This is a genomic window from Rhizobium sp. 32-5/1, assembly GCF_029537235.1.
In the GTDB taxonomy this organism is placed as follows: Bacteria; Pseudomonadota; Alphaproteobacteria; order Rhizobiales; family Rhizobiaceae; genus Pararhizobium.
In genome coordinates, this window is record NZ_CP120638.1 from 572,424 (window position 1) to 1,033,796 (window position 461,373).

Genomic DNA, 461,373 nt, shown 5'->3' on the forward strand with positions numbered 1-461,373 from the left:
TCGGCGGGCGTTACGCCATCCCAGACATGGATCCAGAATAGGTCGATGTAATCCGTCTTCAGGCGGCGAAGCGATCCTTCCATCGCAGCGTTCAGATGCTTTGCGCCATTACCCCCGGCATGCGGGCCGTTGCCAGCGGAAAAGCCTGCCTTGGTTGCCAGCACGATCTGGTCGCGCAGGCTCCGCTCGGCAATAAACGTACCCAGCATCTCCTCGCTGCGTCCGCTAGAATAAACATCGGCGGTATCGACGAAATTGCCGCCTGCCTCGACATAGGCATTGAAGATCGCGCGCGACGCTTCTTCACCCGAGCCCCAGCGGGCGATGCCGAAGGTCATCGTGCCCAAGGCAAGCGGGCTGACGACGAGGCCGGATCGACCCAGCGTGCGGTAATCGGTGAGAGCCATGGTACGTTTCCTAGTGATTGATACGAAACTGCTAGACGACTTGCGGGAGGTGGTCAATCATTTTATATTGGTCACTATGAAACAGCCTGAAACGCAGCAATCGCGAAAAATCGGTCGCCCACTCTCCTTCGATCGCGATGCAGCACTTCGGCGCGCGATGCTGTTGTTCTGGAAACACGGCTATGAGGCGACCTCGCTCAGCGCGCTGACCAAGGCGATGGGCGTAACACCGCCGAGCATCTACACCGCATTTGGCGACAAGAAGCAGCTGTTTCTGGAAGCGGTCACGCTTTATATCGAGGGTGGCCCCCTCACGCCTCAGCAGATCATTGAAGACGCCCCTACGGCCCGCGCGGCGGCGGAGCGTCTGCTCGAATCGGCTGTTCTGGGCGATACCGGCGAAGACACGCCGCCCGGCTGCCTGCTCGCAAGCGCCGCCGTCAGCTGCTCGGACGATGCCGCCGACGTCAAGGCTGCGTTGGCCGCCATGCGCGGACGGATAGAAGCATGCCTGAAAAATAGGTTCCTCTTCGCGATCGAAACAGGCGAACTGCCCGCCAATACCGACGCCGATGCTTTGGCCGGGCATATCATGGCTGTGATCCAGGGACTGTCGACGCTTGCCCGCGACGGTGCGACCCGCGAAAAGCTCACCCGCGTGGCCGCCAGCGCCATGCGTGCATGGCCAGCCTGACGATGCTCTAAACGAGCTCGACGTCGATCACGCCCGGTGCCGTTCGAAGGGCAGCGGCGATCTCTTGGGTGATCCGGTACTTCTCGTTCAATTCGACCTCGATTTCGCGCTGGCCGTTTTCCTTGATGACGACAAAGGAAACGAGGCCATCGCCACGCGTATTGAGATGGGCGGCAATCGAACGTAGCGGGCCGGAATCGCGGACATAGACGCGCAACGCTTTCTGCAACTGCAGCGACCGCTCCTCGAGCGACTGCAGCGTCTGGATGCGCATGCCGATGCCTTCCGGCCGCTCTTCCGCCTGCACCGTGATAACAAGCGATTTACCAGCCTCCAGCAGGTCCCGATACTGGTTGAGCGCTTCGGAAAACAGCACGGCTTCGAACTGGCCGGTCGAATCGGAAAAGGCGACGATGCCCATCTTGTTGCCGGTGCGGGTCTTGCGCTCCTGTTTGGACGTCACCGTTCCGGCCAGCCGCCCGGCGGTCGCGCCTTTTTTCACAGAGGCCGAGAAATCGGCGAAGGTTTGCACCCGGATCTTGGCCAGCAGTTCGTTATACGTATCGAGCGGATGGGCCGAGAGATAGAAACCCAGCACCTGGAATTCGCGATGCAGCTTTTCCGAGGCAAGCCAGGGCGCATAGGCCGGCAGGCTGATCTTTTCAGGGCCGGTAGCGGCCCCTGCCCCGAACATGTCGCTCTGGCCGCTCACCTTGTTGGCTTGTGCGATCTGCGCGAAACCGAGAATTCGATCCAGCCCGCCGACAAGCTCCGCCCGGTCATAACCGAAGCAATCGAAGGCGCCGGCGCAGATCAGGCTTTCGAAGACCCGCCGGTTCAAAAGCTTCGGATCGATGCGCAGGCAGAAATCCTCAAGGCTTGCAAAGGGCTCATCACCACGCACCTGAACGATGTGATCGACCGCCGCCTCGCCGACGCCCTTGATGGCGGACAGCGAATAATAGATCCGGTTGTCGCCCGTCTCGAACTGGCGGAACGAGGTCTGCACCGACGGCGGGATCACTTCAATCCCGAGCCGCATCGCGTCCTGCCGGAAGTCATTGATCTTGTCGGTATTCGACATATCCAGCGTCATCGACGCTGCCAGGAACTCGACCGGATAATGCGCCTTCAGATAGGCGGTCTGATAGGAGACGATGGCATAGGCGGCTGCGTGGGATTTGTTGAAGCCGTAATTTGCGAACTTTGCCAACAGATCGAAGATCAGGTCGGATTGCGGCTTGGAGACGCCGTTTTCGACCGAGCCGGTGACGAAACGGGCACGCTGCATGTCCATTTCCGCCTTGATCTTCTTGCCCATGGCGCGGCGCAGAAGATCGGCTTCCCCGAGCGAATAGCCCGACAGGACCTGGGCGATCTGCATCACCTGCTCCTGATAGACGATAACGCCCTGCGTTTCCTTCAGGAGATAATCGATCTTCGGATGGATCGATTCGATCTCTTCCTCGCCGTGCTTTCTGGCATTGTAGACCGGGATGTTTTCCATCGGTCCGGGGCGATAAAGCGCCACCAGCGCGATGATGTCCTCAATGCAGTCGGGCCGCATGCCGATCAGCGCCTTGCGCATGCCGGCACTTTCCACCTGGAACACGCCGACGGTGTCGCCCTTCGACAGCATCTCGTAAGTCTTCTGATCATCCAGCGGCAGCGCTTCGAGCGCGACGGCAATGTTGCGCTTCTTCAGGAAGTCGACGGCGACCTTCAATACGGTCAGCGTCTTCAGGCCAAGGAAGTCGAACTTGACGAGCCCGGCCTGCTCGACCCACTTCATGTTGAACTGGGTAACGGGCATATCGGAGCGCGGGTCGCGGTACATCGGCACCAGTTGCGACAGCGGCCGATCGCCAATGACGATGCCGGCGGCATGGGTCGAGGCGTGGCGGTAGAGACCCTCGATCTTCTGGGCGATATCCAGAAGACGGCCAATGACCGGTTCCTTGTCGACTTCCTCCTGGAAGCGCGGTTCCTCCTCAATCGCCTTAGACAGCGGCGTCGGGTTGGCCGGGTTGTTCGGGACGAGCTTGCAGATCTTGTCGACCTGGCCATAGGGCATTTCAAGCACGCGCCCGACGTCGCGAAGTGCCGCGCGTGCCTGCAGCGATCCGAAGGTGATGATCTGCGCCACCTGCTCGCGGCCGTATTTGCGCTGCACGTAGCGGATGACCTCTTCGCGCCGGTCCTGGCAGAAATCGATGTCGAAGTCGGGCATCGAGACGCGATCCGGATTGAGGAAGCGCTCGAACAGAAGCGAGAAGCGCAACGGATCGACGTCGGTGATGGTCAGCGCATAGGCGACCAGCGAGCCCGCACCGGAACCGCGGCCCGGACCAACAGGAATATCCTGATTTTTCGCCCATTTGATGAAGTCGGCAACGATCAGGAAGTAGCCGGGAAACTTCATCTTCTCAATGACGCTCAGCTCGAAATCCAGCCGTTCGCGATAGTCTGTCTCGGTATAGCCTGATGACATGCCGAGCTTTGCAATGCGCTCGTCCAGGCCTTCCACGGCCTGACGGCGCAGTTCCGCCGTCTCAGCGCGCTCGGCCTCGGCGGGGTCGTCGGATGCGCCAGTGAAGCGCGGCAGGATCGGCGCTCGCGTCTTCAAGACAAAGGTGCAGCGGCGGGCGACCTCGATCGTGTTGTCGAGCGCTTCGGGCAGATCGGCAAAAAGCGCCGCCATCTCCTTGCGGCTCTTCAGGTAATGGTCAGGCGTCAGGCGGAAACGGCTGTCATCCGACACCATCGCATTGTGCGCCACCGCCATCAGTGCATCATGCGCCTCGAACTCGGCCGGAGACGGGAAGAAAGGTTCGTTGGTCGCGACCAGCGGCAGGTCGAGCTTGTAAGCAAGATCGATGACGCGGCCTTCGTGGCGACGATCGTATTTGCCATGGCGTTGCAACTCGACATAGAGCCGATCGCCGAACAGATCCGCCAGCGCCCTCGCCCGGGTTTCCGCCAGCGCCATATGGCCAGATTTCAGCGCCATGTCGATCGGACCGCCCGAAGCGCCGGTCAGCGCAATCAGACCCGCGGTTCCGACCTCGCGCAGCCAGGTCATCGATATGCGAACCGACTGGTTGCCCTCACCATCGAGATAGGCCCGGCTGACGAGGTTGACGAGATGGGTGTATCCCTCTTCGCTGGCCGCAATCAGCACGATCGCCGGCAATTTGGCCAGATGCTGGGCATGGCCGCGCTTCTCGCCCTCGCCCTCGTCTTCCATGTCGATCGACAGCTGGCAGCCGATCAAGGGCTGGATGCCGTCATCCATGCACTTGAGCGAAAACTCAAGCGCAGCAAACAAATTGTTGGTATCGGCAATGCCAATCGCCGGCTGCTCGTCCGAGACGGCCTTGCCGATGATCTTCTTGATCGGAAGCGCACCCTCCAGCAGCGAGAAGGCGGAATGCACGCGCAGATGCACGAATTGCGGTGTCGTACTGCCACCACTTACCGATGCAGTCTGCTTGCCGTCCGTGTGATCCGCCATTCCCGCTTTCCCGATTCCGTGAAGAACCAAGGATAGACTGTTTCTGCCTGGCAGAGTCCAGTTTCAGGCCTCCCATACTCGATTATTTCGCGCTGGCTGACCGTTATTCACAGCCGCACGCAGTGTCGATAGGCACGGCCCTCAACCTCGCAGAAAAATCGGCAATTTCACATACCGAGAACGATGATCGAAAGGCTGGCGATAAACATGCCGATTGAGGCAAGGGCGGCGAGGTCGCGAATGAAGTCGGTCATGCAAGGCTCCCTTTTCTATTATGTTTCTATTTTGTTCTATTTTTGTTCACGCGTCAAGAAACAAATTCGAATATGTGCATGCCCGGTCGCCACATGGTTAATCCTGAAAATCCGCGGCTGGACGCAAGGACGACGGCTGTTTATCGTGGCATGCGAAGGCATTTGCAGGGAGCAAGACACATATGAAACGACAGGTCGCAGCCGTTCTGATCGCCGGGTTCCTATCGACAGCGGCAAACGCCGCCGAAATGATTGATCCGGAGCGGATCGCATCCGTCACAACAGGGGATTGGGACGGCGACGGCGATGTCGATCTGGCGATGCTGGTCCGTCCAACCCAGGCAGAGGGCACTGCCAAGAACGCCATCTATATCCTGCTCGGCGATCCGCTGGCGGGAAGCATGGAGGTGAAAACGCTGGCCAAGGACAAGGTCGAGGGAGACTTTATCTATGTGGGCAATGAGGCAACGATCTCGGCGCGACCCAACGGTTCGATCCTGGTGAGTACGAAAAACGGCGCCGAGGGCCAGCGGCATTACGAGCAGAAGCTCACGCTTGCCTACCGCAATTTCCAATTCGTCGTCGCCGGCTACACCTTCACCCGCAGCGACGACAATGGCGTGGAGACTTTCATGTCCTGCGATCTGAACGTGCTGACCGGCAAGGGCGAACGCGACGGCGCCGCCTTTTCCGTGGTGCCGCAGTTTACGACGATCGAGGACTGGAACGACGACATGGGCACGGCCGCCTGCAACTCTTGACCGCGAGCGGTCTCTCTATTCGAGTTCGACGACCTTGCCGTCTTCGATCGTGACGCGACGGTCCATCAGGCCGGCGAGCTGATGATTGTGGGTCGCGATCATCGCAGCGAGACCCGACTGGCGGACCAGCGCCTTCAGCGCCTCGAACACATAGCCCGCGGTTTCCGGATCGAGATTGCCGGTCGGCTCGTCGGCCAGAAGCACCAGCGGCGCATTGGCGACGGCACGGGCAATCGCCACGCGCTGCTGCTCGCCGCCCGAGAGCTCCGACGGGCGGTGATCGCCGCGATGGCCGATGCGCATATAGTCGAGCAAGGCGGCCGCGCGTTCCTTGGCCTCGGCCTTGCCAAGACCGGCGATCAGCTGCGGCATCATGATGTTTTCGAGTGCGGTGAATTCCGGCAGCAGATGGTGGAACTGGTAGACGAAGCCGATATCGCTGCGGCGCACGGCGGTGCGGCCCTCATCGTTCAGCGCGCCACAGGCGCGGCCGTTGATCGTCACCTCCCCGCATCCGGACGCTCCAGCAGCCCGGCAAGATGCAGAAGCGTCGATTTGCCGGTTCCCGAGGGAGCGACCAGCGCCACGGTTTCGCCGGCGCGCAGGATAAAGTCCGCGCCCTTGAGGATCGACAGCGAGGTCTCGCCCTGGCTGTAGTGGCGTTCGACGCCGGAGAGCTGCAATGCCACGCGCGCGTTCATTGTTCTTGTTATCCTTGTTATTCGTACCGCAGGGCCTGGACCGGATCGAGGCGCGAGGCGCGCCAAGCCGGGAAGATCGTGGCGAGGAACGACAATCCGATCGCCATGGCGACGACAGAAACCGTTTCGCCGAGGTTCATGTCAGCCGGCAACTGGCTGAGGAAATAAAGCTCCGGATTGAAGATCGTCGTACCTGATATCCACGAGAAGAAGCCGCGGATCGATTCGATATTCAGGCAGACGATGACACCCAGCGCCACGCCGGCAAAGGTGCCGACAATGCCGATGGCAGCACCCGTCATGAAGAAAATACGCATGATTGAACCGGCAGACGCGCCCATGGTGCGCAGGATGGCGATGTCGCTTCCCTTGTCCTTGACCAGCATGATAAGCCCGGACACGATATTGAGCGCCGCAACCAGCACGATCAGCGTCAGGATCATGAACATGACGTTGCGCTCGACCTGAAGCGCCGAGAAGAAGGTCTTGTTGCGGTCACGCCAATCGGTGATCAGCACCTGGCGTCCGGCCGCATCCTCGATCGGCTGACGCAGATCATCGACCATGTCAGGATTTTCCACGAAAAGCTCGACAGACTGGGCTATGCCTTCGGCATTGAAATAGAGCTGTGCTTCCTCGAGCGGCATGAAGATGATCGTGGCATCATATTCCGACATGCCGATCTCGAAGATCGCCGAAACCGTATAGGACTTCACCCGCGGGTTGACGCCCAGCGGTGTCACGTCGCCCTCGGGCGCGACCAGTGTGATCGTGCCGCCGGCCGTGATGCCAAGCTGGGACGCCATGCGCGAGCCGATTGCGACGCCGGTCCCGGCGGCGAAACCTACGAGATCGCCGGACTGGATATGATCGGAGACGGCCTTCATCTTAGTGAAATCGTCAGCGCGCACGCCGCGCACAAGCGCGCCGGTTCCAGCGCCACCAGGCCCGGAGGCCAGCGTCTGGCCCTCGATCATCGGGATCGCCATGGTGACGCCCTTGACGCCGGCAAAGCGCGTGGCGAGATCCGCATAATTGTCGAGCGGGCCATCGATCGGCTGGACGATCATATGGCCGTTGATGCCGAGGATGCGGGATATCAGCTCGGTGCGAAAGCCGTTCATCACTGCCATGACGATGATCAGCGTCGCAACGCCGAGCATGATGCCGATGAAGGAGAAGCCGGCGATCACCGAGATGAACGCTTCCTTGCGGCGCGAACGCAGATAGCGCCAGGCCACCATCCGTTCGAATGCGGAGAACGGACGGCTTCCGGACGAACGCTCGTCCGCCGATTCTGCCTGGTCTACGGTCGCGGCACTCATCGTCTCTCCCTTATCTCGATGCAATCAGCTTGTTGATAGCCGCATCGATGGTCATCGTCTCGCGCGCGCCGGTCAGGCGATCCTTGATCTCGACTTCGCCATTGGCGACGGCGCGCGGGCCGGCGACTATCTGCACCGGCACGCCGATCAGGTCCGCCGTTGCAAACTTGGTACCGGCACGATCGTCGGTGTCGTCGTAAAGCATGTCAAAACCCGCCTTCGAAAGGCTGGCATAGATCGTATCGCAGGCCGTGTCGCAGGCGGCATCACCGGATTTCATGTTGATCACGACAGCATCGAACGGTGCAACGGACTTCGGCCAGATGATGCCGTTCTCGTCATGCGACGCCTCGATGATCGCCGGCACGAGGCGTGTCGGCCCGATGCCGTAGGATCCCATGTGGACGGTGTGTTCCTTGCCGTCGGGCCCTTGCACCTTGGCACCCATGGTTTCGGAATATTTCGTGCCAAAATAGAAGATATGGCCGACCTCGATGCCGCGGGCCGAAAGACGCGCATCCTCGGAAATACCGTTGAACGCAGCTTCGTCGTGCATTTCCGACGTCGCGGCATAGTCCGATGTCCAGCCATCAAATATCGCCTGGAGGCCGGCCTTGTCGTCGAAATCGGTATCGATGCCCGGAATGTCGCGATCCAGGAAGCTCTTGTGACAGAAGACTTCCGATTCTCCGGTATCGGCCAGGATGATGAATTCATGGCTGTGATTGCCGCCGATCGGGCCGGTATCGGCGCGCATCGGGATCGCGCGAAGGCCGAGCCGATCGAACGTCCGCAGATAGGCCGCGAACATCTTGTTATAGGAATGGATCGCGTCATCCTTCGTCAGATCGAAGGAATAGGCATCCTTCATCAGGAATTCGCGCGAGCGCATCGTGCCGAAACGCGGACGGCGTTCGTCACGGAATTTGAGCTGGATATGATAGAGATTGAGCGGCAAGTTCTTGTAGGACTTGACGTAGGAGCGGAACACATCGGTGATCATTTCCTCGTTCGTCGGGCCGTACAGCATGTCGCGCTTGTTGCGATCCTTGATGCGCAGCATTTCATCGCCATAGGCCTCGTAGCGACCGCTTTCCTGCCAGAGCTCAGCCGACTGCAGGGTGGGCATCAGAAGCTCGATGGCTCCGGCGCGATTCTGCTCCTCGCGGACAATAGCGTTGACCTTGTCCAGAACCCGCTTGCCGAGCGGCAGCCAGGTATAGATGCCTGCCGACTGCTGGCGGATCATGCCGGCACGCAGCATGAGGCGGTGAGAGACGATCTCCGCTTCCTTTGGGTTTTCCTTCAGAATGGGCATGAAAAAGCGGGACAGGCGCATGGATGGGTTCCAGAATGAATGAACTTCGCCCTATCTTCGGATTCGGGCGAAATAACGTTGAGCGAAACGGCCTTGCGCGAAACGGGATCGGCGACCGAACGCCATTCCGTCTCGCAGGGCGCACATCGTTTCCAGGAGGGTGATTCCGCAAAGAAAAGCAGTGTGGCACTGTGCGTTCATAAACGCTTCGAAGCAGGAAGAAAACCCGTCATCAAGAGGTGACGGGAGACACGCAGAAGCCCTGCAAACCCTGAATAAATCAGGCCTGAACGCCGTGCCGGAAAGGCACGGTAGTAACAGGATTATAGATAGGCTTGTCAACGGAAAAATTTACTTCAAGTGTAACAAAAATGCAAAAAAATCAGATGACAGCGCCCATTCTTTGAGCTAGTTTTGGCTCAGAAAAGAGGCAGGGAGATTAAATTCTTGTCGATTTCGCGGTCAAGTCTTGGGAGGATAAGATCTTAGGCGCGGTTATACGCAGCCACCGGTAACGGATAAGGGTCACGCGATACTTAAATAAACAAGGCTTTTAGCCTTGTTTTTTTGGCTTTTTGGCTGGGCCTATCCATCTGTCTTTCCCTACGAATATCCTATTGTGTCTTTATTTTGTTGCTCCGGCGGACACAGACACGACCAGATCGCCGCACAGCAGCCTTCCTGACTCGAGCGAAGTCACATCAATGGCGACATCCGACCGAGGATTCCTTGCGATCAATAAAACTTGGGCGCGAATTGCGGGATGGAATCGATGCCGTAACCGAGACGCACCGAGACGACATACCAGGCAAGATGAATGACCGCCGCAAGAACGGTGGTCAGCAGGAAAATCCGCCCTGCCCTGAACCGCGCCGGCGCGCTTTCGACGCTGCCGGGGACGACCTCTTTTTCTTCAGCCTGGGTCCGCATGCCGATCGGCAGAACTGCAAAAAGCGTCAGCCACCAGATTATGAAATAGATCGCGAAAGTCGAGAATATAGGCATTGGCGGTCCCGCTCGTGTCGGCCCTGTCAAAATCAGCGCTCGGCGCCCCTTATATAGCGATGATCAGGGCTGCACAAACCGATTGCTCGCGCCGTTCTGTCACACCTGTTCCAGTTCGATCAGCGTGCCGAAAAAGCCTTTGGGATGCAGGAAGAGCACGGGCTTGCCATGCGCACCGATCTTCGGATGTCCATCGCCGAGGATGCGGGCGCCAGAGGCGACTAGGCTATCGCGTGCAGCGAGGATGTCGTCGACTTCGTAGCAGATGTGGTGCATGCCGCCGTCCGGATTTTTCGCCAAGAATGCGGCGATGGGCGATTGCTGACCGAGCGGTTCCAGCAGTTCAACCTTGGTGTTCGGTAGCAGGACGAAAACGACGGTGACACCGTGTTCCGGCAGCGCCTGTGGCTCGGTGACGGTTGCCCCAAGTGTGGCGCGGTAGCTTTCAACCGCCGCTGCCAGATCGGGAACGGCCAGCGCTATGTGATTGACCCGTCCGAGCATCGGCTTCTCCTCTAGAACATCCAACCGCCGCCTTCATAGAAAAGCGGCGGCTAGGCGTCCATCAGACTTTGGTCACGAAAACCGTAACCACAGGCTTCTTGCCCCAGACCTCGTTGGCCGTTCCGCGCACAGCACGACGCACGGCTTCCTGTACCAGGGCCAAATCCTTGCGCTTGGCCCGCGGAATGCTTTCGACGGCGCCCAGAACGGCGTCGTAGAGCGTGTCGTTCATATCCTCGCCTTCGTCGTCGAACTCCGGCAGGCCGATCGGCACGACGATCGGATCCTCGAGGAAATCGAGACGGCTGTCGAGCACGACATTGACCGAGACATGGCCGGCAAAGGAGAGTTTGCGGCGGTCGCCGATGCCCATTTCCTCGAAGTCACCGATCAGGCTGCCGTCCTTGAAGATGCGGCCATGTTCGGCAGTGCCGATCACGGTTGCAGGACCTGGAGCAAGCCGCAGGATGTCGCCATTGCGAACCCGCGGCACGGTCTTGATGCCGGACTGCAGGCCGAGTTCGCCCTGGGCGACCAGATGCGCTGCCTCGCCATGAACAGGTACGAGAATCTGCGGGCGCGTCCATTCATACATCTGCTGCAACTCGTTGCGGCGTGGATGACCCGACACATGCACCAGCGCTTCGTTGTCGGTGATGATGTGGATGCCCTGCTCGACGAGGCCGTTCTTGATGTCGTTGATCGCCTTCTCGTTGCCGGGAATGGCGCGGGACGAAAACACCACCGTGTCGCCGGCCGAAAACGCGACATTGCGCATCTCGTCACGCGCGATCTTGGCGAGCGCCGCGCGCGATTCGCCCTGGCTTCCCGTGAGAATGACGACCACCTTGTCGCGTGGGATGTAGCCGAACTCGTCCTCGGCGATGAAGGGGTCGAGACCTTCCATGAGGCCGACATCACGGGCCACGTTGCAGACACGCTTCATCGAGCTGCCCAGCAGCAGGACTTCGCGGCCAGCGGCCGAGGCGGCCTTGGCGATGGAGCGGATACGGCCGACATTCGACGAGAAGGTGGTGATGGCCACGCGGCCTTCGGCGTTCTGGATAATCTTCGTCAAGCTGGACGAAACCTCATCCTCAGAGGGCGACACGCCGTCACGCATCGCATTGGTGCTGTCGCACATCAGCGCCAGAACGCCCTCGTCGCCGACAGCACGGAAGCGCGCCTCGTCGGTGAATGGACCAAGAGATGGCGCATGGTCGATCTTCCAGTCGCCCGTATGGATCAGGTTACCCAGCGGCGTGCGGATCACCAGAGACATCGGCTCGGGGATCGAATGGTTGACCCCGATGGCCTCGATCTCAAAGGGACCGATATTGATGCGGTCGCCTTCCTTGAAGATCGTGATCGGCACCTCGGCCCGGCTACGCTCGTAGGAACGCTTGGCTTCCAGCATGCCGGCCGTGAACGGCGAGGCGTAGACTGGAACGTTGAGGCCGGGCCAGAGATCGGCCAGTGCGCCATAGTGATCTTCATGAGCATGCGTGATGATGATGCCCTTGAGGTTCTTGCGCTCCTGCGCGAGGAACCGGATATCGGGCAGCACCAGATCGACACCCGGAAGATCGGGGCCGGGGAACGTCACGCCGCAATCGACCATGATCCACTGTCGGTGGCCCGGCGCACCATAGCCATAAAGGCCAAGGTTCATGCCGATTTCGCCAACCCCGCCGAGTGGGAGAAAGACAAGTTCTTCTGGTTTGGTCATTCTTGGGTTATGCCTTGTTTCATCCGAAAAATACGTCGCCGGCAGCGATATGCTGCATCGCGCCCGACCCGAGGTCGAGCATCAGCCGGCCATCCTCGTCAATCCCGGCAAAACGCCCCGACAGGGAGCGATCCGGCAGATTGACCGTTATCTTTTCACCAATTCCGCTCGCCACCGCACGCCACTCGGCGATGATGGCCTTAATACCCCTGCCCCTGTCCCAAAGATCCAGCGCTTCCGCCATGGTCCGGAACAGGTGGGCAAATAATTCGTCCGGCGAAATACTCGCCCCTTCGGCCTGTAGGCTGGTGACCGGATACAGCCCGTGATCCGGCGCAATGGCAACATTGATGCCGCAGCCGATTACCAGCGCATGATGGCCGCCCGGCAGCCCCTCGCCTTCGAGCAGGATACCGCAGGTCTTCTTTCCCGCAATCAGAATATCGTTCGGCCATTTGACGGTGACCGGGTTCGCGCCAAACGGCATGACACCTTGTATCGCGCGCTGCACCGCCACGGCAACCGCCAAAGGCAGAGAATGCAGCCGTTCCATAGGCGCCGGATCGATCAGCAGCAGGGACGCATAGAGATTGCCCGGCTCGGAGAGCCAAGCCCGCCCGCGTCGGCCACGTCCCTCCGTCTGGCGCGGCGCCGTTACCCAGTGCAATCCCGGATCGCCGGCACGGGCGCGCAGCAGGCATTCGGTGTTCGTGGACCCGGCTTCGCTAAGCGCAGTATGCCGAAAGTCCTCCAGCGTTAAACGCCCGGTGCGGGCGTCGCCGCTCAAAAGAACGTCCGGGCGGCGACTTCCGCAGCGGTTCCGATCGGACCGCCGATCAGCACATAGCCGAGAACGAAGAGACCGGAGAGGCCGTAGACAAGCCGCAACTCGCCCGCCGGACGGGCAAACTCGCCCTTGGGCTCATCGAACCACATCAGCTTGATGACCCGCAGGTAATAATAGGCACCGACCACGGAAGCGAGCACACCGATGATCGACAGCGCGTAGAGATCCGCTTCGATGGCGGCGACGAAGACGAAATACTTGGCGAAGAAGCCGGCGAGCGGCGGAATGCCTGCCAGCGAGAACATCAGGATGGTCAGCACGGTCGCCATGAAGGGATTGGTCTGCGACAGGCCGGCAAGATCGTTGACCTGTTCGACATGGGCGCCTTCCTTGCGGCGCATCGCCATGATGCAGGCAAAGGTGCCGAGCGTCATGACCATGTAGATGAGCATGTAGAGAACGACGCCCTGGACGCCGGCGACCGAGCCTGCGGCAAGGCCGACAAGCGCATAGCCCATGTGACCAATCGAGGAATAGGCCATCAGTCGCTTGATGTTGTTTTGTCCGATGGCGGCAAACGAGCCAAGGAGCATCGAGGCGATCGAGATGAACACGATGATCTGCTGCCAGTCATGAACGATCGGTTCGAAGGCGATCGTGACGATCCTCACCAGCATGGCCATCGCAGCAACCTTCGGTGCTGCGGCGAAGAATGCGGTGACGGGCGTCGGCGCGCCTTCGTAGACGTCCGGCGTCCACATGTGGAACGGCACGGCCGAAATCTTGAAGGCAATGCCGGCAAGCACGAAGACAAGGCCGAAAACGAGCCCGAGCGAACGACCTTCAGCCGTCAGCGCCGTGGCAATTTCCTGGAATCCGGTATGACCGGTAAAACCGTAGACCAGCGACATGCCGTAAAGCAGCATGCCCGACGACAACGCACCGAGAACGAAGTATTTCAGACCGGCTTCGGTCGAACGCAGGTTGTCGCGATTGATCGCGGCAACGACATACAGCGCCAAGGACTGCAGTTCGAGCGAGATATAGAGCGACATCAGGTCGTTTGCCGAGATCATCAAGAGCATGCCGAGCGTCGACAGCACGATCAGCACTGGGTATTCGAAACGGTCGATACCGGCCGAACGCGCCTGCCCTGCCGACATGATCAGCGCCACCACCGAACCGATCAGCGCCAACACCTTCATGAACTTCGCGAACGGGTCCGAGATGAAGGCGCCGTTATAGGCCTGGCCATCACCGGTCTTCAGCACCAGCCATGCACCCGCCACGATCAGCACGCCGACGGCAAGACCGGTGACCGTGCCGGTCGATTTCTCGCCGGAAAACACGCCGACCATCAAAAGCACCAGTGCGCCGACCGCAAGGATCAGCTCCGGTGTCGAAAGGGTCAGGCTCGCAAGGATTGTTTCAGCGGTCATGTCCATTGGTCCTGTCGTCATTTCACCGAAAGCGCAACGTCCTGCGCGGCCTGCAGAGCTGCAGAGTAATTGTTCACGAGCGCATCGACCGAAGCCGCCGTAGCATCGAACACCGGTGCCGGATAGACGCCGAAGAAGATGGTCAGCGCAACGAGCGGATAGAGAAGTGCCTTTTCACGGCCCGAGAGATCAAGCAGCGATTTCAGGTTTTCTTTGTCGAGCGTGCCGAAGATCACCCGGCGATAGAGCCAGAGCGCATAGCAGGCCGACAGGATGACGCCGGTCGTTGCGAAGAACGCGACCCAGGTATTGGCACGGAAGGCACCGAGCAGCGTGGTGATTTCGCCAACGAAACCCGAAGTACCCGGCAGGCCGACATTGGCCATCGTCAGGATCAGGAACACCACCGCATATTTCGGCATGTTGTTGACCAGACCGCCATAGGCGCTGATTTCGCGGGTGTGGGTTCGGTCATAGACAACGCCGACGCAGAGGAAGAGCGCGCCGGAGACGATCCCGTGCGACAGCATCTGATAGATCGCACCCTGCACACCCTGAACATTGGCCGCAAAGATACCCATGGTCACATAACCCATATGCGCGACGGACGAGTAGGCGATCAGCTTCTTGATGTCGGACTGCATCATCGCCACCAGCGAGGTGTAGATGATCGCGATGACCGACAGCGTGAAGACGAAGGGCGCGAAATAGTCGGATGCCAAGGGGAACATCGGCAGCGAGAAGCGCAGGAAGCCGTAGCCGCCGAGCTTCAGGAGAACGCCTGCCAGAATGACGGAACCGGCCGTTGGGGCCTGGACGTGCGCATCCGGAAGCCAGGTATGGACCGGCCACATCGGCATCTTCACGGCAAACGAGGCGAAGAAGGCCAGCCACAACCATGTCTGCATCTGCGGCGGGAAATTATGGGCGAGCAGTTCTGCAATATCGGTCGTGCCGGCCTGCCAGTACATCGCCATAATGGCGAGCAGCATCAGAACCGAGCCGAGCAACGTATAGAGAAAGAACTTGTAGGACGCGTAGACGCGATCCTTGCCGCCCCAGACGCCGATGATGATGAACATCGGAATGAGGCCAGCCTCGAAGAACACGTAGAACAGGACGATGTCGAGCGACACGAAGACGCCGATCATGAACACTTCCAGCATCAGGAAGGCGATCATGTAGGCCTTCAGGCGCTTTTCGATCGTCAGCCAGCTGGCCACGATGCAGAACGGCATCAGGAAGGCCGAAAGCACGACGAACAGCATGGAGATGCCGTCCACGCCAAGATGATAGGAAATGCCGGTGCCAAGCCAGGCATGTTTTTCCACCATCTGGAAGCCCGGATTGGCAGCGTCGAAATCCCACCAGACGATGAGTGACAGGATAAACACCACCAGCGTCGTCAGAAGCGAGATGTTCAGGATGTTGCGGCGTCCGGAAACGCTGTTCTCGTTGGTCAGCAACAGGAGCGCAATGCCGACCAGCGGCAGGAAGGTGACCGCGGAGAGAATGGGCCAATCGGTCATCAGAAGGAACTCCCGAGCATCATCCAGGTAACGAGCGCAGCGATGCCGATCAGCATCACGAACGCGTAGTGATAGAGGTAGCCGGTCTGCAGGCGAACGACACGGTCGGTGACATCCATGACGCGGGCGGCAATGCCGTTCGGGCCATAGCCGTCGATGACGCGGCCGTCACCCTCTTTCCAGAGGAAGGTGCCGATGCGCTTGGCCGGACGGACGAACAGGAAGTCATAGAGTTCGTCGAAGTACCATTTGTTGAGCAGGAACTGGTAGAGCCCGCGATGCTGCTCGGCCAGATATTTCGGCGTTTCCGGCGAACGGATATACATGTACCAGGCCGTGACGAAGCCGAGGATCATGGCGATGAACGGGCTGAGCTTCACCAGCGCCGGCACGTGATGGAAATGCTCGAGCACTTCGTTTGCCGGCGACGTGAACAGCGCACCCTGCCAGAATTCTGCATAGTGATGTCCGAAGAAGTTTCCTTCGAAGACTACGCCGGCAAAAACCGCGCCGATGCCGAGAATGAACAGCGGCACCAGCATGACCATCGGCGATTCATGGACGTGGTGCATGACGTCGTGGCTCGCGCGCGGCTTGCCGTAAAATGTCATGAAGATCAGGCGCCAGGAATAGAAGCTGGTAAAGCAGGCGGCGATCACCAGCAGCGTGAAGGCAAAGCCGGACACCGAGGAATGCGCAGCATAGGTTGCCTCGATGATGATGTCCTTGGAGATAAAGCCGGCAAAGCCGAGCCCCGAGAAGGGAATGCCGACGCCGGTGATTGCCAGCGTGCCGATCATCATCATGGCGAAGGTCAGCTTGATGTGCGGACGAAGACCGCCCATGTGGCGCATATCCTGCTCGCCATCGACGGCGTGGATGACGGAGCCGGCGCAAAGAAACAGCAGCGCCTTGAAGAAGGCATGCGTGAACAGGTGGAAGATCGCCGCGCCATAGGCTCCAACGCCGAGCGCCACGAACATATAGCCGAGCTGCGAACAGGTCGAATAGGCGATGACGCGCTTGATGTCGTTCTGCACGAGGCCGACCGTTGCCGCAAAAAACGCTGTGATCGCGCCGACAACCGTAACAACGGTAAGTGCGGTAGGCGACAGTTCAAACAGCGGCGACATGCGGGCGACGAGGAAGACGCCCGCGGTAACCATGGTCGCGGCATGAATGAGGGCCGACACGGGGGTCGGGCCTTCCATGGCATCCGGCAGCCAGGTGTGCAGCAGGAACTGCGCCGACTTGCCCATGGCACCCATGAACAAAAGCAGGCAGATGCCGGTGATGGCGCCGGCCTTGTCGAGGTGCATGCCGAAGAGATTGATGACGGCTTCGCCGGCCACATGGGCACCTTCGGCAGCAGCACCGTGGGCTTCCGCCGCCGGCAGATAGGTGGAGGCGGCCGCAAAGATCGTCTCGAAGCTAACGGAACCAAAGAGAACGAAGACGCCGAAGATGCCGAGCGCGAAACCGAAGTCGCCGACGCGGTTGACAATAAAGGCCTTCATCGCGGCAGCGGACGCCGACGGCTTCTTGTACCAGAATCCGATCAGAAGATAGGAGGCAAGACCCACCCCTTCCCAGCCGAAGAACATCTGCAGCAGGTTGTCAGACGTCACCAGCATCAGCATGGCGAAGGTGAAGAGCGACAGATAGGCGAAGAAGCGCGGCCGATGCGGGTCGTGGTGCATGTAGCCGATCGAATAGATGTGCACCAGGCAGGAGACCGTGTTGACGACCACGAACATGACGGCCGTGAGCGTGTCGACGCGAAATGCCCACTCGGTATCGAACCCGCCGGACTGGACCCAGCGCATGACGGAGACCTTGATCATCTCCGTTTCGCCGATCGCGACGTCGAAGAAGACGATCCAGGACAGGACCGCGACAATGATCATGAAGCCGCTGGTGACGTATTCCGAGGCCTTGGCGCCGATCGACGTTCCAAACAGGCCGGCGATCAGGAAGCCGATCAGGGGCAGAAAGACGACAGCCTTGATAATCGTATCCATGGAGCCCTCAGCCCTTCATCATGTTGACGTCTTCCACGGCAATCGAGCCGCGGTTGCGATAGAAGACGACGAGAATTGCAAGTCCGATGGCCGCTTCGGCAGCAGCCACCGTCAGGATGAACAGCGCGAAGACCTGTCCGGTGATGTCGTTCAGGAACGCCGAGAACGCCACCATGTTGATGTTTACCGCGAGCAGGATGAGTTCCACTGACATCAGGATGACGATGACGTTTTTCCGGTTCAGGAAGATGCCGAAGACGCCGAGCGTGAAGAGAATGGCGCTGACGGTCAGATAGTGGGAAATACCGATTTCCATGATGTTTGTTCCTTGACCTCGCGTCCGTCTTATAAGCCCTGGCCCGACTTGACCTTGATCACCTCGACGGCGGTCGCGGGCGTGCGGGCAACCTGTTTGGAAATATCCTGGCGCTTGATGTTGTCGCGGTGACGCAAGGTCAGGACGATGGCGCCGATCATGGCGACGAGAAGCACAAGGCCGGCAAGCTGGAAGTAATAGATGTAATGCGTGTACAGCACGTCACCGAGTGCTGCCGTGTTGGTGCGATCCGCAACCGCCGGGATCGGCATTGAGATCGTCTTGGCAATTTCCGGCGAGAACGTGCTGCCGGCAACGACGATGATCAGTTCGGCGGCAAGAATGAGCCCGACCAGAGCACCCACCGGCGCATATTCGAGAGCCCCGGAGCGCAATTCAGCAAAGTCGATGTCGAGCATCATGACGACGAAGAGGAAGAGAACCGCCACGGCGCCGACATAGACGACCAGCAGGATCATCGCCAGGAATTCAGCACCCGTCAGCAGGAAGAGGCCGGCGGCGTTGAAAAAGGTCAGGATCAGGAACAGCACGGAATAGACCGGGTTCCTGGCCGAGATCACCATGAAGGCCGACGCCACGGCGACGAAGGCGAAAAGATAGAAAAAAGAGCCTGCAGACCCATGATCGGTGCCTTTTTGTCTTCCCCGGATCCGATGGCCGGGCGGCCACCTTCCCCACTGGCGCACCGGACATTGTCCGGCCCTCGCCCCAAATCTGTTCCGCACCGGCCACCCTATAAGAGTGACCCGATGCAACGTTCTTCCGCGACTTACCGGTAGGGCGAGTCGATGCCGATGTTGCGGGCGATTTCGCGCTCCCAACGATCGCCATTCGCCAGCAGCCGGTCCTTGTCGTAATACAGTTCTTCGCGCGTCTCGGTCGCGAATTCGAAGTTCGGGCCTTCGACGATCGCATCGACCGGGCAGGCTTCCTGGCAGAAGCCGCAATAGATGCACTTCACCATGTCGATATCGTAACGAACGGTCCGGCGCGTTCCATCATTGCGGCGCGGGCCGGCTTCGATGGTGATCGCCTGGGCGGGACAGATTGCCTCGCAGAGCTTGCAGGCGATGCAGCGCTCTTCGCCGTTCGGATAACGGCGCAGCGCATGTTCGCCACGGAAACGCGGGCTGACCGGCCCCTTTTCGAAGGGATAATTCAGCGTCGCCTTCGGCGCAAAAAGTAGCGCATCGACAGAAAGAACGCGCCAACGAATTCCTTGAGGAACAGCGAACCGACGGCTTGCGACAGACTTGCCATCATCGACCTCCAACCAAGCCGGCCTGGGAGAAGCCGGCAAAACCCTTGAATTGTTGAACCGCCATCATGCCCATCCCGTCAGCTTCAGCGTGAAGGCGACAATGATGACCATGGCGAGCGAGAGCGGCAGGAAGACCTTCCAGCCGAGGCGCATCAGCTGGTCATAGCGGTAGCGCGGAACGAAGGCCTTGACCATGGCGAACATGAAGAAGACGAAGGATGCCTTGAGCAGGAACCAGATGATCCCCGGAACCCAATTCAGGAACCAGACATCGACCGGCGGCAGCCAGCCACCCATGAACAGGATGGTCGTCAGCGAGCACATCAGGACGATGGCGGCATACTCGCCGAGCATCAGCATCATGTAAGGTGCCGAGGAGTATTCGACCATGTAGCCGGCAACCAGTTCGGATTCCGCCTCAGGCAGATCGAAAGGAGGACGGTTGGTCTCCGCCAGCGCCGAGATGAAGAAGATGATGAACATCGGGAACAGCGAGATCCAGTGCCAGTCGAGGAACGAGGCCGGCAGACCGAGGCGTGTTCCCAGACCATCCTGCTGCGCATTGACGATATCGCTGAGGTTCAGCGAGCCGACGCAGAGAAGCACGGTGACGATGACAAAGCCGATCGAGACTTCGTAGGAAACCATCTGCGCCGCGGAGCGAAGCGCGCCGAGGAACGGATATTTCGAATTCGACGCCCAGCCGGCCATGATGATGCCGTAGACTTCGAGCGACGATATCGCGAAAACGTAGAGGATGCCGACATTGATATTGGCGATCATCCAGCCATCGTTCAGCGGAATGACGGCCCAGGTCGCCAGAGCCAGCGTCACCGAGACGAGCGGTGCCAAAAGGAAGATCGCCTTGTTGGCGCCGGCCGGAATGACCGGCTCCTTGAAGACGAACTTCAAGAGGTCGGCAAAGGACTGGAACAGGCCGAAGGGACCAACGACGTTGGGTCCGCGACGCAGCTGGACGGCTGCCCAGATCTTGCGGTCGGCAAGAAGGAAGAAGGCGATGAAAATCAGGAGCGCGACCAGAAGCAGAAGCGACTGGCCGATCATGATGGCCGCTGGCCAGACATAGGTCGAAATGAAGGCGTCCATTTTGTCTTATTCCCCCGCGCTCATTCCGCCGCAGCTTTGAAATTGTTGCGTGCCAAAGCCGAGCATTCGGCCATGACGGCAGAGGCGCGTGCTATCGGGTTCGTCAAATAGAAGTCTTTGACCGGAGACGCAAACGCCGATTTCGTCATCTCACCGGCTTTTTGTGCAAGTGCGGCAATTTCACCGCTTTCGCCGGCCAGAATACCGTCGATGTCAGCGAAATGCGGATAGGCGGCGTGCAGTTTCCGGCGCAATTCGGCAAGCGAGATCAAACGGCAGCTTCTTGCCGAGCACATCGGATAGCGCCCGCAGGATCGCCCAGTCTTCGCGGGCATCGCCCGGCGCGAAGCCGGCGCGGTTGCCCATCTGGACGCGGCCTTCGGTGTTGACCCAGGTACCGGACTTCTCGGTATAGGTCGCGCCCGGCAGGATGACGTCGGCGCCATGCGCACCTTCGTCGCCATGCGAACCGATATAGACCGTGAAGCCGGCTGTCTTGCCCGAGAAATCCATCTCGTCGGCGCCGAGCAGGAACAGCACATCCGTAGCCGTCAGCATTTCAGCCGCCGTCTTGCCGCCCTCGCCCGGCACGAAGTCGAGATCAAGACCACCGACGCGGCTCGCCGCCGTATGCAGAACGGCAAAACCGTTCCAGCCTTCCGTCACCGCGCCGACAGCGCCCGCAAGCTTGGCAGCCGCTGCAAGAACAGCCACGCCGTTGCCGCCGGAGATCGCGCCCTGGCCGATGATGATCATCGGACGTTTCGCATTCGAAAGGACTTCAAAGAACTTGCCCTTGCCTGCGACCAGTTCGCCAAGCGAGATCGGTACCGGCGCCGAGATAGTCGTAGTCGTAGCGAAGCTCGCCCGGTTCGCCGATGACGCCGATCGGGAAATTGCCCATGCGGAACCGCTTGCGGATGCGGGCATTCAGCACCGAGGCTTCATAGCGCGGGTTGGAGCCGATGATCAGCAGCGCGTCAGCGCTTTCGATTCCTGGATCGTCGGGTTGAAGAGATAGCTGGAGCGGCCGAGCGACGGATCGAGTGCTGTCCCGTCCTGGCGGCAATCGAGGTTCTTGGAGCCGAGCGAGGCGATCAGTTCCTTCAGCGCGTACATCTCCTCGACGGAAGCGAGATCGCCGGCGATCGCGCCGACCCTGTCGGCAGAGGTCTTGGCCACCGCAGCCTTGATCGCGGCGAACGCCTCGTTCCAGGTTGCCGCCTGCAGGCGTCCGTCCTTCTTCACATAGGGGCGGTCAAGACGCTGGGTCTTCAAGCCGTCCCAGATGAAACGGGTCTTGTCGGAAATCCACTCCTCGTTGATGTCCTCGTTGACGCGCGGCATGACGCGCATCACTTCGCGGCCGCGGGTATCGACGCGGATGGCTGAGCCCAGCGCGTCCATGACGTCGATCGATTCGGTCTTGCCGAGTTCCCACGGGCGGGCGTTGAAGGCGTAGGGCTTGGAGGTCAACGCACCGACAGGGCAGAGATCGACGACATTGCCCTGAAGCTCCGATGTCATCGCCTGTTCGAGATAGGTGGTGATTTCGGCATCCTCGCCGCGGCCGATCAGGCCGAGTTCGGCAATGCCGGCGACTTCGGTGGTGAAGCGGACGCAGCGCGTGCAGTGGATGCAGCGGTTCATCACGGTCTTCACCAGCGGGCCGATATACTTGTCTTCGACGGCGCGCTTATTCTCATTGTAGCGGGTCGAATCGACCCCGAACGCCATGGCCTGGTCCTGCAGGTCGCATTCGCCACCCTGGTCGCAGATCGGGCAATCGAGCGGATGGTTGATCAGAAGGAATTCCATGACGCCTTCGCGGGCCTTCTTGACCATCGGCGTGGTCGTGAAGACTTCCGGCGCTTCGCCGTTCGGGCCCGGGCGCAGGTCGCGCACGCCCATGGCGCAGGAGGCTGCCGGTTTCGGCGGCCCGCCCTTCACCTCGATCAGACACATGCGACAATTGCCGGCGACCGACAGCCGCTCATGGAAACAGAAGCGCGGAACCTCGGCGCCGGCTTCTTCGCATGCCTGCAGCAGCGTGAAGTGATCCGGGACCTCGATCTCTTTTCCGTCGACTTTCAGCTTTGCCATCTTCGCACTCAATCCTGTCCTAGGTTCGCCGCTCCGAAGGGGCGAACCGAAATTATAAGGCAAACCAACCTCTACGCACCGCAGCCAGCCTGCCGCGGTCAATCCATTCTCAGCCCTTCAAAAGGGCCTTGGCCTGTTCGACCCAGCCGTCACGCGCGATCCGACCGGCAAAACCAAGCTGGTCGTCGACGCGCTTCACGTCCTTTTCCGTCCAACGGGCGATCTCGGCGAACTGCCGTATGCCCATGCCGTTCAACACCTGTTCAAGCTTCGGTCCGATGCCCGAAATCCGCTTCAGATCGTCCGCCTGCGCCTCGACGATCCGGGCGGCACGCGGCCGCTTCTGTTCCTTTGCCTTGGCGACGGGTCGAGCCACCGGTTCGGCTGCGATCGGAACATCCGCCGGATGCTGAGACGTTGCCGCCGTCTGAGGCTCTTGCCCTGCCTGCGTCGCCGCCTTTTGCGCCGCCTCGACAAAACCCTGCATGGCCCCGAACATGAACCCGGCCATCTGGCTCGTCACGCCCAGACCGATCGCCGTTGCTGCAGCCACGGCTGCCGTCGGATGGGCCATTAGCGGGTACAAACCCGGTGCCCATCCCGGCAAGCCGGCATGGTGCTCACCAGCGGCCGAGGCGAGCGGAGCATCGGCAGATTTTGCCGTCTCCGTTTCATCCCTCTGGCGGACCGGCTTTTTCATTGTTCCTACTCCGCCGCTTCCATAACCGCGCCATGCGAGGAAGAATTGCGCGTATATTCGTCGATGCGCGCCTCCATCTCCGGACGGAAATTGCGGATCAGCGCCTGGATCGGCCATGCAGCCGCGTCGCCGAGCGCGCAGATCGTATGACCTTCAATCTGCTTGGTGACGTCGAACAGCATATCGATTTCGCGCTTCTGCGCGTTGCCCTTCACCATGCGTTCCATGACGCGCATCATCCAGCCGGTGCCTTCGCGGCATGGCGTGCACTGGCCGCAGCTCTCGTGCTTGTAGAAAGCAGAGAGGCGCCAGATCGCCTTGATGATGTCGGTCGACTTGTCCATGACGATCACGGCGGCCGTGCCGAAAGACGACTTCACGTCGCGCATGCCGTCGAAATCCATCGGCGCGTCGAGGATATTCTCGCCTTTGACGACCGGGCAGGACGAGCCGCCGGGAATGACCGCCAGAAGGTTGTCCCAGCCGCCTCTGATGCCGCCACAATGTTTCTCGATCAGCTCACGGAAGGGAATGCCCATGGCTTCCTCGACCGTGCACGGCCGGTTGACGTGGCCGGAGACCATGAACAGCTTGGTGCCGACATTGTTGGGTCGACCGATCGACGAGAACCAGCCGGCGCCGCGGCGCAGGATGGTAGGCGCCACCGCGATCGATTCGACGTTGTTGACGGTCGTCGGGCAACCATAGAGGCCCATATTGGCCGGGAATGGTGGCTTAAGGCGCGGCTGGCCCTTCTTGCCTTCGAGGCTTTCCAGAAGTGCCGTCTCTTCGCCGCAGATATAGGCGCCGGCGCCGTGGTGGACGTAGATGTCCATATCCCAGCCGCATTTGTTGTTCACGCCGAGAAGGCCGGCGTCATAACATTCGTCGATCGCCGCCTGCAGCGCTTCACGCTCGCGCATATATTCGCCGCGCACATAGATGTAGGCAACATGCGCACCCATTGCGAAACTCGCAATCACGCAGCCTTCGATCAGCGTGTGTGGATCGTGGCGCATGATGTCGCGGTCCTTGCACGTGCCCGGCTCGGACTCATCGGCATTGACCACCAGATAATGCGGACGGCCGTCGCTTTCCTTCGGCATGAAGGACCATTTGAGGCCCGTCGGGAAGCCGGCGCCACCGCGACCGCGCAGGCCCGACGCCTTCATCTCGTTTATAATCCAGTCGCGACCCTTTTCGAGGATCTGCTTGGTGCCATCCCAATGGCCACGGCTCATCACACCCTTCAGCGACTTGTCATGAAGGCCGTAGATGTTATTGAAAATGCGATCTTTATCGTCAAGCATGTTCTATTCCGCCGGTTCTTCAATTATGTCGAGGCGCTTCTCGATGCGAGTAAGCCGCCGGTCCATGTAACCAATAGATTGGTAGATGTTCGAGATGTCGATATGCACCGCGTTGATCTGCGCCGACATTGACGTCAGCCTGTTGTCCATTTCACCGAGTTTGTGCTCAATGTTGGACAGTCGGCTCTGCATCGCCTTCAGAACTTCGTAGATTAGCTCGTTGGTTACCTCGGCCATACCCCTGATCCTATCGCGGCTTCTTGCCGAAAACCCGGATGTATTCGGCTTCGCCACCCTTGGCCAGCGCCTCTGCCTGTTTGACCCAGTCGTCGCGGTCGATCCGGCCCTTGAAATTCAGATAGCCGTCGACCCAGTCACGCTCGTCCTTCGTCCACCCTGCGACCTGCGCAAAGGTGAAGATGCCGAGTTCATGCAGGATGCCCTCGATCTTCGGTCCGACGCCGGAAATCAGCTTGAGGTCGTCCACCGTGGCAGGCTTTTCGATACCGGCCGGGCGACGTTCGTCCTCAAGCGACGGTTTGGCCGCTGCGGCAGCATTGGCTGGCGCCTTTTCGACGATACCGGTGTCCTTGTTATCGCCTTCCACCTTGGCGTTGGCTGCAGAGGCTGCCTTTGCCGTGGCCGGCGTCTTCAATGACGGATCGGTTTCGGCGGCATCCGTCTTCACGCGACCGGCATTGGCCGGCGGCACGGAGACCGTGTCGGCTTCTACCGCTACCGGCTCGGCGTCCGTCACCTGGTTGCGCTGGCGCACGTAAGGAGACGACAGCGTCGTTACGCCGCCAACCGGCGCCGAGAAGATGCGATCGATCTGCGGGCCAGGCTTGATATCGGCCCCCTTGCCTGCATCGTAACGGTCGATGATATAGTCCAGCTGCGGAACCGTCAGGTCCTCATAGCTGTCCTTGAAAATCATTACCATCGGCGCGTTGACGCAGGCGCCCTGACACTCAACCTCTTCCCAGGACAGCGTGCCGCTCTCGTTGGGGGTCAGCGGTTCGGGATGAATGCGCTTCTTGCACAGCTTGATCAGCTCTTCCGAACCGCGCAGCATGCAGGGCGTCGTGCCGCAGACCTGGACGTGGGCGCGGGTTCCGACCGGCTTCAGCTGGAACTGGGTGTAGAAGGTCGCCACTTCAAGCACGCGAATATAGGCCATGCCGAGCATGTCGGCGACGCCCTCGATCGCTGCCTTGGTGACCCAGCCGTCCTGCTCCTGCGCCCGCATCAAAAGCGGAATCACGGCGGATTGCTGACGGCCTTCCGGATATTTCTTGATCGTGGCCTCAGCCCACGCCACATTTTCGCCCTTGAAGGCAAAGCTCTGCGGCTGGACATTTTCCTCGGCTAGTCGACGAACGGACATTCTTCCCGCACCTTATCAGTTAATCGAACCGCACCGCGATTTCGTCAGCGTGACGAATTCACAGGCAAAGGCTGACTTGTCTTTCTGCAAAAATACAATGTAGCGCGCGCCATTCGGTACGGCCGCCTTGATTTCATAGCCCTGGGACAGGAGGCTGCCTATGCTGCCGCCTGAACCCGAAGTAGTCGTATCCTGCGATGCCGTCGCATCATCGTTTTCCTGCGCCAGTGCGGGGCAGGAAACAAGACACAGGCCGAGAAGTGCAGGAACCAGATGGCGCATCAGCGATCGACCTCGCCGAAAACGATATCGAGCGAGCCGAGCACGGCGGACACGTCCGCAAGCTGGTGTCCGCGACAGATGTAATCCATGGCCTGGAGATGGGCATAACCCGGCGCCTTGATCTTGCAACGGTAGGGCTTGTTGGACCCGTCAGAGACGAGATAGACGCCGAATTCGCCCTTAGGCGCTTCGACAGCCGCGTAAACTTCACCCTCGGGCACATGGTAGCCTTCGGTGTATAGCTTGAAGTGATGGATCAAAGCTTCCATCGACCGCTTCATCTCACCGCGCTTCGGCGGAACGATCTTGCCGTCCAGCGACGAGATAGGGCCGATCTTGGCATCGCCGAGCAACCGGTCGACGCACTGGCGCATGATCTTGGCCGATTCGCGCATCTCTATCATACGGATCAGGTAACGGTCATAGCAGTCGCCGTTCTTGCCGATCGGGATGTCGAAATCCATGTCCGCGTAACATTCATAGGGCTGCGACTTGCGCAGGTCCCAGGCAGCACCTGATCCGCGAACCATGACGCCGGAAAAGCCCCAGGCCCAGGCGTCGTCCAGTGTCACCACGCCGATGTCGACATTGCGCTGCTTGAAGATGCGGTTTCCGGTCAGAAGCTCGTCGATATCGTCCACTGTCTTCAGGAACGGATCGATCCACTTGCCGATATCCTCGACCAATTCATGCGGCAGATCCTGATGCACGCCGCCCGGACGGATATAGGCCGAGTGCATGCGCGCGCCGCAGGCACGCTCGTAGAAAACCATCAGCTTTTCGCGCTCTTCGAAACCCCAGAGCGGCGGCGTCAGCGCACCGACGTCCATAGCCTGCGTCGTGACGTTCAGCAGATGCGACAGGATACGGCCGATTTCCGAATAAAGCACCCGGATCAGCTGGCCGCGGATCGGCACTTCGGTCTTCGTCAGCTTCTCGACTGCCATCGCGAAGGCATGCTCCTGGTTCATCGGCGCGACATAGTCGAGACGATCGAAGTAAGGGACAGCCTGCAGATAGGTCTTGGTCTCGATCAGCTTTTCCGTACCGCGATGCAGAAGACCGATATGCGGATCGACGCGCTCGACGATTTCGCCGTCAAGCTCCAGCACAAGACGCAAAACGCCATGCGCCGCCGGATGTTGCGGGCCGAAATTGATATTGAAATTCCGGACGTTGTGTTCGTTCATACCGCTTGCTCCAAGCCGGATAAATCCTGCTGCGAAGGCGATCAGGCCTTCATAATAACTGCGTTACTGCGCTTTTGCCTTTTCGTCGCCCGGCAGAACATAGTCCGTTCCTTCCCAGGGCGACGTGAAGTCGAAGTTGCGGAATTCCTGCTTCAGGGCCACCGGCTCGTAAACAACGCGCTTGGCTTCGTCGTCATAGCGAACCTCGACGAAACCCGTCGTCGGAAAATCCTTGCGCAGCGGATAGCCCTCGAAGCCATAATCCGTGAGGATCCGGCGCAGATCCGGGTGGCCTGTGAACAGGATACCATACATGTCGTAGGCTTCGCGCTCGAACCAGTCGGCGCCGGGATAGACCGCGGTTGCCGACGGCACCGGCTGATCTTCGTTCGTCGCCACCTTGATGCGGATACGCTGGTTCTGCTTCGGCGACATCAGGTGGTAAACCACATCGAAACGATCCGCGCGCTGCGGCCAATCAACACCGCAGATGTCGGTGAAGTTGATGAAACCACACCGCTTGTCGTCGCGCAGGAAGGTCAGCAGCGGAATAATGCTCTCGACGGTCGAAGTCAGCGTCAGTTCGCCGAAGGTGATGACGGAATCCGTAACCAGCGCACCGCGCGCCTCGGTGATGTAGGTAGCAAGCTCGTTCAGGGCTTCACTCATTGATCCGGTCCCCTGCCCTTACCGTTCGATCGTGCCGGTGCGGCGGATTTTCTTCTGCAGCAGGAGCACCCCGTAAAGGAGCGCCTCTGCCGTGGGAGGACAGCCCGGCACATAGATATCCACCGGCACCACGCGGTCACAGCCGCGCACCACCGAATAGGAATAGTGATAGTAGCCACCGCCATTGGCACAGGAGCCCATCGAGATGACGTAACGCGGCTCTGGCATCTGGTCGTAGACCTTGCGCAGCGCCGGCGCCATCTTGTTGGTCAGCGTGCCCGCAACGATCATGACGTCCGACTGGCGCGGTGAGGCGCGCGGTGCAAAACCGAAGCGCTCGGCATCATAACGCGGCATCGACATCTGCATCATCTCGACGGCGCAACAGGCCAGACCGAAGGTCATCCACATCAGCGAACCGGTGCGTGCCCAGTTGATGAGCTCGTCCGTCGAGGTGACGAGAAAGCCCTTGTCGGCAAGTTCATTGTTGATCTCGCCGAAGAAGGCGTCATTGCTGCCGATCGGCTTGCCGGTCGAGGGATCGATGATGCCCGTGGACGCCTGAGCGACGAGCGGTGTGGTTGCTACTCCCATTCGAGCGCTCCCTTTTTCCATTCATAAATGAAGCCGATGGTCAGCACGCCGAGGAAGACCATCATCGACCAGAAACCGAGCCAGCCAATATCCTTGAAAGCCACAGCCCACGGAAACAGGAAGGCGACTTCCAGATCGAAGATGATGAACAGGATCGACACGAGGTAGAATCGGATGTCGAATTTCATGCGTGCATCGTCGAAGGCGTTGAAGCCGCACTCATAGGCCGAGAGCTTCTCGGAATCGGGAGCCTTGAACGCAACCGCGAACGGCGCGACCAGCAGAGCGATGCCGATAACAAGGGCAATACCGATGAAAATCGCGATCGGGATATAGGAACCGAGAAGGTCTGTCATTGTGTCCGTCCCTGCCCGCAAGGGGCGCCGAGAAGCGCCGAAACCAAAGCCATGCAAGCCGAAAAATATGTTGCAACGCCAAAGTGGTTAGCGCAGCCAGCGTCAGCGCGCAACCCTTGAAGCGGCTTTTCAACCCGTTCCTTCGCAGGAATGAAAAGCCCGCAAAAGCTAGCACCTCCAAGAGGTCGGTGCAAATAGCCTAAAACGATTGAAAACGCCCATTCCAGCAGGGCAGCAGCGCGTTAAACGGAAGACTCCCGAACAAAGGACATAAGGTCGCAACGCGACCGAAGCGCGCTTTTGACCATGTCTATCGAGAGGTTTTAGAAGAAGAAAAATGGCGCGAGTGACGGGGCTCGAACCCGCGACCTCCGGCGTGACAGGCCGGCACTCTAACCAACTGAGCTACACCCGCGCATTTTTCTAAAAGACCACCCTGCGGTGTCTTCCGTGTCGAACCAGCGTGTTGCGCCGTTCGATGAGCGGCTGATTAAGGGGTTCGATCCGGAGTGTCAAGCGCGTTGAAAACAAAATCATGACATTTCGAAAATTCTTTCCCACAAGCCCCGCAAATGCAGGCATCGGCCGCGAAAAGTTTTTTCGGGCGACAGGGCCTTATCCACAGATGCAGGCTGGGGCATCGAAATTTCAATGACTTGCGACGGGAATCAAAGAGGTCCATTCTCAATAGGGCCATCTTCCCGAGACGCCGGCAGGTCTGCGCAGCAATCGAAGAGAGGGTAGACTTACCGCCCGGCACCCCTTACCCGGCGACGCCAGGGCTTTGCGCTGTACCATTCAAAAAAATCGAAAAATCTTCGCATCTGCCCTTGCGGTTTCATCCAGATACGCATAGATCACGGCCACCAACACGGCGGGCGATTAGCTCAGTTGGTAGAGCGCCTCGTTTACACCGAGGATGTCGGCGGTTCGAGTCCGTCATCGCCCACCATCTTCTCCTTCCGCCTTTGTGTAATATTCGTTTTTTATCGGTTACTATTGCGCCGCATGGTCACCTCATCGCTATTTTCGTTGAGGCGAGAAGCGTCGCGACTTCTTTGTAGTGCTTCATGTGATGCTCCTGGCCTCTAGAGGATCGAAGGAGCTCCTTTTAAGCCCAGCGAACACGTCCTGGGCTTGTTTGGCCGCAATCGCTATCGCCTCTTTTTTGACAACCACAAACGTCTGGCCGTTCTTCTTGACGCGCGGCGCCGATTTATCCGCATAACGCTTCGCAATGGAGCGCATCTTTCCACCGGCCTTGGAAAGGTTTCTTTTCATCGCAGAAAATGTCTCTGTAGCCGGTATTTTGGAGGCCACTTTCTGAAGTCCTTGCCCGATGCAGTCGGAATACGCCGCACCGCCGATACCTCTGCACGACGATTGGAATTCTCGGATATGTCGAAGAATGATATGCTTTAACTTCTTATCGTAGGCTAAAGCTTTTGCGGCTGCGGAAGCCGCCGCATGCTCGGCTTTTCGTGTTTTCGCACTTTCGGACCTGCTACGCGCCGCAGCGGCGGGCGATACTGCTTCATCTGCGGGATCGGCACCAGCTTCCGGATCGACCGAGGGATCCGTTCCCCCGGTGACCGGGCTTGGATCTCCAGCACCGATGCTTCCGCCAGTATCGGTTGTGCCGCCGTTGTCGATGGTTCCACCGCCAAGGTCTGGGTCGCTTGGCGTGCTAGGGCTACCGCCGGTGTCCGTCCCACCGCTGTCGTCGGTCCCTCCCACACCAGAACCGTCGCTATCCCCGCCGTCATCCGATCCCCCATCCGCCCCTCGCCACCCGAGTCGTGCGGTTCACTTGAATCTTGGGCAAAGGTGCTTGGTGCGGTGCTTGAAATGAAAACGAAGGTGGTTAGACCCAACACTATCAACAAAATACAGGTTTGGAAAAACTTAAAGAACATTGATACCCCCAATATATTGTTACTTTTATATACAATCGCCTATATATTCGTAAATTCTTATTTATAATATCAAATCCACTAGGATTCCGTCCTCCGTCATAATTTGACGGAGAAAATTGTTTTTGCAATCAGGTAATCGTAACAACAGCGATGCTGTTCTGTTATTTTTAAACTCAAAACCAAGTAGAGTGTTTCGGGCATTATCGCGTGATTGAAGCAACCGACCTTATCGTCAAGCATTCTCTCAATTGCAGATTTTATTTCCCGCCCCGCGTCGACAGCCGCAATGTCATTACGATCGAATCGTAATGTTGCTGTACCCTGGAAAGTTGAATTAAAATTTGCATTTACGGAATCGAAAATCTGTAAACAGTTAAATCCTATGGAGCGTCACGCCAGAGCAAGCCCGCGTGGCAATATCGCAAAGATGCTCATGATGGGTGAGATAGATCACCTGCCCCACCTGCGCCATATCCGCCATCAGGCCGAAGGCATGCTCGGCGCGACCGTCATCGAAGGTTTCCATGATGTCATCGGCGATGAAGGGCAGGCTTTCGCGGGTGGCGGCAATCTCGTGATAACCGGCCATGCGCAGCGCCAGATAGAGCTGGAAGCGCGTCCCTTTGGAAAGATCGTCCGCGACCTTCGAAGCCCCGCTCGCGGCATTGGCGATCAGAAACTCACGGCCGTTCTCGCTTTGGGTCGACAGATCAGCATATTCGCCGCCACTGATCCTGTTGAAGGCGGCGGACGCGCGTTGCATCATCGCACTGCGGTGGCGCTCGCGGTAAAGCCTGAGCGCCATTTCCGTGGAAAGGATGCCGGCGCGCAGCCTCAGATAACTTATCGCCTTTTCCTCGATATCGATCAGGATCGTGCGCCGCCGCTCCTCCAGATGCGCCGCCCGGTCGTCACCTCCAATCGCGGCAAGAGCCTTTTCGGCCTCGCGACGTTCGGCATGGGCCTCGGCCGCATCGCGGTCGCACTCTTCCAAATGCAGTTCGAGCGCTGCGAGATCGCGATCGAGCTCGCCGGCATCGACGACCGCAAGGATCGCTTCGGCTTCTTCGACGCTCGCGACCTTCAGCCGGGCGCAAAGATCACGACCCGTTTCAGTGATGCGCTCGCGCAGGCGCTCCCGCACCTTGGCCGCCTCCAGCCGCACACTGACCTCGACCAATGATCTCGCAGCAGAAAAAGACCAGCATCTCGTCTTTCAGCGCATCATTCCGGTTTTTCCTCCGCAACGATCCGCCGTTCCGCCTGCTTGTCGTCGCTCTCCCCGGCCAGCCGTTTTAAAAGGGCATGATTCTCCCGCAGGCCGGAAAGCCGCGCCTTGATCTCCATGAAGGCCGGGAGTGGCTCGGGGGCATCGATACCCAGCCGTTCGGCGATGGTGTCGACCGCGGTTCGGAAGGCCGCCTGATCCCTGCGCATGCCGTCGATGCGATGATCGAGATCCGACTTGCGCTGCAACAGTTTTTCAAGGTCCTGAAGAGCGGCGAGCACGGGGGCTATCTCGGAAGGCGTGACAGGCCGATCCTGCTGGCCAAGCCAGGTCGAGGCCGTTGCGTCCGTCCAATCCGATGTCCAGCCCTGCAGCGCCTTTTCGGCGGCGGCCAGCGCCTCGCTGCGCATCTCCAATGCCTTCTCGGTCCGTTCCACCGCTTCCGCCGCCGCGCTCGTCCGGCTGCGCAAGGCCTGCACCTGCGTCACAAGGCCGTCGGCAAAAACCACGGCATCGTCCAGATGATCCGGAACATCCTCTGCCCCGAAGCGGAGCAACTGAGACATCAATCGCTCGCGGAGCGCCGCTTCGTCGTCAACTGCCGATTCCAGCTCCTTTGGGCCGCCCGTAGCGCGGTGCAGGCTTCAAGGACCGCAAGACGCCGCGGCAGCCACGCTTCCAGCTGTGCGAGCGGAATCTCTTCTGGAAGGCTGCAAAGACGAGCGGCCGAGGCGACCGTGGTCATCAATTCATCGAGGGATAGACGGTTTTCTGATTCTTGCTGTTCGAACGTCGCGAGCCGCGCCTCGCGTTCCGCAAGCGACAGAGAAAGCCCCTCGCCTCTGCCAGCCTTTCCGATTGCGCCAGCCTAACGGCCGAAGCCTCGTCGTCCCGCTTCATCGCATTTTCGAAAGTCGTTGCAGTCGTCCGGTCGAGCGCCTCAAGATGCCGGCTCCAGGCCTCGTCACGGCTTGCACGCAGCGCAAGTGCAACATTATCGACCGCAAAATGGCCAAGCCGCGTCAATTCCTCGAGCCGGCCACGTTCAGCAGCCAACCCGGCGCGTTCTTCGGCCATCCGGTCCCGAAGTCGCTCCCCGGTTGCGTCTATAGCCGCCAACCGACGCTTCCAGTCGCTAATCTCACCATTCGTCGGCGCCGACATCGCCGAAAGATCGTCGACCTTTCCTTTGAACGGCAAAAGAGCGGCCAAGTGCTCGTCAAGCGCATCTTCCAGGGTCGCAATCTCGCGCTTGGCAGCCTTTTGCCGGCGCATGCAGTCATCCTGGCGAATCTGCCGCAAGAGATCGGCGAGCGCCGTCGGATCGGGTATGGCGTCGTTCGTGCTATCGCCATTCAGCTTGGCGAATGCGGCCGCGGCGGCCTCGCTCGCCTGCCTTGCCAGTTGGAGCTCCGATTGTGCGGATGCCAGCTTTTCGGCAAGACCGGAATGGCGCTGCGCCAGTTCCTGCAACCGCCCGGTGACGGCGGCGGGCAGGACAAGCGATGCTGGCTCCTCATCCGAGGCTCGACCCAGACGGGCCAGCAGTCGGGCGATTTCGCTCAAGACCCTTTCGCGTTCCTCCAGCCGCGAAGGCATGTCCTCAAGCGCGGTTAAATGACGTGCTTCGAGACCGGAACGCTCCAGTTCGGCGATCATCGGCTCCACCGCCAGCACGGAATCGTCGATTGTTATTCCGTCGATCTCATTCTGGCGGCGTCGAAGATCGGCGTCGATCTGGGCAAGGCGTGTCGACAGCTCGGCATCCCGCTGCATCAGTTGCGGCAAAAGCGCGTGCCATGCGGCTGGTGGCTCCGCCGGATCGTCACCGTCGCCGGCAAGTTCGCCGCGAAGCCCACGCAGACGCTCCAGCAATGCAAGTGCCCCGATCTTGTCACGCGTGAAATCAAGCGACAGCCGCGCATCGGTTCGTGCCGCCGCCGCCTTGCCGTGTTTTTCCACCGCCTTGTCGCACTTGTTGCGCAGCACGGCATAGTCCCGCGCATTGATGTCGATTGCGGCTTTCTGGTCTTTCAGCGCATCAAGCTCGGCCTTGAGCTCACCCAGGTGGTGCTTGCGTCCCTGCGGCTTGAAGAAACCGTCCGCCTCGGCCTTGAGGGCGGAGAGGATGGCGTTGCTGTCAGGCATCCCGGAGCTTGCAGAAAACAGCAGGGTGCCGAGTTCCCCCTCACTTTTCAGGATGCTTTCACCGCCCTTTTCGATGCTGTCGTCATCAAGCGAAAACATCATCCTGTAGGTTGTCCGGTCGATCGATCCGAGCGCGCCGGAAAAAGGTTGTCCGGCAGCGGCTGCTCGTCCGGCCCCAGCAGCGTGTTCTGCTTGCGCTTGACCCGGTAGGCCTCCAGAACCCGACCGCCCGCCTCCATTTCGCCGCCGACCCGCATGGTCGGATAGGGGTGCAGGAAGCCGTAGCCGCTCGAATGTTCGATGCCGAAGAGCAAATCGAGAAAGGCCGAGAAGAGTGTCGATTTGCCGGCCTCGTTCGGGCCATAGACCACGTGCAGGTCGGGACTTCCCGCCTTCTTTGCCCCGAAATCGAGGCTGCGTCCGGTGAATTTGCCATAGCGCACGAGATCAAGCCGGTTGAGCCGCATCAGGCCTGGCCCTCCGCGTCCACGCCCGCGCCATGCAGGCGGGCGAGCACGTCGTCGCTCCTTCCCGCGCACTGCTTGTCAGCAAGCCGTCGATTGCAGCCTCATCCTTCTCCAGTCGTTCGCGGATTTCCCGCGGCAGCTGCCCCAGCAGTTCTTTCAGCGTCTCGCCGATCTGCTGGCGAAAGGCATGGGAAGGCAATACGTCCCCGCGGACAAGACCGGCGATTTCCTCGATCGGGTCCGGGCCGCCCTGGACGTTGTCGGTACCGGGCGCCTTACAGGACACCTCGACCTTTTCGATCCAGCAGCCGGGACAAGCGGCTGCCAGATTGCTCATCTCCGCCATCAGAAATTCCGGATCGCGCCTAAGCTTCCACGACAGCGATGTCGTGCCGATCAAGTGCATGCGCAGGATCAGTTGTTCCGCAACCGTCCGCTGCCGGATCGATGCGATGGCTTGGCCGGCAATCTCGATCATCTGCGGCCATTCCTCAAGGGCGTTCAGATCGACCCTCAACCGCTCGAACACGGCGTGGCCGATGGCGCGCTCGACCGCCGTCAGCCGGCCGTCATCCTCCACTGTCACCAGCGTCACGGTCTTGGCGCCGGCCTCGTTGACGTCCCGCCCCTGCGGCATGCCGGGCATGACGATCAGCGGTTTTTCGCTGTGCACCTGCCGCTGGTGCACGTGCCCTAGTGCCCAGTAATCGAAACCTTGGCGGGCAAGTTCGGCGACGCTGCAGGGCGCGTAGGGATCATGTCCCGGCGCACCGGCCAGACTGGTGTGCAGCATGCCGATATTAACGGCATCAGCAATCGGCGCCTGGAAGGAGGAAAGCAGACTGTCCGGTGCATGCGGATTGTCGAAGCCAACGCCGTGGATGTGAACTTCCCGGCCGTTGTCTAAGGTCTTGGCAAGCACCGGCTTCACGCGCCCCGAAAAGAGATGCACATTTACTGGTAACGTCAGCTCCTTCTTGATGGTCGATTGGGAATCGTGATTGCCGCGGATGAGGAACACCCGGATGCCGGCCTGCTCAAGCCGGCGCAGTTCGCTGGCCAAATAGAGTGCGGTGTTCATCGATGTCTGCGATCCGTCATAGAGATCGCCCGCCACCAGAAGCGCATCCACCTCTTCTGCAAGGCACAGATCGACAATTGTTTCCAGAGCCTTGCGCGACGCGCCGCGCACGAGTTCGGCAAGGTCAGGATTTTTCAAGGCCAGACTGCGCAGCGGGGAATCAAGGTGAAGGTCGGCGGTGTGGACAAATCGAAAGGGCATACCTGACCATGGCCCGTGCGGCGGCTTTACGTCAATGGCGCGCGATCACGGCGCAGATGCCATGCATGCCTTTCCCCCGGCTCAAGCTATTTATAGCCCTGGAATAATGGTTTTGGATCGACTCAGGCAGAAAGATATTGACAGCGGCAAGAATGTCGTAGCAACAACTACATGACTGCCATTTGACATGGCCCCTCACAATCTCCATATCATGGTAATGAAAAGTACATTCGAAGTCTCAGACAAACTCTTCGAGCTTTACCATCGGGTCCACCGGCTGGTGAACGAATCCATGACCGAAGAGGGCGTGTCGCTGGCGCGCAGCAAATTTCTTTTCTTTCTGAGCAAACTTGGTCCCTGTCGCTCGACGGATATTGCTTGCGCGCTGAATTTTGCCCCGCGCACGGTGACGGAGGCGATCGACGGACTGGAGCGCGACAAGCTCGTTGTGCGCAAGCCCGATCCGGAAGATCGCCGCGCCAAAATCGTCTCGATCACGGAAGTGGGCCGCGTCGTGCTTGAGGCAGCCGAGCATCCGCGCAAGCAACTGATCGACGAAATCTTCTCGGCGCTCGACGACAACCAACTCGACCAGATGTACGACATCGTCAGCCGCCTTGTGGCCAAGGCCGACGATATCCGCAAGCGCAAGGAAGAAGGCGAAGCAGGGCTGGATCAGGCCGCCCAGTAGCTGGTCGCCCGGTAGCCAGCCACGCGACAGATGAGCCGGATCGCCGCTTCCCGTTTCAATACACACATCCCCATCAAACGAAGAAGGCCGGGTCATCATGTCCCGGCCTTCTCCATCGTATGATGTCCCCAACTTACATGGCGTTCATCGTACCGATCTGGAAGAACAGCGTTTCGCCAGAGGAATCATCGACACCGTCATTGTCGGTAACGACATAGCCGGTGCCTGCGGCATCGACGGTGAAGCCTTCGACCTTGTCGACGACGTAGCCGCCGAGCGCCTTGAAATCAGGGATAAGGTCGCGAACCTCTTCCTTCTTCACGACAGGCAGTTCGCCGCCGAGCTTGGCAGGCTTGAGATCAGCGAGCGCTACGCGATAGATCTTCTTGAGCTTTGCTGCGTCACCGATCAGGTTGTCACGCTCGATGATGTAGGCGTGGTCGCCATGGACGGTGATTTCGGAAAGACCAACCCAGCCTTCTTCAGCCTTTTCAAGCGGGTAGCGCACGCCGCCCCATTCCTTGGAGGCCGGATTGTAGGACAGGAGCTTCACGAAGCCTTTTTCATCGTCCTTCCACTCGCGCTGCACAGCCATCCAGAGCGTCAGGTCATCGCCTTTGCCGACGCTGGTGATACCTTCGAAGCCGGAGCGGATTTCGCTTGCGCGCAGTTCTTCCGGAAGAGCGATTTCAGCCTTGATCGCACCCTTGGCGTTCACATGGATGATGGCGTTTGCATAGAGCTTGCCGGCATCGCCCTCTGACGCCAGCCAGAAGCCGCCTTCGCCATCGTTCGTGATGCCTTCGATATCGAGCTTCTGCGCCGGGGCGCCATCGCGCGTCACGGTCAGCGCGTCGGTGATCACCGCCGGCGACTTGGTGGCATCGATCGTGAAGATGCGCGGCTGAGACGAATAGACGGAATCGTTGACGGCATGGAGCATGCCCGGCTTGCCTTCAACTGCAGCAAGGCCCGAGAGAGCGCCGAAGCCGAGCGGCACGCCATCCTTTTCGGCCGACGTGATCTGCGGATAGGCGGCCTTGCCCTCGGCGCGCTCATAGATCATCACATGGGAACGGGCCCCGCCATCCTCAACGAGATCGACCTCGTTGGCGGTCGCGAACAGATTGCGGCCGGAAATAGCCACGGCACCCTCGGGCGAAACGCCGGATGGCAGAAGCTGCAGCAATTGCGGCTCGGCGCCCGTGTCCTTGTAGACCCCGACGATCGAGGCGCGTTCGGCCAGCACGAAGAACAGATTGTCTTCACCGAACTTTGCGGCTTCCAGACCTTCCGGCTCGACGCCTTTAGCGGCCGAACGCTTGTCCGGGTAGTGGCCGATCGCGGCGACAGCATGCTCGAAGCTTGAGCCCGACTCGTAAGCGATCTTGCCTGTCTTGTCGAAGATCGTGAAGCTGCGCGAACCGCCTTCATAGTCGCCTTCATTGGCAACGACCAGGCGATTGTCGTCCAGCCATTTCACGGCATCCGGCTCGCGCTTGACGCTGGACAGATCCTGCGAGAACGACAGCGCGCCGTCCCTCTTTGCGTCAACCTGCTGGAGATCGACAGTGCCGGCGGAGAAGTGCGTCTTCACCGCGGCGGACTTGCCGTCGATGATGACGATATGATTGTTTTCCTGCAGCGTCAGCGCGATTTCGCCAAGCCCGTTGAACGAAACGAATTCCGGCTCAGGATCGTCACCGGCAATATCGGCAAGACCCGTCAGGCTGACATGCTTGATCGACGCGCAATCGGCGGTGCCGTCCTTCAGCGAAACGATGACGAGATCACCGGCCGGCATTTGCGGGATCTGGCCGTCGTTCAGATCTTCGTCGCGCTCATTTTCGATGGCGATAGCGGCAAGCGTTCCATCCTTGCTGATCGCGACCGAATCCGGCTGACCGCCGAGATCGCAGGTTTCATCAACCTTTTTCGTGGCGACATCGACAGTGGCGAGAAAGCCGGACGGCTTGACGAAGTTTTCGCGCGTGTTGACCGCGACCAGAGCCTTGGTCCCGACGGCTGCAACGGAGGTCGGTTCGCCTTCAAACGACACCACGCCGCCGGCCTTCGGTGCCTTGGCGTCGGTGATATCAATGAAGCCGATCGCCTTCAGCGGGCTGTCGGAATAGATCAGAGTCATGCCGTCGGGCGTGGCCGTGATGATTTCGGCTGAGGTGACCGACTTCTTGTCGGTCCCAGCAGGCAGGTTGCCGGCAACGGCAAACGAAGAAATGCGGTTGAAAACGGGTTCGGCAAAAGCCGGTGAAACAGTGGATGCGGCAAGCGCTGCTGCGAGTGCTGCGGAAATGGAAATCGTCTTCATGAAATAGCCCCTCCGGAACGTTTGGAACGATGGTGGGGTTGTGGTCTGGCTGTGTAACAAGCGAATGACAGGTTGTGCCCAAACGAAAAGAGGCCCGGGAAAACCCGGGCCTCCAGACAACCTGCGATCCACCTCATGCGAGAAGCATGCCATGCCGCAGATGAAACATGAAACTTAGTTGACGGCGTCCTTCAGACCCTTGCCGGCAGTGAACTTCGGCACGTTTCGTGCCGGAATGTCAACTTCTGCACCGGTGGACGGGTTGCGACCCTTGGATGCTTCGCGGCGGCTTACGGAGAAGTTTCCGAAACCGACGAGACGGACGTCGCCGCCATTCTTCAGTTCTGACTGGACAACTTCAAAGATAGCATCAACTGCGGAAGATGCGTCGGTCTTCGAGAGACCGGCCTTCTCGGCAACTGCCGACACGAGCTCATTTTTGTTCATGTTTCCACCCCTTTCATACTGGTTCGACACGAATTAATTTTCAAGCCGGGGCTAGCATACGCGTTGACCCCGCCTTGGCAAACCCAATCGCCCTGAATGCCCGGCAATGCAAGGCTTTGCGTGAGGTTTTACATAAAAAAGACCGGCAGTGATGCCGGTCTCCAAGGTTTTTGTGCCGAAGTGGTGCGGGCACCACAAATCGGCAGGAAAATTGCCGACTCAGTGTGCGATCAGGGCGCCCGCGTCGTCCGCGGATTCCGGTGTCGCAATCGTTGTCGCCTGCTTGGAAGCATCCCATTCGATCGCTACCGGTGCCCGTACCAGCGCGTGCTTCAGCACCTCGCCGATGTGGGAGACCGGGATGATCTCCATGTTGTTCTTCACATTATCAGGAATCTCCGCCAGATCCTTGGCGTTTTCTTCCGGGATCAGCACCTTCTTGATACCGCCACGAAGAGCCGCAAGCAGTTTTTCCTTCAGGCCGCCGATCGGCAGGACACGACCGCGCAACGTGATCTCGCCCGTCATCGCGACATTCTTGTCGATCGCGATACCGGTCATGATCGACACGATGGCTGTCGCCATGGCAACGCCGGCCGACGGACCATCCTTGGGCGTTGCACCTTCCGGCACATGCACATGGATGTCGCTCTTGTCGAACAGTGGCGGCTCGATGCCAAAGTCGATGGCGCGCGAGCGAACATAGGATGCCGCAGCCGAAATCGATTCCTTCATCACGTCGCGCAGATTGCCGGTGACCGTCATGCGGCCCTTGCCGGGCATCATCACGCCTTCAATCGTCAGGAGCTCGCCGCCGACTTCGGTCCAGGCGAGACCCGTGACGACACCGACCTGATCCTCGCCTTCCGCTTCGCCGTGGCGATAGCGCGGAACGCCGAGATAATCGTTCAGGTTGGCCTTGGTGACTTCGACCGTCTTGGTCTTACCCTTGATGATTTCGGTCACGGCCTTGCGGGCGACCTTCATCAGTTCGCGCTCAAGACTGCGCACACCGGCTTCGCGGGTGTAGGTCTGGATCGTCGCTTCCAGCGCCTCGTCGGTCATCGAGAACTCGGCCGGCTGCAGCGCATGATCGCGGATGGCCTTCGGAAGCAGATGGCGCTTGGCGATCTCCTTCTTTTCCTCTTCCGTGTAACCGGCGATGCGGATGATCTCCATGCGGTCCATCAAGGGCGCCGGGATATTCAGCGTGTTCGCCGTTGTGATGAACATCACGTTCGAGAGGTCATATTCCACCTCAAGATAGTGGTCCATGAACGTGCCGTTCTGTTCCGGATCAAGCACCTCGAGCAGCGCGGATGACGGATCACCACGGAAATCCTGACCCATCTTGTCGATTTCGTCGAGCAGGAAGAGCGGGTTGGACTTCTTCGCCTTCTTCATCGACTGGATCACCTTGCCGGGCATCGAGCCGATATAGGTGCGGCGGTGACCACGGATCTCGGCTTCGTCACGCACGCCGCCAAGCGCCATGCGCACGTATTCGCGGCCGGTCGCCTTGGCGATCGACTTGGCGAGCGAGGTCTTGCCGACGCCCGGAGGGCCGACGAGGCATAGGATCGGACCCTTGATCTTGGTCGAACGAGCCTGCACGGCGAGATATTCGACGATGCGCTCCTTGACCTTGTCGAGGCCGAAGTGATCGACTTCCAGCACCTTTTCGGCGTGGTTGAGATCGGTCTTGATCTTCGACTTCTTGTTCCACGGAATACCCGTCAACCAGTCCAGGTAATTGCGCACGACAGTGGCTTCCGCCGACATCGGGCTCATCTGGCGCAGCTTCTTCATCTCGGCATCCGCCTTTTCGCGGGCCTCCTTGGAGAGCTTTGCCTTGACGATCTTGTCTTCCAGTTCGGCCATCTCGTCACGGCCTTCCTCGCCGTCGCCGAGTTCCTTCTGGATCGCCTTCATCTGTTCGTTAAGGTAATACTCGCGCTGGGTCTTTTCCATCTGGCGCTTGACGCGCGAGCGGATGCGCTTCTCCACCTGCAGGACGGAAATCTCGCCTTCCATGAAGCCAAGGGCCTTTTCGAGGCGCAGCTTGACGCTCGTCGTCTCGAGCATTTCCTGCTTTTCGACGATCTTGATGGAGAGATGGGAGGCGACCGTATCGGCGAGCTTCGAATAATCCTCGATCTGGCTGGCAGCGCCAACCACTTCCGGGGAGATTTTCTTGTTGAGCTTCACATAGCTTTCGAACTCGGAAACCACAGAGCGGCTCAGGGCCTCGACTTCGACAGGGTCGTCGGCCGGCTCCGGTAGCGCATGCGCCATCGCTTCGTAAAACTCTTCGCGGCGCGTATAGCCATCGATCTCGGCCCGGGAGCGGCCTTCAACGAGAACCTTTACCGTGCCGTCGGGCAATTTCAGCAATTGCAGGACATTGGCGATCGTGCCGATCTGGTAGATGGCCGAAGGCTCCGGATCGTCGTCGCTCGCATTGATCTGGGTCGCCAGCATGATCTGCTTGTCGGTCCCCATGACTTCTTCAAGCGCACGGATCGACTTTTCACGTCCGACGAAGAGCGGCACGATCATGTGCGGAAACACTACAATATCGCGCAGCGGCAGGACCGGATAAGTCGCGCTCTCGATTGTCGAAGACGTTTTGTTCGTCATGTCATTTCCTTTCCGTCCCGTTTCCGGGCCCGTTACCGGATGCGTTCAAGGCGCCGCCGGCCATCATTTTTTCCACAACAGAAGTGGAGTGCGCCAACTCTGTTTTCAACCCTTTCGACCGAGACCGGTCATCGCAAGCAGAGGGTCTTTGACATATACGGTATCTGACTGTTGCGGACCTTGCCTTGGGATCAGGCCACGCTCTGGCACCGCTCATACGCATCTACACAGAATCGTCACATCATCGCGCCGTTAGGCGCCCTTGGCAATCACCGAATCTGCTGAACGCCAGCCGGCCTGTTGCGGCGTCAAACACAAATACCCCATGAAAAAGGCCCGCTTGCGGCGGGCCTCCTGCGTATTCGGTGCGATTTGATGTTGATCAGGCCGAGACGTTGGCCTTCTCTTCAGCCCGTTCCGAATAGATGTAGAGCGGGCGGGCCGAACCCTTGACCACCTCATCCGAGATGACCACTTCGCGAACACCTTCGAGCGTTGGCAATTCAAACATCGTGTCGAGCAGGATTTTTTCCATAATCGAACGCAGGCCACGAGCACCGGTCTTGCGGGTGATGGCGCGTTTGGCGATCTCGCGCAACGCGTCTTCGTGGAAGGTCAGTTCGACGTCTTCCATCTCGAACAGGCGCTGGTACTGCTTGATCAGCGCGTTCTTCGGCTCCGACAGGATTTGGATCAGCGCATCCTCGTCAAGGTCTTCCAGCGTCGCCAGGACAGGCAGACGACCGATGAATTCCGGGATGAGGCCGAACTTTACCAGATCTTCCGGTTCCAGTTCGCGCAGCACTTCGCCGACGCGGCGATCTTCCGGCGAACGGACCGAAGCGCCGAAACCGATCGAGGTCTTTTCGCCGCGTGCCGAGATGATCTTGTCGAGGCCGGCAAAAGCGCCACCGCAGATGAACAGGATGTTCGTCGTATCCACCTGCAGGAATTCCTGCTGCGGATGCTTGCGCCCCCTGCGGCGGAACGGATGCGACCGTACCTTCCATGATCTTCAGAAGTGCCTGCTGCACGCCCTCGCCCGAGACGTCGCGGGTGATCGAAGGATTGTCAGACTTGCGCGAGATCTTGTCGACTTCGTCGATATAGACGATGCCGCGCTGGGCGCGTTCGACATTGTAATCGGCAGACTGAAGAAGTTTCAGGATGATGTTCTCGACGTCCTCGCCGACATAGCCGGCTTCGGTCAGCGTCGTTGCATCGGCCATGGTGAAGGGAACGTCGATGATGCGGGCGAGCGTCTGGGCAAGATAGGTCTTGCCGCAACCGGTCGGGCCAACCAGCATGATGTTAGACTTTGCCAGCTCGATGTCGCTACCCTTGGTCGAGTGCGCCAGCCGCTTGTAATGGTTGTGAACGGCGACCGACAGGATACGCTTGGCCTGCTGCTGGCCGATGACGTATTCATCGAGAACCTTGATGATTTCCTGTGGTGTCGGCACGCCATCGCGCGACTTGACCATCGAGGTCTTGTTCTCTTCGCGGATGATGTCCATGCACAATTCGACGCATTCATCGCAGATGAACACCGTCGGCCCGGCAATCAGCTTGCGGACCTCGTGCTGGCTCTTGCCGCAAAACGAACAATAAAGCGTATTCTTGGAGTCACCGCCGTTGCTACCGCTGACCTTGCTCATTTCAATGTCCTTCCAGCACGCCGGGCACCCTTGAAGGGAACCACGGACCACTCAACCCGCCCCGCAGAAACTGCCGCGTCTAACGCCTGCAACTGCTTGGCTTTTGGGAGTACGAGCCGGCCTCAAACAACCTGTCTGACGTCCGGCGGCAACAGAACTCCCACCGAATACCGAATGCTAGAACTTCAAACTCAACATAGCATTAACGGCAGATATTAACGGCTTTGGCGAGCGGATAAAGCCCAATAACAATTACAAATGTGTCACAATTGCATCTATCCGCACACAAAAGCTTGAACTCACGCCGGCTGCGCGCCTTCCATGGCTTCGCGCGACGTGATGACCTTGTCGATGACGCCCCAGCTCAGGGCCTCGTCCGAAGTCATGAAATGGTCGCGATCGAGCGTCTGCTCGACCTCTTCCAGAGTGCGACCGGTATGCTTGACATAAACCTCGTTCAAGCGGCGCTTCATCTTGAGGATGTCGCGGGCGTGGCGCTCGATGTCCGAGGCCTGGCCCTGGAAGCCGCCCGAGGGCTGGTGAACCATGATGCGGGCGTTCGGCGTCGCAAAACGCATGTCCTTGTGGCCTGCGGCGAGAAGCAGCGAGCCCATGGATGCGGCCTGGCCGATGCACAGCGTGGAAACAGCAGGCTTGATAAACTGCATCGTATCGTAGATCGCCATGCCCGCGGTCACGACGCCGCCCGGCGAGTTGATGTAGAGCGCGATTTCCTTCTTCGGGTTTTCCGCTTCGAGAAACAGAAGCTGAGCGCAGATCAGGGTCGCCATGTGGTCTTCGACCGGACCGGTCAGAAAGATGATGCGTTCTTTCAGGAGGCGGGAGAAAATATCGTAGGAACGTTCGCCGCGGTTGGTCTGTTCAACAACCATCGGCACCAGGGCCATCGCGGTATCAACGGGATTTCTCATGTCAAACCTTTGTCAATCTGGATCGCAAACCCTTTTGCGCTCCGGGAATCATCGAAAATATCTCTTCCCATACATAGAGTGTCCAAGTACCCGACTTCAAGTCGCCAACGTTGATAACGTTAATTGCCTCCGGGCAACCTGTATTGCAGCGCGCCGAACCGTGCCTTTGCCATTCACGCTGAAGAATAGCATCAGGGAAACGGGCCTTCACACAGGCTTTGGAGTGTTCACGGTGAATGAAGGGTAAATGCGTTAGGGATCAGAGTTGCGACTCGATCGGCAGGATACCAATGACGCCCGCCGTCAGGCGGCGCAGGAAGCCCGCTTCCGGCTCCCGCTTCAGCGTCCGCGTGTTGCCGTTGTACTCGTCGTGCCATCGCAGCCGCCCCTTATCCAACGAAAGACGGAAGCTGTTGTGCGGCGCGGTTTCTTCATCGAAAATCGCCCGCACCTCGGACAAGAGATCGACATGCTCGAAGAGAACACCCATTTCGGTGTTGAGCGATGCCGAGCGCGGATCGAAATTCATCGAGCCCACAAAGCCGATCGCGCCATCGACTACAAATGCTTTGGTGTGCAGGCTTGCAATGCGCGAGCCGAACAGCGACATGCGTTGCTGGTCGTCGTTGACGGTGTCAGCCTTGAGTTCGTAGAGGGCTACGCCACTTCTCAGCAGTGCCTTGCGGTAGTTCGCATAGGCGCCATGGACGGCGGCAACGTCGGTAGCGGCCAGCGAATTGGTCAGAACGGATACATCGACCTTCGCATCCACCAGCCGTGCCAGTTCGCCGGTACCGTTACTGCCAGGAATGAAATAAGGAGAAATGATGCGGACTTCTTTGCGTGCACCATGCAGCACGGGCATCAATTCCCGCATCAGCCAGTTCTGACGCTTCTGCAGATGTGCCTTTTCCGGCGGATCGGCCACGATGCGGGCATGGCGCGTCCAGTGGAGGGACCTGCTGCCGTGCCAGAGGCTATCAGCGACCTGTGCCTTCTCGATCTCCGCCAGATAATACAAGCCTGCCTGGCTCAGCGCGCGCTTTTCCAGCTTGCGGCGTAGCGATGGCAGATAATGGGCACGCGGTGTACGCAGCGCCCTGATCGGAAGGACTACCTGGCTGTTCCAGTAGCGGTCGAATATCGCACCGGCTTCCTCCGCGATCGGTCCGAGCATCCAGACATCGAGATCATGAAAATTCGAATCGTCGGCCGCGTCGAAATAGGCATCGCCGATGTTGCGCCCGCCGGTGATGACCACCCGGCCGTCGGCGATCCACGCCTTGTTGTGCATGCGACGGGTGGCACTGAAGGCGCGCAGCACCATCTCAACACCACGCCTGAAGCGGTCGGTTCTTGCCCTGCTTGGATTGAACAATCGAACTTCGATGTTCGGATGCGCATCGAGAGCAAGGCACATCCGGTCGTGCAGGCCGGCATTGATATCGTCGAGCAGCAACCGTACCCGGACGCCGCGGTCGGCGGCGGCCAAAACTTCGCGCGTCAGCAACCGCCCGGTCAGATCGTTCTTCCAGTAGTAATATTGGAGATCGAGGCTGCGCCCGGCACTGCGAGAGGAAAGCGCCCGCGCAACAAAGGCCTCAACATTTCCGGAGAGCAGAGACAGACCATTTTCGCCGGCATGCTGCACGACCAGCGGGTTCCCCAGCCTGTCCAGCATGGTCGCATCGTCCGCTGTTGGCAAAACACTGCTTTCCGCACCACGCGGGCGGCGACCATACCTGCCCCAGGCATAGATGCCTGCGATTACCGCGAGGCCAGCGGTGAGCAGGACTGCAAGGATTTGCATGGTGTTCATACGCGCGTCAGCCCTGCTCCGCGGGAAGCGTTTCCATGCCACCGGCAATCGCCGCTTTCATGTCAATAAACGCCTTGATCGGCAGGTGATCGGAGGCAATCCGCGCCAGCGGCGTATTGTGGACCTCGACAGCAGTGACAAGGCTATGCGGACTGCCCATGACACGGTCCAGCGCCAGAATCGGAAAGCGCGAGGGGAAACTCGGCACCGCGGTCGCCACCGGATCGAAGACGGGCGTCAGGAATTTCAGGGCTGAGCGGCGCCCCATGCGCCATTCGTTGAGATCGCCGATCAGAAGCGTCGGACGATGCTCTGCGCCTTCGATCGCCGCCAGAATCGCTTCGGCCTGCTGGGCCCGGGAATAGCGCAGCAGGCCAAGATGCGCGGCAATAATACGCAAGGGGCCCGCCTTCAGATCCAGATCGACGACAAGCGCGCCGCGCGGCTCGACACCCGGCAATTTCAGCTGATTGACCTTGGCGACAGCACCTTCGCGTAAGAGCAGGACGTTGCCGTGCCACCCATGCCCCTTGGGAGAAAAGGCTTCGATCGGGACGGCAACGAGGTGACTGTCGCGATGCAGGCGTTCCAGATCGAGCAGCCCGGCTCGTTCACCAAAGCGCTGGTCCGCCTCCTGAAGCGCGATGATGTCGGCACCAATCTCGCCGATCACATCGGCGATGCGGCCGGGATCGAAGCGCTTGTCCGTGCCAACGCATTTGTGGATATTGTAGGAGGCGATCACCGTGTCGCCGCGTTCGCCTGCCGGATCACGGCCGGCGAGAGGCACGCGTTTTCCGCGGATGGCCGCAAAAATTCCGGCGGTAAGACTGCTGCGCGCTGCCGTCATGGTGTCCGTTTCAATCCCGTGCTGCTGACCCTGATGACATAGCCTTTCGCGACGTGTTGACAAGGCGGGGCGCCCAAATGCCGAAGAGACGATCCAGTTGTGCATCCGCACGAATACGCCTTGTCGTGCCCCTGCCTTCCCCCTTAGATGCCAGCCGAACCCATCTGCAATAGCACCTTGCGAGACTGCCATCCATGCCCGTTTCCGTCGTCATTCCGCCCTGCATCACAATCGATCCTGTGACACGCCGTGTCAGCCTGGATGTGCGAAATCCGGAATTTTACCGCAATCCCCTGCCCGCTTACGCCGCTTTGCACGCGCATTGTCCGGCGTTCTTCTGGGAAGAACAGGCGCAATGGTATTTTGCGGGCTATGAGCAAGTAAACGGGCTTTTGCGGGATCGCCGCTTCGGCCGCCAGATCCTGCACGTCGCGACGCGTGAAGAACTCGGCATGCCGGAACCCCAACCGCACCTGAAGGACTTCGACGCGCTCGAAGCCCATTCGCTGCTGGAACTCGAGCCGCCGGCGCACACCCGCCTCCGCACCCTGGTCAACCGCGCCTTCGTCTCGCGCCAGATCGAGCAGTTGAAGCCCGAGATCGCGGCGCTCGCCCACCGGATCATTGACGGCTTCGAAAAGGATGGCCGCGTCGAGCTTTTGAAGACCTATGCGGAAATCATCCCGGTGACGGTGATTGCCCGCATGCTCGGAATTCCGGTCGAGGATGGGCCGAAACTGCTCGACTGGTCGCACCGGATGGTGCGCATGTATATGTTCAACCCGACGCTCGAGACGGAACTCGACGCCAACCAGGCATCGGCCGAATTCAGCGACTATCTGTCCGGCATCATCGCAGCCAAGCGCCTTTCTCCCGGCGACGATCTGCTAACCCACATGATCACCACCGAAAAAGACGGCGAGCGCCTGTCCGATGCGGAGCTGATCTCCACCGCGGTCCTGCTGCTCAATGCCGGCCATGAGGCAACGGTGCACCAGCTCGGCAATGCCGTGCACGCGATCCTCGACACCGGAAGCAGCCCTAAGGCCCTGTTTGCCGACGACACCGCGACGGAGCGGACCATCGAGGAAACCATGCGTTATGCCGCGCCGCTGCACATTTTCCAGCGATATGCCCTGTCGGACATCGAACTTGATGACGGCATCCGCCTGAAAAAGGGCGACAAGATCGGCCTGCTGCTGGCCGCCGCCAATGTCGATCCGAAGAAGTTCAGCGATCCCTTGAGCTTCCGGCCGGATCGCGACGAAGGTGTCCACGTCTCCTTCGGCGCCGGACTGCACTTCTGCATCGGCGCACCGCTGGCAAGGCTGGAACTCAAGCTGTCCCTACCGATCCTGTTCGAACGCCTGCCCGGCCTCCGGCTCGCCTCCGCGCCTGAGGTGAAGGACAGCTACCACTTCCACGGCTTGGAGAGGCTGGACTTGGTGTGGCCGGTTTAGGCTGAGCGTCAAACCCTGATCACATAGTCCTTGCGAGTCGTTTCAATCACTTCCCAGCTTCCCTTGAAGCCGGGCCTGAGGATCAGGCTGTCGCCGGCCTTCAGGTGGATCGGTGCTCCGTCGTCTTCGGTGACGATCGAGTAGCCTGACAGGATGTGGAAATACTCCCATTCGTCATAGACGATCCGCCACTTGCCCGGCGTCGCCTCCCAGATGCCCGCATAGAGCCCGCCTTCGGCCTCCTCCAAATTCCAGGTGCGGAATTGCGGGTTGCCGGCGATCAGCCGATCGGGTGCCGGAGCGCCTATTTCGGGTGCAACGGCAGCGGGGTCGAACGTTAGAACCTTGGACATAAATGCTCCGAAAAGATAGGCGGCCGGATAGTCCGGCCGCCTTTGAAGAATATCAGGCCTTGGCGAGTGACTGCTCAAGATCCGCAATGATATCGGCGACATCCTCGATGCCGACCGACAGGCGGACCACCTCCGGACCGGCGCCGGCCGCCGTCTGCTGCTCCGGCGTCAACTGGCGATGCGTGGTGGAGGCAGGGTGAATGACGAGCGAGCGTGTATCGCCGATATTAGCCAGATGCGAAAACATCTCCAGCCCTTCGACAAAGCGCTTTCCGACCTCATAGCCATCCTTCAGGCCGAAGGTGAAAACGGCGCCGGCGCCCTTGGCGGAATAGCGCTGCTGCAGCGCATGGTTGGCGTCGTCTTCCAGCCCGGCATAGTTCACCCAAGCCACCTTGTCGTGCTGCTTCAGCCATTTGGCGACGGCAAGCGCGTTGTCGCAATGGCGCTGCATGCGCAGCGGCAGCGTCTCGATGCCCGTCAGCAGAAGGAAGGCATTGAAGGGCGAAATCGCCGGGCCGAAATCGCGCAGGCCCAGCACGCGGCAGGCGATCGCGAAGGCGAAATTGCCGAAGGTCGCGTGCAGCACCATGCCGGCATATTCCGGCCGCGGCTCCGACAGCATCGGGTATTTTCCCGACTTCGACCAGTCGAACGTGCCGCCATCGACCAGTACACCGCCCATCGAATTGCCGTGACCGCCCATGAACTTGGTCAGCGAATGCACGACGATATCGGCGCCGTGCTCGATCGGCCGGATGAGGCAAGGCGTCGCCATGGTGTTATCGACGATCAGCGGCAGGCCGTGTTTCTTGGCGACGGCCGAGATCGCCTCGATATCGACAAAGGTGCCGCCGGGATTGGCAAGGCTCTCGATGAAGATCGCCTTTGTCCTGTCGTCGATCTGGCTCTCGAAGCTGTCCATATCGGCCGGATCGGCCCAGCGAACATGCCAGTCAAAGGACTTGAAGGCATGGCCGAACTGGTTGATCGACCCGCCATAGAGCCGGCGCGCGGCGATGAAATTATCGCCGGGGCTCATGATGGTGTGGAAAATGAGAAGCTGAGCGGCGTGACCGGAGGCAACGGCCAGCGCCGCCGTGCCGCCTTCAAGCGCTGCGACACGCTCTTCCAGAACGGCCTGCGTCGGATTCATGATGCGGGTGTAGATATTGCCGAAGGCCTGCAGCCCGAACAGTGAGGCTGCGTGATCCGCATCGTTGAAGACGAAGCTGGTGGTCTGGTAGATCGGCGTCGCACGCGCGCCCGTCGTCGGATCCGGCTGCGCACCGGCATGAATGGCAAGCGTGTTGAAACCCGGATTGTTCTGCATGGACATGTCCTCCCGTGACCAAGATGCGCGTCACTATTTCAGAGGCCTTGCGTATCGCAAAGGTTGATTTTCTCTTCTGCACGGGAAACGCGAAGCAAATATTTCCTTGATCGCCACGCAACCAAACCGGTATCCGTCTAGCCGATCAGCCGCGGATACTCGATGGCCGGGCAGCGATCCATCACCACCTTGATGCCGCGCTCTTCCGCTTTTGCGGCAGCGGCATCGTCCCGCACCGCCAGTTGGCCCCAGATGGCCTTCGGCAAATGCTTCAGCTTGAGGATTTCCTCGATCAGTGCCGGTAAGGCGTCCGCCGCGCGAAACACATCGATCATATCGACCGGTTCCGGCAGGTCGGCCAGCCTGGCATAAACGGTTTGACCCTGGATTTCCTTGCCGGCCTGCCCCGGATTGACGGGATAGACAGTGTATCCCTTGCGCAGCAGGAAGGCCATGACCCTATAACTCGGGCGCTCCGCATTCGGAGATGCGCCCACCAACGCGATTGTCTTCGTCGAACGCAGAATGTCGTTGATGTAGTAGTCCGGATACGTATCGTGATTCATCAAAAACCCGCCTGCGTCGCGATTGGCAATGCCGGATAATTCAGTCAGCGGCGTGTCGAGTCAACCAGCGGTCATCAATCGTCCCCGTCAAAGAAAACTTAAGCAGCTGAAGCATCAAAGCAATTTTAAGAACGCTAAAGAAAAGGCGATTGCAATTCGCCGCCCGTCGTTCCAGAACCGTGACGCGCGATAGGCGCGTCCATCCCTGCCCCGCCGAGGTCCGTCTTGCCCCTGGAAGTCATCGCGCTCGTTCTGTTCGGCGCATTGCTGCATGCCACATGGAACGCGCTGGTCAAATCCGGGTCGGAAAAATCGCTGGATGCCGCGATGGTTGCGCTCGGTGCCGGCGTGGTTGCGCTGCCCTTCCTGCCGTTCATGCCTCTGCCGCATCCGGATGCCTGGCCGTTTATTCTTGTATCGGCAGCCTTCCAGTTCGCCTATTTCCAGCTCGTTGCAGCCGCCTACAGGGCTGGCGATATCGGTCTGGTCTATCCGCTGATGCGCGGCGTCGCCCCCTTGCTGGTTGCGGCTTCGAGCGGTGCACTGATCGGCGAAACGCTGACCACCGGCGCGCTCTTCGGCGTCCTGACGATTTCGACCGGAGTCCTCACTCTGGCATTCGAAGCCCGTAAGGGCGGCAAGCGCGCCATCCTGCTGGCGCTCGCCAATGCGGTCGTCATCGCCAGCTACACGTTTGTCGATGGCATCGGCGCCCGGCTGGCCCTCAACCCGATCTCCTACACGCTGTGGATGGCGCTGCTGCCGCCCGTGCTGCTGTTTGCCTGGGCATTCTCGAAACGGGGATTTGCGCCGGTGCTTTTCCACGTCCGCCATCAGTGGTGGCGGGGCCTGATCGGCGGGGCAGGCTCGATCGGCGCCTACGGACTGGCGCTCTGGGCCATGACCAAGGCACCTGTGGCAACGGTCGCTGCGCTGCGCGAAACATCGATCCTGTTTGCCATCGTCATCTCGATCGTTTTCTTAAAGGAACGCGTCAGCATCTTCCGCATCGCTGCCGCCTGCCTGATCGCACTCGGCGCGCTGATGTTGAAGCTGGCTTAAGCATCGGAAACCATCAGGCGGCAGATTGAGCGGGCAGCACTTCCAGATTGATGCGTTCACCATTTTGGCGCGAAGCAACAGCAAGATCATAGCTTGCCTGAAGCCCTAGCCAGAACTGAGGGTCATTCCCGAAAAACCGGCCAAGCCGAAGTGCCGTGTCCGCAGACACTGCACGTTTGCCGTTCAAGATTTCGGAGACCCGGCCTGAATTTATCCGCAACGCCAATGCCAGCGCATTTCCGCTCATGCCACGCGCTTCGAGTTCTTCCTTCAGCATCGTTCCGGGGTGAATTTCAAACATCGTGTGCTCCTTCAATGATCGTCCACGATCTCCACATCATACGCATGCCCATCCTCGAATCTGAAACATAACCGCCAAGGGCCGTTGATCGTCATGGCCCATTGCATCTTCCGATCTCCGGACAGCTTATGAATACCAACGGACTTCAATGGCACCAAGTCATCAAGGGACCGAGCATTGTGCAGCATCATCGCCCGCATTTTTGCTTTATCGACATCCATGCCGGAAAATTTTGTTTTTCCGTTTTCCAGAAACTGCCGGGTGGCGCGATTGGCGATCGATCTGATCATCCGCGAAACATACTACGCGAGACAGGCTACGTCCACCGAAGCTTTGTCGGGCTTACTTTTCTCTCCACTCCGGCAGGCGCTTGCCGAGCACGGCTCCGATACCCTCGACGGCATCCTGTGCCAGCATATTCTCGACCATGACGCCCACCGCATAGCCATAGGCTTCCTCGAGCGGCATGCCCGCCTGCCGGTTAAACGCCTGCTTGCCGATCCTCAGCGCCTGCGGCGATTTCGAGGCGATCACGGCGGCGTATTTGTTGACGACCTGCTGCAGATACTGCTTCGGGACAATGCGGTTGACGAGACCGAAATCCTTGGCGGTCGACGCATCAATGGTCTCGCCGGTGAGCAGCATTTCCATCGCCTGCTTGCGGTGCGCAGCCCGCGAGATCGCCACCATCGGCGTCGAGCAGAACAGGCCGATATTGACGCCGGGCGTGCAGAAGGTCGAACTGTCCGTGCAGATAGCAAGATCGCAGGTCGCGACCAGCTGGCATCCGGCGGCTGTTGCCAGTCCATCGATCTCGGCGATCACCGGCTGCGGCAGATGCGTGATCCTGAGCATCAGATCGGCGCAGAGCCGCATGGCTTTCTCGAAAAAGCCCCGCCCCTCGTCGTTATCGGCCCGATGCGCCGTCAGTTCCTTGAGATCGTGCCCAGCCGAAAACAGGCTGCCGGATGCGGCGAGAACAACCACGCGGATATCCACGGACTCGGCAATCGCATCCAGTCCGGCAATCAGCGCCTCGATCAGAGCGACGGACAGCGCGTTGGCCGGAGGATTGTTCAAGGTGAGACGCACCACGCCGGCGGACGTCTCTTCCAGCAGAACCAATCCGCGTGCCTCGTCCTTGCGCAAGGAAACCACCTCTGCCATGTCATTCTCCCAAACTGCCAGCATCCTGACCCGCTTGGTACGCCGCCGGTGCGTTGGTTTCAAGCACTGCGTCACCAAGTCAGACTTTCGTCCGGCTTGCACTGCCTGAAGCAAACATCTGTAAATCCAGCCCGCAAGCAATGGAAATCGTCATGCAGCTGAAACCCGTTCTCGCCGTCGATGACCTCAATCGTTTCCTCGAAACCGATTTTCCGGAAGTCAATACCGACGGCAAAATCTTTACGGTCGAGGCTATCGGTCCAGGCTTTGCCACCATGCGGTTTGATCCGCTGCAACGCCATCTGCGTCCCGGGAACACCATTTCCGGGCCGTCGCTGTTCGCGCTCGCCGATGTCACCGCCTATGTCGCGTTGCTTGCCCATATCGGGCCGATGGCGCTCGCCGTCACCACGAGCCTCAATATCAACTTCCTGCGCAAGCCGCCGCTTGGACCGCTGCTCTGCACCTGCAATATCTTGAAGTTGGGCAAGCGTTTGGCGGTTCTGGACGCAAGCATTTCCGGTGTCGGAAGCGACGAGCTGGTGGCGCACGCCACTGCTACCTATTCGATTCCGCCCAAATAATATGTGGTATTAAATTACCACATAATCAAGCCATTGTTTTTGCTGTATATTTTTTCAACGCCCTCAAAGCGCCGATCTTGACGGTTTTTCATGGCTTGCGTATAAGCCGCGTCAGATCGCGGTCCTTTGGGGCCGCTTTCCTTTTGGCCTGTGTCAAGCATGCCAATTCAAGCAACAAGAAACGCCCGGCGGCAACGCATCGGGTCTCAAACGAAAGAGTTTCAACATGTCAACCTTCGTTCAGAAGCCTGCAGAGGTGGAGAAGAAGTGGATCCTCATCGACGCCGAAGGCCTCGTTGTTGGTCGCGTCGCTTCCATCATCGCCAACATCCTGCGCGGCAAGAATAAAGTCACCTACACGCCCCACGTTGACGATGGTGACAATGTCATCGTGATCAATGCTGAGAAGGCTGTCCTCACCGGCAAGAAGTACAGCGACAAGAAGTACTACTGGCACACCGGCTACCCGGGTGGCATCAAGGAGCGCACCGCGCGCCAGATCATCGAAGGCCGCTTTCCGGAGCGCGTTCTCGAGAAGGCTGTCGAGCGCATGGTTCCCCGTGGTCCGCTTGGCCGTCGCCAGATGAAGAACCTGCGCGTTTACGCCGGCACAAACCATCCGCATGAAGCACAGCAGCCGACCGTCCTCGACGTCGCAGCGCTGAACAGCAAGAACACAAGGAGCGCCTAATCGTGGCTGACCTCTCTTCTCTGAAAGACCTCGGCACGGTAACGGAAGCAACGGCTTCCGCTCCGATTCACGTTCGCAAGGTTGACGCCCAGGGCCGCTCCTACGCGACCGGTAAGCGCAAGAACGCCGTTGCCCGCGTCTGGGTCAAGCCGGGCTCCGGCAAGATCACGATCAACGGCCGCGAATTCGCGACCTACTTCGCCCGTCCGGTTCTGCAGATGATCCTGCGCCAGCCGATCGTTGCTGCTGCCCGCGACGGCCAGTTCGACATCGTTGCCACGGTCGTCGGCGGCGGTCTCTCCGGCCAGGCCGGTGCCGTTCGTCACGGCATCTCCAAGGCCCTCACCTACTTCGAACCGGGCCTGCGTCCGGTCCTGAAGAAGGGTGGCTTCCTGACCCGCGACAGCCGCGTCGTCGAGCGCAAGAAGTACGGCAAGGCGAAGGCCCGTCGTTCGTTCCAGTTCTCGAAGCGTTAATCGTTTCCGAACCTATCGATCAGGGAAAGGCGGGCATTGTCCCGCCTTTTTCTTTGGGAGCTCGAAGCAGCAGCGTGCCAGACTTTCGCCGACTTGGTGTTCACTGCCCTATGCAGCTTTCGGCCACCAACGATCCAGTTTCTCATTGAGGCAGAGTGTCGCCCGCTTCTCGAACCAGGAGAACTGAATTGCCGATGCTACGGCAATGATGAGAAATGCGCTCGCAATTCCCAGGGCCAGCAGCACCGGGTTGTCGAGCGTTCCACCAGCCACGTACTTGACGAAAAACTGGATGACGTAAACGTGGAGCAGGTAGGTTGCGAACGACCACTCGCCGAGGCGCGACAGGAGCGGGAAGCGCATCTTCAACAGCGGTATCGCCCCGAGCACTAAGACGGCTGCAGGAACCCCCAAATCAGGAAACGCGCATTGTCGTCATAGATGCCACTGACAACCAGTGTGCAGATAATGACCGGCAAACAGACACACCACACGGGCACGAACCAGCGATGATCAGTCGCCACTGAACCATAGTTCCAGATCAAGATACCCAGCACGAATTCCATGACGATGGGCTGCGTATAGAACTCAAAAATCGAATTTCCGTCCAGCAACAGACCCATGATGACGCAGCCGCAGAGCATCAGAGCCGCGGTCAGCAGTGTCCTGTCGCCGGTAAACCAGACCGAACCTGCGACGATGGCGTAGAAAAAGAACTCATAGTTCAGCGTCCAGCCGATGATCAGTATGGGCGATGGCGTTCCGGTCATCACGTCGGGGATGAATAAGAGCGACGACACCAGCCGGCTAAGTGTAACATCCGGATTGTTGACAGCAGCAGGAACCAAGAAACACAGCAGGCAGAAGATAATAGTCACCATCCAGTAGAGTGGAGCTATCCGGACGAAACGGCGCAGGAGAAACTCAGTTGCAGAAAACCGGACAGTCCGGGATGCGATCATGGCCATGATGTAGCCGCTGATCACGAAGAAAATATCCACGCCGATCGCCCCGATGGCAAAGCTGTGCTCCCAACCAAGCTGCGATTCAAGCGAAGCAGACAGGTGATAGGCAACAACCAGCCATGCGGCGATTGCCCGCAGATACTGGATCGAGTCGATCGTCGTTCCCTGTTTTCTTTCCATTGGCCGGGTTGACGATCTGCACGAGGCCGAAGCTTGCGAACGCCCGCTTCGGGGTACCGCTCGCCCCGTATCGGTCGCCTGCCGCTTTTCCAGGATCATTATTGATCATCACCTTTTGTACTAATCTGGGAGGCGCAGCATGTTTCCGTTCCGAAATGAAACAGAAAAACCCGGGCAAACCCCGCCATGGACTGGCGCAGCAAGTTCCAGGCCAGAAACTTAGGTTCCTTCACCATAAATTCCTGAGCGCCCGTTTCGCGGGGGCCATACAGGCTTTATCGTCGCGCAACACGCAGCTAAATGGACAGCGGGAAGGATTGCTAAATTGGCCAACAAGACGATCGATCACGCGGTAACGGCAAAAACGCTGACGAGTGCTGCCAGCGATCCCACCTATGCCGGCATCCTCTCCTTCATGCGGCGAAAATACACCAAACAGCTCGCCGGCGTTGAAGCGGTTGTCTGGGGTATCCCGTTCGACGCAGCAACCTCGAACCGTCCAGGTGCGCGCTTTGGGCCACAGGCAATCCGCCGCGCATCGGCGATTTTCGACAATGATCCGCAATATCCGTTCGAGCGCGATCTGTTTGCCGACATGGCGACGATAGACTACGGCGACTGCCTGCTGGACTATGGCAACCACAGCAAGACGCCCCAGACGATCGAGCGCGAAGCGGCTAAAATACTCAAGAGCGGCGCATTCCTCTTGACCCTTGGCGGCGATCACTTCGTCACGTTACCGCTTCTGCGCGCCCATGCCGCAATTCACGGCCCCCTATCGCTCGTCCAGTTCGACGCGCACCAGGACACATGGGCCGATGAAAAAGGGCGCATCGACCACGGCTCCTTCGTCGGCCGCGCCGTGCGCGAGGGGCTCATTGAACCCGCGAGTTCGATCCAGATCGGCATTCGCACGCATGCGCCGGATGATTGCGGTATCCGCGTCATGTATGGTTATGACGTCGAGGAGATGAGTGCCGCCGAAATTGCTGATGTCATCCTTCATCACGTTGGGGATCGACCTGCCTATCTCACCTTCGACATCGACTGCCTTGATCCGGCCTATGCACCAGGCACAGGCACGCCGGTTTCCGGCGGCCCCTCTTCGGCGAAGGTTCTCTCGGTGATCCGCAAACTCGGGGCATTGTTCATCAAGGGTGCCGATGTCGTCGAGGTAGCGCCCGCCTATGACCATGCGGATATCACCGCCATTGCGGCCTCTACCATCGCGATGTATATGCTCGGCCTTCATGCCGAACAGCTGGCGGAACGGCGAGGCTAGCGGTCTCCGGCCGCTTGTTGTCAAACTGATTCAATTTCATGCCAAACTGATTCCGCAATAGCGGCTAATCCTATGGCAGGACAGGATAAAATCATGAAACCAAAGATCTTTATCGATGGCGAGCACGGCACTACCGGCCTGCAAATCCGCGTCCGCATGGCCGATCGCCCGGATGTCGAATTGTTGTCGATCCCGGAAGCGGAACGGCGCAATGCCGCGATGCGCGAGGACCTTCTGAACAGTGCAGACATCGCCATCCTCTGCCTTCCCGACGATGCCTCGAAGGAGGCCGTCGGTATGCTCGAAGGCAATAACAGCGTGCGGATCATCGACACGTCTACGGCGCATAGGATCGCACCCGGCTGGGCCTATGGTTTTGCCGAAATGGACGGCGCGCAGGCTGATAAAATCCGTGACGCACGCCTCGTCGCCAATCCGGGATGTTACCCGACCGGCGCGATCGGCCTTGTCCGGCCGCTACGCCAGGCCGGCATTCTGCCCGAGCGGCATCCGGTGACCGTCAATGCTGTTTCCGGCTATACCGGCGGCGGCAAGCAGATGATTGCGCAAATGGAAGATGCCAGCCATCCCGAGCACATCGCCTCCCCGCATTTCCTCTATGGCCTGCCGCTCAAGCACAAACATGTCGGCGAGATGCAGATGCACGGCCTCTTGGCTCGCGCGCCGATCTTCTCCCCTCCGTCGGTCGTTTCCCGCAGGGCATGATCGTGCAGGTTCCGCTTCATCTCGAAGACCTGAACGATGGCGCGACGCTCGAAAGCATCCATGCGGCACTAACGGCGCATTATGCCGGACAGTCGATTGTCGAGGTCGTGCCGCTTGCCACGAGCGCGGCCATGGGCCGCGTCGATGCGGTGGAGCTTGCCGGCAAGGATACGATGAAGCTCTTCGTCTTCGGCTCGGCTGGCGGCTACCAGGTCAACCTTGTCGCCCTGCTCGACAATCTTGGCAAAGGTGCGTCCGGTGCGGCCGTCCAGAACATGGACCTCATGCTCTCGGCATAGGCCAGCGCGTGGCGACCGCCATCGCCACGCCTTCACACGCTTCCCTTATTCTGGGCGTGGATATTCGCCGACGAAGCCACGCCAGTGGGCAATAGCGAAGGCGAGCACGACCAACGCGCCGCCCTGATGCAGCACGCCCCAGCCGATCGGCACCTGCAGAACCAGAGTGACGATGCCGATCAAGGCCTGAAGACAGACCAGCGCAAACAATAGAACCGAGCGGCGCGCATGGGTCGTCTCCGGTGCGGCGCGCAACGAGGCGATCATGTGCATCAGGACCATCGCCATCAGCACATAGGCACCCAGGCGGTGGATGAACTGAACCATCTTGGGGTTCTCGAAGATATTCAGCCAGAACGGCTGCTGGACGAACAGATCGCCCGGCACCAGCGCGCCATCCATCAGCGGCCATGTGTTGTAGCTCAGGCCGGCATCAAGGCCCGCCACAAGCGCACCGAGGTAAATCTGGACAAGCGCCATGACGGCGATGATCGCGGCCATTTTTTCGAGCTTTTCGTCGGCGCCGCATCACCGGCATGCGGTGACAGCCCACGCATGATCCACATGCAGGAGGCAAAGATCAGGCAGGCGATCACCAGATGGGTGGCGAGCCGGTATTGGCTGACATCGGTGCGGTTGACGAGGCCGGAGGACACCATCCACCAGCCGATGAAGCCTTGAAAGCCACCAAGCGCGAGAATGCCGACCAGTGGCAGTTTCAGCCTTTTCTCGATGCGGCCGCTCAGCCAGAAGAATGCAAGCGGCAAAGCAAAGACAAGGCCGATGGTGCGCGCGAGGAGCCGGTGTGCCCATTCCCACCAGAAGATCGTCTTGAACTGATCGACCGTCATGCCCTGGTTGATCTGCTGGTATTGCGGGATCTTCTGGTAAAGCGCGAATTCCTCATCCCATTCCTGCGCGCTCAGCGGCGGGATGACGCCATGGATCGGCTTCCACTGCGTAATCGACAGGCCGGATTCGGTAAGCCGCGTTGCACCGCCGACAAGGACGAGCGCGAACAGAACCAAAAGCACGATCCCCAGCCAAAGCCGTACATGGGCACGGTGGCGATCTGCCTCGTTTATTCTGGTTGCGAGCGAGGGTTCGTTGATGATGTGCGCGCTGGTCATGCTGGCTCCTGACATATCAAGCGCGATCCGCGTCAACGAGAGGCGAATTGTCTCAGCGATCGTGCTTCAAGCGTGTTGATTTGCACCAGAGCAGCATGCAAAACAAGGCTTACCCTTTGCGGCATGCCGTCGCGGCTGTCGCCGCCGGCAAAACCAGGCCGCCGAAATGGAAAGACCGCAATGCCCGTACGTCTCCGAAAACTGATCGGCACATTCCTGATCGTCATTCTCGTCATCGTCTATGCGCTGGCGGCAACGACCTTCGCCACGCTGCTGCTGGCGACCTCGCCTTGGTGGGTACATCTCGCGTACTTCTTCTTCACCGGCCTGCTCTGGATCCTTCCGGCCATGCTGATCATCAAATGGATGGCCAAGCCGGACAAGCGCGCTGAAAGGCCCTGACATGCGCATAGCCGTCATCGCCGATATCCATGGGAATGATCTCGCACTGGAAGCCGTGCTGGCTGATATTGCGTTGCAAGGCATCAAGGAAGTCGTCAACCTCGGCGACCATCTGAGCGGACCGCTGAATGCCGCCCGCACCGCCGACATCCTGATCGAGCCCGATTTTCCCTCGATCCGCGGCAATCACGACCGCTGGCTGGCGACGCTTGATCCAGCCGATATGAACAGCTGGGACCGGTTCTCCCACGCCGAACTGGAGCCTCGCCATCTCGACTGGCTGCGGGCGCTGCCGCCAACGCTCATCTACCGCGATGAAATCCTGCTCTGCCACGGTACCCCTCCAGCGACACAGCCTATTGGCTCGAAGACCTGACCGCTGATGGTGTGGTGCACATGTCCGCCCGCCAGCGAATCGAGGAACTGGCCGGCGATCAGAGTTTCCCGGTCATCCTCTGTGGCCACACCCATATCCCCCGCGCCGTGCGGATTGCCGATCGACGCCTGATCGTCAACCCCGGTAGCGTCGGCTGCCCCGGTTTTGACGACGACGAACCCGTCTTTCACAAGGTCGAAACGGGCTCGCCCGACGCCTCCTATGCCATTCTGGAAAAGACAGGCTGGGAGACAACCGGTGACGCATGGAATGTCAGCTTCCGCCGCGTCCGCTACGACAACCTCGCCATGGCTAGGCTTGCAGCGGAGCGGGGACATGCCGAATGGGCCAGCGCTCTATCGACCGGCTGGCTGCCCTGACGCAGCGCTCGGAGACCGCCGCGGCCTTATCATTTCGCTAACCGCATTTCCCGGTATTCCGGGTTGATCGGCCCACTCGTCCATTATTGAAAGGAACGCGCAGCCATTGCGCGTTAAAAAGGTGGTGAAAACCGACCCCTGGGCGAGCTTGATCATGACAGATGTCGACTTCAACATGATGCCGGTGGACGAGATGCGCCAACGCGCATCGCGGGCAATACGTGCTATAGCCAGCGAATCCGCCGCCAATAGGCTCGATCTCTCCGTGCATGTAGACCTCGAAGCGCTGGAGGCTGATTGGCGCGAACTTGAAGCTTCCAACACCGTTTCCCTGCATCAGGGTTTCGACTGGTGTAAGGCCTGGTCACAGAGCCACGACAATCCACTTCTGCTGGTACGCGGCAAACTCGGCCAGAAGACCACCTTCATCCTGCCGTTGGAACTGGTGCGCGGACCGCTGTTCCGCACCGCCCGCTTCATCGGCTCGCCACACAGCAACATCAACACGGGACTATTCTCAAGCGATCTTGGCGATCTGACACCGCAGGACTTTGCGGCATCGGTCATCCAGCAACTTGAAGAAAAGCTCTCGCGGGTCGCAGATATCGTCACTCTGGAAAAAATGCCATTCCAATGGCGTGGGGCCTGCCATCCCCTGGCAAGCCTGCCGGCCGTGAGAAACCAGAACGCCTCGTACCAACTGCCGCTTTCCGCAAATTTCGAGGGAACGCTGGCACAGATCAATGCCAAGCGCCGACGCAAGAAATTCCGCCTTTCGGAAAAGCGCCTCGAAGCGCTTGGCGGCTACGACCATATCGTTGCAAAGACAAGCGAAGAGCGCCGCGCGATTCTCGACCTGTTTTTTACCCAGAAGGCGGCCCGCTTCAAGGCGCTCGGCCTGCCGAATGTCTTCCAGGACGAGCAGACGCAGGCATTTTTCCACCGCCTTGCAGCCCTTGGCGAAACACCAGACGGCCAGCCGCTGGAGCTCAACGCCATCCGCCTGCGGGGGAACACCAAGGCCAAATCATCGCGATCGCCGGATTGTCGCGCAAGGGCGATCATGTCATCTGCCAGTTCGGCTCGATCGACGAGACCGTTGCGGCCGATAGCAGCCCCGGTGAACTGCTGTTCTATCTGATGATCCGCCGCTATTGCGCGGAAGGTGCCGCCCTGTTCGATTTCGGCATAGGCGACCAGCCCTACAAGCGCTCCTGGTGCACGGTCGAAACCATCCAGCGCGATATCGTGCTGCCGCTGACTTTGCGCGGCCGGATCGCGGCCTGGTCGCACCGCAGCATCGTTTCGATGAAGAGCGCGATCAAGAGTAACCGCAAGATCTACGCCTTTGTCCAGCGCCTACGGCAGCGCCGGCAGGGAACGTCCGCGGTGACATCAGCCGAGACCGACGATTGATCTCTTGGTCTACATCCTACGCCGCGCGACGGCCCGGATGTCCTGGCTGCGGCAGGCCCGTTGCCGTCATCAGCACGATGTCATTGTAGCCTGCATCACCAAAGCCGGTGATGAGATCGATGATGTCCTCGTCGCTGACCGCCGGAGCAGAGAGGATGATTTCCGTTTCGGTCGAGCGCATCACCTTGCGGACAGCACTGACGTCGGCCGGGCCGCACTCCACCAGAACCGTGTCATAGGCATTGGACAGCGCATCGACAATCATCTGCAGGCGCTCGATACCGCGCATGGCAATGGCCGGATTGGCATCACCCTGCGGAATGATATGGGCATCCGAAAGCCGGTCGGCATGGATCGTTTCAGTAAACGGCACCTCACCCGCAAGCAAATTTGTGATCCCCGGAAGTTGGGCGGATGGCGCCATCAGACGTGTCGGGCAGGCAGAACCTGTGAGGTCGATGAGCACGAGCTTACGCCCCTCCTCCGCAATCAACCGCGCTAGCATGACAGTCGCGGTTGAACCCTGGTCGCCGGAGGGCGAAATGGAGACGGCGACGCGGATATCGTTGCTGCAGATATGATAGGCAACCGCTTCGACTGAAAAATCGTCAGCGCCCGCCTCTGCCTCGACATCTCGCTCCTGTGTCGCAACCGGCTGTTCAAGGAGGCTGCGGGCGATCTTAGGCTCGACCGCTTTCACCTCCGTCGTGGTCGTGAGAACGGCAGGCTCTGCAGCCTCGGATTGATCCTCTTCATAATTCACCGGACGCAAGGCGCGACCGCTGAAAAGTTCGCTCAACATGATGATCACGCAACTGATCAGGAACGCAGCCAGCGCCGCAACGATCGTGATCGGCAGGACCTTTGGGAAATGCACTTCTGTCGGCTCGACCGCTTTCGAGATGATTCGCCCGTCAGCCGGGGTCGAATTCACGCCGGTCCGCGACGTCGCCTCTCGATAGCGCGCGAGATAGGTCTCAAGCAACTGGCGTTGCGACGTTGCTTCGCGCTCCAGCGCTCGCAAGCCCACTTCGTCTTCGCCAGCCTGGGCCGATGTCGCCTTTAGCGTGTTGAGTTGCTGGACGAGTTGTCGCTCGCGCAGTTGAGAGACGCTCGCTTCATTTTCGAGACTGCCAAGAATTTTCTGGGTTTCGGTCCGGATCTGCGCGCGAATTCCTGCAACTGCGATTTCAGCGCCTTCAACCGCGGGTGACCGTCGAGCAAGGTCGTCGAAAGATCGGCGATCTGGCCCTGCACGGTGGATTCGGTTTCCTTCAGCCGCTGGATCATCGTCGAACCAACCACGTCGTTCAATGTATCGACGGCGCGACCATTGGACAGGGCCGAACGCACGCCTTCGGCTCGCGCCTCGGCATTGGCCCGCTCGCCGCGCACGCGGGCAAGCTCTGCGGAAATATCGTTCAGCTGTTTTATCGCAAATGTGCTGTTGTCACCCGTCGGCAGGAGATCCTGGGAGGCGCGATAGGCGGCGGCCTTGGCTTCCGCCTCGCGCACCTTTTCCCGCAGGTTGGCAATTTCCGGCTCGAGCCAACGGGTCGCCTCGGAGTTTGAATCAAGCTTGGCGCCACTTTGCAGCGACAGATAGACCCTTGCCATTTCGTTCGGGATCGCAGCCGCAAGCTTCTGATCCTTGAGGTGAACTGCACCGCGATAACGCGTGACTTTTCCACCTGGTAGACCTGGAGCTTTTCCTGGAATTCCTTCAGCACCCGCTCTTCCGGCGGCAGGTCGAGCGGGTTTTTCTTAATGCCAAGCATCACCAGAAGATCCGAGATCGCGGAAGGATTGGCGGTCGGATCGAATTCCGGGAGCTCATACAACTTCATTTCGCGGGCGACCTGTTTGATCAGATCGACCGAACGCAACACCTGTACCTGGCTGGAAATGGCGGATCTCGTCGAAAGCCACATCGACCGGCGGCTGTTGCGCCTGGTTGACGCCGCTAAACTCCGGTTGACGCGATTCAATCAGGAGGCGCGTCTCGCTCTGGTAGTCCGGCGACATGAGGCTGGCGCCGACAAAACCCATGCCGGCGAAGCAGACCGTGGCGAGGAGAACGCGCCCCTTCTTGTCCCAGATCGCTCGGAAGAGCCCGCCGAGATCGATATCGACATCCTGATGACCACCGTTGACGCCCGACATGCGTTTTTACTCCGAACCAAAACAACTTTCGGTCAACGTAAACAAACATGGTAACACAAGGGTTAATGGGCGCAGGAACGGCGTTTTTACGCCTATCCCGTTCTTGCACCGACGAAACGCCGGTTCTCCCAGGATTTTTGGCGCCCTTTACCGGCTATTAACCCTAACGGATCGATAACATTTGGGTATTGCAGGAATTCCGGAGCGCGAGAGCCTAATGACGTTCGCACGATTGAAAACAGGTTTGGCATTCGCAGCGGTTGCGCTGTGCGTCTCCGTTGCCGGCTGCAGCAGCTATCAACCGGCCCCGCGCGCCTTCAACGAAGCGACGATCCAGCCGTATCGCATCGATAGCGGTGACAGGCTACGCATTAGCGTCTTTGAGCAGGCCGGCCTGACGGGGAGCTATACCGTCGATCAAGCAGGTTATGTCGCCTTCCCGCTGATCGGTGCCGTGCCGTCGCGTGGCCATACGTTGCCCGAAATGGAAAAGATGATTGCCGAGAAACTGCGCCAGGGATATCTGCGCGATCCTGACGTCACGATCGAGGTTGATCGCTACCGCTCCGTCTTCATCATGGGCGAAGTCGGCCAGTCCGGCCAATATTCATACGTGCCCGGCATGACCGTTCAAAACGCCATCGCCGTAGCCGGTGGATATTCGCCGCGTGCCAACCAGGCGAATGTCGATGTTACGCGCAAGATCAACGGAAAAATTCTCACCGGCCGGGTATCGATTTCGGATCCGATCATGGCCGGCGACACCATTTACGTTCGTGAGCGGCTGTTCTGACAGCCATGACGGACCCCCGCCCGTTGCGCATCATTCATTGTTTTCGATCTCCGGTAGGCGGAATTTTTCGCCATGTCCGGGATCTGGTCGTGGCGCATGCCAGGGCCGGACATGAGGTCGGCATTCTCTGCGACAGCACAACGGGTGGAAATTTCGAGGACGCTCTGTTCGACGAGATAAGGCCGTATCTGTCGCTCGGGTTGATGCGTCTGCCCATACAACGTTCGGTCGGACCGGGCGATCTGGCTGCTCTCTGGCGCAGTTTCAAGGAGATAAGAAGTTTGCGGCCGGACATCCTGCACGGACACGGCGCCAAGGGCGGCGGCGTTGCGCGGATTATCGGCTCAGCCTTGCGGGTAAACAGGTATTGCGTCGCCCGCATCTATTCGCCGCATGGCGGCAGTCTGCATTATGACGGGTCACGGATCACCGGCAAAATGGTTTTCCTGGCCGAACGTCTGCAGGAGTTTCTCACAGACGCGATGGTCTTCGTCTGCGACTTCGAGCGCGACACCTATAACGCCAAAGTCGGCCGCCCGCGCGTACGTAGCGAACGCATCTATAATGGCATCGACGAGCGGGATTTCGAGACTGTCTATGCCCGCCCAGATGCGGTGGACTTCCTCTATATCGGGATGTTACGTGATCTGAAGGGGCCAGACCTCTTCATCGACGCTTTTGCTCGCACCGAGCGTCTGATTGGCAGGCCGCTTTCGGCCATGATGGTGGGCGACGGACCGCAAAAAGACGACTATGAAAAGATGATGCTGGAGCGCGGTCTCGGCCGCCGCATCGAAATGCTGCCAGCGATGAAGGCGCGTGACGCATTTGTCTTTGCCCGCAACGTCGTCGTGCCCTCGCGCGCCGAGTCCATGCCCTACATCGTTCTCGAGGCACTTGCCGCACGCAAACCTGTCATCGCCGCCCGAGTCGGCGGCATACCTGAAGTGCTGGGCACTGAAAACGCGGCGCTTGCAACGCCAGATGATGCTGTGTCGCTGGCAGAGATCATGGCTGCCGCGATAAACGATCCGGGCTGGGCACAGCGTGTCATGCCGGAAGCGCATAGCTTCAAGGAGCGCTTCTCGACATCCACGATGGCCGCCACAATGCTGCAATTGTACCGTCAGCTTGTGCCGGAATCGGCCGCCGGAAAAACTTGATCCCGCCGCGCACGTAAGCGTTTTTTAGGGGCTTTCTGCTATCTCCGATCAAGGGCAATGGCGGAAAGCATCATGAACAAGATCGACAGACCGGAAACCTTTGATACGGAAGCGCTTCGCAAGAAGATTTCCGAGATCCGTACAATCGGTGCCGATGAAACTGTTGAGGAGCCCAAAACCAAGGAACTCAACCCGCTGGCCAGGCGCATCGCGCAGCAGTTTAGGGCGGACACCTATTCCCCGACGATGATCATCGGCCTGCTGCGGCTGCTTGAATTCAGCGGGCTCTTCGCCATCGGTTATGCCATCCTGATGCTTTACGTGGCGCCCGGTTTGAATGACTGGTTCGTTTATCTCGGTATCCTGCTCGGCGGGTCAGCGCTGATGGTTGGTTTTCTACAGCTTGCCGATGCCTATCAGGTGATCTGGCTACGATCTGCAATCCGCTGCCTGCCGCGCCTCATCAGCGCCTGGATGCTTTCTTTCGCGGCGCTTGCTCTCGTCCTGTTCCTGACCAAGGTCGGCGGCCCCTACTCCCGTGTGTTTTTCGGCTCCTGGTTTTTGTCAGGCGCAACTTTTCTGTTTCTTGAGCGCGCTTTCGTGTCCTATTCGATCCGCCACTGGGTCCGCAATGGTATCATGGAGCGCCGCGCCGTCATTGTTGGCGGCGGTCAGGCGGCAAAGGATCTCATTCGATCGCTCGAAAGCCAACCAGACAACGACATCCGCATCTGCGGAATCTTCGATGATCGCGACGATCGCCGCTCGCCCAGCGTGATTGCAGGCTATCCGAAGCTTGGTACCGTTACCGAACTCGTCGATTTCGCTCGATTGACCCGCATCGACATGCTGATCATCTCTCTTCCGCTTTCGGCCGAGGCTCGCATCCTGCAACTGCTACGCAAGCTCTGGATCCTGCCTGTGGATATTCGTCTGGCTGCCCATGCGAACAATCTGCGCTTCCGCCCCCGCAGCTATTCGCATGTCGGCAATGTGCCGATGCTCGATATTTTCGACAAGCCTATCACAGACTGGGATTCGGTCGCCAAGCGCATCTTCGACATCTTCTTCAGCCTCGTCGCGCTTGCCCTGCTGTGGCCCGTCTTCATAGGGGCCGCGATCGCGGTCAAGGTCAATTCACCAGGTCCGATCATCTTCAAGCAAAAGCGCCACGGCTTCAACAACGAGATGATCGAAGTTTATAAGTTCCGGTCGATGTATACCAACATGAGCGACCCGACAGCCCGCAATGCCGTCACCAAGGAGACCCGCGCGTCACCTCCGTCGGGCGCTTCCTGCGCAAATCGTCCATCGACGAACTGCCGCAAATCTTCAATGTCCTCAAGGGACAACTTTCACTGGTCGGCCCGCGGCCGCATGCCGTGCTTGCCCAGACGCAGAACCGCAACTATTCCGATGTCGTCGAAGGTTATTTCGCCCGTCATCGCGTCAAGCCGGGCGTTACCGGCTGGGCGCAGATTAATGGCTGGCGCGGCGAAATCGATCATGATGACAAGATCAAATTCCGCACCGCTTTCGATCTCTATTACATCGAGAACTGGTCACTGTTGTTCGACCTCAAAATCCTGTTCCTGACGCCGTTCCGGCTGCTCAACACCGAAAACGCTTATTGATGGCAATCGGCGTCACGCAGCCCCCTGCCTTTCGGCCGCAGCTTGCCGCCGTTTCGATCCTCGGATCGGCGATGGTGACGTTCGGCGTCTTTCTGTCGGGGTTTGTGATCGCGGAGCCGGCACCGTACGAAGTCTTCATGGCCGGTCTTATCGGGCTGTGGGCGCTGTGCGGCCTGAAGATCTCTCGCTACACGGCGCCGCTGCTCGCCTTGTTGATCCTCTTCAACACCGGCGGCATCCTGTCGCTGACCGTGATGAAGGATCTCGGAACGGGGCCGATGTACATCGCCGTTTCGGCCTTCCTGGCCCTGTCATCCGTCTTTTACGCAGCCATCATCGAAGCCCGCCAGGAGCGGCTGAAGCTTATCTTCGACGCCTGGGTGGCAGCCGGCGTCATCACGTCCCTGCTCGGCATTCTCGGTTATTTCGGCGCTATTCCCGGCGGGGAGCAGTTCACGCTCTATGACCGCGCCAAGGGCGCGTTTCAGGATCCCAACGTCTTCGGGCCCTTTCTCGTGGCCCCGTCCCTCTTCCTGATGCACGGCCTACTCACCGACCGGCTGTCGCGCGCTCCGGTGCGGGTCATCTGCCTGCTGATTATGGCGCTCGGCCTGTTTCTGTCGTTTTCGCGCGCGGCATGGGGGCTCTATCTGTTCTGCGCCTGTGCGCTCGTCTTCGTCATGCTGATGAAAGAGAGAACCGGCGCTTTTCGCCTGAAAATCCTGGTGCTGGCGCTCAGTGGTGCAATCCTGATGATCTCAGCGCTTGTCGTCGCCCTGCAATTCGAGCAGGTGTCCAGCCTGTTTTCAAGCCGCACCCAGCTCGTCCAGGACTATGATGGCGGTCATCTCGGTCGGTTCGAGCGCCATCGGATCGGCTTCCTGATGGCAATGGAACAGCCGCTCGGTATAGGACCGATGGTTTTTAGTGCCATCTTTCCGGAGGACGAACACAATATCTGGCTGAAATCGCTTACGTCCTACGGATGGCTCGGCTTCCTCTGCTATGTCACGCTGATCATCTGGACCTTCGCCATAGGCTTTCGCTTCCTCCTGCTCGACAGACCCTGGCAGCCCTATCTGATGATCGCCTGGATCGTCCTGATCGGCCATACCGCCATCGGGACAGTCATTGACACCGACCATTGGCGGCATTTCTATCTGCTGCTCGGCATTGTCTGGGGCTGCGGCGCACTGGAATACCGGTATCGCCAGAAAGCACGGACCGGCACGAGGCGTCACGGCGGCGTGCAGAGGTTCCCTTAAGGCTTTGATTCACCCTTTTCAGGCGACGGTACGGCCGCTTTACAAAGCCGGACGCAGCGGACCAAGACCATGACCAGCGATGCAAACTCGACTTCACGACCCTTGCGAATTCTTCAGGTTCTGGAACCCAGCGGCGGCGGATCGGGGCGGCATTTCCTGGATCTCTGCCATAGCCTTGCCGCGCGCGGCCATCACGTCGAGGCGGTCTATTCACCGCTGCGGGCGGAGGAGACTTTCCTGCGTGAACTGAGGGCGCTCAACCTGCCGGCCGTCCACGCTGTCTCAATGAAGCGCGCACCCGGGCGCACCGACATCGCCGCGCACAAGGCGCTCCGGGCAATCATCAGGGACGGCCGCTTCGATATTGTCCACGGACACAGTTCCAAGGCCGGCGCGCTCACCAGGCTGCGCCTGCCCGGCCCGCATGTGCCACGCGTCTACACGCCGCATGCTTTCCGCACCATGGACCCGACGCTTGGCCTTGCCGGTCGCCTGATCTATGGCTCGATCGAACTTCTGCTGGCTCGCCTTTTCACCGATCACCTGATCTGCGTTTCCGATGACGAGTATCGCCACGCCCGTCGGCTCGGCGTTCCCGCGGAGACGCTATCCGTGATCCGCAATGGGGTCGACCCGCCACCCACCGGCATGGCACAGACCGTACGCGCCAGCTTCGGCATCGGATCGGATACGCTGGTCTTTGGTTTCATCGGCCGCCTGTCGCCGCAGAAAGCGCCCGAGCGTCTGCTTCAGGCTTTCGCCCATGCAGCATCGCGGATCGGCGACGCCCATCTGGTGATGGTCGGCGCCGGTGAACTGGAGGGGAAACAAAAGCAGCGATCAAAGCCAGCGGCCTGCAAAGTCGAATCCACCTGACCAGCGCCTTTTCCGGTCCCCAGGCCGTTGCCTGTTTCGATGTGCTGGTCATGCCGAGCCGCTACGAGGCGATGTCCTACGTCATGCTGGAGGCAGCCGCCGGCGGCAAACCCATCATTTCCACCGATATCGGCGGCGCCGGATCCGTCATCCAGGAGGGAATCAACGGCTTCATCGTTCCCAACAGTGACGACATCGCTGCCCTTTCCGCCGCCATGGTCAAGATTGCGCAACCGGAAACCTACACCGCCCTCCACACCGCAGCGATGGCGCGAAAGGACGATTACGCAGTGTCGGGAATGATCGACAAGACAGAGGCCCTCTACCGGAAGCTGGCAGCTCGGAGATAAGGCGGGATTTCACAGCCGGCGACACTCTCATTTTGTTTGTGATACCAGCTTTTTCCCCTTGCACGGTGCATTCCGAAACTATAGGTCTTGCGGCGGCTCGGAGTGTAGCGCAGCCCGGTAGCGCACTTGACTGGGGGTCAAGGGGTCGTGGGTTCGAATCCCGCCACTCCGACCAAAATTCCCCACCGGAAATTGACAGCCCTCAATTGCATAGCATGTACGACGCGCAGGTCTGCGCGTCGTAGAATTGTTTCTGCATCTGCTTTAGAGATTTCCGCCAAGGGGAGATCCGGGTCCTGCGGACTGCGATGATCGCCAGGCTTGATGATCGGCGGCCGAGTCGCCTCATCCTTCTCCGCCACATTTTCCTGCCGTGAAACGTCCGTGTTTTGATTGTGATCGGTATCCCGGGCATCCGGCTGTCTGTCCATGATCAATCTCCTTGTCTTGCAAGGAACAAACGGCAACCTTCCCTTTTGGCCCCACAGGCGAACAAGGCGTTACCGCACCTGATCGAGAAGACGCTTGCATTCGAGAAGATCGTAGAGAGCTTCCTGCAACAAGGCGCGATCCTCCTTGCCGACCGAGGTTTTTCCGAGCGAGATTTCCGGCACGTCATCATTACCGACGAAGGAGAAGAAGCGACGGCTGGCTGGCGCCTTGGCGCGGCCAACGATCTGATCATCGTCGGGATTTCCGAGCTTGGGTTGCTGCTGCGCGCCCCTGTCTCATCATTATTGGCGGCAGCCAGAGCCTCGACGGTCGCCAGATCGCCACTGGCGATGGCGGCGACGAATTTGTTGCCATTGGCCTTCAGGAGCTTCTGTACGCCCTTGATCGTATAACCGTGGTCATAGAGCAGGTGGCGAATGCCCTTCAGCAGATCGACATCGTCAGGGCGATAATAGCGACGCCCGCCGCCGCGTTTCATCGGCTTGATCTGGAGAAACCGCGTTTCCCAGAAGCGCAGCACGTGCTGCGGCAGATCGAGATCGTCGGCCACCTCGCTGATGGTGCGAAACGCATCCGGGCTTTTTTCCATGTCTTCCCCATTCGAAGGTCGCGGCTGCGTCCTTGTCACCAAGACCAAAAGATCAAGGCAACACCACGATTCGATGATTACACGAATCGTGTCTATTTCAACGGCTTATGGATGGGTTTTCAACCATGTTCAGCGGGTTGGACCGAAGATTCCGTTCGGATGATGCCTGCCAGGCTAAAGGTAGATCAGGAAGCCGAAGCGGCCGGCTTCTGCTTTGCCTTGCGCGCAATATGCGATTTCAGCACGCGCTGCTTGAGCACATTGGAGGCCTTGAAGGTCATGACCCGGCGTGGCGAGATCGGCACTTCCTCGCCAGTCTTTGGATTGCGGCCGATGCGCTCGTTCTTGTCGCGCACCTGGAAGGTTGCGAAAGAGGATAGCTTGACGCTTTCGCCCCGCACGATGGCGTTGCAGATTTCATCAATGACGGTTTCGACCAGTTCCGCCGATTCCGTACGGGAAAGACCGACCTTGCGGAAAACCGATTCAGCCAAGTCCGCCCGTGTTACCGTTTTTCCGCTCATCTTCCCCCACCGACTTTTCTGCTATATCGACTAGCCAGCGAAGACTATTGCCCTTGTCTATTCCGGTCAAGCGCCTGCCTTATATCGGTATTTTTTTACCAGCGCAGAAGGACAGAGCCCCAGGTGAAGCCTCCGCCCATGGCCTCGAGCAGAACGAGGTCGCCCTTCTTGATACGCCCGTCTGAGGCCGCGACATTGAGCGCCAGCGGAATGGAGGCGGCAGATGTATTGCCATGCAGGTCAACGGTGACGACCACCTTTTCAAGCGGGATGCCGAGCTTCTTGGCCGAACCGTCGATGATCCGGCGATTGGCCTGGTGCGGCACCAGCCAGTCGAGATCGTCCGCCGTGGTGCCGGTGGCGGCAAAGGCGGCTTCGATGACATCGGTGATCATGCCGACGGCATGCTTGAAGACCTCGCGGCCTTCCATGCGCAGATGGCCGACCGTACCCGTCGTCGAGGGGCCGCCATCGACATAGAGCTTTTCCCTGTGGGCGCCGTCGGAGCGCAGTTGCGTGGTCAGGACGCCGCGGTCGCTATTGCTGCCGGTTCCCTGCTGCGCTTCGAGGATGATCGCGCCTGCGCCGTCGCCGAAGAGCACGCAGGTCGTCCGGTCGGTCCAGTCGAGGATCCGCGAAAACGTCTCGGCACCGATGACCAGCACCCGCTTGGCAAGCCCCCGCGGATATAGGCATCCGCAGTCGTTACGCCGAAGATGAAGCCCGAACAGACGGCCTGGACGTCGAAGGCGGCACCATGGTGCATTCCGAGCCGGTCCTGGATGTTGACGGCCGTGGCGGGAAAGGTGTTGTCCGGCGTCGAGGTCGCGAGAATGATCAGGTCGAGATCGGCCGGTGTCAGGCCGGCATTGTCGAGGGCGGCGCGGGCCGCGGCCTCTCCAAGCGATGCCGTCGTTTCGCCCTCGCCTGCAATATAGCGCTGGCGGATACCGGTCCGCTGCACGATCCACTCGTCGGACGTGTCAACCTTGTTTTCCAGATCGAGATTGGTCACCACCTGCTTGGGGAGTGCTGCCCCGAAGCCGCGAACCACAGAACGGATCATTTTCAAACCTCATCGCTCGTGCTCGCGGCAGCGCACCGAAAGCGGCCACAGCACGATATTTCTGCAAATCATTGGCGATCTTCGCCTTCAGGCCATTTCGGACCATATCATAACCGACGTCGATCGCGGCCGCGAAACCTTCCGCATCCGTACCGCCATGGCTTTTGATCACCACACCGTTCAAGCCCAGAAAGACGCCACCATTGACCTTGCGCGGGTCCATCTTCTCCCGCAGTCGATCAAAGGCGCCTTTTGCCAGGATGTAGCCTATCTTGGCAAGCAATGTGCGCGACATTGCGGCACGCAGGTATTCGGCGATCTGCCGCGCCGTGCCTTCTGCCGCCTTCAGCGCGATATTGCCGGAAAAACCTTCCGTGACCACGACATCGACGGTTCCCTTGCCGATATCGTCGCCCTCGACAAAGCCGAAATAATCGATGCTGTCGAGGCCGGCTTCGCGCAGCAGGCGCCCGGCTTCTTTGACCTCTTCCTGGCCCTTGATCTCCTCGACGCCGACATTCAAGAGGCCAAGCGTCGGTCGCTCCACCTCGAACAGGGCGCGGGCCATGGCGCCGCCCATGAGCGCGAAATCCATGAGTTGCTGTGCATTGGCACCAATCGTCGCACCGACATCGAGCACGATGCTTTCGCCCTTCAACGTCGGCCAGATCGCAGCGATCGCAGGCCGCTGGATGCCCGACATCGTCCGCAGGCAGAAGACCGACATCGCCATCAGCGCACCGGTGTTACCGGCCGAGACGACGACATCCGCCTCGTCTTTTCCGACCGCATCGATCGCGTTCCACATGCTCGACTTGCCACGGCCGCGGCGCAGGGCCTGGCTTGGCTTCTCGTCCATGGCAATGGCGATTTCACTGTGATGGAAGACGCTGGCAGCCTTCAGCTTCGGATGTTTGTCGAGAAGCGGAAGACATTCCGACTCAACACCGAAAAGCACGAAACGGATGTCGGGATGACGCTCGAGCGCCCTTGCGGCACCCGGAATGACGACCTGCGCACCGAAGTCGCCGCCCATAACATCAAGAGAAATTCTGACCACGCGTGTCTTATCCTTTTTCCTGCCACACCGCATGTTTCGTCTCAGCGCAACCATTTGAGCGATGGAGACACACGTGTTTTCATGACGTTTGGACCACCGATGCCCGTCTTCCGGAACAGTTGGCCCAACGGGGCTGGATTGCGGCCAAAATACCTTTTTTCGGTTCTGTGACAACCGATTTGTGCCGCGTACACGAGTGTCAGTCCTTTTTCCAGTCCTTCAGCGCAGCAAACGGATTGGGACGGACATCATCGTCCTTGGTGCTCTCGATCCGTTCCCCGAAAGCGGCGCCGTCCTTGCGCGGATAGGGGTCTATGGCAAGCGCTGCATGTTCGGCGACCACGATCCCGGCGTCGATCGTATCGCCTGTAAACACCTCGGGCACATCCGGCCCCTCCGGATCGACGAACATTTCACCCGTGTCGTTTGCAGCGATGCGGGCAAGCCGCGACCCTTCCGGAACTAAGATCACGTCGATGGCTTCATCGATCTCCGATTCCACGGGTTCGAGCGTCACGACGCAGGCCTGAACGATATTTGCCGCGACGCGCCCGCGAATCCTTACGCCGTCCTTTTTCCAGCGATTGATCTGCAGTTCGGCAGACAGGGACTGCACCTCAACGACATCCCAAAGTGCTGCAAGATCCAGGCGCTCCCTGTCATCGGCGGAAAGACGCACCGTCACCGCATTGGCGGAGATGTTGCCAACCTTCACCGGATAGGAAAATGCCGGTTTTTCGTCATGTGTCATTGTAGAATCCTTAAGGATGGCAATGGTGAGCCGCTCCGCGACCGTGCTTGTTAGGCGCGCGGCTCCGGCACGTCCAGCATGCCGCTTTCCACCAGCTCCTCGCCAAGGCCGGCGAGTGCGGCTTCCGCCTCGAACAGATAGGCGGCCAGTCCCTGCATCGACACCTCGGCGGGTGAGGCCTCCGGATGGAAGTTGCGCTTCAGCGCCTCCGTCAGCGCCGCGGCATCCTTGCTTTCAAGTGCTGCGGAATAAGTTTCGAGGCGGCCGTAGAACATGCCGGCCAGCTTTTTCATGCGCTTGGGAACGGCGACATCACCCACGCCGAGTTCCCGGATCGAGTGATCCACGTCCTCGAAGAACGCATCGACAATTTCCTGGGCGATCTCCTGGCCGGTTCGCGCGGAGGTCCGAGTGCGGCGGAAATACAGGATGAGAACGGCCGACAGCATCTCGAACCGGCCCATCACCGTATCGGGAACACCCAGATCCTCGTAGAGCACCGGACGACGCGCCGCTGCGGTCAAAAAGCCGTATTGGCGCTCGACGATGGCGACATTGTTATTTTTTTGCCGAACAGTCCGAAAATCATCATAAAGCCCAAGTTTGGCTGCTTCAAAGTGCCTGCACCCACGCATCCTGTTGTTGCATGATTGCTGAAGCTGGTTTACCGAAGCAGGCACGAATTGCAATGGCGCATCTGCCATCTTTACCCCAAGGGAGATGTCGTTGACGAAACGGTATTTCAAGTCTGACATGAAACTGCGTAGCGTTGTTCTAACATTGGCAATCTGTGGCACTGCGCTGACGGGGTGCAAGACAACAGATATGATGGGTGCTGGTGCTGGTGAAGTCCTCAACCAGGGCTATGTCGTCGATCAGGAAACGCTGGCGCTGGCGCCGGTTGGATCGAGCCGCGAGCAGGTTCTCCTGTCGCTCGGAACGCCATCGACCACAGCGACCTTCGACAACGAGGTGTTCTACTACATCTCCCAGAAGCGGACGCGGGCCGTGGCTTTCATGAAGCCCAAGCTTGTCGACCAGAGCATCCTGACGGTCTATTTCGACCAGGAAGGCGTCGTCGAGAAGCTGGCGCACTACACGCTGCAAGATGGCAAGGTCTTCGACATGATCTCGCGCACGACGCCGACCGGCGGCCGCGAAATGACCTTCCTCAGCCAGCTGCTTTCGGGCAACGGCATCGGCAAGAGCATGGCAAGATCAATCTTCGCCGACGGAAGCGATGGCGGCAGCAGGGGCCGTTGACAAGCAGCGTTCCATACCCTCAATGCAAAAAACCGCGGAATTAGTTTCCGCGGTTTTTTCATGCGATCGTTGTAAAAATGGGCGGGGCGCGTTCAGCGCCCCGCCATGTGTTTGATTAAGCCAGAACCGCGAGAAGCAGCAAGGCGACGATGTTGGTGATCTTGATCGCCGGGTTGACGGCCGGTCCAGCCGTATCCTTGTAGGGATCGCCGACCGTGTCGCCGGTCACCGACGCCTTGTGCGCATCAGAGCCCTTCATGTGCTTTACACCGTCCTTGTCTATGAAACCGTCTTCGAAGCTCTTCTTGGCATTGTCCCAGGCGCCGCCACCCGACGTCATCGAGATCGCCACGAAAATGCCGTTGACGATCACGCCGAGCAGCGAGGCGCCAAGAGCCGCGAAGGCAGATGCCTTGGAACCCGAAATCAGAAGCACGCCGAAATAGACGACGATCGGCGCCAGGACCGGAAGCAGCGACGGCACGATCATTTCGCGGATCGCAGCCTTGGTCAGCATATCGACCGCGCGACCATAATCCGGGCGATCGGTGCCCGCCATGATGCCCGGTTTTTCGCGGAACTGGCGGCGCACTTCCTCAACGACGGCGCCAGCCGCACGGCCAACGGCCGTCATCGCGATACCGCCGAAGAGATAGGGGATGAGACCGCCGAAGATCAGGCCGGCGACGACATAAGGGTTGGACAGGTCGAACGAGATCGTGCCCACATCCGCATAATACAGATACTTGTCGCCATTGGCAGCGAAGTATTTGAGGTCGTTGGAATAGGCGGCAAACAGGACCAGCGCGCCAAGGCCAGCCGAACCGATGGCATAACCCTTGGTGACGGCCTTCGTTGTATTGCCGACCGCATCGAGCGCGTCGGTTGCCTTGCGCACATCCGGTGGCAGATGCGCCATTTCGGCGATGCCGCCCGCATTGTCGGTTACCGGACCGAAGGCGTCGAGCGCAACGATCATGCCGGCAATGCCGAGCATGGCGGTCACGGCGATGCCGGTCCCGAACAGGCCAGCCAGCTGGTAGGTGGACAGGATGCCGCCGACAATGACGATGGCCGGGAGTGCGGTCGATTCCAGCGAAACGGCAAGCCCCTGGATAACGTTGGTGCCATGGCCACTGACCGAGGCCTGGGCGATCGAATTGACCGGACGTTTGTTGGTGCCGGTATAGTATTCGGTGATCACCACGATCAAGGCCGTTACGACGAGACCAAGGATGCCGCAGATGAACAGGTTGGTGCCGGTGATATCCTTGCCTTCGACGGCGCCGATCGAGCCCCAGCCGATGGTCAGCGACGTTGCCGCCCCAAGACCGATGATCGACAAAAGACCGGTGACGATCAGGCCCTTGTAGAGCGCGCCCATGATCGAGCCGTTCGAGCCGAGCTTGACGAAGAAAGCGCCAATGATCGAGGTGATGATACAGGCGCCGCAGATGGCCAGCGGATAGGCCATGACGACGTCGAGCGTCGGGCTTGCGGCAAAGAAGATTGCGGCCAGCACCATGGTCGCGACGATCGAAACTGCATAAGTCTCGAACAGGTCGGCCGCCATGCCGGCGCAGTCGCCGACATTGTCGCCAACGTTGTCGGCGATGGTTGCCGGGTTGCGTGGGTCATCCTCAGGAATGCCGGCCTCGACCTTGCCGACGAGATCGCCGCCGACATCGGCTCCCTTGGTGAAGATACCGCCGCCGAGACGGGCGAAGATTGAAATCAGCGAAGCGCCAAAGCCAAGCGACACGAGCGCATCGATGACTTCACGCGAGCCCGGCGCCTGGCCCAGACCTGCGGTGAGAACAAGATAATAGATCGCGACACCGAGAAGAGCGAGACCGGCGACCAGCATGCCGGTGATCGCGCCCGACTTGAAGGCAATATCAAGGCCCGCTGCAAGACTGACCGATGAAGCCTGCGCCGTGCGTACATTGGCGCGAACAGAGATGTGCATGCCGATGAAACCGGCCGCACCCGACAGAACTGCCCCGATCAGGAAGCCGATGGCGGACGTTGCAGAAAGAAGGACCCAGACACCGACAAAGACGACGGCGCCGACAAGGGCAATAGTTTTATATTGACGTGTGAGATAGGCCTGCGCCCCCTCGCGTATGAAGCCTGCAATCTCTTGCATGCGGGCATTGCCCTGATCGGCGGCAAGCACCGACCGGGTCGTCCAGATGGCATACACCACCGAAAGCAACCCGCATGCGATAACGCCCAGTAGAATGGTCATTTCGCTCTTTCCTCCGTTAGCCCGCAGCTTACTCCGTCCCACAGGCTTAAAAATCACATTGAGGCCACGCTCCCTCTTCAAGCGCGGCGGCCCATGCGGGGGCAAGAGTGCTGTGACGAATCGGTATCGTCAAGCCCTGCAGAGCGGTCAAAACTGTCTGTTTTGTGAGACTTAGCGGTTTTTCCGGGAACGAACCGGAGGCTTAAGCGGCGGGTTACGGTCAAACCGTCCGCTTTGTCCCGGAATGGATCAAAAATGCCAGAAGTACGAAGCAGGTCAGGGTCACCGGCCACACCGCGGCGTTCAGCATATCCCAGCCATAGGCGGTCAAAACCTTGCCGGAACCAAAAGACGCAAGCGCCACCGCGGTGAACAGGATGATGTCGTGGAAGCCCTGAACCTTGTCGGCCTCATGCGGCCGGTAGCTTGCCGCGACAATGGCGGTCGAGCCGATGAAGCCCAGATTCCAGCCAAGTCCGAGGAGGATGAGCGCACCCCAGAAATTCCAAAGCGCAATACCCTGATGCGCGACGACCGCGCACAGCATGAGGATCAGCAGCCCGACGGCCACCACTTTCTCCGCTCCAAACCGGGTCACGAGCATGCCGGTGAAAAAACTTGGGGCAAACATGGCAAGCACATGCCACTGGATGCCGAGTGTCGCCATATCGGTGGAGAAGCCGCAGCCGACGACCATGGCGATCGGCGCACCGGTCATCAGAAAGGTCATCAGCGCATAGGTGGAGATGCCGCAAATCATGCCGGTCAGGAAACGCTGTGTCAGCACGATTTCGCGGAGCGGCCGGGCGGCGGCGACGGCCTGCGTCGTCTGCGGCGCCCGAAGGTCCGGCAGACGTAGAAACAAGAGGAGAGTGATGGCCGCGAGACAGACCGGCACCAGCGCAATGAACGCGCCGGCAAAGAGCACGGGCGCGAAAGCATCCTTGGTCAGGATGACCAGCTGCGGACCGAGCACCGCGGAGATCATGCCGCCGGCAAGAATCCAGGAGATGGCACGCGGCTTGTAGTGGGTCGGCGAGGCATCAGCCGCCGCAAAACGGATCTTCTGGGCAAAACCGCCGGACATGCCGGCGATGCAAAGCCCGAGCGCAAAGATCCAGAAATCCTGGCGAAACAGCGCAATGGCTGCGACCGCGCCGCCGCAGGCGCCCAACAGCGCACCGACGATGAAGGCGGCCTGCCGTCCAAGCAGGCGCGAGAAAAGTGCGACCAGCACCGCGCCCAGCGCCACACCAATATTGAAACCGGTGAGTGGCGCCGTTGCCAGCGACTTGTCGTCGCCGAGCAACTGGTAACCGGCGACGCCACCAACAGCAAAGGAGATCGGGCCGAGCGTGCCCAGAACCCCTTGGGCGGCTGTCAACAGGTAGACGTTGCGGCGGGCGGCGCGCAGGTCCGGTGTCGTTCCCTGCCCGTTGCCCTGCTGCGCGTCCATCTCGTGATTGCCTTACTTCTTGACGTCCGTGCGGATCTGACGGGCGATCCGATCGAGGATCGCGTTGACGAGCTTGGGTTCCTCGTCCTCGAAGAACGCCTTGGCGATCTCGACATATTCGGTGACGATGACGGCGACGGGCACGTCCTTGCGTTCGACCAGCTCGAACGTGCCGGCGCGCAGGATGGCGCGCACGGTCGAATCGAGCCGCGACAGGGCCCAATCGTCCTGCAGTGCCGTACCGATCAGCGGATCCAGCGAACGCTGGTCGCGAACCACACCGGCGACGATCGACCGGAACCAGGACGCATCCGCCTTCAGGTAGGTTTCGCCGTCAAGTTCCTGGCCAAGCCGATGGGCCTCATATTCAGCGACGATTTCCAGCACACCGGTGCCGCCGATATCCATCTGGTAGAGCGCCTGCACGGCGGCAAGCCTTGCGGCGCCACGTTGGTTTGCCTGCTTGACCGGTGGAGTTGCCGGAGGTGTCGAAGACGTGTCGCTCACTGTTCGCCGCCCAGTTTCATCTTGAGATCGATCATGGTCAGGCAGGCGCGGGCTGCAAAACCGCCCTTGTCGCCTTCGCTCTTCTTCGCACGCGCCCAGGCCTGTGCATCATTCTCAACCGTCAGGATGCCGTTGCCGATGGCAAGGCTCTCGCTGACAGTGAGGTCCATTATGGCACGGCTGGATTCATTGGCAACGATATCGAAATGATAGGTCTCGCCGCGGATAACCATTCCGAGCGCGACGAAGCCGTCATATTCGGTAGCACCATTGTCAGCACCGTCGAGCGCCATGGCGATCGCGGCCGGGATTTCCAGCGCGCCGGGCACCGTCACGATGTCATAGGTCGCGCCGGCCGCGTCGAGGGCCGACTTCGCACCATCCAGCAGAGCATCGGCCATGTCGTCATAGAAGCGCGCTTCCACAATGAGAATATGTGGTGTCGGGTTGTTGGCCATGTGTCACCTGTTTGAAATTTGGGGCCGGACATCTCCGGCACAGGCGGCGGTCAAACCACGACGGCGGCGTAATGGCAAGCTTTTTCGTGAAAGCGGCAGCCTGCCAAGGGTTTTGGGTGAAAAGCGGTGGCGTCTTTACGGCAAATCGTGGACTTTCCGGGTGTGCTTTTCAACTCGGCAGCACATCTATACCATTTCCCGCAAATCGGAGATGTGCATGACCGAAAAACAACGACCGATCGTCAATCCGGAAGACCTCCCGCTCGACCACTGGAGCGAGGGCGGCTTCTTTGAGTCCAGCGATGTCTCGTTCGGCTCTCTGCTCGGCCTGACCAATCTGGGCATCGGCTATGGCGAGGTGCCGCCCGGAAAATCCGGCTGCCCGTTTCACAACCACCACGTCGAGGAAGAGTTGTTTGTGATCCTCGCTGGTGAAGGACAGTACCGGTTCGGGCCAAATCGCTATGCCGTCAAGGCCGGTGATGTGCTCGGCGCACCGGCAGGTGGCCCGGAGACCGCGCATTGCCTGATCAATACCGGCGCGACGCCGCTCAAATACCTGTCGGTCTCAGCCAACGCCAGGACCGAGATCTGCGAATATCCAGATTCCGGCAAGTTTCTCGCCAAGACGCGCGATGCATCCGGAAAACCCCAGTTTCGTTTCATCGGGCGGCCGGATACTGCCGTCGACTATTGGGATGGCGAGCCCGGCATCTGAAAACCCTTCCCTATCCACCTTCCAAACAGCGGAATGAACAGCCTGCATGCACACTGTCCCCACGATTGAAACTGACCGCCTGATCCTTCGCCCCTACCGCCGGGATGATTTTACACCCTACAGCGCTCTTTTCGCCAATCCGGAGGTCACGCGTTTCATCGGTGGGGTGCCCTTTTCACGCGAACAGGCCTGGACGCGGTTTCTGCGGCAGGTCGGCATGTGGCACTATTTCGGGTTTGGGTTCTTTGCGCTCCAGGAAAAGGAAACCGGCAACTTTATCGGCGAAGCCGGCTTTCACGACCTACACCGCGTGATAAGCCCTTCCCTCGAAGGCACAATGGAGACAGGCTGGGCGCTCTCTCCCCAATCCCACGGCCGCGGCCTTGCAACGGAAGCCGTCGGTGCCGCCCTGACCTGGGGCGAGCAGCATTTTCCATCACTGAAAAAACCTGCATCATCGACATTTCCAATCTTGCCTCGCTACGCGTTGCGGCAAAACTGCATTTCCGGGAGGCCAAGCGGACAGTCTATCATGGGGCGCAGGTGGTTCTGTTCGAAAGATAATGAAAAATCTTACCTTCCCTGCTTCAAAAACTTATAGAGCTTGCCAATATTTCCGGTCATTAAGGAGAAGACAGAACACTACAGTCGAATATTCGGGGAATAATATTAAGAAGCAGGATGATGATTTCAGGTAAAACTTTATTGGCTATTGCAGGGATCTTTCTGGCAACGGATGCACTGGCGGTCGATCCGACCGGGATCTATGACGTTACCGGCGTCGTGCGTGGCGCGAGCGGAAGCTATAGCGGTTCCGTCGAGGTGACCAAAACCGGTGAAACATTCGCTGTAAAATGGACGCTTGGGCAGGACGTCGCGAGGGGAATCGGGATCGCCAGCGGCGATGGACCGGATGCTCCGAACCGGTTTGCCATCGCATTCGGGTCTACGCAAAGTTTTGGTATTCTTGACCTGACGCTGCAACCGGATGGTTCGTGGAATGGTCCCTGGGTTTATGTCGGCGGCCAGACTGTTTCCGTCGAGACGTGGACCAGACGCGGCGGCACGAAAAAATCGCCTGATACCAGCAACGAGCAAGCACCTCGTCCCGCCAACAAACCCCTACAGGCGCCTTGAGCTCCCGCCGTCGGCCGTTCAACGCCGGGCGCGCAGAATCCGCTTCCAGATCGTCCCGCCCAGAAACTTGTTGAAGACAACGAAATAGGCAACGATCAGGGCAAAGAACAACAGTGCTGGGCCGCCTTCCAGATTAAAACCATCCTCGGTCTTGCCACCGAAAACCATAGCAACGATGTAGCCAAGAACGAAAAAAGCGGTCAGGAAATCGAGGATCGCCGCCAGCACGATGCGCCAGGTTGACGGTCCCTTTTCAGCCGGTGCATCGGTCATCGCCTATTCTCCATTCTTTTAACTGCAACACATATACAGGTTCTCATCGCTCCAGCAACGGCCGACAGTCCTTGCCCTACAGTTTTGATGCCGGAAACTCCGCCAGCCGCGCGGCATAGCGCGCCATGGTGTCGACCTCGAAATTGACGAAGTCGCCGGCCTTGCGCTGTCCCCAGGTTGTGACTTCGAGCGAATGACGGATCAAGAGCACGTCGAAATCCGTATCGTTGACGGCATTGACGGTCAACGACGTCCCGTCCAGCGCGACCGAACCTTTCGGCGCCACGAATTTCGCCAGGTGCTCGGGGGCGCGCAGGCGGAAACGGGTGGCCTCACCCTCGGCCTCGACCGAGAGGATTTCCGCCTTGCCGTCGACATGGCCCGATACGAGATGGCCGCCGAGTTCATCGCCGATCTTGAGCGAGCGCTCCAGATTGATCTTCTGGCCCCCTTCCATCCGGAAATCGTCGTCAGCCGGAGCGCCTCCTCCCAGGCTTCCACTTCGAACCAGCGCTGGTTCGAGCCGTCTTCCGGCAGGGTCGTTACCGTCAGGCAGACGCCGGAGCAGGCGATCGAGGCGCCGATGTCGATGCCCTTGGGGTCATAGGCCGTGGCGATCCGCAGCTTGACGCCTTCATCAAGCGGGGTCAGTGCTTCGACAGTGCCGATATCGGTGATAATGCCGGTGAACATCAGATGTCTCTTTCGTAATTCTCGCAAATATCCGCGCCAAATTGGTGCGTTTCCACCGGTCTGAAGCCGGCGGGGATGGACTGCGGATCAAATGGGGATGCGATGCCGCCTTCGCCAAGGGTGCCCGGCCCGCGAAACAGCAAGATCTGATCGACAAGCCCCGCGTTTAGGAAGGAACGTGCCGTTTTTGCGCCACCCTCGACCACCAGCGAGGATATCCCACGCGAGGCGAGCGCCGTCAGAAGATCGTCCAGCCGGGTGGAATCGCAAGTCAGGATTTCGACGCCGGCTGCTTCGAGGGCTTCACCGCGGGCGTCGAGACCGTCTTCGGTCGTTGCCGCTAGATCCGCAATAACGATGACAGGCACTTCACGCGCGGTCATGACCAGCTTCGAATTCAGCGGCAGTTCCAGCCTGCGATCGAGCACGATGCGAATCGGGGATTGGTTTTCCAGATCCTCCAGCCGGCAGGTGAGTTCCGGGTCGTCGGCAATCGCCGTTCCGATGCCGACGAGGATAGCGTCGGTGCGGGCGCGCAGGCGGTGAACCTCTTCGCGTGCTTCGGGCCCAGTGATCCGTACCTGCCCTATACCGTGAAGGCCGATCATTCCATCGGCAGAAACCGCCAGCTTTAGAGTCACATGCGGCCGCTTGCTGCGCTTGCGCATCAGATAGGCTTCCTGTGCCCGCTCCCCTCGCCCGACAAAACACCGAGCGTCACGGCAATCCCCGCTTCGCGCAGGAGCGCCACGCCGCTGCCCGATACCCGCTCGTCCGGATCCATGACGGAAATCACGACACGGCCGATGCCGGAGGCAATCAGCGCATCGGTGCAGGGTGGCGTCTTGCCGTGGTGGGAGCATGGCTCAAGCGTCACATAGGCGGTGGCGCCCTTTGCCTTGTCGCCTGCGTTCTTGAGAGCCTGCGTCTCGGCATGCGGCCGCCCGCTGATCGCCGTCACGGCACTGCCGACAATGACAGGACCGTCGCCATCGTCGCGCACGATCACGCAGCCGACGGAGGGATTGGTGGAGGTCTGGCCGACATGCAGATAGGACAGGCGGATCGCCTCTTCCATGAAGCGCACATCCTCGTCACGCCGGTCATGGTCCCTCTGGTCATGGGCCGTCATGTCAGACGCCCGGGTCGCGCGCGATCTTGGCGCTGATCTCCGCGATCACCTTCTCGAAATCCTCGGCATGGGAGAACTCGCGGTAGACGGAAGCATAGCGCACGAAGGCGACGTCATCGAGCCCCTTCAAGGCTTCCAGCACCTGAAGGCCGATTTCTTCCGATGGGATTTCCGTTTCGCCCGAGCTTTCCAGACGCCGGACGATGCCGGAGACGGCGCGCTCGATACGGTCGCGTTCGACGGGCCGCTTGCGCAGCGCGATCTCGAACGATCGCGACAGCTTGTCGCGATCGAACGGAACCTTGCGGCCAGTCTTCTTCATAATCATCAGTTCGCGCAACTGCACCCGCTCGAAGGTCGTGAAGCGGCCACCGCAATCCGGGCAGATGCGCCGGCGACGGATGGAGGAGCCGTCCTCTGCCGGACGGCTATCCTTCACCTGGCTGTCTTCGGAACTGCAATAGGGGCAGCGCATGCGCGATCCTGACTATGGGCCTGAGACTAGAGGTATGGATACATCGGGAAGCGATCTGTCAGCTTGACGACCTTTTCACGAACGCCAGCCTCGACCACGGCATTGCCTTCGTCGGAGTTGGCAACCTTCAGGCCGTCGAGAACTTCGACGATCAGATTGCCGATCTCGCGGAATTCCGCTTCCTTGAAGCCGCGCGTCGTGCCGGCCGGCGTGCCGAGACGGACGCCCGAGGTGACAAAGGGCTTTTCCGGGTCGAATGGGATGCCGTTCTTGTTGCAGGTGATGTAGGCGCGACCAAGGGCGGCTTCGGCGCGCTTGCCGGTGGCGTTCTTCTTGCGCAGGTCGACCAGCATCAGGTGGTTGTCGGTGCCGCCGGAGACGATATCGAGTCCGCCGGCCACAAGCGTTTCCGACAGGGCCTTGGCGTTCTTGACGATCTGGGCTGCGTAATCCTGGAATTCCGGCTTCAGCGCTTCACCGAAGGCCACAGCCTTAGCGGCGATGACGTGCATCAGCGGGCCGCCCTGGAGGCCGGGGAATACGGCCGAGTTGAACTTCTTCGCCAGATCCTCGTCGTTGGTGAGGATCATGCCGCCGCGCGGGCCGCGCAGCGATTTATGCGTCGTTGTGGTCGCGACGTGGCAATGCGGGAACGGCGACGGATGCTGATTGCCGGCAACGAGGCCTGCAATGTGGGCCATGTCGACCATCAGCCACGCGCCGACTTCATCGGCGATCTCGCGGAAGCGCTTCCAGTCCCAGATGCGGGAATAGGCGGTGCCACCGGCGATGATCAGCTTGGGCTTGTGCTTGCGGGCGCTCTCGGCAACCGCATCCATGTCGAGCAGGTTGTCGCCTTCGCGTACGCCATAGGACACGACGTTGAACCACTTGCCGGACATGTTGACCGGCGAACCGTGGGTCAGGTGACCGCCGGAATTGAGATCGAGGCCCATGAAGGTGTCGCCCGGCTGCAACAGCGCGAGGAACACGGCCTGGTTCATCTGCGAACCGGAATTCGGCTGAACGTTGGCGAAGTTGACGCCGAACAGCTTCTTGGCGCGTTCGATGGCGAGTTCTTCGGCGATGTCGACGAACTGGCAGCCACCATAATAACGCTTGCCCGGATAGCCCTCGGCATATTTGTTGGTCATGATCGAGCCCTGCGCTTCGAGCACGGCGCGCGACACGATGTTTTCAGAAGCGATCAACTCAATCTCGTGGCGTTGGCGGCCAAGCTCCTTCTCGATCGCACCAAAGATATCCGGATCGCTGTCGGCAAGCGAGCGGCTGAAGAAAACGTCATTGGCGGCGGCGGAAAGGCTCATATTTGAAGCTCCTCAAGGACTGTGGCACGGTGTTTATCGTCCTCGCATGGCAAGGGCAATACACGCTGTGCGATTTGCGCCATTTCCCACACCTGCCGCGCCTGTCAAAAATGCCGCAGGCATAGGAAAAGGCCGCCCACCTGGCAGGATGGACGGCCTTTCCACAAAATTCAGATTTGTCTTATTGCGGCAGGAAGTCCTGCTCGACCGAACTGGCCGCCTGCTCGACGCCAGTGGTCGTCTGCAGCGCCAGCTGCTGTTCGCCGTCCATCTGGTAAATGTCGTCGCGGAACTGCACGACGCCATCCTTGGCTGCCCAGGCGGTGATGTATTTGAAATAGACCGGCACTTCAACGGCAAGCTTGATCGGCGAGTTCTGGCCCGCGCGGATCGTCGCCTCGATCTGTTGACGCGACCAGCCGGGCGTATCGCGCAGCAACCACGTCGTCAGGTCACGCACGTTCTGAACACGGACACAGCCCGAACTCTCGAAGCGGGCAAGCTTGTTGAACAGGCCCTGCTGCGGCGTGTCGTGCATATATTCGTTGTGTTCGTTGTGGAAGTTGATCTTGGTCGAGGCCATGGCATTAGTCTTGCCCGGATCCTGACGGAAGGTGAGGTTCGGTGCCTTCTCGGCATTCCAGTCGATCGTCTCAGGCGCAACCTCGTTGCCCTGCCCGTCGATCAGGCGGATCGAATTCTTCTTCAGATATTCCGGATCCTTGCGCATCAAAGGCACGATGTCCTTTTCGACGATCGAACGCGGAGAGGTCCAGTAGGGGTTGAGAATGACCTCGTAGATCTTCGAATTGATGATGTGGGTCGGACGGCTGATGCGGCCAACGACTGCAGTGTGACGGGTCGCGACACGGCCGTTTTCGACCGCTTCGATATAGGCCGCCGGAATATTGACCATGACGTAGCGGCTGCCGAGATCGCCGGACATCGACTGAAGGCGGACGATATTGGTGTTCAACTGCTGCAGGCGCACATCGGCGGGAATGTTCAGCGCCTTCATCGAATATTCACCGAGAACGCCGTCGGACGGCAGGCCGTGGCGGGCCTGGAAGCGCTTGACCGCGCCATCGACATAGCTGTCGAACGCATTCGAGATACCGGCCGAACGCGGCAGATCGCCGACGATCATCAGGCGCTGGCGCAAGGCCTGAACAGCAGGATCGGAAACGCCCATCTCGAGACGGACGGACGGATTGACCTGCGGCCAGCCACCGGCGGAGGCGATCTGCTGATACTGACCAATCGCATTCTGCGTATTGGCCAGCGTGTCCGGGCCAAAGATCGGGTTATTGGAAACGACGGCTGTCGCGGAGCGTGAAGCCTTGGCGTCGAACTGGTCATCCCAGACCCCACGGCGCGGGGCATTGATGATTTCGTCGAGCGCGGTCTGGGCCATGGCGTTGCCGGCAACCGCAGCAGCACCAATCGTTGCGGCGGAGCGCAGGAAAGCCCGGCGCGAGAAAGCATCAATTCCGTTTTTCTTCGACATAGTCCTACCATCCAATATTGCGGCGTATCCCGGCCTAAGCCGTTACCATAAATATGGTTAAGAAACGCAAACCAAAGCTGCCTGCCACATTCACGATCGCTTGAGCGGTCGCTCGGAGGCGCAAAACATCGGCCCCGCATCGACAAAGCGTCTACTTTTTCACCTCTGTCGCTCTCACAGCAATATGGCCGATTCGTGTCGCCAGCAGACGGGACCCACGCGTGACCGCCGTCGCCCGCTTTCTTGCGGTTTTTCAGCCACATGACACGACAAAGCCGGACGTGGGAACACGTCCGGCTTTTGACTGGAGATGAGGACGCTTTAAGCGCTTACAGGCGGTACATAATGCTGTCGTTCCAGAAGCGGTCGAGGCGCTGCAGAAGCTTGTTCATCTGGCCGAATTCGTCGGTGCCGATGCCGCCGACCTTCTGGATGGAGCCGATGTGACGCTCGTAGAGCTTGGCAACGGTTTCGGCGATCTGCTGGCCATCGTCCGTCAGGCTGATGCGGACCGAACGACGGTCGATGCGCGAGCGCTGATGGTTGATGAAGCCGAGATCAACCAGCTTTTTAACATTGTAGGATACGTTGGAGCCGAGATAGTAGCCGCGCGAGCGCAGTTCACCAGCGGTCAGTTCGGAATTGCCGATATTGAAGAGGAGAAGTGCCTGGACGGCGTTGACGTCGGAGCGACCGGACCGGTCGAATTCGTCCTTGATGACATCGAGGAGACGGCGGTGAAGACGCTCGACGAGGTGGAGCGATTCCATGTAGAGCGAACGGATCGCATCTTCGTGGGGATCTTTAGGGGCGACGACCTGTGGCTTCATTTTCGTGTTCATGATGACTGCCTCACTGTTTTGTTTGGCGGTGTATGTAGCTCTTCCCGCCTTGAGGTAGACACTATCGAATATGTATAAAATTCGACTTAAACTACAGCCTTAACAGCGCCTTACTATCCACAGCCCTTGTGTCAGGGTAAATCAATTCTTGCAGCCTTGGCCTGTTTGGCCCGCTGATAGGCAATGGCACTGCGGAAAATCACGAAGGTGACAGCCACTGTGAGATGGAGCAGAAGCAGTCCCGGCCGCACGCCAAAGATCTGTGGATAGACCTCGAACATGGTGATCTCGGCAACCGCGGCAACGACCCACAGCACCGGCCCCCAGGAAACCAAGAGCCACAATCCGAGCGCCGCCACGAGATAGACCACGGCAAGCGTCGTCGCCGCCACGCGCCACGACAGCGGCAGCAGGTCGAAACGCCCCTCGCCCTCCATCGAAAAACCGATGAGCATTGCCCAGTAGCTGAGGCCAAACCAGAAGCAGGAAACGGACACAAGGCGCAGGAACAATCCGAAGATTGTTTCCGCCAGCGATGGTTTTGGTACATGAACAGAATCAGCAGCCATGTCGCAGAAGATACGTATCGCTATGGCGCTTAGCCAGACGCTTGTTCCACACAGGTGTTTTGCGATGCAACCAAACGGCGGAAAATCAGTTTATGACCGGAAGTGTCTCACAACTGCGACACTTCAAGCGGGCAATTGCTGTCGGCATCTTTTCCGATGCCCTGGCGCGATTAAGCCGTGCCCGAAAAGGGAAACAGCCATGGAATATCAGCGACCATTCCGCGCGATTGCGACGGAACACGGTGAAATACTCATCCTCGACGCCAATGCAAGGGTCGTCACCGATTTCCGCGCAGCGGCACGATAGATGAAGACCTGCAACGAGCGAACGCGATTGCGGCGGTTGATGTCGAGGATTTTTCAGATGACTGATGCAAAAGCAAAAATGTGGAGCGGCTTTGACAAGCGCGGCCATCGCGGAACCAGACCCAGCGTGATGCGTTTTCCTTCGATAATAAAGGTCGAATGGAGACAATCATGAACGATAATCGCGAAACCCAGGCCGATCATAAGCGGCAGGATCAGTCGCCGGCGGTGCAATCCCTGAAACAGGAGAAGGCCGCAACCAAGACGCTCTCCCTGATGAGGAACTGGAGAAAGGCTTGAAAGATAGCTTTCCGGCAAGCGACCCGGTTTCTGTGACCAGCCCTTCAGTCCCGACGGGCCGCATCGACCCGGATGACCAGAAGCAATAATTGACATTACCGTTGGCGGCCGTGTTTTTCACAATGAAACACGGCTGGATAGCCATTTTATCCAAATCTCTTTTTTCGCCGAAATCCTTGTTGGATCGATGACGTGCAAACGTGACGCATCGGCGTCTGTTTTCCTGTGGCAACACGCGTGATACACCGCTCACCACAATGGTTTCCACGAAAGACGAGCATAATGACCGACAAGACCAACGTCGTTGACCTCATCACCGGCCATCGCCGCATGCGACGCAACCGCAAGGCGGACTGGACACGGCGCTTGGTGCAGGAAAATCGCCTGACGGTGGACGACCTGATCTGGCCAATCTTCATCGTTCCGGGGTCTGGCATCATCGAACCGATTACGGCCATGCCCGGCGTCAACCGCATGAGTATTGACAAGGCGGTGGAGGCGGCCCGCGAAGCGGCCGATCTCGGCATCCCGGCGCTGGCGACCTTCCCCAACATCGATATGATCTTGCGTGATGAGACGGGATCTCACAGTCTTGCTGCCGACAACCTGATCAATGAAACCACACGCGCCATCAAGAAAGCAGTGCCTGGTATCGGCATTATCACAGATGTGGCTCTTGATCCTTTCACCAGCCACGGCCATGACGGCATTCTTAGAGACGGCGAAATCGTCAACGACGAGACGGTCGCGCAGATCGCCAAGGCAGCCGTCCTGCAGGCCGAGGCGGGTGCCGACATCATCGCGCCTTCCGATATGATGGACGGTCGCATCGGTGCCATCCGTCAGGCACTCGATGCAAGCGGCCACCAGTCCGTCGGCATCATGTCCTATGCGACGAAATTCGCGTCTGCCTTCTACGGCCCCTATCGTGAGGCGATCAATACCGGCGGACTTTTGAAGGGCGACAAGAAGACCTATTACATCGATCCGGCAAACGGCACCGAGGCGCTTCGCGATGCAGCCCTTGATGTCGAGGAGGGCGCCGACATGCTGATGGTCAAGCCCGGCTTGCCCTATCTCGATATCTGCTGGCGCATGAAGCAGGAATTCGGCCTGCCGGTCTTTGCCTATCAGGTCTCGGGCGAATACACCCAGATCAAGGCCGCCGCCATGAATGGCTGGATCGATGGCGAGCGTGTGATGCTGGAAACCCTGCTCGCCTTCAAGCGCGCCGGCTGCGACGGCATATTGAGCTACTTCGCCATCGATGTGGCGCGCCTTCTCTCGAAGCGATAGGGCGGCCGGTGGTATCTTCCTCCGACGACGCGACGCTGAATTTCTACGCGCTAAGGGCGGAAGCTTATGCGGCCAAGACAGCGGATACGCCGGCAGACGGTCTGGATGGTTTTCTCGATGCGCTCCAAGCCGGCGCCCTTATTCTGGAACTCGGTTGCGGCAGCGGTCGCGATAGCGCGCATATGCTGTCGCGTGGCTTTGACGTGGCGCCCACGGATGGTTCACCGGAGATGGCGGCGCTCGCCGAGCAAAGGCTCGGCCGGCCGGTCGCCATCCTGCCCTTCGATCAATTGACCGCCGTCAATCTCTATGACGGGATTTGGGCGAATGCCTGCCTGCTGCATGTGCCGCGACCGGCGCTTTCCGGCATCCTCACTCGTATCCGACCAGCTCTAAAGGCCGGAGGGTTGTTCCGGGCCAGCTTAAAGGCAGGTGACCTAGAAGGCCGCGACCGGTTCGATCGATACTACAATTATCCATCAGAATGCTGGCTGCGCGACTGCTATGAGGCTGCCGGCTGGACGACAATCCGGATCGAGACACGCGACGGTGGCGGGTATGACGGGGAGCCGACCCTCTGGCTCCGGGTCCATGCTGTCGCTTGAGATGGCGCCGTCGAGCGCCCGCCATTGTTTTTTCCGCTGATCAATCCCATATCCGTTTTCAGACAATTGGAGACAAGGCGATGAGCGTGCAAGACGAAAACCTGAGAACCCCTTCCTCCGACTGGCGGGCCTATCAAGGGGTCTTGTCGCGCCGGGTGTTTGCCTTTGTTCTCGACTACCTGATCGTGGCGCTGCTCTGGGTGCCTGCCGCCGTCGTCGTCTTCTTCCTTGGCATCCTGACCTTTGGTCTCGGCTTCCTGCTCTATCCCGTGCTTTTCGCCGCTGTCGCCATGCTGTATTTCGGCGTGACCGTTGGCGGTCGCAATCAGGCTTCACCTGGCATGAACATGATGGGCCTAGCGATCGCCCGCACCGACGGACGGCCGATGGATTTCCTGACGGCGATCGTGCATCTCGTGATCTTCTGGATCGCCAATGCCCTTCTGACCCCGCTGATTCTGCTGATCGGTCTCTTCACGGACCGCGGCCGCCTGCTGCACGACCTGCTGATCGGTACCGTCACCGTCCGACGCGACCGTTATTGAGGTCGCACGGGTAGCAAAGGCCATCATCCCCAGAATTCGTGAGGCCTGAGTTCCGGTTTTCGCGCTTTACCGGCTTTCGCACCTGCGGGAGCCGGTTGACCTTTTCATTCTTTCGCCATGCTAGTTCGATCCGCAGCGGAATGAAGAGCGACCCCCGCGACCTATGAACACGCAAACTGCACCGTCTCCCCAATTCTACCTGACCGCGCCCTCGGCATGCCCGTATCTGCCGGACGAGATGGAGCGGAAAGTCTTCACCCATATGGTGGGTGAGCGGGCACCTGAACTCAACGATCTCCTGACCCAGGGCGGTTTCCGGCGCTCCCAGAACATTGCCTATCGTCCGGCCTGCGAGACCTGCCGTTCCTGCATCTCGGTGCGCATCATCGTGGGGAGTTCAAGCCGACCCGTTCGATGCGACGCATCATGGCGCAGAACGGCGATGTGGTTGCGACGGAATATCCGGCAGAACCATCCAGCGAACAATACAGTCTTTTTCGGCGCTATCTCGACAGCCGCCACCAGCGCGGCGGCATGTCGGACATGTCCGTCCTCGATTACGCGATGATGGTCGAGGACACCCACGTTAACACGCGCATCATCGAATATCGGCTACGCGCCGAGGGCGACGGCCTTGCGGAGAAAGGCAAGGGACCACTGATCGCTGCGGCCTTGACCGACAAGATGGGCGACGGCCTGTCGATGGTCTACTCCTACTTCGACCCTGCCCATGCGGATCGCTCGCTCGGCAGCTACATGATCCTCGATCATATTCGCAAAGCGCAAGCGCGTGGCCTACCACACGTCTATCTCGGCTACTGGGTCAAGGGATCGCGCAAAATGGACTATAAAACAAAGTTTTTGCCGCAGGAGCACCTTATGGCGCGCGGCTGGGAACGTTATGCTGGGCTTGAGGAAACATCCCCAGAATCGGAATAATCTTGTCCCTTCCCGTTGATGCCGCCCACCACCGCCGCGGTCTTACCATAACCGGCATAGGCGGGCTTGCCCTGTCGTTCGATATTCCCTTGATCCGTGCATCCGATGGCGAAGTCTGGTCGCTTCTGGCCGTCCGCAGTTTCTGCACATTTCTGGTCGCGCTGGTTGCCTGGTTCGTACTTAACCGCCTGATGAAACGACAGATCGCGCTAATCCCCGGCAAGGCCGGATTGTTGGCCGGCATCTTCTACGGCCTCGGCAGCTTCACCTTCCTCCTGTCGGTCTTCAACACGGCCACGGCCAACGTCGTCTTCATCGTCGCCTTCACCTCGATGTTCGCAGCCGTGCTATCCTGGGTTTTTCTCAAGGAGCGTCCGTCAAATGCGACGCTGGTGACCATGGCCGTCATGGTCTTCGGCGTCGGGCTGATCGTTCAGGACGGACTAAAAGCGGCAATTTCTTCGGCGACGCCATGGCCGTCGCATCGGCGCTGCTGCTTGCCTGCGCCATCACCGTCAGCCGCGCCAGCGGCAAGGACATGGGGCTGGTGCCGCTGGCAACCGCGATTTTCCCCTGCGTCATCGGCTATCTGCTTTCGCCGGCCGAGGGTATCACCATTGCCGAGCCTCTCTGGATCATCTTCGACGGCACGATCATGATCCCGCTGGCCTTCTTCTGCCTTGCCACCGGCCCGCGCTATCTCTCGGCGCCTGAAGTCGGCATGTTCTACCTGCTCGAAACCATCCTCGCCCCGATCTGGGTCTGGATCGCCTTCAACGAAACCCCGACCATGCAGACGCTGTTGGGTGGCGCGGTGCTGATTTTGGCGCTGGTCGGGCATTCGCTCTGGCAGATGCGGCAGAGGGCAGCACAGGTCATCGTTCCGCCGCTGCATTGAAGCGCCGTTGTCGAAGCGGGAGATCGATGTTATAATCACGTTATAACATCGGAGCATTTCCCATGAACGTTACCATTCGCAAAATCGGCAATTCCGAAGGCATCATCATTCCCAAAGAAGTCCTCGACCGTCTCGGCTTGAAGACCGGGGACCAGATGGAAATCACCACTGAGAATGGTCAGCTGCAAATGAAGCCGCTCGATGAGGCATTTGCGCGACAACTTGAGCACGCCAATCGCTTCATGGACAAGTACAAGGTCGCATTGAAGAAACTCGCCGAATGACAGACTTCATTTTCCTCGAACGACCGCTCATCGAAGCTCTTCAAATGGTACAGATCGAGCGGTTTGGCGGAGCGCATGGCCTGCGAGATGAAGGCGCGTTGGAATCAGCACTCGCCCGCCCGATCAACAAGGCCCAGTATGGATGCGACAATGTCGTCGAACTGGCCGCGGCTTATCTGTTGGGACTCGCCATGAACCATGCGTTCATCGATGGCAACAAACGTATAGCGATTGTGGCCGCAGGCGTTTTCCTGATGGAAAATGGCTACGAAATTGAAACGACCGACAGCCGGTTGTTCAGTTTCGTTCTCTCAGTGGCAGCAGGCGAAATAGATGAAGCTGGCGCCGCACGCTTTCTGGGTGACTTTGTGGTTCCGCTCGGGCCGAGCTGACGCGGCTAAATTCACTCACCATCACCCCGAAAACTTGCCGCTCCTCGGGAAGCCCTTCGGCACGCCGCGGCCGGCGCTGGCGCGGTCGCCGAGCCACTCGATCAGTTCGTCCTTGTTCTTCGTGAAGCTGCGGCCGGCGCTGTCGCTCCAGGTCAGGCCATCGGCGATGGCAAAGCAGCGGATGTCGGAAATGCCGCCGTCCTTGTAGCGCTGCAGGCGCACGCCCTTGCCGCGGGTCATCTCTGGCAGTTGGTCGAGCGGGAAGACGAGAAGCTTGCGGTTTTCGCCGACGATGGCGACGTGATCGCCGCGGACCGGGATGACCAGTTTCGCCTCATCCGGCATCGCCACGTTCATGATCTGCTTGCCCTTGCGGGTATTGGCCACCATTTCGGTCTCGGCGATCCTGAAGCCATTGCCGGCCGCCGATGACAGAATCAGCTTGCGCGAGGGGTCATGGACGAAGGCGGTCAGCACGTCCTGGTCATTTTCCATATCGACCATGATGCGCAGCGGCTCGCCATGGCCGCGTCCACCCGGCAACTTGTCTCCGCCCAGCGTATAGGCCTTGCCGCCGGTCGTGACGACAAGAATGCGATCTGTGGTCGAGGCCGGGAACGCGATCTTCAGAGCGTCGCCTTCCTTGAACTGCAGCGTCGAGGTGTCGGAGATATGGCCCTTCAGCGCACGAATCCAGCCCTTTTCCGAAATCACGACGGTGATCGGTTCCTTCTCGATCATCGCATGCTGGATCGCCTCTACATCCGCGGTCGGCGCCACGGAGAAGAGCGTGCGGCGCTTGCCGATCTCGGTCGCCTTGGCGAATTTCTTCTTCACCTCGCCGATTTCCCAGGCGACGGTCTGCCATTGCTTGTCATCGGAGGCCAGCAATGCTTCGATCTCCGCCTTCTCCTTCGACAGGCCTTCGAATTCCGTGCGGATCTCGAATTCCTCCAGCTTGCGCAGCGAGCGCAGCCGCATGTTGAGGATCGACTCGGCCTGCAGGTCGGTCAGCGTGAAGCGGGTCATCAGCGCAGGCTTCGGCTCGTCCTCCTCGCGGATGATGCGGATCACCTCGTCAAGGTTGAGATAGGCGACGAGATAGCCGCCGAGGATTTCCAGCCGCCGGTCGATGGCCGCCAGCCGGAAACGCGAGCGCCGCTGCAGCACTTCCTTGCGATGCGCCAGCCATTCGGTCAGCACCTCGTTCAGCGCCATGACGCGGGGTACGCGCCCCATGGACAGCACGTTCATGTTGAGCGGAATGCGGCTTTCGAGTTCGCTCAGCCTGAACAGCGATTCCATCAGGATGGTCGGGTCGACCGTGCGGCTCTTCGGCTCCAGCACGAGGCGGATGTCTTCGGCCGATTCGTCGCGGATATCCTCGAGAAGGGGCAGCTTGCGGGCGATCAGCAGTTCGGCGATCTTTTCGATCAGCCGCGACTTCTGCACCTGGAAGGGAATTTCGGTGATGACGATCTGGTAGCCGCCGCGACCGGTCTCCTCACGTTCCCACTTGGCGCGCACGCGAAACCCGCCGCGACCTGTCTTGTAGGATTCGATGATGCTTTCGCGGCTCTCGATGATGATGCCGCCGGTCGGCAGGTCGGGGCCTTCGATGCCGCCCTTCTGTGGATGGGCCGGATCGTAGATCAGATCCTCGACCGTCGCGTCGGGATGCTTGATCAGGTAGAGCGCGGCATCGCAGAGTTCGTGGGCGTTGTGCGGCGGAATGGAGGTCGCCATGCCGACCGCGATGCCCGATGCGCCATTGGCGAGCAGGTTCGGGAAGGCGCCCGGCAGAACCACCGGTTCCTGGTCTTCCTCGTTGTAGGTCGGGCGGAAATCGACGGCATCCTGCTCGATGCCTTCCAGCAAAAGGCTGGCGACATCGGTCATGCGCGCTTCGGTGTACCGGTACGCGGCCGCGTTGTCGCCATCGATATTGCCGAAATTGCCCTGGCCATCGACGATCGGATAACGCTGCGAGAAATCCTGCGCCAGGCGCACGAGCGCATCATAAACCGACTGGTCGCCATGCGGGTGGAATTTACCGATGACGTCGCCAACGATGCGGGCGCATTTCTTGAATGACGAATTGGAGCGTAGCCCCAGTTCGCTCATCGCATGGATGATGCGGCGATGCACGGGTTTAAGGCCATCGCGGACGTCCGGCAGCGCCCGATGCATGATCGTCGACAGCGCATAGGCGAGATAACGCTCTTCCAGCGCCGCCTTGAGGTCTACCGGTAGTATGTGATCGTCTCCGCCAGACGGCGGCAAAAGGCTTTGTCCCATGATTTCTTGCTAACCCAAGAACCGCGCAACAGCAAGGATTGCAAGGGATTGGGCTGTGGAGAACCGTTCCGAAGGCGTGGTCTGGCGGACGCTTTGCGGGCATGGCGAAGCCAAAGGTTCGGCGATCCTGCGGGAAGACGGTGCCTTCGACACAGGAAAGCGCGCTGTTCGAAAAAGCTTTGCGACGAAACATGACGCGGCGCCTTAATTCGAATATATTCGCGCACCAAATCGTAATAGAAACGCCTTCGAAATTAAACCTTTACACAAGGAACCCCCGACATGATGCACATGCGCAACTTCCGTCTGATGCTGGCCAGCGCCGCATTCATCAGCCTGACCGGCCCGGCTTTCGCCCTCGACGGTGCGGCGCTGATGACCAAGCTGAATGCGGCCTATGCCGTAAGCGGTGCAACCATCACCTATGATGGCGTCGAGGTCGATGGCGATACGGTGACCGTCAAGGGCGCGACCCTCAAGGTAACGGCTAAGCCCGACCAGACGGTAAAGATCGGCGACGTGACCATGGAAGGCGTCGTGGAGAATGATGACGGCGGCTATTATGTCGAGACCGTCAGCCTGCCCGACGTCAACATCACGGAAGCCGAAGGCAGTGTTTCCGCCAAGAATATCGCCATTGGCGGCATGTCCATTCCGGGCAACCCTGCCGGCGGCACCATCAATGACATGCTGCTCTACGAATCGGCAGGCACGGGCCCGGTGGTCGTTACCGCCAAGGGCAAGCAGGTCTTCTCGATGGAGGAATCGGAAGGCAACCTTACCCGGCAGGAGAGCGACGCAGGTTTTGATTTCGACGGCACGCTGACAGGTCTCAAGGGCGATCTGTCGATGGTCGAGGACGCAAAGTCGAAGGACGCCATTGAAAAGCTGGGCCTTACCAGCCTGTCCGGCGAAGTCACGGTCAAGGGCAGCTGGGAACTGGCAAGCGGCAACATCAAGCTTGACGAATATGCCTTCGATTTTGCCAATATCGGCCGGCTCAACCTGAGCTTCGACATTTCCGGCTACACGCTCGAATTCTTCAAGGCCATGCAGGAAGCCATGAAGACGGCGGAAGCCAATCCCAACAAGGAAGAAGCCAATCAGGCCATGGGGCTCGCCATGATGGGCCTGATGCAGCAGCTGACGTTCAATGGCGCCGAAATCCGCTTCGACGACGCCAGCATCACCAAGAAGGCGCTCGATTATGCCGGCGCGCAGCAGGGCGTTTCCGGCGACCAGCTCGCCCAGTCGCTCAAGGGCCTGGTGCCGATCATGCTCGCCCAGCTCAACGTGCCGGAACTGCAGAATCAGGTAACGACCGCCGTCAACTCCTACCTTGATGGACCGAAAAGCCTGACGATCAGTGCCGAACCTGCCAATCCGGTGCCCTTCCCGATGATCATGGGTGCCGCCATGGGCGCACCGAACACGATCCCGTCAGTGCTTGGCGTCAAGGTCACTGCGAACGATTGATCGAGGCTTCCACCTCTATCCATCCGCGAACGGCCCGGCCTCTTTGGCCGGGCCGTTTTGCGTCAAGAGGCGAACAGGCTGGAAATTGGTATTGTAAGCAGCGTCTCGCCCTCTCGACTCACCCATAGGGGCATGCAAGTTTCCTGACACGGCGGGATGCAACGGGCAGACGAGATCTCGCCCTGGCTCTCCCCACATCGGATGCTCATTCCGTTTATTTTAGATGACGTTTCTGACCCGGAGACCACCTTGCGCGACATAATGGCCTGGCTGAAGCCCGAAAATGCTTCGATCGAACGTCTCGATCTGGATAGGGAAGCTTTCGAGCCGACCCATCCGGCCTATTATGAGGCACCCGCCGGCAAACCCTTGCGGCTTCTCCTTCAAGCGCGCGCCAACCTCTTGGCGATATGGCGCGAGAAGCACTTTGAACCCGGCATCGGTGAAATGAAGATTTTCCGCCGTCAGGTTCTGGTGGTCAATGCACCCGAGGCCATCAAGTATGTCGTTGCCACCAGGCATGAGAATTTCGAGCGCAAGAGCCCGCAGATGCGCCGCGCGCTGGAGCACCTGCTCGGCGACGGGCTGTTCATCTCCGACGGCGACACCTGGAAACAACGCCGGCCGCTGGTCGCCGACATCGTCCACAAGAGCCGCGTGCCCGCTTTCGGCGGCATCATGGCGGGAACGACCGAAGAACTGGTCGAGCGGTGGAACAACCTCGGCGACGGTGCAAGCGTCAACATGCTGCATGAAATGGCCGGCCTGACGGCGGAAATCATCGCCCGCAGCGTATTTGGAAACGATCTCGGACCCGATGGCGCCAACGAGGTGACTGAAGGGTTTACCGACTATCAGTCGCTGGTTGATTCCGTGAACTTCTGCTACTTCGTCGGCATGGACGAAGGCATGCCGCTCTTTCGCACACCCTCGATGAAGCGCGCCATCAAGCGCATCCACCGGATCATCGACAAGGTCGTCGAGGATCATCTGGCCGGCGATGGCGGCGACAAAAGCTCCATGCTCGACCTGCTCATTCGCCGCCAGAAACGCAATCCCGAACTCAAGCTCGATGTCGTCGCCCTGCGCAACGAGGCGGCCACGATCTTCATGGCGGGACATGAGACGACAGCCGCGACACTGACCTGGATCTGGTATCTGCTGTCGCGTGCGCCATGGGTCGAAAAGGCTGTTCATGACGAGATTGCCCGCGTATGTGGCGATCGGGTGCCGGGCGTTGCGGATGTTCCGGAGCTGGAATGGTGCCGGGCCGTGGTCGAGGAGGCGCTCCGGCTCTATCCACCGGTACCGATTCTCGCCCGGCAGGCAAAGGACGCCGATCGCATCGGAAAACACGACGTCAAGGCCGCGTCGCTGATCCTCATCGTGCCGTGGCTGCTGCACCGGACGGAGGAGCTTTTTCCGGATGCCCACAGCTTCAAACCGGAGCGCTTCATGAATGGAAAACGCCCGACACCCTACAGCTATATCCCCTTCGCCATCGGTCCGCGCATTTGCCCCGGCCTGCAATTCGGGCTGACCGAAGCGATCCTGTGCCTTGCCGTCATCGCACAGAAATATCGGGTTCGGGTGCAGGAGAACCACAAGGTCGAGGCGGTTTTCCAGTTGACATTGCGGCCCAAGGGCGGAATGCCGGTGACATTGCACAGACGCTGAGGGAGCCCTTCGGGAATGACAGGCGAAAATATCGCGAAACGCAAGGCATGGGTGGTCCCGAAACATCCGCCGCGGCCGGGACTGCGGGCTCTGTTCGGCGGTCCGGCCGGTCGCGCGGCTTTTAAACACTACTGGTTCAAGGAAGGCCCCGGCAACGCGCTGGATATCTCCTTTTATTTCGCCCTGAAACTGCTGCCCTTGGATGTCTGTTCCGACTTTGGATCCTGGGTCGGCCGGTTCGCTATTCCTAGATGGTTCAAGACGCAGGAACGTCGTGTCCGAGAAAATCTCAGGCGGCTGCGCCCGGACCTCGACGACGATGCGCGCGATGCACTGTTCATGGCCAATTGCGATGCGCAGGGCCGGCTTTTGACGGAATATTCGATTGTGAGCCGGATCGCTGCAACGCCGGGGCGGATTGTCCGCCATAACACGGACCAGATCCTGAATGCGGTGTCACAAGGCCCGGTCATTCTCGCCTGCCTGCATCTCGGCAATTGGGAGGTCATGGGGCCGGAACTGGTATCCATGGGCGTTGTTCCGCGCGTCAATTACGCGCCACCGCCCCGCCGCGGCCGCGCCTGGATCGTCGACAGGGTACGCCAGCAGGGTGGTGTGCAATTGCTGCCGCCGGGACATTCCAGCATGCGCCCGGCCGTCAAGGAGTTGAAGGCCGGCGGCGTGCTGCTGCAATTTTGCGATGAAGGATTTCGGGGAAAGCTACGCGGGCCCCTCTTTGGCCGCAAGCCGCATCTGGAAGGCAACCTCGCCGTCATCGCCCGGCTCGCGCGCATGACCGGTGCTAGGATCTGCCCAATCTATACGTTGCGCACGCACAAGGCCAACTTCACCTTCCACTGTGAGACGCCCTTTACCTTGCCCCCGGACGACGGCACGGGCGACCGGCTTCTGGAAGACATCAAACTGATCAATTCGGTCATCGAACCCATCGTCCACGCCAATCTCGAGCAATGGTACTTTCTCGACAACGAAATTCCGACGGACGGGAAATAACTTCCCGTTCCTTCAATGCCCCGCCGCCATTCCGGTGTTCCCTTCCGGCTTGTCGTGCAGGGCGAACCGATCGAGCATGTGTGCACTTGCGGCGTTGACGCCGATGACCTCGACCGCGATCCCGTTGCGGCGGTATTTCATCACCACTTTGTCGAGCGCACCGACCGCGCTGATATCCCAGAGATGTGCCTGGCTGACATCGATGACGACCCTGTCGATCTCATCCATAAAATCGAAGGCAGCGACGAAGCTTTCGGACGAGGCAAAGAAGATCTGGCCCTCGACCGAATAGGTTCGCGTGCCGTCCACAAGCCACGAGGTGACGCGGAACATCCTCGCCACTTTGCCGGCAAAGAACACGCCGGACAAAAGCACGCCGACGATCACACCTTTGGCGAGATCATGCGTGCCGACGACCGTGACCACCGTCGCCAGCATCACGACGGAGGATTGCCAGGGATTGCGGCGCAGATCGAGGATCGAGCGCCAGGAAAATGTACCGATCGAAACCATGATCATGACGGCGACCAAGGCGGCCATCGGGATGATCCGGACGATATCGTCCAGCACGAGGATCAGGAACAGCAGAAACGCGCCGGCGACGAACGTGGACAGCCGGCCGCGGCCGCCGGACGTGACGTTGATGACCGATTGGCCGATCATCGCGCAGCCCCCATTCCACCGATCATAGCCGAGGCGATGTTGCTGGCGCCCTGCCCGATACATTCCTGGCTCTTGCCACTCGGCGTGTCGGTCATGTCATCGACGATCTGGGCTGTCAGAAGCGATACAAGCAGGCCGACAGCCGCAAGCGCGATCGAATAGGGAAAGATGATCTGCAAGGTGTCGAACGTCAGCGGCACATCGGGCAGCAGGAGAATCGGCAGACTTGACGGCAACTCGCCCAGATCGCCGACCGTCCTGATGTCGAGGCCGAAACCAAGCGCGACAACCGTCAGAACGGCGATCGCGACCAAGGGCGATGGTATGAGCCTGGTCACGAGGGGAAGAGATAGATGATGCCGAGCCCAGCGGCGATCATCACATAGGTTTCCACCGGGACGCCTATAAGTTCGGGCAATTGCGCCATGAAAATGAGGATTGCCAGCGCATTGACGAAGCCGGTGATGACCGAGCGCGAGACGAAGCGCATGACACGTCCCAGCTTGAGCATGCCCGCAACGATCTGCAGAACGCCCATCAGGATCGTTGCCGCAAACAGATACTGCAGCCCGTGTTCCTTGACGAGTGTGACCATCAGGACGGCCGTTGCTGCCGTCGCGGCCGAGATCATGCCCGGCCGGCCGCCGGTAAAGGCGGAAACGCAGGCGATAGCAAAGGAGCCGAACAGCCCCACCTTGGGATCAACGCCTGCAATCACCGAGAAGCCGATGGCTTCGGGAATGAGCGCAAGGGCGACGACGATACCGGAGAGGATATCGCCACGAATGTTCGAAAACCATTCGCGACGGTAGTTTGACAATGTGATCATGGAAAATTCCGCAAAAATACATCAGCGCCAGCAAGGCGCGGTCAAAAAACGGGGGATGTATTGCGTTATCTGGCGGATCGGCGGCCAGAAGAGCCACCCGGACTTTCACCGGGTCCGTTGTGATTGCCAGACGCTATAGACGCTGAGCCTTTTCATGGCAACAGGCAACAGGGCGGGCATCTGGCGATCGAGCCCAAAGCAAAAAACCGGCGATTTCGCATCGCCGGTTTCCGAGTTTCAACTGCGAAAGACGCTTCAGTCCTTCTTCATCGGCGGGATCACCCGCAACGACAGTTCGGCGAGCTGCTTGGGCATGGCCGGTGCCGGGGCGTTCATCAGGAGGTCCTGCGCCTGCTGGTTCATCGGGAACAGCGTGATCTCGCGCAGGTTCTTGGCGCCGAGCAAAAGCATGACGACGCGGTCGATGCCGAAGGCGCAGCCGCCATGCGGAGGGGCACCATACTGGAAGGCGCGGTACATGCCGCCGAAACGTTCTTCAACGTCGGTCTGGCTGAGACCGACCAGCTCGAACGCCTTGACCATCAATTCCGGCGACTGGTTGCGGATCGAGCCCGAAGCGATTTCGAAGCCGTTGCAAACCGCGTCATACTGATAGGCCTTGATGCCAAGCGGATCCTGCGTCTGCAGGGCCTCAAGCCCGCCCTGCGGCATCGAGAACGGGTTGTGGGCGAAATCGACCTTCTTGTCTTCATCGCTCCATTCGTAGAACGGGAAGTCGATGATCCAGCACAGCTCGAACCGGTCGCGATCGACGAGGTTCAGGTCCTCACCGGCCTTGGTGCGGGCTTCACCAGCAAACTTGTAGAATTTGGACGGATCGCCAGCGACGAAGAAGCAGGCGTCGCCAGCTTCAAGACCAAGCTGCGTGCGAAGCGCTTCCGTGCGTTCCTCGCCGATGTTCTTGGCAAGCGGGCCGGAGCCAGCGGTCGTGCCGTCTTCTTCCTTGCGCCAGAAGATGTAGCCGAGCCCCGGCTGGCCGGTCGACTGCGCCCAGGCGTTCATCCGGTCACAGAACGCGCGGGAACCGCCGGTCTTGGCCGGGATCGCCCAGACCTCGACCTTCGGATCACGCTCGATCATGCCGGCGAAGACCTTGAAGCCGGAGCCGGCGAAATGTTCGGTCACAGCCTGCATCTCGATCGGGTTACGCAGGTCCGGCTTGTCGGAACCGTATTTGCGGATGGCCTGGTCATAGGGAATGCGCGGCCATTCCTTGGTGACTGGCTTGCCCTCGGCGAACTGCTGGAACACGCCGGTCATCATCGGGCCCATCGTGTCCCAGACATCTTCCTGGGTGACGAAGCTCATCTCGACGTCGAGCTGGTAGAATTCGCCCGGCAGGCGGTCGGCACGCGGGTCTTCGTCGCGGAAGCACGGGGCAATCTGGAAGTAGCGATCGAAACCGGCCACCATCAGAAGCTGCTTGTACTGCTGCGGTGCCTGCGGCAGCGCGAAGAACGTGCCCGGATGAATACGGCTCGGCACGAGGAAGTCGCGCGCGCCTTCCGGCGAAGAGGCCGTCAAGATCGGCGTCGAATATTCGGCAAAGCCGGCCGAGTTCATGCGCAGGCGCATGTCGGAAATGATCTGGCTGCGCTTGACGATGTTCTTGTGCAGCGTTTCGCGGCGCAGATCGAGGAAGCGGTACTTGAGGCGGATGTCTTCGGGATAATCAGGCTCGCCGAACACCGGCAGAGGCAGTTCCTTGAGGCGGAGAGAACTTCGATCTCCTGGGCGTAAAGCTCGATCTCGCCGGTCGCCATCTGCTTGTTGACGGTCTCGTCGGAGCGCGCCTTGACGGCGCCGTCGATACGGATGACCCACTCGCCGCGCACGGTTTCCGCCGTCTTGAACGCGGGTGAGTCGGGATCGACGACGATCTGCGTCATGCCGTAGTGGTCGCGAAGATCGATGAACAGCAGGCCGCCATGGTCGCGGACGCGGTGAACCCAGCCGGAAATGCGGACGGTCTGGCCAACATCGGACTTGCGAAGAGCGGCACAGGTGTGGCTGCGGTAACGGTGCATGGTCTTATCCTGGAAGTACGGGCCGGCTCGCAGCGAAACGCGCGCAACGGCAGTGTCAAAATCGGGCGGAAAAGCGCATGGCGGGCCCGATTTGTCAAGGGCGAGCCTTCGGCGGTCGCCGCCTCTCAGGGAATCGTAAAAATTCTGATCTGGTCGGTAATGCCGCGCAATGCGACGGTATGGGAGATCGGCGTTACGCCACGGCGCACCAAGAGATCTGTCGCGCGAGGGTCGTCAAGCACGGATCCCGTGGTGAATATTTCCCGCGACGTTGCAAGGTTCTGCACACGCGAGGCGATGTTCACGGTCTGGCCGAAATAATCCTGCCGCTCGTTGAGGCTGACGGCAATGCACGGCCCTTCATGAATGCCGATCTTCAGAAGCAGATCCTCGCCGCCGCGCTCGTCGTTGAGCGTGCGCATCGCATCGCGCATCCGCATCGCCGCGGCCACTGCCCGGTCCGGCGTCGGGAATGTCGCCATGACGGCGTCGCCGATCGTCTTGACGACGGCGCCGGCTTCCGCGCTGACGATGCCGTTCAGAATGCTGAAATGCGTCTTCACCAGATCGAAGGCCGCGAGATCGCCGACCCGTTCATAAAGCTCGGTCGAGCCGCGCAGGTCGGTGAAGAGGAACGTGAGGCTGGTGATCTTCAGCCGCTGATCCACGTCGATCGTGTCGGTGCGGTAGATATCGCGAAATGTCTGGTTGGTCAGCAGGCGCTTTGCGGTCAGGAACGGGCGGCGCCGGCCAAGCAGATCGTGAAGGGCATCATTGGCTATGCAGACGGACGGCAAGGCGCGGACCTGCGTGTGGTTTTCCACCAGGATACGCAAGGGGCCGGGCCGCATTTCCAGGGTTTCTCGGTGCTGGTGGCTACGATCGAAAACCAGCGAGAGAGACTGTCGCTCCTTTGTCGGCTCGCCCTTCACATCGATGAACTGTGCCGCGTGCGTGACCGGCTCGAAAATGATGACGAACGCTTCCGGCAGCTGCAGTGAAATGACGGCTTTCTCCCCGGCCGGCAGTTCGAGCGACTCGATGACGAATTCATCGACCATCGCCTCAAACCCCTCCTCCGGCAGGTCGATCCCCGATCCCCAATAGATCTGCCGGAAATATTCCACGGGCGGCAACTGATGTGGATTGTGGGCTGCGATGCGGCGCACGCGCGGGCTCACGGTAAACGTCACTTCGACCATCTCATCGAGATTGGGTTCGTAGCCGGCGGCACAGAGCGCGCATGTATATTGTTCGGCCTGCACGGTCTTGAGCGAGGTATTCGCGTCCAGTACGCCGCCGCATCCCGGGCAAAGGATGTTCCACGACATGTCGAACAAGCCGAGGCGGGACGCGTGCAGAAAGGCACTGATCACCTGTTCTTCATCGAAGCCTTCGCTATCGGCAAAAGCAAGCGCGTTCACACGACCGAGCTTGCGATCGGGTGCATCCTGGACGAGCCGCTCAAGGGCGCCAACGATATCCGGCTTTGCCGACTGGCGCAGGGCCGCGAATAAGGAATGGGATTCACTCATAGGCCTATCCTACACCAAATCGGCGGTGGGGGCAGCCGTTTTGGCTGGCCGCTGAACCACCCCACGCGCCGCGAAGCCAAGCCAAGCCTCGGGCTCAAGCCTCAGACCCAAATGAACGCGATTCTTCCGGCATCATCCGCGATTTTCGTTCAGAGCGGGTCGGGAATACACAATTCCATGTACAAGAACGATTTTTCGCCGCGATTGTGACGTCTGTTTGATTCTGGGCGGTTTTTCGGACCGGTTTTTCCGAAAACCGTGTTTACAATGCAGCCCTGTTTCGCTCTGTGTTTGTCAAACATTTGCAACAGGCCGTTATTCCATGTCCCAGATTCGTCCCCTTATTCCGCTGCTGATCACGGCGGGCATTCTGATCGGGGGCAACGGGCTTCAGGGGACCTATATTTCTCTGCGCGCCTTGCAGGAAGGATTTTCGACCTCGCTGATCGGGCTGGTCGGCACCGGCTACAATATCGGCTTTGCCATAGGCTGCATCTACGTGACCCGCATCCTGCGCTCGATTGGGCATATCCGGACCTTTTCCGCCATGGCGGCCATCGCGTCGGCTGCGGCCATCGCCATGGTCCTGTTCATCGATCCGTGGTTCTGGTTCCTGATGCGACTGGTAGCCGGCATCTGCTTTGCAAGCCTGTTTGCGACGGTGGAAAGCTGGCTGAACGCCCGCGTCACCAACGCCAACCGGGCGCGAACGCTATCCATCTACAGGGTCGTGGATCTCGGGTCGGTCACGGCCGCGCAATATCTGATCCCGACGGTCGGGATCGACGGTTTCCAGCTGTTTGCCATCGCTGCGATGGCCTTGTCGCTGTCGCTGGTGCCGATCTCACTTGCCGACCGGTCGAGCCCCGATGCGCCGGAGGCCATCAAGTTCGACATCAAGGCGCTCTGGAACATCTCGCCGCTGGCAACGATCGGCTGCATCGTCGTCGGCTTGACCAATTCCACCTTCCGTTCGCTCGGGCCGATCTATGCCGATGGCATCGGCCTGTCGATCACCGCGATCGCCACCTTCATGAGCGTCGGCATCATCGGCGGCGTGGTGCTGCAATATCCGCTGGGCCTCTATTCCGATCGTTTCGACCGGCGCGTCATCATCCTGCTCGCCACGCTCGGCTCCCTGCTGGCAGGGCTTTATCTGGCGCTCTTTGCCGGCAGCGACGAATGGGCGAATTTCATCGGCATCTTCATCTTCGGCGCCTTCGCCATGCCGCTCTACTCGCTGTGCTCGGCGCATGCCAACGACCATGCGGCGGAGGGCCAGCACGCGCTGGTTTCGGCCGGCATGTTGTTCTTCTGGTCGCTCGGCGCGATCATCGGCCCGCTCTTTGCTTCCTTCATGCTCGACATCTTCGGGCCGCAGGCGCTGTTCATCTATACCGCGGCGGTGCTTGCCGCCTTCATGCTCTATACCGTGCAGCGCATGATGGCGCGCGACGGCGTCCCGGCGGGTGAGCGGCGCATGCGTTTCCGCAATCTGCTGCGGACCTCCTCCTTCTTCAACAAGCTGGCTGCCGCCCCGGAAGACAGGAAGGACGTCTGAAACCGGCGTACGGACGGCTGCGGCAAGATGCGCATGGCCGACAATTGCTGAACTTGAAAATCAAGTTTAAAGCTCGGCGCGACCTTCATCGTGAAAGCCGGAAATCGTCCATGTCGACCCTGACCCGCCGCTCCCTGCTCAAGGGCTCCGCCGCAGCCGCCGCTTCCTTTGCCGTCGGCGCCGGTTTTGCTGCACGGGCGCAGATTGCGTCTGCGGAAATGCCGCTGCTCAAGGCGCAATTTACCGATGTGAAAATCGCCGCCGATGGCATTACGCCGAAGGTCATGAGCTATGCGGCGGGCGATACCGCCGTCACCGGCATGCCACCAGTGCTGCGCATGACGAGGGGCAGCCGTTTTTCACACGCCTGATCAACGCGCTCGACGAGCCGACGACGGTGCATTGGCATGGGCTGCGCATTCCCAACGCGATGGATGGGGTGCCGGAACTGACGCAGCCTTACGTCTATCCGGGCGACGGATTCGACTATGCCTTCACGCCACCGGATGCCGGCACCTTCTGGTACCACCCGCATTGCAACACGCTGACACAGATGGGCCATGGCCTCACCGGCATGATCGTCGTCGAAAACCCTGACGATCCCGTGTTCGACGCCGAGATTGTGCTTAACCTGCGCGACTGGCGGCTGGGTGCCGGCGGCGCCTTCATCGCCCCGTTCAAGCCCCGGGATGCCGCCCGCGGCGGGACCTACGGCACCGTGCGGACCGCAAACTGGCAGCAGGAACCAGAGTATGACGCGCCGGCCGGTGGGCTCGTGCGCCTGCGCATCGCGGCGACCGACGTGACCCGGATCTATTCAATTGCGCTGGAGGGCGCGCCCACAAGCGTGGTCGCGCTTGATGCCAATCCGGTCGAGACGCCCTTCCCGCTCGACCTTCTGGACCTTGCTCCCGGCCAGCGCGCCGATCTGGTCGTCCGCATGCCGGACGGTGAGGGCGAAACAGTGACGCTGCGCAATGTCCGTGGCAATAAGCCCTGGACGATCGCAACCTTCCGTTCGACCGGTGCGTCCCTCAAGCGTGATCTTCGCGATGTCGTGCCGCTTACCGCCAACCCCATTGCCGAGGCAGACCTGTCGATGGCGACGCGCATCCCGCTCGATTTCACCGCAACCGCCGAACATGCGCCCTCGCCCAGCCTCTGCGGCACGCTTGGCTATACTTTCTGGGCGATCAACAAGGTGGCATGGCCGGGCGACACCCCGGACCCAGTGTCCCCGCTCGCCGAACTGAAGCTCGGGAAAAGCTATGTGCTGCAGGTGGCGAACCGTACCCCGCATGCCCACCCCATCCATCTGCACGGCATGAGCTTTCGCATCCTCAGTTCCAACAAGCGCACGTTCCTGCCGCCGCCGACCGACACGATCCTGCTGTTGCCGGACGAACGGGCGGAACTCGGGCTTGTGGCCGACAACATCGGCGACTGGATCCTTCATTGCCACATCATCGAACACCAGAAGACCGGCATGACCGGATATTTCCACGTGGCCTGAGTTTTTCGATTGTGACGGCGGCTTTGAAGCGTTACATCGGAAGCCTCGTTCAACGCCGCATTTTCGCCATAGTGATTGAAGTTTGATGATTGAGACAACCGCCGAACTCGCCGCCGCCTGCAAAACGCTCGCGACGGCGCCCTACTTAACGATCGACACGGAATTCCTGCGTGAAACCACCTTTTGGCCCCAGCTTTGCCTGGTCCAGATGGCCGGCCCGGATATCGCCGTGATTGTCGATCCGCTGGCCAAGGGCCTTGATCTCGGGCCATTCTTCGAACTGATGGCAAATACCGATGTCGTGAAGGTCTTCCACGCCGCACGACAGGATATCGAGATCATCTACAATCTCGGCAACCTGATCCCGCATCCGATCTTCGATACGCAGGTCGCCGCGATGGTCTGCGGCTTCGGCGATAGCGTCTCCTATGACCAACTGGTCAGCCGCATCAAGGGCGAGCATATCGACAAGTCGTCGCGCTTCACCGATTGGAGCCGGCGGCCGTTGACGGAAAAGCAGTTGGACTACGCGCTTGCCGACGTCACCCACCTGCGCGACGTCTACCTCCACCTGAAGACCGAGCTTGAGCGCGAAGGCCGCTCGCTCTGGCTGACCGAGGAAATGGCGATCCTGGAGGCCAAGGAAACCTACGATATTCACCCTGATGATGCCTGGCAGCGGCTGAAGATGCGGCTGAAGAAGCCGGTGGAACTTGCCGTGCTGCAGAAGGTCGCCGCCTGGCGCGAACGCGAGGCCCGCGGCCGCAACGTTCCGCGCGGCCGCATTCTCAAGGACGACGCGCTCTACGAGATCGCCCAGCAGCAGCCGAAGGACGCCGACGCGCTGGCCCGCCTGCGCACGATACCCAAGGGCTGGGAGCGCTCAACCGCCGGCGCCGCGATCACCGAAGCCGTCAACGCAGCCCTGGAAATCCCGAAGAACGAAATGCCGCGCCTGCCGCGCCAGAACCAGTCTCCGGAAGGAGCCGCCGCCGCCATCGAAATGCTTAAGGTGCTTTTGAAGCTGATCGCGGAAAAACAAGGCGTCGCGGCAAAGATCGTCGCTAATACCGACGATCTCGAGCGCATTGCAGCCGAAGGCGAGAAAGCCGATGTCGGCGCGCTGAAGGGCTGGCGGCGCGAATTGTTCGGCGATACCGCACTGAAGCTGATCAACGGCGAGGTTGCCCTGCGTTTCGTGGATAAGAAGATCGAGGCTGTCGAGCTTTAACTGTCCATCCGGCAGCAAGGCCGGTGCCGAAGAAGTGACAGGCCGCCACCTACAAAACTGCTTGACCCGGTTTACTCACATGGAGGATTGTCCGCCAGTCGCAACGGCGAAGCGGAAATCATGCCGGAAATCTCTCCCACACAGAACTGGCTGCTGATCGCCTTTGGATTGGCCGTCAGCGGCATGATCTACAGCCTATTGATGTATCCTGAGGGCTCGATCCTGATCGGCGCAGTCTTTGCGCTTTTCACCGGCATGCCGATCCTTGCCTTCGAGCGCCGCGTGCTGCTGAGACCACTGCATCGGCGGATCGAAAAGCTGCCGACGCTTTCCTTCGTCTTGGCATCGATCATCGTCTACGAAGTTATCATGAGTGCCGGTTATGCGCTGGCCGGGCTTCTGCTTTCGTCGCTCGGCCTTCTCCGTCACGCCACATGGCTGGAAGTTCTGGTTATTCCCTTCGATGTCTTTCTCTATGCGCTCGGCGTCTGCGCCCTGATCATCTTCATCCTGCGGGTGCGCGACCTTCTCGGCCGCGACGTCTTTACCAGCATGCTGATCAGCCGCTACCGCAATCCTGTCGAGGAAGAACGTGTCTTCCTGTTCATCGACCTTGCCGATTCGACAGCCTTTGCCGAGACGCATGGCGACCTGCGGGCACAACAGTTTCTCCACGCGCTATTTGCGGCTTTCGCTGAGCCCGTACGACGCCACCTTGGCTCGATCGATGATTACGTCGGCGACGCCGCGATCGTCACCTGGCCGCTTCGCCGAGGCATTCGCCATGCGCGCTGCGTTCGCTGCATCTTCGACATTTTGGATGAGATCGAAGCCAATGCCGACGTCTGGCGGAAGAATTTCGGGCAGGTGCCGCGTCTGCGCGCTGCCCTGCACGGGGGCGTCATCATCACCGCGGAAATTGGCGTCGATCATCACAAGATCACCTATTTCGGCGACACGGTGAACACGACGGCACGGTTGGAAAGCCTGTGCAAGGCACTCGACCGCACCGTGCTGATCTCGGCGGACCTATCGCACCGTATCGCCCTGCCCGGTTCAATCCAAGCGGAAGATCTCGGCGAACACGCCGTCAAGGGCCGCGGCCAGACCGTTGGCATCCTGTCCTTGAAGAAGCGCATCAACGTCCTACGCAACGCCATGCGTATGCAGCCGGTCGCAGCCGAATAGTTTTATCCCAAAGCATCGGCAGCCGGACTTACTCTTCAAAAACGAAAGCAATCTTCTTGCCGGTGAGCTTCGACAATTGCTGCAAACGGCCATCCAACCGCTCGCCGGCAAAATCGCTGTAGGCGGACGGAACCACGAATTCCAGGTCCAGTTCGGAGTTTTCCGCCGGACGGATGCGCAGGTTGCGGACGACGCCGGGCATGGATGCGGAGAACAGATAGACAACACGCAGCAATCCGCCGATCAGCTTGGCAAGCTCAAGGAGGCGCGGTGTCGTGATTCCCGTCAGCGGCCCCGTGGCCCCATCGTCGTGCAGACCTTCGAACCGGTAGTAATTGGCAAGCGCAATATAGGCGCGCCCAGCATGGGTGATGCCGGAAAACGTGCTGTGGGCGATGATGTTGAGCGCCTGCAGGCCGCGATAATCCGGATGCGCGCGCCAGCTGATGTCTGCCAGCAGGCAGGCAGCCTGCCGGTAGCGGCTTTCTTCGTCGGTCTCGTTGACGCCGAAGAAAGAGACCATGCGCCCGGTCCAGTCGGCAAGCTCACGGGCATGTTCGGGGGATCGGGCACGCAGGATCGCGAGTTCGCCGGCAGCAGTCAGCAACGGATCGCGGTTTCTTTCCTGATCGGACAGGAGTGAAAACAGATAGCCCTCCCGCACGCCGAGCGCCGAGAACGAGACACGGGCCGGCTTCATCAGTGCGATTGCTTCCTGCATCGCGATGGCGCCGAACGGCAAAAGATTGCGGCGGCTCTTGGAGATCGCCGCATAGGCGGGCGCCTTGATATCCTTGGGCTCGATCACTTCCGCCAGGAAAGCCATCGCCTCCTCGAACGAGATTTCGTAGCCCTGCATCATGTGCAGCGGATAGTTGCGCAGTTCCATGTGCAGCTTGGCGATCGAGCGCCAAGTTCCGCCGACGGCGTAAAATGTGCGGCCGGTGGCGTTCTTCAGCACCGCAGCGTCGCGCATATAGCGGCGCACATGCGAGCGAGCCTTGACGATCGAGCCCTGGGCATGCTCCGAAAGGCGGATGCCGCCGAGCGGCAGGGTGATGCCTTTGCCGATCACGCGTCCGGCGACGTCGATCAGTTCGAGTGAGCCGCCGCCGAGATCACCAACGACGCCGTCGGGATCATGGTAGCCGCTGACGATGCCGAGCGCCGAGAAATAGGCCTCTTCCTCGCCCGTCAGGACGCGAACCTTCTGCGACAGGATGATTTCGGCGCGGCGAATGAAATCGGGGCCGTTCGAGGCGTCGCGCGCGGCAGCCGTCGCCAGCACAAAAACGGTCGAGGCGCGGGCCTGCGTCGATAGCGCCTTGAAGCGATAAAGCGCCTTCAGCGCCCGCTCGACACTTTCGGCATCCATGCGACCGGTCGCGTCGATGCCCTTGCCGAGCCCGCACATGACCTTTTCATTGAAAAGCACCGCAGGCGCGCGGCTCAGCCCCTCATAGATCACGAGACGAATGGAGTTCGACCCGATATCGATGACGGAGACCGGGGCGATGCCAGGCAGCCGCCCCTGCGCTTCTGATTCTACCATGCAAGTCCAGTTTATCGTTTGCGGCCGTGGTTCCAGCCGGCAATAAGCTTCGGTGTGCTGGATTTCAAGGCCTCTCCTCGCCCGGAAAGGCTCGGATTGGTCATGAAGTAATGCTGCGCATTGAACGGTTCGGCGCCGGCTGCGACCTCCATGCGCCGCGACGTGCCGTCGGGCAGGATTTCGTAGCTTTGCTGGTTGTCGATAAGATTGCCCAGCATGATCTGCGACAGTACCTGTTCGTGCACAGTCCGGTTGATGAGAGGAACGAGGGTCTCAACGCGCCGGTCCAGATTGCGCGGCATCATATCCGCGGAGCCGATATAAACAAGCGCGTTCTCCGAGGGAAGGCCGTGGCCGTTTCCGAAGCAGAAAATACGCGAATGTTCGAGGAACCGTCCGACGATCGATTTGACGCGGATATTGTCTGATAGCCCCGGAACCTGTGGCCGCAGGCAGCAGATGCCGCGCACCACGAGATCGATCTCGACACCCGCGGCACTCGCCGCATAGAGCGCGTCGATGATTTCGGGATCGACCAGCGAGTTCATCTTCATCCAGATCGCGGCAGGCGCGCCGTTCTTCGCATGCTCGATCTCCTGTCCTATATGCCGGAGAATACGCGGACGCAGCGTGTTGGGTGAGATCGCGATCTTGGCGCCTTCTTCCGGCTCGCCGTAACCGGTGATGAAATTGAAGATGTTCGCCATGTCATGGGCGATGGTCGGATTGCAGGTGAAGAAGGACAGGTCGGTGTAGATCTTGGCGGTCACCGGGTGGTAATTTCCTGTGCCGAGGTGGCAATAGGTCCTGAGCTTGCCTTCTTCGCGCCGCACCACCATCGACATCTTCGCATGGGTCTTCAATTCGATGAAGCCGAACACCACCTGAACGCCGGCACGCTCGAGGTCGCGGGCCCAGCGGATATTGGCTTCCTCGTCGAATCTGGCCTTGAGTTCGACCAGCGCCGTCACCGATTTGCCAGCCTCGGCGGCATCGATCAGGGCGCGCACGATCGGGCTGTCGTTCGATGTGCGGTAAAGCGTCTGCTTTATCGCCACCACTTCCGGATCGCGTGCAGCCTGGAGCAGGAACTGGACCACAACGTCGAAAGATTCGTACGGATGATGGACGACCATGTCCTTTTCGCGGATGGCGGCGAGGCAGTCGCCGGCATGCTCGCGGACCCGTTCGGGAAATCGCGCATTGTAGGGATCGAAACGCAGGTCGTCGCGCGGCGCCTTGACGATCTGCGACATGGTGTCGAGCGCCAGAAGGCCCGGCAGAACAGCCACGCGGTTTTCCGGAACGTTGAGTTCCTGGACGACGAATTTGTGCAGTTCCGCCGGCATTTCCGAATCGATCTCGATGCGGATGACGGAACCACGGCGACGGCGCTTCAGCGCTGTCTCGAAGAAGCGCACCAGGTCTTCGGCTTCTTCCTCGACCTCGATATCGCTGTCGCGAATGATCCGGAACGTGCCTGAACCCTGAACCTCGTAGCCCGGGAACAGCCGGCCGATAAACAGCGACACGACGTCTTCCAGCGTGATGTAGCGGATGACAGATTTCGCATCGGGAAGCCGGATGAAGCGGTCGAGAGCCACCGGAAGGCGCAAAAGCGCCGTCATAGGCTCGCGTCCGCTCTTGCTGATCAGCTGCAGCCCCATGGAGAAGCCGAGATTGGGGATGAACGGAAATGGATGCGCCGGATCGATGGCGAGCGGCGTCAGCACCGGGAAGATCGACTGGTCGAATTCGCTGGCAAGCCAGACCTTGTCCTGTGCAGACAGCGATGCCGGACGGATGATCAGGATGTCTTCCTTGGCCAGATATTGCTGCAGTACGGCCAGCGAGGCCTGCTGCTCCATCTGCAGGTTGTCGATCTCCTTGAGGATTTCTTCCAGCTGCTCCGCCGGCGTCTTGCCGTCCGGGCTGCGCATCAAAAGCCCCTGGCGCACCTGGCCTTCGAGGCCGGCGACGCGCACCATGAAGAATTCGTCGAGGTTGGCAGCGGAAATCGACAGGAAACGCACACGCTCAAGCAGGGGATGAGCCGTATTCAGCGTCTCCTCGAGCACGCGTCGATTGAACTGCAGCCAGGAGAATTCGCGATTGATGAAACGATCCGGGCTGGAGCGCAGTTCATTTGTCGCCGCGGCCAGGGCCTCCGTTGCGGAAATATCAGATGTCGCATTGTCCATGTCTGTTCCGCCCATTTCCATTTCAGCTTGCCGCTAGCGCAGTTTGACGACACGAAAGTGACAGTCAATCGCCTTCGCGCGCATTTCCCAATTCGGTCAGCACTTCCAGCGCCAGCGCACGGCTGATCCGTGTGCGGCGCGACAGCGCCAGCCGGTCGAGCTTTTCCACGATGGTCTGCGCCGCATCCAGCGAGCGCTCCATGCGGGTGACGATGTAGCCGATCAGCTTCTCATCGACCGTCAACTGCCGGTCCGAAAACAGCTTGACCAGAACCAGCGCCAGAAGCTCGTCGTCCGGCTCGCCGATCTCAACGACCGTTGCCGCCTTCAACCGCGAGCGCAGATCCGCCAGTTCCACTGGCCAGGACATCGGCCAGAGCCGCGTGGTGATCAGAAGGCCGGTGCCGTTTTCGCGCACGCTGTTGATGACATGAAACAGCGCCTGATCATCAAAGCCACGCCGATCCGCATCCTCGAACAGCACGGGCTGTCGGGCAGCTATGTCCGCGGCATCACTGCCTGTCTGCGGATGGATGGGCACGGCGCCGCTCTTTTCGCGCCAGATGCTGGCCAGATGCGATTTCCCCGATCCGACGGGCCCGGCAAGGATGACGACAGGCGACGACCATTGCGGCCAGGTATCGACGATCGACACGGCAGCGCTCAGCGGATCGGAGATCAGAAGATCATCGCGGCCGATGGCAGGGTCGTGTTCGAAGGCAAGCGGCAATTGTTCCGATACTGGTTTCATGGCGCTTATGCCGTGCCGTCCGGCTTTTTGATAGCCTCTTCGTTCGAGACGATCAGCGTTTTCGGCACAGCCGGCGTAATCAAGGTGGTGTGGCCATGATAGAGATCGCTCTCAAGATAACGTCCGAGTGCGAAGCGCACCAGGACGCCAAGGGCGGCTGCCGCCGGAACGGCGACCAGAAGACCGACGAAGCCGAACAGCGCGCCAAAGGCAAGCAGGGCGAACATCAGCCAGACCGGATGCAGACCGACGCTTTTGCCGACCAGACGCGGCTGAAGAATATTGCCCTCCAGAAACTGGCCGCTGAAGAAGATCACCAGCACCACGATGATGGTTGTGTAGTCCGGCCAGAACTGTACAAGCGCGATGCCCAGCGCCAGCACGAGGCCGATCATCGATCCGACATAGGGAATGAAGCTGATCACGCCGCTGAACAGACCGATTAAAAGGCCGAAATTCAGCCCAACGAGGGACAGGCCGATCCCGTAGTAAAGGCCGAGAATAATGCAGAGTGATCCCTGCCCGCGCACGAAACCGGCGATCGTCGTATCCATGTCGCGGGCGATCTGGCGAACGGTCGCCAGTTGCGGACGGGGAACCCAGCTATCGACCTTGGCAATCATGCGGTCCCAGTCCAGAAGCAGGTAGAAGGCGACGACCGGGGTGATGATGAACAGCGAGATGATGTCGAGGAGCGCGACGCCCGAGTTCCACAACTGCTGGAACAGCGTGCCGAGGAAACCGGCGCCCTGCTCCAGAAGCTTGGCGGAATTCTCCTTGATCTGCCCCATCTGGCTACTGATCCAGCCCGGCACGAGGGAGGATTGCGCATCGGTCAGCAATTCCTGCAGCTTGGTGATATAGCCCGGCATTTTCTCGATGAAGTCTGCCGCCTGGCTGGCAATCAGCGGGATGACGATCATCAGCGATAGGGCAAAGACGACAATGAAGCCGATCAGGATGAAGACCGTCGCCCACATCCGGCTCAGCCCCCGGCGCTCCAGCCAGTCGGCGACCGGATCGAGGAAATAGGCGAGCGCCATGCCGGCAATGAACGGCAATAGGATCGAGCTGAAAACGAGCAGGAAAATCACGAAGACGGCCAGGGACAGGAGCCAGAACATCACCTGTCGCCAGAGGCTCGCCGGATTGATTTGGATTGGCATCGTCAACTCCTTGCCTTCCCGATGGGCGCCATGCACGCGACCCGGCCTGATGGTCTTGTCTCAACGCAGATAGGATGCACCTGCAAGACTGGTCAAGCCTGCGGCCTGCAGATGCCGCCAAATCATGCGACCTCATGCCTGCGCGCCCCAAGAACAGCAGCAAAGCGGTGAAAAAGCGGCAATCCCGTCGGCAAGATGCTTGCACTTCCCCCTCATCATGCCAATCGCATCCGCAACGTGACGAGCCAGCGGAGAGCGTGCGATGAGCCAGTCGGGAAAGAACGGTCTGACCTACAGTGATGCGGGAGTGGACATCGACGCCGGCAATCTGCTGGTCGAGAAGATCAAGCCGCATGTGCGCTCGACCCGCCGCCCCGGTGCGGATGGCGAGATCGGCGGTTTTGGCGGCCTGTTCGACCTGAAGGCCGCCGGTTTTATCGATCCAGTTCTGGTCGCCGCCAATGACGGCGTCGGCACCAAGCTCAAGATCGCCATCGACGCCAACAAGCACGACACGGTCGGCATCGACCTCGTCGCCATGTGCGTCAACGACCTCGTCGTGCAGGGCGCGGAGCCTTTGTTCTTCCTCGACTATTTCGCCACGGGCAAGCTCGATCCGGATCAGGGTGCGGCCATCGTCGGCGGCATTGCGGCCGGTTGCCGCGAGGCCGGCTGTGCGCTGATCGGTGGCGAGACTGCCGAAATGCCGGGCATGTATGCGGGCGGCGACTACGATCTTGCCGGCTTTGCCGTTGGTGCCGCAGAGCGCGGACAGTTGCTGCCATCAGGCGATATCGCAGAGGGCGATGTCATTCTGGGACTCGCTTCCTCCGGCGTGCATTCCAACGGCTATTCGCTGGTCCGCAAGATCGTTTCGCTCTCGGGCCTTGCCTGGGACGCGACCGCTCCGTTCGGCGAGGGTACCCTGGCTGACGTTTTGATGACCCCGACACGTATCTATGTGAAGCCGCTCTTGAAGGCGATCCGCGAAACGGGCGCAATCAAGGCTTTGGCACACATCACCGGCGGCGGCTTCCCGGAAAACATTCCGCGGGTCCTGCCAAAACATCTCGCCGCCGAAATCGATCTCGACAGCATCAAGGCGCCCGCCGTGTTCTCCTGGCTCGCGAAGACCGGCGGCGTGGCTGCAACCGAGATGCTGCGCACCTTCAACTGCGGCGTCGGCATGATCGCCGTTGTGTCGGCTGCGGATGCCGAAAAGGTCACAGCCGCTCTCGAAGCCGAAGGCGAGACCGTCTTTGCACTCGGCCGCATGGTCGCTCGAGAAGAGGGTGAAGCCGGCACCATCTACAAGGGTACGCTCGCCCTATGACGTCTGCTTCGGCAAAAAGCGCGTCGTCGCCTTTATCTCCGGCGGCGGCTCGAACATGCTGGCGCTGGCACGCGCAACGCAGGCTGCCGACTATCCGGCGGATATCGTTGCGGTATTTTCCGACAAGGCTGATGCCGGCGGGCTTGCCAAGGCGGAAGCTCTGGGCATCCCCACATTCGCCTTTCAGCGCAAGGATTATGCCAGCAAGGACGCGCATGAAGCTGCCATTCTTGCCGAACTCGACCGCCTCTCGCCGGATATTCTCTGCCTCGCCGGCTATATGCGGCTTCTGAGCAGCACCTTCATCAATCGCTACGAAGGCCGCATCCTCAACATACACCCGTCCCTGCTGCCGCTGTTTCCCGGTCTGCACACACATCAACGCGCAATTGATGCCGGCATGACCGAAGCCGGATGCACCGTGCATTTCGTTACCGAAGGCATGGATGAAGGGCCTGTCGTTTTGCAGGGCACTGTGCCTGTGCTGAGCGACGATACGGCGGAAACGCTGGCCGCCCGGGTGCTGCGCGTGGAGCACCTTCTCTATCCGCAGGCCCTTCGGCAGGTTGCGCAGGGTAAGGTCAGGATGCAGGATGTAGCTACGGTTCGCTCTGCTGCCAGGGCACTGAATACAAGAACACCCTAAAGTGGCAGAAAAAACAGGGTAAATACCGAAAATATACTGAAAATTTACCATACCCGACGAAATTGGATGAAACATTTCATCTCCGGCACTGCTGCGTGCCCATCTTCGGGAATTGGTCATGAAGCTTCTCTCCAGCCTTCTCGCGGGCGCTGCGATCCTCTGCACCAACACGGCACAGGCCGGTGACTTCTATAGCCCCGTGACCGAGGGACCGGTATCGATGACCTTCGATGTCGGACTTGCCAATATCTATGCCGAAGAGAGTGTCTTTAACGGCGGCAGCACGATCAGCCGGCTCGATTGGGAATCCAAGGGCGTCACGCTTCTGCGCGGTTCGCTCAGCATCGAGGTGGCTCCCGACTGGACCGTCCGCGCGGAAGGCAAGACCGGCATGGACGGTGATGGATACATGACGGACTACGACTGGATCGCTCCCCATGCGACCGGACAATCGGACAACGACTGGAGCCACCGCTCCCTCCACGACGACACCCGCCTGGACCACTACTATAGCGGCAGCCTGGAACTAAACCGCACATTCGTCAATGACAATGGTCGCTTCGCCAGCCTTGGTCTTGGCGGACGCTACAGCGAAGTGCAATGGTCCGGCTATGGCGGATCCTACATCTACAGCACGAATGACTTGCGCGACACGATCGGCGACTTCAACGATGGCGAAAAAGTCATAACCTACCGCCAGAAAATGCCGGTCGCCTATGCCAATGTCCGGGGGTCGCAGACCTTGGAGACTGGACGCTCTCAGGTGGTCTGGAAGCTGGCGCCCTGATCCGTGCGAAGGCACCGGACGATCACTGGTTGCGCGACCTGCGCTTTACCGACAGTTTTGATCTCGCCGCCGTCTACGGTGCCAATGCCGCTATTGCCTACAACCTGACGCCAAATATCTCGCTCTACGCCAACGGCGCTTTCGAGATGACCGACTTCGGCACCGGCGACACGCACATCCGCAACACCACGACCGGCGCGTCAGCCGAGTTCCAGGATACCGCGGGCGCAAAATTCTCCACCGCCTCGGTCAGCCTTGGCTTGAAGGGGAAGTTTTAGATAGCCTTTTGACCACAACCGACCTCGAGTTGGTCAAGTCTGAGCATAAAGGTCATAGATCGGACCGGGCGACTGCCGAAGAACCGGCGGTCGTAGGGATAGCTCTTGCGGTCGTTATCCATCGTCTTCGATTTCGCTGGCGTATACTAAGCCTCTTGCGACAAACGTGAAGAAGTCCTCGGAATCAATTTCGAATGTCGGACCAGCCATATCGAGACAGAAAACGCCGTCGCCGAGGGAGGGGCAAAGGCAATATCGCCAAGAGGCAGCAGAGTCTGCAACCATATCGCATCGGCGGGAATTCGATCCCGTTTCGGCTCCTTGCCTGAAAACCATTTGGACAACTTTTGGTAAGGCACACCGTTGTAAATCTGGAACGACTGATTCTGTTCGACTGACGCTGCCGGCTCAGGCTCGTAGATGTAAGAGCCAGTCTTTGTCGATCCTGTGCCGACAGCACGAATGAACGCGAGATACTGTTTTGAAATCCCAGGGTATTGCGCAGCAATGCTTTTTAAGACGTCATCAGCGACCGGTGTTAGCGTGGATAGTTCGCCTTCGCGGTCAAGCTCAAGCAACTCTGTGATTGTCATTCCCATAAATTCAATCCCTGCTTGTAACTGATACTCACAGCCGATTCAGCAAATCGCAAGAACATGCCGGTGGAGCATCGCCCATTGCAGAAGCATGATCGTCTTTGCATCGCAGATTTCGCCGCTGCCGATCATGTCCATGGCATCGACCAGCGAGACTTCCATCACCTCGATATCCTCATCCTCGTGGGCGGCGCCACCACCCTCCTCAACGCGCTGCGTCGCATCGATGATCGCGGCGAAGAAGTGGATGGTTTCGGTGACGGCGCCTGGGCTCATGAAAGCCTGGAAGAGCGGCCGGACGTCCGTCACCAAATAGCCCGTCTCCTCCATGACCTCGCGGCGGATGGCTTCGGCCGGATGGTCGCCATCGAGAAGGCCGGCGGGGGTTTCCAGAAGCCAGCCGGAATGACCGTTCAGATGCGTCGGCATGCGGAACTGGCGCACCAGGATGACGCTTTCGCGCTTCGGATCGTAGAGCAGGATGGTCGCGCCATTGCCGCGGTCATAGACTTCGCGCTTCAGCTTCTTCGTCACGCCGTTCGAGTCGGTATAGTTGAAGGTGACGTTGCGCAGGTGGTACCAGTTCTTCGAAAGGGTCTCATCCTTGAGGATCTCGACCTTGGCATCTTGGAATTTCGTCATTCTCAATCCTTGCGCAGCCAGACGCGGTTGTCGTGAAAGGCCGCCCCGCCATAGGGGGCGGCGGCATCGGCGCCGGTGAGCACGTTGATGCCCTCGCCGTCCAGATGGGCATCGTTCGGCCAAAGCCCCTCGGCGATCACCACGCCGCGCCGCGTGCCGCCGCCGATCGTGGCATGCAGTCGGATTTCGCCGCGCAGGTTGCCGATCCGCACGACGTCACCGTCCGTGATCCCCAGCACTGCCGCGTCCTCGGCATTCAGCATCAGTTCCGGTCGGCCTTCCTTGATCACGGAGGACGGGGTTTCAGCGAAGGTCGAGTTCAGGAAGGAGCGCGCCGGCGAAGTTGCCAGCCGGAACGGATGGACCGCATCCGCGACCTCGATCAGATCGACATGATCGGGAAATTCCGGCAGATCGCCGTAAGGCCCTGCGCCCCCATCGATTTCGGCGGCCGGTTGGGCGCCGGCGTGCCGGTCCAGTCGGCCTTGAAGCGGAATTTTCCGTCCGGGTGACCGAAGCCGTGGACGAAATGCGCCGTCTCGAAATCCGGCTGCACGTCCAGCCACTTGTCCTGTTTCAGCTGGTCGTAGCCGATGCCGTAATGAACGAGAATATGGTCGATATGCTCTCGCTCGCGGAGCCCGAAGCCGGGCCTGTCGGAGACACCGAGCCGCTTGGCCAGTTCCTCGATGACGAAGAGATTGCTGCGCACCGTCGATGGCGGCTCGACGACTTTGGGGCCGAGCAGGATGTGCTGGTGGCCGCCGCCACGGTAGAGATCGTCATGTTCGAGGAACATGGTGGCCGGCAGCACGATATCGGCGAGCTTGGCCGTATCGGTCATGAAATGCTCGTGCACGGCGACGAAGAGGTCGTCGCGCAGGAAGCCCTGCTTCACCAGCCGTTGTTCGGGCGTCACATTGACCGGATTGGTGTTCTGGATAATCATCGCCGTTACGGGACCGCGGTGCCGCAGCGCATCCGCATCTCCCGTCAGCACACGGCCGATCTGCGACTGGTCGAGCATTCGGATTTCAGGGTCGAGCATCGCCGTGCCGACAAGTTCGCGCTTGTCGAACTTGAAGATGTCATTATTCGAATGGAAGGCGCCGCCACCCTCGTGTTTCCAACTGCCGAGCACGGTCGGGATCGAGGCCGCCGCATGGATGGCGACAGCGCCGTTGCGCTGGCGGGTAAAGCCATAGCCAAGCCGGAAGTATGTTTTCGGCGTCGTGCCGACGAGCTTTGCAAAGGCTTCGATCTCTTCGACCGGCAGGCCTGTGATATCCGACGCCCAGTCCGGCCTGCGCGTCTTCAGATGCGCTTCAAGTCCCGCCGGATCATCGGCAAACTTCTCCATATAGGTCCGGTCGGCGTAACCGTCGCGAAAGGCGATGTGCATGACGGCGCAGGCAAGTGCCGCATCCGTTCCCGGCTTCAGGATCAGGCCCATGTCGGCCTGCTTGATCGTCGGGTTGTCGTAGATGTCGATGACGACGATCTTCGCCCCGCGCTCCTTGCGTGCCTTGACCGCATGGGTCATGACGTTGACCTGCGTCGAAACCGCGTTCGTGCCCCAGATCACCACGCAATCGGACTTCGCCATCTCGCGCGGATCGGGGCCGCGCAGGGCGCCAGTCGCCATCGACATGCCGGTCCAGGCCATGTTGGTGCAGATCGAACCGAAGAAGCCGGAATAGCGCTTGGCATGCCTGAGCCGCTCGATCGAATCGCGCTGCACCTGCCCCATCGTGCCGGCATAGAAATAGGGCCAGACCGCTTCAGAGCCATGTTGCTGCTCGGCCTTGATGAAAGCATCCGCGATCTCGTCGAGCGCTGCTTCCCAAGAAACCTCCTGCCAGCCGCCCTCGCCCTTGCGACCGACGCGCCGTCGCGGCACCATCAGCCGCCCGGGGTGATAGATCCGCTCGGAATAGCGCGCCACCTTGGCGCAGATGACGCCGGCAGTATAGGTGTTGGCGCTCGCACCGCGCACCCGCCCGATCCGTCCGTCCGGCTGGATATCCACCTCCAGCGCGCAGGCGGAGGGACAGTCATGCGGACAGACCGTATGGCCAATGGATTTTTCTGCTAGGATGGGGCTCGCAACGTTCATGGCTTTTCTATATTGCATCGCGAAAGCCTCTCAAAGAGCCATTCTCCACCCATCTCAACAATTCATCGGGACGATCAGCAGCTGTCATGAATTATCGTCACGCCTATCATGCCGGCAATTTTGCCGATGTCCTGAAACATGCCGTGCTTGCGCGGCTGATCACCTATCTGAAGCAGAAAGACAAGGCGTTCCGGGTGCTCGACACCCATGCCGGGATCGGCCTCTACGATCTCACCAGCGAGGAAGCCCAGAAGACCGGTGAGTGGCGCGACGGGATCGGCAAGCTTTTGGCAGAGCCCCTGCCCGCCAAGGTCGCCGCCGTGCTTGAGCCCTATCTCCAAGCTGTGCGCGATCTCAATTCGGAAGCGGACGGCACTGTCACGCTCTATCCCGGCTCGCCGAAACTGACGCGCATGCTGATGCGACCGCAGGACCGCCTCTCGGCGATGGAACTGCACCCGGACGATTACGAGACGCTGCACCGCCTGTTCGACGGCGATTTCCAGAGCCGCATCACCGAGCTGGATGGATGGCTGGCGCTCGGAGCGCATCTGCCGCCCAAGGAAAAGCGCGGCCTCGTGCTTGTCGATCCGCCCTTCGAGATCGATGGCGAGTACGAGCGGATGGTGGAGGGGCTGGGCAAAGCCTATCGTCGCTTTTCCGGCGGCACCTTCTGTCTCTGGTATCCGCTGAAGCAGGGTGCGCCGATTGCCGCCTTTCATGAGGCGCTAAAGGCGCTGGAAATACCAAAGATGCTCTGCGCCGAGCTTTCGGTGCGCAGCGAGCGCGACACGACCGGACTTTCCGGCTCCGGCCTGATCATCGTCAACCCACCCTTCACGCTGAAGAGCGAACTCGACACCATCCTGCCCTTCCTGAAAGACCGCCTGAAACTTGATCGCCATGCCTCCTCCCGGGCCTTCTGGCTGCGCGGCGAGGAAAGCATCGATCGCTCCGAATGGGAGTGATATCAAGCCTGCCACCAACACTTTGCAGGCTCCGGAGATGACCATGTTTCGATCTTTCCAACGCGTGTTGCTTATTTTCCCCGCACTGCTGCTTTGCGCCTGCGACAATGGCCCGACGGCCAAGCAAGCTTCAGAGCAGGTGCAGCGGCAGCAACCAGCTGAAAAGAAGGCCGTGGAGCCGCAACACAAGGCACAGCGTGCCCGGGTCGCCGTGCCGATCGGCACGGGCTTTGACTACTACGTTCTTTCCCTTTCCTGGTCGCCGACCTGGTGTGCGGGCAACGACGTTTCGGGGCGAACGGAGCAGTGCGCGGCGGATGCCAGCCACGGCTTTATCGTGCATGGCCTCTGGCCGCAGAACGAAACCGGATTTCCCGAATATTGCCGCACCAGCGAATCGGACCGTATCCCCGAACGGCTCGGGCGGACCCTTTTCGACATTATGCCGTCGATGGGCCTGATCGGCCATGAGTGGCGCAAGCATGGCAGTTGTTCAGGGCTCACCCAGAAGGACTATTTCGCGGTGGTACGCGCCGCGTGGGACAGGCTGGAAATTCCACCGGCGCTGAAATCGATCGTCAGGCCGAAGGAGGCGGCAACAGACGACATCGAGACCGCCTTCCTTGCCGCCAATCCGGGACTTGCGAAAAATGCCATTGCCATCACCTGCGAGGCGCGCTTTCTTGAGGAGGTTCGCATCTGCTACAACAAGGATCTCAGCTTCCGTTCGTGCCCTGCTGTCGATGCACGCAGTTGCCGAAGCAAAAGCGTCACCCTGCCACCGATACCCTGAACAGGACCATTCCACGCCAAAACCTTAGAAGCCAGAAAGACTCGCGATGAAAATCCTCTATTCGCCCGCCTCGCCCTATTCCAACAAGGTGCGCATGGCCGCGCACTACGCGGGGCTTTCCGCCGAAAGCGTGCTCACCGACACCAATGCCAATCCGCCGTCGCTGATCGCCAGCAATCCGCTCGGCAAGATCCCGACGCTGGTGACCGATGACGGGAAGTCGATCTATGACAGCCGGGCGATCCTGCATTTCGTCGATCGCGAGACCAAGGGCAAGCTCTACCCGCGCAATCCGGCCAAGCGCACCGAGGTGGAAATTCTGGAAGCGCTCTGCGACGGCATCTGCGACAGCCTTCTCGCCATCGTCTACGAAAAGCGGTTTCATCCGCCGGAAAAGGTGCACCAGCCCTGGATCGACCGGCAATGGGAAAAGGTGGTGCGCGGCCTGGATTATCTCAACGCCAACCTGCCGAAGACCGCGGCCAAGCTGCATGCCGGTCACTTCGCGCTGGCCGCCATGCTGACCTATCTGGAACTGCGCTTCACCGGTGAATGGCAGAAAGGTCGGCTAAAGCTGAAGAACTGGCCGCAGAAATTCCAGAAGGCGTTTCCGGACCATGTGAAATTCCGGACGTAAACTATTTGTAGTGTTCCAAAGGCAGCAAAAAGGCCGGATCGCTCCGGCCTTTTCACATTCATCAATCGGTCGATGATCAGAACTTGACGCCCATACCGACGCGGACGCTGTGTTCGTCGTAACCCGACGAAACCGTGCCGCCGCCGACGTTGAAGTTCTTCGAGTTGTAGTCGCTGTAGCGATATTCGACGCGAGCCGTGACATTGTCCGTGACGAGCGCTTCGGCACCGGCACCGGCCGTCCAGCCGAGAAGGGTGTTCTTGTCGGACGAACCGCCCTGCGTGGCCTTGACGTTCGATGCAGCAACACCGGCCGTACCGTAAACGAGGACAGGGTTCAGGTCGTAGCCGACGCGACCGCGGATCGAGCCGTTAACGCCCTGTTCCATGTTCACCGTGCCGTTGTTTACGTCATTGTCGCCATAGTTCACGTCAGCTTCGGCACCGTAGACGATCGAGCCGCTCTGCATGTTGTAACCACCATAGAGACCACCGCCGGAGCCGGCCGCACTACGGTCGCCCGTCGCATTGAACTTGCCATGGGCCCAGTTCGCCGTGCCACCGACATAGGCGCCGGACCAATCCTTGACAGCCGGCTCGCTGTATTCAGCAGCCGGAGCAGCCGGGACTTCGTCGATGGCGTCAGCAGCCTGAGCTGCCGAGAAAGCGATGAACGATACGGCAGAAGCCATGAGAGTGGTGATAATGGTACGCATACTATTCTCCTTATCAAACCGATGCCCCTGGCCCTCGTGGCCTGATCTGGTGCATCGGACAAATTCTAGTTAACCCCGCCCGGTTGAGGTGAAATTGGCCTTCAATTGAGGATTCACAAGAGCCGAAATGTGAAATTTTAGTGGCACGGGCATGGCTGAAATAGGATGTTGCTTGAGCGCCACAGGCATTTCGTTAACTATAAAATAAGGTTAGTGAAAACTATACTAATTCCAGTGGAAACAATTCAATTCCGACACTTCCCGTTAAATTTTCCGAAAGGAATCGACGAGAGCGGTTTCGCATTGCACATCCGGCCCTGTATCCTTGCCGTAGAAGGTGGCGACTCGGAAAGTATGGAAAAAATCCTTTGAAGACGCAGTTGAAAACAGCGCTGGTCACCGGCGGGGCCATCCGCATCGGCCGGGCAATCGTCGAGGATCTGGCAGCACACGGCTTTGCCGTGGCGATCCACGCCAACACCTCTGTTGATGAGGCCGAGGCGCTGGCCAGCGCCATTCGTGCACAAGGCGGTCGGGCGTCCGTGGTGCAGGCGGACCTGACGGAAACCGGAGCTGTGGGCGGCCTGATGGACGAGGTCAACGCAGCCATCGGCCCGGTCGGGATTCTGGTCAACAATGCGTCGCTGTTCAAGAAGGACAGCCTTGATCAACTGGACGAAGGTGTCTGGGATCGGCATTTCGCGCTGCATGTGAAGGCGCCGTCTATGCTGGCGCGCGATTTCGCCAGGCAATTGCCGGCGGCCCATGCGGGCCTGATCGTCAATGTCATCGACCAACGGGTCTGGGCTCCAAATCCGCGATTTTATTCCTATATGTTGTCCAAGTCCGCGCTTTGGACGGCGACGCAGACGATGGCGCAGGCACTGGCTCCCGATATCCGCGTCAACGGCATCGGCCCTGGGCCGACCGTGCCCAACGAGCGCCAGAACATCGAGGATTTTCGCAAACAGGTGGATGCGCTGATCCTGAGGGCTGGTCCGGAATTTGGGGAATTCGGCCGCACCATCCGGTTTCTGTTCGACACACCGTCGATAACCGGGCAAATGATCGCCCTTGACGGCGGCCAGCATCTGGCGTGGGAAACGCCGGATATTTTGGAGATTGTGGAATGACAGGGCGTGCGCCCCAGGACGGCGGAATTCTCTACGAAGAGACCGATGTCGAGGCCGACGAAGACGAGGACCTGTCGGCCGCGCCTGAGGCGGCAGCACATGGCCCCGTGCTCGACTGGGCCGAAACCAGCGCCATTCCCGACGGCCTGCGCGGTGCCGAACTGATCCAGGAATTCGTCAAGCGCCTGCCCAACAGTCCCGGCGTCTACCGCATGTTCAACGAAGCCGGCGACGTGCTTTACGTCGGCAAGGCGCGCAGCCTGAAGAAGCGCGTCAGCAATTATGCGCAGGGTCGGGTCCATTCCAACCGGCTGACGAAAATGGTGCGGGAAACCGCCCACATGGAATTCGTGACGACGCGCACCGAAATCGAGGCGCTGCTGCTCGAAGCCAACCTGATCAAGCGCTTAAGGCCACGCTTCAACGTGCTTCTTCGCGACGACAAGTCTTTTCCCTATATCCTCGTGACCGGCGACAGCCGCGCGCCGGCACTCTACAAGCATCGCGGCGCGCGCAGCCGCAAGGGCAGCTATTTCGGCCCCTTCGCCTCCGCCGGCGCGGTCGGCCGCACGATCAATTCGCTGCAGCGCGCCTTTCTGCTGCGCACCTGCACCGACAGCGTCTTTGAAAGCCGCACAAGGCCTTGCCTGCTGCACCAGATCAAGCGCTGCGCCGCACCCTGCACCCATGAGGTCAGCGATGCCGACTATGCCGAGCTGGTCAGCGAAGCCAACGACTTCCTCTCAGGCAAAAGCCAGGCGGTCAAAGCCACGATCGCATCGGCGATGAGCGAGGCCTCCGAAAATCTCGATTTCGAGCGGGCCGCCCTCTACCGCGACCGGCTGGCGGCGCTGTCGCATGTGCAGAGCCACCAAGGTATCAACCCGTCCGGCGTCGACGAAGCGGACGTCTTCGCCATTCATCACGAGGGCGGCGTGTCCTGCATCCAGGTGTTCTTTTTCCGGACCGGGCAGAACTGGGGTAATCGCGCCTATTTCCCCAAGGCCGACCCGTCGCTACCGCCGGCGGAAGTGCTCGCCGCGTTCCTGGCGCAATTCTACGACGACAAGCCCTGCCCGCGGCAAATCCTGCTCTGCGAAACGGTCGAGGAGCAGGAGCTTCTCGGCGCCGCCCTGACGGAAAAATCCGGATACAAGGTTTCAATTCTCGTGCCGCAGCGGGGCGAGAAGAAGGATTTGGTCGATCACGCGGTCGCCAATGCCCGCGAGGCGCATGGACGGAAGCTTGCCGAGACAGCCTCGCAATCGAAGCTGCTGGAAGGCTTTGCCGAAACCTTCAAACTCTCCACCGTGCCGCGCCGCATCGAGGTCTACGACAACTCGCATATCATGGGCACCAATGCCGTCGGCGGCATGGTGGTTGCCGGGCCGGAAGGCTTCGTAAAGGGCCAGTATCGCAAGTTCAACATCAAATCGACCGACATCACGCCCGGCGACGACTTCGGCATGATGAAGGAAGTCATGACCCGGCGCTTCTCGCGCCTTTTGAAGGAAGAGGGCAAACCCGACCGCACGGTGGAGGCAATCGAGGATTCACCCTTCCCCGCATGGCCCGATGTCATCCTGATCGACGGCGGACAGGGCCAGATGACGGCCGTGCGCGCCATTCTGAAGAAGCTCGGCATCGAGGACTGTGTGACGGCGATCGGCGTTGCAAAGGGTGTCGATCGCGATGCCGGCCGCGAACGCTTCTTTCCGCCCGGCAGTCCCGGCTTTACGCTGCCACCACGCGATCCGGTGCTGTATTTCATCCAGCGCCTGCGCGACGAGGCGCATCGTTTCGCCATCGGCTCGCATCGGGCCCGGCGCAAAAGGGAAATGGTCAAGAACCCGCTGGACGAGATCGCCGGCATCGGCCCGACGCGCAAGCGCGCACTGCTCCACCACTTCGGCACCGCCAAGGCCGTTTCCCGTGCGGCTTTCAGCGATCTCCTGGCCGTTGGCGGCATTTCCGAGGCCGTTGCGCGTCTCGTCTACGATCATTTCCACGATGACGGTACAAAATGAAATCGTTTGTGACACGGTTCACCGTGGGTTCAGATGAATTCCGCCACAATTTCAGGTGATCCCTCAAAGACCGGTTGACCTTGCCGTCACAAAGTCTTTCATCTGTGCCCAAGAACATCGAGAACCCGAATCCATGGCCACGCCTGCCGCCTACAACATTCCGAATTTGCTGACATATGGTCGCATCCTGGCCATTCCGGTCATTGTCCTGTGCTTCTTCATCGAGGGCCGGTTGCAAAGCTCCGACTTCGCTCGCTGGACGGCGCTCGGGCTTTTTGTGGTCGCATCCATCACCGACTATCTCGACGGCTATCTCGCCCGCATCTGGAACCAGACCTCCAATATCGGCCGCATGCTCGATCCGATCGCCGACAAGCTGCTGATCGCCTCCGTGCTGTTGCTGGTCGCCGCAGACGGTACGATCGCCGGCTGGTCGCTCTGGGCTGCCATCATCATTCTCTGCCGCGAAATCCTCGTTTCGGGCCTGCGCGAATATCTGGCTGCGCTGAAGGTCAGCGTTCCGGTGACACAGATCGCCAAATGGAAGACGGCAGCGCAGATGTTTGCCATCGCCTTCCTGCTCGCAGGACCTGCCGGTGACAAGATTCTGCCCTACACGACGGAAATCGGCATCGGCCTGCTTTGGGTCGCGGCGGTGCTGACCATCTATACCGGCTACGATTATTTTCGCGCCGGCCTGAAGCACATGGTCGACTGATGGCCAGCGTCGATCTCGTCTATTTCGCCTGGGTGCGCGAGCGCATCGGCAAAGCCGAGGAGACGCTGGACCTACCGGCCAGTGTCGTAACGGCCGGCGACCTTTGAAGCATCTGAAGACGTTGGGCGAGGAATACGAGACGGCGCTGGAGCATGAGAACGTCATCCGGGTGGCGTTCAACCAAGAGCATGTCGATCACCGCGAACCGATCGCCGGCGTGCGCGAAATTGCGCTGTTTCCACCGATGACTGGGGGTTAACCCCATGTCCGGGGCTCCGATCCGCGTCCTTGTCCAGCGCGAGGACTTCGACCTTGCAGGGGAAGTCCGTGCGCTTTCTGAAGGGCGCCATGACATCGGCGCCGTCGTCACGTTTTCCGGCCTTTGCCGCGACGAGGGCGGAGCGCTGGGGGCGCTCGAACTCGAGCATTATCCGGGCATGGCAGAGGTCGAGATCACCCGGATTTGCAACGAGGCCGTAGAACGCTTCCATCTGCAGGCTGCAACGGCGATCCATCGCTACGGCAAGATTGCGCCTGGCGAAAACATCGTTCTGGTCATCACCGCCGCCCCGCACCGGCAGGCGGCCTTTGATGGCGCAAATTTCATCATGGATTTCCTGAAAACCGCCGCGCCCTTCTGGAAGAAGGAACACGGCGCAGACGGCAGCGCCGGCGGCTGGGTCAGCGCAAAGGATGCCGACGACAGCGCGAGAGAGCGCTGGACGAAAGCCTGATCACGGCTGGAATTTTTCCCGCCGGAAAAGCACCAGAAGCAGAATCAGCAGCGAGAAGATCGCAAAATCCCGCCAGAGCATGGAGCCGTAGGCGCTCCAGAGCGTTTCAGCGAGGCCCATCACGGCAGCACCGGCCGCCGCCTGCAGCGGGCTGGTCTGGCCACCGATCGCCGCGATGAACAGCACCTTGACGCCGAAGGTAAGGCCCGCGCCGAAATCCATGTTGCCGTAATAGGATGTCGCCAGAATGCCGGCAACCGCGGCGAGCAGCGCCGAAAACGCATAGGCCGATACGAACACCCGACGACCATCGACGCCACACAAGGCGGCAGCGCCGGGATCGTCGGACACCGCCCGCCATGCCCTGCCCCAGGATGAGCGGGCGAGGAACAGCGCGCAGCCGGCAACAAGCCCCAGCATGACTGCCGTGTTGAGCATCTGGATGAGCGTCAGCGTCACAGGGAAGCTTGCATCGCCCCACAGAACAAGGGGAACGTTGAGAAAGGGCGGCAGCCAGAGGCTACGGGTATCGGCGGCGATGCGCGACAGCTCCATCAGTACCAGCGCCACACCGAGTGATGCGACCACCACCGTATTGGCCGATGTATCGACAAGCTTGCGCATCACCGATCGGCCGATCAGCAGTCCGGCGCCGCCGGCATAGACCAACGCGAGAACCGCTGCAAAGGCGAGAGCTGCCGGCAGGACGAGCCAAAGCTTGTTCCAGCCGAAATCGGCAAACAGAAGGAATATCTGGCCCGCAAAGCCGAACAGCGCGCCATAGGTGAGATCGGCCCGCCGCGTCACGGCAAAGGCGATGGCATAGCCGAAGGCGAGCAGCGCATAGAGCGCTGCGACAGGCACGGCATTGGCGAGCTGCTGGAGAAAATAGGCCATGCGGCGTTCCGATGATGACATTTTCATTATAACTGGTAAAATGCGTTTTACCAGTTAGGATTTGCTATGACGTTTTCCTGGACACCGCATCGATTTTCCGGTGGCACGCTGGCGCTCGACGTCGCCAATTCCGTGATCCTGCGGTTTGATCCGGAGCGGCGAACCGACCGCTACGCGGATCACACGGCAATGGATGCCTTTGCCGATGCGGCCAATACCCACTGCGCAGACGCCGGCTTTTTCGGCCGGCTGACACCGGTGAAACCGGACAATCGCAAACGCTTTATCGATCTGCGCGAGAGGACGGACGCCCATTTCCGGGCCGAGGTGCTTGGTCAATCCACACCGGCGCACCTCGCTGACCTGCTCGACGCCGTTTCCGCCGTGATCCGCCGCTCGGGGCCGGGAAAGGACGGCATGCCGCTGGATACGGCGACGGCACGGTCCGCGCTGATGCTGGCGACCCATCCGGAGCCGCAGCGCGTGAAGATCTGCGCCAATTGCCAGTGGCTGTTTCTCGACCGCAGCCGAAATCGCAGCCGCATGTGGTGCGACATGGCCGTCTGCGGCAATCGCGCCAAGGCGAAACGCCATTATGACAGGCAGAGAGGAGGCTTAGCCATGCGTTTACGAACAGTCATTGCCATGATGCTGGCCGTCGCGGCGCTTGCCGGATGCCAGCGCGAGACGAATCCGGACATCCTGAAACTGACCGGCAAGATGTTCGTTTTCAACTACCGGCTGGCCTATGCCACCTACATGATCGTTCTTTCGAAAACAGAACCGGTGCCCGAAGGCAGCACCGTGGTGGCCACCTTTGAAAACCCGGCCGGTGGCCCGCCGCTAACGATGGAGCGGAAGCTCTTTGCAAAGCTCGACAAGGTCGTGCTCGAAAGCGCCGACATCACCTGCGTGAAGAAGGAGCAGCCCTACGGGGTGACGATCGAGGTGAAGGGGCCTGATGGCACGATCCTCCAGACGCTCGAAACCACCGTGACCTCCAAGCTCGACCAGAGTATTCTTCCCGCAAAGGCACTGGTCGTTGGTCCAGGCTATGACAAGAACCCGGAGGTCTTCAAGGACGGCAAGGCGCCGGCGCGCTTCGAGACGGCAAAGTGCGGCTGAATAAAGCCCGTTGCCCGCCCGTCCCGTCAGGCATAGGATTGGCCTGCCGGGCATATTCGCTCCATCGGATGCCCGTGACGTCGGGAGATTGCCATGCCGCGCCTGTCGGTTGCAGTGCTTGCCGCATTGATTGCTCTTGCCTCCCGGACACCCTCCGGTGCCGCTGACGATCCGCGCTGTTCGAAAGACGCATTGCTTTCGCTTGTCGATACGGCGCTGTCCGACCAGCCATCGGTACACAGGCTTGCTGCCCGACACTACGGCGCCCGCCCGGCCTTCCTCAAAATCCGCTACGGCGAACTGACGGAAAAAGAAGGCGCGGCGCTGTTGAACGGACTGCTGGATGCCAAGGTGCGTGGCGCCGACGAACTGGCGCTGGCATGGTCGATCCATTGGATCGGCGACCATCAGGCCCTGCCCCGGCTTGCCAAGGATCGCCTCGATACGTTGACCATCTCGCTACCCATCTCCGCCATCCGCGCGCTCCTTCTGACGAGGAGCGGTGCCGATATCCTGATGGATCGCATTGCCGCAACACCGAAGGAACGCCTGGGTGGAATAGCGCAGGCGATCATGACCGCCATCATCGACCAGCCGGATGCGCTGAAGGAGAAGATCGCGCTTGCCGCTGAAAAGCGGAATATCCCGCTGATCTCCGACCTCATCGCCGCCCAGCTCGTCGCTACGGAAAAAACCCGGAAGCCTGGGCGGGGTTCATCTCGCGACGCCCTCCCGGCAGCAATATCGAAGACCTGACACGCATTGCATACTGGGTACCGGCTTTCGTGGGAAATCCGCGCTTGAAAATGAGCGCGGAAACGCCGGACGCGGCCGAGAGCCGGGCCGGCATCCATGCGACCGTGATCGGGACATCCCTCGAACCCGAATTCTCCTTCCTCAACACCTATCTGAACCAGACGGGCGATTTCAAATCGCCAGCCAAAGCGGCAACCGCTGTCAAGACCGCAGTCGAAGAGGAAAAATCCGGCGCGACGGCACGTTCGATGCCGCCTGGCTGATCGCCTATCGCACCCTTGTCCAGGCCACTGGCGATCGGAGCGTTGTCGATGACATGCTGGCCTCTGTGACGATACAAACCGGACGCTACGCATCCAGCGGCCACATGACCCCGCGCGACGTCATCGACCACCTGCTGGTCGTCGAGGCGTTGACACCGTATGTTCGCGGTGAAAGCCAGACGCAGCCGGAGCCGCCAGCGGAGCTTTCGGAAGCGATGAAAGGCAAATATACCGAATGGCTAGCCATGGCACAGATCGTCCGGAACGGCACGGTCCCGGCGGGGCTTGCCAACGATCCGGCGCTGCTCATCATGCTATCCGAACTTCTGTTCGCCAAGGGTGACCTCAAGGGACTGGCCGCCTTCGTGGATGCGGCACCGGCCGGCGAAGCGAGCGTCTTCACCGCGACCGATTTCGCCGCGCGGATCGACCGGCACTGCGCCTCCTATCTGTCGCACCCGGCCGAAGCCGTGCTTCTCGTATCCCTCCGGTGTGGACCGCCTTGCGGGGATTTGCCGAGATTGTGATTTTGCGCTCTTGAGAGTGGACTTAAGAGCGCAATGAGGAACTATGGCACAGGCCATTTTGCTGACGGGTCAAGAACGGCGTCGTCGTTGGTCACCGGATGAACGGCTGGAAATTCTGGAAGCAGCATTTGCTCCGGGGGCAAATGTCTCGGCAGTAGCGCGTCGTTTTGATGTTTCGACGGGGCTGCTCTACACGTGGCGGCGCCAAGCGCTGTCTGTGAAAGTTGGGCCGGCTTTCGTGCCAGCGACTGTCCTGGACGTTCCTGGCGACGGCGATGGTGGTGCGGCGACCATCGTTGTGGACTTTGCGAACGGTATCAAGGTGAGGATTGCGTCCGGGGCGCCTTGTGATCTTGCCGCAGCAGTGATGCGTGCGCTCAAATGATCCCGATCAGTTCGAGCGTGCGGGTTTGGATTGCGAGCGGCCATTGCGATATGCGCAAGGGAATGCAGGGCCTGGCTCTGATCGTGCAGGAAGGTCTGGGTCGAGACCCGTTCAAGGGTGACGTTTTTGTCTTCCGCGGGAAAAGCGGCCGGCTGATCAAGGCTCTTTGGCATGACGGAATTGGGCTTTCGCTATACGCAAAGCGGCTCGAGCGCGGCCGTTTCATTTGGCCGACGACGGAGGGTGGAGCGATTGCGCTGACGGCTGGCCAGATGTCCTATTTGCTTGAGGGAATTGACTGGCGAAACCCGCAGCAGACATGGCGCCCGACGAGCGCTGGATAGTGTTTTTGGGCGGGATTTGCCGCCATTGGCATCAAGAAAACCTATGCAAATCAGTGGTTTTGTGATTGAGTTCGAGCATGGAAACCGGCTCGGAAAATCACCGTGATCATGCCGCTGCCCTGGAGGCAGAGCTGGCGACAGCGCGGGCGGAACGGGCTACAGCCTTGGCCGAATTGGCTGTTGCCAAGGCCAAGGAGGCCGACGATCAGGCCATCATTCTTCGCCAGAAAGTCTATATCGAAAAGCTGCAACGGGAACTGCGCGGTCAGAAGTCGGAACGTACGGCACGGCTGATTGCGCAGATGGAGCTGATGCTTGAGGACGCCGAAGCGACGGCGACCGAAGATGAGCTTGCCGCCGAAATGGCCGTTGCTGCAGCGGTTGCGGTCACCGGCTTTACGCGCAAGCGGCCGGTCAAGAAGCCATTTCCGGAACATCTGCCGCGTGAGCGTGCCGTGGTGCCAGGCCCGGTTACCTGCAGTTGCTGTGGCGGTGAACGGCTTCGCAAGCTCGGCGAAGACATCACCGAAACGATGGAGAGCGTACCGCGGAGCTGGAAGGTCATTCAGACGGTGCGGGAAAAGTTCACCTGCCGTGACTGCGAGAAGATCAGCCAGGCACCTGCACCCTTCCATGTCATACCGAGAGGGTGGGCTGGTCCGAGCTTTTTGGCGATGATGCTCTGCGACAAGTTCGGCCAGCACATTCCCCTCAATCGCCAGGTCGAACGTTTTGCCCTGGAAGGTGTGCCGATCAGTCTGTCGACTGCAGCAGACGCGATTGGCGCGTGCTGCCAGGTCCTTGACCCGCTGGTGCGGCGGATTGAAAGCCATACGTTCGCGTCTGAACGGATCCACGGTGATGACACGACCGTGCCGGTTCTCGCTCTCGGCAAGACCGTCACCGGTCGGATATGGAGCTATGTCAAGGACGATGCTCCGTTTGGCGGTACGGCGCCTCCGTCGGCGATGTTCTATTATTCCCGGGACCGGGCCGGCGAACATCCACAGGCGCATCTGGCCAACTATAGCGGTATCCTTCAGGCGGATGCCTATACGGGCTATGGCCAGCTTTATCTTCCTGATCGAAGTCCGGGCCCGATTCATGAGGCGGCGTGTTGGGCGCATGCCAGACGACCATTCTTTGCGCAAGCCGATCTGGAGGCCAACGCGCGCCGAAAAGCGCAGGGTAAAGGTGCCGCCGTCATCTCGCCGGTCGCCTTGAACATGGTGCAGCGGATCGACGCATTGTTCGAAATCGAACGCCATATCAATGGCCGCACTGCAGATGAACGAAAGGCAATCCGCCAGCAGTTGTCAAAACCGCTGATCGGCGACATGGAGATATGGATACGCGAACACCGCGCCCGGTTGCCGCGCGACAATGACTTGGCAAAGGCGTTTGACTACATGCTGAACCGTTGGGAATCCTTCACCCGCTTCCTCGACGACGGGCGTATCTGCCTGTCGAACAATTGCGCGGAGCGCTCTCTGCGCGGTGTGGCGCTCGGACGAAAAGCCTGGCTATTTGCCGGTTCCGATCGCGGAGGACAAAGGGCAGCGGCCATGTACAGCCTGATCGTCACCGCGAAAATGAACCGCATTGACCCACAGGCTTGGCTTGCCGATGTTCTCGCCCGCATCGCCGATCATCCAGCCAGCCGCCTTGATGAGCTTCTCCCTGGAATTGGCGGAAAACCAAGACCTCGCCACTGAGGCAGGCAGCCTGATGGCAGGTCCTCTCGTTCGCTTGAAGATCACGCTCGATGACGTTGATCCCTTGGTGATGCGGCGCGTTGTCGTCCCATTCCGCATTCGGCTTGACCGGCTTCATGAAGTTCTTCAGGAGGCTTTCGGTTGGACCAACAGTCATCTGTATGAGTTCAGGATCCGTGACATCGGGTTTGGCGTGCCTGATGGTGACTTTGATGGTCCCATCGATGCACGCAAGGAAACGCTTCTTGCTGCCATCGAAGATATCGGCGCGAAATCATTCAAGTACCTCTATGACTTCGGCGACGGCTGGACGCACACCGTGAAAATCGAAAAGATCTTTCCAGCGACGGCCGGCTTTGACGATCCATTCCTTCTCGAGGTTGTCGGACGGTGTCCTCCGGAGGATGTTGGCGGCCCTTGGGGCTATGAAGAGTTCCGCGAGGCTCTTGCCGACGTCAACCATGAGCGACATCAAGAACTGCTCGAATGGTGGGGAAGCTCAGACTACGACCCCGGAGAGGTCGATTCCAGAAGTCTCGGCAAAAACGTCGAAGCTCTGGCTGCGAAATGGAAACGCCGAACGCGAAAGAAGGCCTGAAACTGCGGCCTTCGGCGAATGCTTACTGCTTCTCTCGGGCCAACCGATCTTCAAGTTCGACACGAAAAACTAAAAAGGCCGAAGCGTTTCCGCTCCGGCCCTTTCATGATTCATTTCAGTCACTTCGGGCCGAAACCCTAAAGTCTTGATTCAGCCGACGATTTCGGTGCCGGAGAACCAGTAGGCGATTTCGATGGCGGCTGTTTCCGGAGCATCCGAACCGTGAACCGAATTTTCGCCGATCGACAGGGCATGCGTCTTGCGGATCGTGCCTTCGTCGGCGTTTGCCGGGTTGGTTGCGCCCATGATTTCGCGGTTCTTCAGGATGGCGCCTTCGCCTTCCAGAACCTGAACGATGGTCGGGCCCGATGTCATAGATTCAACCAGTTCGCCGAAGAAAGGGCGTTCCTTGTGAACGGCGTAGAAGCCTTCGGCTTCGCGCGTGCTCATCCAGACGCGCTTCGATGCGACGACGCGCAGACCGGCATCTTCGAGCATCTTGGTGATGGCGCCCGTCAGGTTCCGCTTGGTTGCGTCCGGCTTGATCATCGAAAAGGTGCGTTCAATCGCCATTGTCTCAATTCCTTTGGTTTTTCCGTGAATTTGGCGGTTCAATAGCCGCCAATTCCAAGCAAAACAAGAGGTAGACAGGGCATTTCGGCCAGACAGGGCGAAGTTTCACGCCGATGTCACGGAACGCCCGACGCCACCATGGAGATCAAGGCAGCGCTCGAACCAGTCCTTGACCGGGTCTCCATCGCCAAGCACGACCTTCGGCGAAACGATGCGGGCCCACTGCAGCGGCCCGAAGACGATGTAATCGGCAAAACACGGCGTCTCGCCCCCGAAAAAGCCTGCTTGCCGAGTAGCGCGCGCAAAGGCTCGAGCTTGGGCGCAAACGTCTCGATCTCGCCGGCCCCCGCCTCGACCACCGCTTCCAGGCTCTTGCCGAAGCGCGCCTCGCGGGACGTGCGGAAATAGGCCTGGTCTTCCGGACCGAGGCAATCATGGATATCGAGCACCACGAAACGCACCAGCGCCGTGTGCAGCACCGCCTGCGACCAGCTTTCGACAAACCGGCACAGCGCCTTGCCGCCCTCGCCGCCAAACAACGACGGCCGGTCCGGATAGGTCTCCTCGAGATAGAGCGCGATGGCAAAGCTGTCGACGATCAGCCGGTCGCCGTCGCGCAAAAGCGGCACGGTCTTGGTCGCCCCGCCCTCGATCGCCGGAATTTCCGTAAAGCCGACGGGCGCCGTCTCATATTCCAGTCCCTTATGCGCCAGCGAAAGCGCCACCTTCCAGACATGCGGGCTGAAGTGACGGGCGCGATCGGCGCCTGCAAGAGCATAGAGTGTACGGGTCATGGTGCCTCCGGCAATGGGAACGGTTGCCCCATGGGAGGCTAGCTGCCGCCAAAAATCAAATCAGGAAATTTCATGGATGACATCACCCCTTGCGATGCAAAGCCGCGCTAGGATGTTGCAAAGGGAGACTATCACGATGCTCGACCATTTCCGCATGTTTGCCGATTACAACGCCTGGGCCAACCGCCTCGTCTATGGCGCAGCCGCCCAACTGAGCGACGCCGAATTTCACGAAAACAAGGGCGCTTTCTTCGGCTCGCTGCACGCGACGCTCAACCACATCCTCTGCGCCGACCGCATCTGGCTGAAGCGTTTCACCGGCGAAGGCGACCCACCAACCGCCCTCGACACGATCCTCTACGACGATCTCGCCGCTCTTGCCGCGGCCCGAACGCGCGAGGACGCCCGCCTCATCACCTTCACCGCCGCCCTGACGCCGGACGCGATCTCCGGGACCTTCACCTATACGCCGATCACCAACCCCATCGAAATCACCCAGAAACTCGGCCCCTGCCTCACCCACGTCTTCAACCACCAGACCCACCACAGGGGGCAATGCCACATGACGCTCACGGCGCTGGGCAGACCGAGCCTTGGGCTGGACATGGCGTATTTTTTGCGGACGGCGGAGGGGCGGGGTTATGCGGGGTGATGGGCTTCGTCTAAAACTTGCAGGGTTTGGCAAACCGCGAAATCAACCTTTAATTCGGAGAAGTAAGGCAGCATCGCAAAACGCCGCTATCTAGTTGCGGTCCATGCTGATAGCACAGCGGCAACCGTACCGGAGAGCCGCCATGACCCCAGCCGAAAAACACCAGATCATCGTCAATGCTTTCCACAACAACCGCTACGGCGTTTCGCCGACGGCCACGCGCGGGGCGGTGGAGAGTTTTCGCGCAAGCAGGGGCTTGAGGGCAAGGAATATACCGAAGCGCTCGAATCCGCGATGGCGGCAGGCCTTGTCGCTCAGATGGCGGATTCAGGGCTTACGATCCGCAATGCCGGCCGCAGCATGCTGCCCAAGCGATAGTCTTCAGGCGGTTCGCCGCTCAAGGCATTTTCACACGATACCAAGGACCGGCTTTTCAGCCGGCTTTGTCATGCCAAGCCGGGCCGTCTGGCGCTTATCCCCGCTCAGCAAGAAACTTCGTGCAGACATGGGCGACCATGGCCAGCGATATGGCGCCGGGGTCGGGATGGCCGAGGCTCTTTTCGGCGAGCGGGCGGGCGCGGCCGAGTTTTGGCATGAGCGATGCAGTTGCCTCCGCCGCTGCCTTTGCCGCGTCGGCGGCCGTGGCCCAGGCTTCCGTCAGAGGCTTTCCGGCCGCAAATTCGCGTTCCAGCGTTTCGACGAAGGGCACCAGCGCATCGACCAGCGTCTTGTCTCCAAGGCGTGCCCGGCCAAGCCGGATGACGCCATCGAGCGCCAGGCGCGCACCCTTGACGATGGCCGCATCGTCGATGCCAACATCGTCGCTCAGCACCGCGCTCCAGCAGCGCAGCAGCAGGCCCCAGATCGCCCCTGACGTGCCGCCGGCCCTGTCGGCCCAGGCGTCGCCGGCTGCAGCCAGCACGCTTGCTGCGCCCGCCCCCATGGACACCGCGACATCCGCAGCCTGCTTGGCCGCCAGCGCGCCGCGGCGCATGCCCTGCCCGTGATCACCATCGCCAGCATGGGTGTCGAGACGGCCAAGTTCCTCCTCCTTCTCGGTCAGAAGTTCCGCAATCGCACTGACAAGGCCGGCAATACAGGCACCGGCGGCTTTCGAGTCTTCCGAAGCCGGGGCAAAGGACGGCGTGCCATCCTCGTTGACGATCATGTCGGTCGCGGGTTCGGTGGCGATCGCGGCGCCGCGGCGCAGCACCGGCGTGTCGCAGGCGGCCGTCCAGTGGGTTTCGAGTTCTTCGTCGAGCCAGACCAGCGTCAGCGAGCAGCCCTGCATGTCGAGGCTGGTGACGTATTCGCCGCATTCCGGATCGACGATCGTCAACCCGGCCGCCTCCAGCCGTTTGGACACCTGCGTCCAGAGCACGAAGAGCTCCTCATATTTGGTGGCGCCGAGGCCGTTCAGCAGCGCGCCGACACGGGTTGTTCCCACCGGGCGCTCGGCCAGCAGCCGGTCGGTCAACAGCGTGGCGAGATCGCCGGCGGAGACCATTTTTCCTCGCGAATGCCGGGCTCGCCATGGATGCCAAGGCCAAGCGCCATCTGGCCCTTCGGCACGGTGAAGAGCGGCCCGACGGCGCCCGGCAGCGTGCAACCGCCAAAGGCGACGCCGAAGGAGACCGTGCGGGCATTGGCGTAGCGGGCGATGCGCTCCACCTCGTCGAGCGGCAGGCCGGCCTCGGCGGCAGCACCGGCGATCTTGAAGACGATGACGTCGCCGGCAATGCCCCGGCGCTGGGCAGCATTCTCCACCGGCGCGCTCGCCACATCGTCGGTAACAGGCACGATGCGCACGTCGATGCCTTCGGCGCGCAGGCGCTCGGCGGCGACGCCGAAATTCAGGACGTCGCCGGCATAATTGCCGAAGCCGAGCAGGATGCCGCCGCCCTTTGCGCCTGCCGGCAAACGCGGGCGCCGGACGCCGTGGACGGCGAGGCAAAGACGTCGCCGGCAACTGCTGCATCGGCAAGGCCGGGGCCGACATAGCCGGCAAAGGCCGGATAGTGGCCGGAGCCGCCGCCGATGACCACGGCGACCTTGCCCGTCGGCACCTTTGTTGCCCGCACGACGCCGCCGCGCACCAGACGCACATGGCGGTGGTAGATCGCGCTGAAGCCCGCAAGGGCCGTCGTTGCAAAGTCTTCCGGTGCGTCGAATATGGTCGTCATTCTCTGGGTCCTCGCATGGGGCACGCTGTTCTGCCGATCATGACGATTTGCGGTCCTTTCGGGAAGCCCGTTAGGCGCTTCCGCAGGCCTGTTTGAGACTATCTTAATTCCCATGCGCTATGAGGAGGATCATCTGCGGGTGGTGTAAACGAGGCCATCTGCCGCGATACGCATGTGCGAGGGCTTCGGGATGGCAGGACAGGCAGAGCAGGACGGCATGCGGGGTTCGACGCAGAACGCTGCCCTTTTGCTCAAGATCGCGCAGACCATGGCGAAGCTCGGCATTCCGCCCCTGCCCCGCAATTACGAACTTTTCTACGAGGCCCTGTCCGGCCAGTCGCCCGCGCTATCGCGGGATCTCGGGGCACTTGGCGCCGGCGCCTCGCAGTCTCAACTCGATGCGATCGGCGCAAGGCACAATCTCGTCGGCCACGCCGCCCTCGCCGCGGAAAAGGCCCGCGCCGGCACGGCAGACGCCATCGCCGAGCTTCAGAAGAAGCTGCAAAAGTCCATCACGACGAAAGCGCGCTTTTCCGAAACCCTGCTGGCCTTCATCTCAAGGCTCGAATCCGACCCCGTCACCGCCATGTCGGATTTCGCCGATGACGCCGCGCGTTTCGGCTATGCCGCGACAGCGCTGCTCAAGGAGGAGCAGGCCTTTGCCGGAATGCTCGACGACATCTCCGGGCAATTGCGCGATACCGGCGCGGACCTTGCCGCCAACCGCAAGGCCCTGACCCGTGATCCGGTGACCGGCCTGCCGAACAGGACGGCCTTTTCCATGCGCCTCGCCGCGCTTTTTGGCGAAGACACCGAGATTGGCGCCTCGGCGCTCGTCCTCGTCACCATCGACGGCCTGCAGGCGCTCGGCGAGAGCCACGGCAAGGCTCCGGTCGAAAAACTCCTGAAGAAGCTCGCCGCTCTGTTCAAGAAGTCGATCAAGAAGAATGACTTCGTCGCCCGCATCGGCGGCGACGAATTCGCCTTCATCTTCGAAGACCTCAGCGCCGATAACGCCGCTACGATCGCAGCACGCATTCGCGCATCCGTCGAGGCGATCGAGATTGCCCTTCCGGACCGTGCCTTCACGAAATCTGCCGTGTCGCTTTCGGCCGGTATCGCCATGAGCCAGAGCGCCACGGGAGCGACCGATCTCTTCCAGCAGGCCGATCTCGCCCTGAAGGCCGTGCGCGCTGATGGCGGCTCCGGCGTCCTGGTGTTTTCCTCGGCGATCGGCAGCCAGGCCGGCAAAAACCGCTGGAGCTTTGTGGCATAACGACACGCCGCGACACGCGATGAAGCCCCGGGGCTTTCCGGGTCTTGCCTTATCAGGCGAGTTCGGCCAAAACCCCGGCATGATCACGCTCAATAACCTTTCGGCCCGAATTGTCGGACGCCTTCTCATCGACCAGGCCAGCGTCGCGCTCCCGGCCGGCATCAAGGCCGGCCTTGTCGGCAAGAACGGCGCCGGCAAATCGACCCTGTTCAAAATCATCACCGGCGATATGGAAGCCGAGACCGGCTCGGTCTCCATTCCGAAGAATGCCCGCATCGGCCAGGTGGCGCAGGAAGCGCCCGGCACCGAAGAGCCGCTGATCGAGATCGTGCTGAAAGCCGACAAGGAGCGCGAGGCGCTTCTGGCGGAGGCCGAAACCGCAACCGATCCGCACCGGATCGCCGAAATCCACATGCGGCTTTCCGATATCCATGCCCATTCGGCGGAATCGCGCGCCGCCAGCATTCTGGCCGGCCTCGGCTTCGATGCCGATGCGCAGCTGCGCCCGGCCTCCAGCTTCTCGGGCGGCTGGCGCATGCGCGTCGCGCTCGCAGCCGTCTTGTTTTCCGAGCCGGATCTATTGCTGCTCGACGAGCCGACCAACTATCTCGACCTTGAAGGCACCTTGTGGCTGGAAGACTACATCAGCAAATATCCGCATACGGTCATCATCATCAGCCATGACCGCGACCTGTTGAACACCGCCGTCAATGCCATCGTGCATCTCGACCAGCAGAAGCTGACCTTCTATCGCGGCTCCTACGACCAGTTCGAGCGCCAGCGGGCCGAGGCCAACGAGCTGCAGACCAAGGCCAAGGCCAAGAACGACGCCGCGCGAAAACACCTGCAGGCGTTCATCGACCGTTTCAAGGCCAAGGCCTCCAAGGCTAGGCAGGCGCAGAGCCGCGTGAAAGCGCTGGAGCGCATGGGCACGGTCTCCTCCGTCATCGAGGACCACGTCCAGGGCTTCAAGTTCCCCGATCCGGAAAAGAAGCCGCCTCGCCGATTATCGCGCTGGAAGGCGCATCAGTCGGCTATACGCCCGGCAAGCCGATCCTGCAGCATATGTCGCTGCGCATCGATACCGACGACCGCATCGCCCTGCTCGGCTCGAACGGCAACGGCAAGTCCACCTTCGCCAAGCTGATCTCCGGCCGCCTGCCGGCCACCGGCGGTTCCGTGCAGACGGCGCCCGGGCTGAAGATCGGCTTCTTCGCACAGCACCAGCTGGATGATCTGATCCCGGAACATGATGCCGTCGAACATGTGCGCCAGCGCATGCCCGGTGCCACCGAAGGCAAGGTGCGCGCCCGCGTCGCCCAGATGGGACTGGCCACCGCCAAGATGAGCACGCCGGCCAAGGATCTCTCCGGTGGCGAAAAGGCTCGCCTGCTGATGGGGCTTGCCGCCTTCGACGCGCCGAACCTCCTGATCCTCGACGAACCGACCAACCATCTGGACATCGACAGCCGCAACGCGCTGATCCAGGCGCTGAACGAATATACCGGCGCCGTCATCCTGATCTCGCATGATCGCCACCTGATCGAGGCGACGGCCGACCGGCTGTGGCTCGTCAAGGACGGCACCGTCTCCAACTATGACGGCGACCTCGAGGACTACCGCTCGACCATCGTCCAGAGCTCAAAGAGCAAGGGCGGCAAGGGCAAGGGCAATGGCGGCGAGGAGCAGCTGAGCAAGGCCGAGCAGCGCAAGGCCAATGCCGACAAGCGCGCAACCTTTGCGCCGCTCAAGAAAAGATCAACGATGTCGAATCCTTGACGGCGAAACTGCAGAAACAGATTCAAGCCCTCGACAAGGAACTTGAAGACCAGGATCTCTACGACAAGTTTCCGGAAAAGGCCGCCGCCAAGGTCAAGGAACGCGCCGAGGTTGTCGCCAAGCTGACCAAGGCCGAAGAGCACTGGATGACCTTGTCCGACGAATACGAACAGGCGATGGCGAGCTAGTTTCAGACATTGATAAATTTTTAAGGTTTGATTTAAGCCGGCGTTCAAAGCCGGCTTTTATCGTTCATAACCATGAAGCAAGAGCGTTCTCCAGAATCGAACCTCTACCGGTTCCGACAGGTGAAGTGGGGCAATCCGCGCCACAGGTTCAACGCGCTTCGCGACAAGGTGCCGGTGTCCGTCGCTGACGATCCTCCCGCCGGGCGGCTGTTCTGGGTTCTTGTCGTGCTCTTGACCATTGCCGCTTTCGCCGCCGTCATCCTCTACGGCCTGCAAAATCCGATGGCTTGACTGCCGCCTATCCCAGCTCGAACGTCGTGATCCCGTAAACCTGCCCGATCGGCAGTTCCGGCGCTGTTCCACGGTACATACGCGCCGTCTCGAAGACCGGCTTCAAATTATAGCGATCACAAAGCGCGCGGGCCGCGGCGTTGGGCTCGGGGACATCGAGATAGATCTGGCCGCCACCGACGCTTGCCACCAGCTTGCGGAAGATCAGGTCAGCCACCGTTTCCTGCTCGGCAAAAAGCGGGCCGATCTTGAAGCCCTCGCGGCAGGCCCTGATCGTGCCATAGCCCGCAACCGTGGCATTGCGGAGCATCACCACGCTTTCGCGGCTTGCAAGCGGCTTCAGCCACTCCTTGAGAAAGGCTTCCCGGAGTGCAGGAACGAACTTGTTGTCGTAATCGACGATCATCGGCACATGCACCGGCGAAACGGAGACCAGCTCGGTGCCGGGCGGATCGGCACATTCGACGACGCCGCCATAACGAAAATTGGCATGGGCATAGGCAAAGCCCGATTTCCGGTAGTTATCCTGCTGGGCGACGACGCCGTCGAGGCCGATGATGCGGCCGGCCCCCGCCCTTTCGATCGCTTCGTTCCACAGCGCATGGCCGATGCCCTGCCCGCGATAATCCGGATGCGCCATGTAGAAGCCGAGAAAGGCGTAGTCCGCCCCATAGCGGACGAGCGACAGCGCAGCCGCGATAGCACCGTCCTCCTCGGCGATCCAGAATCCTTCCGGATCCGCCGCCCAGAAAGCCGGCCCGTCATCGAGGCCGGGGTTCCAGCCTTCAGCGGCAGCCCAGTCCAAAATCATGTCAACATCGGCGCGTGTGGCATTTCGGATGATGGGGGACATGGCGAGCCTTCCGCAAACTTTACAATCGTCCGACCTTATCTATAGTGGATATTCAATTGTTCAAACGGGATATTCCAATGCCCCTCTATGTGCGCGACGATAGCGTGAACGATTTGGCAGCTGAGGCGCAACGGGTGCTGAAAACGCGCACGAAGACCGAAGCAATCCGGATTGCACTGGAGCGGGTTATCGCGGCGGAAGAAAATCGCCCTCCTCTGATGGAGCGCCTCAAGAAGCTACAAGACAGGTTCGCCGCGTTCGGACCGAGAGATCCAAATTTCGATCAAAAAGCCTATCTGGACGAAATGTGGGGAAATGACTGATGTTCGTCGACAGTTCGGCAGTTGTTGAATATCTCCTTCGTTTGCCGCAGTCTGAAGCGGTGGCTGACCGCTTGAACAACGCCGACACCCGCTTTTTCACGACACCCACGGTCATCTTCGAGGCGGTCAGCGTTCTATCCGCACGCATGAACTGCACAGTTCCGGAAGCGCTTGCCCTTGTGCAGAATTTCTTTAGCGAGTTGGATGCTGATATCATTCCCATCACGCCCGAAATCGGACTTGCCGCCATTGATGCCTTTGCGCGTTATGGAAAGGGGCGGCATCCGGCAAAGCTGAATTTCGGCGACTGTTTCTCCTACGCTGCCTGCAAGGCGGCAGGTGTACCGCTGCTGTTTGTAGGCGATGACTTCGCTAAAACGGACCTGGCGTAAAGCGCGGTGATTTCCGGCTTGTATCGGTCAAATCGTCTGCTACAAAAGCCGCCATAAAATCATACAAATCGAGCGAAACACCATGAGCATCAAGATCGCAATCGTCGGCGTCGGCAAGATCGTCCGCGACCAGCACCTGCCCTCCATCGCCAAGAATGCGGACTACCAGCTGATCGCCGCGGCAAGCCGCAACGGCACAGTCGAAGGAATCGACAATTTCAAGTCGATCGAGGCGATGCTGGAAGCGGTGCCTGACATCGAAGCCGTCTCGCTCTGCATGCCGCCGCAGTTCCGCTACGAGGCAGCCCGCACGGCGCTGGAAGCCGGAAAACACGTCTTTCTCGAAAAGCCGCCGGGCGCGACGCTCAGCGAAGTGGCTGACCTCGAAGCGCTGGCCGCATCCAAGGGCCTGTCGCTGTTTGCCAGCTGGCATTCGCGTTATGCGCCGGGTGTCGAAGCCGCCAAGGCCTTTCTCGACGGAACGAAGATCAACAATGTCCAGGTGATCTGGAAAGAGGATGTCCGCCACTGGCATCCGAACCAGGACTGGATCTGGGCGGCCGGCGGTCTCGGCGTCTTCGATCCAGGCATCAACGCGCTGTCGATCGTCACCCATATCCTGCCCAATCCGCTGTTTATCACCGCGGCAACGCTGGAATTCCCCGAAAATCGCGACGCACCGATTTCAGCCGCAATCACTTTCACCGATGCGAACAAGCTGCCGGTGACCGCGGACTTTGACTGGCGCCAAACCGGCCACCAGAGCTGGGACATCATTGCCGAAACCGATGCCGGCATGATGGTTCTTGCCGAAGGCGGCGCCAAGCTGTCGATCGACGGCAAACTCGTACACGACGAGCCGGAACAGGAGTACCCGGCCCTCTATGCCCGCTTCGCCGAGATCATCAACGCCGGACAGTCCGATGTCGATTTGGCGCCGCTGCGCCACGTCGCCGATGCGTTCATGCTTGGCCGGCGCAAGTTCGTGGATGCGTTCATTGATTGAGCCGATGCGGTTAAAAAAGGAAAGGCCGTGCAGCTCACCGCTGTGCGGCCTTTTGCTTGATCAAGCCTTCTTCACCCAGCGCCCGTCTTGGTTTTGCTGCCAGTATGTCAGCGCATGCCCGTCGCCTTTCAGCGCCTTCCACTGCGCCCGCGCATCCTCGAGTTGGGCTTGGTCGTAGCCATCGAACATGAACACGACGCGTTCATAGCCTCCGACCGGCGGCGGCTGTGCGCCATCGACGAGGAAGCGGACGGTTGCGCCGTTGTCGTTCCCGTCTCCTGCCGTCAGCAAAATCGGCTGGTCGTCGGCGAAATCCGCGGCATCCGTGCCGTGTGCCAGAAAGCTGTCGTCGCGATAGGTCCACAGGTGGCTGTCGATCAGATCCCGCCGTTCCTCCGTCGCCGTCTGAACGACCACGCGCCAACCGCGCTCGATGCAGCGGTCGAGCAGCCCGGGAAGTGCTTCCTCGAGTTTCGATTCGGTCAGGTGGTAGAACAGGATTTCGGTCACGCGCCGGTCAAGCCTCGTAGTTGGCGCGGACCAGTTCATCGAGCAGGCGCACGCCAAAACCCGAGGCCCAGGACTGGTTGATCTCGTCGGTCGGTGAGCCCATGGCCGTGCCGGCAATATCCAGATGCGCCCAAGGGGTGTCCTTCACGAAGCGCTTGAGGAATTGCGCCGCGGTGATCGAGCCTGCGTAGCGGCCGCCGGTGTTCTTCATGTCGGCAAACTTGCTGTCGATCATCTTGTCGTATTCCTTGCCGAGCGGCATACGCCACAGCCGCTCCTGCGTCGTGAGGCCAGCCGCGGTCAATTGGCCGGCCAATCGGTCGTCATTGCAGAACAGGCCGGCATGATGGCTGCCGAGCGCCACCATGATGGCGCCGGTGAGCGTCGCAAGATTGATCAGGAACTGCGGCTTGAAGCGGTCGTTGCAATACCAGAGCGCATCGCAGAGAACGAGACGGCCCTCGGCGTCGGTGTTGATGACCTCGATCGTCTGCCCGGACATCGAAGTGACGATATCGCCGGGACGCTGGGCGTTGCCGTCCGGCATGTTCTCGACCAGGCCGATCATGCCGATGACGTTCGCCTTCGCCTTGCGGCTGGCCAGCACGTGCATCAGCCCGGTCACGGCAGCAGCGCCGCCCATGTCGCCCTTCATCTCTTCCATGCCGGCGGCGGGCTTGATCGAGATACCGCCCGAATCGAACACGACGCCCTTGCCGATAAAGGCGACCGGCCGATCCTTCGGCTTGCCGCCTTTCCATTGCATGATGGCGAGCCGCGGCGGCCTGACCGAGCCCTGCGCCACGCCGAGCAACGCGCCCATGCCCAGCTTTTTCATCTCGCGCTCGGTGAGAATTTCCACCTCGACACCAAGCTTTTCCAGTTCCTTGGCCCTGGCTGCAAACTCAAGCGGGCCCAGAATATTGGCAGGTTCATTAACGAGGTCGCGAGCAAGCACGACGCCTTCCGCAATGGCCTGCGAGGCGATGGCCGCTTTCTTTGCCGCAATCACCGCCGCCGTGACGATCGTCACCTTGATGGGTTTTGCCGTTGCCTTGTGGTCGTCGTCAGCCTTCGTCGTCTTGTAGGTATCGAAGCTGTAGGCGTTCAGTTCCATGCCGAGTGCGAAATCGGCGGCCGCCTTGCCCGAGACAATTACGTCCGGCGTGTCGATGAAGATCGTCACCTTGTCGGCCGATTTGAGTTTCGCTGCGGCCGCGCCGCCGGCCTTCAGCCAGTCATGGTCAGAGAGCGCAGCCCCGTCGCCAAGACCAAGAACGACAATGCGATCCGCCAGCGAGCCATGGGGGCGATCACATCGAGGCTGCGCAAGGATTTTCCGGTGAATTTGGCGACACGCGCCGCCTTCGCAACAACGCCTTCCGGATCGGCAATATCCGCGCCCGCCGCATGCTTGGCATCAAGCGTTTTCAGAAGGACGGCAACACCGCCGGCAATGCGGGCTGATTTCGCGAAGGTGATCTCGAATTTGACAGTCATTTTTTCTCCGGAAAAACAAGCGAATTGCGATTGTCGGCAAGGTCTGGGGCGATTGTCGGCACAGCCTGCGGCGCCGGCCAGCCATGGCCCGTCATACCGCAACTGTTAAACGCCCTGCCCTGAAAAGCAAAGCAAAACCGGCTTTCAACAGACCAAGGCAACCAACCACAGCCCGGTTCGCTTGATCTCTGCGTGTTGTCGCCCTGTCACCAAAAAGCCGCGAAGCCGGAAATAGAAAGATGACAGGTGACTTCCACATTGCGGTGGCGAATGGGGTCGGCTAGAGCAGGAAATGCAAGACCCTTCCATGGCTTCGCGAGAACCAGGGAGCGCAGTACATCCGTCGAACTACGGACGCAGGCCGTCTTCAGGTTCAACCGTGCAGCGCAGGCGGATCTTCCCGAGACAAGGCCGCGATGATCATCTTCGAAACCTATATCCTGCGACGTGTGTTCCAGATGTTCCTGACGGCGCTTTTGCCCGTACTCGGCATCATCTGGACGACACAGGCGCTGCAGCGGATCAATCTCGTGACCGATACCGGCCAGTCGATCGGCGCGTTCCTTCAACTGGCGACGCTGATCCTGCCGACAATCATTCCGCTCGTCCTGCCCTTCGCCCTCGTCATCGGCATTACCCAAACGCTGACGACAATGAACAATGATTCGGAACTGACAGTCATCGAGGCAGCCGGCGGCTCGCGCTCGATCATCGTCCGACCGATCATGATGCTATCTGTGGCGCTCGCCCTGTTTTCCTTTGCCGTCGACAATTTCGTCGAGCCGGTCGTCCGTCAGGCTGCACGCCAGATGATCGCAACGGCCCATGCCGACCTTTTGTCTTCCGTGGTCCAGGAAAACACCTTCCGCAAGGTCGCCGACGGGCTCTACGTGCAGGTAGCCTCACGGCGCAACAATGGTGTGCTGGGCGGCATCTTCGTCGCTGATTCGCGCAACCCCGGCTACGAACTCATCTATTATGCCCGCGAAGGGGCCGTGGACGAAAAGAGTTCGGCGCTGGTCATGCGGGACGGAGAAGTCCACCGCAAGCTTCCAGATGGCGGCGTCTCGATCATCAAGTTCGATTCCTACGCGTTCGATCTCACCGACCTGACCAAGATGGCCGGCGCCGCAACGATCCGCGCGCAGGATCGAAGCCTGGGCTATCTCCTCGCGCCGGACACGGAAGAAGAAAACTACAAGAAAAATCCAGGCGCCTACGATGCGGAACTGCATCGCCGCTTTACTGAATGGACATTTCCGATCCTGTTCGGGCTGATTGCGCTGGTGGTCAGCAGCGACGCCCGTTCCCATCGCGAAGCCAGACTTCATCCGATGGTGCGTGCGCTGTTGATCACGCTGGTGCTGCGCTGGGCGACCTTCTACGTCGCCAACAATGCCGAGGATTCGCGCCTCTTCATCCCGCTGATGTATGCCATCCCGCTCGCCACGGCCGCGGTCACAATCCGCCAGCTGGCCGGCAATCGACGGCTGAGCATGGCCGTCAGTTGGAGCGATCAACTGACCGAGCGGTTCGACAGCCTGCGTCGTCTATGGCAGCCAAAGTCCTCCAGCGGAGGCAGCGCGCAGTGATTTTCAGTACACTTGGCCGCTATTTCTTCAGGCGATACGCCGTCACGACTTTCTGGTTCCTTGCCGGGATTTTTCCCTGGTGTTCATCATCGACTTCTCTGAAGTGTCGAACAGGATGTCGGCGCTGCCCGGCTATTCCCTGGCCGCAGCTTTCCTGATGACCACGTTCCGTATTCCGACGATCCTGCAGGAAACCGTGCCCTTCGTGGCGCTGTTTTCGGCCATGGCGGCGCTGATTTCACTCAATCGGCGCTATGAATTGGTTGTGACGAGAGCCGCCGGTATCTCGGTCTGGCAATTCCTGCAGCCTTTCGTTATCGGCGCGTTCCTGTTCGGGGTTCTGACCGTCATCATCCTCAATCCGATCGCCGCTTGGGGAACCAAGGCCGCGGAAGCGCTCGAGGCCGAGCTTGGCGGCTCGTCCTCTTCACGGACGGCCATTTCCATCCCGTGGCTGCGCCAGATCTACGGCGACGACGATGCGATCATCGGCGCGCGCTCGGTGCAGGACAACGGCGCAACGCTCCTCAACGTGGCAGTGATTCACTTCAATCCGCAAGGCCTGATTGTATCGCGACAGGATGCCAAATCGGCAAAACTGGAAGATGGTTACTGGTTGCTTAAGGATGTGACGGAAACGCGCAATGGTCAGTTGCCCCGTCGCGTCGATACGGCACAGTTGCGTACCAATCTGAAACCGGAATTCATCCAGGAAGCGCTGACGAAAGCTGATTCCATTCAGTTTTTTGACATTCTGCGGAAGATAGAAATCGCGAAATCCTTCGGTTTCTCCACCAGCGGCATGGAAACCCAGTTCCATTCGATGCTGTCGCTTCCGCTTCTGCTTGTTGCCATGACATTGATTGCCGCCAGCGTGTCGCTGAAATTTAGCCGGTTCAACCAATCGCGCTCGGTAATTCTCGGTGGAATCCTGTCGGGGTTCGTGCTTTATGTCGTGACCGTGCTTGTAAAAGCATTCGGGAGCAGCGGTGTAGTGCCTCCGTTCGTTGCAGCCTGGTTGCCAGTTGTTGTAGCGATGGCGCTGGGCTCGACGATTCTATTGCATGAGGAGGATGGCTAGTGGCGGCAGGCAACCGCAAACATATTAGGCTGGTGATTGCCGCCCTGCTTGCAAGCGTAACGTTCCAGACTTTTGTTCCTGGTATGATGGCGTCCGCATGGGCGCAGGAACCCGATCTTGATTCTGCTCCAACCGAACCTCCCCGACGATGCCAAGATGCTTCTGTCGGCCAATGAGCTCGTGTACAATCAGGAAGCCGAACGCGTCATCGTTCGTGGCGCTGTGCAGATCAATTATGGCGGCTACCAGATGGTCGCCCAGCAGGTGGAATATAGCCAGAAGACCGGGCAGATCATCGCGACCGGCGAAATCGAACTCATCGAGCCCGGCGGCAACAAGATCTATGCCGACCAGATGGACGTGACCGACAATTTCGCTGATGGCTTCATCGAGACCATGCGCATCGAAACAACTGATCTCACCAAGCTGGCTGCGGTCAACGGCGAACGGCGCAATGGCGAGGAAATCATTCTCAACCAGGCGGTCTATACCGCCTGCACGCCCTGCGCGACGAATCCCAATCACAAGTCTCTCTGGCAGATCAAGGCGCAGCGCATCGTCCAGAACGGCAGGACCCGTACCGTTCGGCTGGAAAAGGCCCGTTTCGAACTGTTCGGCAAGCCGATCGTTTACCTGCCCGTCCTTGAAGTTCCGGACCACACGGTAAAGCGCAAGAGCGGCTTCCTGTTTCCGCGCTTGAAATATACCCAGAAGCTCGGCGCTGGTGTCAGCGTACCCTATTATTGGGCTATCTCGCCCTATATGGACGCGACGGTGACGGCGACCGGCTTGACCCGGCAGGGCTTCCTGATGGAGGGCGAGTTCCGCCAGCGCTTCCACAATGGCGAGCACACGCTGAGCTTTGCCGGCATCAGCCAGATGGATCGCTCGGCTTTTACCGACGGCACGGTCGATTCGCTCGAAACGAACCGCGGTATGGTCGCGTCGCGGGCGAAATTCGAAATCAATCCACGCTGGACTTTTGGCTGGAACGTCCTCGTCCAGAGCGACAACAACTTCGCAAGAACCTATGAACTTTCGACCTTCGACGGCACGACCTATACCAATCAGGCCTATCTGACCGGTCTTGGCAAGCGCAACTATTTTGACATGCGCGCCTTCTATTTCGACATCCAGGATGCCGATCCCGATAGTCTCGCTGAAAACAAGCAGGCTGTGGCGCAGGTCCTCGACTATGACTACACGGCACCTGATCCGGTGCTGGGTGGCCAGTTGAGCGCCAAGGTCAACCTGACGAACATCAACCGCAACCGGGAAGACGAGCTTCAGGTCAGCGTGCCTGGCCCCGATGTGTTCCGCTATCGCGGACTGGAAGGTACGGCGCATCGCCTGTCGGCGGAAGTCGAATGGAAGCGAACCTTCATCGCTCCCGGTGGTCTTGCATTGACGCCCCTGTTTGCGGCGCGTGGCGATGCGCTCGGCCTCAACATGAACAATCCGGGCGCCACCTATACCGGCACCTATTCCAACGACGACGCGGCGACACGCAGCATGCTGACGGCCGGCCTCGAAGCCCGCTATCCGATCCTGCTGACCGGTGAAAACAGCAGCCACATTCTCGAGCCGATAGCGCAGATCTTTACCCGTCCGGACGAGGAGCTTGCCGGCGGTCTTCCGAACGAAGATGCACAAAGCTTCGTCTTCGACGCTACATCGCTCTTCGATCGCGACAAGTTCTCCGGCTATGATCGCATTGAGGGCGGAACGCGTGCCAATATCGGCTTCCGATATACCGGCAGCTTCGACAATGGCTACGCATTGCGTGCGATTGCCGGCCAATCCTTCCATCTCGGCGGCCTGAACTCGTTCGCCACCGACGACCTCGTCAAGGCCGGGTCCGATTCCGGCCTTGAAACCGACCGCTCCAACTATGTCGGCATGGTCGGCATTGATGCACCGTCCGGCCTGACGGCCAGCTTGAGCGGACGTCTCGATGAAAGCAACTTCGACCTGCGCCGGGCCGATGCCAGCATCGGTTACCAGGGCATCAAGTGGCAGACGGCCCTGACCTACACCCGCATCCAGGCGCAGCCGCTCTACGGCTCGGTCACTGACCAGGATGAGGTGCAGACTGCCGCCGCGTTCAAGTTCCGGGATTACTGGTCGGTGTTCGGATCGGTCACCTATGACATCAACAGCGACGTGGTCTCCCGCAACGGCGTCGGCTTTACCTATGACGACCGCGACACGATCTTCTCTCTGGTCTACCAACGCGAACGCGATCCGGATCAATCGGTCGCCAACGACTGGTCGATCGGCGCGCGCATCAGCTTCCGCACGCTCGGCGACATCAATGTCGGCGATACGGATTTCGACGGCCTGAATTGAACCAGATACCGGCAAAATGCCGGTATCTAACCGCCTTTTCACTTTTCCTGTCTGCGAATGGCCGCCGAACCGCGTTTGCGGCGGCTTGCGGCCTTGTCATCGTTTGGCCGCATGTATTATGCAGTCTTCCATAAGGATCAGCGCGTGACGTTGGCACGGGCAAAGAAGCGCGACCTTCATCGGAAAAGATCGAAGGAAACGAAAAGGACAGGCAATGGGTGGGATACATTCGGTTGTGCGTGGGTTTGCGGCTGCGATCGTAGCCGGCGGCTTGATGATGGCGGCGCTTCCTTCGGCCCAGGCGGCGAGCCAGGTTGCCGTGGTGGTCAACGACGTGCCGATCACCACCGGTGATATCGCCAAGCGCGCCGCCTTCCTGCGCCTGCAGCGCCAGAAGGCCTCCAAGGACACCGCTCGCCAGCAGATGATCGACGAAGTCCTCAAGCGTGCGGAAATCGCTCGTATCAAGGCATCCGTCAGTGCGTCGGAGGTCGATGCAGCCGTCAATCGCTTTGCCAGCGGCAACAAGATGAATGCCAAGCAACTCGGCCAGGTTCTCGACCAGGCCGGTGTCGGCATGGCGCATTTCAAGCAATACGTCGCCGTGCAGATGAGCTGGCCTCGGGCAGTCGGTGCCCGCTACGGCGGCAGCAACGGCCGCATGTCACCTGCCGATCTGGTCAAGCGCATGATGGAAAACGGCGGCAACAAGCCGGTCACCACCGAATATTTCCTGCAGCAGGTGATCTTCGTCATCCCGGAATCGAAGCGCAAGTCGATCCTCGGCAAACGCCAGGCGGAAGCCAATGCGTCACGCGCCAATTTCCCCGGCTGTGATGGCGCCAAAGCCTATGCCGCAACCATGCGTGATGTCTCCATCCGCACACTCGGTCGTCTCATGGCACAGGAACTGCCGGCTGACTGGAAGCCGCTGATCGAAAAGGCGGGCGATGGCCTGACGACCGGAACCCGCGTTACAGAGAAGGGTGTGGAATATCTGGCGATCTGCAAGAAGCGTCAGGTTTCCGATGATCTGGCCGCCGAAATCGTCTTCCGCGCCGAAGACCTCGGCAAGAAGGATTCCGGCGCTGAAGATCCGAACAGCCAGAAATATATCGAGGACCTGCGCAAGAAGGCGCAGATCCTGAACAAGTAAGCCGTCCGGATGACATCAGACTTGAGCCCGCCCCTCGCCCTCTCGATGGGCGACCCGGCAGGCATTGGCCCGGACATCAGTATTGCCGCCTGGCTGAACCGCAAGGCATGGCAAACGCCCGCCTTCCTGTTTATCGGTGACCCGCAGGTTGTCCACGACCGCGCGGCCCTGCTTGGCCAAGAAATCATTATCCGCGAAACGGATGCGGCTTCCGCTGCCGGGATTTTTGAAAACACTTTCCCCGTGCTGCCCGTCCCGTGCCTGCAAACCGTCGTGCCTGGCGTTCCGGATTCGCGCAATGCGGCAGCGATCACCGGCGCAATCGAGATGGCCGTTGCCTTGACCCAATCCGGCAGCACGTCCGCCGTGGTCACCAATCCCATCGCCAAATCGGTTCTCTATGACGCCGGCTTCCGGTTTCCCGGCCACACCGAATTTCTGGCCGACATTGCCGGACGTGACGGCGGCAAGCCGCTGCTGCCGGTCATGATGCTTGCCGGGCCGAAACTGCGCGCCGTGCCGGTGACTATCCATATCCCGCTCAAGGACGTGCCCATGCAGATGAGCGCCGAACTGATCTATGAGACCTGCATGATCACCGCGCGGGACCTGCGCCTCCGGTTTGGCATCGAAAAGCCGCGCCTTGCCGTCGCCGGCCTCAATCCGCATGCGGGTGAAGGCGGTGCGCTTGGGCTGGAGGATGACGCGGTGATCCGCCCCGTCATCGAGCGGCTGTGCGCAGAGGGAATTGACGCAGTCGGCCCTCTGCCGGCAGACACGATGTTCCACGACCAGGCCCGTGCCACTTACGACGTCGCGATCTGCATGTATCACGACCAGGCCTTGATCCCGGCCAAGGCGCTGGGCTTCGACGACAGCGTCAATGTCACGCTTGGCCTGCCCTTCATCCGTACCTCGCCAGATCACGGCACGGCCTTCAGCCTGGCCGGCAAGGGCGTTGCCCGCGCCGACAGCCTGCTCGCCGCGTTGCACATGGCAAGCGCGCTTGTCGCAAACACCGCCGTGCAGGGAGCCCGCTGATGGCCGCCATAGACGGTCTGCCGCCGCTGCGCGACGTTATCCAGCGCCACGGGCTCGATGCCCGCAAGGCGCTCGGCCAGAACTTCCTGCTCGATCTCAACCTGACGCAGAAAATTGCCCGCACGGCCGGCAGTCTGGAAGGCATTACGGTCATCGAAGTCGGTCCCGGCCCCGGCGGGCTGACACGGGCGATCCTTGCGCTCGGTGCCAAGAAAGTCATTGCAATAGAGCGTGACGCGCGCTGTCTCCCGGCCCTTGCCGAAATCGCCGCCCACTATCCGGGTCGCCTGGAGGTGATCGAGGGCGATGCGTTGAAAACCCCGTTCGAGACGCTGGTCACCGATGGCTCGCCGGTGCGCATCATCGCCAACCTGCCCTATAATGTCGGCACGCAGCTTCTGGTGAACTGGCTGCTCCCGGAAACATGGCCCCCTTCTACCAGTCGCTGACGCTGATGTTCCAGCGCGAGGTCGGTCTCCGGATCGTTGCGCGTGCCGACGACAACCACTACGGACGGCTTGGCGTGCTCTGTGGCTGGCGCACGCAGGCGCAGATGGCCTTCGACGTCTCGCCGCAGGCATTCACTCCGCCGCCCAAGGTCACCTCGTCCGTGGTGCATCTGGTGCCCATCGAAAACCCGATCCCCTGCTCTGCGGCAAACTTGGAAAAGGTGACGATGGCCGCCTTCGGCCAGCGCCGCAAGATGCTGCGCCAGAGCGTCAAGTCGATCGGTGGCGAGGCTCTGCTCTCCCGCGCGGACATCGATCCGCAACGCCGGGCCGAGACCTTGTCCGTCGAGGAATTCTGCCGGCTGGCAAACTGCCTATAGGCAGGAAAATTGGAAAATTCCGATCCTCAAAGCACCGGCTTTTCCGTGAGCAAGCCCGTGACGAAATCGAACAGGCCGTAGCGCCGGTCGCGGCGGACGCGTTCGGCCTTGACGATGCACTGGACGGAATCGAAGGCGGCGTCGAGATCGTCGTTGATGAAGACGTAGTCATATTCGCGCCAGTGTTCGATTTCCGAGCGTGAATTGGCAAGCCGCGTTTCGATCACCGCCTCGCTATCCTCGGCGCGGCGATGCAGGCGCGATTGCAGTTCGCCCATGGTCGGCGGCAAAACGAAGATCGATACGACATCGGCCGACATCTTTTCCTGAAGCTGTCGCGCGCCCTGCCAGTCGATATCGAACAGCATGTCACGCCCCTCGGACATGGCGATTTCGACCGGTTCGCGTGGAGTGCCGTAAAAATTGCCGTGAACTTCGGCCCATTCCAGAAGCGCGTCGGAATCGCGCATGCGCTCGAACTCGCGGACGCTGATGAAATGGTAGTGCCGGTCGGCGATCTCGCTCGGCCGTCTTGCGCGCGTCGTCACGCTGACCGACAGGCTGAGGTTCGAATCAGCCTCCAGCAGATGCCGGGCAATCGTCGACTTGCCGGCCCCAGAGGGCGAGGAAATGACGAGCATCAGGCCGCGGCGAGCAATCGAAATCGGCTTCTTCGGAAGGGCGGAACTCATGGTTTACTCCAGATTCTGAACCTGTTCGCGGAACTGGTCGATCACGACTTTCAGCTCGATGCCGGCGGCGGTGACGGCAGCGGCGTTGGACTTCGCACAGATGGTATTTGATTCGCGGTTAAATTCCTGGGCAAGGAAATCGAGTTTTCGGCCGATCGGCCCACCTTTTTCAGGAGGTCGCGTGCAGCCGTCACATGCGCCTGCAGCCGGTCGATCTCTTCGCGCAGATCGGCTTTGGTGGCAATCAGCGCTACTTCGGCATGCAGCCGGTCGCGGTCGAGCGTCATGCCCGTGTCCATCAGCATCGCCACCTGCTGGGCGAGCTTGGCGGTGATCGCCTGTGGGCTGCGGCTCGGATCGGTCTCGATGAGGCGGGCCAGCGTTTCGATCCGGTCGATCTGGGCGAGAAGGATATGCTTGAGTGCATCGCCTTCCGTTTCACGCATCGCGACCATATCCGTCAGCGCCAGTCGGAAGCCTTGAAGAATATCGGCATCCCGCGCCGTGCGCGCTGCGTCATCGTCTTCGGCTTCGCGGAAATCCACGACACCGCGCATCTGCAGCAACGTGTCGAGCCTGAGCGGCGCGGGATCGATGAGATCCCCCAGCTGGGTCCGAAGCGCCAGCACGGCAGCAAGCGCGCCCTGGTTCACGACAGCTTCCACGCCCGTCTCCGCAGCCGACAATGTTAGCCCGACCTGCAGATTGCCGCGCGACAGGCATTCACCGGAGAGTTTGCGGAGTTCCATTTCAAGATGTTCACAGCCCTGCGGCAAGCGCAGCCGGACATCCAGCCCCTTGCCGTTGACGGAGCGCATTTCCCAGGCCCAGCGATAGCGCCCTGCGGTTCCTTCCCGGCGGGCAAATCCGGTCATGGATTGCAGCGGCATCGTCAGCTCCCTTTAAGCAAGCAAGGGCTCATGTTTACGGCCCCGCAACGGTTCCCTGCAAGATGTAACCGCGACAGGGCCGTGTCATCCACAAGCTACCCTGTCGATCAGGGTTGGGCGGGCGTCTCTTGCCCGGCCTCTGCCGCTTTGGCTGCTGCAGCCTTCTCGGCTTCGATCTTGCGCCAGCGACGGACATTGGCGTTGTGCTCGTCAAGCGTCGCCGCAAAGACGTGACCGCCGGTACCATCCGCGACGAAGTAAAGATCCTCGGTGCGCGATGGATTGGCCACGGCCTCAAGCGCCGCGCGTCCTGGATTGGCGATCGGCGTCGGCGGCAGTCCCTTGATGATGTAGGTGTTGTAAGGGGTTTCCTTTTCCAGATCCGACTTCAGGATGGGGCGATCCGCCGGCTTTCCGTCACCGCCGAAAATCCCGTAGATGATCGTCGGATCGGACTGCAGACGCATGTTCTTTTCCAGCCGGTTGATGAACACCGATGCAACGCGCGAACGCTCGTCGGCGATACCGGTTTCCTTCTCGACGATGGAGGCCAGCGTCACGAATTCATCGCGGCTGGTGATCGGCAGGTCCGGATTGCGCCTTTCCCAGATCTGGTCGACCAGCGCCTTCTGCGCCGCCGCCATCTGCGCGACGATCTCGCTGCGCTTGGTTCCGCGCGAGAACTTATAAGTGTCGGGTCGCAGCGTTCCCTCCGCCGGCACCTCTGCGGGCAGGTCACCTTCCAGCACAGGATCGGCCGAAAGCCGGCTGAACATCTGCTTGACGGTCAGGCCTTCAGGAAGCGAGACGGAATAGAGGATCGACTTGCCGGACTTCAGCAGCAGCATGATCTCCTGCATGGTGGCGCCAGCCTTGATCTCGTATTCGCCGGCCTTCAGCGTGTCGTCGTCGAGATAGGCTTCCGACATGAAACGGAAGACGCGGCCATCGGAGACGATGTTGTTGCGCTCGAGACTGCCGGCGATCTCGACGATGCTGGCGCCGTTGCGCACAATGAAATTGGTGTTGGCCGGAAGTGGCCCTTTGGCCTCATAGGCGGTCATCGCATAGTAGACCGTTCCGGCAGCGGCGATCGTCACCAGAACGATCAGTGTCATGATGAAGTTGAGAAAGATGACCATCTGGCTGCGCGCCTTGCGGGAGCGCTTCGGCGGCAATGGCACCTTTTCAGGGCGCAATGCTTCGCTGGCCGACTTCGGGATGATCGGACCCTTGCTCCCGGCCTCGTTGCGGCCGAACTGCATCGGGCTGTTTTCGTTTCCGTCGCTCACGGGTGTCCTGCTTCCGGAGTTCGCATCATGCACATCTCGAACCCTGACGCGGACTCCGGAAGAGAATCAGGGAAGAAAACAATTCAGAATGAAGCGCAGGACCTATCAGGTCGCGCTTGCGCCAACATGGTTCGGCCGCTGCCAAAGTCAATCCGCCCGAAGGCCGTTCTTCACCAGAGCAATGCGGCGAAAAACGGGATGCCAGTCGATCTATATAGTCGATCTATATCATCCCCGCCGCGATTGAGGAAAGGCTGGAGACTGCGCGATCGGATGGTTGCGGTACAATCAGTCCACGTAGCGGCGCAGAACGAGGGATGCGTTCGTGCCGCCGAAACCGAAGGAATTCGACAGGGCCACATCGATCTTGCGCTTGCGCGCCGTATGCGGCACCAGATCGATCTTGGTTTCGACCGAGGGATTATCGAGATTGAGCGTCGGCGGCGCGACATTGTCGCGGATCGCCAGCAGGCAAAAGATCGCCTCGACGGCACCGGCTGCACCGAGCAGATGGCCGATCGCCGACTTGGTCGATGACATCGAGACGTTTTCGGCATGATCGCCCAGCACACGCTCGACAGCGCCCAGTTCGATCGTATCCGCCATAGTGGATGTGCCGTGGGCGTTGATGTAGTCGATGGCGGACGGCTCGAGACCGGCACGCTTCAGCGCCATCTTCATGCAGCGATAGGCGCCGTCGCCATCTTCGGACGGAGCAGTGATGTGATAGGCGTCGCCCGACATGCCGTAGCCGACGACTTCAGCGTAAATCTTGGCGCCGCGCGCCAGCGCATGATCCAGTTCTTCCAGAACGACGATGCCGGCGCCCTCGCCCATGACGAAGCCGTCCCGGTCCTTGTCATAGGGGCGCGAAGCCTTGTGCGGATCGTCATTGTGCTGGGTCGACAAAGCCTTGCAGGCAGCAAAGCCGGCAAGCGCGATGCGCGAGATTGGCGATTCCGTGCCGCCGGCAACCATGACATCGGCATCGCCGAGGCCAATAAGCCGGGCCGCGTCGCCGATCGCGTGTGCGCCGGTCGAACAGGCCGTGACGACGGAATGGTTCGGACCGCGCAGCTTGTGGCGGATCGACACCTGCCCCGAGGCAAGATTGATCAGGCGACCGGGAATGAAAAACGGCGACAAACGGCGGGGGCCGCGATCACGCAGGGTAATGCCGCCCTCGACGATGCCCTCTAAGCCGCCGATGCCGGAGCCGATCATCACGCCGGTCGCGATCTGGTCGTCGTCGGTCTTCGGATGCCAGTCAGCATCCTTCAGCGCCATTTCGGAAGCGGCCATCGCATAGATGATGAAATCATCGACCTTGCGCTGCTCTTTCGGCTCCATCCAGTCGTCGGGATTAAACGTGCCGTCTGTGCCGTCGCCGAAAGGCAGACGGCAGGCAATTTTGCGGCAAGATCGTCAACCTGGAATTCGGTGACCTGGCGGGCGGCATTGTGCCCGGCAAGAAGGCGGGACCAGCTGATCTCGGTTCCACACCCCAACGGCGATACCATGCCGGTACCGGTGATAACGACACGTCTCATAAACCGTGATCCACCCTGCCTGTTTTACCCCAGAGCCGGACCATGCACATAAGACCGGATCCGTGTATCCATCTCTGAATATTCGATTGCATGACCGGTTCCGGAAGCGCTTGTTTCGCCTTCCCGGCGCATGCACGGGCTTCGAACGGAAGCCCTGCCCATAACGGGCGAATGGCGGGCCGCAAAGCGCCCCGCCTAAAGCCTTAAATCAGGCCTGTGCCTTTTCGATGAACTTGACAGCGTCACCGACGGTCAGGATCGAGATCTGCAGCGTCATCGGGGATTTCAACGCCGAATTCTTCTTCGAACGCCATGACCAGTTCGACGGTGTCGAGCGAGATCCGCGCCGAGGTCGTCGATGAAGCTCGCGCCTTCGGTTACCTTTTCGGCGTCGACGCCAAGATGATCAATAACAATTTTCTTTACGCGTTCTGCTACGTCGCTCATGTCGGATTCCTCGACCTTTGTTTTTTCGACGATGCCGTTCTGACACCGGTCACTCAACTAACGCCTGATAGACCAAGTGGGTCCACCGGGCAATCCATTCAACCGGAAGTGCGGCCAAACACGGGCGGCGAAAGCCGTCGTATACCTCACATCTTCCGATCGACTGCGCACAGTCATGGCCCGATTAACACGGTTTATGTCTGCCGCAAAGTCCGAAAATCGCTGACATTGGCTTGGTCAACATGCAATTCCCGGTATTTGACCGTAGCGCTTCGGATCTTCCCGTCAAGGGAAGATTCCGGGCGTTTCGGCCGCTCAGATCATCGCCATGCCGCCATTGACGTGGATCGTCTGGCCAGTCACGTACGCCGCCTCGCTGGACGAGAGATAGGCGACGGCCGATGCCACTTCCGCACCGGTCCCCATCCGCTTCATCGGGATGGCACCCATGATGCCTTCCTTCTGCTTATCGTTCAGCTTGCCGGTCATCGCGCTTTCGATGAAGCCCGGAGCGACGCAGTTGACGGTGACGTTGCGGGTCGCGATTTCCTGGGCGAGCGACTTGGAAAAGCCGATCATGCCGGCCTTCGAGGCGCAGTAATTTGCCTGCCCCGGATTGCCGGTCACGCCAACGATCGAGGTGATATTGATGATGCGGCCGTAACGGCGACGCATCATGGGATGGGTGAGTTCGCGTGTGAGCCGGAAGACGGAGGTCAGGTTGACCTCGATCACCTTGTCCCAGTCCTCGTCGCTCATGCGCACGAACAGACCGTCCTTGGTGATGCCGGCATTGTTGACGAGGATATCGACGCCACCCAGATCGGCCTCGGCCTTTTCGCCGAGCCCCTTGACGGCAGCGCGGTCGGATAGATCGGCCGGGAACAGGTGCACACGCTCACCAAGCGAATTGGCCAGTTCCTCCAGCTTTTCGACACGGGTGCCGTGCAGGCCGACGATGGCGCCCTGCGCGTGCAAGATGCGGGCGATTTCTTCACCGATGCCGCCGGATGCGCCGGTGACGAGGGCCTTGCGGCCGGACAGATCGAACATGGTTGTGTCCTCTTTTTGAAGCGAATAGCGAATAGGGAGTAGCGAATAGGAAGTTTTATAGCGATCCGCGGCAGGCCTTACGGCGCCAACCTGTTCTATTCGCTATTGCCTACTCCTTATTCGCCCGTTTTCGTCAGCCGATAAGCGCGGCAAGCGCACTGTCGATATCGGCAGGTGTATTGACGGCGATACCGGTGACGGTCTTGTCGATCCGCCGGGCAAGGCCGGTCAGCACCTTTCCGGCGCCGATCTCATACAGTGTCGTAACATTGTTGGCGGCAAACCATTCGACCGTCTCGCGCCAGCGCACCTGGCCGGTAACCTGCTCGACCAGCAGGCCGGCGATCTCGCCGGCATCGCTGACCGGAGCGGCGCGTACATTGGCGATGACAGGCACCACCGGAGCATTCATCGAAACGGCGGCAAGCGCCGCGCGCATCGCGTCCGCCGCCGGCGCCATCAGCGTCGAATGGAAGGGCGCGGAGACTGGCAGGAGAATGGCGCGCTTGGCGCCCTTTTCCGTTGCCAGTGCCGCAGCTTTCTCCACAGCATCCTTCTCGCCGGAAATGACAATCTGGCCGCCGCCATTGTCATTGGCGATCTGGCAGGCGCCGAGCGTTTTTGCCTCAGCGCAAACGGCCTCGACATCGGCATGCTCCAGCCCGATAATTGCAGCCATGGCGCCAAGGCCTGCCGGAACCGCCGCCTGCATGGCATTGCCGCGAATGCGCAGCAGCCGTGCCGTATCGGCCAGCGAAAACGTTCCGGCGGCACAGAGCGCCGAATATTCGCCGAGCGAATGGCCAGCAACGAAGGAGACCTGTTTCTTCAGGTCCAGTCCGCGCGCTTCCAGCACGCGCATGACGGCGATCGACACCGCCATCAAGGCCGGCTGGGCGTTTGCGGTCAGCGTCAGCGTCTCTTCGGGCCCGTTCCAGATGATGTCGGAGAGTTTTTCGCCCAGCGCCTCGTCGACCTCTGCAAACACGGCAGCCGCTTCCGGGAAGCTGTCCGCAAGCGCCTTGCCCATGCCGACGGCCTGGCTGCCCTGACCTGGAAAAGTGAAAGCGATGGCCATGAAGTGTCTCCCGTCACGCGCGATGGTCGCCGCGCCGTTTTGCCTTGCACGGCGGCCCGAAGGATCGGAACAGACGCCGCTGCATTCTCCTCTCCATTCACATTCCTGGCCGCAGAGTCAAGCTTTGGTCGCGGCGCAGACGCCGTCGTCGGATTTGTGCAGGGCGGTGGATTATCTCTTGCGCCGCAGCAAACAGGCTCTACATTTCCGCCAAAATCCTATCGAGGCACAACATCCCATGCAATACAAGACACTCGGCCGCACCGGCATCAAGGTTTCGGAAATCTGCCTTGGCACAATGACCTGGGGCACGCAGAACAGCGAAGCCGAAGCCCATGAGCAAATGGACTACGCGCTCGATCAGGGCGTCAACTTCATAGACACTGCCGAACTCTATCCCGTCACGCCGGCGGGGCCGGAAACCTTTGGCCTGACGGAAGCCTACATCGGCACCTGGCTGCAGGCGCGGAGCAACCGCGACAAGGTCGTGCTTGCCACCAAAGTCGCCGGTCCCGGCCGCCCTTATATCCGTAGCGGCAGCCCGGCGAGCCCGAAAACCATGCGCGAGGCACTGGAAGCCAGCCTTAAGCGACTGCAGACCGATTACATAGATCTCTACCAGATGCACTGGCCAAGCCGCGGTCATTACGGCTTTCGCAACGCCTGGACCTACGATCCATCAGGGCAGGACAGACAGTCCGTGCCGGAGGAACTCCTGGCGATCCTCGAAACGCTGAGCGAATTCGTCAGAGAAGGCAAGGTTCGCGCCGTCGGCCTGTCCAACGATACCGCCTGGGGCGTCATGACCATGCTGTCACTGGCCGAAAAACACGGCCTCCCGCGCCTTGCCTCGATCCAGAATGAATACAATTTCCTCTACCGCCCGTTCGATCTCGACCTGTCCGAAATTGCCCACCACGAGCATGTCGGGCTTCTGGCCTATTCACCGCTCGCTGCCGGTCTCTTGTCGGGAAAATATCTTGGCGGTGCTCGCCCTGAAGGTTCGCGCCTCACCATCAATGGCGACCTTGGCGGTCGCTACACCGAATATCAGGAAGCTGCGGTCGCGGGCTACGCAGCTCTAGCCCGCGAGCACGAACTCGACCTCGCCCAGATGCAACTCGCCTTCAGCCTGACCCGCCCTTTCATGACCTCGGTGATCATCGGTGCGACCAGCATGGATCAGCTGAAGACGAATATCGGGGCCAAGGATGTCAGTCTCTCGGCAGAGGTGATGGACGGCATAGGCAAGTTGCACAAAAAATATCCGGCGCCGATCTGAGAGCCATAGCGGCGCATGGGAAACCAGTGCGGGCCGTGGACTATGCCTCCGCGCCCGCAATCAATGACACACCTACTCGGAAACGTCGCTGCTGGCCTCGCTTGGCACAACCCGCGGCTTTCTCGTGCGTTTGGGTTTCACGACAACCGCGACAGGAGGGGCGACCATTTCCTCCTCAACCCCTTCAACGGCATCGACCGCCGTTTCATCATGAACACCGGGTTCCAGCCGGTGCTTGATGGCCAAAGCATAGATCGTCTGCAGAACATTGACGTCCTTGGCTTCGGAATCGCCGAGCGCTAGCAGGGATGCTCGCACGATGTTGCGGCTGGTGACCTTAGGCACGCGGCGTTTGACGAAATCGAACAAGGCCTTGTCGCTCAGTCCCTCGTAAGCGCCGTCGAAAAGGGCCGCATAGACCCGCTTTTTCTTGTCACCCATGTCTCACGCCCCATGCTTATCGAACCCAATTGTGTGATAAATCCGTCATCCGATTGTCACAATCAATGGAAGCCGCGCATCGCGGCGATGAAATTTCCCATGATTGCGGACGTTTTTCTTGGGGCAGAAGCTTGAGCATGGACGTCAGTTTGGTGCGGGGCAGGCCTTGTCCCTGCCCCGGGGCCCCTTTTACTGGGTCCGGCAGCGGCCGGTCTTGGTGGTTTCCTTGTCGCCGTCGTCGTAGGCGATACCGATCTTCTCGCCGGCGAGCGATGCGATGGTGCCCGGATACCAGTCACCGGAGCCCTTGTAGTTGCATTCCACCTTCATGCCGATCATCCAGTCATAGGGACGGACCTCGTTGAGGCCAACGGTTTCGCGGTCGCCATCGTCGTAGCGGATCGTGACCTTACCGCCTTTTACCTTTTCAGCGATGCCGGGAAACCAGTAGCCAGCGCCCTGGTAATTTCCGAGAACCCAATCACCCTGCGTTTGCGCGCTGGCGGCACCGGCACTGACAGCGATGACACCGGCGACGATCGACATAAGTCCAAATTTAAACACAGCATTCACTCCCATCGTTACAGACCCTAGCGGACTGCCTATCCATCGGTATTCCCGGAACGGTGAATGCGAAATGAACCAAACCGGTAGTGTTGTTCAGCAGCCTCGCCATTTTTGGTGATGTGCAGGGCGCGGCATAGAATGGACGTCCATTCCTCCGGAACTCACCCTTCCTCCGGAAACTCATCCGATCCAACTCAGAAGAGCAGTCCCTGCGACAATCCCCACTAAATCCGCTCCGCCCCTTGCTTCCGGGCCAAAAATCCGTATAAGCGCGCTGTTCGCAACACCCGGTCTTCTGGCTGGTGGCTGAACGGAGGGCCGGTTTCCGTGATGAAGCCTGTCAGGATCCAAAGGGATCCAGCCTCCCGTGTCTCCGCTCTCGACCGTCTCGAAACAACACTTTCTTGCCGGCTGTCCGCAGCCAATGGAACAGTCGTTGAGGCTTAGCCGCCGAATATCGGGTGACGATTAACGCAAGAAAGGCAAAGCCACCATGGCTCTTTATGAACATGTATTCCTTGCCCGCCAGGACGTTTCCGCACAGCAGGTCGATGCCCTCGTCGAACAGTACAAGGGTGTCCTCGAAGCAAACGGCGGCAAGGTCGGGCGTGTAGAAAACTGGGGCCTCAAGTCCCTGACCTACCGCATCAACAAGAACCGCAAGGCTCATTACGTTTTGGTCGACATCGATGCTCCGGCAGCCGCTGTCCACGAAATGGAACGCCAGATGCGCATCAACGAAGACGTTCTTCGTTACATGACCATCGCAGTCGAGAAGCATGAAGACGGCCCGTCCGCCATGATGCAGAAGCGCGACCGCGACGACCGTCCGCGCCGTGATGGCGACCGCCCGGAGCGCAGCTTCGGCGATCGTGATCGTGGTCCGCGCCCGGATCGTGGCGACCGTGAAGACCGTCCGCGCCGTCCGCGCGAAGACCGTGCGTAAGGTTTAGGAGAAAAGACAATGGCTGACATTTCATCCGCTCCGGCTCGCCGCCCGTTCCATCGCCGGCGCAAGACCTGCCCCTTCTCCGGCGCCAACGCTCCGAAGATCGACTACAAGGACATCCGTCTGCTGCAGCGCTACATTTCCGAGCGCGGCAAGATCGTTCCGTCCCGCATCACGGCAGTATCCCAGAAGAAGCAGCGCGAACTGGCCCAGGCCATCAAGCGCGCCCGCTTCCTCGGCCTCCTGCCTTACGTCATGTCCTAAGACATGACTCCGCGGAGGTCTTAAGATCCCGCGGAAACTGACTCTGGGTGAGGCGGCGCTGTGCAACAGCGTCGCCTTGCTCTTCCCTTCCGCGTTGGGCGCGGATCGGACGCACCGGCGTAAGCGATTGCGTCAAACCCCATGTTGGGGCGCAGCTGAATCAGTTTGTCAGCAAACGCCTCTAACTGCTTGATAAGCAGGACAGCGACCGTGAAGAATTTAGACAGAACATCGCTGCTGACCGGCATTCTCGCCGGCGTGACCGCTGCCTTGCTTTCGCTCGGCGCGAACACGCAGTCGTCTTTTGCGATCCTGCTCTATGCCGCATCCGCCCTGCCCGTCCTGATTGCCGGCCTCGGCTGGGGCAATGCCGCCGCAATCACAGCCGTCGTCACAGCGGGACTTACCGGCGGCGTGCTCGTCTCTCCCTATTTCGCACTGATGATCGTGGTCATTACGCTGATCCCGGCCGCATGGCTCAGCCATCTGGCCAATCTGGCGCGCCCGGCATCAGAACTCGGCGGTCCGGCCGATGCGCTCGCATGGTATCCGCTGTCCGATATCATGACCAACCTTGCCATGCTCGTAACCTTCAGCATGATCATCGTCGGCTTCATGATCGGTTATGACAGCGGCCTGTCCGACCGCATGATCGACATGGTGCTGGAATCGCTGAAGGCTCAGGAGCCGCTTTACAATCCGGAGCCGGACACGATCGCCCAGATCAAGTCGATCTTCGGGCTGGCTTTGCCGCTGATCCAGGGTGCGCTCTGGGTGCTGATGCTGTTTGCCGCCTATTACATCGCCACCCGCATCGTGCAGGCTTCCGGAAAGAGCTTGCGCCCGCGCGAGGATATGCCGTCGACCCTGCGCATGCACCGCTATGCGATCTTCGCCTTCCTCGGCGGTCTCGTCCTGACCTTTGTCGGCGGCACGCCTGCCGTCGTTGGCGCGCTTGTCTGCGGCACCTTCGGCGCCGGCTTCCTGCTGTCGGGTTTTGCCGTTCTGCATTTCCGCACGCGCGGCAAGTCCTGGCGGTTGCCGGTGCTGTGGCTCGTTTACCTGGCCGTTTTGATGTTCACACTGCCGGCCTTCTTCATTCTCCTGTCGGGCCTGATGGACACGAGGCGCACCATCGCGCTCTCCCCGACCGGGAAATCTGAAAATACCGAAATCTAAGACAAAGAACCAACTGAAAGGAACATACCATGCAAGTCATTCTTCTCGAACGCGTTGCCAAGCTCGGCCAGATGGGCGAAACCGTCAAGGTTCGCGACGGCTTTGCCCGCAACTACCTGCTCCCGCTCGGCAAGGCCCTGCGCGCCAACGAAGCCAACAAGAAGCGCTTCGAATCCGAGCGTTCGACGCTTGAAGCCCGCAACCTGGAGCGCAAGTCCGAAGCCCAAGCCGTTGCCGAACAGCTGGACGGCAAGTCCTTCATCGTCGTCCGCTCGGCCGGCGAAACCGGTCAGCTTTACGGTTCGGTTGCTGCCCGCGACATCGTTGACGTTCTGACAGCCGAAGGCTTCAACGTCGGTCGCAACCAGGTCGACCTCAACAACCCGATCAAGACCATCGGCCTGCACGACGTCGTCCTGCACCTCCATGCCGAAGTCGAAATCAAGGTTCAGATGAACGTTGCCCGTTCGGCCGAAGAAGCAGAACGTCAGCTCAAGGGCGAAAGCCTGACTTCGGCCGACGCCATCTACGGCGTTGACGAAAACGCTCTGAAGGCGGAAGATTTCTTCAATCCGGAAGCCGAATTCGACGGCGACGACGAATAAGACCGACGCTTTCAAAGCGTAAACAGAATGGCTCCGGAACACGCGTTCCGGAGCCATTTTGCATTGTCGGATGTCGTGAGCGCGACTCACATGGGGCAGGTCAAGCAGAAACATCGTTCAGCGCGCGAATCACGGTTGTCGCACCACAGTGCCTGTGGATCAGTCGAACAACGGGCACAGAATCGGCCGCCTGGAAATGCGACGGGCGCCGGGACACCCTTTCTCTTGACCCATGCTGCTATCGGCGCCAAACCGATGCCGATCGGTCGATGATTCCGGATAGAGAAATACCATGAACGAAGCAGCGCGGAGAATTGTACCCATGGACAAGCCGCAAGGGGACCTCGCCTATCGCGAGGCGCCGAATAACCTCGAGGCCGAACAGGCGCTACTGGGCGCGATCCTGGTCAACAATGATGCCTTCTACCGCGTTTCCGACTTCCTGAAGCCCGTCCACCTCAACGAGCCCCTGCACCGCAAGATCTTCGAGGTCGCCGGCGATATCATCCGCATGGGCAAGACCGCAAATCCGGTGACGATCAAGACCTTCCTGAAGGCCGACGAGAAGGTCGGCGACATGACGGTGGCGCAATATCTCGCCCGCCTTGCGTCTGAAGCCGTCTCGATCATCAACGCGGAAGACTATGGCCGGGCGATCTACGATCTGGCGCTGCGCCGCTCGCTGATCACCATCGGCGAGGACATGGTCAACATCGCCTATGACGCGCCGCTCGACATGCCGCCGCAGAGCCAAATCGAGGATGCCGAGCGCCGCCTGTTCGAACTGGCCGAAACCGGCCGCTACGATGGCGGCTTTCAGGCGTTCAATGATGCCGTGGCGCTGGCGATCGACATGGCCGGCCAGGCCTTCGAGCGCGACGGCTCGCTGTCCGGCATCTCGACCGGCATCCACTCGCTGGACGGCCGCATGGGTGGCCTGCAGCGCTCCGACTTGATCGTGCTGGCCGGACGCCCCGGCATGGGCAAGACGTCGCTTGCCACCAATATCGCCTATAACATCGCGGCCGCCTATGAGCCTGAAATCCAGGCGGATGGATCGATGAAGGCCAAGAACGGCGGCGTCGTCGGCTTCTATTCGCTCGAAATGTCGTCGGAACAGCTGGCAACGCGTATTATTTCCGAGCAGACGGAAGTCTCCTCCTCGAAGATCCGCCGCGGCGATATCTCCGAGGCCGATTTCGAAAAGTTGGTCGCCTGCAGCCAGATGATGCAGAAGGTGCCGCTGTTCATCGACCAGACCGGTGGTATCTCGATCGCCCAGCTTTCGGCGCGTGCCCGTCGATTGAAGCGCCAGCGCGGTCTCGATTGCCTCGTGGTGGACTATATCCAGCTGATGACCGGCTCTGGCAAATCCAGCGATAACCGCGTGCAGGAAATCACCCAGATCACCACAGGCCTCAAGGCGCTTGGCAAGGAACTGAACGTGCCGATCATTGCACTGTCGCAGCTGTCGCGTCAGGTGGAAAGCCGTGAGGACAAGCGTCCGCAGCTGTCCGACCTTCGTGAATCCGGCTCGATCGAGCAGGACGCCGACGTCGTGCTTTTCGTGTTCCGCGAGGAATATTACGTGAAGAACCTCGAACCCCGGGACGAATTCGACCCGAAATACGAGGAATGGAAGCAGACCTTCGAAAAGGTCAAGGGCACGGCCGACGTGATCATCGCCAAGCAGCGCCACGGGCCGACCGGCACCGTGAAGCTCGCCTTCCAGGCGGAATTCACCCGCTTCACCGATCTGGCCGACCCATCCTTCACGCAATACGAGGAACATTGATCGAAAAACCGGCGGCAGCGAACTGTTGGATTAGCGATCCGTTGCAAATGTCCGAGCTTCCGGCTAAGCGGAAAGAAAGTGTCATGCTGCCGCAGCGTCAGGGCTTCGGTGATTTGCCTGACATGCTGGGGGATTAGATTCATGGAAGCTTTTATTGCGCTGCTGCAGGTTCTTGCCATCGACCTGGTGCTGGCCGGCGACAACGCCATCGTCATCGGCCTTGCAGCCGCAGGCCTGCCCAAGGAACAACGCGGCAAGGCGATCCTGATCGGGATCGCGGCAGCAACGGTGCTGCGCATCATCTTCGCACTGCTCGCCACCGAACTGCTGCAGATTCTCGGCCTTCTGCTCGTCGGCGGCATCCTGCTGCTCTGGGTCTGCTGGAAGATGTGGCATGAACTGCGGACAAGCGCGAAGGAAGAGGCCGAAGGTCTGGAGACCTTGACCGGTGAAGACACCAACAAGGACGGCACCATCGGTGGCGCACCCCGCAAGACTCTCGGCCAGGCCGCCCTGCAGATTGTCGTCGCCGACGTCTCTATGTCGCTCGACAACGTTCTGGCCGTGGCGGGCGCTGCCAAGGATCATCCGAACATCCTTATTCTCGGCCTTGCTGTCTCCATTGCTTTGATGGGTCTCGCAGCCTCGTTCATCGCGAAGCTTCTGCACCGCTACCCGTGGATCTCCTATCTCGGCCTCGCCATCATCCTCTTCGTTGCGCTGAAGATGATCTATGAAGGCTTTATGGAAGTCGAACCCTTGCTGGTTTCCTCCTTCCTCTGATTGATCCGAGGCGGACGGGCAAATGCCCTCCGCCTCTTTCGACCTGCCCTTGTCTCGACCGGACACGTCAGCCGACCGTTCTCCCAATTGCACCTGACGACGCTTGGTTGTATCTCTTCGAGCATGGTTTCATCAGAAAGATCCCCCTCACCCATCCTGCCTTTGCCGCCGCATCGAACAGGCTGACCATCGACCTTGGCGCATTGGCCGACAACTGGCGCAAGATGGGCCGGCTATCCGGCAAGGCGCCTGCCGCAGCCGTGCTCAAGGCCGACGCCTACGGGATCGGCATCGAGCCTGCGGCGGAGACACTTTATGCCGCCGGTGCGCGTGATTTCTTCGTCGCCAATGCGGAGGAAGGGGCCGACCTGCGGCCCTTCGTTCCTGACGGGCGCATCTATATCCTGGCCGGCATGTGGCCCGGCAATGAACAGCTGTTTTTCGACAACGACCTCGTGCCGATCATCAACTCCGAGGAACAGCTCTCGCTGTTCATGTCGGCGATCTCGCAGCATGGCGACCACCCCTGCGCCCTTCATGTCGATACCGGCATGAACCGACTCGGCCTGACGGTCGCGGAGGCGCTTGCGCTCGCCAATGATCCGGTGCGCCCGGCGAGCTTTTCGCCGGTGCTGATCATGAGCCATCTCGCCTGCGCCGACGACCAGTCCCACCCACTCAATCGTCGGCAGCTTGAGGCGTTTCGCACGGTGACACAGGCGTATGACGGCGTGAACGCAAGCCTTGCCAATTCCGCCGGCGTTCATCTCGGGCCGGAGTTTCATTTCGATCTCACCCGCCCCGGCATTGCCGTTTATGGCGGCGAAGCGGTCAATGGCATGGCCAATCCGATGAAGCCGGTGGTCACCGCCGAGGCACGGATCATCCAGGTGCGCAGCGTCCGTTCCGGCGAAACCGCCAGCTATGGCGCCTCTGCACAGTTTTCCCGCGACAGCCGCGTCGCCATCGTCGCCGTCGGCTATGCGGATGGCTATCATCGCTCCGTTTCCGGCGGCGGCGTGGCGCTCAGGCAGGCAACACCCTCCGGCGCCTTCGGCTTCCTGCATGGCCGCAAGGTTCCGCATCTCGGTCGCGTCACCATGGATATCAGCCTTTTCGACGTCACGGACCTGCCGGAAAATGCAGTGCGCGCCGGCGATTATATCGAACTGTTTGGCAACAATGTCGCCGTCGACGACGTGGCCCGCGCCGGCGGCACGATCGGCTACGAAATGCTGACAAGCCTTGGGCATCGCTACGAGCGCGACTATATCGAGGCTGAATAGCTTTTAAGGACGGTGACGCTGGAATCCCGGAAGCAATAATGTATACTGGAACAAAAGGAGATCATTGTGACGAATATCCAATTGAGTGACGAAGATCGCGCGTTCATCGAAGAGCGCGTTCGAACCGGTCCCTATAAGGATGTCAATGATGTCGTTCATGCCGGGCTTCAGGCGCTTCAGCGCGATGAAGCGACGTTAAAGCAACTCATTCAGGAAGGTGACGACGACATTGCCGCCGGCCGCTTCTATGAGTTCGGCGAGGACGACAATCTCACCGATTTCATCATTGCCCGTTCCAAGGCGCGGAAGGCCTTATGAAGCGACGTCGATTTCGCCTGTCCGAAAGGGCTGCGGATGATTTGACGTCGATTTACGAGTACATAGCCGCGGAAAACCCTGCAGGCGCCCGGCGGGTTGTCGATGGAATCCAGGCGAAAATCAGATCGATCGCAGTCTTAGGCCTTACGGGCACTTCGGCGGATGTGCCTGCATTTGGACTGCGCATGATCATCTTTCGCAGCTATTTGGTCTATTTCCGCGTCACACCATCACATCTCCTCGTCCTGCGCATCCTCCACGGACGCCAGGACATTTCCCCGACGATTTCCCCGAAAGCGACATGACCTGATGGCGAAAGCCCGTACGAATTTCATCTGCCAGAACTGCGGTACCGTGCACGCCCGATGGGTGGGAAAATGCGAAGGCTGCAACCAGTGGAACACGATCGTCGAGGAAGACCCTATGGGCGGCATCGGCGGCGGTCCCGGCAGGACACCAAAGAAGGGGCGCCCCGTGGCGCTGACCACGCTGTCGGGCGAGATCGAGGAAGCGCCACGGATCAACACCGGCATTTCCGAACTGGACCGGGCGACCGGCGGCGGATTCGTCCGTGGCTCGGCGGTTTTGATCGGCGGTGATCCCGGCATCGGAAAATCGACCGTGCTGATGCAGGCCGCAGCCGCCCTTTCCCGAAAGGGTCACCGCGTCATCTACGTCTCCGGCGAAGAGGCGGTGGCACAGGTCAGGCTCCGGGCGCAGCGGCTGGGCGCCGCCGATACCGACGTTCTGCTCGCCGCCGAGACCAATGTCGAGGATATCCTGGCAACGCTCGGCGAAGGCAAGCGGCCCGATCTCGCCATTATCGATTCGATCCAGACGCTATGGAGCGACACGGCTGATTCTGCGCCCGGCACGGTGACACAGGTGCGCACCGGCGTGCAGGCGATGATCCGCTTTGCCAAGACGACCGGGGCCGCCATCGTTCTCGTCGGCCATGTCACTAAGGACGGTCAGATCGCCGGTCCCCGCGTCGTCGAGCACATGGTCGATGCTGTCCTTTATTTCGAGGGTGATCGCGGCCATCACTACCGCATCCTGCGCACCGTCAAAAACCGCTTCGGCCCGACCGACGAGATCGGCGTCTTCGAAATGTCGGACAAGGGCCTGCGCGAAGTGACCAATCCGTCAGAACTGTTCCTTGGCGAGCGCAATGCGAAATCGCCGGGTGCTGCGGTTTTCGCCGGCATGGAAGGAACGCGCCCGGTGCTGGTCGAGGTCCAGGCGCTGGTCGCGCCGACTTCGCTTGGAACGCCGCGCCGTGCCGTCGTCGGCTGGGACAGTGCACGCCTCTCGATGATCCTTGCCGTGCTGGAAGCCCATTGCGGCGTCAGGCTCGGGAGCCACGATGTTTACCTGAATATTGCCGGCGGATACAGGATTACCGAGCCCGCAGCCGACCTTGCCGTTGCATCCGCGCTTGTTTCATCGCTTGCCGGTCTTGCCCTTCCGACCGATTGCGTCTATTTCGGCGAAGTCAGTCTGTCCGGCGCCGTCCGGCCGGTTGCGCACACAGCCCAGCGCCTGAAGGAAGCCGAAAAACTCGGCTTTTCGCAGGCCGTCCTGCCCGCCGCCTCCGCCGATTTGCCGAAAGGCTCGGGCATGCGATGGAGCGAGATGGAAAGCCTGCCGGATCTGGTGGCGCGCATTGCCGGCTCGAAGGGCGCGCTAAAACAGGCAGACAACGACGACTGACGGAACTGCGGTGTTGCAACTTCGCAAATTCCGGTGAAAACAGTGTTCAATCATGTGCCATCGAAAGACGCCCCCGGCGCGATGATATATGGTGCAGCAAATTAGCTTGGGGTCGCGTAAAACGCGGGTTCGGAGTAGGACAACATGCCCATTACAATTCTCGACGGTATCGTTCTCGGCGTCGCGCTTTTCTCGGCCATTCTGGCCATGGTCCGCGGCTTCTCGCGTGAGGTCCTGTCGGTTGCAAGCTGGGTCGGCGCCGCCGCGGCGGCCTTCTTCCTCTACCCCTTCCTTCTGCCCTATGCGAAGAGCTACACGACTAGCGACACGGTTGCGATGATCGGCTCTGCCGGCGTCGTCTTCCTCGTCGCCCTGATCATCATCTCTTTCATTACCATGCGGATCGCCGATTTCATCATCGACAGCCGCATCGGCGCCCTCGACCGCACGCTCGGCTTCCTGTTCGGAGCGGCCCGCGGCGTCCTGCTCGTCGTCGTCGCCATGCTGTTCTTCAACTGGCTGGTGGCTCCGCAGCAACAGCCGGTCTGGGTCACGACCGCAAAATCCAAGCCGCTGCTCGACAATCTCGGCGGCAAGCTGATTGCGCTGCTGCCTGAAAATGCAGATGCGACGATCCTTGATCGCCTGCGCGGCAAGGATACGACCGGCGAAGGCGAGAGCGAAGGCACAGGCGGCACGACCACCCAGCCGCCGGCCGAAGAAACGCCCGCCACGAATGGCGCCGCGACCAACGGCTGAGGCCGAATGCGATAGAATGAGGGCCCGCTTTGCGGGCTCTGTCCATTTTGCAACGAAGATATGTGAAACCCTCAGGCCTTACCGGCTTGAAGGACGGAACACCCGATACGACATGCCGAACGCGTTTCAGCCGTCAACACAAAGGCCAACAGCGATGACCCATTTGCGAGCCGCAGAGATCGAAGACGAGATGGACGGCGATACGCTGCACGAAGAATGCGGCGTGTTCGGCATTCTCGGGCACCCGGATGCGGCGACGCTGACGGCGCTCGGCCTGCACGCGCTGCAGCATCGCGGACAGGAAGCGGCCGGCATTGTTACCTTCGACGGCAAGCAGTTCCACACCGAAAAACGCATGGGTCTTGTCGGCGATCACTATACTGATCCTGCGACGCTGGCCAAGCTGCCGGGCACGATCTCGATCGGGCACACGCGCTATTCCACGACAGGCGAAGTGGCGCTGCGCAACGTCCAGCCGCTGTTTGCCGAACTCGAAGTCGGCGGTATCGCCATCGCCCACAACGGCAATTTCACCAACGGTTTGACGCTGCGCCGTCAGATCATCGCCACCGGTGCCATCTGTCAATCGACGTCGGACACCGAAGTCGTGCTGCACCTCATTGCCCGCTCGCGCCATTCCTCGACGGCAGACCGCTTCATCGATGCCATCCGCCAGATGGAAGGCGGCTATTCGATGGTCGCCATGACCCGCACCAAGCTGATCGCCGCCCGCGACCCGACCGGTATCCGGCCGCTGGTGATGGGTGAGCTCGACGGCAAGCCGATCTTCTGCTCGGAAACCTGCGCACTCGACATCATCGGCGCGAAATACATTCGCGACGTCGAAAACGGCGAAGTCATCATCTGCGAGATCGAGGCAGACGGATCGATATCCATCGATGCCCGCAAGCCCAACAAGCCGCAGCCGGAACGGCTTTGTCTGTTCGAATATGTCTATTTCGCCCGGCCCGATTCGGTCGTTGGCGGCCGCAACGTCTATGTGGCGCGCAAGAACATGGGCATCAACCTGGCCAACGAAGCGCCGGTCGAGGCCGATGTCGTCGTTCCCGTGCCGGACGGTGGTACGCCGGCTGCGATCGGCTTTGCCCAGGCCAGCGGCATTCCCTTCGAACTCGGCATCATCCGCAACCATTATGTCGGCCGCACCTTCATCGAACCGACCCAGCAGATCCGCGCTTTCGGCGTTAAGCTCAAGCATTCCGCCAACCGCGCCATGATCGAGGGCAAACGCGTCGTTTTAGTCGATGATTCGATCGTGCGCGGCACCACCTCGCTGAAGATCGTGCAGATGATCCGGGAGGCCGGTGCGATCGAGGTGCATATCCGCGTCGCCAGCCCGATGATCTTCTACCCGGACTTTTATGGCATCGACACGCCGGACCGCGACAAGCTGCTTGCCAACCAGCACGTGGACCTTGCCTCGATGTGCAAGTTTATCGGCGCCGATCTCGCTGGAGTTCCTCAGCATTGACGGCCTCTATCGCGCCGTTGGGGGCGAAAGCCGCAACGATGCACGGCCCCAGTTTACGGATCACTATTTCACTGGCGACTATCCGACGCGCCTGCTCGACAAGAATGGCGACAATCCAAGCCCCAAGCTGTCGATGCTTGCCAGCAAGAGCTGATAAATTTTCCCGGGCCGGAAGACGGCACGGAAGTGCCGCCTCGCCGATTTAAAGCTTGCTGCCTGCCTTGCGCATTTGCCCGAACCTGTGGCAGCAAGCCCTGCCACAACAATTCCGGAGCCATCCTCACATGATCGATCTCAAGGGCCGCATAGCACTGGTCACCGGCGCATCGCGCGGCATAGGCTATTTCACGGCGCTCGAGCTTGCCAAGGCCGGCGCGCAGGTGATTGCCTGCGCCCGCACCGTGGGTGGACTGGAAGATCTGGATGATGCCATCAAGGCGGCCGGTGGCCTTCCTGCGACGCTCGTCCCCTTCGACCTTTCCGACATGGCGGCGATCGACAAGCTTGGCGGCGCCATTCACGAGCGCTGGGGCAAGCTCGATATCCTGATCGCCAATGCCGGCGTGCTCGGCGTCATATCGCCGATCGGCCATGTCGAGGCCAAGGTTTTCGAAAAGGTCATGACGATCAACGTCACCGCCACCTGGCGCCTCATCCGCTCGGTCGATCCTTTGCTGCAACTGTCCGACGCCGGCCGGGCACTGATCCTGTCATCGAGCGCCGCGCACAAATGCAAGCCCTTCTGGGCCCCCTACTCGGCCTCCAAGGCCGCCGTCGAGGCCCTTGCCCGCACATGGGCCAGCGAGACACAGCGTCTGCCGCTGCGCGTCCTCAGCGTCGATCCTGGCGCCACGCGCACCGCGATGCGTGCACAGGCCATCCCCGGCGAAGATCCGTCAACGGTGCCACACCCCTCGGAAATCGCCGCCAAGCTGCTGCCATTGCTCGGCCCCGACCAAACGGAGACCGGCAAGCTGTTCATCGTCCGGGAAAACAGGATCGTGGATTACAGGCTGCCGGAATAGGAGGCAGGCGCTCAAAAATCGCTGAGTTCCAGATTGACCGCGTTTCCGCCACGGGATTTGTAAAGCCGTTCCGCCACCTTGAGGATTTTTGCCCTCATGGCGTCAAAGGCTTTCAAATAATCGGCTTCGGATAGGTCCCTGAATGGGCGGCCGAGCGCCAGCGCCTCGATATTCATGAAAAATTTAACTTCAAACATGCCATCGTGACCGAGGAATCGGATGCGTTGCTTGGCCTCGTCATAGCTTCTGGCCGGATTTGGAAATGAGACCGTCATGTGCGCTCCACAGGTTCCAGCACAGGTTAGACGAACGTGACGGCGGCGATGAAAAGCATTGCCAGAACCACGGACGAACAGATGAGGAAAAGTGTAATTCGATTGGCGACGAAAATGGAAGACATGACGTCCTCCTTCAATTGAGGCTAGGGGAAACGACCCCTTAAGCGGCAGTGCCCGCACAAAATGCTGCCGAAGAATAAACTATGTAACCTTCAATGGAAAATAGCAAGCCGATACTCCGAAGCGCCCTGGTTGTGTATGTTGAAAATTGCCTTGCGTATGAGGGAGGTCGAGCGCATTGTCCGGTCTTCGGCAGCCTTGAACACGGGCGCTGCTGATTGAGGGCCTCCATACCTTCGCCCCAACGGAAAGGAGGACATCATGTCTTCCACATCTCCAGATCTCTATCTGACAAGCACCGACCTGAACCTGCTTCAGAGCGTACTTATAAAGACAGGCTACTGGTGTGATCTCAGCCCGAAGCCACGAGAATGCGACGTTGCGACGAAGCTGATCATCAGGCTGTTTCAACGCGGTATCGTTGAACCGGGAGCGCTGTCCGAAGCCCTGGTTCGATACATGGGCGCCCGAATTCCGGATTTGAAGCCTTATGTGCTTCCCAGTCATCGTTTCGCGATTCAGGGCGTAACGCCCGAACTTCCAACACTTCACTGATATCGACGCAAATAGACGCGGGAAGGTCCGAACGGACAATCCAGGCCGCTCCCTACAGCCTGTCACCCGGCAATCCATCCTCGCCGGTGGTCGAGCTATCCGGGTGCAGCGGCCAGTTGCCATATTTTTTCTGCCACTTTCGGGCGCCGAACGGCAGGATGATGAGATATCCGACCGCCGTCAGCACCATGGTTTCCCAAGTGAAGCTCATCAGCGTCGCGACATAAAGCACGACGAACAGGATGATCGGCAGGACGAGGTCGCGGCGCACCCGGTTTTCGGACTTTCCCGACCAGACTGGCAGGCGGCTCACCAGAAGGAAGGCGATCAACACAGTATAGGCAGCCGACAGCAGGCCCATCGTACGGTCCGGCACAAGACCGAGCAGGCCGAGATACATCGGCAGCAGCACCAGCATGGCGCCGGCGGGTGCAGGAACACCGACAAAATATTCCGACTGCCAGGCAGCCTTCACGTCCCGCTCGGACATGACATTGAAACGGGCAAGCCGCAGGCCGGCTGCGATGACGTAGATCAGGGCTGCAATCCATCCAAGCGACCGGGCCTGGTCCAGCACGAAGGCATAGAGGACCAGGGCCGGGGCGACACCGAAATTGACGATGTCGGCGAGGCTGTCCATCTGCGCGCCGAACTTCGATGTCGCCTTCATGAGGCGCGCGACCCGCCCGTCGATCCCGTCCAGAAAGGCTGCGACCAGAACCATGGCAACTGCCAGTTCGAAACGGCCTTCGAATGCAAGCCGAACGCCGGAAAGACCGGCACAGATCGCCAGAACGGTGATCAGGTTCGGAACGATGAGCCGAAGCGGAATTTCCCGAAGACGCGGACCACGGGCCTCGTCGTTCGGACCGTTCGGTTCATAGGAGGGAAAGGGGTTTCCATGGGTCGCTCCTGTTCCTTGCTCACGGCCAATCATCAACCGCGACGGCTGATGACCGGGCCCTTGGACGAGCCGAATTCCGCCAGCACGGTTTCGCCGGCAATCGCGGTCTGGCCAAGGCTGACGCGCGGCTGGGCGCCATCCGGCAGGAAGACGTCCAGTCGCGAGCCAAAGCGAATGAGGCCGAAGCGCTCGCCCGCCTGCAGCGTATCGTTCTCGGACGACCAGCAGACGATGCGCCGCGCAACGAGACCGGCGATCTGGACGACGCCGATCGCGCCGCGCTCGGTCTCGATCACCAAGCCGTTGCGCTCGTTCTCGTGGCTCGCCTTATCCAGCTCGGCATTGACGAACTTGCCTTTGCGATAGGCGATGCGGTGGATGGTGCCGCGCATCGGGGCGCGGTTTACATGGCAGTTGAAGACGTTCATGAACACCGTGATGCGCAACATCGGCGCGCTCCCAAGGCCAAGCTCCTCCGGCGGAGAAACCAGCGCAATCGAAGACACGCGGCCGTCGGCCGGGCTGATCACGAGATCGTCGTCCAGCGGGGTCAGACGGACCGGATCACGAAAGAAATAGGCGCACCATGCCGTCAGCACGAAGCCGAGCCACATCAGCGGCTCCCAGAGCAGGCCTAGCACAAGCGACACGACGAAGAACCCGGCGATAAAGGGATAGCCTTCCTTGTGGATCGGAACCAGCGTGTTACGGACCGTTGTGATCAGGCTCATGAATGGGAGTCTCCAGAATTTTATGTTGCAGAAGGCCTACAGTGAAGCGAGGAATTAGCCAATAGGCAGTAGCGCATGGTCACTTGGGCAGAAGGCGAATAGCGAATTGAAGAATTCAACAAGCGTTGCCATTCGCTACTCCCTATTCGCTATTCGCTCATTTTTCACACCGCGGCAGCGCCCCGCACGACAACGCCAAGATCATCGCTCTCGCGAACCTTCTTCAGTTGTTCCTCGGCCTGCGTCGCTTCGCGCTGGCGGTTCCACATGGAAGCGTAAAGGCCGTTGCTCTCGATAAGTTCCCCGTGCGTGCCGCGCTCGGCTATGCCGCCGTCCTTGAGAACGATGATCTCATCGGCATGGATAACCGTCGACAGCCGGTGGGCAATGACCAGTGTCGTGCGGTTTTGCGAGACGATATCGAGGGCCGCCTGGATTTCCTGCTCGGTACGCGTGTCGAGCGCGGACGTCGCTTCATCGAGGATCAGGATTGGCGGGCTTTTCAGCACCGTGCGGGCGATCGCCACGCGCTGTTTCTCGCCGCCTGAAAGCTTCAGGCCGCGCTCGCCGACCATGGCGCCATAGCCCTCCGGCAGGCTGTTGATGAAGGTGCCGATCTGCGCAATGTCGGCGGCGGCAATCACTTCCGCTTCGTTGGCCGAAGGACGCCCGTAACGGATGTTGTAGGCGATCGTGTCGTTGAACAGCACCGTGTCCTGCGGCACCATGCCGATCACCGCACGCAGGCTTTTCTGCTTGATGTCGCGCACGTCCTGGCCATCGATGGTGATCGATCCGCCCTGCACGTCGTAGAAGCGATAGAGCAACCGCGACAGCGTCGATTTGCCTGCACCCGACGGCCCGACGACGGCAACGGTCTTGCCGGCGGGCACCTCGAAGGAAATGCCTTTCAGGATCGGCCGGGCCGGGTCGTAGGCGAAGTGCACGTTCTTGAAGGCAATGGCGCCCTTGTCGATCACAAGGTCGCTGGCATCGGGGCTGTCGTTGACCTCTGCCTCGACCTCGAGCAGGTCGAACATCTGCTCGATATCCGTCAGGCCCTGACGGATTTCGCGATAGACGAAGCCGATGAAGTTGAGCGGAATGGCCAGCTGGATCAGCATGGCGTTGACGAAGACGAAATCGCCCAGCGTCTGCTCGCCGCGCTGCACGGCAAGTGCCGACATGACCATCATGACCGCCGTGCCGATGCCGAAGATCACCGCTTGCCCAAAGTTGAGCCAGCCCAGCGAGGTCCAGACCTGTGTGGCGGAGCGCTCGTAGCGCGCCATCGACTGGTCGAAACGCTTGGCCTCCATCTCCTCGTTGCCGAAATATTTGACGGTCTCGAAGTTGAGCAGCGAGTCGATGGCCTTGGTGTTGGCGTCCGTGTCGCTGTCGTTCATCGAGCGACGGATGCCGATGCGCCAATCACTGGCCTTCACCGTGAACCAGATATAGATGACCACGGTCACCGCGGTAATCATGAGGTAGCTGAAACCATAGCCCCACCAGAAGATGATCGCCGTCAACAGAAACTCGATCAGCGTCGGCACGGTGTTGAGGATGGTGAAGCGGACGATCGTTTCGATGCCCTTGGTACCGCGCTCGATAATCCGCGACAGGCCGCCGGTGCGGCGCTCAAGGTGAAAGCGCAAGGACAGCTGGTGCATGTGGACGAAGGTGCGGTAGGCCAGCTGGCGCACCGCATGCTGGCCGACGCTGGCAAACAGCGCATCGCGCAACTGGTTCAGCCCCGCCTGCAGCAATCGAGCCAGATTATAGGCGAGCACCAGCATGACCGCACCGGTAAAGACCACCGGCAGCACGCCGACAAGATCCGTCCTGCCGTTCAGCGCATCCGTTGCCCATTTGAAGAAATAGGGCACGAGCAGCAGTACGATCTTGGCGACAAGAAGAATGATTGTCGCCCAGACGACGCGCATTTTCAGATCGGCGCGATCGCTCGGCCACATATAGGGCCAGAGGTTGACGATGGTGCGCATCGGATTGCCGGCATCGGCGGAAACTGTTTTTTTGTTTGGGGACACTGTGCTTTGCCTTTGCAGGTCTCAATGAAAAGCGGCGTCTGGGGAAGACGCCGCTTTCTGTATCAAATAGGCTCGCGGATAGCACGCTGCAATGGAGCGCGTTGGAAAAACCGCTTACGGCTTTTGCGTCAGACGCTTGCGGTGAATGGCTTCCGACTCCTGCTCCGACATGGCCTCGTCCGGAACGCCAAAGACCTGACCCGGCAGGATGCGGTTCGGATCGGTGATCTGGTCTTCGTTGGCCAGATAGATCGTCGTGTAGCGCACACCCGCACCATAGACGCGACGTGAAATCTGCCAGAGCGTATCGCCGCGACGGATGATGACTGAGGTCTTGCTCTGCTTCAGCGGCGCCTGCTCGACCGTTTCCGGTCCTGTGGTGGATTGTTCGCTGCTTGCCGTAGCCGACGAGGCACTGCCATCCGTAGACTGGCCGTCGGCTGCCGTTTCGGGCTGTGTAGCAGGCGTTTCCGCCTGCTCGGTGGATGTCGTTGCCGGCTGGGTTGTGGCATCTGCCGGCGTCTCAGCCGGATTTGCCGTGGCCGTATCCTGCGCCGGTGTAACAGCAACCTCAGGAGTGGTATCGGTCGCGGAGGCGCCGGTTCCATCCGTGCGTGGCATCAGCGCGGATCCGACAGCGGCCTCGATCTTGTCCAGCGCCGCCGAAACGCTGGCGGCATCCTGCGGCACGGCCTTCAGCAGAGCGAGCGCTTCGGATGCGGCTGTCGATGTCCTGGCCGCCACTTCGCCAATGCTGGCATCCAGCGTGCCGGTAACCTTGAAATTGGCCAGCGAGTTCAACGCGATCTCGGTTGCCGAACGGGCAGCGGCGAGCTGTTCGGCATTCGGCACCTTGCCGCCGTCGAACAATCCTTTCAGGATGGCGAGAGCTTTGCCTGCCTCGGCTCGCAGACCATCGAAGCTACCTCCGTCGAAGGATGCCATCCTGCCGGACGCATCCGGCTGGGCAACAGCTGCAACCTGCTCGCCTTCCGGACGATCGAACGGAACGGAAGCGCGGAACTCAACCTTGCTGCCATCAGCAGACAGCATGTCGGCGCGGATTGTATGATTGCCAACCGCGAGATCAAGCGTGCCATCGACGACGAAGCGGCCCTGCTCGTCCGCCTTGATCTCGCCGACGAGTACGTCATTCGCATAAATGCGAACGATCGAGCCCGGCTTGGCGCTGCCGGCCACGAAGACTTTCCGACCTTCGATCTCGACGGCGGAGACTGCAACCTCAGACTTGCCCGACGTCGCGCCTGACGCGGGCGTCGTTGCTGCCGCGGTGTTGGACGTATCCGTAGCCGGAGTGTCAGCCTGGGCAGTGTCAGCCGGAGTTTCGCCAGCGGTTGCCTTGGCGGTATCGCCACTTGCCGTGCCCGTGCCGGTCGGTGCGGCCTTGGTGGCGGCATCGGCCGTGTCCGTCGCGGGCGTCGTCAGCGTTTTTGCGCCGGCGGGGTCCGCCGCAGGCTGATCGGTTGCGGCGGCGGTTTCCGTGGATGCGGCTTCCGCCGGCTTTGTATCGGTCGATGCCTGGGCATCCTCCGCCGGCTTGGCATCCGGCGTCGTGAGGATCCGGCTTGCTTCGCCGGGCCTGGACACCATGGCGAGGAGCTCGCCCGTGCCATCCTTGGGGATCGAAACGGTCGCCACTTCCTGCGATGTCTTGGACGCACCAGCGTCACCGACGCTGCGCAGCGTCAACTGATAGTCGCCTGCCGCAAGCGGCTTGTCGAATACGGCGGCGAAATCGCCGCTTGAGCCGACGTCGGCGGTCGCGATGACCGTATCGCCGTTCATGATCTCAAGCTTGGTGCCCGGCTGAGCCTTGCCGGCAATGACGGTCGAACCATCAGGCTCAACGCGCAATACGTCGAAGCCCGGAATGGTCCAGCCTGCCGTCGGATCGACTGCCGCGGTTTCAGCCGGCTTCGCATCCGTTTTAGGCTGCGTCGTTGCATCCGCGGGCTTTTCGGCCGTCTCCGTCGTCGCCGTGGGTCGCGCACCCTTGGCATCGGCAGCTGTCGTATCGCCAGGCTTTGCATCGCCCGTAGCCGGCGTCTCGGCCGTCGGCTGATCCTTGATGCCTTTCAGATTGGGCATGACAAAGAAGATCATCAACACCGTTGCGATCGCCAGGACGATAAGGGCCACCCAGCCGGCCTTGTTCTTCAGCATGCACATCTCCAAACGGACCCTAAACCTTCACGACCTCTTGAGACCGCAGACAAGGGCATCCCCAGCATGGGCGTCGCGCTTTAGCCGGGTTCTTGACCCCGCGGCAAGCAATCCACGCCACTTCTTCAGTTCGTCCCTGAAATTGCTAACGATTTCCAATGCTTTCCACAAGCATTCTCGCATGTGGCTGGGCTTCTGCCGGGCTCTTTTTGCCGCATTTTTCTTGACGCCTGCGGCACACCAATGTCTTTTCGGGCCATGAGCGAAAAATCTGTCCCGATTCGATCCGTCTGCGTCTATTGCGGCTCCCAGCCCGGACGCGATCCGTCCTACATGGATGCCGGCCGCAGGCTGGGCAAATCCATCGCCGAAAACCACCTGCGCCTCGTCTATGGCGGCGGCACCAAGGGCATCATGGGCGCTGTCGCAAGCGGGGTTCTTTCCCATGGCGGCCGCGTGACCGGCATCATACCAGAATTTCTGATGGATATGGAGGCCACCCGACATTCTCTTGGCCAGCTCAGCGAACTGATCGTCACGCCCGACATGCACGATCGCAAGCACAAGATGTTCGAGCGTGCCGATGCCTTCGTCACACTGCCCGGCGGCATCGGCACGCTGGAAGAAATCGTCGAGATCATGACCTGGGCGCAGCTCGGTCGTCACCGCAAGCCGATGATCTTTGCCAATATTGACGGCTTCTGGGATCCGCTGATGGAACTGATCCGCCATATGGCAGATGCGGGCTTCATCCACACGGCCCACCTCGTCCAACCGATCGTCATCGACGATCCAGACGAGATCGTGCCTGCCATCATGGCCCATTGGGCTGGCGAAGTCGATCGCGACGGCGAGGCCGGCATCATCAAGCGGCTGTAATCACTCCGCCGGTTGGGCCGGGTGAAGCAAGGCCGCGCGCCGCGCGCGGCTTTCCATGATCATCGAGGTCGAATAGACCGCAAGCGCTGCCCAGATCAGGACGAAGGCGATGAGCTTCGATGTGCCAAAGGGCTCATGGAAGACGAAAACGGCGATGATGAATATCATCGTCGGCGCGATATACTGCATGATGCCGATGGTCGAGAGACGAAGCAGCTTGGCGCCATTGGCATAGATCATCAGCGGGATGGCCGTCACCACGCCGCAGGCCAGGAGCCAGAGCACATCGGCCATGCCGGTGTCGCCGAAATGCCCCTCGCCGCTCGCTTCCAGATAGATGATATAACCGATCGCGGGCACACTCAGCAGCAGGACCTCGAGAAAGAAGCCCTGGTTGGGGCCGACCGGCAGCGTCTTGCGGAAGAAAGCATAGAACCCCCAGGACACGGCCAGCGCCAGCGACACCCAGGGCAAGCCTCCGGCATCGAAGGCGAGAACGACGACGGCGATGGCCGCCAGCCCGATCGCGACCATCTGGGCCGGATTGAGCTTTTCCTTGAGAAGCACGGCACCGAGGAAGATCGAAAACAGCGGATTGATATAATATCCGAGTGCGGTTTCCAGCGCACGACCAGCGCCGATCGCCCAGACATAGATGCCCCAGTTGATGGTGATCAGGACCGCCGTCAGCATGGCCATCATCAAAGTACGCCGCGAGCGCAACGCAAGCTTGATGTCGCCGGTGCGGCCAAGAATGAGCAGCACGAGACCCGCCAGCGGCACAGACCAGACAATGCGGTGCGCCACCACTTCAGACGCCGGAATATGCGAAACGGCCTTCATGAAAAAGGGCAGGAAACCCCAGAGAAGATAGGCCGTCAGCGCAAACGCAAAACCGCGCGGCGAATCGCCCGTTGGGACCTGGGTGGTCTTGCTCGCTTCAGCCATGGCGTTTCATCCCGAATTTCTTGTCTGTTTCGGACCGTGGTACGCCAAGGTGCATGAATGCACCAATTCATTTCGGTGAAGGGATGATCAGGCCGACGAAACCATCCGCCTACTCCGCCGCCGCCAACCCCGCGTGATCGCGATTCTTCAAAAGCTTGAACACGATCGAATCCATCAGCGCCTGGAAAGAGGCATCGATGATGTTGTCGGAGACACCAACGGTCCACCAGCGGGCGCCGGTGCCGTCGACGGATTCGATCAGCACGCGGGTGATCGCCTCGGTGCCGCCGTTGAGGATGCGGACCTTGTAGTCCACCAGTTCCAGATCCTCGATCTCCGACTGGTACTTGCCGAGATCCTTGCGTAGCGCGAGATCCAGCGCGTTGACCGGGCCGTGGCCTTCGGCGACCGACATGGTCGTTTCGCCATCGACCACGACACGCACCACGGCTTCCGACACGGTCTTCAGATTGCCGTTGGCATCGAACCGGCGCTCGACCATGACGCGGAAACTGTCGACATGGAAGAAGGCCGGTACCGATCCCAGAATGCGCTGGGCAAGGATGGCAAAGCTGGCATCCGCGCCTTCATAGGCATAGCCGGTCGCCTCGCGTTCCTTGACGATCGAGATCAGCTGGTCGAGTTTCGGATCGTCTTTCGCAACCAGAATGCCGCGCCGCTTCAGCGCGTTGATGAAGTTGGCCTTGCCGCCCTGGTCCGAAACCATGACCTTGCGCAGGTTGCCGACCGATTCCGGGGTAACATGCTCATAGGTGCGCGGGTCTTTCAGCAGAGCGGAAGCGTGGATGCCGGCCTTGGTCGCAAAGGCCGAGGCGCCGACATAGGGCATCTGGTGATCGGGCGAGCGGTTGAGAAGTTCGTCGAAGGAATGCGACAGCTTTGTCAGTTCCAGCAGCCGGTCGGGATCGATCGATGTCTCGAACCGGCTGGAATAGGTCTCCTTCAAGGCCAGCGTCGGGATCAGCGTCACCAGATTGGCATTGCCACAGCGCTCGCCGATGCCGTTCAGCGTGCCCTGGATCTGGCGCACGCCGGCCTCGACGGCGGCGAGCGAATTGGCCACCGCCTGTCCGGTATCATTGTGGGCGTGAATACCGAGACTGGCGCCGGGCACGCCATGGGCGATGACGGCTGAAACAATATCGCGGATTTCCGGCGGCTGCGTGCCACCATTGGTGTCGCAGAGCACGACCCAGCGCGCGCCGGCGTCATAGGCCGCCTTGGCGCAGGCCAGCGCATAAGAGGGATTGGCCTTGTAGCCATCGAAGAAATGCTCGCAGTCGATCATCGCTTCCTTGCCGCTTTCAACGACGGCCGAGACCGAGGCACTGATGCTTTCGAGGTTTTCCGCGTTGGTGCAACCAAGAGCGACGCGGACATGATAGTCCCAGCTCTTGGCGACAAGACAGATCGCGTCGCTTTTCGCCTGCAGGATTGCCGCCAGCCCCGGATCGTTGGAGGCGGAGACGCCGGCGCGCTTGGTCATGCCGAAAGCAACGAAGCATGCCTTTTGTGTCCGCTTCGCCTGGAAGAAGTCCGTATCGGTCGGGTTTGCACCGGGATAGCCGCCCTCGACATAGTCCATACCGAATTCGTCCAGCATCTTGGCAATGGCAATCTTGTCCTCGACGGAGAAGTCGATGCCAGGCGTCTGCTGGCCGTCGCGCAGGGTGGTGTCGAAGAGGTAGATGCGTTCGCGGGTCATGGGTGTGATTCCAGATCGAGGGCCGGTTTATGCGGACGCATACCCCCTCTGTCGGCGACGCCGACATCTCCCCCACAAGGGGAGATCGGCCGCTGGCTCTGTGCCCGCCAATTTTGGGACGTCGAAAAGCTCGCGAATGATCTCCCCTTGTGGGGGAGATGTCACGGAGTGACAGAGGGGGTGCAAACGGGATACGCAGTCATATCAATTCTTCCCCGCAAACTTGTCCGTCGCCCGGATCAGCCGGTCGAGGATGCCGGGTTCCGAATAGGCGTGCCCTGCCCCCTCAATCAGGTGAAACTCCGCTTCCGGCCAGCCCTTGTGCAGCGCCCAGGCATATTTGGCCGGGCACGGCATGTCGTAGCGCCCATGGACAATGACGCCGGGGATGCCGTGGAGCTTGGGGGCGTCACGCAGCAACTGCCCCTCCTCCAGCCAGCCGGCGTTCACGAAGAAATGGTTTTCGATACGGGCGAAGGCATGCGCGTAGTCCTCGTCCTCGAAGGGCGTCGAGGTTGCGGGCTCGGGCAGCAGCGTGATGGTCTCACCTTCCCAGATGCTCCAGGCCTTGGCGGCGGCCAGACGCGTTGCCCGGTCGTCGCTGGTCAGGCGCCGGTGATAGGCATGCATCATTTCGTGGCGCTCATTCTCCGGGATCGGCGCGATGAAGCGCTCCCATTTGTCGGGAAACATTTCCGAGACGCCGAACTGATAATACCAGTCGAGCTCGGCTTTCGTCAGCGTATAGATACCGCGCACGACCAGTTCGGACACCCGCTCGGCATGCTTCTGGGCATAGGCGAGCGCCAGTGTCGAGCCCCAGGAGCCGCCGAAGACCAGCCATTTTCCGGCACCGGCCATTTCACGCAGGCGCTCGATATCCTCAACCAGATGCCAGGTCGTGTTGGCCACCAGTTCGGCATGCGGCGTGGACTTGCCGCAGCCGCGCTGGTCGAACAGCGTCACATCATAGAGCTTGGGGTCGAACAGGCGGCGATGTTTTGGCGAGATCGTGCCGCCGGGGCCGCCATGCAGGAAAACCGCCGGCTTGGCGCCGGGGGTGCCGGAGCGCTCCCAATAGATCACATGACCGTCGCCGACATCGAGGTGGCCGGAGGCATAGGGTTCGATTTCCGGATAGAGTGTGCGGAGGATTTCGGTCATGCTGTCTGCTTTCAAATCAATCGGTCGAATGGTTACGCTTCAGGCGTCGGGAAACTGCGGCCAGACTTCAGTGTCGTGATCCGGATGCTGGAAAGAGATGGTCGCTTCCTGGCGCATGTAGAAATCGGGATCGTCATGCACCGGCTGGTCGAAAATCTCGGTCACCCAGGCATTGCGGGCGGCGAAATTCACCTGGATCTGCGGCATCAGATCGGAGCGATCGTCGAAGGCGCCGATGGCGATTTCGAGGCCGCCGGGGTGTTTGTAGGTCAAAGGCGTGCCGCAGGCGGCGCAGAAACCGCGGGCGATATTGATCGAGGACTGGAAATAACTCGGCTCGCCGCGTGTCCATTCCGTCTCGCCCTTGACCGTGACCAGTGGGCCGAAAAAGCCACCGAATGCCTTTTGGCACATGCGGCAATGGCAGATCGACGGGCGGCCCAACGCCCCATGAATGCGAAAACGCACGGCGCCACACTGGCAGCCTCCGGTTCGAACGGTCTCTGTCATTTGAATTTCTCCGGTGGCCAGGTTTCGGTGTCGTGATCGGGGTGCTGGTAGGAAACAAGGGTGGCAAGAAAGGAGACCGCATCCTGATCGGCCATCGTATCCTCGCCCGGCAGGTCCGGGATGTGATCGACGTAGGAGAGCTTGCCCTCGATGCCCCACTGGATCTTCGGCACGATGGTTTCTGGATCATCGAAGACGGCGATTGCCAGACCGATGCCATCCGGTGCTTCGTAGCATAGCGGCGTGCCGCAATCGCCACAGAAGCCACGCTTGACGGCATTCGACGAATGGAAATATTTGGGTTCGCCGCGTGTAAAGGCGAGTTTTGCATTGTGCAAGGAGACGAGCGGCGCATAGAAATTGCCGAACGCCTTCTGGCACATGCGGCAATGGCAGACCGAGGCATCGCCGAGTTGGCCGTTCACCCGGAAACGCACCGCGCCGCACTGGCAGCCGCCGGTTTGGATGGGTTTGGTCATGATCGGTCCTTTCCGAGCACTTTCAGGATGTGAAGGCAGACACCATCGATGTCTTTCAGAACATCCTCATTCCAGAAGCGCAGAACAGTCCATCCATCGGTTTCAAGGCGTTTTGTCCGCTGGGCGTCATAGGCCGTATTCTGATCGACAGCGTGCTGCGATCCATCGAGCTCAACGACCAAGCGTTGCTCCGCGCAGACAAAATCGACGATATAGCCTGCGATCGGTAGTTGACGCCGGAAGCCGAGCCCTATGAGGCGATGGGCGCGCACGGCGTTCCAGAATTTCAGCTCAGCATCAGTCAGGTTTTTTCGCATATGACGCGCATTTGCGCGTGCTTTCAGGGGACTGGCGTATGCGGCAAGATACCCCCTCTGTCACTTCGTGACATCTCCCCCACAAGGGGGAGATCGATCGCGGCCAGCATCCCGCCCCGAATGTTCGTCCGTAGATTGCGCAAACAACCCAGCGGAATCAAGCATCTCAGGCTCAGTCAACCGCAGGTCGAAGCGCTCAGCGGGAAAGTTGCCGCGGGCTCCCGATCTCTCCCCTTGTGGGGGAGATGTCACGAAGTGACAGAGGGGGTAGCCGCAGCAAAGAACATTACCGCTTGACCTCCCACGTCGTCACGCGCTCGCCAGTCGCTGCATCCTTGCTGTCCTTGAGCTGGATGCCCTTGGCGAGCAGCTCGTCGCGGATCTTGTCAGCTTCAGCGAAGTTTTTGGCTGCTAGGAAAGCGAGACGTCCCTCAATCAGCCGATTGAGGATTTGAATAGGAAAAATTTTGGCTGCAGCGGCAATATCCTCTGGTGTCTGAAACTGAGCCGCATACTTGGAATACTCAGCCCGCTCAAGCGCTCCACTTAGCTGATCTTGATAGTGCTTCGCATCTTTTACGAGCCCTAAAAATGTCAATGACTGTCCCAGCCTCAACCGAGCCTCTTCGTCTGAGCGTGCAGCGATGGATAGGGCGTCCATCCTTGTGAAGGCTCTGTGAGCGTTCAAGTCATCGAACAACGCAGATAGCATTTCCTTATCAGGCGACGGCATCAATTGGTAAGCCATTAGGGAGCCAATGGCTCTTTTCCATTTTTGAAGCCGGTTCTCCGCCTCCTCCAGCCGCTTGATCGAGAAATCGATCGGCTCGCGATAATGCGTCATCAGCATGGCCAGTCGCAGCACTTCGCCCGGCCATTTGCGACCCCCGAATTTCTCCGTGTGCAGCAACTCCTGGATGGTGACGAAATTGCCTTCGGATTTCGACATCTTGCGGCCTTCGACCTGCAGGAAGCCGTTGTGCATCCAGACATTGGCCATGACAGCCGTGCCATGGGCGCAACGCGACTGGGCGATTTCGTTTTCGTGGTGCGGGAAGATCAGGTCTAGGCCGCCGCCGTGGATGTCGAAGGTCTGGCCCAGATAACGCTCGCTCATCGCCGAGCATTCGATATGCCAGCCGGGCCGGCCGCGACCCCAGGGGCTTTCCCAGCCGGGTTCGTTGTCGGAAGACAGCTTCCAGAGAACGAAATCCTGCGGGTTCTTCTTGTGCGCCTCGACCGCGATGCGGGCGCCGGCCTGCTGCTCGTCCAGCGGACGCTTGGAGAGCTGGCCGTAATCCGCCATGGATTTCGTGTCGAACAGCACCTCGCCGGCGGCCACATAGGCATGGCCCTTGGCGATCAGCTTTTCGATGATCTCGACCATTTGCGCGATGTTGTCGGTCGCGCGCGGCTGGTGCGTCGGATCGAGGCAGCCGAGCGCCTTTGCATCATCGAGAAACTGCGTCTCGGTCTTTTCGGTGACGGCGCGAATGGCGTCGTTGAGCGGAAGGTCCGGAAAATCGCGTAGCGCCCGTGCATTGATCTTGTCATCGACGTCGGTGATGTTTCGCGCATAGGTGACGTGCGCCTCGCCATAGACATGGCGCAGCAGCCGGTAGAGCACATCGAAGACAATGACCGGGCGGGCATTGCCGATATGGGCGAAATCATAGACCGTCGGGCCGCAGACATACATGCGGACATTGGTGGGATCGATCGGCTGGAAATCGACCTTCTCGCGCGTCAGCGTGTTGTAGAGTTTCAATGCCGGCAGGTCTTCCATCCCAGTCTCCATTCCCAAATGCGTCGTCGATCAAACGTCAGCCGTCCGGCTGGCCCGTCGCGTTTGTCATCTTGGTTTTTGGGAGACGAAAACGGCCAGGCCAGCGAAGCGCTAGCGAATAATGATCCGGCAGATGCAGATGATCGTTTTCATGGGCAGCGTTATCGCGCCTGCAAGACTTGTGGTCAAGGGGTCAGCGAGGCGCAAGTTCGATATGTTGCGATACTGGCAAAACGGTCATTGTTTTGTCATGATTGCGCTTATCTGGAGCAACCGGAATCCGGAGAAAACAACGCCGCATAATCTGGCCTGTTTCCTCAGGAACAATAAGGGAAGCCGTTTTCGGAGAAATGATCCGGGAACGAAGCGACCCGATCTAGGGAAACACCATAGGAGAGTTTGAAATGTCCGCCACCAAGACCGACAAGAACAGCCCGCGACCGGCGGAAAATCTTGTCGAACAATATCGCCCGCTTGGCCTGAAGGCCGTTCTCGCTGCCGCCCTGCAGGTGAAGAAAAAGCCGGTGAAGGCGACGTCGAAGACCAAGCTGCCGGCCTGACGGCACCCCCGCTGTTCATTGCCTGATGACGTTAAAACAGGGAGAGCTGTGTCGATTTCGGCGCAGCTTGAGGCTCTGTATTGCGACGCGGGCGCGGCGTCACCGGCGTCTGCAGGTCCGCGCCGACATTGGCGACCTTGTTGACCTTGTCGGAGACGGCGATCGCCTCGAAATAATCGTCTTCCGCCTGAACCATCAGGTTGGCGACGTCACGCGGCTCCTGCGTGCGGCAATCGAGCCAGCGGGAAAATCTTCCGGCTTGATCACAACAGGCATGCGGTCGTGGATCTCGCCGATCGTGGTATTGGCGGCTACGGTGAGAATCGCGGCCGTATCCACCTCCGAGCCATCCGCCGACGCCCAGGTTTCCATCAGACCGGCAAAGGCGACGACACCGCCATTGCGCGGCCTGATCCAGTAGGCTTGCGAGGGCTCGCCGCTTTCTTTGGGCGGCCGGTGCCATTCGTAGAAGCCGGAGACCGGAACGAGAATGCGGCGATGGCGCATGGCCGCCTTGAAGGATGCCTTTTCAGCAGCAGTCTCGGCGCGGGCATTGATCAAAAGCGGAAAATCGCGCGGGTCCTTGACCCAGGACGGTGTCAGCCCCCAGCGAACAAGAATGGCCTTGCGCTCCGGAAGATTGCTGCCGGGACTGGCGCGCTCGCCTGCCATGACGATGAGAATCGGCTGCGTCGGCGCGATATTATAGCGCGCCGGAAATCCCTCGACTTCCAGAAGACCGAATATATCCTGCAAGTCCCTCGGGCTTGCTGTCAGCGCAAATCGTCCGCACATGACATTCAAATGGCATTTCGCCTAAGGTGGGTCAACGATTTGAAAGTACCGGATCAGAAAATGCCCCCTTCGCCCCAACTCGCCTCCTCCGCCGTTCTTGAGCGTGGCGGTCGCTATCTTCTCGTGCGGCGCGCCAACCCGCCATCGGCGGATATGTTCGCTTTCCCCGGCGGCCGGGCCGAGCCCGGAGAAACGCCGGCGGAGACGGCCTTGCGCGAATTCCATGAAGAAACCGGGATCGCTGCGCGCAACCCCATTCTGTTCGAAACCTACGACCTGCCGCCGCAGACTGCCGATGGCGTCACGGCCCGGCATTTTTCCTCTCGGTCTTCACCGTCGATGCCGATCCGGACAGCGAGGCCATAGCCGGCGACGATGCAGCCGCAATCGGCTGGTACACGCCGGACGAAATCCTCACACTGCCGGTGCCGGACAGTGTGCGTCATTGCGTGGCGAAACTGCAGGGCGAGTGCGCATGACCACCGATCGAAGGACGTTCCATACCCAAGCCCGCGCAGTTTTGGCCTGCGCGCTCCTGCTTTTGCCCTCCAGTGCCAACGCGCAGGACGCAAAGCCCGCAGCAGAAACGCCCGTGGAAACACCTGTTATCGCCGAGGAAAAGCCAGCGCCCTATGATCCGCAACTGGTCAGGCTCTCGGAAATTCTCGGTTCGGTGCAGTATCTACGCACGCTGTGCAAAGGCGAAGGTGACGATGGCTGGCGGCAGGCGATGCAGCAACTGATCGACCAGGAGGCGGCCAACGAGGTGCGCCGGCGCGAACGTTTTACCGCCGCCTTCAACCGCGGCTACCGCACGTTTGCCTCGGTTTATACGACCTGTACTGAACCTGCGGTTGTCGCAGAGCAGCGATACCGTGCCGAAGGGGCAACACTTGCTTCGGAAATAGTCGCGCGATTCGGAAATTAAGGGGAAATTAACCTCTTTCTTCAGGACCCCGTGTCGTTTTGGGAAAAGGCTGCTAATGATATTAAGAGAGTGGTAAGAAGTGGCGCCGGGTGATTTACCGGGGCGAGTAAAGAGCGTGAAATCTGCATGGAACGTATGATGGAACCCAGCCTGAATGACATCGACGACATGATCGTTCATGAAAAAATGCAGGCTGCGCTTGAACATCAGAACGAAGCGTGGGCGGATGGAATGGCTGATGGCATCGAGCCGGAAATCATTGCAGACGCTGCCATTGCGCTGGCCATGCGCGAGACGATACGCCTGCATGGTGAAGGCGGTGCCGAGGCGATGCTGGAATCGCTTCGCGAGCGCATGCTTGCCGGGGAATTCTCGCCGGAACGGACGCTGCAATAAACTTCGAGGCTGTCATGACACGCCAGACCCACGCCAACCGGATCATCGCGGTTCGCCTCGGTATGCTCCTGTTCGCAGCCGTTTCGTTCTCCTCTATCGGATTTGCCCAGCCTGCGCTTGCCCTCAGCGAGTTGAAGACGATCCCCGGCCAGGCCGCCGAGGACGGCGCCGCTGAAAAGCCCGCCGACAGCGACGAACCCTCCGATGATGTGCCGCTTGAAATTCCGCTGCCCGATCCGCTGGTCAACAAGGCGCTGAACGACGGGGATAAAGAGCCGGTGGAGCCTGCGGTCCCGGTCGAAGTACTTTCCGACGTTTCGAAAATTCCCCAGGCCGTCGCCCGCATGCGCGAACTGATCGTCGAAGCGGCAGCCTCCGGCGATATGGAGCGCCTTCGCCCCTGCTTGGCAAAGGCGACACGCAGACGCAGGTGAGCGTTGGCGAGGGCGATGAAGACCCCATTGCAACGCTCAAGGGCCTGTCCGGTGATGGCGAGGGCGTCGAAATCCTGGCGATCCTGCTGGACGTGCTGTCGACCGGTTTTGTCGAGATGGAGAAGGGCACGCCCGAAGCCATGTATGTCTGGCCATACTTTGCGGCAAAACCGCTTACCTCCCTGACGCCACCGGAAAAGGTCGATCTGTTTCGGCTGGTGACGGCCGGCGACTTTGCAGGGATGCAGGAATTCGGAACCTATAACTTCTACCGCGTCGGCATCACAGCCGATGGCGAATGGAAATTTTTCGTCGCTGGTGACTGATGCTGCCGTAAAGCAGCTTGCCCGGGCGCTTGCGAAATCCTACCTGTTTGGTCAGCCGAACGGCACAGATCAGGATGAACGCCATGCCCTCCATTGCCGCCCCCGTCGCTGCCCTTTCCGACCGTGCCCTTATCCACGTATCGGGACAGGACGCCGAATCCTTCCTCCAAAACCTGATCACGACCGACCTGGGCAAGCTCGAAACGGGCGAAATTCTGCCCGGCGCACTGTTGACGCCGCAAGGCAAGATTCTTTTGATTTCCTCGTTTCGCGCGATAGTGATGCCGGAATACGTCTGGAAACCGGCACCGAGCAGGCGGATGGCTTGTTGAAGCGGCTGACCATGTACAGGCTGCGCGCGCCCATCACGCTGACCATCGACGCGCCCGCCGCCGTTTCGCTGACACTTAGGGAGGAAGATACCGGCACCGGTTTCCGCGACATGCGATTTGCCAAAACGGGGGAAACGGTGTTCCGCCACTATGCGGAAGTGCCGGATGCGGAAGCCAGCGTGGAAGACTTCGAGCGGCTTCGCATCGAAAACGGCATTGCCGTCTCCGGCGCGGATTATGCCCTGCAAGATGCCTTTCCGCATGACGTGCTGATGGATTTCAACGGCGGGCTTTCCTTCAAGAAGGGTTGTTATGTCGGGCAGGAAGTGGTCTCGCGCATGCACCACCGGGGCACGGCACGCCGGCGTGTTGTGATCGTGCGGGCAGAGGCCGGTTTGCCGGAGACCGGCACCCCCATCACGATCAACGGTCGCCCGATCGGCACGCTCGGCAGCGTGCTCGGCAACAGCGGTCTGGCGATCGTGCGCATAGACAAGGCCGGCGAAGCCATGGCCAAGGGTGAACCGATTCTTGCCGGCGATATAGCGGTCACGCTCAGCCTGCCCGCATGGTCCGGCCTGTCCTTCCCGACCGTTTCCGAAGAAGCGAGCGGCTGATGCCTGCGCCTATTTCTACCCGGGCGTGGCAGCGCATGCTTTCCGGGCGGCGCCTCGATCTGCTCGATCCGTCACCGCTCGACGTCGAACTGGCCGATATCGCCCATGGTCTCGCCCGTGTCGCCCGCTGGAACGGCCAAACGGAAGGCGACCATGCCTTTTCCGTTGCCCAGCACAGCCTAGTCGTCGAGGAAATTTTCCGGCGTATGAACCGCTGCACCGCAGACGAGTGCCTGGCAGCGCTGCTGCATGACGCCCCGGAATATGTCATCGGCGACATGATCTCGCCGTTCAAGGCGGTGGTCGGCGGTGGCTACAAGGCCGTCGAAAAGCGGCTGGAGGGCGCCATTCACCTGCGCTTCGGCCTGCCGGCACTGACGCCGGCGGATGTGAAGGACAAAATCAAGAAGGCCGACCAGGTCGCGGCCTATTTCGAGGCGACGGTGCTGGCCGGATTTTCGCTGGAGGAAGCCCGCAAATTCTTCGGCCAGCCGCGCGGCATCACCCGCGAGATGATCCCGATAGATCCGCTGCCGGCGATCGAGGCGCAACGCCTGTTCGCGGCCCGTTTCGCAGCCATCGAGGCCGAGCGCGCCCATGCGTCGACGGTGTCCTGAGATGCCGCACATCATCGTTGCCCCCTCTCGCGCATCGCGGAAATGGCCGTCCGCCACGGTTGTCGCGAGATGGTCAGCCTTCTCGCCAAGGGGCAGACCTTCCATCGCCCTGCGGTGATATCCGCCAGCCGTCATCTGGTGCTTGGCCTCAACGACATCACCTTCGGCGGCACCGGCAAGAAGGCCGGCGACCTGATTGCCCCCAGGAAGAACACGTGGTGGAGGTCATCAATTTCGCCCGCGCCTGGGATCGCTCAACGCCGCTTCTGGTGCATTGCTGGATGGGCGTCTCGCGGTCACCGGCGGCGGCCGTAATTGCCGCCCTTGCCATCGCGCCCGATCAGGACGATCAGGCGCTGGCGCTGCGGCTTCGGGCCTCCTCCCCTATGCCACGCCCAACAGCCGCCTGATCGAGATCGGCGACCACCTGCTGGATCGCAAGGGCCGTCTGGTTGCGGCGATCAAATCGATCGGCCGCGGCGCGGATGCCGACGGCAACGCGCCTTTCGTTTTCGCCATCCAGCCGGAGGTTTTGACCGATGCCGGCTGAAGCGCCGTCGATGACGGTGGAGATCGGCCTGAATGCCGCGGTCGTTTCCGTTGCCCATCGCAGCCCGCGCATCCTTGCCGTCAGCGATGATGGAGACGGACGCGACGGCCTGCCCTTTGGTCCCTTCGATCCCGCCCAGCACCGCACCTTCGAGACGAGTCTCAGGGCAAGCGTCGAACAGCAGACAGCGCTCGACCTTGGTTACATCGAGCAGCTCTATACGTTCGGCGATCGCGGCCGCCACCGTTCACCCCGCGAAACCGCCTTGCACGTCGTTTCCGTCGGTTATCTCGCCTTGACCCGAACCGACGACGAGCGCAACGCGCGGCTCGCGGACGCCGGCGCGCAATGGCGCGACTGGTACCGGTATCTGCCCTGGGAGGACTGGCGGCAGGGCAGACCTGTCATGATCGACCAGCATATCCTGCCCGCCTTGATCGAATGGGAAAAACAGACAGGCCCGGAGGAAAGCTCCGGCCTGCCGCTCCGCCGCACCCGTATTCGCCTGGCTTTCGGGCTGGACGACTTTCCCTGGGACGAGGAACGCGTGCTGGAGCGCTACGAGCTGCTTTATGAAGCCGGTCTTGTCGAGGAGGCGGTCATCGACGGGCGCACACCGCTCCGTGCGCTGTTTGCAACCGGCCAGACGATGCGCCACGATCACCGCCGCATCGTTGCAACCGCCATCGCGCGGCTGCGTGGCAAGATCAAATACCGGCCTGTGATCTTCGAGCTCATGCCACCGGAATTCACACTCACCGACCTGCAGGCCACCGTCGAGGCAATCTCCGGCCGACACCTGCACAAGCAGAATTTCCGTCGCCTTGTCGAAGGCGCCGAACTGGTCGAGCCAACCGGCATGCTGACATCAGCCACCGGCGGGCGCCCGGCCGCACTGTTCCGCTTCCGCCGCCAGATCCTCGATGAGCGGCCGGCCCCCGGCCTAAAGGTCGGCGGTCGCTGAAGACGCCGCGGCGAAGCGACGCCTGCTTTATTCGATCACCGCGCAGGCCAGTCGGTCACCAGCATCGCCAGCCGGCTGGCTGCGATTGTCGTCTGCCTTGGCGTGGATCATCAACGCCCGTCCGCGGATGCCATTGTTCGCCTCGTCGAGGCTGACAAAGCCGTTGAAGACCTGGGCGCGCATCGCGCCGTCCTGGCCGACATACTGGTTCGGCATATCGCCGGCATGCGGCCCCTTCGCGGCAAGGAAACCATGCTCGGCCTCGGCCGGATTAAAATGCGAACCGGCCGATTTGTGACCATCGGCGTGATCGCACCGCCCGGTTTCATGAACGTGAAAGGCGACCCAAGTGCCGGGCGGAAGGTCAGAGACTTCAAGCTCGATCAGGACGCCCTTGTCGGCATCCGTCAGGGCGGCACGGCCGTTTTCCTTGCCATCCTTGCCGACGAAATTGGCGATGGCGGTCTGTGAACTCTGCTGGGCAGCCAGCGGCGTCGCGAACAGCACTAGAGCGGCGGCTGTTGAAAGCAGCGTTTTCATGAAGATCTCCTTTTTCCGTTAAAGGAGGACAACGCCTGACACCTTCGCCTGTTCCGGCCAGCAGAGATGACGATCGGTTAGTTGCGGCTCGATCAATAGTCGATCAGCACATCGAGCCCGATATCCAGCGTTGGCGCAGCCATAGTGATCTTGGACGTCGAGATGTAATCGACGCCGGTTTCGGCGATGGCACGGATCGTCTGGAAATTGACGTTGCCGGAGGCTTCGAGCTTGGTCCGGCGTGTGTCCGAGGGATAATCTTCAACTGACAGGTGGAAATGCGCGGCATTGATGGCAACAGCCTGCCGCAGCAGGTCCGGCCCCATATTGTCGAGCAGGATGACATCGGGATTGGCGGTCAGCGCCGCGCGCATCTGATCAAGGCCGTCCACCTCGATTTCTATCCTGACCAGATGGCCGACATAGGCGCGGGCGGCATGCACGGCCTCGGCCACGCCGCCTGAAACGGCGATATGATTGTCCTTGATCAGGATGGCATCATCCAGGCCGAAGCGATGGTTGGAGCCGCCGCCCAGCCGCACCGCATATTTCTCCAGCGCCCGCAGGCCGGGGATGGTCTTGCGGGTGCAGCAGACCTTTGCCCGCGTATGGGCGATCTCTGCTGCAAACTTCGCGGTGTAGGTCGCGATGCCGCTGAGGTGCATGAGGAAATTCAGCGCCACGCGCTCGGCCGACAGCAAGCCGCGGGCCGGGCCGGAAATCCGCGCCAGCGCCGTGCCGGGAGATGCCGCGTCACCATCCCGCACCAGCGCCTCGAAACGCAGCGTCGGATCGATCAGACGAAAGGCGCTGCGCGCAAGCTCCATGCCGGCGACCACGCCCTGCTCACGCGCATTCATCGCCGCCGTCGCCGTCCTTTCCGGCGCGATCGTTGCATAGGTGGTGATATCGCCGGCGCGGCCAAGATCCTCTATCAGCGCAGCGCGCACCTGATCCTCGATCATCAGGGCCGGCAGTTCGGGGCGAAGGGCGGTCAAGGTCATTGGCGGATTCTTTCCGTATCAAACAGGAGGGTGCCTCTTCTCCCCAACGGGGAGAAGTGCCGAGCACATGCGAGGCGATGAGGGGGCTCTCCGCAATCCCGGAATATGCCGCCCCCTCATCCAGCCTTTCAGGCCACCTTCTCCCCGCTGGGGAGAAGCGAACTCTTAAACAACTGCCATTTCCGCAACCTCGGCCACCACGCGGTCAGCCTCGGGAAGCGTGATGAACGTCCGATGTTTCCAGCCGTCAACCGTGTCCGGGCAATCCGAGCGATAGTGCCCGCCCCGGCTTTCCGTACGCAGAAAGGCTGCCGTCGTGATCAGCTTCGCCGTCGTCAGGATATTGGTCAGGCGCAGCCGCGTATTGCCCCGCTCTAGAGCGGCGATCTCGCGGATGGTACGGACCAGGCTGTCACGGGAGCGGATGACGCCGACATTGTCGCTCATGGTTTGGCGCAGTCGCGTCAGAGATGGGCTGTCCTCAAGCGTGACGGGATCGTCGTTTTCGCCAGCATTCTTGCCCCAGTCGCTGATCTTCGCTTCCGGCAGCATGCCCTTGATGTTATCGGCGATGCGGGCGGCGAATACCACGGCTTCGAGCAGCGAGTTGGACGCCAGCCGGTTGGCGCCGTGCACGCCGGTGGAGGTGACCTCGCCCGCTGCCCACAGGCCGTCGATCGAGGTGCGTCCTTCGCCATCGGTCAGCACGCCGCCCATGTGGTAATGCACGGCCGGCACGACCGGGATCGGCTGCGTGGCCGGGTCGATGCCGGCGGCCATGCAAGACGCGTAGACGGTCGGGAACGCTTCGGCGAATTGCGCGCCGACAGCCTTGGTGCAATCGAGAAATGCGCCTCGCCCGCCCTGCACTTCGGCAAAGACGCCGCGGGAGACGATGTCGCGCGGCGCAAGCTCGCCATCCGGATGAATGTCGAGCATGAAACGATGGCCGGCTGAATTGATCAGATGTGCGCCATCCCCACGCAAAGCCTCGGTGGCGAGCGGCGCCGGATCACGGCCGATATTGATGGCTGTCGGATGAAACTGCACGAATTCCGGATCGGCTATGATCGCGCCGGCGCGTGCGGCCATGCCGACGCCCTGCCCGCTCGCCTCGGTCGGATTTGTGGTGACGGCAAACAGATGGCCGACGCCGCCGGAGCAAAGCACGACGGCGCGTGCCGGAAACGACACGCGCTTCTTCGATTGGCCGGCATCGGGCCTGGCAATGACGCCGGATATAAAGCGCCCCTCGCGCACCAGTTCCTCGACGACATAGCCTTCGAGTACCCGGATCGACGGCGTCTTGCGTACGGCTGCGATCAGCGCCTCCATGATCGCCTTGCCGGCCATGTCGCCCTTGACGCGGACGATGCGACGCTCCGAATGGGCGGCCTCGCGCGACAGCAACAGCTTGCCCTCGAGATCGCGGTCGAAGGGAACGCCATAGTCCAGCAAATCATGAATGCGGGCCGGTCCCTCCTGCACCATCATGCGCGTCATCTTCTCGTCGACGATCCCGGCACCGGCAGTGAGCGTATCGGCGACATGCTTATCGACGGTATCGCCCAGCCCCATGGCAGCCGCGATGCCACCCTGCGCCCAGGCGGACGAGGCGCCATGGCCGATGGGAGCGGCAGCAAGAACGGTCACCGGGCGCGGGGCGAGTTTCAGCGCGCAGAACAGTCCGGCAAGCCCGCCGCCGACGATGACGATGTCATCAATGCCGTTGAAGGTTTGTGGGCGGAAATGGTCGGTCAGCATTTCAGTTCTCCATCCCTCTTCTCCCTGCGGGGAGAAGTGCCGAGCATTGCGAGGCGATGAGGGGGTACCGCAAACTCTGTTTGCGTGGCCCCCTCATCCGGCCCTGCGGGCCACCTTCTCCCCGCTGGGAGAAGACAGCCCTCGCCAAGCCCTACTGCTTCAAATTCACCATCCGCTCGACGGCAAGCCTTGCACGGCCGGCAATCGCCGGATCGACAAGCACTTCCTCCGTCATGAACAGCAGGCTGTCGAGGATCTTCGGCAGCGTGATGCGCTTCATGTGCGGACAGAGATTGCAGGGCTTGATGAAATCGACACCCGTGATTTCTGCCTGGATATTGGACGCCATCGAACATTCGGTGACCAGCAGCACGCGGGCAGGACGCTTGTCTTTGACGTAATTGATCATGCCCGAGGTCGAGCCGGCGAAATCGCAGACGGCAATGACATCAGGATGGCATTCGGGATGGCCGATGATCTCGATGCTCGGATCGGCTTCCTTGTAGGCCAGCAGCTCGGCGGCCGTGAAGCGCTCGTGTACCTCGCAGTGGCCCTTCCAGGTAAGGATCTTCTTCTTCGTCTGCTTGGCGACGTTCATCGCCAGATATTCGTCGGGAATGCAGAGCACCGTGTCGCTCTCGAGGCTTTCGATGACTGCGAGAACATTGGACGACGTGCAGCAGATGTCCGTCTCCGCCTTCACATCGGCCGAGGTGTTGACATAGGTGACAACAGGCACGCCCGGATAACGCTCCTTCAACAACCGCACATCGGCGCCGGTGATCGATTCCGACAGCGAGCAGCCGGCCTTGCCATCCGGAATGAGCACGGTCTTTTCCGGATTCAACAGCTTGGAGGTCTCGGCCATGAAGTGCACGCCGCACTGGATGATGATTTCGGAATCGACCTTGGTGGCGTCGCGGGCAAGCTGCAGCGAATCACCGACGATATCGGCGACGCAGTGGAAGATGTCCGGCGTCTGGTAGTTGTGCGCCAGGATGACAGCGCCGCGTTCCTTCTTGATCCGGTTGATGGCGTGCACATAAGGGGCATAGACCGGCCACTCGAAGGCGGGGATGAACTGTTTCACCCGCTCGTACAGATGCTCCGTCTCGCGGGCGATTGCCGGCGTGAAGGCGAGGTCCGGGCGCTCGATAATGCCGAAACGCTCGGCCGCCGAGATCGGGCCAAGTGCCGGAGTGATTGTGCTTTCGAGCCGCTGCGAAGTGGTCATCGGCCTCTCCCTTCCGCCACTCTCCCGGTGGCAAAGCCTATTTTGCTCATTCTGAGCATAATAGGATCAAAAGAAAACCGGCAGTGCCGGTGGATGAGATTTAGAAAGTTTTGTGACGCTTTTCAAGAATGCTTCCCGCACTTTCTGCGGGAAGCAGGATTTTCGATGCTTATGCCATGGCTGGACGCTCGACCGGCTTTTCCGCAATCGGCCAATGCACGACCGCCGCAAACAATCCAAGCGCGACGCCGAGCCACCAGACAGGATCGTAGGATCCGAAGCGGTCATAGAGATAGCCGCCCATCCAGACGCCGAGGAACGAGCCGATCTGGTGTGAAAGAAACACGACGCCGCCGAGCAGGCCGAGATGGCGCGTGCCGAACATGATGGCGACCAGCGCATTGGTCGGCGGCACCGTCGATAGCCAGAGCAGCCCCATGACGGCGGCGAAGATGATGACCGAGGTCGGTGATTGCGGCAGCAGCAGGAAAGCCGAAACGACGATCGAGCGGCCGATATAGATATAAGCGAGGAAATAGGGCTTCGAATATCGCTGGCCAATCCAGCCGGCCGCCAGAGAACCGATGATGTTGAAGAAGCCGATCAGCGCCAGCGCAATCACCGCATAGCGCGCATCAATGCCGATGTCGCCGATATAGGCCGGGAAATGCGCGGTGATGAAGGCGACCTGATAGCCGCAGACGAAGAAGCCGGTGACCAGCAGCAGGTAGCTCTTGTGGCTCAAGGCCTCCTTCAGCGCTTCACCGATCGACTGCTTGTAGAGGATTTCCTTCTGGCTGCCGGACGAGAAATTGCCACGAAGAGGGATCGCAAACAGCGGCACCAGCAGCATCAGAATGCCCATATAGACAAGGCTGTCGGACCAGCCATAGGTCGAGATCAGCCCCTGGCTCAACGGCGCGAACAGGAACATGCCGGCCGAGCCCGCCGCCGTGCAGATGCCAAACGCCATGGAACGCTGCTGCGGCGTAACATTGCGGGCAAAAGCCGACAGAAGGATGCCGAAGGAACCGGCACCGACGCCCAGCCCCACCATCACGCCGCCGCCGATATGCAGCCAGATCGGCGCATCGGCATGGGCCATAAGGATCAAGCCACCGGCATAGACGAGCCCGGAAAAGGCGAGCACCCGCCAGGAGCCATATTTGTCGGCTATCGCCCCGAAGAATGGTTGGCTGACGCCCCAGGCCAGATTCTGGAAGGCCATGGCAAGCCCGAAGGTGGTGCGGTCCCAACCGGTATCGGCCAGCATCGGCAGTTGGAAGAAGCCCATGGCCGAACGCGGGCCGAAGGTGAGCACGGCAATCAGCGAGCCGGCTATGATGATCAACCAGGGCAAACCAGGGCTGACGGCCGATGCACGTGCGGTGGACGGGGAAACGGCGGACATGGCTCTGCTCCGGAGATTGAAGCGCGATGATACCCGCAGGCTAAAGACGACGGAAGCCAATTAAATTGACGGCTGCATCACCGGAATTGATCAAGCGAGTTTTGTCGAGCGGCGGTGCCTACACGGAACGAACAGGCCGATCAGCCCCGGATCTTCATCGGCCAGCGCTCCTGCCGCGCCTTCACCACCCGCATCTCGTCACCGAGATTGATCGTGCCCTCGCTGCGCGGAACCGCGTTCCAGCCGAACAGCACGCCGGGGACGCGGCGGTCGGCGGACATGCGCTTTTCGGCCAGACCCTGGATCGGGTTGCCGCCGATGCGCTCGCCTGTCACCTGGTCCTGCGTCGTCATGATGCAGCGGGCACAGGGTTTGACGAGGTCGAAGACGATGCCGCCGATTTCGATGCTTTCCCAGAAATCCTCTTCCCAGGGATCATCGTTTTCGATCAGGATATTGGTGCGGAAGCGGTCCATGCCGACCGGTTCCTGCCCCTTGGCAAGCAGCGTCACGTTTAAATCGGCAAGCGAGGCCGTGGTGGTGACCAGCACCGGAAAACCATCCGCAAAACCGACGGGCGCCGCCTCGCCGGCCCATTCGGCACCCACCTTGCGATCGGCCCGGTCATCCATGAAGGCGAGCTTGACCGGACGGCCGAGCCAGCCAGACAGCGTGCCATTCGCCGTATCATCCGCGATTGCCGCATCGACTGTCTCGTCCCAGACCGTAACGTGCATGCGGTTTGCCGCATCGAAAACGGCCGTCAGGCTGTTGCCCTGCATGACAAGATGCACGCCGCCTTCGACCGGCATCGCCTCGACCTGCGCCAAAACCTGCAACTCGCGCTGGGTGATGAATTTCCCGTTGGGATCGACGATCATGAAACGGCGGTCGTCGACCAGTCCGTCGCGCCGCACAGAGACGCTGTCTCGCCGGATGGCGCGACCGCTTTTCAACGGATGGATGTTGAGGCCGCTCACCTTCATATCGTGCTTCCCTTGTCTTGGCGCGTTCGTTCGCGAATTGATTCAAGCCGATCGCAAAAGGATTCCGGCAATCGTCCGAACATGCTGATTTTCCTAGATTTCGTCCAGCATCATGGCCAGCACGCGGCGCAGCTTCTCCTGCCGTTCCAGCGCCAGCGTATGGCCGGCGGCGGTCTTGAAACCCTCCGTCAGCCTGAATAGCTTCACCTCGAAATGATCGAGGGCATAGGCCTTGTCGTCGAGCTCACGGTTTTCGGCCAGCGGGTCGAGCGGATCGTAGAGCCCGCTGCCCATGCGCCCGGCGATATAGAAACAACGGGCAGCACCGATCATGCCGATCGCATCCAGCCGGTCGGCGTCCTGCAGGATTCTTGCCTCGAGGCTCTGCGGCGGCAGATCGGCGGAAAAGCTGTGGGTGAGAATGGCATGCGCCACGGCCGCCATGTCGGGCGTGCGCCAGCCGAGTTCGTCAAGCAATTCGAAGGCCTTTTCAGCGGCCAGGCGCGAGGCTTGCGCCCGCAGGGGCGAGTTCTTTTCGACAGCAACACAGTCATGCAGCAGAACGGCAGCCGCGAGGATGCGCAGATCGCCACCTTCCTGCGCCTGGATCTTCAGGGTATTTTTCCAAACACGGATCAGATGCGCGGCATCATGTGAACCGTCATCGTCGGCGAAGGCATGAGGCAGCAATTGCGCAGCCAGCGTTTCGAACGGCGCAAAGGCGGCACTCAGCGAGGCAAGTCGGGTCATCGGTCATCCATGGCATGAGTCTACAGGCGAAACCGCGCTCAGGCTGTTTCGCCCGGTTTGGCATTCGAGTCCAGAGCCGACAAATCCGCGGTCGGATCGACGGGCGGCGATGTTTCGGATGCAACGCCCCTGCCTGACAGAATCTTCTGGTAGAACAGCCCGATGCCGATCAGCACGCCGCCGAGACCGATGAAGGACAGCGCCCGCAGGAAGCCTTCCAGATTGGCCATGTCGATCAGGAAAACCTTCAAAACGGCGATGAACACCAGAACGGCGGAGGCGATTCGAATGCTCTTGGCGTTGAAGCGCGAGCCCAGTACCAGCAGCAGCACGCCCAGCAGCAGCCAGACCACGGAATAGGTATAGGTCTCGCCTTCGAGGAAGCCCTTCCAGTCGGCAATGTTCTGGCCCTGCCAGAACCGGCGCACGGACAGCGTCGCCCAGGCAAAGGCCAGCACCGCGCCGGCAACGGCGAGCGCCGTCACATAGGGCATGGGGCGCTTTCCGCGCGCATACCAGGCAAGCCCCGCATAGCCCAATCCCGGTACGAGGTAGCCGATCAGAAGCAGGTCGAAGACCGGCACGGACCCGAGCAATTCGCCGCTGAAATAGGGGTTAAGGCCGATCAGGTGGGCGAACAGGATGGACAGCATCGACAACAGGCCGATGCCCATGCCGCCATAGCGGAAGACCGGGCTTGGCGACTTAGTGTCCAGCGTCATCAGGATGCCCGAGGCGCCGATGGCAAGCAGCGTGTAGATCGACTGTTCGCCGAGCGTCGGCACGCTGCTGTCGAGCACGCCGCCGTTCATCGCATGGCGCACGAGGATGGCGATCGTCAAAAGCACGAACAGGCTGGCCAGTGCCTGCAGCAGGTTGCGCACGCGCACGCCCGGCCAGTTGCGCAGTTCGAAGGCGCAAGCGACCAGAAGCATCGCGGGAATGCCGTAGCCGGCGAGAAGCGCATTGAAAACCGGCGTGGTCGAAAGGTTTTCCGCGCCGACGATGGTCGGTTCCCAGCCGATGCGGGCAAGGACGGCGATGGCGGCACCCACCATCATCCACGGCAGCGCAGGCCAGGCCCGAAGTCGTGTGGCCGCAACATAGGCTGCGCCAACAAAAATAATGCCTAGCGTCGTGGCAAGCCCATCCGTCAGGGCATGCAGCGCCAAGACGAACAGGGCCAACGATCCCGCGATCAGAATGCTCTGCGGGAGGTGGCCGGTTTCTTCCATCGATTCTCCGGAGGTTTTGCCCACACGCCAAATCCATTCGGCAAGGACAAGCAAGGCAACACCCGTTCCGAGCGCAAACAGGCCATGGGGGGCGTCGAAGGAGAGGTTTCCGGTCATCAGAAAAGACATGGATGTGAGCGCCAGCGGAACCACTGAGGCAATCACCGTCCAGACGGTCGAAAACTGCGGCTGCGACTTCAAATGCCGGTAGAGCGCCAGCGCGGCCAGCAGGATGAAGAAGCCGGACAGGGCCATGCCCGTCAGCATCGCCGTACGGCCGGAGACCGCGACGATCGGCACCGCACCGGGGATGCTCGGATCCAGGAATGTCAGAAGGCCGCTCAGCGCCGTCATGCTCCAAAGACCGGTGATACCAGCGGTCGCGGAAAGCACGGCCGGATAGACGGCGATACTGCGCCACGCGCCGAATATGGCAAGCGCCGCGACGATCACGGCGAACTGCGTGACGGGATAGCCCGATGGCAGGAATGCGGGGCTGATCATCGACAATGCCGTGACGACCGCGGAGGCGGCTGCGGTAACAGTGATCGCGGCACAGGGTGGCACGAACAGCCTCTCCCAGGGGCCGGGCTGTAGTGTCTGGGTGGCATCGACGACATCCGTTTTGTCGTCCGCAACGGCCAGTTCCTGAATGCCGCCGGGCCAGACAAGGCCGATACCGGCGATCATGACGAGCATCGTCAGCGTCACCGGCAGTGTTTCGAAGGGAGACGCAGAGGCGATGTAGAGGACGGCCCAGAGACCGAGGCCGATATTGGCGATCGACGGCACCACCGTCCAGCGGCGGATGCGCGCTGCCAGCAGCGTTGCCAGCCAGGCGATGATCAGGAAGCCGAAAAGCGCCCAGGGGCTGGGGCTTTCCGACGAAACCAGCGCGGGCGTCGCCAGCGAGCCGAGCAAGCCAAGACCGGCCAGCGCCTGCCCGTGCAGAAGCGAAAGCGCAACCGTCGCCAGCGCCACCACTCCAAGCAGCACAAAAGCGGCGGCAGGCCCGATGAAACCGTAAATGCCGTGGGCCGCGTAGCAGACGCCAAACAAGGTCAGCGCGCCGGCAGCAGTCAGGATGCCCGGTATCATCGCGTTCTGGAACTGATCGGCAATCAGCGGCACCGCACGGCGGCGCACGAATTCGCCGCCCGCCATCAGCACCAGGCCGAACAGAGCCGCCATGACCAGGCGGACGGCGGGGCTGAGCAGGCCAGCGTCGATGGAATACTTGACCATGAAGATGCCGCCAAGCGCCAGCGCAATACCGCCTACCCAGACGGCCCATCGGGCGCCAAGCCGGCTTTCGAGACTTTCCTTGGGATGAACGGCAACCGAATCGATCGATCCCGTGGCGGCCGCACGCGCCGGAACCGGCTCACCGCGCGACGCCTTTTCGACCGCCTCCTGGCTGAGCGGCGGCGTGTCGCCACCAAAATTGCCGCGCCGCGCCGCGCAGCGGAATCGCGTGCACGCACAGGCATCTGCCCGGCCGAGATCCGAGGTCTCCTCGGACGCCGGGGCCGCGGATCCGCCTGCGGATGCCTCTGTCGATGGAATGACTGGCGCACCATCCAAAGCAGCCTTCGGGGTGTCCCCGCGCGCTTCGAGGCGCTTCAACTCTTCCTTCAGCGTCTCGATTTCCAGATCGATACGCTCGGCCGTCTTGCGGCCATTGAGGAACGCGACCAGCGCCAGCGCAAAGGCAACGAAAGCAATCACTTCAATCATGTTTTCCCCAAGCTATGCCATTTGCAAACCCCGGCCGACCATACAGCTTTTCTGCCGGACACCAAACGCAGGGACGCCTCAAAGAAGCAATCTATTCATCGGACCGTCGCAAACCTGTCATGGTCGTTCCTGTATTTAGGCGACATCGTGCCGGTGGGTGCGCGCTTTCGGATCAAAGGAGACCGACCATGGATACACATTTCGAGCACGCCGATGAGGCTGAATTCAAGACGCTGACCGAGCGCCGCGAGGAACTGGAAGATATCGGCCAGAACTGTTCCACCAACCCGACCATGGGCGACATCATCAACCGCCGCTTTTCGCGCCGCGCCTTTCTCGGCGGATCGCTGGCTGTGGCCGCGATCGCAACGACGGTCAGCCCGCTGGCCCTGCTGACGGCCGACGAGGCACGCGCCGAGACCATGTCCGCTTTCGATTTCAAGGAAATCGAGGTCGGCATCGACGAAACGCACCATGTCGCCGAAGGTTATGACGCAGATATCCTGCTGCGCTGGGGCGACAAGGTTTTCGCCGACAGCCCCGATTTCGATCCGATGAACCAGACGCCTGCGAGCCAGGCAAAGCAGTTCGGCTACAATAACGACTATGTCGGCTTCATTCCGCTGGAGGAAATCCAGATCACGGCCTGCTCGTCGTCAACCACGAATATACCAATGCCGAAATCATGTTCCCGAACTTCGCCAGCGTCGTGAAGGAAACCAAGGACGGCAAGGAAGAAGAAAAGGTCAAGCTTGGTGACTACACCAAGGACCTCGTGGACATCGAGATGGCGGCCCATGGCGGCACGGTCATCGAAATCCGCAAGGTTGATGGAAAATGGCAGCCGGTGCTTGACGGCAAGTACAACCGTCGCATCAACACCAACACCGAAATGCAGATTTCCGGCCCGGCCGCCGGCCATGAGCGCATGAAAACCCCGTCCGATCCGACCGGCACCAAGGTTTTCGGCACCATCAACAATTGCGCCGGCGGCGTGACCGCCTGGGGCACGTACCTTTGGCCGAAGAAAACATCAACGGCTATTTCGGCGGCGAAATGGCGGAAGATCATCCGGAATTCGCGCAGATGAAGCGTCTCGGCATTCCCGGCGGCCAGTATGAATGGTCGAAATTCCACGATCGCTTCGACGTTTCCAAGGAGCCGAATGAAGCCAATCGGTTCGGTTGGGTCGTCGAGGTCGACGTCATGGACCCGAACTCGATCCCGAAGAAGCGCACGGCGCTGGGCCGCTTCAAGCACGAAGGTGCCGAATCGGTGGTCAACAAGGATGGCCATGTGGTCTTCTATTGCGGCGACGATGAACGCTTCGACTATGTCTACAAGTTCGTCACCGCCGGGAAATTCAACCCCGATGATCGCGCTGCCAATATGGACCTGCTCGATGAAGGCACGCTCTACGTGGCGAAATTCGATGCTGACGGTACAATCGAATGGTTGCCGCTCGTCCACGGACAGGGCCCGCTCACGGTTGAAAACGGCTTTGCCAGCCAGGCAGATCTTCTGATCAACACCCGGCTTGCCGCCGATGCACTGGGCGCGACCAAGATGGACCGCCCGGAAGACGTGCAGCCGAACGTCAAGACCGGCAGGGTCTATGTCATGCTCACCAATAACACCAAGCGCAAGGCCGACCAGATCGACAGCGCCAATCCGCGCGCTGAAAACGCCTTTGGCCATATCGTCGAGATCAGCGAGACGGACGGCGATTTCACCTCGACGAAGTCGACATGGGACATCCTCCTGAAGTGCGGCGATCCGTCTCTTGCGGATGTCGGCGCCTCCTTCTCCACCGCCACGACGAAGAATGGCTGGTTCGGCATGCCGGACAACTGCGCCATTGATGCGGAAGGACGCCTGTGGGTCTCGACCGACGGCAACAATGAAAAGGATACCGGCCGCACCGATGGCATCTGGGCCGTCGATACGGAAGGCGATGCGCGCGGCACGTCGAAGCTGTTCTTCCGGGTCCCGGTCGGCGCCGAAATGTGCGGGCCGAGCTTCAACCCGACGGGCGACACCTTCTTCCTCGCTGTCCAGCACCCGGGTGACGCAGGTCTTGCCACGTTTGACAACCCGGCTACCCGCTGGCCGGACTTCAAGGCCGACATGCCGGTTCGCCCGGCCGTCGTCGTCGTCACCAAACAGGGCGGCGGCCGCATCGGCTGATCGCTTTTCTCCTTCAAAGTGAGGCGTTGCAGCATGCTGCAACGCCTCTTTTATTTAGCATCTTTCAAAGAGCCAAAATTAGCGCTATATTTTTCTTGTTCTGAACACGGCAAGGAAGAACGATATGGCCAGTACGATCCTTGCGGAGACCAGCGCCAGCATCTCCGAACTGAAACGAAATCCGATGGGCACGGTCGCGGCCGGCGATGGTTTTCCAGTGGCTATTCTCAACCACAACGAGCCGGCCTTTTACTGCGTTCCCGCTCCCGCCTTCGAGGCATTGATGAACCGTCTCGAAGATCTGGAACTCAACAGGATTGCCGATTCCCGAATCGGTGAACCGGTCATTCCGGTTGAGATCGATGCGCTATAAACTTGCCTTCCTCGCAGCGGCGCTGAAGGAATGGGAGAAACTGGATAGCAATACGCGAGCGCTGTTCAAGAAGAGGCTCACGGAGCGATTGGAAACACCGCGGGCTCCTTCGGCGCAGTTGCATGGTTCCAAGGACCGCTACAAGATCAAGCTACGCAGCGCCGGTTATCGCCTCGTCTATGAAGTCCGCGATCAGGACATCGTCGTTGTCGTCATCGCCGTTGGCCGACGGGATCACAGCGATATCTATGGCAAGGCGGCAAAAAGGTAGACCTACCGCATCAAATTTTCGATTGGAAAGATCGCGCAGGTTTCGGTGCCGTGGGCCAGCAGCTTGCCGTTTTTGTCGCGCAGCCAGGCTTCGGACGTAGCGATGGTGCGGCCGCGATGGATGATCTTACCCTCGCAGGACACTTCGCCCATGTCGGCAAGCAAAGGGCGCACGAGATTGACCTTGAATTCGATGGTCGTATAGCCTTCGCCAGGCTTCAGCATCGTCATCACGGCGCAGGCGAGCGCCGAATCCATGATCGTTGCCGTCCAGCCGCCATGGATGGTTCCGAGCGGGTTGAGATGCGCGACGGACGGCAGGCCCTTGAACACCACCCTGCCCTCTTCGACCTCGGACAGACTGAACTTCAGCGTCTCAGACATGGGCGGCGCCGGATGCACGCCGCTCAAAAGGTCCTGCATGGTCTTCAGCCCGCCGTCGCGCGCCACGACGTCGAGCGGCACGGTGCCGATGCCGGAGACGACCATGCCCGGATACAGTTCTATGCTCATGGATGATCCTTCATCAGGCGGACGGCGCTGCAGTGGAAGCAGATGATTTGAGGGCTTTGAGCGCCGCCTGCACGAAGCCATCGCGGGCGGATGAAACACCGAGGCCTCGCGGTTCGTAGACGTGCCGGTGCAGAAAGAAGGCTGTCATGCGGAAGGCCGCAACCAGGCTGTCATGATCGGCCGCGTGACTGCCGCCGGCAGCCAGAAAGGCCGGCAGCGCCAACATCTTGTCGGCATAGGGCGCACCGGCATCGCGGCTGACCGCCCGTCCGGATTTCGGCGAGACATAGATCAGGTCGTCCCGCGTGCCGGTCGCCGCGCATTCGGCCAGATCGAGACCAAACCCCAGATCGTTGAGCACGGCAATCTCGAAGCGCACGAACAGTTCGCCGGCATCGCGGGGATCGTGCAGGTTTTCAAGAATGACGTCGAGGGCTTCATAGAGATGCGGATGCGGGTCGCGCTCCGGCAGAAGCCGCAGCAGCGCACCCATGGCCTGGACGCCATAGACGGAGGTCGCCGCCTCCATCAGCCGTGCGGCGCGCAGGCGCACCGGCTCCATCTTGAATTCCCCGAGATGTTCGTCGAGCCGCGCGCGCCAGGTGACCTCGACCTCGTTGCCCGGCTGCAGCACCGGCTGCATCGAACGCGAGCGTCCAGACCGCACAAGGCCCAAGTGGCGGCCGCGCGTGCGCGTCATCACCTCGGCGACGACAGATGTCTCGCCATGGCGCCGGACGCCGAGAATGATGGCCTGATCGCTCCACTGCATGTTCAGGTTCTACTCCGGGTCGCCAAGGGGAGCAATGTTCCTGTCCAGGGGCAAAGCATTGCTTTGGAAAGGCGCGCCCGCTTACTTGCGTTTCATCGCTTCAGCCAGCGCTGCGCCGAAAGCGCCCTGCGAAGGGGCTTCGGGCTTGGGTTGCGGTGCTCGCCCCTGCCCCGGACGCGGCTGGTTGCTTCCGCGGGGTTCGTTCCTTGACTCCCGGGAAGGCTGCTCACCGCCACCGTCCTTGCGCATGGTAAGCGCGATACGTTTTCGCGGCACGTCCACCTCGGTCACCCGGACCTTGACGACATCGCCGGCCTTGACTACCTCATGCGGGTCCTTGACGAAACGATCGGCCAGTTGCGAGACGTGGACGAGGCCATCCTGATGCACGCCGATATCGACGAAGGCGCCGAAGGCCGCGACATTGGTGACCGTGCCTTCCAGCAGCATCCCGGGCTTCAGGTCCTTGATGTCGTCGACACCGTCGGCGAAGGTCGCTGTCTTGAAGCTCGGGCGCGGATCGCGGCCGGGCTTTTCGAGTTCGGCGAGGATGTCCTTGACGGTCGGCAGGCCGAAGCGCTCATCGACAAAGGAGCGCGGATCGAGCTGCTTCAAAGCCGCGCTGTCGCCCATGATAGCGCGCAGGTCGCGACCGCATGCAGCAACGATCTTCTTGGCAACACCGTAAGCTTCCGGATGCACGGAGGACGCATCGAGCGGCTCCTTGCCGCCGGTAATGCGGAGGAAGCCCGCGCATTGTTCGAAGGTCCGGGCGCCAAGCCGCGGCACCTTCATCAGGTCCTTGCGGCTCTCGAAACGGCCCGTCGCATCACGATGCGCGACGATCGCTTCCGCCGATGACTTACCAAGACCGGACACGCGGGCAAGCAGCGGCGCGGATGCCGTGTTGAGATCGACGCCGACGGCGTTCACCGCATCCTCGACGACGGCTTCAAGCGATCGGCCGAGCCGGGCCTGATCGACATCGTGCTGGTACTGGCCGACGCCGATCGATTTCGGTTCGATCTTCACCAGTTCGGCCAGCGGATCCTGCAGGCGGCGGGCGATGGAGACGGCGCCGCGCAGCGAAACATCGAGACCGGGGAATTCGTCGGCCGCGGCCTGCGAAGCGGAATAGACCGAGGCGCCGGCTTCCGACACAATGACCTTGGTCGGCTTCGGGCCGGCCGGCAGTTGTGTGAGCATGTCGGCGACGAGGCGCTCGGTCTCGCGGCTGCCGGTGCCGTTACCGATCGCGATCAGCTCGATCTTGTGCTTGCGCACCAGGCTTGCAAGCTCGGCCTGCGTGCCGCGTATGTCGTTCTTCGGCGGGAAAGGATAGACCGTGGTGGTTTCGAGCAGCTTGCCGGTGCCGTCGACGATTGCGACCTTGACGCCCGTGCGGATGCCCGGATCGAGACCCATCGTCGCCCGCGAGCCGGCGGGGGCTGCAAGCAACAGGTCCTTGAGGTTGCGCGCGAAGACGTGGATCGCTTCCTCCTCGGCCCGTTCGCGCAGTTCGCGCATCAGGTCGAGCGATAGTGAAAGCGAGAGCTTGACCCGCCATGTCCAGCCGATCATTTCCATCAGCCACTTGTCGCCCTGCAGCGTCCCGCCGACCTGATAGGCGGCGGCGATGCTGCGCTCGACGGGCTTGATCGGCGAGGTATCGTCCAGGTCGACGGTGATATCGACGGACAGAAACTCTTCGTTCCAGCCGCGCAGCATGGCAAGCGCCCTGTGCCCCGGCACCGTCGACCAGCGTTCGGTATGATCGAAATAGTCGGAAAACTTGGCGCCGGCTTCCTGCTTGCCATCGACCACGCGCGAGCGCAGCATGGCGACGCTGCGCATGTGGCTGCGCAACCGGCCAAGCAGATCGGCATTTTCCGTGATGCCTTCGGCGATGATGTCGCGGGCGCCTTCGAGCGCCATCTTCACGTCCGTGACCTCACCCACGACATAGACTGCGGCGCGGTCGGCGGGCGCGACCGAACGGTCGGCAAGAATGGCCTCGGCCAAGGGTCCGAGCCCGCGCTCGCGAGCTATTTCAGCCTTGGTGCGGCGCTTCGGCTTGTAGGGCAGATAGATGTCCTCAAGCTCCGCCTTGGTGGTGACGGCGGCGATCTTGGTTTCGAGGTCTGCCGTCAGCTTGTCCTGGCTTCGGATCGAATCGAGGATCGCAAGACGCCGGGCTTCCAGTTCGCGCAGATATACGAGGCGCTCGGCCAGCGTGCGCAACTGCGTATCATCAAGCCCGCCGGTCACTTCCTTGCGGTAGCGCGCGATGAAGGGCACGGTCGCGCCCTCGTCCAGAAGCTCGATCGCCGACGTCGCCTGGGCCGGTGTGGCGTTGATTTCCCGCGCGATGAGAAGCGCGATGGATTTCGACGGGAGGTGCTTGGACGGCTGGGACATTGTATTTCCGTATGCTGATTCTGGTCTGGCGCAGACCATAGGTGCACACGGCATGAAGGCCAAGTAAAGGCGCGATCAGACCGGCGCGGCATCCACAGGAGATGCCGCCATGCGGCCTTACGCGATCATGACGCCTTTGCCGGGAAGGCGTGCGCGGCCATGCGGCTGGTCGAAATCCAGCAATGGACCTGATGGCACGATGCCGGTCGGGTTGATATGGGCGATCGAGTAGTAGCCGCGCTTGATATGGTCGATCCGCACCGTGTCGCGAATGCCGGGCCACTGGTAGATCTCGCGCATATAGCTTGAAAGCGCCGGATAATCCTCGATCCGGCGAAGATTGCACTTGAAGGCCCCGTGATAGGCGGCATCGAAGCGGATCAGCGTCACGAACAGGCGAACATCGGCCTCGGTGAAATGGCTCCCGGCAATATAACGAATGTCCTGAAGATGGGCTTCCAGCGTATCGAGTGTCGAAAACAGGTCCGCGACAGCTTCATCATAGGCGCCCTGCGTTTTGGCAAAACCGGCCCGGTAGACACCGTTGTTGACCTTGTCGTAGATCGGCGCGTTCCAGCGGTCGATTTCGGCGCGAAGGCTTTCCGGGTAGAAATCCAGACGGTTGCCAGTCAGGTGGTTGAAGGCGGTGTTGAAGATGCGGATGATGTCCGAGGACTCGTTGTTGACGATCCTGCCCTCTTTCCGGTCCCAGAGCACCGGCACGGAAACCTTGCCGGTATAGTGTGGGTCGGACGCTGTATAGAGCTGGTGCTGATATTTTATCGGGGAAACCTTCGAACCGGCATCCTGCGCCTCGGCATAGATCCAGCCATCCTCGCCCAGTTCCGGCGTGGACACGGAAAGCGGGATCATGTTGTGCAGGCCCTTGAGGCTGCGCATCATCAGCGTGCGCGAAGCCCAGGGACAGATATAGGCGACGAAAAGCTGATAGCGGCCGGCCTCTGCGGGAAAAGCCGCCTGCCCTTCCGGCCCCGGTCGGCCATCGACGGTGACCCAGTTGCGGAAACTCGTCGGCTCGCGATGAAAGGCGCCCTGCTTCATCTCGCTGGCGGCAACATCGCCTTTTTCCCATTTCCCATCGACCAGCTGCGGCATGACCATTCCCCTTGCGCGTCTTAACATAACGAGCAGAGACGTCTCATGATGCGCAGGCGAGGACAAGGCGAAGCCTTGCCGACAGACTGTTCGATGAATGAACACGCTGTCGGCAAAGACGCGCGCTTATTTCGGGTATTCAAGCCCCATTTCGCGGAAACGCTCGGGGTCATCGCCCCAGTTCTCGCGCACCTTGATGAACAGGAAGAGGTGCACCGGCTGTTCAAGGATTTCGGACAGTTCCTTGCGCGAGGCCATGGAAATCGCCTTGATGGCGTCGCCATTCTTGCCGAGTGCGATCTTCTTCTGGCTGTCGCGTTCGACATAGATGACCTGCTCGATGCGCACCGAGCCGTCCTTGCGCTCTTCCCATTTTTCCGTTTCGACATGCGACGAATAGGGAAGCTCCTGATGCAGGCGCAGGAAGAGCTTTTCGCGGGTAATTTCGGCTGCAAGCTGGCGCATCGGCAGATCGGAAATCTGGTCGGCCGGATAGAACCACGGCCCCTCGGGAAGCTCGGTCGAGAGATAGTCGAGCACGTCGTCGCAACCGGAGCCGTTCAAAGCCGAGATCATGAAGGTGCGTTCGAAATCTACATATTCATTGGCGGCGGCGGCGAGCTTCAAAGGTCTTCGCGCGAGACCTGGTCGATCTTGTTGAGCACCAGGATCTTCGGCTGATGCACTTCCTTGAGGCCCTGGAGGATGGTTTCGGCATCCCCTTCAGGCCGCGCTCGCTGTCGATCAGGAGCATGATGATATCGGCATCCTTGGCACCGCCCCAGGCGGTCGTCACCATGGCGCGGTCGAGCCTGCGGCGCGGCTTGAAGATGCCGGGCGTATCCATGAAGACGATCTGGGCATTGCCGTGGATCGCGATGCCGCGCACGATGGCGCGGGTCGTCTGCACCTTGTGGCTGACGATCGATACCTTGGCACCGACCAGCTTGTTCACCAGCGTCGATTTGCCGGCATTGGTCGCACCGATCATCGCCACGAAGCCGGAGTGGGTCGCAGCACCTTCTGGTGCTGCCGCATCTATTTCGTTTTCGGTCATATGTTCCGTCAATTTCCGGCAGAGACTTTCTGCCACACACCTTCGCGCTCCAGTATCTTGGTCGCGGCCACCTGCTCGGCGGCGCGCTTGGAGCGGTCTATTCCAGTTTCGGGCGCAACGCCCTTGATTTCGACCGTCACAGTGAAGCGCGGATCGTGATCCGGCCCCGAACGATCGTCGATACGATAGTTCGGCGTGACGCCGTATTTCGAATGCGCCCATTCCTGCAGTTCGGTCTTGGCGTCGCGTCTTGCGCCATCAATCCGCGTCGCACGCGCCGACCAGTGGCGCAGAATGAAGCCCCGCGCTGCCTCAAGACCACCATCAAGATAGACGGCAGCGATAAGCGACTCTACCACATCGGCCCGCACATTCATCATGTGTTTTCCGGTGAGTTTCTTCACGTCGGCGCCGGTGCGGATGAACAGGTGCAACGCCATGTCGTCAGCGACCAAGGCGCAGCTTTCCGCACTGACCAGCTGGTTCAGCCGTACCGAGAGTTCCCCTTCGTCGGCATCCTTGAAGGTCCGGAACAAAAGTTCGGCAATGCAGAGCCCCAGAACCCGATCGCCCAGGAATTCCAGCCGCTCATAATTCGAGCCCTTGGCATTGCGGGCGCTGGAATGGGTCAGCGCCCGGTCGAGCCGGTCCTTCTGGACAAAGGTATAGCCGATCGAAGCTTCGAGCCGCGCGCGGTCCTCGTCACTCAGCGACCGTCCCTTGCTCATTCGACGACCTTGAACAGGCGGTCGTAGCGCAGGTTTGCCGGCCACTTCCAGATTTCACGGAAGGAGGTGTCGTTACCGAGCGAGAAGAAGATCATCGAGGCGCGACCGACCAGATTTTCCGCCGGCACGAAACCGACGTCGAAACGGCTGTCGGCCGAGTTGTCGCGGTTGTCGCCCATCATGAAATAATGGCCGGCCGGAACGATGAATTCGCGGGTGTTGTCGCCGCGTGAATCCGGGAACTGATCCAGTGTGTCGAAAGCGACGCCGTTGTCCAGCGTCTCGCGATAGACCGGAACGTCGGCGCCCGTGTCATACTGGTCGTCGGCGCGGAAAACACCATCGGCCACGCGCTGAACTTCCTTGTCGTTGACGTAAAGAATGCTGTTGCGCACCTGGATCTTATCTCCCGGCAGACCGACGAGACGCTTGATGTAATCGATGTCCGGGTTCGGCGGGAAACGGAACACAACGATATCGCCGCGCGTCGGCTCGCTGGCAAAGATACGGCCGTCGAATATGTCAGGCGAGAATGGCAGCGAATACTTCGAATAGCCGTAGGAAAACTTGTTGACGAAGATGTAATCGCCGACGAGCAGCGTCGGCATCATAGAACCGGAAGGGATGGTGAAAGGCTGGAAAAAGACGGTGCGGATGACGACCGCAAGCAAAAGCGCCTGAATGATGACTTTTACATTTTCCCAAAGGCCGCTCTGGGTCGTTTCGCTCTTTTCAGCCACGCTGCATACTTCCTTTTGTCGACACCGTCGGCGCCATCAAAGGCGCATACCGGAACTTTTTCATTCGTTTCTGTTCCGGCCGGCAATGTTTCCTGCAATAGAGCCGGAAACGGCAAAGAACAACTCGTTAGGCCCTGCATTCAAAAGAAACAGGGCCGTTTCATGGAAACATGCTCTAAACGCTTCCACCATCCGGGGCAACGGGCAGAGCTTCGATAATGACGAAGGCCTGGGCCAGCGGAAAATCATCTGTTATCGTCAGGTGAATGACGGCGCGATGACCGGCCGGCGTTATGGCTTCGAGGCGATCGAGGGCGCCGCCGGTCAGCTGCATGGTCGGCTTGCCACCGGGCAGATTGACGACGCCCATGTCCTTCCAGAAGACGCCCTGCGCAAGGCCGGTGCCGAGCGCCTTGGAGCAGGCTTCCTTGGCGGCGAAGCGCTTCGCGTAGGATTCCGCGCGATTCTTCCGGCCTTCGGACTTGCGGATCTCGATCTCGGTAAAGCAGCGATGGGTGAAGCGTTCGCCAAAACGCTCTAGCGAACTGCCAATCCGCCTAATGTCGATAAGATCGCTACCAATGCCGATTATCATGGGGCCTCGCGTCTCACATCGTTCGTCGAACCGTTTGCATCCCACTCGATGCGGCAAAAAACAAGAGCAGAGGGCGGTCGCCTTGCCAAGTTACAAATCCGTCAGGAAGTCATAATCAGGAAGGCTTGCCGTCCGCCGCGACCGGCGAAGGCACCGTTCTGGCGCTCAGTCTGGTCTTGCGCCGGCTCTGGAAAAGCCGCGCGGCATAGAATGACGCGATATAAAACACCAATGCCGCGATAGCGGCTGCCGGCACGGATCCGATCAGCACCGGCTTGAGCACAGGCCCCCAGAGATGCGAAAATTCCAGATTTTTCAGCATGTGGAGGATATCGTGGCCGCCCATGCCGCCCGTCGGCTGTCCGGTGATCGCGATGCCGATCTCGTATGTCATGGCAAGAATGAAGGGAATGGTCAGCGGATTGGCGAGTGCCGTCGCAATACCGGCCGCGATCAGATTCCTGACAGCAGATAGGCCACGGCCAGCGCGAGGAGAATGTGGAAGCCGATGAACGGGGTCGCTGAGGAAGCCGCACCCGCTGCAACGCCGATCGCGATCGAATGCGGCGAGGACGACAGGCGCAGCACGCGCATCGTCAGATACCGCAGTCCGCGGGAAAATCCTTTCCGCGGCCACAGGAATTCGCGGGCCCTTTGTGCAAGCGTCGCTGGTTTTTGGCGTCGGAACAACATGGTGTCCTGATAGACGATCCAAGCGGGGCCATTCAATGGCAAAACTGCACAAAATCCGGCTTTTCAGCCTCAACGCAGACGCTGCGCACTGCAGACCGAAGCCGATGACCCGCACATCATGTGCAGGCGCGACATCATATATATTTTCTGCATAGGTCCCGGCTGCCTGCTTCAACAGGCGGCCGGACGGATTTTCGACTTAGAAACCCTTGCGGAACAGGCCGCGATCAACCTGGCGCTGACGGTATTCGAGATCGATGCGATCCGACGAACCATTCAGATAGCTCATTTCGCGCTCTTCAACCGAAGGAATGCGGAGAGCACGGGTGATTTTCTTCAACTGCGTAAACATGGTAAACCTCTTTCGTTTACCTCCCGAGACAGAAGATAGTTTAGAGGCGGCTGTTTCACCAGAGCTACAAAGGGCGAGCAGCCATGCACAGACTGCATGGCCTGCACATTTCCGCCATCATGGCTGCCCGTTTTCGATGCAGATGCCGTGGCGACACGCAATGACCGGTCCCATTGTGGCCGAAACCGGCCGGCGCCGTTTTGGCGCCGCAGAGGTAAACACCGGATAGGCCTCGTCACGCGTAGACGCGCTTGACCGTGGAAACGCTCGGCAATTCGCGGATCTGCGTGATCAGGTGGTTGAGCTGGCGCAGGTCCCACACTTCGAGATCCAGCTGGAACTCGCTGAAATCGGCGGCGACCAGCCCCATGGTCAGCGACCGGATATTGATATCGCTGGTGGCGATCGCCTGGGCGATTTCAGCCAGCGTTCCGGGCTCGTTCAGGGCGTTGATCAGCACGCGGGCCATGAACCGCGTGTTGTTGGCCTCGTCCAGATCCCAGCGGATATCGATCCAGCGTTCCGGCTCATCGTCAAACTTCTGCAAGGTCGGCGATTGTATCGGATAGATGGTGATGCCCTTGTCTTTTTCCATGATGCCGACGATGCGATCGCCGGGCACGGCGCCCGACGGGCTGAAATGGACCTCTGCATTGCCGGACAGACCACGGATCGGAAGCGCTTCCGGCCCCTCGCCTTCCAGGAGGTCCTTGATGGGACCGGGCTTGCCGGGCAGCTTGAAGACTACGCCGGCAGCGCTCGTCATGTTGAACCAGCCCTCGTCATAGCTTGGCTTGACCGTGACGCGCTCGTCCTGATGATCGGGATAGACGGCGCGCAACACGTCCAGCGACGACAATTCGCCACGCCCTACGGCGGCGATCGCGTCCTCGATATCCTTCTGCCCCAGCCGATGCAGGACCGGCTTCATCGCATCACGCGAAAACTGCTTGCCGGCGCGCTCGAAGGTGCGCTCGAGAATACGGTAGCCGAGCCCGGAATACTGTTTGCGGATCGCCGCCCGCGTGGCGCGACGGATGGCAGAGCGGGCCTTTCCGGTAACGACGATTTCTTCCCAGGCCGGCGGCGGCACCTGAATGCCGGAACGGACGATCTCGACCTCGTCGCCATTGTTGAGGCGGGTGACGAGCGGCATGATACGACCGTTGATCTTGGCGCCGACGCAGGTATCGCCGATATTGGTGTGGACCGCATAGGCGAAATCGATCGGCGTCGCGCCGCGTGGCAGGGCAATAAGCTGCCCCTTGGGCGTAAAGCAGAAAACCTGGTCCTGGAAAAGCTCAAGCTTCGTATGCTCGAGGAATTCCTCCGGATTGTCACCTTCGGCAAGCGATTCGATCGTGCGACGCAACCAGGAATAGGCGTTCGACTTCGGCGACAGCTTGACCTCGCCCGAAACCTCTTCGCCGTCCTTGTAGAGCGTGTGGGCCGCAATGCCGTATTCGGCGATGTCGTGCATCCGGCGCGTGCGGATCTGCAGTTCGATGCGTTGACGAGAAGGGCCGACGATCGTCGTATGGATCGACTGGTAATCGTTCTGTTTCGGTGTCGAGATATAGTCCTTGAAGCGGCCGGGAACCACCCGCCAGCGTGTATGGACGATGCCGAGCGCCCTGTAGCAGGACGGAATATCATCGACGAGGATGCGGAATCCCCAGACATCCGACAATTGCTCGAAGGACAGCGACTTGGACTGCATCTTCTTGAAGACGGAATAGGGTTTCTTCTGCCGCCCCTTGACCACCGGATCGGCGAGACCGTTGGCCTTCAGCAGTTCGACCAGTTCGTCCTCGATCTTCTTGATCAGGCCTTCGTTACGGGTCGAAAGCTCGTCAAGGCGACGCGTAACCGTCTCGAATGCTTCCGGATTCGTGTGGCGGAAGGAGAGGTTTTCCAGTTCCTCACGCATGTCCTGCATGCCCATGCGTCCGGCGAGCGGCGCATAGATATCCATGGTCTCTTCGGAAATGCGGGCGCGCTTTTCCGCGGACATGTGATCCAGCGTGCGCATGTTGTGCAGGCGGTCGGCAAGCTTCACCAGAAGCACCCGCACATCGTCGGAAATCGCCAGGAGAAGCTTGCGCAGGTTCTCAGCCTGCTTGGCCTTCTTGGAAACAAGATCGAGCTTCTTGATCTTGGTCAGCCCTTCGACCAGCGCGCCAATATCCTCGCCGAACAGATCGTCGATCTCGGCGCGCGTCGCCGTCGTGTCTTCGATCGTGTCGTGCAGCAGCGCGACGGCAATCGTGGATTCGTCGAGATGCATTTCGGTAAGAATCGCAGCCACCTCGAGGGGTGGGATATGTAGGGATCGCCGCTTGCCCGCTTCTGCTGGCCATGTTTCTGCATGGCGTAAACATAGGCCTTGTTCAGGAGGGCCTCGTTCACATCGGGTTTGTATTTTTGAACCCGCTCAACGAGTTCGTATTGGCGCATCATCCGTGAGCGGCTCCTGGGCAGATCATCCGGGGAAATGAAAAGGTGCGCCAATCATAGGAGTGGCGCACCTCATTGCAAACATTATCGGATACTGACCGGGCCGGATAGGCAGACAGGCTTAATAATCGTCGCTTTTTTCCGGCGGAACCAGGCCTTCGATACCGGCCAGCAGTTCTTCTTCCGACATGCGGTCGAAGGTGACGGGTTCCGGCTGATCGTCATCGTCATTGCCGGTATCGGCAAATACCGAAGCGGTGCCGCCGGCGGCCAGCGATGCCGGATCATGTTCGGGCTCGTCGACTTCGACATGCTTCTGCAGCGAATGAATGAGGTCTTCCTTGAGATCGCCCGGCGACAGAGTTTCGTCGGCAATCTCGCGGAGGGCGACGACAGGGTTCTTGTCGTTATCGCGGTCGATGGTGATCGCGGCACCCTGGGAAATCAGGCGAGCGCGGTGGCTCGCAAGCAGTACGAGCTCGAAACGGTTATCGACCTTGTCGATGCAATCTTCAACGGTGACGCGGGCCATTGCCTGTCCTTTACGGCTCAAGAGCGCAGCAGCATGGGTTTGTCGTAAAACGCCCCATCGCTGCGCTGATTAAAAATCGAAGTCGGCTCCAGCCGTCTGCAGACGGCATGCGCGGCTCCCATTTCCGGAATTAACCTGCCCGATACAATCAAAAGGGAGGAAATTCAAGTTTTTCCTGCGTTGCATCGAAAGATATCCGCAATCCGCTGTTTTACCCGCAACGGCGGCGAGCGGGAAGCTCAGGCTCGACGACACGGTTTCATTGCAATGCAACATACGGCGATGGATCGGGATCCGGTATAGGGTGCCAAAATAAAACACGCGAAAACGCTGAACAACGAGACGCAACGCGTTTCCGAAGCTTTTTGACCAAAGACTGCTAGAAATAGCTCTATCAACAGATATTCTCTTGCACTAGAGCAGACAGTGGCTTGCGCAAAAGGTTATATGACGGATTATTAATGTAATTGAATTGCTCCTGTGCCTTAACCTCAAAAGGCACGGCCCGATTGAATTAGAGAACATTGAGATAAAAAAAGGATACGGCAATGTTTGACCCTCGCGAAAAAATCGCGCTCTTCATTGACGGGGCCAATCTCTATGCCGCGTCCAAGAGCCTTGGTTTCGACATCGATTATCGCAAACTGCTGAAGGCGTTCCAGAAACGCGGCTACCTGCTGCGCGCCTACTATTATACGGCACTGATCGAGGACCAGGAATACTCTTCCATCCGCCCGCTGATCGACTGGCTGGACTACAATGGCTACAAAGTCGTGACGAAGCCGGCCAAGGAATTTACCGATTCGCTGGGGCGTCGGAAGATCAAGGGCAATATGGATATCGAACTGGCTATCGACGCAATGGAGCAGTCGGAGACCGTCGATCACCTAGTGATATTCTCCGGGGACGGCGATTTTACGACGCTGGTCGAGGCGTTGCAACGCAAGGGCCGCAAAGTGTCGGTCGTGTCGACTATGGCGACGCAGCCACCGATGATCGCCGACGACCTGCGCCGCCAGGCGGATCACTTTATCGATCTGGTCAGCTTGAAGGCCGAAGTCGGGCGCGATCCGTCCGAGCGTGCGCCGCGTGTAACAGAACCGGTCACCGGTGACGGCGACGTTTGACGACGGCTGAGAGCCTCTCAACACGCAACCCGACAAAAAAGGCGCAGGCTACGTTGCCGGACGCCTTTTGCTTTTACCGTCGTTCATGAAACCTCAATGATGATCCTTCATGATCCGGCTTTTCTGGCGATTCCAGTCGCGTTCCTTCTCGGATTCGCGCTTGTCATGCAGCTTCTTGCCCTTGCCGAGTGCCAGCTCCATCTTCGCCCTGCCCTGATCGTTGAAATAGATCTTCAGCGGAATGAGCGACATGCCTTCGCGGTTGACGGCACCCTGCAGACGGTTCACCTCCCGCTTTGAAAGCAGAAGCTTGCGGCGGCGGCGCGGTTCGTGGTTGAAGCGGTTGGCCTGGAGATATTCCGGCAGATAGGAATTGATCAGCCAGATTTCGCCACCTTCGTCGGTCGCATAGGATTCCGCGATATTGGCCTTGCCTTCGCGCAACGATTTCACCTCGGTGCCAGTCAGGACAAGACCGGCCTCGTAGGTGTCGAGGATCTCGTAGTTGAAGCGGGCCTTCCGGTTTTCCGCAACAATCTTCTTGACCACGCGCTGGCTGCCTTTGGGTGCCATCAGTTCATCAGCCCCGCATGGCGCAAAGCCGCATCGATCGCAGCCTCGGTTGCCGGCTCAAGGGTCGGCAGCAGCGGCGAGCGCACGGTGCGGCTCATCTGCCGCAGCCTGTTCAGCGCATATTTCGCACCGCAAAGCCCCGGCTCCATAAAGATAGCCTTGTGCAGCGGCATCAGCTTATCCTGATAATCCAAGGCCTTGGCATAGTCGCCGGCAAGCGTCGCTTCCTGGAATTCAGCGCAGAGGCGCGGGGCGACATTGGCCGTCACCGAGATACAGCCGACGCCGCCATGGGCGTTGAACCCCAGCGCCGTCGCATCTTCACCGGACAGCTGGACGAACTGCGGACCGCAGGCGATGCGCTGCTCGGAGACGCGCTCGATCTTGCCGGTTGCATCCTTGACGCCGAGGATCGACGGAAACGCCTTATGCAGCGCGGCCATGGTTTCGACGCTCATATCGACCACGGACCGGCCGGGAATATTATAGATCACGATCGGCAGCTTCACGCTTTCGGCGATCGCCGCATAATGCGCGAACAGGCCCTTCTGCGTCGGCTTATTGTAGTATGGGGTGACCACGAGGATCGCGTCGGCGCCAGCCGTTTCAGCATGCTGCGCCAGTTCGATTGCCTCGCGCGTATTGTTGGAGCCGGCACCTGCTATGACAGGAACGCGCCCGGCAGCCGTCTCGATGCAGAGTTCCACGACCCGTTTGTGTTCGACATGCGACAGCGTCGGCGATTCACCCGTGGTGCCGACCGGCACGAGGCCGTGGCTTCCTTCGGCGATCTGCCACTCGACATGCGAAACGAAAGCAGCCTCGTCCACGGCGCCAGTCGCGGTGAACGGGGTAACGAGGGCGGGAATGGACCCCTTGAACATGCACGACTCCTGATAGCCCGCGGGAAGCTTGAACCAACCCACGCTTTGGCCGCATTGTATGGTTAGAAAACTGGCGCACCATAATCGCGTGATGTGCTGGCGGCAAGCACTCTATCGTGGCATGTGATGACGCCCTCCTCACAAAAGCGCGTTTCCTGCCTATATGGAGAGCAATCATGGCGGAAGCCGGAGCATCGGGCGCAAGCACAAGGCGTTTGATATAAGTTTATCAAATCCGGTAACCTTTCGTTAGGAAATCCGGCAGCAAATGAAAATGGATCAGGGGCTCACATAGGGTTTTCATGCGGCGAAAAACGTCTCTCCGTGTCGGTGCGATGCTTGGGCTGGCAGCCCTGACCCTGTCGGGGCTCACGGCCTGGGCATGGGAACCGGCCATTCCCCTGCCGAAATCCAATCCGCATGTGGCAAGCCCGCAAAATATTGCAAAATCGAGCCGCATTGCATCTGCCGAAGTGACTGGCTCTATCCCGTCGGCGGCGGCGTCTCTTGCCGAGCAGACAACGGCCAATCTGAAATCCGGACTGGATGCCCTGTCCAACAAGCAGGCGCCGCTTGCCTTGAAAATCCGCGACGGCATGGCAGCGGGCACGCTTGACCGGCATATCCTCACCTGGGCGATTGCCGCTTCCGGGCAAAAGGGCATTCCGTCGCAGGAAATCGCCAAAGCGCAGAGAGAACTCAAAGGCTGGCCGGGCCTTGACGCCCTGCGCGGCCATTCCGAAAGGGCACTGGCGCGAGAAAATCCGCCGGCCTCGGCGGTTTTATCCGCTTTTGGAACGACAAGCCCGGAAACAGCGGAAGGCACAATCGTGCTCGCCCGCGCGCTGCTGGCCACGGGAAAAAAGATCGATGCGGAAAAACTTCTCGGCGGTCTGTGGATAAAAGAGCGGCTGGACAAAGAGGCGGAAGACAAGATCCTGTCGCAATTTTCAACGCTCTTGTCGGTAGCCGATCACAAGCGGCGCATGGAGATGCTTCTCTATCGTGGACGCACCGAGCAGGCGGCGCGTTTCAGTGACCTCGGTAAAGCGCAATCGCTTTATCGTGCTTGGATCGCCGTCGCCAAGGGGGCTAAAAACGCAGGCGCATTGATTACTGCCGTGGATCCTTCCTGGCGCAATGACTCCGCCTATCTGTTCATCAGCATTGAGAACCTGCGCAAGAACAACAAATATGAAGAGGCTGCCAAACTTCTGGCTCACCTGCCCGAGGACAAAAACCGGCTCGTCGACACGGGGGAATGGTGGGTCGAGCAACGTATCATCAGCCGCAGCCTTGTGGATCGGGGCGACTACCGAACGGCCTATAACATCGTTTCAAACCACGCCGCGACAGACCCGGCGGATATTGTCGATGCGGAATTTCACGCGGGCTGGTATGCGCTTCGCGGGCTGGAGGAACCGGCAACTGCCGCCAGCCATTTCCAGCGCATTCTCAAGGCGTCGAACAGGCCGATCTCCGTATCCAGGGCCTGGTATTGGCTTGGGCGTTCCGCCGAGGCCGGCGGGCCTGGAAAGTCTTCCGACTATTTCGCAAAGGCGGCAGCATTTTCCGGCACATTCTATGGACAGCTGGCAGCTGCGCGGTTGGGGCGGACGACACTTGATGTCACCTATCCCTCGCCGAACGCCGCGGATCGCGCAAATTTCGACAATCGGGAAGCCGTTCGCGCAATCGCCCGGCTGGAAGCGGCAGGCCATGGCTGGCGGGCCGACAATCTCTATCGCGCTCTGGCCGATGAGCTGACTAGCCCCGGAGAACTTGCCATCCTGGCGGCACGCGCTGAAAAGACGCGCGGACACCAACTCTCGCTTCAGATCGGCAAACTTGCCTTCGGCCGCGGTATCGACGTGGCAGCGCTTGCCTTTCCCGTCGGCGTCATTCCCGCCAGTGCCAATATTGCAGGCGCCGGAAAGGCCCTCGCCTACGCCATTGCGCGGCAGGAGAGCGCCTTCAATCCGGCGGCAATCTCGCCGGCCAACGCGCGCGGGCTGCTTCAAATCCTGCCGGGAACGGCAAAGGGCGTCGCCGGGCGGCATGGCCTTGCCTATTCGCAGGACCGACTGACAACCGATACCGCCTATAACGCGACGCTCGGCGCCCATTATCTGGGTGAGCAGATCGACACGTTCGGCGGCTCCTACATCCTGACCTTCATCGCCTACAACGCTGGTCCTCGTCGTGTTCCCGATTGGATCGGCCGCTATGGCGATCCGCGCGGCAAATCGATCGACGAGGTTGTCGACTGGATCGAGCGGATTCCCTTCGTCGAGACCCGCAACTATGTCCAGCGGGTTATGGAAAACTACCAGGTCTACAAATCCCGCCTCGGCCAGAAGACCGATATCGTCCACGATTTGCGTCTCGGACGATAGCAACAAGGTTTACCCAATCGCTACCGGCTCTCAAAATGATCGCGCTTCGGTGTGCATTCGCTATGATCGGCAGATGAAACAAGGAGCGCGGCATGCGAGAAGAAGAAACCGGATTTGCGGAGCGTTTTATCGAGAACGCCGATGGCCTGAAACTCTATTTGCGCGACTACGGCCAAGACCGTCCGGACATAGCCGACCGCCTGCCGGTTATCTGCCTGCCAGGACTGAGCCGCAACAGCCGCGACTTCCACCAGTTGGCGCTGAGGCTCTCCTTGGGGCAGGCGCACCAGCATCGCCCACGCCGGGTGATTTGCCTCGATTATCGCGGCCGCGGCCGGTCCGACTGGGACAATGACAAGAGCCGTTATCAACTGCCGGTCGAGGCAGCCGACGTGCTTGCCGTCTGCGCCGCACTTGATGTCCCGCGCGCCATCTTCATCGGCACGTCGCGCGGCGGGCTCATTCTACATCTTCTGGCGGCGATGAAACCGGAGCTTTTGGCCGCCGTCATTCTCAACGACATCGGACCTGTCATCGAAATATCGGGGCTGATGCATATCCGGGACTATCTGTCCCCCGCCCCGCCGCAGGCCTCCTGGCAGGCAGCGGCCGGACAACTAAAGGCAGTGCACGGCATGGTATTTCCTGCACTTGCAGATCAAGACTGGATGGACATGGCCAGGGCCATCTATCGGGAAAAAACGGTCAGATCCTGCCCGATTTCGATCCCGCGCTGGTCGAGCCGTTGCAGGCGCTCGATGCAAACAAGACGCTGGCGGACCTCTGGACCCTGTTCGACGGATTGAAAGATATGCCGCTGATGGCGATCCGCGGCGAGCATTCCAATATCCTGTCCAGCAGGACATTTCACGAAATGCAACATCGTCACCCCGGGCTTCACGCTGTCACGGCGTCCGGACAGGGCCACGCGCCGATCCTGCATAGCGAGCCGCTTCGCGGCGAGATTTCCGACTTTATCGAGACGATCTCCTGACGCGCCAATCGGGCTTCAGTCAAGCACCGCACAGCACGCACCCGGCTCCCCTCGCCCATCAGATGAAGGCCTTTTGCAATAGGGCCGTGAAACAGAAAAAGCCCGGCTCATAGAGCCGGGCTTTCCATCACTGACAGATGTCAGATCAGATTAGAAGTCGCGCTGCAGGCGGAGGAAGCCAGTCCATTCGCCATCCGCAACGTTATCAACGTCGAGGTAGTTAACGGTAGCGAGCGTACGCAGGCCTTCAGTGATCTGGTAGCCGGCAGTTACGCCAACCTTCCAAGCATCGTTGCCGTCAACGAATGCGAAGTCGCCGAAGTACTGAGCAGCTGGGGTGATGAAGAACTTGTCTGTTGCCTGAATCTTGTATTCAGCAGCAACCGACCATTCCGAAACGCTCCAGAAGAAGTTCGGATCATCAGCGTATACGGCGAGTACACCAAGTGCGCCCGGACCGATTGCAGCAACGAGACGACCCTTAACAGCGAAGGCTTCTGCGTCGAAGTCGTAGGAAGCAACGAGGTCAGCAGTTACGCCACCGATGCTGCCAGCAACGTAGCCGGAGACGCCGACGTCGTCATTGGTGTTGTTACCCGTTACTTCTTCAGCAGCGATACCTGCCTTGAAAGAGCCGCCGTCATAGGTGTAACGGATTGCGTTGGACAGGTTACCGGCCGAAACGTCTGTTTCGCCAGAGAGACCCATGTCGTCCCACCAGTTGTAGAAGTAACCGACATCGAAGCCAGCGATGTTGATCCAAGCGCCGTCGAGGAACGTGTCAGCATTGTCATCAGCCTGAAGGTTGATGTAGCCGGACAGCGTGCCGTACTCGGTGTCGTTCTTGGCAGCAAACGTCAGGTAACCACGTGTACGTGCATCCCAGTCAGCAGCCGGACCTGGAACTTCGTCGTAGTTGATCTGGGTACGGACATAACCACCGATCTTGAGGCAGGTTTCCGTGCCCGGGATGTAGAAGTAGCCAGTGCCGAAAGCGTCGCAAACGCGAACGTATTCCATTGGTTCCGGCTCAGCAGCTACGATTGCGTCAGCTGCGTGTGCGCCGGATACTGCTGCGAGAGCTGCAGCGGAGCCGAGAAGAAGGCTCTTAATGTTCATTTCTGACCTCCAGTCAAAAGTTTCAAACGGGTCTGGGTATTTTGCTGAAGGACAGCATTCCCTGCCCCATCCCCAACACTTAAGAAGTCGGACGATCAACCGCCCTTGCTTCTGGATTTGAAAATACAAGACCAGCCCCGTGGCGCAATCACCAACTTGCGAGTTGGTCCGGTTTCGGCAGCCCTTCCCTTACCCCTGTTGCTGAAACGACACAAAATCGCCTTGCAGACCTTCCAGTTCTTAACAATACCTTAAGAAAACCCTTTATTCCCGGCATCTTAGCGTGAAACCACAGTGCCACACCCCCGCCATAACAAGGCAGAAACGCGGCAATCCGGGCTTTGCGACTGAGATTCGCGGCTCCCAAAATGCACCGCAGCATTTGGGGAGCCGAGCAATTCCGTCGAGGGCGGCAGAATCGCTGCGATGATTCTTCGCCTGCTTCAGAATCAGCAACGAAGAATCATGTCGCCTGCTGTCACATCTGAAACGCATCGCTCCGGTCACTTGCGGAGCCTCATTCACGCGCGCGCTTCGCCGGCGCGAGCGTGGTTGTCGTTCGACAGGCCGGTTGCCTCATGCTCAGAAGCAAAAATACCGACATCGTCACCGTATTTTCTGTCTTCAGGGTCCCAAGCACAACCCGTCGCCCCAACCTCGACCCTGTCCTTGTGCAATTCGGCAGAGTCATGAGTGTCGATCTGCTGGTAGACTGGAAGGGTTGCCGTGTTTCCGTCGTTCGGAAGGGACGACGCCATCAACCGATGCTCCGATGCGGGCCGATGTGTTGACCTCGGGCTTTTCCTAACGATCATCTGCCCGATGGCCGTTCGACGCTGACAATCGGTCGGAAACCAGAGCCGGACCGGTTGCATCGACTTTCTCCGCCCCATGGAATGTCGCCTTGGGCATCCAGGGACGTTCCCCTCCAGTAGAAGCGATAGTGCCCGGCATTGCGGATCGCGACTCTTCGACTATTGGCGAGCATCGGGATTCTCGCGAATTCAGAGGGTGCAAGCTGAAACGAACGCGCTTGCGTGTTGTGCCTCCGTGCTGTCCCAGTCGCTCTTATGGCGTCGTGGTTTGCGACGCGCCGCCCGTGCCCGTTTCCGGGGTGGGATCGCGATCCGCAGGCGCCGTCTGCTGGGTTTCACCGGCGGTCGGGCTGTTGTCGATCACGGACTGGTCTTCGGGCGCGGCCGATCTGCTGTTATCCGTGCTCGGCTGCGTCACTTCGGTGGCAGGATCGTTATCGACCGATTCCCCGAAGATTTCGGCCGCACCCCAGGCGATCATTGCCAGGAACAGGCCACCGATGAGGACATAAAGAACGGGGCGCCCGAGCAGGCCCTGCCGCGCCTCGACGGCGCTCGCCTCGACCTTGCGATTGGTGTCTTGCGAACGCACGGTGTCGCCGCGCTCGTCGATATGGGTCGCCATAATGTTCTCCTTCGATTGCCTATGCACATCAACGGCCCGACACCGTGTAAGTTCCGTTGCCATGCACTGGGTGAACGACCGCCGATCAAATTGAAGAAAAGACCACGGGCAGCCAAGCGCTAGAGGCTCCCGCCATCCTTGAAATATCCGGGGTACTGGACCTGTTGCGGATCGGGCTGGGTGGGCTTTGGATTTTCGCACCCGTCGGTATCGCGTGCCGTTATCCCGGCACCACCCCCAGCACCTCCAGCGGAGCCTTCACGGCGCGGCTGAACAAACGCCTCCGGCTGCTTTTCTCCCGCAACCGGATTCGCCTGCCTGTTTCCGAAAATCTCCGCCGAAAGCGATGTCATGAGATCTCTGATCCTGGCCATGTCCTTCTCCTTCTGCATGAAACGGACGGGGATCGACAAGGTTCCGGCAATCGCCTGCCGCCGGATCGCGCCTATTGCCGGGTCGGGGCCGGCGGGACGTATTCCCAATGCTCGCGCGCATAATCGGTGGCGGCGCGCTCGGCACTGTCCTTGTCCTCATAACGCTGGTCGAGGACATGACTGTTGCCATTGAACTCCAGCAAAACAGTCTTGCTCAGAAAATCATATTGAATGCGCAGATGCTCCGCAGCGTGCATGGTAATCCTCCCGGTTTCGTGGCGAGCGGATAACGCGGCGGAAGGGGAAAGGTTCCGGAAGGTCTATAAGGATTCTATCTGTCGGCGCACGGAAGCAATGCGCTGCCACAGCGTGCAACAATGGCTACCGTGAACGGTTCAGAAAAAGCTTGGGCTATAAGGAGACTGGGAAAATGGCGGAGAAGATGGGATTCGAACCCACGATACCCTTCCGGGTATACTCCCTTAGCAGGGGAGCGCCTTCGACCACTCGGCCACCTCTCCGTTAGCGCCTGACTAAGGTCCAATAACCCGCATTGCAAGGCTTTTTGGGCGGGCGGTGAAAAAAGCGGGGTTTTGCCGTGTGTGCCGCCGTCAAGGCGCGGGCGCTGCCGGTCTTTGGCGGAGCGAGGCGCGATTTATCATCCGAAGTCAGATCAGCGTGTGGTGAATGCCGGGCCGTTTGCCCGGCATTCGTCGTCTCGATCGTCAGGTCTTCTTCGCCAGACGGTCGATGGCGTTGAGCGTCGATGCGCCGAAATCGCCGTCGATCGGACCGGAGTAATAGCCACGATCCTTGAGCAGCGCCTGCAGCTGCTTGCGGAACTCCGGGGTGAAGTTGTTCGGGGACGACTTCATCTCCTGGAACTTCGCGGGATCACCGCCCTCGACGCTGGCCGCCGCCCAGCGGGCCGCCTCGCGCGCGTCCGATTTGGTGCCGAGGCCGTAGTCATAGAGACGGCTCAGATTGCCCATGGCATAGGCGCTGCCGGCGTTCGCCGCCATCTCATACCAAGCACGCGCTTGTGCATAGTCCTGCGGCACGCCGTTGCCGACATCGTAGAACCAGCCGAGAAGCGCCATGGAATAGGAATCGCCGACATTGGCGGCCTTTTCATACCACTTCTTCGCCTCGGCATAATCCTGCGCGGTGCCGAGGCCGTTCTGGTAGGCCCAGCCCAGCGACGACATGGCGTTGGCGTCGCCCGCCTCCGCCGCCTTCTGGTACCAGGAGAGCGACAGGAACAGGTCCTTCGGCAGGCCGAGGCCTTCGCGATAGAACCAGCCGATCGTCGCCTGGGCATTGGCATAGCCCTGATCGGCCGACATCTGGTACCAGCGCACGGCCTCGTTATAGTCCTTCGGCACGCCGCCATAACCTTCGCGGTAAAGCCAGCCGAGCGAGGCCTGCGCATAGGAATTGCCGGCATTGGCGGCCTGCAGGAACATCTGCCGGCCCTTCTCGACATCCAGCGCCCCATCGGTGCCGTAGATCGAGAACCATGCGAGGTTGGTCAGCGCATACATATTGCCGCCATCGGCAGCCTTTTGGTAGTTGCTGCGCGCTTCCGGATAGTTGCGACCCGCATCCTGAGCCCGGCCGAGCATGTTGACCAGCATCATGTCATCAGGGTTTTCATTGACCGCCTGGGCGCAGGCCGTCAGCGCCCGGTTGGAATCGAGTTTCAGGAAATTGACGCCGAGAAAGCCCGGCATCGACTGCGGTTCGCCAGCCAGCAGATAACAATCGCGCGAGGCCTGCGTATCCTTGCCCGTCTCCGAGATGTTCAACCCGCGCTGCGGGGCGAGTGCTGCAATCTGCGTCTCCGCTTCGGCCTTGTGCTTGCTATCAGGATAACGTTCGAGGAAGCGGGTGAGCGCCGCGGCATCGGTGGATTGCTTCAGCGCATCCCAGGCGATTTCGTCCGGCTCGACATTGGAGGTCTCCGCCGCTTCGGTCAAAAGCTTCAGCTTCTTTTCAGCCAGCATCTTGTAGACGGGATCCTGGCCGTGCTTGGCGAGGAAGACGTCGATCAGGTCCTTGTCGGCGAGATCGCGGATGTTCTGCCAGTCGGCAGCGGCTTCCGACTGGCCGTTGGGGGACACTTCCTGCTTGGTGTCACCCGTCGTCGTGACGTTGATGTTGACTTCCTTGATGTTGAGGAAGATCTGCGCGCCGCCGAGCGAGCCGTAGACGAAGGGCTCCTGTCCGCGATTGGTCTCGTTGACCACCTCGTCGCGCACCTTGCCGAGCGCAATGCGCACGTCGACGCCCGGTTCTGTCAGATATTTCGAAAGCGCCGTGGCAAACGGGCTGTTCTTGCCCTCGCCATCCAGCGCCACCGTGCCGGCCTTGGAGGCGAAAGCCACCAAAAGGTCAGCCGATTCGGGCTCGACACGGGCAAGGCCGCGAGTGACGGCGCGCGTCGAAATCGAACGTGTCATTGATTGTTCGAACGGATTGTTGCGGCAGGCATCGAGGATGACGAGCTTCAGCTTCGTCGCGCCTTCGAGCGAGCGCTGGATGCGGTCGAGCGGAATGGCCTCGTCCTCGACATCCTTGTCGGTCTTCAGGTTGACATCGACGGGCAGCAGGTAGTTCTGCCCGTTCATTTCCATGCCATGGCCGGAATAATAGATGATCGCCACATCGGCGCCTGTGGCATTGTCTTCAAAGTCGCGCAAAGCCCTCACCATGGTGGCACGATCAACATCATGGATCGTGGTGACGGAATCAAAACCCGCATCTTCGAACGACGCCTTCATCAGATCGACGTCGTTGGCGGGGTTGTTGAGCTGCGATGTCGCCTGATAGGCGGAATTGCCGATCAGCAGCGCGACCCGCTTTGCAGCCTCGGCATGGCCCGCCTGAACCAGGGCCATCGAAACAACCAATAGAAACAACGGTAGCCACCGCTGTGAACGACCATTTATCATGTTTCTCCCTCCGCAATCCGAACCGACATCCCGCGACCCCATGCGCAGGCGCCCGGTCGGCACATGTTTTTTGAGCGAATGGAAGGGCCGCGCCGACGACAGGCGCGCTCTACCACTCTTAGCCTGAAACTATTACGTATGGTGCCTATGCTTTCAATGTCCGCCTTTCCTCTTTTTTAATCAAGCGTCCGCTTGAGAAATGAAGACACAAGGCCAGTGCAAGGCTGGCGGGGCAATGATTTCGCACGCTGCGTCGAATACGGTCGGGGAAATCCCTGCCCGAACAGGCGATTGCGCTGCAGAACCGCGTTCCAAGAGCCATCCTTTTCCGGAGCTTCCCATGTCAATGCTGATGCACGTTGCTGACGCAAAGCCGGGTCAACTGACCACGACCTACAAGCATTATTATATCGAGCGGCCCTGCCGTATCCTGATCATCGGTCAGCACCTGAAGGCGAAGACAAAGTACAATTGCCTGCTACGCCATATATCCATCGGCGGCGCGATGCTGGATTTCAATCCGGTGATCGAGCTGCCGAAGAATTTCTTCCTGGAGGTCGTCGGCTTTCCGGAGGAAACGGGGTGCACGCAGGTCCACCGCCGGGGCACGGAGCTCGGCGTGCGCTTCAACGTCCCGCTTGCTCCGGAATTCGTCAGCCGGCTGATCCGCCAAGCCTTCTCGAGCGCGGCGCTTTAGCCGTCACGGCGGTCCATGGCCATTTTTTGGATCCCGCACGATCCATGTCCTCCTGCGCCTCGTAGCAAGACCAAACAGGGAGCGACGGATGAAAACCTTTTTGATCGCCTATGCCGGAACGTTCACATCTCTTCTGATCGCCGACGCCATCTGGCTCGGCGTCGTCGCCAAGACATTCTACCGCGACCAGCTCGGCGACATGATGCTTCCCTCGCCCAATTTGGCGATTGCCGCGCTGTTCTACGTCTTCTTCGCCGGCGCCGTTGTCCTGCTCGCGGTCCTTCCGGGCCTCAAGGCCGGATCTCTGGGCATTGCGCTTGTCTACGGCGCGGTTCTCGGGCTTGCCGCCTATGGCACTTACGACATCACCAATCTCGCAACGCTCAAGGGCTGGCCGCTGACCATGAGCCTCGTCGATATGGCTTGGGGCACCTTCGTCACCGCATTTTCGGCAAGCTGCGGCTTTCTCGTCGCCAAAAGCCTGGCGGGCTCCGCATCCTGAACGCCGACGCTGCACCCTCAGCGCAGGCCGAGATGGCAAAACTTAAAATTTTAACAAATGCTTTCAATGGATTGCAAGGTTCCTGCGCAAACATGCGAGGAAGACGGAACCCAGGTTGGAGGATGACCTGTACCGTCCCGGAGGAGACCGCGGTCAGGAGCCAAGGTCCCCGGCGGAGAGCAGATAGCCACTGAAGGGTCTACCATGTCGCAGTCGATTTTATCCGTCGTCAAATCCGAAATGTACACGCGCCGTTATGAACATTTCAACATCGGACAGGTCGGCACCTTGATGGCCGTGCGCCCGGCACTGGGCGGAGTAACGACACGGACCTGCAAGATGATCGATATTTCACTGGGTGGCGCAACATTCTCCGTCAACACGACGATCGGCCTGCCGCAGCATTATTATCTCAACATCATCGGCACGAACAAGCGCATCGGCTGCGCCGAAGTCTACCGCAAGGACAACCGGATCGGCGTTCACTTCATCAAGCCGATCAACGAGGAATTCCTGCATGAAATCGTGCGCTACGAATTCTTCACCGGCCAGACGCCGAACAAGCGCGAGGAACGGCGTGCCTGACGAAATGGAATAAACATTGCTCTCCGGCCCGGACAGGGCGAATGGATTTGCTTCCATTCCCGGCAAACCACGCTAGATTGAGCGCTGTTTCCTCCTGTCCAGGTTCACAACACTTCAATGTCGGCATTTTCCCGCTTCACGCCCCTCGTCCAGGCCCTGCCCTCCACCATTCCCTTCGTCGGCCCAGAGGCTATCGAGCGGCAGCGCGGGCGAACGATCGCGGCGCGGATCGGCGCCAATGAAAGCGGCTTCGGCCCGGCGCCGTCCGTGCTTGAGGCGATTGCCCAGGCCGCCGGCCAGACCTGGAAATACAACGATCCGGAAAATCACGATCTGAAACAGACGCTTGCGACGCATCTTGGAGTCTCGCTCGCCAATATCGCCGTCGGCGAAGGCATTGACGGGTTGCTTGGCCAGATTGTGCGCCTCGTCATCGAGCCGGGAATGCCGGTGGTGACGTCGCTGGGCGGCTACCCCACGTTCAATTTTCATGTGGTGGGTCATGGTGGACGGCTGATCACGGTGCCATATGCGGGGGATCAGGAAGATCTCGACGGATTGCTCGATGCGGTGCGCCGCGAGGACGCGCCGCTGGTCTATTTCGCCAATCCGGACAATCCGATGGGAAGCTGGTGGGATGCCGCGCAGGTGATCGATTTTGCCCGCGCATTGCCGCCGACGACGATGCTCATTCTCGACGAGGCCTATTGCGAGACGGGGCCGAAAAACTCCCTGCCCCCGATCGCCGCACTAATCGATACGCCGAATGTCGTGCGCACGCGCACCTTCTCCAAGGCCTATGGTCTCGCCGGCGCGCGCGTCGGCTATGTCGTGGGAACGCCGGGAACGGTGCAGGCCTTCGACAAGATCCGCAATCATTTCGGCATGAACAGGATCGGCACGGCTGCAGCCCTGGCAGCACTGGGCGACCAGGAATATCTGGGCGAGGTCTTGCTCAGGATTTCCGCCAGCCGCGAGCGGATTTCAGCCATTGCCCGCAGTGCAGGTCTTTTCCCCTTCCATCCGCCACGAATTTCGTGGCGATCGACTGTGGTCGGGATGCTGCATACTCAAGAGCGATCGTCGACCGCCTCATTGACGCGCACGGGATTTTCATCCGCATGCCGGGTGTTGCCCCGCTCAACCGCTGCATCCGCATCAGCACCGGCCCGGAGGCGGACATGCTGCTTCTGGAGGAAGCCTTGCCGCAAGTCGTTGCGGCAGTGGGGTAGCTGGTCGGTAGTAGGAAAAATTATCTCATTCCTATTGGCTTACTCAGTGCATGGTCATCCATTCGCGGGCGGCGCGCAGCGCTGCTGCAAGTTCCATCTTGCTCATGACGGCAGCGAGATCGGCGCGGAGCGCTGCGGCCCGGTCGGAGCCCTTGATCGCGGCGATGTTGAGCCATTTATGGGCTGCGATGAGATCGACATCGCAACCACGTCCGGTTGCATACATCAAACCCATTTCACAAAATACGTCTGCGCGGTTTTCGCCACCCATCGTGGCATCCGAAGCATTCTGAATGTCAAAGCGTGCCATTATCCGTGTCCCTGTTTTACCTGGTTGATCTGCGTGTAGTCCCTGTTTTTGCTTGCCTTCTTTGAGGCTCCTTGGGGACCGGCCGTCTTCTGCGGCTTCGGTCCCTCAAGGGGTTCGGCGGGTGTTTTTCCCTGCTCGTCTTATGGATTTGAGTATGCGCCGGGGGTTTCAATACACGCTTAAAACGCATGCTTAATTTGAAACGAACAAAGTTCAAATGATTGGTAAACTTGGGTTTTTGTTAAACATGGCAGCGCTTGGAAATGCTAGCTTTTGGCTCAATCTTTACGAAAAATTCAACTGCCGATTTCAACCAATCACTAACCACGAAAAACGGTCGGCTTTTTCAGACCGGAGAAAATGCCCGGCTCAGAGGGCCGTAGAAGCCGCGGATTTCCGGCAAAAGCAGCGTTAAGGCATATTTACCTTTACGTCCGCGTAAGTTATTTTCCTTTATATCGGGTGGTGAGGAGACTGCCCGCCATCATAATGCGCATCATCAGATGTGAACCCTGGAGGAGGACATATGATCCGGACACTGATTCTAACCGCTGCCATCGCCCTTGCATCGGCAAGTGCCAGCCTGGCAGCAGAACCCATCGTCGGCAACTGGAAGACCGCAAGCGGCGAGACCGCGGCGATCACGCAATGCGGCGGCGGCTACTGCATCACCCTGAAGACCGGAAAACACGCGGGCCGCAAGATCGGCTCCATGAACGGCGGCGGCAACGCCTATAGCGGCGAGATCACCGATCCGGCCAATGACAAGACCTATAGCGGTTCGGCTTCGATCAGCGGTAGTTCGCTGAAAATGAAAGGCTGTGTCCTCAAGGTGCTGTGCAAATCCCAGACCTGGTCGCGCCTGTAAAAGAAAAGCCGCATCGACCCGGCGAAATCCGGGTCGATGCCCGCCTCATTGGGCGTACCCTATGCGCCGAACAGGCTAGGCGGCCAACGCGGCCCGCAATCATCCCCAAATGTTGAAATATTGCCGTGCTTCTGTCCCTCGCCTTTCGCGACGGTCTTGGCCCGTAGGTTTCAAACGCCGCTGTACAAGCCGCATCAGTTCACAAAGATGAACGGGAGATGAACCTCTGTCTCAGCAACAGTTCAGTTTGCATATGGCAAAACGGCACCATCGAATTGAACCCCGACACCGACGGACAGAACCATGGACATTCTCGCACGCCGCCTCACCATCATCAGCCTCCTGATGGTTGTCTTTGCAATGCTTTTGGCAGCGGCCGTCAGCGCCGACACGCAGCGGCGCCACCGCGACAATTTTGCCGGCTCGATGACCGACTGCACCGCCCATACGGCGCAGTTCTGTCAGGCCCGGCTCTGAACGGAAAGCTCGTCTCAAACCGGAAGAAAGAGCCATGTTTGCAACCCTGATCCACTCTGCCACCGTCTCGCTGCGCATCATGGCAATCACCGCCATCCTGATGTCGCCGGTGGCGGCACTCGCCTACAGCAAGGCATCGGATCTGGGCATCAGCAAGCAAGGCGCCGGACTCGTTCTGTTTGTGACCCTTCAGCGCCAGTCGATGATCTGACGTCATCCTGAGAAATACATCTTGCGGCCCTGTCCCGCTTGCGTTCCTATCGCCTGCGAAGGGATACAGATGACAGGCGCCGCAATCCTCATTTATATCGCCGCCGCCGTCTTCGAGATCGGCGGCTGCTTTGCGTTCTGGGCCTGACTCAAGCTCGGCAAGTCCGCTTTGTGGCTGATTCCGGGCATGGGCTGCCTTGCCCTCTTCGCCTGGCTCCTGACGCTGGTAGACACCGCTGCGGCCGGACGTGCGTATGCGGCCTATGGCGGCGTCTACATTGCCGCGTCGCTGGTATGGCTCTGGCTGGTGGAAGGCCTTCGTCCCGACCGCTGGGATATGACGGGTGTTGTCCTTGCGCTGGTCGGTAGCGCCGTCATCCTCGTGGGACCGCGCTGAAGAAGGTTCTAGAGGCCGTTTTGCGGTGGAGCAATTCCGGCCCTCAATCTTGTCGTTTGCTTGTCAATAACAGCATCCTATAATGCCATATGAGCAAACGAGATCTCTTCCTTCTCCGCCCTTTCCATCACCACGCCGGAGGCTTTCGAGCCCCAGTCCTTCGACGATGCGGTCAAGGCCGTCGATGCGCTGGCAGCGCTTTATGAGCGCAACACGACCTTCCTCGTCGATGCCTTCGTCGAACTGGGCAAGACCGGCATGCCGACTTCGCGTTACCGCGCCTGCTATCCGCAGGTCAGCATCGAGACCAGCAGCTACGGCCATATCGATTCGCGCCTGTCCTATGGCTATGTCAGCGCGCCGGGCGTCTATACGACGACAATCACCCGGCCAAAACTTTTCCGGCATTATCTGAAGGAGCAGCTCGGCCATCTGATCCGCAATCACGGCGTCTCGGTGACCGTATCGGAATCGGCGACACCGATCCCGCTGCATTTCGCCTTCGGCGAAGGCGCCTATGTCGAGGCGTCGCTTGCCGAAAACATCGACATGCCCTTGCGCGACCTGTTCGACACGCCAGACCTGACGACCACCGATGACGAGATCGCCAACGGCGCCTATGAGCCCGGCCCCGGCGAGCCCTCGCCGCTTGCGCCGTTCACCGCGCAGCGCATCGACTATTCGCTGGCCCGGCTCAGCCACTACACGGCGACCAGCGCAACACACTTCCAGAACTTCGTTCTGTTCACCAACTACCAGTTCTACATCGACGAATTCTGCATCTGGGCGCGCGAACAGATGGCCGCCGGCGGCAATGGCTATACCGCTTTCGTCGAGCCCGGCAACATCACGACACAGGCTGGATCCGACACGCCGGAAAGCGACCTGACACTGGCCCGCATGCCGCAGATGCCGGCCTACCACCTGAAGAAGAAAGGCCATGGCGGCATCACCGTCGTCAATATCGGCGTCGGGCCGTCCAACGCCAAGACGATCACCGACCATATCGCCGTGCTGCGCCCGCATGCCTGGCTGATGCTGGGGCACTGTGCCGGCCTGCGCAACAGCCAGACGCTCGGCGACTACGTGCTGGCCCACGCCTATGTGCGCGAGGATCACGTGCTCGACGACGACCTGCCCGTCTGGGTGCCGATCCCGGCGCTGGCGGAGGTGCAGGTGGCAATGGAAAACGCCGTTGCCGAAATCACCGGCTATGAGGGTTACGACCTGAAACGGATCATGCGCACGGGAACGGTCGCGACCATCGACAACCGCAACTGGGAACTGCGCGACCAGCGCGGGCCGGTGAAACGGCTGTCGCAATCGCGCGCCATCGCGCTGGACATGGAATCGGCCACGATCGCTGCCAACGGGTTCCGCTTCCGCGTGCCCTATGGCACCCTGCTCTGCGTTTCCGACAAGCCGCTGCATGGGGAACTCAAACTGCCGGGCATGGCAACGGCGTTCTACAAGACGCAGGTCAGCCAGCACCTGCAGATCGGCATCCGGGCCTTGCAGAAGCTCGCCGCCATGCCGCCGGAAAAGCTGCATTCGCGCAAGCTCAGGAGCTTTTTCGAGACGGCATTCCAGTAGAATCGGCAATCAAGGTGCCGGCGCTGTGTCCTTGCCGACCAGAAGCTTCAACTCGCCCGGATGAATGCGGAGGCTGACGTCGCCTTTCAGCGGCACGAGTTCGCCATCGACAACACAATTGATGCCTTTCCGCTTTTTCGGAAAATGCAGCTCGATCTCGGAGGCGCTGGTTTCGGTGATCAGCGCACTTTCGCGGAATTTGCCGCGAATGATGTCAGTGGCGAGCTTGGCCACGCCCGAGGGCTTCAGCGGCGGTGCCGTGTAGAAGCCGAGATGGCCGCCGGTGACATCGTCGGCATACATCAGCGCATTGGCACCGAAATGATTGTTGGACACCGAAAGTGCCGAAATCTCGCGATGCTCGTGCACGCCGTCCACCTGGAAATCGACATCGAACTGTGGCGGGTTGAGGATGACGTTGACGGCTGCACGGGTGCTTGCCCGGATTTTGCCCCAGCGGGAGGCGAAATCATAGCTGTTGCGATAGCGCACCATGCGGGCATGCAGTCCCATCGAAAACTGGTGCACGAAAGCACGGCCATCGACGCTGCCGATATCCGCATTGATAACCTTGCCATCGGCCAGAACCGGCAGCACCTGATAGATGTCGAGCGGTAGTTTCAGCGAGCGCGCAAACAGGTTCATGGTGCCGGCCGGCACGATGCCGAGGGGCATGCCATTCTTCCAGGCAACACCTGCTGCAGCCGAGATCGTGCCGTCGCCGCCGCCTGCGATCATCGCGTCGATATCGTCCCGGCGCGCGGTTTTCTCAAGCGCACCGGCCATTTCGTCGCCGGAGACATTCTCGATCTCTATCTGATGTCCCGCCGCGTGAAAAACCTCTTCCACCTTTGCGGCATAGGCATCCATATCGGTCGTGCGGAAGGTTCCACCGTCGCGATTGAAAATGGCTTTGATCTTCATGAGCTATCCTGATTGACCGCCTTCGGCCGCCGTTCGGCGAAGGCACTGTCTGGCGATTTAGATAGGTCTTATTTTTCGGCGGAACAGGGGCTTGACGAAGGCTTGGCGCACATCATCTTCGTTATCGGAATGCTGGAAGGGATGGCGAGGCATGCGGCGGTTTCAATCGATGGTCTGCGGGCTGTTCTTGCTGTGGGCCGGACCGACAGTTGCGCATGCTGCTGACGGATGGTTGGCTCTGCGCGCACCCGGCACCCATGCGTTGATGCGCCATGCACAAGCGCCCGGAACCGGAGACCCCGACGATTTCCGCCTCGGGGATTGCACGACGCAGCGCAATCTAGACGAGATCGGCCGAACACAGGCGCGTGCGGCGGGGGCAACAATCCGGGCCAACAATGTGCATTTGACCCTTGTCCTCGCCAGCCAATGGTGCCGGGCCATGGAGACAGCCCGGCTTCTGGGCTTCGGTCCCGTTGAGGAGGCGCCGCAGCTCAATTCCTTTTTCGCCGACAGGTCGACACGCGCCAGCCAGACCGAAGCCATTGTCGCGCGGCTCCAATCAGCGCCGCCAACGGAAAAGCTGATGCTCGTTACCCATCAGGTCAACATCACGGCGCTAACAGGCATCGTGCCGCGCTCCGGGGAAATAACGGTGATCTCCGTCAGCGCGGAAGGCATCGTTACGGTCGAGGGCCGGATCGCGGCGCCGGCGCTGCGGTGAACATCGCGGCACGGCACCGCGCAGCCTGTTCCCGAGGGAACTCCCCTTGCCCCTGTCTCTCCGTACAAAGGCATCAAGCGCTGCCCGTCGAACGCCTTCCATGCCGACGGCGCTGCGTTGCCCCTGTGAGCCGGTCGGCCCTGATCCGGTACCGGCCTGGCTCCGGGGCTGTTTTATCCCTTTGAACCGGAGATTTTAATGCCTTCCCTGATTGAAACGCTCGTCGCATCCCGCTCGTTCGGCTTCGTGGCGCGCACCGTGCTGACCTCCATGTTCTGGTTGAGCGGCCTTGCCAAGCTCATCGACTTCAACGGCGGCGTTGCCGAGATGGCCCATTTCGGTCTGCAGCCCGCCGCCCTTTTCAACGTGGCTGTCATCGTCACCCAGATCGGCGGCTCGGCGCTCATCATCGCCAATCGCTGGACGTGGCTGGGTGCCGGCGCGCTTGCCATCTTCACCGCACTCACCATCCCGATCGCCCATACTTTCTGGACGATGCAGGAACCGATGAAGACGCTGGAATTCTACGTCGTGATGGAACACATCACCGTCATCGGCGCGCTGATGGTCGTTGCCTGGAAAAACCGCTCCCGAGCATAGCAGCATTGAACGAAAACAGCGTCCGGCAGGTCCGCCGGGCGCTATCTGCGTTTTTGCTGTTCTCAGGCCTGAAGCACCACCACCCGGCCGCCGGACTCGACGCGGCTGTAGAGATCGATGACGTCGTGGTTCATCATGCGCACACAGCCGCTCGACATGGCAAGGCCGATCGATTGCGGCTGGTTGGTGCCGTGAATGCGGAAATGCGTGTCGTTGCCGCCGCGATAGAGATAGATGGCGCGGGCGCCGAGCGGATTGTTCGGGCCACCCGGCAGGCCGCCGGCATATTTCATGTTCTTGCCGGGATCGCGGCGGATCATGTTCTGCGTCGGGGTCCAGGTCGGCCATTCCGCCTTGCGGCCGATGTAGGCAACACCTGCCAGCGCATAACCGTTGCGGCCGACGCCGACGCCGTAGCGCATGGCGCGACCATTGCCGAGAACGTAATAAAGCCGCCGCGCCGGCGTATCCACGACGATGGTGCCTGCCTTTTCGGTCGTGGTATAGGCCACTTCCTGACGGCGCAGTTCCGGCTTGATCTTCTCGAGCGGCACCGCCTTCAGCGGATAAGGCTCATTGGGAAGGGCTGCATAGTTCGCGCGATGATCGACGCCGGAGGCCGAGCAGCCGGCAAGCAAGGCAGAAAATCCGAGAAGCAGGCCGCGGCGTGAAATCGACATAAATGCGTCCTTGGTGTGATGAAATTGTGAATCACACGCTAGGAATTTATGGTTAATACCGGGTTAATTGCCCGTAGGTATCAGGAGCCACCACGGCGGATTGCTTCACAGCCGCAATAACGGCTTCCAGCTTTCCGGACAGGATTGCGCTGTTAACTATTTATTAAACTTACCGTTCATGCCAGTGGCTATATATATACATCTACAATAAGATAAGCCAATGAAAAGAAATTTCAAATTTTAATAAAGAAACCACAAATGTCAGCCACTGCCATTATTACCGCTTCATATGTGGACGATTACGAGCGATGCAAGTTACTATGCGAAAGTATAGATCGGCATATGAAAGGTGACTGGACACATTTTCTGTTGGTCGCAGATTCCGACGTCCCGCTTTTCCGCTCTCTTGCAACATCTTCCCGGCAAGTCATATCGGAGCGCGACCTTTTACCGAGTTGGCTCTTCGTCTGCCCTGATCCATTTTCCTTCATGCGTCGAAAGCTTTGGCTTAGTCCCTTCTCGATACCATTGCGTGGGTGGCACGTGCAGCAACTCCGGCGCATGGCGCTAGCACGCCATATCAGCGAACCGACAATGCTGACCCTTGATTCGGATGTGGTGCTGATCCGGGATTTCGACCCTGCCGATCTTTGGCAGGACGGCAGGCTGGCGCTCTACAGGCAGGAAAACGCCATCGACGCATCGGCGCGGTCCGACCATCTCAAATGGTTGTCGCACAGCGAGCGCGTGCTCGGCTGCGCTCCAGCGCAACTGCCGGCCACGGACTATATCAGTTCGCTGCTCCCGTGGCGCACCGATACGTGTCTTCAGATGCTGGATCACATCGAGGCGCGCCATGGCCAGCATTGGGTGCGAACCATGATCCGTACCCGCGCTTTCTCGGAATGTATTATCTACGGTCGCTTTGTCGATGACGTGCTTCACGGCGCGGGACATTATGCAATGCCTCATCCGCTTTGCCATTCTCTCTGGTTGGGAGACAGCTATGCCCGCGATCTCGCGGGGCTCGAAAGCTTTGTCGCGGATCTTGCGCCCAACCACGTCTGCCTGCAAATCCAGTCATTCCTGGGCCACAGCATCGCCAACATCCGCGCGGTCACCACAATGGCCTGAGCCGAATGGCTCCTCACCAGGCGATGCACACCTACATATTCGGGTAAACCGGTCCCTCTCCGGCATTCCTGATGGCGGCGGTCTGTGCGGGCCGTCAACCCGAATTACATATTCGGATAGACCGGCCCTTCGCCGCCCTGCGGAGGAACCCAGTTGATGTTCTGGTTGGGGTCCTTGATGTCACAGGTCTTGCAGTGGACGCAGTTCTGGGCGTTGATGACGAACACGTCCTTGCCGTCCTTCTCCACCCATTCATAGACGCCGGCCGGACAGTAGCGCGTAGACGGGCCGGCATAGACGTCAAGCTCCGAGCGCTTCTGCAGGTCCATATCCCTGACCTTGAGATGCACCGGCTGGTCTTCCTCGTGATTGGTGTTCGACAGGAACACCGAGGAGAGACGGTCGAAGGTCAGCACGCCGTCGGGCTTCGGATAATCAATCTTCTTGTGCTTGGCCGCCGGCTCCAGCGATTGCGCATCCGTCTTGCCGTGCTTCAGCGTACCGAAGAACGAGAATCCGAAGAGCTGGTTGGTCCACATGTCGAGACCGCCGAGGCCTACGCCGATCGCCGTGCCGAACTTCGACCAGAGCGGCTTGACGTTGCGCACACGCTTCAGATCCGTGCCGATATCGGTGGCGCGCCATTCGTTTTCGATCGCGATCGGCTCGTCATTGGCGCGGCCGGCTGCGATGGCCTCGGCAATCTTGTCGGCGGCCAGCATGCCCGACAGCACCGCATTGTGGCTGCCCTTGATGCGCGGCACGTTGACGAGGCCGGCGGAACAGCCGATCAGCGCACCACCGGGGAAGGACAGTTTCGGGACCGACTGGTAGCCGCCCTCGGTGATGGCGCGGGCGCCATAGGACAGGCGCTTGCCGCCCTCGAAAGTGCCGCGGATCGACGGATGCGTCTTGAAGCGCTGGAATTCCTCGAAGGGGTAGAGATAAGGGTTCTTGTAATTCAGGTGCACGACGAAGCCGACGGCGACCATGTTGTCTTCGAGATGATAGAGAAACGAGCCGCCACCGGTCTTCATGCCGAGCGGCCAGCCGAAGGAATGCTGGACGAGACCCAGTTTGTGGTTCTCGGGCTTGACCTGCCAGAGTTCCTTGATGCCGATGCCGAATTTCTGCGGCTCGCGATCCTTTGAGAGATCATACTTGGCGATCAGTTGCTTGGCGATCGAGCCGCGGACGCCCTCCCCGATCAGCGTGTACTTGCCGAGCAGCTCCATGCCGCGGGCAAAGCTCGGACCGGGCTCGCCGTTCTTCTCGATGCCCATATCGCCGGTGGCAACGCCGATGACGGCGCCCTGGTCATTGTAAAGCACATCGACGGCCGCAAAGCCCGGATAGATCTCGACGCCGAGCGCCTCGGCCTTTTCGGCCAGCCAGCGACAGACATTGCCGAGCGAGACGATGTAGTTGCCGTGATTGTTCATCAAAGGCGGCATGGCGAAGTTCGGCAGGCGGATCGAGCCGGCGGGGCCGAGCAGCATGAAATGGTCGTCAGTCACCTTCGTCTTGAAGGGATGCCCCTCCTCCTGGCGCCAGCCCGGCAGCAAGCGGTCGATACCAACAGGATCGACGACGGCGCCCGAGAGGATATGCGCCCCGACTTCAGCACCCTTTTCCAGGACGACGACCGAAAACTCCGGATTGACCTGCTTCAGTCGGATCGCGGCCGAGAGACCGGCAGGCCCGGCACCGACGATGACAACGTCGAATTCCATGCTTTCGCGCTCGGGCAGTTCCAGTGGCTCGGTCATCTCGTCGTCTCCCGTCACATCCGGATATTTTTGCCCGGTTTCGTTCCCAATCCTGCCTTCCGTCATGGCAAATACAGCCGAACTTGTCGAGCCAGTCTGCGACGGTAGCCAAGCGCATTTGCGCATGAGTTGATGCGGCAAGGATACGAAAATATGACGTGTACGTAAACGTCAAAAATTGATGCGAATTTTTGTTTTTCTCATTGCATCTTTGTTAAGCTGCCCCACCCTTGTGAGGCGGTCAGCCAGATTGCTATGCTGACGTGTGCTACTATCCAAGGTGATACATTCCAAACTAGCCAATCGGCGGTTCATCAATGCACACTTTATCTCGCGCAGTCACCACGCTCGAAATGCAACGCGTTGGTTCGGATGGTGAGTTGGTAATGAGTGCCCTCGGGACAGGCTTCTTTTGGAGGCATAATAGCCCAGTGGCTTATCGTCACCAACTGGCACAACGTTACCGGATTGAATGCGGACACAGGTAAGATCGAAGATCGCAAATTCCACCCGACAAATGTGAAATTCTCTGTACTGCAATCCTTGTCAGATGAGGGGAAGCAAGCAAAACGTGTCAATATAACTTCGCCTCTGTACAAAGATGATGAGCCTTTGTGGATCGAACATCCCTCTCGAAGACAAATTGACGTAGTGGTGATTCCAATTGAAATTCAATCAATTGATCGACTAGTGACCCTTGCCATCAACGAAATCCAACTCGACGAAATTTCCCCCGTTGTCGGAATGGACTGCTTCATTATTGGCTATCCTAAAGGACTTCGCGGCCTTCATGACACACCAATATGGAAGCGAGCATCAATTGCCACCGAACCTTCTCTAAATCACAAACGCAAAAAAATGCTGCTTGTTGATACAGCAACCAGGGAGGGAATGTCTGGGTCGCCAGTGGTGTTACGGCATGAAGGCCTTCACATCCCAAGCGGAATCATCACTCACGAGAGTGCTTTTGGAACATTCGAAAGTCTTTTAGGCGTCTATTCAGGGCGGATTGGCGTCGATGAAATGGGGGCACAACTTGGCAGAGTTTGGAAAGCCGAAGTGATATTGGAAATCTTATCAGAAGGCTTACCGGGTGTTGACCCAGTGTTCGCGTCGTAGCATCCAAAACCTACCTATAAAATATTTCCGCAAACAGCTATTCGTCGGGAACCCTCGGTCATAGGGAGCACGGTGTTCATGCGCGAACAACTGCGATGATGGCCACACCCATCCCGCCTTGCTTTGGCCGCCCGCCCATGCCAGAAGGCGCCCTCCGAATATACAAAGCCCTCCGTCACACAGCGCAGTCCCATGCCCGATAGGGCATTTCGCGGTTGCGCGCGCACGGCTTTGACGACAGGAGACTTCACATCATGGCAACCGCTCTCGGCTTTGATTTCGGCACCACCAATTCGGTTCTGGCGACCGCGCAGGGCGATACGACGCAATCGCTGAGCTTTACCAGCACGGCCGGCAGCAGCGATTCGATGCGCACCGCGCTGTCCTTCATGAAGCATGCCAAGCTCGGGGCGGCCGCCGTCAAGATCGAGGCCGGACAGGCGGCGATCCAGCAGTTCATCGACAATCCCGGCGATTGCCGCTTCCTGCAGTCGATCAAGACCTTTGCCGCAAGCCCGGTTTTCCAAGGCACGCTGGTCTTTGCAAAGCGACATGGTTTCGAGGATCTGATGCGGCTGTTTTTGAGCCGGCTGGCCGATTATGCCGGCGATGGCTGGCGGGAAGATTATCGCCGCATCGTCGTCGGACGGCCGGTGCGTTTTGCCGGCGCGAGTCCGGACGAGGCGCTGGCGCTGTCGCGCTACAACGAGGCCTTGTCCTCCTTCGGCTTTCCGGAGGTGCATTATGTCTACGAGCCAGTGGCGGCCGCCTTCTATTTCGCCCAGCACCTGCAGCAGGATGCGACCGTGCTGGTTGCGGATTTCGGCGGCGGCACCACGGACTATTCGATCATCCGTTTTGAGAGCCATGCCGGACACCTGACCGCGACCCCGGTCGGTCATTCCGGCGTCGGCGTTGCCGGCGATCATTTCGATTTCCGCATCATCGACACGGTCGTCTCGCCGCTGATCGGCAAGGGCAGCCAGTTCAAAAGTTTTGACAAGCTGCTCGACGTGCCCTCCAGCTATTACGCCAATTTCGGCCGCTGGAACCAGTTGTCGATCTTCAAGACGCTGAAGGATTTCACCGACCTGAAGCAACTCGTCCGCTCGGCGGTGGAGCCGGAGAAGCTCGAAGCCTTCATCGATCTCGTCGATCACGACGAGGGCTATCCGCTCTACCAGGCGATTTCAGCCACCAAGATGCGGCTTTCAAGCGCGGAGGAAACCGAGTTCTATTTCGCGCCGCTTGGCGAAAGCAGCCGCAGGACGGTGCGCCGCGCCGATTTCGAAAGCTGGATCGCGCCGGATCTTGCCCGCATCGAGGAGGCGCTAGATGAGGTTCTGGTCTCGACCAATACGGCGCCCGCCAGCATCGACAAGGTGTTCCTCACCGGCGGCACCTCCTTCGTGCCGGCCGTGCGCCGCCTGTTCGAAAACCGTTTTCCGCTCGACCGCATCGAAAGCGGCGGCGAGTTGCTGTCGATCGCCCATGGCCTTGCCCTGATCGGCGAGCGCGACGACATCGAAAGCTGGACGGCGATGGCGGCGTGACGGCAAGTCCCTTCCTGCCTGCCGCAGCTTCTGTACAAGGGCATGATGATCGCAACCGACAGCCTCAGCGCCGCCGAACTCGCCGCCCTTCTGCATTTCCATGCGGATGCGGGCGTCGAATGGCTGCTGGAGGAAATGCCGGTCGATCGCTTTGCCGAATTCGAGGCAGCCAAGGCGGCGCGGCGCGCAGGCGGCGGCGCAGCCCTGCAAAAACGCAGGGCTCACCCGTCAAGCCAACCGCTGGACGGTCATCCCTTGGCCAATCCGGGCAACCGGTTCGGCAGGCGCCATCGGAAAGCGTCGACCGCCGCATGGCATCGCTGCCGGCAAGCCTGGCTGCAGCGGTTGCGATCCCCGACGAGCAGGCCATCAGCGAGGCGCGGTTTGCGGCGGAATCCGCCCGGTCGCTCACTGAGCTCAAGGCCGCGATGGACGCCTTTTCAGGCTGCAATCTCAAGAACAGCGCCCGCAACACCGTGTTTGCCGATGGACAGGCCGGCGCGCGCGTAATGGTGATCGGGCCTGCGCCCAGCGGGGACGACGACCGCGACGGTATGCCGTTTTCCGGTAAGCCAGGCCAGATGCTGGAGCGCATGCTCGGCGCCATCGACCTGAGACGCGACACCCTGATGCTGACCAATGTCATCCCCTGGCGTCCGCCCGGCAACCGCGTGCCCTCGCCTCGCGAAACCGATATCTGCCGGCCGTTCATCGAGCGCCAGATCGTGCTGGCCGAGCCGCAATATTTGTTGATTCTCGGAAATTTTGCCGCGCGCTTCTTCTTCGGCGGCAATGAGACAATCCACAACAGCCGCGGCGACTGGCGTGAGGTGTTGATCGCCGGACGCACGATCCCCGCATTGGCGACCCTGCATCCGCAGGATCTGATCTCGGCACCGGCCAGCAAGCGGCTCGCCTGGCAGGATCTGCTCGCCTTCCAGGCCCGGATTCGCGGTTAACAGACCGTCAACCGGGCACTTGCCTCATTTATGAACATTGCATGAAGAAAGCCATGCGAAATGCGCATAGCAGAATCGCGCCATGGGCCATTGCAGAATCTATGTTGCATTGCAATATAAGGTCACGGGAGGACTGGAATAAGGAATTGAACCATGACTGCCCGTTTTCGCCCCATGCACAGCACGTTCGAGACGTTGCGCCACACAGGCTCTGCCCTGCGCTCGCCGTTCAATCGCTTCGGCTCGGCAGCCAATGAGCAGATGACCGCTGCAGGCTATGCCCGCACAACGCGCCCCGCACAGATCTTCGCGGAATTTATCCAGCGCTAAGACTGGGCAGCGCTAAAAATCGGGGTGCAGCGCATTGACGCGCGCCCTCCAATGTAATGATGATTTCAAGGAATCCGATCATGTCAGCATCCATCCGCTCGCTCCGGGTCCTCTTCGACGATATTGGCACCGCCGTGCGCGCCTCGCGCGAATATACAAGGCTGAGCCAGGAGGCCCCGTCCGCAAAGACCGATCGCCAGGCGATCAGCAACCTCCTGCCGCATTAAGTCGATACCTTCCGAGATATCCAATGCGCCATCGCCTGTCGCAATCGACAGGCCGTGTGAATAGCGATAGAGCCACACTCGTTTTCTGATTCCGGAAGCGATGTGACGCGTGGCTTGCTAAAATCCCGCGACATACCGTTCCTGTTTTTTCAGCGTCGCCGGACGATATTGCCGGGACGCCGCGTCACTGCGCACAGGAGCCGTCATGTTTTCCAGCCTCGCCTCCGTGCTCAGCCTGATGCTATCGACCCTTTTGATGATGGTCGGATTTGGCCTTGCCAGCTATGTGCTGCCGGTGCGTTCCGTTGCCGAGGGCTGGTCCACCCTGACGATCTCGGTGATCGCCACCGGCTATACGCTCGGTTTTACCCTGTCCTGCATCGTCACGCCCAAATTCGTGCTGCGGGTCGGCCATGTCCGGGTCTTCACCGCGCTCATCACACTTCTCAGCGTCGCCATCCTGCTGTGCGGGCTGGTCGTTGACTGGCGAGCCTGGGTGCTGTTCCGGGCGATTTCCGGCTTTGCGATTTCGGGCAGCTATCTCGTCATCGAAAGCTGGCTCAACGAAAAGGTAACAAATGAGAACCGCGGCGCGCTGTTCTCGCTCTACCTGATCACCACCATGCTCGGCACCATCGGCGGGCAATATCTGGTGCCGCTCGGCGACCCGACCAATTCCTCGCTGTTCATTCTCTGCGGCGTGATCTTCTCACTGGCGCTCCTGCCCACCGCCCTCTCCTCCTCGCCGCTGCCGGCCCCGCCGGCCCAGGCGAAGTTCGATCTGCCCGGCCTCTATCGGCGCTCGCCGGTTGCCGTGGTCGGCGCGTTCCTTGCCGGTGCCATGTCCGGCGCATGGCTCAATCTGGGTGGCGTTTTCACGCAGAAGGTGGGGCTTTCGACGGCGGAGGGCGCGACGCTGCTTGCCTCGCTGCTGTTCGGCAGCGCCATCTCGCAGATCCCGATTGGCCGCGCCTCCGACAAGATCGACCGGCGCATCGTCATGGTCGGCTGCGGCATCGTCGGCGTCGCCTCCTGCCTTGCCATGGTGGCGCTCATCGGCTCGAGCGCCGTGGTTCTCTACATCACCGCGGCCTTCGTCGGCTCGGTGCTGTTTCCGATTTATGCGCTGAATGTGGCGCATGCCAATGATCTCGCCCGACCCAACGAATATGTCGAGGTTTCCTCCGGCATGATGATCACCTATGGCATCGGCACGATCTCCGGACCCTTGATGGTCGGGCCGGTGATGGACCATTTCGGCCCGGGCGCGCTGTTTCTCGTCCTCGCCGTCTATTTCGCGCTTTATGCCGCCTATGCCGCCTGGCGCATCGCGCAGCGCAAGCAGCATGATGGGCTTGTCGGGAAAACGGATTTCCAGGCCAACACCGTGCCGCAGCCCGGCACCGAGGCCGTGAACGCCATGAACCAGGCGCCGCGCGCCGCAGGTCGCATCGAAGACGACACTGCCCCTCTGGCCTGAATCTCTTTGGCCTGAATCTCGCGAGCCTGATGGCTACCCTTGCGGCGTCACATGCTTGCGCGCGCCCTTGCGTTCGAGCCCCAACCTGTGTTCCCGGAAAATGATGAAGATGCCGGCGCCGACGACGATCGTGGTCCCAATCAGCATGACGCCGGTCGGCACCTCGTCGAACAGGACATAGCCGATCCCCATGCCGAGAAGGATCGAGGTATATTCAAACGGCGCGATGGTCGACATATCAGCATAGCGGTAGCTCTGCGTCAGGAGGATCTGTGCAACCCCGCCGCAAAAGCCGGCCGCCATCAGCAGCAACAAGCTGCTCCAGGGCAGCGGCTGCCAGCCGAAAGGCAAGGTCAGCAGCGAAAAGCATGAGGCCGAGAGCGAGAAATAGAGCACGATCGTGTGGGTGCGTTCTTTCTGCACGAGCTTTCGCACCAGCACCATGGCAATGGCGCCAAGCGCCGCAGACAGCAGAACGGACAAGGCGCCAAGCGCCGCAGCCGAACTGGCTGCACCGCCTTCCCCCAGAAGGGTCAGCCGCGGCCAGGTGATGATCATCACGCCGACCAGCCCGACCAGAACGGCCGACCAGCGATAGAGGCGAACGGTCTCTTTCAGGAAGATGGCAGCAAAGACGACGGCCAGCAGCGGCATGGCGTAGCCGATGGCGATCGCCTCGGGCAGCGGCAGGTGCACCAGACCATAAAAGCCGAAGCTCATTGCAAGAATGCCGATGAAGCCGCGTGTCATATGACCCACAATATCATTTGTCTGAAACGCAGTACGCAGATGCCCCTTGAAGGCGAGATAGGCGAGGATCGGCACCATGGCGAAGGCGGAGCGATAGAAGGTAATCTGCCCGGTGGCGATGTCCGTTCCGGCCGCCTTGATGAAAGTCGCCATGCAGACGAACACCAGAACGGAGAGGACCTTGAGGGCAATGCCCTTCATCGGGTTGATCTGTTCGGAATCCATGCGGCGGGCTCGTCGGACTTGCGGCAGCGGGCCGGACATCGGAAGCGACAGGCTGCGATCGGGAAATGACGGCCGGGAATCCGCCGCATGAGGTAGCGCCGTCATAGTAGCGCGATGATCCGCAAAATTGGATCAATTTTCGTGATGTGTGCCTGAAATATTTGATGGCCCGCGCGATTTTCTGGCATCCCGCTTCACAGTCTTCCCTGCGCGCTGTCTAAAAAATATTTCAGCAAGGCTAAAAATATCAGGCAAATTTAAATATTGTTAGGGCGATTTTCGTACATCTGCGGTCCACTACCGCGGAATGGTTCAATTCGGGACAGTCAGTCGTGCTGTGCTGGCGGGCCGATCTGACAGACAATCCAGGAGATCGCCGTATTATTTCACCGCGGCGACCTTTTCACCATCACCGGCATCACCTAAAACGTCTGACGTGACGGGTGATGCAAGCAGGACATCCAATGCGCACAGACACCGGCGAAATCATTCATCTGGAACACTACCGGCCGACAGATTTCGTTTTGGAAAGAGTGGATCTCACCTTCGAGCTTGATCCGCTGGAAACCAAGGTGGAAGCGCGACTGATCTTCCACCGCCGCGAAGGCGTGGATGCCAGCGCCCCGCTCGTTCTTGATGGCGACGAATTGAAGATGACGAGCCTCCTTCTCGACCAGGAGGAAATCCCTGCCGCCAATTACGACGCAGCCGAAAAAACGCTGACCATCCGCGGCCTGCCGGAAACGGCGCCCTTCGAGATCACCATCACCACCGAACTTTCGCCGCAGAGCAACACCAAGCTGATGGGACTTTACCGCACCAGCGACGTCTATTGCACCCAGTGCGAAGCCGAGGGTTTCCGTCGCATCACCTATTTCCCGGACCGCCCGGACGTGCTCGCACCCTACACGGTCAACATCATCGCCGACAAAGCGACCGCCCCGCTTCTGCTCTCCAATGGCAACTATCTCGGTGGCGCCGGCATGGGCGATGGCCGCCACTTTGCCGCCTGGTTCGATCCGCATCCGAAGCCAAGCTACCTGTTTGCGCTCGTCGCCGGCGATCTCGGCATCGTCGAGGACACCTTCACGACCATGTCCGGCCGCGAAGTTGCGCTGAAAATCTACGTCGAACACGGCAAGGAGCCGCGCGCGGCCTATGCCATGGATGCGCTGAAGCGCTCGATGAAATGGGACGAGGAGGTTTTTGGCCGCGAATACGATCTCGACATCTTCATGATCGTCGCCGTCTCCGACTTCAACATGGGCGCCATGGAGAACAAGGGGCTCAACGTCTTCAACGACAAATATGTTCTCGCCGATCCGGAAACTGCGACCGATGCCGACTACGCCAATATTGAGGCGATCATCGCGCATGAATATTTCCACAACTGGACCGGCAATCGCATCACCTGCCGCGACTGGTTCCAGCTTTGCCTGAAGGAAGGCCTGACGGTCTATCGCGATCACGAGTTCTCAGCCGACCAGCGTTCGCGCACCGTCAAGCGCATTGCCGAAGTCCGGCACCTGAGAGCCGAACAGTTTCCGGAGGATGCAGGCCCGCTTGCCCATCCCGTGCGTCCGGTCAAATACCGCGAGATCAACAATTTCTACACGACGACGGTCTATGAAAAAGGCTCGGAAGTCACCCGCATGATCGCCACCGTGCTTGGTGCCGATCTGTTCAGCCAAGGCATGGACCTCTATTTTGAACGCCATGACGGTCAGGCCGTGACGATCGAGGATTTCGTCGCCTGCTTTGCCGAGGTTAGCAAACGCGACCTGACGCAGTTCTCGCTCTGGTATCATCAGGCCGGCACACCGCTGGTCAGCGCCTCCAGCGCCTATGATGCCACGAAGCAGACCCTGACATTGTCGCTCGAGCAGATGGTGCCACCAACGCCCGGCCAGAGCAGCAAGGAACCGATGCACATTCCGCTGCGCATCGGCCTCCTCTTGGAAGACGGCTCCGAGGTGAAGGTCACCGGCGCTACCGGTGCAGAAGTTTCCGGCGACGTCCTGCATCTTGTCGAACGCACGCAAACCGTCGTGTTCTCCAACATCCCGTCCCGGCCGGTCTTGTCTCTCAATCGCGGATTTTCCGCACCGATCAATCTGCATTTCGAGCAGACCCCGGCAGATCGCGCCCATATCGCCCGCTTCGAGAGCGATCTCTTTGCCCGCTGGCAGGCCCTGAACGATCTCGCTCTGCCCAATCTCGTTGCAGCCGCGGCCAGCGCCAAGGCCGGTCAGCCGGTCGAATGCGACGCTGCCCTGATCGACGCCCTCCTCGCGGCAGCCGCGGACGAAACCCTGGAGCCGGCCTTCCGGGCACAGGCTCTCGCTTTGCCGAGCGAAGCGGACATTGCGCGCGAAATCGGCAGCAACAATGATCCGGATGCCATCCATTCCGGCCGCCAGCAGATCATGACGACCATTGCCGAAGCCGGGCGCCAGATCTTCACGACACTCGTCGAGCGCGAGGCCGACACGACGGCATTCAGCCCGGATTCCGCAAGCGCCGGCAAGCGGGCGCTGCGCAATGCCGCGCTCTCCTATCTCGTCTATGCCGAAAACCTGCCCGGTCGCGCCGTGCAGGCCTTCGATGCCGCCAACAACATGACGGACCTCAGCCAGGCGCTGACCATCCTTGCCCATCGTTTCCCCGGTGCCCCCGAGACGGCAAAGGCACTGGCCGCCTTCAAGCAGCGGTTTGCCGAAAACGCACTGGTCATCGACAAGTGGTTCACGATCCAGGCCACAATTCCCGGCCGGGAAGCACTACAACGGGTCAAGACCCTGATGGACGATCCGCTGTTCAACGGCAACAATCCGAACCGCGTGCGCGCGCTCGTCGGCACCTTCGCCTTTTCCAACCCCACCGGCTTCAATCGCGCCGATGGCGAAGGCTATCGATTCCTTGCGCAGCAGATTCTCAATATAGACCCGCGAAACCCGCAACTCGCGGCCCGTATCCTGACATCGATGCGGTCCTGGCGCTCGCTGGAGGAAACTCGGGCCGAACACGCCCGCAACGCCCTACGCGAAATCGCGGGCGCCGCGAAGCTCTCCCTGATGTCGGAGACATTGTCGAGCGCATGCTCAAGGGATAGAGCGGAAAAGGCTTTTCCTGTTGAAAAACCCGAGCCGGCAGCTTTGTCGGCCGAAAAGGCGACCCGTCAGCAGGGCCGTCTATCATTTTCCAATGATTAGAAATGGTTAACAAAGTTTTACGTTTTCCTCTGGACAAGGCGAATCACAATTGATTCATTAGGTTAGATTCGAGCGAGCGGCGCGACGAATCACCAGAGGGTGACAGATTGACAAAGATGGCGGACGCGCGGCGGGGACGCGCAGCCGGCGGGCCACTGCGACTCAATTTTCCGGGCTTTGCGGTCTTGGAAAAGGAAGTCATCCAGCACGCAAGGCTTTTTACCGAACCGGCAGCGCTTCGTCTCTCCAAGGCGGAGCCGATCTTGAAGCGATCGATCCCGATCTTGATCATCGCGTTCCTGATGGTGGTCGCGATTTCGCGGATCAGCGGCATCATGGTCGAATATGCGCGCATGGAATCCAGTCATAATCAGGCGGCCATGCTGGCAGCAGCCACAGCCAGTGCGGCCCTGCAGCCTGACAGCGCTGTTCTTTTTCAAACGGCAAGCGTTGGGATGTCGAGCAGCGGCTTTCCACCTATCTGACCCCGGACCTGCTCGACCAGGGATCCTTCGTCCTCGCAGTACAGAAGAGCGGGCAGATCTTTGCCAGTTCGGCAAAGGGAGCCGGCTATATCGGCCGTTCGCTTGCGACCATCGCTCCGGAGGTCGCCGCCTTCCAGTATTTCGGTGAACGATCCACCCTGATGCGGACCTTCATCGACGGGACGGAACATGTCATCGTCCTGACCCAGATGCCGAATGCCGTTGGAACGATCCTCGTCGCCACGCCGTTGACGCTGATGGAAAAGCTCTGGCGCGACGAGGTCTCCCTCAATGTCACGCTGTTTGCAGGCATCTCCGCTATCCTGCTCGTCATCCTCTACGCCTATTATATTCAGGCGAAGCGCGCGCGCGATGCCGATGCAATCTTCGCGGAATCCAATCTGCGCGTCGAGACCGCTCTGTCTCGCGGACGCTGCGGCCTCTGGGATTTCGACATGAAGAACCGCCGGCTGTTCTGGTCACGCTCCATGTATGAAATGCTCGGGATGGGACCGCAGACGACCGTGCTGTCGTTCGGCGATGCCGCACGCCTCATGCACCCGGACGACACCGGCATCTACAAGGTCGCCCGTACCATCGCCAAGGGCGACGCCAAGCAGATCGACCAGGTCTTCCGCATGCGCCACGCCGATGGTCATTACGTTTGGATGCGCGCGCGCGCCAGCTGATCCGCACCTCATCCGGCCGCATGCACCTGATCGGCATCGCCATGGATGTCACCGAACAGCATCGGCTCGCCCAGCGTTATGCGGAGGCAGACCAGCGTCTCGCCGACGCCATCGAGTGTACCTCGGAAGCCTTCGTGCTCTGGGACAAGAACGACCGGCTGGTGATGTGCAACACGCATTATCAGGAGGCCTACGCCCTGCCCGACGACGCGCTGGTGCCCGGCACGGAGCGTTCGGTCGTCACTGCGGCTGCAGCACGGCCGATCATCGAACGGCGCATCGCTGATCCTGACCGTTCCAACCAGTCGCAGACCACGGAAGTGCAGCTTGCCGACCAGCGTTGGCTGCAGATCAACGAACGCCGCACCCGGGACGGCGGTCTCGTTTCGGTCGGCACCGACATCACCCTGCTCAAGCGCCATCAGGTTCGCCTGCGTGAATCCGAGCGCCGCCTGATGGCGACGATCGGCGATCTTTCGACGTCACGTATGACGCTGGAACGCCAAAAGTCGGAGCTTTCGGTCGCCAATTCGAACTATCAGGCTGAGAAGGAACGGGCGGAAGGCGCCAACCGGGCGAAGTCTGAATTCCTCGCCAACATGTCGCATGAACTGCGCACGCCGCTCAACGCCATTCTCGGCTTTTCCGAAATCCTGCAGAACCAGATGTTCGGGCCGCTCGGCTCGGAGAAATACGACGAATATTCCCGCGATATCCATGAAAGCGGCAAGCACCTGCTCAACGTCATCAACGACATTCTCGACATGTCGAAGATCGAGGCGGGCCACATGAAGATCAATCGCGAGACGATCGATCTGGCGCCGCTGATCGAGGAGACGCTGCGCTTCACCACGATTCCGGCCGTTCAGAAGAACATCTGCGTCGATCAGCAGATTTCCTCCGGCCTGACGATGAATGCCGATCGCCGCGCCATGAAACAGGTTTTGCTCAATCTGTTGTCGAACGCGGTGAAGTTCACTAATGAAGGCGGCAAGATATCCCTGCGCGCCAGAAAAGTGGCAGGCGCGGTGACGCTGACGATTGCCGATACCGGCATCGGCATCCCCGCGCGGCGCTGGAAAAGATCGGCCAGCCCTTCGAGCAGGTCCAGAGCCAATACGCCAAGAGCAAGGGGGATCGGGCCTTGGCCTCGCCATTTCGCGGTCGCTGACGAACCTGCATGGCGGCACCATGAAGATCTATTCCGCCGAAAATATCGGCACCATCATCTCCGTGCGTATCCCCGACAGCGCCTGAGATCTTCAGGCCTTGACCGTCGCCTGGAAAATCCGCCGCACGGATTTCGACAGGCGGCGGATATCGGCCTCCAGCAGCTTGACATCAGGATAGTCCCCGGCCCGGCAGACGAGATCGATCAACCCAGAGGGCGCACCCTTCAGCTCGAAATCACCTTCGATGCACAACCGAACCACCTGCGAAAGCTCAGTGAACAGGTGCAGACCTTCCTGCACCGTATCAACCTCGCTCGCCTGCAATACATGCGGGCCAAGCGTCTTCAGCACGTCCACCGTGGACGCCCCGTTCGGCGGCATTTGCAGATCCAACGCCGGTGCGATGAGCTCCAGATATTGGGCAATGAACTCGATATCGACCAAGCCGCCCGGAATAAGCTTGAAATCCCAGAGATCGCTCGGCGGCTTCTCCTTGTCGATCATGGCCCGCATTTCCGCGACATCGGCTGCAACCTTCGCCCGATCGCGCTGCTGACCGAGAACCTCGTCGAAAATGGCGCTTGCCTCGGCAACCAGGCTGGCATCGCCGCAGATCGTCCGCGCCCGCGTCAGCGCCATGTGCTCCCAGGTCCAGGCTTCTTCCCGCTGATAGCGGGCAAAGGCATTGATCCGGGTGGCGACAGGCCCCTTGTTGCCGGAAGGGCGCAACCGCATATCGACCTCGTAGAGCACGCCTTCGGCGGTCGGCGCCGAGAGCGCCGCGATCAGCCTCTGCGTGATGCGGGTAAAATACCGCACGGAATCGAGCGGCTTTGCGCCATCGGATTCGTCGGCAGCCTCATCATGGTCATAGAGCAGGATGAGATCGACGTCGGAGCCCGCCGTCAGTTCGTGACTGCCGAGCTTGCCCATGCCGACGACCGCAACCCGCCCGCCCGGAAACCGTCCATGCGTCGCCTCAACCTCCGCCAGCACGGCATCGAGCGCCGCGGCAATGATGAGGTCGGCGAGATCGGTGAAGGCGCGACCCGCATGGGCGCCGCTGATGACGCCGGTGAGGAGCCGGATGCCGATCAGGAAGCGTTGCTCGGCGGCGATGATGCGCAACCGGTCAAGCGTGTCTTCATAGTGACGTGAGCCAGAGACGAAGCCGGCGATCCGGCTTGCCAGATATTCGCGGGTCGGCAGTTCCGCCAGCAGGCGCGGATCCAGCATACCGTCGAAGACATGCGGCCGGCTGGCGATGATGTCGGCCAGCCTTGGGGCCGACGACATGATGCTGACGATCAGCGAGAGCAGGCCGGGATTGTTGCCGAGCAACGAGAACAGCTGGATGCCGGCCGGCAGGCCGGAGAGAAACTGTCGAAGCGCAGCAGCGCCTCGTCCGCCCGCTTGCCCTGCCCGAAAACGCGCAGAAGTCCGGGCGTCAGTTCCGTCAGCCGCTCGCGTGCCTCTACCGATTGCGTCGCTCGATAACGTCCATAGTGCCAGGTGCGGATCGTGCGCGAGATATCCTGCGGCCGCTGGAAGCCAAGCTTTTTCAGCGTCTCCAGCGTATCGGGATCGTCGTTCTGGCCGGTGAAGACCAGATTGCCGCTCTCCGTCGACAGCCCCGCCTCCTGCTCGAATAGTCGGGCGTAACGTTTCTCAACCGTCTTCAGCACTCGCGACAGCTCGCTCGAAAACGCGGCCGTGTCTGCAAAACCCATCATGTAGGCGATGCGTTTCAGTTCCGCCTCGGTCGTCGGCAGTACATGGGCCTGCTCGTCCCGAACCATCTGGATGCGGTGCTCGACATCACGCAGGAACCAGTAGGCGGCGATCAGTTCCTCGCAGGTCTTTTCGTCGATCCATTTTGCTGCGACCAGCGCCCGAAGCATCGGCTCGGTCGCCTTCAACCTTAGCTCCGGTGTCCGCCCCCGGCGATCAATTGCTGCGTCTGGACGAAAAACTCGATCTCGCGGATGCCGCCGCGGCCAAGCTTGATGTTGTGCCCCTTCACGGCGATTTCGCCGTGGCCCTTGTGCGCGTGAATCTGCCGCTTGATCGAATGGATGTCGGCAATCGCCGCATAGTCGAGATATTTGCGGAAAACGAAGGGCGTTAATTCGCGCAGGAACGCGTCCCCGGCGGCGAGATCACCCGCCACGGGCCGCGCCTTGATGAAGGCAGCGCGTTCCCAGTTCTGCCCGCGACTCTCATAATAAAGCATCGCCGCCTCGATCGGAATGGCCAGCGGCGTGGCACCCGGATCAGGCCGCAGCCGTAGGTCCGTGCGGAACACGTAACCGTCGCCGCTGCGCTCCTGCAGGATGCGGATCAGCCGGCGCAACAGTCGCGCAAAGGTTTCGGGCGCCTCGTCCGGATCGGGGATGAGCGCCGCCTGCGGGTCGTAGAAGATGACGAGATCGATATCGGAGGAATAATTGAGCTCGAAAGCGCCGAGCTTTCCCATGCCGAGAACGACGACGCCGGACGCTTCGCTCGGATGGTCGAGGTCCGCGACGATCAGCTTGCCGACGTCATGGGCGCTTGAAAGCAGATGATCGATGGTGGCGGAAACGGCAGCACCGGCAAAATCGCTTAGCCAACGGGTCGTTTCGCGGGCCGTAAACAGCCGCTGCAGGTCGGCAAGCGCCGTCACGAAGGCCACTTCGCGCTTGGCGATACGCAATCGGCTCATGATCTGCGCATCGGTGACCGGCTTGCCCGGCTCATCACCTTTCCAGGCGCCACGCGCAGTTTCGATGCAGGTAGCAATCAGGGGAATGACAGGCTCGCTCAGCGCCCGCACCAGAAGCTCCGGCCTGCTGACAGCACAATCGCGCAAAAACGGCGACAGGGAAAAGGCGGCGATGATGAAATCCCGCCACGCACCTTCAGTGGCGAGCAGTTCGACGATCGCCCCATGACTTTTCGCCATGTCCTTGAGATCGGACAGAACCGATTTCATCTCGGCCTGGCTGGATGGCCGAAGCGGGTTCGTCCCGATGTCCGACAGGCGCCGCTTATCCGTCTCCACGCAAACCCTCCTCGCCGTCCTCTCCGGCAAGACAGGTCTATCAGCCGATGACGACGGGGAAAACCATGCTGGCGGTCAAACCACGATTGTTTTCGGCGACTGCATCCGTGTCGGTGAGTTCCAGCGTGCCGTGGTGCATCTCCATCACGGCCTCGACCAGCGAAAGGCCAAGTCCGGTTCCGGGTTTGCTGCGGCTTTCGTCGAGCCGCACGAAACGCTGAACTACATCCTCCCGCCGCGCCGAGGGTACGCCCGGCCCGTGATCCGCTACCGAGACAACCACGGACTGGTCGCGTCGCTCGACCCTGACACGGATCAGCGGATTGTCCGCTCCCTGCGCATATTTGATGGCATTGTCGATGAGGTTGCCAAGTGCCTGACCGATCAGTTCACGGTTGCCGCTGATATGGATGCCCGCCGGCACCTCGGCCTCGATCCTCAAGGCCTCGTCCTCCGCAACCGGCTCATAAAGCTCGACGCAATCCTCAACGCTGCGCGAAAGATCGACATCGCTCATCTCGGCCGCGGCAGCGCCCGCCTCGACGCGGGAAATCATCAGGAGCGCATTGAAGGTGCGGATCAGTTGGTCCGATTCGCCAATGATTTCCTCTAGCGAGGAGCGATAGCCGGCATTTGTCGCCTTGTGGGCAAGGGCCGCCTCCGCCTTGTTGCGCAGACGTGTCAGCGGCGTCTTCAGGTCATGGGCGATGTTGTCGGAGACCTGCCGCAACCCCTCGTTCAGCTTCTCGATCCGGCCCAGCATGGCGTTCAGCGATTCCGACAGGCGGTCAAACTCGTCGCCGGAGCCGCTCATCGGCAGGCGCTGCGAAAGATCGCCAGCCATGATCTTCGTGCTTGCCTCCGACATCCGATCCATGCGCTTGAGCGCGTTGCGGCCGATCGCGAACCATATGACCAACGCACCCAACCCCATGATGCCGAGCGCTACAACCAGCGCCTGACGCACCAGCACCCGGAATTTTTCGGGCTCCTGCAGGTCGCGGCCGACGAGCACGCGCAAACCGTTGGACAGAATGAAGACATGGGCGAGCGCGACATGCCCCTCCCTGCGGCTTTCGTCCGTGTATCGCTGATAGCGGAAGGCCTGCTCGGTCCACCCCTCCTTGTCGAGAAGCCCCGGCTGCAGCGAGGCGACATTGCCGGCGAGGATTTCTCCGGTCGGCCCGGCGATCACATAGAGATTGGCGCCGGGCTGGCGCGCGCGGCGCTCGAGCGTGCGCAGCAGGCCGTTGACGCCGGCGCGGTTGTAGATCGCCTCGATCTGCGTCACCTCGGCGACGACAGCCTCCTTGGTCTGCTGCTCCAGCAGCCGCTGCGACATGCCCGTGACATAGAAGACGAGGAAGGCTGCGCAGATGGAAAACAGGATGAGGTAAAGCGCCGAAAGACGCACCGCGGTCGTTCGGAAAAGCACGCGCAACCTGCTCATGGATCGGGACGCCCGTCCCCCTTGGCCGCCTCGTCCTTGATCATGTAGCCGGCACCGCGCACCGTCCGCAGAAGCGGCTGGTCGTAGTCCTTTTCGATCTTCGAGCGCAGCCGCGAGACATGCACGTCGATGACGTTGGTCTGCGGGTCGAAGTGGTAGTCCCAGACATTTTCAAGCAGCATGGTCCGGGTCACGACCTGGCCGGCATTCTTCATGAGATATTCCAGCAGCCGGAACTCACGCGGCTGCAGCGGGATTTCCTTGCCCTGGCGGCGAACCGAATGGGAGAGCCGGTCAAGCTCGAGATCGCCGACCCGGTAGGCCATGTCCTGCTCCGGCGCGCCCTTGCGGCGCCCGAGAACCTCGACACGCGCAAGAAGCTCGTTGAAGGCATAGGGCTTCGGCAGGTAGTCGTCGCCACCGGCCCGAAGGCCGGTCACGCGGTCGTCCACCTGTCCCAGCGCGGAGAGAATGAGCACCGGCGTGTGGATGGCCTTGCGCCGCAGTTCGGTGATGACAGAAAGCCCGTCGCGACGCGGCAGCATGCGATCGATCACCAGCACGTCGTAGCTATTCTCGCTGGCCATGAACAGGCCGCTTTCGCCGTCACTGGCGTGGTCGGACACGATACCGGCCTCGCGAAACGCTTTTGCCAGATAGGCGGCGGCCTCCAGATCGTCTTCGATAATCAGAATCTTCATGCGCGTGACCATAATCCGGTACCCCTGCCTTCCACAACCGGTTTGCCTTGGGAACACTCGGCGAAACACCCCTTATCGGTCGGGTGCATCGAGCTGCCGAATGCGGAACGCCGCGAAACCAGAGGATTTCGCGGCGTTCCTGTCAGTCATCAGTCAGGACCGCGATCAGCCCTGGTTGATCGGCAGCGCCACGAAGCGGCTGCCCTGTTCGGCTTCGATCTGGAACAGCGCCTTGGTCCGGCCGTCCTTGCGGGCGCTGTCGAGCACCTTCAGGATGTCGTCCGCGGACTTTACCTCCTGATTGTTGACCGAAACGATCTTCTCGCCTTCCTTGACGCCGCGGTCGCTGGCGTCAGAGTCCGGATCAACCGAGGAAATCGTCACGCCGGTGCCGTCTTCGGCAGGCGAAACGGTGACGCCGAGGTCAGCCAGTGCCTTTTCGCTGGATGGCTGCGTTTCCTCGGGCTGCGACTGGTCCGTACCGGCCGAAGCTTCCTTGGTATCTTCCGGCAGGGTGCCTATCTCGAGCTTGACCGTTTCGGCCTTGCCGTCGCGCCACAGTGTGACCTCGGCCGTGCTGCCAGGGCGCATATCGGCGATCATGCGGGCCAGTTCGCGCGGTCCCTTGATGAGGTCACCATTGACCGCCGTCACCACGTCACCCTTCTTGATGCCCGCCTTTTCGCCCGGTGAACCGGCCTGCGGCTGGACGACCAGCGCACCACCTGCTTCGGCAAGGCCAAGCGATTCGGCCACATCCTTGTCGACCGGCTGGATCTGCACGCCGAGCCAGCCGCGCGAAACCTCACCGTCCTTCATCAGGTCTTCGACGACGCCCTTGGCGACTGAAGCCGGAATGGCAAAGGCGATGCCGACATTGCCGCCGGAGGGCGAGAAGATCGCGGTGTTGATGCCGACCACTTCGCCGTTGAGGTTGAAGGTCGGGCCGCCGGAATTGCCGCGGTTCACCGCCGCGTCAACCTGCAGGTAGTCGTCATACGGACCTGAGCCAATGTCGCGGCCACGGGCCGAGACGATGCCAGAGGTCACCGTGCCACCGAGGCCGAACGGGTTGCCGACCGCAACCACCCAGTCGCCGACGCGAACCTTGCTGTCATCGGCAAAGCTGACATAGGTGAACTTGCGCTTGTCCTCGACCTTCAGCACGGCCAGATCGGTGCGGCTGTCCTTGCCGATCAGCTTGGCGTCCAGTTCGGTACCGTCGTTTAGGATCACCGTGAATGCCGAGCCGTCGGAGACAACGTGATTGTTTGTGACGAGGTAACCGTCTTCCGAGATAAAGAAGCCGGAACCCTGCGATGTCGGGTGCAGGCGGCCTTCGCCGCGCTTGCCTCCGTGCGGCCCGTGGCCCCGCTCGGCACGCTTGTCGCCATCAGGACCATTCGGCCCGCCAAATTCCTTGAAGAAGCGCTTCAGCGGGTGATCATCCGGCAGTTCGTCGAAGCCACGGCCACCGAAATCGAAGCTGAAGCCATTGCTGGCATCGTCGGAAACCGGATTGGCGCGCGACTGGACACGCACGGAAACAACCGCGGGGGAAACGGCATCAACGACATTGGCGAAACTGGGAACCTGCGGCGCCTCGATCTTCACGGCGGCGGCAAAGGAATTCGTCACGGCAGCCGGAATGCCGGTGGACAGCATGACAGCCGCGAGGCCCGCGACGGTCGTGGTTTTCAGAACGGTCTTCAGGGAAGGACGCAGTGATTGATTCTTGAACATCCGATTTGCCTTTTCTCTCATGTCTGGCTGCGCTGGAGGAACAGCCGATGGGAAAGCAATAGTCGAACGCACCTTACGGACTTGTGTCCGCGACATGAACAATTGGTAATGTTGGGAAGCGGGTAGTGGCAAGCCCTACCCGCTACTCACTATCGCGCAACACCTGCGCCAGCCGCGCACGCTCGTCTGCAGACAGCGCCGTTCCCGTCACCCTCCCGTTCCGGCGCCTTGCTGCAACGGCCATTGCCGTAACGCCGGCCAAAAGCAATACGAACGGCGCGCCCCACAACAACAGGGTCTTCATTTCGAAACGGGGATTCAGCAGCACGAACTCGCCATAGCGCGAGACGACGTAGTCGATCACGGCCTCGTCGCTGTCGCCGTCCTTGATCCGTTCACGCACCAGCACGCGCAGATCCTTGGCAAGCTCGGCATTGGAATCGTCGATCGACTGGTTCTGGCAGACCATGCAGCGCAATTGTGCCGAAAGCGCCCGTGCCCGCGCCTCAAGCGCGGGGTCGGCCATGACCTCGTCCGGATTGACGGCAAACGCCGGCGCCGCCGAAAACAAGAGCAGCAGCACCAGGAGCACGGGGCGGATCATTCTGCCGGCTCCAGCGCGAACTTCTTCTGCTTTTTGCCCGCGACGGGGCGCCTACCCGCAGACGCCGGTCGCTGAGGGACACCATGCCTCCCAGGATCATGAACAGCGTGCCGCCCCAGATGCAGAGAATGTAGGGCTTCCACCAGATGCGCACGACCACACCGCCATCCGCCATCGCGTCGCCCAGCGAAACATAGAGCTGGCTTGCCCCGAAGCTGCGGATACCGGCCTCCGTCGTCGGCATGCGCCGGGCGGTATACATGCGTTTGGAAGACCACATCTCCGTCACATTGACGCCGCCGCTGGTGACTGTAAAGTGTCCGGATTCCTCGGTATAGTTGGGCCCATTGCCCTGGCGCATACCGTCGAAGCGGAGCGTATAGCCGCCGGCCTCTGTGGTCATGCCCGGCTTCATCTCCACCACATGCTCGGTTTCAAAGGCAGTGACGGCGACGATACCGATCATCGTCACGCCGAGCCCCATATGGGCGAGCGCTGTCCCGAAAGCCGAGCGCGGCAGTCCTTTGAAACGCCGCAGCGCAACGGAGGCCGCAACCTTTCCGACACCCGCGCGCAGGGCAAGGTCCGTCAGCGAGCCGGCGAACACGTAGACGCCGAGCGCGAGACCGAACAGCGCCAGGATCGGTCCGCCATGCTCGATGTAGTAGACGATGCCGCCGGTCGCGAGACCCACGCCCACCGCCGCGAACAGGCGCTGCCCAGCCCCCAGCAGATCACCGCGCTTCCAGGCAAGCAACGGCCCGAACGGCACCGCCAGCAGCAAAGGCAGCATCAGCAGTCCGAAGGTCATATTGAAAAAGGGCGCACCGACGGAAATCTTCGATCCCGTCAAGGCCTCGAGCACCAGCGGATAGAGCGTGCCCGTCAGGACCGTGGCCGCAGCCGTCGTCAGAATCAGGTTGTTGAAGACCAATGCACCTTCGCGCGAAATCGGCGCAAACAAGCCGCCAGCCTTCAGGCGGGTCGCCCTCAAGGCAAAGAGCGACAGCGCACCGCCGATGAAGAAGATCAGGATGACAAGGATGAAGACCCCGCGTGTCGGATCGGTCGCAAAGGCATGCACCGAAGTCAGGACGCCGGAGCGGACGAGGAAGGTGCCCAGCAACGACAGCGAGAAGGTCATGATCGCCAGAAGCACGGTCCAGATCTTCAGCGCCTCGCGTTTCTCCATGACAAGGGCCGAATGAAGAAGCGCCGTACCGGCGAGCCAGGGCATGAAGGATGCGTTTTCGACCGGATCCCAGAACCACCAGCCGCCCCAGCCAAGCTCATAATAGGCCCAGTAGGATCCCATGGAAATGCCGGCCGTCAGGCAGGTCCACGCCGCCAGCGCCCAGGGCCGGACCCAGCGCGCCCAGGCGGCATCGATGCGCCCTTCGATCAGGGCTGCAACGGCAAAGGAAAAACAGACGGAAAAGCCGACATAGCCGAGATAGAGCAGCGGCGGATGGATTGCGAGCCCGATATCCTGCAGGACCGGGTTGAGGTCCTTGCCCTCACCCGGCGCCGGCACGAGCCGTGCGAAGGGATTGGAAGTCAGAAGAACAAACAGCGTGAAAGCCGTCGCGATCCAGGCCTGAACCGCCAGCACGTTCGCCTTCAGCGTTTCCGGCAGGTTGCTGCCGAAGCTTGCCACCAGTGCCGAGAAGAACGCCAGGATCAAAAGCCAGAGCAGCATCGACCCTTCGTGATTGCCCCAGACGCCGGAATATTTGTAGATCAGCGGGATCAGCGAATGCGAGTTTTCCCAGACATTCTGCACCGAGAAGTCGGAGGTGACATGGGCGTAAGTCAAGACGGAGAAAGACACAGCAACCAGGCCGAACGTCGCCAGCGCCGCCGTCGTGCCGACCTGCATCAACGAGCGGTCGCCGCGAAAGGCACCGAAAACGGGCAGGAGCGATTGCAGGATCGACGTCGCCAAGGCAAGCACCAGGGCATAATGTCCAAGCTCGATGATCATTTGGCCGCTTCCTCGCCCTGCCAGACGCCCTGTTCCTTCAGCCGGTCGGCAACATCCTTCGGCATGTAGTTCTCATCATGCTTCGCCAGCACCGTGTCGGCAACAAAATCCGGGTTCCCGGCCACGAACTTGCCTTCGGTCACGACCCCCTGCCCCTCGCGAAACAGGTCGGGCAGGATGCCCGTATAGGTCACGTTGACCGTCCCGATCTTATCCGTCACCGTGAAATTGACCGTGGACCCCTGGCCGCGCTTGACCGATCCCTCGCCGACAAGCCCGCCAAGGCGGATGCGCGTTTCCGGTGGTATCTGGGTTTTCTGCAGATCGGCAGGCATGTAGAAATAGGCCACCGCCTGGCTGAACGCGAACATCACCAGAAGCACGGCGGCAAGCAGAAAGCTCACCCCCGCCGATGATCGCCAAACGCTTTTGCTTGCGGGTCATCGGCTTTCCTCCAAAGGCTTCAGGCCCAGTTCGCCGGCCAGGGCCAGCAATTGCTTGCCCTCAGGCCCACTAGCCGGAAAGGCTGCAAGTCCCTGTTTCAGTGCGTCGGCGGCCTTGTCCTTCTGGTCCAGCACCGCGTAGGAGCGCACCAACCGCATCCAGCCTTCGAAATTGGCCGGATTTTCCTTGAGTTTGCCGGACAGGCTATCGACCATGCCCTGGATCATCGCCCGCCGATCGCCGGTGGACATGGTCTCGGCAGCGGCAATATCGTCGGATGTCGGATTTCCGGGCGCAGCCTCATTGGCCTTCGTGCCGGCATCTGCCGTCGTCGGATCATTTTTCAAACTGGCGATATGGTCATTAACGAGCGGCAGCCAGGGCGCATCCTTCGGAGATTGCGCAACAAGCTTATTGAAAGCGGCCAGTGCCTCAGCCTTCTTGCCTTCCTGCTTCAGCGCCAGCGCCAGGTAGAATTCGGCACGCGGATCGTTCGGCTCAAGCACCAGCGACTTCTGCAAGGCCGTCTGCGCTTCGGTTGTGATCAACCCGCCGGAGAGAGCAATCAGGCTTTCGGCATATCCGCCGAGCCGGGCGGGGCTCGGGCCCAGCAGCCGGATGGCCCGGTCGAACGCAACCGCTGCATCCTCGATCCGGCCGGTGCGATAATAGATCGGTGCCAGAAGTTCCCATCCGGCTCCATCCTCCGGATTTTTCGCAAGTTTCTGCTCGGCCTGTGCAATCAGGATATTGGCATCGTCGCCGGGGTTGGCAAGACGAGCCGATAGCGGCGCATCCGGCACATCCGGGCTGCCGGTCGTCAAGTAAAGACAGAGCCCAAGCGCCGGCAGCACGATGATGACGCAGAGCTGTGCCAACCGGTTGGCACGCACCGATCCCGACTGGCTCTTAGACGTTTTCACCGCATCGCTCGCCGCCAGCAGGCGACGGGCAACCTCGGCGCGCGCGAACTCGGCGTCGTCGCCGGAAATCAACCCGGCTTTCTCGTCACGCGTCAGCTCGTCCAGCTGGTCGCGATAGACTTCGACGTCATGGCTTCGGGGAGCCTCGGCGCGTGCATTGGCACGCAGCAGCGGCAACAGCAGAACGACGGCGACGGCCGCCGTCAGGATAGCAACAAGGATCCAGAACAGCATGTTTGCTCAATTACTATGCGGCACGCCGCATTCCAACTCGAAAACCGGTAATGCCGAAGATTTGAGGCGTTTCGCCGCAACAGCCTTGGAACGGATCAGCGCGTGTCGTTATTCAGTTGAGCGGCGTCCAGCTGCCATCCGCATTGCGGCAGGCGGCGCCGCGCGCCACCGTCTGCTGTCCCTTGATCGTCACCGTATGGCTGTATTGCCGGCAATTCTGTGATCCGACCTGGTAAGGCGCGGCCGCAACGACGGACCCGCTGACGTCGGACCCTTCCCAGGCAACCGGCTGGCCGCCAGGCGCTGCTTCCAGAGCCCGGTATTCCGCCTCCAGCGCCCGCTGCCGATCGGCCTTGCTGATCGCAAGCCCGGCATCCCGTCCGATCACGCCGCCACCCAGCGCAGCAATCAGGGGCGCAGAGCCATTTGGCTTCTGTGCGGAGCCGATCATGCTGCCGCCCAGCGTCCTCTGACCCGATGCCGAACCACATCCGGACAGCAGAGCTGCGCCGGAAACGATCAAAACCGCGATCCGGATGGGGGAGCCAATCTTGGCAGGCGTCGTCTTCATCATCGTCAAGCGATCCAGCTTTCGCAGCTTCGTTTCGGCCGTACATCCGGTAGCGGACCTGCCGCGTCGATTCCATGGCCGACTATCTTTTTGCATTCCACGCCGTCACAGGCAACAGAAGCCGTTACAAACCGGGCGGCAACTGTGATTTTGCGGCGCACCCTGTCAAAAAAGACACGCCCGCCGCATCAAGAAACCGCAGGCAGCACGAGCATGGCCTTCAAACCACCTCTTTCGCCGCGCGACAGACCCAGCGTGCCCTGGTATTCCCCTGCAATTTCGCTGACAATCGAAAGCCCGAGGCCTGTTCCGGGCTTGCTTTCGTCCAGCCGCTTGCCGCGTTTGATCGCGACCGCGATCTGCTCCGGCTCCAGCCCCGGCCCGTCATCCTCCACCTCCAGCGTGATCCACTGCCGGCGGCCGGGATCGCGCCCCTGCGTTCCCTCCGCCGCGGCATGCGCGGTCAAAAACACATGGGAGGCTGCATAACGCGCCGCATTGTCCAGGAGATTGCCGATGGTCTCTTCCACGTCCTGCTGCTCCATCGCCAGCACCAGTCCGGGTGGCGAGACGGAAAGCACGAAGGTCTTGTCGCTATGCAGGCGGCGCATCACCCGCACCAGTCGCTCCAGCACCGGCTCGACCTCTGTGCGTGCCAGCACCGATTCGCGCTGCGCCGCGATCCGGGCACGGTTCAGATAGGACTGCACCTGCATCTGCATCGCATCGGCCTGCGCCTTCACGAGATCGCCATGCGGCGCCTCCAGCACGCGGGATTCGTTCAAAAGTACGGCGATCGGCGTTTTCAGAGAATGCGCCAGATTTCCGACCTGCATGCGCGCCCGCTCGATGATGCGCCGGTTGCTGTCGATCAAGGCGTTGACTTCGCTTGCTAAGGGCTGGATCTCGCGCGGAAACTCGCCATCCAGCCGCTCGCTTTCGCCGCCGCGGACCTTTTCCAGAGACCGGCGTGCCTGGTCAAGCGGCCGCAGACCAAACAGAATTGCCAGCGCGTTCATGCCGAGGCCACCAAGGCCGAAAATGGCAAGAGCGATATAGAGATTGCGGTTGAAGTCATTGATATCAGCCTCGAGCACATCCCGGTTGCCGGCCACGCGAAATCGCGCCGTATGGCCCTGAATGTCGAGAACCACTTCCGTCTCGGCGACTTCGACCAGATTGCCGAAAGAATCGGCCGTCGTATAGAACCGCTCGTAGCGGATGTCGAAAGGGACCTCGTCGACGCTGGCGATCGGCAATTTTCCGGACCCGAGCGACGTCGACATCAGCGGCGGCGTATTGAACTCGCCGATCGGTTCTACGATCCAGTACCAGCCGGTCTGCGGCTGCGAAAACCGGAGATCCCCCAGCTGCGGGCTACCCGCAAGCACCGTTGTGTCGTTCACCGAAATCGAATTGATGACATTGTAGAGCTGCGCACGCAGTAGGTCCTGGAAACCGCGCTCTGATCCCTGTCGGTAAAGCGTCGAGATCACCACGCCGATAACGACTAGCGCCAGAACCGCCCATATGGTCGAGACGAGAAGAACGCGTGCGGTCAGGGATTGCGGTCGCACGCTCATCGGCGGCAACCGCCGATGGCAGGCTTCGGACAGGCGATCAGGCGGTAGAAGCTACCATCTGCGATCCAGCCCGTAAAAGTCGTACCCGCCGATCCCTGCATGCGGGCTAGGATTTCGCTGTCGCGCCGGCAGCACCCGGCGCCTGCATCCGATAACCGAGACCGCGGACAGTCTCGATCAGGTCATTGCCGATCTTCTTGCGCAGCCGGCCGACGAAGACCTCGATCGTATTGGAATCCCGGTCGAAATCCTGATCGTACATATGCTCGACCAGCTCGGTCCGCGACACCACCTGCCCCATGTGGTGCATCAGGTAGGAAAGCAGCCGGAACTCGTGCGAGGTCAACTTCAGCGCGACCCCGTCGACAAGCGCCTTCGATCCCTTGGTATCGAGGCGCACCGGCCCGCAGACGATTTCCGAGCTGGCATGACCGGCCGCGCGGCGGATCAGTGCCCGGATGCGGGCCAGCACTTCCTCGACGTGGAACGGCTTCGTCACATAGTCGTCGGCACCGGCATCGATGCCGGACACCTTGTCGCTCCAGCGATCGCGCGCCGTCAGGATCAGCACCGGCATGACCTTGCCGACCCCGCGCCATTTTTCCAGAACTGTAATGCCATCCATTTCCGGCAGGCCGATATCGAGAATCACCGCGTCATAGGGTTCGCTTTCGCCGAGATAATGCCCTTCCTCGCCGTCGAACGCCTGATCCACGACGTAGCCGGCTTCCTTCAGTGTATCGGTCAGCTGCCGGTTGAGATTGACGTCGTCTTCGACCACCAGAATGCGCATGAAAGTCCGATCTCCCTTGGTCTCGTTGCCGGCCTTGCCGTTGCCCTACATCGGAACCCGCACGGTTACCTTTTTCGGCCGTCCGCCATTGCCCGGTATCAGCACGGTGACGACGCATTTGCCATCGCTCGTCGGCTGAGCCGACAGGAGTTCCCCGCCGGTCTCGGCCACCACCTGCGCCGCCGCCTGGCCACAATCGCCATCCACAGCGACAACCATCGATGACACATCAGCGACAACCATCGATGACACATCAAACGCTGGCGGCGCGAATCCGGTGAGGCCCGCTGCAAGCGTTGCTATGATCAAGGGTGAGGACATGAAAGAACTTTCAACCTGGGAAGTATCTGGATGAAATCAATAGCCGATCCAGTCTGAATGGCAAATGAATGTCAGCCAGGGCGGCATGTCGCGGCAGATTACCGCAATCGTTTGCTGGCCGAAACACGGCCCCATATCGCAAGAATACCGCCTGCAGCAGCCGCAATGACCGTGAATTTTTCCGTCAGATCATGCTGGTCGCCAGCACTGATCTCCCATCCGAAGAGATTGGCACAGGATGCAACAATTGCAATCGCAGCGCCCCAAACCGTCTTCGAAAAATACCAGTTTTTTATTTCGCTCATGTCGGTCTCCTGGTGTGAATCTTATTCGTTCTTTCGACGGCTCATCCGACGGCAAGTAAGGCGGATGCTGCAACGCCCTGCGCAACCTTCGCACCGACCTGTTGCACGCGGATCGAGACCGCCATCTGGACGGCTCCGAAATCGGCCAGTTCGTCACTGACGGAATAGAGATAGTCCGGCTGAGAAACCTCGATGCTGCGCATGATCGCTGCCCCGTCGAGGATGTCGATGCGGTAGCGCTCCTGCGGTTCGTCCAGCGCGATATCACCGTCCAGCCAGTGATCGGCGTCCCGCCGGGCGCGCCTCGTCCAGGAAAAGCGGACATCGCCCGTTTCCTGCCGCCATGCTTTGAGGTGCACCGGCGCGATTGGTGTCTCGGCCCTCAGCCCGCCGACAAACGAAAACGGCCCCACAGGCCCTGCCACCTGTCCGGTCGTCTCAGTGATCCAGTTCATTTCCTGGCCCACCTCGCTGGTGGCAAGCCCCAGCGCCTTGACCGTGGAATTGAGCACCACCGTTGCAGCGCCCGGCACCGCTCCTGCCATCATCGCGTCTTCGGTGCCATGCAGTCCGCGCAGCAGCCCGGAAAGCTGCCAGCGCCCGGCCGAAACTTCTTCCGCCATGCAAAAGCCGATCACTTCCCAGATCCCGTTCTGCGCGCGAACGGCGATACGGTTCTGCCCGGTGAGCACGGCGATCGTCGATGCCGAGGAAAGCCCGCCGAAATGCAGGTCGAGCACGACAACGCCCGCCGGATCGAACCGCCCGCTGACTCCCGGCAACAGCGCCTGCGCGAGCACGCCGGTCTGCGCCGGCTGGTCCAGCCGCGCCCGCGCCCGATAGCCATCCAGCCCCGCCGAGGACGAAAGCATGACCGTATGCCACGGTCGCGAGAACACCGCGGCCCGCGCAAAGCCAGCCGTATCGCCCGCCTCGTATTGCGGCAGGTCCATGAGGTGAACGACAGGATCGAAGCCATCCGAAACATGCCGGCGCGGACGGCTGATAGCCATTGAGACCGGCGCCCCATTCCCGCCCGACGCGACGTATCCCCGCGCCTCGACGCTGCGGACCGCACCATCCTCGATCCGGGTGATCAGGAAAGTACCGTCCGGCCCCTCGTCCAGCGTCACCACATCTCCCGGCTCCAGCGCAACCGCCGCCGGCGACAGCGAAAACCGCGCGCTGCGCCGCGTCGCCTGATGATCCCGCAGCCCGTCCTCGACAGCGGCCATGGCAGCCCCTCGTGCAGCACGCCGGAGAGCGACAGGCGCAGCACCCGATCATTGCCCGGCGATGTGCTGCGGGATCGCGCCGTGGTCTTTTCATAATCCTTGCGGGTATCGAAATGGTCGAGTATGGCCTCGCCGGCATAGTCGCTGTCATGCCCGCGCACCTCCTCGACCAATGCCTGATCGGCAAGATCAGCGAGCACCGAAATATTTGTCGCAGGTGCCGCCAGCCGCATCCGCGAGCGGAAACGCAAGATCGTGCCATCTTCCACCGCATCGATCTGCAGCGCCGCCATCAGCGGCTCCAGCACCTCGCGGGCAGAGCCCTGCTCCGCCTGCACATAGCCGCCAAGATCGCCGCCGACGCAGCTCGTGTCGGCGGCCTCGAACCCATGGTCCGTCAAAATGGCGCGGATCACTTCGGCGGCGGTGCCTGCCCCCAGCCGCCCGTTCAGCCAGTGTCCCGTCTGCCAATTGCCCCCGTCAGACCAGACTTCGGTATTCTCGGGAAAGGCCGGCAGCGGCCGCGCATCCCAGGTCCAGACGAAGATATGATCCGGATCGACGCAGTCGGGTGCCTCGAGCGACGACCAGAAGCCGAGTTGCGCGTCGAGAAACGCCCGCTGCATTGCGTCACAGCGCCCACCACTTGAAAAATACGGCACCGCCGTCTCCGAGGATTTCGGATCGGTGAAGACGTTCGGCTGGTTCGCCCCCTTGTCGATCGCCGGGCAGCCGGCCTCGGTAAACCAGATCGGCTTTGCCCCCGGCACCCATACCGTCGGGCTTGTCAGTTCCACGCCACCGATGCGATCGTGGTGCGGCTCGCTCCACCAGCTCTCCAGATCCTTGTACCGATAGATCCAGGGCTTTCCGCCAAGCCCGTCCGTGATCGGCGTTCGCACCCGGTTTCTACGGTCGGCGTCGGAGGCGTAAAACCAGTCGTAGCCTTCGCCCGAAAGCACCATAGCGGCCATCGCGTCGCGGTCCTCGGCAAGCCGAAACCCGTCCGGATTGCCGCTCTCCATATCTCCGTCACGCCAGTCCGACAGCGGCATGTAGTTGTCGATGCCGACGGCATCGATCGCCGCGCTCGCCCAGAGCGGATCGAGATTGTAGTGCACCTCACTCGTGCCATCGGCCGGGTGATAGCCGAAATACTCGCTCCAGTCGGCGCCGTAGGTGAGCTTCGTTCCCCCACCGACAACATCCCTGACATCACTCGCCAGTGCCACCAGCGCCTCGACAAAGGGGAAGGTTCCGGCATCGTCGCGAAGCCTTGTCAGCCCGCGCAGTTCCGAGCCGATGATAAAGCCATCGACACCGCCGGCTGCCTGCGCCAGCAGGGCATAGTGCAGAATAAGCCGCCGATACCCCTCGTCCGCAGCAGTCGAAACCACGCTCTTGCCGGAGACCGAAAAATCAGCCGCTTCCGCGGTCCCGCAAAAAGCCTCGACCTCAGCGCGTGCTGCCGCCGTTTTATCCGTGCTATCAGGCTCGCCGCTGGCCGGATAACAGGTGATGCGCCCGCGCCAGGGATAGGCCGGCTGCCCCGTTCCGCCATAGGGGTTTGGCAGCGTGTTCTCAGAGGCAATGTCCATCATCACGAAGGGGTAGAGGTATACCTTCAGCCCCCGCGCCTTGAGATCGGCAATCGCCGCCACCACGCTGGCATCGCTCGGCGTGCCCCCGTAGGCCGGCCCGCCGCCATTGCTGCTGATCGCGTGGGCATCACCGCGCGAAATGCCTGATACAGACCAGGCCGTGCTTTCATGGTCCCGCACCGGCGTCTCCACACCCGGAACGATCCGGCAATGTCCCGCCCGCAGATCCGTGCCGAACCAGGAAACGACCAACGCCACCCGCTCCAGATGGGGACACAGCGCCTGCAATTCGTCGATCGACGCCTCAAAGTCCGATGCGGCGTGATAAACGTTGCGGTTGATCCGGCGGCTCTCGCCGGCACCCGTGCGTTCGGTGACAACCTCTGGATCGTAACCATGCTCGCTGGACCCCGGAATGAGCGTCACCGCCCGGATCGACGTCTCCAGCGTTCCAACGGGACGCAGCACCTCGAACTGAATAACCGGGATGCGGTTGCCATAGGCATCGAGCGGAAAGCGCTCGAACACCGCATAAGCAAGCCCGCGATAGGCCGGCGCCTTGCCCGTCCCCTGCTTGGCCTCGATCAGCGGGTCCGGCATTTGCGCCGACGTGCCTTTGTGGATACGCATCTCGATGCCGGTCAGGTCGAGTTCGCGTCCATCCGCCCAGACCCTGCGCACATGGGCAATCTCGCCCTCGCAGATCCCGAGTGCAAAATTGGCGTAGTAGCGGAAGGTCTCGACCCGTGGTCCGCTCGCCTTGCCGCCCTGCCGCTCGGAGCGAACTTCTTCCTCGAAGCGGGTCGCCCAGATCAGCGTGCCGCCGATCCGCACGGTTCCGTAAGCGCGCGTGATTGCCGTGCCTTCGTCGGCGCCCGGAATGCGCGCGTCACCCAGCCTCGTGCCGCGCACCGTCGTCATGCCGTTGATGATCGAGCGGTCGAGCGCCGATCCCGCCAGCGCACCAACCGCCCGGCCGAGCACGGCGCCGACAGGGCCAAAAACGCTGCCGAGCGCCGCACCCGCCGCCTGCAGGAGAATGGTTGCCATGGTCTACTCCAGGGAGAATTTAGATCGTGTCCGGAAACCGGAAAACACCGGCGATCCGCCGCCGCCACGAAGGCACCAGAGCGGATTCGATCACCGCCGCCTGCTCATAGGCGTGAATGAAGCGATCGGCAGCGCTCAGAATCCCGGCATGTTTGGCCGGCATGCCGGGACGCCAGCGAAACAGCAGGAGGTCGCCGCTTTCCATGGCCTCGCGCGGCAAGGCCGGACCGAAATGCCGGATCGCCGCCGCCATCAGCGCATCGTCTGTGCCGCGCTCCGCCCAGTCGGGCTGATAGGCCGGCGGCAATTCCGGCTCCGCGCCATAGAGTTCGCGCCAGACACCGCGCACCAACCCCAGACAATCGCAACCGACACCCTGCAAGCTCGCCTGATGCCGATAGGGCGTGCCGATCCAGCTCCGCGCCGATGCAACGACCCGGTCCGCAAACGCGATGTTGCAAGGAATGGTCTCCGAGAGAAAGACGGGCTCAACGCCAATCACCGCATCGCTCCCTCCCCCTTGTGGGGAGGGTTGGGGAGGGGTCCTTCCTCCCAAACTCACGAACTCGCTCAACCGCCGTCCCTCACCCATACAGCGGCCGCCCGTCATGCACGCTGTCGCCATCGGCATAACCAAGGGCAAAGTCCGCGCCCGGCATATGCGGAAACCCTTGAAAGTTCAGCGGATTGGAAAATTTGTCCTCGCAGGTGGCAAAGCTCTTGTCGCAGCCGGCCCGGATCTCGAACGTATCGCCAACGGCAACCGGCACCGAAGGTGGCAGCCACAACGACAGCATCACGTCGTCCCCATCCTTGCCGTGATTTTCGATATCAACGCTTTGCCCGGCGGCGGCCCCGCCCAGAAACCTCATCGTGCCATAGCGATAAAACCCTGCCTCGGCCGCGCCAATGCCGTCCACAATCAACCGCGTCGCACCGAGCCAGCCCGTCACCACGCCTTCGGCCCTCCAGGGAGAAACATCGATGTTGACCTTGCAGCGCGCGTCGCCGAGCACGGCGTCGCAGCGCCGGCTGTAGATCCGGCCCTGCACCTGATCTAGCCTGTGCGTCAGCCGCCGCAATTCGGCCCGAAACGCCCCGCCCGCTCGCGTCACCTCGCCGATCTCCTGCACACGCAACAACATATGATCATCAGGCACCTGCCAGTTGACCAGAAACACCTCGACCCGCGCGCCGTCGTAGCGCCCGGCCAGCACGTCCGCTTCGCTGATCGCTACGCTCGAAAAGCCGCCGGCAATCTCGCTCGCCTCGACCGAGAGCCCGGCAGTCGCCTCCGCGTCGCTGGCCTGAAATCCGCTCGCCGCCAGAAACGCCGTGCCGGCAAACACAAGATCGCGGTCATGCTCGGTAAAGCCGAGCACCACCCCGTCGCGACGCGTAACGCGCCAGGCATGGCAAACTGTCGTCGCATCACCAGAAAGATGCTCGGCAAGGGCTGAAGGAACCTGTCTCATGGCCGGATCTCCACCAAGGGGATCGACGGGATGCGTCCCGCCTGAAACTGCGCCAGATCGATATCGATCCGGTCCGTATCGAACCGCACCGGCACATCGAACGCGTAGCCCGCCCGCACCACTGCGCCGGCCGCCGGAATTTTCCCCGGCCCGAAGGTCACCAGCCCCGTCGCCTCGTCCACCGCAAAGTCGCCGGGCAACGCCACGACGCCACCCACCGAAACGACGACGCTGTCAGCCACCGGCTTTTCGATCGCCCGCACCGAGGCCCCGCCCGCATCGGCATAGGTCTTGGTCAGCGGAAAGCCGGCAATGACGCCATCCCCCGTCCCGATGATCTGGTCTCCGGCGGTGATGGTCTCCAGCGGCCCGCAGGATTTCCAGTCGACGGGATCGCGGAAACGGAACCCGTAAAGCTGCCCCGCCCGCGCCTCGAAGAACGACAGGACGGCATAGAGGTCCTCGACCGACTTGATCCCCGACCCCGCATCATACTGCCGCCTTGCATCCCGCCACCGCCGATTGCGGTTTTCCCGCCCGTTCGAAAGACTGACAATATCCGTCCGCCGCACCGGCCCCCACTCGTCCCCAAGGCAAGACGAAGCGGAAACCGGACTTCATGAAATCCTGTTGGCATGGTGTTTTTTCCGTGTGTGGGGGAGTGTTGATGCGCAAGCGAGAGCGCTTAAAATTCAACTGTCGGAGAGTGTCGACGCCGTAATACGCAGGTGGCGTCCTCTGTCGCCCATATCTAAGAACCACGCCCTCTGTGGGGGTGGTGGGTTTGTGGTTCGTTTCATGCCGACATCCTTTTGCGCGCTGTTGGCCGAAAGCTGGATTGTAGAACTCTGTCCGATACGGTAGCTCTTTTTCATGCGAAAACCTGATTTCGATATAGACGGTTGGTGCTTAGAAGATGGGGAGGAATATCATCGCGCAGCGCCCGAGACCTTTTGGATTCCTGATCGCGAGACTCGCGAAGGGCTGCAGCCAGGCGACTTCGCAAAGCTGATTTTCCGTATAAGCATAGATGATCCGCACACTCCGGTTGCAGTGGAGCGGATGTGGGTGCTTGTGCGCGAACGTGTGGACGGCGGCTATCTCGGCATTTTGGACAACGACCCAGACGCAATAGACGAAAACGAGGAGTTCTGGCGCGGTATCGAACTGCCATTCGCGGCCTGTCACGTGATCAACATTGATGTGCGGGACAAAAACTCAATCGCAGTCGCAGCTCAAGCGCCAAAGCGGAAATGGCCAAAGTTTTGAAGGCGAGTGTCGGCGCCTCATCTAAAATCCACCTTTCACGGTAATCACGTCGGATACCCACACCCACAATTAACGTGATTCAGCTCCCATCAAACTATCTGAGGGTGATGGGTACATACCCCTCACATCCCCCGCCGCCCGCGCGAAACCGTCCGCGTCAGCATGGCCGCAATCTGTCCTTCGGACTTCCGAAAGCTCTGCGCATCCGTTGCGGTCACATTGAAGACAACGTTCATCGCGCCTCCGCCGCCGGCAACGCCTAGCGAGCCGTCCGATCCGCGTTTCAGCGGCAGGATCGCCTCTGATCCCGCCTCGCCCATCAGGCCAAAATCACCGCCCATCGGAAAATAGGTTGGCGCAGAAACGATCCCGCCCTCCGCAAACGGCGTCACCCGCCCGGGCACGCCGCCTCCGGCAAAGGCCGTCGCGTGGCCCAAACCACTGGCAAGATTGCCGGCGAGGCCGGTGAGCGCCGATCCAAGCAGCCCTTCAAACGGTTTCAGCCCGGCCGACAACGCAATTTCGCTCAGCCGCAGGCCGGCACTTTTCAGCACATCCTCCAGCCCCTTGCCGCCGCGGGTCGCCGACACCAGCGCCCCGGTCAGCGCCGACCCGAACGAGCGCGACCGCCCCTCAAGATCGGACAACACAGCCTTCAAAGCCTCCGCCTCGTCCGTCGCCGCCGCAAAATCCGTCGTCTCGACCATGTCACTCTCCTTGATCCGGATGTCAGGCCCCGCACCAAAGCCCCAACCACTGGTTACTCACTATTCGCTATTCACTTCCCCATCCGGAAACGCCCCCATCAACGCCTCCAGCGCGGAGCGGTCCGGAACCGGCAAACGCAGCTTCAGCCCGCCGCTGGCCACAAAAACTCTCTCGGCGTCATCGCCCAGAAATTGGTCGGAGACAGCCGCAGCAGGCACAATCCGAGATGCAGGACATCGGCCCAGGGGAAGGCCCGGCTGCCCGTCATCCGCGCGCCCGCTGCGGCATCTAAGGGTTTGCTGCGGCCTCCTGCGTCTCGCCGAATGTCGCCGCCAGTAGTTCGCCGGTAAGGCGGGCCATGCCGGCCAGACCGCCCTCGATAGTCATCATCGCCACATCCTCGTCGGAGACGATATTGCCGCCGCCACGCAGGCCGGCGCTCAGGATGCGGATGATATCGTTCGCCTTGAGGCTGCCGGCGGAAAACCGCGTCGCAAGATCCATCAGGTTGTCCGCCGCAAAGGCCGTTTCCAGCTCGGCGAGGCCGGCGAGCGTCAGGCAGAGAATGCGCCGCTCCCCGTCGATGACAGCCTCGATCTCGCCGCGATGCCGGTTGGCCCGCCCGGTCGCCCCGTTTCGCCCCATCACAGCACCGCAAATGTCAGGGCGCCGGCCGATTCCAGCGCCATTTCGAACTGCACCTCGCCATTATACTGCCCGGAATATTCAAGCGCCGTCACCTGGAAGAGACCCGTCAGCGTGCCGAAATCCGGAATGACGACCTGCCAGTTGAGGATCGAGCCGTTGAAGAACGACGCGCGCACCAAGGCATCCGAACTCTGGTCCTTGAAGATGCCGGCGCCGGAAAGCGAGGCCCGCTGCACGCCGGCGCCGCCCAGAAGCTCGCGCCAGCGCCCTGCCGATTCCGCATCGGTCACATCGACAGTCTCGGCATTGAAGGCGAGCCGCTTCGACCGCAACCCCGCCACCGTCGCGTAACTTCCGCCATTGTCGATCTTCAAGAGAAGATCCTTGCCCTTCTGCGCCACCATGGAATGTCCTTTCCTGAAACGAAAAAAGCGCCCCTGGGGACGCCTGAACCTTAAATCTACACCGAAGACCGGATCACTCCGTCAACGCCCGGAACACCATCTCCGCCACATGCCCCTTGCCCTTGGCATCGCGCCCGGTGCGGGTTTTCTGGTGGCGCAGGTTGACGAGGACCGCACCGGTCAAGGCGAGCGCCGCATCGTCGAGCAGCACGCGGATGCGCGCTGCAATCTCCTGCACGACACGGTTTCCACCCTCGCCGCTGCGGGCCTCCAGCGTCAGCAGATGCTCCTCGCCGGGCTCGCTCGCCGTCGACCAGTCGCGGGTTTCGATGTTTGCGATGCGCACATAGGGCCGCGCTGGCGCGATCAGCAGCCGATCATGCACGCCGACCGCGCCGATCAATGTCGTCAGCGCTGCGTCTCCGGTCAGCCGCGCATAGATCGCCGCCTGCAGGGCCTGTGTCGCACTCATAGCCCCGCCTCCTCACACCGGCAGACGAGGTAGCGGCGTGTCTCGTCCGCGTCGAAATGCGCCCGGATCAAGAACAGCCGTGAACCTTTACGAAACCGCATGCCGGCCGTGATGTCGGTACGGTAGCGGACCCAGATTCGGTGCGTGACGGAAAACACCGCCTCGTCCGCCCGCTCGCTGTCCGGCATCGACACGGGTTCGATCATCGCCCAGAGCGAGCCGACAATGGCATAGCCCGGCACCGATCCGCCCTGGCCGTCGCTGACTGGCATCGGCATTTCCAGCTCCAGCCGGGCCGACAGCCTGCCGGGATCAATGATCGCCGCATCCATGTCACAGCCCCCGCCGGCAGAAGGGCGCGATCAACCTGTCATATCCGGCCGGCACCGCCGCCGGCTGGCTGTCCACTGAAACCGCACCGCGGCATTCATAAAGCAGCGCCACGTGCAGCAGCATGGCGCGCTTCAACGTGTCGGGAATATCAGTCCCCGTCTCGCCGAACCCGGCGGTGAAATCGATCTCGATGCCGTTGATCTCACGTTCGACAACGGGCCGCTGCGCCAGCACCAGCCGCGCTGGTCGCGACCGCCCGTCGAGAATGGCATCGGTCAAGGTCAGCTCCTGCGGCAGGCCGGCAGCATCGTAAACCGTAACCGCATCAACGCTTTGCACCGGGCTTTTCGCGATCTGAATCACCGGCCCGTCCGGCCAGTCGTCGCGGTAGAGCCGAAACGTCCGGCTGATCAGGACCAGCCCGGTCGCCTGCTCCAGAGACTGCCGCGCGGCCCGGATCAGATCCTCGATCAGGCTGTCCTCGGTCGCGCCATCAATGCGCAAATGCGCCTTCGTCTCGGCAAGCGTCAGCGGCTCGCCGGAGGGCGGCGTCAGTTCGGTTATGGTCATGGATGTCTCCGTCAGCTGAACGATAAGGGGACGGACGCGGCGGGAGGAAGCCGCGTCCGCCTTCGTGCGCCGGCGGCAGGGAAGGCCGCCGGGCACAAACTGCCGACACTTCTTGAAAAAGGGCTCTCACCCGGTTTTTCAAGAGGGACTATTTCAGGAGGCCGCAAACTTCACCAGCTTGATCGCCTCGAAATTCTGCACGCCGCCGCCGACGCGCTTGGTCGTGTAGAACAGCACATAGGGCTTGGCCGAATAGGGATCGCGCAGCACGCGCACGCCCGTGCGGTCAACAATCAGGTAGCCGGCGGCGAAGTTGCCGAAGGCGATCGCGTGGGCGCTGGCGGCAATATCGGGCATGTCCTCGGCCTCGGCGATCGGGAAGCCCATCAGCGAAGCCGCCTGGCCGGCCGCGGCCGGCGGCTGCCAGAGATAGTTGCCATCGGCATCCTTGAACTTGCGGATTTCCGCCTGCACCTTGCGGTTCATGACGAAGCTGGCGTTCTGGCGGTGGCCAGCCTTCAGCGCATAGATCGTGTCGATCAGCGTGTCGGAGGGACCGCTCGCCTTGAAGGCGCCGGCAGCTCCCGTGGCGATATAGCCGATATTACCCCAGCTCCAGCTGCCATCAGCGACATTGGTATAGCTCAGGAACCCCTTCGGCTTGTTGGTGCCGTCGCCCGAAACAAAGGCCGTTCCCTCCTGTTCGCCGAAGGCAATGTCCACCTCCGAGGCAATCCAGCTTTCGATGTCGACCGCCGCATCGTCAAGTAGCGCCGCCGTTGCCGCCGGCATGGCGTAAAGCTCCATGGTCGGAAACGAAAGCTCGGCCAATTGCGGCGTCGTCGTCTGCGGCCGTGCCGCCGTTTCCGAAACCCAGCCCGTCGCCATGCCGGCCAGCGCAAACGGCTTCTTCAGCACGGAGCCCGAGACCTGGCGCACGGTCGCCAGTGCCCGGATCGGCGAAACGACCGAAAGCCTGCGGCCGATCTCTGTGTCGGTCTCATTCGGCACGAGATAACCGCCATCGGTGGCAGAGCCGATCGAGAAAGCCTTGCCTTCGAGATCGCGCAGCCCCTGCTCGTCGCCGCGGCGGATATAGCTTTCGAACGCCGCCTTGTGCTCGACCGCCTCCATGCTCGAAACGTCGCTGCGGCCCAGCGCCGGCCGCGCCTTCTTCAGCACAAGCTGGTCGAGCACCCGCTTCTGCTCGTCCATCGCCCGGTTCACCCGGTCCATCTTGTCGCGGGTCACGACATCGGCGGTCAGCTTGGTTTCAAGCTCGGAAAGCCGCCGGTCGTTGGTTTCCTTGAAGGCCTCGAAGGCGCCCATGAAATCGTCGAAGGCCGCCGTCATCGTCTCCGGCATGGTCTTGATTTCGGGGGCCACGGCCGGTGTCTTCGGTGCTGTTTCCGTCATTTCATCCTGTCCTTGTCTGCTTGGAGTTTCATCATCCGGGTCGCCCGCCGCATTCTGCGCACGAGCTCCGTTTCGGGGTCGCGGAACCACCGCGCATTCTTGACGTTCGAGACGCGCGCCGAAGGCAGCATCGGGAAGGTCACGATCGAGATTTCCCAGAGGTCGGCCTCAAGGATCCGGCGCACGCCGCTCTTGCCGTCGGTCTTCGCCTTGACGGTCTGGAAACCGATGGAGAGCCCGTCAAGCGCCCCCGCCTTCATCAGCTGGTGTACCTCCCGGGCGCGTGCTACGCCGGGCGAAAGCAGCCCCTCGACATAGAGCCCGCGCATCCTCGCGGATCGTCTTCCAGGCACCGAGCGGTTCGCCGGGATCGTGCTGGAAAAGCATGCGCACCCCGGCCGCGCCGCGCCGCGACAGCGAGCGCGAAAACGCCCCCGGCTCGATCGCATCCTTGCCGAGATCGACCTCGCCGAAAATGCTCGCATAACCGGAAAAGCGCCCCTCCCCGGTCACCCCGGAAAGCGTCAGATTGGCAAACTTCTTCGTTCGCCAGACAGGCAGGCTGTCGGTCGTCATGGGATGTCTCCGATGTTGGAAAAAGCGAATAGTGAATAGTGGGTAGTGGGATTTCCCAAGAGCAATAGAGGGGCAACTATTCGCTACCCACTACCCACTACCCACTCATTTCCCCCATACCGTTCCGCCACGCGCGCCACCGCGCCCAGCACCCACCAGGCGCAAAGGCTCGTCGCCGCAGACCCCGCGAGCATCACCTCGGTGCCCGACAGAGCACCGGCAATGCCGAGCTTCGAGACGAGCCAAAGCCCGGCCGGTCCGCCGAAAATCAGCCCGCAGATCAGCCCTGTGAAAAACCGCGATGCCGCCTCCTGCCTGCCCTTCGGCAGCATATAGACCAGCGACACCGCGGCACCGGCAGCAGAGCCAATACCCCTGGCCGCCCAGAGCCCCGGGTCATTGCCAAAATCAGCCATTTGTTAAGTCCTTGATGGTATTGTCTAAACACGACCAAAACAGTCGTTCGATCCGCCTGACGCAAGGTCAGCCGCGGCATGACGCGGCGTCAGCCGTTCCATTTCTCTGAATCTTTTGAATCGCTTGGATGGTTGTCTTCAAAGCTTGAATCAACACCTTCACGGATTGATTCAACGCGCATCGGAATCAGAATCCAATTTCTTGGATAACCTGATGAAAAAACAAGGCATTGTCATTTTCTACAAGCCGATCGACAAGCAAGCGAACCTCTTCTCCTCAATACCCCACAGCCTGTCGCTTTTCTTCATCGGTGAGAAAATCCGCATCCTTCAGCCGGGCCCAGACCTCCGCTCGCTCGGCCGCAAGTCCCGCCACTTCGTCGAGGTCAGGCACCAGCCGCAGCGTCTCGCCCAGGTTTTCCGAGAACCAGCCGGACAGCGCCGAAAGCGTGCGAAACAGCATCGGCAGCACGGTCAGGCGATAGAAGGCCCGGTTGGCCTCCTGGTAGTTGGCATAGGTGTCGTCACCGGGAATACCGAGCAGCATCGGCGGCACGCCGAAGGCGAGCGCGATGTCACGGGCAGCGCCGTTCTTTGCCTCGACAAAATCCATGTCCTTCGGCGAAAGCCCCATCGCCTTCCAGTCGAGACCGCCTTCGAGCAACAGCGGCCGCCCGGCGCGCATCGGCCCGGAATAGCCCTCGTCGAGTTCTTGTCTCAATCGCTCATACTGGTCGGCCGAAAGATTGCCGCCCTCCTTCGGCTGGTAGACCAGCGCGCCGGATGGCCGCGCCGAATTGTCGAGCAGCGCCTTGTTCCAGGTGGCGGCCGCATTGGAGAGATCGAGCGCCATCTGCGCTGCCTCCAGCGGTGGAAATCCCAGATGGTCGTCGAGCGGATGAAACAGCCGCAGGTGCAGCAATCCGCCCTCTCCGGCGGCATGCCGGCGGACAAGTGTGCCGACCCGGTATTCATAGGCCTCCGGCCAGCCGTCACGTCCCTCGAGAATGCGAACCCGGTCCGGCCGCAGCAGATGCAGTTCCCGAACCTCCTCGCCGACCTTGAGCGCCTCGACATAGGCGTTACCGGACAGGAGCAGATGGCCGTAGAGCGTCTCCAGGAAATCAACGCCGCCCATCCGGCCGTTCGGTCGGGCAAGCAGTGCCAGCACCGGATGTTCGCTTGCCTCCCGCGTGCCTTCGTAGAGCAAAAGCGGCACCGATGCCGCCGCTTCCGAAATCAGCCGCACGGCCCGATGCGCGGCCGGGTTCTTCATGAACCCCTCGCGGGAAAGTCCGGCATAGGTGCGGCCCGTCCAGTGCGCCCGCGCGTCTTTCGAAAGCGCGATGAAGCCCGTTGCAGCCTTGGCCTCGGGTGTTCGATCGGCCGGGCGCCGCCACGGCAGTCGAAATGGGTTTTTCATGATGTCGGGTTCCTTGACGTTCAAAGAGCGGCTGGCCGGTTGCTCGGCGACCAGACGCCATCAGCCGCCCCCTGCAGCCCGGTTGATGGCGCCGAGGTAGAGTCGTCCATAATCGGCAACCAGCGCAGCCCGGTCGCGGCCGTTGATGATCCGGCGCGCGCCCGTCCAGTCGCTTTTGGCCGCCGTGAAATAATCCGCCAGCCTCTTGCCGGTGAAGGCACCGGTCTCCATGCCGCAAAACAGGATCTCCACCGCAACCTCCATCTCTATTGCGCGCTGCGGCTCGGACAGGAGATCGATCCCGGTCATCTGCGCCATCCGCGCATAATTCGCCCGATGCGTCAGTTGCACGAGCCCCCGCCCGAGCCAGCTCTTGCCCTCGCCGTCGCGTCGCCAGTAGGGCACGGAAACGGAGGGCAGCTTGCCGGCGCTGAGCGCCCTGTCCAGCCGCCGGATCGCCTCTTCATCATCAGCCGCAAAGGTCTCGCGCACCGGCTGCATCGTGCGGCCTGTCTCGTGATGCGCGGTCGCCAGCATATAGGCGAGGTACCGATGGTCCGCCCTGGGATTTCCGCGCTCCCAGCGATCGAGAATGGCGGTGAGGCCAGCCACCTGTTTGGCCTGCAGCCGGCCGCCAAAAAGCGAGCCACGGACCGCCTTGAAGAACACGGGGCGATCAAATGTCATGAGCGGCATCTCCATTTGCAAAAATCGTCAAAAATCTGTCGCACTTAAATCGATTAAACGAATTTAAATCGTTTAAACTGTTTAAGGCGCTGATTTACTTTGTCTTTAAGGTGTGAAAACTGATCCGCGCAGCATGACGTTGCTTTGAAGGAGGATCGAAAATGAACGCCAACACCAAGACCCCGTCCGAAGCCGAACGCTCCACGATCCCGCAGCACCTGCTTGATCGGATCGAGAACGAGTGGAACCAGATGCGCGCCAACGCACCGGCAGCGCCACGTCCCGCATATGCTTTTTCGACGACCAGCGAAAAATCCTGATTCGGCCAGCGGAACGCGCATCCTTTATGCGATCTGAGCCGGAACAATTTGCGGCCATTTGCATTTCTCGCCATCTCCATTCCGCGAAAGGACGTGTCATGACGACCACACAAACATCCCAGCCCGTGCCGCAATCCCTGTTCGACCGTTTCGAAAACGAGTGGCGCCAGATCCGCGAAGGCAGCACCGCCCCGGTCAAGGTCGCAGGCAGCCCCCGCTAACACTTCCCGTTTGGCCGGCACCGTGCCGGCCTTATTCCTAGATGCCCCGCACCCGCGGCTCGCCGTGCCCTTCCAGCATCAGGGCCGTCAGCGCCCAGACCAGCGCATCCAACCGGTCGGGCGATCGCCCTAAAGACAGGCCGTCCGGTCCGAAATCACACATCTGATCCTCCAATGCCGGAAACGACCCGGCATGCACGACGCGTGATTGCTCGTAGAGCGCCGCCACCGGCTCTGCCCGCAGCCATTTTCCGCGGGACGCCCGGACCGACGTTACCGGCAGCTGCGCATCGATGCCCTTCAGCACCGCCGCCACCATATCGCCGCCCTGGTTGACTTCGGCGACGATCTGGTCGGCATCGAAGCGCCTGTAGGCACGCACCACCGCTTGCGCCCACCCCGCCGGGCTTGCGCCCTCAATGGAACAGTCGGCAAGCACCACGCCCCTGCCCTGCCGGTCGAGGCCTGCCACGACGATGCCGCAACAGGACTGCGCACCGGCAGCCGCCGGCGGATCGACCGCAACGACGATCCGCGACAGCGGCCCGGCATCGCGCAGCTTCAGCGCCTCGATCAGCGACCGCGACCACAGCGCATCCTCGCGATCGACGATCATCTCGCCGTCCAGTTCCTGCCGGCCCAGCCGCGTGCCGCCATAGCGTTTCGCCATGGCATCGAGAAATCCCGGCGCGAGGTTCTGGGCATTGTCGGTGGTGCGGATCTGCCTTGTCCGGGTTGCCGGGTCGGCAATCAGCGCCTTCAACAGCGGCAGCGGTCGCGGCGTCGTCGTCACCATCACCTGCGGATGGTCCCCGAGCCGCAGCGCAAACTGCAGCATGTCGAAGGTTTCCTGCGCATGTTTCCATTTTCCCAGTTCGTCGCACCAGGCAAAGTCGAATTGCGGACCGCGCAGCGATTCCGGGTCTTCCGAGGAAAAGATCTGCGCAATCGTGCCGTTCGGCCAGACCAGCCTGCGGCGCGACGCCTCGAAGTCCGGCCGGTTGCGCCGGGCAATGCGGCAAATGCCGGAAATCCCGTCGATCATCACCTCTCGCGCATCGCCAAGTGTTTCCGCCACCAGCGCAATCCGCCGCGGCGGACCGCTGATCCGCTGCGTCGCGAGACCATGCACCCATTCCGCACCCGCCCGCGTCTTGCCCGATCCACGCCCTCCCATCAGCACCCAGCTCCGCCAGTCGCCATCAGGTGGCAACTGCTCGGGGCGGAGTTCACGAGACCCGTCGCGCAGGAAACGCTTGTACAGCTTCACGCTCTTCGATGAGGTCAGCCCGCCCGCCGCAGCACCGGCGACCGACGGGGTCTGCGGCTGCCCGTCGGTTCCATCATTGTTCGAAACGTCCGGTCTGCCCGGCTCGCTCCCCTCGGCACCGTCACCCGTAAACTTAGACATGACCGCCGAAGGCTCCGTCCCTGTCAGGGCATCGGAACCGTCCGCCATCCGTGCTGCCGGCATCCTCGGCATATGGCCATCGTCACCGACCACGCCAAGACGCACATCATTGTCGCCTTTTGCGCCGGAGGCCCCGTCATCGGCAACGCGACCCGCCCGCGCTGCCCGATCGTCGCGTGGCGCCAGGAGCGGCTCGGTCACTCTTCGTCCCGTAGCAAGCGCCTTTTCTTTGCTCGCCTGCAGTCTCTCCATGGCCCTGTCATAATTCACGAAGATCCTGCCCGCCCCCATGATCGCGCCTTTGGCTACCTGGTGTTCAAGCTGGTGGTCCGGTTGAGTCTGCGGTGTTCGTTGCGGCACCGGCGGCATCTGCATGCTCTTGCGCTGCGGCGGCCTCCTTTGCCACGTGGCCGAAAGCTCTTGCGCGCGGGTTTCGATCCGCTCTTCGAACTGCCTGCACAACGCTTCATAATCGTCCTCGTCGATCTCGCTTTCGGCCTGTACCTGCCGGTCATGCGCAATCGTCCTTTGCAGGCTGTCGATCTTTTCCAGCGTGCGCACGATCAGCGACATCGCCTCGATGCTTGCCTTGGCATCGGCCTGCGTCTGCTTGCGGTCGATCTCATCAGTATCGACAAGCGCCCGCTCGGCCGCCTGTTCGCGCAGCACCTGGAACTGCTGCAACTGCATGCGCAGTTCCTTGGTCATGCCGTTCAGCATGTCCTGCAGGTCATCCAGCGGCGAAATCTTATCCGACTTGGTGTCCAGCACCGCAGCCCAAGCCTGCGCCCCCAGCGCCTCGTCATGACCGCTCAGCGCTAATCCGTCATAGACCAGCGCCTTCGGCCAGACACCGAACAGCGCCGGATCCACATCCAGTTGAACGTCCATCGACAATGTCCTTGAAACTCACCCTCCCCTTGAGGGGAGGGTCGGAGCGCAGCTCCGGGGTGGGGTGACCCCGCCGCATAAACCGGCCTTGGCCTTGAAACTACGGGGGAAGCATCCCGCCTCACCCGCACTTCTCTGACTGTACCTAAACCCTACCAAACCACCGTCACGCCGTCAAGGATTATTTTCCTATTAGGATTATTTTCTTTACCTTGCGAAAACATCCACCCGTGTTACTCTTTTCCGATGTTGACCGAAGAGATCGAAAAACTGGCGCTCAGCCTGCCCGGCACGCTCGAAAGCTCGCATTTCGGCAAGCGCGATTTCCGGGTGGGAAAACGCATCTTCATGTCGCTGCCGGAAGCCGGCCGCGCGGTCTTCAAGTTCACGCCCGACCAGCAGCGCATGCTGCTCGAAACCGAACCCGGCGTCTGCGCCGCGGTATCAGGCGGCTGGGGCGACAAGGGCTGGACCTCGGTCTGGTTTACCGAGGCTGGCGAAGACCTGATCCACACATCAATGGAAACCGCCTGGCGCAACGTCGCGCCGAAAAGCATCGCCAAGCACAAGGATTCGGCGCAGTCTTAGCTCACCGCGCCGTCGTCAGCGCGAACCAGACCGCCACGCCCGCCAGCAATACCGAAAGCACCCGCCTCACCCGCATCTCGCGACGGGGATCGTTGAGCACCGGCTCCAGGCTCCCCGCCAGAAGCACGATCAGCCCGTGGATGACGGTGGCGATCAGCACGTAGATGGCCGTGAGCGTCAGCGTCTGCACAAGTACGTTCGGCCCTGGCGCAACGAAGGCCGGCAGCACCGCCACGTAGAATAAAAGCGCCTTCGGGTTGAGCAGGTTGGTCAGAAGTCCGCGCAGGAAAAAGCCTTGCATCGTGCCGGCACCACCCTCCTCACGCTTGCTGGCCGCCATCCATCCCTCGATCGCGAGGTAAAGCAGAAACAGCACGCCCGCCCAGCGCAGGATTTCGTAGAGCATGGGCGAACCGTCGATCAGGGCCGCGGCCCCCAGCGCGCCGGCGATACCGATCACCGACAGCCCCAGCGCAACCCCGGCCACGGCGGCAAGACCGCTGCGCCGCCCTTCGACGGCGGAGATCACCGCAAGCCAGGTCATGTTCGGCCCCGGTGTGATCTCGATCAGCGCCGATGTCAGGGCAAAAGGCAGGAGACTGGTCGACAGGAAGGCAGGAAGATCGCTCATCGGCCGACTATAGCGGCAGTTTATAAAGCGCGCATAGGCCCCGTCTCACGCCCAGCCAATGCAGTCAGCGCGCGCGTCCTTCTTCCTCGCCCACCGTCAGCGGCCAGGTCACCAGATAATCCTCATAATCGTCGATATCGATGCCGTCCTCCGGCACGGTGCGGCCGCGCACCGAAATCCCCGCCTGGTGCACGGTCTGCGGGTCGCCCGATACCAGCGGATGCCACCAGTAGAGATCGATCCCGTCGCGCACCAAGCGGTAGCCGCAGGTTGGCGGCAGCCAGCTCAGCGTCTCGACCTCGTTCACCGTCAGTTGGATGCAGTCCGGCACGGTTGCCTGCCGGTTGGAATAATCCTTGCACCGACAGCTCTGCCCGTCGAGCAACGTGCAGCCGATTGAGGTCCAGGCAATCTCGCCGGTATCCCAGTCCTCCAGCTTGTTCAGACAGCAGAGCCCGCAGCCGTCGCACAGGCTTTCCCACTCGGCATTGCTCATTTGCGCCAGCGTCTTGGTCTTCCAGAAAGGCGCATCGTCCGCCCGGACACTGTCGCCGGTCCCCTGCATGTCGCCCATGTCGGTCACTTTCGTCAGTCCTGCACGCGCCTCAAAAGAAACGCCACGCGCATGTTTACGTTAAGTTCAAATTTTACCGCAGCATCGGTTTTTGCCGGAAGATTGCCGGTTTTTTAAGGCCATGCTGACGATATGCAAGTAGAATAGAAACGAGGGCCATGCAAATATCCCAGCGCTCTCGAACGATGCGGAACACCAGCCGTGCAGGACATGACGCCAGAAGAGACAAAATCAGTCGAACCGACCGCGACCGAAACAGCGCGCCTCGGCGACCGGCCGCGCAAGCGCCATATCTTCCTGCGCATCGATTCTGGATCGATCTGACCGTCTGGAATGCCGGCTTCCGCGCTGCTGAATGGTGGGAAGACGTCACTATTTTCTTCCGCCGCTTCCAGACCCGCGGCTGGAAAAAGGTGCTGTTCGACATTCTCGGCGAAGGCATGAACTGGGGCACTGTCGGCGCCGTTCTGATGCTGGCGCTCGCCCTTCCTGCCTTCGAGGAAACCAAGGGTAACTGGCGCGCCCAGAGCGATTTCGCCGTCACCTTCCTTGATCGTTACGGCAACGAGATCGGCCATCGCGGCATTATCCACGAGGATTCCGTGCCGATCGACGAATTGCCCGACACACTGATCAAGGCGGTGCTTGCCACAGAAGACCGCCGCTTCTTCGATCATTACGGCATCGATTTCCTCGGCCTTTCCCGCGCCATAACCGAAAATGCCCGGGCCGGCGGCGTCGTTCAGGGCGGCTCGACGCTGACCCAGCAATTGGCGAAAAACCTGTTCCTGACCAATGAACGCACCATCGAGCGCAAGATCAAGGAAGCCTTCCTCGCCGTCTGGCTGGAATGCAATCTTTCGAAAAAGGAAATCCTGCGCCTCTATCTCGACCGCGCCTATATGGGCGGCGGCACCTTCGGGGCGGCGGCGGCTTCGCAGTTCTATTTCGGCAAGGCGATCACCGACGTCAATCTCGCGGAATCCGCCATGCTTGCCGGCCTGTTCAAGGCACCGGCCCGCTATGCCCCGCATGTCAACCTGCCGGCCGCCCGCGCCCGCGCCAACGAGGTGCTGACCAACTTGGTCCAGGGCGGACTGATGACCCAGGGACAGGTGATTGCCGCCCGTCTCAACCCTGCCACCATCATCGACCGCGCCCAGACGAAGGCGCCCGACTTCTTCCTTGACTGGGCCTTCGACGAGGTCCAGCGCATCGCAAAACCCTTTGCCCAGCATTCGCTGGTCGTGCGCACAACGATCGACATGGGCCTGCAGCACGCGGCAGAGGAAGCGATCGAATCCAACCTGCGGCAATACGGCGAAAGCTACCGCGTCAAGCAGGGCGCGCTTGTCATGATCGAAAACGGCGGCGGCGTGCGCGCCATGGTCGGCGGCCGCGATTATGGCGAAAGCCAGTTCAACCGCGCCACCAAGGCGCTCCGCCAGCCGGGCTCCTCCTTCAAGGTCTATACCTATGCTGCGGCGATGGAGAAGGGCTTTACGCCGGAATCGGTCATCAGCGATGCGCCGATCACCTGGCGCGGCTGGTCGCCGCAGAATTACGGCCGCTCCTATGCCGGCCGCGTCACCATGCTGACGGCGATCGCAAAATCGATCAACACCATCCCTGTAAGGCTCGCCAAGGATGAACTCGGCACCGAGCGCATCGCCCGGATGGCCAAGGACATGGGCGTCGAGACGCCGATCCGCACCGACAAGACCATGCCGCTCGGCACCTCGGAAGTGACCGTGCTCGACCAGGCGACCGCCTATGCGGTCTTCCCTGCCGGCGGGTTGCAGTCGCGTCGCCACGGTATCAGCCAGATCCTCAATTATGACGGCGATGTGCTCTACGACTTCAACCGCGACGAACCGCCAGCCAGGCGGGTCATCAGCGAAACGGCCAATGCCTCGATGAATTTCATGCTGACCCAGATCCCGGTCATCGGCACGGCCCGCAAGGCAGCGCTCGACAACGGCGTTCTGGCTGGCGGCAAGACCGGTACCACCCAGGCCTATCGCGACGCCTGGTTCGCGGGCTTCTCGGGCGACTACACGACCGCCGTCTGGTTCGGCAATGACGACTATACCTCAACCAACAACATGACCGGCGGCTCGTTGCCGGCCATGACCTTCAAGCGGCTGATGGATTATGCCGAACAGGGCATCGAACACCGCCCCATCCCCGGTATCGACAATCCGCTGCCCGGTCCGGAAACGGACGAGGTCGCAACTGTCGCCAAGCCCGGCGACGAAACCGCGCTGCCGCCGCTGGTGCGTCCCCGCTCGCTGTCGACCGACGCCACCCGCCTGATCCGCGAACTCGGCGAAAAATTCAATACGGCAGCACCACTGAAAGCCCCGGAAAAAACGCCGGGCAAGGTCGCCGTGATCGACCCGCAATCGACCGGCGCGGTCGTCAAGGGAGGTCGGAATGCGGGCAAGTGATCGTTTGGCTGCGACAACGGCGGAACTCGAGCCTAGACACCCCCTCTGGCACGGAGTGACAGAGGGGGTGTGCGGGCCAAGCATCCCCTTATCTCGGCAGCAAATCTCCAACACACACCCACACCTCCCCCACGCCCTCCCCGCAAATTCCCGGTAGCATCGCTTGTTCCGCATCCCCCTCCTCGTCGCCCTTGCTCTGTCCGTCGCGTTTGGTGTCGGCATCGCCTCGGCTGTGTCCGCCCTGAAAGCAACGGTCGGCTTCGGCGCGATCGCGCTTGGGCCATGGGTCGCCTTTCCGGATGCGCAAACCGCCAATGCCGACCCTTATGCCCGCGCACACCGGGCCCGGGCCGGCAAGCTGCTCTATGGCGGCGCCGAAGGATTGCAGTTTACCGCCGCCGTCGATGATGCAGGCGCGAAACTCTCCGCAGCCTGCAGCTACGACATAACCGGCCTGACCCCGCCCGCGCGGTTCTGGACACTCTATGCTGCCAATGAAAATGATGTGGCGCTGCGTCCCGGGCCAGAACTCCCCTCGGCCTTCAACGCCCTGATGGTGCTGCGTCAGGCTGACAGTTCCTTTGTCATCCACGTGTCGGCCGAGGCGCAACCGGACAACTGGCTAGCCATCCGCCAAGCCGGCGCCTTCAAGCTCGTCCTGACCTTGCTCGATACGCCGACCGCCGGCTCGTCGGGCGTCGTCGATCTCACCATGCCGAAGATCGTCAAGACCGGGTGCGGCGATGCGTAGCGTGTTGTTTGCGATCCTTATCGGTCTTGTCGGCGCAGCGCTGCTGCATATCGTCATCATCCTTGCCCTGCCGCAGTTCACCGGCAAGGATGCCAATACCCGGGTGCTGGGTCTGTACGAAATGGATAGCTTCTTTGCGCTTGCCAACGAACCAGGACCCACCGGCCTTGCCAATGATGATCCATTCCTGCGGGTCGCCGTCTGTGGATTTTCGATTGATGTTGCGCCCGTCCGCTTTCAGGCGAGCGGTAACGTCCCATTCTGGTCGCTATCGGTTTTCGACGCGAATTCCAACGAGGTATTCAGTATGAACGACCAGACCTCGGTCAATGGCAATCTGGACCTCGTCGTCGCCACGCCGATCCAGCTCGTCGAACTGCGCAAGACGCCGACGGAAAAACTGGCACAGTCCATCATGGTCGAGATGCCCGAACAGCAGGAGGGATATGCCGTTCTGCGCGTTCTTTCGCCTGCGAGCAGCTATGAGGAAGCCGCCCGTAGCTTCCTTGCCGAATCCGGGTGCGAGCCGCTTCGCCGTTAAGACGAATGGAAGATTTCAATTTGTAAAAATCAGAAGCCAATGTTCGCCACGCTCCGGAGCCAATACACTCCAGCGGAGCAGATTCTGACAGAATCCTGTCGAATCTTTTGCGGCTTGAAAGCCGTCCTTGATCGCTGCAGAGGCGGATGCGCGATCATCCAGTGTTCAATGTTTCTTGCGGCCGCCCTGAAGAGGTGACTTCGCTGGGCCATTCGACGGACCGTCAAGCCGTTCATACCGGATGCCGGTGAACAAAAGGATCACAGCCTTGTTCGGTTGGGCCTGATCAACCGCTAATTTTCGGGGCGTGCGCGGCGTGCGGTCCCCCAATCTTATTACCTCTGCCATTCTCGTCTCCATTAAAACAATGAATGAGACGGATGAACTATCGTGGATTTCACCCTGCCCGTCTCCGGGCTGACGCATTCCCGGGATCTGAACCCCGGCATTCGCGCCTTTCTCGTTTGCTCCTTCTTCCGGATATCCGGATCTTCATGCCAGTCTTCGAAGCGGTCTACGGCGTTACAGTATCGACTATGACCGCCGCAGCTTGATTGAGCCATACGATAGTTAACGGCTCGTTAAGGAAGGATAACAGACCTGGGGAGAAACAGCTGCCCTATTGGCAAAACCGTCTCCCCCGCAAATCATTGGCCGCTGCACTATAACAGTGGCTAAACCGTCCCGCTTGCAAAAACCACATTAGGCAAACGCAGAAAAACACGCGGTTCCAAAAGAAACAGAGCAATTAACGGCGTGCGAGCAAGCCGATAAAGAAGGAAATTCCGGCGACAGTCAAAAGCGTCGAGACTGGTTCATCCCGCACGCGCTCGCGCAGGCGTTCCGTCAGGACTTCTGCTTCCGAGGTGACGACGGCCTTTGCACCGCTGCCGATCGCCGAAACCGAATCCGTGAGACGCGAAATTTCTGCCCGCAGTTCGGCAATCTGGTTTTCAAGTTCGGCGCGCGCGCCCGTTGCTTCGATTTCCGCTTCGTTCGGGACGGTTGCAAACTTATTCTCGGCCATGGTTCAGCTCCTTGTTTGAGTCTCCCCATAAACGCGCGGCCGCCTCTTTGGTTCCTGCCGCAATCTCGCATTTCCCCGACCTGCAATCGCCACACTGTCTTTCCCTTGGCGATGCGCATCGGCGCTCTAGGTACATAGTTCAGAACTATTCCGGCCAATCATGAGCGAAAACCACTGTTCATCCAAATAAAAACACAAAAACAGACTTCTAATGACATAGGTCGAGCAAAAACAAATCCGTCTTGCGATGATGCAAGCCGCAGAACGACAAGAACGCGTTTACGGGAGAAAAATCAGTGAGAACAATTCTTACAGGCATGGCGGTTGCCGCCATGCTGCTTATGCCAGGTCTGGCTGTTGCAGCCGAGGGCTTTTCAACAGCGAACGTCAACATGCGCTCCGGGCCAAGCACGCGCTATCCGGCCGTTACCGTCATTCCGCTTGATACCGAACTCGAAATTCACGGCTGCCTGGCGGATGTGCCCTGGTGCGACGTGTCCTTCTACCAGGGTCGCGGGTGGGTAGCGGCGCAATATATTGCAACCGATTACAGGCGAAACCGTGTTGATTTGCAGCCGCGATATTATCGACCGCTGGGTATCCCAACGATCACCTTCGATCTCGGCAACTACTGGGAGCGCAACTATCGCAATCGCGATTTCTACCGCGACCGCGCACGATGGGGCCGGTCCGACAATGACGGCAACCGCCGCGAGCGCCGTCGCAACAGCGACCAGTATGACAACGACTACGGTCAGAGCGACGACAACCGACCACCTCGCGACTACGGAGACAACGACGATAGTGGCTACGGACAAGATCGTGACCGGCGAGAACGTCGCGACCGCCACCGTGAACGCCGCCGCGTGATCGAGGAAAATAACAGCGTCGATCAGTTTGAAGGCGACAACGACAACCGCCGCCGTCGCAACGACAGCCGCCAAGAGGAAGTACGTCCTCAGGAGAATTTCCGCGAGGAGCAGCCCCGAAATAACGATCGTCGCAGGGATGCACGACCGGGAACCTGTGCGGTGGGCGATGTCGCCTGCGCCATCGAAAAAGCAAAGTGACCTGAAAACCATTCGGGCAGGGCATCATGCCCTGCCCGGACGCATTTTTGATTTGCACGCATACTTCGGCAGTGAGCCATAACTTTCGGGCATTGAGATATAACTTTTGCGCGTATGGAACAATAACATCTCTTAAGGGTTGTTTTTGTGTTCAGCAAAAGGAATTTCCCATGACCAACCAGCAAGCATCCCGGACACAAATCCTATCAAGACACGCAATTTGCGAAAGCGAGATGCGCGCTGGCGTGGGTCGCTTGGTCGAGACGGCATGCCGAATGGGATTTACACGCGAAGAAGCCCTGATCGCAATCAGCGATGCGGCGGATGCGGAACTCGCGGATCTCACGGAAAGCGCTTCCGGCGTGAGCGGCCCTAACACGAATGGTATCCCCTTCGGGGGCTTCCTGCATTAAGACTTTGACGACACCAAACGCCCTTCGATTGCCGCAGATATAAAGGAAACCCAAAGACCCATAGTTAACGAGCCGTCAACGCTTTTGCGCTAGGTTTGACGCTGGGTCCCGTATCGGGACAGACGGGATCGAACCGGCTGTCGTGGCGGATGTTTCTGATGTTTTGCGTGCGAGTGGGTGTATCCGTGTCGGACCGGTTTCGTGAGTTGGAAAGACCGCAATCAGGGCGCTCCAAGGACGTCGTTCTGATGGCAACCGTCACCGGTTTCGAAGGCCTCCGGCATCCCCGCAAATCGGATATGAAGCAGTTTTCCGAACTGTTCGAACCCCTGTTCCTTTCCTCGAGCGACGAAGCCCGGCGTCAGGCGGCAGCCGCCCTTTCGCAATGCCCCCATCTACCGCAAACGGTCGCGCTGCAGATCGGCAGCGCCCCGATTTCGATCGCGGCAATTTTCCTGACCCGCTCGACATCGATCGACGACAGGACACTCATCGCGATCATCCGCAGCCAAAGCCCGGCCCACTCGACAGCCATTGCCCGTCGCGAAAATCTTTCTCCTCAGGTCGTCGATACACTGGTCGAACGCCGACATACGCTGGGCAGCCTGGCGCAGCAGGCCCGAATACTACGATCCTCGCAATCCGAGCAGTTGTCCCTTCAGGCAGAAACAGTCCCCTCCACGCCGTCACCAGACGACATGCAGCAACGGCAGTTGCGTGAGGAAAATCTGCGGCGTGAACTGAAGTCACTGGCGCTCACCAATCGTCAGGTGCAAACGCCGCCGCTTCTCCAGCCTGTTGCTGCCCTGCAGGAAGCCCTGCTGGTGCGTTTCGCCCGCAGCGGCGAAACCAATCTGTTTGCTGCCACCCTTTCCGCCGCGCTCGATGCCAGTCCGCTTCTGGGAGAACGCATCGTGCTCGACATTTCCGGCCAGCAGCTTGCGGCAACTCTGAACGCGTTGTCTTTGAATCGTATCGACCAGATGTTCATCCTACAGGCGCTCTATCCGCATCTTGGCGAGCGTATCGGCGGCACGACCCGCGCCGAAGTGCTGATCGAAACAAGCAATCCTGTCACCAGCCGTGAGCGCGTCGAAGCCTGGTTGCGGGCCGATCGCTACACCGGCGACAGCGTCACCCATGAGCCGCATCTGGCGGCCGACCGTGCCGCCGATCCGCGCCAGGCGAACGCCCGCCCGACTAATGCCCGCCCCTCTGGCGTCGAGCACACGGCCATCCCCCACAAGCGCCGCAGCTTCGGCCGCTAACCGGTCTATTCGATAACCTCGAAAAGATCGCCGCGGTCTTCCACCTCGATCTCGACGACCCAGCAATCCGGATCGAAGCGCATTTCGCGGGCAAGCATGGCCTCGACGGTTTCCGTATCGGCCTTGTCCAGACGAACCTCGAAAAGCCGTCCGGGCGTGTAGTCCTCATCAAAGACACTCTGCGGTGCCGGCCCGTAGAGAATCTCCGTGCCCTGTCGTGATCGCTGCCGGATGAAGATCGCGCCGGCTTCCGCCGCCCCCTTGCGCAGCACGGCAGCATAGTCGCCGGCATTGAAGACGCGGCGGATTAGAGCCGACACAAAGATTTCGGATTTCAGGCGCATGGTGGGTGATTACACCGGCTCAAGAGGCAGTGCAAATCTGCGCGGGATCGTGCGAAGAAGTCAGCCTTAGACGCGGATGGCGAGCCGCAGGCCGCCCCAATGCCGACCGTTGACGAAGATTGGCGCGGAGATATCCTTCATCAGTACGAAATTGCCGGCGCCCATGTCGCGGCGATAGGTCTGGACGAGGAAGGGTTGCGTACCCTTTCCGGCGGCAAGGCCGACGCGGTCGTTGAAGATGCGGCGGTTGCGGCAATTGGCGGTGTTCCAGTCCGGATCGTTCGGCCGCTGCGGATGCGAGAATTTGCGATTGTGCGTCGGCAGATAACCGTTCTCGTCAACGGCCGCACAAAAGGCGATGCGCTCGTCCGCCTCGACCACCGGCTCGAGAATGGCCGGCAGTACACGATCGGTGAATTCGGTAAACCGCGTCATCATCTGAACCGGATTGCTGCCGGGGATCTGGCGATATTGCCGGTCGAACAGGGCATCCATGCCGATGGCACCGGAAGCGACCGCCTTTTCGAACAGTGCCGAAACGCTTGTCGCTGCATCGCGGACAGAGCGGATATAGGGGCTGTCAGGCGTCTCAAGGCCGGCGCTCGCCGTCACCTGGATGATCTTTTCGGAAACCGCGACGACCGAATCGACCCTCGAAGAGGCTTTCTGAAGCATCTCGCTGGACACACGGATTTCACCGGACATCCCGCTCAACTGCTCGGCAAAGGCGGCATACTGCCGATCGATGGTGCCGGTCGTGCCGGCAACGGAAGAGGCATTGTCGAGAATGGTCGACATCACCTGTTCCATGCTGGCAAACGAACCCTGGATATCGGCCGCCTTGCCCTTGACGCTTTCCGCCGAGACCGCGGCTTCCTGGCCGGCGCTGCCGAGACGTTCGATGCGCTGGCGCAGGTCGCTCAGCGTCTTCTGGATCGATGCCGTCGTTTGCGAGGTCTGCAGTGACAGCGCCCGGACTTCGGCAGCAACAACGGCAAACCCCTTGCCGGCATCCCCGGCCCGCGCAGCCTCGATCGCTGCATTCAGCGCCAGAAGGTTTGTCTGCCGGGCAATGGCCCCGATCTCGGAGGCAAACCGGTCGACATCGGCGAGTGCGCCGGAAAAGGACGAAATTTCTGTGCCGATCTCGCGGGTTGCGGAAACCATGTGTTCGATTTCCGCCAGCGATCCCTGCAGCCGGTTTCCCTGTTCACCGAGCACGGCGCGGGCCGTGGTGGCGGAGGTATCGGTTTCGCGCAGCGAGCGGGCGACCTCGCCATTGGCGGCGGCAATGCTGCGGGCCGTGTCGGTCACGGTGGAAAAGACGGCAGCGTGGCGGATGGAAAGGGCGGCGGCGTCCTGGATTGCGCCGGCAATATCGACGAGGTCGACACCAAGCCCGGCCGCCTCGCGCGCCAATGCGCCGACCACAGTCTTCAGATTCAGGCCGCCGGTGTTTTCCGCGGCATTATCGTATCCGGAAACATCTTCCGGCATGCGCAAAACCGTGCTCATCGTCCACTCCGCCTCCTGATCCGGAAAAGTCTAGGGCGAACATGGTTAATGAAGCGCAAATCCTCGCAAAACGAGATGCATCTTACGACTTAAGTCTCATACGGCGTGTCGAGGGCCGGACTTTCCTGAATCGATCCCTGTTGTCACAGGGCACCTATTTCCTTGAGCTTTTTCAGGACCTTGTCGTTCGGCTCGCCGGTCTGCGGCAGGCGGTAGTGTTTTTCGAAATGACGGATAGCAGCCCGGGTCTGCTCGCCCGCCACGCCGTCGATCGAGACATCCGCATAAGCCAGATTGCTCAGGCCCTTCTGGATGTGCATGACCATTTCGTTGGAGGCCGGAATATCGGCCTTCGGAATGAATTGCGGATCGATCTCGGCGTTGCGGATTGCTGCAGCCACCGGGTCGATATCGCCCTTCGTCGCCTTGACGTTTTCGAAAGGCCGATCCGCCGGCTTTACGGCCGCTACGCGCTGTGGCGCCTTGCGCAGGGCGATAAGCAGTGCGGGGTCCGGGTTGCCGGTTTCAGGCCGTCCGGACAGTTTTTCGAACCTGAAAATGGCGGCCGCCGTCTTCGGCCCGATCTTGCCGTCGGCCGGCCCGTCATAGAGCCCCTGGCGGGCGAGTTCGGTCTGGATGCTGGTCACGAGTGCCGCATCAGACAGCACGGCCGGCTCCTCGTCAGCCGGTCTGCGTATCTGCGTTGTGTCCTGTGCGGGTGTATGCTCGATGCTCGCTGTCTGCGTTTCCGGCTCCTGCGTGTCGCCTTCGCGCTCGATCACGAAGGTCGTCACCTTGCGGGGCGCAAGGCCGCCTGCCCCATCCTCATCCAGCGTCGCCGGATTGCCGGCGATCTCGGGTTGGGTAAAGGGAATGCGGGTGCGCAGGAACGGCGACGGATGTGCGCCGGGCTGGTACCACAGCGCATTGGCGGCGACGAAGCTGAACACGACGACAAACGCCGCCGTGCCGCCAAAGGCAGCCGGATGCCGCGATGCCAGGCGACCACTGAACGCAATGGCCCGCACGGCAAGGCCCGGTCCGCGCCGGGCTGCCTGTTTTTCTCAGGCTGTTTTCGCTTGCGAGTCGTCATGACCTGCGCCCCCGTCCATGTCTCCTGCACTGCCATTGCCTCGTCCCCGAAGCGCCGGTCCGACAGCATTTCCGTTTGTCGTATGACTGTCGGTCCGTTCCTTCAAGCGCGGCGGAAACTCGACCATGGTGTTTTCCACGGCGCTGTCGTGTTGAGCCGTGCGGATACCGGAACCATCGAGCGAAATTGTGATCGTGATCACGGTTCCTTCACCCGGCCGGCTGCGAATGTCGAAGCGGCCCCCATGCAGTCCCACCAGTCCCTTGACCAGCGACAGGCCGAGACCCGTTCCCTCGTATTTCCGCGTATAGTCGTTTTCGATCTGCACGAAGGGCTGGCCAAGCAGGCCGAGTTTGTCCTCGGCAATGCCGATGCCGGTATCACTGACGATCAGCTTCATATCCCCGCCTGAGGTTTCCGCATCGATGGTCACCAGGCCGCCGCGATCAGTAAACTTGATGGCATTGCCGACCAGATTGATAAGGATCTGCTGGATCGAACGCTGGTCGGCATTGACCTCACTGACAGTGCGGGCAATCCGGCTTGTCAGTTGCACGCCCTTGGCACGCGCCTGCAGCCCCAGCATGGCTTCGCAGGCCTTGACGACGTCGGAGACCATGAAGGGTTCCGGGATCAGTTCGTAACGGCCCGCCTCGATCTTGCTCATGTCCAGCATGGTGTTGACCACCGACAGGAGATGCAGGCCCGACTGGTTGATCAGGCTGACATATTCGCGCTGACGATCGTTTTCTAGCTTGCCGAAATATTCGCCCGAGAGGATATCGGAAAATCCGAGAATGGCGTTGAGCGGGGTGCGCAGCTCATGGCTGACGGCCGCCAGGAAACGCGTTTTGGCGTCGTTGGCCTGCTCGGCGATCTTCGCTTTCTGCGCGGCCTCGGCACGCAGGTGCGCTTCTTCGGACACATCCCGAGACTGCACCAGGATCGAGTCGAGGGCTGCATCGCGGCCGGCAATCGCCGTCATCTCGCAGCGCATGTACACGAACTGTTCGCCCTCGACAAAAACGCTCGGCCGTTCCATCCGGATATCGATGGTTGCCCGCTCGGTACCCTGTCGCAGGAGATCGATCGTCTGCAGGAAGACGATGCGGTCGGACACATGGATCTGCTCTAGGAAACCACGGCCCGAGGGATCACGCATCCATGAGAGATAGTCGGCGGCGTCGCGGCCATAGAGACCGGTGACGGAGCCGCGGATATCATGCACGGTCACGAGGCCGGCGAACCGGTCATAGATCGGCGCCATATCGATGACGACAGGTGGGGTTACAACCGCGACCGGTGCCTCACGCTCCTCGCGGTAACGGCTGTAAGCAATGCCGCAGACCGCAAGCATCAGCGCACAGGCGACGACGAGAGCTGCACCGACGGGCAGCGCCAGTGAAATCGGCAGAGCGAGCGACAGCAAAGCCGGCACGATCGGAAGGGCAATCAGCGTCGATGCGGCAACTGTGCGCAGAACGGCGACTTCACGGCGTCGGCTGGGCACGCCGGCCACCTGCCGCGGTAACCACAGGCCGGCCACGTCATCCACACAGGACGCCATTCTTCCAGCAATGTTACGCAATACGCTCACGCTTTACCCTGCATCTTGTTCTTGTCCACAGTCGCCACCCTTTCTCAAGGGCGGTTCCCGCGGCTGGCTCCGAAGGGCTTTCACCGCTCCTCGGTACCGCATTCTAGCGGTTGCTCCGCCTGTCTAGAATTTCGCACCGGCGGCTTAATGAAAGAATAAATGAAGGCTACCGAAACCTGCCGGAATCCCCGGAAAGTCCCATTCCGGGACAGAATCCCGAGGCTTTGTCTTTTGTGGTTAATGGGGCGTAAGCGATGGATTTTAGGCGGTTTTTGCCCGCGCATTAACACCTGTGGCAAGGTGTCAGGCATGACAATCCAGCGTTTGCGGGCTTGGCCGCGCCCCGTCCGCCACGATGATTAATGGCAGCCGCTAAAAGGCGATGCAAATGCCATTCAAATGCCGAAGAATCCAATTTTATGAAAACTCGGCACAAATGCGAACGGTTTTGGCAAAGGCATTTTCCGATTTCCTTCCTATTGTGATCGGACAAGGCGGCGAAAAGCGATGGATCCGGCAAAGACCGGCAGGCTGCGCCGCCGTAGAGATGGATGGGCAAACAATGTGGTTTCTGATCAAGGGAACATTCTGGTTTTCGCTGGTGCTGGTGCTTCTGCCGTTTCTCGATCCGGCAAGCACGGACACGCTGGAACGCGGCCCTAAGGTCGATGTCGGCGATACGTTCTCCGCCGCGACCGAAGCCTTCGGCTATATCAGCGCGATCTGCATGGAGAAGCCGGATGTCTGTGAAAAGGGCGGCGAAACCTTCGTGGCGCTCGGTCACCGGGCCCGGGAAGGCGCACGCATCGCCTATCAGTTTCTCGACCAGCAATTCGCCTCGCCGGATGATGCGGTCATGACAGGGACGGTCACTGTGCAAGCCGCCGGCGACCCCAACGATACCCTTGCCGTGGACGCCGAGGGCGACACCGTACCACTGTTCAAGCACACACCTGTCCCGGAACCGCGCATCGAACCGAAAACGGCACGGACCAACTAATCATCGTCGTCCGGCTGGTGTGCCACCTCTTTTCGACTTTGCCTGACTGACCTCGCCGCTTGCCGGCAGCCGTGCGGAACGCCCATCCCGCACGGCTTTTCTTTGTCGCCAGGAAAGAGCCTCAGAATGCCGCATGCTTTTGCGGTTCTCATCCGTCCGACGATCCCCTATATCATCGGGCATGGACCAGATGCCGGATACAAGCATGACCCCGATTGACAAGATCATCGACGACTTCGCCTTCCTTGAGGAATGGGAGGATCGCTATCGCTACGTGATCGAGATCGGTAAGGCGCTGCCTGTCATGCCGGAGGACCAGCGCACAGCCGAACACAAGGTGCAGGGCTGCGCCAGTCAGGTCTGGCTCGTCACCAGCAAGGCCGAGGAAAGCGCCGACCCGATACTGACCTTTGCCGGCGAATCCGACGCGCATATCGTGCGCGGTCTCGTCGCCATCGTGCTCGCCATCTATTCCGGCAAACATGCGTCGGAAATCGTCAGGCTCGATGCGCTCGACGTCTTCGGCAGGATCGGCCTTGTCGAGCATCTGTCGGCGCAGCGCGCCAATGGGCTGCGCTCCATGGTCAAGCGCATCCGCGAGGAAGCGGCGCGCGAACTGGTCGCCTGAGGGCGACTACATCCCTCCGCGAGGCCTGTTTTGCCGAGGATCGACGATCGCATCGGCGATGTCGGGTCTATAGCCTTCGGCGCCGCAGGCGCTCATCCGGCTGCGGCTCGGCGGCGGCGCATAATGCCTTGCCAGCGCCATCAGCGCCGCGCGCAGCATCAGCTTGGCCGAGCGCACCGGCCATTGCCGCTCGCGTTCTACCGTCTCCAGCCCTTTTTCGAAGCAGCAGACATCAAGCGCCACGCCCGACAGTTCCGGGCCGATCGCCTCGACGGCGGCGCGCACCCTGCCCCGCGCCGAGATTGCGCTGTCGCAGAGATCACCGGTGCCGCCGGCCATGCCTTTGGTTTTGGTTGAAAGACGCGGCTCGTAGCGCATTGTGAGTTGCGGCTGCAGTTGCGCGCGGGTGAAATCGGCATGCAGCCGCAAGCCGGCGTCGAGCGCGGCCGCCGTCAGAAACGCCTCTCCGGACTTTTCCTTGAGCCGCGCCACGCCACCGAGCGGCGATTCGGCCAGATTGACGCGGACGCGCTGGCGCCGGTCATCGACAAGCATGCTCTGCTCCTCAATCTCGCGGTGCTGGTCCTGGAAGCGTTCCTCCGGCACAAGCGCCGCCCGGCGCAGAAAAGTTGCCGCCTGCGGTGTCGCCTGGAGCGTATCGCCGCGCCGAACGAGCAGACCGAGCGCGCAGGCTTCAGCCAGCGCCCTTTGAGAAAAGATCGTCCCGCCTCGCCCGCCCGGCTGACAACCACCCCGGCATCGCCGCCATTGTCGCAGATCAGGGCCTCCCGCCCCGCCACATGGCGCACGAGCTTGACAAGTTCCCCCTGCTTGAAAGGCCCGCCCTCACGCATCGTCGCAACCTCCTGCCGTGCCGAACACCGAGAGGATGACCCGCTCCACCGCCGCGACAAAATCGTCGAAGGCCGCATCGTCGCGGCGATCCTCGACGACAGCGCAGGCGTGGCCGACGGTCGTGCGGTCTCGACCGAAGACCTGGCCGATATCGGTCAGTGAAATCTGCAGCACGACATGGCTGACATACATGGCGATCTGGCGGGCATGGCAGCTGGAGCGCCTGCGGTCGCGGCGCAGTTGCACCCGGTCTCCCACCAGCATCAACATCTCGGCCGTCACCTGTCGGACGATGCCGCAGAGAATACGGGCCGACAAGTCGCGATAGGGTCCTCGCGACGGGCCACGAAGACTGTTGGCAGGGCCGCCGCCGGCCGGAACAATCGCGGACGGTGTCGTTTCTCCCGAAAAGGGAAAACGACGGGACGGCATTCTGGAACGACTGATCTTGGTCACGGGCATGAACGCACTCCTTTAATAGGAATTAATTCATACACCTTAGTGTGATTACGGGGATGGAAGGAACCGACTCTTCACAACCAAGCGTTGATTTTCCAATGTTTTCAGCAATACGGAAAAGAAAAATAGGTATTTTTTCCTCACTCGAAGAATCAAAAGACCGGAGCGGTTGATCCACTCCGGTCCAAATCTACGGCATCGGACGCCGTGCAGCGTGCCCGCCTTATTTGGCGCGGCGCTTGCGGCGCTGGCCGAGACCCATTTCCTTGGCAAGGCGCGACCGCGCCTCTGCATAGGCCGGGGCAACCATCGGGTAATCAGACGGCAGGTCCCATTTTTCGCGGTAGTCTTCCGGAGACAGACTGTGGTGCGTCATCAGGTGGCGCTTCAACGACTTGAAGGTGCCGCCACATTCCAGGCAGGTGATCTGGTCGTCCTGGACCGACTTGCGGACAGATACGGCAGGCTTCGGCTTTTCCACCGCCACGACGACCGGCGCTGGGCTGTTGGTGCCGTTCAGGGCGGAATGCACGTCGGCAATCAGGGTCGAAAGCTCGGCAACCGGGACAACATGATTGCTGACATAAGCAGCGACGATCTCGGCGGTAAGTTCGACCAGTAGATCATGGCCCGCGCCAAGCGTTGAGTCCGTCATTCTTTTTTCTCCTATCGGATTTTTACAAACGCGCCTGAAACGAAAGAATTCAAGCACAACTGGAACCTGTTCGAAAGAGTCGCGAAACCAGCGTTTTGCAGGCCACGGACGACAAAATCCTGATGGCGCCATCACAACCTATGAAACGCACCAGCAAGCCATCCTAAAACTTCGATCCCCAAGGCGAAAGCCCTTGCCAAAACACAAGTGGGCCCGGAACGCCAAAGCAACAGCCAATATTCGCAACCCATGCTGGAATTTTCGGCGGAAGTAATATTGCAAGCGACACTTTGCCGTTACTCGATTAACACTGATGCCACAAAAGTCCAATAACATTTTGTGCGCTATTGGCGGATGTCATCTTGAAATGTGCGATGAAATCGTCAGCTGTTGGAAACACTACGTTCCATCAGGAATGCGTTGCCAAGAAGAATGGCAGATGAAGCTTTGGCAGGCCATTCGAGGCCTGCACCTGCAATGTCTGCCGCCGGCTTTTCACACCGTGCCGTTCGGGCCAGCCTTGTCGCGCGGCATCTGATCGACCACGGAGAGCGGATGCAGCCGCTGGCCGGCCTGATGCGCGGCCTTGGCGAGAAGATGGGCCGAGATCGGTGCCGTCAGCAGGAAGAACAGGAAGCCGGCCAACGCGCGGAGCAGGATCGCCGCGTCTAACGCATGGAGGCCAGCCGCGATCAGTAAAAGTCCCGAACCGACTGTGCCGGCCTTGGAAGCAGCGTGCATGCGCGTGTAGAGGTCGGGAAAGCGCAACAGGCCAAGCGCTGCCAAGAGGCTGAACAGCGCGCCGGCAAGCATGAGTACGACAACCACCAGGGTCATTGCCATACCCAGCGGCTCCTGTCCGATGATCGGGGTATCCATCAGCGCTCTCCCCTGCGTTTGCGGCGCGCCGCCTGCCGTGCCTTGCCGCCCTTCGGCAGGCGCAAGTGAGGCGTCACCTCCGACTTTTCCGACGAGAGTCCACGGGCCAGAATGAAGCGGGCAAAAGCGACGGTCGCGAGGAAGCCGACAAGCCCAAGCGCAATGGCGATATCGATATAGAGATTGAACCCTGTTCTGACCGCTATCGTCGCAATGAAACCAATGGCGATGGCCACCAGCATGTCGAGCCCCAGAACCCTGTCGGCGAGCGAGGGGCCGCGAATGATGCGCACCACGGTCATCGCCAGCGCCAGCGACAGGACGACGAGCGTGAAGGTGGTTGCCGCTTGCAGAATATCGGCCGGGTTCATAGCGGGAAAGCCTCCCTGATGCGCCGCTCGAACCCTTGGGCGATGTCGCGTTTTGCAGCGCTCGGATCGGAGCAGTCGAGCGCGTGCACATAAAGCATGCTGCGGTCGGCGGAGACGTCGACCGACAGGGTGCCCGGTGTCAGCGTGATCAGGTTGGCGAGAAGCGTGATTTCGAAATCCCTGTTTACGCTCAGCGGAAAGGCGAAGATGCCGGGTTTCAGCTTCATCTTCGGCTGCACGACGAGGATGGCGACCTTGATCGCCGACAGCGCCAGTTCCCTAAAAACAGCCCGCAGAGCAGGAGGAGCTTCAGGGGCCGAACGGTCGACCAGACGGGATCGACCTGCTCGCGGACCAGCCAGAGCGAGACCGCGCTGATGCAAAGGCCAAGCAGGAGATTGAGCAGGGAGACGCTCCCCGTCACCGCAAGCCAGAGACACGCCATCAGCAGGAGGGTGACTGTTCGCTTCATGGTGCGATACCTCCGGCCGGAAAAACGGAACGGATATAGTCTGCCGGATCGGCAAGCGTCACTGCGGCGCCGCGCACGAGCGCGAGCAACGGCTCGGGATAGAGACCGACACAAAGGGACAATGCCGTCAGTCCGGCCAGCGGCCAGAGTATGAGGGCGGGAAGGACGGTCGAAACGGGTGTCGCGCCTGCGGGCATCTCGGGCGCCGGACGCCAATAGGCGAGCAGAAAGATCTCGCGCGGTGGCGATCGTCGTCACGAAGCCTGCCAGCAGCAGGCTTGCCGCCAGCCAGCCGGCGCCGCCATCAAGTGCTGCCTTGACCAGCATGACCTTCGGCCAGAAGCCGGAAAACGGCGGCAGGCCGGACACCGAGAAGAACAGCATCAGCGACAGCGCCGCCAAAAGCGGATGGCTGCGATAGATCCCGCCCAGAGCCGCTAGCGAAGAACTGCCGCCCGCCCGGGCGGCAAGCCCCGCCGCGAAATACAGCGCCGTCATGACGATGATCGAATGCAGCGCGTAGAAGACCGCGCCGCCAATGCCTTCCGGCCCGCCCAGCGCGACACCGGCCAGCATGGCGCCGATGCCCGATATCACGAGAAAGCCGAGCAGCCGGCGGATGTCGGTCTGCGCCAGCGCGCCGAAAACCCCGGTCAGCATGGTCAGCACGGCAATGAGCGACAGAACGAGGGTCAAACGGTCGAGCGACACCGGAAACAGCATCACGCCGACGCGGATCAGCGCATAGATGCCGACCTTGGTCAAAAGCCCGGCAAACAGCGCCGAAACAACCAGGCGTGGCGTGTGATAGGAGGCGGGTAGCCAGAAGTTCACGGGAAAGGCGGCAGCCTTCATGCCGAAGGCGAGAACGAACAGCCCCGTCAGCGTCATCAGCGGTACCCGGTCGGGCGTTGCCTGCGCCTTGAGCGCGATATCCGCCATGTTCAGCGTTCCGAAGACGCCGTAGAGCAGGCCGGTGGCAACTAGGAACAGGGTCGTCGCCATCAGGTTGAGGAAACCGTACTTGACCGCGCCGTCGATCTGTCCGCGCTCGGAACCCAGCACCAGCAGGCCGAAGGACGAGATCAGCAGCACCTCGAACCAGACATAGAGATTGAAGATATCGCCGGTCAGGAACGCGCCGTTGACGCCCGCCATGAGCAGCATCAGGAACGGATAGAAGCCGTAGCGCCGTCCGCTGTCATTGACGTCGTCGAGCGCCGCAATCGCGCCGGCAAGCGCGACGATGCCGGCCGCCAGCGCAAACAGCGCGCCGGTCAGATCGACAGTGAAGGCAATGCCGAACGGCGGAAGCCAGCGACCCATCACCATCGTCACGGGCCCATTGGCGGCGACATGGAAAAGCAGCGCGGCATTCAGCGCGACAAGCAGCCCAAGCGCCGGGATGGCGAGGATGGCGTGGGCGCCGACCCGGCGGCGGACCATCATCAGCACGGCGCCGATGAGGATGCACCAGGCGACCGGCAGGATCACCAGCCAGTCGGCAAGCGCCGTTGGCGTCATCACCAGGGCTGCGGAAAAATCTGTAGAAGAAGAGGATACGGCCATGCGTCAGTACCTGAGCGGCGGCGGGGCTTCGCCGTCGGGCTCGGCCACGCGCATCTCGTCGGTGTTGTCCGTTTCGAGCACGCGATAGGCGCGCCAGGACAGGACCAGCAGGAACGAGAAGAAGGAGAAAGAAATGACGATGGCCGTGAGGATCAGTGCCTGCGGCAGCGGATTGGCGGTTTGGACGGTCGAGATGTCGAGGCCGGCGCCGATGACGGGCGGCACATCGCGCAGGATGCGGCCGCTGGCAAAGATCACCAGGTTCACGGCATTGCCCAGGATCGCCACGCCGAGCAGCACCCGGATGATGTATTTGGAGAGCAGCAGATAGACCGCGACGGCAAAGAATATCCCGACGAGGATGGCAAAGATCGGTTCCATCAGTCCTCGCCCCTTTCCTCAAGCGCCAGCACGACACCGGTCAAGGCCCCGACGACGACGAGATAGACGCCTATATCGAACAGCATGACGCTCGACAGCGGCACCGGTTCGCCAAGGATGCTGGGCTCCACCCAGATGCCGGTCATGAAGGGAACACGCAGGACGATCGAGATCAGCCCCGCCACGGTCGACAGCAGAAGGCCGGCACCCGCGATCGCCAGCGGATGAAAGACGATCGCGCGCCGCACGGTCTCGACGCCATTGGTGATGCCGTGGATGGCAAGTGCTGCAACCGCGATCAGGCCGCCGATAAAACCGCCGCCCGGCTCGTTATGGCCGCGCAGGAGCACGAAGATCGAAAACATCAGCATCAGCGCGATCAAAGGGGGCGGCCGTGCGCAGGATCAGCGATTTCATCGGCCCGCCTCCCTTACATCCTGGGCGGCATCCGGGTCCACATCCGGATCATTGTCGGCCATCCGCACCAGCGATCCCGCGCGCAGGCGCACGAGCGACAGGATGGCCAGCGCCGCAATCATCACCACGGCGATTTCGCCGAGCGTATCCGTGCCGCGGAAGTCGACGATGATCACGTTCACGACATTGGCGCCATGGGCGATCACCTTGGAATGGAGGTTGAAGAAGTCGCTGAGCGTCGTATCGAAGGGCGCCTGCGTCACCGCCATCAGAAGCAGGCAGAGCCCGAGGCCGCAGACGAGCGCAATAGCCGCATCCGGCAGCGTCTGGCGGAACGGCCGGCGGTCGGAGGGCGAGAGCCTGAGCCGCGTCATGACAAGCGCGAGAATGACCACGACCAGAGTCTCGACCATGAACTGCGTGAAGGCAAGGTCCGGCGCACCATAGAGCAGGAAGATAACAGCAACGGCAAATCCCTGGATGCCGAGCGAGACGATCGCCGTCAGCCGGTCCTTTGCCAGCACGACGGTGATCAGGCCGATGACGGCGATCCCCATGATGGCAAGTTCGTGCCATGGCACGTCATTTGGAAACACCGGCGGACGCGGCAATTCGCCGAACCACAGGGGCGTGGCGAGGAGTACCACAGCCACCGCGACGAAAGTCACGGTCATGTAGGTATCGAGCCGGCCGGTCTGCAGCCGCCGCGTCAGCCCGTGGGAAAAACCGATCAGCCCGCGCATCGCCTGATCGAAACCGCGATCCGGACCCCAGCCGATATCGGCAAGGATACCCGCGATCAGATCGCGCAGGCGATCGAGAAAACGATAGGCGAGAACACCGAGCGCCACCGTCAGCGCGGACAAGGCGAGCGGCACGCCGAGATGCGGCACAAGCGCGATATCGACCCGGCGCATTTCCCCTGCGATCGCCGAGGCCATCGGCGTCGAGATCAACTGATGCGTCAGCCCGGCCAGAACAGCGATGGCGAGCCCCTTCAAGGCGAGGACCGACGGGCCGATCCAAAGCAAAGCCGGCCCCTCATGCGCCGACTTTGGCGTCTTGACGACAGGACCGAGGAAGGGCTTGAACGCAACGGCAAAGGCGACGGCAAACATCAACGCATTGCCGATGATGGCAATCGTTGCAAAGGCGATCGACCAGCCATCGAAGCGTCCGACCGCATAATAGATTTCCTCCTTGGCCAGAAAGCCGAAGAAGGGCGGCAGGCCGGCCATCGACAGGGCGGCGATGAGGGCAGCGGCAAAGGTGATCGGCATGGCGCGCCGCAGGCCGCCGAGCTTGCGGATATCGCGCGTACCCGCTTCGTGGTCGATAATCCCGGCGACCATGAACAGGGCGCCCTTGAACAGCGCATGGGCGACGAGATAGAGCACCGCCGCCTCGAGCGCATGCGGCGAGCCAAAGCCGGTAAGCAGCACCAGAAGCCCGAGCGACGACATGGTCGTATAGGCAAGCATCATCTTGAGGTCGGTCTGGCGCACCGCAAGCAGCGCCCCGATGATCAGCGTCGCACCGCCAAAGAGCGGCAGGAGCGTCTGCCATTCCGGCGTGCCGCCGAGCGTCGGGTTGAGGCGCATCAGGAGATAGACCCCGGCCTTCACCATGGTCGCCGAGTGCAGATAGGCCGAAACCGGCGTCGGCGCTTCCATGGCATTCGGCAGCCACATATGGAACGGGAACTGCGCCGATTTCGTCAGCGCGCCGCCGAGCACCAGCAGCAAGGCAGCCAGATAGAGCGGATTGGACTTGATCTGCGCCGCAAAGGCGGAGAGTTCGGAGAATTGAGAGACCCCCGTGATGCCCCAGATCAGAAGGAGGCCGGCAAGCAGGAACAGGCCGCCACCGCCCGTAACGACCAGCGCCTGAAGCGCCGCGCGCCGCGCCGCCTGGCGTGTGTGATCGAAGCCGATCAGCAGGAAGGAGGTGATCGAGGTCAGTTCCCAGTAGACGAAGAGCATCAGGAAACTGTCGGAGACGACAAGGCCGAGCATCGCCCCCATGAACAGCATCAGGAAGGCAAGGAAGCGGCCCTGATCCGGATGCCCTTTCAGATAACCACCGGCATAGAGCACGACCAGCGTGCCGATGCCGGAAATGAGCAGCGCGAAGGTCAACGACAGCCCGTCGATCAGCCAGGAAAAACGGACGTCGAGAGACGGCACCCATTGATATCCGCCAGTGACAATGTCGCCGGAGGATATCTCGGCCGAAAATCCGGTGAAATGCAGGAAGATGGCAGCCGGAAACAACGCCAGCAGCCAGGCGGCATTGTGCCCCAGCATGCGGGTCAGGCCAGGGGCTGCGAGCGCGCCCAGAAACGGCAGAAGGAGCGCCAGAAATGTCAGGGCCATGACATCCAACTTGCGTCTCTCCTCCCTTCAAGAATTGCACACCGCTGCGATCGACCGAACGGGCGACCGCACGACAGCGATGCCCCTGCAATAGGACACGCAGACCGGGAACTCAAGGTTTTCCGGCCTGTTATCCCGGTTTTTGGCGATTGGGGGCCCTTTCATCGTCGATTTCGACGATGTGCTTCACTGCGCTGAAGACGGGGCGATTGCCGGATCGCATGCCGTTTCCTATATGTGGGGCTATCGACAAGGAGAGTGTGACGATGTCCGATACCAAAACCCTGAAAGTCGAAAAAACCGAAGCCGAGTGGCGTTCCCAGTTGACGCCGGAACAATACCGCATCACCCGCCAGCACGGCACCGAGCGGGCCTTTTCCAGTCCGGATTTCGAACTCGGCAAGAAAGGCACCTATCATTGCGTCTGCTGCGGCAAAGCGCTTTACAGCTCCGATACCAAGTTCAATTCCGGCACCGGCTGGCCAAGCTTCACCCAGCCGATTTCGCCTGAGGCCGTCGATGAACACCGCGACACGTCCTACGGCATGACGCGTGTCGAGATCCGCTGCGCCGATTGCGACGCGCATCTTGGCCATGTCTTCCCGGATGGCCCTGCCCCGACCGGCCTGCGGTACTGCATGAACGGTGTGGCGCTGACCTTCGAGCCTGCGGAGGCATAGAGCCGGCAAGCTTTGCCACGTTGAGTGCTATGCCGTTTCAGGACCCCGAAGACGCATTGCTGATGCAGGACAGAACGGCGGAATAATGCACCGCGGCGGCCGTGACGACAAAGCCGTGCCAGATGGCGTTCTGGAAGCGCAGGCGGTCCCAGACATGAAAGATGACGCCGGCGGAATAGATGATGCCGCCGGCAACGATCAGCGTCATCGTGGTCACTGTCAATTGCGACAGAAGCGGCCCGGCGGCAAATACGCCGCTCCAGCCCATGGCAAGATAGAGAAGGATCGCCAATCGGTCGAACCGGCCGGGAAAGACGCATTTGATGAACACGCCGACGGCTGCAATGCTCCAGATTCCGATCAGCATGCCGAAGAGATAAGGATCCTCCCAGCCGCGTTGCAGGAACGGCGTGTAGGTGGCAGCGATCAGGATGAAGATCGAGGAATGGTCGAACCTGCGCAGGAACCACTTGGTCCGCGATACCGGCCAGAGATTATAGATGAAGGAAATCGAGATGGTGGCAACGAGACCTGCGCTGTAGATCAAGGCGGCCACAAGCTGACCGGACGAACTCCACAGCGTCGCGTAGAAAATCAGGGCGGTGACACCGATCAGGGCAAAGACCAGCCCGACGCCATGCACCACGCCATCGGCGATGAGTTCACTGCGGTCATAATTCCACTTGATACCCTTGAATTCCACGGCTTCCTCTTTGTCCGGCACCGGCCTGCCGTTCGATTCTACAACACAATTGTGACGTTTGTCGCGCCGCAACAAAACATCGTCGCGCTAATCTGGCACAGGACGGTTAATCGATCCAGAACCCAGCCTCGCGGCCAAGATCAATTTCCGCAACACGTGACAACAAACCTAGAGCGGCGGCGCTAGCGGTCAATCAGCACCGTGCACTGGCAGTGGCTCGCCACCCGGCTGGCGGTCGAGCCGATGAAATAGTCGATCAGGCCGGGCCGGTGCGAGGCGATGATCACCAGATCGGCGTTTTCGTCTTCCGCGACATTGTTTATGACGCCGGCAGCACCGCCGACGCGGGTCTCGACGCGACCGTTGATGGCATGTTTTTCCTTCAGGGCCAAAAGCGTCGTCGCCGCATGTTTGCGCGAGGCTTCGATGATCTCGAGCGGGAAGTCGACGATCATGTAACCCTGCGCATAGGCGCTCAGGTCCTCTATGGCGTTGAGCAGCACGATCTCGCCGCCGGAATCAAGCAGCGTCTTGGCAATCTGCAAGGTTTTCTCGCCATGTTCCAGCTGGTCCATGGCGATCGGCACGATGATTTTCCTGTACATCACAGGGCTCCTTCGCCTTGCTGCCCGCAGGCAACCGCGTTGCGTGCGGCAGTCCCCTCTATATGGGTATACGCGGCCCAAACGTCATCAGGCCCGGCAGTGTCCAAACCTCGCGATTGTCAACGTTCTGAGAACAGTACATCGCCGACAACGTGGCTTTCTTGAACGGAAACCTTGGCCCATATTGTTTCCAAACAGGCTTTGAGGACCTTCCATGACCGGCATCGACAGACGCGATTTTCTCAAGGCTTCGGCGACAGTCGCGCTTGCCACCGGCGTTGCCATGAAAGCGCATGCAGAAAGCACGACGATGACCGATTTCCCTGCCACCCATGCCGTCGCCATGCCGGCCTATGTCGATCATTCGCATCTGGTCGTGCGTGATCTGCCCATGGTCTCCGCCTGGTATCAGGCGATGCTGGGCCTGAAGCCAATCGAAAAGACCGCTAGCGGCGAAGTGCTCGGCGTCGGCGGCCGGCCGCTCCTGACGCTGACGACATCAGGCAATGCGGCCCAGGCGCCGCATAATGCGCCCGGCCTGTTCCACACCGCCTTCCTGATGCCGGATCGCGCCGAGCTTGGCCGCTGGCTGGCGCATATCGCCCACAACAACGTGCCGCTGCAGGGCGCCTCGGATCATCTCGTCTCCGAGGCGATCTATCTCGGCGACCCCGAAGGCAACGGCATCGAGGTCTATCGCGACCGGCCGCGCGAGGAATGGACTTATCTGCAGGACGGCATGGTCAAGATGGCAACCTTGCCGCTCGACCTGCAGAAGCTCTACGACGAGGCGGACAAATCTGCCTGGAGCGGCATGCCCGACGGCTCGGCCATTGGCCACATCCACTTGCAGGTGTCCGACATTCCGCAGGCGAACGCCTTCTTCCGCGACGTGCTCGGGCTTGACCTGATGGCGACCTATCCCGGCGCGAGCTTCTTTGCGTCAGGCAAATACCACCACCATGTCGCCGCCAATATCTGGAACTCGCGCGGCGCACCCAGGCGCGAAGGCAACATGACCGGCCTTGCCGACTACACCGTGCATTTCAACGATGCCGCCAAGCTGGAGAAGGCCGTCGCCAAGCTCGACGAACTCGAAATCCCAACGACGAGAAACGGCGACGTCGTGTCGCTGATCGACCCCTGGGGTATTGGGTTGAAGCTGGCGGTGTGAGGGTTTTGCGAATAGAGCGGAAACGTCTAGGGCACACCGACGGTTGAAGGAGACAGATCTTTTCGGCACTATTTCCAGACATCCGGAACAACCTTTATGGCCGATAGCCTTGAAAACATGCGCAGCAACCCACGCGCCGACTGGCGCATAACCGACGTCGAGGCGGTATGCCGCGAGTACGGTATTCGTTGCGAAGCTTCGCGATCCGGTAGTTCTCACTACAAGATTACTCATGAGCGCATGCGCGAGATCCTGACCATGCCTTTCAAACGGCCGATTAAACCTGTATATATTCGCAAGCTCGTCGCCTTCATCGACGCCGTAGAGGACGGGAAATGACACAGCTTGAATACGAAGTGGTCATATCTCCGCTATCCCCCGAGGATGGCGGCGGCTTTGCTGCTGTTGTACCCGACCTGCCCGGCTGCATGAGCGATGGCGAGACACCCGAAGAAGCCGTGTCCAATGTGTTGGACGCGATCGGTGCATGGATCGAAGCCGCGCAAGATTTGGGTCGCGCCGTTCCTCCACCATCGCGCCGCTTGGTATCCGCATAATTCACCTTTCGACGTCGTGTCGCTGATCGATCCCTAGGGCATTGGGCTGAAGCTGGCGGTTTAGAGCATCGCCCCTCCGGTTTGATGCCCCACACCTTCTTTTCAAGAGTTAGTGTGTTGCCCCGGAGCCGCCGACCGCGACGATCGAGAAGGGCTGGCCTTCGACCGGAATGGTTGATGTCTCCTTCAGGGACTGGGGGTCAACCATCCGCACCAGCCCGTGGCGGGGATCGGTGATGGCGATGCGGTCGCCGGCCACGGCAAGGCGCGGGCGGGGATCGCGCCAATGTCCGTCCTTGCTGTAGGGCTCGGTCACGATCGCGGATCGTGTGATCTCGCCGCTGACGACATCCAGCACATGAAGCTTGCCATCCTCGGTGATCACATAGGCGTTGCGCGGATTGATGGGATCAAGCGCAAAATCCACCCGGCGGGTTTCAAGCTCGACCAGGCGATACGGTGACGGACCGTCGGGGTCGATCAGCACCAGCTTGTCCTCGCCGTAATTGCCAAGAAAGAACTGCATCGCCTTTCCACCGAGGAGCGTCGAGACCTTGCCCGACGGCAGATCCTTTCCGTAGGGGAGCATTTCGAATTTCGGGCCATCGATGCCGCCGGGGCGCACGATCAGAACACCCTCTTCACAACCGAAGGCGACAAGCCGGGCAGATGCCGCTTCGCCGTGAAGCCCGGTGCAGGGGGCGATACCGCCAAGCTGCTTGCCCTGCCGATCGACGGCCCGCAGACCAAGGCGCGGCGGAAGTTCGTCCGGCTTTGCCGTCGCCTCCATGTTGGGAACGGAAACGAGCAGATTTTTCCCCATCGGCACGGCCACACCATGATGCGGGGCGGTCGTATCGATGCTACCCGCATCGCGACGGCCATCGATCAGCACCGATTCCGAGAAAAGGTCGGCCTTGCCGCCGCGATCGTAGAAAACGACGATGTCGTCATCATGCGTGACGACATGTCCGGGCTTCTGACCGGTGATCGCCCCCGGCAGGAGCTTCGGCTCCGAGACGTCAATATCCCGGTGCTCACCATGGTCGGCCAGTGCAATGCCCGTCGAAAGGACGTGCACGGTGTCCTTGTCCCCCTGTACGGCAAAGACGGTCCGTCCGGTGTCGCTCGCGGTCAGCGCGGCGTAGCCCGTCACGTCAAACCTGCCGAGTTCGCTTCCGGTTTTCGCATCCAGCGCCCGCACGACAGGTTTGGTGTGATCCGCAACGAAGAGCCGCCATGTCTCCTTGCCCTCCTCTGCATAGGTGGTGAGCGGCGAGAGGACTGTTGCCGCGGCTATGGCGGCGACCCTTATCGGCTTGCCAAGATGGATGGACATAACTTCTCCTTACAACAATAAACGTAATAACATTACGTATTGATTGTTATAAAGTTACATCTGGCTTGTCCAGCCGAAATTCAGAACGGCACGTAACGATGCCACCAGGGTGTTGCGTTCACCAACCCATCGGCTTGATGTAGCGGCCGAAGACCCAGCCCGTCTGCCAGTCGCCGTTCTGGCCCGGATCATGCCAGATCTGGCACCAGGTGGAGCGCACGGCCTTGCGCTGGGCGCCGGTCGACCAGCCGGAAATTTCGTTGAGATCAATGCCGTTCATGCAGCGGCCGGTCATCTGCAGGGTGGTGCCATCAGGATAACCGGCACGGACGGCCGATTGCGCCGACGGCCAGGCCCGCGCATTCAGCACGTCGTCCCAGGCGACGTCCGACACCTGCCAGGCGACGAAGGTATTGGCCATCGCGGCCGGTGTGGTGATGGCAAGGGCTGCAACAGCCAGCGCAATGTTCAACAGGGTCTTCATGGTCATGTCCTCTTTGAGCCGGGCTTTGCCGACGGTCGTTTCGGTCCCTGATCCTGTTGTAGCTCAACGGCAACGCATCGCCGGTTCCGGAGGGAACAAGAGCCAGCTCTCATGGGGCAGCGCACTCGACCAGATTGTTCGGCGTCACCACGCACCTGGCCTCGTTCCTGGCGGCACATGCTGCCAGCATCGCCATCGCTGCAACGATCAGAAGCATCCGGCTCATCAATATCGGCTCCACGTGGGGACTGTTTCGACAGCCGCTCAGCAAAAAGCCCCGCAAACCATTTAGGCTTGCGGGGCTTGATCTTGTCAAACGCAAGTTTTCGCAATCAGGCGGCGCGGCGGCCGTAGGTTTGCTGCGAGGATCCTGTTTGCTCCAGCTTGAAGCGGGCAAGCAGCGTTTGCAGCTGGCGGCTTTCTTCAGCGAGCGTTTCGCTGGAGGCGGTGGTTTCCTCGACCATGGCCGCGTTCTTCTGCGTCATCTGGTCCATGTGGTTGACAGAGGTGTTGATCTCGGCCAGCGCTGTCGCCTGTTCGCGGGCGGCGGTGGCGATGCTCTCGACATGGTCATTGACCTGGAGCACCAGCTGTTCGATTTCCACCAGCGCATCGCCGGTTGCCCGAACCAGCGCGACGCCGCCGCCGACTTCGGATGCCGAGGCGCTGATCAGCGTCTTGATCTCCTTGGCGGCATTGGCCGAACGCTGGGCCAGCTCGCGTACTTCCTGGGCAACGACCGCAAAACCGCGGCCGGCATCCCCTGCACGGGCCGCCTCGACGCCGGCGTTCAGCGCAAGCAGGTTGGTCTGGAAGGCGATCTCGTCGATAACGCCGATGATCTGGCCGATCTTGGCTGAAGAATCCTCGATACGGCCCATGGCGCTGACCGCATTGCGGACGATCTCGCCGGACTTGCCGGCGCTGTTCTTGGTCTCGCGCACCATGTCGCGGGCTTCGTTGGCACGCGATGCCGAGGTGCGGACGGTCGCAGTGATCTCGTCAAGCGCTGCCGCCGTTTCTTCCAGTGCCGCCGCCTGCTGCTCCGTGCGCTTGGAAAGATCGTTGGCGGCCGAGCTCAGCTCCGAAGAGCTGTCCTTGATCGTGCCGGCAGCGCCGCGGACGTTCTGCATGGTCGAGCGCAGGGTCACCATCGTTGCATTGACGTTGGTCTGCAGTTCGGCGAATGCACCCTGGAACCGGCCGTTCATGCTCTGCGAAAGGTCTGCATCCGCAAGTGCCGCGATGACGCGGCGCACTTCGGCGACAGCGAGGTCGATGCTGCCGACCAGTTCGTTGACGCTGCCGGCGAAGCGGTTGAGGTCCTCGTTCTGGTAGTCCTTGCCGATACGACCCGTGAAATCGCCGGCAACGGCAGCGGCAACGACCGCGCTGATGCTCGACTGGAGATCGCTGCTCAGCGCCTGCAGGGCTGCTTCCTGCGCCTTCATATCGCGGATCGCCAGCGCATTGCGGCGGAAGATCTCGACCGCACGGGCCATTTCACCGATTTCGTCCTTGCGGTCGACATCGGTGCCGGTGCTCTCGAGATTGCCATCGGCAAGACTGCTCATCGCAGCCGTCAGGCTGCGCACCGGGGCTGCGATGCCGCGACGCGCGACAAGCAGGCTGACGACGGTGCCGAGCACGATGCAGAGCACGGCGGCGCCGGCCGCGATCATCATGGCAAGGGTGGAGCCTTCAAGCGCATCGGCGCGGGCTTGCGCCAGCGAGGCGCCGGAATACGTGCTGTATTCCTTGATGGTGGTGGTGACGATCTTCTGTTCGGCGAGCGCCTTGTCGAGGGCACCAGCGATGGCGACCGCGTCAGCAGGCGCCTTTTCGGCGACATCGACCATGCCGCGGATGGCGGTAAAATAGGTTTCGAGCGTGGCGCGGATCGCATCCAACTGCTTCAACTCTGTCTCGTCGGCGGCCGACTGGATCTTCGGCAGGCGACCGAGCATCTCGCCGGCGCGCTTTTCGGTTTCAGTGCGAAAATCCGCTGCTTTTTCCGGCTTGGCGGCCAGCTGGTAGGTCATGCGGCTGATGGCGATGACGTCGACGCGCAGGTCCATTGCCTCGCGAGCAACCTCTTCCTTGGCGCCAACGGAAACCAGGGCGCTTTCAAGCGAGGCGATCCCGCGTGCCCCGACAAGCGCGATGACCAGCGACGACAGGCCCATGACAAAGACCACGAGGCCGATCTTCTGGAGGATGGAAAGATTGCGAAAGGACATGGACGAACTCCGGCGGCCGGGCCGCGCGCTGCAACGGGAAACTTGGGAAAAGGCTTGATGCCCTCAATCATGCGCGGGGAGAACATTGCGCCGTCAGGACAATTTGCCGGAATTCGGCTAACATGGCGTTAAAAAATGCGGGCCAGTTCGCAGGTGCACACGCCCCTTGCCGGGCATAATCGGTCATTTGTTCGACCCTTCGCCCGGCGTGTCCGCTTTTTCCTTGAACCTTGTGTTCCACGACTCTATCTCCGGTAGACTTGTCCTCGCTTGCCGGAGATCCCCTTGCCCATCTTCCAGAACCTGCCCGCCGCCCCCGTCGCTCCGAAGAAGCCCGTGACCGACACCCGCCACGGCATCACCCGGACGGACGATTACGCCTGGCTGCGCGCCGACAACTGGCAGGCGATGTTCAAGGACCCTTCCCTGCTCGATCCTGATATCCGCGCCCATCTGGAGGCCGAGAATGCCTATATGAAGGCGGCAATGGCCGACACCGAAGCCCTGCAGAAGACCCTGTTTGCCGAGATGCGCGGCCGCATCAAGGAGGACGACTCGTCGATCCCGATGAAGGACGGCCCGTTTGCCTATGGTTCGTTCTTCGTCACCGGCGGCGAGCAGCCGCGCTATTTCCGTGAGCCGCGCGAGGGTGGCGAGCGCGCAGTCCTGCTTGACGGCGACAAGGAAGCCGAGGGCAAGGCTTATTTCCGGCTTGCCGGCATCGATCATTCGACTGACCATGCCCGCGGCATCTGGGGCTATGACGACAAGGGATCGGAATATTACACGTTGCGTGTGCGCGATCTGGCCACCGGAGATGATCTTGCGGACGTCATCGAAAACACCGGTGGCGGCGGCGCCTGGGCGCCGGATGGCAAGAGCTTCTTCTACACAGTGCTCGACGAAAACCACCGCCCGTCGAAGATCTTCCACCACATCATCGGCGAGCCGCAGGCCAATGACCGGCTGGTCTATGAGGAAGAGGATCCGGGTTTCTTCATGGGTGTCGGCGGCTCGGCGCTCGACGATTTCATCTATATCGACATCCACGATCACGAGACCAGCGAATACCGCCTGCTGTCCACCAGCGACCTGATGGCCGAGCCGAAGCTGGTTAGCGAGCGCGAGATCGGCCTTGAATATTCCATGACCGAGGGCGGCGATGTCTTCTACATCCTGACCAATGCCGACGGCGCCAAGGATTTCAAGATCTGCCAGGCGCCCGTTTCGGCGCCCGGTCGCGAAAACTGGACGGACGTCGTGCCGCACACACCGGGCCGGCTGATCATCAGCCACATGGCCTATGCCCGCCATCTTGTCTGGCTCGAGCGCGAAAACGGCCTGCCGCAGATCAAGATCCGCGACCGCCAGAGCGGCGAGGAGCACGCCATCGCCTTCGACGAGGAGGCGTTTTCGCTCGGCCTCCAGGGCGCTGCCGAATACGACACCGACGTCATCCGCTTTTCCTATTCCTCAATGACGACGCCGAGCCAACTCTACGACTACAATATGGTCACCCGCGAGCGCACACTCTTGAAGACGCAGGAAGTGCCGTCGGGTCATAACCCGGACGATTACGTCACCCGCCGCGTCTTTGCCACCGCGACGGACGGCGCGCAGGTTCCGGTCACCCTGCTCTACCGGAAGGACACCGCGCTCGACGGCTCGGCACCCTGCCTGCTCTACGGCTATGGCGCCTACGGCATCTCGATCCCGGCCTCGTTCAACACCAATTGCCTGTCGCTGGCCGATCGCGGCTTCGTCTATGCCGTCGCCCATGTGCGCGGCGGCAAGGACAAGGGCTTCCAGTGGTACGAAGATGGCAAGATGGAGAAAAAGACCAACACCTTCACGGACTTCATTGCCGCCGCTGATTATCTGAATCAGGAGCAGTTCACGTCCTACGCGAACATCGTCGCCGAGGGCGGTTCGGCCGGCGGCATGCTGATGGGGGCAATCGCCAATCTCGCGCCGGAAAAATTCAAGGGCATCATCGCTGCCGTTCCCTTTGTCGATGTGCTCAACACCATGCTCGACGACACGCTGCCACTGACCCCTCCCGAATGGCCGGAATGGGGCAACCCGATCGACGACAAGACAGCCTACGAGCGCATGGCCGCCTACAGCCCCTATGAAAATATCGGCGAAAAGCCCTATCCGGCGATCCTGGCCTTGTCGGGTCTCACCGATCCCCGCGTGACCTATTGGGAGCCGACCAAATGGGTGGCCCGCCTGCGCGAGAAGACCACGGGCTCCGCGCCGATTCTGCTCAAAACCAACATGGACGCCGGCCACGGCGGCGCCTCTGGACGGTTCCAGCGGCTGGAAGAAATCGCGTTCGAATATGCGTTTGCGATCAAGGTGACGGGGAAGATGTGAGAGATCGCGCCAACCGGCAGAGATGACTTGCTTCGAACTGGGCTAATTTCTCGTTTTTGAAAGAGCAGCGTAGTCCTTGGCGCCGGAAACGACCGTGGTAATCCGGATCGTTTCCGCGTCAACGTGATAAAGAATGACAACACTTCGTTCAAAGATGGCCATGCGTATGCCTGCCGCAATGTCCTCTCGTGCGACGCCGCCAAAGGGAGCGTCGGCGATCTTTTGCAACGGTCCCTAAGACGTTTAATGTAGGCTTGAGCCGTCTGCAGGCTTCCGCTCGCTTCCGCCACATAGTCGAAGATCGACCGAATATCACTTTGGGCGGAACGCCTATATCGAACGGGAACGGCTTCAAGCGTCACCGATTCCCCACAGCCAAGCTGTCAATCCACGCATCCATCTCGTCGCTAGAAAGGCTCGGCCGCGGATCGTCCAGCGACGCCTTCACCCGGGCGCGGATCGAGGCCATTGCCTCCTCATGCGCCTGCTCATCGGCCAGGAAAAGCTGCATGGCAGCTTCCAGCACGTCGCTGGTCGACGCGTAGGCTCCAGTCTCGACCCGGCTGTTGATGATCTCGACCAATTCGGCAGGCAGGGTAATGCTGAGTTTCTGGTTCATGGCGCGATCTCCATCTTGGCTTGAAGGTAAGGGAGAATGGCGCAGGTCGCAATGCTTCTGTCGATCCCCACTAGGTAGGCAATTCAGGCTTGGCTGAGACCGGTTTTCGGCGATAGTCTGCAGGCGTAAATGATTTGCCGACGCAATCCCGGAGAGCCCAATGCCCGTTCACATCGCCCTGCTGCGCGCCGTCAATGTCGGTGGCACCGGCGCGCTGAAGATGGCGGAGCTGAAGGCGCTGTGCGAGGATCTCGGCTTCACCGGCGTGACGACCTATATCCAGAGCGGAAACGTACTGTTTCGCAGCGACCTTTCGAAGGCGCAGGCGGCGCAGACACTGGACACCGCCCTTGCCCGCATCCTTGGCAAGCAGCCGGGTGTCACCATCCGAGACCCCGGCGAGATGCAGGCCATCGTCGACGCAAACCCGTTTCCCGAGGCCAAGCCGAATTATCTGATGATCAGCTTTCTCAACGCACCGCCCCCGCCGATGCAATTGGCCGGCTGGTTGCTCCCGATGGAGAACGCGCCCATGTGTCGGGCTGCGAAATCTACGTGCATTATCCGAACGGCTCCGGCCGTTCGCGCCTCGTGCTTCCAGCCATCCGCCATGCCACCGCGCGCAACATGAACACGGTCGTCAAGCTTGCCGAACTCGGCCGCACGCTCGAACAAGGGTGACCACCCTTTCGCCACGGGACGCGCCGCCCTATATCAAAACAGGATCGAGCGACGGCAGGCAAAAGGCGAGTATCATGGATCACAGGACAGAAGCAGCCGGCGGCAAGCCTCCGCAAGATCGGCCCATCCCCTTCGACAACAGCTATGCCCGCCTGCCGCAAGCTTTCTTTGCCGCCGTGCATCCGACGCCGGTGGCGGAACCCTGGTTGATCAAGTTCAACCGGCCACTGGCAGAAGAACTCGGTCTCGATGCTGATGCCTTGGAGCGCGACGGGGCGGCAATCTTTTCCGGAAACCGGATTCCGGACGGCGCCGAACCGATTGCCATGGCCTATTCCGGCCACCAATTCGGCAGCTTCAATCCGCAACTCGGAGACGGGCGGGCGATCCTGCTCGGCGAGGTCATCGACCTCAATGGAAACCGCCGCGACATCCAGCTCAAGGGCTCCGGCCCCACCCCTATTCGCGACGAGGCGATGGTCGTGCAGCGCTTGGGCCGGTACTGCGCGAATACATCGTCAGCGAGGCGATGTACGCGCTCGGCATCCCGACGACCCGGGCGCTGGCGGCGGTCGTCACCGGCGAGGCGGTACAGCGCGAACAGATGCTTCCCGGCGGCGTCGTCACCCGCGTGGCCGCTAGCCATATCCGCGTCGGCACCTTCCAGTTCTTTGCCTCGCGCGGCGACAATGACGGCCTGCGGGCACTCGCCGATCACGTCATCGAACGGCACTACCCCCAGGTTTCAGGCGCGGAACGTCCCTATCTCGCTTTGCTTGAGGCCATCGTCTCGGCGCAAGCGGCGCTGATTGCCCGCTGGCTGCAGGTCGGCTTCATCCACGGCGTGATGAACACGGACAATTGCGCCGTCTCCGGCGAGACGATCGATTTCGGTCCCTGCGCCTTCCTCGACGAATACAATCCTTCGAAAGTCTTCTCCTCCATCGATCGCGGCGGCCGTTATGCCTATGCCAACCAGCCCTCGATCGGCCAGTGGAACCTGACGCGGCTTGCCGAAACCCTTCTGCCGCTGATCGACGCTGATGACGAGAAGGCCGTCGCGCTCGCAACGACCGCAATCCACGCCTATGGGGCGCAGTTCCAGAACCACTGCCTGGCCGGCATGGCCGCCAAGATTGGACTATCGCGCGTTGAAGATGATGACCTGGCGCTGGTCCAGTCGCTGCTGACGGCGATGCACGCGGGCGAAGCGGATTTTACCCTGAGCTTCCGCCGCCTCTCAGATGCCGCGGAGAGCGCCAATGCGGACGAAGGATTCGCCAGCCTGTTTGCCGACCCTGCCACCGCCCAGGCATGGCTTGCCGACTGGCGCGCCCGGCTTTCGCGCGATCCGCAGGCACCGGCAGAACGGGCCGATGCGATGCGTCGGCTCAACCCTGCCTTCATCCCCCGCAACCACCGCATCGAACAGGCGATCCTTGCTGCGACCCATGACGGCGATTTCTCGCTGTTCGAGGCGCTGGTCGAATGTCTGGCAAAACCGTACGAAGACCAGCCTAAATTTGCAGCGCTTGCCACACCGCCGGCGCGGGAAGAGCGGGTCCCGAAGACGTTTTGCGGGACGTGAGCCCCAGCCCGCCCCTCAGGTCGCTTTTGCGACCCATTTGTGCCAGTCGCGCTCGCTGCCGCGGAAGACGTTGAGGTCGATCTTTCCGTTGACGCCCTGGGAAAGGCCCGATCCTGAATATTGCCAGAACAGCCATTTGCGATCGGGATAACGCTTGGACGGATGGGCGGCGACAGAGCGCAGCCAGAAGGGGTAGTTCAGGAACTCGCCCTGCAGTTTGTCGGCATAGAAATCCGGAGCGGTATAGATGATCGGCCGCTGGCCATAATGGCGTTCCAGCTTGTCCATGAAGACCTGCATCTTCTCGAGCGTCTTTGCCCGCGAAAGCTTGAACTTGCAGCTGGATTCGCCGTTGTATTCGACATCGATGACAGGCGGCAGCGCGCCGGGTTCCTTCGGCACGTTGCGAATGAACCAGTCGGCCTGTTCGCCGGCGGTGCGGCACCAGTAGAAGAAGTGATACGCGCCGCGGCGGATGCCTGCTTCTTTTGCGCGCCGCCAGTTCGTCTTGAACATCGGATCGAGATGATCGCCGCCATCGGTGGCCTTGATGAAGGCGAAGTTGGCGCCCTGCGAGCGCAGCTTCGCCCAATCCATCTCGCCCTGCCATCGCGACACGTCGATACCATGCACCGCATGATTGCGCGGCGAGGCCTTGCCGAAATTGATCGGTTTGGCGTCGCTGAAGCGCTGACGGTAGATCGCGCCGCGTGCTGCCTGCTGGGCATCGATCGCAGGTACGGCCGGGACGAGCATCGCCACCGGCTTTTCAGCAGGCCGCGTCAAGTCTCCGGCCTGCGGCACAGTAACAAAAGCCTGCGACTGTGCGTCCGGAGCTGCCCAGGCGAGCTCATGCTGTTGCAATTGCGCGGTGTTGTTTTCCGCGGAGGCAATGATCTGCCCGATCTCGCCCGATGGCACAGGTGCAGCAATACGCCGCACGGAACTGGTTGTCTCCCGGCTTGCCCCTTGGGGCACCAGCGCCTCCGGCGTTGCTCCCGACGTGCAGCCGGACAGGACGAAGCTGGCAATCAGAACTGCCGGAACGATGCTCGAAAGAGCTGAAAAACGCATTGGAACCCGCACGCAAAACACCTTTTGTCACTGAATTTCCGGCTGCCGACAGCGCGGCGGTAGAGATCCCTAACGAAGTTTTACCGAAAAAGACTGAATCCAATCTTTACGGAACACGCCCATATTCCCTTGACATCGAAATATTTTAGGTAGATCGGTCTACATATGAAGCGGGAGATTGCGATGACCGGGAAAAAGCCTGTGCGGGACAGACTACTGAACGCTGCAGCCGAGCTGTTCTACAGCCAAGGCGTGGCGGCAACCGGTATCGACAAGATCACCGCCCGTGCGGGGGTCGCCAAAATGAGCCTGTACAATAATTTTTCATCCAAGGCGGATCTCGTTGAGACTTATCTCGAAAGCCGCGTTGTGGAATGGCAATCCCGTCTGGCTGAAAAGCTGAGGCAGGCAACGACGCCGCAAGACCGGATCCTGGCTGTTTTCGATTCCTATCTGGATTATGCGCGACCGGACAATGCCGTGACATTTCGCGGATGCGGACTTCTCAATGCCGCAGCCGAACTTCCCGTAAGCGATCCGGGCCGTGCGCTGGTTGCCTCGCAGAAAGATGAGGTGGTCCATTTCTTCGCCGAGAACCTCGCAGACATGATGGGGCAAGATCTTGCGACCGTGCGCGAGACGGCGCAGCATCTCTCCTTCGTGCTGGAAGGCGGCATGGCGCGCGCCGGCCTGGACGGGTCCGACGAGCGTTTGAAACTGGCGCGCACGATTGCTGTTTCCATTCTTGCGCATCTGCCCCGCAGGACCACACGGATGGAAGCGCCAAAGGCATGACCGATACTGTCACGTCCTGTAAACGCGTCCGAAATCGAACCAGTCTGATCATCCCCGTGGTCCTGCTGGAAGTAGCCCTGCTGGTATCATGGAGTTCGGGATTCGTCGGCGTGCGTTTTGCTGTCGATCACGCGCCGATCTTCCTGATCCTTCTGTGGCGCAGCCTCGTTTCCGGCATGCTGCTGCTGCCCTTTGCACTGTTCATCGGTCCGCGCATACAACTCAGGGATGCTCTCTGCGAAATGCTTTTCGGTATCTTCGCCATGGCAGGTTATCTGTCCGGTTTCGCGCTCGCCATTGCACAGGGCGTGCCCACCGGCCTTGTCGCCCTGATCGCCGACATGCTGCCGCTCGCAGTCGCGCTTTTGTCCTGGCCGGTTCTCGGCCAGGCGCTGACGCCCCGGCAATGGCTTGGTACCTTCATCGGACTGACGGGGGTGCTCATTGCCTCGGGCTGGACCGGCGATAGCGGAAACGTTCCGCTTTGGGCCTACGGCCTCCCCGTGCTCGGTACCGTTTCGCTGGCAATGGCAACGCTGCTGCAAAAGCGCCGTCGGAGCACGTCGATGCCGATCCATCAGCGACTGTGCATCCAATGCCTGACCTCGTCCGCCATCTTCGTCGTCTTCGCGTGGAAGGAGGGCGGGGTCGCCCCGGTCATGGACACCGGCTTCATCGCAGGTATTCTCTGGTTGGTTTTACTGGCAACATTCGGCGGCTGGAGTCTGTACTATACCGCGCTTGCGAAATCATCTCCGGCGCGCGTCACCGCTATTCTCTATCTCAGCCCACCCGTGACGATGCTCTGGGCCTGGATCATGTTTGATGAACCACTGTCCTGGGGCATGGCCGCCGGTCTGGCCGTCTCCCTGGCGGGCGTCTTTATCGTTGCCAGGGCACAAAAGCCGCCGCCGGCCATCCCGTAGATACCAAAGCTGCCAAGGGATTTTTCAGAACTTATCGAATTGTGGTCATTGAAAGGCAGTGTGCGCGCGTTATCTTCGGTTGCGTGTCGCGCTGCCGCAGAGGTTTGTCCTTTCCGGCGTGACCGCTTTTTCACGGCCCGGCCGGCGCATCATTTCGAAGACCGGACCTATCCGAATGCTTTCCGCGGGCCTGCACCTCGGCGCCCCGACCCGACGGAAAGAGGCCGCGACTGCGGCTCTCCACAACGGGAGATAAATTGAATGTTGATATTCACAGCCATTGTTTTCGGACTTGTGGGGCTTGCACTGAGCCTTGCCGGTGCCTGGCTCGCTGTGCTGGGTGGCAGCTTGTATTACGTCCTTGCCGGTCTGGGTTTTATCCTCACGGCGGGCCTGCTCTTTCAAAAGCGCGGTTCAGCGCTGATCGTCTACGCGGTCCTGATCGTTGCGACGCTCGCCTGGGCGATCTGGGAGGTCGGTTTCGATTGGTGGCAGCTTGGGCCGCGTGGCGGCATCATCATCCTGCTCGGTCTCTGGCTGCTTCTTCCTGCGGTGCGCAACCCGCTCGGTTTCACCAGCCCGACCGGCCAGCTCTACCGACCAAGCGCCCTGCCGCTCGGTCTCGCAGTGATCGCCTCCATCATCGTTGCCGGCTATGCGATGACGCAGGACCCGCTGGACACGATCGGCTCACTGCCGACGGAAAAGGTCGCAGCCGCGCCCGATCTCGGTGGCACCGTGCCTGATGGCGACTGGCACCAGTATGGCCGCACGCCCTATGGCCAGCGTTATTCGCCGCTTGCGGAAATCACCCCTGAAAACGTCTCGAAGCTCACGGTCGCGTGGCAATACCAGACCGGCGACGTCAAACGGCCAGATGATGTCGGCGAGACGACCTATCAGGTCACCCCGCTGAAAATCCGCGACACGCTCTATGTCTGCACGCCACACAATCTGGCGATCGCGCTCGATGCCGAGACCGGAAAGGAAAAATGGAAGTTCGATGCCAATTCCGGCATGAACCCCGACCGCCAGCACCAGACCTGCCGCGGCGTCAGCTATTATGCCGATCCGGCAGTTCCCGCCGGTCAGCCCTGTGCCGAACGCGTCTATCTTCCGACCGCCGATGCACGGCTGATCGCTCTTGATGCGGCGAACGGCCAGGTCTGCACGGGCTTTGCCGACAAGGGCACGCTGCACCTCGAAACCGGCATGAAATACACCCCGGCCGGCTATTATTATTCGACGTCCCCGCCCGTCATCGTCGCCGGCAAGATCATTATCGGCGGCGCCGTCAATGACAATTATTCGACGCAGGAACAGTCCGGCGTCATCCGCGCCTTCGACGTCAATTCCGGCGCGCTGGTCTGGAACTGGGACAGTGGCAATCCGGACGTGACCACGCCGCTGTCGGCGGGCCAGACCTATACGACCAACTCACCGAACAGCTGGTCGGTGTTCAGCTATGACGACAAGCTCAACCTTGTCTATATCCCGCTCGGCAACCAGGTGCCCGACCAGCTCGGCATGAACAGAAGCGAGCATGTCGAGAAATATTCCTCGTCGATCGTGGCGCTCGACATCACCAGCGGCGCCGTGCGCTGGGTTCGCCAGACCGTTCATCACGATCTCTGGGACATGGACGTCCCGGCGCAGCCTGTGCTGCTCGACATCAACGGCACTCCAGCGCTTGTCGGCCCGACCAAGCAGGGGGATATTTACGTGCTTGATCGGCGTACCGGCGAGCCGATCATTCCGATCAAGGAAATTCCGGCCCCGACCGGCGCGATCCCGGAAGACTTCACCGCGCCGACCCAGCCGATTTCCGATCTCACCTTCTCGCCGCCGCCACTGACGGGCAAGGATATGTGGGGCATCACGATGTTTGACCAGCTTGCCTGCCGGATCAACTTTGCGCGGCTGAAATATGAGGGCCGCTATACGCCGCCTTCGATCGAAGGCAGCCTGATCTATCCTGGCAATTTCGGCACGTTCAACTGGGGTTCGGTCGCGGTCGATCCGGAACGCCAGGTGATGTTCGGCATGCCGACCTATCTTGCCTTCACCTCGCAGCTTGTGCCGCGCGACCAGGTGCCGCCAAAGGCGCAGGACGAGAAGGGCTCGGAACAGGGCCTGAACCGCAATGACGGCGCTCCCTATGCCGTCAAGATGGGTCCGTTCCTGTCGCCGCTCGGCGTGCCCTGCCAGGCGCCGCCATGGGGCTATGTCGCAGGCGCTGACCTGCGCACCGGCGAGATCGCCTACAAGCACCGCAACGGCACGGTCTACGACATGACGCCGCTGCCCCTGCCCTTCAAGGTCGGCGTGCCCGGCATTGGTGGTCCGATGATCACCAAAAGCGGCCTCGCCTTCCTCGGTGCTGCCGTCGATAACTATCTGCGGGCCTATGACCTCACCACTGGCGAGCAGCTCTGGCAAGCCCGCCTGCCGGCCGGCGGCCAGTCAACGCCGATGACCTATACCAATGCCGCGGGCAAGCAGTTCGTCCTGATCGTCGCCGGCGGCCACGGCTCCGTCGGCACCAAGCCGGGCGATTATATCATCGCCTATACGCTGCCGAAGTAGGCAATGGGGCCGGCGGAGCAATCCGCCGGCCTTCGCCCTTGATTCATGCACTTTCCCGCTCGGCCGAGCAGCACTCAATTTGCTCCGTCATTCCTGTGGTTGTCACAGGAATCCAGCCATCGCGCATCCACGCTGTGAGAAGACTCTGCTTCCTTGGAACATTGTTCTTTCACGCAACAGGCGTCGCGGGGCTGGATTCTGCACGAAGTCCGGGATGACGGGGTTAGACGCGGCAACCGAGCCTAAACTTAGAGCCGCAGATCCCACGTGTTCGTGCGTAGCTCAGTACCTCCGTCGTCGCGTCTCGCGGGCGAAAGAATGCAGTTCTCAACATCGTCCTCGCCGATCCTTTTGAGATAGCCGAACAATTCAAGAAAATCCTTGTCCGGAAGATCCGTCAAAAGTTTCGGGTGATGGGCCACTATCCATTTTTGAAGCTCCGCGCCGAAGGCATCTCTAGTTGCTCCTTTCATCCTTAGATCGAGAGCTTTCACGTAGAAGGGCACGATGACTGTACCCGTGAGTTTCATGCCGACAGGACTGTCTGCACTTTCCGGCACGCACTGAAAGACCGCTGTCTCAAGCCGCTTCAGGGTTGCCTGCGGATCGGCACGATAACTCGCCAATATCCGCTCCACGCCTCTCGTATTCGGAACTTTGAGCGTGGTGAACAGACCACCAGCGATGACCGCCATTGCGGCAAGGATCAATAGAGCGCGCATCCTTCCCCCGTGTTTGCATGGGGATATACGGCAAAAGCAGTCAAACAATTATGCACCTGTCGCGAGCAATTTTATCCAATCGCGGATTATCTGCTCTCCGGATTCCACCAGTTATTTCGCGCCCATTCCTAGACACTTCCTTTAGGGACCGAAGTTATGATCGCATCAGGCAAAGACCGTCTTGCGTTCCCGAAGGGCTGCACATGAGTTCCGACTTACATATTGGAAAGGCTGAGTTACTGAGCGCGCTCAGCTATGCGCTCGACCTGACCGAAGGCCAGCCGGAAGGGCATGGGGTGCGGTGCTGCTGGATCGGCATGAACATCGGCCGTGCCATCGGTCTGTCCGGCGCGGATCTCGATGACCTCTACTATACGCTGTTGCTCAAGGATATCGGCTGCTCCAGCAATGCGGCGCGCATCTGCCAGCTTTATCTGATCGACGACCACGAGTTCAAGCGCGACGCCAAGCTACTGGATGAGAGCCTGCCGCAGGTGCTGCGCTTCGTGCTTTCGCATACTGGCTTGAAAGCCGGGCTGTCCGAGCGGTTCCGCTCGCTCGTCACCATCTTCACCACCGGCGGCACGATTGCCCGCGAACTGATCGAAACGCGCTGCCAGCGCGGCGCCGAGATCGTCCGCATGATGCGTTTTCCCGAAACGGTCGCCACCGGCATTCTCGATCTCGACGAATACTGGAACGGCAAGGGCAAGCCGAACGGCCTCTCCGGCACCGACATCTCGATCCATGCGCGCATCGCGCTGATCGCCCAGGTCGCCGACGTCTTCCATACGAGCGCCGGGTCGCTTGCCGCCCGCCGCGAGATCGAGCGGCGGGCCGGCAGTTGGTTCGATCCAGAGCTGGCAGTGGCTTTCGCCCAGATTGCCGCCGACCCAGCCTTCTGGGCAACGCTGGCCGCGCCGGACCTCAAGCAGACCGTCATTGACATGGCGGGCGAGGATTCCGGCGATGGCGTCGATGAGGACTATCTCGACGATGTCGCCGTCGCCTTTGCCGAAGTCGTCGATTCGAAAAGCCCTTTCACCAGCGGCCACAGCAAACGCGTGGCGCTGTTTACCGACATGATCGCCGAGGAAATGGGGCTGGACGAGGCGCGGCGGCGCTATCTCAAGCGAGTCGCCCTTCTGCACGATATCGGCAAGCTCGGGGTGTCGAACCAGATCCTCGACAAACCCGGCAAACCCGACGAAGACGAATGGCAGACGATCCGCAGCCATCCGGCCTTGAGCGAAATCATCCTGTCGAAGATCACGGCCTTTGCCGATCTCGCCCGCGTCGCCGGTGCCCATCATGAAAGGCTTGACGGACGCGGCTATCCGAACGGCATCAAGGGCGACGCGATCTGCGCCGGCACCCGCATCGTCACCACCGCCGACATCTTCGACGCGCTAACTGCCGACCGCCCCTATCGCGGCGCAATGCCGGTGTCGCAGGCGCTCGGCATCATGGAAAAAGACCTTGGTACTGCGCTCGACCCGGACTGTTTCCATGCCCTGGCCCGCGCCATGCAGAAGCTGGAGAAGGCGGCCGCCTGATCCGCCGCCCGCCGATCCACAAGGGTGGCTACACCATTTCGCCGACCATCCGGCCGATTTCGGCGAAGACCGGGTTCAGTTCCTTCACAGACACTTTTGCCTCGGCAATATAGACGCTGATGAAGATCGGCGAGCGGCGCTCCGGTTTAAAGAGGCCGACATCGCAGGCGCCGCCCTTGTCGGTCGTGCCGGTCTTTTCGCCGATCACGCCGTTTTTCGGCAAGCCCGCCCTAAGCCGCGCATCGCCGGTCTTGTTGCCCACCAGCCAGCCGAGCAGATGCTCGCGCGATTGCTCGGAAAGTGCGTCCCCCGCGATCAGCGTCGTGATCGTCTCGCGCATGGAAGCCGGTGTCGTCGTGTCGCGCGGGTCATCTTTCAATGATTCATTGAGATCGGGCTCGATGCGGTCGAGCCGCGTCTGCGTGTCGCCGATGGACCGCAGCCAGGCCGTCAGCCCCTTGGGACCGCCGACCTGGGCAAGCAGCAGGTTTCCGGCAGTATTGTCGCTGAGCGTAACCGCTGCCTCGCAGATGGCCGAGAGCGGCATGCCTTCGCCACCAGCGAATTTTTCCGTGGCCGGAGAATAGGTGACGAGGTCCGCCTTGGAGAAATGGATGCGCCGGGCCAGCGCGTCCTCGTTCTGGTCAACCCGCGCCAGCACGCAGGCCGCAACCAGCGTCTTGAAGGTGGAGAGCATGGGAAATTTTTCGGTCTCGCGATAGTCGAAACCGATATTGGTTCCGGTATCCAGCACGGAGACGCCCAGCCGCCCGCCGGTCTTCTTCTCAAGGGCTGCCAGCCGCACGTCGATATCGTCGGCTGCGGCAAAGGCGATGCGCGGGACCTGCAACACCGGCAGGAGAAGGGCCGCACCGCCGATAAGGCCGCGGCGGGTAAGGGACAGGGACATCGAATTTCCTCGCAACAGAGCCGATCAGAATGGCGAAGCGTCATCCGTTTGATTCGGGTGAGCGCTCGCCGATTTCGATCAGTAGGAGGCGAATGTGGCACTCCTATGCCTCGCCGCCCCCTCTTTTTGCAGTGATCGCGTCAGTGGGAATGCCCATGGGCACCGTGATCGTGGCTGCAGGAGCCAGTCTTCGTAGCGGTCTTCGCGGCGGTCTCGGCGTGCCCGCGATGCTCTTCGGCCACGGCCAGCGCCGGTGCATTCCACTCCTTGAGGGATTGCAGGAGAATCTGCACCGCAGAGGAGAGAAACAGGCCCGCCATGATGCCGGCGACGATCAGGTCCGGCCACTGCGTTGCCGTGCCCCATACGCCAAGCGCTGCGAACATCACCGCGACATTGCCGATGGCATCATTGCGCGAGCAGAGCCAGACGGAGCGCACATTGGCATCGCCATCCTTGTAGGCCATCAGCAGCCAGACGCTGGCCAGATTGGCGACAAGCGCCATGAAGCCGACGATGCCCATGACCGGCGCTTCCGGCACGCCGACGACGAAGACGCGGTAAAGCGTCGAACCCGCCACCCAGAGGCCCATCAGGAACAGGCTGACACCCTTGGCCATGGCAGCCGACGTGCGCACCCGGATGGATGCTCCGATCACCGCCAGAGACAGGCCGTAGGTGACGGCATCGGCGAAGAAATCCAGTGCATCAGCCTGCAGCGCCTGCGAGCGCGAAAGCTGGCCGGCGGTCATCTCTACGATGAACATCGCCGCATTGATGGCAATGACGATCCAGAGCCGGCGTTTGTAGTCGTCGGACACGCCTTCGAACGTGCCGTGATGATGTCCGCAGGATGCACTCATAAGTCACCTCTTTCGCTAGGCTTGAAATCATGTGACATGATATCTAATCTCTCTAGCAGCTATAGGTTCAAGAGGTTTTTTCAGAAATGTACTCGATCGGCGATCTTTCTAAAAAGACGGGCGTCAAAATCCCGACCATCCGCTATTACGAACAAATGGGGCTGATCGCAGCCCCCGACCGGACCGAGGGCAACCAGCGCCGCTATGAGCGCCGGGAGCTTGAACGGCTGAGCTTCATCCGCCACGCCCGCGATCTCGGCCTGTCGATCGAGGCGATCCGCGATCTGGTGGAACTCAGCCAGCATCCGGAAAAGCCCTGCACCGGCGCCGATGCAATCGCCACCACCCATCTTGCCTCGGTGCGGGCGAAGATCGCACAATTGAAAAAGCTGGAGCACGAACTGGAACGCATCGTCTCCCACTGCGCCGGCCACACCGTCGGCGACTGCTATGTCATCCGCGCCTTGTCCGACCACGGGTTGTGTGAGGGGAGCATGGATGAGGTTTGACGCGATCGCGACATCGTAAAATTCGCACCGTTGATGTAATTGGGCAGACCGTTCAAAAACTCCTAAATGCCTTTGTCCATGCCGTATCATCCGGCTCGCGGAAGTGGCGTCAAGAAAACGCGCTCGTAGCTGATGAAGGGTGGGTTTTCGCCGAAACGTATGTTCGCAGCCACTCCATCTGGATCTTTCGCAACCTGCTCACGGTACTGCAGGTACGTTTTCTCATCTGGAAAGGTGAATAGTGCGATCGCTACGTCAGTTGCTCCTTGCTTGCCCACGCCTGGAAAACTTACCTCAGCCTCTTTGGGCTTGTCGCGGGGTACAAAATAGCCATGGTGCTTACCACCATGGCGTTCAATGAGCTCGATCCAAATTTGAGCGTATGCCTCGAACTCGGAAATTCGATATTGATCCACGCGGTATCGAACTTCGCATGTGACGGGGCGCTTGAGCATGGAGTTCATCTTCTTTTGATCGCGGACAGACCCCTTGGATTTTTGCCTTCAAGGGTTCTGGTATCTTATGGCATGGCAAATCTTTCCGGAACAGATCGCTCGCAAGTGCTGCTTCTGCCGGCGGCGGTTGACAACTACATCGGGGCGGACAACCCGGTTCGTTTCATTCTGGAAAATCCTGTCCCCGAAACGCTGGGACTTGCTGCGAGCCATGACCGGCGGGGAGCCAATGGCGCTTCGGGAAATTGCGCGACGCATCGGCCGGGGGCCGTGCATAGCGATGTGCATGCGCTCCTTGATGCCGACATTCTTGACAGGACTGAGGATGGAAGAATCGTTTTTCCTTAGGATGCCATCCATGTGGACTTCACGCCGCGCGCCGCGTAAGCCCGTTGACACCGCTCCCGAAACGCGCAATGACTGCCACCATGATCAGAACCGCAACCATCGCCCGCTGGTATTTTACGCTGCTCCCATAGGTGCGGCTGTCTGATTTCGTTCAACAAGCCGCCATCAGGCGGCTTTTGTTTTGGATGGCACCTGATGGCGGAAACCCATTCTGGAGCCGACCATGCTGAATACTGCCCCTACCCTTTCGAAGACGCCCACCCTTTCCCAGACCGAGGCGCGACCGCCGATGGTGACGCTACGCGTTGCAAAACCGCGCGACCTGCCCGAACTGCGCGCGATGATCGCAGCCCTTGCTGCCCATCACGGCGATGCCGCCGCAATTACGCCCGAGGACCTGGAGCGCGACCTGTTCGGCGTCATGCCCTGGATCACCGCACTCGTGGCCGAAGCCGGCGGCCGGCTGATCGGATACGCCATTCTTGTGCCGCTTTACCGGGCAAGCGAAGGCCGGCGCGGCATGGAATTGCATCATCTCTATGTGGAACCGGAAAGCCGCGGCACTGGCATCGGCCGCCACCTCGTCGCCAAGGCCCGCGAGCAGGCGAAGATGGCCGGCTGCGCCTACCTCTCCGTCAGCGCCGCAACCGGCAATTTCCAGGCGCATCGCTTCTACCAGTCCGAACAGTTCATCCCCGGCCCGGTAACCGGCATGCGGTATTTGCAGGCGCTGGCGTGAGCGCTTGCACGGCGCGAGTCAACGAATGAGCGAGATCGTACAGGGAAGATCATCTAGGCTCGCCCATATCTGGTCTGCAGTCACTGCCGTGGCTGCATCCAGGCTGGCCAGCGCCAGACAGGCGCGATCGGCAAAGGAAAGCCCGAGCCTGCGGCTTTGTGGCCGGAGTTTTGCCGCTGCTTCGGCGGCAGCGGCGTCAAAAGCCACCACCTCCAGCCGCAGGGCACCGAGCAGGCCAAAGGCTTCCCCGGCGTCCATGCCCTTGTCGATCAGCTTGGCCCCGGCTTCCGAATAATTGACGGCGGAGACGCGGCCTCCGGGCAGATAGGCCGCAGCCCTGTCGGCACCCGGTTCGGAAAATGCCATGGCCAAAAGGGCGGACGCGTCAAAGACAGCACCGCTCATTCTCGGTTTGCCTCTGCACGGCGCTCGGCAATCAATTCCTCCGAGACGACGGTGCCCGGTGCCACAAGCTCCCTTGCCCGCCGCTTCAACTGGTGCAGGGCGACAAGCGGCGTGATGACCCGCAACTCGCCATCGATCACCGAGACGGTCGCTCGACCGTCACCATCCAGCATCATGGCGTGCCGGATTTCGGCAGGCAGGATAAGATTTCCTTCCGCAGAAATATCGATCGGCTGAAAACCGACCGTTCCAGGCACTGTTGCCCGCGGCACAGGTGCGCTTGCAGGTTGGCCCGCCATGCGAGACTGAAGTTCCTTTTTCCAATGGGAATACTGCGTAAATCCCGTGCCCTCATTGCCATCTTCCGCAATATAGCGATCGACAACTTCCCGGCCGCTTGGAACAATGCCAGTCCTTGCGAAAAGCTCATCGCAGATTTGCCAGATACGCGCCTTTTCCGAGCCGGGACGAACCTGCAGATGCAGCATGTGCATAGGCTTTCTCTCCATCGTAAAAAGAGAACATAAAACTCCACCCCGAAAAACTCAACGTTAAACGTTATATATAACGTTAAATTAAAATATGGATCGAGTTTTTACAATGCCGGGATCGCCTTCAAATACGCAGCGATCGCTTCACGGTCTGCCGCTGGCAGCTTGGCCATGTTTTTCTGGACCTCGACCATCGAGCCACCGACCGAATCGAATTCGGGGGTGAAGCCGGTTTCGAGATAGCTGGCGATCTCGCCGGCGCTCCAGGCACCGATGCTCTTCGAACCCGGTGTGATATTCGGGATGCGGCCCTCGCCTTCGGGATTGGGCGCGCCGGCCAGCCACATGCCGCTCTCGAAGCCACCCAGCGCATTGCGCGGCGTGTGGCATTCGCCGCAATGGCCGGGGCCTTCGACCAGATATTGGCCGCGGGCGATCTTCGGATCGCTGGTATCGACCGTCACGCGCGGCTTGTCGGTGAAGAACAACAGCTTCCAGCCGCCCAGCGACAGGCGGATGTTGAAGGGAAACGGCAGATCGTGCGACGGCGCGACATTGGCGCTTTTCGGCAGGGTCTTGATATAGCCGAACAGATCGTTGACATCCTTTGCCGTCAGCCGGGCATAGGAACCATAGGGAAAGGACGGATACAGATGCTCTCCCTGCTTTCCGACGCCGCGGGTCATCGCATCGCCGAATTCGGCAAGCGTCCAGCCGCCGATGCCGGCCGTTTCATCCGGTGAGATATTGGGGACGTGGAAGGTGCCGAACGGGCTTTTCAGCGGCAGGCCGCCGGCCAGCACCAGCTTGGCATCGCCCTCGGCACCGGGGACAGCATGACAACTGACACAGCCGCCGGCGGAAAAGACCAGCGCACCATTGGCAATATCAGCCTCGCCTAGCCCTTCCCAGTGGCTGGCAGGCCAGGGTTCGGGTTTGGTCAGGAACCACCCAGCGGCCGCGGCAACGACGCCGAAAACCACCAGTGAAGACACCAGCTTGCGCAATCTCTGCCCCATCCGTCTCTCTCCCGACTAGCACATACAAAGCGTGACGCGTTGCGGCGTAGTCTCGCGCAACACGCACTTATCTCAACACAGAAACAGCGTACCGGCCATAGGCCGATACGCCGGAGGGATCGCGCAAAGGGGAAATCGGTCTACGGCCTCACTTCTTGAGACGGTAGACCTCATGACAGCCGCCGCAATTCGGACCGATGGTGCCGAGGGCAGCGCCGACGGCTGCTTGATCGGCGGGCATTGCAGCCAGGACCGCATCCGCATCTGCACCAAGCTTCAGCGCCTTTGCCTTGAAGTCCTCCATGTTTTCCCAGATCTTCGGGCTTGCTTCCGTGTCCATGCCGGTTTCGGAGCCTGCCGGGAACTGGTCGGGGAAGGCCTTTGCCGTCTCGGACATCGTGGTCAGCGATGCGGTGACGACGGCGGCATCATAGGGCTTCTCACCCTTGGCGATGCCCGCCAGCGCGCCCATGGCGCCGCCGACCTTCTTCATCATCTCCTGGCGCACCATCTGCGGCTCATCGGCAGCGGTGACGGCGCCCATGGCAAGCCCGGTAAAGGCGATGGCGAACAATGCAGTTTTCAATTTCATAAAACACTCCCGGTCCGTTGGCAGGCCCGCAGCAGTCTCGTGCAGCGGCCCTTCTTTGAATTGCACCGGCATGATTGCATTTTAGAGGGCTGAAGGAAGTAACTTTTTTGAGAAAGCGACGCACCGGAAAACGTATTTCACGATGAAAACACTCAGGTTTCATCTCCCCATCCAGCCATGCCATGCCGTCAGGGCGGCCACGAGGACGAGCAGCAAGCCGACGGCGCGGCCGACATTGGCGGTCAGCGACGGGCTCGATACCATGACATCACGTCCCTGCCCCGCAGCCAGCGCCAATCCGCCATAGACGCCAAGCTGCGTCAGCGCCGTCATGATGCCCATGATCACCGCCTGTGCCCAGATCGGGCCGAATTCCGGTTTGAGGAATTGCGGATAGATCGCGAAGGTGAAGAGGTAGGCTTTCGGGTTCATCAGGCAGGTCAGCGCGCCGCGCCGGAAACTCGTCCAGCGCGTCAGCCGGACCGAAGGCTCGACGGCGCCGATCGCGATATTGCTGCGCAGAAGCGAGAAGCCGATCCAGGCGATATAAAGGGCGCCGGCGACCAGCAAAACATTGAAGAGCTGTGGCACCAGATGCAGGATGACGCCGACACCGAGCGCGCCATAGATCGAATGAACCACGCCGCCCGCCATGATGCCCGCTGTCGCCGAGAGGCCGGAGGCGCGTCCCCGGTCAGCGAATTGGCTAGCACGAAGACCATGTCCATGCCCGGCACAATGATGATCCCGAACAGAAGGGTGAAATAAAGCCAGAGGTTTTCGGCATAGGTCATGTCAGTTGTCCGCCATTTCAAAATTGATCGTCTTAAGGATCAGCTTGTTTTTCAAGCCGTTGCGCGGTTCTATACAGTGGCGCTCCTGACAGCGTTCTGTCAGGAGCGTTTCGGTGCAGACTTGGAATGAGAAGGAAATTCATGCGCAAGGCATCGCGCCTGTTCGAGATCATCCAGATCCTGCGGCTGGCAACACGGCCTGTGACGGCAGCCCGGATCGCGGAGGCGCTGGAGGTCACGGTGCGCTCGATCTACCGCGATATCGCAGCCCTTCAGGCGATGCGCGTGCCGATCGAGGGCGGGCGCGGCATTGGCTATATCCTGCGCCCCGGCTTCGACCTGCCGCCGCTGATGTTTTCGATCGAGGAGACAGAGGCGATCGTTTTGGCCTTGGCGTTGCTGGAGCGCATCGGCGACGCGGAACTGATAGCCGCCGCCCGGCGCGTCAACGGCAAGATCGCCGGCGCCATGCCCGCACCACTTCGCCAGGCGTTGCAGGGCAACGCGCTGCATGCCTGGGGCACGGTCGCACCGCCGCCGACGGGCGTCGATCTTGCGCTGGTGCGCCAGGCGATCCGCGACGAACAGAAGCTCTTGATCGATTATCGCGACGAATATGGCCGGGCGACCGAACGAAACGTCAAACCGCTGGCGCTCATCTATTATTCAGCGACCGCCGTGATCGTCGGCTGGTGCGAACTGCGCGCTGCCATCCGCAACTTCCGGGCCGACCGCGTGGAAAGCTGCGCACCGCTGGACGCGCATTTCCGTGGCGAAGGCGATGGTCTGCGGGATTTGTGGATCAGGGGTGGAATGTCACAGCGCCACCTGCCTGACGGCAGGGCGCCTATTACAGTTCGCCCTCAGATCGATGAGCGCTGATAAACGCGACCAAGAAATCGAATATCTGCTAAGGGCGACGCCGCTCCCGTGGAGCCTGGGGCCTTGCGCTTGGTTCACGCAACTGATCGCTGCCCGCTGGTTTCTTGAGATCTGCGCGTCACGGTTCTAGAAAATATAGATCGAAACCGCGACGATCGTTACCGCGACAGCCAGAAACAGCGTGCGGTTTTGCGCCTGCCGTTCGGCTTTTTTGCCTGTCCAGTCATAGTTCATGGGCGTGATCCCGTCAGTGGAGATCACACTATATGCGCGACAGCTTGCATGAGCCTCTCCAATCGTCGCGCTCTGCTTTGCCTTTAAAGAGCTGAAACGTCTGCTTCCTGAAACAAAAATCCCCGACATCGCTGCCGGGGATCGTAGTTTGCAAAGAAGGAATTACGCGGCGGCTTCGTAAAGCTCCAGCACGTAATCCCAGTTGACCAGGCTGTCGACGAAGGCTTCGAGATACTTCGGACGGGCATTGCGGTAGTCGATGTAATAGGAGTGTTCCCAGACGTCGACGCCGAGGATCGGGGTTGCGCCGTGGACCAGCGGGTTCTCGCCGTTCGGGGTCTTGGAGATTTCGAGCTTGCCGCCCTTGACCGAGAGCCAGGCCCAGCCCGAACCGAACTGGCCGACGCCGGCCGCGATGAAATCGGCGCGGAACTTGTCGTAGCCGCCGAGATCGGACTTGATCGCCGCATCGAGCTTGGCCGGGAGAGCCGTGCCACCGCCGCCCTTCTTCATCCACTTCCAGAAGTGAAGGTGGTTGTAATGCTGGCCGGCATTGTTGAACAGCGGCTGGTTGGTGCCGTAGGACTTCTTGACGACCTCTTCGAGCGAGAGACCGGCGAGACCGGCTTCTTCCGCCAGCTTGTTGCCGTTGGTCACGTAAGCAAGGTGATGCTTGTCGTGGTGATATTCGAGCGTTTCGCGCGACATGAAGGGCGCAAGCGCATCGTAATCGTAAGGCAGGTTCGGCAATTCGAAAGCCATGGTGGTCTCTCCTTTGTGGTGAATTCGTGACTTCGGTAGGTCGTCACGACGGAATTCCATGAGGCGGAACATAGGCACCGGCTTGCCAACAGGCAACCGCCACCATCCCAAAATTCGGCCTGTCGCAGGAAAATACTTTCACGCACCCTCGCCGGCTAAGATCGACCCCCGGCACAGAAATGTCATGATCCTCGCCCAGTGTCCACGGCACTGAAAAGACAGGAATTACAAGGAGACACCATGTTGCGTTTGACCCGCATCGCCGCCACGCTCGCTGTTGCAAGCCTCGTTCCAGCAGTCGCCTTCGCCTCTTCCGATGGCGCCTGGGAGGAGATGCGGGCCGATGTGTCAACGAAATGCCTGGCGGCCGTCGCCGACAGCATCGAAAACCCGAAGGCGGTCGTCGATCCCTTCGGCTCCGAGCGTTTCGGATTGGCGCTCATCTCCGGCAAGCCGAAGGGCGCGGACGGCACTGTCACCTATATCTGCGTCTACGACAAGCAGACCAAGGCCGTCGAAATCGGTAGCGAACTCACCGAGGATGTGATGAAAGCTGCGCAGTAGGCTATGGTTGACGGCTGACACCCCTCTGCCAGCCTTCATTTCGTCCACATTGTAATGGTTTGTTAACCGGCAACCCTCCGGAGAACAGACCATGGCGCTTGGCGCATCCCACCGATTGCAGGACGGCATCGTCGCCGTCGAGACGATGACGCGGTTTGCGCTGGCTGTTCTGGCGCTGGCGTCGGGCGTCTACACCTATCTCGGGGTGCGCTCGATCCTCGACGGATCGGCGACCTCGGTCTTCTTTGCCGCGATCATCTATGCCAGCGCCGTCTCCGTCGCGATCTATGCCTTCTGGAGCTACATGGCGCGGTTTTATCCGCATGTGACGGGGGCTGCCGGTCGCGGTGCGATGATCGGCGTCATGGCGCTGGGCTGCATGATGATCATCGCCATGTCGAGCTGGCTGAATGCGGCGGCGCTTGCAGGCTCCGCGGCGCTCGAACAGCATCTTGCCGAAACGCTGGAGGACTATACCGCCGATCTCGACCAGGCGCATCAGAACGCGCTCGCCGCCCAGAGCCTGTTGCCCGACATCCAGCGCACGCAGGAGCGGTTCCAGCGGCTGTCCGATCAGGAGCGTGAAACCGGCGCGTTGACCGGGACGACCGGGGCCGGAAGCGTCGTCCAGCTCCTGTCGCAGATGGCAGCCCAGCTGAATGAGCTGCAGACCAACATCACCACATCGCGCGAGCGCGTCACCACGCTGTTCGACGAGGGCCGCAAGCATCTGGAGACGATGCGCACGCTGGTCTCGGCACCGGGCGCCATCGATCCGCGCGCCGACCAGTTTTCGGCGGAGGTTGTGGCGCTGTCCGGCGTGATCACCTCGCTGGAGCAGACCTCGATTGCGCCCTCCGTCAAGCGCGCCGCCGACGATCTATCGCTCGGCTTTATCGCGCCGGTGGCCGACGGCCAGGCGGCGGATCTGGCAACACGGCAGGACCAGGTGATGGAGACGATCCGCTCCTCCGTCGCGGCGCAGAGCAAGGTGTTGTCGCAGGCGGCCGACGAGATTCTTGCCCGCCCGCCGGTGGCCGACCGGCGCTTCGTGCCTCTATCCTCGGCAGAAGCCGTTTTGCGTTATGCCGGTGATTTCATCCCGAGCTGGGCCGGCGCGATTTCGATCGACCTTCTGCCGGCCGTGCTCGTCTTCATGCTGTCGATCGTGCATGCCTCGCTGCGCCGGCAGGAACAGAGCCTGCCCTTTGCCGAGCGCATTACGGCGGCCGAGCTTCTCGAGGCGCTGCAGGTGCAAAAGGCGCTTATGGCCAATGGCGTCGATATCGAAACGGCGCTTGCCGAGGCCGAACAGCGCGAACAGTCCAACATCGCCAGTTTCGATCTTTCGGGCAAAACCCCGCGCAAGGGGCCGCCCGCATGAGGCTGCAGACCGCCGGACACCGGATCAAGACCTATTTCCTGACGGCCGATGATGGCGCGCTGATGCGCCACGCCTTCCACATCCTGCTGGCAGCGTCCGTCGTCTTTGTCGTCATCGACTGGCGGGAACTGGGACTGGAGGCGAGCACAACGCCTGCCTACGATCCGACACAACCGGCGACCGATCCGATCCTGCCGCCGGCGCTGACCGAGGGCGAGCCGGATGCCAGTCCCGCCGAGATCACCTCGTCACCGGAGACCCTGAAGCAGGCGATCCGCTTCGAACTTCGCCCCGGCGGCGTGCTTTCTGCCGATGGCGCCATCGATGCCGGAGCAGCGGCGCGCTTTGCCACTGAGATTGAGGCGCGCGGCGAATATGTGAAGACCGTCCAGCTCAACTCGCCCGGCGGATCGGTCACGGATGCGCTCGCCATGTCGAAACTGATCCGCGAAAAGCAGATCGGCACGCTGGTCGCAAAGGGCGGGCTCTGCGCCTCCTCCTGCCCGATCGTGCTTTCCGGCGGTGCGACACGCACGGTAGAGGCCGATGCCGTCGTCGGCGTACATCAGGTCTTCAACGGCTCGCGGGACAAGCTTTCCCCTGAGGTAGCGATGTCGCAGGCGCAGAGCACCACCGCCGATGTCAGCCGGCATCTCGAACAGATGGGCATCAAATCCGGCCTCTGGCTGCACGCGCTGGAGACCCCGCCCGACCGGCTCTACTACCTGACGCAAAAGGAAATGGCGGAGTTTGCGCTGACCACAGAGGCCGCGCCCGTGGCGTCCGCGGAGACGAAATGATCGGCCGCCGGACGAACTTTTGAGGTCCGTCCGACAAGCGCTCAGAATCACCCCAAGTTTGCCGCGAGATTGTCGATGATTGCGGTCCAGCCCTTTTCGTGGCCGTTGCGCGAACCCTCGCTGCTGAATTTCACATGGTGCAGGGTGATCGCGGTCGTACCGGGCTCAGGCTCGGCAAAGTCGATGGTCACCACGCTGTCGCTCAGCGAATGCGGCGATTCCCAGGTGAAGGACAGGCGCGAATAGGGGTCGATTTCCAGATAGGTGCCCGCATGCGGCACTTCCTTTTCGGGCGTGATCATCACGATCGAAAAACGGCCGCCCTTGACCGGGTCGTTGCTGACCCTGGATGGTGCTGCCCCGCCCGAGGGCGGTGCCATGAATTTTGCCAGCATATCCGGAGAAAGCCAGGCCTTGAACACCTTTTCGCGGGCGGCGGCGATGGTGCGGTTTACAGTCAGTTCAAGCTCGGTCATCTCTTCATCCTCAAAAATGAGTGCAGTTTCGAGCGCCGCAAGGCGCAGTTCCCAGATGGACTTCAACTGCGCGAACCAGCCCTCAGTCAGCTTCAAGGGTTCGAGCTCGGCCGCGATGAAATGCTCGCGGCCCAAAGTCCGGCGGGTGACCAGTCCCGCCTCCTCCAGCACCTTGATGTGCTTGGAAACGGAATTCAGCGACATGTCGAAATGGGCGGCGAGCGCCGTCACTCTCAACGCGCCCTCCTGAACGAGCAGCGTCAAGATCCGTCGCCGGGTCGTATCCCCGGCGGCCTTCAATATGCGTGACAGAAATTCATCGTCCATTTATTCACCCTATCAGTTGAATATATCGGGCCCGCTGAATAGTCAACCACTCGGGTGAATAATTGTCGCCAAACAAACGGCAGAGCCCCCGGATGCGTTAAAAATTGGCTTTATCCCAAACCGTGCCTGTACCGAAAACCGAAATTCCGTGTCATCATCCGTCCGCCACTCCCTTATTCTTGCGCCGCGCGATAACGGCAGACTGCCCGCATTTTTGAATCCACTGTTTTTACAAGGAAGCTTTTCATGGCCAACCCGATGTCCACCCTTGGCATAATTCACACCATCATCAGCGTCGCGCCTGTTGTCGCGGGCTTTTACAGTTTCGTGAAATACGGCGCCATCCGGCCGTCGAGCGATGCCGGGCGCATCTATATGATCACGCTCGTCCTGTCGGTGCTGACGTCCTTCGGCCTGTCGTCCACCGGCGGCTTCAATGCAGGACACGCCATCGGCATCATCGCGCTTCTGGCGCTGGCCTTCAGCCTGATCGTCGGAAAAGTCGGCCTGTTCGGCCGGCTGACGCCCTATCTACAGGCCTTCAGCATGTCCTTCACCTTCTTCCTTTTGATGGTGCCGGGCATCAACGAAACACTTTCGCGGCTGCCGCCGACGAGCCCGATTGCCAGCGGCCCGGATTCGCCTGTTGTCCAAACCACGCTGCTCATCTGGGTCGTCGTCTTCGTAGCCGGGATCTGTCTGCAGGGCTGGATGCTGCGCAAGCGGCCGGGGCTTTTGGCAGGCGCCTGAGCGCCCACCGCTGTCCCCCGCCCCTGTCCCTTGTGACGGATCAGAAATCCGACGGCATCGAACGGGCCCAGTCCATGTAGAGGTCTTTTGCCTTGGCTGCGATCGGGCCGGGCTGGAGATCACGGTTTTCAAGGCGCGTCACCGGAACCACCTTGGAATAATTGCCCGAGGTGAAGATCTCGTCGGCGCTTTCAAAATCGGCAAGCGTCAGGCTGGTTTCGACAATTTCGAAGCCGGCGCTCGCCAGCAGCGTGATGACGCGCGAGCGGGTGATGCCGGCGAGGAAGGTGCGGTTGGCGGCCGGCGTGAAGACAACGCCGTCCTTGACCATGAAGACGTTGGACGAGCCCGTTTCGGCGATATTGCCCAGCATGTCGCGGACCAGCGCATTGGAAAAGCCGCGGGCGCGCGCCTCGATCAAGATGCGGCCATTGTTTGGGTAGAGGCAACCGGCCTTGGCGTCGGTGGGCATGCACTCGATGGTCGGGCGACGGAACGGCGAAACCGTCAGGCTTTGCCCGCTTGGTCCTTCTCCCATCGGCGCCTCGAACAGGCAGAGCGCGAACCGGGTTGAATCCGGATCGGCGGCGACGACGCTGCCGGGCATGCCATGTTCGGCCCAGTACATCGGCTTGATATAGATCGCCGTCTGGCCATCGAATTTCTTTACCCCTTCCCAGGCAAGCGCCTCGATGTCTTCGCCCGAGACAACAGGCTTCAGGCCGAGCGCCAAAGCGGAGCGGTTGACGCGCTGGCAATGCAGGTCAAGATCCGGCGCGATACCGTCAAACCAGCGCGCGCCATCGAACACCGTCGAGCCCAGCCACATAGCATGCGAGGTCGGGCCGATCAGCCGGGGATTGCCCAACAGCCACTCGCCATCGACATAGGTCCAGGTATTGGTGCGGGGGATGTATCAACGGCCATGACGGTCTCCTTTGTCTTCGATCCGCTCTCATAACCCGAAAAACCAGAACAGGGGTCAATAGGTCCATCAAAAAATGTCATGGGGCTGCAATCTGGATTGCCCTTTCGGCGTCAGATAGTCTGCAGACCATGCAGCAGTATGGAAAGACAGTGGACAGCGTCGCGAGAGGCAACAGTGAAAATGCGCAGCAAGTGAACACGCGTCTGCTGACAGAAAACGATCTTGAGCATTTGCGGCACATTCGCCTTGAGGCACTGCGCGTGAATCCGGATGCGTTTGCAAGTTCCGAAGCAGACTGGCTGAGGATGACGGATGCCGAGTGGCTCAGGCATATCCTGGAAAATCGCATCTTCGTGGCATTTCGCGACACGTCGCCCGTGGGAATTATGGGTTTTTCCCGTCAGCGCGCCAGCAAGATGCAGCATCGAGCGACCGTCATCATGGTCTATGTCCGACCGGACGAGCGCGGCTTGGGAACGGCACACACATTGTTGGATTTTTTGACTGAACACGCTCGTGCCGTCGGTATACGGCAACTGGAACTGGCTGTTCGGGCGGACAATCAACCTGCATGCCGTTTTTATCACCGCGAAGGCTTTTCCCAGATCGGCCGCGTGCCGGCAGGTTTATGCCAGGACGGATGCTACATCGACGAAATCCTGATGGCCCGGCGGATCGATGATCCCTGCCCCCATCCCTTTCAAGCGACAAGGACCACACACCATGAAAGCAATGTATTACGACGCCTTCGAAAAGCCGCCGGAAATCCGTACTCTGCCCGATCCGACGCCGACGGATGCAGGCGTGGTGATCAAGGTCGAGGCGACAGGGCTTTGCCGCAGCGACTGGCATGGCTGGATGGGGCATGACACCGATATCAAGCTGCCGCATGTGCCGGGCCACGAACTGGCCGGAACCATCGCCGCCACCGGAAAGGGCGTGATGCGCTACAAGGTCGGCGACCGGGTCACCGTGCCCTTCGTTTCCGGCTGCGGCCGCTGCGGCGAATGCCATTCCGGCAATGCCCAGGTCTGCATCGATCAGTTCCAGCCGGGCTTCACCCATTGGGGCTCTTTTGCCGAATATGTGGCGATCGACTATGCCGACCAGAACCTCGTCGCTTTGCCGGAAAGCCTCGACTATGCGACGGCTGCCAGCCTCGGCTGCCGCTTTGCAACGTCCTTTCGCGCCGTGGTCGACCAGGGCCGGGTTCGCGGCGGCGAATGGGTCGCGGTGCATGGCTGCGGCGGCGTCGGCCTGTCGGCGATCATGATCGCCACGGCGCTTGGCGCCAACGTCATTGCCATCGACATCTCCGCCGAAAAGCTTGCCTTTGCCCGCGAGATCGGCGCCGTCGCCGTGATCAATGGCCGTGATGTGCCTGACGTCGCGGGTGCCGTCGAGGAGATCACCAAGGGCGGCGCGCATGTGTCGATCGACGCGCTGGGTTCGCCCGTCACCTGCTTCAACTCGATCAAGAACCTGCGTCGCCGCGGCCGCCATGTGCAGGTCGGTTTGATGCTCGGCGAGCAGGCGACGCCGCAGATCCCGATGGCGCAGGTGATCAGCCGCGAACTGGAAATCTATGGCAGCCATGGCATGCAGGCCTGGCGCTACGAGGCCATGCTCGCCATGCTGGAAACCGGCAAGCTAGCGCCGCAAAAGCTGATCGGACGCCATATCAGCCTTGAGGAGGCGGTACCGGCGCTGATGGCGATGGACGGAGCCACCGATCTCGGCATCAGCGTGATCACGCGGTTCTAGCGCGACCACAGGATTGAAATTCCCTCAAAACGTGTAATTATGAAATAATACACAATCGTTTTGAGGGGAGCGATCCGTGGCAAAGACCCGATTCATTCTGTCGATCGATGGCGGCGGCATTCGCGGGCTCATTCCTGCCGTCGTGCTGGCCGCCCTTGAAAAGCGGCTCGACGGCCGCCCGCTGCACACCTGTTTCGACATGATCGCCGGCACCTCGACCGGCGGCATCATTGCCGCCGGGCTGACCTGCCCGCACAAGGACGACAAGATGCAGGCGGCCTGTACGCCCGCCGATCTGGTGTCTCTCTACAAAAACGAAGGTTCGGAGATCTTTTCGCGAACGATCTGGTCAAGCGTCATCAATATCGGCGGCTGGAACGACCAGCGCTACGATGCCGACCCTCTGGAAGAAAAACTCGTGCGGATTCTCGGCAAGAAGGCGCGCCTCTCCGATTGCCTTGAGGGGACGACCGTGCTGATGACGGCCTATGAGATCGAGGCGCGCTGCGCGGTCTTCCTCACCAATGCAGACCCGGAAAACTCGAACTATCTCTACTGGGAAGCGGCGCGGGCGACCTCGGCGGCGCCCACCTATTTCGAGCCGGCGCGGCTCACCAATCCCAATCATGCCAAAAACAAGCTGCCGAAAATACTCTCTTTGATCGACGGCGGCGTCTTTGCCAACGATCCTGTGCTCGCCGCCTATGTCGAGGCGCGCAAGAAAGGCTGGGAGAAGAACGGCGACACAGTTGTCATCCTGTCGCTTGGGACAGGATCGCAGAACCGGCCCTATTCCTACCAGGAGGTCAAGGATTGGGGTGCCGTCGGCTGGATCAATCCGGCCCGCGGATCGCCGATCATCTCGATCCTGATGCAGGGACAGGCCAGCACCGCCGCCTACCAGGCCAACAAGCTCCTCAACGAAAAGCCTCCGTCGATGAAAACCCTGTCGACGGCCGTCACCACGGACAATGCCGCCGGCCTCAACTATTTCCGCATCGACGGGCCGCTCGATGACGGCAATGACAATCTCGACGATGCCAGCGCGAAAAACCTCGGCAAGCTGGAGGACATCGCCAACGGCTTCATCAAGGCCAACCGGTTGGCGCTCGATACCGTGGCCGCCCGCATCAAGGCGGCGAAGTTCGCTTAGGAACGGAGGTACCACGCGCTCGCCCAGACATTTTCCGCTTCCAAGCATCCTGCGCTGCCGCTAATTTACGGCACGAGGAATCAACGGGACGGACCCATGGCATCGGCGGCGGCACTGGCTCAGGCGACAGAACTCTATGCAGCCGTGCTGGATGGCAATCCCATCCACCCCAATGGCTGGCCGATCCGGATCATCGTCACTTCGCAGACGGAGGCCCGGCACAACCGGCAGGCATGGGCGCCGAGCCATCTGATCTCCATCCGCGCGCCGGGCACCAAGCTCCTGTCGATGATCGACATTGCCGCGGAAAACCACCTGGAACTGTTGTTCGGCGATGTCACCGACCCTGACGAGCGGGAGGCGGCGCGGCCGGAGGCGATCGAGAAGACCTTCGCCTTCATCGACAGCCTGCCGGCGGACGCCAATCTGCTGATCCACTGCCTGCGCGGCATCGGCCGCTCGACGGCGCTGACGCTCGGCATTCTCGCCCGCTACATGGACCCGGAAGAGGCCGCAGCGACGTTGCATGCCCTGCGCCCGGAAGCCAAGCCCAACCGCCACGTGGTCGGCCTTTGCGACACCGCACTTGGGCTGAAGGGCCGGCTGGCGAAACAGGCGCTGCGCTTTCCCGCCAAGGTCTGGAAGCCCGGAAAGGGCTGAAACCTTCTCGCAAGAACGAAGGAGTTTAAAACTGCGTCTCAACCAAGTGACCGTGACAATGCCGGACCTGGAGGCAGGATGGAAGTTTTACCGCACCCTTGGTCTCAAACCGGTGGTCGATGCAAGGCCGCGATATGCGCGTTTTGTCTGCCCGGATGGCAATAGCAGCTTTTCTTTGCATCAAGGTCAGGGCGGCGCTGGCGGAACCACTATGTATTTCGAATGTGACGATCTGGATGCGACAGTAGGCGTGCTGGTCAATGCGGGAATTGTCTTCGCCTGCGGCCCCGAAGACAAGAGCTGGCTCTGGCGCGAGGCCGAGCTTTTCGACCCGGGCGGCAATCGCGTCATCCTGTATCATGCCGGATCCAATCGCATCGACCCTCCCTGGAAGGTTCTTCCAATTGAATGATCCACACATTTCTTGATTTTTGCACTACCCTTGAAGTCCCGTTCGCCGCCCTGGAGAAGGCTAGGGATGTGACTGCAAGCCAGGGAGAGACACACGATTGTGCAGCGCACAAAAATTTGACATGATGTGCCTCAACAACCGCGGGCAAGCGGTGGAACGGTGGGAGGCTTTTTATGTCGCATGCAGCCTATGTTTTCGATGCCTATGGCACGTTGTTCGACGTGCACGCGGCTGTGCGGAAGCACAGCGTGGCGCTCGGACCGCAGGCGCAGGCCTTTTCCGATCTGTGGCGGGCCAAGCAGCTGGAATATTCCTGGGTGCGCTCGCTGATGGGCGCCTATGCGGATTTCTGGGTGCTGACCGAGCAGGCGCTGGATTATTGCTTGGCGACATATCCAGAGATCGACCGGGCCTTGAAGCCGGCGCTTCTCGACGCCTACTGGACCCTCGACTGTTATCCCGAAGTTCCCGCGGTGCTGAAGGGCCTGAAGGATGCCGGCGCGCGCATCGCCATTCTCTCCAATGGTTCGCCGGCCATGCTTGCCTCGGCGGTCAAGAATGCCGCCCTCGACATCATTATCGACGACGTCTTTTCGGTCGATACGGTCAAGGCGTTCAAAACGGCGCCTGAAGTCTACGATCTGGTAACGACGCAGTACCGGCTTTATCCGCAGGCCGTGTCCTTCCAGTCATCAAACCGCTGGGACATTGCCGGCGCCACCAAATTCGGCTTCCGCACCGTCTGGATCAACCGCGCCAACAAGCCTGACGAATACATGGATTTCGGGCCGTCGCTAATCCTGCCGACGTTGGATAGCCTTTGAGGCGCGAGCCTAAAAGAGCCCTCAATGATAGGTATTACCAGTCTCGCGGAGCATTTTACGGTCGACTTACTATGACGCGCCTAGACGACGGTATAAAAATGGATATATTCGCATAAAATGACAATACTATCAAAAATTGTCCGTGTTATATACTTAGTAATTTGGCTTTTTTATTTTATCTCGCCCACGCAACGGACTATAAATATGGAGTTTTATTCGTAGTCATGACTTTGATCATAAGCGTCATCATTGCGCGAAACAAGTAAGGGGAGCATCGCCTTGGCCTGGTCCGCAGCGCAATATCTGAAATTCGAGGATGAACGCACCCGCCCTGCCCGCGATCTGCTGGCGCAGGTGGCGGAACCGGCAGACGGCATGCTCTGCGATCTCGGCTGCGGGCCGGGCAATTCGACGCAACTGATCGCGGAGCGTTTTCCCGACCGCACCGTCGCCGGCATCGACAGCGATGACGACATGTTGCGGACGGCGAAAAGCGCCTGCCGGGATTAAGCTTTCACAAGGCCAATCTCGAACAGTGGGAACCCGAGGCGCCTGCCGGGCTGCTCTTTGCCAATGCCGTCTTCCAGTGGGTGCCGGACCATCTCCACGTCCTCGATAGGCTTATGGATTGGCTCTCTCCCGGCGGCACACTCGCGGTGCAGATGCCTGATAATCTCGATGCCGACAGCCATGTGCTGATGGAAACGGTTGCCCGCTCACCACGCTGGCAGCGGGCCTTTGGAGGTTTCGCCGTTCCCCGCGCGCCCCTTCCCGCCCCGTCCGCCTATATCGAAACGCTGGGCCGGACGGCTGCCCGGGTCGATGTCTGGCATACGACCTACTATCACCAGTTGGAAAACGCCGCGGCCATCGTCGACTGGGTGGAGGGTACCGGCCTTCGCCCTTATCTCGCGCACCTGCCGGATAGTAACCGCGACGCCTACCGCGCCGATTATCTCGAAGCGATCCGCCAAGCCTTTCCGACTATCGCGGATGGTCGGGTTCTCCTTCCATTCAAGCGGCTCTTCGTCGTTGCGATAAAAGCCGGCTGACAAGCTCCACGCATCACGAACAAAACGCGCATTTGCGCGTTCTGGCTCCGAACATTCACGAAGGAGCCTCAGATGAGCGACATGACCCTTTCAGACCTGTCCGAGAAAATGCGCGATATCGATATCGCCATGCTTTCGACCCACACCGATGGCGGCGCCATTGCCGCCCGGCCGATGAGCAACAACCGCGAGGTCGACTACGACGGCTCCTCCCATTATTTCACCTGGGAAAAATCGCGCATGGTCGATGACATCCGCGAGGATCCCAAGGTATCGCTGACATTCCAGGGCAAAAAAGCCTTTTCGATCGCCGTCGAAGGCAAGGCAAAACTCTCGACCGACAAGAAGGACTTCAAGCAGCACTGGACGCCCGACCTCGACCAATGGTTCGAAGACGGCATCGACACCAAGGGCGTCGTGATGATCACCGTCAAGGCGACGCGCGTGCACTACTGGGACGGCGAGGACGATGGCGAGATCAAGCTGAAGACGTCGTGATCGAGGCGTTGGTGAGACGCTTTCTCTTCTCCCCACCGGGGAGAAGGTGGCGCGAAGCGCCGGATGAGGGGACGGCTGGCCCTGAAATCGACGCCCCTCATCGCCTCGCCTGCGCTCGGCACTTCTCCCCGATGGGGAGAAGAGAGACTGACAACCCTCAGCCCCACCTCACCCGCAAGCCCTCTCAGCCTCCTGCAGCGCCCTGATCTCGCCGGCCACCAGTTCCTGAAGCCTCCAGAGGTTGCGGTCGCGGATCCCGAGGTCTTCGAGGTGCGAGACGGTGTTGTAGAGATATTCAGCGCAGGAGCCCATATGGCCACAGGCGCGTGCCAAGACCTTGGCAACCTCGTCGAGCGGGCGGCCATTGGTGGTTCGCGGCGTGCTGCCGACCCAGAAGCCGAGGGCGGTGCGGCTTTCGAAATCGCCTTTGACCGGGAGCCAGCGGACGGAGCGCAGGCTTTCGCGATCGCTGATTTCCCGGCGCAGCATCCGCTCGATCTGGCCGATGCGATCGGCATCCGGCAGCCGGTAAATGACGCCGTCGCAGCGGCCGCCGCGGGCAAGCGCCATCATCAGGCCTGGCTGCGAGCGGGAGCCGCGCCAGCGGTTGATTTCCAGCGTGAACGAGCGGTGCCAGCCGAAGGCCGTGGCGCGGGCGGACTCGACATGCTCGAATTCCGGTTTCCAGATCAGCGAACCATAGGCAAAGACCCAGAGCGGATCGTCGCCGCTCTCAGCCGCCAGCCGCTCGGCGACAGTGCGATAATCCGCATCCGTCATCGCCGTCCAGCACCCGTCCGGCCCCGGATCCGCCTCGTCCCGGTGGCACAGCGCCACCAGATCGGGTGCCAGAGCCATCTGCCTGCTTCTCGACATGAACCTTCTCAGACTTCGTCTATGCAACTATCCGGATTGCGCGGGAAGCGCATTCCATCCAGAGAGAGTGCCAGAGCGAGCAACGCTGTCAAGGTGAATTGTGCAACGCAGCAGACGCTGCTGCCTCAAGACCGATCGATGCGGGCCACCAGAAAGTCGATGAAAGCGCGGATGCGGGTGGCGAGATGATCGTGGCCGGCAAAGACGGCGTGGATCGTTTCGCGGTCCGCCGGGCGATGGGCCTGCAGGATCGGAACGAGGCGGCCGGCATCGACATCGGGCTGGACGTGGAAGGCGCCGATGCGGCCGATGCCGAGGCCATCGAGACAAAAGCGCCGCATGACGAAACCGGAATTGACGAGCAGCGCCGGTTCGAACGGGCGCTGGATGGTGGCGCCGCTCTCCGGGTCGAGAAACGGCCATTCGGTGCGCATGCCCGGAATGTTGAAGCCCATGCAGTGATGCCGGGTCAGATCGTCAGGCGTTTCCGGCGTGCCATGTTTTGCGAGATAGGCTGGCGAGGCCACCAGCAGGCGGTGGCTGTCGAGCAATTTGCGCGCCTTCAGCGACGAATCGCGCAGCGCGCCTGATGAGCGGATGGCGATGTCGGTGCGGTCCTCGACCAGATCGCTGACGCCATCGGTCAGGGAGATGTCGAGCAGCACATGCGGATAAAGCGCACGAAACTCGCCGACCAGCGGCAGTATGTAGCGCTCGGAAAACGCCATCAGCGCGCTGACGCGCAGAAGACCCCGCGGCACCGTGCGCGCCCCGCCTGACACCAGCCGCTCCGTCTCGGCGATGTCCGACAGGATGATGCGTGCCCGCTCCAGATAGACCTCACCCTCCTGCGTCAGTTGCAGCGCCCGCGTGGTTCGCACCAGAAGCCGCGTGCCCAAGCGATCCTCAAGCCGCGTCACCAGCTTGCTGACAGCAGAAGGTGATAGTTTCAACTTGCGGCCGGCCGCCGAAAAACTCTGCAGCTCCGCCGCCGTCACGAAGACGTCCATCTCGCCCGCCCGGTTATCCATTGCCGCCTCTTATGAATTCAGTTCACAGCTATTTATCCATTACATCGGATAGCGAGGCAAGTCTTCCTTCGCCATATTCCCGGCATCGAAACCACGACGGCTAATGCCGCCGCCCAACCGCCCGTCCTCCCCGGGCCAAAAGGTGTTTTCATGCCCCTTGCTCTCCTTGCGCTGACGATCGCGGCCTATGCGATCGGAACGACCGAATTCGTCATCGTCGGCCTTCTGCCGACCGTCGCCACCGATCTCGGCATCACCTTGCCGCTCGCCGGCCTCATTGTCTCCATCTACGCGCTCGGCGTCACCTTTGGTGCGCCTGTCATCACCGCGCTCACCGGCCGCATTGAGCGCAAGCCGCTGCTGATCGGCCTGATGGCGCTGTTCATCGGCGGCAATGTCCTGGCGGCACTCAGCCCGACCCATGAAATACTGCTCATTGCCCGCGTGCTCTCGGCCTTTGCCCATGGCGTTTTCTTCTCGGTTGGCGCAACGATTGCCGCCAGCCTGGTTCCGGAAAATCGTCGCGCCTCGGCGATCGCCCTGATGTTCATGGGGCTTACCGTCGCCATCGTTACCGGCGTGCCGCTCGGCACCTTCATCGGCCAGACCTTCGGCTGGCGCGCCACCTTCTGGGCCGTTTCCGGCCTCGGCGTCGTCGCCCTTGCCGGTATCGCTGCCCTGCTCCCGAACACCATTGAAAAAGCGCCGCCGGCAAGCCTGATGGATCAGGTGCGCGTGCTGGGTTCCGGCCGCCTGCTGCTGGTCTTCGGCATGACCGCACTCGGTTATGGCGGCACCTTCGTCACCTTCACATTCCTTGCCCCGATGCTGCAGGATATTACCGGCTTTGCGGCTTCCAGCGTCAGCTTCGTGCTGGTGCTCTATGGCCTGGCAATCGCGGTCGGCAACATCGCCGGCGGACGCATTGCCGACGGCAATCCGGCAAAGGCGCTCACCGGCCTGTTTGCCCTGCAGGCGCTGGTTCTGTTGATGTTCAGCTTCACCGCCTCTTCCCCGATCCCGGCACTGATCACGTTGGTGGCACTCGGTTTCCTCTCCTTCGCCACCGTGCCTGGGCTGCAACTCTATGTCGTGCAGCTTGCCAAGCAGCATCGCCCCGGCGCCGTCGATGTCGCCTCGGCGCTCAACATCGCCGCCTTCAATCTCGGTATTGCGGCCGGCGCCTGGATCGGCGGACTGGTCGTCGCCTCGCCACTGGGGCTTACCGCAACCCCTTGGGTCGGCGCAATTCTCGTCGCCGGCGCACTGGTGCTGACGCTGGTCAGCGTTTCCCTCGATCGCAGCCCGGCACGTTCGCAAGCCACCGCCTGACCCCGGTATCACCCACCAAAAGGACGATGATCATGGACTATCGCAATCTTGGAAAATCCGGGCTGAAGGTCCCTGTCCTGAGCTTCGGAGCCGGCACGTTCGGCGGCTCCGGGCCGCTGTTCGGGGCCTGGGGCAATACCGATATCGAGGAGGCCAAGCGCCTGGTGGATATCTGCCTCGACGCCGGCGTCACCCTGTTCGACACGGCGGACGTCTATTCGAACGGCGCATCCGAGGAGGTGCTGGGTGCGGCGATCAAAGGCCGTCGCGACACGGTCTTGATCTCCACCAAGGTCAGCCTTCCGACCGGCGACGGGCCGAACGACTGGGGCTCCTCGCGCCATCGGCTGATCCGCTCGGTCGAGGCTGCGCTGAAGCGTCTCGACACGGACCATATCGACATTTTTCAACTGCACGCCTTCGATGCGAGCACGCCGGTCGAGGAGGTGCTCTCCACACTCGACGATCTCGTGCGCGCCGGAAAGCTGCGCTACATCGGCGTTTCGAATTTCTCCGGCTGGCAGATCATGAAATCGCTGGCCGTCTCGGAAAAACACGGCTGGTCGCGCTACGTCGCCAACCAGGTCTATTATTCACTGATCGGTCGCGACTACGAATGGGACCTGATGCCGCTCGGCAAGGATCAGGGTCTCGGCGCGCTGGTCTGGAGTCCGCTCGGCTGGGGCCGTTTAACCGGCAAGATCAGCCGGGGCAAACCGCTGCCTGAGGGCAGCCGCCTGCATGAAACGGCCGATTTCGGGCCGCCGGTCGAGCAGGAACACCTCTACCGCGTCGTCGACGCCCTGCAGCACATTGCGCAGGAGACGGAAAAGACCGTGCCGCAGGTCGCGCTCAACTGGCTGACCCAGCGCCCGACGGTGTCATCGGTCATCATCGGCGCCCGCAACGAGCAGCAATTGCGCCAGAATCTAGGGGCAATCGGCTGGTCGCTGACGGCGGAGCAGATCGCCACACTCGATGCGGCAAGCACGGTCACCACGCCCTATCCGCACTTTCCCTATCGCCGGCAGGAAGGTTTCGCCCGGCTTGATCCACCGCTTGCAGGCTAACGGGCAGCCTCTGCAGGCTTGAACCCATGGCAAACCGCCACATCTATGAACGACATCATTCCGGCCCGGCGCGTCTCGCCGGGTCTTTCTGCCAAAAGGAACCTTCCCATGCACACTGTCACCGCCAACGGCGCCAACATCCCTGCCATCGGCTTTGGAACCTTCCGCATGCCCGGCCCGGATGTGCTGCGCATCGTGCCGAAAGCCATAGAACTCGGCTTCCGCCATATCGACACCGCCCAGATTTATCGCAACGAAGCCGCGGTCGGCGAGGCAATCACGGCGTCCGGCATTGATCGCGGCGAGATTTTCCTGACCACCAAGGTCTGGGTCGATCACTACAAACACGCCGACTTTCTCGCCTCCGTCGATGAGAGCCTCAAGAAGCTGAAGACCGATTATGTCGACCTTCTTCTCCTGCATTGGCCATCAAGCGGCGTCCCGCTGGCCGAGCAGATCGGTGCTTTGAATGCGGTGAAGAAAGCCGGCAAGGTCCGTAATATCGGCGTGTCCAACTTCAACACCAAGCTGATGGCCGAAAGCGTTGCGCTGAGCGAGGGCCCGATCGCGACGAACCAGATCGAGTATCATCCCTATCTCGACCAGAGCATCGTGCTGGAGGCTGCGCGCGCCAGCGGCATGTCGATCACCGCCTATTACGCCATGGCCGACGGCAAGGTACCAAACGAGCCCCTCCTGAAAGACATCGGCGCGAAACACGGCAAGACGGCAGCCCAGGTCGTGCTGCGCTGGCTGGTCAGCCAGGACGGCGTGATTGCGTTGTCGAAGACTGCGACCGAAAGCCGGCTTTCGGAAAACTTCGACATTTTCGACTTCGATCTTTCGGACGAAGAGATGTCCGCGATCCACAAACTCGCCCGACCAAACGGCCGCATCGTCAGCCCCGGCGGATTGGCACCGGACTGGGACCGGGCGGCGTAAGACTTCATTTCGCCGAATCGCCCCTCATTCACCCGGCCTTTGTCTTGGTGGAGAGGGATGGAAAACCACAAAACGGCGGCGTTCGTGGAGGTATACACCCCTCCGTCGGCGACGCCGACATCTCCCCGCAAGGGGGAGATCACGATCGGCTTCAGAGTGCATACGGGAAAAGAAACAATCTCCCCACCTGTGGGGGAGATGTCAGCGAAGCTGACAGAGGGGGCTGGCGGGGCACGATCGACATGATCCGCGCCGCTTCAGTCAGCTCCAAGCCCTCGATTCATCAAACGAACTGGCTCAACCCTGGAACGGAAGCGACGACTTCGTCCACCGTTTCTTCGCCGGCTTTTTCCTTGGCATAGCCAATGGTTTCCTTGGCAAGTGCCGTGATTTCGCCCATGCCGAGGCCCTGGCTCATCAGCTGCTGGCCGAGCGCCATGACGCCGCCGCCAGCACCGACTGCGCTGAGCAGTCCACCGAGCAGGCCGCCACCGCCTGTGCCTTCGCCATTGAACTTCGCGACCATTTCGGAAGCGCCGGGAATGGCTTCGATCATCTTGGCAACCGGGCCACCAGCCGCTTCGCGCTGCAGGAAGCCGAGCATCATGCCGATCGCCTTTTCGGCGGTTGCCGGATCGATGCCGACATTTTCGGCAACGCGGGTCACGAGTTCGTTCATGGGAATCTCCTCAATTTTTGACGTTGACGTCAAGGTAAATGATCTTTTCGGCAAACTCAAGCGAGAGCGACCGGCTTTCCGCGGCGCAGCGTGGCATGCTTCAACATCGTTTCATGCCTGCGAAGCGAATACAATGCGGCGGAAAGACCCGCGTGGTTGCATCGGGCTAATCGCGCCATTGCCGCCCCAGATGTCTCACCCTATAACGGAAAAAGCATCGCGATGATGCCGCCAGAACCTTAAACAGGTACAGCGGCCTCATCGGCACAATGGAGACAGGGCGCATGCTGCAGGACGGGAAGCTCTATATCGGGACGAGCCGCAAGCCGGACGACACCATCAACAAAGGCGAATATCTGGACCTGAAATACGGCAATCGCCATGGGCTTGTGACCGGCGCCACCGGCACCGGCAAGACGGTGACGCTGCAGATCCTCGCCGAGGGCTTTTCCAATGCCGGCGTGCCGGTGTTCTGTGCCGACGTCAAGGGCGATCTATCGGGCATCGGCGCCGTCGGCGAGCCGAAGGATTTCCTGCAGAAGCGCGCCACGGAAATCGGCCTCGACCCTTACGACTTCCAGGAATTCCCCGTGATTTTCTGGGATCTCTACGGTGAAAAGGGCCACCGGGTGCGGACCACCATGACGGAGATGGGACCGCTTCTGCTCTCGCGCCTGATGAACGCCACCGACGCCCAGGAAGGTGTGCTGAACATCGCCTTCAAGATTGCCGACGAGGGCGGCCTGGCCCTGCTCGACCTGAAGGACCTGCAGGCGCTGCTCAACTATATGGGCGAAAACGCAACCGCACTCTCCAACAAATACGGCTTCATCTCGAAGTCCTCGGTCGGCTCGATCCAGCGCGAACTGCTGATCCTCGAGCAACAGGGCGCCGAGCATTTCTTCGGCGAACCGGCGCTGAAAATCACCGACATCATGCGCACGACGCGCGACGGCCGCGGCGCGATTTCGGTGCTGGCCGCCGACAAGCTGATGATGAACCCGCGGCTCTACGGCACCTTCCTGCTCTGGTTGATGTCGGAACTGTTCGAGCAGCTGCCGGAAATCGGCGATCCGGAAAAGCCCAAGCTCGTCTTCTTCTTCGACGAGGCGCATCTTCTCTTCAACGACGCGCCGAAGGTGCTGGTCGAGCGCGTGGAGCAGGTCGTTCGGCTGATCCGCTCCAAGGGCGTCGGCGTCTATTTCGTGACGCAGAACCCGCTCGACGTTCCGGAAACGGTGCTCGCCCAGCTCGGCAACCGCGTCCAGCATGCGCTGCGCGCCTATACGCCACGCGAGCAGAAGGCGGTGAAGACCGCCGCCGACACCTTCCGCCCGAACCCCGATTTCGACTGCGCCACGGTCATCACCAATCTCGGAACCGGTGAGGCGCTGGTCTCGACGCTGGAAGCCAAGGGCGCGCCGTCCATGGTCGAGCGCACGCTGATCCGCCCGCCGTCCTCGCGGCTCGGTCCGATCACCGAGGCCGAGCGCGCCGAGCTGATGAAGATCAGCCCGGTCGCCGGCCTCTACGACGAGGATTTCGACCGCGAATCGGCCTACGAAATCCTTGCCGCCCGCGCCGCAAAATCGACCGAGCAGGCCGAGGCCGCCCGCAAAGCGGAAGAGGAGCCTGCCGAGCAGGAGGCCTCGACCGGCGGCAGCCGCTGGACGCTGCCCGGTTTCGGCAATGACGAACCCGCAGCCCCCACCGGCGCCAAGCCAAAACCCCGCTCCGGCTACCAGCGCGAAACCATCGCCGAAGCCGCCATGAAAACCGTCGCCCGCACGGTCGCCTCCTCGCTCGGAAGGGCGCTGGTCCGGGGGATACTGGGGAGTTTGAGGCGGTAGGCTGGCGGGACTGATGATGCAAGCATAGCCCCTCCCAAACACGACCCGCCGCTTCGCGTTCCCGCATGGTCAAAGAATGGTCCCTGGCCTATTGCTGGGAACGGGAAAAACGGGAATCGGGCGATGACGCAAGGGGAGCAAGCGCAGTATCGGCTGGGGCTGGCGCTGGTGGCGTTTTGCGCTCTGGCCTGGTCGTCGTCGGGTTTTTTCATCCGGCTGATCGGCGCCGACCTGATGACCATGTTGTTCTGGCGCGGGCTCTTCACCGGCACGGCGGTGATGGCGCTGTTTTTCGTCCTCGAACGCGGCCGCGCCTGGTCTATCCTGAAAACCATGCGGCTACCGTCGCTTCTCGTCATGATCTTTTCCGCATCGGGCATGATCACCGGCCTCGGGGCGATGCGCTACACCACGGTTGCCGATGCGATGGTGATCTATGCGACGGTGCCGTTCGTGACCGCCGGTATCGCCTTTCTGGTGATCGGCGAGAAACCCAGCCGCTCGACCCTGATTGCAAGCGGCGCAGCCCTTCTCGGCGTCATCGTCATGCTGGCCGATACGCGTGGCGGCAGCGGCACGCTGACCGGCAAGCTGCTCGCAATCGGCATGACGCTGAGCATGGCGTGCCTTGCTACGACAATGCGCCGCCATCGCGGCGTGCCGCTTCTGCCGGCCATGGGCGCGTCCGCCTGGCTCTGTTCGGCGGTGACCTTCTGGTTCGCCCGGCCGCTCAGCATCACGCCCGTGGATTTGGGGCTCACCGCGCTGTTCGGCATCTTCCAGAATGCGCTCGGCCTCATCCTCTACACCTTCGGCTCGCGCCGTATCCCAGCCGCCGAGGCGACCCTGCTGGCGGCGCTTGAGGTGCCGCTTGCGCCCTTCTGGGTCTGGGTGGTTTTCGGCGAGACGCCGGGCCGCGCCACGCTGATCGGTGGCCTCATCGTGCTGACCGCCCTCTTCGGCCATATCGCGTCGGAAGTGCGCCGTACGCGGGTGATCATCCCGACCGTTGTCTGAAAAGGGCCTGGAAGGACAAAACCCGGCGGATCGCTCCACCGGGTTTTTCTGTGACATCGAACGACTGTCTCAGGCGAGCGTGACTTCGACTTCGGTCGAGGTGCGCATGGCGTGGCTGTAGGGGCAGACGATGTGGGCGGCGGCTACCAGCTTTTCGGCGACGTCGCGCTCGATACCGGGCAGCGAGGCAACCAGCGACACTTCGATACCGAAGCCGGTGCCGTCGTCGCGCGGGCCGATGCCGACGGTCGCCGTAATCGTCGTGTCACCGGAGAGCTTTACCTTCTCCTTGCCGGCAACATAGTGCAGCGCGCCGAGGAAGCAGGCGGAATAGCCGGTAGCAAAAAGCTGCTCGGGGTTGGTGCCCGTGGCACCGTCGCCGCCGAGTTCCTTCGGAACCGTCAGCGTGACGTCGAGAACGCCATCGGCCGTGCTTGCGCGGCCCGAACGACCGCCACCGGTCGCGGTGGACTTCGTGGTGTAGAGAATAGGCATGTGCGTCTCCTTCTGGTGTTGAATTGTTGATGAACCTTAGATAGCGCAAAATTAAATTGTGCGCAAGTTAATTTTGCAAATTGCAATTTTGGTGCTGATTTGCGATGATGCCGTCATGAAAGACGCAACGAAAATACAGCCTGGCCCAGAGCAGCAGCCCCTGCCCGATGATGCGTTGGCGCTTGGCCAGCAGCTTTGTTTTGCGGTCTATTCCGTCGCCCATGCGTTCAACCGGACCTACAAGCCGCTGCTCGACCGCTTCGGCCTCACCTATCCGCAATATATCGTGCTGCTTGCCCTCTGGCAGAATGACGGCATCACCGTCAAAACGCTGGGCACGGAACTCGGCCTTGATTCAGGCACGCTGTCGCCGCTGCTGAAGCGGCTGGAAGCGGCAGGGTTTGTCGACAGGACGCGCGACAAAAGCGACGAACGTAAGGTGGTGGTGAGCCTGACGGACAAGGGGCGAGCGCTGAAAAGCGAGGCCTTTAACATCCTGATGGAGATCGGCAAGGCAACGGGGTGCAGCCAGCAGGAGGCCGGCGCCCTGCGCGACGCCCTGCATGATCTGACGCAGCATCTCGACACGCCGTTTCGCGACAATCAGTCTGCCTGAATGCGCATCTGGCGGGGTAGCCGATATATAGCTATCAATACACAACCAAGACGTTACTATGGCTGACTGCTTCGCGAGGACGGGAGGCCGGTTCGTTGCATTATGAGCGATTCGGGAAAGTTGCGGCACAGGCGATCAGCTGGATCTGCGTAGCAATCGCCTCTGCAGTCCTGGCTGCATGGCTGACGCGCTCGATAGCGCTCGTTCAGATCGTTCCCACCCTGTTTGCCATGCAATTCAACACCTCCCTCTGTTTCATAGCAACGGGTCTCGCCTTCCACCTTGCTGTTGCCAATACCCGCCGACCGACCCTGGCGATCGTCCTGTCGGCAGCAGCGGCATGTATTCCTCTGGCCAGCCTTATCCAGCAGATCTTCGTCGTGGATCTCGGCATTGATCGCCTGTTGTACGACCCCTTCGTCACTGTTGGCGTCGACCACGCAGGGCGCATGGTGCCGAATGCCGCGATCTGCTTTATTTTGGTCAGTGCCGCGATCATCATGACGGCAGTGCGCGGCCGAAATTCCCTTGCGCGCGTCCTCTGCGGCCTTATCGTCTTCGTCATCGCCAGCAGCGCTCTGCTCGGCTACGTCATCGGCGTCGAATCCTCCCACAACTGGCGACCGCTGGCGCAGATGTCGCCGCAAACGGCCTTCTGCTTTTCCCTGCTGGCCGGCGGCCTGGTCTTCATCGGCGCCAGGGAAAGGGAATATCCCCGCTCGACCATCGCTGCCATGCTCGCTGTCGTCACCTATCTGCTGCTCCTGTTGTTTGCCTATATGGAGATGCCTCATCAAAATGCACTTGCGGAAAACCTGCAGGACGACGGAAGCAATCCTCGCTCGACACTGCTTGGCATCGTGCTTCTCTCCGGCGCGCTCTATGCCGGGATGTTCGCCTTCAGTTTTCGCAGCTCGCAGCTGTACAGAGATGTCGCGGGGCGGTTGCAGGAAAGCGAAAAGCGGCTGGCGGCCATTATCGAAACCGCGGTGGACGGCTTTATCACCATAGATGCCCGTGGCAAAGTTCTTGCGGTCAATCCGGCCTGCGAGAAGATCTTTGGCTATCGTGCCGACGAAATCCTGCAGCAGAACGTCAGCATGCTGATGCCGACGCCCTACCATGAGGCTCACAATCAGTATCTGGAGAACTACAGGATCACGGGCCGCGCCAAAATCATCGGCATCGGCCGCGAGGTCGAGGGACGGCGCAAGGACGGCTCGACCTTTCCGCTCGATCTCTCCGTCGCCAAGGTCGAGCTCGACCATCAGGTGATCTACAGCGGCATCGTGCGCGATATTTCCGAACGCAAGAAATATGAGAAGGACATTCTTGAAGCCAATGCCGAACTTGAGGAGTTCTCCTACCGGACATCACATGACCTGCGCTCGCCCATTGCCTCGTCGCTGGGGCTGGTCGGCATCGCCCGAGACATGATCGACACCGGCGATACACAGGATCTGAAACAGGTGCTCGGCCGGATCGAAACCAGCTTCCGCAAGCTCGACCACCTGATCCAGAACATCATTTCGCTGACCCGAACGAAGGCCATGGAAGAGGCCGAAAGCCGGATACCGATCGCCCAGACCGTGCGCGAGACCCTTGAACGTCTGCACTATATGGAAAACGCCGAACGCCTGCGCGTCGATATTGCCATCGACGACGAACTGACGACCATGCGCAGGGCCAGCCGTTTCCAGATCATCATCGATAATCTCCTGTCAAACGCGATCAAGTATCAGGACCCGGTGCAGACGCGCCCGGAAATCCGCATCGGGGCGACGGTGAACAGCGGCAATCTCGTTCTGACCGTCGCCGACAATGGCCTCGGGATCGAACCCGGTACGGAGCACCACCTGTTTCAGATGTTCAAGCGTCTGCATCCGCAACATTCGTTCGGCAGTGGTCTTGGCCTCTACATCCTCAAGAAGAGCGTGGAACAACTCGGGGGCACCGTCGCTTATAACCGTTTGCAGGCAGGCAGCCTCTTCACTGTCACGCTACCGGAGAAGAACCATCATGCGCATTAGATCCATTCTCACGGTCGATGACGATGAAAACGACCTGTTCATCTGCGCCTATACGATCCGCAAGTTCGATCCGGAGGTGAAGACACTGAAGGCCATGAACGGCCGTGAAGCACTGGTCGTTCTGAGAACGACGACCCCGGATGCGATCATCCTCGACATTAACATGCCTGTCATGAATGGGTTCGAATTTCTGGAGCAGTACGCCCGGGAATTTTCAGTGCATGCGCCGGTTGTCGCCATGTTGACGAGTTCGCACCTCGGTTCCGATCGCGGAAAAGCTTTAAGCTATCATTTTGTCAAGAGTTACTTCGAAAAGCCTCTGACGCTTGCCAATCTTCGGCTTATGTCGGAACTGCTTGACCTTTCTTCGGATCCGGTCAAACGACCAGGATAGGCGCCTTGGCGCGGACGCGACCATAGAGATCAATCACATCCTGGTTGATCAGGCGCACGCAGCCGGAGGACGTTGCCTTGCCGATCGATTGCCATTCGGGAGTTCCGTGAAGGCGGTAGAGCGTGTCCTGCCCGTCCTTGAATATATAGAGCGCGCGGGCACCGAGCGGGTTCTTCAGTCCCGGCGCCATGCCTCCGTTTTCGATGGAATATTCGGCCAACTGCGGCTGGCGCGCCACCATCTCGTTCGGCGGTTTCCAGCGTGGCCATTCCTGCTTCCACTGGATGACGCCGCGGCCCGACCAGGCAAAGCCTTCACGGCCGATGCCGACACCATAGCGCATGGCCGAACCGTTGCCCTGGATGAGATAAAGGAAGCGATCGGCCGTATCGACGATGATCGTGCCCGGACGCTCGCCGAAGGGATCGGCGACTTCCTGGCGATAATATTTCGGATCGATCTGCTGATAGGGAATGGCTGGCACGGAAAAGCCACCATCCTCAACCGGACCATAGATATCGGCGTAATACGCCGATTGCATCGGCAGGCCGCTCTCCATGGGGTCACCACTAACGGGGCCCTCCAGCGTCGACATCAGGCGCGGATCGCGATACTGGCCGTCCATATCGGGATTGCGGAAATAGGGAGCCGTTTCCTGGCGGAAACGGTCCGTGTTCATCGACGAAGTGCACCCTGCAAGGGCAGCGGAAGCGACGGCAAGACCGGACATGCCGAGAAATTGACGGCGGGACGGAGACGAAGAAAAAGCCATGGATTACATCAGTTCCGGTTTGCGCCATGCGCGACGACGCCGCAGAAACACGCGACATAAAGAATTGTTCCGGCGATGGCCGGGATTATTGTCGCATTTATGGCAAAGGCGGCTGGACCGGAGCTTGCGCAAGGCGATGGGTGGCGGAAGAACGTGGTCGATCAGCCGTCAGAATGAACGACGACATATTGGGCGCCAGTTGCTCGCGTTCATTGGGCATTTATCGACAAGATGGCCAAGAAAAGCTCTTTTGAGATTGTCATTGCTTATCTCCTTATAAAATCGCCGTGGGAAACTCGGCGGGAAAATGGTATATTTGTGGTACGACCGCTTGCCGGGCTTAGCTTGGGCTCGGGATCATCACTCAACCACCCCAGAACCGCCTCCACCTTTCCCTCCGTCACCGGCTCGTCAGTGACGCTCACGGTTATGGAGTTAAGCCGATACCCGGGACCGAAAGAGGCTCCCAGATCGGCAGGATCAACTTTCTTCACGCTAGCCGGATCCTTAATATCGCCGAAGGTCACGAGCAGCGGGTAGTGTTTGCGGGGCAGTTCCAGTTGACGGGAATTGCTTGCATCGGCTCGTTCCAAAAGCTCGCCAGCCTCTTTCGCAGGCATTTTTGGATAGAACAGCCAACCGGCGGAGGGTGTATCCTTCAAAAGAGCAAAGAGATAACGACCGTTGGGAAGCGCCACCACGACGGCCTCACCCCGCAATGAAAAGCTCACGCCGATTGCTTCGGCAGGAACAAAAGCCCCCGCGTCTCCGTCATCCCTCCGCGCATGACGCTGGAGCCGGAGACAACACCATCCGGCGTTTGCACAGTCACCGTCAGCTTTTGATGCCAGCTCCAGCTATCGCTACACCCCTCAAGGCCAAATGCGGCGATCAAAAGCAGGAATAAAGCAGGCGCTTCCGCAGGCCGATCATGCCGGGCATGCCCTTGCCGAAGTCGGACAATCGCTGCGAGCGGCAATCAAGCCAGCCATTATCGGCTCCCATTCCCAAAGAAGGATGATTGTGTGATTTTGTACTCAAGTGGCTTGTCCCACGAAGGTCGCACAGCCCCAGGCGGGTCCCGCTCGAAAAGCGCAGTTCTGCTCGGTAGCTTTAGCCAGGGCAGACGTTCGCGTAGAAGTTCCGTAACGGGGGCTTTGGCAAATTCGATATCCAGACCGGCGAACGTCACCCCGGCAAAATTCTGCGACATATTCGAGGTGGTGACTTCGAAGATCGTCTTGGGGACCTGCTCATCGCGGAAGGAAACCATGGCCGGTCGACGGCCATGCCAGTTGAATGGCATTCGACCGGACGCCTCCGCCAGACGTTGCAGATCGGCGTCCTTTAGTCCTCCAACGCTGTTTTTGATGCCCAGTGTGGTCAAGAGGCCCGGTTCATAAATCTGCCAGAAGCGACCGTTGTTATTCAGCGAAGTGGGCAACACGTAAAAGGTGCCGCCGCCGGGCAGATCAAAGATCAGCGCCTCGCCGTAAAGCGTCGTAGACCCGCCCATGCCGACTAAGCTATTTTTCAGGCGCGCGTAGCGGCATTCCATCACGGTCGAAGCCTCATGCTTCGACCCTTTGTAAAGCACTTTGGCGATCACCCGGAAACGGACAGTTGCACCTCCATCCTGGCAGCCGACCAAAGGCAGGCTGCAAAGCGAGGCGACAAACGTGCGTCTGGTGATCATGCTACCGAAGTTTCGCGTCATTGTTTCCGGCTTGGCGAACTTGTTGGCATTGCCCCATGCAGCGATCTCCATCCTTGCGATGCGGCCGATCTTCCGTCAGGCTGCTTCGGAACCGGCAGTCGCGACCGACCCCGGCTCGGCCGCGAACATGCCTTCAAACGCTTCCGCCCGGAGCGGCTTGCTGAAGAAATAACCCTGTATCTCGTCGCAGCCGGAGATGCGCAGGAAATCCAGCTGGGCCTGTGTTTCGACACCCTCGGCAATGACCCGCATATGCAGCTTTTGCGCCAGCGAGATGATGGCGCCGGTGATCGCCATATCGTCTTCGTCTGCAGGAATATCCTGCACGAAGGACCGGTCGATCTTCAGGCGGCTGACGGGAAAGCTCTTCAGTGCGCTGAGGCTGGAATAACCTGTGCCGAAATCGTCGATCGCCAGTTGCACGCCGAGCGCTTCCAGCTCGTGCATCGTCGCAATTGCTGCCGGCACATCCTGCATGATCAGGCTCTCCGTCAGCTCCAGTTCAAGGTAGCGGGCTTCGAGACCGCTCTCGCGCAGGGCGGCCGAGACCCGGCAGACCCAATCCTGTTCGCGAAACTGGCGGGCCGAAACGTTGACGCTGATGACGATCGGCGGCAGGCCGGCATCCTGCCAGGCCTTGTTCTGTCGGCAGGCCTCGTTCAAAACCCAATCGCCGATCGCGACGATCAAGCCCGTCTCTTCGGCCAGCGGGATGAATTCGCCGGGAGATACCATTCCGCGTTCTGGATGCTGCCAGCGCACCAGCGATTCGGCGGCGAACATCCGGCCGGTCTCGAGATTCAGCTGCGGTTGGTAGTGCAGCACGAATTCCTGGCGGGCAACCGCATCACGCAGCTCCTCATGACGCAAAAGCTTCTCGTGGGCCTTTGCGGCCATTTCGGCGCTGAACAGTTGGAGATTGTTGCGACCGATCTCCTTGGCCCTATACATGGCCGAATCCGCGTTGGCCAGCAGTTCGACCGCAGTCGCGCCATGCTCGGGATAGCAGACGACGCCCATGCTGCAGGTGATTTGCAGGCTATGCCCGGACAGCATCATGGGAGCGGCAATGGCGCTTCGAATTTTCTCAAAACGAGTCAACACGACCTCGCGCTCTGCCGGCAGGCCGGTGAGCATGATGATGAATTCATCTCCGCCGACCCGGACGATCATGTCCGACCTTCGGACGCAGGTCCGCATGCGGTCAGCTACAATGCGCAGCAACTGGTCGCCGGAGTGATGGCCGAGGCTGTCGTTGATCAGCTTGAAATTATCGAGGTCGAGGAAAGCCAGCGCCACCCACTGGTCATTTTGCCGGGCCTCCTGGAGGGCCGATGCAACCCTTGCATCGAACAGCAGGCGATTGGGCAGGCCGGTCAGCGCATCGTGATGCGCCATGAACTGGATGCGCTCTTCCGACTGCCGTCGCTCGATGGCGATACCGGCCAGATGTGCGGCCATCGAGATCAGTTCGTTGTGTTCCTCGCTCGGCAGTCCTTTCTGATAGGAGTAGAGCGCGAAGGTTCCAAGCACTTGCCCCTGATAGGAGCAGATCGGCGTTGACCAGCAGGATCGGTAGCCATATTGCGCGATAAGGGGGCATAGTCGACCCAGAGCGGATCGGTCAGCACGTCGGCAACGAAGACGGGCTTTCCGGTAAAGGCGGCAGTGCCGCAGGAGCCAACCTTCGGGCCGATGGCAACGCCATGGATGGCCGCGCAATAGACCGGGTCGAGATTGGGTGCAGCGCCTGTCAAAAGGTGGAGTTTGTCGGGAGACAGAAGCAGGATCGACCCCTTGATCCCCGGGAGTTGCGCCTCGATCAACAGGATCAGTTCGATAAAGAACTGTTCGATCGGCGCGCCGGCCGCAATCATCTCCAACAAGCTGGCCTGCCCGACCAGGAGCTGCTCCGCACGCTTGCGATCGCTGATATCGCGTGAAACGCCGACAATACCAATGGTCGTGCCCTGCTTGTTGCGCAGCGGCAGTTTCGACGTCATCAGCCAGCGTTCGATCCCTTTCGTGACGACCGCCCGTTCCTCTATGCCGAAAATGGGTTCGCCCGTCTCGATGACCCGGCGCTCGGCTGCTGCGAATTTTGCGGCAGCCTCGACCGGGTGAAGATCAAAGTCGGTCTTGCCGAGAATTTCCTGCATGGTCTCGAAGCCGTTGTCCGTGACGGTCGCCTGATTGGCGACGAGAAACCGCCCCTCGAGATCCTTGGCATAGATGTAATCGGGGATGTGGTTCATCATCGTCTCTAGCCAGTAGTGGCGATCGGCGATGTTGGGTTCGGGCGCAAGCATGCGCGACACTTCGGCGGCGAGACGGTTGCTGGCATCGATCAGCCGGCGCGTATCCTCGTTGCTGGCTGCCTTGGCTCCGATATCACCGCGGCTACGCGTCACGTTCTTTGTCAAGCACAGCCTCCACAGACGAAATCAGCGCCGATTTTCGTTTCCCGCTCCCTATCCATAACAGCCATAGGTTATTCCTTCCCTAAGGCGAGCCCTATGAATTAAGGGGGCAGCGGCGCTTCCTTTCCGCCCATCGGCCGTGTCCGGCAAACTCTACAACCGCAAATGTACCGTTTCGAAACGTTTTCCGTGGCATGTGTTGTGCATGCGCCTCGCCAAAGGAACACGCCATGCTGACCCGCCGACTGTTTGCCGCGTCGTTGACCACCGCTCTTTTCGGAACGGTGGCACTGCCGCGGATGCCATTGGCGGCGGACCAGCCTGAAGGTTTGCGCGGATCAATCGACCTGGCGCCCTATGACCTCATACCCGGAGTGGCCGTCAACCAGGGTGACGCCCTCAATCGGGTGCTGCGCGATGCTGCTTCAGCCGGAATGCCGGTGGTCCTACCGGCCGGCGATTATGTCGTTTCCGATATCGATTTGCCTGATGGGATCGATCTGCAGGGCTCCGCCGGTGCAACACGGCTGCTTCATGGCGGCGGGAACATGCTGATGTCGGCACGCGGGCTGAAAAGGCTACGGCTGTCGGGCCTTGTTATCGATGGTGCCGCGCAGCCGCTCGGCAGTGACATCGGCGGGCTGCTGCATCTCCAGGATATTACCGATCTGACGATCGACGACTGCGCGTTTGTCGGTTCGCCGGTACATGGAATTCAGGTCGAGGGCTGCGGCGGACGTATTGCCAGGAACCGAATCACGGCGGCAGCAAAAGCCGGGCTCTACGCTATCGACAGCCGCGCATTGTCGATCACCGGAAATACTGTTTCCGATTGCGGCAATGGTGGCATTCTCGTTCATCGCTGGGAGGCGGGAGCAGACGGAACGATGATTTCCGGCAATCGCATCAGCCGGATTGGGGCGACGGCAGGCGGCACCGGAGAAAACGGCAATGGCATCAATGTTTTTCGCGCGGCAAACGTGATGGTGTCAGGCAACCACGTCTCTGACTGCGCCTTTTCCGCCATCCGCGCCAATGCCGCCACCAATGTCCAGATCACGGATAATCAGTGCCTGCGGTCGGGCGAGACCGCGATCTATTCGGAATTCGGCTTCGAGGGCGCGATCGTCTCCGACAATCTAATCGATGGCGCGGCAAACGGCATCCTGATCGTCAACTTCAACGATGGCGGACGGCTGGCCGTGGTCAGCGGTAATCTGGTGCGCAACCTCAAAATCGACGGTCCCTATATCCACGACGGCGCTGGATTCGGCTTCGGGATCGCGGTGGAAGCGGACACGGTGGTCTCCGGAAACGTTGTTGAGAACGCGCCGAAATACGGCCTGATGCTCGGCTGGGGGCCCTATCTGCGCAACATCGTCGCCACCGGCAATCTGGTGCGCGGGGCCGCCATCGGTTGCGCCGTCACCGTCGCGGAGGGAGCGGGAACGGCGCTGATTTCCGATAACCTGTTTCAGGACGTGCCCGGCGGCGGCATTGTCGGGTTCCGCTGGAACGAAAAAGCCACTGGCGACCTGATGACGGCAGGTGCCGAAACCTTCCCGCACCTGACGCTGAACGGCAATCGCAGCGCCTGAGACTTCTGTCAGGCGGAGAACGCCATCAAAACAATTCATGTAATTCATCACCAGCGAACGCTTCCTCCGGCCAACATCGTTTCCTAAGGTAAGCCAGCCAAACCGGAGGAAACCACATGCTGACGATCTACGGTGTTTACCGCTCGCGCGCCTCGCGCAATTACTGGATGGCGCGGGAGCTCGATATTCCCTTCACCTCTGTCCCGGTCATCCAGGCACGGCGTCTCGCCGATCCGCTTTCGCCCGACGCTGCGCTCAACACGAAATCACCGGCTTTTCTCGCCATCAACCCGATGGGGCTCATCCCGTCGATCGAGGATGATGGCCTGATCCTGCACGAATCGCTGGCCATGAATCTCTATCTCGCCCGCAAGCATGGCGGTCCGCTGTCCGCGCAGACGATCGAGGAGGAAGGGCTCATCACCTGCTGGACGATGTGGGCGGCGACCGAGGTCGAGCCCCATGCCGTCAAGATCGTGCTCGCCTACGACCACGGCATCGAAAACACGGCTGAGGGCAAAACGATCATCGCACAATCCTCCGCGGCCTTGGAAAAGGCCTTCGCGGTGCTCGAAGCGCAGCTCTCGCAGTTCGGCTACGTCGCCGCCGACCGCTTCACGGTTGCCGATCTCAATCTCGCGGAGGTGTTCCGCTACGCGATGACGCAAGCTGCACTTTTCGACAAGGCGCCGCGCGTCAAGGCCTGGCTTGCTCTGTGCCAGTCGCGCCCGGCCTTCAAGGCGATGATGGATGCGCGCCTTTCGGAGCCTGCATAGCCGTCACTGGAGCTGCCGCATGGTCTGGGCGATCTCGTCCCGTACCCAGGCCTTGAAGGCCGCGACGACCTTGGTCTCGCGCCGCGCCGGCGACGTCACGAAATAATGGCCGAAGCCGGTTTTCGCCCAGTGGCGAAACGGCGCCTTCAGCCGACCATCGATCAGCGAATCCCCGGCCAGCGTCTGCCAGGCCAGCATGACCCCTTGGCCCGCAATCGCCGCGTCGATGCAGAGCGACGCCTCGTTGAAGACGTGGCGCACCTTCATCTGCGCGCCGGACAGGCCGACCTCGCGCAACCAGGTCTCCCAGGAAAACATCGATCGACCATCGATGACCGCCGGGCACTGCAGAATATCTGCAGGCTCGCGCAGGGTTTCGGCGATCGCCGGGGCGCAGACGGGAAAACCTCCTGCGCCAGCAATGGCTCGGCGCGCACGCCCGGCCACTGGCCGAGGCCGACGCGGATGCCGAGATCGACATCGGAGGTTTCGAGATTGGCAAGTCTTGTCGTCGCGTCGATGCGCAAGCTGATATCGGGATGGGCGAGCGCGAAACGATCCAGCCGCGACACCAGCCAACGGGCCGCAAACACCGGCGCCACCGAGATCGTCAGGACCGATTCGTCTCGACGCCGTGCAGAGGCCACCGCCTGATCGAGCATTTCGAAGCCACCGTTCAGCCGTGGCATCAGGCTTTCGCCGGCGGGCGTCAAAACGAGGCCGCGCGGACTGCGATCGAACAGAACCCGCCCGAGCTGCTGTTCCGTCTTGATGATCTGCTGGCTGACGGCGCCGATCGTCACGCCCAGCTCGTTGGCCGCCGCCTTCAGCGAGCCGAGACGACCGGTCGCCTCGACCGCGCGCAGACCATTGAGATGGACGACATTCAGATCTTTCATATAGCTTTCCTATAGCACCATGCCAGCAATCTCAATTGCGAAATCGACAGGCAACCGCGATGATGGGCTTCACGGAAGGATGATTGTCATGGCGACTGTAGTCTCGATGCTCCGGAATCTTGTAACCAAAATGACGCAAACCAGCGACGATGCCGGCTGGATCAGCGATCCTCTGCGCCATCCGGACCTTGCGCGGATGGACCAGCGCGCACTCGGCGACCTGCCGATGCCGGGCTTTGCCCGACCGCGGCCGGTTGCAACGACCAGCAGTGCGACGGTTTTGCCAATGCAGCCGCAGGCAAAGACGCCGCCGACCGGCGAACGGCTGCTCACCGCCTGCTGAGGTGGGACGCGGCGGTCAGGCCTTCAGCACGGCCAGCACGGCTTTGACAGCCGGGCGCTCCGCCATGCGATTGCGGTGATCCAGCACCTTCGGAAACCGGGAGGGATCGACACCATCGGCCTCAAGCCATGTGGCGATCGTGTAGAGATAGGCGTCGCAGATCGTATAGGCGTCGCCCATGACCCAAGGGCCGGCAAACATCGACGTTTCGATGAGTTCGAAGCAGGCGGCCATGGTCTGCGGTACCTTCGCCCTCATCGTCTCGATGGCGGCAGCATCATCCGACCAGCGGCTGCCGCGACGTCCATGGGCATGGGCCACATGCACGGTGGAGCAGAGATAGCTGTTGAAGGCCTGCAGGCGGGCGAATTCGAACGGGTCGTCAAGCGGCGCGAGGCCAGCTGCCGGGAAACTTTGGGCCAGGAAGGCAAGGATCGCCGGTGTTTCGCTGATAACGCCGCGATCCGTCGCAAGCGCCGGCACCCTGCCCTTCGGGTTCAACGCCAGGAACTCCGGGGAAGTCTGCTGCTGCACGGAAAAATCGACCCGCCGCGCCTCATAGGTGGCTCCGACCTCTTCGAGCACGATGTGGGACGCCAGCGAACATGTTCCAGGCGCATAGAAAAAGGTCAGCATGGCAAATCTCCCAACATAGCGTCTCTCAACATCGCGACGACCGGCGGCAACTTTGGACAAAAGGTATCACCGCCCCCTGTCGAAGGCCAGTCGATGATCGTGCCGTCACGCAAGCTTGACCGGCGCGCAACCGGGCACGTCTTCCAGCCGATAATAGACCGGAATGCCCCGTTCCGTGGCAATCTTCACGTCGTTGTCCGCCCCTTTCGAGGCTCCCGGCAGCCGCAGGACCGCATCGCAAAGCGCCAGCAAGCGGCCGGCGACCGGATGGAAGATCTCCTCGTAGAGCGCATCTCCGACATGGCGGCCGCCGGCCGCCTGCCAGATCGGCAAGGCAACCCATTCGCCGATCATCGGGACATGGCCCGCCTGAAACAGCGCATGTGATGGCGCCTCCAAGACCTTGAGATTGGCCGCCATTCTGGCGGGATCATCATTGGTGCCGGAGCGATAGGGGCCGGCGATCAGGATCAACATCGGATTTCCTTTTCGAGTTTTGCATGAAAATTCCAGATATTTCTGGATATATAATCAGAAACATGCAAAATATCGCAGAGTCAAGAGGGCGAGGCAGATGCTGACATCACAGCGAAGGGCACTGATTACGGCGCGGCTGGCGCGGGACGGACAACTGGTGGCCAAGGCGCTAGCGGACGAACTCGGCGTGTCCGAGGACACGATCCGCCGCGACCTGCGCGACATGGCGGCGGACGGACTGCTGCAACGGGTCCATGGCGGTGCACTGCCGCTTCAGCCGTCGCTGCCGGATTTTGCAGCGCGTCAGGAGATCGGCGATGATGCGAAACGCGATCTCGGGAAAAAGGCTGCCGGTCTGATCAAGGCGGGGCAGTTGATCTTTCTCGACGGTGGCACGACAAATGCGCAGATCGCCCGGGCACTTCCCCGCAATCTTGCCGTGACCATCGCCACCCACAGCCCAACGATCGCCGCGGACCTCGTACACCACGCGGCCGAAGTGATTCTGATCGGCGGCAGGCTCTACAAACATTCCATGGTGGCGACGGGATCGGCAGCGCTGGCCGCGATCGGGGCCATGCGGCCCGACATCTTCTTTCTCGGCGTCACAGCGCTGCATCCCGTATACGGGCTCTCCACCGGCGATTTCGAGGAAGCTGCGATCAAGCGGGCGATTGCCGCGCAATCGGCGGAAACTTATGTTGCCGCCACCAACGAAAAATTCGGCACCACCTCCCCCACCGGATCCTGCCTGTGGAACGATTGGCCGGACTGATCGTGCAGGCGGACGCAAACGAGGAGACGCTGGCACGGTATCGGGAGATGGGAATGTCGATCCTCGAGGCATGATGCGACGCGCCCCAATGTAACATCTGCCCGAATATCAGGAAGGGGCGATGCGCTTGCTCATATTGATCCCGGTGATGCGGAAACCCGATGTCTCGTAAACATGCTTGGCACGGGCATTATCCGAGGCGACGCGGAGGCGGATTTCCGTGATCCCTTCCGAGGCGAGACGGGCTTCCAGGAGATCGAGCGCCCGCTTGCCGTACCCCTGCCCCTGATGGGCGGCAAGGATGTGGAAATCGCTGATGAAGGCGGATCGCGCAGCTATATCTGGCCGATACCAGATATAGCCGACCGGCATGTCCTGCCCGTTGACGAGGCAGAGCAGGACCTCGCCAACGGTCCTTGGCCCATCCGGAAGATCTTCGGCGACCTCGCGGCTGGCGCGGGCAAATGCTTCTCCGTCCGGGATGCCGTAATTTCCAGCTATTTCCGCGGCATAGTCAGGCACGAAATAAGCGAGGTAGGTGGCAAATTCCGCCTCACCCATCGGCCGCAGGACAAGCGTGGCTGCGGTGTCGTCCATCAGTTCGCAAACGCGTCCGTCACGCGCACGTCGCCGACGGCGATACCGTTCCAGTTCTTCATGGTGTGGTTGGCCTGCGCCATCAGGCTTGCATGGATATCCGGCTCGTCCTTGAAAAAGCGGGCGAGCGTGGCGGCGACCATGGCTTCGGCGGCACGCGTCGTGCCGTCCTCGCATTTCAGTGCAATGGCGATGCCCTTGTCGGGAATGGCGGCGCAGAAAACGCCTTCCGCACCGGTCTTGGCAAAGATGCGGCCGGGCGCCGTGTTCATCAGCCGGGTGCAGGCGCGGCCGGTGCCGGCAACGTAGAAGGGTTCGGCCATGCAGGCATCGAACAGCCGCTTCGATGCGGCCGCGCGGATCGGCTCTAGGCCGGTTCCGGTCGCCATCTTGGCAAAGCCATGGGCCAGCCGGTTCAGCGGCACGGCATAGGTCGGGATCGAGCAGCCGTCGACGCCGCAATTGTCCTGCGCCAACGCCGCCCCGGTCAGCGCCTCCATGACGCCGCGGATCTCCTGCTGGACGGGATGATCATAGGCGACGTAGCCCTTCGTGTCGGTTCCGGTGTGGCAGGCGGCGCAGATGAAGCCTGCATGTTTTCCCGAGCAATTGTTGTGCAGCGCCGTTGGCTGCGTGAGCGAGCGAGCCTGCTCGATCAGCGGCTTCTCGACGAAGGACCAGTGCGCGCCGCATTCCAGCACCGAGGCATCGCGACCGGCAGCGGCCAGCATACTGGCGGCCATTGCGACATGCTCCGGCTCGCCGCTGTGGGAGGCGCAAGCCAGAGCTAAGGCCTTGTTGGACAGCGAGTAGGCATCGGCCGCGCCGCTCTCGATCAGCGGCAGCGCCTGCATGGCCTTGCAGGCCGAGCGCGGGAAGACGCCAGCCTCGATATCGCCGAGCGAGAACACGGTCTTGCCATCGCCATCGACGGCGATCACCATGCCGCGATGGCGGCTTTCGACGAGATTGCCGCGCGTGACTTCCACCAGTACCGGGTTCGACATGATCCTGCCCTCAAATTTCCAAGTTCGAATGCGCTCTTAGCGGAAGTCTTGACGAAACTCACGCAAAACCGGTCCTCTTCATGAGATTTATCCGCAGAATGCTGCTTGCCCTGCTCATCGTCTATCTCCTGCCGGCGCTTGCCTCCGCCGGCCTTTGGTACGTCAAGGAGCGGCCGCAAAGCTGGCGCGAGGCGGATTGGACCTCGGCCAAGCTCCTGCCCGCCGCCGGTGATAGTCCGCAGGCTGCGCTCTACGTGTTTTCCGCCCAAACCGGTGGAATGAAGGGCGCCTTTGCCAGCCATTCCTGGATCGTCACCAAACGGGCCGGCGACGATACGTACAATCGTTATGACAAAGTCGGCTGGGGATCGCCGATCCGGCGCAATGGCTATCCGGCGGATGCACGGTGGTATTCCAACCCGCCGCATCTGGTGACAACGGTAACTGGGGCGGAAGCCGAGCGGTTGATACCCAAGGTCGAGCAGGCAATCCAGGACTATCCCTACGCCAAGCCCGGCGGCTATCGTATCTGGCCGGGGCCGAACTCCAACACCTTTGTTGCCTATGTGCTGCGCTCCGTGCCGGAACTTGGCGCCGTGCTTCCGCCGGATGCCGTCGGCCGCGATTACCTGCCCGAGGGGAAGCTGTTCCAGATCGATACAGACGGGCGTGATATGCACGCGACGCTCTACGGCCTCATCGGCTTTTCCGCCGGCCTGCGAAGCGGGCTCGAAGTGCATGTGATGGGCCTTGTCGCCGGCTTCGACATCCAGCGACCCGGCCTGAAGATCCCTGCACTCGGTCGTTTCGGCCTCTGATAGCGATCCTGATTGATCCAGGCCTTCGGGATATTTCGCTATCAGCCTTTTTTAACGCCGAAGCGTTACGCTCTTGCCAATCGACGCTTTAACGGCCATGGCCGAGCAGTCCGGATCACGCGAAAGACGGCGCCATCTTGAACACAAGGCAGAAACGACATCCGGGTGGATTTCGCCGGGACATTGCTGGACGGGCGATCCGAACGGACGTTGCCGGTTCGGACAGCAAGCTCGTCGAGTTGATCGCCACCGGCTTTGAGGCGAGCGCCACAGCCGTTGTCCTGTTCGCGCCCGACGATACAATCGCCTTCGCATCCAATGCCTTTGCCGAACTCTACGACGTGCAACCGGATGCGCGGACCTTTGCCGATGTCATGCGTCACTGTTTCCACGCAGGGAAAGGCCCGAAATTTTCCACTGATATCGAAACCTGGCTTTTGCGGGCCTCCACGAAACGACGCACGGCACCGCATCGTGCCTTTGAAATCGACATGGCGGACGGGCGGTGGTTCTGGGCGAGCGAGACGAGTTATGCCGGTGGGTGGATGCTGCTGGTTGTCACCGAAATCACCGTGCTCAAATCCAACGAACGCATGCTGCAAATGGCCCGCGATGCCGCCGAAATCGCGGCCGGCACCGATAGCCTGACAGGCCTGCCCAACCGACGCCACGCTATGGCGGTTTTTGCGGATGCCATTCAACGCGCCGAGGCGACGGCCTCGCCACTCTCGCTGGTGCTGATCGACCTTGATCATTTCAAGACCATCAACGACCGTTTCGGCCACAAGGCCGGCGACGATGTTCTCTGCCACTTCGCCGAAACCGGGCGAAAAATGCTGCGCAGGAGCGATCTTCTGGCGCGGATCGGGGGCGAGGAATTCATGCTGCTGATGCCGCATGCGGCGCGGCAGGAGGCCCTGCGGGCAACGGAACGCCTGCGACAGCAACTGGCGATTTCACCGCAGATCGCGGGGCTCGACCTTGCCTATACAATGTCGGCCGGGATCGCCGACTATCAGGGAGAGACGCCGGAAACCCTTTTCCAGAAGGCGGATCGGGCGCTTTACAGCGCAAAGAACCGCGGCCGCGACTGCATCGACGTTGCCGACTGAGACTGCTTTTTCAACACATTGAAAATAACAAAAAAGGGCCGCGCGAGGCGGCCCTTCCATGAGTTTTGGCCAGATGAGAGGCCCGGACCGCATGCCCAACTATGGCAAGCGACCCGCAGGAAGGCGGGGATCAGATCGAGGGCTGCCTCGAGAGTTCCACCACAATTCCCATGCCAGTCACGAGGCTCGAAATCTCATTAGACATTGGATCACCTTCCTTTCGTTGCGTTAATCGTATCCTGAAGGTAGTCCGATTTGCGACGATTGCAAGAGCCTTGGTTCCGGCTTGACGTCAGAAGGTCATGACGATCTTGCCGATATGATCGCCCTTTTCCATCAGCCGGTGCGCTTCGACCACCTGCGCAAACGGCACGACGGCGTGCATGACAGGCGCAATCTCTCCGTTTTCGAGCAGCGGCCAGACATTGTCTTCGAGATCGTCGCGGATCGCTTCCTTCTCCGAGGCTGTGCGCGGCCGCATGGCGGAGCCCATGACATGCAGGCGTTTGCCGAGTATCGGTGCGATGTTTGCGGCCTCGACCTTTGCGCCGCCGAGGAAGGCGATGATCGACAGGCGTCCGTCCTTGGCGAGCGAGGCGATGTTGCGCTCGAAATAGGGCGCGCCGACCATATCGAGAATGACGTCGGCACCGCGACCGCTGGTTTCTTCCAGAATGACCGCCTTGAAATCCTCGGTCTTGTAGTTGATCGCCCGCTTGGCCCCGAGTGCTGCGCAGGCATCGGCCTTGTCCTTACTGCCGACGGTGACGAAGACTTCCGCCCCGAAAGCCTTGGCAAGCTGGATCGCCGTGGTTCCGATGCCGCTTGAGCCGCCGTGAATCAGGATCGTCTCGCCTTCGACCAGATCGGCCATCTGGAAGACATTGGCCCAGACCGTGAAGAAGGTTTCCGGCAGGGCCGCGGCACGGGCCGCATCATAGCCCTTCGGCCAGGGCATGGCCTGCGTTGCCGGCAGGCTGCAAAATTCGGCATAGGCGCCGCCATTGGCAAGCGCGCAGACCTTGTCGCCGACGATGAAGCCCTCTGCCCCCTCGCCGAGCGCCACCACTTCGCCCGCGACTTCGAGCCCGAGAACGGGGCTGGCGCCCGGCGGCGGCGGATAGTTGCCGAGCCGCTGCAGCACGTCCGGCCGGTTGATGCCGGCCGCCTCGACACGGATCAGGATATCGCCGGGATTGACCACCGGCAGCGGCCCCTGGCGAAGACCATGTTTTCCGCAGGTCCGGGTTTGGGCAGATCGACATAGGTCATTTCGGTGGGCAGGGTCACAGGCGCGTCCTCGTCATGATTGTTGCTGCCTATCTAGCGTGGCAGCGCCAAAGGACCAAGGCCGCTCTCCGATTTCACGCAACGATGATCGTTGCTTCAAGGAAATCTTCGACAAGAAGCGCAACCTGTACCGGGTCTTCCCAATGGGGATTGTGTCCGAACCCCTTCAGGAGAACCGTCCTTGCATCGGGCAAAGCGCTTGTTAGTGCGACGCGATGGGCCGCATCGAAAAGCATGTCCTCGCTGCCGGCAATGCAGAAGACCGGTTGCGAAATCCGGCCTGCAATTTCCGTCAGGTCAAGCCGGGAAAATCCCCCGAGTATGCCTTTCCAGATGCTGGATGGAATTGCCGCAGCCTCGCGGCTCAGGGGATCGAGAAACGATCGATCGACGGGATGCGGACCGGCATGCCAGACGTCGAAGAAGGGATCGGCGGGATCGATCGGATCGCTCAGCCCCAGGATGGCTTGCGTGATCGGATCGCCCTCCGGGAAGGCTGGCCGCAGGGTCGCCGAGATCAGAACCAGGGCCTCGACCACGCCCGGCAGCCGCTCGGCAAGCACCATGCCGACCATTGCCCCCATGGAATGCCCGATGACGACGCAATGGTCGATGCCGAGGGTGACCAGCAAGGCGGCAATGTCATCGGCGCAATCGCCGACCGTCAGACCATCACCAGCGACGGATGCGCCATGGCCCGGCAGGTCGGGAATAATAAGGCGGTGCCCCCAAGGCACGGTTCCAGCAGTGAGAAGCTGCGGCTGGAGTCCGAATAGCCGTGCAGCAGCAGAAGCACCGGCCCCTGCCCGCCGCTATCGATAAAAGCCATCGGCCGGCCGTCTGGCAAACGCAGAGAACGTTTGCGCCCCGCCCAGCCTTGCTGGTTGGTCGGCGTCACAGGAAAAGCTTCGCCTTCACCATGTCACGGCCGCTCTTGCCGTCGAAACTGGTGACGCCATCAAGCCATGCGTCGAGCCGCTGCGGCTCGTCCACCAGTGCCTTCATCGCCGCCTCCTCCGGTGAAAGACCGTCCGTCATCAGGTAGGCCATGCCCTTGTTTTCGAAGTCGATGTCGAAGGTGAGATTGGTCAGGAGTTTGGCGACGTTCGGGCATTCCTGGAGGTAACCCTTGCGCACTTGGGTGGAGACCGTGGCGGCGCCGAAATCAGGGCCGTAGAACTTGTCGCCACCAGTCAGATAGCGGATGTCGAGCGCCGTGTTCATCGGATGCGGCGCCCAGCCCTGGAAAACGATAAATTCCTTGTCGTTGGCGTGGCGTTGGACTTCGGCCAGCATGCCCTGTTCGCTCGATTCCACCACTTCCCAGCCATCAAGGCCGAAGGCCGGATCTTTGGTCGCGTCGATCATCAACTGGTTCGAGCCGGGCTCGATGCCGTAGAGTTTCTTTTCAAACTGGTCGGGGAATTTCTGCAGATCGGCGAAATCCTTGACGCCCGCCTCCCAGACGTAAGTCGGTACGGCAAAGGTGTATTTCGCGCCCTTGAGATTGGTCACGACATCCTCGACCGATCCGTCTTCCTTATAGGGCTTGTAGTAGGTCACCATCGCCGGATCCCAATAGCCGAGGAAGACGTCGAGATCCTTGTTCTTGAGGCTGAGATAGATCACGTCGATGCCAAGAAGAGAACTTTGCGGCTCGTAGCCCAGCGCCTTCAGGAGTGTGAGCGCAATGCCGGTGGTGAAGGCCAGGTCGTTCCAGCCCGGCTCTGCCATCCGCACGACCTTGCAGGCTTCGGGGTCGGCGGCAAGCGCCGGCAGGGCGACCGTGCCGAGAAGTATGGAAAGCATGCCCGTCTTTAGATGCTGCATCATCGCACTTCTCCTGCTTTTTGACCATAAAGTCATTTAATTGACCATTGGGTCAACAATTGATCTTTGCGGAAGAATTGTCAATGGTGGGGCAAAAGAAACGGACATGGGCATGAAACTCACGAAAATCAGCGCAATCCGCCGCAAGGAACTGCGGCAGGCGGCCTTCGAGGTTCTGCAGCGGGAGGGCATGGCGGGCGCGACGCTGGAGAAGGTCGCCAGTCACGCAGGCGCCTCGAAAGGCATCGTACTCCACTACTTCCGCAACAAGCAGGAGCTTTTCGAGCATGCCATGCGCGAGGCCAATGTCGCGCTCAGCCAAGCCGTCGTCGCCCGGCTGAAACGGGCAACGACAGCCTATGAACGGCTGGAGGCGATCATCGAAGGCAATTTCGAGGAGCGCTTCTTCCAGCCATCGATCTGCCATGCCTGGCTTTCGCTCTGCGCCGAGGTCCCCCGCGAGCCGAAACTGGCGCGCATCCAGACGGTGATCCATGCCCGCATGCGCTCCAACCTGATGTCAGCGCTTGTGCATCTCCTGCCACGCAGCGAATGCGAGGCGGTGGCCCTGACCATTACATCGCTGATCGACGGGCTTTGGCTGCGCGCCGGACTGCAATCGGAAGGCCTTACCCGCGAAACGGCCCTGGCGCAGATGCAGGATTACCTTGATCATCGTATTCCCAGGCAATGATGCCCGTTAAGGGCTGCGGCGAAAAGAGAGCGAATCCGGCTGACGCTGCGCTGCAAGATGGCGGAATTTCGCCAGGTCGAAGTGTTGGAAAATTAAGTTTCTTTAATTTGAAACGGGTCGGGACTGCGCCTAGCTTCCTCCTCGAAACCGGGAAACGCCGGCGGCCGGAGCGGCCGCGACGCGACGAGTTCCGGACGGTTTCATCGTTCAGCCCCTGTTCGGGCCAAACCAGGACGACGCCCATGCGTGCTCTTCTGACATCACTGACTGTCATTGCCGCGATCTCCTTTCCTCGGCAGCATTCGCCGCCCAAAGCACCGTAGGCACGATCAAGTCCTACAACGCCAAGGCGATGATGCTGACCCTGCGCAACGGCACCGCCTACCAGCTTCCGCCCAACTTCAAGGATCCGGGGCTGAAGGCCGGTGAAAAGGTCAAGATCGCCTATGACACCGTGAACAAGAAACATGAAGCAACAGCGGTCACGCTGGTGCAATAGCCGCATTTCGTCGGGCATGAGCGTACCCGACCGCGGTTAGACGCTTCGGGATCATGCGGAAACGGGCCGGCATCCATGATGGATTCCGGCCCGTTGTCTTTTCGGAGGATGGTCGGGGCAGGCAGGCACCTCGCCGTCGATACCCGATCAGGTCCCTCTTGATCCCATGCGTCCCCGATGGTATTTCCACGCTTGCAATCACTCGTGAAAGGAGGGCTGCGCATGACTGTTTACTTCCGGCACCATCGCCAGCGTGGCCCCGTCAATGCCCTGCAAATGCGTTTGCAGGGCTGACCAGAGGCTGTTTCTCAACATCCTTCTTCCTGGTCTGCCCTTCGTGGCACTGCCGGCTGCTGTTTTGGCTGGCGCTATCTAAAAACTGCCGTGACCTGATCCGATCGTCCGCCGATGGCTGCATGCCCCGGGCCATCTGATCGCCGGCAAGACCAGAGAACGATCATGAGCCTTGTCACCCTTCGCAATCTCGGCGTCACGCTGAGCACCCGTCTTTTTCCGGCCTGACCCTCACCGTCAATGTCGGCGACCGCATCGGCCTTGTTGCCGCCAATGGCCGCGGCAAATCCACCCTTCTGCGCTGCATCTCCGGTGAGAGCGAGCCGACCGACGGCGAGATCACCAAGGCCCGCGGCCTGACGATCGGAACCGTCGAGCAGAACGTACCGCCCGCATTGTTTGACAGCACGTTCTATGCGGCCGTGCTCGCCGCCCTGCCCGCCGAGCAGCAATTGAGCGAAAGCTGGCGGGTGGATATCGTCCTGGAATCACTGGAGGTGCCGGAGGCCATGCGTCAGTGCGCACTCAAGCACTTAAGCGGCGGCTGGCAGCGGCTGGCCATGCTTGCCCGCGTCTCCGTCACCGAGCCCGACATGCTCCTGCTGGACGAGCCGACCAACCATCTCGATCTTTCCCGGATCGGCCAGCTTGAAAACTGGCTGAATGCGCTGCCGCGCGACCTGCCTGTCATCATCTCCAGCCACGACCGGGCCTTTCTCGATGCGACGACCAACCGCACGCTGTTTCTGCGGCCGGAACGATCGTCCTGTTTTCCCCTGCCCTATAGCCGCGCCCGGATCGCGCTCAACGAGGCGGACGCTTCCGAGGAACGGCTCTATCAGCGCGACATCAAGGCGGCGCAGCAACTGCGTCAGCAGGCGGCCAAGCTCAACAATATCGGCATCAATTCCGGCAGTGACCTTCTTGTCGTCAAGACCAAGCAGCTGAAGCAACGCGCCGACAGGCTGGAAAATGCCGCCAAACCCGCGCATCTGGAGCGTTCCGCCGGCGCGATCCGGCTCGCCAATCGCGGCACCCATGCCAAGGTTCTGGTGACACTGGAGGATGCGGCCGTCACGACGCCGGACGGCACGTCTTTGTTTCGCACCGGCAAGCAGTTCATCTGCCAGGGCGACCGCATCGTGCTTCTCGGCGCAAACGGCGCCGGCAAGACCCGGCTCGTCGCTATGCTGCGCAAGGCGATCGCCAATCCGGAGGCGAGCCATAGCGGCATCAAGGCCACGCCATCGCTGGTGCTTGGCTATGGCGACCAGGCGCTGGCTGATCTTGCCGACAGGAAACGCCAATGCACAGCCTCGTGCACCGCTTCGATGTCGGCGACCAGCGGGCACGGTCGCTGCTGGCGGGCGCCGGGCTATCGATGGAGATGCAGGCGCGGCCGATCGGACAATTGTCCGGCGGCCAGAAGGCACGCCTCGGCATGCTGTTCCTGCGGCTCAAGGAGCCGAATTTCTACCTGCTGGACGAGCCGACCAACCATCTCGACATCGATGGTCAGGAAGCACTGGAAGGCGAGCTTCTGGACAAGCAGGCCAGTTGCCTGATCGTTTCGCACGACCGCTCCTTTGTCCGCAATGTCGGCAACCGCTTCTGGCTGATCGACAGGAAAAAGCTGGTTGAGCTGGAAGGGCCGGAAGCGTTTTTTGCCTCGATCAAGGGGGCGGTTGACGGTTGATGATGCAACGGGCCGGCCCTGCGAACAGGATCGGCCCGTCGTATCAGTCGTTTAATCCCGCCTGCCGAAGGTTTCGAAGACCAGGCCGCTATCGCTGTCCTTGGCGCGACTCTTGATTTCGGCGATGCGGGCGCTGACGGCCTGTGTGTCGGAAAACATCAGGCCCTCCGGCAGGCCGACGACGCCGACCGAACAGCGCATCAGCGGAAACACCGTTTGGCCGCCGCTGCGGCCATGGCCCATCATGTAGCCGGCGGCCTGATGGTCTGCCGAATAGAGCTGGCGCACCTCGGCTTTGAAATCGGCCAGCAACGTCGTCAGCACGGCATGCAATTCTTCCTGCGTGCTGCCCGAGACGCCGATGAAAAAATCGTCGCCGCCGACATGGCCGAGAAACTTGTCCTCGCCGACGAAATGCCGGCGCATCAGGGCCGCAAACAGCGAGATCGCCAGATCGCCCTTCTGGAAGCCGTAGTGATCGTTGAAAGGCTTGAAGCTGTCGAAATCGCAATAGCAGAAATAGCGCGCCCGATCGCCATCGAGCACGGCATCCTGCACGTGATCGCGGATCGCGCGGTTGCCGGGAAGCCCGGTCAGCGGGTTCTGCTCCTGCGCGGTCTTCAGCTGTTTTTCGTTGATGATCTTCAAAAGCGAGGAGGCAGAGAGCACGCCGGCATAACGCATGTTTTCGGTAAGAATGACGCAATCGCTGCCGTCCATGCCGGCAAAGATCTTCAGCATCTCTTCGGCCGGCGTCTCCAGATCGGCAATCGGCGCCGGGCTGACAAAATGCGAGATGTGGCGCTGGAAAAGATGGTTCTTCAAAAGATCGCGTCCGAAGGGATGATAGATCATCTCCTTCACATGATATTCGTGGAGCACGCCGCGCGGCTCGCCATTGGCGTTGAGAACCGGGAAGAAACTGCGCTGCGGCGACTTGCGAAACAGCTCGAACACGGAATCAAGGCCGTCATTCTCGCGCAGCGCCGGCAGTTGCTCGATCTGCTTGCGAATGAGGATGCTGTCGAGCGAGGCCGGCTGGCGACGGGCATGGCTGCTCTGTTCCAGATGCGGATAGGCCGGCTGCAGATCGGCCAGGTGCACTGTCGGACGGGCGACGAAATAGCCCTGCACCAGATCGCAGCCGAGATCGCGGCAGGTGAGGAATTCCGCCTCGGTCTCGACGCCCTCCGCGATTACCCTGGTGCCGAGCACATGGGCTGTGTTGACCGTGTGCTTGACGAGATGACGCTTGCGCGGGTTGGTGTCGATGCCGGAGATGAAATGCCGGTCGATCTTGACGTAATCGACCGGCTGGTCGCACAGGAGTTTCAGCCCGTTGAAGCCGACGCCGAAATCGTCGATCGCCAGCTTGAAGCCGGCGAGCCGCAGGCGCTTTACCAGACCGGCAAAATCCGGCATGCGGCCGCTGTCAAAACGCTCGGACAGCTCGAAGCAGATCGAGGACGGCGGAATATTGGCGCGCTTCAAATGGCTGCCCATGCGCTCGACCATGTCGCCCTCGGTGCCGATCAGCCGGCTGTCGAAATTGACGAAGAGCGTGCGCGTCGCGAATTCCGGCAGGCTGGCAAAACCGGCAAAGGCGCGGCTGTTGATCATATGCTCCAGCGCCAGCAACTGGCCGGTCTCCTCCGCTTTGTCGAGCAATTCTAGCGGCGAGGCAAAGCCCAACCGCTCAAAGCCGCGCATCAGCGTCTCATAGCCGAAGACAGCCCCGGTCGCGACTTCCGCAATCGGCTGGAAGGCATTTTCGATGGCGAGCTTGGCGAGGGTGACGATCTGATCGCTGCCGAAACGGCGAAGCGAGAGCATTTCGGCGGAAGCGACAACAGGGGCGGCGGACATGCAGGAACTCCGGAAGGCGAGCATAAGATTGCGCGCAGAATCGTCCCCAAGACCTGAATATTCCGTTGCCGCAGCATGACAGTTTGATGAAACTTCAATGACTGCAGGGTGTTAGGATATGTTTTGCTACAAAGGCTGCCGACAGCAGCGCCCAGGCAGCCACGAGAGAAGGAGTGAATTCAAAAAGGCGTCTCAATGTATCGACCAGTCTATTAGATACCATACCATGCGGCGGGCTTTTAATGGGGAAGCGACAGGTAGCACCATTTCTCATGCAGGACTTTCCTCTCAGCCTCAACGGCGCAATCTTTTGATTGGATCAATGACTTTTGATCAAAGCCAGAGCGAAATCTGGATCCCCACCTCGGCTTGAACAAGAAAAATTAATCGACTTATATAGATCGCGACACCGTGGAATGTACCATGATGGATATGCGGAGCTGAGTCATCAATGAACACACCCGAAGCGAAAATCGTAATCATCGGAACCACGACCCTCACCCAAGGCGACAACGTGAGCTTCACGATGCGCCCGATGGTAATAACTCTCGTCCTTTTGTTTTTACTGTTGGTCGGACTGAAGCTTTATTATTATTCCGCGAGTGGAATTGCGTCGATTTGGACCGATCCGATGCAAGCGATTTTTCTGATAGTCGTTGACGATTGGCAGCAGAGTCTGCAAATTTTTTCCGGATTCCTGGCGTTTATGTTACTAATGAGCGCTGTGCAATGGATCAGGCTTCCATCGCAAAACAAAATCGTTTCCTACTTGGCGGATGAGACCGGTCTTACGACGACTGACGCGGCAGGTGCGTCGCTTCAAATACCGTGGTCAATGGTAAAGCGGGCCAGCAAAACCCAAAAGCATTTGATCATGAAGATGAAGGCTGGCAACCGGCGCTTCGCTCCGTGGAGAGCTTTTTCACCGGTAGATGCGGACAAATTGTGGAGCCTCGTCCAATTAAAAACACGGACAGATTAATGTCCACAAGGCATCCTTAACTGGAAGATCTGCAACTCCAGATGTTTTCCAAGCTCCGATAGTTGCCCGACAAACCGGCCGTCAGCCGTCGAAAACGCCTCGCCGAAAATTCCCCAACTATACCAAAATTTTTATTGATTGATGGATCAATCAAAAATAAACTGACCTGAATAAGGGAATTTTCAATGCCGAAAATCGGGATGGAACCGGTGCGTCGCAAGGCGCTGGTGGATGCGACGTTGCGGGCCGTAGGCGACCACGGTTCGCTGACCGTGACCATGTCGGAAATCGCCCGCCATGCCGGTGTTTCGGCAGCGCTTGCCCATCACTATTTCGGCTCCAAGGAACAGCTGGTCATCGAGACGATCCGAAGCCTTTTGCGGCAGTTGCGGATTGATACCGTTGCAGCGCTGAGCCAGGCGACGACGCCACGGGAAAGACTATCGGCCGTCATCCGGGTGAATTTCCAGGCGCACCAGTTTGCGCCGGAGACGGTTGCGGCCTGGCTTGCCTTCTATTCCGAAGCCCAGCGCTCCGAGGAAACCCGCCGGCTGCTGGTCGTCTATGCTCGCCGGCTGCGGTCGAATTTTCTTTCCAGCCTCAAGGTTCTTTGCCCGCATGAGGACGCCGCCCGGATTGCCGAGGGCGCATCGGCAATGATCGACGGGCTCTATCTGCGGCAGGGTCTGAAATCTGCGCCTGTCACCATCGATGCCTCGATCGCGCTGGTCGAGGATTATGTGACCGCGCATCTGCGCCATGTTTCGAAAACCGAAGGACCGAGCCTGTGACTGCGCAGAAGCCCAATATCCTCATCATCATGGTCGATCAGCTCAACGGAAAATTCTTTCCCGACGGCCCGGCGGATTTTCTGCATGCGCCGCATATGATGGCGCTGGCCGCCCGCTCGGCCCGGTTCCGCAACAACTACACATCCTCGCCGCTCTGCGCCCCTGCCCGCGCCTCGTTCATGGCCGGGCAATTGCCGAGCCGGACGCAGGTCTACGACAACGCCGCCGAATACATTTCCTCGATCCCGACTTTCGCGCATCACCTGCGCCGCGCCGGCTATTACACGGCACTGTCGGGCAAGATGCACTTCGTCGGGCCAGACCAGTTGCACGGCTTCGAGGAACGGCTGACGACCGATATCTATCCCGCCGATTTCGGCTGGACGCCTGACTATCGCAAGCCCGGCGAGCGCATCGACTGGTGGTACCACAATCTCGGCTCCGTCACCTGTGCCGGCGTCGCCGAAATCACCAACCAGATGGAATATGACGACGAGGTGGCGTTTCTCGCCAACCAGAAGCTCTATCAGCTGTCGCGCGACAACGACGATCAGGGGCGTCGTCCGTGGTGCGTGACGGCGTCCTTCACCCATCCGCACGACCCTTATGTGGCGCGCCGCAAGTTCTGGGATCTCTATGAGGGCTGCGACCAACTCGAGCCGGAGGTCGGCACGCTGCCGATCGAAGAGCAGTGCCCGCATTCGCTGCGCATCATCCATTCCTGCGATTACGTCGCTTTCGACGTGACGCGGGAAAACGTGCGGCGCTCGCGCCAGGCCTATTTCGCCAATATCTCCTATCTCGACGAAAAGGTCGGCGAACTCATCGACACGCTGACCCGGACCAGAATGCTCGACAACACGATCATCCTGTTCTGCTCCGACCATGGCGACATGCTCGGCGAGCGTGGGTTGTGGTTCAAGATGAACTTCTTCGAGGGCTCAGCGCGCGTGCCGCTGATGGTGGCCGGCCCGGGCGTCACGCCCGGCCTGCACCTGGCGCCCGTCTCCAATCTCGACGTGACGCCGACGCTCTGCGATCTCGCCGGCATTTCCATGGACGAGATCATGCCCTGGACGGATGGCGAAAGCCTCGTGCCTGTCATCAACGGTGAGGAGCGTATTTCGCCGGTGCTGATGGAATATGCCGCGGAAGGCTCCTATGCGCCGATGGTCTGCATTCGCGAGGGCAAGTGGAAATACATCCACTGCGCGCTCGATCCGGACCAGCTGTTCAACCTCGAAGCCGATCCGCTGGAGCTGACCAATCTGGCCAAGGGCCCGACGGATCCCGTCCTCATCGCCACGTTGAAGGCTTTTACCGATATGCGGGAAGTGCGCTGGGATATGGCGCAATTCGACGCGGCGGTGCGCGAAAGCCAGGCGCGGCGCTGGGTGGTCTACGAGGCGCTGCGCAACGGCGCCTATTATCCCTGGGATCACCAGCCGCTGCAAAAGGCATCCGAACGCTACATGCGCAACCACATGAACCTCGATAATCTCGAGGATTCCAAACGTTACCCGAGGGGTGAATGACCATGAAAGCCCAACCCAAAGCCTCGCACTTCATCGACGGCGAATATGTCGAGGATACCGCAGGCGCACCCTTCGATAGCCTTTATCCGGCCACCGGCGAAGTGATCGCCCGGCTGCATGCGGCGACGCCCGCCATCGTTGAAAAGGCGATTGCCGCCGCCAAGCGCGCCCAGCCCGAATGGGCAGCATTAAGCCCGACGGCGCGCGGCCGTATCCTGAAGCGCGCCGCCGATATCATGCGGGAGCGTAACCGCGAGCTATCCGAACTCGAGACGCTCGACACCGGCAAGCCGATCCAGGAAACTATCGTTGCCGATCCGACATCAGGCGCTGACGCCTTCGAATTCTTCGGCGGCATCGCCGCATCGGCGCTGAACGGCGACTATATCCCGCTGGGCGGCGATTTTGCCTTCACCAAGCGCGTGCCGCTCGGCGTCTGCGTCGGCATCGGCGCGTGGAACTATCCGCAGCAGATCGCCTGCTGGAAGGGCGCACCGGCACTGATCTGCGGCAATGCCATGGTCTTCAAGCCATCGGAAAACACCCCGCTCGGCGCGCTTGTCATCGCCGAGATCCTGATCGAGGCCGGCCTGCCGAAGGGGCTCTACAACGTTATCCAGGGGGATCGGACGACAGGCCCGCTGCTCGTCAACCACAAGGATGTGGCCAAGGTTTCGCTGACCGGCTCTGTCGAGACCGGCAAGAAGGTGGCCGGTGCGGCGGCCTCGAACCTCAAGCATGTGACGATGGAGCTCGGCGGCAAGTCGCCGCTGATCGTGTTCGATGACGCCGATCTCGAAAGCGCCATTGGCGGTGCCATGCTCGGCAATTTCTACTCGACCGGACAGGTCTGCTCCAACGGCACACGCGTCTTCGTCCAGAAGGGCATCAAGGACAAGTTCCTCAAGCGCCTCAAGGAGCGCACCGAAAAAATCGTCATCGGCGACCCGATGGACGAGGCGACGCAGTTCGGCCCGATGGTCTCGAAGGCGCAGCTCGACAAGGTGTTTTCCTACATCGAGAAGGGCAAGGCCGAGGGCGCGACGCTGCTGACCGGCGGCGGCATTCCCAATTCCGTCTCGTCGGCCGGCAACTACATCCAGCCGACCGTCTTTGCCGACGTCACGGACGCCACGACGATCGCGCGCGAAGAGATCTTCGGGCCTGTCATGTGCGTGCTCGATTTCGACAGCGAAGATGAAGTGGTCGCCCGCGCCAACGCCACCGAATTCGGTCTTTCGGCCGGCGTGTTCACGCAGGACATCACCCGCGCACATCGCGTGGTGGATGCGCTGGAGGCCGGCACGCTGTGGATCAACGCCTACAATCTGGCGCCGGTCGAGGTGCCGTTTGGCGGTTCCAAGCAATCCGGCTTCGGTCGTGAGAACTCCATCGCAGCGCTGAACCACTACAGTGAGCTGAAGAGCGTCTATGTGGCGATGGGCAAGGTCGATCTCGCCGTATTGAGATTTTACTGCCTCTTCTCCCCGACGGGGAGAAGTGCCGAGCGCATGCGAGGCGATGAGGGGGCGATACGGCAAAACTTCAACTTTGGGGCTCCCCTCATCCGGCCCTGCGGGCCACCTTCTCCCCGGTGGGGAGAAGAGGCAGCCAGACCCTATAACTCGACACCAGAAGCCACCAACGGCGGATGCTGGGATAAGAAAGATCACCGCCATGCACCAGGCAGACTACATCATCATCGGTTCCGGCTCCGCGGGCTCGGCGCTTGCCTATCGTCTTTCCGAGGATGGAAAGAATACCGTGCTGGTGCTGGAATATGGCGGCAGCGATTTCGGGCCGTTCATCCAGATGCCGGCAGCGCTCGCCTGGCCGATGAGCATGAGCCGCTATAACTGGGGTTATCTCTCCGAGCCCGAGCCGAACCTCAACAACCGGCGCATCACCGCGCCGCGCGGCAAGGTCATTGGCGGGTCGTCATCGATCAACGGCATGGTCTATGTGCGCGGCTCGATGGAGGACTATAACGAGTGGGAAGAGCTCGGCGCGCGCGGCTGGGGTTACGCCGATGTGCTGCCTTACTTCAAGCGCATGGAAAACTCGCTGGGCGGCGAAGAGGGTGGCGCGGCACGGACGGCCCCCTGCATGTGCGGCGCGGCTCCTTCAAGAACCCGCTGTTCAAGGCCTTCGTCGATGCCGGCCAGCAGGCCGGTTTCGAGTTGACCGACGACTACAACGGCTCCAAGCAGGAAGGCTTCGGCCTGATGGAGCAGACGGTGCACAATGGCCGGCGCTGGTCGACCGCATCCGCCTATCTGCGCCCGGCGCTCAAGCGGCCGAACGTCAAACTGCTGCGTTGTTATGCCCGCAAGATCGTCATCGAGAACGGCCGCGCCGTCGGCGTCGAAATCGAGCGTGGTGGAAAAATCGAGGTGGTGAAGGCCAACCGCGAAGTCGTCGTCTCTGCCTCTTCCTTCAATTCGCCGAAGCTCCTGATGCTGTCGGGCATCGGGCCGGGCGCGCATCTGCAGGAGATGGGCATCGAGGTCAAGGCCGACCGGCCGGGCGTCGGCGCCAACCTGCAGGACCATATGGAATTCTACTTCCAGCAGGTTTCGACCAAGCCTGTCTCGCTCTATTCCTGGCTGCCCTGGTTCTGGCAGGGGTTGCCGGCGCACAGTGGCTGTTCCTCAAGCAGGGCCTCGGTATCTCCAACCAGTTCGAGGCCTGCGCCTTCCTGCGCTCGGCTCCCGGCATAAAGCAGCCGGATATCCAGTATCACTTCCTGCCGGTGGCGATTTCCTATGACGGCAAGGCGGCGGCGCGGAGCCACGGCTTCCAGGTGCATGTCGGCTACAACCACTCGAAATCGCGTGGCAACGTGACGCTGCGCTCGCCCGACGTGAAGGCCGATCCTGTCATCAAGTTCAACTATATGAGCCATCCGGAGGACTGGGAGAAGTTCCGCCACTGCGTCCGCCTCACCCGCGAAATCTTCGGCCAGAAGGCCTTCGATCCATATCGCGGTCCGGAAATCCAGCCGGGCGAAGCTGTGACCACCGACGACCAGATCGATGACTTCCTGCGCGAGCATCTGGAAAGCGCCTATCACCCCTGCGGCACCTGCAGGATGGGCGACGCGAACGACCCGATGGCGGTGGTCGATCCGGAAACCCGCGTCATCGGCGTCGATGGCCTGCGGGTCGCGGATAGCTCAATCTTCCCGCATGTGACCTACGGCAACCTCAACGGCCCGTCGATCATGACCGGCGAAAAGGCCGCCGACCATATCCTCGGCAAGCAGATGCTGCCACGCTCCAACCAGGAACCGTGGATCAATCCGCGCTGGGAGACCAGCGACCGGTAGCATCGATCGGCGATCATCGGCCGTCTGATGGTTTCAGAGAAAGCCGATCCAGCGTCCGGCGAGAACGGCGCCCGGCCAGAGGATAAGCGAAAGAGCAGCGGCAATCCGGACGCTGGCGGGCGGGCGCTCACCCTGTGCAAGTGCCTGTTGCCAGCCCCGACCGAGGTGGAGCATCAGCGCGTTGAGGATGGCTGACAGCACAAGCCCGAGCTTGATCAGAAACGCCGGATTCGCCGCATATTCGGTGGCGTGCACGGTAAACAGCAGCGCGCCAGTGACGACGGCGCAAACCACGCCGACCTGCGCAACGCGCGACAGAAGCGGAGCGATGGCATCGAGCGGCGTTTGCCGGAAGAAGCCGAGCAGACGCAGATCGAGCGGCAGTATGGCGCCGACGATCAGGCCGATCGCCAGGATATGGGCGGCGCTGATGACGATATACAGCATAGGCCAGGATGTCATTGCCGCAGCGATGCCCGAATGCTCCAGCCAGAGGAGGCCGTTCATGACGGGGCCATCCATGACGGCGGTCAGTTCGTCTTGATCCGATCCGGATACATATCGAAGGCCTTGCCGTTGACGGTAATGCGCACGGCCTTCATCAGCTTTTCATTTTCGTCCAGTGATCGGTTGCCAAGAACGGTAATGGCATCGCCGACATTGGCAGAGCCCGGTGCAAAACCGGAGCGCTCGGTCTGGCGGGGATTGCTCAGATCGATCTGCCAATCGGTTCCATCCGCTGCCGTTACTTCAAGAGACGGATGCGGCGGGGCAAAGGAGATAGCCTTGATCGTTCCGGTCAATTCGGTCTGCTCGCCCTCAGCCCACGACCAGCCATGATGCGCCGAGGCGGTTGTAACCGCCAATATCGAAAAAGCAAAAGCGGCAAAGAGACTTGAACGCGTGATGGTCATGTCGGGCTCCCTTTGTTTGCGGTATGATAGGACATGGGCCCCTGCCTTGCGACTGACAGGGTGGTCACGGATTCTTGAACGCATGCGGACGAAGGAGACGCGGCATGAGATTTTCAGGCGGTTGTCTCTGCGGCGATGTCCGACTTGTGGCATCCGGCACCCCTTACCGGGTCGGCATTTGCCACTGCCTCGACTGCCGCAAGCATCACGGCGCGCTTTTCCATGCCTCCGCGATCTTCCCTCTAGAGGCGGTCACTGTCACCGGCGAACCGCAAGACTATGCCGGGCGGTTCTTCTGTTCGCGATGCGGTTCCTCCGTTTTTCGCGCAGCGCGGACGAAATCGAGGTCAACCTCGGATCGCTGGATGCGCCTGACCAACTGACGCCGACCTACGAACTCTGGACGACCCGTCGCGAGGCCTGGCTGCCGCCGTTTCCGCTGGCGAAACGATATGACCGCGATAGGGATGCCGAGGGACGCTTTGAGGACTAGGTCGAACGAGGGCCCCGATCGCTGGTTTACGAATAAGTTTCGCGCCCACATCGTTTCCCGAGTGACGTGGAATTACCGTTGATGCAGCGGCAGGCCCACTCTACCCTGTCGTCCGTATCGGGAGGATGTCGACATGCGCCTGATTGCAGTCCTGACAAGTGCCTTAATGATGCTCCTCACCGTCACTGTCCAAGCTGGCGAGGCGGTCCCCGTGCCGGGTACCAGCTGGAGCATCGAGCCGCCGCCGGGGTTCACCCTGACCCGCGACCCTCTGACCATGTTCATCCACCCCTCCAAGGCTGTGGTGATGGTGATGCAGACGCCGCAGGCCGCCTTGAAACTTTCGGATCTCGGCGAAGTCGGCAGCGTCCAGGGCGAAGGAAACAACATTACCCGGATGGACGAAATGCGCGAGGTCACCATCGGCGGTCGGCATGCCCTGTTTTTCAAGGGCCACATGCTGGCGCGCAACTCCGATATGATGGCAGCGATCATCGAAGGGCAAGGCAGCAATGCCATGGTGATAGCGGCCATTCCGGCCAATGCCGCGGCAGCGGTCGACAAAGCGGCGATGGAAGCCTCGCTGCTGACGGCAATCGAGGTCACGCAGACCATGGATCAGAGGGCAGCGGCCCTGCCTTACCGCTTCGACGATCTTGCCGGCATGCGCATCGCCGATGTCATCGTCGGCAGCGTTGCGATCGTCACGGATGGCCCCTCCAACGACATGGCGAGTACACCGGACCAGCCCTTCGCCATGGTCTTCGTCGCCGATGCGCAGGGGCAAAGCGTCCTCTCCGCCGAAGGCGACGGCCCCACGGTTCGTGCCCGCATCACCCAGGAATATCCGGACGCCGCATTCCTCGGCACGATCATGCGCGACATGAAACAGGGCCGGGTTCTCGAAGTCACCTACACGCGCAAGGACAAGGAGACTCAAAAGGCATTGGCCGGCATCGCCTGGTTCCGGATCGACGGCAGCAAGGCCGTGATGATGATCGCCCAGCACCCCATGAGTGGTTTCCACTATGATCGCCTGTTGAAAGTCTGGGATGGCTTGATCGTGAAGTAATGCAGTCCTGTAAGCGGGTAAAACCCGCCGCCTTTTCCCGCTTTGTGACTGTATCGTGCCGCTTCGGCCATCAAAACAAGCGCTGGCTCAATGATAGTCATCCTCCCGCTGGTATGAAGAAACGCCCACTTGTCACACAGAGTAATCTACTAAATTACTAGTTTTTCCGATATTTTTGATGAAGTTAGAGACATTTGCTCCCATCCAGCAGCATTTGAAATCCGTTTTTCTGTCTTTTGTCACACAAGACTGCGATATTCCGTGACAACAAGACAGGATACCGCAATGACGTCCATTTCCCTTGAGAGCGCCGCCAAGGCTCTTGATCAGCAGCTTGCAGGCCTTGACCTTGCCGGCCGGCTAGCGCTTGTCGCCGGTCTTGACGGCAAGGCAGTGTTCACCACCAGCCTCGGTATCGAGGACCAGGTGATCACGGCAGCGATCGGTACCGGACAGTTCGGCATCGATGTCTCGACGCTCGAGACCGGTCGTCTGTTCAACGAAACCGTGGCGTTGATCGACAAGACCGAGGAAACCTACAACATCCTCATCAAGCGTTTCTATCCCGAACAGAGCGACATCGACGCCTATGCGGAAAAATACGGCTTGAACGGCTTTTACGACAGTGTCGAGGCGCGGCATGCCTGTTGCGGCTTTCGCAAGCTGAAGCCGCTTGCGAAAGCACTCGAAGGCGCCACCTATTGGATCACCGGCCTGCGCCGCGGCCAGTCGGGCGCTCGTGCAGAGACGCCGTTTGCCGAGTTCGATGCCGAGCGTAACCTCGTGAAGATCAATCCGCTGGCGGACTGGAGCATCGAGAAGATTCACGCGCATGTCGCGGCGGAAGCGATCCCGGTCAATCCGCTGCACCTGCGCGGCTATCCCTCGATCGGCTGCGAGCCTTGCACCCGCGCCATCAAGCCCGGCGAGCCGGAACGCGCCGGCCGCTGGTGGTGGGAGAACGACGAAAAGCGCGAATGCGGCCTGCATGTCCCAGAGGCTGCATCCTCCACCCTCCCGCAATCACCTGCCCTTTCATCGGCAGCCCCCTCATCGAGTGTCCTGGCAAGCAGCATCGCGCGATAAACGCGCATCTGCCGGCCACCGCACCAGACTTCTTCCCGGAGATTTGAAATGTCCCCCATCCATCCGGAAACGGAATTGCACAACCCGCAGAGCGCGAAGATCCCGCTCGACCCGCATCTGAAGGCGCTGGAAAACGAAGCGATCCACATTTTCCGCGAAGTGGCCGCCGAATTCGACAATCCGGTCATGCTCTATTCGATCGGCAAGGATTCGTCCGTCCTCCTGCACCTCGCGCGCAAAGCCTTCTATCCCGGCCGCGTGCCCTTCCCGCTTCTGCACGTCAACACGGGCTGGAAGTTCCCGGAGATGATCGGCTTTCGCGATGCGCTGATGAAGGAATACGATCTCGACCTGATCGAGCACATCAACCTGCGCGGCGCGGCCGAAACCATCACGCCGTTTTCGCATGGTTCGGCGCTCTACACCGACATCATGAAGACGGAAGCCCTGCGTCAGGCGCTCGATGCCGGTGGCTACGACGCGGCCTTTGGCGGCGCTCGCCGCGACGAGGAAGCAAGCCGTGCCAAGGAACGCATCTATTCCTTCCGCACGCCTGACCACAAATGGGACCCGCGCAACCAGCGCCCGGAACTCTGGAACGTCTATAACGGCATGATCCGCAAGGGCGAAAGCGTACGCGCCTTCCCGCTGTCGAACTGGACCGAAGTCGATATCTGGCGCTACATCCAGGCGGAAGACATCCCGCTCGTGCCGCTCTATTACGCCAAGCCGCGCAAGTTCGTGGATCGCGACGGCATGCTCGTCTGGGCCGAAGACCCGCGCTTCGAGCCCCTGCCCGGCGAACAGGTCCAGGAAGGCATGTTGCGGTTCCGCACCCTCGGTTGCTGGCCGCTGACCGGTGGCATCCGCTCCCATGCCACGACGCTCGACGAGGTGATCGCCGAGCTTGAAATCGCCACCGTCTCCGAACGTCAGGGCCGCGCCATCGACCGCGACCAGTCCGGATCGATGGAAAAGAAAAACGCGAAGGATATTTCTGATGACCGTTTCCGCAGTCGCCGCCGCGCCCGCCACCATTTCCGCCCTGCCGCATCACGAGCCTGCTCATGCCGTGCGCGACACGCGTCCGCTCCGCCTGATCACCTGCGGTAGCGTCGATGACGGCAAGTCGACCCTGATCGGCCGACTTCTCTGGGACACCAAGGCCGTCAAGGAAGACCAGGCCGCTACGCTCCACCGTGACAGTGGCAAGCAGAACGATCTCGGCCTGCCCGATTTCGCGCTATTGCTCGACGGTCTGCAGGCCGAGCGCGAACAGGGCATTACCATCGACGTGGCCTATCGCTACTTCGCCACCGACAAGCGCTCCTTCATCGTCGCCGATACCCCCGGCCACGAGCAATATACGCGCAACATGGCCACCGGCGCCTCCACTGCCGATCTCGCCATCCTGCTCGTCGATGCCCGCGTCGGCATGCTGGAACAGACCCGCCGCCACGCCACCATCGCCTCGCTGATGGGCATCAAGCAGTTTGTGCTCGCCGTCAACAAGATCGACCTGACCGGCTATGACCGCGCCCGCTTCGACCAGATCAGCCATGAATTCCGCGAACTGGCCCTGTCGCTCGGCGTGCGCCAGATCACCGCCATCCCGGTGTCGGCGCTGAAGGGCGAAAACGTCGTTTATGACGGCCGCGCCTCCATGCCCTGGTATGAGGGTCCGACGCTGGTCGAAGTGCTGGAACTGGCAACCGTCCGCTCCGCCCAGACCGTCGGCTTCCGCCTGCCGGTGCAGCGCGTCTCGCGTCCCGGCGAAAGCTTTCGCGGTTATCAGGGCACGGTTGCCGGCGGCTCGGTGAAGCCAGGCGATTCGGTCATCATCCTGCCATCCGGCATGGTGGCCAATGTCACCAAGATCGTCACTTTCGACCTCGTGCGCAACGCTGCCGTTGCCGGCGACGCGATCACGCTGGTGCTTGACCGCCAGGTCGACGTCTCGCGCGGCGACATGATCGTCTCGATCGACAGCCAGCCGCAGACGGGTCTTGCCTTCGATGCGCAGCTCGTTGCGCTCCAGTCCGATGGTATCCAGCCGGGCAAGCGCTATTGGCTGAAGAGCGGCTCGCGCCGCCAGCGCGTCACCATCGAGCCGGCAAGCCAGCTGGACCTGAAGAGCGGTAAGTGGAACCCGGCGCAGTCTCTGCCGATGAATGCCATCGGCAAGGTGCATCTATCCTTCGACGAACAGGCGATCTTCGATAGTTATGAACAGAACCGCACGACCGGCGCCTTCATCCTGATCGACCCCGACACCAACAACACGGTGGCCGGGGGCATGATCACCGGACGGCGCTCGTCGCTGTCGGGCATCCATACCGAAGACAGCCGCGTCATCCTCTCGCTGCCCGCCGATCTCGCCGACCAGATTCTGGCCAGCGAACTCTTCGCCAGCCGCCGCGAGGAAATCGAACTGCGCCGCGTCAACGCCGGCCGCGCCGCCGAAATCTTCGACGGCATTGACGGCTGATTGACCTGACAAAGCATGACGGGAGGGTCGCTGCGCGCGACACTTTACCAGCTCACAAGATCCGCCCGCGGGATTCCAGATCTCGCGGGCGTTTTTTTGTGACATTATTTCACTCGCGGTCCGGCCGTTTTCAGGGGCCTCGCCTCGAACCGGTTATTGAAGAACAACGACTGCTTCCACCTCGAAGAGCATGGGGTCGATGGCGAGCTTGGGAACGGGAACCAGAGTCTGTGCCGGCAGCGTGGCGCCGAACATGTCCTTGACTGCCTGGGTCAGCACCCCAAGCTTGGACATATCGTGATCGACCACGAAAACCGTGAGCTTGGCAACCTGATCCGGCTTGGCACCGAGCGCATCAAGAGCAATCCGCAGATTCGCGTAGGCGTGCTTCACCTGGACAGCGAAGTCGGGCGCGAGGGCTCCCGTGCTGTCCTGACCGCCCTGTCCGGAAATATAGGCAAGTTTGGCTCCGGCGGGCACGATGACCGCCGTGCTATAGCCATTCGGCGTCGGATCGCCGAGGTTCGGTGGGTTGAGGATGGTCAAATCCTTCGCGGTCGCCTCGGTAGACAGTCCCATGATGATCAATCCTCCAATGAGCAGCTGCTTGATTGCCTGTGCCATAAATTTTTTCCTAAAGTCTGAGATGGGTCGGATAGAGCCTTGACGTGGTGTCTGCTCCTGGCCGACGGAGACATTTTAAGCGCCCATACCTGTCAATTCATGTCAGGTTGGATTAGGCTTTTTAGATGCGTGCAAGCCGGCTTCTCTCCATCCTGACGACCCTGCAAGCGAAGGGGCATGTCACCGCCCAGGCGCTTGCGTCCGAGTGCGAGGTTTCGCTTCGGACAATCTATCGGGATGTGGATGCGCTGAGCGCCGCGGGCATCCCGATCTACAGCCTCCAGGGCAGCAGCGGCGGCTATCGACTGCTAGACGGCTACCGGGTCCGCCTGAACGGCCTGTCCTCGAGCGAGGCCGAGGCGCTGTTCCTGGCCGGGCTCACGCGCCAGGCGGCTGATCTGGGAATGGGCGCAAGTGCGGCGAGCGCCCGCACGAAGCTCCTGGCCGCCTTGCCGGAAGCCATGCGATCCGGCGCGGCGCGGGCGCGTTTCCACTTTGACGCGCCAGCCTGGTTCGCTGCGCCAGAAACCCTGGACAACCTGCCTGCTATTGCCGATGCAGTGTGGAACCAGCACCCTATCCGCATGCGCTATCAAAGCCGGAAAGCCGACAAGGAGCGGCGCGTCGAGCCTCTTGGGATCGTCCTGAAAGGTGGCGCCTGGTATCTGGTCGCCCAAATTGACAACGAAGCCCGCACCTTCCGCATCTCCAGAATTGGCGAAATGGCGGTTCTGGATGAACAGTTCGACTATCCAAAAGCTTTCGACCTCGAAGCCTATTGGACCGAGAGCATCAGGCTCTACGAGATCGACCTTCATCCGAACCGAGCTGAAATTCGTCTCTCGCCTTGGGGCATGGAGATGATGGAAGAGCTTCTACCTGCCTATGTCCGCACCGGGGCGGTGATTTCCGAGCAAGCGGACGCACGGGGCTGGCGGCAGGTCACCGTATCGGTCGGTTCCATCGCTCCCGCCGCGACGGAGCTTCTGCGCTTCGGTGCAGAGGTCGAGGTGATCGGGCCGCCCGAACTTCGGGCCAAAATGGCCGAAATCGTCGACACTTTGGCAAAGCTTTATGCTGGCGATGGCCCGAGATAGAGGCACATTAGGCAAAGATCTGCTTCCGGTCTGGACTATCGAAACTGGCCTGCTTCACCCCTTTTCATGGACGACGTTTTGCGGCCTGTGCTTCGCCCGCCTCGGCGATGGCCTTCAACGACGCAAGGTCGCGCGCCTTGAGTTCCTCGGCGTCAAGGTCGTGCTTGCCGCGAAACCAGTCCATGGCAGCGGACAGAGCCTCGGCAAAGGGCGGTGGATAACCGCCGAGCCCCAGCACCCATTCGCGCACCGTCTCACGCTCCATCCGGCCGGCGGAATAGCGGCCGTGGATGCTTTGCACCGAGGAAATCAGGTCATCGATTTTTTCATGTGGTTTCCCCGTGGCGCAAGGGCCTATTCCTGAACATGGATTTCGGCCTCGGCGACTGCGGCAAGGAAAGCCTTGCGGGCGTCTTCGGGCTGCTTTTTCCCTTCAGCCACCGCCGCGCAGATATCCAGCGCCCGGGTCAGGAGTGGCGCATCGTCCAGCGGCCAATCCTCGATCATGGCCCAGGAGGCTTCCACGGTGTTGGTGATCGTCGTGTACTTGCCCGGCCCCTCCAGGGCGAGCGTGACGCTCTTGCTCCAGGGTTTATCCATGGTCGGCCTCAATCCCGTTTGACATCACACCACCGCAGGACGCGAGCGGACACTGCCGCAGTCTTAACCGGAAACGACCCGACAAGGCCAGCGGCAAGCGAGGCTTGCCTGCCGTTTTCGGCGTACATGCAAGGATTTAAAAGCACTTCGCCACAGCGTCATCAACAGCACGGACTGGCGAAAGTCATGGAATTTTCAAGGGTAAACCGCCTCGGGAAAGCGCCTAGAGCTGGTCGGAGTGAGAGGATTCGAACCTCCGACCCCGTCGTCCCGAACGACGTGCGCTACCAGGCTGCGCTACACTCCGTGACCAGCGGCGCTTCTATAGATCAGCATTTTCGTTTTCACAAGGCGCAAACCACAAAAACAAGACAGTCATTGCAAAAACTTGACGGCAAAAACATCACCGCAGACGAAATAACTGATTTCACTGGCGAACTCCCGGAACCGTGGAAGTAAACCTGCCTTTTCAATGTCGATTGTGCAGGTGTCGCCAAGGGCCGAACGGTCGCATTTCAAGGTGGAAAAGGGCAATCGCTGCCGTGCCGCGTGCAGTGCTCATTGGGACCTGCATGGGCCTTTCGGCAACGCTTATTAAATTATCGTAATTTTCGTGGTGCAGCCGATTTTCTTTCGCAGCATTTAGCGCTAGAGGCAGGACTGAAGCCTTGGGAACGCGGGTGTTGCGCGTTTCTACACAAGCGTAATTTTAGAACGAAAACCCATGGGGACGATAACATGAATTTCCGCCTGATGACCGTGGCCGGCCTTGCGCTGGCGCTTGCCGGATGCACCACCGTGGGGCCGGCGAAGAATGCCGTCGAAGCCCGCTGGAACGGCCAGCCGGCCGGCATCTTCTTTGCCAAGTTCGGCCCGCCGACTTCGGATGTCGAAAGCGGCAGTTCGACGGTCTATTCCTGGAAGGGCGGTTACAAGACCCGCCGCACGCCGGCCGAATATGCCAAGACCACGGACGGCAAGCGCGGCAAAAAGATCGCCAACGCGAAAACGGAATATCTGAGCTGCTCGGTGCAACTCACGGTGACCTCCGACTACGTCATCCGCTCCATCCGCGTTGCTGGCGGCAGCACAGACTGGTGCACCGAATTCCTGACTGCCGACAAGGCGAAGTAAGAGCCGATACGCAGTATGTGAAACCAGGGCCTGCCGGCATTCGGCGGGCCCTTTTTGTTGCCGGGTTCCCTGAAATCGGGGAGCACTGACCCAGCACACCAAAACCAGATTCGTTTGACCGGCAAACCTGCGGGCGCGATGTGGGTCATCGTTTCAGCGAAAATCACTTCAGTTCGACGGAAAGCTGTATTATAGCTTTTGCAAAGCTGGAGGGATTTTTGCGTGATACAACTTGGCAAACCGCCTGTCTTGGGCGATTTCGTGACCGGTGCGATTGCATCGATCACGCGGTTGATCCGTGAAAAGGAATTGAAGCCCGGCGACTATCTGCCGGCCGAAGCGGTTCTTTCGGAGCAATTTCAGGTTTCGCGGACGGTTATCCGCGAGGCGTTGCGTTCGCTGGCCGCGCTTCATCTTGTCGATCTCGGCACCGGCAAGAGACCGACCATTGCGCATCTCGACGATGCCTCCATGGCGATGACGATCGAGCATGGCGTTGTTACCGACCAGATCGACATCCTGCAGATCTATGATGTCCGCCGCACGATTGAGGGGCGCACGGCCACGCTTGCCGCTCTCAGGCGCTCGGAGGCAGAAGCGCAGCGGATCCTCGGCCATGCCCGGGCGATGAGGGACGCTTCCAGCGATCCGGAGGCGATCATGGAACATGACATTGCCTTCCATATCGCGATTGCCCGCGCCTCCCGAAACCCGGTTTTCGCCCTGATCATCGGTGCGTTTCAGGGCGTGACGCGCCAGACATGGCCGATCGGCTGGAAAAGCCGCGCCGATGATGGCGAACGCCACGCGATGAATGCGCTGCATGAGGAACTCGCGCTGGCAATCGTCGACGGCAATCCCCAGGCCGCATCGACGCTGATGAACCGGCATTTCGATCAAAGCATCAAGGCGCTGCTGACCGCAGGCCTCATCTGATACGCCAGGAGAGCCTCCCATGAAAATCACCGGCCTTGAAACCGTGCGCGTCGCGGAGCGCGCCAATCTTCTCTGGCTGCTCGTCCATACCGACGAAGGCATTACCGGGCTCGGGGAAACCTTTTTGGAGCCCAGACGGTCGAAGCCTATGTGCACGAATACATCGCGCCACGGGTGATCGGTCGCGATCCGCTGCAGATCGATCTTCTGGCCGCGGACCTCGTCGGCTATCTCGGGTTTCGCTCGTCGGGCGCCGAAGTGCGGGGCAATTCGGCCTTCGACATCGCGCTCTGGGATATCTTCGGGAAAGCGACCGGCATGCCGATCGCGCAATTGCTCGGCGGCTTCACCCGCCGCGAAATCCGCACCTACAACACCTGCGCCGGCACGGAATACATCAAGAAGGCGACCGGTCAGACGACGGCCAATTACGGACTGTCGGAAGGTAAGGACTATGACGACCTCAACGGTTTCCTGAACAATGCCGACGAGCTTGCCCATTCGCTGCTCGAGGAAGGCATCACGGCGATGAAGATCTGGCCGTTCGATGCTGCGGCGGAGAAAACCCGCGGTCAGTATATCTCGATGCCCGATCTCGACCAGGCCTTGCAGCCGTTCGAGAAGATCCGCGCGGCTGTGGGCAACAGGATGGATATCATGGTCGAGTTCCATTCCATGTGGCAGCTTTTGCCGGCCATGCAGATCGCCAAGGCGCTGACGCCCTACAAGACGTTCTGGCATGAAGACCCGATCAAGATGGACAGCCTGTCGAGTCTCGCCCGTTACGCAGCCGTTTCGCCGGCACCGATTTCGGCATCGGAAACGCTGGGATCACGCTGGGCATTCCGCGATCTCCTGGAAACCGGTGCGGCAGGCGTCATGATGCTCGACATATCCTGGTGCGGCGGCCTTTCGGAAGCGCGCAAGATCGCTTCCATGGCCGAGGCCTGGCATCTGCCGGTGGCGCCGCACGATTGCACCGGGCCGGTGGTGCTCTGCGCTTCCACCCACCTGTCGCTCAATGCGCCGAATGCGCTCGTCCAGGAAAGCGTGCGGGCCTTTTATCGCACCTGGTACCGGGATCTGGTGACAGCCCTGCCGGAGGTGAAAAACGGGATGATCACCGTTCCGCCGGGTCCGGGCCTTGGCATGGAGCTCAACCCGGACCTGGACCGGGCCTTTACAGTCAGCCGCCGCCTTTCGGATGCGGCCAGCCTGTAGCACAAACAGAAAGACATATTGGGAGGCTTACCGTGACGAATATTGATACCCGCAGCGCCGGTTGGGGAGCATCAGTGATGGCGGGCCCCATGATCATGCTGCTCGGCATGCTGATGTTTGCGCTGAACGACGCCATGGGCAAATGGCTGGTGGCGAGCTACGGCCTTGGACAGGTGATCCTGATCCGCAGCCTGGCAGCCCTCGTCATTCTGGCGCCGCTCCTCTGGCAGGCGGGCCTGAAGTCGATCACCTCGGCCGAGCAGCCCTGGATGCAGTTTGCCCGCGTCGTGTTTTCCACCCTGGAGGTCTTCTGCTTCTACTATGCGGTCATGTATCTGCCGCTGGCCGATGTCATGACCTACTGGTTGGCGGCACCGATCTATGTTGCGGCCGCCTCTCCTTTTCTGCTCGGGGAAAAAGTCGGCTGGCGGCGCTGGTGCGCCATCGCTGCCGGTTTCGTGGGCGTCATCATCACGCTGGAGCCGTCGACGGCAATGTTCACCATGCCGGCCCTTATCTCGATCGTCGGCAGCGGCGCCTTTGCCTTCATGCTCCTCTCGGGCCGAGGCCTGCGCAACACGCCGGACAAGACGCTGGTGTTCTTCCAGGTCGCAGGCGCAGGCCTTGCGGGTCTTGCCTTTGCGCCCTTCGACTGGTCGCCGATTTCATCCGGTCTGGATTTGGCATTGCTCGGGCTGCTCGGCATTGTCGCCATGGCTGCCCATATGCTGGTCAATCGCGCGTTGAAGATTTCAGACGCGGCGACGGTCGCACCCCTGCAATACACGCTTCTGCTTTGGGCTGTGGTGTTCGGGTGGATGTTCTTCGGCGATGTGCCACGGCTTGGCATGATGGCCGGAGCGGCCCTGATCGTTGCCTCCGGTTTGTTCATCTTCTTTCGTGAGCGGCAACTGAAGAAGCGCGAAACGGTCCTGCCTGCGGTTCCGGAGTAATATTCACTCCGGAAGGCGATAGGCCAGGCGTGAAAAAAGGGGCCGGATATTTCTACCCGGCCCCCTGTTATGTCTAGGCAAGCCGAAGTTTACTTACGGATCGCTGCAAGCTCGGCAATGATGGCATCAACCACCTCGGCGCCGATTTCGGCCTTGTGCTTTTCATAGACGACCATCGACTTTTCGCGAATGCGGGCCTGCTCTTCGGCGGACAGAACATTCACTTCCAGGCCGGCTGCCTTGATCTTTTCAAGCGACGTCTTGTTGAGTTCCTGGATGACCTTGCGTTCCTCGTCACGGCCAACAACCGCGCATTCGCGCAGAGCTGCCTGTTCTTCCGGCGTATAGGTATCGAAGATCGCCTTCGAGAAGAGCAAAAGGAACGGCGTATAGGCGTGGTTCGTCTCGGTGATGTACTTCTGCACCTCGAAGAACTTCGACGTGTCGATCGTCACATAGGGATTTTCCTGCGCGTCGATCGCATTGGTTTCCAGAGCCGAGAAGACTTCACCGAAGGCCATTGGCGTTGCATTTGCGCCAAGGTTCTGGAAGGTGTCGAGGAAGATGTTGTTCTGCATGACGCGAACCTTCATGCCCTCGAAGTCTTCCCACTTGGTGACCGGCCGAACCGAGTTCGACAGGTTGCGGAAACCGTTCTCCCAATAGGCGAGATTGACGAGGCCGGCCGCTTCCAGCTTCTCGTTCATCATGTCGCCGAACTTGCCGTCCAGCACCTGATAGGCTTCCTGTGGCGTGGCGAACAGGAACGGCAGGTCGAAGACGCCGAGTGCCGGGATGATGCCGACCAGCGGCGATGACGAGGTTACGACGCCTTCCTGGACGCCCGAGCGCAGGGCCTGGGTTGCCTGAAGGTCGCCGCCGAGTGCGCCGCCCCAGAAGGCGGTGATCTTCAGCTTGCCGCCGGACTTTTCATCGAGGCAGGTCTGCATGGCCTTGATGCCATTGCCGACCGGATGGTCGGCATTGATGCCGTTTGAAATACGGATGTTGCGATCATTGAATTCGGCAAAAGCCGGGATCGCCGACGAGAGGGCGAAGGCAATCGCGGTGGTGGCTAGAAGCAGTTTTCTCATAATATCCTCCCTGGATGGTTGAGTGAGACTGTTTGGCTCGCCGGCAGTTAACGCAGCCATTGAGCAGGCACGATGACGATGTCCGGAAACAACACCAGCATGAAAAGGACAAAAACCTGTGCGGCGAGGAACGGCAACACGCCGATCGTGACCTTGCCAAGCGGGACGCGGCCCACGCCGCTGACGACGTTGAGAACAACGCCGACGGGTGGTGTCAGAAGGCCGATGCAGCAGTTCATAATGAACATCACACCGAAATAGACAGGGTCAATGCCGGCCTGCTTGATAATCGGCATCAGGACCGGCGTCAGGATCAGGATGGTCGGCGTCAGGTCAAGCGCGGTGCCCACGATGAGGACGAGGATCATGATGGCGAACATCAGCAGGATCGGACGGTCGATCAGCGGCTCGATATAGCCGGTGATTTCAGCCGGAATATTCGCGGCGGTAATCAACCAAGCGGACACGAGTGCGGCGCAGACCAGGAACATCACCACGGAGGTGGTCTTTGCCGCCTGAAGGATGACGCGCGGCAGATCCCGCAGGTTCAATTCCCGGTAGATGAACACGCCGACGAACAGCGCATAGGCGGCGGCGACCACGGCGGCTTCCGTCGGCGTGACGACGCCGGCCTTGATGCCGCCCAGAATGATGACAGGCATGCCGAGCGCCCAAAGGGCCCGAGCCGTAACCCGCATGCGTTCCTTCATCGGCGTCTTCGGCAGCGCCTGAACATTGTCCTTTCGAACGACGATCAGCCACGTCACGATCAAGGCCACGCCCATCAGAAGGCCGGGCACGATGCCAGCCATGAAAAGCTGCGTGATCGACACATTGGCGGCCACGCCGAAGACGATGAACGCCATCGACGGCGGAATGACGGGCGCGATAATGCCGCCGGCTGCAATCAGACCGGCCGATCGCGGCACGTTGTAGCCGGCCGTGGCCATCATCGGGATCAAGATGGCGGCGAGTGCGGCCGTATCGGCAGCGGCCGATCCGGAAATGCTCGCCATGATGATGGCGGCCATGATGGCAACAATGCCAAGACCGCCGCGAATATGGCCGACGCAGGCAATGGCGAATTCGATGATGCGGCGCGACAGGCCACCGGCATTCATCAGTTCGCCAGCGAGAATGAAGAAGGAATCGCCAGAAGCGTGAAGGTATCGGCGCCCCCGATCATGTTCTGCGCGATGATCTGCGTGTTGAACATGCCCATGAACCACATGAGCACGACGCCGCAGAACATCAGCGAGAAGGCGACCGGAACGCCAATGGCCATGGCGCCGACAAGGGAGCCGATGAAAACAAGCAAGGTCATTGGCTGCGCTCCGCCATCTGCTCGGCAGTCAGGTTTTCGCCGGCAAAGGCTGCGATTTCATCTTCGGTCACCCTGCCCGTCAGCAATCGGAACAAGCGTTCAAGGGCAATAACGACAATGCCCGCACCGGTGAAGAAGCCGACGCCATAGACCCAGATCATCGAGATCTTGGTGACCGGCGCGTCCATGCTGGCGTTGATCGGGTACTGCTTCCAGGTTCCCCAGAAGAAGATTGCGGAAACGCCGATGATGATGATGTTCGACAGGATCATGCAGAGGATTCGCCCTTTGCGCCCGAAGAGGGCAACAAGCGTTTCCACCCCGACATGCGCATGCTCGCGAAATGCAACGACAGCGCCGATGAACGTCACCCAGACAAAAAAGTAGCGCGACAGCTCGTCCGAAATATTGAGGCCGGAATTGAAGGCGTAACGCATGACGACATTGACGAACACCATGATTGCCATGCCGGACAACAGCACAATGAGCAGGAATTCAAGAAAACGGAAAAAGAGATCTGTCACCTTCTGCATGACTTACGCCTTCTCCAAAAGGCCGCGGCCGGCCAGATTGCGGATAAGAGCGCCTGTGCCGAAGGTCCATTCCGGGCAAACATCGCTGCGCTCTACCCAGTTAACTAGGCGGCCGAGCCTGCTTGTCGAGATTTCAACGCGGTCGCCGATTTCGTGCGTAAAGCCCTGACCCGCCCCACGCCGATCCTTGACCGGAGCAAACATCGTGCCGAGGAAAAGAACGGCGCCATCGGGATATTGATGATTGCGGTTGCGAAGCTGCGAGGCCAGGTTTTCCGGTGAACGGCTGATGGCCTCCATCGGGCTTTCGCCCGACATTTCAAAACCGTCTTCGCCATGAACCGTCAGCGCAACACGGACGCGGCTCAAATCTTCCATAGTGAATGTGGCGTCGAAAAGCCGGATGAACGGGCCGATCGAGCAGGAGGCGTTGTTGTCCTTGGCCTTGCCGAGCAGCAGCGCCGAGCGTCCCTCGACGTCACGCAGATTGACGTCATTGCCAAGACTGGCGCCGACGATCGTCCCATCGGAGCGCAGCACAAGCACAACTTCCGGCTCCGGGTTGTTCCACTGGGAAATCGGATGGATGCCGACCAGCGCACCGCAGCCGACCGAGGACATGGGCTGGGACTTGGTGAAAATTTCAGCGTCGGGGCCGATACCGACTTCCAGATATTGCGACCAGAGGCCCATATCCTGCAGCAGCGCCTTGACCTTGGCGGCCTGTTCCGAACCGGCGACGAGGCCGCGAAGACTGTCACCAAGGACCGGAGCGAGTTTGCCACGAATGGCCTGGGCCCGGAGCGGATCGCCCTTGGCCTGTTCTTCGATGACACGTTCCAGCATGCTGTCGGCAAAGGTCACGCCGGCCGCCTTGACTGCCTGCAGATCGATCGGGGCAAGGACCGTACCGTTTTCACCGGAGAGGAAGCTGTCGAGGGAGCCAATATCCGGCAGGCCGGAGGCGTTGCGCAGCACAGCGACAAGATTTTCCGTTTCGAGGAGGCCTGACATGGTGGCGCGAATGCCTGTCAGGTCCAGAACGCGACCGCCTGTGATCATCACGGGGCACGGGCCGGCATTTGCCTTTGACCAGACTCGTCCGACCAGAAGAGCATCGGCGGCATCATCCGGCAAGATGGATTCGGCATGCAGCATACGTTCAGGAATCAAATCTCGTCCTCCCAGTCCGACAAACCTGCCCTCCAGCACAGCTTGCCCTATTGTCAGGATGTCTGACAACGCTCCGCGTGTCTTTCTAGTATGACTTTTCCCACCTGTCCAGAGCAGAAGATCCGCAGCCCGCTAAAACCTGCAGGCGAATTCCTCTGCGCCAGCCCCTCAGGATATTTCGAGCGTCAGGTCCAGTCGCGCGGCCGCTCCAATGAGGTGGCTGCGCATGGCGGCGCGGGCCTTCATCGGGTCCCGCGTTACCACGGCGTCGCGGATGGCGACGTGTTCTGCGATCGTGGTTTCGACGATTTCCTCAAGCACGGCAGCAGCGCGTGCCGCGTTAATGGCAAGACTGATGCGCTCGGCGATAAAGCCGACGAACAGCGGAAAATACTCGTTGCGGGTGGCTATCGCCAAAGCCCGGTGAAAAGCGAGATCGGCAACGATTCCCTGGTCCGTCCATTTCTCGGCGCCGGTCATCCGCGCAAGCGCGTCGTCCAGTTTTTTCAGATCGTCATCGTTGTGATGAACGGCAGCAAGGCCAGCGGCTTCGATTTCCAGCGGCATGCGCAACTGGAAGAGGCTGCGGAAGGTCTCGCGATCACTCAGTGCGGTCTGCTCGATACGAATAGCGCCTCGGCCCTGAGCCTCCAGAACGAAGGCGCCGACACCCTGGCGTGTCTCCACCAGTCCCTCGTTGCGCAACTGGGCGATGGCTTCGCGCACCACGGACCTGCTGACGCCGAAGGTCTTGGCAAGAAGATGCTCGGTCGGCAGCCTTTCGCCAGGCGCGATGCGGCCTTCCGTGATTTCCTTGCCGATATGGCCGGCAATGCGCGCCGGGAGATGCTCGTTCCGTCTGATCTGGCTGAAGTCCGCCGTCATGCCATTGTCCGTTCCTGATGATGCCAGACTATTCTACGATATGGCGGGGAAATTCAATTGGCAGCCGGGGTTCATGACCATGGATGGATCGATGGCCTGCTTCAGGGCCGTGAGCAAGGTGCGCCGGGTAGGATCAAGCCGCTGTTCGAAATCGGCGCGCTTGAGGCGACCGATGCCGTGCTCGGCGCTGATGCTGCCATCGTACCTGTCCAGAACCTGGTTCACGACCGTCTTTGCCTTGTAGATCCGGCTGGCTGCGTCCTCCGGTGAACAGCCTGCCGGTGGCAGGACATTGAGATGCACATTGCCGTCGCCCACATGGCCGTAGGACACGCTGATGCAGTCGGGAAGCGCATCCGTGACAGCCTGTTCGGCGTCGCGCACGAAATCGGCAAGACGGGAGAGCGGCACGGAAATGTCCGTTCGCATATGGGGGCCGCGCTTGGCCTGTCCCTCGTTCATGCCTTCGCGGAAAAGCCAGAGATTGCGGGCCTGCGCCTGCGAGGCGGCGATGACACCATCAACGACAAGACCGTCCTCCATGACGCCCGTGAGGAAACGCTCCATCAGATCGGCGATATCGACAAGACCGGAGCCGGAAATCTCCATAAGCACATAGGCCGGATAGTCTCCGGCAATCGGCATGGGCAAGTCGGGGATTGCTTCCCGCGCAAGGACGAAGGTGAGCGGCGGCATGAATTCGAAGGCCGACATCAGGTCGCAGCAATCGCGCCGGGCGCGGCGGTAGAGCTTGATCGCATCATCGAGCGAGGCAAGCCCCAGCAAGGCGGTCGCCACCTGATCGGGGAACGGCGTCAGCTTGATTGACACGGCGGTGATGATGCCGAGCGTGCCCTCGGCACCGATGAAAAGCTGCTTCAGGTCGATGCCGCGATTGTCCTTGCGCAGGGTCGATAGGCCATTGAAAATCGAACCATCGGGCAGCACCACCTCCAGGCCGAGGACCAGTTCGCGCGTCATGCCGTAGCGCAATACGTTGATGCCGCCCGCATTGGTGGAGACATTGCCGCCGATGCGGCAGGAGCCCTGGGCACCAAGCGCCAGGGGAAATACATATCCTTTTCGGCAACGGCATCCTTCACATCTGACAGGATGCAACCGGCTTCGACCACGGCCGAAAAGTCATCCGCATCGATATTGCGAATGGTGGTCATGCGCTCGAGGCTCAAAACCACCTGGTTGGCCGGCTGATCGGGAATACCGCCCAGCACCAGTCCGGTATTTCCACCCTGAGGCACGATCGAAAGTCCAAGGTCGAGGCAAGTGCGAACCGCGGCGGCAACGCCTTCGGTCGAGCGCGGCCGCAGCACCGCTATGGCGCTGCTGGTCACGTCCCCGTGCCAATCCCGGCAAAAGCGCTGCATGTCCTTCGGGTCTGTCAACACCATGTCGCTGGACAACGCGGTCCACAGGGCTTCCTGCAAACCCGCAACCGCGCCTGTGACATCCACCCTCATGCTCCGACCTTTCCACCCAACCGCCGCATTGAAAATTGCTGCCTACCGCCGCTGAACGGCGAAGAATTTTCGCAGGCTTCTGAAATCCCATATTTTCAAACCGGCAATATAAGGTTATCAGACAACCTTACAATAGCAATTTCTCGTCGTCCGTCACGGTTCAACCCCAGGCGGTTTGAGGGCGGGTTGAGGAGGAGAACCTTATGCACATCCTGATCATCGGTGCCGCCGGCATGGTGGGCCGCAAGCTTGCCGCGAGACTGTCTGCCGACGGCCAGCTCGGCGGCCAACCGATCTCTGAAATGACGCTGGTGGATGTCGTGACGCCGCAGGCGCCTTCCGGCTTTGCCGGCAAGGTCAACGCCAGGGAGGCTGATCTGTCGGCACCCGGCGAAGCCGAAGCGCTTGTCGCAGCGCGTCCCGATGTGATCTTCCATCTGGCGGCGATCGTCTCGGGCGAGGCCGAGCTTGATTTCGAAAAAGGCTACCGGATCAATCTCGATGGCACGCGCACTCTGTTCGATGCCATTCGGCTGGCCAATGGCGCGGACGGCTACAGGCCGCGCGTCGTCTTCACCTCATCGATCGCCGTGGTGGGCGCCCCCTGCCCTATCCGATCCCGGACGACTATCATACGACGCCGCTGACCAGCTACGGCACGCAGAAGGCGATCTGCGAACTGCTTCTGTCCGACTACAGCCGGCGTGGTTTCCTCGACGGCATCGCCATCCGCCTGCCGACGATCTGCATCCGCCCCGGCACGCCGAACAAGGCGGCGTCCGGCTTCTTCTCCAACATCCTGCGCGAACCACTGGTCGGCAAGGAGGCGGTCCTCCCGGTCTCCGACGATGTCCGCCACTGGCACACCTCGCCGCGCTCCGCTGTCGGCTTTCTCATCCATGGCGCAACCATCGATCTGGAGACGGTGGGACCGCGCCGGGCGCTCTCCATGCCGGGCCTCAGTGCGACCGTGGGCGAACAGATCGAAGCGCTGCGCCGCGTCGGCGGCGAAAAGGCGGTTGCGCTAATCCGCCGCGAGCCGGACGAGATGATCATCAAGATGGTCGCCGGCTGGGCTGCGGGTTTTGAAGCGACACGCGCAAAAGCGCTTGGCTTTACCGCCGAAACCTCCTTTGATGAGATCATCCGCGTGCATATCGAGGATGAGCTGGGAGGGAACTTTGAGCGAAAAACAAAACCGGCCGCATCGGATCGCTTTTCTTGGAACCGGACTGATGGGCGCCCCAATGGTGCGACGGCTGCTTGCCGCCGGTCATCGCGTCGCGGTCTGGAACCGCGATCTTGCCAAGGCGCAGGCTCTGGCTTCGGATGGTGCTGAGGTAGCCGAAACGGCAGCAGCGGCAGTTGCGGCCTGCGATATCGTCTTCACCATGCTGACCGACGGAAAAGCCGTTGAGGCTGTGCTGTTCGATGGCGGGGTCGCCGAAGTTTTGACCAAGGGCGCTGTCGTGATCGACGCCAGCTCCATCTCGCCGCTGATCGCCAGGGACCATTCGGCCCGCCTGGAGGCGCTCGGCCTCAGGCATGTCGATGCGCCGGTATCGGGCGGCGTGGTCGGTGCCGAGGCGGGAACACTGGCCATCATGGCCGGTGGAGACGCGGATGTTATTGATGAACTCTCCGATGTGTTTGCAGCCCTTGGCCGGGTGACCCATGTCGGGCCGTCGGGTGCCGGGCAGATCTGCAAGCTCGCCAACCAGCAGATCGTCGCCATCACCATCGGCGCCGTTGCGGAAGCGATGATGCTAGTGGAAGCCGGCGGAGCGTCGCGCGAGAAATTCAGGGACGCGATCCGCGGCGGTTTTGCCGAGAGCCGTATTCTGGAGCTGCATGGCGCGCGCATGGTAATGCGCGATTTCACGCCCGGTGGTCCATCGAAGCTGCAGCTCAAGGACCTCAACGCCGTCAACGAGATGACCGGTCTGTTTTCGCTGGATTTGCCTTTGACCGAGCAAGTGCGCCAGGCCTTTTCCGACTTCGTAGCGGGCGGTGGCGGCGACATGGACCACAGCGCCCTGCTGCTGCATCTGGAAGCGATGAACACAGCCCCGAGCGGGGAGGAGAAATAATGACCGAGGATAACAAGGGCGCGCGTCGTCTGCGCTCGCAGGACTGGTTTGACAATCCCGATCATCTCGACATGACGGCGCTCTATCTCGAGCGCTTCATGAACTACGGCACGACGCCGGAAGAGCTGCGCTCCGGCAAGCCGATCATCGGCATTGCCCAGTCGGGCAGCGATATCAACCCCTGCAACCGGCACCATATCGAGCTTGCCAAGCGCGTTCGTGACGGCATCCGCGATGCCGGCGGCATACCCATCGAGTTTCCGACCCATCCGCTGTTTGAGAACTGCAAGCGGCCGACGGCGGCGCTCGACCGCAATCTCGCCTATCTCGGCCTGGTCGAGATTCTCTATGGCTATCCGCTCGACGGCGTGGTGCTGACCACGGGCTGCGACAAGACCACGCCTTCCGCGCTGATGGCGGCCTCGACCGTCGATATCCCGGCCATCGTCTTTTCCGGCGGCCCGATGCTCGACGGCTGGCATGATGGCGATCTGGTGGGGTCTGGCACAGTAATCTGGCGCGCGCGGCGCAAGTATGCGGCAGGCGAAATCACCCGCGAGGAGTTCCTGCAGTCAGCACTCGATTCGGCCCCGTCGATCGGCCATTGCAACACCATGGGCACGGCCTCGACCATGAATGCCATGGCCGAAGCGCTCGGCATGTCGCTCACCGGTTGCGCCGCCATTCCGGCCGCCTATCGCGAGCGCGGCCAGATGGCCTATCGCACCGGGCGCCGCGCAGTGGAACTTGTACAGCAGGATATCAAGCCGTCGGATATTTTGACGCGCGAGGCGTTCTTGAACGCGATCCGCGTCAATTCCGCGATCGGCGGATCGACCAATGCCCAGCCGCATCTGGCGGCCATGGCCAAACATGCCGGCGTCGACCTCTATCCCGACGACTGGCAGACTCATGGTTTCGACATTCCGCTCTTGGCCAATGTGCAGCCAGCCGGCGCCTATCTTGGCGAGCGCTTCCACCGGGCCGGCGGCGTTCCCGCCATCATGTGGGAATTGCTGCAAGCCGGTAAACTGGACGCCGGCTGTCCGACCGTGACCGGCAAGACCTTGGCGGAAAATCTGGAAGGCCGGGAATCAACCGACCGCGAGGTTATCCTGCCGTATGATGCACCGCTCAAGGAACGCGCCGGCTTCCTCGTGCTGAAAGGCAATCTCTTCGATTTCGCCATCATGAAGATGAGCGTCATTTCGGCCGGCTTCCGCGAACGCTATCTGAGCGAACCGGGCAAGGAAGGTGTATTTGAAGGCAAGGCCGTGGTTTTCGACGGCTCCGAGGATTACCACAAGCGCATCAACGATCCGGATCTTGATATCGACGAGCGTACGATCCTCGTCATCCGCGGCGCCGGCCCGCTCGGTTGGCCGGGCTCGGCCGAAGTGGTCAATATGCAGCCGCCGGACTACCTGATCAAAAAGGCATCCTCAGCCTTCCGACCATCGGTGACGGTCGCCAGTCCGGCACGGCCGACAGCCCGTCGATCCTCAACGCCTCCCCGGAAAGTGCGGCCGGCGGCGGCCGCGCCTATGTGCGCAGCGGCGACGTCATCCGCATCGATTTCAACCAAGGCCGTTGCGATATGCTGGTTACGCCTGAGGAAATCGAGCGGCGCAAGGCGGACGGCATTCCGGCCGTTCCAGCCGACGCCACGCCCTGGCAGATGCTTTACCGTCGCACCGTGACGCAATTGTCGGACGGCGCCGTCATCGAAGGTGCCCCGGAGTTTCGCAAGCTGGCTGAAAAGCTACCACGGCACAATCACTGAGACTATGCGCTGGGAGCAAGCGGGACCGGTACTGCAGGAGAGATATCTGCAGTCGCCGGCCCGGCGCGGTGCGTTTCAGAAACCGCTTACGTCTGATGGGCGTCGCTTTTGCCCTTCCGTCGGAGATCGACCTTGCAGCGGTCCGAACAGGTTTTGACGCTGTCCCAATCCCGCCTCCACTTCTTGCGCCAGGCAAACGGCCTGCCGCAGGCTTCACAGATTTTCTCGGGCAGATTGGATTTGCTGTAGCGCGGTTCAGTCATGGCTTGCCCCTCCCTTTCGGCGTCTTACGCAACTCTTGGACGCCGGTGACATTGGAAAACGTCGACAAGCTGCTTGAAGCGCGCAAGTAATAGCGATTACGGCGAGGCGGCAACACCGCTTCGCCTGTCCAGGAATAGAAGGATTGCCCCATGACCGAAACAGCTCCACAGATCGATCTCAACTTCCCGCTCACCGGCAAGGTGGCACTGGTCACAGGGGGCGCCTCCGGTATCGGCGCCGCCATCACGGCTGCGCTGTCTGCCAAGGAGCCCGCATCGCAGTCCTCGATATCAATGCCGATGCGGCTAAGGCGCAGGCCGACAGGCTGGGTGATAATGCCAAATGCTTCGTCTGCAACGTGGCCGACGCTGCATCCGTCGAAGCGGCTGTCGCTGAGGTGGTAACGGCCTTCGGGGGCATCGACATCGCCGTCAACAGCGCGGGCATCGCGCTTCTCGCCCCGGCGGAAGAGCTTACGCTCGATCATTGGCAGAAGACCATCGGCATCAACCTGACCGGAACCTTCCTCGTTACCCAGGCTGTGGGCCGGGCGATGATTGCGGCAGGCCGTGGCGGCAAAATCATCAACCTCGCCTCGCAGGCCGGCACTGTCGCGATCGAGGAGCATGTCGCCTATTGCGCCTCCAAATTCGGCGTCATCGGCATGTCGAAGACGTTTGCCGCCGAATGGGGAAAACACGGCATATGCGTCAACACCTTGTCGCCAACCATCGTGCTCACCGATCTTGGCCGCAAGGCATGGGCCGGAGAAAAGGGCGAGGCTGCCAAAAGGCGCATCCCAAATGGCCGTTTTGCCTACCCGGAAGAAATCGCCGCTGCCGCCGTCTTCTTCGCTTCCGCAGGCGCCGACATGATCAACGGCGCCGATCTGCTCATCGACGGCGGCTACACCATTCTCTGACACGTGACAGGCGTCCGACAAAGACAGACCTTTCACAGGGAGCTTATATCTGAAGATCAATCAACAATCCGGACGAAGTCGTCGAAGACACCGTGAAGGGGTTCGTCAAGGCACATTCGGATCTGGTCCCACTCGGAGGCAATCCCCGCGTGATCGTCTCGAAAGCGCCACCGGCTACCGGCAAGGTCGCCGTCACTAAGGCTGAGGCCACCGCTGCAAGGCTTCGCGGCCGGCATTGGTCAAGCCGTAGACGCCTCTGTCGAGGCGTTCGAACCAGCCATAGACATTCGACAGCAAGAGCTTGCCTGCGTCCGGTACTGCTGTCCTTACATCGCGAACACGCGCGGGCCCAGTGGCGAGAGCGGCGGCACAGCCAAGCGCCTGCTGCCGATAGGCCGTCATCAGCGGCACACGCGTGCTGCCGCCGATGGCCGGATCACCACGTCTCTTCTGGTGTTCGCGCATCAGTCGTGACCGTCGTTTCGGATTGGTCCGCGGCATGGGGGATACGGACCCGACGATGACGCTGACATCGCCGCCATCGGATATGCCGAGCATGCCGATGCCCAGCCGCCGGCAAAGGTCGCGATAGCGCTTGTCGGCCTCCCGCCCCTTGCCCCTGGCGGAAACCTTCGCGGCGATCCAGACCTCATCAGAGATGGCGGCCCGGTCGACAGCCTGCAGGATAAGCTCCAGATTGAAGCTCAACTTGAGTTCGCAGATCACGACGATGGACGGATCGTCTTCACTGAGGCCGACAAGATCACACCCGCCGACCTCGCCTTTGACGACATAGCCTGCCTTTTCGAGGAAGGATTTGACCGGAAGATAAAGGGACGTTTCCATGAGCGTGCGTATCAAACCAGAGAATCATTCTGCAAGCATACAAAGTTGGCCCGCGGTGATCACCGCATGACATGACCGGGATCGAATTGCTACTGGCGAGAACCCACCACGAGCGCCTGTTCCGTCACTGCACCAGCGCTCAAGCGCCAAATCCGGTCAATCGGGCAGCGCTTGTGATCAAGACGGACGTGGCGTGGGTGTCGGGACATCGACGGCGTTTTCATTTTGCCACGTCCGGACCGCATGGACCTGCCCCGGTATCTGGTCCCGCAGATAGGTTTCCTGGCCCGGCAGGCCCATCGGGTAAAGCGCATCGCGGCTGGCTTCATAGGCGACGCTCTGGTCCGTGCAGAGGCGGGTGCGCATATCCTGTGGCGCGACGTCAGGGCGGTTTTTGACATCGTCCACGCGACCTGAGGCGGACAGACGTCCAGCGAAGGCCTGCGTCAGATATTGCGCAGACCGCTCATTGCGCTCCCGCTCGGTGGTCGCGCCCAGGAGCACCACCATGACGCGCTTTCCTTGCCGGGTGGCGAGGCCGACGTAGTTGCGGCCGGAGGCACAAAGGAAGCCGGTCTTCATGCCGATCGTGCCCGCGAAACGGGTCAGAAGCGCATTGTTGGACTTGATCTCCTTGCCGTCGATCGTCACGGCCGAGGCCTGAAAGAAGCGGCTGTATTCCGGGAAGAGCCGATCGACTTCCATCCCAAGGATCGCAAGATCGCGCGCGGTCGTCACTGTGCTGCGATCGAACAGGCCGTTCGGGCTGGCAAAATGGGTGCCTGTCAGGCCGAGGCGGGATGCTGCCGCATTCATACGCTGCACGAACGCGGATTCCTTGAAGCCACCGCTTCCGCCAGGGCGACCGCGACGTCATTGGCCGATGCGGTGATCGTGGCAAACAGCGCATCCTCAAGCGTCATCGTCCGCCCGAAGGTGAGGCCCGACTCCAGAAAAGCCTGTTTCGTCGCGTTGCGCGTCATCATGACCGGCGTGCTCAGGGTGACTTCACCGGCGCGAAGCGCTTCGAAAACCACGAGCGCCGTCATGAGCTTGGTCGTCGAGGCCGGATACCAGGGCACGCCGGCATCCTCCTGGTAGAGAACCTGACGGCTTGCAGTATCGACAACAAGCACAGGGGTGGCATGGGCGGGGATCGCCATGAAGAGCGCGACAAACAACGCTGCTACTCGCCGTGGCCGTCCGGCCGATAATGTGTTGGTCATGCGACAGTCTCCTGAAGGTGTTCTCATGCCATGAGGCACCATGCAGGTACAAGTGTTTGCGACGATGTGACGCCTCAGGTCGGGAACCGCACCACTTCAACCCGCGTTCCCGGACCATCCGCAGATATAGCGCGGAGATGGCGCATGCCAACCGCATGGTGGGGAATGAGACGCGCGACGGCCTGACGCCTGATCAGCACGGGGAGGAACAGTGCCGCACCTCCCCCGTGCCATGTTGTCAGCCCTTGACCGTCAGCAGCGGCCGAATCCTCGCCACCCTCTCCACAAGCCCCGCACCGACCATCGGATCGACAACCTGGTCGATTGGCCTGTAGGCCGATGGAGCCTCCTCGTTGAGGCGGGCTTCCACCTCGCCCAGAATGTCTGCCCGGGAGCGAATGCGTGGATCCTTCGTGTCGACAGGCCCGACGACACGGAGGTCGCTACCGATCCGGCCGACGGAACGCGCTTCTTGACGGGAGAGCTTGCGCCCGGCACCGTGCGCCGATGACGACAAGCCTTCAGCATTGCCACAGCCTCTCAGGAGCCAGCTTCCGTCGCCCATCGAACCCGGAAGGATGACCGGTTCGCCGAGCCACTCGTAGGGACTTCCTTGACGTCGCCAACCCCTCGCGCCGTGCAGGCCCCTTGCGGTGCCTGACGACGCCATCCTTTTCCCACACAGTGTTGTGGGGTGCATCGTAGACCAGCCGTCCGGATAGTTCCCGCCCTGCCGCACGGGACAAGGCCTCCACGGCTGCGAGGCCGATGAGGAACCTGTTCACGAAAGCGGCATTGGCGGCATTGGCATGGCCGTCCAGATAGGCCGCATGGAGATCATCTCCGCGCGGGAGGATGCGATAATCCCTTTTTCCCACACGGCTCGCCATCAACTTCTCGCGAACGGACGAACCAACATGCTGGCCGAAGTCCAAAGATCCGGAGTGGACGACAGCAACCACCGTTCCGCGGCGAAGTCCCGCCGCCGATGCGAAGCGGCCGTCGGCGATATCGTCCACGACACCGACTTCAACGAAGTGGTTTCCGCCGCCGATCGTTCCCATGAGCGCGTCGCGGCGATGGATATCATCGATGGCGGCATAGTCGGCAAACCCACCGACGACGCCCGAGCATGAAAACTGCCCATCGTCGCAGGTGCGATCGACATCCTTCCACGCCTGATCGAGATCCATCTTGGCGAGAAGCCCTTCGCGTCCACGAGACAAGCTCTCCAGCAGGCCGGGAATTCCTCGCGCAGAAGGGCATGCCTGTCATGGCCCGTGAGCGCGATGTCCCTGCCGCCCTGGAAGAAGATATGTCGGAGGTGATGCTCGAGTTCCGGCCGAAGGTCGTCCTGCGTCATGCCATCGAGAGCAAGCATCCGCATGCCGCATCCGATGTCGTTGCCGATCAGATGCGGAAGAACAGCGCCTTCGACATCGACGACGACGCCCACAGGCACAGGTTTACCGGGATGAAAGTCGGGTGTTGTGACAACCGCGCGCAATGTTGCGCCCGCGTCGCTGAAGGCTTCGGGCGTCGGCAGCGCCGCGGACAAATCCTGCAGGGCGCGCAGGTGATGTTGCTCAGGCTCATCGCGTGCAACGACGGACCTGACGGAATGACCGGACGCGAAGCTGCTCCGGACGGGGTCTTGAGTGTGGGACATGTTGTTTCTCCGTTGCCATGGTTTCAGCAGCCGCGGCAAAACAGATTGAGACCTTGCTACCGGTCGAACTGTAAAAAGTCAATTTTTCCGCTCGAGGCGGAAACAGCCGCCACCCGGCGGTTGCAAGAGAATTAAACCTCACACTGTTTGCCGAGGATCAAGAGACGGCGGACATGTGCTTCTCTCACCGATAAAGTTCGGGCTGTTGGCCACCCCGTCGAAAGACCTGCATTGCTCCTGTCCAGCAGAAGCGATATCAGAAGCAAGGCGCGGATAGATAACGCCTCGTGGACGGGGATCAGGCACCCCGGGAAAGATTGACCGAGGACCCATGGCCCGCAAGATGAGAGAAGAAGTCTCCTCAGGGGATACCGAGCCGGAGCCGGTGATTTGCCCGCTATGCGAGCGCGTGATCCCGGAGGACCAGAAAGACCTCCATCATCTCGTGCCGAAGAGCAAGGGTGGCAAGAAAACCGTCTGCCTGCACCGGATCTGTCATGATCAGATCCATGTGACGTTCACGAATGCTCAACTGGCCAAGACCTTCTCCACGATCGAGGCCATCCTTGAGGACCCTGCGATGCAGACATTCGTCACATGGGTAAAAGGCAAACATCCAGGCTTTGCCGACTCGGCAAAGGTGTCGCGGCAAGGTTCTGCCCGAGGGCGCAGATAGCAATCGCGCGATGCCTTCTGACTAGGCCGTAGCGCTCAGCGCCGTCGGGTTGCTCTTTGCCAAAACGGACGCGACAGTTCATAGGCGTCCGAAGGCTAGAGCCTGGTGCCTGGCGGCAGAGGGGTGTTCAGTTCGGACAGGCGTCACGACGCTGAATATGTCACCGTCACGCCGCGCTGCCGGAAATAGGCCTGCATGAGTTTCCGGCCCGACCGGTTGTTCTGCACAAGCCGTGCCGGGTCGAAGACGGCCTCTTTCAAACCCGCCCGCGTCAACGCTGCCTTGAGCGCGGCGATATGCACGTCGATATCGGCATTGTTTGCCTGGAGTGATTCATAGATACGGGCTGTTGCATCGGCTACGGTCGGTTCACTCACGATTACACTCCTGACGTTGTTTGGCGGGCGCATACCACATTTTTTGGCATGACCCTATCGTGGCGAAAGATTTCCACGTCAACGGTAAGAATTTCCATTCCCAGACAAACGAAAGTGCTGGAAAACATGGATTCTCGACTTGAAAAGAAGTGTGTGGCTGGGGCGCCTGGATTCGAACCAGGGGTGCCGGTACCAAAAACCAGTGCCTTACCGCTTGGCTACGCCCCAACGCTTGGCAGCGGGGAAGTGCCCGGCCAAATCAAGAGCGGTTTAGCAAAGGAGATGCGCAGCGACAACGGCTAAGTTGGGCCTTGCGCGAATTTCTTCGGATGTTTTTGCAGACTGGGCAAGCAGGGATGCGGCAGCGGCATCGAGGCATTGCCCTGGCGGCGGGTTTGCACAGGTGATTGTTTTTGCGGAGCACTGAGAACCGGCTGCGCAACGATTGACTTCAGTTTTTTCGATTGCGGATATTGATAAAGTCGCGCTCGGGCACATGTTCGAAGGATCGTTACCAAGGAGATTCTGCCATGAAGATGTTCATAGTCGCTGCCGCCTGCTTGTCGCTCTTTGCCCTGTCCGGCTGCGGCAATACGGCGAGAGGGTTGAAGCAGGATGGCGTCCAGAGCAGCAATGCCCTCGACAATGCCTCGCGCAGGATCGCCAACGCAAACACAAACTGATGTGAGCGATGCCCTGCGGTCAACACGGCACGCGGCCAGGTTAAGGCGTTGAAAAGACGCGGCGCCGATCGGGAAATCCCATTCCCGTCGCCTGGTTTCTGCGTTACGGTCTCTGTGTAAACCGGAGACATTCATGAGCCAGTATCGCGCCCGCCCGCCTGCCAAGCCGACCGTTCTTCTGGATGATGCGGTCGTGCGTATCACGCGCTGGGATTTCGAGCCGGGGGCAGATACCGGTCATCACGTGCATGGCATGGGTTATGTCGTCGTGCCGATGACGGACTGCCAGTTTTTGCTGGAGGAACCGACCGGCGAACGGCGGGTGGATATCGCGGCGGGCGCCGCCTATCGCCGCGAGGCCGGCGTCGAGCACAATGTCGTCAATGCCGGCACGGCGCCGATGTCCTTCATCGAGATCGAGTATAAGTGAAGCGACGCATGGACGGCCCGGACTTCGACCTCGATTTCAAGCCGGCGCATGGGCAGGCGGTGACCGTCGCGCCGAGCGTGCAGCGAATCACCGTAAACAATCCCGGCCCCTTCACCTTCCACGGCACCAACAGCTATATCGTCGGCGACCGGTCTGTCGCGGTGATCGATCCAGGGCCGGAGGATGAGGCGCATTTCAAAGCCCTGATGGCAGCACTTGCTGGCCGCGAAGTGACGCATATCGCCGTCAGCCACACCCATCGCGACCACTCGCCGCTCACACGGCGATTGAAGGAGGCGACCGGTGCGCTGGTGGTTGCCGAGGGGCCGCACCGGGCGGCTCGCCCGCTGCATGAAGGCGAGGTCAATCCGTTTGCTGAAAGTTCTGACATGGATTTCATGCCGGACCGGGCGCTGGCCGATGGCGAGACGATCGAGGGAGAAGGCTGGGCGCTGACCGCACTGATGACGCCGGGGCATACCGCCAATCATGCGGCCTTTGCGCTCGAAGGCACCGGGATTGTGTTTTCCGCAGACCATGTCATGGCCTGGGCGACGAGCATCGTTGCGCCGCCGGATGGCGCGATGGCCGACTACATGGCCTCGCTGGAAGCATTGCTCCAGCGCGACGACCGGCTTTATCTGCCGGGCCATGGCGGGCCGGTAACGGAGCCGGCCGCCTTCCTGCGCGGCCTGCGCACCCACCGGCGCATGCGCGAACGCGCCGTGCTGGAACGGGTGCGTGCCGGCGACACGTCCATTCAGGATATGGTCAAGGTGATCTATGCCTCGACCGACGTGCGTCTGCATGGCGCAGCCGCGCTGTCTGTGCTTGCCCATCTCGAAGACCTGGTGGAACGCGGCCAGGTGGAGACCGTCGGGCCGCCGGCGCTGACGGGGCAATACCGGCTGGCGGTCGGCGGAGCGGCCTGATGACCGAGCAAGCAGCCTACGGCTACCGTAAGGACAGCGCCGTCCCCGCCTTCGACGACAGTCACCCGATCATCGTCTTCGACGGCGCCTGCATCTTCTGTTCGGGCTGGGTGAAGTTCGTGCTGCGCCACGACCGCACAAGGCGCTTCCGGTTCCTCACCGCGCAATCGCCGCTCGGCACGGCACTCTATCGGCATTACGAGCTGGATACGCGCGATTATGAGACGAACATGCTGATCGAGAATGGCCGCGCCTTCTTCAAGTCGGAGGGCTCGATCCGCATGGCCGCCGGGCTGGGCTATCCCTGGAAGCTGGCGACCATCCTGCGCATCCTGCCGCGCCCGCTTCGCGATGCGCTGTACGAATGGGTTGCGCGCAACCGCTACCGGATCGCCGGCCGCCGCGACCACTGCTTCGTGCCGACTGCCGAGCATAAACGCCGGTTTCTGGGATGAGCGAGAGCCGGCTGCGCATCCTGATTGTCGGCGGCTACGGCACCTTCGGCGGTCGGCTGGCGCAGTTGCTGGGCGACGAGCCGCGACTGACGCTGATGATCGCCGGACGGACCCTGGCAAAGGCGCAAGCCTTCTGCGCCGGACCGACGAGGGGCGCGACGCTGGAACCGGTGAAACTCGATCGCAACGGTGATATCGATACCGCCCTTGCCGCGCTGAAGCCCGATATTCTGGTCGATGCCTCCGGTCCATTCCAGATCATGGGAGAACGGCCCTACCGCGTCGCGCAGGCCTGCATCCGGCAGGGCATCGACTATCTCGATCTTGCCGACAGTGCCGCCTTCGTCACCGGCATCAGCGTACTGGATGCCGAGGCAAAAGCGGCGGATGTCGCGGTCCTGTCGGGTTGCAGCAGCTTTCCAGCACTTTCCTTCGCCGCCCTTGACGCTCTGCGGCCGGGCTTTGCAGCGATCGCCTCGGTCGAGGCCGGCATTGCGCCCTCGCCGCGTGTCAGGATGGGCCTGAACGTCATCCGGGCCGTCTCCAGCTATGCCGGAAAGCCGATCAGCGTCTTGCGCCAAGGCCAGCAGGTGTCGGGGCACGGCCTGATCGACGGCATCGACATGACGATCGCGCCACCGGGCAAGGTGCCGATGAAGCGCCGGCGCTTCCTGCTCGCCGACGCGCCGGATCTGGCGCTCCTGCCGCTGGCCCTGCCCGGCCTGCAATCGGTCTTCACCGGTGCCGGCACAGAGCCGCAGGTATTGCAGCGCTTGCTCAGCCTCCTGGCAAGGCTCGTGCGGATGAACCTGCTGGCGTCGCTGCTGCCGCTTGCGCCGCTGTTTCACCGGGCAGGAAGCCTATTCGGCGTTGGCGCGCATCGCGGCGGTATGTTCGTTCAGGCCACCGGCAAGGCGCCGGATGGAACGGATATGCAGCGCAGCTGGCACCTGATCGCCGAAGGCGAGGACGGACCTTTCATTCCGGCGATGGCGAGCGAGGCGCTGATCCGAAGGCGGCTTTCCGGTATCCGGCTGCCTCCGGGCGCCAACAGTGCCGCAGGCGTATTGACGCTTTCGGATTTCGAGCCGCTGTTCGCACGTTTCGCCATTGCAAGCGGCATCCGCGAGACGCGCGGCGATGGGACCGACACGCCGCTTTACCGGCGCATGCTGGGTAACGCCTGGAGTGACCTGCCGAAGGCCGTTGCCGATCTGCACGACAGCACCGTATCGCAACTGTTCAGCGGCCGGGCCAAGGTGGAGCGCGGTCGCAACTGGCTTGCGCGGATGACCGGAGCCATCATCAGTTTTCCGGCGCAAGGCGATGACGTGCCGGTCAGCGTGCGCTTCGACCGCGGACGGGGCCGGGAACTGTGGACGCGGACCTTTGCCGGAAAATCGTTCAAAAGTCAGCAATCGGCCGGCGCGGGAGCCGATGAAAACCTGCTGGTCGAGACATTCGGTCCGTTTCGCATCCGGATCGCCCTGGTCCCGCGGCAGGGACGATTGCTTCTCGTCATCCGCGGATGGCGATTTCTCGGCATCCCGCTGCCGCTGTTTCTCGCGCCGGGCGGAGACACCTACGAGGAAGCGCGCGACGGCCTGTTTCGATTTCATGTGGAGATCGCCAGCCCACTCACCGGACTGATCGTCCGATACACCGGCTGGCTGCGTCCGGCGCAGGATTGAACACGCCGAAGCTCCGTCCTCTGATCAACCGCCGGCAATACCCAGAAGCTCGGCGTCGAGTGCCTTGAGAAAACTCTCGGCGAAGGCGGCGCCGATGCCGAGGTCGTGGGGACCATAGCGGGCGGCAACACGCAGATCGACAAGCGTGGTTTCCGCCTCTTCCCGCAGGCGAATCAGCACATCGAAGCGCAAGCCGATCACCAGCGTGCGCCATTCGCCCTGCAGCAGCACGTCGCTCGAGCGCCGGCCGGACGACATCTCGCCGGGCACGATCTGATCGGGGCGTGACAGCGGGATCGGCACGGAGTCCAGCTCGCTGTCACGCGGTTCGGTTTCCGGCTTGACGACCAGATCCTCAAGGTCCGCTTTGGTGTTTTCGACACCCTCCTCCGCGGTGATCGCGACGCCGGTCTTTTCGGTCACGTTGCCCACGCCCTGATAGACCCGGTCGAGCGCGCCGTCATAACGACGCCCCGTCAGGCCGGGATAGGCGACCTGCTGGGCAGCGCGGTCTTCCGCCGTCACTTGCGCCGCGCGACGCAGCCAGCCTTGGGCGGCATCCGGCGGAACGATCCAGGAAGGCGGTGCCTGCGTGTCGGTGGTCACGTCGTAGATCGCAGGGCGGGAGAAATAGGCGGCAAGCTCGACACCGGCAAAGCCGAGCGGCCCGGCGGCATAGACAAGGGCGGTAAAGGCCGCGATGCCGCCCACCGCCGCCACCTGCCACAGCCGCGTAAAACCGATCGCCGCGAGCGTAACCGCAACCAGCGCCAGGACGACGGAGGCGCCGGAAAACGCCAGGAAATGCGGCGTTGTCAGCGGGCCGAAGCGGTGGGCCAGCAACGCAACAGCGAAAAAGCCGAGAGAAAAACGGGCAAGGCGTCGCGCCCAGAAGGCCGCATGCGAGATGGGACGCTCATACTTGATCATCATGAAACGGAATCAGTCCCCTCTCACCGCTGGCACCTGTTTTGTTTAAAGCGGAACGCCGAGCGAGGGAACAGGCAAACGCAAGCGTTGCCACCGCTGCCACGCCGCAAATTCGCCATTCTCGTTAAGCAATTGTGACGGACGGGGGTTATCACGCGTGCTGCCGGCATAAACGGCGCATGTATTGTCAGGATATCGGAGCGAATGCCGGCGACGGCGCGCACCGTCAAAGGAGTGCGATCATGCTGTCATTCGAACCCGCCACGACACCGGGCGCAACCAAGCCTACCATTGTTGAGGCGACCATCGCTCAGCCGAGCCTCACAACGGCCGAACCCGGGCTGCCGATGGAACTCATCGAACTCGAACTCTCGCTGGATGGTTTTTCCGCAGGTGCCGCCGGCTTTTCCAAGCACGTGCGCAGCGCCGCCGAAGGCGTCAAGGGCGCCTTCCTGTTCGAACTTCCGGCATCCGGCCTGATTGCCGATTGTGAACGCATTGCCGTGCTGCGCATCCCCGAAGGCACAGGCAGCACCATGGCAACGATCTTCGCCTGCCTGGAAAGCGATGGCACGACGATCCGCATCGAACGACCGGACGAGACCACCGCGGGCCTGAAAAACTTCGCCGACGCTTTCGTGGATGTGCTGGAGCGGATCTGACGATCCAAATTGGCTAAATCTCGCGGCCTACTAAAATGCCTTTGGCAGGCCCGCCTGCTTGAGGGTTTCATTGGCGGTATGGCGTGACTTCATTCCATGATCGACAGTGACATGTCGCTTCGAAAGCGGGCTGAACCATATTTCATGGTCGCCTTTTCCTGACCTCGCTATTAGCATCCCGCTTTCGTCAACAACTCTTTGAGATCTCTCAAATAGCTCGACATGGGCGCTCAGAAGTGCGGATTAGGGACGCGGGAAAGGTGTTCCGACAGGACGTGGACAGGGATTTCCCTCAAATCGGAAGAAATCTCGTTCAATTCCAGCAGATCGGAAATGGCTGCCAGTATCTTCGGCTCCAGGGTCTCCATCGTGTCGGCTTCCACGGCAAGACCGTCGATATCTGAACTGGATGCAACCCAGACACGGGCTTCTTCATCCCAGGCAGCTCTCACAATGATGGACGCGTGTTTCATAGAAGCTCCCATGCGTGTTCACGACAGGTAGGATAGTGGGTCGTCCAAGTCAATTTGTCCGTCTTTTGGTCCGTCACCCCTTGCCGTTGATCGCCGCCTGTGCTGCCGCGAGGCGTGCGATCGGCACGCGGAAGGGTGAGCAGGAGACATAGTCGAGGCCGGTCTGTTCGCAGAAGCGGATCGAGGCTGGATCGCCGCCATGTTCGCCGCAGATGCCGAGCTTCAGCCCGTTCTTGGTGCGGCGGCCGCGCTCGGCGGCGATCTGGATCAGTTCGCCGACACCGTCGAAATCGAGCGAGACAAAGGGATCCTGCTCGACGATACCCTTCTGGATATAGGTATTGAGGAACTGGGCGGCATCGTCGCGCGAGATCCCGAAAGTCGTCTGCGTCAGGTCGTTGGTGCCGAAGGAGAAGAAATCGGCGCTTTCGGCGATGACATGGGCACGGAGTGCTGCGCGCGGCAGCTCGATCATCGTGCCGACGAGATATTCGATCTCGATGCCCGCCTCGCCGATCACTTCTTTCGCCACCGCGTCGATGCAGGCCTTGACGTAATCGAGCTCGGCTTTCAGCCCGACCAGCGGCACCATGATCTCAGGTACAACAGGCGCGCCAGTTTCGCGGGCGGCCTCGACGGCCGCCTCGAAGATGGCGCGGGCCTGCATTTCGCAGATTTCCGGATAGGAAATAGCGAGCCGGCAACCGCGATGGCCGAGCATCGGGTTGAACTCGTGCAGCGCATCGACCCGCTGGCGCAGGTCGGCCGGGTTCATGCCCAGAACGGCGGCGACATCGGCAATCTCCTCGTCGGTCTTCGGCAGGAACTCGTGCAGCGGCGGATCGAGCAGGCGAATGGTGACGGGAAGGCCGTGCATGATCGAGAACAGCTCGGCAAAGTCGGAGCGCTGCATCGGCAAAAGCTTGGCCAGCGCCACGCGGCGGCCGGCCTCATCGCTCGCCAGGATCATTTCGCGCATGACGTTGATGCGTTCGCCTTCGAAGAACATGTGCTCGGTGCGGCAGAGCCCGATGCCCTCGGCGCCGAAGGAGCGGGCCGCGCGGGCATCGGCCGGTGTTTCGGCATTGGTGCGCACCGTCATGCGCCGGCTCTTGTCGGCCCATTCCATGATCTTGCCGAAATCGCCCGACAGTTCCGGCTGCAGCATCGGGATTTCACCGCGCAGCACCTGGCCCGAGGAGCCGTCGATGGTGATGATATCGCCCTTCTTCAGCGTCGTTCCGGCGGCAATCAAAAGTTCGTTGCGCAGGTCGACGCGGATATTGCCGGCGCCGGAGACGCAAGGGATGCCCATGCCGCGGGCAACGACGGCCGCATGGCTGGTCATGCCGCCGCGCGAGGTCAGGATACCTTCGGCCGCGTGCATGCCATGAATATCCTCCGGACTCGTCTCGACGCGCACGAGGATGACCTTGCGGCCTTCCTTTTCGGCGAGCACTGCCTCTTCGGACGTGAAGACGATCTCGCCGGTGGCAGCCCCGGAGAGGCCGGCAGTCCGGAGCCGATGATATCGCGCCTGGCGCGCGGGTCGATCGTCGGATGCAGCAACTGGTCGAGCGAGGCCGGGTCGATGCGGGTAACGGCCTGGTGCCGCGTGATCAGCTTGGCATCAGCCATGTCGACGGCGATCTTCAGCGCCGCCTTGGCGGTGCGCTTGCCGGAGCGGGTCTGCAGCATCCAGAGCGTGCCGCGCTCGATGGTGAACTCCAGGTCCTGCATGTCCTTGTAATGGGCCTCGAGCGTATCGCAGATGGTGCGAAACTCCTCGAAGGCTTCCGGCATCAGCTTTTCCAGCGATGGCTTGTCGGAGCCGGAGGCGAGTCGGGAGGCTTCGGTGATGTTCTGCGGCGTGCGGATGCCGGCCACGACGTCCTCGCCCTGGGCATTGACCAGGAACTCGCCGTAAAGCTCGTTTTCACCGGTCGACGGATTGCGAGTGAAGGCGACGCCGGTGGCCGACGAATTGCCGAGATTGCCGAAGACCATGGCCTGGACGTTGACGGCCGTTCCCCATTCGGCGGGAATGTTATGAAGATGACGGTAGGTGACGGCGCGGGCATTCATCCAGCTGGCGAAGACAGCACCGATCGCACCCCAGAGCTGGACTTCCGGATCCTGCGGGAAACTCTCGCCAATTTCCTCCTCGATAGCCCGCTTGTAGAGCGAAATCACATGCTGCCATTCGACGGCGGAGAGTTCAGTATCCTGGCCGTGGCCCAGCCTGCCCTTCTCGTCTTCCAGGATTTCCTCGAAAACCTCGTGGTCCAGGCCCATGACGACATCGCCATACATCTGGATGAAGCGGCGATAGCTGTCCCAGGCAAAACGCGCATCGCCGGAATCATGGCCGAGCGCCTGCACGGAACGATCGTTGAGGCCAAGATTGAGAACGGTATCCATCATTCCCGGCATCGAAGCGCGGGCGCCGGAGCGCACGGACAGAAGCAGCGGGTGCTGGTTGTCGCCGAAGACACGACCCGTAATCTTCTCGATCCCGTTTATGCCAGTGCGAACCTGCGCTTTCAGATCATCCGGGATCGTGCGGCCGTTCTTGTAATAACCGGCGCAGGCCTCCGTGATGATCGTGAGGCCCGGTGGCACCGGCAGGCCGAGATTGCACATCTCCGCCAAATTTGCGCCCTTGCCTCCCAGAAGATCGCGATCGGCCGAAGCCCCCTCGGCCTTCCCACCGCCGAAGGTATAAACCCACTTGGTCATTCCTGTTCTCCACCCAAAACAGTTCGTCCAGACGCTACAGTATATGCAACGCGTTGGAAATCCATCGGGCGAAGATTATTGCTGCATTGCACCAAAATTTCGACCACATTGCCGCAATGCACATAATGTGCGGAAAACGCCGGTACGCGAAGCATGTGTCTAATTTAGGCTGCGCTCAGGCCGCGGACCGGCGCCAAGTGTTCTTGCCGGCAGCCTTCGCCTCATAGAGCGCGGTATCGGCAGCGCTCATCAGTCCGTCGGGGTCAATGCCATTGCCCGGCGCAACAGCAATGCCGATGCTGGCGCTGATGTCGATCTGGCGGTCACCGATACTGAATGGCTGGCACAGCGCCTGTATACAGCGCTGCGCCACATGCTCGGCAGCCTGGACCGAGGCATGCTGGAGAATGGCGAATTCATCACCGCCGAGCCGCGCCACCAGATCCCCCGTACGCAGGACGGCGCTCAATCGCTGCGCCACCTGCTTGAGCAAGTCATCGCCGGTCGCATGGCCGAACGTGTCGTTGACCGGCTTGAATCCATCCAGGTCGAGGTAAAGCACCGCGGTCTCCTGCCCGCTCAGCGTCGCCTGGCCCAGCGCCGTTTCCAGCGCCTGGCGGAACCGCATGCGGTTCGGCAGGCCGGTCAGCGGATCGTGATTGGCAAGATGCGTCGCATGCGCCTCGGCGTGGATCCGGTCGCTGACATCGGCAATCGTCAGAAGCAGGCGGCGATTCGAACCTTCGTTGAGGAAGCGGACATAGATGAGGACATGCCGCTCCTCGCCACCCGCCGTACGATGCCGCCAGACGGTGCGCGCTTCGCACTCAACATCAAGGCCCAGAAGCGTCTTGCCGAAACGCGCGCCCTCTTCACCGACATGCAAATCGGTCACCACCTTCGACAAAAGATCGGTGCGGCTGAAGCCATAAAGCGCGATTGCTGCTTCGTTGACGGCGAGGATGGCAAGCGTGCCGACCTCACAGAGCATCATCGGCATGGGATTGGCATCAAACAATTGCCGCATGGATTCTTCGCGGCGTTTCAGGTCGGTGATATCGATGCGCATGCCGATGGCGCCGCCATCGGGCGTGCGACGATCGTCATGGCGCACCCAGCGGCCGTCGCGCAGCATTTGTTCGTCCTGCGAAGAAAGCTGCGCATGTTTCTTCATCCGCTCTTCGATCCAGCTTTCCGGATCTTCGATCTGTTCCGGCATGTCGCCGCTGTCCAGGCTGATGCGCAGAATGTCGCGAAACGAAACCCCCGCCTGCAGATGCGGGGCAATTTCTGGATAGAGCGCGGCGTATTTCTCGTTCCAGAGCACATATCTATCTTCTGCATCGAAGACACAGGCGGCTTGGGGCAGCATGTCGATAATGAAGCCGAGCCGACGATGCGCGGCTTCCGCCTCGGCCAGGATCTGCTCATTCTGCCGCTCAAGCTCCACACGCATCGAATCCAGGGCCCGCTCATCGATCAGGTCACGGATCACGACCCCGGTGAGCACAGCACCCTCGCGTTCCCAACGCACCAACGAAAGCTCGACAGGAATGGCGCTGCCATCATGGCGCAGCAGGATCGTCTCGCGCCGGAACGATTTGGCCTGCGTTGCCGACAGCGCGTGCCATTGCGGAAGGAGACGCGACACCGGCGTGCGGGCCAGCGCCGGCCCGGCGCCGGCAATGGCGCAGACGGCCTCGTTGGCGAACAGGATGATGCCGCCGCCGTTGACACACAGGCAGGCGGACGGCACGGCTCCGAGAAACACCAGTGCATCTGCGCTTGTGAAGTCCGTCAATTCGCACCTTCCCCGCCCCGCAAACCCGCAGAACGATTGCGCATCGTGCCCCAAGAACGAAAAGATTGTGTTACCGGGGCGAAGGAGCAAACAGAAGCACCACAAGGAACTGGAGTGGCGGCAAAGGGGCTTTGCGGCGGCGGATCGGACAGGTAACATGAAGCATAGCTTATGAAGACGCGGGCCAGAATTTTTTGCGGCTACCGAGCGTTTCACAGGAGCGATCACAATGGCCAGAGGTGAGGAAATGCCGAAATTTTTCCGTCTGCTGCTCTGGTTGATCTTCGCCACGGCTATCGCTCCACATGCAGACGCGGCCGGTGAGACAAAACGGCTCGCGCTGGTGATCGGCAATTCGACATATGAAGTTGCGGGTGGATTGCCGAACGCCGCGCGCGATGCGACCGCATTTGGCCGTTTCCTGTCGTCGCAGGGGTTCGAGGTCGATGTCGTAACCAACGCCAGCCGGCGCGAGATGGCGAGTGCCGTCTCGCGATTCTCCAAGACGATCGGGCCGCAGGATGTGGCGCTGCTCTATTTCGCCGGACATGGCATGCAGCTTCATGGGGAAAACTATCTCGTTGGTATCGATGCGCATCTTGACAGCGAACTGGATGTTTCGGCCGAGGCACTCGCGCTGAGCGATGTTATCGGTTCCGTGGAAAAGAAGGCGAAGATTGCACTGTTCTTTCTCGACGCCTGCCGCAACAACCCGCTTGCCAACCGCCTGAACGAACAGGTCGAGGGTGTCACCCGCAGCCTGGCAACGAGGGGTTTAGCGCCGGTGAACACCGAAGCTGCAGGCACGATGGTGGCATTTGCCGCCGCGCCCGGCCAGGTCGCGGCGGATGGCAGCGGCGATAACTCACCCTTTACGACAGCACTCATCGACAATCTCGCCGGTCCCGGGCTGGAAATTGGCACCGCGTTCAAACGCGTCATCCGCGATGTGCGCAGCACGACTGCCGGCAAACAATCGCCGCAGATCCTGTCGTCGCTGGCTCTGGAATTCTATTTCAACGCCAGCCTGCCCGCAGAGGCAAAATCCATTCCGAGCGAGACGATCGAGACGCCGGTGCAACCCACCACCAGCACTGATGCGGCCGCAGTAGAAGTGGACTTCCGCAAGGCGCTTCGCATCAATACGGCGCGCATCTGGACCTTTTTCCTGGCCAAACACAAGACCGGCGAACAGGCGTCGATGGCACGCCAGTTTCTGTCTCAGATGCAGCAGACAACGACGACGACAAAATCGCTGACACCGGAGCAGCGGGAAAATCTTCTCACGCAGAACAATGGCAAGCGCCGCGAAATTCAGCTTGCCCTGGCGAGCAAAGGTTTCGACCCCGGCACCGCCGATGGCGCGTTCGGGCAGAAGACGCGCAACGCGCTGTCCAGCTATCAGCTATCCATCGGTATCGCGCCGACGGGATATGTCACCGACATTACCGCGGAAAAGCTCGGCCTGAAGCTTCCGCAAGCACAAGGAGAAGACGGGCTCTATTCCTCTTCCATTGCCCGGATATACAAGCCGGAGGATTTCGAGGGACTCGAAACGGATCCCCACATTCTCAAAGCAGCCGCCTGTGCGCCATTCTTCGCCAAAATCTACGGCCGTTTCCAGAACCACGTCTATGTTCTGCTCAAGGGCAGCATTATCACGCGGAACTCTGCATCCCTGATGGCCAAGAAATGCGGCGGCTATCTCGCGGCTATTGGCTCGGCTGCCGAGAACAAGTTCATCGCATCGCTGATGAACGGCGATCAGAACCTGTTTTCGCTCTACTACGACAAAAAATACGGCGTTACGGCAAAGATGGGGGCTTGGATCGGACTGGTGCAGCTTCCTGCATCGAAGGAACCGAAAGGTGGATGGGCATGGGAGAACGGGGAACCGCTAACCTATACGAACTGGGATTCGGGCAAGCCGAACGAAGGCAAAACCGGCGATAATTTCGGGATGTTCTTCGCCGAATTCAGCGGCAAGCGGGATGCCAGAACCCTCGACGTGCAGGGCTGGGACGACATGGGTCCCAGTGACAGGACAGCCTCGTTCGTCGTGGAGATCGAATAAGGTGGCAAGAGCGAGACCTTGCAGCGAAAATACGTCAGTAGAATTTGGTGGCACAAGCGCCGCTTGGCCGTTCTCGCGGTTGTGAGGCTGATTGCGCCCCTGCTACGCCCCGCTTCGTCTTGTCTCTACACCGTCTCCAGAAACGGGTTCCTGATGGTCACCCGACCGAAGGCGCGGCCGTGCTGCATGTCTTCGCTGAACAGCGTGTCGCAGCCAGCTTCGATGGCGGCTGCGACGATGAGGGCATCGTAGATGGTGAGGCCATGATCGCGGGCGAGCGGCAGGGCGGCGGCGTGAAATTGGGCGGTGAGTGGGACGATATCGTCAAGCGCAATATGAAAGTGCTTGAGTGCCAACTCGATCGTGTTCCAATCATGCCGCAGTTTCCGGCGCACGACGTGCACGAACTCGTTTAATACCTGAACGCTGACAATGCCGCCCTGTCGCAGACAGGCGGCGGCAGGTATCTTTTTCGGATCATCCGATACGAGGTAGACGAGAACATTCGTGTCAAAGAACGCCTTCACCGTTCATTGGCCTCTTCCCTGTCGAATTTATAGTCGGGAGGAAGCGGCAGATTGAGAGACGCAAGCGCGGCCAAGGCTGCCTCGCGACGATCATCCTTTTTAATGATCAGCGTCTTCCCGGCACCGTTCACAAGATCGATCTCGTCGCCCTCGACCAGACCCATCTGCTCGACAAGCTTCTTGGGCAGTCGTACGGCCAGGCTGTTGCCCCATTTCGAGACTTGCATACAAACCTCCGTGATCTACTTTCGACGATTGTATATCATATATGCTTGATACCGACAATCGATCCTCAGACTGCCTCACGCAGTTGCTCAGCCGTCTGCAGATCCACAGAGACCAATTGGCTGACCCCCTGCTCTGCCATGGTCACGCCGAAGAGGCGGTTCATGCGGGCCATGGTGATGGGGTTGTGGGTGATGATGACGAAGCGGGTTTCGGTCGAGGCCGCCATTTCGTCCATCAGGTTGCAGTAGCGCTCGACATTGTGGTCGTCAAGTGGCGCATCGACCTCGTCGAGCACGCAGATCGGCGCCGGATTGGTGAGGAAGACGGCAAAGATCAGCGCCATGGCCGTCAACGCCTGCTCGCCGCCGGACAAGAGCGTCATTGTCTGGGGCTTCTTGCCGGGCGGGCGGGCGAGGATTTCAAGGCCGGCATCGAGCGGATCGTCGCTTTCGATCAGCTGCAATTCGGCCGTGCCGCCGCCGAAGAGATGGGTAAACAGCCGCTGGAACTGGACGTTGACGATGTCGAAGGCGGCCAGCAGCCGCTCGCGACCCTCGCGGTTGAGGCTCTGGATGGCCGCACGCAGCTTGCGGATTGCGTCGATGACATCCTCGCGCTCCTTGATCAGGGCAGCGAGCTTGTCAGACAGTTCCTTCTGCTCTTCTTCCGCGCGCAAATTGACGGCACCGAGCCGCTCCCGCTCGATCTTCAGCCGTTCCAGTTCGCGTTCGATGGCGCGCATCTCCGGCAGGTCCTGATCGACGGCAAGGCCGGTCAGGCGCAGGACCTCGGGCGGTGCGCAGTTCAGCGTCTGGCGGATCGCGCCCTCGGTCTCGACGCGTTTTTCGCGGGCGGACACCAGCCGCTCCTCGGCGCGGCCACGTTTTCCCGGACCTCGGCCAGCTGCGACAGGGCCGTTGCGGCATTGCGGTCGGCGTCGCGCTGACGGCTTTCCGCCTCCGCCAACCGGTCGGCGGCAGCGCGGCGTGCGGTCTCCATATTGGTCAGTTCACTCATCAAGGCGCGGCGCTTTTCGTCAAATTCATCCGGCGCGTCCATCAGCGCCTCCACCTCGTCGCGGGCTTCCGCCTCGCGGTCGCGCAGCGTGGCGATGTGTTCTCCGGCGCTCGCCGCGCGGGCGTTCCAGGTCTGGCGCTCAGCGGCAATCGCGGTCAGCCGGCGCTGCCGCGCCTCGTTTTCGCGGGCAAGACCATCATGGGCGGCACGCGCCTCGGCGACAGTGGCGCGATCCTGCGCCACCTCGAGAGCCGCATGTCTGAGGCGCATTTCGAGATCGGCCAGATCCGGCGCATCCTCCAGCGCCTCGCGCGCGCCTTCCATTTGCTCGCCCAGTTCCTCAAGCTGCAGCTCCATCTGGCTGCGGGTCTCCGCCAGAACGGCGCGACGACGCACCAGATCGCCGGAGGCGCGCTCGGCAGCCGCCAGCGCATCGCGGGCTTCCGCCACCTTGCGGGCCATCAGCCGCTGCGCATCGCGGGCGTGGCGCAGGCGCTCATCCTGGCTACGAATGGCGGCCGTTGCCTTGGCAAGCTCAGCCTCGCGCCGGTCGAGTTCCGCCTGCGCATCCTCGACCTGGACATCAAGTTCCGCGAGGCGGTTCCTCTGGGCCAGCCGCAGGGCTGCGGCGCTCGGTGCATCGGCACCGGTGACATGGCCGTCCCAGCGCCAGACCGCGCCATCGCGCGTCACCAGCCTCTGGCCGGTCCGCAACTGCGGCATCAGGGTTTCGGCTGCAGCATCATCGGCAACGATGCCGATCTGGCGCAGCGCGCGGGAAAGCTCCGGCGGCGCACGGACATAATCGGCAAGCGGGGTCGCTCCTGCCGGCAGGACGGCATCGTCCGCCTCTCCCGGCATGCGCCAATGGGCGGGCGCCGAAGGATCAAGCGGTGAATCGAGATCGTCGCCAAGGGCGGCGCCCAAGGCCGTCTCGAAACCACGATCGACCTTGATGTCATCGACCACCGGCGGCGAGGCGCCCTGCACCGTTGAGGCATCGAGCATGCGGCGGATGGTTCGGGCCTCGGTCTCGATACCGTTCAGCTGCGCGCGGGCGGCATCGACCGGCGGGCGGGCGGCGGATTCCGTCCGGCGAGCAGCGGCAAGCGCTTCCTCGACGGACATGATCGCGGCGTCGGCGTCCTCGAGCGCGGCCTCGGCAGACTCGACCTCTTCGCGTTTTGCCTCCGGATCCGGCAGCACGGCAATCTGCCGGTCGAGCTCTTCCAGGTCGCGGCTCTGGTCGCCCAATTGCCTGACAAGCCGGCCCTGCCGCTCGGTGAGATCGCGGATGGTTTTTCCAGCTGGTTGCGCGTCGCCTGCACCTCTGCGCGCTCCGCCGTCAAAAGGTTCGACTGGCGCTCGCTTTCGGCCAGTTTCTCGCTGACATCGCCCAGCCGCTCCTGCGCTTCCACGGCCCGGTCGTCGGCTTCGGCCAGCGTCTCCAAAAGCGCGGCCTCTTCCTCATCGAGACGGGCGAGAATGCCGGCATTGTCGGCAATCATGCGCTCCTCGCGCAGGATGTCCTCAGCCAATTGCGAAAGCCGGCGCTGCAACTCGTCGCGACGGCGCAGCGTCCGGCCGGCATCTTCCTCAAGCTGCGCCTTGGCGATCTGCAGGCGCTGCAGGCCAGCCGCAACGCGGGCCTCGTCCTCGCGCAGTTCCGGCAGCTTGAGGCTGGCAATGGCCTGCGCCTTGGCCGCCTCCATCTGCTCCTGGGCTTTCTCGGCAACCAGCGAAGTGATCTGATTTAGCTGGCTGTCGGCCTCGCCTTCCGCCTGCTTGGCCTGGACCCAGCGGATATGCAGCAGCATCGCCTCGTGCCGGCGGATATCGGCCGATAGCATCTTGAAGCGATTGGCCTGGCGCGCCTGGCGCTTCAGGCTCTCGATCTGGCTTTCAAGCTGCGAGGTAACATCATCCAGCCGCTCGAGATTGGTCTCGGCGCCCTTCAGCCGCAATTCGGCTTCATGACGACGCGAATGCAGGCCGGAAATGCCGGCCGCTTCTTCGAGCAACTGCCGGCGGGCCTGCGGTTTTGCCGCAATCAGCTCGCCGATCCGGCCCTGGCCGACCATGGACGGCGAGCGCGCCCCGGTCGAGGCATCGGCAAACAGAAGCTGCACATCCTTGGCCCGGGCTTCCTTGCCGTTGATGCGATAGACCGAGCCGTTTTCCCGCTCGATCCGCCGCGTCACCTGGATTTCATCGCTGTCGTTGAAGGCGGCAGGCGCGGTGCGATCGGAATTGTCGAGATAAAGGCCAACTTCGGCGGTGTTTCGCGCCGGGCGATTGCCGGATCCGGAAAAGATCACGTCGTCCATGCCGGACGCCCGCATGTTCTTGTAGGAATTCTCCCCCATCACCCAGCGCAGCGCCTCGACAAGGTTCGACTTGCCGCACCCATTCGGCCCGACAACGCCGGTCAGGCCGCGCTCGATCACAAATTCGGTGGGCTCGACGAAGGATTTGAAGCCGAGAAGACGGAGACGGTTGAATTTCATGCGGCCACCCTCCCCTCAAGGGGAGGTAATAAAAAACGGGCGCACTAAGGCGCCCGTCGATTGTCCGGAGGGGACGCGAAGGATCAGAGCATCGTGTCGATAAGGGCCGACATGGTGTCAACCGACATGTCTCCAGAATATTTCTTGCCATTGACGAAGAAGGTCGGGGTCGAGGCGACACCGTAATCCTTGGCGCCCTTCTGCATCGTGGCATTCACATCATCCAGAAGCTTCTGGTTCGTCAAGCAGCTCTCGAAGCTCTCCTGTGTAAAACCGGCGAGTTTCGACATCTGCAGCAAAGCTTCGCGACCATTGGGGGCGGCAGCCCACTGTTCCTGCTGTTTCATCAGCATCGAAACCATCGGGAAATACTGGCCTTCCGGAGCGCAGCGCGCCAGCATGAAGGCGGCAGCAGCCCGTGGATCGAACGGGAATTCGCGCACGACGAAACGCACCTTGCCGCTATCGACATATTTCGTCTTGATGGCATCGAAGGTGTTGTTGTGGAAGGCCGCGCAATGCGGGCAGGTCATCGACATATATTCGACGATCGTAACTGGCGCATTGGCCTCGCCGATTGCCATTTCCGGCAGCGGGCCGGGTGCCATCAGCGCCGCGACATCAACCTCGCCTTCGGATACGGGAAGCTCAACCTTGCCGGCCGGTGCGGCGGCCTGGGCCATCTGGGTCTGGCCGGCTTCTGCCGTTGCCGGTGTCGTCGTGCTTGCAGTCGAGGCTGTGGTTACCGCATCGACCGGCTTGGTGTCGGCCTGCGTGGCCGCCATCATCGAGCCGCCGGTGTTGACGACGGTCTTCGTCGCAGTGTCGGTGGTTTCCATCGCCGGCGTGGTGGATGTGGAAGCGGCTTCCTTATTTTCATCGCTGCAGGCAGACAGCGTCACGGCGAGCGCTGCCAGTGCAACACCGCCCAGAAGGCGCTTGCCCAGAGAAGTCTTAAAAGGGCTCATTTCGGAAAGGGACATGGAATCACCTGGGTCAAGGGCTGAAATGGAGGTATTGCAAATCCGATAACTTGCCTTATCGGCGGTCACAAGCGTTACTCGCTGGGAAGAGGTCAAACAATTGTGACCACTTGATGATCGCGGTCATTTTTTACCCTGCGACATCACCGCCGTGCCGAGCCGGGTGAGCGCCGCCTTCAGCGCGTCGCTTTCGATGCCGCCGATCATGGCGTCGAGCTTGCGAGCGGGTTCGCCGGTCAGCGGCCTTGGCTTGAAGTTGGGCTTGCGGGGTGCTGACACCGGCTTCTGTACGATGCGGATCTGGTTGATCGCCGGGAAACCGAAGAAGCCGTTGATCCGCTGGATAAGCTCGCCCTGCGCATGGGTCAGGAACAGCGCGCGCGCGCCTTCGCAGGCAATCGTCAGCACGCCCGGCAGATAGCCGCCGTCCTGCCCGCTTTCGGACGCCCTGCGCTGCCAGGCGATCTTTTCCGGCCGGGTGCAATCGGCAAAGTCCTCGCCGGCGATCTCATCCCAGGAACCAAGCAAAAGCGTGTTGATGCCGGCGCGCTTGGCGAGCAGCGGATCGATCAGGCCGTTGGCGACTTCGCTGATCTGGACGACGCCCCTGCACGTATAGGGTTGCTTCAAGAGAAGGACTTCCGGTTTTGTTTTAAAGCCTTGAAGGAAGGCGAACACTTCGCCAAGTATAGGATACAAACCAACCTTCCGGCAAATGATGACAACGATTTCGAAAGCGGCAGGCGCCGCCGCCCTGCTTCTTTCCTGGTATGACAGGCATCACCGCGATCTGCCGTGGCGGATTTCACCCGTGATGGCAGCGCGTGGCATGCACCCTGATCCCTATCACATCTGGCTTTCCGAAGTGATGTTGCAGCAGACGACGGTGCAGGCGGTCAAAGCCTATTTCGAGAAATTCCGCAGGCTCTGGCCGACCGTCGCCGATCTGGCGGTTGCCGACACCGAAGAGGTCATGAAAGCCTGGGCGGGGCTCGGTTATTATGCCCGGGCGCGTAACCTGAAGAAATGCGCGGAGGCCGTCGCGCGCGATCATGGCGGCCGGTTTCCGGAAACGGAGGAAGGCTTGAAAGCGCTTCCGGGGATCGGCGACTACACCGCCGCAGCCGTCGCCGCCATCGCCTTCAACCGGCAGAGCGCCGTGCTCGACGGCAATGTTGAGCGGGTGATCTCGCGGCTTCATGCGATCGAAACACCCCTGCCCGCCGCCAAGCCGCAGATGCGGATGCTGGTAGCCGAGATGACGCCGCAGGACCGGCCGGGGGACTTTGCGCAGGGCATGATGGATCTCGGCGCAACGATCTGCACGCCGAAGCGCCCGGCCTGTGCGCTCTGTCCGCTGAACGATCACTGCCTGGCCCTGAAGACTGCGGATCCGGAAACTTTTCCGCGCAAGGCCGCAAAGAAGGACAAGCCGCTGCGTGTCGGTGCCGCCTTCGTCGCGGTGGATCAATCCGGCGCCGTCTATCTGCGCAAGCGCGCCGAGACAGGCCTGCTTGGCGGCATGACGGAGGTGCCCGGCACCGCCTGGACATCGCGGGTCGACGGCGACAATTCGATCGAGGCAAAACCCTTTCCGGCGCAATGGCATGCCTGCGGCGCCATCAGTCATGTGTTCACGCATTTCGAATTGCGCCTGTCCGTCCATAGCGCCACGGTCGCACGCTCGGCGCAGATGATTGGTAGCGGCGAAAACGGCTGGTGGGAGCCCGCCGAAACGCTCGGTGCCCAGGCACTGCCGACGGTCATGAAAAAGGCAATTGCCCAGGCTATACCGCATGCTTTCAAAGACGGTGCGGAGCCGAAAAGACAGGTGAGGAAAACCGCGACATGAGCAGCATCGATATCCAGCACATCGTCTTCGACATCGGCAAGGTGCTGATTCACTACGACCCGCATCTGCCGTTTTCGCGGATCATTCCTGACGATGCCGAGCGCAACTGGTTCTTTGCCAATGTCTGCACCCATGACTGGAACCTCGAACAGGATCGCGGCCGCAGCTGGCAGGAGGCCGAGGCGCTGCTGATCGCTGATCACCCCGAGCGCGAGGAACAGATCCGCGGCTTCCGCAAATGCTGGCATGAGATGGTGCCGCATGCCTATGTCGAGAGCGTCTCGATCATGGAAAGCCTGATCGCCAAGGGCCACGACGTCACCATGCTGACGAATTTTGCCGCCGACACGTTTCGGCATGCGCAGACGCTGTTTCCTTTCCTCACCCTACCACGCGGCGTCACCGTTTCGGGCGAGGTTGGCCTGATCAAGCCCGATCCGCAGATCTACCAACTACATGCGCAGACCTTCGATCTCGATCCAGCCGCGACGATCTTCATCGACGACAGCCTGCCGAATGTCGAAGGCGCGCGCGCCGCCGGCTGGCATGCGGTGCATTTCACCGACGCGCAGACGTTGCAGAAGGACCTTGGCCGCCACGGCATCCCGATCTGAACGGTGCAAAAGGAAGAGATCATGACCTATGACCCAGCCGAGCTTCTGATCCGCTACCACGACGCGATCAACGCGCTGGATTTTGCGGCGATCGAGGCTTTCTTTGTCGACAACGCGACATACTCCTCCGGTAAGATCGGCGCGGTCGAGGGCAAGGCGGTAATCCTTTCCGGCTTCCGCCGCTATTTCGACGAATATCCCGATCAGGTGGCGCGCGACAGCCTCGTGGAGACGGTTTCGCGCAATGCGGCCCGCGCCGTCTGGCATCTGGAAGCGACGAGTACCATCACGGGCGAGCGCCTGGTGCGCGACGGCGAGGAAACCATTACCTTCGACGCCGACGGACGCATCCTTAAGGTCGAGGTCACGGACTACGCGACGGTCTGAAACCGTTCATCAAACACTGCTGTCGGGCCAGCGATCTCACTTGGTCAATCACCGCGAAGTAGACGCCCGGGGCTCTCGCGAACCCCGGGCGCTTATGTTCTTGCCCGGGACTGAAGGTACAAAAACCGCACAAGAATTTATGACTTGCCGACAGAGGACCGAAGCAGCACTTGCGTGGTTGATCACGACTGCCCGACCCATAGCGATAGTAGGGGAAAGATGGTTAAGAGGGTCTAAAAGACCTTCACGTCGCCGACAATTTCGATGGCCAGAGTTTTTGCTGCGCGCAGCAAAGCGGCGCGAACCCAAATCGGAACATTGCGGCTGACTCGCCCCTGGTTCCGGACCGCAGTATAGCAATCCGTGTGCCCTTCCGGCAGGCCCGGAAAGGCGAAGTGGGAGGACCGGCACAACCCTTCGCCGAAGCGAGTTCGCCATGGAGCCCCTTCACCAACCTTCGTTCAGGAGATGCGGCGATTGTTCGACATTGCTGCCGATGCTTCGATGAGGGATGCGGCAATGGCTCTCGCCAGCAGCAAGCCGTTTTCGCGGATGGCATTGTGATCGAAACTGCGGGCGGATTTGGCGAGGTCCATGCCTTCGCGCTGCAGGATCTGCTGCGCCCGATAGATGGCCCAGTTATTGACGTCATCGCGCTCGTTCATGGCGCTTCCCCCAGGCTAAATCATTTAGCGGTTTTGCTTCGGCTCCGAACGAAATCCGGCCTACTCGGGAACATCAAGCGAATCGCAAGAGCGTGATTCAACATGGCGCATTGGTCGCTTTTTTGAAGACTAATTTATCAACTACGAATAGTTGTTGTTTTTGGCCAAGAACCATAAACAACGACCCGCGCGAGGCAATCGCGCAGGTCGCAAACTCATACTAGCAATGAAGTAACTTCAGTTCAGCTTTGCCATATCGCTGCGGATCACCGCACGCAGGTCGTCGATCGGACGCAGGACGCCCCGTTCCTCATAGTGCCAGAAGGTCCAGCCATTGCAAGCGTCGAGCCCCTGGACCTTGGCGCCCAGGCGGTGGATAGAGCCGGCCTCGCCGCCGCTGGCAACGGTGCCGTCGGCCCTGACGATGGCGCTGTATCGGCGTTTCGCATCGGTCAGAACCGCGCCGGGCTTGATCATGCCGCTTTCGACCAGCGTGTTGAAGGCCACCCGAGGCTCGGCCTTCTTGCCGCTGAGCACAGAGAGCGTTGCCTTGCCGAGCGGCTCAACAGCAGCGATGCGCGCGTTGGCGGCATCGATATACACCTGCTCCCGCTCCACGCCGACGAAATTGCGGCCGAGACGCTTGGCAACGGCACCGGTCGTGCCCGAGCCGAAGAACGGATCGAGGATCACGTCGCCGGGCTTGCTGGATGCCATCATGATGCGGGCGAGCAGCGCTTCCGGCTTCTGCGTCGGATGCACCTTCTTGCCGTCTTCGCCCTTCAGGCGCTCGCCGCCCGAGCAGATCGGAAACAGCCAGTCGGAGCGCATCTGCACGTCGTCATTGGATGCCTTCAGCGCATCGTAGTTGAACGTGTAGCCCTTGCCCTTGGCGTTCGGCGAAGCCCAGATCAGCGTTTCATGGGCATTCTGGAACCTGCGGCCCTTGAAGTTCGGCATCGGGTTGGTCTTGCGCCAGATGATGTCGTTGAGAATCCAGAAATTCAGATCCTGCAGCGTTGCGCCGACGCGGAAGATGTTGTGGTAGGAGCCGATGACCCACAGCGTTCCGGTCGGCTTGAGGACGCGGCGAACCGCCAGCAGCCAGGCGCGGGTGAAGGCGTCATAGGCGTCGAAGGATACGAACTGGTCCCACTCATCATCGACCGCATCGACCAGCGACTGGTCGGGACGGGTCAGCGCGCCGCCGAGCTGCAGGTTGTAGGGCGGATCGGCGAAGACGACATCGACGGAGTTATCGGGAAGGGCTTCGAGGGCTGCAACGCAATCGCCCTTGAGGATGGTGTTGAGCCAGCCGGACGGACGGACGGCGCGGGAGATTTCGGCCTTTGAAACAACTGATGACATGGGCAACTCGCAATCACGCTTACTCGGAACTGATTTCAGCGCTTATGGTTACCGAACTTGGTTACCAAAGACTGAAAGCATTGCCGAATAATCGAAATATTCTCGCCGCGGCACGGATTGATGCGAATAGAACGGGCACCCGCGCCGTTAACCGAACTGTGTTTGCGAGGGCAATTGCCGTGTCTTGCGGGCCATGCGACATTGGCGGGCGCAGAGCCTTGACGGGGAGAGTGACGTGCGGTTTTCAAGCATCTTTGCCTTCGGCCTATTCATCCTGTCTTCCACGTTTGCCCAGGCAGCCGAGCGCACCATCGTGGTGCTGGATGCCTCGGGCTCGATGTGGGGACAGATCGACGGCCGTTCCAAGATCGAGATCGCCCGCGAGACGCTGGGCACGGTGCTGCAATCCGTTCCCAAGGACACGGAGCTCGGGCTGATGGTCTACGGGCATCGGGACAAGGGTTCCTGCTCGGACATCCAGCTTGTCGTGCCACCCGCAGCCGGCACCGGACAGGAGATCGCCGATTTCGTCAATACGATCACGCCGAAGGGCAAGACGCCGCTGACGCAGTCTGTGCGCGAGGCGGCGGACGCGCTGAAATACACAGAGGAAAAGGCAACCGTCGTGCTTCTGACAGACGGGCTCGAGACCTGCGAGGCCGACCCTTGCGCGCTCGCCGCCGAACTCGAGAGCAAGGGCGTGGATTTCACCGCCCATGTCGTCGGCTTCGGGCTGACGCAGGAGGAAGGCAAGCAGGTCGCCTGCCTTGCCGAAGGCACGGGCGGCCAGTATTTCCAGGCCTCGGATGCCGAACAGCTGGTCGCGGCACTTGCCGCAACCGTTGCGGCCCCGCCGGTCGTCAAGCAGAGGACCGAACCGGTTGAGCCGGTCGAGGCTGTCGAGCCGGTCAAGCTTGAGTATAACGCCATGCTCGACAGCACGCTTTCGGAAGGCGGCCCCTCGCTCGGCGATATCAACGATGTGCAGTGGAAGATCTTCAAGGCCGGCGCGGACGGCCAGCCGGAAGGCGACTACATCGCGCTCGAATACAAGGGGGCCTATACCGCGACCTATCCTGCCGGAAAATACATCGCGGAAGTGATCCTCAACAACACGATCGAACGCAAGGTGCCGTTTGAGATCAAGGATGGCGAGGTGGTAAAACCGCTCGTCAATTTTGATGCAGGTTCCGTGATCATTACGCCGAAACGCACGCCGCAGGATACGGAAGCCGACGCGAGTGCAGCCGTGGAGATCGGCTTCGACGACTATTCGACGACCTATTACGGCACCGCGAAATTCTATGCCGCAGCCGGCAGCGTGCGCCTGAAGGGCACGATCGGTCCGGCGATCGTCGAGGACACGGTCACCGTCAAGGCCGGCGAGACGGTCGAGCATGACCTCGTCATCGGCTCGGGTGTCATCGACAACAAGGCTGTTTATTCCGACGGCGGCCTGCCGGTGGAATCCTCCGCAATCTTCTTCGAGATCGTTTCGGCAACCAAGGACATCAACGGCGAACGCAAGCGCTACGGCAGCACCTATGGCACGGGAACGAAACTGGATACGCCGATCGGCGATTTCATCCTCGTCGCCCGGCTCGGCGAGGTGCAGGCGGAGACACCGTTCTCGATCAAGGCAGGCGAACGCAAGGACGTGACCGTCAATCTCAACGCCGGGGTCCTCGCGATCACTGCGCCGGGTGCGGACAAGATCGAGATTATCGCAGCGAAGAAGGACATCCAGGGAAAGCAGGATGTTCTCGTCACCACCTATGGCGTGGAATACACCGAGACCCTGCCGCCCGGCGACTATATCGTGCGCGCCAGCTATACCGGCGACGTAGCACCCAAGGAAGCGCCCGCGACGGTGAAGGCTGCCGAGCGGACGGAAGTGACGGTGCAGTAGCACGGCTGCCGGGCCGTTCGCCCGGCGCATCAAAATCAACTCAAGTCCCCTTCCCGTCCCTGGTGAAACGCGCGGCTGTCCGCAGGCGCCTCTTCCCGCTCCGTCATGCCATAGTCGCGGATGACGCCGGCGATGCGCAGGCGGTAGTCGGCGAAGGTACCGTCGCGGCCGGCCGCCTGGGCGGCGCGGTGTTCCGGCCCGTTGCGCCATGTTGCGATCGCCGCTTCGTCGCGCCAGAAGGACAGGGAGAGGATCTTGCCGGGAAATTTCAGGCTTTCGAACCGCTCGATCGACAGGAAGCCGTCGATCCTGTCGAGCCGCATGTGCAATTGCGCGGCCAGATCGAGATAGGTGTTGCGTCGGCCATAGACGGGCGTGACTTCGAAGATGACGGCAATCACAGCGACACCGTTTGCGCATGCGGGGCAGAAACGTTTTTCAGGAAAATACGGTCTTCTTTCAAGATGAAGCGCTTTTCGCGGGCGAACCGGTAGTTTTCAGCACCAAGCGGATCGGCTTTCAGGCTGGCGCGATAGGTCTCGTAAGCTGCGAGGCTTTCAATGTTGTAGACGCCGTAAGCCGTGGTCGACGAGCCCTCGTGCGGGGCGAAATAACCGATGAGATCGGCCCCGTTGCGCGGGATCGCCTGTCCCCAGTTGCGGGCATAGGTGGTGAAATCGTCCTGTGCGAACGGATCGATCTCATAGCGGATGAAGCAGGTAATCATCGAGGTCTCCTTTGTTTCGATGATGCCTTGTGCCATCTTGAATGCGCTTCATGCTTCGGTTAGCATCGAAGTATGAAAGAAGGACCGGACATAGCCCAGATCGGCGCGCTTATCGGCGACCCCGCCCGCGCCAACATGCTGACCGCCCTGATGAGCGGCAAGGCGCTGACGGCGACAGAGCTTGCCGGAACGGCGGGTATCACGCTGCAAACCGCAAGCTCGCATCTGTCGAAACTGGAAGCCGGTGGATTGATCGGCCAGCGTAAGCAGGGCCGGCACCGCTATTTCACGCTGTCGGACGACGAGGTTGGCCTTTTGCTCGAAAGCCTGATGGGCTTTGCTGCCAGCCGCGGCTTTACCCGCCACCGCACCGGCCCGAAGGACCCGGCGCTGCGCAAGGCGCGGGTCTGCTACAATCATCTGGCCGGCGACTACGGGGTGCGCATGCTCGACAGTCTTGTCGCCGAGGAAGTGATTGCCGGTGTCGGCGACGACCTGGCGTTGACGGAAGCCGGTGGTGAAAAGATGGTCGCGCTTGGCATCGATCTCTCAGCCCTGACGAAACAGCGGCGACCCGTTTGCCGCACCTGCCTCGACTGGAGCGAGCGGCGGTCGCATCTGGCCGGCTCGCTCGGCGAGGCGCTGCTTTCGATGTTTCTCGAAAAGGGATGGGCAAGACGCGAAGCCGACAGTCGCGCGATACACTTCACGGCTGCCGGCGAAAAGGCCTTTTCAGCCCTGTTCAGCGAGTCTGGCTGAAGCGACCAGAACATCTGGAAAGCCTTTGTCCGCGACGTCGGTACACAGCGGCGACCATTCGCAGCCAGTGCAGCCGGAGCGGATATCGCCGGCACGAAAGGCGTGGCGTAGCCGCGCGAGGAGATCGGCATCGGGCGTGATTAGGCTGCCCTCGACAACCGGCCTTGCCAGCAGCTGCGATACGGCAATCGCGGCCTTTTCATCGCGGTCGATGACGCTTTCCTGAAGACAGTGCTCTTCGGGAAGGCCTGCAAGCGGCGCGCAGATATCGTCCGGCCCGCAGACAATCTCGATCGTCTCTCCGCCCGAGAGCCGGGCGGCGATCCGCCGGTAATTTTCGGTGAATGCCGGCGTATAGCCCTTGCCGATGAAGGTCAGCATGCAGAGCAGATGATGGGCGCGCAGGCGGACTGTCACGTTGGAACGACCTCGTTTTTGCGGCCCCTTGAACATACGGCAGGCGGCAATCTCCGCCTTTATTGCCGCGCTGCCGGGCAGATGTCGAGGGTGCGGCAACGCATTGCATGGCAGCCACCCGTTGTTGGCGGTTGAGGTTTGAGCCGCCATCGTGTAAGTCGCGGCCATCCTCCCCAAGCGATCGCCTCAAAGGAATTTACCGGCATGACCAGCATCGACCTCATTCTTTTCGACTGCGACGGTGTTCTTGTCGATTCCGAAATCATCGCCTCGCAAGTCGATGCCGGGCTTTTGACCGAGGCCGGTTTTCCAATCAGTGCCGAGGAAATAGCCGAGCGCTTTGCCGGCATGACATGGCACAACATCCTTCTCGCCATCGAGAAGGAAGCCGACATTCCGCTTTCGGCCAACCTCATATCCAAGAACGAGGCCATCCTCGACAAGCGGCTGGCAAGCGACCTGACCATTATCGACGGCGTCAAGCCGATGCTGACGCAGATCAAGCTGCCGCACGGCATCTGCTCCAATTCGACATCGGCACGGCTGGCGATGATGCTCGGAAAAGCCGGAATCAAGGATCATTTCGGCGTGCATATCTATTCGGCCCGCGATCTCGGCGAAGACCGGGTCAAGCCGAAGCCGGACATCTACCTGCACGGCGCCAAGATGTTTGGTACCGATCCTTCGCGGGTTCTGGTGATCGAGGATTCCGTGCATGGCGTTCACGCCGCCCGTGCTGCAGGCATGCGCGTCGTCGGCTTCACCGGGGGCAGCCACACCTATCCGTCGCATGCCGACAAACTGACGGAGGCTGGCGCCGAGACGGTAATTTCGCGTATGGGCGCGCTTCCCGGCGTCATCGCCGCACTGTCGGAATGGTCGGAAGAACTGATCGCCTGAAGCCTGTTGCGCATTGAAAGCGCGAAAGACCGCTCAGAAGAGCGTCGCCTAGATTGGCCCGAAACGTCGAAGCACGCGCCTGACAATCTGCCAGGCGCCGACGGCTGTTCTCGCCACAGGGGAGAGGAAGCGCGGCTGGGCAAGGCAGGGCAATACGAAAGCCTCGATGTCGGCAAGGGCTTCGGCAATCGCAGCTTCAACCTGCCCCGGATCGTCGGGAAGATAGCGGTACCAGTGATCCTGCCGTTCTGGTCGAAGCATGCCGATGCGCATGCGCCAACGGCAGTCATGCTCGGCAACCCAGGCGTCGGGCGCCAAAAGATCGGGTGTCACGCCGACATTGACCGTGAATCGGGCGTCAAGAACGGTATTGTTGCTTGATCGCTGGAAAGAGATCACCTGGACTTCACCGTCCCGGCGCCGATTCCAGCTCTGGCCACGCCGGACGAACCCTTCGGCCTTCAGCCTCGGCGCGATCTTCCGACCAACGGCCTGTTCAAAAGCACCCATTGATGCCGTTCCGCTTCGCGCCGGACCTTCGGGTCTGGTCCGCCTTCAATCACTTCTTCTTCGAGGGCGGACCTTCGTCGAAGCCGACATAGACCTTGGCGAAATCGCCGGAACCGCCGGGCAGGACAGCGCTCTTGGTAAAGACGAACTGCGCCGTGCCCTCGGCCGGGATTTCGACCGGAAACTGGGTCAGTTCGGAATAGAGCGTATTTTGGCCATCGGTGGCGGAAACGGTGATTGGCAGGTTGACGGTGCCCGAACCGCCGACAGGCCCGGAAATGACCCGTCCCTGAACGACGATATTGACCGTCAGGCTGCTTTCGCTCTGCACGCATTGGCGGGTCGTGTCGGCAAGCGAGGCCTGGTAGATGATCTGCGTCGGATCGTCCTTGGCGCCCTTGGCATAGGTACGGTAGGTCGACGTTCCGTCACGCAGGTATATTTGCGGACATGTCCCCTGGATCACCGCCGGCGTCGGAGCGGTGGCATTGCCGCCGGCATCGATGGCGCCGCCCGTATCCGTTTTGTTACAACCCGCGACGAGCGCAAGAAGTGAAATACCGAGAAGACGGCTGGAAACTTTACCAAACACGTGACGTGACCCCTGCTTTCGCCTTGAACGCATCGTTTGAACAATCAGCCGCAAACTGCGACTTTTTCTGCCCGATGCGCCGGGCCTTTTGTCTTTCAAGACCCTTGGCGATGGTCTATAGCAGCGGCGCATGGAAAAATCGATTGGAGTCTGTGCGGCGGCAATCAAAATTTCAGCAGCCTCTGATGCGCGAAAATCCGGCTCTTCCGAAGCAAATTTAGGGAGCGCAGCGCGGGGATTCTCCTCAGCTTTGCCAGTGATTGACGCAAAGAGAACCACGTTTGCAGCACGGCTCGGCTAGGATACGGCCGAGCTGAAAAAGGCGCCAAGGCGCCGACGAACGTATGACGAAGGATGGACAAAGGTGAAGTATGTCTCGACGCGGGGCCAGGCCCTTCTCTCGGCTTCTGCGATGCCCTCATGGCCGGTCTTGGCCGCGATGGCGGGCTCTATGTCCCGGAGACATGGCCGTCCTTCTCCAAGAAGGAAATCCGCGCTTTGCGCGGCAAATCCTACCAGGACATCGCCTTCACGGTTCTGACACCCTTCGTCGGCGATGAGATCCCGGCCGACGTTTTTCGCGCGATGATCGACGAGGCGTACGCCACTTTCCGGCATCCGGCCATTGTCCCGCTCGTGCAGACCGGGCCGAATGCCTTCATCATGGAACTGTTCCACGGCTCGACGCTTGCCTTCAAGGATGTCGCCATGCAGCTTCTGGCACGGCTGATGGATCACGTGCTGACGGAGCGCGGCGAACGCGCAACCATCGTCGGCGCGACATCCGGCGATACAGGGGGCGCTGCGATAGACGCCTTTGCCGGGCGCGAGCGCACCGACATCTTCATCCTGTTCCCGCATGGCAAGGTTTCGCCGGTGCAGCAGCACCAGATGACCACATCGAAGGCGTCCAACGTGCATGCGGTGGCGCTCAACGGCAATTTCGACGACTGCCAGAACCTCGTCAAGGCGATGTTCAATGACACGTCGTTTCGCGACGGCGTCGCACTTTCCGGGGTCAATTCGATCAACTGGGCGCGCATCATGGCGCAGATCGTCTATTACTTCACCACGGCAATTGCGCTCGGCGCCCCGGATCGCAAG

390 protein-coding genes, 6 tRNA genes, 89 pseudogenes and 1 other annotated feature (2 of these 486 running past the window's edge) are annotated in these 461,373 nt (G+C 60.7%); of the genes and pseudogenes, 217 read left to right on the plus strand and 268 right to left on the minus strand.

The window, feature by feature from the left end; all coding sequences use genetic code 11:
• Positions 1–407, minus strand: the 5' portion of a protein-coding gene (locus tag P6U16_RS03000; RefSeq protein WP_277702552.1) for an aldo/keto reductase. It extends 709 nt beyond the left edge of the window; the window shows 407 of its 1,116 coding nt (coding positions 1–407); the start codon lies at positions 405–407; the stop codon falls past the left edge of the window.
• Between P6U16_RS03000 and P6U16_RS03005 the strand changes: the two genes are divergently transcribed.
• Positions 406–1,101: a TetR/AcrR family transcriptional regulator gene (locus P6U16_RS03005; protein WP_277702553.1), complete on the plus strand. Its 696-nt coding sequence runs from the start codon at positions 406–408 to the stop codon at positions 1,099–1,101. The two genes, P6U16_RS03000 and P6U16_RS03005, sit on opposite strands and share 2 nt — an antisense overlap.
• Before the next feature lie 7 nt (positions 1,102–1,108).
• Here P6U16_RS03005 and dnaE read toward each other — a convergent pair whose 3' ends face one another.
• Positions 1,109–4,615, minus strand: a complete 3,507-nt coding sequence (dnaE, locus tag P6U16_RS03010) for a DNA polymerase III subunit alpha (RefSeq protein ID WP_277702554.1) — start codon at positions 4,613–4,615, stop codon at positions 1,109–1,111.
• 436 nt (positions 4,616–5,051) lie between these two features.
• Here dnaE and P6U16_RS03015 point away from each other — a divergent pair, with 436 nt between their 5' ends.
• Positions 5,052–5,630, plus strand: a complete 579-nt coding sequence (locus tag P6U16_RS03015) for a hypothetical protein (protein WP_277702555.1) — start codon at positions 5,052–5,054, stop codon at positions 5,628–5,630.
• A gap of 15 nt (positions 5,631–5,645) precedes the next feature.
• Here the strand turns inward: P6U16_RS03015 and P6U16_RS03020 are convergent.
• The 25 genes and pseudogenes from P6U16_RS03020 to P6U16_RS03140 all read right to left on the minus strand — a co-directional run bounded on the left by P6U16_RS03020 (position 5,646) and on the right by P6U16_RS03140 (position 29,699).
• A pseudogene (locus P6U16_RS03020) lies at positions 5,646–6,331 on the minus strand (ABC transporter ATP-binding protein).
• A 17-nt stretch (positions 6,332–6,348) separates the two neighbouring features.
• The gene (locus P6U16_RS03025; RefSeq protein WP_277702556.1) at positions 6,349–7,656 is read right to left on the minus strand and encodes a lipoprotein-releasing ABC transporter permease subunit; all 1,308 of its coding nucleotides are present in this window, start codon (positions 7,654–7,656) and stop codon (positions 6,349–6,351) included.
• A gap of 10 nt (positions 7,657–7,666) precedes the next feature.
• The gene (gene proS, locus P6U16_RS03030; protein WP_277702557.1) at positions 7,667–8,995 is read right to left on the minus strand and encodes a proline--tRNA ligase; all 1,329 of its coding nucleotides are present in this window, start codon (positions 8,993–8,995) and stop codon (positions 7,667–7,669) included.
• 714 nt (positions 8,996–9,709) lie between these two features.
• Positions 9,710–9,979, minus strand: a complete 270-nt coding sequence (locus P6U16_RS03035; protein ID WP_277702558.1) for a DUF1467 family protein — start codon at positions 9,977–9,979, stop codon at positions 9,710–9,712.
• Positions 9,980–10,078: 99 nt separating this feature from the next.
• Positions 10,079–10,483, minus strand: coding sequence for a methylmalonyl-CoA epimerase (gene mce / locus P6U16_RS03040; protein ID WP_277702559.1), 405 nt, complete (start codon positions 10,481–10,483; stop codon positions 10,079–10,081).
• Between the two features lie 61 nt (positions 10,484–10,544).
• Entirely contained in the window at positions 10,545–12,212 is a 1,668-nt protein-coding gene (locus P6U16_RS03045) for a ribonuclease J (RefSeq protein WP_277702560.1), read from the minus strand.
• A 19-nt stretch (positions 12,213–12,231) separates the two neighbouring features.
• Positions 12,232–12,999, minus strand: a complete 768-nt coding sequence (locus tag P6U16_RS03050) for a biotin--[acetyl-CoA-carboxylase] ligase (protein ID WP_277702561.1) — start codon at positions 12,997–12,999, stop codon at positions 12,232–12,234.
• Positions 12,996–14,438 (minus strand): NADH-quinone oxidoreductase subunit NuoN, encoded by a 1,443-nt coding sequence (nuoN, locus tag P6U16_RS03055; protein WP_277702562.1) that lies wholly within the window; start codon positions 14,436–14,438, stop codon positions 12,996–12,998. Before nuoN ends, P6U16_RS03050 begins: the two co-directional genes overlap by 4 nt.
• Before the next feature lie 17 nt (positions 14,439–14,455).
• Positions 14,456–15,967 (minus strand): NADH-quinone oxidoreductase subunit M, encoded by a 1,512-nt coding sequence (locus tag P6U16_RS03060; protein ID WP_277702563.1) that lies wholly within the window; start codon positions 15,965–15,967, stop codon positions 14,456–14,458.
• Positions 15,967–17,988: an NADH-quinone oxidoreductase subunit L gene (nuoL, locus tag P6U16_RS03065; protein WP_277702564.1), complete on the minus strand. Its 2,022-nt coding sequence runs from the start codon at positions 17,986–17,988 to the stop codon at positions 15,967–15,969. Before nuoL ends, P6U16_RS03060 begins: the two co-directional genes overlap by 1 nt.
• A 7-nt stretch (positions 17,989–17,995) precedes the next feature.
• A complete protein-coding gene (nuoK, locus tag P6U16_RS03070) occupies positions 17,996–18,304 on the minus strand; it encodes an NADH-quinone oxidoreductase subunit NuoK (protein ID WP_034803568.1) in 309 nt (102 codons plus the stop codon).
• 29 nt (positions 18,305–18,333) lie between these two features.
• On the minus strand, positions 18,334–18,888 hold the full coding sequence (locus P6U16_RS03075) for an NADH-quinone oxidoreductase subunit J (protein WP_277702565.1): 555 nt from the start codon (positions 18,886–18,888) through the stop codon (positions 18,334–18,336).
• A 206-nt stretch (positions 18,889–19,094) separates the two neighbouring features.
• A pseudogene (nuoI, locus tag P6U16_RS03080) lies at positions 19,095–19,585 on the minus strand (NADH-quinone oxidoreductase subunit NuoI).
• A 64-nt stretch (positions 19,586–19,649) separates the two neighbouring features.
• The gene (nuoH, locus tag P6U16_RS03085) at positions 19,650–20,693 is read right to left on the minus strand and encodes an NADH-quinone oxidoreductase subunit NuoH (protein ID WP_277702566.1); all 1,044 of its coding nucleotides are present in this window, start codon (positions 20,691–20,693) and stop codon (positions 19,650–19,652) included.
• Between the two features lie 20 nt (positions 20,694–20,713).
• Positions 20,714–22,796 (minus strand): annotated as a pseudogene (gene nuoG, locus P6U16_RS03090) (NADH-quinone oxidoreductase subunit NuoG).
• A 109-nt stretch (positions 22,797–22,905) separates the two neighbouring features.
• Positions 22,906–23,496 carry a hypothetical protein gene (locus P6U16_RS03095; protein ID WP_277702567.1) on the minus strand — a complete coding sequence of 197 codons (591 nt, stop codon included), beginning with the start codon at positions 23,494–23,496 and terminating at the stop codon, positions 22,906–22,908.
• Between the two features lie 5 nt (positions 23,497–23,501).
• Entirely contained in the window at positions 23,502–24,806 is a 1,305-nt protein-coding gene (gene nuoF, locus P6U16_RS03100; protein WP_277702568.1) for an NADH-quinone oxidoreductase subunit NuoF, read from the minus strand.
• Between the two features lie 3 nt (positions 24,807–24,809).
• Positions 24,810–25,043 carry a hypothetical protein gene (locus P6U16_RS03105; protein ID WP_277702569.1) on the minus strand — a complete coding sequence of 78 codons (234 nt, stop codon included), beginning with the start codon at positions 25,041–25,043 and terminating at the stop codon, positions 24,810–24,812.
• 10 nt (positions 25,044–25,053) lie between these two features.
• Positions 25,054–26,193: an NADH-quinone oxidoreductase subunit E gene (locus P6U16_RS03110; RefSeq protein ID WP_277702570.1), complete on the minus strand. Its 1,140-nt coding sequence runs from the start codon at positions 26,191–26,193 to the stop codon at positions 25,054–25,056.
• 15 nt (positions 26,194–26,208) lie between these two features.
• Complete coding sequence (locus tag P6U16_RS03115; RefSeq protein ID WP_277702571.1) at positions 26,209–26,475, minus strand: hypothetical protein; 267 nt, start codon at positions 26,473–26,475, stop codon at positions 26,209–26,211.
• Positions 26,475–27,665 (minus strand): NADH-quinone oxidoreductase subunit D, encoded by a 1,191-nt coding sequence (locus P6U16_RS03120; protein WP_277702572.1) that lies wholly within the window; start codon positions 27,663–27,665, stop codon positions 26,475–26,477. The genes P6U16_RS03115 and P6U16_RS03120 overlap by 1 nt, the downstream gene beginning before the upstream one ends.
• A 63-nt stretch (positions 27,666–27,728) precedes the next feature.
• On the minus strand, positions 27,729–28,334 hold the full coding sequence (locus P6U16_RS03125) for an NADH-quinone oxidoreductase subunit C (RefSeq protein ID WP_277702573.1): 606 nt from the start codon (positions 28,332–28,334) through the stop codon (positions 27,729–27,731).
• Positions 28,335–28,352: 18 nt separating this feature from the next.
• The gene (locus P6U16_RS03130) at positions 28,353–28,928 is read right to left on the minus strand and encodes an NADH-quinone oxidoreductase subunit B (RefSeq protein ID WP_158473489.1); all 576 of its coding nucleotides are present in this window, start codon (positions 28,926–28,928) and stop codon (positions 28,353–28,355) included.
• Complete coding sequence (locus P6U16_RS03135; protein ID WP_158473490.1) at positions 28,919–29,284, minus strand: NADH-quinone oxidoreductase subunit A; 366 nt, start codon at positions 29,282–29,284, stop codon at positions 28,919–28,921. Before P6U16_RS03135 ends, P6U16_RS03130 begins: the two co-directional genes overlap by 10 nt.
• Positions 29,285–29,622: 338 nt before the next feature.
• A tRNA-Asp gene (locus P6U16_RS03140) sits at positions 29,623–29,699 on the minus strand.
• Positions 29,700–30,160: 461 nt separating this feature from the next.
• Here P6U16_RS03140 and P6U16_RS03145 point away from each other — a divergent pair.
• Positions 30,161–30,236: transfer RNA gene (locus tag P6U16_RS03145), tRNA-Val, on the plus strand.
• Positions 30,237–30,352: 116 nt separating this feature from the next.
• Here the strand turns inward: P6U16_RS03145 and P6U16_RS03150 are convergent.
• From P6U16_RS03150 to P6U16_RS03175, 6 genes and pseudogenes are all read right to left on the minus strand, one after another.
• On the minus strand, positions 30,353–31,021 hold the full coding sequence (locus P6U16_RS03150; protein ID WP_277702574.1) for a hypothetical protein: 669 nt from the start codon (positions 31,019–31,021) through the stop codon (positions 30,353–30,355).
• Positions 31,022–31,573: 552 nt separating this feature from the next.
• Positions 31,574–32,380, minus strand: a complete 807-nt coding sequence (locus P6U16_RS03155; protein WP_277702575.1) for a hypothetical protein — start codon at positions 32,378–32,380, stop codon at positions 31,574–31,576.
• A 44-nt stretch (positions 32,381–32,424) separates the two neighbouring features.
• Positions 32,425–32,994 (minus strand): hypothetical protein, encoded by a 570-nt coding sequence (locus P6U16_RS03160; protein ID WP_277702576.1) that lies wholly within the window; start codon positions 32,992–32,994, stop codon positions 32,425–32,427.
• 178 nt (positions 32,995–33,172) lie between these two features.
• Entirely contained in the window at positions 33,173–34,678 is a 1,506-nt protein-coding gene (locus P6U16_RS03165) for an AAA family ATPase (RefSeq protein ID WP_277702577.1), read from the minus strand.
• Positions 34,675–35,043, minus strand: a complete 369-nt coding sequence (locus tag P6U16_RS03170) for an AAA family ATPase (RefSeq protein ID WP_277702578.1) — start codon at positions 35,041–35,043, stop codon at positions 34,675–34,677. The genes P6U16_RS03165 and P6U16_RS03170 overlap by 4 nt, the downstream gene beginning before the upstream one ends.
• Positions 35,043–36,325 (minus strand): annotated as a pseudogene (locus P6U16_RS03175) (exonuclease SbcCD subunit D). The gene P6U16_RS03170 and the pseudogene P6U16_RS03175 overlap by 1 nt, the downstream one beginning before the upstream one ends.
• 217 nt (positions 36,326–36,542) lie before the next feature.
• Here P6U16_RS03175 and P6U16_RS03180 point away from each other — a divergent pair.
• A complete protein-coding gene (locus P6U16_RS03180) occupies positions 36,543–37,016 on the plus strand; it encodes a MarR family transcriptional regulator (protein ID WP_277702579.1) in 474 nt (157 codons plus the stop codon).
• Positions 37,017–37,149: 133 nt separating this feature from the next.
• Here the strand turns inward: P6U16_RS03180 and P6U16_RS03185 are convergent, their stop codons facing one another.
• The 7 genes and pseudogenes from P6U16_RS03185 to P6U16_RS03215 form a co-directional block, all read right to left on the minus strand.
• Positions 37,150–39,345 (minus strand): esterase-like activity of phytase family protein, encoded by a 2,196-nt coding sequence (locus P6U16_RS03185; RefSeq protein ID WP_277702580.1) that lies wholly within the window; start codon positions 39,343–39,345, stop codon positions 37,150–37,152.
• Between the two features lie 174 nt (positions 39,346–39,519).
• Complete coding sequence (gene hupB, locus P6U16_RS03190; protein ID WP_277702581.1) at positions 39,520–39,792, minus strand: DNA-binding protein HupB; 273 nt, start codon at positions 39,790–39,792, stop codon at positions 39,520–39,522.
• Between the two features lie 219 nt (positions 39,793–40,011).
• Positions 40,012–42,432 (minus strand): endopeptidase La, encoded by a 2,421-nt coding sequence (lon, locus tag P6U16_RS03195; RefSeq protein WP_277702582.1) that lies wholly within the window; start codon positions 42,430–42,432, stop codon positions 40,012–40,014.
• A 382-nt stretch (positions 42,433–42,814) separates the two neighbouring features.
• A pseudogene (gene clpX / locus P6U16_RS03200) lies at positions 42,815–44,090 on the minus strand (ATP-dependent Clp protease ATP-binding subunit ClpX).
• Between the two features lie 299 nt (positions 44,091–44,389).
• On the minus strand, positions 44,390–45,022 hold the full coding sequence (gene clpP, locus P6U16_RS03205; protein ID WP_277702583.1) for an ATP-dependent Clp endopeptidase proteolytic subunit ClpP: 633 nt from the start codon (positions 45,020–45,022) through the stop codon (positions 44,390–44,392).
• 259 nt (positions 45,023–45,281) lie between these two features.
• Entirely contained in the window at positions 45,282–46,832 is a 1,551-nt protein-coding gene (locus tag P6U16_RS03210; protein ID WP_277703987.1) for a phospholipase D family protein, read from the minus strand.
• 16 nt (positions 46,833–46,848) lie between these two features.
• Complete coding sequence (locus tag P6U16_RS03215; RefSeq protein ID WP_277702584.1) at positions 46,849–47,691, minus strand: endonuclease/exonuclease/phosphatase family protein; 843 nt, start codon at positions 47,689–47,691, stop codon at positions 46,849–46,851.
• Between the two features lie 194 nt (positions 47,692–47,885).
• Between P6U16_RS03215 and P6U16_RS03220 the strand changes: the two genes are divergently transcribed.
• Entirely contained in the window at positions 47,886–49,151 is a 1,266-nt protein-coding gene (locus tag P6U16_RS03220; protein ID WP_277702585.1) for a cytochrome P450, read from the plus strand.
• Between the two features lie 8 nt (positions 49,152–49,159).
• Here the strand turns inward: P6U16_RS03220 and P6U16_RS03225 are convergent, their stop codons facing one another.
• From P6U16_RS03225 to P6U16_RS03235, 3 genes are all read right to left on the minus strand, one after another.
• A complete protein-coding gene (locus P6U16_RS03225) occupies positions 49,160–49,504 on the minus strand; it encodes a cupin domain-containing protein (RefSeq protein WP_277702586.1) in 345 nt (114 codons plus the stop codon).
• Positions 49,505–49,556: 52 nt separating this feature from the next.
• The gene (locus P6U16_RS03230) at positions 49,557–50,837 is read right to left on the minus strand and encodes an O-acetylhomoserine aminocarboxypropyltransferase (RefSeq protein WP_277702587.1); all 1,281 of its coding nucleotides are present in this window, start codon (positions 50,835–50,837) and stop codon (positions 49,557–49,559) included.
• A gap of 137 nt (positions 50,838–50,974) precedes the next feature.
• A complete protein-coding gene (locus P6U16_RS03235; protein ID WP_277702588.1) occupies positions 50,975–51,403 on the minus strand; it encodes a CoA-binding protein in 429 nt (142 codons plus the stop codon).
• 225 nt (positions 51,404–51,628) lie between these two features.
• Between P6U16_RS03235 and P6U16_RS03240 the strand changes: the two genes are divergently transcribed.
• The gene (locus tag P6U16_RS03240) at positions 51,629–52,465 is read left to right on the plus strand and encodes an EamA family transporter (RefSeq protein ID WP_277702589.1); all 837 of its coding nucleotides are present in this window, start codon (positions 51,629–51,631) and stop codon (positions 52,463–52,465) included.
• A gap of 13 nt (positions 52,466–52,478) precedes the next feature.
• Here P6U16_RS03240 and P6U16_RS03245 read toward each other — a convergent pair whose 3' ends face one another.
• Genes P6U16_RS03245 through P6U16_RS03255 form a run of 3 tightly spaced genes read right to left on the minus strand, consistent with a single transcriptional unit; the run spans position 52,479 to position 53,933 of the window.
• Positions 52,479–52,781 (minus strand): HigA family addiction module antitoxin, encoded by a 303-nt coding sequence (locus P6U16_RS03245; RefSeq protein ID WP_277702590.1) that lies wholly within the window; start codon positions 52,779–52,781, stop codon positions 52,479–52,481.
• Positions 52,778–53,056 (minus strand): type II toxin-antitoxin system RelE/ParE family toxin, encoded by a 279-nt coding sequence (locus tag P6U16_RS03250; protein WP_277702591.1) that lies wholly within the window; start codon positions 53,054–53,056, stop codon positions 52,778–52,780. The genes P6U16_RS03245 and P6U16_RS03250 overlap by 4 nt, the downstream gene beginning before the upstream one ends.
• A 52-nt stretch (positions 53,057–53,108) precedes the next feature.
• Positions 53,109–53,933, minus strand: a complete 825-nt coding sequence (locus tag P6U16_RS03255; protein ID WP_277702592.1) for an enoyl-CoA hydratase — start codon at positions 53,931–53,933, stop codon at positions 53,109–53,111.
• Between the two features lie 152 nt (positions 53,934–54,085).
• On the opposite strand from P6U16_RS03255, the gene P6U16_RS03260 reads away from it, so the two are divergent.
• The 3 genes from P6U16_RS03260 to rpsI all read left to right on the plus strand — a co-directional run bounded on the left by P6U16_RS03260 (position 54,086) and on the right by rpsI (position 55,684).
• Positions 54,086–54,517: a PaaI family thioesterase gene (locus P6U16_RS03260; protein WP_277702593.1), complete on the plus strand. Its 432-nt coding sequence runs from the start codon at positions 54,086–54,088 to the stop codon at positions 54,515–54,517.
• 226 nt (positions 54,518–54,743) lie between these two features.
• Positions 54,744–55,208: a 50S ribosomal protein L13 gene (gene rplM, locus P6U16_RS03265; RefSeq protein ID WP_071831290.1), complete on the plus strand. Its 465-nt coding sequence runs from the start codon at positions 54,744–54,746 to the stop codon at positions 55,206–55,208.
• A 2-nt stretch (positions 55,209–55,210) separates the two neighbouring features.
• Complete coding sequence (gene rpsI, locus P6U16_RS03270; RefSeq protein WP_277702594.1) at positions 55,211–55,684, plus strand: 30S ribosomal protein S9; 474 nt, start codon at positions 55,211–55,213, stop codon at positions 55,682–55,684.
• 108 nt (positions 55,685–55,792) lie between these two features.
• Here rpsI and P6U16_RS03275 read toward each other — a convergent pair whose 3' ends face one another.
• Positions 55,793–56,053 carry a hypothetical protein gene (locus tag P6U16_RS03275; RefSeq protein WP_277702595.1) on the minus strand — a complete coding sequence of 87 codons (261 nt, stop codon included), beginning with the start codon at positions 56,051–56,053 and terminating at the stop codon, positions 55,793–55,795.
• Positions 56,054–56,073: 20 nt separating this feature from the next.
• On the minus strand, positions 56,074–56,928 hold the full coding sequence (locus P6U16_RS03280; protein ID WP_277702596.1) for an acyltransferase: 855 nt from the start codon (positions 56,926–56,928) through the stop codon (positions 56,074–56,076).
• A 226-nt stretch (positions 56,929–57,154) separates the two neighbouring features.
• On the opposite strand from P6U16_RS03280, the gene speB reads away from it, so the two are divergent.
• On the plus strand, positions 57,155–58,111 hold the full coding sequence (gene speB / locus P6U16_RS03285) for an agmatinase (protein ID WP_277702597.1): 957 nt from the start codon (positions 57,155–57,157) through the stop codon (positions 58,109–58,111).
• A gap of 93 nt (positions 58,112–58,204) precedes the next feature.
• Positions 58,205–59,136, plus strand: a pseudogene (argC, locus tag P6U16_RS03290) (N-acetyl-gamma-glutamyl-phosphate reductase).
• Between the two features lie 45 nt (positions 59,137–59,181).
• Here argC and P6U16_RS03295 read toward each other — a convergent pair.
• A pseudogene (locus tag P6U16_RS03295) lies at positions 59,182–60,266 on the minus strand (COX15/CtaA family protein).
• A 180-nt stretch (positions 60,267–60,446) separates the two neighbouring features.
• Here P6U16_RS03295 and P6U16_RS03300 point away from each other — a divergent pair.
• The 4 genes and pseudogenes from P6U16_RS03300 (at position 60,447) to P6U16_RS03315 (ending at position 62,840) form a co-directional block, all read left to right on the plus strand.
• Entirely contained in the window at positions 60,447–60,668 is a 222-nt protein-coding gene (locus tag P6U16_RS03300; RefSeq protein WP_277702598.1) for a DUF2842 domain-containing protein, read from the plus strand.
• 1 nt (position 60,669) lies between these two features.
• Positions 60,670–61,424: pseudogene (locus tag P6U16_RS03305) on the plus strand (metallophosphoesterase family protein).
• 154 nt (positions 61,425–61,578) lie between these two features.
• A complete protein-coding gene (locus P6U16_RS03310) occupies positions 61,579–62,565 on the plus strand; it encodes a GNAT family N-acetyltransferase (protein WP_277702599.1) in 987 nt (328 codons plus the stop codon).
• A complete protein-coding gene (locus tag P6U16_RS03315; RefSeq protein ID WP_349017670.1) occupies positions 62,469–62,840 on the plus strand; it encodes a GNAT family N-acetyltransferase in 372 nt (123 codons plus the stop codon). The genes P6U16_RS03310 and P6U16_RS03315 overlap by 97 nt, the downstream gene beginning before the upstream one ends.
• 16 nt (positions 62,841–62,856) lie before the next feature.
• On the opposite strand, the pseudogene P6U16_RS03320 reads toward P6U16_RS03315, so the two are convergent.
• Positions 62,857–65,003 (minus strand): annotated as a pseudogene (locus tag P6U16_RS03320) (exopolysaccharide transport family protein).
• Between the two features lie 217 nt (positions 65,004–65,220).
• Here P6U16_RS03320 and P6U16_RS03325 point away from each other — a divergent pair.
• From P6U16_RS03325 to P6U16_RS03355, 7 genes and pseudogenes are all read left to right on the plus strand, one after another.
• Positions 65,221–65,796, plus strand: coding sequence for a polysaccharide biosynthesis/export family protein (locus P6U16_RS03325; protein ID WP_277702600.1), 576 nt, complete (start codon positions 65,221–65,223; stop codon positions 65,794–65,796).
• A 5-nt stretch (positions 65,797–65,801) separates the two neighbouring features.
• Entirely contained in the window at positions 65,802–66,959 is a 1,158-nt protein-coding gene (locus P6U16_RS03330) for a glycosyltransferase family 4 protein (protein WP_277702601.1), read from the plus strand.
• 72 nt (positions 66,960–67,031) lie between these two features.
• A pseudogene (locus P6U16_RS03335) lies at positions 67,032–68,593 on the plus strand (undecaprenyl-phosphate glucose phosphotransferase).
• Positions 68,590–69,858: an O-antigen ligase family protein gene (locus P6U16_RS03340; protein ID WP_277702602.1), complete on the plus strand. Its 1,269-nt coding sequence runs from the start codon at positions 68,590–68,592 to the stop codon at positions 69,856–69,858. The pseudogene P6U16_RS03335 and the gene P6U16_RS03340 overlap by 4 nt, the downstream one beginning before the upstream one ends.
• A gap of 69 nt (positions 69,859–69,927) precedes the next feature.
• A pseudogene (locus P6U16_RS28280) lies at positions 69,928–70,434 on the plus strand (glycosyltransferase); the annotation flags it as partial.
• A 72-nt stretch (positions 70,435–70,506) separates the two neighbouring features.
• A pseudogene (locus P6U16_RS28285) lies at positions 70,507–71,084 on the plus strand (glycosyltransferase family 4 protein).
• Positions 71,085–71,182: 98 nt separating this feature from the next.
• Positions 71,183–71,259: transfer RNA gene (locus tag P6U16_RS03355), tRNA-Pro, on the plus strand.
• On the opposite strand, the gene P6U16_RS03360 is transcribed toward P6U16_RS03355, so the two are convergent.
• The 7 genes and pseudogenes from P6U16_RS03360 to P6U16_RS03390 all read right to left on the minus strand — a co-directional run bounded on the left by P6U16_RS03360 (position 71,222) and on the right by P6U16_RS03390 (position 76,116).
• Positions 71,222–71,515, minus strand: coding sequence for a hypothetical protein (locus P6U16_RS03360; RefSeq protein WP_277702604.1), 294 nt, complete (start codon positions 71,513–71,515; stop codon positions 71,222–71,224). The genes P6U16_RS03355 and P6U16_RS03360 overlap by 38 nt on opposite strands.
• 69 nt (positions 71,516–71,584) lie before the next feature.
• A pseudogene (locus tag P6U16_RS03365) lies at positions 71,585–72,126 on the minus strand (MerR family transcriptional regulator).
• 185 nt (positions 72,127–72,311) lie between these two features.
• The gene (locus P6U16_RS03370; RefSeq protein WP_277702605.1) at positions 72,312–72,650 is read right to left on the minus strand and encodes an integration host factor subunit alpha; all 339 of its coding nucleotides are present in this window, start codon (positions 72,648–72,650) and stop codon (positions 72,312–72,314) included.
• Between the two features lie 95 nt (positions 72,651–72,745).
• Positions 72,746–73,716, minus strand: a pseudogene (locus tag P6U16_RS03375) (beta-ketoacyl-ACP synthase III).
• A gap of 76 nt (positions 73,717–73,792) precedes the next feature.
• A pseudogene (gene plsX / locus P6U16_RS03380) lies at positions 73,793–74,776 on the minus strand (phosphate acyltransferase PlsX); the annotation flags it as partial.
• 199 nt (positions 74,777–74,975) lie between these two features.
• Entirely contained in the window at positions 74,976–75,527 is a 552-nt protein-coding gene (locus P6U16_RS03385; protein WP_277702606.1) for a DUF177 domain-containing protein, read from the minus strand.
• 50 nt (positions 75,528–75,577) lie between these two features.
• Positions 75,578–76,116, minus strand: a pseudogene (locus tag P6U16_RS03390) (ubiquinol-cytochrome C chaperone family protein).
• 131 nt (positions 76,117–76,247) lie between these two features.
• Between P6U16_RS03390 and P6U16_RS03395 the strand changes: the two are divergent.
• On the plus strand, positions 76,248–76,790 hold the full coding sequence (locus P6U16_RS03395) for an outer membrane protein assembly factor BamE (RefSeq protein WP_277702607.1): 543 nt from the start codon (positions 76,248–76,250) through the stop codon (positions 76,788–76,790).
• Positions 76,791–76,905: 115 nt separating this feature from the next.
• Here P6U16_RS03395 and P6U16_RS03400 read toward each other — a convergent pair whose 3' ends face one another.
• The 4 genes from P6U16_RS03400 to ribH all read right to left on the minus strand — a co-directional run bounded on the left by P6U16_RS03400 (position 76,906) and on the right by ribH (position 81,462).
• A complete protein-coding gene (locus P6U16_RS03400; protein WP_277702608.1) occupies positions 76,906–79,041 on the minus strand; it encodes a sodium-translocating pyrophosphatase in 2,136 nt (711 codons plus the stop codon).
• 220 nt (positions 79,042–79,261) lie between these two features.
• Positions 79,262–80,497: an MFS transporter gene (locus P6U16_RS03405; RefSeq protein ID WP_277702609.1), complete on the minus strand. Its 1,236-nt coding sequence runs from the start codon at positions 80,495–80,497 to the stop codon at positions 79,262–79,264.
• A 12-nt stretch (positions 80,498–80,509) separates the two neighbouring features.
• Positions 80,510–81,004: a transcription antitermination factor NusB gene (nusB, locus tag P6U16_RS03410; RefSeq protein ID WP_277702610.1), complete on the minus strand. Its 495-nt coding sequence runs from the start codon at positions 81,002–81,004 to the stop codon at positions 80,510–80,512.
• Positions 81,001–81,462 (minus strand): 6,7-dimethyl-8-ribityllumazine synthase, encoded by a 462-nt coding sequence (gene ribH / locus P6U16_RS03415; protein WP_277702611.1) that lies wholly within the window; start codon positions 81,460–81,462, stop codon positions 81,001–81,003. Before ribH ends, nusB begins: the two co-directional genes overlap by 4 nt.
• 217 nt (positions 81,463–81,679) lie before the next feature.
• Here ribH and P6U16_RS03420 point away from each other — a divergent pair, with 217 nt between their 5' ends.
• The 3 genes and pseudogenes from P6U16_RS03420 (at position 81,680) to P6U16_RS03430 (ending at position 83,317) form a co-directional block, all read left to right on the plus strand.
• On the plus strand, positions 81,680–82,180 hold the full coding sequence (locus P6U16_RS03420) for a cupin domain-containing protein (protein ID WP_277702612.1): 501 nt from the start codon (positions 81,680–81,682) through the stop codon (positions 82,178–82,180).
• A 46-nt stretch (positions 82,181–82,226) separates the two neighbouring features.
• Positions 82,227–82,744, plus strand: a pseudogene (locus tag P6U16_RS03425) (GNAT family N-acetyltransferase).
• Positions 82,745–82,861: 117 nt separating this feature from the next.
• A complete protein-coding gene (locus tag P6U16_RS03430; RefSeq protein WP_277702614.1) occupies positions 82,862–83,317 on the plus strand; it encodes a hypothetical protein in 456 nt (151 codons plus the stop codon).
• A gap of 18 nt (positions 83,318–83,335) precedes the next feature.
• Here P6U16_RS03430 and P6U16_RS03435 read toward each other — a convergent pair whose 3' ends face one another.
• The 8 genes and pseudogenes from P6U16_RS03435 to P6U16_RS03470 all read right to left on the minus strand — a co-directional run bounded on the left by P6U16_RS03435 (position 83,336) and on the right by P6U16_RS03470 (position 90,136).
• Positions 83,336–83,590 carry a hypothetical protein gene (locus tag P6U16_RS03435; protein ID WP_277702615.1) on the minus strand — a complete coding sequence of 85 codons (255 nt, stop codon included), beginning with the start codon at positions 83,588–83,590 and terminating at the stop codon, positions 83,336–83,338.
• A gap of 76 nt (positions 83,591–83,666) precedes the next feature.
• Positions 83,667–84,283 (minus strand): annotated as a pseudogene (locus tag P6U16_RS03440) (riboflavin synthase).
• Positions 84,283–85,415: pseudogene (ribD, locus tag P6U16_RS03445) on the minus strand (bifunctional diaminohydroxyphosphoribosylaminopyrimidine deaminase/5-amino-6-(5-phosphoribosylamino)uracil reductase RibD). The pseudogenes P6U16_RS03440 and ribD overlap by 1 nt, the downstream one beginning before the upstream one ends.
• Position 85,416: 1 nt before the next feature.
• Positions 85,417–85,890: a transcriptional regulator NrdR gene (gene nrdR, locus P6U16_RS03450; RefSeq protein ID WP_071831262.1), complete on the minus strand. Its 474-nt coding sequence runs from the start codon at positions 85,888–85,890 to the stop codon at positions 85,417–85,419.
• Between the two features lie 26 nt (positions 85,891–85,916).
• Positions 85,917–87,218, minus strand: coding sequence for a serine hydroxymethyltransferase (gene glyA / locus P6U16_RS03455; RefSeq protein WP_277702616.1), 1,302 nt, complete (start codon positions 87,216–87,218; stop codon positions 85,917–85,919).
• A gap of 181 nt (positions 87,219–87,399) precedes the next feature.
• Positions 87,400–88,725, minus strand: coding sequence for a L,D-transpeptidase family protein (locus P6U16_RS03460; RefSeq protein WP_277702617.1), 1,326 nt, complete (start codon positions 88,723–88,725; stop codon positions 87,400–87,402).
• Positions 88,726–89,054: 329 nt separating this feature from the next.
• Positions 89,055–89,567, minus strand: coding sequence for a MarR family winged helix-turn-helix transcriptional regulator (locus tag P6U16_RS03465; protein ID WP_277702618.1), 513 nt, complete (start codon positions 89,565–89,567; stop codon positions 89,055–89,057).
• Positions 89,568–89,698: 131 nt separating this feature from the next.
• Positions 89,699–90,136 carry a DUF6163 family protein gene (locus P6U16_RS03470; RefSeq protein ID WP_277702619.1) on the minus strand — a complete coding sequence of 146 codons (438 nt, stop codon included), beginning with the start codon at positions 90,134–90,136 and terminating at the stop codon, positions 89,699–89,701.
• Between the two features lie 477 nt (positions 90,137–90,613).
• On the opposite strand from P6U16_RS03470, the gene P6U16_RS03475 reads away from it, so the two are divergent.
• The 8 genes and pseudogenes from P6U16_RS03475 to P6U16_RS03510 all read left to right on the plus strand — a co-directional run bounded on the left by P6U16_RS03475 (position 90,614) and on the right by P6U16_RS03510 (position 95,701).
• A complete protein-coding gene (locus P6U16_RS03475) occupies positions 90,614–90,742 on the plus strand; it encodes a hypothetical protein (protein WP_277702620.1) in 129 nt (42 codons plus the stop codon).
• Positions 90,743–91,024: 282 nt separating this feature from the next.
• A complete protein-coding gene (gene hemB / locus P6U16_RS03480; RefSeq protein WP_277702621.1) occupies positions 91,025–92,038 on the plus strand; it encodes a porphobilinogen synthase in 1,014 nt (337 codons plus the stop codon).
• Between the two features lie 8 nt (positions 92,039–92,046).
• Positions 92,047–92,643 (plus strand): class I SAM-dependent methyltransferase, encoded by a 597-nt coding sequence (locus P6U16_RS03485; protein WP_277702622.1) that lies wholly within the window; start codon positions 92,047–92,049, stop codon positions 92,641–92,643.
• Positions 92,644–92,723: 80 nt separating this feature from the next.
• The gene (locus P6U16_RS03490; protein ID WP_277702623.1) at positions 92,724–93,188 is read left to right on the plus strand and encodes an RDD family protein; all 465 of its coding nucleotides are present in this window, start codon (positions 92,724–92,726) and stop codon (positions 93,186–93,188) included.
• A gap of 163 nt (positions 93,189–93,351) precedes the next feature.
• Positions 93,352–94,127 (plus strand): annotated as a pseudogene (locus P6U16_RS03495) (arginyltransferase).
• A gap of 2 nt (positions 94,128–94,129) precedes the next feature.
• Positions 94,130–95,025: pseudogene (locus P6U16_RS03500) on the plus strand (DMT family transporter).
• A 62-nt stretch (positions 95,026–95,087) separates the two neighbouring features.
• Positions 95,088–95,309 (plus strand): AbrB/MazE/SpoVT family DNA-binding domain-containing protein, encoded by a 222-nt coding sequence (locus tag P6U16_RS03505; protein ID WP_277702624.1) that lies wholly within the window; start codon positions 95,088–95,090, stop codon positions 95,307–95,309.
• Positions 95,306–95,701 (plus strand): type II toxin-antitoxin system death-on-curing family toxin, encoded by a 396-nt coding sequence (locus P6U16_RS03510; protein WP_277702625.1) that lies wholly within the window; start codon positions 95,306–95,308, stop codon positions 95,699–95,701. Before P6U16_RS03505 ends, P6U16_RS03510 begins: the two co-directional genes overlap by 4 nt.
• Before the next feature lie 21 nt (positions 95,702–95,722).
• Here the strand turns inward: P6U16_RS03510 and parC are convergent, their stop codons facing one another.
• On the minus strand, positions 95,723–97,999 hold the full coding sequence (parC, locus tag P6U16_RS03515) for a DNA topoisomerase IV subunit A (protein WP_277702626.1): 2,277 nt from the start codon (positions 97,997–97,999) through the stop codon (positions 95,723–95,725).
• Positions 98,000–98,281: 282 nt separating this feature from the next.
• Between parC and P6U16_RS03520 the strand changes: the two genes are divergently transcribed.
• The 3 genes from P6U16_RS03520 (at position 98,282) to P6U16_RS03530 (ending at position 102,166) form a co-directional block, all read left to right on the plus strand.
• Positions 98,282–99,475 carry a hypothetical protein gene (locus tag P6U16_RS03520; RefSeq protein WP_277702627.1) on the plus strand — a complete coding sequence of 398 codons (1,194 nt, stop codon included), beginning with the start codon at positions 98,282–98,284 and terminating at the stop codon, positions 99,473–99,475.
• A gap of 249 nt (positions 99,476–99,724) precedes the next feature.
• Positions 99,725–101,152, plus strand: coding sequence for a cytochrome P450 (locus P6U16_RS03525; RefSeq protein ID WP_277702628.1), 1,428 nt, complete (start codon positions 99,725–99,727; stop codon positions 101,150–101,152).
• A 15-nt stretch (positions 101,153–101,167) separates the two neighbouring features.
• Entirely contained in the window at positions 101,168–102,166 is a 999-nt protein-coding gene (locus P6U16_RS03530; protein ID WP_277702629.1) for a lysophospholipid acyltransferase family protein, read from the plus strand.
• Positions 102,167–102,178: 12 nt separating this feature from the next.
• Here the strand turns inward: P6U16_RS03530 and P6U16_RS03535 are convergent.
• The 3 genes and pseudogenes from P6U16_RS03535 to P6U16_RS03545 all read right to left on the minus strand — a co-directional run bounded on the left by P6U16_RS03535 (position 102,179) and on the right by P6U16_RS03545 (position 107,241).
• Positions 102,179–103,658 (minus strand): annotated as a pseudogene (locus P6U16_RS03535) (SulP family inorganic anion transporter).
• A gap of 63 nt (positions 103,659–103,721) precedes the next feature.
• Positions 103,722–103,777, minus strand: a sequence feature (sul1 is cis-regulatory element that is thought to sense ions involved in sulfur or methionine metabolism; They are found in Alphaproteobacteria).
• Positions 103,778–103,913: 136 nt separating this feature from the next.
• A pseudogene (aspS, locus tag P6U16_RS03540) lies at positions 103,914–105,706 on the minus strand (aspartate--tRNA ligase).
• 125 nt (positions 105,707–105,831) lie between these two features.
• Positions 105,832–107,241: an adenylate/guanylate cyclase domain-containing protein gene (locus P6U16_RS03545; RefSeq protein ID WP_277702630.1), complete on the minus strand. Its 1,410-nt coding sequence runs from the start codon at positions 107,239–107,241 to the stop codon at positions 105,832–105,834.
• A 322-nt stretch (positions 107,242–107,563) separates the two neighbouring features.
• Here P6U16_RS03545 and P6U16_RS03550 point away from each other — a divergent pair, with 322 nt between their 5' ends.
• From P6U16_RS03550 to P6U16_RS03565, 4 genes and pseudogenes are all read left to right on the plus strand, one after another.
• Positions 107,564–108,802: an MFS transporter gene (locus P6U16_RS03550; protein ID WP_277702631.1), complete on the plus strand. Its 1,239-nt coding sequence runs from the start codon at positions 107,564–107,566 to the stop codon at positions 108,800–108,802.
• A 110-nt stretch (positions 108,803–108,912) separates the two neighbouring features.
• A pseudogene (locus tag P6U16_RS03555) lies at positions 108,913–110,315 on the plus strand (multicopper oxidase family protein).
• Between the two features lie 85 nt (positions 110,316–110,400).
• The gene (gene rnd, locus P6U16_RS03560; protein ID WP_277702632.1) at positions 110,401–111,546 is read left to right on the plus strand and encodes a ribonuclease D; all 1,146 of its coding nucleotides are present in this window, start codon (positions 110,401–110,403) and stop codon (positions 111,544–111,546) included.
• A 120-nt stretch (positions 111,547–111,666) separates the two neighbouring features.
• Entirely contained in the window at positions 111,667–112,734 is a 1,068-nt protein-coding gene (locus tag P6U16_RS03565) for an adenylate/guanylate cyclase domain-containing protein (protein ID WP_277703990.1), read from the plus strand.
• A 28-nt stretch (positions 112,735–112,762) separates the two neighbouring features.
• Here the strand turns inward: P6U16_RS03565 and ppx are convergent, their stop codons facing one another.
• From ppx to P6U16_RS03585, 4 genes are all read right to left on the minus strand, one after another.
• Positions 112,763–114,286: an exopolyphosphatase gene (ppx, locus tag P6U16_RS03570; RefSeq protein ID WP_277702633.1), complete on the minus strand. Its 1,524-nt coding sequence runs from the start codon at positions 114,284–114,286 to the stop codon at positions 112,763–112,765.
• A gap of 11 nt (positions 114,287–114,297) precedes the next feature.
• Positions 114,298–116,487 carry an RNA degradosome polyphosphate kinase gene (locus P6U16_RS03575; RefSeq protein WP_277702634.1) on the minus strand — a complete coding sequence of 730 codons (2,190 nt, stop codon included), beginning with the start codon at positions 116,485–116,487 and terminating at the stop codon, positions 114,298–114,300.
• 64 nt (positions 116,488–116,551) lie between these two features.
• Positions 116,552–117,238: a DnaA regulatory inactivator HdaA gene (hdaA, locus tag P6U16_RS03580; RefSeq protein ID WP_277702635.1), complete on the minus strand. Its 687-nt coding sequence runs from the start codon at positions 117,236–117,238 to the stop codon at positions 116,552–116,554.
• Between the two features lie 5 nt (positions 117,239–117,243).
• The gene (locus P6U16_RS03585; protein WP_277702636.1) at positions 117,244–118,404 is read right to left on the minus strand and encodes an AI-2E family transporter; all 1,161 of its coding nucleotides are present in this window, start codon (positions 118,402–118,404) and stop codon (positions 117,244–117,246) included.
• A gap of 262 nt (positions 118,405–118,666) precedes the next feature.
• Between P6U16_RS03585 and purM the strand changes: the two genes are divergently transcribed.
• The 4 genes from purM (at position 118,667) to P6U16_RS28295 (ending at position 121,448) form a co-directional block, all read left to right on the plus strand.
• Positions 118,667–119,737, plus strand: a complete 1,071-nt coding sequence (gene purM, locus P6U16_RS03590; RefSeq protein ID WP_277702637.1) for a phosphoribosylformylglycinamidine cyclo-ligase — start codon at positions 118,667–118,669, stop codon at positions 119,735–119,737.
• A gap of 55 nt (positions 119,738–119,792) precedes the next feature.
• Positions 119,793–120,383 (plus strand): phosphoribosylglycinamide formyltransferase, encoded by a 591-nt coding sequence (gene purN, locus P6U16_RS03595; RefSeq protein ID WP_277703991.1) that lies wholly within the window; start codon positions 119,793–119,795, stop codon positions 120,381–120,383.
• A 118-nt stretch (positions 120,384–120,501) separates the two neighbouring features.
• Entirely contained in the window at positions 120,502–121,170 is a 669-nt protein-coding gene (locus P6U16_RS28290; protein WP_349017671.1) for an omptin family outer membrane protease, read from the plus strand.
• Between the two features lie 29 nt (positions 121,171–121,199).
• The gene (locus tag P6U16_RS28295) at positions 121,200–121,448 is read left to right on the plus strand and encodes an omptin family outer membrane protease (RefSeq protein WP_349017672.1); all 249 of its coding nucleotides are present in this window, start codon (positions 121,200–121,202) and stop codon (positions 121,446–121,448) included.
• 146 nt (positions 121,449–121,594) lie between these two features.
• Here the strand turns inward: P6U16_RS28295 and P6U16_RS03605 are convergent, their stop codons facing one another.
• From P6U16_RS03605 to P6U16_RS03615, 3 genes and pseudogenes are all read right to left on the minus strand, one after another.
• Positions 121,595–122,047, minus strand: a complete 453-nt coding sequence (locus P6U16_RS03605; protein ID WP_277702638.1) for a hypothetical protein — start codon at positions 122,045–122,047, stop codon at positions 121,595–121,597.
• A gap of 39 nt (positions 122,048–122,086) precedes the next feature.
• On the minus strand, positions 122,087–122,686 hold the full coding sequence (locus P6U16_RS03610; RefSeq protein ID WP_277702639.1) for an NUDIX domain-containing protein: 600 nt from the start codon (positions 122,684–122,686) through the stop codon (positions 122,087–122,089).
• Between the two features lie 2 nt (positions 122,687–122,688).
• A pseudogene (locus P6U16_RS03615) lies at positions 122,689–124,820 on the minus strand (molybdopterin oxidoreductase family protein).
• A gap of 68 nt (positions 124,821–124,888) precedes the next feature.
• Between P6U16_RS03615 and P6U16_RS03620 the strand changes: the two are divergent.
• The 3 genes from P6U16_RS03620 to P6U16_RS03630 are packed head-to-tail and all read left to right on the plus strand — an operon-like array spanning position 124,889 to position 127,200.
• Positions 124,889–125,770 carry a 23S rRNA (adenine(2030)-N(6))-methyltransferase RlmJ gene (locus tag P6U16_RS03620; protein WP_277702640.1) on the plus strand — a complete coding sequence of 294 codons (882 nt, stop codon included), beginning with the start codon at positions 124,889–124,891 and terminating at the stop codon, positions 125,768–125,770.
• A 43-nt stretch (positions 125,771–125,813) separates the two neighbouring features.
• Positions 125,814–126,563: a ribonuclease gene (locus P6U16_RS03625; protein ID WP_277702641.1), complete on the plus strand. Its 750-nt coding sequence runs from the start codon at positions 125,814–125,816 to the stop codon at positions 126,561–126,563.
• Between the two features lie 46 nt (positions 126,564–126,609).
• Positions 126,610–127,200, plus strand: coding sequence for a glutathione S-transferase (locus P6U16_RS03630; protein WP_277702642.1), 591 nt, complete (start codon positions 126,610–126,612; stop codon positions 127,198–127,200).
• Between the two features lie 76 nt (positions 127,201–127,276).
• Here the strand turns inward: P6U16_RS03630 and P6U16_RS03635 are convergent, their stop codons facing one another.
• The gene (locus P6U16_RS03635) at positions 127,277–127,915 is read right to left on the minus strand and encodes an outer membrane protein (protein WP_277702643.1); all 639 of its coding nucleotides are present in this window, start codon (positions 127,913–127,915) and stop codon (positions 127,277–127,279) included.
• Between the two features lie 368 nt (positions 127,916–128,283).
• On the opposite strand from P6U16_RS03635, the gene P6U16_RS03640 reads away from it, so the two are divergent.
• The 5 genes and pseudogenes from P6U16_RS03640 to P6U16_RS03660 all read left to right on the plus strand — a co-directional run bounded on the left by P6U16_RS03640 (position 128,284) and on the right by P6U16_RS03660 (position 132,527).
• Positions 128,284–129,048 carry an SDR family oxidoreductase gene (locus tag P6U16_RS03640; RefSeq protein WP_277702644.1) on the plus strand — a complete coding sequence of 255 codons (765 nt, stop codon included), beginning with the start codon at positions 128,284–128,286 and terminating at the stop codon, positions 129,046–129,048.
• Positions 129,045–131,075: an excinuclease ABC subunit UvrC gene (gene uvrC / locus P6U16_RS03645; RefSeq protein ID WP_277702645.1), complete on the plus strand. Its 2,031-nt coding sequence runs from the start codon at positions 129,045–129,047 to the stop codon at positions 131,073–131,075. The genes P6U16_RS03640 and uvrC overlap by 4 nt, the downstream gene beginning before the upstream one ends.
• 133 nt (positions 131,076–131,208) lie before the next feature.
• Positions 131,209–131,793: a CDP-diacylglycerol--glycerol-3-phosphate 3-phosphatidyltransferase gene (gene pgsA, locus P6U16_RS03650; protein WP_277702646.1), complete on the plus strand. Its 585-nt coding sequence runs from the start codon at positions 131,209–131,211 to the stop codon at positions 131,791–131,793.
• A pseudogene (moaD, locus tag P6U16_RS03655) lies at positions 131,793–132,052 on the plus strand (molybdopterin converting factor subunit 1). Before pgsA ends, moaD begins: the two are co-directional and overlap by 1 nt.
• A 4-nt stretch (positions 132,053–132,056) precedes the next feature.
• On the plus strand, positions 132,057–132,527 hold the full coding sequence (locus P6U16_RS03660) for a molybdenum cofactor biosynthesis protein MoaE (protein WP_277702647.1): 471 nt from the start codon (positions 132,057–132,059) through the stop codon (positions 132,525–132,527).
• Here the strand turns inward: P6U16_RS03660 and P6U16_RS03665 are convergent, their stop codons facing one another.
• The gene (locus tag P6U16_RS03665) at positions 132,528–133,424 is read right to left on the minus strand and encodes a branched-chain amino acid ABC transporter permease (RefSeq protein WP_277702648.1); all 897 of its coding nucleotides are present in this window, start codon (positions 133,422–133,424) and stop codon (positions 132,528–132,530) included.
• A 66-nt stretch (positions 133,425–133,490) separates the two neighbouring features.
• Here P6U16_RS03665 and P6U16_RS03670 point away from each other — a divergent pair.
• From P6U16_RS03670 to P6U16_RS03710, 9 genes and pseudogenes are all read left to right on the plus strand, one after another.
• A pseudogene (locus tag P6U16_RS03670) lies at positions 133,491–134,033 on the plus strand (CGNR zinc finger domain-containing protein); the annotation flags it as partial.
• 12 nt (positions 134,034–134,045) lie between these two features.
• Positions 134,046–134,549: a hypothetical protein gene (locus P6U16_RS03675; RefSeq protein ID WP_277703992.1), complete on the plus strand. Its 504-nt coding sequence runs from the start codon at positions 134,046–134,048 to the stop codon at positions 134,547–134,549.
• 93 nt (positions 134,550–134,642) lie between these two features.
• Complete coding sequence (locus P6U16_RS03680) at positions 134,643–135,305, plus strand: hypothetical protein (RefSeq protein WP_277702649.1); 663 nt, start codon at positions 134,643–134,645, stop codon at positions 135,303–135,305.
• A 44-nt stretch (positions 135,306–135,349) separates the two neighbouring features.
• Complete coding sequence (locus tag P6U16_RS03685; RefSeq protein WP_277702650.1) at positions 135,350–135,568, plus strand: hypothetical protein; 219 nt, start codon at positions 135,350–135,352, stop codon at positions 135,566–135,568.
• Between the two features lie 65 nt (positions 135,569–135,633).
• On the plus strand, positions 135,634–136,095 hold the full coding sequence (locus P6U16_RS03690; protein WP_277702651.1) for a hypothetical protein: 462 nt from the start codon (positions 135,634–135,636) through the stop codon (positions 136,093–136,095).
• 43 nt (positions 136,096–136,138) lie between these two features.
• Entirely contained in the window at positions 136,139–136,480 is a 342-nt protein-coding gene (locus P6U16_RS03695; protein ID WP_277700678.1) for a transposase, read from the plus strand.
• Positions 136,477–136,824: an IS66 family insertion sequence element accessory protein TnpB gene (gene tnpB, locus P6U16_RS03700; RefSeq protein ID WP_277700677.1), complete on the plus strand. Its 348-nt coding sequence runs from the start codon at positions 136,477–136,479 to the stop codon at positions 136,822–136,824. Before P6U16_RS03695 ends, tnpB begins: the two co-directional genes overlap by 4 nt.
• A 77-nt stretch (positions 136,825–136,901) precedes the next feature.
• A protein-coding gene (locus P6U16_RS03705) for an IS66 family transposase (RefSeq protein WP_277702652.1) occupies positions 136,902–138,553 on the plus strand; the annotation gives its coding sequence in 2 pieces (ribosomal slippage) (positions 136,902–138,501 and positions 138,501–138,553; 1,653 coding nt in all).
• Positions 138,553–139,137 carry a plasmid pRiA4b ORF-3 family protein gene (locus P6U16_RS03710; RefSeq protein ID WP_277700675.1) on the plus strand — a complete coding sequence of 195 codons (585 nt, stop codon included), beginning with the start codon at positions 138,553–138,555 and terminating at the stop codon, positions 139,135–139,137. The genes P6U16_RS03705 and P6U16_RS03710 overlap by 1 nt, the downstream gene beginning before the upstream one ends.
• 150 nt (positions 139,138–139,287) lie before the next feature.
• Here P6U16_RS03710 and ndk read toward each other — a convergent pair whose 3' ends face one another.
• Together ndk and P6U16_RS03720 are read right to left on the minus strand one after the other, a co-directional pair.
• Entirely contained in the window at positions 139,288–139,710 is a 423-nt protein-coding gene (gene ndk, locus P6U16_RS03715) for a nucleoside-diphosphate kinase (RefSeq protein WP_158473587.1), read from the minus strand.
• A gap of 105 nt (positions 139,711–139,815) precedes the next feature.
• A pseudogene (locus tag P6U16_RS03720) lies at positions 139,816–140,504 on the minus strand (glutathione S-transferase family protein).
• Between the two features lie 136 nt (positions 140,505–140,640).
• Here P6U16_RS03720 and P6U16_RS03725 point away from each other — a divergent pair.
• Positions 140,641–141,156 carry a DinB family protein gene (locus P6U16_RS03725; RefSeq protein ID WP_277702653.1) on the plus strand — a complete coding sequence of 172 codons (516 nt, stop codon included), beginning with the start codon at positions 140,641–140,643 and terminating at the stop codon, positions 141,154–141,156.
• Positions 141,157–141,628: 472 nt separating this feature from the next.
• Here P6U16_RS03725 and P6U16_RS03730 read toward each other — a convergent pair.
• Positions 141,629–143,339 (minus strand): annotated as a pseudogene (locus P6U16_RS03730) (dihydroxyacetone kinase family protein).
• 190 nt (positions 143,340–143,529) lie between these two features.
• Between P6U16_RS03730 and P6U16_RS03735 the strand changes: the two are divergent.
• The 3 genes and pseudogenes from P6U16_RS03735 to P6U16_RS03745 all read left to right on the plus strand — a co-directional run bounded on the left by P6U16_RS03735 (position 143,530) and on the right by P6U16_RS03745 (position 146,873).
• Positions 143,530–144,615, plus strand: a complete 1,086-nt coding sequence (locus P6U16_RS03735) for a GGDEF domain-containing protein (protein WP_277702654.1) — start codon at positions 143,530–143,532, stop codon at positions 144,613–144,615.
• Between the two features lie 79 nt (positions 144,616–144,694).
• Positions 144,695–146,582: pseudogene (locus P6U16_RS03740) on the plus strand (ABC-F family ATP-binding cassette domain-containing protein).
• Between the two features lie 72 nt (positions 146,583–146,654).
• On the plus strand, positions 146,655–146,873 hold the full coding sequence (locus P6U16_RS03745; protein ID WP_277702655.1) for a hypothetical protein: 219 nt from the start codon (positions 146,655–146,657) through the stop codon (positions 146,871–146,873).
• Between the two features lie 7 nt (positions 146,874–146,880).
• Here P6U16_RS03745 and P6U16_RS03750 read toward each other — a convergent pair whose 3' ends face one another.
• Positions 146,881–147,726, minus strand: a complete 846-nt coding sequence (locus P6U16_RS03750) for a GNAT family N-acetyltransferase (protein ID WP_277702656.1) — start codon at positions 147,724–147,726, stop codon at positions 146,881–146,883.
• A 77-nt stretch (positions 147,727–147,803) separates the two neighbouring features.
• On the opposite strand from P6U16_RS03750, the gene P6U16_RS03755 reads away from it, so the two are divergent.
• The 3 genes from P6U16_RS03755 to P6U16_RS03765 all read left to right on the plus strand — a co-directional run bounded on the left by P6U16_RS03755 (position 147,804) and on the right by P6U16_RS03765 (position 149,447).
• Complete coding sequence (locus P6U16_RS03755; protein WP_277702657.1) at positions 147,804–148,049, plus strand: type II toxin-antitoxin system VapB family antitoxin; 246 nt, start codon at positions 147,804–147,806, stop codon at positions 148,047–148,049.
• A complete protein-coding gene (locus P6U16_RS03760; protein WP_277702658.1) occupies positions 148,049–148,441 on the plus strand; it encodes a type II toxin-antitoxin system VapC family toxin in 393 nt (130 codons plus the stop codon). The genes P6U16_RS03755 and P6U16_RS03760 overlap by 1 nt, the downstream gene beginning before the upstream one ends.
• Positions 148,442–148,523: 82 nt before the next feature.
• Complete coding sequence (locus P6U16_RS03765; RefSeq protein ID WP_277702659.1) at positions 148,524–149,447, plus strand: Gfo/Idh/MocA family oxidoreductase; 924 nt, start codon at positions 148,524–148,526, stop codon at positions 149,445–149,447.
• Between the two features lie 60 nt (positions 149,448–149,507).
• Here the strand turns inward: P6U16_RS03765 and P6U16_RS03770 are convergent, their stop codons facing one another.
• Complete coding sequence (locus P6U16_RS03770) at positions 149,508–149,957, minus strand: DNA polymerase III subunit chi (protein WP_277702660.1); 450 nt, start codon at positions 149,955–149,957, stop codon at positions 149,508–149,510.
• Positions 149,958–149,964: 7 nt separating this feature from the next.
• Positions 149,965–151,457: pseudogene (locus P6U16_RS03775) on the minus strand (leucyl aminopeptidase).
• A gap of 416 nt (positions 151,458–151,873) precedes the next feature.
• Here P6U16_RS03775 and lptF point away from each other — a divergent pair.
• From lptF to rsmA, 6 genes and pseudogenes are all read left to right on the plus strand, one after another.
• The gene (gene lptF, locus P6U16_RS03780) at positions 151,874–153,049 is read left to right on the plus strand and encodes an LPS export ABC transporter permease LptF (protein ID WP_277702661.1); all 1,176 of its coding nucleotides are present in this window, start codon (positions 151,874–151,876) and stop codon (positions 153,047–153,049) included.
• A pseudogene (gene lptG, locus P6U16_RS03785) lies at positions 153,046–154,130 on the plus strand (LPS export ABC transporter permease LptG). Before lptF ends, lptG begins: the two are co-directional and overlap by 4 nt.
• 23 nt (positions 154,131–154,153) lie before the next feature.
• Positions 154,154–156,479 (plus strand): annotated as a pseudogene (locus P6U16_RS03790) (LPS-assembly protein LptD).
• A 214-nt stretch (positions 156,480–156,693) separates the two neighbouring features.
• The gene (locus tag P6U16_RS03795) at positions 156,694–157,635 is read left to right on the plus strand and encodes a peptidylprolyl isomerase (RefSeq protein WP_277702662.1); all 942 of its coding nucleotides are present in this window, start codon (positions 156,694–156,696) and stop codon (positions 157,633–157,635) included.
• A 9-nt stretch (positions 157,636–157,644) separates the two neighbouring features.
• Positions 157,645–158,676: a 4-hydroxythreonine-4-phosphate dehydrogenase PdxA gene (pdxA, locus tag P6U16_RS03800; protein ID WP_277702663.1), complete on the plus strand. Its 1,032-nt coding sequence runs from the start codon at positions 157,645–157,647 to the stop codon at positions 158,674–158,676.
• Positions 158,676–159,505, plus strand: a pseudogene (gene rsmA, locus P6U16_RS03805) (16S rRNA (adenine(1518)-N(6)/adenine(1519)-N(6))-dimethyltransferase RsmA). The gene pdxA and the pseudogene rsmA overlap by 1 nt, the downstream one beginning before the upstream one ends.
• Positions 159,506–159,531: 26 nt before the next feature.
• Here rsmA and gmk read toward each other — a convergent pair.
• The 7 genes and pseudogenes from gmk to fabD all read right to left on the minus strand — a co-directional run bounded on the left by gmk (position 159,532) and on the right by fabD (position 166,507).
• Positions 159,532–160,197 carry a guanylate kinase gene (gene gmk, locus P6U16_RS03810; protein ID WP_277702664.1) on the minus strand — a complete coding sequence of 222 codons (666 nt, stop codon included), beginning with the start codon at positions 160,195–160,197 and terminating at the stop codon, positions 159,532–159,534.
• Positions 160,198–160,200: 3 nt separating this feature from the next.
• A pseudogene (locus tag P6U16_RS03815) lies at positions 160,201–161,087 on the minus strand (YicC/YloC family endoribonuclease).
• A 107-nt stretch (positions 161,088–161,194) separates the two neighbouring features.
• Positions 161,195–162,379, minus strand: a complete 1,185-nt coding sequence (mltG, locus tag P6U16_RS03820) for an endolytic transglycosylase MltG (protein WP_277702665.1) — start codon at positions 162,377–162,379, stop codon at positions 161,195–161,197.
• Positions 162,380–162,667: 288 nt separating this feature from the next.
• Positions 162,668–163,929, minus strand: a pseudogene (gene fabF, locus P6U16_RS03825) (beta-ketoacyl-ACP synthase II).
• A gap of 208 nt (positions 163,930–164,137) precedes the next feature.
• Positions 164,138–164,376 (minus strand): annotated as a pseudogene (locus P6U16_RS03830) (acyl carrier protein).
• Positions 164,377–164,691: 315 nt separating this feature from the next.
• Positions 164,692–165,429, minus strand: a complete 738-nt coding sequence (gene fabG / locus P6U16_RS03835) for a 3-oxoacyl-[acyl-carrier-protein] reductase (protein ID WP_277702666.1) — start codon at positions 165,427–165,429, stop codon at positions 164,692–164,694.
• A 133-nt stretch (positions 165,430–165,562) separates the two neighbouring features.
• A complete protein-coding gene (gene fabD, locus P6U16_RS03840; RefSeq protein ID WP_277702667.1) occupies positions 165,563–166,507 on the minus strand; it encodes an ACP S-malonyltransferase in 945 nt (314 codons plus the stop codon).
• A 238-nt stretch (positions 166,508–166,745) separates the two neighbouring features.
• Between fabD and P6U16_RS03845 the strand changes: the two genes are divergently transcribed.
• Positions 166,746–167,789, plus strand: coding sequence for an aldo/keto reductase (locus P6U16_RS03845; protein ID WP_277702668.1), 1,044 nt, complete (start codon positions 166,746–166,748; stop codon positions 167,787–167,789).
• A gap of 72 nt (positions 167,790–167,861) precedes the next feature.
• Here P6U16_RS03845 and P6U16_RS03850 read toward each other — a convergent pair whose 3' ends face one another.
• A complete protein-coding gene (locus P6U16_RS03850) occupies positions 167,862–168,230 on the minus strand; it encodes a hypothetical protein (protein ID WP_277702669.1) in 369 nt (122 codons plus the stop codon).
• A 189-nt stretch (positions 168,231–168,419) separates the two neighbouring features.
• Positions 168,420–168,794 (minus strand): tudor domain-containing protein, encoded by a 375-nt coding sequence (locus P6U16_RS03855; RefSeq protein ID WP_277702670.1) that lies wholly within the window; start codon positions 168,792–168,794, stop codon positions 168,420–168,422.
• Positions 168,795–169,290: 496 nt separating this feature from the next.
• Here P6U16_RS03855 and rpsF point away from each other — a divergent pair, with 496 nt between their 5' ends.
• From rpsF to P6U16_RS03920, 13 genes and pseudogenes are all read left to right on the plus strand, one after another.
• Positions 169,291–169,743, plus strand: a complete 453-nt coding sequence (gene rpsF, locus P6U16_RS03860; RefSeq protein WP_277702671.1) for a 30S ribosomal protein S6 — start codon at positions 169,291–169,293, stop codon at positions 169,741–169,743.
• 18 nt (positions 169,744–169,761) lie between these two features.
• The gene (gene rpsR, locus P6U16_RS03865) at positions 169,762–170,010 is read left to right on the plus strand and encodes a 30S ribosomal protein S18 (RefSeq protein ID WP_018329714.1); all 249 of its coding nucleotides are present in this window, start codon (positions 169,762–169,764) and stop codon (positions 170,008–170,010) included.
• A 210-nt stretch (positions 170,011–170,220) separates the two neighbouring features.
• Positions 170,221–171,189 (plus strand): DUF2232 domain-containing protein, encoded by a 969-nt coding sequence (locus tag P6U16_RS03870; protein WP_277702672.1) that lies wholly within the window; start codon positions 170,221–170,223, stop codon positions 171,187–171,189.
• Between the two features lie 29 nt (positions 171,190–171,218).
• Entirely contained in the window at positions 171,219–171,794 is a 576-nt protein-coding gene (gene rplI, locus P6U16_RS03875) for a 50S ribosomal protein L9 (protein WP_277702673.1), read from the plus strand.
• 292 nt (positions 171,795–172,086) lie between these two features.
• Entirely contained in the window at positions 172,087–173,589 is a 1,503-nt protein-coding gene (locus P6U16_RS03880) for a replicative DNA helicase (protein ID WP_277702674.1), read from the plus strand.
• Between the two features lie 141 nt (positions 173,590–173,730).
• Positions 173,731–174,372: a TerC family protein gene (locus tag P6U16_RS03885; protein ID WP_277702675.1), complete on the plus strand. Its 642-nt coding sequence runs from the start codon at positions 173,731–173,733 to the stop codon at positions 174,370–174,372.
• A gap of 107 nt (positions 174,373–174,479) precedes the next feature.
• The gene (gene alr, locus P6U16_RS03890; RefSeq protein WP_277702676.1) at positions 174,480–175,658 is read left to right on the plus strand and encodes an alanine racemase; all 1,179 of its coding nucleotides are present in this window, start codon (positions 174,480–174,482) and stop codon (positions 175,656–175,658) included.
• A 66-nt stretch (positions 175,659–175,724) separates the two neighbouring features.
• The gene (locus tag P6U16_RS03895; RefSeq protein ID WP_277702677.1) at positions 175,725–175,976 is read left to right on the plus strand and encodes a type II toxin-antitoxin system ParD family antitoxin; all 252 of its coding nucleotides are present in this window, start codon (positions 175,725–175,727) and stop codon (positions 175,974–175,976) included.
• On the plus strand, positions 175,973–176,281 hold the full coding sequence (locus P6U16_RS03900) for a type II toxin-antitoxin system RelE/ParE family toxin (protein WP_277702678.1): 309 nt from the start codon (positions 175,973–175,975) through the stop codon (positions 176,279–176,281). Before P6U16_RS03895 ends, P6U16_RS03900 begins: the two co-directional genes overlap by 4 nt.
• Before the next feature lie 4 nt (positions 176,282–176,285).
• Positions 176,286–177,689 (plus strand): DNA repair protein RadA, encoded by a 1,404-nt coding sequence (gene radA / locus P6U16_RS03905; RefSeq protein ID WP_277702679.1) that lies wholly within the window; start codon positions 176,286–176,288, stop codon positions 177,687–177,689.
• A 144-nt stretch (positions 177,690–177,833) separates the two neighbouring features.
• Positions 177,834–178,448, plus strand: a complete 615-nt coding sequence (locus tag P6U16_RS03910) for a CvpA family protein (RefSeq protein WP_277702680.1) — start codon at positions 177,834–177,836, stop codon at positions 178,446–178,448.
• 154 nt (positions 178,449–178,602) lie between these two features.
• Positions 178,603–180,094 (plus strand): annotated as a pseudogene (gene purF, locus P6U16_RS03915) (amidophosphoribosyltransferase).
• A 130-nt stretch (positions 180,095–180,224) separates the two neighbouring features.
• Complete coding sequence (locus tag P6U16_RS03920; RefSeq protein WP_277702681.1) at positions 180,225–180,965, plus strand: SDR family NAD(P)-dependent oxidoreductase; 741 nt, start codon at positions 180,225–180,227, stop codon at positions 180,963–180,965.
• A gap of 11 nt (positions 180,966–180,976) precedes the next feature.
• Here P6U16_RS03920 and P6U16_RS28300 read toward each other — a convergent pair whose 3' ends face one another.
• Positions 180,977–181,423, minus strand: coding sequence for a DUF1488 domain-containing protein (locus P6U16_RS28300; RefSeq protein WP_349017673.1), 447 nt, complete (start codon positions 181,421–181,423; stop codon positions 180,977–180,979).
• 201 nt (positions 181,424–181,624) lie between these two features.
• Here P6U16_RS28300 and P6U16_RS03930 point away from each other — a divergent pair, with 201 nt between their 5' ends.
• Positions 181,625–181,918, plus strand: a complete 294-nt coding sequence (locus P6U16_RS03930; RefSeq protein ID WP_277702682.1) for a hypothetical protein — start codon at positions 181,625–181,627, stop codon at positions 181,916–181,918.
• Positions 181,919–181,970: 52 nt separating this feature from the next.
• Here the strand turns inward: P6U16_RS03930 and pssA are convergent, their stop codons facing one another.
• From pssA to P6U16_RS03950, 4 genes are all read right to left on the minus strand, one after another.
• Entirely contained in the window at positions 181,971–182,855 is an 885-nt protein-coding gene (pssA, locus tag P6U16_RS03935) for a CDP-diacylglycerol--serine O-phosphatidyltransferase (RefSeq protein WP_277702683.1), read from the minus strand.
• Entirely contained in the window at positions 182,855–183,553 is a 699-nt protein-coding gene (locus P6U16_RS03940; RefSeq protein WP_277702684.1) for a phosphatidylserine decarboxylase, read from the minus strand. Before P6U16_RS03940 ends, pssA begins: the two co-directional genes overlap by 1 nt.
• Before the next feature lie 164 nt (positions 183,554–183,717).
• Positions 183,718–185,559, minus strand: coding sequence for an ABC transporter ATP-binding protein/permease (locus P6U16_RS03945; protein WP_277703995.1), 1,842 nt, complete (start codon positions 185,557–185,559; stop codon positions 183,718–183,720).
• Positions 185,560–185,718: 159 nt separating this feature from the next.
• Positions 185,719–187,788: a LysM peptidoglycan-binding domain-containing protein gene (locus P6U16_RS03950; RefSeq protein ID WP_277702685.1), complete on the minus strand. Its 2,070-nt coding sequence runs from the start codon at positions 187,786–187,788 to the stop codon at positions 185,719–185,721.
• A gap of 258 nt (positions 187,789–188,046) precedes the next feature.
• Between P6U16_RS03950 and P6U16_RS03955 the strand changes: the two genes are divergently transcribed.
• Positions 188,047–188,667, plus strand: coding sequence for a TIGR00730 family Rossman fold protein (locus P6U16_RS03955; protein WP_277702686.1), 621 nt, complete (start codon positions 188,047–188,049; stop codon positions 188,665–188,667).
• On the opposite strand, the gene rarD is transcribed toward P6U16_RS03955, so the two are convergent.
• The 7 genes from rarD to cysS all read right to left on the minus strand — a co-directional run bounded on the left by rarD (position 188,668) and on the right by cysS (position 195,597).
• Positions 188,668–189,615 carry an EamA family transporter RarD gene (gene rarD / locus P6U16_RS03960; protein ID WP_277702687.1) on the minus strand — a complete coding sequence of 316 codons (948 nt, stop codon included), beginning with the start codon at positions 189,613–189,615 and terminating at the stop codon, positions 188,668–188,670.
• A gap of 109 nt (positions 189,616–189,724) precedes the next feature.
• A complete protein-coding gene (gene cimA / locus P6U16_RS03965; RefSeq protein WP_277702688.1) occupies positions 189,725–191,341 on the minus strand; it encodes a citramalate synthase in 1,617 nt (538 codons plus the stop codon).
• A 204-nt stretch (positions 191,342–191,545) separates the two neighbouring features.
• A complete protein-coding gene (gene pip / locus P6U16_RS03970) occupies positions 191,546–192,505 on the minus strand; it encodes a prolyl aminopeptidase (protein ID WP_277702689.1) in 960 nt (319 codons plus the stop codon).
• 39 nt (positions 192,506–192,544) lie between these two features.
• Positions 192,545–193,015: a GFA family protein gene (locus P6U16_RS03975; RefSeq protein WP_277702690.1), complete on the minus strand. Its 471-nt coding sequence runs from the start codon at positions 193,013–193,015 to the stop codon at positions 192,545–192,547.
• Positions 193,012–193,494, minus strand: coding sequence for a GFA family protein (locus P6U16_RS03980; protein WP_277702691.1), 483 nt, complete (start codon positions 193,492–193,494; stop codon positions 193,012–193,014). Before P6U16_RS03980 ends, P6U16_RS03975 begins: the two co-directional genes overlap by 4 nt.
• Positions 193,491–193,811, minus strand: coding sequence for a DUF559 domain-containing protein (locus P6U16_RS03985; protein WP_277702692.1), 321 nt, complete (start codon positions 193,809–193,811; stop codon positions 193,491–193,493). The genes P6U16_RS03980 and P6U16_RS03985 overlap by 4 nt, the downstream gene beginning before the upstream one ends.
• Before the next feature lie 286 nt (positions 193,812–194,097).
• Positions 194,098–195,597, minus strand: a complete 1,500-nt coding sequence (gene cysS, locus P6U16_RS03990; RefSeq protein WP_277702693.1) for a cysteine--tRNA ligase — start codon at positions 195,595–195,597, stop codon at positions 194,098–194,100.
• 404 nt (positions 195,598–196,001) lie between these two features.
• Here cysS and P6U16_RS03995 point away from each other — a divergent pair, with 404 nt between their 5' ends.
• Complete coding sequence (locus P6U16_RS03995; protein ID WP_277702694.1) at positions 196,002–196,157, plus strand: hypothetical protein; 156 nt, start codon at positions 196,002–196,004, stop codon at positions 196,155–196,157.
• Positions 196,158–196,188: 31 nt separating this feature from the next.
• Here the strand turns inward: P6U16_RS03995 and P6U16_RS04000 are convergent.
• Positions 196,189–196,952: pseudogene (locus P6U16_RS04000) on the minus strand (SOS response-associated peptidase).
• Positions 196,953–197,012: 60 nt separating this feature from the next.
• Here P6U16_RS04000 and P6U16_RS04005 point away from each other — a divergent pair.
• From P6U16_RS04005 to P6U16_RS04040, 8 genes and pseudogenes are all read left to right on the plus strand, one after another.
• Positions 197,013–197,431 (plus strand): annotated as a pseudogene (locus P6U16_RS04005) (NUDIX domain-containing protein).
• Positions 197,428–197,880: a TIGR02301 family protein gene (locus tag P6U16_RS04010; RefSeq protein ID WP_277703996.1), complete on the plus strand. Its 453-nt coding sequence runs from the start codon at positions 197,428–197,430 to the stop codon at positions 197,878–197,880. Before P6U16_RS04005 ends, P6U16_RS04010 begins: the two are co-directional and overlap by 4 nt.
• A gap of 126 nt (positions 197,881–198,006) precedes the next feature.
• Positions 198,007–198,276, plus strand: a complete 270-nt coding sequence (locus tag P6U16_RS04015) for a hypothetical protein (protein WP_277702695.1) — start codon at positions 198,007–198,009, stop codon at positions 198,274–198,276.
• A 14-nt stretch (positions 198,277–198,290) separates the two neighbouring features.
• Positions 198,291–199,036: pseudogene (locus P6U16_RS04020) on the plus strand (hypothetical protein).
• Between the two features lie 83 nt (positions 199,037–199,119).
• Positions 199,120–199,985 (plus strand): annotated as a pseudogene (locus P6U16_RS04025) (folate-binding protein YgfZ).
• The gene (locus tag P6U16_RS04030; protein WP_277702696.1) at positions 199,985–200,602 is read left to right on the plus strand and encodes an HD family hydrolase; all 618 of its coding nucleotides are present in this window, start codon (positions 199,985–199,987) and stop codon (positions 200,600–200,602) included. The pseudogene P6U16_RS04025 and the gene P6U16_RS04030 overlap by 1 nt, the downstream one beginning before the upstream one ends.
• 42 nt (positions 200,603–200,644) lie before the next feature.
• Positions 200,645–201,152 (plus strand): annotated as a pseudogene (locus P6U16_RS04035) (tyrosine phosphatase family protein).
• Entirely contained in the window at positions 201,142–202,116 is a 975-nt protein-coding gene (locus P6U16_RS04040) for an NAD regulator (RefSeq protein ID WP_277702697.1), read from the plus strand. The pseudogene P6U16_RS04035 and the gene P6U16_RS04040 overlap by 11 nt, the downstream one beginning before the upstream one ends.
• A gap of 27 nt (positions 202,117–202,143) precedes the next feature.
• Here P6U16_RS04040 and P6U16_RS04045 read toward each other — a convergent pair whose 3' ends face one another.
• The 8 genes from P6U16_RS04045 to P6U16_RS04080 form a co-directional block, all read right to left on the minus strand.
• Positions 202,144–202,656: a superoxide dismutase family protein gene (locus P6U16_RS04045; protein WP_277702698.1), complete on the minus strand. Its 513-nt coding sequence runs from the start codon at positions 202,654–202,656 to the stop codon at positions 202,144–202,146.
• Positions 202,657–202,748: 92 nt separating this feature from the next.
• Complete coding sequence (nadC, locus tag P6U16_RS04050; protein ID WP_277703997.1) at positions 202,749–203,654, minus strand: carboxylating nicotinate-nucleotide diphosphorylase; 906 nt, start codon at positions 203,652–203,654, stop codon at positions 202,749–202,751.
• A 171-nt stretch (positions 203,655–203,825) separates the two neighbouring features.
• Positions 203,826–205,424, minus strand: coding sequence for an L-aspartate oxidase (locus tag P6U16_RS04055; RefSeq protein WP_277702699.1), 1,599 nt, complete (start codon positions 205,422–205,424; stop codon positions 203,826–203,828).
• A 151-nt stretch (positions 205,425–205,575) separates the two neighbouring features.
• Complete coding sequence (gene nadA / locus P6U16_RS04060) at positions 205,576–206,658, minus strand: quinolinate synthase NadA (protein WP_277702700.1); 1,083 nt, start codon at positions 206,656–206,658, stop codon at positions 205,576–205,578.
• Positions 206,659–206,827: 169 nt separating this feature from the next.
• On the minus strand, positions 206,828–208,069 hold the full coding sequence (locus tag P6U16_RS04065) for an MFS transporter (RefSeq protein ID WP_277702701.1): 1,242 nt from the start codon (positions 208,067–208,069) through the stop codon (positions 206,828–206,830).
• 140 nt (positions 208,070–208,209) lie between these two features.
• A complete protein-coding gene (locus P6U16_RS04070; RefSeq protein WP_277702702.1) occupies positions 208,210–209,055 on the minus strand; it encodes an MOSC domain-containing protein in 846 nt (281 codons plus the stop codon).
• Between the two features lie 93 nt (positions 209,056–209,148).
• Positions 209,149–209,805, minus strand: a complete 657-nt coding sequence (locus P6U16_RS04075) for an HD domain-containing protein (protein WP_277702703.1) — start codon at positions 209,803–209,805, stop codon at positions 209,149–209,151.
• A gap of 38 nt (positions 209,806–209,843) precedes the next feature.
• A complete protein-coding gene (locus P6U16_RS04080; protein WP_277702704.1) occupies positions 209,844–212,777 on the minus strand; it encodes a DUF2339 domain-containing protein in 2,934 nt (977 codons plus the stop codon).
• 188 nt (positions 212,778–212,965) lie between these two features.
• On the opposite strand from P6U16_RS04080, the pseudogene P6U16_RS04085 reads away from it, so the two are divergent.
• From P6U16_RS04085 to P6U16_RS04095, 3 genes and pseudogenes are all read left to right on the plus strand, one after another.
• Positions 212,966–214,964, plus strand: a pseudogene (locus P6U16_RS04085) (PhoX family phosphatase).
• Positions 214,965–215,088: 124 nt separating this feature from the next.
• Positions 215,089–215,337: a type II toxin-antitoxin system prevent-host-death family antitoxin gene (locus P6U16_RS04090; protein WP_277702705.1), complete on the plus strand. Its 249-nt coding sequence runs from the start codon at positions 215,089–215,091 to the stop codon at positions 215,335–215,337.
• Positions 215,327–215,608, plus strand: a complete 282-nt coding sequence (locus P6U16_RS04095; protein WP_277702706.1) for a type II toxin-antitoxin system RelE/ParE family toxin — start codon at positions 215,327–215,329, stop codon at positions 215,606–215,608. Before P6U16_RS04090 ends, P6U16_RS04095 begins: the two co-directional genes overlap by 11 nt.
• Positions 215,609–215,610: 2 nt before the next feature.
• Here the strand turns inward: P6U16_RS04095 and P6U16_RS04100 are convergent, their stop codons facing one another.
• From P6U16_RS04100 to P6U16_RS04165, 14 genes and pseudogenes are all read right to left on the minus strand, one after another.
• The gene (locus P6U16_RS04100) at positions 215,611–216,120 is read right to left on the minus strand and encodes a PaaI family thioesterase (protein ID WP_277702707.1); all 510 of its coding nucleotides are present in this window, start codon (positions 216,118–216,120) and stop codon (positions 215,611–215,613) included.
• Between the two features lie 13 nt (positions 216,121–216,133).
• A complete protein-coding gene (recO, locus tag P6U16_RS04105; protein ID WP_277702708.1) occupies positions 216,134–216,892 on the minus strand; it encodes a DNA repair protein RecO in 759 nt (252 codons plus the stop codon).
• Between the two features lie 81 nt (positions 216,893–216,973).
• Positions 216,974–219,310 (minus strand): Tex family protein, encoded by a 2,337-nt coding sequence (locus tag P6U16_RS04110; RefSeq protein ID WP_277702709.1) that lies wholly within the window; start codon positions 219,308–219,310, stop codon positions 216,974–216,976.
• A gap of 117 nt (positions 219,311–219,427) precedes the next feature.
• Positions 219,428–220,426 (minus strand): glutathione S-transferase family protein, encoded by a 999-nt coding sequence (locus P6U16_RS04115; protein ID WP_277702710.1) that lies wholly within the window; start codon positions 220,424–220,426, stop codon positions 219,428–219,430.
• A gap of 126 nt (positions 220,427–220,552) precedes the next feature.
• Positions 220,553–221,483, minus strand: a pseudogene (gene era / locus P6U16_RS04120) (GTPase Era).
• 8 nt (positions 221,484–221,491) lie between these two features.
• On the minus strand, positions 221,492–222,211 hold the full coding sequence (gene rnc / locus P6U16_RS04125) for a ribonuclease III (RefSeq protein WP_277702711.1): 720 nt from the start codon (positions 222,209–222,211) through the stop codon (positions 221,492–221,494).
• Complete coding sequence (gene lepB, locus P6U16_RS04130) at positions 222,208–222,951, minus strand: signal peptidase I (RefSeq protein WP_277702712.1); 744 nt, start codon at positions 222,949–222,951, stop codon at positions 222,208–222,210. The genes rnc and lepB overlap by 4 nt, the downstream gene beginning before the upstream one ends.
• Positions 222,952–223,126: 175 nt before the next feature.
• Positions 223,127–223,546 (minus strand): holo-ACP synthase, encoded by a 420-nt coding sequence (gene acpS / locus P6U16_RS04135; protein WP_277702713.1) that lies wholly within the window; start codon positions 223,544–223,546, stop codon positions 223,127–223,129.
• A gap of 115 nt (positions 223,547–223,661) precedes the next feature.
• The gene (locus tag P6U16_RS04140) at positions 223,662–224,003 is read right to left on the minus strand and encodes a DUF2062 domain-containing protein (RefSeq protein WP_277703998.1); all 342 of its coding nucleotides are present in this window, start codon (positions 224,001–224,003) and stop codon (positions 223,662–223,664) included.
• Entirely contained in the window at positions 224,000–224,239 is a 240-nt protein-coding gene (locus P6U16_RS04145; RefSeq protein ID WP_277703999.1) for a DUF2062 domain-containing protein, read from the minus strand. Before P6U16_RS04145 ends, P6U16_RS04140 begins: the two co-directional genes overlap by 4 nt.
• Positions 224,240–224,438: 199 nt before the next feature.
• Positions 224,439–224,591 carry a DUF3563 domain-containing protein gene (locus tag P6U16_RS04150; protein WP_277702714.1) on the minus strand — a complete coding sequence of 51 codons (153 nt, stop codon included), beginning with the start codon at positions 224,589–224,591 and terminating at the stop codon, positions 224,439–224,441.
• Positions 224,592–224,826: 235 nt separating this feature from the next.
• Positions 224,827–227,051 (minus strand): annotated as a pseudogene (locus tag P6U16_RS04155) (bifunctional (p)ppGpp synthetase/guanosine-3',5'-bis(diphosphate) 3'-pyrophosphohydrolase).
• 118 nt (positions 227,052–227,169) lie between these two features.
• Entirely contained in the window at positions 227,170–227,580 is a 411-nt protein-coding gene (rpoZ, locus tag P6U16_RS04160; RefSeq protein ID WP_277702715.1) for a DNA-directed RNA polymerase subunit omega, read from the minus strand.
• A gap of 69 nt (positions 227,581–227,649) precedes the next feature.
• Positions 227,650–227,928, minus strand: coding sequence for a hypothetical protein (locus tag P6U16_RS04165; protein WP_277702716.1), 279 nt, complete (start codon positions 227,926–227,928; stop codon positions 227,650–227,652).
• Positions 227,929–228,128: 200 nt separating this feature from the next.
• Between P6U16_RS04165 and P6U16_RS04170 the strand changes: the two genes are divergently transcribed.
• The gene (locus tag P6U16_RS04170) at positions 228,129–228,707 is read left to right on the plus strand and encodes an NYN domain-containing protein (protein ID WP_277702717.1); all 579 of its coding nucleotides are present in this window, start codon (positions 228,129–228,131) and stop codon (positions 228,705–228,707) included.
• Positions 228,708–228,800: 93 nt separating this feature from the next.
• Here P6U16_RS04170 and smpB read toward each other — a convergent pair whose 3' ends face one another.
• Complete coding sequence (gene smpB / locus P6U16_RS04175) at positions 228,801–229,280, minus strand: SsrA-binding protein SmpB (RefSeq protein ID WP_277702718.1); 480 nt, start codon at positions 229,278–229,280, stop codon at positions 228,801–228,803.
• The gene (gene dapA / locus P6U16_RS04180) at positions 229,280–230,164 is read right to left on the minus strand and encodes a 4-hydroxy-tetrahydrodipicolinate synthase (RefSeq protein WP_277702719.1); all 885 of its coding nucleotides are present in this window, start codon (positions 230,162–230,164) and stop codon (positions 229,280–229,282) included. Before dapA ends, smpB begins: the two co-directional genes overlap by 1 nt.
• Before the next feature lie 302 nt (positions 230,165–230,466).
• Here dapA and P6U16_RS04185 point away from each other — a divergent pair, with 302 nt between their 5' ends.
• Both P6U16_RS04185 and P6U16_RS04190 read left to right on the plus strand, forming a co-directional pair.
• On the plus strand, positions 230,467–232,560 hold the full coding sequence (locus P6U16_RS04185) for a lytic transglycosylase domain-containing protein (protein ID WP_277702720.1): 2,094 nt from the start codon (positions 230,467–230,469) through the stop codon (positions 232,558–232,560).
• A 92-nt stretch (positions 232,561–232,652) separates the two neighbouring features.
• Positions 232,653–233,554, plus strand: a pseudogene (locus tag P6U16_RS04190) (alpha/beta hydrolase).
• A gap of 150 nt (positions 233,555–233,704) precedes the next feature.
• Here the strand turns inward: P6U16_RS04190 and P6U16_RS04195 are convergent.
• From P6U16_RS04195 to P6U16_RS04225, 7 genes are all read right to left on the minus strand, one after another.
• The gene (locus P6U16_RS04195) at positions 233,705–234,673 is read right to left on the minus strand and encodes a porin (protein WP_277702721.1); all 969 of its coding nucleotides are present in this window, start codon (positions 234,671–234,673) and stop codon (positions 233,705–233,707) included.
• A 521-nt stretch (positions 234,674–235,194) separates the two neighbouring features.
• Entirely contained in the window at positions 235,195–235,431 is a 237-nt protein-coding gene (locus P6U16_RS04200) for a hypothetical protein (RefSeq protein WP_277702722.1), read from the minus strand.
• A 310-nt stretch (positions 235,432–235,741) separates the two neighbouring features.
• Positions 235,742–236,113 carry a hypothetical protein gene (locus tag P6U16_RS04205; protein ID WP_277702723.1) on the minus strand — a complete coding sequence of 124 codons (372 nt, stop codon included), beginning with the start codon at positions 236,111–236,113 and terminating at the stop codon, positions 235,742–235,744.
• Between the two features lie 119 nt (positions 236,114–236,232).
• Entirely contained in the window at positions 236,233–236,487 is a 255-nt protein-coding gene (locus P6U16_RS04210) for a hypothetical protein (RefSeq protein WP_277702724.1), read from the minus strand.
• A gap of 71 nt (positions 236,488–236,558) precedes the next feature.
• Positions 236,559–236,744: a hypothetical protein gene (locus P6U16_RS04215; protein ID WP_277702725.1), complete on the minus strand. Its 186-nt coding sequence runs from the start codon at positions 236,742–236,744 to the stop codon at positions 236,559–236,561.
• A gap of 174 nt (positions 236,745–236,918) precedes the next feature.
• Positions 236,919–237,008: transfer RNA gene (locus P6U16_RS04220), tRNA-Ser, on the minus strand.
• Positions 237,009–237,212: 204 nt separating this feature from the next.
• Positions 237,213–239,387 carry a caspase family protein gene (locus P6U16_RS04225; protein ID WP_277702726.1) on the minus strand — a complete coding sequence of 725 codons (2,175 nt, stop codon included), beginning with the start codon at positions 239,385–239,387 and terminating at the stop codon, positions 237,213–237,215.
• Between the two features lie 394 nt (positions 239,388–239,781).
• Between P6U16_RS04225 and P6U16_RS04230 the strand changes: the two genes are divergently transcribed.
• From P6U16_RS04230 to P6U16_RS04245, 4 genes and pseudogenes are all read left to right on the plus strand, one after another.
• Entirely contained in the window at positions 239,782–240,138 is a 357-nt protein-coding gene (locus P6U16_RS04230; RefSeq protein ID WP_277702727.1) for a PilZ domain-containing protein, read from the plus strand.
• Between the two features lie 88 nt (positions 240,139–240,226).
• Positions 240,227–240,640 (plus strand): DUF2177 family protein, encoded by a 414-nt coding sequence (locus P6U16_RS04235; protein ID WP_277702728.1) that lies wholly within the window; start codon positions 240,227–240,229, stop codon positions 240,638–240,640.
• Positions 240,641–240,844: 204 nt separating this feature from the next.
• Positions 240,845–241,225 carry a PilZ domain-containing protein gene (locus P6U16_RS04240; RefSeq protein ID WP_277702729.1) on the plus strand — a complete coding sequence of 127 codons (381 nt, stop codon included), beginning with the start codon at positions 240,845–240,847 and terminating at the stop codon, positions 241,223–241,225.
• Between the two features lie 117 nt (positions 241,226–241,342).
• A pseudogene (locus tag P6U16_RS04245) lies at positions 241,343–242,457 on the plus strand (pyridoxal phosphate-dependent aminotransferase).
• A gap of 43 nt (positions 242,458–242,500) precedes the next feature.
• Here the strand turns inward: P6U16_RS04245 and P6U16_RS04250 are convergent.
• On the minus strand, positions 242,501–242,767 hold the full coding sequence (locus tag P6U16_RS04250; protein WP_277702730.1) for a sel1 repeat family protein: 267 nt from the start codon (positions 242,765–242,767) through the stop codon (positions 242,501–242,503).
• A gap of 526 nt (positions 242,768–243,293) precedes the next feature.
• Between P6U16_RS04250 and P6U16_RS04255 the strand changes: the two genes are divergently transcribed.
• From P6U16_RS04255 to P6U16_RS04275, 5 genes and pseudogenes are all read left to right on the plus strand, one after another.
• Entirely contained in the window at positions 243,294–243,635 is a 342-nt protein-coding gene (locus P6U16_RS04255) for a DUF2147 domain-containing protein (protein ID WP_277702731.1), read from the plus strand.
• Between the two features lie 303 nt (positions 243,636–243,938).
• A complete protein-coding gene (locus P6U16_RS04260; protein ID WP_277702732.1) occupies positions 243,939–244,112 on the plus strand; it encodes a hypothetical protein in 174 nt (57 codons plus the stop codon).
• A gap of 34 nt (positions 244,113–244,146) precedes the next feature.
• Positions 244,147–244,323, plus strand: a complete 177-nt coding sequence (locus P6U16_RS04265) for a hypothetical protein (RefSeq protein ID WP_277702733.1) — start codon at positions 244,147–244,149, stop codon at positions 244,321–244,323.
• A gap of 69 nt (positions 244,324–244,392) precedes the next feature.
• Positions 244,393–244,719, plus strand: a pseudogene (locus P6U16_RS04270) (YnfA family protein).
• Positions 244,720–244,821: 102 nt separating this feature from the next.
• A complete protein-coding gene (locus P6U16_RS04275; RefSeq protein WP_277704000.1) occupies positions 244,822–246,312 on the plus strand; it encodes an AMP nucleosidase in 1,491 nt (496 codons plus the stop codon).
• 9 nt (positions 246,313–246,321) lie between these two features.
• On the opposite strand, the gene P6U16_RS04280 is transcribed toward P6U16_RS04275, so the two are convergent.
• A complete protein-coding gene (locus P6U16_RS04280; RefSeq protein WP_277702734.1) occupies positions 246,322–247,236 on the minus strand; it encodes a diacylglycerol kinase family protein in 915 nt (304 codons plus the stop codon).
• Between the two features lie 151 nt (positions 247,237–247,387).
• On the opposite strand from P6U16_RS04280, the gene P6U16_RS04285 reads away from it, so the two are divergent.
• Positions 247,388–247,960, plus strand: coding sequence for a histidine phosphatase family protein (locus tag P6U16_RS04285; protein ID WP_277702735.1), 573 nt, complete (start codon positions 247,388–247,390; stop codon positions 247,958–247,960).
• A 198-nt stretch (positions 247,961–248,158) separates the two neighbouring features.
• Complete coding sequence (locus P6U16_RS04290; RefSeq protein WP_277702736.1) at positions 248,159–248,560, plus strand: DoxX family protein; 402 nt, start codon at positions 248,159–248,161, stop codon at positions 248,558–248,560.
• A 62-nt stretch (positions 248,561–248,622) separates the two neighbouring features.
• On the opposite strand, the gene P6U16_RS04295 is transcribed toward P6U16_RS04290, so the two are convergent.
• The gene (locus tag P6U16_RS04295; protein WP_277702737.1) at positions 248,623–249,240 is read right to left on the minus strand and encodes a L,D-transpeptidase; all 618 of its coding nucleotides are present in this window, start codon (positions 249,238–249,240) and stop codon (positions 248,623–248,625) included.
• 342 nt (positions 249,241–249,582) lie between these two features.
• Between P6U16_RS04295 and P6U16_RS04300 the strand changes: the two genes are divergently transcribed.
• A complete protein-coding gene (locus P6U16_RS04300; protein ID WP_277702738.1) occupies positions 249,583–250,374 on the plus strand; it encodes a DUF6492 family protein in 792 nt (263 codons plus the stop codon).
• A gap of 104 nt (positions 250,375–250,478) precedes the next feature.
• Here P6U16_RS04300 and P6U16_RS04305 read toward each other — a convergent pair whose 3' ends face one another.
• Entirely contained in the window at positions 250,479–252,143 is a 1,665-nt protein-coding gene (locus tag P6U16_RS04305) for an electron transfer flavoprotein-ubiquinone oxidoreductase (RefSeq protein ID WP_277702739.1), read from the minus strand.
• A 390-nt stretch (positions 252,144–252,533) separates the two neighbouring features.
• Between P6U16_RS04305 and P6U16_RS04310 the strand changes: the two genes are divergently transcribed.
• The 6 genes and pseudogenes from P6U16_RS04310 (at position 252,534) to P6U16_RS04335 (ending at position 257,811) form a co-directional block, all read left to right on the plus strand.
• Positions 252,534–253,262: a trypsin-like peptidase domain-containing protein gene (locus P6U16_RS04310; RefSeq protein WP_277702740.1), complete on the plus strand. Its 729-nt coding sequence runs from the start codon at positions 252,534–252,536 to the stop codon at positions 253,260–253,262.
• 254 nt (positions 253,263–253,516) lie between these two features.
• A complete protein-coding gene (locus P6U16_RS04315; protein ID WP_277702741.1) occupies positions 253,517–254,815 on the plus strand; it encodes an Hsp70 family protein in 1,299 nt (432 codons plus the stop codon).
• A gap of 45 nt (positions 254,816–254,860) precedes the next feature.
• Positions 254,861–255,774: pseudogene (locus P6U16_RS04320) on the plus strand (uracil-DNA glycosylase).
• A 153-nt stretch (positions 255,775–255,927) separates the two neighbouring features.
• The gene (locus tag P6U16_RS04325; protein WP_277702742.1) at positions 255,928–256,104 is read left to right on the plus strand and encodes a hypothetical protein; all 177 of its coding nucleotides are present in this window, start codon (positions 255,928–255,930) and stop codon (positions 256,102–256,104) included.
• Positions 256,105–256,184: 80 nt separating this feature from the next.
• Positions 256,185–256,331, plus strand: a complete 147-nt coding sequence (locus P6U16_RS04330; RefSeq protein WP_277702743.1) for a hypothetical protein — start codon at positions 256,185–256,187, stop codon at positions 256,329–256,331.
• A 205-nt stretch (positions 256,332–256,536) separates the two neighbouring features.
• Entirely contained in the window at positions 256,537–257,811 is a 1,275-nt protein-coding gene (locus P6U16_RS04335; protein ID WP_277702744.1) for an MFS transporter, read from the plus strand.
• Between the two features lie 33 nt (positions 257,812–257,844).
• Here the strand turns inward: P6U16_RS04335 and P6U16_RS04340 are convergent, their stop codons facing one another.
• Positions 257,845–258,786: a DMT family transporter gene (locus P6U16_RS04340; protein WP_277702745.1), complete on the minus strand. Its 942-nt coding sequence runs from the start codon at positions 258,784–258,786 to the stop codon at positions 257,845–257,847.
• Between the two features lie 464 nt (positions 258,787–259,250).
• Here P6U16_RS04340 and pepN point away from each other — a divergent pair.
• Together pepN and P6U16_RS04350 are read left to right on the plus strand one after the other, a co-directional pair.
• Positions 259,251–261,898: pseudogene (gene pepN / locus P6U16_RS04345) on the plus strand (aminopeptidase N).
• Positions 261,899–262,114: 216 nt separating this feature from the next.
• A pseudogene (locus P6U16_RS04350) lies at positions 262,115–264,429 on the plus strand (ATP-binding protein).
• A 5-nt stretch (positions 264,430–264,434) separates the two neighbouring features.
• Here P6U16_RS04350 and P6U16_RS04355 read toward each other — a convergent pair.
• The 17 genes and pseudogenes from P6U16_RS04355 to P6U16_RS04435 form a co-directional block, all read right to left on the minus strand.
• Positions 264,435–267,387, minus strand: a pseudogene (locus tag P6U16_RS04355) (bifunctional [glutamine synthetase] adenylyltransferase/[glutamine synthetase]-adenylyl-L-tyrosine phosphorylase).
• 40 nt (positions 267,388–267,427) lie between these two features.
• Positions 267,428–268,837 carry an ATP-binding protein gene (locus P6U16_RS04360; RefSeq protein ID WP_277702746.1) on the minus strand — a complete coding sequence of 470 codons (1,410 nt, stop codon included), beginning with the start codon at positions 268,835–268,837 and terminating at the stop codon, positions 267,428–267,430.
• Complete coding sequence (locus tag P6U16_RS04365; protein WP_277702747.1) at positions 268,834–269,550, minus strand: response regulator transcription factor; 717 nt, start codon at positions 269,548–269,550, stop codon at positions 268,834–268,836. Before P6U16_RS04365 ends, P6U16_RS04360 begins: the two co-directional genes overlap by 4 nt.
• Positions 269,551–269,703: 153 nt before the next feature.
• The gene (locus tag P6U16_RS04370) at positions 269,704–271,281 is read right to left on the minus strand and encodes a Do family serine endopeptidase (RefSeq protein ID WP_277702748.1); all 1,578 of its coding nucleotides are present in this window, start codon (positions 271,279–271,281) and stop codon (positions 269,704–269,706) included.
• A gap of 142 nt (positions 271,282–271,423) precedes the next feature.
• Complete coding sequence (locus P6U16_RS04375) at positions 271,424–271,885, minus strand: cytochrome c-type biogenesis protein (RefSeq protein WP_277702749.1); 462 nt, start codon at positions 271,883–271,885, stop codon at positions 271,424–271,426.
• Positions 271,788–273,869, minus strand: a complete 2,082-nt coding sequence (locus P6U16_RS04380; RefSeq protein WP_277702750.1) for a heme lyase CcmF/NrfE family subunit — start codon at positions 273,867–273,869, stop codon at positions 271,788–271,790. The genes P6U16_RS04375 and P6U16_RS04380 overlap by 98 nt, the downstream gene beginning before the upstream one ends.
• Positions 273,866–274,313, minus strand: a pseudogene (ccmE, locus tag P6U16_RS04385) (cytochrome c maturation protein CcmE). Before ccmE ends, P6U16_RS04380 begins: the two are co-directional and overlap by 4 nt.
• Entirely contained in the window at positions 274,310–275,470 is a 1,161-nt protein-coding gene (gene ccmI / locus P6U16_RS04390) for a c-type cytochrome biogenesis protein CcmI (protein WP_277702751.1), read from the minus strand. The pseudogene ccmE and the gene ccmI overlap by 4 nt, the downstream one beginning before the upstream one ends.
• A gap of 112 nt (positions 275,471–275,582) precedes the next feature.
• Positions 275,583–276,044 (minus strand): hypothetical protein, encoded by a 462-nt coding sequence (locus P6U16_RS04395; RefSeq protein ID WP_277702752.1) that lies wholly within the window; start codon positions 276,042–276,044, stop codon positions 275,583–275,585.
• Positions 276,045–276,229: 185 nt separating this feature from the next.
• Positions 276,230–277,618 carry a sensor histidine kinase gene (locus P6U16_RS04400; protein ID WP_277704001.1) on the minus strand — a complete coding sequence of 463 codons (1,389 nt, stop codon included), beginning with the start codon at positions 277,616–277,618 and terminating at the stop codon, positions 276,230–276,232.
• A gap of 112 nt (positions 277,619–277,730) precedes the next feature.
• On the minus strand, positions 277,731–278,417 hold the full coding sequence (locus tag P6U16_RS04405; protein WP_277702753.1) for a response regulator transcription factor: 687 nt from the start codon (positions 278,415–278,417) through the stop codon (positions 277,731–277,733).
• 45 nt (positions 278,418–278,462) lie between these two features.
• Complete coding sequence (locus tag P6U16_RS04410) at positions 278,463–278,738, minus strand: hypothetical protein (protein ID WP_277702754.1); 276 nt, start codon at positions 278,736–278,738, stop codon at positions 278,463–278,465.
• Between the two features lie 98 nt (positions 278,739–278,836).
• Positions 278,837–279,043, minus strand: a complete 207-nt coding sequence (locus tag P6U16_RS04415; RefSeq protein ID WP_277702755.1) for a hypothetical protein — start codon at positions 279,041–279,043, stop codon at positions 278,837–278,839.
• Between the two features lie 41 nt (positions 279,044–279,084).
• Positions 279,085–282,929: pseudogene (locus P6U16_RS04420) on the minus strand (glycoside hydrolase/phage tail family protein).
• 19 nt (positions 282,930–282,948) lie between these two features.
• On the minus strand, positions 282,949–283,383 hold the full coding sequence (locus P6U16_RS04425) for an NlpC/P60 family protein (RefSeq protein WP_277704002.1): 435 nt from the start codon (positions 283,381–283,383) through the stop codon (positions 282,949–282,951).
• A 130-nt stretch (positions 283,384–283,513) separates the two neighbouring features.
• A complete protein-coding gene (locus P6U16_RS04430) occupies positions 283,514–284,404 on the minus strand; it encodes a DUF2163 domain-containing protein (protein ID WP_277702756.1) in 891 nt (296 codons plus the stop codon).
• Positions 284,401–285,041: pseudogene (locus P6U16_RS04435) on the minus strand (TIGR02217 family protein). The gene P6U16_RS04430 and the pseudogene P6U16_RS04435 overlap by 4 nt, the downstream one beginning before the upstream one ends.
• A 236-nt stretch (positions 285,042–285,277) precedes the next feature.
• Between P6U16_RS04435 and P6U16_RS04440 the strand changes: the two are divergent.
• Positions 285,278–285,673: a hypothetical protein gene (locus P6U16_RS04440; RefSeq protein WP_277702757.1), complete on the plus strand. Its 396-nt coding sequence runs from the start codon at positions 285,278–285,280 to the stop codon at positions 285,671–285,673.
• A 122-nt stretch (positions 285,674–285,795) separates the two neighbouring features.
• On the opposite strand, the gene P6U16_RS04445 is transcribed toward P6U16_RS04440, so the two are convergent.
• From P6U16_RS04445 to P6U16_RS04500, 12 genes and pseudogenes are all read right to left on the minus strand, one after another.
• On the minus strand, positions 285,796–286,380 hold the full coding sequence (locus tag P6U16_RS04445; protein WP_277702758.1) for a phage tail tape measure protein: 585 nt from the start codon (positions 286,378–286,380) through the stop codon (positions 285,796–285,798).
• Between the two features lie 143 nt (positions 286,381–286,523).
• Positions 286,524–286,649 carry a phage tail assembly chaperone gene (locus P6U16_RS28305; RefSeq protein WP_349017674.1) on the minus strand — a complete coding sequence of 42 codons (126 nt, stop codon included), beginning with the start codon at positions 286,647–286,649 and terminating at the stop codon, positions 286,524–286,526.
• A 20-nt stretch (positions 286,650–286,669) separates the two neighbouring features.
• The gene (locus P6U16_RS04455; RefSeq protein ID WP_277702759.1) at positions 286,670–287,026 is read right to left on the minus strand and encodes a gene transfer agent family protein; all 357 of its coding nucleotides are present in this window, start codon (positions 287,024–287,026) and stop codon (positions 286,670–286,672) included.
• Positions 287,026–287,433: a phage major tail protein, TP901-1 family gene (locus tag P6U16_RS04460; RefSeq protein ID WP_277702760.1), complete on the minus strand. Its 408-nt coding sequence runs from the start codon at positions 287,431–287,433 to the stop codon at positions 287,026–287,028. The genes P6U16_RS04455 and P6U16_RS04460 overlap by 1 nt, the downstream gene beginning before the upstream one ends.
• A 73-nt stretch (positions 287,434–287,506) precedes the next feature.
• Entirely contained in the window at positions 287,507–287,905 is a 399-nt protein-coding gene (locus P6U16_RS04465; protein ID WP_277702761.1) for a DUF3168 domain-containing protein, read from the minus strand.
• Entirely contained in the window at positions 287,902–288,237 is a 336-nt protein-coding gene (locus P6U16_RS04470; protein WP_277702762.1) for a phage head closure protein, read from the minus strand. The genes P6U16_RS04465 and P6U16_RS04470 overlap by 4 nt, the downstream gene beginning before the upstream one ends.
• A 1-nt stretch (position 288,238) precedes the next feature.
• The gene (locus P6U16_RS04475) at positions 288,239–288,808 is read right to left on the minus strand and encodes a head-tail connector protein (RefSeq protein ID WP_277702763.1); all 570 of its coding nucleotides are present in this window, start codon (positions 288,806–288,808) and stop codon (positions 288,239–288,241) included.
• Between the two features lie 153 nt (positions 288,809–288,961).
• Positions 288,962–290,224, minus strand: a complete 1,263-nt coding sequence (locus P6U16_RS04480; protein ID WP_277702764.1) for a phage major capsid protein — start codon at positions 290,222–290,224, stop codon at positions 288,962–288,964.
• A pseudogene (locus tag P6U16_RS04485) lies at positions 290,221–290,800 on the minus strand (HK97 family phage prohead protease). The gene P6U16_RS04480 and the pseudogene P6U16_RS04485 overlap by 4 nt, the downstream one beginning before the upstream one ends.
• An 83-nt stretch (positions 290,801–290,883) precedes the next feature.
• The gene (locus P6U16_RS04490; RefSeq protein WP_277702765.1) at positions 290,884–291,216 is read right to left on the minus strand and encodes a DUF6107 family protein; all 333 of its coding nucleotides are present in this window, start codon (positions 291,214–291,216) and stop codon (positions 290,884–290,886) included.
• A 277-nt stretch (positions 291,217–291,493) separates the two neighbouring features.
• Positions 291,494–292,639, minus strand: a complete 1,146-nt coding sequence (locus P6U16_RS04495) for a phage portal protein (RefSeq protein ID WP_277702766.1) — start codon at positions 292,637–292,639, stop codon at positions 291,494–291,496.
• 60 nt (positions 292,640–292,699) lie between these two features.
• Positions 292,700–293,326, minus strand: coding sequence for a hypothetical protein (locus P6U16_RS04500; protein ID WP_277702767.1), 627 nt, complete (start codon positions 293,324–293,326; stop codon positions 292,700–292,702).
• Positions 293,327–293,487: 161 nt separating this feature from the next.
• Here P6U16_RS04500 and P6U16_RS04505 point away from each other — a divergent pair, with 161 nt between their 5' ends.
• Entirely contained in the window at positions 293,488–293,646 is a 159-nt protein-coding gene (locus tag P6U16_RS04505) for a hypothetical protein (RefSeq protein WP_277702768.1), read from the plus strand.
• 98 nt (positions 293,647–293,744) lie between these two features.
• Positions 293,745–293,867 (plus strand): hypothetical protein, encoded by a 123-nt coding sequence (locus P6U16_RS04510; protein WP_277702769.1) that lies wholly within the window; start codon positions 293,745–293,747, stop codon positions 293,865–293,867.
• A gap of 37 nt (positions 293,868–293,904) precedes the next feature.
• Here P6U16_RS04510 and P6U16_RS04515 read toward each other — a convergent pair whose 3' ends face one another.
• A complete protein-coding gene (locus tag P6U16_RS04515; protein WP_277704003.1) occupies positions 293,905–295,116 on the minus strand; it encodes a terminase family protein in 1,212 nt (403 codons plus the stop codon).
• A 1,299-nt stretch (positions 295,117–296,415) separates the two neighbouring features.
• Here P6U16_RS04515 and P6U16_RS04520 point away from each other — a divergent pair.
• Positions 296,416–296,757 carry an MmcQ/YjbR family DNA-binding protein gene (locus P6U16_RS04520; protein ID WP_277702770.1) on the plus strand — a complete coding sequence of 114 codons (342 nt, stop codon included), beginning with the start codon at positions 296,416–296,418 and terminating at the stop codon, positions 296,755–296,757.
• 1 nt (position 296,758) lies between these two features.
• On the opposite strand, the gene P6U16_RS04525 is transcribed toward P6U16_RS04520, so the two are convergent.
• Positions 296,759–297,388 carry a LysE family translocator gene (locus P6U16_RS04525; RefSeq protein WP_277702771.1) on the minus strand — a complete coding sequence of 210 codons (630 nt, stop codon included), beginning with the start codon at positions 297,386–297,388 and terminating at the stop codon, positions 296,759–296,761.
• A gap of 64 nt (positions 297,389–297,452) precedes the next feature.
• Positions 297,453–297,962, minus strand: coding sequence for a YcgN family cysteine cluster protein (locus P6U16_RS04530; RefSeq protein WP_277704004.1), 510 nt, complete (start codon positions 297,960–297,962; stop codon positions 297,453–297,455).
• A 210-nt stretch (positions 297,963–298,172) separates the two neighbouring features.
• Here P6U16_RS04530 and P6U16_RS04535 point away from each other — a divergent pair.
• The 3 genes and pseudogenes from P6U16_RS04535 to P6U16_RS04545 all read left to right on the plus strand — a co-directional run bounded on the left by P6U16_RS04535 (position 298,173) and on the right by P6U16_RS04545 (position 301,704).
• Positions 298,173–300,412, plus strand: a pseudogene (locus tag P6U16_RS04535) (transglycosylase domain-containing protein).
• 163 nt (positions 300,413–300,575) lie between these two features.
• The gene (locus tag P6U16_RS04540; protein ID WP_277702772.1) at positions 300,576–301,163 is read left to right on the plus strand and encodes a DUF1214 domain-containing protein; all 588 of its coding nucleotides are present in this window, start codon (positions 300,576–300,578) and stop codon (positions 301,161–301,163) included.
• Complete coding sequence (locus P6U16_RS04545; protein ID WP_277702773.1) at positions 301,156–301,704, plus strand: DUF1254 domain-containing protein; 549 nt, start codon at positions 301,156–301,158, stop codon at positions 301,702–301,704. Before P6U16_RS04540 ends, P6U16_RS04545 begins: the two co-directional genes overlap by 8 nt.
• Before the next feature lie 748 nt (positions 301,705–302,452).
• On the opposite strand, the gene P6U16_RS04550 is transcribed toward P6U16_RS04545, so the two are convergent.
• Entirely contained in the window at positions 302,453–302,731 is a 279-nt protein-coding gene (locus P6U16_RS04550; RefSeq protein ID WP_277702774.1) for a hypothetical protein, read from the minus strand.
• Positions 302,732–303,027: 296 nt separating this feature from the next.
• Here P6U16_RS04550 and P6U16_RS04555 point away from each other — a divergent pair, with 296 nt between their 5' ends.
• From P6U16_RS04555 to P6U16_RS04565, 3 genes are all read left to right on the plus strand, one after another.
• Entirely contained in the window at positions 303,028–303,801 is a 774-nt protein-coding gene (locus tag P6U16_RS04555) for an SH3 domain-containing protein (RefSeq protein WP_277702775.1), read from the plus strand.
• A gap of 275 nt (positions 303,802–304,076) precedes the next feature.
• A complete protein-coding gene (locus P6U16_RS04560) occupies positions 304,077–304,214 on the plus strand; it encodes a hypothetical protein (RefSeq protein ID WP_277702776.1) in 138 nt (45 codons plus the stop codon).
• Between the two features lie 158 nt (positions 304,215–304,372).
• Positions 304,373–305,482: a DUF2336 domain-containing protein gene (locus tag P6U16_RS04565; RefSeq protein WP_277702777.1), complete on the plus strand. Its 1,110-nt coding sequence runs from the start codon at positions 304,373–304,375 to the stop codon at positions 305,480–305,482.
• Between the two features lie 5 nt (positions 305,483–305,487).
• On the opposite strand, the gene P6U16_RS04570 is transcribed toward P6U16_RS04565, so the two are convergent.
• The 4 genes and pseudogenes from P6U16_RS04570 to P6U16_RS04585 form a co-directional block, all read right to left on the minus strand.
• Positions 305,488–305,826 (minus strand): DUF1491 family protein, encoded by a 339-nt coding sequence (locus P6U16_RS04570; RefSeq protein ID WP_277702778.1) that lies wholly within the window; start codon positions 305,824–305,826, stop codon positions 305,488–305,490.
• Positions 305,827–305,892: 66 nt separating this feature from the next.
• Entirely contained in the window at positions 305,893–307,323 is a 1,431-nt protein-coding gene (locus P6U16_RS04575; protein WP_277704005.1) for a methyl-accepting chemotaxis protein, read from the minus strand.
• A gap of 161 nt (positions 307,324–307,484) precedes the next feature.
• Positions 307,485–308,434 (minus strand): annotated as a pseudogene (locus tag P6U16_RS04580) (peptidoglycan-binding domain-containing protein).
• Entirely contained in the window at positions 308,406–310,001 is a 1,596-nt protein-coding gene (locus P6U16_RS04585; protein WP_277704006.1) for a HAMP domain-containing sensor histidine kinase, read from the minus strand. Before P6U16_RS04585 ends, P6U16_RS04580 begins: the two are co-directional and overlap by 29 nt.
• Before the next feature lie 592 nt (positions 310,002–310,593).
• On the opposite strand from P6U16_RS04585, the gene P6U16_RS04590 reads away from it, so the two are divergent.
• Together P6U16_RS04590 and P6U16_RS04595 are read left to right on the plus strand one after the other, a co-directional pair.
• A complete protein-coding gene (locus P6U16_RS04590; RefSeq protein WP_277702779.1) occupies positions 310,594–311,031 on the plus strand; it encodes a DUF5330 domain-containing protein in 438 nt (145 codons plus the stop codon).
• Positions 311,032–311,236: 205 nt separating this feature from the next.
• Positions 311,237–311,659, plus strand: coding sequence for a SufE family protein (locus P6U16_RS04595; RefSeq protein WP_277702780.1), 423 nt, complete (start codon positions 311,237–311,239; stop codon positions 311,657–311,659).
• Between the two features lie 6 nt (positions 311,660–311,665).
• Here P6U16_RS04595 and P6U16_RS04600 read toward each other — a convergent pair whose 3' ends face one another.
• The 10 genes and pseudogenes from P6U16_RS04600 to P6U16_RS04645 all read right to left on the minus strand — a co-directional run bounded on the left by P6U16_RS04600 (position 311,666) and on the right by P6U16_RS04645 (position 320,101).
• Entirely contained in the window at positions 311,666–312,214 is a 549-nt protein-coding gene (locus P6U16_RS04600; protein WP_277702781.1) for a DUF6456 domain-containing protein, read from the minus strand.
• A gap of 291 nt (positions 312,215–312,505) precedes the next feature.
• Positions 312,506–312,976, minus strand: a complete 471-nt coding sequence (locus P6U16_RS28310) for a helix-turn-helix domain-containing protein (protein ID WP_349017675.1) — start codon at positions 312,974–312,976, stop codon at positions 312,506–312,508.
• 220 nt (positions 312,977–313,196) lie between these two features.
• On the minus strand, positions 313,197–313,628 hold the full coding sequence (locus P6U16_RS04610; protein WP_277702782.1) for a MucR family transcriptional regulator: 432 nt from the start codon (positions 313,626–313,628) through the stop codon (positions 313,197–313,199).
• A 495-nt stretch (positions 313,629–314,123) separates the two neighbouring features.
• On the minus strand, positions 314,124–314,471 hold the full coding sequence (gene mnhG, locus P6U16_RS04615; protein ID WP_277704008.1) for a monovalent cation/H(+) antiporter subunit G: 348 nt from the start codon (positions 314,469–314,471) through the stop codon (positions 314,124–314,126).
• 35 nt (positions 314,472–314,506) lie between these two features.
• The gene (locus tag P6U16_RS04620; protein WP_277702783.1) at positions 314,507–314,878 is read right to left on the minus strand and encodes a cation:proton antiporter; all 372 of its coding nucleotides are present in this window, start codon (positions 314,876–314,878) and stop codon (positions 314,507–314,509) included.
• Positions 314,875–315,350 (minus strand): annotated as a pseudogene (locus tag P6U16_RS04625) (Na+/H+ antiporter subunit E). Before P6U16_RS04625 ends, P6U16_RS04620 begins: the two are co-directional and overlap by 4 nt.
• Positions 315,347–316,919: pseudogene (locus P6U16_RS04630) on the minus strand (Na+/H+ antiporter subunit D). The pseudogenes P6U16_RS04625 and P6U16_RS04630 overlap by 4 nt, the downstream one beginning before the upstream one ends.
• Positions 316,920–316,922: 3 nt before the next feature.
• Positions 316,923–317,300 (minus strand): Na+/H+ antiporter subunit C, encoded by a 378-nt coding sequence (locus tag P6U16_RS04635; protein ID WP_277702784.1) that lies wholly within the window; start codon positions 317,298–317,300, stop codon positions 316,923–316,925.
• A pseudogene (locus tag P6U16_RS04640) lies at positions 317,300–317,717 on the minus strand (Na(+)/H(+) antiporter subunit B). The gene P6U16_RS04635 and the pseudogene P6U16_RS04640 overlap by 1 nt, the downstream one beginning before the upstream one ends.
• On the minus strand, positions 317,714–320,101 hold the full coding sequence (locus tag P6U16_RS04645; protein WP_277702785.1) for a putative monovalent cation/H+ antiporter subunit A: 2,388 nt from the start codon (positions 320,099–320,101) through the stop codon (positions 317,714–317,716). Before P6U16_RS04645 ends, P6U16_RS04640 begins: the two are co-directional and overlap by 4 nt.
• Positions 320,102–320,358: 257 nt before the next feature.
• Here P6U16_RS04645 and msrB point away from each other — a divergent pair, with 257 nt between their 5' ends.
• Entirely contained in the window at positions 320,359–320,772 is a 414-nt protein-coding gene (gene msrB / locus P6U16_RS04650; protein ID WP_277702786.1) for a peptide-methionine (R)-S-oxide reductase MsrB, read from the plus strand.
• A 37-nt stretch (positions 320,773–320,809) separates the two neighbouring features.
• Here the strand turns inward: msrB and P6U16_RS04655 are convergent, their stop codons facing one another.
• Together P6U16_RS04655 and P6U16_RS04660 are read right to left on the minus strand one after the other, a co-directional pair.
• Positions 320,810–321,475 (minus strand): hemolysin III family protein, encoded by a 666-nt coding sequence (locus P6U16_RS04655; protein ID WP_277704009.1) that lies wholly within the window; start codon positions 321,473–321,475, stop codon positions 320,810–320,812.
• A 182-nt stretch (positions 321,476–321,657) separates the two neighbouring features.
• Complete coding sequence (locus P6U16_RS04660) at positions 321,658–322,080, minus strand: universal stress protein (RefSeq protein ID WP_277702787.1); 423 nt, start codon at positions 322,078–322,080, stop codon at positions 321,658–321,660.
• 214 nt (positions 322,081–322,294) lie between these two features.
• Between P6U16_RS04660 and P6U16_RS04665 the strand changes: the two genes are divergently transcribed.
• The 3 genes from P6U16_RS04665 to P6U16_RS04675 all read left to right on the plus strand — a co-directional run bounded on the left by P6U16_RS04665 (position 322,295) and on the right by P6U16_RS04675 (position 323,811).
• The gene (locus P6U16_RS04665) at positions 322,295–323,254 is read left to right on the plus strand and encodes a VOC family protein (RefSeq protein ID WP_277702788.1); all 960 of its coding nucleotides are present in this window, start codon (positions 322,295–322,297) and stop codon (positions 323,252–323,254) included.
• A 96-nt stretch (positions 323,255–323,350) separates the two neighbouring features.
• A complete protein-coding gene (locus P6U16_RS04670; protein WP_277702789.1) occupies positions 323,351–323,593 on the plus strand; it encodes a type II toxin-antitoxin system HicA family toxin in 243 nt (80 codons plus the stop codon).
• Positions 323,590–323,811, plus strand: coding sequence for a type II toxin-antitoxin system HicB family antitoxin (locus tag P6U16_RS04675; protein ID WP_277702790.1), 222 nt, complete (start codon positions 323,590–323,592; stop codon positions 323,809–323,811). Before P6U16_RS04670 ends, P6U16_RS04675 begins: the two co-directional genes overlap by 4 nt.
• Positions 323,812–323,920: 109 nt before the next feature.
• Here the strand turns inward: P6U16_RS04675 and aztD are convergent, their stop codons facing one another.
• From aztD to P6U16_RS04690, 3 genes are all read right to left on the minus strand, one after another.
• The gene (gene aztD, locus P6U16_RS04680) at positions 323,921–325,150 is read right to left on the minus strand and encodes a zinc metallochaperone AztD (protein WP_277702791.1); all 1,230 of its coding nucleotides are present in this window, start codon (positions 325,148–325,150) and stop codon (positions 323,921–323,923) included.
• Between the two features lie 118 nt (positions 325,151–325,268).
• Complete coding sequence (locus tag P6U16_RS04685; protein WP_277702792.1) at positions 325,269–325,634, minus strand: SH3 domain-containing protein; 366 nt, start codon at positions 325,632–325,634, stop codon at positions 325,269–325,271.
• A 332-nt stretch (positions 325,635–325,966) separates the two neighbouring features.
• Positions 325,967–327,874 carry a HAMP domain-containing methyl-accepting chemotaxis protein gene (locus P6U16_RS04690; RefSeq protein ID WP_277702793.1) on the minus strand — a complete coding sequence of 636 codons (1,908 nt, stop codon included), beginning with the start codon at positions 327,872–327,874 and terminating at the stop codon, positions 325,967–325,969.
• Positions 327,875–328,159: 285 nt separating this feature from the next.
• Between P6U16_RS04690 and P6U16_RS04695 the strand changes: the two genes are divergently transcribed.
• The gene (locus P6U16_RS04695; protein WP_277702794.1) at positions 328,160–330,253 is read left to right on the plus strand and encodes a S9 family peptidase; all 2,094 of its coding nucleotides are present in this window, start codon (positions 328,160–328,162) and stop codon (positions 330,251–330,253) included.
• Positions 330,254–330,295: 42 nt separating this feature from the next.
• Here P6U16_RS04695 and P6U16_RS04700 read toward each other — a convergent pair whose 3' ends face one another.
• Both P6U16_RS04700 and P6U16_RS04705 read right to left on the minus strand, forming a co-directional pair.
• On the minus strand, positions 330,296–330,481 hold the full coding sequence (locus P6U16_RS04700; protein ID WP_277702795.1) for a hypothetical protein: 186 nt from the start codon (positions 330,479–330,481) through the stop codon (positions 330,296–330,298).
• Positions 330,482–330,611: 130 nt separating this feature from the next.
• Positions 330,612–330,872, minus strand: coding sequence for a type II toxin-antitoxin system ParD family antitoxin (locus P6U16_RS04705; RefSeq protein ID WP_277702796.1), 261 nt, complete (start codon positions 330,870–330,872; stop codon positions 330,612–330,614).
• 160 nt (positions 330,873–331,032) lie between these two features.
• Between P6U16_RS04705 and P6U16_RS04710 the strand changes: the two are divergent.
• Positions 331,033–331,553 (plus strand): annotated as a pseudogene (locus tag P6U16_RS04710) (DUF1697 domain-containing protein).
• A gap of 74 nt (positions 331,554–331,627) precedes the next feature.
• A pseudogene (locus P6U16_RS04715) lies at positions 331,628–333,141 on the plus strand (protein adenylyltransferase SelO).
• Between the two features lie 15 nt (positions 333,142–333,156).
• Here the strand turns inward: P6U16_RS04715 and P6U16_RS04720 are convergent.
• Positions 333,157–334,215, minus strand: a complete 1,059-nt coding sequence (locus tag P6U16_RS04720; RefSeq protein ID WP_277704010.1) for a GH25 family lysozyme — start codon at positions 334,213–334,215, stop codon at positions 333,157–333,159.
• A gap of 183 nt (positions 334,216–334,398) precedes the next feature.
• On the opposite strand from P6U16_RS04720, the gene P6U16_RS04725 reads away from it, so the two are divergent.
• From P6U16_RS04725 to P6U16_RS04735, 3 genes are all read left to right on the plus strand, one after another.
• Positions 334,399–335,010, plus strand: a complete 612-nt coding sequence (locus P6U16_RS04725) for a TetR/AcrR family transcriptional regulator (protein ID WP_277702797.1) — start codon at positions 334,399–334,401, stop codon at positions 335,008–335,010.
• The gene (locus P6U16_RS04730) at positions 335,007–335,936 is read left to right on the plus strand and encodes a DMT family transporter (protein WP_277702798.1); all 930 of its coding nucleotides are present in this window, start codon (positions 335,007–335,009) and stop codon (positions 335,934–335,936) included. Before P6U16_RS04725 ends, P6U16_RS04730 begins: the two co-directional genes overlap by 4 nt.
• 261 nt (positions 335,937–336,197) lie before the next feature.
• Positions 336,198–338,522 carry a glucose/quinate/shikimate family membrane-bound PQQ-dependent dehydrogenase gene (locus P6U16_RS04735; RefSeq protein WP_277702799.1) on the plus strand — a complete coding sequence of 775 codons (2,325 nt, stop codon included), beginning with the start codon at positions 336,198–336,200 and terminating at the stop codon, positions 338,520–338,522.
• Positions 338,523–338,770: 248 nt separating this feature from the next.
• Here the strand turns inward: P6U16_RS04735 and P6U16_RS04740 are convergent, their stop codons facing one another.
• Complete coding sequence (locus tag P6U16_RS04740) at positions 338,771–339,232, minus strand: hypothetical protein (protein ID WP_277702800.1); 462 nt, start codon at positions 339,230–339,232, stop codon at positions 338,771–338,773.
• A 215-nt stretch (positions 339,233–339,447) separates the two neighbouring features.
• Between P6U16_RS04740 and P6U16_RS04745 the strand changes: the two genes are divergently transcribed.
• A complete protein-coding gene (locus P6U16_RS04745) occupies positions 339,448–340,800 on the plus strand; it encodes an HD domain-containing protein (protein ID WP_277702801.1) in 1,353 nt (450 codons plus the stop codon).
• A 28-nt stretch (positions 340,801–340,828) separates the two neighbouring features.
• Here P6U16_RS04745 and bla read toward each other — a convergent pair whose 3' ends face one another.
• Positions 340,829–341,710: a class A beta-lactamase gene (gene bla, locus P6U16_RS04750; protein ID WP_277702802.1), complete on the minus strand. Its 882-nt coding sequence runs from the start codon at positions 341,708–341,710 to the stop codon at positions 340,829–340,831.
• 140 nt (positions 341,711–341,850) lie between these two features.
• Positions 341,851–342,573, minus strand: coding sequence for a cation transporter (locus P6U16_RS04755; RefSeq protein WP_277702803.1), 723 nt, complete (start codon positions 342,571–342,573; stop codon positions 341,851–341,853).
• A gap of 86 nt (positions 342,574–342,659) precedes the next feature.
• Here P6U16_RS04755 and P6U16_RS04760 point away from each other — a divergent pair, with 86 nt between their 5' ends.
• From P6U16_RS04760 to P6U16_RS04770, 3 genes are all read left to right on the plus strand, one after another.
• On the plus strand, positions 342,660–343,082 hold the full coding sequence (locus P6U16_RS04760) for a helix-turn-helix domain-containing protein (RefSeq protein ID WP_277702804.1): 423 nt from the start codon (positions 342,660–342,662) through the stop codon (positions 343,080–343,082).
• 332 nt (positions 343,083–343,414) lie between these two features.
• Positions 343,415–343,885 (plus strand): hypothetical protein, encoded by a 471-nt coding sequence (locus P6U16_RS04765; protein WP_277702805.1) that lies wholly within the window; start codon positions 343,415–343,417, stop codon positions 343,883–343,885.
• Positions 343,886–344,108: 223 nt separating this feature from the next.
• The gene (locus P6U16_RS04770; RefSeq protein WP_277702806.1) at positions 344,109–344,624 is read left to right on the plus strand and encodes a GNAT family N-acetyltransferase; all 516 of its coding nucleotides are present in this window, start codon (positions 344,109–344,111) and stop codon (positions 344,622–344,624) included.
• An 18-nt stretch (positions 344,625–344,642) separates the two neighbouring features.
• Here the strand turns inward: P6U16_RS04770 and P6U16_RS04775 are convergent, their stop codons facing one another.
• The 5 genes and pseudogenes from P6U16_RS04775 to P6U16_RS04795 all read right to left on the minus strand — a co-directional run bounded on the left by P6U16_RS04775 (position 344,643) and on the right by P6U16_RS04795 (position 347,925).
• Positions 344,643–345,029, minus strand: coding sequence for a type II toxin-antitoxin system VapC family toxin (locus P6U16_RS04775; protein WP_277702807.1), 387 nt, complete (start codon positions 345,027–345,029; stop codon positions 344,643–344,645).
• Complete coding sequence (locus P6U16_RS04780; protein WP_277702808.1) at positions 345,026–345,523, minus strand: hypothetical protein; 498 nt, start codon at positions 345,521–345,523, stop codon at positions 345,026–345,028. The genes P6U16_RS04775 and P6U16_RS04780 overlap by 4 nt, the downstream gene beginning before the upstream one ends.
• A 101-nt stretch (positions 345,524–345,624) precedes the next feature.
• The gene (locus P6U16_RS04785) at positions 345,625–346,539 is read right to left on the minus strand and encodes a cytochrome c (RefSeq protein ID WP_277702809.1); all 915 of its coding nucleotides are present in this window, start codon (positions 346,537–346,539) and stop codon (positions 345,625–345,627) included.
• 148 nt (positions 346,540–346,687) lie between these two features.
• The gene (locus P6U16_RS04790) at positions 346,688–347,131 is read right to left on the minus strand and encodes a cytochrome c (protein ID WP_277702810.1); all 444 of its coding nucleotides are present in this window, start codon (positions 347,129–347,131) and stop codon (positions 346,688–346,690) included.
• 159 nt (positions 347,132–347,290) lie between these two features.
• Positions 347,291–347,925, minus strand: a pseudogene (locus P6U16_RS04795) (LysE family translocator).
• Positions 347,926–348,066: 141 nt separating this feature from the next.
• Between P6U16_RS04795 and P6U16_RS04800 the strand changes: the two are divergent.
• Positions 348,067–348,807 carry a YafY family protein gene (locus P6U16_RS04800; RefSeq protein ID WP_277702811.1) on the plus strand — a complete coding sequence of 247 codons (741 nt, stop codon included), beginning with the start codon at positions 348,067–348,069 and terminating at the stop codon, positions 348,805–348,807.
• Between the two features lie 396 nt (positions 348,808–349,203).
• Here the strand turns inward: P6U16_RS04800 and P6U16_RS04805 are convergent, their stop codons facing one another.
• A complete protein-coding gene (locus tag P6U16_RS04805) occupies positions 349,204–349,803 on the minus strand; it encodes a superoxide dismutase (RefSeq protein ID WP_277702812.1) in 600 nt (199 codons plus the stop codon).
• Positions 349,804–350,043: 240 nt separating this feature from the next.
• On the opposite strand from P6U16_RS04805, the gene P6U16_RS04810 reads away from it, so the two are divergent.
• The 3 genes from P6U16_RS04810 (at position 350,044) to P6U16_RS04820 (ending at position 352,551) form a co-directional block, all read left to right on the plus strand.
• Entirely contained in the window at positions 350,044–350,367 is a 324-nt protein-coding gene (locus P6U16_RS04810; RefSeq protein ID WP_277702813.1) for a hypothetical protein, read from the plus strand.
• 91 nt (positions 350,368–350,458) lie between these two features.
• Positions 350,459–351,751 carry a hypothetical protein gene (locus tag P6U16_RS04815; protein ID WP_277702814.1) on the plus strand — a complete coding sequence of 431 codons (1,293 nt, stop codon included), beginning with the start codon at positions 350,459–350,461 and terminating at the stop codon, positions 351,749–351,751.
• Positions 351,748–352,551 carry an ATP-dependent Clp protease proteolytic subunit gene (locus P6U16_RS04820; protein ID WP_277702815.1) on the plus strand — a complete coding sequence of 268 codons (804 nt, stop codon included), beginning with the start codon at positions 351,748–351,750 and terminating at the stop codon, positions 352,549–352,551. Before P6U16_RS04815 ends, P6U16_RS04820 begins: the two co-directional genes overlap by 4 nt.
• A 47-nt stretch (positions 352,552–352,598) precedes the next feature.
• Here the strand turns inward: P6U16_RS04820 and P6U16_RS04825 are convergent, their stop codons facing one another.
• Positions 352,599–353,354 (minus strand): metalloregulator ArsR/SmtB family transcription factor, encoded by a 756-nt coding sequence (locus P6U16_RS04825; protein WP_277702816.1) that lies wholly within the window; start codon positions 353,352–353,354, stop codon positions 352,599–352,601.
• A 246-nt stretch (positions 353,355–353,600) separates the two neighbouring features.
• Here P6U16_RS04825 and P6U16_RS04830 point away from each other — a divergent pair, with 246 nt between their 5' ends.
• Entirely contained in the window at positions 353,601–354,104 is a 504-nt protein-coding gene (locus P6U16_RS04830; RefSeq protein ID WP_277702817.1) for a hypothetical protein, read from the plus strand.
• Positions 354,105–354,144: 40 nt separating this feature from the next.
• Here P6U16_RS04830 and P6U16_RS04835 read toward each other — a convergent pair.
• Positions 354,145–355,031, minus strand: a pseudogene (locus P6U16_RS04835) (branched-chain amino acid aminotransferase).
• 192 nt (positions 355,032–355,223) lie between these two features.
• Between P6U16_RS04835 and P6U16_RS04840 the strand changes: the two are divergent.
• The 8 genes and pseudogenes from P6U16_RS04840 to P6U16_RS04875 form a co-directional block, all read left to right on the plus strand.
• Positions 355,224–355,715, plus strand: a pseudogene (locus P6U16_RS04840) (GNAT family N-acetyltransferase); the annotation flags it as partial.
• A 40-nt stretch (positions 355,716–355,755) separates the two neighbouring features.
• The gene (locus P6U16_RS04845; RefSeq protein WP_277702818.1) at positions 355,756–356,796 is read left to right on the plus strand and encodes a zinc-dependent alcohol dehydrogenase family protein; all 1,041 of its coding nucleotides are present in this window, start codon (positions 355,756–355,758) and stop codon (positions 356,794–356,796) included.
• A gap of 76 nt (positions 356,797–356,872) precedes the next feature.
• Positions 356,873–357,949, plus strand: coding sequence for a patatin-like phospholipase family protein (locus P6U16_RS04850; protein ID WP_277702819.1), 1,077 nt, complete (start codon positions 356,873–356,875; stop codon positions 357,947–357,949).
• 96 nt (positions 357,950–358,045) lie between these two features.
• Positions 358,046–358,609 carry a phosphatase gene (locus tag P6U16_RS04855; RefSeq protein ID WP_277702820.1) on the plus strand — a complete coding sequence of 188 codons (564 nt, stop codon included), beginning with the start codon at positions 358,046–358,048 and terminating at the stop codon, positions 358,607–358,609.
• 31 nt (positions 358,610–358,640) lie between these two features.
• Entirely contained in the window at positions 358,641–359,021 is a 381-nt protein-coding gene (locus P6U16_RS04860; RefSeq protein ID WP_277704011.1) for a VOC family protein, read from the plus strand.
• A 173-nt stretch (positions 359,022–359,194) separates the two neighbouring features.
• Positions 359,195–359,845: a haloacid dehalogenase type II gene (locus P6U16_RS04865; RefSeq protein ID WP_277702821.1), complete on the plus strand. Its 651-nt coding sequence runs from the start codon at positions 359,195–359,197 to the stop codon at positions 359,843–359,845.
• 279 nt (positions 359,846–360,124) lie between these two features.
• Positions 360,125–360,897, plus strand: a pseudogene (gene tam / locus P6U16_RS04870) (trans-aconitate 2-methyltransferase).
• 72 nt (positions 360,898–360,969) lie between these two features.
• Positions 360,970–361,395, plus strand: a complete 426-nt coding sequence (locus P6U16_RS04875) for a pyridoxamine 5'-phosphate oxidase family protein (RefSeq protein WP_277702822.1) — start codon at positions 360,970–360,972, stop codon at positions 361,393–361,395.
• A 168-nt stretch (positions 361,396–361,563) separates the two neighbouring features.
• Here the strand turns inward: P6U16_RS04875 and P6U16_RS04880 are convergent, their stop codons facing one another.
• The gene (locus P6U16_RS04880) at positions 361,564–362,253 is read right to left on the minus strand and encodes a gamma-glutamylcyclotransferase (protein ID WP_277702823.1); all 690 of its coding nucleotides are present in this window, start codon (positions 362,251–362,253) and stop codon (positions 361,564–361,566) included.
• Positions 362,254–362,396: 143 nt separating this feature from the next.
• Positions 362,397–363,302, minus strand: a complete 906-nt coding sequence (locus P6U16_RS04885) for a LysR family transcriptional regulator (RefSeq protein ID WP_277702824.1) — start codon at positions 363,300–363,302, stop codon at positions 362,397–362,399.
• 150 nt (positions 363,303–363,452) lie between these two features.
• Between P6U16_RS04885 and P6U16_RS04890 the strand changes: the two genes are divergently transcribed.
• The 3 genes from P6U16_RS04890 (at position 363,453) to P6U16_RS04900 (ending at position 366,646) form a co-directional block, all read left to right on the plus strand.
• A complete protein-coding gene (locus P6U16_RS04890; RefSeq protein WP_277702825.1) occupies positions 363,453–364,634 on the plus strand; it encodes an MFS transporter in 1,182 nt (393 codons plus the stop codon).
• Positions 364,635–364,666: 32 nt separating this feature from the next.
• Positions 364,667–365,704: an aldo/keto reductase gene (locus P6U16_RS04895; RefSeq protein WP_277702826.1), complete on the plus strand. Its 1,038-nt coding sequence runs from the start codon at positions 364,667–364,669 to the stop codon at positions 365,702–365,704.
• A 108-nt stretch (positions 365,705–365,812) separates the two neighbouring features.
• Positions 365,813–366,646 (plus strand): aldo/keto reductase, encoded by an 834-nt coding sequence (locus P6U16_RS04900; protein WP_277702827.1) that lies wholly within the window; start codon positions 365,813–365,815, stop codon positions 366,644–366,646.
• 283 nt (positions 366,647–366,929) lie between these two features.
• Here P6U16_RS04900 and P6U16_RS04905 read toward each other — a convergent pair whose 3' ends face one another.
• The gene (locus tag P6U16_RS04905; protein ID WP_277702828.1) at positions 366,930–367,325 is read right to left on the minus strand and encodes a hypothetical protein; all 396 of its coding nucleotides are present in this window, start codon (positions 367,323–367,325) and stop codon (positions 366,930–366,932) included.
• Between the two features lie 284 nt (positions 367,326–367,609).
• On the opposite strand from P6U16_RS04905, the gene P6U16_RS04910 reads away from it, so the two are divergent.
• Together P6U16_RS04910 and P6U16_RS04915 are read left to right on the plus strand one after the other, a co-directional pair.
• Positions 367,610–369,175 (plus strand): helicase HerA-like C-terminal domain-containing protein, encoded by a 1,566-nt coding sequence (locus P6U16_RS04910; protein ID WP_277702829.1) that lies wholly within the window; start codon positions 367,610–367,612, stop codon positions 369,173–369,175.
• A gap of 123 nt (positions 369,176–369,298) precedes the next feature.
• Complete coding sequence (locus P6U16_RS04915) at positions 369,299–370,192, plus strand: DMT family transporter (protein ID WP_277702830.1); 894 nt, start codon at positions 369,299–369,301, stop codon at positions 370,190–370,192.
• A gap of 69 nt (positions 370,193–370,261) precedes the next feature.
• On the opposite strand, the gene P6U16_RS04920 is transcribed toward P6U16_RS04915, so the two are convergent.
• Positions 370,262–370,687, minus strand: coding sequence for an organic hydroperoxide resistance protein (locus tag P6U16_RS04920; RefSeq protein ID WP_277702831.1), 426 nt, complete (start codon positions 370,685–370,687; stop codon positions 370,262–370,264).
• A gap of 115 nt (positions 370,688–370,802) precedes the next feature.
• On the opposite strand from P6U16_RS04920, the gene P6U16_RS04925 reads away from it, so the two are divergent.
• The 3 genes from P6U16_RS04925 (at position 370,803) to P6U16_RS04935 (ending at position 373,727) form a co-directional block, all read left to right on the plus strand.
• On the plus strand, positions 370,803–371,303 hold the full coding sequence (locus P6U16_RS04925; RefSeq protein WP_277702832.1) for a MarR family transcriptional regulator: 501 nt from the start codon (positions 370,803–370,805) through the stop codon (positions 371,301–371,303).
• A gap of 95 nt (positions 371,304–371,398) precedes the next feature.
• Entirely contained in the window at positions 371,399–373,333 is a 1,935-nt protein-coding gene (locus P6U16_RS04930; RefSeq protein ID WP_277702833.1) for a PAS domain-containing sensor histidine kinase, read from the plus strand.
• Positions 373,323–373,727, plus strand: a complete 405-nt coding sequence (locus tag P6U16_RS04935) for a response regulator (protein ID WP_277702834.1) — start codon at positions 373,323–373,325, stop codon at positions 373,725–373,727. The genes P6U16_RS04930 and P6U16_RS04935 overlap by 11 nt, the downstream gene beginning before the upstream one ends.
• Here the strand turns inward: P6U16_RS04935 and P6U16_RS04940 are convergent.
• The 5 genes and pseudogenes from P6U16_RS04940 to P6U16_RS28315 form a co-directional block, all read right to left on the minus strand.
• Positions 373,711–374,499 (minus strand): L,D-transpeptidase family protein, encoded by a 789-nt coding sequence (locus P6U16_RS04940; protein ID WP_277702835.1) that lies wholly within the window; start codon positions 374,497–374,499, stop codon positions 373,711–373,713. The genes P6U16_RS04935 and P6U16_RS04940 overlap by 17 nt on opposite strands.
• 266 nt (positions 374,500–374,765) lie before the next feature.
• Positions 374,766–375,230, minus strand: coding sequence for a hypothetical protein (locus P6U16_RS04945; RefSeq protein ID WP_277702836.1), 465 nt, complete (start codon positions 375,228–375,230; stop codon positions 374,766–374,768).
• Between the two features lie 260 nt (positions 375,231–375,490).
• Entirely contained in the window at positions 375,491–376,267 is a 777-nt protein-coding gene (locus P6U16_RS04950) for a hypothetical protein (RefSeq protein ID WP_277702837.1), read from the minus strand.
• Positions 376,268–376,291: 24 nt separating this feature from the next.
• The gene (locus P6U16_RS04955) at positions 376,292–378,226 is read right to left on the minus strand and encodes an EAL domain-containing protein (RefSeq protein ID WP_349017703.1); all 1,935 of its coding nucleotides are present in this window, start codon (positions 378,224–378,226) and stop codon (positions 376,292–376,294) included.
• Positions 378,181–378,525 (minus strand): annotated as a pseudogene (locus tag P6U16_RS28315) (PAS domain-containing protein); the annotation flags it as partial. The pseudogene P6U16_RS28315 and the gene P6U16_RS04955, both read right to left, overlap by 46 nt.
• A 341-nt stretch (positions 378,526–378,866) precedes the next feature.
• Here P6U16_RS28315 and P6U16_RS04960 point away from each other — a divergent pair.
• Both P6U16_RS04960 and P6U16_RS04965 read left to right on the plus strand, forming a co-directional pair.
• Positions 378,867–380,234: a TIGR03808 family TAT-translocated repetitive protein gene (locus P6U16_RS04960; protein WP_277702838.1), complete on the plus strand. Its 1,368-nt coding sequence runs from the start codon at positions 378,867–378,869 to the stop codon at positions 380,232–380,234.
• 116 nt (positions 380,235–380,350) lie between these two features.
• Entirely contained in the window at positions 380,351–381,010 is a 660-nt protein-coding gene (locus tag P6U16_RS04965; protein ID WP_277702839.1) for a glutathione S-transferase family protein, read from the plus strand.
• Here the strand turns inward: P6U16_RS04965 and P6U16_RS04970 are convergent.
• A pseudogene (locus P6U16_RS04970) lies at positions 380,970–381,909 on the minus strand (LysR substrate-binding domain-containing protein). The gene P6U16_RS04965 and the pseudogene P6U16_RS04970 sit on opposite strands and share 41 nt — an antisense overlap.
• An 88-nt stretch (positions 381,910–381,997) precedes the next feature.
• On the opposite strand from P6U16_RS04970, the gene P6U16_RS04975 reads away from it, so the two are divergent.
• Positions 381,998–382,252 (plus strand): hypothetical protein, encoded by a 255-nt coding sequence (locus P6U16_RS04975; protein WP_277702840.1) that lies wholly within the window; start codon positions 381,998–382,000, stop codon positions 382,250–382,252.
• Positions 382,253–382,267: 15 nt separating this feature from the next.
• Here the strand turns inward: P6U16_RS04975 and P6U16_RS04980 are convergent, their stop codons facing one another.
• Both P6U16_RS04980 and P6U16_RS04985 read right to left on the minus strand, forming a co-directional pair.
• Positions 382,268–382,888, minus strand: a complete 621-nt coding sequence (locus P6U16_RS04980) for a glutathione S-transferase (RefSeq protein ID WP_277702841.1) — start codon at positions 382,886–382,888, stop codon at positions 382,268–382,270.
• Between the two features lie 105 nt (positions 382,889–382,993).
• On the minus strand, positions 382,994–383,365 hold the full coding sequence (locus tag P6U16_RS04985; RefSeq protein ID WP_277702842.1) for a DUF4406 domain-containing protein: 372 nt from the start codon (positions 383,363–383,365) through the stop codon (positions 382,994–382,996).
• Between the two features lie 97 nt (positions 383,366–383,462).
• Between P6U16_RS04985 and P6U16_RS04990 the strand changes: the two are divergent.
• Positions 383,463–384,214: pseudogene (locus P6U16_RS04990) on the plus strand (DeoR/GlpR family DNA-binding transcription regulator).
• Between the two features lie 34 nt (positions 384,215–384,248).
• Here the strand turns inward: P6U16_RS04990 and P6U16_RS04995 are convergent.
• A complete protein-coding gene (locus tag P6U16_RS04995; RefSeq protein WP_277702843.1) occupies positions 384,249–384,737 on the minus strand; it encodes a GNAT family N-acetyltransferase in 489 nt (162 codons plus the stop codon).
• The gene (locus P6U16_RS05000) at positions 384,737–385,744 is read right to left on the minus strand and encodes an asparaginase (RefSeq protein WP_277702844.1); all 1,008 of its coding nucleotides are present in this window, start codon (positions 385,742–385,744) and stop codon (positions 384,737–384,739) included. Before P6U16_RS05000 ends, P6U16_RS04995 begins: the two co-directional genes overlap by 1 nt.
• A gap of 80 nt (positions 385,745–385,824) precedes the next feature.
• On the opposite strand from P6U16_RS05000, the gene P6U16_RS05005 reads away from it, so the two are divergent.
• The gene (locus P6U16_RS05005) at positions 385,825–386,562 is read left to right on the plus strand and encodes a DUF3750 domain-containing protein (protein WP_277702845.1); all 738 of its coding nucleotides are present in this window, start codon (positions 385,825–385,827) and stop codon (positions 386,560–386,562) included.
• A gap of 137 nt (positions 386,563–386,699) precedes the next feature.
• Complete coding sequence (locus tag P6U16_RS05010) at positions 386,700–387,674, plus strand: GGDEF domain-containing protein (protein ID WP_277702846.1); 975 nt, start codon at positions 386,700–386,702, stop codon at positions 387,672–387,674.
• 292 nt (positions 387,675–387,966) lie between these two features.
• On the opposite strand, the pseudogene P6U16_RS05015 reads toward P6U16_RS05010, so the two are convergent.
• The 3 genes and pseudogenes from P6U16_RS05015 to choX all read right to left on the minus strand — a co-directional run bounded on the left by P6U16_RS05015 (position 387,967) and on the right by choX (position 390,797).
• Positions 387,967–388,964, minus strand: a pseudogene (locus tag P6U16_RS05015) (NAD(P)H-quinone oxidoreductase).
• Between the two features lie 74 nt (positions 388,965–389,038).
• Entirely contained in the window at positions 389,039–389,701 is a 663-nt protein-coding gene (locus P6U16_RS05020) for an alpha/beta hydrolase (RefSeq protein ID WP_277702847.1), read from the minus strand.
• A gap of 157 nt (positions 389,702–389,858) precedes the next feature.
• Positions 389,859–390,797: a choline ABC transporter substrate-binding protein gene (choX, locus tag P6U16_RS05025; protein WP_277702848.1), complete on the minus strand. Its 939-nt coding sequence runs from the start codon at positions 390,795–390,797 to the stop codon at positions 389,859–389,861.
• 109 nt (positions 390,798–390,906) lie between these two features.
• Here choX and betI (P6U16_RS05030) point away from each other — a divergent pair, with 109 nt between their 5' ends.
• The 3 genes and pseudogenes from betI (P6U16_RS05030) to P6U16_RS05040 all read left to right on the plus strand — a co-directional run bounded on the left by betI (P6U16_RS05030) (position 390,907) and on the right by P6U16_RS05040 (position 393,977).
• Positions 390,907–391,488: a transcriptional regulator BetI gene (betI, locus tag P6U16_RS05030; protein WP_277702849.1), complete on the plus strand. Its 582-nt coding sequence runs from the start codon at positions 390,907–390,909 to the stop codon at positions 391,486–391,488.
• Positions 391,489–391,816: 328 nt separating this feature from the next.
• Entirely contained in the window at positions 391,817–391,987 is a 171-nt protein-coding gene (locus tag P6U16_RS05035; protein ID WP_277704012.1) for a DUF1344 domain-containing protein, read from the plus strand.
• Between the two features lie 459 nt (positions 391,988–392,446).
• Positions 392,447–393,977, plus strand: a pseudogene (locus P6U16_RS05040) (ABC-F family ATP-binding cassette domain-containing protein).
• Positions 393,978–394,028: 51 nt separating this feature from the next.
• Here P6U16_RS05040 and P6U16_RS05045 read toward each other — a convergent pair.
• Positions 394,029–395,843, minus strand: a complete 1,815-nt coding sequence (locus P6U16_RS05045; protein WP_277702850.1) for a GGDEF domain-containing protein — start codon at positions 395,841–395,843, stop codon at positions 394,029–394,031.
• A 451-nt stretch (positions 395,844–396,294) separates the two neighbouring features.
• On the opposite strand from P6U16_RS05045, the gene P6U16_RS05050 reads away from it, so the two are divergent.
• From P6U16_RS05050 to betA, 5 genes and pseudogenes are all read left to right on the plus strand, one after another.
• Entirely contained in the window at positions 396,295–396,825 is a 531-nt protein-coding gene (locus tag P6U16_RS05050; protein WP_277702851.1) for a YcxB family protein, read from the plus strand.
• 185 nt (positions 396,826–397,010) lie between these two features.
• Positions 397,011–397,616 (plus strand): transcriptional regulator BetI, encoded by a 606-nt coding sequence (gene betI / locus P6U16_RS05055; protein ID WP_277702852.1) that lies wholly within the window; start codon positions 397,011–397,013, stop codon positions 397,614–397,616.
• Positions 397,613–399,151: a choline-sulfatase gene (betC, locus tag P6U16_RS05060; protein ID WP_277702853.1), complete on the plus strand. Its 1,539-nt coding sequence runs from the start codon at positions 397,613–397,615 to the stop codon at positions 399,149–399,151. The genes betI (P6U16_RS05055) and betC overlap by 4 nt, the downstream gene beginning before the upstream one ends.
• A gap of 2 nt (positions 399,152–399,153) precedes the next feature.
• Positions 399,154–400,596, plus strand: a pseudogene (gene betB / locus P6U16_RS05065) (betaine-aldehyde dehydrogenase); the annotation flags it as partial.
• 232 nt (positions 400,597–400,828) lie between these two features.
• Positions 400,829–402,479: pseudogene (gene betA / locus P6U16_RS05070) on the plus strand (choline dehydrogenase).
• Between the two features lie 33 nt (positions 402,480–402,512).
• On the opposite strand, the gene P6U16_RS05075 reads toward betA, so the two are convergent.
• Complete coding sequence (locus P6U16_RS05075) at positions 402,513–402,986, minus strand: DUF6644 family protein (protein WP_277702854.1); 474 nt, start codon at positions 402,984–402,986, stop codon at positions 402,513–402,515.
• 23 nt (positions 402,987–403,009) lie between these two features.
• Entirely contained in the window at positions 403,010–403,393 is a 384-nt protein-coding gene (locus P6U16_RS05080) for a DUF6152 family protein (RefSeq protein ID WP_277702855.1), read from the minus strand.
• 104 nt (positions 403,394–403,497) lie between these two features.
• On the opposite strand from P6U16_RS05080, the pseudogene P6U16_RS05085 reads away from it, so the two are divergent.
• From P6U16_RS05085 to cysN, 5 genes and pseudogenes are all read left to right on the plus strand, one after another.
• Positions 403,498–403,886: pseudogene (locus P6U16_RS05085) on the plus strand (GFA family protein).
• A gap of 133 nt (positions 403,887–404,019) precedes the next feature.
• Positions 404,020–404,958, plus strand: coding sequence for a hypothetical protein (locus tag P6U16_RS05090; protein ID WP_277702856.1), 939 nt, complete (start codon positions 404,020–404,022; stop codon positions 404,956–404,958).
• Positions 404,959–405,243: 285 nt separating this feature from the next.
• The gene (locus P6U16_RS05095; RefSeq protein WP_277702857.1) at positions 405,244–406,044 is read left to right on the plus strand and encodes a phosphoadenylyl-sulfate reductase; all 801 of its coding nucleotides are present in this window, start codon (positions 405,244–405,246) and stop codon (positions 406,042–406,044) included.
• 48 nt (positions 406,045–406,092) lie between these two features.
• Positions 406,093–407,045, plus strand: a pseudogene (gene cysD / locus P6U16_RS05100) (sulfate adenylyltransferase subunit CysD).
• Positions 407,045–408,532 carry a sulfate adenylyltransferase subunit CysN gene (gene cysN, locus P6U16_RS05105; RefSeq protein WP_277702858.1) on the plus strand — a complete coding sequence of 496 codons (1,488 nt, stop codon included), beginning with the start codon at positions 407,045–407,047 and terminating at the stop codon, positions 408,530–408,532. The pseudogene cysD and the gene cysN overlap by 1 nt, the downstream one beginning before the upstream one ends.
• A 153-nt stretch (positions 408,533–408,685) precedes the next feature.
• Here the strand turns inward: cysN and P6U16_RS05110 are convergent, their stop codons facing one another.
• On the minus strand, positions 408,686–409,156 hold the full coding sequence (locus P6U16_RS05110; protein WP_277702859.1) for a RidA family protein: 471 nt from the start codon (positions 409,154–409,156) through the stop codon (positions 408,686–408,688).
• Between the two features lie 125 nt (positions 409,157–409,281).
• Here P6U16_RS05110 and P6U16_RS05115 point away from each other — a divergent pair, with 125 nt between their 5' ends.
• On the plus strand, positions 409,282–410,253 hold the full coding sequence (locus P6U16_RS05115) for a YafY family protein (protein ID WP_277702860.1): 972 nt from the start codon (positions 409,282–409,284) through the stop codon (positions 410,251–410,253).
• Between the two features lie 64 nt (positions 410,254–410,317).
• Here the strand turns inward: P6U16_RS05115 and P6U16_RS05120 are convergent, their stop codons facing one another.
• The 3 genes from P6U16_RS05120 to P6U16_RS05130 all read right to left on the minus strand — a co-directional run bounded on the left by P6U16_RS05120 (position 410,318) and on the right by P6U16_RS05130 (position 411,160).
• Entirely contained in the window at positions 410,318–410,554 is a 237-nt protein-coding gene (locus tag P6U16_RS05120; RefSeq protein ID WP_277702861.1) for a hypothetical protein, read from the minus strand.
• A gap of 53 nt (positions 410,555–410,607) precedes the next feature.
• The gene (locus P6U16_RS05125) at positions 410,608–410,853 is read right to left on the minus strand and encodes a DUF982 domain-containing protein (protein WP_277702862.1); all 246 of its coding nucleotides are present in this window, start codon (positions 410,851–410,853) and stop codon (positions 410,608–410,610) included.
• A 230-nt stretch (positions 410,854–411,083) separates the two neighbouring features.
• Positions 411,084–411,160: transfer RNA gene (locus P6U16_RS05130), tRNA-Pro, on the minus strand.
• A 431-nt stretch (positions 411,161–411,591) separates the two neighbouring features.
• Between P6U16_RS05130 and P6U16_RS05135 the strand changes: the two genes are divergently transcribed.
• From P6U16_RS05135 to P6U16_RS05150, 4 genes and pseudogenes are all read left to right on the plus strand, one after another.
• Positions 411,592–411,987, plus strand: a complete 396-nt coding sequence (locus tag P6U16_RS05135) for a hypothetical protein (RefSeq protein WP_277702863.1) — start codon at positions 411,592–411,594, stop codon at positions 411,985–411,987.
• 261 nt (positions 411,988–412,248) lie between these two features.
• The gene (locus P6U16_RS05140) at positions 412,249–412,923 is read left to right on the plus strand and encodes a FadR/GntR family transcriptional regulator (protein WP_277702864.1); all 675 of its coding nucleotides are present in this window, start codon (positions 412,249–412,251) and stop codon (positions 412,921–412,923) included.
• 19 nt (positions 412,924–412,942) lie between these two features.
• Positions 412,943–414,144: pseudogene (locus P6U16_RS05145) on the plus strand (mandelate racemase/muconate lactonizing enzyme family protein).
• Between the two features lie 77 nt (positions 414,145–414,221).
• Complete coding sequence (locus P6U16_RS05150) at positions 414,222–415,097, plus strand: DMT family transporter (RefSeq protein WP_277704013.1); 876 nt, start codon at positions 414,222–414,224, stop codon at positions 415,095–415,097.
• Positions 415,098–415,186: 89 nt separating this feature from the next.
• On the opposite strand, the gene P6U16_RS05155 is transcribed toward P6U16_RS05150, so the two are convergent.
• From P6U16_RS05155 to P6U16_RS05180, 6 genes and pseudogenes are all read right to left on the minus strand, one after another.
• Positions 415,187–416,191: a TRAP transporter substrate-binding protein gene (locus P6U16_RS05155; protein ID WP_277702865.1), complete on the minus strand. Its 1,005-nt coding sequence runs from the start codon at positions 416,189–416,191 to the stop codon at positions 415,187–415,189.
• Between the two features lie 47 nt (positions 416,192–416,238).
• Positions 416,239–417,515, minus strand: a pseudogene (locus P6U16_RS05160) (TRAP transporter large permease subunit).
• The gene (locus tag P6U16_RS05165; RefSeq protein WP_277702866.1) at positions 417,512–418,048 is read right to left on the minus strand and encodes a TRAP transporter small permease; all 537 of its coding nucleotides are present in this window, start codon (positions 418,046–418,048) and stop codon (positions 417,512–417,514) included. The pseudogene P6U16_RS05160 and the gene P6U16_RS05165 overlap by 4 nt, the downstream one beginning before the upstream one ends.
• Before the next feature lie 3 nt (positions 418,049–418,051).
• A complete protein-coding gene (locus P6U16_RS05170; RefSeq protein ID WP_277704014.1) occupies positions 418,052–419,236 on the minus strand; it encodes a fumarylacetoacetate hydrolase family protein in 1,185 nt (394 codons plus the stop codon).
• A gap of 153 nt (positions 419,237–419,389) precedes the next feature.
• Positions 419,390–420,106, minus strand: coding sequence for a FadR/GntR family transcriptional regulator (locus P6U16_RS05175; RefSeq protein WP_277702867.1), 717 nt, complete (start codon positions 420,104–420,106; stop codon positions 419,390–419,392).
• 33 nt (positions 420,107–420,139) lie between these two features.
• Positions 420,140–421,515: pseudogene (locus tag P6U16_RS05180) on the minus strand (FAD-binding oxidoreductase).
• Between the two features lie 272 nt (positions 421,516–421,787).
• Here P6U16_RS05180 and denD point away from each other — a divergent pair.
• The 3 genes and pseudogenes from denD to P6U16_RS05195 form a co-directional block, all read left to right on the plus strand.
• Positions 421,788–422,761 (plus strand): annotated as a pseudogene (denD, locus tag P6U16_RS05185) (D-erythronate dehydrogenase); the annotation flags it as partial.
• Entirely contained in the window at positions 422,748–423,674 is a 927-nt protein-coding gene (locus P6U16_RS05190; protein WP_277702868.1) for an NAD(P)-dependent oxidoreductase, read from the plus strand. The pseudogene denD and the gene P6U16_RS05190, both read left to right, overlap by 14 nt.
• Positions 423,674–425,457, plus strand: a pseudogene (locus tag P6U16_RS05195) (IlvD/Edd family dehydratase). The gene P6U16_RS05190 and the pseudogene P6U16_RS05195 overlap by 1 nt, the downstream one beginning before the upstream one ends.
• A gap of 86 nt (positions 425,458–425,543) precedes the next feature.
• On the opposite strand, the gene P6U16_RS05200 reads toward P6U16_RS05195, so the two are convergent.
• Positions 425,544–425,720 (minus strand): DUF2256 domain-containing protein, encoded by a 177-nt coding sequence (locus P6U16_RS05200; protein ID WP_277702869.1) that lies wholly within the window; start codon positions 425,718–425,720, stop codon positions 425,544–425,546.
• A 150-nt stretch (positions 425,721–425,870) separates the two neighbouring features.
• Here P6U16_RS05200 and P6U16_RS05205 point away from each other — a divergent pair.
• Positions 425,871–426,643: pseudogene (locus P6U16_RS05205) on the plus strand (GolD/DthD family dehydrogenase).
• A 59-nt stretch (positions 426,644–426,702) separates the two neighbouring features.
• Positions 426,703–426,837, plus strand: a pseudogene (locus P6U16_RS05210) (dihydroxyacetone kinase); the annotation flags it as partial.
• A 1-nt stretch (position 426,838) separates the two neighbouring features.
• Here the strand turns inward: P6U16_RS05210 and P6U16_RS05215 are convergent.
• From P6U16_RS05215 to P6U16_RS05240, 6 genes and pseudogenes are all read right to left on the minus strand, one after another.
• Entirely contained in the window at positions 426,839–427,489 is a 651-nt protein-coding gene (locus tag P6U16_RS05215) for a DUF2161 domain-containing phosphodiesterase (RefSeq protein ID WP_277702870.1), read from the minus strand.
• 177 nt (positions 427,490–427,666) lie between these two features.
• Positions 427,667–428,305 (minus strand): hypothetical protein, encoded by a 639-nt coding sequence (locus P6U16_RS05220; protein ID WP_277704015.1) that lies wholly within the window; start codon positions 428,303–428,305, stop codon positions 427,667–427,669.
• Positions 428,302–428,715: a serine hydrolase gene (locus P6U16_RS05225; protein WP_277702871.1), complete on the minus strand. Its 414-nt coding sequence runs from the start codon at positions 428,713–428,715 to the stop codon at positions 428,302–428,304. Before P6U16_RS05225 ends, P6U16_RS05220 begins: the two co-directional genes overlap by 4 nt.
• 238 nt (positions 428,716–428,953) lie before the next feature.
• A complete protein-coding gene (locus P6U16_RS05230) occupies positions 428,954–429,280 on the minus strand; it encodes an RtcB family protein (protein ID WP_277702872.1) in 327 nt (108 codons plus the stop codon).
• On the minus strand, positions 429,237–429,941 hold the full coding sequence (locus P6U16_RS05235) for an RtcB family protein (RefSeq protein WP_277702873.1): 705 nt from the start codon (positions 429,939–429,941) through the stop codon (positions 429,237–429,239). Before P6U16_RS05235 ends, P6U16_RS05230 begins: the two co-directional genes overlap by 44 nt.
• 143 nt (positions 429,942–430,084) lie before the next feature.
• Positions 430,085–430,384, minus strand: a pseudogene (locus P6U16_RS05240) (RtcB family protein); the annotation flags it as partial.
• Positions 430,385–430,715: 331 nt separating this feature from the next.
• Here P6U16_RS05240 and P6U16_RS05245 point away from each other — a divergent pair.
• The gene (locus P6U16_RS05245; protein WP_277702874.1) at positions 430,716–431,060 is read left to right on the plus strand and encodes an HNH endonuclease; all 345 of its coding nucleotides are present in this window, start codon (positions 430,716–430,718) and stop codon (positions 431,058–431,060) included.
• 143 nt (positions 431,061–431,203) lie between these two features.
• On the opposite strand, the gene P6U16_RS05250 is transcribed toward P6U16_RS05245, so the two are convergent.
• Together P6U16_RS05250 and P6U16_RS05255 are read right to left on the minus strand one after the other, a co-directional pair.
• Positions 431,204–431,440 carry a hypothetical protein gene (locus P6U16_RS05250; RefSeq protein WP_277704016.1) on the minus strand — a complete coding sequence of 79 codons (237 nt, stop codon included), beginning with the start codon at positions 431,438–431,440 and terminating at the stop codon, positions 431,204–431,206.
• A 151-nt stretch (positions 431,441–431,591) separates the two neighbouring features.
• A tRNA-Gln gene (locus P6U16_RS05255) sits at positions 431,592–431,665 on the minus strand.
• Positions 431,666–431,967: 302 nt separating this feature from the next.
• Here P6U16_RS05255 and P6U16_RS05260 point away from each other — a divergent pair.
• The 5 genes from P6U16_RS05260 to P6U16_RS05280 all read left to right on the plus strand — a co-directional run bounded on the left by P6U16_RS05260 (position 431,968) and on the right by P6U16_RS05280 (position 435,628).
• Positions 431,968–432,120, plus strand: coding sequence for an entericidin (locus P6U16_RS05260; protein WP_277702876.1), 153 nt, complete (start codon positions 431,968–431,970; stop codon positions 432,118–432,120).
• Positions 432,121–432,253: 133 nt separating this feature from the next.
• The gene (locus P6U16_RS05265; protein WP_277702877.1) at positions 432,254–432,550 is read left to right on the plus strand and encodes a cupin domain-containing protein; all 297 of its coding nucleotides are present in this window, start codon (positions 432,254–432,256) and stop codon (positions 432,548–432,550) included.
• Positions 432,551–432,558: 8 nt separating this feature from the next.
• Entirely contained in the window at positions 432,559–433,482 is a 924-nt protein-coding gene (locus P6U16_RS05270; RefSeq protein WP_277702878.1) for an MBL fold metallo-hydrolase, read from the plus strand.
• Positions 433,482–433,937: a thiol-disulfide oxidoreductase DCC family protein gene (locus P6U16_RS05275; protein ID WP_277702880.1), complete on the plus strand. Its 456-nt coding sequence runs from the start codon at positions 433,482–433,484 to the stop codon at positions 433,935–433,937. The genes P6U16_RS05270 and P6U16_RS05275 overlap by 1 nt, the downstream gene beginning before the upstream one ends.
• On the plus strand, positions 433,934–435,628 hold the full coding sequence (locus tag P6U16_RS05280) for a DUF4166 domain-containing protein (protein ID WP_277702882.1): 1,695 nt from the start codon (positions 433,934–433,936) through the stop codon (positions 435,626–435,628). The genes P6U16_RS05275 and P6U16_RS05280 overlap by 4 nt, the downstream gene beginning before the upstream one ends.
• Before the next feature lie 24 nt (positions 435,629–435,652).
• On the opposite strand, the gene P6U16_RS05285 is transcribed toward P6U16_RS05280, so the two are convergent.
• Positions 435,653–436,561 (minus strand): DUF1499 domain-containing protein, encoded by a 909-nt coding sequence (locus tag P6U16_RS05285; protein WP_277702883.1) that lies wholly within the window; start codon positions 436,559–436,561, stop codon positions 435,653–435,655.
• A gap of 239 nt (positions 436,562–436,800) precedes the next feature.
• Between P6U16_RS05285 and P6U16_RS05290 the strand changes: the two genes are divergently transcribed.
• On the plus strand, positions 436,801–437,220 hold the full coding sequence (locus P6U16_RS05290; RefSeq protein ID WP_277702884.1) for a hypothetical protein: 420 nt from the start codon (positions 436,801–436,803) through the stop codon (positions 437,218–437,220).
• Between the two features lie 30 nt (positions 437,221–437,250).
• Here P6U16_RS05290 and P6U16_RS05295 read toward each other — a convergent pair.
• From P6U16_RS05295 to P6U16_RS05310, 4 genes and pseudogenes are all read right to left on the minus strand, one after another.
• Positions 437,251–437,444: pseudogene (locus P6U16_RS05295) on the minus strand (type II toxin-antitoxin system HicA family toxin).
• A 6-nt stretch (positions 437,445–437,450) separates the two neighbouring features.
• Entirely contained in the window at positions 437,451–437,693 is a 243-nt protein-coding gene (locus tag P6U16_RS05300) for a DUF1902 domain-containing protein (protein WP_277702885.1), read from the minus strand.
• 73 nt (positions 437,694–437,766) lie between these two features.
• Positions 437,767–440,432: pseudogene (gene ppdK / locus P6U16_RS05305) on the minus strand (pyruvate, phosphate dikinase).
• Positions 440,433–440,607: 175 nt separating this feature from the next.
• Complete coding sequence (locus P6U16_RS05310; RefSeq protein WP_277702886.1) at positions 440,608–442,233, minus strand: diguanylate cyclase; 1,626 nt, start codon at positions 442,231–442,233, stop codon at positions 440,608–440,610.
• Positions 442,234–442,462: 229 nt separating this feature from the next.
• Here P6U16_RS05310 and P6U16_RS05315 point away from each other — a divergent pair, with 229 nt between their 5' ends.
• Entirely contained in the window at positions 442,463–444,307 is a 1,845-nt protein-coding gene (locus tag P6U16_RS05315) for a caspase family protein (protein ID WP_277702887.1), read from the plus strand.
• A gap of 125 nt (positions 444,308–444,432) precedes the next feature.
• Here the strand turns inward: P6U16_RS05315 and P6U16_RS05320 are convergent, their stop codons facing one another.
• From P6U16_RS05320 to P6U16_RS05340, 5 genes and pseudogenes are all read right to left on the minus strand, one after another.
• A complete protein-coding gene (locus P6U16_RS05320) occupies positions 444,433–444,834 on the minus strand; it encodes a PIN domain-containing protein (protein WP_277702888.1) in 402 nt (133 codons plus the stop codon).
• A complete protein-coding gene (locus P6U16_RS05325) occupies positions 444,831–445,061 on the minus strand; it encodes an AbrB/MazE/SpoVT family DNA-binding domain-containing protein (RefSeq protein ID WP_277702889.1) in 231 nt (76 codons plus the stop codon). The genes P6U16_RS05320 and P6U16_RS05325 overlap by 4 nt, the downstream gene beginning before the upstream one ends.
• A gap of 65 nt (positions 445,062–445,126) precedes the next feature.
• Positions 445,127–448,586 (minus strand): annotated as a pseudogene (gene smc / locus P6U16_RS05330) (chromosome segregation protein SMC).
• Between the two features lie 83 nt (positions 448,587–448,669).
• Positions 448,670–449,554, minus strand: coding sequence for a DsbA family protein (locus P6U16_RS05335; RefSeq protein WP_277704017.1), 885 nt, complete (start codon positions 449,552–449,554; stop codon positions 448,670–448,672).
• 138 nt (positions 449,555–449,692) lie between these two features.
• Positions 449,693–450,199 (minus strand): DUF721 domain-containing protein, encoded by a 507-nt coding sequence (locus P6U16_RS05340; RefSeq protein WP_277704018.1) that lies wholly within the window; start codon positions 450,197–450,199, stop codon positions 449,693–449,695.
• An 85-nt stretch (positions 450,200–450,284) separates the two neighbouring features.
• Between P6U16_RS05340 and mutY the strand changes: the two genes are divergently transcribed.
• The 3 genes from mutY to P6U16_RS05355 are packed head-to-tail and all read left to right on the plus strand — an operon-like array spanning position 450,285 to position 452,422.
• Positions 450,285–451,421 (plus strand): A/G-specific adenine glycosylase, encoded by a 1,137-nt coding sequence (gene mutY, locus P6U16_RS05345; RefSeq protein WP_277702890.1) that lies wholly within the window; start codon positions 450,285–450,287, stop codon positions 451,419–451,421.
• Complete coding sequence (locus tag P6U16_RS05350; protein ID WP_277702891.1) at positions 451,418–452,035, plus strand: HAD family phosphatase; 618 nt, start codon at positions 451,418–451,420, stop codon at positions 452,033–452,035. Before mutY ends, P6U16_RS05350 begins: the two co-directional genes overlap by 4 nt.
• Before the next feature lie 21 nt (positions 452,036–452,056).
• Positions 452,057–452,422 (plus strand): nuclear transport factor 2 family protein, encoded by a 366-nt coding sequence (locus P6U16_RS05355; protein WP_277702892.1) that lies wholly within the window; start codon positions 452,057–452,059, stop codon positions 452,420–452,422.
• Positions 452,423–452,883: 461 nt separating this feature from the next.
• Here the strand turns inward: P6U16_RS05355 and P6U16_RS05360 are convergent, their stop codons facing one another.
• Together P6U16_RS05360 and P6U16_RS05365 are read right to left on the minus strand one after the other, a co-directional pair.
• Entirely contained in the window at positions 452,884–453,087 is a 204-nt protein-coding gene (locus tag P6U16_RS05360) for a hypothetical protein (protein WP_277702893.1), read from the minus strand.
• Between the two features lie 237 nt (positions 453,088–453,324).
• The gene (locus P6U16_RS05365) at positions 453,325–454,455 is read right to left on the minus strand and encodes a site-specific DNA-methyltransferase (protein ID WP_277702894.1); all 1,131 of its coding nucleotides are present in this window, start codon (positions 454,453–454,455) and stop codon (positions 453,325–453,327) included.
• A 235-nt stretch (positions 454,456–454,690) separates the two neighbouring features.
• Here P6U16_RS05365 and P6U16_RS05370 point away from each other — a divergent pair, with 235 nt between their 5' ends.
• Positions 454,691–456,364 (plus strand): VWA domain-containing protein, encoded by a 1,674-nt coding sequence (locus tag P6U16_RS05370; protein ID WP_277702895.1) that lies wholly within the window; start codon positions 454,691–454,693, stop codon positions 456,362–456,364.
• Positions 456,365–456,399: 35 nt separating this feature from the next.
• On the opposite strand, the gene P6U16_RS05375 is transcribed toward P6U16_RS05370, so the two are convergent.
• Positions 456,400–456,765, minus strand: a complete 366-nt coding sequence (locus P6U16_RS05375; protein WP_277702896.1) for an antibiotic biosynthesis monooxygenase — start codon at positions 456,763–456,765, stop codon at positions 456,400–456,402.
• Positions 456,762–457,091, minus strand: a complete 330-nt coding sequence (locus tag P6U16_RS05380) for an NIPSNAP family protein (RefSeq protein ID WP_277702897.1) — start codon at positions 457,089–457,091, stop codon at positions 456,762–456,764. Before P6U16_RS05380 ends, P6U16_RS05375 begins: the two co-directional genes overlap by 4 nt.
• Before the next feature lie 72 nt (positions 457,092–457,163).
• Here P6U16_RS05380 and P6U16_RS05385 point away from each other — a divergent pair, with 72 nt between their 5' ends.
• Entirely contained in the window at positions 457,164–457,850 is a 687-nt protein-coding gene (locus P6U16_RS05385) for a metalloregulator ArsR/SmtB family transcription factor (protein WP_277702898.1), read from the plus strand.
• On the opposite strand, the gene P6U16_RS05390 is transcribed toward P6U16_RS05385, so the two are convergent.
• A complete protein-coding gene (locus P6U16_RS05390) occupies positions 457,824–458,267 on the minus strand; it encodes a DUF1284 domain-containing protein (RefSeq protein ID WP_277702899.1) in 444 nt (147 codons plus the stop codon). The genes P6U16_RS05385 and P6U16_RS05390 overlap by 27 nt on opposite strands.
• Before the next feature lie 204 nt (positions 458,268–458,471).
• On the opposite strand from P6U16_RS05390, the gene P6U16_RS05395 reads away from it, so the two are divergent.
• On the plus strand, positions 458,472–459,167 hold the full coding sequence (locus P6U16_RS05395; protein ID WP_277702900.1) for an HAD family phosphatase: 696 nt from the start codon (positions 458,472–458,474) through the stop codon (positions 459,165–459,167).
• A 48-nt stretch (positions 459,168–459,215) separates the two neighbouring features.
• Here P6U16_RS05395 and P6U16_RS05400 read toward each other — a convergent pair whose 3' ends face one another.
• Together P6U16_RS05400 and P6U16_RS05405 are read right to left on the minus strand one after the other, a co-directional pair.
• A complete protein-coding gene (locus P6U16_RS05400; protein WP_277702901.1) occupies positions 459,216–459,677 on the minus strand; it encodes a DUF4304 domain-containing protein in 462 nt (153 codons plus the stop codon).
• A 49-nt stretch (positions 459,678–459,726) separates the two neighbouring features.
• The gene (locus P6U16_RS05405; protein ID WP_277702902.1) at positions 459,727–460,269 is read right to left on the minus strand and encodes a hypothetical protein; all 543 of its coding nucleotides are present in this window, start codon (positions 460,267–460,269) and stop codon (positions 459,727–459,729) included.
• Between the two features lie 364 nt (positions 460,270–460,633).
• Between P6U16_RS05405 and thrC the strand changes: the two are divergent.
• A pseudogene (gene thrC, locus P6U16_RS05410) lies at positions 460,634–461,373 on the plus strand (threonine synthase) (it continues 657 nt past the right edge of the window).

Excerpts from the sequence above, each read along its gene's own strand:
- P6U16_RS03005 (WP_277702553.1), top strand. The coding sequence starts at position 406 with ATGGTACGTTTCCTAGTGATTGATACGAAACTGCTAGACGACTTGCGG.
- dnaE (WP_277702554.1), bottom strand. The coding sequence starts at position 4,615 with ATGGCGGATCACACGGACGGCAAGCAGACTGCATCGGTAAGTGGTGGC.
- P6U16_RS03015 (WP_277702555.1), top strand. The coding sequence starts at position 5,052 with ATGAAACGACAGGTCGCAGCCGTTCTGATCGCCGGGTTCCTATCGACA.
- P6U16_RS03025 (WP_277702556.1), bottom strand. The coding sequence starts at position 7,656 with ATGAGTGCCGCGACCGTAGACCAGGCAGAATCGGCGGACGAGCGTTCG.
- proS (WP_277702557.1), bottom strand. The coding sequence starts at position 8,995 with ATGCGCCTGTCCCGCTTTTTCATGCCCATTCTGAAGGAAAACCCAAAG.
- P6U16_RS03035 (WP_277702558.1), bottom strand. The coding sequence starts at position 9,979 with ATGCCTATATTCTCGACTTTCGCGATCTATTTCATAATCTGGTGGCTG.
- mce (WP_277702559.1), bottom strand. The coding sequence starts at position 10,483 with ATGCTCGGACGGGTCAATCACATAGCGCTGGCCGTTCCCGATCTGGCA.
- P6U16_RS03045 (WP_277702560.1), bottom strand. The coding sequence starts at position 12,212 with ATGACCAAACCAGAAGAACTTGTCTTTCTCCCACTCGGCGGGGTTGGC.
- nuoN (WP_277702562.1), bottom strand. The coding sequence starts at position 14,438 with ATGACCGCTGAAACAATCCTTGCGAGCCTGACCCTTTCGACACCGGAG.
- P6U16_RS03060 (WP_277702563.1), bottom strand. The coding sequence starts at position 15,967 with ATGACCGATTGGCCCATTCTCTCCGCGGTCACCTTCCTGCCGCTGGTC.
- nuoL (WP_277702564.1), bottom strand. The coding sequence starts at position 17,988 with ATGGATACGATTATCAAGGCTGTCGTCTTTCTGCCCCTGATCGGCTTC.
- nuoK (WP_034803568.1), bottom strand. The coding sequence starts at position 18,304 with ATGGAAATCGGTATTTCCCACTATCTGACCGTCAGCGCCATTCTCTTC.
- P6U16_RS03075 (WP_277702565.1), bottom strand. The coding sequence starts at position 18,888 with ATGGTGATCTCGGCCAGGAACCCGGTCTATTCCGTGCTGTTCCTGATC.
- nuoH (WP_277702566.1), bottom strand. The coding sequence starts at position 20,693 with ATGGACGCCTTCATTTCGACCTATGTCTGGCCAGCGGCCATCATGATC.
- P6U16_RS03095 (WP_277702567.1), bottom strand. The coding sequence starts at position 23,496 with ATGAAAAAGCCGGTCCGCCAGAGGGATGAAACGGAGACGGCAAAATCT.
- nuoF (WP_277702568.1), bottom strand. The coding sequence starts at position 24,806 with ATGCTTGACGATAAAGATCGCATTTTCAATAACATCTACGGCCTTCAT.
- P6U16_RS03105 (WP_277702569.1), bottom strand. The coding sequence starts at position 25,043 with ATGGCCGAGGTAACCAACGAGCTAATCTACGAAGTTCTGAAGGCGATG.
- P6U16_RS03110 (WP_277702570.1), bottom strand. The coding sequence starts at position 26,193 with ATGTCCGTTCGTCGACTAGCCGAGGAAAATGTCCAGCCGCAGAGCTTT.
- P6U16_RS03115 (WP_277702571.1), bottom strand. The coding sequence starts at position 26,475 with ATGCGCCATCTGGTTCCTGCACTTCTCGGCCTGTGTCTTGTTTCCTGC.
- P6U16_RS03120 (WP_277702572.1), bottom strand. The coding sequence starts at position 27,665 with ATGAACGAACACAACGTCCGGAATTTCAATATCAATTTCGGCCCGCAA.
- P6U16_RS03125 (WP_277702573.1), bottom strand. The coding sequence starts at position 28,334 with ATGAGTGAAGCCCTGAACGAGCTTGCTACCTACATCACCGAGGCGCGC.
- P6U16_RS03130 (WP_158473489.1), bottom strand. The coding sequence starts at position 28,928 with ATGGGAGTAGCAACCACACCGCTCGTCGCTCAGGCGTCCACGGGCATC.
- P6U16_RS03135 (WP_158473490.1), bottom strand. The coding sequence starts at position 29,284 with ATGACAGACCTTCTCGGTTCCTATATCCCGATCGCGATTTTCATCGGT.
- P6U16_RS03160 (WP_277702576.1), bottom strand. The coding sequence starts at position 32,994 with ATGTCTCAGTTGCTCCGCTTCGGGGCAGAGGATGTTCCGGATCATCTG.
- P6U16_RS03165 (WP_277702577.1), bottom strand. The coding sequence starts at position 34,678 with ATGATGTTTTCGCTTGATGACGACAGCATCGAAAAGGGCGGTGAAAGC.
- P6U16_RS03170 (WP_277702578.1), bottom strand. The coding sequence starts at position 35,043 with ATGCGGCTCAACCGGCTTGATCTCGTGCGCTATGGCAAATTCACCGGA.
- P6U16_RS03180 (WP_277702579.1), top strand. The coding sequence starts at position 36,543 with ATGAAAAGTACATTCGAAGTCTCAGACAAACTCTTCGAGCTTTACCAT.
- P6U16_RS03185 (WP_277702580.1), bottom strand. The coding sequence starts at position 39,345 with ATGAAGACGATTTCCATTTCCGCAGCACTCGCAGCAGCGCTTGCCGCA.
- hupB (WP_277702581.1), bottom strand. The coding sequence starts at position 39,792 with ATGAACAAAAATGAGCTCGTGTCGGCAGTTGCCGAGAAGGCCGGTCTC.
- lon (WP_277702582.1), bottom strand. The coding sequence starts at position 42,432 with ATGACGAACAAAACGTCTTCGACAATCGAGAGCGCGACTTATCCGGTC.
- clpP (WP_277702583.1), bottom strand. The coding sequence starts at position 45,022 with ATGAGAAATCCCGTTGATACCGCGATGGCCCTGGTGCCGATGGTTGTT.
- P6U16_RS03210 (WP_277703987.1), bottom strand. The coding sequence starts at position 46,832 with ATGCAAATCCTTGCAGTCCTGCTCACCGCTGGCCTCGCGGTAATCGCA.
- P6U16_RS03215 (WP_277702584.1), bottom strand. The coding sequence starts at position 47,691 with ATGACGGCAGCGCGCAGCAGTCTTACCGCCGGAATTTTTGCGGCCATC.
- P6U16_RS03220 (WP_277702585.1), top strand. The coding sequence starts at position 47,886 with ATGCCCGTTTCCGTCGTCATTCCGCCCTGCATCACAATCGATCCTGTG.
- P6U16_RS03225 (WP_277702586.1), bottom strand. The coding sequence starts at position 49,504 with ATGTCCAAGGTTCTAACGTTCGACCCCGCTGCCGTTGCACCCGAAATA.
- P6U16_RS03230 (WP_277702587.1), bottom strand. The coding sequence starts at position 50,837 with ATGCAGAACAATCCGGGTTTCAACACGCTTGCCATTCATGCCGGTGCG.
- P6U16_RS03235 (WP_277702588.1), bottom strand. The coding sequence starts at position 51,403 with ATGAATCACGATACGTATCCGGACTACTACATCAACGACATTCTGCGT.
- P6U16_RS03250 (WP_277702591.1), bottom strand. The coding sequence starts at position 53,056 with ATGATCAGATCGATCGCCAATCGCGCCACCCGGCAGTTTCTGGAAAAC.
- P6U16_RS03255 (WP_277702592.1), bottom strand. The coding sequence starts at position 53,933 with ATGGCAGAGGTGGTTTCCTTGCGCAAGGACGAGGCACGCGGATTGGTT.
- P6U16_RS03260 (WP_277702593.1), top strand. The coding sequence starts at position 54,086 with ATGCAGCTGAAACCCGTTCTCGCCGTCGATGACCTCAATCGTTTCCTC.
- rplM (WP_071831290.1), top strand. The coding sequence starts at position 54,744 with ATGTCAACCTTCGTTCAGAAGCCTGCAGAGGTGGAGAAGAAGTGGATC.
- P6U16_RS03280 (WP_277702596.1), bottom strand. The coding sequence starts at position 56,928 with ATGATCCTGGAAAAGCGGCAGGCGACCGATACGGGGCGAGCGGTACCC.
- P6U16_RS03300 (WP_277702598.1), top strand. The coding sequence starts at position 60,447 with ATGCCCGTACGTCTCCGAAAACTGATCGGCACATTCCTGATCGTCATT.
- P6U16_RS03310 (WP_277702599.1), top strand. The coding sequence starts at position 61,579 with ATGACAGATGTCGACTTCAACATGATGCCGGTGGACGAGATGCGCCAA.
- P6U16_RS03325 (WP_277702600.1), top strand. The coding sequence starts at position 65,221 with ATGACGTTCGCACGATTGAAAACAGGTTTGGCATTCGCAGCGGTTGCG.
- P6U16_RS03330 (WP_277702601.1), top strand. The coding sequence starts at position 65,802 with ATGACGGACCCCCGCCCGTTGCGCATCATTCATTGTTTTCGATCTCCG.
- P6U16_RS03360 (WP_277702604.1), bottom strand. The coding sequence starts at position 71,515 with ATGGACAGACAGCCGGATGCCCGGGATACCGATCACAATCAAAACACG.
- P6U16_RS03370 (WP_277702605.1), bottom strand. The coding sequence starts at position 72,650 with ATGAGCGGAAAAACGGTAACACGGGCGGACTTGGCTGAATCGGTTTTC.
- P6U16_RS03385 (WP_277702606.1), bottom strand. The coding sequence starts at position 75,527 with ATGACACATGACGAAAAACCGGCATTTTCCTATCCGGTGAAGGTTGGC.
- P6U16_RS03395 (WP_277702607.1), top strand. The coding sequence starts at position 76,248 with ATGTCGTTGACGAAACGGTATTTCAAGTCTGACATGAAACTGCGTAGC.
- P6U16_RS03400 (WP_277702608.1), bottom strand. The coding sequence starts at position 79,041 with ATGACCATTCTACTGGGCGTTATCGCATGCGGGTTGCTTTCGGTGGTG.
- P6U16_RS03405 (WP_277702609.1), bottom strand. The coding sequence starts at position 80,497 with ATGGACGCGCAGCAGGGCAACGGGCAGGGAACGACACCGGACCTGCGC.
- ribH (WP_277702611.1), bottom strand. The coding sequence starts at position 81,462 with ATGGCCAACAACCCGACACCACATATTCTCATTGTGGAAGCGCGCTTC.
- P6U16_RS03420 (WP_277702612.1), top strand. The coding sequence starts at position 81,680 with ATGACCGAAAAACAACGACCGATCGTCAATCCGGAAGACCTCCCGCTC.
- P6U16_RS03430 (WP_277702614.1), top strand. The coding sequence starts at position 82,862 with ATGATGATTTCAGGTAAAACTTTATTGGCTATTGCAGGGATCTTTCTG.
- P6U16_RS03435 (WP_277702615.1), bottom strand. The coding sequence starts at position 83,590 with ATGACCGATGCACCGGCTGAAAAGGGACCGTCAACCTGGCGCATCGTG.
- nrdR (WP_071831262.1), bottom strand. The coding sequence starts at position 85,890 with ATGCGCTGCCCCTATTGCAGTTCCGAAGACAGCCAGGTGAAGGATAGC.
- glyA (WP_277702616.1), bottom strand. The coding sequence starts at position 87,218 with ATGAGCCTTTCCGCCGCCGCCAATGACGTTTTCTTCAGCCGCTCGCTT.
- P6U16_RS03460 (WP_277702617.1), bottom strand. The coding sequence starts at position 88,725 with ATGTCGAAGAAAAACGGAATTGATGCTTTCTCGCGCCGGGCTTTCCTG.
- P6U16_RS03465 (WP_277702618.1), bottom strand. The coding sequence starts at position 89,567 with ATGAACACGAAAATGAAGCCACAGGTCGTCGCCCCTAAAGATCCCCAC.
- P6U16_RS03470 (WP_277702619.1), bottom strand. The coding sequence starts at position 90,136 with ATGGCTGCTGATTCTGTTCATGTACCAAAACCATCGCTGGCGGAAACA.
- P6U16_RS03475 (WP_277702620.1), top strand. The coding sequence starts at position 90,614 with ATGAACGATAATCGCGAAACCCAGGCCGATCATAAGCGGCAGGATCAG.
- hemB (WP_277702621.1), top strand. The coding sequence starts at position 91,025 with ATGACCGACAAGACCAACGTCGTTGACCTCATCACCGGCCATCGCCGC.
- P6U16_RS03490 (WP_277702623.1), top strand. The coding sequence starts at position 92,724 with ATGAGCGTGCAAGACGAAAACCTGAGAACCCCTTCCTCCGACTGGCGG.
- P6U16_RS03505 (WP_277702624.1), top strand. The coding sequence starts at position 95,088 with ATGAACGTTACCATTCGCAAAATCGGCAATTCCGAAGGCATCATCATT.
- P6U16_RS03510 (WP_277702625.1), top strand. The coding sequence starts at position 95,306 with ATGACAGACTTCATTTTCCTCGAACGACCGCTCATCGAAGCTCTTCAA.
- parC (WP_277702626.1), bottom strand. The coding sequence starts at position 97,999 with ATGGGACAAAGCCTTTTGCCGCCGTCTGGCGGAGACGATCACATACTA.
- P6U16_RS03520 (WP_277702627.1), top strand. The coding sequence starts at position 98,282 with ATGATGCACATGCGCAACTTCCGTCTGATGCTGGCCAGCGCCGCATTC.
- P6U16_RS03530 (WP_277702629.1), top strand. The coding sequence starts at position 101,168 with ATGACAGGCGAAAATATCGCGAAACGCAAGGCATGGGTGGTCCCGAAA.
- P6U16_RS03545 (WP_277702630.1), bottom strand. The coding sequence starts at position 107,241 with ATGAGTGAATCCCATTCCTTATTCGCGGCCCTGCGCCAGTCGGCAAAG.
- P6U16_RS03550 (WP_277702631.1), top strand. The coding sequence starts at position 107,564 with ATGTCCCAGATTCGTCCCCTTATTCCGCTGCTGATCACGGCGGGCATT.
- rnd (WP_277702632.1), top strand. The coding sequence starts at position 110,401 with ATGATTGAGACAACCGCCGAACTCGCCGCCGCCTGCAAAACGCTCGCG.
- P6U16_RS03565 (WP_277703990.1), top strand. The coding sequence starts at position 111,667 with ATGCCGGAAATCTCTCCCACACAGAACTGGCTGCTGATCGCCTTTGGA.
- ppx (WP_277702633.1), bottom strand. The coding sequence starts at position 114,286 with ATGGTAGAATCAGAAGCGCAGGGGCGGCTGCCTGGCATCGCCCCGGTC.
- P6U16_RS03575 (WP_277702634.1), bottom strand. The coding sequence starts at position 116,487 with ATGGACAATGCGACATCTGATATTTCCGCAACGGAGGCCCTGGCCGCG.
- hdaA (WP_277702635.1), bottom strand. The coding sequence starts at position 117,238 with ATGAAACCAGTATCGGAACAATTGCCGCTTGCCTTCGAACACGACCCT.
- P6U16_RS03585 (WP_277702636.1), bottom strand. The coding sequence starts at position 118,404 with ATGCCAATCCAAATCAATCCGGCGAGCCTCTGGCGACAGGTGATGTTC.
- purM (WP_277702637.1), top strand. The coding sequence starts at position 118,667 with ATGAGCCAGTCGGGAAAGAACGGTCTGACCTACAGTGATGCGGGAGTG.
- purN (WP_277703991.1), top strand. The coding sequence starts at position 119,793 with ATGCTGGCGCTGGCACGCGCAACGCAGGCTGCCGACTATCCGGCGGAT.
- P6U16_RS28290 (WP_349017671.1), top strand. The coding sequence starts at position 120,502 with ATGAAGCTTCTCTCCAGCCTTCTCGCGGGCGCTGCGATCCTCTGCACC.
- P6U16_RS03605 (WP_277702638.1), bottom strand. The coding sequence starts at position 122,047 with ATGGGAATGACAATCACAGAGTTGCTTGAGCTTGACCGCGAAGGCGAA.
- P6U16_RS03610 (WP_277702639.1), bottom strand. The coding sequence starts at position 122,686 with ATGACGAAATTCCAAGATGCCAAGGTCGAGATCCTCAAGGATGAGACC.
- P6U16_RS03620 (WP_277702640.1), top strand. The coding sequence starts at position 124,889 with ATGAATTATCGTCACGCCTATCATGCCGGCAATTTTGCCGATGTCCTG.
- P6U16_RS03625 (WP_277702641.1), top strand. The coding sequence starts at position 125,814 with ATGTTTCGATCTTTCCAACGCGTGTTGCTTATTTTCCCCGCACTGCTG.
- P6U16_RS03630 (WP_277702642.1), top strand. The coding sequence starts at position 126,610 with ATGAAAATCCTCTATTCGCCCGCCTCGCCCTATTCCAACAAGGTGCGC.
- P6U16_RS03635 (WP_277702643.1), bottom strand. The coding sequence starts at position 127,915 with ATGCGTACCATTATCACCACTCTCATGGCTTCTGCCGTATCGTTCATC.
- uvrC (WP_277702645.1), top strand. The coding sequence starts at position 129,045 with ATGACAGGGCGTGCGCCCCAGGACGGCGGAATTCTCTACGAAGAGACC.
- pgsA (WP_277702646.1), top strand. The coding sequence starts at position 131,209 with ATGGCCACGCCTGCCGCCTACAACATTCCGAATTTGCTGACATATGGT.
- P6U16_RS03660 (WP_277702647.1), top strand. The coding sequence starts at position 132,057 with ATGTCCGGGGCTCCGATCCGCGTCCTTGTCCAGCGCGAGGACTTCGAC.
- P6U16_RS03665 (WP_277702648.1), bottom strand. The coding sequence starts at position 133,424 with ATGGCCTATTTTCTCCAGCAGCTCGCCAATGCCGTGCCTGTCGCAGCG.
- P6U16_RS03675 (WP_277703992.1), top strand. The coding sequence starts at position 134,046 with ATGCGTTTACGAACAGTCATTGCCATGATGCTGGCCGTCGCGGCGCTT.
- P6U16_RS03680 (WP_277702649.1), top strand. The coding sequence starts at position 134,643 with ATGCCGCGCCTGTCGGTTGCAGTGCTTGCCGCATTGATTGCTCTTGCC.
- P6U16_RS03695 (WP_277700678.1), top strand. The coding sequence starts at position 136,139 with ATGGCACAGGCCATTTTGCTGACGGGTCAAGAACGGCGTCGTCGTTGG.
- tnpB (WP_277700677.1), top strand. The coding sequence starts at position 136,477 with ATGATCCCGATCAGTTCGAGCGTGCGGGTTTGGATTGCGAGCGGCCAT.
- P6U16_RS03710 (WP_277700675.1), top strand. The coding sequence starts at position 138,553 with ATGGCAGGTCCTCTCGTTCGCTTGAAGATCACGCTCGATGACGTTGAT.
- ndk (WP_158473587.1), bottom strand. The coding sequence starts at position 139,710 with ATGGCGATTGAACGCACCTTTTCGATGATCAAGCCGGACGCAACCAAG.
- P6U16_RS03725 (WP_277702653.1), top strand. The coding sequence starts at position 140,641 with ATGCTCGACCATTTCCGCATGTTTGCCGATTACAACGCCTGGGCCAAC.
- P6U16_RS03735 (WP_277702654.1), top strand. The coding sequence starts at position 143,530 with ATGGCAGGACAGGCAGAGCAGGACGGCATGCGGGGTTCGACGCAGAAC.
- P6U16_RS03745 (WP_277702655.1), top strand. The coding sequence starts at position 146,655 with ATGAAGCAAGAGCGTTCTCCAGAATCGAACCTCTACCGGTTCCGACAG.
- P6U16_RS03750 (WP_277702656.1), bottom strand. The coding sequence starts at position 147,726 with ATGTCCCCCATCATCCGAAATGCCACACGCGCCGATGTTGACATGATT.
- P6U16_RS03755 (WP_277702657.1), top strand. The coding sequence starts at position 147,804 with ATGCCCCTCTATGTGCGCGACGATAGCGTGAACGATTTGGCAGCTGAG.
- P6U16_RS03760 (WP_277702658.1), top strand. The coding sequence starts at position 148,049 with ATGTTCGTCGACAGTTCGGCAGTTGTTGAATATCTCCTTCGTTTGCCG.
- P6U16_RS03765 (WP_277702659.1), top strand. The coding sequence starts at position 148,524 with ATGAGCATCAAGATCGCAATCGTCGGCGTCGGCAAGATCGTCCGCGAC.
- lptF (WP_277702661.1), top strand. The coding sequence starts at position 151,874 with ATGATCATCTTCGAAACCTATATCCTGCGACGTGTGTTCCAGATGTTC.
- P6U16_RS03795 (WP_277702662.1), top strand. The coding sequence starts at position 156,694 with ATGGGTGGGATACATTCGGTTGTGCGTGGGTTTGCGGCTGCGATCGTA.
- pdxA (WP_277702663.1), top strand. The coding sequence starts at position 157,645 with ATGACATCAGACTTGAGCCCGCCCCTCGCCCTCTCGATGGGCGACCCG.
- gmk (WP_277702664.1), bottom strand. The coding sequence starts at position 160,197 with ATGAGTTCCGCCCTTCCGAAGAAGCCGATTTCGATTGCTCGCCGCGGC.
- fabG (WP_277702666.1), bottom strand. The coding sequence starts at position 165,429 with ATGTTCGATCTGTCCGGCCGCAAGGCCCTCGTCACCGGCGCATCCGGC.
- fabD (WP_277702667.1), bottom strand. The coding sequence starts at position 166,507 with ATGGCCATCGCTTTCACTTTTCCAGGTCAGGGCAGCCAGGCCGTCGGC.
- P6U16_RS03845 (WP_277702668.1), top strand. The coding sequence starts at position 166,746 with ATGCAATACAAGACACTCGGCCGCACCGGCATCAAGGTTTCGGAAATC.
- P6U16_RS03850 (WP_277702669.1), bottom strand. The coding sequence starts at position 168,230 with ATGGGTGACAAGAAAAAGCGGGTCTATGCGGCCCTTTTCGACGGCGCT.
- rpsF (WP_277702671.1), top strand. The coding sequence starts at position 169,291 with ATGGCTCTTTATGAACATGTATTCCTTGCCCGCCAGGACGTTTCCGCA.
- rpsR (WP_018329714.1), top strand. The coding sequence starts at position 169,762 with ATGGCTGACATTTCATCCGCTCCGGCTCGCCGCCCGTTCCATCGCCGG.
- rplI (WP_277702673.1), top strand. The coding sequence starts at position 171,219 with ATGCAAGTCATTCTTCTCGAACGCGTTGCCAAGCTCGGCCAGATGGGC.
- P6U16_RS03880 (WP_277702674.1), top strand. The coding sequence starts at position 172,087 with ATGAACGAAGCAGCGCGGAGAATTGTACCCATGGACAAGCCGCAAGGG.
- P6U16_RS03885 (WP_277702675.1), top strand. The coding sequence starts at position 173,731 with ATGGAAGCTTTTATTGCGCTGCTGCAGGTTCTTGCCATCGACCTGGTG.
- P6U16_RS03900 (WP_277702678.1), top strand. The coding sequence starts at position 175,973 with ATGAAGCGACGTCGATTTCGCCTGTCCGAAAGGGCTGCGGATGATTTG.
- radA (WP_277702679.1), top strand. The coding sequence starts at position 176,286 with ATGGCGAAAGCCCGTACGAATTTCATCTGCCAGAACTGCGGTACCGTG.
- P6U16_RS03910 (WP_277702680.1), top strand. The coding sequence starts at position 177,834 with ATGCCCATTACAATTCTCGACGGTATCGTTCTCGGCGTCGCGCTTTTC.
- P6U16_RS03920 (WP_277702681.1), top strand. The coding sequence starts at position 180,225 with ATGATCGATCTCAAGGGCCGCATAGCACTGGTCACCGGCGCATCGCGC.
- P6U16_RS03930 (WP_277702682.1), top strand. The coding sequence starts at position 181,625 with ATGTCTTCCACATCTCCAGATCTCTATCTGACAAGCACCGACCTGAAC.
- pssA (WP_277702683.1), bottom strand. The coding sequence starts at position 182,855 with ATGATTGGCCGTGAGCAAGGAACAGGAGCGACCCATGGAAACCCCTTT.
- P6U16_RS03940 (WP_277702684.1), bottom strand. The coding sequence starts at position 183,553 with ATGAGCCTGATCACAACGGTCCGTAACACGCTGGTTCCGATCCACAAG.
- P6U16_RS03945 (WP_277703995.1), bottom strand. The coding sequence starts at position 185,559 with ATGCGCACCATCGTCAACCTCTGGCCCTATATGTGGCCGAGCGATCGC.
- P6U16_RS03950 (WP_277702685.1), bottom strand. The coding sequence starts at position 187,788 with ATGCTGAAGAACAAGGCCGGCTGGGTGGCCCTTATCGTCCTGGCGATC.
- P6U16_RS03955 (WP_277702686.1), top strand. The coding sequence starts at position 188,047 with ATGAGCGAAAAATCTGTCCCGATTCGATCCGTCTGCGTCTATTGCGGC.
- rarD (WP_277702687.1), bottom strand. The coding sequence starts at position 189,615 with ATGGCTGAAGCGAGCAAGACCACCCAGGTCCCAACGGGCGATTCGCCG.
- cimA (WP_277702688.1), bottom strand. The coding sequence starts at position 191,341 with ATGACCCGCGAACGCATCTACCTCTTCGACACCACCCTGCGCGACGGC.
- pip (WP_277702689.1), bottom strand. The coding sequence starts at position 192,505 with ATGACCGAAATCCTCCGCACACTCTATCCGGAAATCGAACCCTATGCC.
- P6U16_RS03975 (WP_277702690.1), bottom strand. The coding sequence starts at position 193,015 with ATGACAGAGACCGTTCGAACCGGAGGCTGCCAGTGTGGCGCCGTGCGT.
- P6U16_RS03980 (WP_277702691.1), bottom strand. The coding sequence starts at position 193,494 with ATGACCAAACCCATCCAAACCGGCGGCTGCCAGTGCGGCGCGGTGCGT.
- P6U16_RS03985 (WP_277702692.1), bottom strand. The coding sequence starts at position 193,811 with ATGCGAAAAAACCTGACTGATGCTGAGCTGAAATTCTGGAACGCCGTG.
- cysS (WP_277702693.1), bottom strand. The coding sequence starts at position 195,597 with ATGGAAGACCTGCCGGCATTGAAACTCTACAACACGCTGACGCGCGAG.
- P6U16_RS03995 (WP_277702694.1), top strand. The coding sequence starts at position 196,002 with ATGTCCGCCACCAAGACCGACAAGAACAGCCCGCGACCGGCGGAAAAT.
- P6U16_RS04010 (WP_277703996.1), top strand. The coding sequence starts at position 197,428 with ATGACCACCGATCGAAGGACGTTCCATACCCAAGCCCGCGCAGTTTTG.
- P6U16_RS04015 (WP_277702695.1), top strand. The coding sequence starts at position 198,007 with ATGGAACGTATGATGGAACCCAGCCTGAATGACATCGACGACATGATC.
- P6U16_RS04030 (WP_277702696.1), top strand. The coding sequence starts at position 199,985 with ATGCCTGCGCCTATTTCTACCCGGGCGTGGCAGCGCATGCTTTCCGGG.
- P6U16_RS04040 (WP_277702697.1), top strand. The coding sequence starts at position 201,142 with ATGCCGGCTGAAGCGCCGTCGATGACGGTGGAGATCGGCCTGAATGCC.
- P6U16_RS04045 (WP_277702698.1), bottom strand. The coding sequence starts at position 202,656 with ATGAAAACGCTGCTTTCAACAGCCGCCGCTCTAGTGCTGTTCGCGACG.
- P6U16_RS04055 (WP_277702699.1), bottom strand. The coding sequence starts at position 205,424 with ATGCTGACCGACCATTTCCGCCCACAAACCTTCAACGGCATTGATGAC.
- nadA (WP_277702700.1), bottom strand. The coding sequence starts at position 206,658 with ATGACCACTTCGCAGCGGCTCGAAAGCACAATCACTCCGGCACTTGGC.
- P6U16_RS04065 (WP_277702701.1), bottom strand. The coding sequence starts at position 208,069 with ATGTCCGCCGTTTCCCCGTCCACCGCACGTGCATCGGCCGTCAGCCCT.
- P6U16_RS04070 (WP_277702702.1), bottom strand. The coding sequence starts at position 209,055 with ATGAAGGTGAGCGGCCTCAACATCCATCCGTTGAAAAGCGGTCGCGCC.
- P6U16_RS04075 (WP_277702703.1), bottom strand. The coding sequence starts at position 209,805 with ATGACCCGACTTGCCTCGCTGAGTGCCGCCTTTGCGCCGTTCGAAACG.
- P6U16_RS04080 (WP_277702704.1), bottom strand. The coding sequence starts at position 212,777 with ATGATTGAAGTGATTGCTTTCGTTGCCTTTGCGCTGGCGCTGGTCGCG.
- P6U16_RS04090 (WP_277702705.1), top strand. The coding sequence starts at position 215,089 with ATGGCCAGTACGATCCTTGCGGAGACCAGCGCCAGCATCTCCGAACTG.
- P6U16_RS04095 (WP_277702706.1), top strand. The coding sequence starts at position 215,327 with ATGCGCTATAAACTTGCCTTCCTCGCAGCGGCGCTGAAGGAATGGGAG.
- P6U16_RS04100 (WP_277702707.1), bottom strand. The coding sequence starts at position 216,120 with ATGAGCATAGAACTGTATCCGGGCATGGTCGTCTCCGGCATCGGCACC.
- recO (WP_277702708.1), bottom strand. The coding sequence starts at position 216,892 with ATGCAGTGGAGCGATCAGGCCATCATTCTCGGCGTCCGGCGCCATGGC.
- P6U16_RS04110 (WP_277702709.1), bottom strand. The coding sequence starts at position 219,310 with ATGTCCCAGCCGTCCAAGCACCTCCCGTCGAAATCCATCGCGCTTCTC.
- P6U16_RS04115 (WP_277702710.1), bottom strand. The coding sequence starts at position 220,426 with ATGCCGCAGCTGGTCGATGGGAAATGGGAAAAAGGCGATGTTGCCGCC.
- rnc (WP_277702711.1), bottom strand. The coding sequence starts at position 222,211 with ATGAGCAAGGGACGGTCGCTGAGTGACGAGGACCGCGCGCGGCTCGAA.
- acpS (WP_277702713.1), bottom strand. The coding sequence starts at position 223,546 with ATGATAATCGGCATTGGTAGCGATCTTATCGACATTAGGCGGATTGGC.
- P6U16_RS04145 (WP_277703999.1), bottom strand. The coding sequence starts at position 224,239 with ATGTTGTTCCGACGCCAAAAACCAGCGACGCTTGCACAAAGGGCCCGC.
- P6U16_RS04150 (WP_277702714.1), bottom strand. The coding sequence starts at position 224,591 with ATGTTTACGCAGTTGAAGAAAATCACCCGTGCTCTCCGCATTCCTTCG.
- rpoZ (WP_277702715.1), bottom strand. The coding sequence starts at position 227,580 with ATGGCCCGCGTCACCGTTGAAGATTGCATCGACAAGGTCGATAACCGT.
- P6U16_RS04170 (WP_277702717.1), top strand. The coding sequence starts at position 228,129 with ATGTTTGACCCTCGCGAAAAAATCGCGCTCTTCATTGACGGGGCCAAT.
- smpB (WP_277702718.1), bottom strand. The coding sequence starts at position 229,280 with ATGGCACCCAAAGGCAGCCAGCGCGTGGTCAAGAAGATTGTTGCGGAA.
- dapA (WP_277702719.1), bottom strand. The coding sequence starts at position 230,164 with ATGTTCAAGGGGTCCATTCCCGCCCTCGTTACCCCGTTCACCGCGACT.
- P6U16_RS04185 (WP_277702720.1), top strand. The coding sequence starts at position 230,467 with ATGCGGCGAAAAACGTCTCTCCGTGTCGGTGCGATGCTTGGGCTGGCA.
- P6U16_RS04195 (WP_277702721.1), bottom strand. The coding sequence starts at position 234,673 with ATGAACATTAAGAGCCTTCTTCTCGGCTCCGCTGCAGCTCTCGCAGCA.
- P6U16_RS04200 (WP_277702722.1), bottom strand. The coding sequence starts at position 235,431 with ATGGCGTCGTCCCTTCCGAACGACGGAAACACGGCAACCCTTCCAGTC.
- P6U16_RS04205 (WP_277702723.1), bottom strand. The coding sequence starts at position 236,113 with ATGGCGACCCATATCGACGAGCGCGGCGACACCGTGCGTTCGCAAGAC.
- P6U16_RS04210 (WP_277702724.1), bottom strand. The coding sequence starts at position 236,487 with ATGGCCAGGATCAGAGATCTCATGACATCGCTTTCGGCGGAGATTTTC.
- P6U16_RS04215 (WP_277702725.1), bottom strand. The coding sequence starts at position 236,744 with ATGCACGCTGCGGAGCATCTGCGCATTCAATATGATTTTCTGAGCAAG.
- P6U16_RS04225 (WP_277702726.1), bottom strand. The coding sequence starts at position 239,387 with ATGGCCCTGGTTCAGGCGGGCCATGCCGAGGCTGCAAAGCGGGTCGCG.
- P6U16_RS04230 (WP_277702727.1), top strand. The coding sequence starts at position 239,782 with ATGTCAATGCTGATGCACGTTGCTGACGCAAAGCCGGGTCAACTGACC.
- P6U16_RS04235 (WP_277702728.1), top strand. The coding sequence starts at position 240,227 with ATGAAAACCTTTTTGATCGCCTATGCCGGAACGTTCACATCTCTTCTG.
- P6U16_RS04240 (WP_277702729.1), top strand. The coding sequence starts at position 240,845 with ATGTCGCAGTCGATTTTATCCGTCGTCAAATCCGAAATGTACACGCGC.
- P6U16_RS04250 (WP_277702730.1), bottom strand. The coding sequence starts at position 242,767 with ATGGCACGCTTTGACATTCAGAATGCTTCGGATGCCACGATGGGTGGC.
- P6U16_RS04255 (WP_277702731.1), top strand. The coding sequence starts at position 243,294 with ATGATCCGGACACTGATTCTAACCGCTGCCATCGCCCTTGCATCGGCA.
- P6U16_RS04260 (WP_277702732.1), top strand. The coding sequence starts at position 243,939 with ATGGACATTCTCGCACGCCGCCTCACCATCATCAGCCTCCTGATGGTT.
- P6U16_RS04265 (WP_277702733.1), top strand. The coding sequence starts at position 244,147 with ATGTTTGCAACCCTGATCCACTCTGCCACCGTCTCGCTGCGCATCATG.
- P6U16_RS04280 (WP_277702734.1), bottom strand. The coding sequence starts at position 247,236 with ATGAAGATCAAAGCCATTTTCAATCGCGACGGTGGAACCTTCCGCACG.
- P6U16_RS04285 (WP_277702735.1), top strand. The coding sequence starts at position 247,388 with ATGCGGCGGTTTCAATCGATGGTCTGCGGGCTGTTCTTGCTGTGGGCC.
- P6U16_RS04290 (WP_277702736.1), top strand. The coding sequence starts at position 248,159 with ATGCCTTCCCTGATTGAAACGCTCGTCGCATCCCGCTCGTTCGGCTTC.
- P6U16_RS04295 (WP_277702737.1), bottom strand. The coding sequence starts at position 249,240 with ATGTCGATTTCACGCCGCGGCCTGCTTCTCGGATTTTCTGCCTTGCTT.
- P6U16_RS04300 (WP_277702738.1), top strand. The coding sequence starts at position 249,583 with ATGAAAGGTGACTGGACACATTTTCTGTTGGTCGCAGATTCCGACGTC.
- P6U16_RS04305 (WP_277702739.1), bottom strand. The coding sequence starts at position 252,143 with ATGACCGAGCCACTGGAACTGCCCGAGCGCGAAAGCATGGAATTCGAC.
- P6U16_RS04315 (WP_277702741.1), top strand. The coding sequence starts at position 253,517 with ATGGCAACCGCTCTCGGCTTTGATTTCGGCACCACCAATTCGGTTCTG.
- P6U16_RS04325 (WP_277702742.1), top strand. The coding sequence starts at position 255,928 with ATGACTGCCCGTTTTCGCCCCATGCACAGCACGTTCGAGACGTTGCGC.
- P6U16_RS04330 (WP_277702743.1), top strand. The coding sequence starts at position 256,185 with ATGTCAGCATCCATCCGCTCGCTCCGGGTCCTCTTCGACGATATTGGC.
- P6U16_RS04335 (WP_277702744.1), top strand. The coding sequence starts at position 256,537 with ATGTTTTCCAGCCTCGCCTCCGTGCTCAGCCTGATGCTATCGACCCTT.
- P6U16_RS04340 (WP_277702745.1), bottom strand. The coding sequence starts at position 258,786 with ATGGATTCCGAACAGATCAACCCGATGAAGGGCATTGCCCTCAAGGTC.
- P6U16_RS04360 (WP_277702746.1), bottom strand. The coding sequence starts at position 268,837 with ATGAGCAGGTTGCGCGTGCTTTTCCGAACGACCGCGGTGCGTCTTTCG.
- P6U16_RS04365 (WP_277702747.1), bottom strand. The coding sequence starts at position 269,550 with ATGGTCACGCGCATGAAGATTCTGATTATCGAAGACGATCTGGAGGCC.
- P6U16_RS04370 (WP_277702748.1), bottom strand. The coding sequence starts at position 271,281 with ATGTTCAAGAATCAATCACTGCGTCCTTCCCTGAAGACCGTTCTGAAA.
- P6U16_RS04375 (WP_277702749.1), bottom strand. The coding sequence starts at position 271,885 with ATGATCCGCCCCGTGCTCCTGGTGCTGCTGCTCTTGTTTTCGGCGGCG.
- P6U16_RS04380 (WP_277702750.1), bottom strand. The coding sequence starts at position 273,869 with ATGATCATCGAGCTTGGACATTATGCCCTGGTGCTTGCCTTGGCGACG.
- ccmI (WP_277702751.1), bottom strand. The coding sequence starts at position 275,470 with ATGCTGTTCTGGATCCTTGTTGCTATCCTGACGGCGGCCGTCGCCGTC.
- P6U16_RS04395 (WP_277702752.1), bottom strand. The coding sequence starts at position 276,044 with ATGATGAAGACGACGCCTGCCAAGATTGGCTCCCCCATCCGGATCGCG.
- P6U16_RS04405 (WP_277702753.1), bottom strand. The coding sequence starts at position 278,417 with ATGCGCATTCTGGTGGTCGAAGACGACGTCAATCTCAACCGGCAGCTG.
- P6U16_RS04410 (WP_277702754.1), bottom strand. The coding sequence starts at position 278,738 with ATGTCCTCACCCTTGATCATAGCAACGCTTGCAGCGGGCCTCACCGGA.
- P6U16_RS04415 (WP_277702755.1), bottom strand. The coding sequence starts at position 279,043 with ATGAGCGAAATAAAAAACTGGTATTTTTCGAAGACGGTTTGGGGCGCT.
- P6U16_RS04430 (WP_277702756.1), bottom strand. The coding sequence starts at position 284,404 with ATGAGACAGGTTCCTTCAGCCCTTGCCGAGCATCTTTCTGGTGATGCG.
- P6U16_RS04440 (WP_277702757.1), top strand. The coding sequence starts at position 285,278 with ATGCGAAAACCTGATTTCGATATAGACGGTTGGTGCTTAGAAGATGGG.
- P6U16_RS04445 (WP_277702758.1), bottom strand. The coding sequence starts at position 286,380 with ATGGTCGAGACGACGGATTTTGCGGCGGCGACGGACGAGGCGGAGGCT.
- P6U16_RS28305 (WP_349017674.1), bottom strand. The coding sequence starts at position 286,649 with ATGACGGGCAGCCGGGCCTTCCCCTGGGCCGATGTCCTGCATCTCGGA.
- P6U16_RS04455 (WP_277702759.1), bottom strand. The coding sequence starts at position 287,026 with ATGGGGCGAAACGGGGCGACCGGGCGGGCCAACCGGCATCGCGGCGAG.
- P6U16_RS04460 (WP_277702760.1), bottom strand. The coding sequence starts at position 287,433 with ATGGTGGCGCAGAAGGGCAAGGATCTTCTCTTGAAGATCGACAATGGC.
- P6U16_RS04465 (WP_277702761.1), bottom strand. The coding sequence starts at position 287,905 with ATGAGTGCGACACAGGCCCTGCAGGCGGCGATCTATGCGCGGCTGACC.
- P6U16_RS04470 (WP_277702762.1), bottom strand. The coding sequence starts at position 288,237 with ATGGATGCGGCGATCATTGATCCCGGCAGGCTGTCGGCCCGGCTGGAG.
- P6U16_RS04475 (WP_277702763.1), bottom strand. The coding sequence starts at position 288,808 with ATGACCATAACCGAACTGACGCCGCCCTCCGGCGAGCCGCTGACGCTT.
- P6U16_RS04480 (WP_277702764.1), bottom strand. The coding sequence starts at position 290,224 with ATGACGGAAACAGCACCGAAGACACCGGCCGTGGCCCCCGAAATCAAG.
- P6U16_RS04490 (WP_277702765.1), bottom strand. The coding sequence starts at position 291,216 with ATGGCTGATTTTGGCAATGACCCGGGGCTCTGGGCGGCCAGGGGTATT.
- P6U16_RS04495 (WP_277702766.1), bottom strand. The coding sequence starts at position 292,639 with ATGAAAAACCCATTTCGACTGCCGTGGCGGCGCCCGGCCGATCGAACA.
- P6U16_RS04500 (WP_277702767.1), bottom strand. The coding sequence starts at position 293,326 with ATGACATTTGATCGCCCCGTGTTCTTCAAGGCGGTCCGTGGCTCGCTT.
- P6U16_RS04505 (WP_277702768.1), top strand. The coding sequence starts at position 293,488 with ATGAACGCCAACACCAAGACCCCGTCCGAAGCCGAACGCTCCACGATC.
- P6U16_RS04510 (WP_277702769.1), top strand. The coding sequence starts at position 293,745 with ATGACGACCACACAAACATCCCAGCCCGTGCCGCAATCCCTGTTCGAC.
- P6U16_RS04520 (WP_277702770.1), top strand. The coding sequence starts at position 296,416 with ATGTTGACCGAAGAGATCGAAAAACTGGCGCTCAGCCTGCCCGGCACG.
- P6U16_RS04525 (WP_277702771.1), bottom strand. The coding sequence starts at position 297,388 with ATGAGCGATCTTCCTGCCTTCCTGTCGACCAGTCTCCTGCCTTTTGCC.
- P6U16_RS04530 (WP_277704004.1), bottom strand. The coding sequence starts at position 297,962 with ATGGGCGACATGCAGGGGACCGGCGACAGTGTCCGGGCGGACGATGCG.
- P6U16_RS04545 (WP_277702773.1), top strand. The coding sequence starts at position 301,156 with ATGCGTAGCGTGTTGTTTGCGATCCTTATCGGTCTTGTCGGCGCAGCG.
- P6U16_RS04550 (WP_277702774.1), bottom strand. The coding sequence starts at position 302,731 with ATGGCCGAGAATAAGTTTGCAACCGTCCCGAACGAAGCGGAAATCGAA.
- P6U16_RS04560 (WP_277702776.1), top strand. The coding sequence starts at position 304,077 with ATGGGATTTACACGCGAAGAAGCCCTGATCGCAATCAGCGATGCGGCG.
- P6U16_RS04565 (WP_277702777.1), top strand. The coding sequence starts at position 304,373 with ATGTTTTGCGTGCGAGTGGGTGTATCCGTGTCGGACCGGTTTCGTGAG.
- P6U16_RS04570 (WP_277702778.1), bottom strand. The coding sequence starts at position 305,826 with ATGCGCCTGAAATCCGAAATCTTTGTGTCGGCTCTAATCCGCCGCGTC.
- P6U16_RS04575 (WP_277704005.1), bottom strand. The coding sequence starts at position 307,323 with ATGCCGGAAGATGTTTCCGGATACGATAATGCCGCGGAAAACACCGGC.
- P6U16_RS04585 (WP_277704006.1), bottom strand. The coding sequence starts at position 310,001 with ATGGCGTCCTGTGTGGATGACGTGGCCGGCCTGTGGTTACCGCGGCAG.
- P6U16_RS04590 (WP_277702779.1), top strand. The coding sequence starts at position 310,594 with ATGTGGTTTCTGATCAAGGGAACATTCTGGTTTTCGCTGGTGCTGGTG.
- P6U16_RS04595 (WP_277702780.1), top strand. The coding sequence starts at position 311,237 with ATGACCCCGATTGACAAGATCATCGACGACTTCGCCTTCCTTGAGGAA.
- P6U16_RS04600 (WP_277702781.1), bottom strand. The coding sequence starts at position 312,214 with ATGCTTGTCGATGACCGGCGCCAGCGCGTCCGCGTCAATCTGGCCGAA.
- P6U16_RS28310 (WP_349017675.1), bottom strand. The coding sequence starts at position 312,976 with ATGCCCGTGACCAAGATCAGTCGTTCCAGAATGCCGTCCCGTCGTTTT.
- P6U16_RS04610 (WP_277702782.1), bottom strand. The coding sequence starts at position 313,628 with ATGACGGACTCAACGCTTGGCGCGGGCCATGATCTACTGGTCGAACTT.
- mnhG (WP_277704008.1), bottom strand. The coding sequence starts at position 314,471 with ATGGCAATGACCCTGGTGGTTGTCGTACTCATGCTTGCCGGCGCGCTG.
- P6U16_RS04620 (WP_277702783.1), bottom strand. The coding sequence starts at position 314,878 with ATGAACCCGGCCGATATTCTGCAAGCGGCAACCACCTTCACGCTCGTC.
- P6U16_RS04635 (WP_277702784.1), bottom strand. The coding sequence starts at position 317,300 with ATGGAACCGATCTTTGCCATCCTCGTCGGGATATTCTTTGCCGTCGCG.
- msrB (WP_277702786.1), top strand. The coding sequence starts at position 320,359 with ATGTCCGATACCAAAACCCTGAAAGTCGAAAAAACCGAAGCCGAGTGG.
- P6U16_RS04660 (WP_277702787.1), bottom strand. The coding sequence starts at position 322,080 with ATGTACAGGAAAATCATCGTGCCGATCGCCATGGACCAGCTGGAACAT.
- P6U16_RS04665 (WP_277702788.1), top strand. The coding sequence starts at position 322,295 with ATGACCGGCATCGACAGACGCGATTTTCTCAAGGCTTCGGCGACAGTC.
- P6U16_RS04670 (WP_277702789.1), top strand. The coding sequence starts at position 323,351 with ATGGCCGATAGCCTTGAAAACATGCGCAGCAACCCACGCGCCGACTGG.
- P6U16_RS04675 (WP_277702790.1), top strand. The coding sequence starts at position 323,590 with ATGACACAGCTTGAATACGAAGTGGTCATATCTCCGCTATCCCCCGAG.
- aztD (WP_277702791.1), bottom strand. The coding sequence starts at position 325,150 with ATGTCCATCCATCTTGGCAAGCCGATAAGGGTCGCCGCCATAGCCGCG.
- P6U16_RS04685 (WP_277702792.1), bottom strand. The coding sequence starts at position 325,634 with ATGAAGACCCTGTTGAACATTGCGCTGGCTGTTGCAGCCCTTGCCATC.
- P6U16_RS04690 (WP_277702793.1), bottom strand. The coding sequence starts at position 327,874 with ATGTCCTTTCGCAATCTTTCCATCCTCCAGAAGATCGGCCTCGTGGTC.
- P6U16_RS04705 (WP_277702796.1), bottom strand. The coding sequence starts at position 330,872 with ATGAACCAGAAACTCAGCATTACCCTGCCTGCCGAATTGGTCGAGATC.
- P6U16_RS04720 (WP_277704010.1), bottom strand. The coding sequence starts at position 334,215 with ATGCGTTTTTCAGCTCTTTCGAGCATCGTTCCGGCAGTTCTGATTGCC.
- P6U16_RS04725 (WP_277702797.1), top strand. The coding sequence starts at position 334,399 with ATGACCGGGAAAAAGCCTGTGCGGGACAGACTACTGAACGCTGCAGCC.
- P6U16_RS04730 (WP_277702798.1), top strand. The coding sequence starts at position 335,007 with ATGACCGATACTGTCACGTCCTGTAAACGCGTCCGAAATCGAACCAGT.
- P6U16_RS04735 (WP_277702799.1), top strand. The coding sequence starts at position 336,198 with ATGTTGATATTCACAGCCATTGTTTTCGGACTTGTGGGGCTTGCACTG.
- P6U16_RS04745 (WP_277702801.1), top strand. The coding sequence starts at position 339,448 with ATGAGTTCCGACTTACATATTGGAAAGGCTGAGTTACTGAGCGCGCTC.
- bla (WP_277702802.1), bottom strand. The coding sequence starts at position 341,710 with ATGTCCCTGTCCCTTACCCGCCGCGGCCTTATCGGCGGTGCGGCCCTT.
- P6U16_RS04755 (WP_277702803.1), bottom strand. The coding sequence starts at position 342,573 with ATGAGTGCATCCTGCGGACATCATCACGGCACGTTCGAAGGCGTGTCC.
- P6U16_RS04760 (WP_277702804.1), top strand. The coding sequence starts at position 342,660 with ATGTACTCGATCGGCGATCTTTCTAAAAAGACGGGCGTCAAAATCCCG.
- P6U16_RS04765 (WP_277702805.1), top strand. The coding sequence starts at position 343,415 with ATGGTGCTTACCACCATGGCGTTCAATGAGCTCGATCCAAATTTGAGC.
- P6U16_RS04770 (WP_277702806.1), top strand. The coding sequence starts at position 344,109 with ATGCTGAATACTGCCCCTACCCTTTCGAAGACGCCCACCCTTTCCCAG.
- P6U16_RS04775 (WP_277702807.1), bottom strand. The coding sequence starts at position 345,029 with ATGAGCGGTGCTGTCTTTGACGCGTCCGCCCTTTTGGCCATGGCATTT.
- P6U16_RS04780 (WP_277702808.1), bottom strand. The coding sequence starts at position 345,523 with ATGCACATGCTGCATCTGCAGGTTCGTCCCGGCTCGGAAAAGGCGCGT.
- P6U16_RS04785 (WP_277702809.1), bottom strand. The coding sequence starts at position 346,539 with ATGGGGCAGAGATTGCGCAAGCTGGTGTCTTCACTGGTGGTTTTCGGC.
- P6U16_RS04790 (WP_277702810.1), bottom strand. The coding sequence starts at position 347,131 with ATGAAATTGAAAACTGCATTGTTCGCCATCGCCTTTACCGGGCTTGCC.
- P6U16_RS04800 (WP_277702811.1), top strand. The coding sequence starts at position 348,067 with ATGCGCAAGGCATCGCGCCTGTTCGAGATCATCCAGATCCTGCGGCTG.
- P6U16_RS04805 (WP_277702812.1), bottom strand. The coding sequence starts at position 349,803 with ATGGCTTTCGAATTGCCGAACCTGCCTTACGATTACGATGCGCTTGCG.
- P6U16_RS04810 (WP_277702813.1), top strand. The coding sequence starts at position 350,044 with ATGTTGCGTTTGACCCGCATCGCCGCCACGCTCGCTGTTGCAAGCCTC.
- P6U16_RS04815 (WP_277702814.1), top strand. The coding sequence starts at position 350,459 with ATGGCGCTTGGCGCATCCCACCGATTGCAGGACGGCATCGTCGCCGTC.
- P6U16_RS04820 (WP_277702815.1), top strand. The coding sequence starts at position 351,748 with ATGAGGCTGCAGACCGCCGGACACCGGATCAAGACCTATTTCCTGACG.
- P6U16_RS04825 (WP_277702816.1), bottom strand. The coding sequence starts at position 353,354 with ATGGACGATGAATTTCTGTCACGCATATTGAAGGCCGCCGGGGATACG.
- P6U16_RS04830 (WP_277702817.1), top strand. The coding sequence starts at position 353,601 with ATGGCCAACCCGATGTCCACCCTTGGCATAATTCACACCATCATCAGC.
- P6U16_RS04845 (WP_277702818.1), top strand. The coding sequence starts at position 355,756 with ATGAAAGCAATGTATTACGACGCCTTCGAAAAGCCGCCGGAAATCCGT.
- P6U16_RS04855 (WP_277702820.1), top strand. The coding sequence starts at position 358,046 with ATGGCATCGGCGGCGGCACTGGCTCAGGCGACAGAACTCTATGCAGCC.
- P6U16_RS04865 (WP_277702821.1), top strand. The coding sequence starts at position 359,195 with ATGTCGCATGCAGCCTATGTTTTCGATGCCTATGGCACGTTGTTCGAC.
- P6U16_RS04875 (WP_277702822.1), top strand. The coding sequence starts at position 360,970 with ATGAGCGACATGACCCTTTCAGACCTGTCCGAGAAAATGCGCGATATC.
- P6U16_RS04880 (WP_277702823.1), bottom strand. The coding sequence starts at position 362,253 with ATGGCTCTGGCACCCGATCTGGTGGCGCTGTGCCACCGGGACGAGGCG.
- P6U16_RS04885 (WP_277702824.1), bottom strand. The coding sequence starts at position 363,302 with ATGGATAACCGGGCGGGCGAGATGGACGTCTTCGTGACGGCGGCGGAG.
- P6U16_RS04890 (WP_277702825.1), top strand. The coding sequence starts at position 363,453 with ATGCCCCTTGCTCTCCTTGCGCTGACGATCGCGGCCTATGCGATCGGA.
- P6U16_RS04895 (WP_277702826.1), top strand. The coding sequence starts at position 364,667 with ATGGACTATCGCAATCTTGGAAAATCCGGGCTGAAGGTCCCTGTCCTG.
- P6U16_RS04900 (WP_277702827.1), top strand. The coding sequence starts at position 365,813 with ATGCACACTGTCACCGCCAACGGCGCCAACATCCCTGCCATCGGCTTT.
- P6U16_RS04905 (WP_277702828.1), bottom strand. The coding sequence starts at position 367,325 with ATGAACGAACTCGTGACCCGCGTTGCCGAAAATGTCGGCATCGATCCG.
- P6U16_RS04910 (WP_277702829.1), top strand. The coding sequence starts at position 367,610 with ATGCTGCAGGACGGGAAGCTCTATATCGGGACGAGCCGCAAGCCGGAC.
- P6U16_RS04915 (WP_277702830.1), top strand. The coding sequence starts at position 369,299 with ATGACGCAAGGGGAGCAAGCGCAGTATCGGCTGGGGCTGGCGCTGGTG.
- P6U16_RS04920 (WP_277702831.1), bottom strand. The coding sequence starts at position 370,687 with ATGCCTATTCTCTACACCACGAAGTCCACCGCGACCGGTGGCGGTCGT.
- P6U16_RS04925 (WP_277702832.1), top strand. The coding sequence starts at position 370,803 with ATGAAAGACGCAACGAAAATACAGCCTGGCCCAGAGCAGCAGCCCCTG.
- P6U16_RS04935 (WP_277702834.1), top strand. The coding sequence starts at position 373,323 with ATGCGCATTAGATCCATTCTCACGGTCGATGACGATGAAAACGACCTG.
- P6U16_RS04940 (WP_277702835.1), bottom strand. The coding sequence starts at position 374,499 with ATGGCTTTTTCTTCGTCTCCGTCCCGCCGTCAATTTCTCGGCATGTCC.
- P6U16_RS04950 (WP_277702837.1), bottom strand. The coding sequence starts at position 376,267 with ATGGAGATCGCTGCATGGGGCAATGCCAACAAGTTCGCCAAGCCGGAA.
- P6U16_RS04960 (WP_277702838.1), top strand. The coding sequence starts at position 378,867 with ATGCTGACCCGCCGACTGTTTGCCGCGTCGTTGACCACCGCTCTTTTC.
- P6U16_RS04965 (WP_277702839.1), top strand. The coding sequence starts at position 380,351 with ATGCTGACGATCTACGGTGTTTACCGCTCGCGCGCCTCGCGCAATTAC.
- P6U16_RS04975 (WP_277702840.1), top strand. The coding sequence starts at position 381,998 with ATGGCGACTGTAGTCTCGATGCTCCGGAATCTTGTAACCAAAATGACG.
- P6U16_RS04980 (WP_277702841.1), bottom strand. The coding sequence starts at position 382,888 with ATGCTGACCTTTTTCTATGCGCCTGGAACATGTTCGCTGGCGTCCCAC.
- P6U16_RS04985 (WP_277702842.1), bottom strand. The coding sequence starts at position 383,365 with ATGTTGATCCTGATCGCCGGCCCCTATCGCTCCGGCACCAATGATGAT.
- P6U16_RS04995 (WP_277702843.1), bottom strand. The coding sequence starts at position 384,737 with ATGGACGACACCGCAGCCACGCTTGTCCTGCGGCCGATGGGTGAGGCG.
- P6U16_RS05000 (WP_277702844.1), bottom strand. The coding sequence starts at position 385,744 with ATGTCGAACCCGGTACTGGTGGAAGTCACGCGCGGCAATCTCGTCGAA.
- P6U16_RS05005 (WP_277702845.1), top strand. The coding sequence starts at position 385,825 with ATGAGATTTATCCGCAGAATGCTGCTTGCCCTGCTCATCGTCTATCTC.
- choX (WP_277702848.1), bottom strand. The coding sequence starts at position 390,797 with ATGATGCAGCATCTAAAGACGGGCATGCTTTCCATACTTCTCGGCACG.
- betI (WP_277702849.1), top strand. The coding sequence starts at position 390,907 with ATGAAACTCACGAAAATCAGCGCAATCCGCCGCAAGGAACTGCGGCAG.
- P6U16_RS05045 (WP_277702850.1), bottom strand. The coding sequence starts at position 395,843 with ATGTCCGCCGCCCCTGTTGTCGCTTCCGCCGAAATGCTCTCGCTTCGC.
- P6U16_RS05050 (WP_277702851.1), top strand. The coding sequence starts at position 396,295 with ATGAACACACCCGAAGCGAAAATCGTAATCATCGGAACCACGACCCTC.
- betI (WP_277702852.1), top strand. The coding sequence starts at position 397,011 with ATGCCGAAAATCGGGATGGAACCGGTGCGTCGCAAGGCGCTGGTGGAT.
- P6U16_RS05075 (WP_277702854.1), bottom strand. The coding sequence starts at position 402,986 with ATGAACGGCCTCCTCTGGCTGGAGCATTCGGGCATCGCTGCGGCAATG.
- P6U16_RS05080 (WP_277702855.1), bottom strand. The coding sequence starts at position 403,393 with ATGACCATCACGCGTTCAAGTCTCTTTGCCGCTTTTGCTTTTTCGATA.
- P6U16_RS05090 (WP_277702856.1), top strand. The coding sequence starts at position 404,020 with ATGCGCCTGATTGCAGTCCTGACAAGTGCCTTAATGATGCTCCTCACC.
- P6U16_RS05095 (WP_277702857.1), top strand. The coding sequence starts at position 405,244 with ATGACGTCCATTTCCCTTGAGAGCGCCGCCAAGGCTCTTGATCAGCAG.
- cysN (WP_277702858.1), top strand. The coding sequence starts at position 407,045 with ATGACCGTTTCCGCAGTCGCCGCCGCGCCCGCCACCATTTCCGCCCTG.
- P6U16_RS05110 (WP_277702859.1), bottom strand. The coding sequence starts at position 409,156 with ATGGCACAGGCAATCAAGCAGCTGCTCATTGGAGGATTGATCATCATG.
- P6U16_RS05115 (WP_277702860.1), top strand. The coding sequence starts at position 409,282 with ATGCGTGCAAGCCGGCTTCTCTCCATCCTGACGACCCTGCAAGCGAAG.
- P6U16_RS05125 (WP_277702862.1), bottom strand. The coding sequence starts at position 410,853 with ATGGATAAACCCTGGAGCAAGAGCGTCACGCTCGCCCTGGAGGGGCCG.
- P6U16_RS05135 (WP_277702863.1), top strand. The coding sequence starts at position 411,592 with ATGAATTTCCGCCTGATGACCGTGGCCGGCCTTGCGCTGGCGCTTGCC.
- P6U16_RS05150 (WP_277704013.1), top strand. The coding sequence starts at position 414,222 with ATGGCGGGCCCCATGATCATGCTGCTCGGCATGCTGATGTTTGCGCTG.
- P6U16_RS05155 (WP_277702865.1), bottom strand. The coding sequence starts at position 416,191 with ATGAGAAAACTGCTTCTAGCCACCACCGCGATTGCCTTCGCCCTCTCG.
- P6U16_RS05165 (WP_277702866.1), bottom strand. The coding sequence starts at position 418,048 with ATGCAGAAGGTGACAGATCTCTTTTTCCGTTTTCTTGAATTCCTGCTC.
- P6U16_RS05175 (WP_277702867.1), bottom strand. The coding sequence starts at position 420,106 with ATGACGGCGGACTTCAGCCAGATCAGACGGAACGAGCATCTCCCGGCG.
- P6U16_RS05190 (WP_277702868.1), top strand. The coding sequence starts at position 422,748 with ATGAGCTGGGAGGGAACTTTGAGCGAAAAACAAAACCGGCCGCATCGG.
- P6U16_RS05200 (WP_277702869.1), bottom strand. The coding sequence starts at position 425,720 with ATGACTGAACCGCGCTACAGCAAATCCAATCTGCCCGAGAAAATCTGT.
- P6U16_RS05215 (WP_277702870.1), bottom strand. The coding sequence starts at position 427,489 with ATGGAAACGTCCCTTTATCTTCCGGTCAAATCCTTCCTCGAAAAGGCA.
- P6U16_RS05220 (WP_277704015.1), bottom strand. The coding sequence starts at position 428,305 with ATGAATGCGGCAGCATCCCGCCTCGGCCTGACAGGCACCCATTTTGCC.
- P6U16_RS05225 (WP_277702871.1), bottom strand. The coding sequence starts at position 428,715 with ATGACCAACACATTATCGGCCGGACGGCCACGGCGAGTAGCAGCGTTG.
- P6U16_RS05230 (WP_277702872.1), bottom strand. The coding sequence starts at position 429,280 with ATGGGCGACGGAAGCTGGCTCCTGAGAGGCTGTGGCAATGCTGAAGGC.
- P6U16_RS05245 (WP_277702874.1), top strand. The coding sequence starts at position 430,716 with ATGGCCCGCAAGATGAGAGAAGAAGTCTCCTCAGGGGATACCGAGCCG.
- P6U16_RS05260 (WP_277702876.1), top strand. The coding sequence starts at position 431,968 with ATGAAGATGTTCATAGTCGCTGCCGCCTGCTTGTCGCTCTTTGCCCTG.
- P6U16_RS05265 (WP_277702877.1), top strand. The coding sequence starts at position 432,254 with ATGAGCCAGTATCGCGCCCGCCCGCCTGCCAAGCCGACCGTTCTTCTG.
- P6U16_RS05270 (WP_277702878.1), top strand. The coding sequence starts at position 432,559 with ATGGACGGCCCGGACTTCGACCTCGATTTCAAGCCGGCGCATGGGCAG.
- P6U16_RS05275 (WP_277702880.1), top strand. The coding sequence starts at position 433,482 with ATGACCGAGCAAGCAGCCTACGGCTACCGTAAGGACAGCGCCGTCCCC.
- P6U16_RS05280 (WP_277702882.1), top strand. The coding sequence starts at position 433,934 with ATGAGCGAGAGCCGGCTGCGCATCCTGATTGTCGGCGGCTACGGCACC.
- P6U16_RS05285 (WP_277702883.1), bottom strand. The coding sequence starts at position 436,561 with ATGATGATCAAGTATGAGCGTCCCATCTCGCATGCGGCCTTCTGGGCG.
- P6U16_RS05290 (WP_277702884.1), top strand. The coding sequence starts at position 436,801 with ATGCTGTCATTCGAACCCGCCACGACACCGGGCGCAACCAAGCCTACC.
- P6U16_RS05300 (WP_277702885.1), bottom strand. The coding sequence starts at position 437,693 with ATGAAACACGCGTCCATCATTGTGAGAGCTGCCTGGGATGAAGAAGCC.
- P6U16_RS05315 (WP_277702887.1), top strand. The coding sequence starts at position 442,463 with ATGGCCAGAGGTGAGGAAATGCCGAAATTTTTCCGTCTGCTGCTCTGG.
- P6U16_RS05325 (WP_277702889.1), bottom strand. The coding sequence starts at position 445,061 with ATGCAAGTCTCGAAATGGGGCAACAGCCTGGCCGTACGACTGCCCAAG.
- P6U16_RS05335 (WP_277704017.1), bottom strand. The coding sequence starts at position 449,554 with ATGAGCCCTTTTAAGACTTCTCTGGGCAAGCGCCTTCTGGGCGGTGTT.
- mutY (WP_277702890.1), top strand. The coding sequence starts at position 450,285 with ATGATGACAACGATTTCGAAAGCGGCAGGCGCCGCCGCCCTGCTTCTT.
- P6U16_RS05350 (WP_277702891.1), top strand. The coding sequence starts at position 451,418 with ATGAGCAGCATCGATATCCAGCACATCGTCTTCGACATCGGCAAGGTG.
- P6U16_RS05355 (WP_277702892.1), top strand. The coding sequence starts at position 452,057 with ATGACCTATGACCCAGCCGAGCTTCTGATCCGCTACCACGACGCGATC.
- P6U16_RS05360 (WP_277702893.1), bottom strand. The coding sequence starts at position 453,087 with ATGAACGAGCGCGATGACGTCAATAACTGGGCCATCTATCGGGCGCAG.
- P6U16_RS05365 (WP_277702894.1), bottom strand. The coding sequence starts at position 454,455 with ATGTCATCAGTTGTTTCAAAGGCCGAAATCTCCCGCGCCGTCCGTCCG.
- P6U16_RS05380 (WP_277702897.1), bottom strand. The coding sequence starts at position 457,091 with ATGATTACCTGCTTCATCCGCTATGAGATCGATCCGTTCGCACAGGAC.
- P6U16_RS05385 (WP_277702898.1), top strand. The coding sequence starts at position 457,164 with ATGAAAGAAGGACCGGACATAGCCCAGATCGGCGCGCTTATCGGCGAC.
- P6U16_RS05395 (WP_277702900.1), top strand. The coding sequence starts at position 458,472 with ATGACCAGCATCGACCTCATTCTTTTCGACTGCGACGGTGTTCTTGTC.
- P6U16_RS05400 (WP_277702901.1), bottom strand. The coding sequence starts at position 459,677 with ATGGGTGCTTTTGAACAGGCCGTTGGTCGGAAGATCGCGCCGAGGCTG.